The organism is Amycolatopsis sp. lyj-112 (genome assembly GCF_046549055.1).
Classification (GTDB): domain Bacteria; phylum Actinomycetota; class Actinomycetes; order Mycobacteriales; family Pseudonocardiaceae; genus Amycolatopsis.
Map to the genome: position 1 here is coordinate 55,698 of NZ_JAJPWS010000008.1, position 347,804 is coordinate 403,501.

At 68.3% G+C, this 347,804-nt stretch carries 306 protein-coding genes, 3 tRNA genes, 1 other RNA gene and 4 pseudogenes (1 of these 314 only partly in view); 134 read left to right on the forward strand and 180 right to left on the reverse strand.

The features are described from left to right. Nucleotides 1–111, reverse strand: the beginning of a protein-coding gene (locus tag ACLJRL_RS25295; protein ID WP_410658758.1) for a carotenoid oxygenase family protein. 1,362 nt of this gene lie to the left of the window's left edge; only the first 111 of its 1,473 coding nucleotides appear in the window; the start codon lies at nt 109–111; the stop codon falls past the left edge of the window. A 132-nt stretch (nt 112–243) separates the two neighbouring features. Between ACLJRL_RS25295 and ACLJRL_RS25300 the strand changes: the two genes are divergently transcribed. Both ACLJRL_RS25300 and ACLJRL_RS25305 read left to right on the forward strand, forming a co-directional pair. After that, nucleotides 244–1,215: a winged helix-turn-helix transcriptional regulator gene (locus ACLJRL_RS25300; protein ID WP_410659050.1), complete on the forward strand. Its 972-nt coding sequence runs from the start codon at nt 244–246 to the stop codon at nt 1,213–1,215. Between the two features lie 80 nt (nt 1,216–1,295). Further along, the gene (locus ACLJRL_RS25305) at nt 1,296–1,484 is read left to right on the forward strand and encodes a DUF5302 domain-containing protein (protein WP_378245833.1); all 189 of its coding nucleotides are present in this window, start codon (nt 1,296–1,298) and stop codon (nt 1,482–1,484) included. Between the two features lie 77 nt (nt 1,485–1,561). Here the strand turns inward: ACLJRL_RS25305 and ACLJRL_RS25310 are convergent, their stop codons facing one another. The 4 genes from ACLJRL_RS25310 to ACLJRL_RS25325 all read right to left on the reverse strand — a co-directional run bounded on the left by ACLJRL_RS25310 (nt 1,562) and on the right by ACLJRL_RS25325 (nt 5,538). Next, nucleotides 1,562–2,632, reverse strand: coding sequence for a Glu/Leu/Phe/Val family dehydrogenase (locus tag ACLJRL_RS25310; protein WP_410658759.1), 1,071 nt, complete (start codon nt 2,630–2,632; stop codon nt 1,562–1,564). Nucleotides 2,633–2,750: 118 nt separating this feature from the next. Beyond that, the gene (locus ACLJRL_RS25315; protein WP_410658760.1) at nt 2,751–3,941 is read right to left on the reverse strand and encodes a kynureninase; all 1,191 of its coding nucleotides are present in this window, start codon (nt 3,939–3,941) and stop codon (nt 2,751–2,753) included. Next, the gene (locus ACLJRL_RS25320) at nt 3,938–4,720 is read right to left on the reverse strand and encodes a tryptophan 2,3-dioxygenase (protein ID WP_410658761.1); all 783 of its coding nucleotides are present in this window, start codon (nt 4,718–4,720) and stop codon (nt 3,938–3,940) included. The genes ACLJRL_RS25315 and ACLJRL_RS25320 overlap by 4 nt, the downstream gene beginning before the upstream one ends. Continuing rightward, on the reverse strand, nt 4,717–5,538 hold the full coding sequence (locus ACLJRL_RS25325; RefSeq protein ID WP_410658762.1) for a PaaX family transcriptional regulator C-terminal domain-containing protein: 822 nt from the start codon (nt 5,536–5,538) through the stop codon (nt 4,717–4,719). The genes ACLJRL_RS25320 and ACLJRL_RS25325 overlap by 4 nt, the downstream gene beginning before the upstream one ends. A gap of 48 nt (nt 5,539–5,586) precedes the next feature. Here ACLJRL_RS25325 and ACLJRL_RS25330 point away from each other — a divergent pair, with 48 nt between their 5' ends. The 4 genes from ACLJRL_RS25330 to ACLJRL_RS25345 are packed head-to-tail and all read left to right on the forward strand — an operon-like array spanning nt 5,587 to nt 9,357. Then, entirely contained in the window at nt 5,587–6,330 is a 744-nt protein-coding gene (locus ACLJRL_RS25330; RefSeq protein ID WP_410658763.1) for a creatininase family protein, read from the forward strand. Next, nucleotides 6,327–7,844 (forward strand): benzoate-CoA ligase family protein, encoded by a 1,518-nt coding sequence (locus tag ACLJRL_RS25335; RefSeq protein ID WP_410658764.1) that lies wholly within the window; start codon nt 6,327–6,329, stop codon nt 7,842–7,844. The genes ACLJRL_RS25330 and ACLJRL_RS25335 overlap by 4 nt, the downstream gene beginning before the upstream one ends. Beyond that, complete coding sequence (locus ACLJRL_RS25340; RefSeq protein ID WP_410658765.1) at nt 7,841–8,533, forward strand: SDR family NAD(P)-dependent oxidoreductase; 693 nt, start codon at nt 7,841–7,843, stop codon at nt 8,531–8,533. Before ACLJRL_RS25335 ends, ACLJRL_RS25340 begins: the two co-directional genes overlap by 4 nt. Further along, entirely contained in the window at nt 8,530–9,357 is an 828-nt protein-coding gene (locus ACLJRL_RS25345; protein WP_410658766.1) for an enoyl-CoA hydratase family protein, read from the forward strand. Before ACLJRL_RS25340 ends, ACLJRL_RS25345 begins: the two co-directional genes overlap by 4 nt. Before the next feature lie 46 nt (nt 9,358–9,403). Here the strand turns inward: ACLJRL_RS25345 and ACLJRL_RS25350 are convergent, their stop codons facing one another. The 6 genes from ACLJRL_RS25350 to ACLJRL_RS25375 form a co-directional block, all read right to left on the reverse strand. Further along, nucleotides 9,404–10,723: a DNA polymerase IV gene (locus ACLJRL_RS25350; protein ID WP_410658767.1), complete on the reverse strand. Its 1,320-nt coding sequence runs from the start codon at nt 10,721–10,723 to the stop codon at nt 9,404–9,406. Next, the gene (locus ACLJRL_RS25355; RefSeq protein WP_410658768.1) at nt 10,710–11,033 is read right to left on the reverse strand and encodes a transcriptional regulator; all 324 of its coding nucleotides are present in this window, start codon (nt 11,031–11,033) and stop codon (nt 10,710–10,712) included. Before ACLJRL_RS25355 ends, ACLJRL_RS25350 begins: the two co-directional genes overlap by 14 nt. Beyond that, entirely contained in the window at nt 11,030–11,623 is a 594-nt protein-coding gene (locus ACLJRL_RS25360) for a hypothetical protein (protein ID WP_410659051.1), read from the reverse strand. The genes ACLJRL_RS25355 and ACLJRL_RS25360 overlap by 4 nt, the downstream gene beginning before the upstream one ends. A gap of 105 nt (nt 11,624–11,728) precedes the next feature. Continuing rightward, nucleotides 11,729–12,460, reverse strand: a complete 732-nt coding sequence (locus tag ACLJRL_RS25365) for an ABC transporter permease (protein ID WP_410658769.1) — start codon at nt 12,458–12,460, stop codon at nt 11,729–11,731. After that, entirely contained in the window at nt 12,457–13,359 is a 903-nt protein-coding gene (locus ACLJRL_RS25370) for an ABC transporter ATP-binding protein (protein WP_410658770.1), read from the reverse strand. The genes ACLJRL_RS25365 and ACLJRL_RS25370 overlap by 4 nt, the downstream gene beginning before the upstream one ends. Nucleotides 13,360–13,502: 143 nt before the next feature. Further along, a complete protein-coding gene (locus ACLJRL_RS25375) occupies nt 13,503–15,065 on the reverse strand; it encodes an alpha/beta hydrolase (RefSeq protein ID WP_410658771.1) in 1,563 nt (520 codons plus the stop codon). Nucleotides 15,066–15,355: 290 nt separating this feature from the next. Here ACLJRL_RS25375 and ACLJRL_RS25380 point away from each other — a divergent pair, with 290 nt between their 5' ends. Next, nucleotides 15,356–16,525, forward strand: a complete 1,170-nt coding sequence (locus tag ACLJRL_RS25380) for a macrolide family glycosyltransferase (RefSeq protein WP_410658772.1) — start codon at nt 15,356–15,358, stop codon at nt 16,523–16,525. 70 nt (nt 16,526–16,595) lie between these two features. Here the strand turns inward: ACLJRL_RS25380 and ACLJRL_RS25385 are convergent, their stop codons facing one another. The 6 genes from ACLJRL_RS25385 to ACLJRL_RS25410 form a co-directional block, all read right to left on the reverse strand. Then, entirely contained in the window at nt 16,596–18,329 is a 1,734-nt protein-coding gene (locus ACLJRL_RS25385) for an aminotransferase class V-fold PLP-dependent enzyme (RefSeq protein ID WP_410658773.1), read from the reverse strand. Then, nucleotides 18,326–19,114, reverse strand: a complete 789-nt coding sequence (locus ACLJRL_RS25390) for an amino acid ABC transporter ATP-binding protein (RefSeq protein ID WP_410658774.1) — start codon at nt 19,112–19,114, stop codon at nt 18,326–18,328. Before ACLJRL_RS25390 ends, ACLJRL_RS25385 begins: the two co-directional genes overlap by 4 nt. Beyond that, nucleotides 19,101–20,000 (reverse strand): amino acid ABC transporter permease, encoded by a 900-nt coding sequence (locus ACLJRL_RS25395; protein WP_410658775.1) that lies wholly within the window; start codon nt 19,998–20,000, stop codon nt 19,101–19,103. Before ACLJRL_RS25395 ends, ACLJRL_RS25390 begins: the two co-directional genes overlap by 14 nt. Continuing rightward, entirely contained in the window at nt 19,987–20,955 is a 969-nt protein-coding gene (locus ACLJRL_RS25400) for an ABC transporter substrate-binding protein (RefSeq protein ID WP_410658776.1), read from the reverse strand. The genes ACLJRL_RS25395 and ACLJRL_RS25400 overlap by 14 nt, the downstream gene beginning before the upstream one ends. 155 nt (nt 20,956–21,110) lie before the next feature. Beyond that, nucleotides 21,111–22,046 (reverse strand): hypothetical protein, encoded by a 936-nt coding sequence (locus tag ACLJRL_RS25405; RefSeq protein WP_410658777.1) that lies wholly within the window; start codon nt 22,044–22,046, stop codon nt 21,111–21,113. A gap of 157 nt (nt 22,047–22,203) precedes the next feature. Further along, on the reverse strand, nt 22,204–23,421 hold the full coding sequence (locus tag ACLJRL_RS25410; protein WP_410658778.1) for a glycosyl hydrolase family 8: 1,218 nt from the start codon (nt 23,419–23,421) through the stop codon (nt 22,204–22,206). A 140-nt stretch (nt 23,422–23,561) separates the two neighbouring features. Here ACLJRL_RS25410 and ACLJRL_RS25415 point away from each other — a divergent pair, with 140 nt between their 5' ends. After that, nucleotides 23,562–23,963 carry a PPOX class F420-dependent oxidoreductase gene (locus tag ACLJRL_RS25415; RefSeq protein ID WP_410658779.1) on the forward strand — a complete coding sequence of 134 codons (402 nt, stop codon included), beginning with the start codon at nt 23,562–23,564 and terminating at the stop codon, nt 23,961–23,963. 120 nt (nt 23,964–24,083) lie between these two features. Here ACLJRL_RS25415 and ACLJRL_RS25420 read toward each other — a convergent pair whose 3' ends face one another. From ACLJRL_RS25420 to ACLJRL_RS25430, 3 genes are all read right to left on the reverse strand, one after another. Then, nucleotides 24,084–25,289 carry a GTPase gene (locus ACLJRL_RS25420; RefSeq protein ID WP_410658780.1) on the reverse strand — a complete coding sequence of 402 codons (1,206 nt, stop codon included), beginning with the start codon at nt 25,287–25,289 and terminating at the stop codon, nt 24,084–24,086. After that, complete coding sequence (locus ACLJRL_RS25425; RefSeq protein WP_410658781.1) at nt 25,286–27,052, reverse strand: dynamin family protein; 1,767 nt, start codon at nt 27,050–27,052, stop codon at nt 25,286–25,288. The genes ACLJRL_RS25420 and ACLJRL_RS25425 overlap by 4 nt, the downstream gene beginning before the upstream one ends. 132 nt (nt 27,053–27,184) lie before the next feature. Beyond that, a complete protein-coding gene (locus ACLJRL_RS25430; protein WP_410658782.1) occupies nt 27,185–28,345 on the reverse strand; it encodes an IniB N-terminal domain-containing protein in 1,161 nt (386 codons plus the stop codon). Between the two features lie 294 nt (nt 28,346–28,639). Between ACLJRL_RS25430 and ACLJRL_RS25435 the strand changes: the two genes are divergently transcribed. From ACLJRL_RS25435 to ACLJRL_RS25445, 3 genes and pseudogenes are all read left to right on the forward strand, one after another. Next, complete coding sequence (locus ACLJRL_RS25435; protein WP_410658783.1) at nt 28,640–29,785, forward strand: molecular chaperone DnaK; 1,146 nt, start codon at nt 28,640–28,642, stop codon at nt 29,783–29,785. After that, nucleotides 29,782–32,136 (forward strand): LuxR C-terminal-related transcriptional regulator, encoded by a 2,355-nt coding sequence (locus tag ACLJRL_RS25440; RefSeq protein ID WP_410658784.1) that lies wholly within the window; start codon nt 29,782–29,784, stop codon nt 32,134–32,136. The genes ACLJRL_RS25435 and ACLJRL_RS25440 overlap by 4 nt, the downstream gene beginning before the upstream one ends. Nucleotides 32,137–32,441: 305 nt before the next feature. Then, nucleotides 32,442–33,526: pseudogene (locus ACLJRL_RS25445) on the forward strand (DUF222 domain-containing protein). Nucleotides 33,527–33,571: 45 nt separating this feature from the next. On the opposite strand, the pseudogene ACLJRL_RS25450 reads toward ACLJRL_RS25445, so the two are convergent. Together ACLJRL_RS25450 and ACLJRL_RS25455 are read right to left on the reverse strand one after the other, a co-directional pair. Then, nucleotides 33,572–33,747, reverse strand: a pseudogene (locus ACLJRL_RS25450) (phosphotransferase); the annotation flags it as partial. 73 nt (nt 33,748–33,820) lie between these two features. After that, complete coding sequence (locus ACLJRL_RS25455; protein ID WP_410658785.1) at nt 33,821–35,020, reverse strand: hypothetical protein; 1,200 nt, start codon at nt 35,018–35,020, stop codon at nt 33,821–33,823. Between the two features lie 84 nt (nt 35,021–35,104). On the opposite strand from ACLJRL_RS25455, the gene ACLJRL_RS25460 reads away from it, so the two are divergent. Beyond that, a complete protein-coding gene (locus ACLJRL_RS25460; RefSeq protein WP_410658786.1) occupies nt 35,105–36,514 on the forward strand; it encodes a M28 family metallopeptidase in 1,410 nt (469 codons plus the stop codon). Nucleotides 36,515–36,521: 7 nt separating this feature from the next. Beyond that, complete coding sequence (locus ACLJRL_RS25465) at nt 36,522–37,112, forward strand: hypothetical protein (RefSeq protein ID WP_410658787.1); 591 nt, start codon at nt 36,522–36,524, stop codon at nt 37,110–37,112. A gap of 12 nt (nt 37,113–37,124) precedes the next feature. Here ACLJRL_RS25465 and ACLJRL_RS25470 read toward each other — a convergent pair whose 3' ends face one another. Further along, nucleotides 37,125–37,844 carry a class I SAM-dependent methyltransferase gene (locus ACLJRL_RS25470; protein ID WP_410658788.1) on the reverse strand — a complete coding sequence of 240 codons (720 nt, stop codon included), beginning with the start codon at nt 37,842–37,844 and terminating at the stop codon, nt 37,125–37,127. A 174-nt stretch (nt 37,845–38,018) separates the two neighbouring features. Between ACLJRL_RS25470 and ACLJRL_RS25475 the strand changes: the two genes are divergently transcribed. Both ACLJRL_RS25475 and ACLJRL_RS25480 read left to right on the forward strand, forming a co-directional pair. Then, nucleotides 38,019–38,273 carry a hypothetical protein gene (locus ACLJRL_RS25475; RefSeq protein ID WP_410659052.1) on the forward strand — a complete coding sequence of 85 codons (255 nt, stop codon included), beginning with the start codon at nt 38,019–38,021 and terminating at the stop codon, nt 38,271–38,273. 45 nt (nt 38,274–38,318) lie between these two features. Then, a complete protein-coding gene (locus tag ACLJRL_RS25480) occupies nt 38,319–39,116 on the forward strand; it encodes a hypothetical protein (RefSeq protein WP_410658789.1) in 798 nt (265 codons plus the stop codon). 3 nt (nt 39,117–39,119) lie between these two features. Here the strand turns inward: ACLJRL_RS25480 and ACLJRL_RS25485 are convergent, their stop codons facing one another. The 6 genes from ACLJRL_RS25485 to ACLJRL_RS25510 all read right to left on the reverse strand — a co-directional run bounded on the left by ACLJRL_RS25485 (nt 39,120) and on the right by ACLJRL_RS25510 (nt 46,803). Then, nucleotides 39,120–39,716 carry a hypothetical protein gene (locus ACLJRL_RS25485; RefSeq protein ID WP_410658790.1) on the reverse strand — a complete coding sequence of 199 codons (597 nt, stop codon included), beginning with the start codon at nt 39,714–39,716 and terminating at the stop codon, nt 39,120–39,122. Further along, nucleotides 39,713–41,338 (reverse strand): substrate-binding domain-containing protein, encoded by a 1,626-nt coding sequence (locus ACLJRL_RS25490; RefSeq protein ID WP_410658791.1) that lies wholly within the window; start codon nt 41,336–41,338, stop codon nt 39,713–39,715. The genes ACLJRL_RS25485 and ACLJRL_RS25490 overlap by 4 nt, the downstream gene beginning before the upstream one ends. Further along, nucleotides 41,335–42,501 (reverse strand): toxic anion resistance protein, encoded by a 1,167-nt coding sequence (locus tag ACLJRL_RS25495; RefSeq protein ID WP_410658792.1) that lies wholly within the window; start codon nt 42,499–42,501, stop codon nt 41,335–41,337. The genes ACLJRL_RS25490 and ACLJRL_RS25495 overlap by 4 nt, the downstream gene beginning before the upstream one ends. Continuing rightward, on the reverse strand, nt 42,501–43,589 hold the full coding sequence (locus tag ACLJRL_RS25500; protein WP_410659053.1) for a hypothetical protein: 1,089 nt from the start codon (nt 43,587–43,589) through the stop codon (nt 42,501–42,503). Before ACLJRL_RS25500 ends, ACLJRL_RS25495 begins: the two co-directional genes overlap by 1 nt. A gap of 140 nt (nt 43,590–43,729) precedes the next feature. Then, a complete protein-coding gene (locus tag ACLJRL_RS25505; RefSeq protein ID WP_410658793.1) occupies nt 43,730–45,151 on the reverse strand; it encodes an ATP-binding protein in 1,422 nt (473 codons plus the stop codon). Next, entirely contained in the window at nt 45,148–46,803 is a 1,656-nt protein-coding gene (locus ACLJRL_RS25510) for an FAD-dependent oxidoreductase (RefSeq protein ID WP_410658794.1), read from the reverse strand. Before ACLJRL_RS25510 ends, ACLJRL_RS25505 begins: the two co-directional genes overlap by 4 nt. A 32-nt stretch (nt 46,804–46,835) precedes the next feature. Here ACLJRL_RS25510 and ACLJRL_RS25515 point away from each other — a divergent pair, with 32 nt between their 5' ends. Then, nucleotides 46,836–47,561: a hypothetical protein gene (locus ACLJRL_RS25515; RefSeq protein WP_410658795.1), complete on the forward strand. Its 726-nt coding sequence runs from the start codon at nt 46,836–46,838 to the stop codon at nt 47,559–47,561. Here ACLJRL_RS25515 and ACLJRL_RS25520 read toward each other — a convergent pair whose 3' ends face one another. Together ACLJRL_RS25520 and ACLJRL_RS25525 are read right to left on the reverse strand one after the other, a co-directional pair. Then, a complete protein-coding gene (locus ACLJRL_RS25520; RefSeq protein WP_410658796.1) occupies nt 47,562–48,116 on the reverse strand; it encodes an HdeD family acid-resistance protein in 555 nt (184 codons plus the stop codon). A 135-nt stretch (nt 48,117–48,251) separates the two neighbouring features. Then, on the reverse strand, nt 48,252–50,408 hold the full coding sequence (locus ACLJRL_RS25525; RefSeq protein ID WP_410658797.1) for an RICIN domain-containing protein: 2,157 nt from the start codon (nt 50,406–50,408) through the stop codon (nt 48,252–48,254). A 268-nt stretch (nt 50,409–50,676) separates the two neighbouring features. Between ACLJRL_RS25525 and ACLJRL_RS25530 the strand changes: the two genes are divergently transcribed. Together ACLJRL_RS25530 and ACLJRL_RS25535 are read left to right on the forward strand one after the other, a co-directional pair. Next, nucleotides 50,677–50,749: transfer RNA gene (locus ACLJRL_RS25530), tRNA-Ala, on the forward strand. Nucleotides 50,750–51,222: 473 nt separating this feature from the next. Next, nucleotides 51,223–51,843, forward strand: coding sequence for a hypothetical protein (locus ACLJRL_RS25535; RefSeq protein WP_410658798.1), 621 nt, complete (start codon nt 51,223–51,225; stop codon nt 51,841–51,843). Here ACLJRL_RS25535 and ACLJRL_RS25540 read toward each other — a convergent pair. Both ACLJRL_RS25540 and ACLJRL_RS25545 read right to left on the reverse strand, forming a co-directional pair. Continuing rightward, nucleotides 51,840–51,968: a hypothetical protein gene (locus tag ACLJRL_RS25540; protein WP_410658799.1), complete on the reverse strand. Its 129-nt coding sequence runs from the start codon at nt 51,966–51,968 to the stop codon at nt 51,840–51,842. The genes ACLJRL_RS25535 and ACLJRL_RS25540 overlap by 4 nt on opposite strands. Before the next feature lie 157 nt (nt 51,969–52,125). Then, nucleotides 52,126–55,029, reverse strand: coding sequence for a CHAT domain-containing protein (locus ACLJRL_RS25545; RefSeq protein WP_410658800.1), 2,904 nt, complete (start codon nt 55,027–55,029; stop codon nt 52,126–52,128). Nucleotides 55,030–55,121: 92 nt separating this feature from the next. Between ACLJRL_RS25545 and ACLJRL_RS25550 the strand changes: the two genes are divergently transcribed. Next, on the forward strand, nt 55,122–55,523 hold the full coding sequence (locus ACLJRL_RS25550) for a hypothetical protein (protein ID WP_410658801.1): 402 nt from the start codon (nt 55,122–55,124) through the stop codon (nt 55,521–55,523). Beyond that, nucleotides 55,520–56,422 (forward strand): hypothetical protein, encoded by a 903-nt coding sequence (locus ACLJRL_RS25555; RefSeq protein ID WP_410658802.1) that lies wholly within the window; start codon nt 55,520–55,522, stop codon nt 56,420–56,422. Before ACLJRL_RS25550 ends, ACLJRL_RS25555 begins: the two co-directional genes overlap by 4 nt. Nucleotides 56,423–56,428: 6 nt before the next feature. Here ACLJRL_RS25555 and ACLJRL_RS25560 read toward each other — a convergent pair whose 3' ends face one another. Next, the gene (locus tag ACLJRL_RS25560) at nt 56,429–57,700 is read right to left on the reverse strand and encodes a hypothetical protein (RefSeq protein ID WP_410658803.1); all 1,272 of its coding nucleotides are present in this window, start codon (nt 57,698–57,700) and stop codon (nt 56,429–56,431) included. Between the two features lie 327 nt (nt 57,701–58,027). On the opposite strand from ACLJRL_RS25560, the gene ACLJRL_RS25565 reads away from it, so the two are divergent. The 4 genes from ACLJRL_RS25565 (at nt 58,028) to ACLJRL_RS25580 (ending at nt 63,644) form a co-directional block, all read left to right on the forward strand. Continuing rightward, a complete protein-coding gene (locus tag ACLJRL_RS25565) occupies nt 58,028–59,032 on the forward strand; it encodes a teichoic acid biosynthesis protein C (protein WP_410658804.1) in 1,005 nt (334 codons plus the stop codon). 193 nt (nt 59,033–59,225) lie between these two features. Beyond that, a complete protein-coding gene (locus ACLJRL_RS25570) occupies nt 59,226–60,254 on the forward strand; it encodes an MFS transporter (protein WP_410658805.1) in 1,029 nt (342 codons plus the stop codon). Further along, entirely contained in the window at nt 60,251–60,754 is a 504-nt protein-coding gene (locus ACLJRL_RS25575; protein WP_410658806.1) for a hypothetical protein, read from the forward strand. Before ACLJRL_RS25570 ends, ACLJRL_RS25575 begins: the two co-directional genes overlap by 4 nt. A 640-nt stretch (nt 60,755–61,394) precedes the next feature. Further along, complete coding sequence (locus ACLJRL_RS25580; RefSeq protein ID WP_410659054.1) at nt 61,395–63,644, forward strand: PQQ-dependent sugar dehydrogenase; 2,250 nt, start codon at nt 61,395–61,397, stop codon at nt 63,642–63,644. Between the two features lie 104 nt (nt 63,645–63,748). On the opposite strand, the gene ACLJRL_RS25585 is transcribed toward ACLJRL_RS25580, so the two are convergent. Then, nucleotides 63,749–64,516 carry a class I SAM-dependent methyltransferase gene (locus tag ACLJRL_RS25585; RefSeq protein WP_410658807.1) on the reverse strand — a complete coding sequence of 256 codons (768 nt, stop codon included), beginning with the start codon at nt 64,514–64,516 and terminating at the stop codon, nt 63,749–63,751. Nucleotides 64,517–64,627: 111 nt separating this feature from the next. After that, nucleotides 64,628–65,755 (reverse strand): epoxide hydrolase family protein, encoded by a 1,128-nt coding sequence (locus ACLJRL_RS25590; protein WP_410658808.1) that lies wholly within the window; start codon nt 65,753–65,755, stop codon nt 64,628–64,630. Between the two features lie 53 nt (nt 65,756–65,808). Between ACLJRL_RS25590 and ACLJRL_RS25595 the strand changes: the two genes are divergently transcribed. Together ACLJRL_RS25595 and ACLJRL_RS25600 are read left to right on the forward strand one after the other, a co-directional pair. Beyond that, entirely contained in the window at nt 65,809–66,816 is a 1,008-nt protein-coding gene (locus ACLJRL_RS25595; RefSeq protein ID WP_410658809.1) for a helix-turn-helix transcriptional regulator, read from the forward strand. Between the two features lie 15 nt (nt 66,817–66,831). After that, on the forward strand, nt 66,832–67,203 hold the full coding sequence (locus ACLJRL_RS25600) for a hypothetical protein (protein WP_410658810.1): 372 nt from the start codon (nt 66,832–66,834) through the stop codon (nt 67,201–67,203). 12 nt (nt 67,204–67,215) lie between these two features. Here the strand turns inward: ACLJRL_RS25600 and ACLJRL_RS25605 are convergent, their stop codons facing one another. After that, nucleotides 67,216–68,001, reverse strand: a complete 786-nt coding sequence (locus ACLJRL_RS25605; protein ID WP_410658811.1) for a hypothetical protein — start codon at nt 67,999–68,001, stop codon at nt 67,216–67,218. Between the two features lie 220 nt (nt 68,002–68,221). Between ACLJRL_RS25605 and ACLJRL_RS25610 the strand changes: the two genes are divergently transcribed. Next, nucleotides 68,222–68,662 (forward strand): hypothetical protein, encoded by a 441-nt coding sequence (locus tag ACLJRL_RS25610; protein ID WP_410658812.1) that lies wholly within the window; start codon nt 68,222–68,224, stop codon nt 68,660–68,662. A 91-nt stretch (nt 68,663–68,753) separates the two neighbouring features. Beyond that, nucleotides 68,754–73,319, forward strand: a complete 4,566-nt coding sequence (locus tag ACLJRL_RS25615; protein WP_410658813.1) for a DUF6531 domain-containing protein — start codon at nt 68,754–68,756, stop codon at nt 73,317–73,319. Nucleotides 73,320–73,337: 18 nt separating this feature from the next. Here the strand turns inward: ACLJRL_RS25615 and ACLJRL_RS25620 are convergent, their stop codons facing one another. Then, complete coding sequence (locus tag ACLJRL_RS25620) at nt 73,338–73,967, reverse strand: response regulator (protein WP_410658814.1); 630 nt, start codon at nt 73,965–73,967, stop codon at nt 73,338–73,340. Continuing rightward, on the reverse strand, nt 73,964–74,977 hold the full coding sequence (locus tag ACLJRL_RS25625; RefSeq protein WP_410658815.1) for a sensor histidine kinase: 1,014 nt from the start codon (nt 74,975–74,977) through the stop codon (nt 73,964–73,966). The genes ACLJRL_RS25620 and ACLJRL_RS25625 overlap by 4 nt, the downstream gene beginning before the upstream one ends. 90 nt (nt 74,978–75,067) lie before the next feature. Here ACLJRL_RS25625 and ACLJRL_RS25630 point away from each other — a divergent pair, with 90 nt between their 5' ends. Next, nucleotides 75,068–76,432, forward strand: a complete 1,365-nt coding sequence (locus ACLJRL_RS25630; protein WP_410658816.1) for an alpha/beta fold hydrolase — start codon at nt 75,068–75,070, stop codon at nt 76,430–76,432. A gap of 21 nt (nt 76,433–76,453) precedes the next feature. Here the strand turns inward: ACLJRL_RS25630 and ACLJRL_RS25635 are convergent, their stop codons facing one another. Then, complete coding sequence (locus tag ACLJRL_RS25635; protein ID WP_410658817.1) at nt 76,454–77,374, reverse strand: trypsin-like serine peptidase; 921 nt, start codon at nt 77,372–77,374, stop codon at nt 76,454–76,456. A 151-nt stretch (nt 77,375–77,525) separates the two neighbouring features. Here ACLJRL_RS25635 and ACLJRL_RS25640 point away from each other — a divergent pair, with 151 nt between their 5' ends. After that, entirely contained in the window at nt 77,526–77,927 is a 402-nt protein-coding gene (locus tag ACLJRL_RS25640) for a hypothetical protein (protein ID WP_410658818.1), read from the forward strand. A gap of 19 nt (nt 77,928–77,946) precedes the next feature. On the opposite strand, the gene ACLJRL_RS25645 is transcribed toward ACLJRL_RS25640, so the two are convergent. The 5 genes from ACLJRL_RS25645 to ACLJRL_RS25665 form a co-directional block, all read right to left on the reverse strand. Next, a complete protein-coding gene (locus ACLJRL_RS25645) occupies nt 77,947–79,155 on the reverse strand; it encodes a peptidoglycan-binding protein (RefSeq protein WP_410658819.1) in 1,209 nt (402 codons plus the stop codon). Nucleotides 79,156–79,188: 33 nt separating this feature from the next. Further along, entirely contained in the window at nt 79,189–79,500 is a 312-nt protein-coding gene (locus tag ACLJRL_RS25650) for a hypothetical protein (protein ID WP_410658820.1), read from the reverse strand. 225 nt (nt 79,501–79,725) lie between these two features. Beyond that, nucleotides 79,726–80,088, reverse strand: a complete 363-nt coding sequence (locus ACLJRL_RS25655; RefSeq protein ID WP_410658821.1) for an RICIN domain-containing protein — start codon at nt 80,086–80,088, stop codon at nt 79,726–79,728. A gap of 354 nt (nt 80,089–80,442) precedes the next feature. Then, nucleotides 80,443–81,321, reverse strand: coding sequence for a sigma-70 family RNA polymerase sigma factor (locus ACLJRL_RS25660; protein WP_410658822.1), 879 nt, complete (start codon nt 81,319–81,321; stop codon nt 80,443–80,445). Nucleotides 81,322–81,360: 39 nt separating this feature from the next. Next, nucleotides 81,361–81,744, reverse strand: a complete 384-nt coding sequence (locus tag ACLJRL_RS25665; RefSeq protein WP_410658823.1) for a VOC family protein — start codon at nt 81,742–81,744, stop codon at nt 81,361–81,363. A gap of 186 nt (nt 81,745–81,930) precedes the next feature. On the opposite strand from ACLJRL_RS25665, the gene ACLJRL_RS25670 reads away from it, so the two are divergent. The 10 genes and pseudogenes from ACLJRL_RS25670 to ACLJRL_RS25715 form a co-directional block, all read left to right on the forward strand. After that, the gene (locus ACLJRL_RS25670; protein WP_410658824.1) at nt 81,931–82,680 is read left to right on the forward strand and encodes an ABC transporter ATP-binding protein; all 750 of its coding nucleotides are present in this window, start codon (nt 81,931–81,933) and stop codon (nt 82,678–82,680) included. Continuing rightward, nucleotides 82,677–85,169: an FtsX-like permease family protein gene (locus ACLJRL_RS25675; protein ID WP_410658825.1), complete on the forward strand. Its 2,493-nt coding sequence runs from the start codon at nt 82,677–82,679 to the stop codon at nt 85,167–85,169. The genes ACLJRL_RS25670 and ACLJRL_RS25675 overlap by 4 nt, the downstream gene beginning before the upstream one ends. A gap of 175 nt (nt 85,170–85,344) precedes the next feature. Continuing rightward, nucleotides 85,345–86,568: a sensor histidine kinase gene (locus tag ACLJRL_RS25680; RefSeq protein WP_410658826.1), complete on the forward strand. Its 1,224-nt coding sequence runs from the start codon at nt 85,345–85,347 to the stop codon at nt 86,566–86,568. Then, nucleotides 86,556–87,200 carry a response regulator gene (locus ACLJRL_RS25685; RefSeq protein WP_410658827.1) on the forward strand — a complete coding sequence of 215 codons (645 nt, stop codon included), beginning with the start codon at nt 86,556–86,558 and terminating at the stop codon, nt 87,198–87,200. Before ACLJRL_RS25680 ends, ACLJRL_RS25685 begins: the two co-directional genes overlap by 13 nt. Before the next feature lie 240 nt (nt 87,201–87,440). After that, nucleotides 87,441–87,833 carry an amidase gene (locus tag ACLJRL_RS25690; RefSeq protein WP_410658828.1) on the forward strand — a complete coding sequence of 131 codons (393 nt, stop codon included), beginning with the start codon at nt 87,441–87,443 and terminating at the stop codon, nt 87,831–87,833. Between the two features lie 2 nt (nt 87,834–87,835). Then, nucleotides 87,836–88,654 (forward strand): hydroxypyruvate isomerase family protein, encoded by an 819-nt coding sequence (locus ACLJRL_RS25695; RefSeq protein ID WP_410659055.1) that lies wholly within the window; start codon nt 87,836–87,838, stop codon nt 88,652–88,654. Next, entirely contained in the window at nt 88,651–89,529 is an 879-nt protein-coding gene (locus tag ACLJRL_RS25700) for a 2-hydroxy-3-oxopropionate reductase (protein ID WP_410658829.1), read from the forward strand. The genes ACLJRL_RS25695 and ACLJRL_RS25700 overlap by 4 nt, the downstream gene beginning before the upstream one ends. After that, nucleotides 89,526–91,316, forward strand: coding sequence for a glyoxylate carboligase (gcl, locus tag ACLJRL_RS25705; protein WP_410658830.1), 1,791 nt, complete (start codon nt 89,526–89,528; stop codon nt 91,314–91,316). The genes ACLJRL_RS25700 and gcl overlap by 4 nt, the downstream gene beginning before the upstream one ends. Then, nucleotides 91,313–92,446, forward strand: coding sequence for a glycerate kinase (locus ACLJRL_RS25710; RefSeq protein ID WP_410658831.1), 1,134 nt, complete (start codon nt 91,313–91,315; stop codon nt 92,444–92,446). Before gcl ends, ACLJRL_RS25710 begins: the two co-directional genes overlap by 4 nt. 181 nt (nt 92,447–92,627) lie before the next feature. Then, nucleotides 92,628–92,744 (forward strand): annotated as a pseudogene (locus tag ACLJRL_RS25715) (TetR/AcrR family transcriptional regulator); the annotation flags it as partial. Here the strand turns inward: ACLJRL_RS25715 and ACLJRL_RS25720 are convergent. The 4 genes from ACLJRL_RS25720 to ACLJRL_RS25735 form a co-directional block, all read right to left on the reverse strand. Further along, nucleotides 92,738–93,448, reverse strand: a complete 711-nt coding sequence (locus ACLJRL_RS25720; protein WP_410658832.1) for a MerR family transcriptional regulator — start codon at nt 93,446–93,448, stop codon at nt 92,738–92,740. The pseudogene ACLJRL_RS25715 and the gene ACLJRL_RS25720 sit on opposite strands and share 7 nt — an antisense overlap. 14 nt (nt 93,449–93,462) lie before the next feature. Beyond that, entirely contained in the window at nt 93,463–94,914 is a 1,452-nt protein-coding gene (locus ACLJRL_RS25725) for an alpha/beta hydrolase (protein WP_410658833.1), read from the reverse strand. Between the two features lie 132 nt (nt 94,915–95,046). Further along, the gene (locus ACLJRL_RS25730) at nt 95,047–95,565 is read right to left on the reverse strand and encodes a hypothetical protein (RefSeq protein WP_410658834.1); all 519 of its coding nucleotides are present in this window, start codon (nt 95,563–95,565) and stop codon (nt 95,047–95,049) included. A gap of 137 nt (nt 95,566–95,702) precedes the next feature. Beyond that, the gene (locus ACLJRL_RS25735; protein ID WP_410658835.1) at nt 95,703–96,767 is read right to left on the reverse strand and encodes an LLM class flavin-dependent oxidoreductase; all 1,065 of its coding nucleotides are present in this window, start codon (nt 96,765–96,767) and stop codon (nt 95,703–95,705) included. A 104-nt stretch (nt 96,768–96,871) separates the two neighbouring features. Between ACLJRL_RS25735 and ACLJRL_RS25740 the strand changes: the two genes are divergently transcribed. Then, on the forward strand, nt 96,872–97,444 hold the full coding sequence (locus tag ACLJRL_RS25740; RefSeq protein ID WP_410658836.1) for a TetR/AcrR family transcriptional regulator: 573 nt from the start codon (nt 96,872–96,874) through the stop codon (nt 97,442–97,444). Continuing rightward, complete coding sequence (locus ACLJRL_RS25745) at nt 97,441–98,592, forward strand: GDSL-type esterase/lipase family protein (protein ID WP_410658837.1); 1,152 nt, start codon at nt 97,441–97,443, stop codon at nt 98,590–98,592. The genes ACLJRL_RS25740 and ACLJRL_RS25745 overlap by 4 nt, the downstream gene beginning before the upstream one ends. Nucleotides 98,593–98,596: 4 nt before the next feature. Here the strand turns inward: ACLJRL_RS25745 and ACLJRL_RS25750 are convergent, their stop codons facing one another. Beyond that, nucleotides 98,597–98,971 carry a hypothetical protein gene (locus ACLJRL_RS25750; protein ID WP_410658838.1) on the reverse strand — a complete coding sequence of 125 codons (375 nt, stop codon included), beginning with the start codon at nt 98,969–98,971 and terminating at the stop codon, nt 98,597–98,599. Between the two features lie 210 nt (nt 98,972–99,181). On the opposite strand from ACLJRL_RS25750, the gene ACLJRL_RS25755 reads away from it, so the two are divergent. The 3 genes from ACLJRL_RS25755 to ACLJRL_RS25765 all read left to right on the forward strand — a co-directional run bounded on the left by ACLJRL_RS25755 (nt 99,182) and on the right by ACLJRL_RS25765 (nt 101,976). After that, on the forward strand, nt 99,182–99,895 hold the full coding sequence (locus ACLJRL_RS25755) for a Crp/Fnr family transcriptional regulator (protein WP_410658839.1): 714 nt from the start codon (nt 99,182–99,184) through the stop codon (nt 99,893–99,895). Nucleotides 99,896–99,970: 75 nt separating this feature from the next. After that, entirely contained in the window at nt 99,971–100,165 is a 195-nt protein-coding gene (locus ACLJRL_RS25760) for a hypothetical protein (protein WP_410658840.1), read from the forward strand. Beyond that, on the forward strand, nt 100,165–101,976 hold the full coding sequence (locus ACLJRL_RS25765) for an aKG-HExxH-type peptide beta-hydroxylase (protein ID WP_410658841.1): 1,812 nt from the start codon (nt 100,165–100,167) through the stop codon (nt 101,974–101,976). Before ACLJRL_RS25760 ends, ACLJRL_RS25765 begins: the two co-directional genes overlap by 1 nt. Nucleotides 101,977–101,981: 5 nt before the next feature. On the opposite strand, the gene fxsT is transcribed toward ACLJRL_RS25765, so the two are convergent. From fxsT to ACLJRL_RS25800, 7 genes are all read right to left on the reverse strand, one after another. Beyond that, on the reverse strand, nt 101,982–106,310 hold the full coding sequence (gene fxsT / locus ACLJRL_RS25770) for an FxSxx-COOH system tetratricopeptide repeat protein (RefSeq protein ID WP_410658842.1): 4,329 nt from the start codon (nt 106,308–106,310) through the stop codon (nt 101,982–101,984). 1 nt (nt 106,311) lies between these two features. Beyond that, nucleotides 106,312–107,400 carry an AAA family ATPase gene (locus tag ACLJRL_RS25775; RefSeq protein WP_410658843.1) on the reverse strand — a complete coding sequence of 363 codons (1,089 nt, stop codon included), beginning with the start codon at nt 107,398–107,400 and terminating at the stop codon, nt 106,312–106,314. A 13-nt stretch (nt 107,401–107,413) separates the two neighbouring features. Further along, nucleotides 107,414–109,225 carry a hypothetical protein gene (locus ACLJRL_RS25780; RefSeq protein WP_410658844.1) on the reverse strand — a complete coding sequence of 604 codons (1,812 nt, stop codon included), beginning with the start codon at nt 109,223–109,225 and terminating at the stop codon, nt 107,414–107,416. A gap of 195 nt (nt 109,226–109,420) precedes the next feature. Beyond that, the gene (locus tag ACLJRL_RS25785; protein ID WP_410658845.1) at nt 109,421–110,137 is read right to left on the reverse strand and encodes a S1 family peptidase; all 717 of its coding nucleotides are present in this window, start codon (nt 110,135–110,137) and stop codon (nt 109,421–109,423) included. 321 nt (nt 110,138–110,458) lie between these two features. Next, entirely contained in the window at nt 110,459–111,646 is a 1,188-nt protein-coding gene (locus ACLJRL_RS25790) for a serine hydrolase domain-containing protein (RefSeq protein WP_410658846.1), read from the reverse strand. 91 nt (nt 111,647–111,737) lie between these two features. Beyond that, nucleotides 111,738–112,919 carry an MFS transporter gene (locus tag ACLJRL_RS25795; RefSeq protein ID WP_410658847.1) on the reverse strand — a complete coding sequence of 394 codons (1,182 nt, stop codon included), beginning with the start codon at nt 112,917–112,919 and terminating at the stop codon, nt 111,738–111,740. 90 nt (nt 112,920–113,009) lie between these two features. Beyond that, entirely contained in the window at nt 113,010–113,504 is a 495-nt protein-coding gene (locus ACLJRL_RS25800) for a MarR family winged helix-turn-helix transcriptional regulator (protein ID WP_410658848.1), read from the reverse strand. A 140-nt stretch (nt 113,505–113,644) separates the two neighbouring features. Here ACLJRL_RS25800 and ACLJRL_RS25805 point away from each other — a divergent pair, with 140 nt between their 5' ends. Beyond that, nucleotides 113,645–114,850 (forward strand): acyl-CoA dehydrogenase family protein, encoded by a 1,206-nt coding sequence (locus ACLJRL_RS25805; RefSeq protein WP_410658849.1) that lies wholly within the window; start codon nt 113,645–113,647, stop codon nt 114,848–114,850. Nucleotides 114,851–114,957: 107 nt separating this feature from the next. On the opposite strand, the gene ACLJRL_RS25810 is transcribed toward ACLJRL_RS25805, so the two are convergent. The 4 genes from ACLJRL_RS25810 to ACLJRL_RS25825 all read right to left on the reverse strand — a co-directional run bounded on the left by ACLJRL_RS25810 (nt 114,958) and on the right by ACLJRL_RS25825 (nt 119,470). Continuing rightward, nucleotides 114,958–115,956 (reverse strand): sporulation protein, encoded by a 999-nt coding sequence (locus ACLJRL_RS25810; RefSeq protein WP_410658850.1) that lies wholly within the window; start codon nt 115,954–115,956, stop codon nt 114,958–114,960. A gap of 123 nt (nt 115,957–116,079) precedes the next feature. Continuing rightward, on the reverse strand, nt 116,080–117,441 hold the full coding sequence (locus ACLJRL_RS25815; protein ID WP_410658851.1) for an erythromycin esterase family protein: 1,362 nt from the start codon (nt 117,439–117,441) through the stop codon (nt 116,080–116,082). A gap of 199 nt (nt 117,442–117,640) precedes the next feature. Further along, nucleotides 117,641–118,486 carry a carbohydrate-binding protein gene (locus ACLJRL_RS25820; RefSeq protein WP_410658852.1) on the reverse strand — a complete coding sequence of 282 codons (846 nt, stop codon included), beginning with the start codon at nt 118,484–118,486 and terminating at the stop codon, nt 117,641–117,643. Nucleotides 118,487–118,564: 78 nt separating this feature from the next. Then, nucleotides 118,565–119,470: an AraC family transcriptional regulator gene (locus ACLJRL_RS25825; RefSeq protein WP_410658853.1), complete on the reverse strand. Its 906-nt coding sequence runs from the start codon at nt 119,468–119,470 to the stop codon at nt 118,565–118,567. A gap of 162 nt (nt 119,471–119,632) precedes the next feature. On the opposite strand from ACLJRL_RS25825, the gene ACLJRL_RS25830 reads away from it, so the two are divergent. From ACLJRL_RS25830 to ACLJRL_RS25870, 9 genes are all read left to right on the forward strand, one after another. Continuing rightward, entirely contained in the window at nt 119,633–120,829 is a 1,197-nt protein-coding gene (locus tag ACLJRL_RS25830) for a glycosyltransferase 87 family protein (protein WP_410658854.1), read from the forward strand. Between the two features lie 66 nt (nt 120,830–120,895). Next, on the forward strand, nt 120,896–121,288 hold the full coding sequence (locus ACLJRL_RS25835; RefSeq protein ID WP_410658855.1) for a GntR family transcriptional regulator: 393 nt from the start codon (nt 120,896–120,898) through the stop codon (nt 121,286–121,288). Beyond that, nucleotides 121,285–122,175, forward strand: coding sequence for an ABC transporter ATP-binding protein (locus ACLJRL_RS25840; RefSeq protein WP_410658856.1), 891 nt, complete (start codon nt 121,285–121,287; stop codon nt 122,173–122,175). Before ACLJRL_RS25835 ends, ACLJRL_RS25840 begins: the two co-directional genes overlap by 4 nt. Then, entirely contained in the window at nt 122,172–123,209 is a 1,038-nt protein-coding gene (locus ACLJRL_RS25845; protein ID WP_410658857.1) for an ABC transporter permease, read from the forward strand. The genes ACLJRL_RS25840 and ACLJRL_RS25845 overlap by 4 nt, the downstream gene beginning before the upstream one ends. Nucleotides 123,210–123,219: 10 nt before the next feature. Further along, nucleotides 123,220–123,975 carry an SDR family NAD(P)-dependent oxidoreductase gene (locus ACLJRL_RS25850; RefSeq protein WP_410658858.1) on the forward strand — a complete coding sequence of 252 codons (756 nt, stop codon included), beginning with the start codon at nt 123,220–123,222 and terminating at the stop codon, nt 123,973–123,975. Nucleotides 123,976–124,063: 88 nt separating this feature from the next. Continuing rightward, nucleotides 124,064–125,053: a hypothetical protein gene (locus ACLJRL_RS25855; protein ID WP_410658859.1), complete on the forward strand. Its 990-nt coding sequence runs from the start codon at nt 124,064–124,066 to the stop codon at nt 125,051–125,053. Between the two features lie 34 nt (nt 125,054–125,087). Then, nucleotides 125,088–126,068, forward strand: coding sequence for a hypothetical protein (locus ACLJRL_RS25860; RefSeq protein ID WP_410658860.1), 981 nt, complete (start codon nt 125,088–125,090; stop codon nt 126,066–126,068). Between the two features lie 336 nt (nt 126,069–126,404). Next, a complete protein-coding gene (locus ACLJRL_RS25865) occupies nt 126,405–128,183 on the forward strand; it encodes a ThiF family adenylyltransferase (RefSeq protein ID WP_410658861.1) in 1,779 nt (592 codons plus the stop codon). 5 nt (nt 128,184–128,188) lie between these two features. After that, nucleotides 128,189–129,175 (forward strand): 3-oxoacyl-ACP synthase III family protein, encoded by a 987-nt coding sequence (locus ACLJRL_RS25870; RefSeq protein ID WP_410659056.1) that lies wholly within the window; start codon nt 128,189–128,191, stop codon nt 129,173–129,175. A gap of 49 nt (nt 129,176–129,224) precedes the next feature. Here the strand turns inward: ACLJRL_RS25870 and ACLJRL_RS25875 are convergent, their stop codons facing one another. Both ACLJRL_RS25875 and ACLJRL_RS25880 read right to left on the reverse strand, forming a co-directional pair. Then, nucleotides 129,225–130,403 (reverse strand): FAD-dependent oxidoreductase, encoded by a 1,179-nt coding sequence (locus tag ACLJRL_RS25875; RefSeq protein WP_410658862.1) that lies wholly within the window; start codon nt 130,401–130,403, stop codon nt 129,225–129,227. 20 nt (nt 130,404–130,423) lie between these two features. Then, nucleotides 130,424–130,987 (reverse strand): TetR/AcrR family transcriptional regulator, encoded by a 564-nt coding sequence (locus ACLJRL_RS25880; protein WP_410658863.1) that lies wholly within the window; start codon nt 130,985–130,987, stop codon nt 130,424–130,426. Between the two features lie 175 nt (nt 130,988–131,162). Here ACLJRL_RS25880 and ACLJRL_RS25885 point away from each other — a divergent pair, with 175 nt between their 5' ends. Both ACLJRL_RS25885 and ACLJRL_RS25890 read left to right on the forward strand, forming a co-directional pair. After that, the gene (locus tag ACLJRL_RS25885; protein ID WP_410658864.1) at nt 131,163–131,351 is read left to right on the forward strand and encodes a hypothetical protein; all 189 of its coding nucleotides are present in this window, start codon (nt 131,163–131,165) and stop codon (nt 131,349–131,351) included. A gap of 42 nt (nt 131,352–131,393) precedes the next feature. Beyond that, entirely contained in the window at nt 131,394–131,888 is a 495-nt protein-coding gene (locus ACLJRL_RS25890) for a hypothetical protein (protein WP_410658865.1), read from the forward strand. A gap of 1 nt (nt 131,889) precedes the next feature. Here the strand turns inward: ACLJRL_RS25890 and ACLJRL_RS25895 are convergent, their stop codons facing one another. Then, nucleotides 131,890–132,846, reverse strand: coding sequence for a GlxA family transcriptional regulator (locus ACLJRL_RS25895; RefSeq protein WP_410658866.1), 957 nt, complete (start codon nt 132,844–132,846; stop codon nt 131,890–131,892). A gap of 86 nt (nt 132,847–132,932) precedes the next feature. Between ACLJRL_RS25895 and ACLJRL_RS25900 the strand changes: the two genes are divergently transcribed. Beyond that, on the forward strand, nt 132,933–133,100 hold the full coding sequence (locus ACLJRL_RS25900) for a hypothetical protein (RefSeq protein WP_410658867.1): 168 nt from the start codon (nt 132,933–132,935) through the stop codon (nt 133,098–133,100). Between the two features lie 280 nt (nt 133,101–133,380). Further along, nucleotides 133,381–135,126, forward strand: coding sequence for a BCCT family transporter (locus ACLJRL_RS25905; RefSeq protein WP_410658868.1), 1,746 nt, complete (start codon nt 133,381–133,383; stop codon nt 135,124–135,126). An 87-nt stretch (nt 135,127–135,213) separates the two neighbouring features. Here the strand turns inward: ACLJRL_RS25905 and ACLJRL_RS25910 are convergent, their stop codons facing one another. The 21 genes from ACLJRL_RS25910 to ACLJRL_RS26010 all read right to left on the reverse strand — a co-directional run bounded on the left by ACLJRL_RS25910 (nt 135,214) and on the right by ACLJRL_RS26010 (nt 163,561). Beyond that, nucleotides 135,214–135,579 (reverse strand): DoxX family protein, encoded by a 366-nt coding sequence (locus tag ACLJRL_RS25910; RefSeq protein WP_410658869.1) that lies wholly within the window; start codon nt 135,577–135,579, stop codon nt 135,214–135,216. Then, nucleotides 135,579–136,052, reverse strand: coding sequence for a carboxymuconolactone decarboxylase family protein (locus tag ACLJRL_RS25915; protein WP_410658870.1), 474 nt, complete (start codon nt 136,050–136,052; stop codon nt 135,579–135,581). The genes ACLJRL_RS25910 and ACLJRL_RS25915 overlap by 1 nt, the downstream gene beginning before the upstream one ends. Nucleotides 136,053–136,080: 28 nt before the next feature. Continuing rightward, nucleotides 136,081–136,968 carry a sigma-70 family RNA polymerase sigma factor gene (locus ACLJRL_RS25920; RefSeq protein ID WP_410658871.1) on the reverse strand — a complete coding sequence of 296 codons (888 nt, stop codon included), beginning with the start codon at nt 136,966–136,968 and terminating at the stop codon, nt 136,081–136,083. A 141-nt stretch (nt 136,969–137,109) separates the two neighbouring features. Beyond that, the gene (locus tag ACLJRL_RS25925) at nt 137,110–138,987 is read right to left on the reverse strand and encodes an OmpL47-type beta-barrel domain-containing protein (protein WP_410658872.1); all 1,878 of its coding nucleotides are present in this window, start codon (nt 138,985–138,987) and stop codon (nt 137,110–137,112) included. Nucleotides 138,988–139,057: 70 nt separating this feature from the next. After that, the gene (locus ACLJRL_RS25930) at nt 139,058–143,014 is read right to left on the reverse strand and encodes a ThuA domain-containing protein (protein WP_410658873.1); all 3,957 of its coding nucleotides are present in this window, start codon (nt 143,012–143,014) and stop codon (nt 139,058–139,060) included. Between the two features lie 30 nt (nt 143,015–143,044). Further along, on the reverse strand, nt 143,045–144,067 hold the full coding sequence (locus ACLJRL_RS25935) for a multicopper oxidase domain-containing protein (protein WP_410658874.1): 1,023 nt from the start codon (nt 144,065–144,067) through the stop codon (nt 143,045–143,047). A gap of 14 nt (nt 144,068–144,081) precedes the next feature. Then, complete coding sequence (locus ACLJRL_RS25940; protein WP_410658875.1) at nt 144,082–144,972, reverse strand: sugar phosphate isomerase/epimerase family protein; 891 nt, start codon at nt 144,970–144,972, stop codon at nt 144,082–144,084. A 9-nt stretch (nt 144,973–144,981) separates the two neighbouring features. Beyond that, the gene (locus ACLJRL_RS25945; protein WP_410658876.1) at nt 144,982–145,986 is read right to left on the reverse strand and encodes a sugar phosphate isomerase/epimerase family protein; all 1,005 of its coding nucleotides are present in this window, start codon (nt 145,984–145,986) and stop codon (nt 144,982–144,984) included. Next, nucleotides 145,986–149,078 carry a ThuA domain-containing protein gene (locus tag ACLJRL_RS25950; protein WP_410659057.1) on the reverse strand — a complete coding sequence of 1,031 codons (3,093 nt, stop codon included), beginning with the start codon at nt 149,076–149,078 and terminating at the stop codon, nt 145,986–145,988. Before ACLJRL_RS25950 ends, ACLJRL_RS25945 begins: the two co-directional genes overlap by 1 nt. Before the next feature lie 107 nt (nt 149,079–149,185). Beyond that, the gene (locus ACLJRL_RS25955; protein ID WP_410658877.1) at nt 149,186–150,559 is read right to left on the reverse strand and encodes an alkaline phosphatase family protein; all 1,374 of its coding nucleotides are present in this window, start codon (nt 150,557–150,559) and stop codon (nt 149,186–149,188) included. Continuing rightward, the gene (eboE, locus tag ACLJRL_RS25960; RefSeq protein ID WP_410658878.1) at nt 150,556–151,638 is read right to left on the reverse strand and encodes a metabolite traffic protein EboE; all 1,083 of its coding nucleotides are present in this window, start codon (nt 151,636–151,638) and stop codon (nt 150,556–150,558) included. Before eboE ends, ACLJRL_RS25955 begins: the two co-directional genes overlap by 4 nt. Beyond that, on the reverse strand, nt 151,635–152,498 hold the full coding sequence (locus tag ACLJRL_RS25965) for a TatD family hydrolase (protein ID WP_410658879.1): 864 nt from the start codon (nt 152,496–152,498) through the stop codon (nt 151,635–151,637). Before ACLJRL_RS25965 ends, eboE begins: the two co-directional genes overlap by 4 nt. A 2-nt stretch (nt 152,499–152,500) precedes the next feature. Beyond that, nucleotides 152,501–153,946 carry an EboA domain-containing protein gene (locus tag ACLJRL_RS25970; RefSeq protein ID WP_410658880.1) on the reverse strand — a complete coding sequence of 482 codons (1,446 nt, stop codon included), beginning with the start codon at nt 153,944–153,946 and terminating at the stop codon, nt 152,501–152,503. Further along, on the reverse strand, nt 153,943–154,791 hold the full coding sequence (locus tag ACLJRL_RS25975; RefSeq protein ID WP_410658881.1) for an SCO3242 family prenyltransferase: 849 nt from the start codon (nt 154,789–154,791) through the stop codon (nt 153,943–153,945). Before ACLJRL_RS25975 ends, ACLJRL_RS25970 begins: the two co-directional genes overlap by 4 nt. Further along, entirely contained in the window at nt 154,788–155,945 is a 1,158-nt protein-coding gene (locus ACLJRL_RS25980; protein ID WP_410658882.1) for an inositol-3-phosphate synthase, read from the reverse strand. The genes ACLJRL_RS25975 and ACLJRL_RS25980 overlap by 4 nt, the downstream gene beginning before the upstream one ends. 121 nt (nt 155,946–156,066) lie before the next feature. Then, the gene (locus tag ACLJRL_RS25985) at nt 156,067–157,236 is read right to left on the reverse strand and encodes a Gfo/Idh/MocA family protein (protein WP_410658883.1); all 1,170 of its coding nucleotides are present in this window, start codon (nt 157,234–157,236) and stop codon (nt 156,067–156,069) included. A 41-nt stretch (nt 157,237–157,277) separates the two neighbouring features. Then, nucleotides 157,278–158,330, reverse strand: a complete 1,053-nt coding sequence (locus ACLJRL_RS25990; protein ID WP_410658884.1) for a substrate-binding domain-containing protein — start codon at nt 158,328–158,330, stop codon at nt 157,278–157,280. 22 nt (nt 158,331–158,352) lie between these two features. After that, nucleotides 158,353–159,390 carry an ABC transporter permease gene (locus tag ACLJRL_RS25995; RefSeq protein WP_410658885.1) on the reverse strand — a complete coding sequence of 346 codons (1,038 nt, stop codon included), beginning with the start codon at nt 159,388–159,390 and terminating at the stop codon, nt 158,353–158,355. Further along, nucleotides 159,387–160,889: a sugar ABC transporter ATP-binding protein gene (locus ACLJRL_RS26000; RefSeq protein ID WP_410658886.1), complete on the reverse strand. Its 1,503-nt coding sequence runs from the start codon at nt 160,887–160,889 to the stop codon at nt 159,387–159,389. Before ACLJRL_RS26000 ends, ACLJRL_RS25995 begins: the two co-directional genes overlap by 4 nt. After that, entirely contained in the window at nt 160,886–162,109 is a 1,224-nt protein-coding gene (locus tag ACLJRL_RS26005) for an ROK family protein (RefSeq protein WP_410658887.1), read from the reverse strand. Before ACLJRL_RS26005 ends, ACLJRL_RS26000 begins: the two co-directional genes overlap by 4 nt. Nucleotides 162,110–162,358: 249 nt before the next feature. Beyond that, nucleotides 162,359–163,561 (reverse strand): ROK family protein, encoded by a 1,203-nt coding sequence (locus ACLJRL_RS26010; protein WP_410658888.1) that lies wholly within the window; start codon nt 163,559–163,561, stop codon nt 162,359–162,361. Nucleotides 163,562–163,645: 84 nt separating this feature from the next. Here ACLJRL_RS26010 and ACLJRL_RS26015 point away from each other — a divergent pair, with 84 nt between their 5' ends. The 4 genes from ACLJRL_RS26015 to ACLJRL_RS26030 all read left to right on the forward strand — a co-directional run bounded on the left by ACLJRL_RS26015 (nt 163,646) and on the right by ACLJRL_RS26030 (nt 166,401). Continuing rightward, nucleotides 163,646–164,194, forward strand: coding sequence for a TetR/AcrR family transcriptional regulator C-terminal domain-containing protein (locus ACLJRL_RS26015; protein ID WP_410658889.1), 549 nt, complete (start codon nt 163,646–163,648; stop codon nt 164,192–164,194). Between the two features lie 55 nt (nt 164,195–164,249). Beyond that, nucleotides 164,250–165,026 carry an isocitrate lyase/phosphoenolpyruvate mutase family protein gene (locus ACLJRL_RS26020; RefSeq protein WP_410658890.1) on the forward strand — a complete coding sequence of 259 codons (777 nt, stop codon included), beginning with the start codon at nt 164,250–164,252 and terminating at the stop codon, nt 165,024–165,026. Nucleotides 165,027–165,143: 117 nt separating this feature from the next. Further along, entirely contained in the window at nt 165,144–165,320 is a 177-nt protein-coding gene (locus ACLJRL_RS26025; RefSeq protein ID WP_410658891.1) for a hypothetical protein, read from the forward strand. Beyond that, nucleotides 165,292–166,401 carry a DUF222 domain-containing protein gene (locus ACLJRL_RS26030; RefSeq protein ID WP_410658892.1) on the forward strand — a complete coding sequence of 370 codons (1,110 nt, stop codon included), beginning with the start codon at nt 165,292–165,294 and terminating at the stop codon, nt 166,399–166,401. Before ACLJRL_RS26025 ends, ACLJRL_RS26030 begins: the two co-directional genes overlap by 29 nt. Before the next feature lie 11 nt (nt 166,402–166,412). Here ACLJRL_RS26030 and ACLJRL_RS26035 read toward each other — a convergent pair whose 3' ends face one another. From ACLJRL_RS26035 to ACLJRL_RS26045, 3 genes are all read right to left on the reverse strand, one after another. Beyond that, a complete protein-coding gene (locus ACLJRL_RS26035; RefSeq protein WP_410658893.1) occupies nt 166,413–166,772 on the reverse strand; it encodes a hypothetical protein in 360 nt (119 codons plus the stop codon). Nucleotides 166,773–166,886: 114 nt separating this feature from the next. Next, nucleotides 166,887–167,549, reverse strand: coding sequence for a response regulator (locus tag ACLJRL_RS26040; protein WP_410658894.1), 663 nt, complete (start codon nt 167,547–167,549; stop codon nt 166,887–166,889). After that, entirely contained in the window at nt 167,546–169,078 is a 1,533-nt protein-coding gene (locus ACLJRL_RS26045; RefSeq protein ID WP_410658895.1) for an ATP-binding protein, read from the reverse strand. The genes ACLJRL_RS26040 and ACLJRL_RS26045 overlap by 4 nt, the downstream gene beginning before the upstream one ends. Nucleotides 169,079–169,210: 132 nt before the next feature. Between ACLJRL_RS26045 and ACLJRL_RS26050 the strand changes: the two genes are divergently transcribed. The 5 genes from ACLJRL_RS26050 to ACLJRL_RS26070 all read left to right on the forward strand — a co-directional run bounded on the left by ACLJRL_RS26050 (nt 169,211) and on the right by ACLJRL_RS26070 (nt 174,549). Then, entirely contained in the window at nt 169,211–170,179 is a 969-nt protein-coding gene (locus ACLJRL_RS26050; RefSeq protein WP_410659058.1) for a Bug family tripartite tricarboxylate transporter substrate binding protein, read from the forward strand. After that, nucleotides 170,176–170,670 (forward strand): tripartite tricarboxylate transporter TctB family protein, encoded by a 495-nt coding sequence (locus tag ACLJRL_RS26055; protein ID WP_410658896.1) that lies wholly within the window; start codon nt 170,176–170,178, stop codon nt 170,668–170,670. Before ACLJRL_RS26050 ends, ACLJRL_RS26055 begins: the two co-directional genes overlap by 4 nt. After that, nucleotides 170,670–172,187 (forward strand): tripartite tricarboxylate transporter permease, encoded by a 1,518-nt coding sequence (locus tag ACLJRL_RS26060; RefSeq protein ID WP_410658897.1) that lies wholly within the window; start codon nt 170,670–170,672, stop codon nt 172,185–172,187. The genes ACLJRL_RS26055 and ACLJRL_RS26060 overlap by 1 nt, the downstream gene beginning before the upstream one ends. Nucleotides 172,188–172,322: 135 nt before the next feature. After that, on the forward strand, nt 172,323–172,877 hold the full coding sequence (locus ACLJRL_RS26065; RefSeq protein ID WP_410658898.1) for a hypothetical protein: 555 nt from the start codon (nt 172,323–172,325) through the stop codon (nt 172,875–172,877). Nucleotides 172,878–173,109: 232 nt separating this feature from the next. Then, entirely contained in the window at nt 173,110–174,549 is a 1,440-nt protein-coding gene (locus ACLJRL_RS26070; protein WP_410658899.1) for a DUF1996 domain-containing protein, read from the forward strand. 235 nt (nt 174,550–174,784) lie between these two features. Here the strand turns inward: ACLJRL_RS26070 and ACLJRL_RS26075 are convergent, their stop codons facing one another. The 6 genes from ACLJRL_RS26075 to ACLJRL_RS26100 all read right to left on the reverse strand — a co-directional run bounded on the left by ACLJRL_RS26075 (nt 174,785) and on the right by ACLJRL_RS26100 (nt 181,682). Then, entirely contained in the window at nt 174,785–175,474 is a 690-nt protein-coding gene (locus ACLJRL_RS26075; RefSeq protein WP_410658900.1) for a hypothetical protein, read from the reverse strand. Between the two features lie 119 nt (nt 175,475–175,593). Further along, nucleotides 175,594–176,295, reverse strand: coding sequence for a Crp/Fnr family transcriptional regulator (locus ACLJRL_RS26080; RefSeq protein WP_410658901.1), 702 nt, complete (start codon nt 176,293–176,295; stop codon nt 175,594–175,596). Between the two features lie 29 nt (nt 176,296–176,324). Next, nucleotides 176,325–176,690, reverse strand: a complete 366-nt coding sequence (locus ACLJRL_RS26085; RefSeq protein WP_410658902.1) for a hypothetical protein — start codon at nt 176,688–176,690, stop codon at nt 176,325–176,327. 50 nt (nt 176,691–176,740) lie between these two features. Next, complete coding sequence (locus ACLJRL_RS26090; protein WP_410658903.1) at nt 176,741–177,253, reverse strand: hypothetical protein; 513 nt, start codon at nt 177,251–177,253, stop codon at nt 176,741–176,743. A gap of 1 nt (nt 177,254) precedes the next feature. Continuing rightward, on the reverse strand, nt 177,255–179,015 hold the full coding sequence (locus ACLJRL_RS26095) for a substrate-binding domain-containing protein (protein WP_410658904.1): 1,761 nt from the start codon (nt 179,013–179,015) through the stop codon (nt 177,255–177,257). 36 nt (nt 179,016–179,051) lie between these two features. Then, nucleotides 179,052–181,682 (reverse strand): P-loop NTPase fold protein, encoded by a 2,631-nt coding sequence (locus ACLJRL_RS26100; RefSeq protein ID WP_410658905.1) that lies wholly within the window; start codon nt 181,680–181,682, stop codon nt 179,052–179,054. A 192-nt stretch (nt 181,683–181,874) separates the two neighbouring features. On the opposite strand from ACLJRL_RS26100, the gene ACLJRL_RS26105 reads away from it, so the two are divergent. After that, entirely contained in the window at nt 181,875–182,426 is a 552-nt protein-coding gene (locus ACLJRL_RS26105; protein ID WP_410658906.1) for a snapalysin family zinc-dependent metalloprotease, read from the forward strand. A gap of 40 nt (nt 182,427–182,466) precedes the next feature. Here the strand turns inward: ACLJRL_RS26105 and ACLJRL_RS26110 are convergent, their stop codons facing one another. After that, complete coding sequence (locus ACLJRL_RS26110; RefSeq protein ID WP_410658907.1) at nt 182,467–182,646, reverse strand: ferredoxin; 180 nt, start codon at nt 182,644–182,646, stop codon at nt 182,467–182,469. 5 nt (nt 182,647–182,651) lie between these two features. After that, on the reverse strand, nt 182,652–183,857 hold the full coding sequence (locus tag ACLJRL_RS26115; RefSeq protein WP_410658908.1) for a cytochrome P450: 1,206 nt from the start codon (nt 183,855–183,857) through the stop codon (nt 182,652–182,654). 184 nt (nt 183,858–184,041) lie between these two features. Between ACLJRL_RS26115 and ACLJRL_RS26120 the strand changes: the two genes are divergently transcribed. After that, complete coding sequence (locus ACLJRL_RS26120) at nt 184,042–184,971, forward strand: helix-turn-helix domain-containing protein (protein ID WP_410658909.1); 930 nt, start codon at nt 184,042–184,044, stop codon at nt 184,969–184,971. A 3-nt stretch (nt 184,972–184,974) separates the two neighbouring features. Here ACLJRL_RS26120 and ACLJRL_RS26125 read toward each other — a convergent pair whose 3' ends face one another. The 3 genes from ACLJRL_RS26125 to ACLJRL_RS26135 form a co-directional block, all read right to left on the reverse strand. Continuing rightward, the gene (locus ACLJRL_RS26125) at nt 184,975–189,834 is read right to left on the reverse strand and encodes a DNA repair ATPase (protein WP_410658910.1); all 4,860 of its coding nucleotides are present in this window, start codon (nt 189,832–189,834) and stop codon (nt 184,975–184,977) included. Nucleotides 189,835–189,851: 17 nt separating this feature from the next. Then, nucleotides 189,852–191,798 (reverse strand): flotillin family protein, encoded by a 1,947-nt coding sequence (locus tag ACLJRL_RS26130; protein WP_410658911.1) that lies wholly within the window; start codon nt 191,796–191,798, stop codon nt 189,852–189,854. 81 nt (nt 191,799–191,879) lie between these two features. Then, a complete protein-coding gene (locus tag ACLJRL_RS26135; RefSeq protein ID WP_410658912.1) occupies nt 191,880–192,473 on the reverse strand; it encodes a hypothetical protein in 594 nt (197 codons plus the stop codon). A gap of 620 nt (nt 192,474–193,093) precedes the next feature. Between ACLJRL_RS26135 and ACLJRL_RS26140 the strand changes: the two genes are divergently transcribed. The 8 genes from ACLJRL_RS26140 to ACLJRL_RS26175 all read left to right on the forward strand — a co-directional run bounded on the left by ACLJRL_RS26140 (nt 193,094) and on the right by ACLJRL_RS26175 (nt 202,444). After that, a complete protein-coding gene (locus ACLJRL_RS26140; protein WP_410658913.1) occupies nt 193,094–193,531 on the forward strand; it encodes a hypothetical protein in 438 nt (145 codons plus the stop codon). Nucleotides 193,532–193,554: 23 nt separating this feature from the next. Beyond that, nucleotides 193,555–195,654 (forward strand): (Fe-S)-binding protein, encoded by a 2,100-nt coding sequence (locus ACLJRL_RS26145; RefSeq protein WP_410658914.1) that lies wholly within the window; start codon nt 193,555–193,557, stop codon nt 195,652–195,654. A gap of 48 nt (nt 195,655–195,702) precedes the next feature. Next, nucleotides 195,703–196,617, forward strand: a complete 915-nt coding sequence (locus tag ACLJRL_RS26150) for a metal ABC transporter substrate-binding protein (RefSeq protein WP_410658915.1) — start codon at nt 195,703–195,705, stop codon at nt 196,615–196,617. Further along, nucleotides 196,614–197,357: a metal ABC transporter ATP-binding protein gene (locus ACLJRL_RS26155; RefSeq protein ID WP_410658916.1), complete on the forward strand. Its 744-nt coding sequence runs from the start codon at nt 196,614–196,616 to the stop codon at nt 197,355–197,357. The genes ACLJRL_RS26150 and ACLJRL_RS26155 overlap by 4 nt, the downstream gene beginning before the upstream one ends. Beyond that, a complete protein-coding gene (locus ACLJRL_RS26160) occupies nt 197,354–198,223 on the forward strand; it encodes a metal ABC transporter permease (protein WP_410658917.1) in 870 nt (289 codons plus the stop codon). Before ACLJRL_RS26155 ends, ACLJRL_RS26160 begins: the two co-directional genes overlap by 4 nt. 371 nt (nt 198,224–198,594) lie before the next feature. Further along, the gene (locus tag ACLJRL_RS26165) at nt 198,595–199,410 is read left to right on the forward strand and encodes an ABC transporter ATP-binding protein (protein WP_410658918.1); all 816 of its coding nucleotides are present in this window, start codon (nt 198,595–198,597) and stop codon (nt 199,408–199,410) included. Nucleotides 199,411–199,427: 17 nt separating this feature from the next. Next, nucleotides 199,428–200,405, forward strand: coding sequence for an ABC transporter substrate-binding protein (locus tag ACLJRL_RS26170; RefSeq protein WP_410658919.1), 978 nt, complete (start codon nt 199,428–199,430; stop codon nt 200,403–200,405). After that, nucleotides 200,405–202,444, forward strand: coding sequence for an iron ABC transporter permease (locus tag ACLJRL_RS26175; RefSeq protein ID WP_410658920.1), 2,040 nt, complete (start codon nt 200,405–200,407; stop codon nt 202,442–202,444). The genes ACLJRL_RS26170 and ACLJRL_RS26175 overlap by 1 nt, the downstream gene beginning before the upstream one ends. Before the next feature lie 61 nt (nt 202,445–202,505). On the opposite strand, the gene htpG is transcribed toward ACLJRL_RS26175, so the two are convergent. Genes htpG through ACLJRL_RS26190 form a run of 3 tightly spaced genes read right to left on the reverse strand, consistent with a single transcriptional unit; the run spans nt 202,506 to nt 207,275 of the window. Continuing rightward, on the reverse strand, nt 202,506–204,371 hold the full coding sequence (gene htpG, locus ACLJRL_RS26180; protein ID WP_410658921.1) for a molecular chaperone HtpG: 1,866 nt from the start codon (nt 204,369–204,371) through the stop codon (nt 202,506–202,508). Nucleotides 204,372–204,400: 29 nt separating this feature from the next. Continuing rightward, a complete protein-coding gene (locus ACLJRL_RS26185; protein WP_410658922.1) occupies nt 204,401–205,987 on the reverse strand; it encodes an alkaline phosphatase D family protein in 1,587 nt (528 codons plus the stop codon). A 52-nt stretch (nt 205,988–206,039) separates the two neighbouring features. Next, nucleotides 206,040–207,275, reverse strand: a complete 1,236-nt coding sequence (locus tag ACLJRL_RS26190) for a YncE family protein (RefSeq protein WP_410658923.1) — start codon at nt 207,273–207,275, stop codon at nt 206,040–206,042. 144 nt (nt 207,276–207,419) lie between these two features. Here ACLJRL_RS26190 and ACLJRL_RS26195 point away from each other — a divergent pair, with 144 nt between their 5' ends. Then, a complete protein-coding gene (locus ACLJRL_RS26195) occupies nt 207,420–208,577 on the forward strand; it encodes a PucR family transcriptional regulator (RefSeq protein WP_410658924.1) in 1,158 nt (385 codons plus the stop codon). 64 nt (nt 208,578–208,641) lie between these two features. Next, nucleotides 208,642–210,306, forward strand: coding sequence for a sulfatase-like hydrolase/transferase (locus tag ACLJRL_RS26200; protein WP_410658925.1), 1,665 nt, complete (start codon nt 208,642–208,644; stop codon nt 210,304–210,306). A gap of 244 nt (nt 210,307–210,550) precedes the next feature. Here ACLJRL_RS26200 and ACLJRL_RS26205 read toward each other — a convergent pair whose 3' ends face one another. Continuing rightward, nucleotides 210,551–212,707 (reverse strand): DUF6461 domain-containing protein, encoded by a 2,157-nt coding sequence (locus ACLJRL_RS26205; RefSeq protein WP_410658926.1) that lies wholly within the window; start codon nt 212,705–212,707, stop codon nt 210,551–210,553. 57 nt (nt 212,708–212,764) lie between these two features. Beyond that, nucleotides 212,765–213,124, reverse strand: a complete 360-nt coding sequence (locus ACLJRL_RS26210) for an arsenate reductase family protein (protein WP_410658927.1) — start codon at nt 213,122–213,124, stop codon at nt 212,765–212,767. Between the two features lie 89 nt (nt 213,125–213,213). Between ACLJRL_RS26210 and ACLJRL_RS26215 the strand changes: the two genes are divergently transcribed. Further along, a complete protein-coding gene (locus ACLJRL_RS26215; protein WP_410658928.1) occupies nt 213,214–213,783 on the forward strand; it encodes a YdeI/OmpD-associated family protein in 570 nt (189 codons plus the stop codon). Here the strand turns inward: ACLJRL_RS26215 and ACLJRL_RS26220 are convergent, their stop codons facing one another. Continuing rightward, complete coding sequence (locus ACLJRL_RS26220) at nt 213,784–214,989, reverse strand: PP2C family protein-serine/threonine phosphatase (protein ID WP_410658929.1); 1,206 nt, start codon at nt 214,987–214,989, stop codon at nt 213,784–213,786. Nucleotides 214,990–215,031: 42 nt separating this feature from the next. Further along, nucleotides 215,032–215,721, reverse strand: a complete 690-nt coding sequence (locus ACLJRL_RS26225; protein WP_410658930.1) for a TetR/AcrR family transcriptional regulator — start codon at nt 215,719–215,721, stop codon at nt 215,032–215,034. Nucleotides 215,722–215,779: 58 nt separating this feature from the next. Here ACLJRL_RS26225 and ACLJRL_RS26230 point away from each other — a divergent pair, with 58 nt between their 5' ends. The 6 genes from ACLJRL_RS26230 to ACLJRL_RS26255 all read left to right on the forward strand — a co-directional run bounded on the left by ACLJRL_RS26230 (nt 215,780) and on the right by ACLJRL_RS26255 (nt 222,254). Then, nucleotides 215,780–216,574, forward strand: coding sequence for a thioesterase family protein (locus ACLJRL_RS26230; RefSeq protein ID WP_410658931.1), 795 nt, complete (start codon nt 215,780–215,782; stop codon nt 216,572–216,574). 89 nt (nt 216,575–216,663) lie between these two features. Further along, nucleotides 216,664–218,715: a hypothetical protein gene (locus tag ACLJRL_RS26235; protein ID WP_410658932.1), complete on the forward strand. Its 2,052-nt coding sequence runs from the start codon at nt 216,664–216,666 to the stop codon at nt 218,713–218,715. A 45-nt stretch (nt 218,716–218,760) separates the two neighbouring features. Further along, the gene (locus ACLJRL_RS26240; protein WP_410658933.1) at nt 218,761–219,180 is read left to right on the forward strand and encodes a DoxX family protein; all 420 of its coding nucleotides are present in this window, start codon (nt 218,761–218,763) and stop codon (nt 219,178–219,180) included. A gap of 409 nt (nt 219,181–219,589) precedes the next feature. After that, on the forward strand, nt 219,590–220,573 hold the full coding sequence (locus ACLJRL_RS26245) for an AfsA-related hotdog domain-containing protein (RefSeq protein WP_410658934.1): 984 nt from the start codon (nt 219,590–219,592) through the stop codon (nt 220,571–220,573). Nucleotides 220,574–220,607: 34 nt separating this feature from the next. Further along, complete coding sequence (locus ACLJRL_RS26250; RefSeq protein WP_410658935.1) at nt 220,608–221,327, forward strand: transketolase; 720 nt, start codon at nt 220,608–220,610, stop codon at nt 221,325–221,327. A gap of 3 nt (nt 221,328–221,330) precedes the next feature. Next, nucleotides 221,331–222,254, forward strand: coding sequence for a transketolase family protein (locus ACLJRL_RS26255; RefSeq protein ID WP_410658936.1), 924 nt, complete (start codon nt 221,331–221,333; stop codon nt 222,252–222,254). Nucleotides 222,255–222,453: 199 nt separating this feature from the next. Here the strand turns inward: ACLJRL_RS26255 and ACLJRL_RS26260 are convergent, their stop codons facing one another. Continuing rightward, nucleotides 222,454–223,350, reverse strand: a complete 897-nt coding sequence (locus ACLJRL_RS26260; protein ID WP_410658937.1) for an AfsR/SARP family transcriptional regulator — start codon at nt 223,348–223,350, stop codon at nt 222,454–222,456. Between the two features lie 392 nt (nt 223,351–223,742). Here ACLJRL_RS26260 and ACLJRL_RS26265 point away from each other — a divergent pair, with 392 nt between their 5' ends. The 7 genes from ACLJRL_RS26265 (at nt 223,743) to ACLJRL_RS26295 (ending at nt 235,588) form a co-directional block, all read left to right on the forward strand. Further along, nucleotides 223,743–227,600, forward strand: a complete 3,858-nt coding sequence (locus ACLJRL_RS26265) for a type I polyketide synthase (protein WP_410658938.1) — start codon at nt 223,743–223,745, stop codon at nt 227,598–227,600. A gap of 126 nt (nt 227,601–227,726) precedes the next feature. Next, complete coding sequence (locus tag ACLJRL_RS26270; RefSeq protein ID WP_410658939.1) at nt 227,727–228,353, forward strand: TetR/AcrR family transcriptional regulator; 627 nt, start codon at nt 227,727–227,729, stop codon at nt 228,351–228,353. 557 nt (nt 228,354–228,910) lie between these two features. After that, nucleotides 228,911–230,203, forward strand: a complete 1,293-nt coding sequence (locus tag ACLJRL_RS26275; RefSeq protein ID WP_410658940.1) for an extracellular solute-binding protein — start codon at nt 228,911–228,913, stop codon at nt 230,201–230,203. Beyond that, nucleotides 230,200–231,186 carry a carbohydrate ABC transporter permease gene (locus tag ACLJRL_RS26280; RefSeq protein WP_410658941.1) on the forward strand — a complete coding sequence of 329 codons (987 nt, stop codon included), beginning with the start codon at nt 230,200–230,202 and terminating at the stop codon, nt 231,184–231,186. The genes ACLJRL_RS26275 and ACLJRL_RS26280 overlap by 4 nt, the downstream gene beginning before the upstream one ends. Next, the gene (locus tag ACLJRL_RS26285) at nt 231,183–232,013 is read left to right on the forward strand and encodes a carbohydrate ABC transporter permease (protein ID WP_410658942.1); all 831 of its coding nucleotides are present in this window, start codon (nt 231,183–231,185) and stop codon (nt 232,011–232,013) included. The genes ACLJRL_RS26280 and ACLJRL_RS26285 overlap by 4 nt, the downstream gene beginning before the upstream one ends. Before the next feature lie 3 nt (nt 232,014–232,016). After that, nucleotides 232,017–233,459, forward strand: coding sequence for a glycoside hydrolase family 3 protein (locus tag ACLJRL_RS26290; protein WP_410658943.1), 1,443 nt, complete (start codon nt 232,017–232,019; stop codon nt 233,457–233,459). A 212-nt stretch (nt 233,460–233,671) separates the two neighbouring features. Beyond that, the gene (locus ACLJRL_RS26295; RefSeq protein WP_410658944.1) at nt 233,672–235,588 is read left to right on the forward strand and encodes a GTP-binding protein; all 1,917 of its coding nucleotides are present in this window, start codon (nt 233,672–233,674) and stop codon (nt 235,586–235,588) included. Here ACLJRL_RS26295 and ACLJRL_RS26300 read toward each other — a convergent pair. The 4 genes from ACLJRL_RS26300 to ACLJRL_RS26315 form a co-directional block, all read right to left on the reverse strand. Then, complete coding sequence (locus tag ACLJRL_RS26300) at nt 235,585–236,466, reverse strand: NAD(P)-dependent oxidoreductase (RefSeq protein WP_410658945.1); 882 nt, start codon at nt 236,464–236,466, stop codon at nt 235,585–235,587. The genes ACLJRL_RS26295 and ACLJRL_RS26300 overlap by 4 nt on opposite strands. A gap of 59 nt (nt 236,467–236,525) precedes the next feature. Continuing rightward, entirely contained in the window at nt 236,526–237,263 is a 738-nt protein-coding gene (locus tag ACLJRL_RS26305; protein WP_410658946.1) for a Long-chain-fatty-acid--CoA ligase, read from the reverse strand. A 54-nt stretch (nt 237,264–237,317) separates the two neighbouring features. After that, on the reverse strand, nt 237,318–238,412 hold the full coding sequence (locus ACLJRL_RS26310) for a glycosyltransferase family 4 protein (protein ID WP_410658947.1): 1,095 nt from the start codon (nt 238,410–238,412) through the stop codon (nt 237,318–237,320). A 97-nt stretch (nt 238,413–238,509) separates the two neighbouring features. Further along, nucleotides 238,510–239,298 (reverse strand): inositol monophosphatase family protein, encoded by a 789-nt coding sequence (locus tag ACLJRL_RS26315; protein ID WP_410658948.1) that lies wholly within the window; start codon nt 239,296–239,298, stop codon nt 238,510–238,512. 17 nt (nt 239,299–239,315) lie between these two features. On the opposite strand from ACLJRL_RS26315, the gene ACLJRL_RS26320 reads away from it, so the two are divergent. Beyond that, nucleotides 239,316–240,008, forward strand: coding sequence for a creatininase family protein (locus ACLJRL_RS26320; RefSeq protein ID WP_410658949.1), 693 nt, complete (start codon nt 239,316–239,318; stop codon nt 240,006–240,008). Nucleotides 240,009–240,096: 88 nt separating this feature from the next. On the opposite strand, the gene ribA is transcribed toward ACLJRL_RS26320, so the two are convergent. Genes ribA through ACLJRL_RS26350 form a run of 6 tightly spaced genes read right to left on the reverse strand, consistent with a single transcriptional unit; the run spans nt 240,097 to nt 245,081 of the window. Beyond that, a complete protein-coding gene (ribA, locus tag ACLJRL_RS26325) occupies nt 240,097–240,747 on the reverse strand; it encodes a GTP cyclohydrolase II (protein ID WP_410658950.1) in 651 nt (216 codons plus the stop codon). Beyond that, entirely contained in the window at nt 240,744–241,769 is a 1,026-nt protein-coding gene (locus ACLJRL_RS26330) for a lysylphosphatidylglycerol synthase transmembrane domain-containing protein (RefSeq protein WP_410658951.1), read from the reverse strand. Before ACLJRL_RS26330 ends, ribA begins: the two co-directional genes overlap by 4 nt. Beyond that, nucleotides 241,766–242,620: an SAM-dependent methyltransferase gene (locus ACLJRL_RS26335; RefSeq protein ID WP_410658952.1), complete on the reverse strand. Its 855-nt coding sequence runs from the start codon at nt 242,618–242,620 to the stop codon at nt 241,766–241,768. Before ACLJRL_RS26335 ends, ACLJRL_RS26330 begins: the two co-directional genes overlap by 4 nt. Next, complete coding sequence (locus ACLJRL_RS26340; RefSeq protein ID WP_410658953.1) at nt 242,617–243,684, reverse strand: glycosyltransferase family 4 protein; 1,068 nt, start codon at nt 243,682–243,684, stop codon at nt 242,617–242,619. The genes ACLJRL_RS26335 and ACLJRL_RS26340 overlap by 4 nt, the downstream gene beginning before the upstream one ends. Beyond that, entirely contained in the window at nt 243,681–244,079 is a 399-nt protein-coding gene (locus ACLJRL_RS26345; RefSeq protein ID WP_410658954.1) for a 6-pyruvoyl trahydropterin synthase family protein, read from the reverse strand. Before ACLJRL_RS26345 ends, ACLJRL_RS26340 begins: the two co-directional genes overlap by 4 nt. Before the next feature lie 21 nt (nt 244,080–244,100). After that, nucleotides 244,101–245,081 carry a dehydrogenase gene (locus ACLJRL_RS26350; protein ID WP_410658955.1) on the reverse strand — a complete coding sequence of 327 codons (981 nt, stop codon included), beginning with the start codon at nt 245,079–245,081 and terminating at the stop codon, nt 244,101–244,103. Nucleotides 245,082–245,141: 60 nt separating this feature from the next. On the opposite strand from ACLJRL_RS26350, the gene ACLJRL_RS26355 reads away from it, so the two are divergent. Next, nucleotides 245,142–245,873 (forward strand): CDP-alcohol phosphatidyltransferase family protein, encoded by a 732-nt coding sequence (locus ACLJRL_RS26355; RefSeq protein WP_410658956.1) that lies wholly within the window; start codon nt 245,142–245,144, stop codon nt 245,871–245,873. Here ACLJRL_RS26355 and ACLJRL_RS26360 read toward each other — a convergent pair whose 3' ends face one another. From ACLJRL_RS26360 to ACLJRL_RS26375, 4 genes are all read right to left on the reverse strand, one after another. After that, a complete protein-coding gene (locus tag ACLJRL_RS26360) occupies nt 245,874–246,236 on the reverse strand; it encodes a tautomerase family protein (protein WP_410658957.1) in 363 nt (120 codons plus the stop codon). Nucleotide 246,237: 1 nt separating this feature from the next. Next, nucleotides 246,238–246,801, reverse strand: a complete 564-nt coding sequence (locus ACLJRL_RS26365) for a TetR/AcrR family transcriptional regulator (protein ID WP_410658958.1) — start codon at nt 246,799–246,801, stop codon at nt 246,238–246,240. 120 nt (nt 246,802–246,921) lie between these two features. After that, a complete protein-coding gene (locus ACLJRL_RS26370) occupies nt 246,922–247,521 on the reverse strand; it encodes a hypothetical protein (protein ID WP_410658959.1) in 600 nt (199 codons plus the stop codon). A 130-nt stretch (nt 247,522–247,651) separates the two neighbouring features. Further along, a complete protein-coding gene (locus ACLJRL_RS26375) occupies nt 247,652–250,021 on the reverse strand; it encodes an EAL domain-containing protein (RefSeq protein WP_410658960.1) in 2,370 nt (789 codons plus the stop codon). Between the two features lie 362 nt (nt 250,022–250,383). Here ACLJRL_RS26375 and ACLJRL_RS26380 point away from each other — a divergent pair, with 362 nt between their 5' ends. The 3 genes from ACLJRL_RS26380 to ACLJRL_RS26390 all read left to right on the forward strand — a co-directional run bounded on the left by ACLJRL_RS26380 (nt 250,384) and on the right by ACLJRL_RS26390 (nt 253,019). Continuing rightward, nucleotides 250,384–251,532, forward strand: coding sequence for a beta-ketoacyl synthase N-terminal-like domain-containing protein (locus ACLJRL_RS26380; RefSeq protein WP_410658961.1), 1,149 nt, complete (start codon nt 250,384–250,386; stop codon nt 251,530–251,532). Between the two features lie 143 nt (nt 251,533–251,675). After that, nucleotides 251,676–252,332 (forward strand): DUF998 domain-containing protein, encoded by a 657-nt coding sequence (locus tag ACLJRL_RS26385; protein ID WP_410658962.1) that lies wholly within the window; start codon nt 251,676–251,678, stop codon nt 252,330–252,332. Nucleotides 252,333–252,398: 66 nt separating this feature from the next. Continuing rightward, nucleotides 252,399–253,019 carry an AAA family ATPase gene (locus tag ACLJRL_RS26390; RefSeq protein ID WP_410658963.1) on the forward strand — a complete coding sequence of 207 codons (621 nt, stop codon included), beginning with the start codon at nt 252,399–252,401 and terminating at the stop codon, nt 253,017–253,019. A gap of 61 nt (nt 253,020–253,080) precedes the next feature. On the opposite strand, the gene ACLJRL_RS26395 is transcribed toward ACLJRL_RS26390, so the two are convergent. The 5 genes from ACLJRL_RS26395 to ACLJRL_RS26415 form a co-directional block, all read right to left on the reverse strand. Further along, nucleotides 253,081–254,274 carry a pyridoxal phosphate-dependent aminotransferase gene (locus tag ACLJRL_RS26395; RefSeq protein WP_410658964.1) on the reverse strand — a complete coding sequence of 398 codons (1,194 nt, stop codon included), beginning with the start codon at nt 254,272–254,274 and terminating at the stop codon, nt 253,081–253,083. A 128-nt stretch (nt 254,275–254,402) separates the two neighbouring features. Continuing rightward, complete coding sequence (locus ACLJRL_RS26400) at nt 254,403–255,350, reverse strand: DNA polymerase domain-containing protein (RefSeq protein ID WP_410658965.1); 948 nt, start codon at nt 255,348–255,350, stop codon at nt 254,403–254,405. 68 nt (nt 255,351–255,418) lie between these two features. After that, the gene (locus tag ACLJRL_RS26405; protein WP_410658966.1) at nt 255,419–255,934 is read right to left on the reverse strand and encodes a lytic polysaccharide monooxygenase auxiliary activity family 9 protein; all 516 of its coding nucleotides are present in this window, start codon (nt 255,932–255,934) and stop codon (nt 255,419–255,421) included. Nucleotides 255,935–256,162: 228 nt separating this feature from the next. After that, entirely contained in the window at nt 256,163–258,652 is a 2,490-nt protein-coding gene (locus ACLJRL_RS26410; RefSeq protein WP_410659059.1) for a CHAT domain-containing protein, read from the reverse strand. A 210-nt stretch (nt 258,653–258,862) separates the two neighbouring features. Beyond that, a complete protein-coding gene (locus ACLJRL_RS26415; RefSeq protein WP_410658967.1) occupies nt 258,863–259,036 on the reverse strand; it encodes a hypothetical protein in 174 nt (57 codons plus the stop codon). Between the two features lie 453 nt (nt 259,037–259,489). Between ACLJRL_RS26415 and ACLJRL_RS26420 the strand changes: the two genes are divergently transcribed. Together ACLJRL_RS26420 and ACLJRL_RS26425 are read left to right on the forward strand one after the other, a co-directional pair. Continuing rightward, nucleotides 259,490–260,134 (forward strand): hypothetical protein, encoded by a 645-nt coding sequence (locus tag ACLJRL_RS26420; protein ID WP_410658968.1) that lies wholly within the window; start codon nt 259,490–259,492, stop codon nt 260,132–260,134. Further along, the gene (locus ACLJRL_RS26425) at nt 260,040–260,507 is read left to right on the forward strand and encodes a hypothetical protein (protein ID WP_410658969.1); all 468 of its coding nucleotides are present in this window, start codon (nt 260,040–260,042) and stop codon (nt 260,505–260,507) included. Before ACLJRL_RS26420 ends, ACLJRL_RS26425 begins: the two co-directional genes overlap by 95 nt. 80 nt (nt 260,508–260,587) lie before the next feature. Here the strand turns inward: ACLJRL_RS26425 and ACLJRL_RS26430 are convergent, their stop codons facing one another. Then, complete coding sequence (locus tag ACLJRL_RS26430) at nt 260,588–262,144, reverse strand: carboxylesterase/lipase family protein (protein ID WP_410658970.1); 1,557 nt, start codon at nt 262,142–262,144, stop codon at nt 260,588–260,590. Nucleotides 262,145–262,221: 77 nt separating this feature from the next. Continuing rightward, nucleotides 262,222–262,500 carry a hypothetical protein gene (locus tag ACLJRL_RS26435; RefSeq protein WP_410658971.1) on the reverse strand — a complete coding sequence of 93 codons (279 nt, stop codon included), beginning with the start codon at nt 262,498–262,500 and terminating at the stop codon, nt 262,222–262,224. A 155-nt stretch (nt 262,501–262,655) separates the two neighbouring features. On the opposite strand from ACLJRL_RS26435, the gene ACLJRL_RS26440 reads away from it, so the two are divergent. Beyond that, the gene (locus ACLJRL_RS26440; RefSeq protein WP_410658972.1) at nt 262,656–263,552 is read left to right on the forward strand and encodes an ABC transporter ATP-binding protein; all 897 of its coding nucleotides are present in this window, start codon (nt 262,656–262,658) and stop codon (nt 263,550–263,552) included. Next, nucleotides 263,542–264,366 (forward strand): ABC transporter permease, encoded by an 825-nt coding sequence (locus tag ACLJRL_RS26445; protein ID WP_410658973.1) that lies wholly within the window; start codon nt 263,542–263,544, stop codon nt 264,364–264,366. The genes ACLJRL_RS26440 and ACLJRL_RS26445 overlap by 11 nt, the downstream gene beginning before the upstream one ends. Before the next feature lie 59 nt (nt 264,367–264,425). Here ACLJRL_RS26445 and ACLJRL_RS26450 read toward each other — a convergent pair whose 3' ends face one another. The 5 genes from ACLJRL_RS26450 to ACLJRL_RS26470 form a co-directional block, all read right to left on the reverse strand. Further along, nucleotides 264,426–265,283 (reverse strand): oxidoreductase, encoded by an 858-nt coding sequence (locus ACLJRL_RS26450; RefSeq protein WP_410658974.1) that lies wholly within the window; start codon nt 265,281–265,283, stop codon nt 264,426–264,428. Between the two features lie 89 nt (nt 265,284–265,372). Continuing rightward, complete coding sequence (locus tag ACLJRL_RS26455) at nt 265,373–266,056, reverse strand: TetR family transcriptional regulator (protein WP_410658975.1); 684 nt, start codon at nt 266,054–266,056, stop codon at nt 265,373–265,375. Between the two features lie 29 nt (nt 266,057–266,085). After that, nucleotides 266,086–266,499 carry a PGPGW domain-containing protein gene (locus ACLJRL_RS26460; RefSeq protein WP_410658976.1) on the reverse strand — a complete coding sequence of 138 codons (414 nt, stop codon included), beginning with the start codon at nt 266,497–266,499 and terminating at the stop codon, nt 266,086–266,088. A gap of 102 nt (nt 266,500–266,601) precedes the next feature. Next, complete coding sequence (locus ACLJRL_RS26465) at nt 266,602–267,186, reverse strand: FMN reductase (RefSeq protein WP_410658977.1); 585 nt, start codon at nt 267,184–267,186, stop codon at nt 266,602–266,604. After that, nucleotides 267,183–268,259, reverse strand: coding sequence for an LLM class flavin-dependent oxidoreductase (locus ACLJRL_RS26470; protein WP_410658978.1), 1,077 nt, complete (start codon nt 268,257–268,259; stop codon nt 267,183–267,185). Before ACLJRL_RS26470 ends, ACLJRL_RS26465 begins: the two co-directional genes overlap by 4 nt. 158 nt (nt 268,260–268,417) lie before the next feature. Between ACLJRL_RS26470 and ACLJRL_RS26475 the strand changes: the two genes are divergently transcribed. Continuing rightward, nucleotides 268,418–269,842, forward strand: coding sequence for a glycoside hydrolase family 76 protein (locus ACLJRL_RS26475; protein ID WP_410658979.1), 1,425 nt, complete (start codon nt 268,418–268,420; stop codon nt 269,840–269,842). Here ACLJRL_RS26475 and ACLJRL_RS26480 read toward each other — a convergent pair. Further along, on the reverse strand, nt 269,826–270,719 hold the full coding sequence (locus tag ACLJRL_RS26480; RefSeq protein WP_410658980.1) for a hypothetical protein: 894 nt from the start codon (nt 270,717–270,719) through the stop codon (nt 269,826–269,828). The genes ACLJRL_RS26475 and ACLJRL_RS26480 overlap by 17 nt on opposite strands. 278 nt (nt 270,720–270,997) lie before the next feature. Here ACLJRL_RS26480 and ACLJRL_RS26485 point away from each other — a divergent pair, with 278 nt between their 5' ends. Both ACLJRL_RS26485 and ACLJRL_RS26490 read left to right on the forward strand, forming a co-directional pair. Continuing rightward, nucleotides 270,998–273,049 carry a type IIA DNA topoisomerase subunit B gene (locus tag ACLJRL_RS26485; RefSeq protein ID WP_410658981.1) on the forward strand — a complete coding sequence of 684 codons (2,052 nt, stop codon included), beginning with the start codon at nt 270,998–271,000 and terminating at the stop codon, nt 273,047–273,049. Nucleotides 273,050–273,078: 29 nt separating this feature from the next. Continuing rightward, nucleotides 273,079–275,565 carry a DNA topoisomerase (ATP-hydrolyzing) subunit A gene (locus ACLJRL_RS26490; RefSeq protein WP_410658982.1) on the forward strand — a complete coding sequence of 829 codons (2,487 nt, stop codon included), beginning with the start codon at nt 273,079–273,081 and terminating at the stop codon, nt 275,563–275,565. A 179-nt stretch (nt 275,566–275,744) separates the two neighbouring features. Here the strand turns inward: ACLJRL_RS26490 and ACLJRL_RS26495 are convergent, their stop codons facing one another. Genes ACLJRL_RS26495 through ACLJRL_RS26515 form a run of 5 tightly spaced genes read right to left on the reverse strand, consistent with a single transcriptional unit; the run spans nt 275,745 to nt 280,327 of the window. After that, complete coding sequence (locus ACLJRL_RS26495; protein WP_410658983.1) at nt 275,745–276,962, reverse strand: acyl-CoA dehydrogenase family protein; 1,218 nt, start codon at nt 276,960–276,962, stop codon at nt 275,745–275,747. Further along, a complete protein-coding gene (locus tag ACLJRL_RS26500; RefSeq protein ID WP_410658984.1) occupies nt 276,959–277,828 on the reverse strand; it encodes an SDR family oxidoreductase in 870 nt (289 codons plus the stop codon). Before ACLJRL_RS26500 ends, ACLJRL_RS26495 begins: the two co-directional genes overlap by 4 nt. Nucleotides 277,829–277,839: 11 nt before the next feature. Beyond that, nucleotides 277,840–278,685, reverse strand: coding sequence for a MaoC/PaaZ C-terminal domain-containing protein (locus tag ACLJRL_RS26505; RefSeq protein ID WP_410658985.1), 846 nt, complete (start codon nt 278,683–278,685; stop codon nt 277,840–277,842). After that, complete coding sequence (locus ACLJRL_RS26510) at nt 278,682–279,113, reverse strand: SRPBCC family protein (protein ID WP_410658986.1); 432 nt, start codon at nt 279,111–279,113, stop codon at nt 278,682–278,684. The genes ACLJRL_RS26505 and ACLJRL_RS26510 overlap by 4 nt, the downstream gene beginning before the upstream one ends. Nucleotides 279,114–279,136: 23 nt before the next feature. Further along, on the reverse strand, nt 279,137–280,327 hold the full coding sequence (locus ACLJRL_RS26515) for a lipid-transfer protein (protein ID WP_410658987.1): 1,191 nt from the start codon (nt 280,325–280,327) through the stop codon (nt 279,137–279,139). A 182-nt stretch (nt 280,328–280,509) separates the two neighbouring features. Between ACLJRL_RS26515 and ACLJRL_RS26520 the strand changes: the two genes are divergently transcribed. Then, a complete protein-coding gene (locus ACLJRL_RS26520; protein ID WP_410658988.1) occupies nt 280,510–281,457 on the forward strand; it encodes a hypothetical protein in 948 nt (315 codons plus the stop codon). Nucleotides 281,458–281,466: 9 nt separating this feature from the next. Continuing rightward, nucleotides 281,467–282,174, forward strand: coding sequence for an RraA family protein (locus ACLJRL_RS26525; RefSeq protein WP_410658989.1), 708 nt, complete (start codon nt 281,467–281,469; stop codon nt 282,172–282,174). Nucleotides 282,175–282,252: 78 nt separating this feature from the next. On the opposite strand, the gene ACLJRL_RS26530 is transcribed toward ACLJRL_RS26525, so the two are convergent. After that, entirely contained in the window at nt 282,253–283,080 is an 828-nt protein-coding gene (locus tag ACLJRL_RS26530) for a ThuA domain-containing protein (RefSeq protein WP_410658990.1), read from the reverse strand. After that, nucleotides 283,077–283,393: pseudogene (locus ACLJRL_RS26535) on the reverse strand (glycoside hydrolase family 3 protein); the annotation flags it as partial. The pseudogene ACLJRL_RS26535 and the gene ACLJRL_RS26530, both read right to left, overlap by 4 nt. 269 nt (nt 283,394–283,662) lie before the next feature. Between ACLJRL_RS26535 and ACLJRL_RS26540 the strand changes: the two are divergent. Beyond that, on the forward strand, nt 283,663–284,553 hold the full coding sequence (locus ACLJRL_RS26540) for a LysR family transcriptional regulator (protein ID WP_410658991.1): 891 nt from the start codon (nt 283,663–283,665) through the stop codon (nt 284,551–284,553). Between the two features lie 71 nt (nt 284,554–284,624). Here ACLJRL_RS26540 and ACLJRL_RS26545 read toward each other — a convergent pair whose 3' ends face one another. Both ACLJRL_RS26545 and ACLJRL_RS26550 read right to left on the reverse strand, forming a co-directional pair. Continuing rightward, nucleotides 284,625–285,422, reverse strand: a complete 798-nt coding sequence (locus ACLJRL_RS26545) for a DsbA family protein (RefSeq protein ID WP_410658992.1) — start codon at nt 285,420–285,422, stop codon at nt 284,625–284,627. A gap of 2 nt (nt 285,423–285,424) precedes the next feature. Then, nucleotides 285,425–285,913 (reverse strand): MauE/DoxX family redox-associated membrane protein, encoded by a 489-nt coding sequence (locus ACLJRL_RS26550; protein WP_410659060.1) that lies wholly within the window; start codon nt 285,911–285,913, stop codon nt 285,425–285,427. Nucleotides 285,914–286,004: 91 nt separating this feature from the next. Here ACLJRL_RS26550 and ACLJRL_RS26555 point away from each other — a divergent pair, with 91 nt between their 5' ends. Both ACLJRL_RS26555 and hrpB read left to right on the forward strand, forming a co-directional pair. Beyond that, nucleotides 286,005–286,832, forward strand: a complete 828-nt coding sequence (locus ACLJRL_RS26555; RefSeq protein ID WP_410658993.1) for a glutamate ABC transporter substrate-binding protein — start codon at nt 286,005–286,007, stop codon at nt 286,830–286,832. Beyond that, nucleotides 286,829–289,225 carry an ATP-dependent helicase HrpB gene (gene hrpB, locus ACLJRL_RS26560; RefSeq protein ID WP_410658994.1) on the forward strand — a complete coding sequence of 799 codons (2,397 nt, stop codon included), beginning with the start codon at nt 286,829–286,831 and terminating at the stop codon, nt 289,223–289,225. Before ACLJRL_RS26555 ends, hrpB begins: the two co-directional genes overlap by 4 nt. Before the next feature lie 61 nt (nt 289,226–289,286). Here hrpB and ACLJRL_RS26565 read toward each other — a convergent pair whose 3' ends face one another. Continuing rightward, nucleotides 289,287–290,075, reverse strand: coding sequence for an ion transporter (locus ACLJRL_RS26565; RefSeq protein ID WP_410658995.1), 789 nt, complete (start codon nt 290,073–290,075; stop codon nt 289,287–289,289). A 140-nt stretch (nt 290,076–290,215) separates the two neighbouring features. Here ACLJRL_RS26565 and ACLJRL_RS26570 point away from each other — a divergent pair, with 140 nt between their 5' ends. The 3 genes from ACLJRL_RS26570 to ACLJRL_RS26580 are packed head-to-tail and all read left to right on the forward strand — an operon-like array spanning nt 290,216 to nt 292,907. Further along, nucleotides 290,216–291,133 (forward strand): ABC transporter ATP-binding protein, encoded by a 918-nt coding sequence (locus tag ACLJRL_RS26570; RefSeq protein ID WP_410658996.1) that lies wholly within the window; start codon nt 290,216–290,218, stop codon nt 291,131–291,133. Next, on the forward strand, nt 291,130–292,164 hold the full coding sequence (locus ACLJRL_RS26575) for an alpha/beta hydrolase family protein (RefSeq protein WP_410658997.1): 1,035 nt from the start codon (nt 291,130–291,132) through the stop codon (nt 292,162–292,164). The genes ACLJRL_RS26570 and ACLJRL_RS26575 overlap by 4 nt, the downstream gene beginning before the upstream one ends. Continuing rightward, nucleotides 292,161–292,907, forward strand: a complete 747-nt coding sequence (locus tag ACLJRL_RS26580) for an ABC transporter permease (RefSeq protein WP_410658998.1) — start codon at nt 292,161–292,163, stop codon at nt 292,905–292,907. The genes ACLJRL_RS26575 and ACLJRL_RS26580 overlap by 4 nt, the downstream gene beginning before the upstream one ends. A gap of 126 nt (nt 292,908–293,033) precedes the next feature. Here the strand turns inward: ACLJRL_RS26580 and ACLJRL_RS26585 are convergent, their stop codons facing one another. Beyond that, nucleotides 293,034–293,633, reverse strand: a complete 600-nt coding sequence (locus ACLJRL_RS26585) for a TetR/AcrR family transcriptional regulator (protein WP_410658999.1) — start codon at nt 293,631–293,633, stop codon at nt 293,034–293,036. Here ACLJRL_RS26585 and ACLJRL_RS26590 point away from each other — a divergent pair. After that, complete coding sequence (locus ACLJRL_RS26590; RefSeq protein ID WP_410659000.1) at nt 293,632–294,753, forward strand: FAD-dependent monooxygenase; 1,122 nt, start codon at nt 293,632–293,634, stop codon at nt 294,751–294,753. The two genes, ACLJRL_RS26585 and ACLJRL_RS26590, sit on opposite strands and share 2 nt — an antisense overlap. Here ACLJRL_RS26590 and ACLJRL_RS26595 read toward each other — a convergent pair. After that, a complete protein-coding gene (locus ACLJRL_RS26595; RefSeq protein WP_410659001.1) occupies nt 294,698–295,372 on the reverse strand; it encodes a response regulator in 675 nt (224 codons plus the stop codon). The genes ACLJRL_RS26590 and ACLJRL_RS26595 overlap by 56 nt on opposite strands. Continuing rightward, nucleotides 295,347–296,951 (reverse strand): sensor histidine kinase, encoded by a 1,605-nt coding sequence (locus tag ACLJRL_RS26600; protein WP_410659061.1) that lies wholly within the window; start codon nt 296,949–296,951, stop codon nt 295,347–295,349. Before ACLJRL_RS26600 ends, ACLJRL_RS26595 begins: the two co-directional genes overlap by 26 nt. A gap of 125 nt (nt 296,952–297,076) precedes the next feature. Between ACLJRL_RS26600 and ACLJRL_RS26605 the strand changes: the two genes are divergently transcribed. Both ACLJRL_RS26605 and ACLJRL_RS26610 read left to right on the forward strand, forming a co-directional pair. After that, nucleotides 297,077–297,286, forward strand: coding sequence for a hypothetical protein (locus tag ACLJRL_RS26605; RefSeq protein ID WP_410659002.1), 210 nt, complete (start codon nt 297,077–297,079; stop codon nt 297,284–297,286). Further along, nucleotides 297,283–298,041 (forward strand): hypothetical protein, encoded by a 759-nt coding sequence (locus ACLJRL_RS26610; RefSeq protein WP_410659003.1) that lies wholly within the window; start codon nt 297,283–297,285, stop codon nt 298,039–298,041. The genes ACLJRL_RS26605 and ACLJRL_RS26610 overlap by 4 nt, the downstream gene beginning before the upstream one ends. Nucleotides 298,042–298,086: 45 nt before the next feature. Here ACLJRL_RS26610 and hutI read toward each other — a convergent pair whose 3' ends face one another. The 5 genes from hutI to hutH are packed head-to-tail and all read right to left on the reverse strand — an operon-like array spanning nt 298,087 to nt 304,900. Next, on the reverse strand, nt 298,087–299,235 hold the full coding sequence (gene hutI / locus ACLJRL_RS26615) for an imidazolonepropionase (RefSeq protein WP_410659004.1): 1,149 nt from the start codon (nt 299,233–299,235) through the stop codon (nt 298,087–298,089). Next, the gene (locus ACLJRL_RS26620) at nt 299,223–300,527 is read right to left on the reverse strand and encodes a formimidoylglutamate deiminase (protein WP_410659005.1); all 1,305 of its coding nucleotides are present in this window, start codon (nt 300,525–300,527) and stop codon (nt 299,223–299,225) included. Before ACLJRL_RS26620 ends, hutI begins: the two co-directional genes overlap by 13 nt. Continuing rightward, entirely contained in the window at nt 300,524–301,720 is a 1,197-nt protein-coding gene (locus tag ACLJRL_RS26625) for an allantoate amidohydrolase (protein WP_410659006.1), read from the reverse strand. Before ACLJRL_RS26625 ends, ACLJRL_RS26620 begins: the two co-directional genes overlap by 4 nt. Further along, nucleotides 301,717–303,369: a urocanate hydratase gene (gene hutU / locus ACLJRL_RS26630; protein WP_410659007.1), complete on the reverse strand. Its 1,653-nt coding sequence runs from the start codon at nt 303,367–303,369 to the stop codon at nt 301,717–301,719. Before hutU ends, ACLJRL_RS26625 begins: the two co-directional genes overlap by 4 nt. Before the next feature lie 4 nt (nt 303,370–303,373). Continuing rightward, nucleotides 303,374–304,900 carry a histidine ammonia-lyase gene (hutH, locus tag ACLJRL_RS26635; RefSeq protein WP_410659008.1) on the reverse strand — a complete coding sequence of 509 codons (1,527 nt, stop codon included), beginning with the start codon at nt 304,898–304,900 and terminating at the stop codon, nt 303,374–303,376. Nucleotides 304,901–305,086: 186 nt separating this feature from the next. Here hutH and ACLJRL_RS26640 point away from each other — a divergent pair, with 186 nt between their 5' ends. Beyond that, nucleotides 305,087–305,872: an IclR family transcriptional regulator gene (locus tag ACLJRL_RS26640; RefSeq protein ID WP_410659009.1), complete on the forward strand. Its 786-nt coding sequence runs from the start codon at nt 305,087–305,089 to the stop codon at nt 305,870–305,872. On the opposite strand, the gene ACLJRL_RS26645 is transcribed toward ACLJRL_RS26640, so the two are convergent. From ACLJRL_RS26645 to ACLJRL_RS26655, 3 genes are all read right to left on the reverse strand, one after another. Further along, nucleotides 305,860–306,075 carry a hypothetical protein gene (locus tag ACLJRL_RS26645; RefSeq protein WP_410659010.1) on the reverse strand — a complete coding sequence of 72 codons (216 nt, stop codon included), beginning with the start codon at nt 306,073–306,075 and terminating at the stop codon, nt 305,860–305,862. The two genes, ACLJRL_RS26640 and ACLJRL_RS26645, sit on opposite strands and share 13 nt — an antisense overlap. Before the next feature lie 135 nt (nt 306,076–306,210). Next, complete coding sequence (locus tag ACLJRL_RS26650) at nt 306,211–306,948, reverse strand: alpha/beta fold hydrolase (RefSeq protein WP_410659011.1); 738 nt, start codon at nt 306,946–306,948, stop codon at nt 306,211–306,213. A gap of 64 nt (nt 306,949–307,012) precedes the next feature. Then, nucleotides 307,013–308,266, reverse strand: a complete 1,254-nt coding sequence (locus ACLJRL_RS26655) for a DUF222 domain-containing protein (RefSeq protein ID WP_410659012.1) — start codon at nt 308,264–308,266, stop codon at nt 307,013–307,015. Nucleotides 308,267–308,557: 291 nt separating this feature from the next. Here ACLJRL_RS26655 and ACLJRL_RS26660 point away from each other — a divergent pair, with 291 nt between their 5' ends. Next, a complete protein-coding gene (locus tag ACLJRL_RS26660; protein ID WP_410659013.1) occupies nt 308,558–308,878 on the forward strand; it encodes a hypothetical protein in 321 nt (106 codons plus the stop codon). A gap of 40 nt (nt 308,879–308,918) precedes the next feature. On the opposite strand, the gene ssrA is transcribed toward ACLJRL_RS26660, so the two are convergent. Further along, nucleotides 308,919–309,291, reverse strand: a transfer-messenger RNA (tmRNA) gene (ssrA, locus tag ACLJRL_RS26665). 158 nt (nt 309,292–309,449) lie between these two features. Here ssrA and ACLJRL_RS26670 point away from each other — a divergent pair. From ACLJRL_RS26670 to ACLJRL_RS26690, 5 genes are all read left to right on the forward strand, one after another. Next, on the forward strand, nt 309,450–310,145 hold the full coding sequence (locus ACLJRL_RS26670; RefSeq protein WP_410659014.1) for a sensor domain-containing protein: 696 nt from the start codon (nt 309,450–309,452) through the stop codon (nt 310,143–310,145). Then, complete coding sequence (locus tag ACLJRL_RS26675; protein ID WP_410659015.1) at nt 310,142–311,281, forward strand: sensor histidine kinase; 1,140 nt, start codon at nt 310,142–310,144, stop codon at nt 311,279–311,281. The genes ACLJRL_RS26670 and ACLJRL_RS26675 overlap by 4 nt, the downstream gene beginning before the upstream one ends. A 52-nt stretch (nt 311,282–311,333) precedes the next feature. After that, complete coding sequence (locus ACLJRL_RS26680; RefSeq protein WP_410659016.1) at nt 311,334–311,975, forward strand: response regulator; 642 nt, start codon at nt 311,334–311,336, stop codon at nt 311,973–311,975. Between the two features lie 210 nt (nt 311,976–312,185). Continuing rightward, a complete protein-coding gene (locus ACLJRL_RS26685) occupies nt 312,186–312,440 on the forward strand; it encodes a hypothetical protein (protein WP_410659017.1) in 255 nt (84 codons plus the stop codon). Nucleotides 312,441–312,540: 100 nt separating this feature from the next. Further along, entirely contained in the window at nt 312,541–313,866 is a 1,326-nt protein-coding gene (locus ACLJRL_RS26690) for an acyltransferase family protein (protein ID WP_410659018.1), read from the forward strand. On the opposite strand, the gene ACLJRL_RS26695 is transcribed toward ACLJRL_RS26690, so the two are convergent. The 8 genes from ACLJRL_RS26695 to ACLJRL_RS26730 all read right to left on the reverse strand — a co-directional run bounded on the left by ACLJRL_RS26695 (nt 313,856) and on the right by ACLJRL_RS26730 (nt 319,752). Continuing rightward, nucleotides 313,856–314,752: an amidohydrolase family protein gene (locus ACLJRL_RS26695; protein ID WP_410659019.1), complete on the reverse strand. Its 897-nt coding sequence runs from the start codon at nt 314,750–314,752 to the stop codon at nt 313,856–313,858. The genes ACLJRL_RS26690 and ACLJRL_RS26695 overlap by 11 nt on opposite strands. Beyond that, nucleotides 314,749–315,231 carry an SsrA-binding protein SmpB gene (smpB, locus tag ACLJRL_RS26700; protein ID WP_410659020.1) on the reverse strand — a complete coding sequence of 161 codons (483 nt, stop codon included), beginning with the start codon at nt 315,229–315,231 and terminating at the stop codon, nt 314,749–314,751. The genes ACLJRL_RS26695 and smpB overlap by 4 nt, the downstream gene beginning before the upstream one ends. A gap of 52 nt (nt 315,232–315,283) precedes the next feature. Continuing rightward, nucleotides 315,284–316,177, reverse strand: a complete 894-nt coding sequence (gene ftsX / locus ACLJRL_RS26705; protein ID WP_410659021.1) for a permease-like cell division protein FtsX — start codon at nt 316,175–316,177, stop codon at nt 315,284–315,286. Nucleotides 316,178–316,228: 51 nt separating this feature from the next. Next, nucleotides 316,229–316,918 (reverse strand): cell division ATP-binding protein FtsE, encoded by a 690-nt coding sequence (gene ftsE, locus ACLJRL_RS26710; protein WP_005168409.1) that lies wholly within the window; start codon nt 316,916–316,918, stop codon nt 316,229–316,231. A gap of 135 nt (nt 316,919–317,053) precedes the next feature. Next, nucleotides 317,054–318,157 (reverse strand): peptide chain release factor 2, encoded by a 1,104-nt coding sequence (prfB, locus tag ACLJRL_RS26715; RefSeq protein WP_410659022.1) that lies wholly within the window; start codon nt 318,155–318,157, stop codon nt 317,054–317,056. A gap of 66 nt (nt 318,158–318,223) precedes the next feature. Continuing rightward, entirely contained in the window at nt 318,224–318,724 is a 501-nt protein-coding gene (locus ACLJRL_RS26720; protein WP_410659023.1) for a PadR family transcriptional regulator, read from the reverse strand. A 277-nt stretch (nt 318,725–319,001) separates the two neighbouring features. Beyond that, nucleotides 319,002–319,075, reverse strand: a tRNA-Met gene (locus ACLJRL_RS26725). Between the two features lie 83 nt (nt 319,076–319,158). Further along, complete coding sequence (locus tag ACLJRL_RS26730) at nt 319,159–319,752, reverse strand: TetR/AcrR family transcriptional regulator C-terminal domain-containing protein (RefSeq protein WP_410659024.1); 594 nt, start codon at nt 319,750–319,752, stop codon at nt 319,159–319,161. A gap of 93 nt (nt 319,753–319,845) precedes the next feature. On the opposite strand from ACLJRL_RS26730, the gene ACLJRL_RS26735 reads away from it, so the two are divergent. Next, nucleotides 319,846–321,303 carry an FAD-dependent monooxygenase gene (locus ACLJRL_RS26735; protein WP_410659062.1) on the forward strand — a complete coding sequence of 486 codons (1,458 nt, stop codon included), beginning with the start codon at nt 319,846–319,848 and terminating at the stop codon, nt 321,301–321,303. Between the two features lie 229 nt (nt 321,304–321,532). Here the strand turns inward: ACLJRL_RS26735 and ACLJRL_RS26740 are convergent. Together ACLJRL_RS26740 and ACLJRL_RS26745 are read right to left on the reverse strand one after the other, a co-directional pair. Then, a tRNA-Met gene (locus tag ACLJRL_RS26740) sits at nt 321,533–321,606 on the reverse strand. Nucleotides 321,607–321,673: 67 nt separating this feature from the next. After that, on the reverse strand, nt 321,674–324,661 hold the full coding sequence (locus tag ACLJRL_RS26745; protein WP_410659025.1) for a UPF0182 family protein: 2,988 nt from the start codon (nt 324,659–324,661) through the stop codon (nt 321,674–321,676). Nucleotides 324,662–324,817: 156 nt separating this feature from the next. Here ACLJRL_RS26745 and ACLJRL_RS26750 point away from each other — a divergent pair, with 156 nt between their 5' ends. Beyond that, a complete protein-coding gene (locus ACLJRL_RS26750) occupies nt 324,818–325,366 on the forward strand; it encodes a PPA1309 family protein (protein WP_410659026.1) in 549 nt (182 codons plus the stop codon). Nucleotides 325,367–325,491: 125 nt separating this feature from the next. On the opposite strand, the gene ACLJRL_RS26755 is transcribed toward ACLJRL_RS26750, so the two are convergent. Further along, on the reverse strand, nt 325,492–326,496 hold the full coding sequence (locus ACLJRL_RS26755) for a PDZ domain-containing protein (RefSeq protein WP_410659063.1): 1,005 nt from the start codon (nt 326,494–326,496) through the stop codon (nt 325,492–325,494). Nucleotides 326,497–326,699: 203 nt separating this feature from the next. Here ACLJRL_RS26755 and ACLJRL_RS26760 point away from each other — a divergent pair, with 203 nt between their 5' ends. Then, complete coding sequence (locus tag ACLJRL_RS26760) at nt 326,700–328,067, forward strand: zinc-dependent metalloprotease (protein WP_410659027.1); 1,368 nt, start codon at nt 326,700–326,702, stop codon at nt 328,065–328,067. 6 nt (nt 328,068–328,073) lie between these two features. Here ACLJRL_RS26760 and ACLJRL_RS26765 read toward each other — a convergent pair whose 3' ends face one another. Continuing rightward, nucleotides 328,074–328,637: a M48 family metallopeptidase gene (locus tag ACLJRL_RS26765; protein WP_410659064.1), complete on the reverse strand. Its 564-nt coding sequence runs from the start codon at nt 328,635–328,637 to the stop codon at nt 328,074–328,076. A 163-nt stretch (nt 328,638–328,800) separates the two neighbouring features. Here ACLJRL_RS26765 and ACLJRL_RS26770 point away from each other — a divergent pair, with 163 nt between their 5' ends. The 3 genes from ACLJRL_RS26770 to ACLJRL_RS26780 all read left to right on the forward strand — a co-directional run bounded on the left by ACLJRL_RS26770 (nt 328,801) and on the right by ACLJRL_RS26780 (nt 332,310). Next, nucleotides 328,801–329,835, forward strand: coding sequence for a ThiF family adenylyltransferase (locus ACLJRL_RS26770; protein ID WP_410659028.1), 1,035 nt, complete (start codon nt 328,801–328,803; stop codon nt 329,833–329,835). Nucleotides 329,836–329,912: 77 nt separating this feature from the next. Continuing rightward, on the forward strand, nt 329,913–331,253 hold the full coding sequence (locus ACLJRL_RS26775) for an ABC1 kinase family protein (RefSeq protein ID WP_410659029.1): 1,341 nt from the start codon (nt 329,913–329,915) through the stop codon (nt 331,251–331,253). 142 nt (nt 331,254–331,395) lie between these two features. Further along, a complete protein-coding gene (locus ACLJRL_RS26780; RefSeq protein WP_410659065.1) occupies nt 331,396–332,310 on the forward strand; it encodes a hypothetical protein in 915 nt (304 codons plus the stop codon). 6 nt (nt 332,311–332,316) lie between these two features. Here the strand turns inward: ACLJRL_RS26780 and ACLJRL_RS26785 are convergent, their stop codons facing one another. From ACLJRL_RS26785 to ACLJRL_RS26810, 6 genes are all read right to left on the reverse strand, one after another. After that, a complete protein-coding gene (locus ACLJRL_RS26785) occupies nt 332,317–332,496 on the reverse strand; it encodes a hypothetical protein (protein ID WP_410659030.1) in 180 nt (59 codons plus the stop codon). After that, nucleotides 332,493–333,362 (reverse strand): class I SAM-dependent methyltransferase, encoded by an 870-nt coding sequence (locus ACLJRL_RS26790; RefSeq protein WP_410659031.1) that lies wholly within the window; start codon nt 333,360–333,362, stop codon nt 332,493–332,495. Before ACLJRL_RS26790 ends, ACLJRL_RS26785 begins: the two co-directional genes overlap by 4 nt. Nucleotides 333,363–333,466: 104 nt before the next feature. Continuing rightward, the gene (locus tag ACLJRL_RS26795) at nt 333,467–333,724 is read right to left on the reverse strand and encodes a hypothetical protein (RefSeq protein ID WP_410659032.1); all 258 of its coding nucleotides are present in this window, start codon (nt 333,722–333,724) and stop codon (nt 333,467–333,469) included. After that, on the reverse strand, nt 333,721–334,104 hold the full coding sequence (locus ACLJRL_RS26800; protein WP_410659033.1) for a WhiB family transcriptional regulator: 384 nt from the start codon (nt 334,102–334,104) through the stop codon (nt 333,721–333,723). Before ACLJRL_RS26800 ends, ACLJRL_RS26795 begins: the two co-directional genes overlap by 4 nt. Nucleotides 334,105–334,270: 166 nt before the next feature. Next, nucleotides 334,271–334,537: a hypothetical protein gene (locus tag ACLJRL_RS26805; protein WP_410659034.1), complete on the reverse strand. Its 267-nt coding sequence runs from the start codon at nt 334,535–334,537 to the stop codon at nt 334,271–334,273. Nucleotides 334,538–334,754: 217 nt separating this feature from the next. Further along, nucleotides 334,755–336,842, reverse strand: coding sequence for an ATP-dependent DNA helicase UvrD2 (locus ACLJRL_RS26810; protein ID WP_410659035.1), 2,088 nt, complete (start codon nt 336,840–336,842; stop codon nt 334,755–334,757). A 64-nt stretch (nt 336,843–336,906) separates the two neighbouring features. Between ACLJRL_RS26810 and ACLJRL_RS26815 the strand changes: the two genes are divergently transcribed. Together ACLJRL_RS26815 and ACLJRL_RS26820 are read left to right on the forward strand one after the other, a co-directional pair. Next, nucleotides 336,907–337,635 carry a DUF4191 domain-containing protein gene (locus tag ACLJRL_RS26815; RefSeq protein ID WP_410659036.1) on the forward strand — a complete coding sequence of 243 codons (729 nt, stop codon included), beginning with the start codon at nt 336,907–336,909 and terminating at the stop codon, nt 337,633–337,635. A 101-nt stretch (nt 337,636–337,736) separates the two neighbouring features. Next, nucleotides 337,737–338,690 carry a hypothetical protein gene (locus tag ACLJRL_RS26820; protein WP_410659037.1) on the forward strand — a complete coding sequence of 318 codons (954 nt, stop codon included), beginning with the start codon at nt 337,737–337,739 and terminating at the stop codon, nt 338,688–338,690. Nucleotides 338,691–338,739: 49 nt separating this feature from the next. Here ACLJRL_RS26820 and ACLJRL_RS26825 read toward each other — a convergent pair whose 3' ends face one another. Beyond that, complete coding sequence (locus ACLJRL_RS26825) at nt 338,740–339,225, reverse strand: RDD family protein (RefSeq protein WP_410659038.1); 486 nt, start codon at nt 339,223–339,225, stop codon at nt 338,740–338,742. Between the two features lie 172 nt (nt 339,226–339,397). On the opposite strand from ACLJRL_RS26825, the gene glnA reads away from it, so the two are divergent. Next, entirely contained in the window at nt 339,398–340,822 is a 1,425-nt protein-coding gene (gene glnA, locus ACLJRL_RS26830) for a type I glutamate--ammonia ligase (RefSeq protein ID WP_410659039.1), read from the forward strand. Nucleotides 340,823–340,907: 85 nt separating this feature from the next. On the opposite strand, the gene ACLJRL_RS26835 is transcribed toward glnA, so the two are convergent. The 5 genes from ACLJRL_RS26835 to ACLJRL_RS26855 form a co-directional block, all read right to left on the reverse strand. Beyond that, complete coding sequence (locus tag ACLJRL_RS26835) at nt 340,908–341,342, reverse strand: acyl-CoA thioesterase (RefSeq protein WP_410659040.1); 435 nt, start codon at nt 341,340–341,342, stop codon at nt 340,908–340,910. A 120-nt stretch (nt 341,343–341,462) separates the two neighbouring features. Then, entirely contained in the window at nt 341,463–344,444 is a 2,982-nt protein-coding gene (locus ACLJRL_RS26840) for a bifunctional [glutamine synthetase] adenylyltransferase/[glutamine synthetase]-adenylyl-L-tyrosine phosphorylase (RefSeq protein ID WP_410659041.1), read from the reverse strand. 107 nt (nt 344,445–344,551) lie between these two features. Then, nucleotides 344,552–345,682 carry an anion permease gene (locus ACLJRL_RS26845; RefSeq protein ID WP_410659042.1) on the reverse strand — a complete coding sequence of 377 codons (1,131 nt, stop codon included), beginning with the start codon at nt 345,680–345,682 and terminating at the stop codon, nt 344,552–344,554. A gap of 95 nt (nt 345,683–345,777) precedes the next feature. Further along, the gene (locus ACLJRL_RS26850; RefSeq protein ID WP_410659043.1) at nt 345,778–346,533 is read right to left on the reverse strand and encodes a type 1 glutamine amidotransferase; all 756 of its coding nucleotides are present in this window, start codon (nt 346,531–346,533) and stop codon (nt 345,778–345,780) included. 85 nt (nt 346,534–346,618) lie between these two features. Further along, nucleotides 346,619–347,071 (reverse strand): rhodanese-like domain-containing protein, encoded by a 453-nt coding sequence (locus ACLJRL_RS26855; protein WP_410659044.1) that lies wholly within the window; start codon nt 347,069–347,071, stop codon nt 346,619–346,621. Nucleotides 347,072–347,178: 107 nt separating this feature from the next. Between ACLJRL_RS26855 and ACLJRL_RS26860 the strand changes: the two genes are divergently transcribed. Further along, complete coding sequence (locus tag ACLJRL_RS26860; protein WP_410659066.1) at nt 347,179–347,625, forward strand: Lrp/AsnC family transcriptional regulator; 447 nt, start codon at nt 347,179–347,181, stop codon at nt 347,623–347,625. Nucleotides 347,626–347,804: the final 179 nt, after the last annotated feature.

Below are 347,804 nucleotides of genomic sequence, written 5' to 3' on the forward strand. Positions count from 1 at the left end.
CGCGTCGATCTCCTCGCCGACCGGGGCGTAGACGCCCATCAGGTACGGGTTGACCTCGGGTTCACCGGTGGCCGCGGCCACCATGATCGGTTGCTCGGAGGTGCTGGTCATCGGTTCTCCCCGGGTTGGTTCGCGTTGACCGATTGGCTGAGACACTATGATTTCTGTATCCAGGTGTCAATAGACTTCTTTTGCTGTAGTCAGTAGTACGCTGACAGCGACACCATGCAGAGAGGCACCTACGTGACAGAGGCGACGGCGCAGCGCGCCAGGCCGGCGGGCGACCCGCTGCGCCGAGCACTCGAACTGCTCGGCGACCAGTGGACCCTGCTGATCTTGCAGAGCCTCTTCCTGCGGTTCCGCCGCTACGAGGAACTGCGGCTGCGCCTCGGCATCTCCCCCACCGCGCTGTCCGGGCGGCTGCGCGCGATGGTCGACGCCGGGATGCTCGTCCGCACGCCGTACCGCGACACGCGCCGCACCCGGCACGAGTACCGGCTGACCGAACGCGGCCTGGAACTGTGGCCGCTGCTGATCTCGATCTGGGCGTGGGAACGGGAATGGGTCGAGGGACGGCGCGCGGTCCTGCCGACGCTGATCCACCTGGACTGCGAACTCGCCACCTCCGCGCCGCTCGGCTGCGCCTCCTGCGAACGCCGGGTCGACGCCCGCGACATCCGCGCTCGGCGGCTCGACGACACCGGCGTCGTCGAAGCGACCGCGACGAAACGCTTCCGCCGCAAGGACGCGGAGTCCCTGGCGGGCGATCCGCTGATGTTCTTCCCCGACACCATGGAACTCCTGGGCGACCGGTGGTCGACGGGGCTCGTGGTGAGCGCGCTGCTCGGGGCGCGGCACTTCTCGGAGTTCGAACGGGAACTCGGGATCGGCCCGAGCGTGCTTTCGGCGCGGCTGTCCAGACTCGTCGACGTCGGCGTGCTGCGGACGGGGATCGCGAAGACCCGCACCGACGCGCACGACTACCGCCTGACGGCGAAGGGACTCGCGTTCTTCCCGGCGCTGGCCTTCATCGCCGAGTGGTCCCGGGGATTCGAGATCCCCGGCCAGACCCCGGATATCACCCTGGACCACGTGGACTGCGGCAACCGGCTGACGCCGATCCTGCTGTGCGACCACTGCTGGCGGCCGCTGCTGCGGAACCGGGTCCGCTTCGGCGGTCCGGCCCAGCTGCCCGCGCCCGAGGTACGCGAGTGACATAGGTGAAATCGACTCGCCAAGCGAGAGGGTTCCTGACAGGCTGAGGACTGTCACATGTCGTCACCTCGGAGGTAGCAATGACTGAACCGGCACCATCCCCTGCGGATGGCGAAGAGGACGACACCAAGCGCAAGTTCCGCGAGGCCCTCGAGCGCAAGCAGGCGCAGTCCCGCTCCGGCTCGGCCCACGAGAACGCCGGCGGGAAGAACCTGCACGCCCACGGCCCCGCCGCGAACAAGCGCACCTTCCGTCGCAAGAGCGGCTGAGACCGCGAAAGCGCTATGAACGGCCCGTTACTTGCAAAATTTGCAAGTAACGGGCCGTTCATAGCGTTTCAGGAGACCTAGACAGTCAAGATCGACCGCAGCCCGCCGACCTCGGCGATCCGGCGCTCGGCCAGCCTGTCGGCCGCCGTCGCCGGGGGCACGCCGTCGGCCTTGGCCAGCGCGAACACCGCCTTGGTGGTGTCGAAGATGGCCGTGGTCTTGCGCTTGGCCCTGGCGAAGTCGAACCCGTGGCGCTCGTCGTCGACCTGGATCACGCCACCGGCGTTGACCAGGTAGTCGGGCGCGAACAGGATGCCGCGGTCGTCGAGCTGCTTGCCGACGCCGGAGTGGGCGAGCTGGTTGTTGGCCGCGCCGCAGACGATCTTGCTGCGGAGCAGGGCGACGGTCTCGTCGGTGAGCACGCCGCCCAGCGCGCACGGCGCGAAGACGTCGAGTTCGGTGCGGATCAACGCGGCGAGGTCTTCGACGACCTCGACGGCGGGGTAGGCCGCGCGGGTGCGCTCGATCGCCGCGGGCGAGACGTCGGTGATGACGACCTGCGCGCCGGCTTCGATCAGGTGCCCGACGAGGATGTGCCCGACCTTGCCGACCCCGGCGACACCGACCTTGCGGCCGGCCAGGTCCGGGATGCCCCAGACGGCGTCGGCGGAGGCCCGCATGCCCTGGTAGGTACCGAAAGCGGTGAGCACCGAGGAGTCGCCGGCGCCGCCGTTCTCCGGCGAGCGGCCCGTGACGAAGTCCGATTCGCGGGCGACGATGTCCATGTCCTGCACGTAGGTGCCCACGTCGCAGGCGGTGATGTAGCGGCCGCCCAGCGTCTGGACGAACCGGCCGAAGGCGCGCAGCAGCGCCTCGGACTTGTGCTTGAGCGGGTCGCCGATGATGACGGCCTTGCCGCCGCCGAGGTCGAGCCCGGCGAGTGCGTTCTTGTAGGCCATGCCCTTGGAGAGCGCGAGGACGTCGGCGAGTGCGGCGTCCTCGGATTCGTACGGATAGAAGCGGGTACCGCCGAGCGACGGGCCGAGTGCCGTCGAATAGATCCCGATGATGGCCTTCAGGCCGGTGGCCTGGTCCTGGCAGAAGACGACCTGTTCATGGCCGGTGCCATGGCCGAACACTTCGGTCACTGTGGTGACTCCCTTGTCGTGGAGTGCACGCTGCTTGTGGCGCACGTGCGAGGTTCCTGAAACAAGGCACGGTCCCCGCACGAAGGTCATCCGGCGGCGACAGTGCCACGTCGCAAACCTAGCGGACAATCTCCTCGAGGATGCGAAGTGCGGAGTCCAGTTGATCGTCGGACAGGTAGGGCGCCGGTCCGAACCTCAGGTACGCGCCCCGGCTGTCGGTCCGCACCCCGCGCTGGGCGAGGGCGGCCTGCAGTGCGCCGGCGTCCGCGCACTTCAGCGACAGGAAGCCGCCGATGCGGTCCAGCGGCGTCTCCCGGTCGCGCGTGATGACCTTCTCGGGCAGGCCGAGCTTGTCGAAGCCCTCGGCGAGCAGGCCGACCTGGTGCTGCGACACCTCCCGGAGGAACTGGGGCGTGAGCCCCTGTTCGGCGAAGAACCGGAAGACACGCGCGCCGCGGTAGTGGCTCGTCGGGTCGTAGGTCGCTCCCGCGAACCGGTCAGATCCGGAGGCGTAGGCGACTTGGCCGGGCCGGCGCTCGTCCGCGAGCGCGCCGAACTCGGCGTACCAGCCGGTGACCACCGGCCGCAGTTCCTGCGCGTGCGCGGGCATTCGCAGGAAGCAGTTGCCCTCGCCGAGCTGGAGGTACTTGTAGCCGCCGCCGAGCACCCAGGCGTTGGTCAGCCCGAGGTCGTGCAGCGCGAACGGGACGACGCCGAGCGCGTGGTAGGCGTCGACGACGAGGTTCACCGACTTCGTGAGGCAGTCCTCGGCGAGGTGGGCCAGGCCCGGTACGAGCCGGGAGGTCTCGAAAAGCACAGCCGAGACGAGCACCGCGGCGGTGTCCTCGGTGACCTCGGCGGCGACGCGTTCGGCCAGCGTGGAGACCGGCGCCGTCGGCACGCGGACCACCTCGACGCCTTCCTCGGCCAGCCGCGCCAGCTGACGGCGCAGGGTGTGGAACTCGCCGTCGGTGGTGACCAGCCGGGGACGACCGCGCAGGTCCATCGCCGACAGGAAGCGGATCACCAGATCGTGGGTGCTGGCGCCGAGCGCGATACCGCCGTGCGGGTCACCGAGCAGCGCCCGGAACCCGGCCCGCATCTCGTCGGCCTTCGCGAAGGCCCGCTCCCACTTGGTGTCGACCTCTTCGGCCGCGTCGGCGAAGGCTTCGAGGAGGCCCTCCTCCGCGACGTCCGGCCAGGCCTGGTGGGAGTGGCCGGTCAGCAGGATCCGGTCCGCCACACCGAATTTCGTGTAGTGCGCCGCGAGTGCGTTGGGGCTGCGGCGCAGCGCGTCGAGGTCTGTCAAAGTCGGCTCCGTACCGCCCAAAGGTCCGGGAACATCGGGGTGAAAAGCGTCGTACGCAGGTAGTGGGCGCCCGACGATCCCCCCGTCCCGGTCTTGTCTCCGATGGTGCGTTCGACCATCTTCACGTGCCGATACCGCCACTCCTGCATCCCTTCATCCAGGTCGACCAGGTGCTCCGCCACGACGGACGGCCCTGTGTCATCGCGATAAACCTGCAGCAGAACCTCTTGGAGCGCCGGAGAGGGTTCGAGTGGCTTGGTGACGTCGCGCCCGGTCGGGACGCCGTATTCCTTCACCGCGAGGTAGGTGACGAAGGAATCGAAGAGCGACGGACGGGACATCGCACCGGAGATCTGGGCACGCTGCTCACCGCCCTCCGGATAATGCGCGAAGACCCGCTCGTCCCGGCGGCCGAGGACGGCCTCCAGTACGCGGAACTGGGCCGACTGGAACCCGCTCGAAGCGTCGAGTCGCGCACGAAAACTGGTGAACTGGCTCGGAGTCATCGTCTCCAGCACATCGATCTGCGCGACCACCACCTTGAAGATAGTCAGAATCCGCCGCAGCGTCCGGATCGCGTGAGCGGTATTACCCGCCTCGAGTTGCTCCTGCAGGTAAAGCGCCTCGTGGAGAACTTGTTTGAACCAAAGTTCATACACTTGGTGGATCACGATGAAGAGCATTTCGTCGTGCTCATCGGACCTGGTGTGCTGTGCGTCGAGTATTTCGTCCAGTGAAAGGTAGGACGTGTAACTCAATGCCGCCTGGGTGTCGTTCATGGTTCTGTCACCTCATCGAAGTGGCGCTGTGCCGCCGGGGCCAGTGCCTGGTAAAGATCGTGGAACAGCTCGACCGCGGCCGCCCGGCTCGGCGGAGCCGGCACCAGCCCGACCGGCAGTTCCGGGTCGAGCGACGGGAAGGCGCGGAAGGTGTGCGTCAGCCAGGTTCGGACCTGGAACGCCTCGGCGTCAGGCAGGTCGCCTGAATATCCGCCGAAATCTCGGACGAACGCGTCGTAACGCGCGGCGAGGCCGTCGAGGTTCCACGCACGGCCGGCGAAGCGCCGGACGTCGAGCCCCGCCGACGGTTTGCCGAGCATCAGCCCGGCGTATTCGGAGACGTCGAGTTCGGCCAGCAGGGTGAGCACCTCGGCCTCGCGGTCGTGCGGGGCGATCCAGGTGCCGTCCTGCACCGGGCCGAAGCCGAGGAAGCGCAGACGCCGCACCAGCCGTTCCCGCGCCTGGCGGCGGCTTTCCGGGATGCTCTGCCAGAGCACGGTCCACTCGCCGACCTCGCGGTCGCGTCTGCCGAGGGAGAAGATCCGGCGGTCGCCGTCTTCGAGCAGCACGATCGTGCGGCGGGTCAGCGAATAGTGGACCAGCCTGCCGGCCTTGTGCCGGGCGAGCAGGTCACGGCGGGCGAGGCGGGCCAGCGCGATCCGCGCGGCGCCGTCGGAGAACCCCAGCCCGGACAGGACGCCGACCAGGCCCCCGGACCAGACACGCCGGGTCTCGCGCGGCAGCACGTAGCTGCCGAGCAGGGTCATCACCAGCTCCTGGGGACCAGGGTCACCGTGAGGCACGGGCGATTCGGGCATGCGAGCAACTCTATACACCTCAGGCCGCTGCGGTGTAGCTTGATTCGAGTGACGTACTTCGCGGATTTGAGCTCGCGCCAGGTCGCCGCGCTCGCCTCCAGCGAGCGCGTTCCCGTGCTGTTGCTGCCCGTGGGGGCCGTCGAACCGCACGGACCGCACGCGCCGCTGGGCACCGATCCCCTGATCTCGCGGGGGATGTGCGAACGTGCCGCCGCCCGGCTGGCCGGCGATCCGGGACTGCGCGTGCTGATCCTGCCCGAGGTGCCTTACGGCGTGACCCGGTTCGCGGCCGGGTTCGCGGGCGGCATCTCGATCGGCGAGGAGACCCTGCACGCGCTGCTGACCGAGATCTGCGGCGCGCTCGCGGACCAGGGCCTGCCGCGCGTCATGCTGGTCAACAACCACTTCGAACCCGCGCACCTGGCCGTGCTGCGGCGCGTGGTCGAGACGGTGCACGCGGCGCACGGCACCAAGATCGGCTTCGTCGACCTGGTCCGCCGCCGGTACGCGGCGCGGCTCACCGACGAGTTCCGCTCCGGGGAATGCCACGCCGGGCAGTACGAGACGTCGCTGGTGCTCGCCGACCGGCCCGACCTCGTCGACGCCGTCGTCCAGCGTGGCCTGCCCGCGGTCCACGTCGACCTCGCGCGCGGCGACGTCACGGACTTCGCCTCGGCCGGGATGACCGAGGCCTACTGCGGGACGCCCGCCCAGGCGAGCGCCGAAGAGGGCGAAAAGACCTTCTCGGTGCTCACCGACATCCTGGTCGAAGCGATCCGGGAGCTGGTATGACCTTCAACCTCGCGACCCATTTCGTGGACCGGCTCCCCTGCACCCGGACGGCCTTGGTCTGTGGCGACGAAGAAGTCACCTACGCGGAGCTCTCCGTATTGGTGAACCGCGCCGGGAACGTGTTGCGGGAACTCGGTGTCCGAAGTGGACAGCGAGTGCTGCTGGCACTGAACGACAGCGTCGAGTTCGTCGCCGTCTGGTACGCGGCGCAGAAGATCGGCGCGGTCACCGCCGAGGTCTATTCATTCCTGCAGGCCAAGGATTACGCGTACTACCTGAACTACACCGAGGCGGCGGTCGTCATCGCCGACTCGTCGACGTTGCCCGCGCTGCGCGAGGCCGGGGCACGGAATCTCCTGGTGGTCGGCGATGGTCCGCTGGAGCCCGGCGAGCACTCGTTCGCCGTGTTGACCGCTTCGGCTTCCGCCGAGCTGGAAGCCGCGCCGACCGAACTGGACGACGTCGCGATCTGGAAGTTCACCACCGGCAGCACCGGCTCGCCCAAGGCGTGCGTGCACCCGGCACGGAGTTCGCTGGAGAGTTTCGAGCGGTACGCGCTCGGCGTGCTCGACCTGCGCGAGGACGACCGTGTACTGGCCGTGCCGAAGCTTTTCTTCGGCTACGCAAGGGATCTGACCGCGTTGTTCCCGTTCGGCGTCGGCGCTTCCGGGATCGTGTTCCCGCAGCGCAGCACCGCGGATCTGCTGTTCTCGCTGATCGAGCGTTACCGCCCGACGATCCTGGTGAACGTGCCGACCATGATGAGCGCGATGATCGCCGACCCGTCGGCGTCTACAGTGGACATGAGCTCACTCCGGCTCGCGACGTCGGCGGGCGAGGCACTGCCTTCGGAACTGCATCGCAAGTGGGACAAGCTGTTCGGTGTCCCGGTGATCGACGGGATCGGCTCCTCGGAGGCGTACCACATCTATCTCTCGAACGTCCCCGGCGCCCAGCGGGTCGGCAGCCTCGGCCGCGAGGTCCCCGGCTACACCGCGCGGGTCCTGGACGAGAGCGGGGAAACCCTGCCGGACGGCGAGATCGGCACCCTGGAGGTCACCGGGCCGACCATCGCGCGTGAGTACTACGGCGACGCGGAGAAGACGGCTCGGACGTTCCACGGCGACACCCTGCGCACCGGCGACCTGTTCAGCCGCGACACCGACGGCTACTTCCACCACCACGGCCGGGCCGACGATCTGCTGAAGGTGTCCGGAGTCTTCGTCGCGCCGAGCGAGATCGAGGACTGCCTCATCGGCCATCCCGCGGTCGTCGACTGCGCGGTAGTGGGGGTGAGCATCGACGGCCTGGTCGTCCCGCGGGCGTGCGTCGTGCTCGCCGAGGGCGCGGAAGTCACGCCCGACGAACTGAAGGACCACGCGCGGGCGCATCTGGCGAAGCACAAATACCCGCGGGAGGTGGTGTTCGTGACCGAACTTCCCCGGACCGCCAACGGGAAACTCGATCGGCGCACGCTGCGCAAACGAGAGACCGGCCGGAGGGAGACAGCGTGAGCAGGATCGTCGTCGTCACCGGCGGGACGCGCGGGATCGGCGCGGCCATCGCCCAGCGGTTCCTGACCGCGGGTGACCAGGTGTACGCCCCCGGACGGGCCAAATGCGACGTCACCGACGAGGACGCCGTCGCGCGGTACTTCGAGGGCCTGGGCCCGGTGGACGTGCTGGTGAACAATGCCGGGATCTCGGCGAGTGCCCCGCTTTCGAGGACGACGCTGGAGCAATGGCGCACTCAGCTGGACGTCAACGCGACCGGCGCTTTCCTTTGCACACGGGCGGTTCTGCCCGGTATGCGCGAAAGCCGCAGCGGCCGGATCATCACGGTCGCCTCGACGGCCGCGCATATCGGCTACCGCTACACGGCCGGATACACGGCGTCGAAACACGCCGCCGTCGGCCTGATGCGGGCCACCGCCGCCGAGGTCGCCGGCACCGGCATCACCGCGAACGCGGTCTGCCCGGCCTTCGTGCGCACCGACATGACAGCCGCCTCGGTGGCCCGGATCCGGGAAAAGACCGGCCGGGACGAGGCCGACGCGGAGGCCGCGCTCGCCGCGGCGTCCCCGCTGGGCAGGCTGCTCGAACCGGACGAGGTCGCCCACGCGGTGGCCTTCTTCGCGGCGCCCGAAGCCGCCGCGATCAACGGACAGACACTCGTCCTCGATGGAGGTGGGATCCAGTTATGAGCCCGTTTCGCGCCACGCCGCCGATCACGGCGAAATGGGAGCACTTCGAGTTCACCGTGGACGACGGAGTCGCCACGGTCACCTTGGACCGCCCCGAAAAGCTGAACGCGCTCACCTTCGACATCTACGCGGACCTTCGGGACCTGCTGGCCGAACTGCCGCACCGCGGCGACGTCCGGGTGCTGGTCATCACCGGGCGCGGACGCGGGTTCTGCTCCGGCGGCGACGTCGAGGAGATCATCGGCGAACTGCAGAAGATGGAGTCCGCGGAACTGCTGGAGTTCACCCGCATGACCGGTGCCGTGGTGAAGGCGCTGCGCGAATGCCCGATCCCGGTGATCGCCGCCATCAACGGTGTCGCCGCCGGCGCGGGTTCGGTGATCGCTTTGGCCAGCGACTTCCGGCTGATGGCGTCGTCGGCGAAGTTCGCCTTCCTGTTCACGAAGGTCGGACTGGCCGGGGCGGACATGGGGTCGGCGTATCTGTTGCCGCGGCTGGTCGGGCTGGGGCGGGCGACCGAGTTGCTGATGCTGGGCGACAAGATCGAAGCCACGCGGGCCGAGGCGATCGGTCTGGCTTCGCAGGTCGTCGACGACTCCGAGCTGGCTTCGACCGCGTCCGCGCTGGCGCGTCGTCTCGCGGACGGGCCGGCGTTGGCTTACAGCACCACGAAGGTGTTGCTGACGCGTGAGCTGGACATGGACCTGGCGAGTTCCATCGAGCTCGAGGCCATTACGCAGGCTCTGCTGATGACGGCGAAGGATCATGGGGAGTTCTATGCGGCCTGGACGGCCGGGCGATCCCCCCGCTGGACCGGCCGATGACCCCCTTCCGCGATTAGTCCTCTAATCGCGGAAGGGCTTGATCGCCTCAAGCGAGACAGTCCCCGGCATCTCCTCGCCGCAAAGCCGGATCTTCCTGCTCGAAAGTCCGCGCCACCCCGGGGCCGCTCGTCCGGGTCTCGAACCGCACCGTCACCCGCCCGTGCCCGGCCCCCTGCACCCAGCCGCTCCCGTACGACTCGTGCACCACGTCATCCCCAGGACGCCACCCGACGGACACCACCGGCACCGGCGCCCGCGAAACCGTCGTCGAAGGCAACTCCACCGAAGAAGGAACCGACAGGGTGAACAGCGGATCCTGATGCGGCACCGAAAGACCGGAAAAGGCGACACCGGCCAGCCGCACTCCGCCGAACTCGGTCGGGTCGATCAGCAACCGCTCCGCCATCGAAGCGAGCTGGTCGAATTCGTCGGTGGGCGAGGCCATCGTCTCCGAACGCGTCACCGTGCTGAAGGTGGTGTCCCGCAGTTTCACCACCACCGTCCGCGCGACCCGTCCCGCGTTCACCAGCCGTTTGTGCGCGTGGACGGCGAGATCGCGGACCTCGCGCCGCAGACTCGCCAAATCGATCAGGTCCTTGTCGAAGGTGGTCTCCGCGCTGACCTGCTTGAGTTCCGCGCGATCGGATACCGGCCGGTCGTCGACGCCGGTGGCGAGCCGCCGCAGATCGCGCCCGACCACACTGCCCAAAGTGGACACCGCGTCGGCGTCGGACAGCGCGGTCAGCTGCCCCAGCGTCTGGACGCCGATCGCCCGCAGTTTCCCTTCCGCCACCGGGCCGATCCCCCACAGCACGCGGGTCGGCAGCGGTGCGAGGAAAGCGCGTTCGGTACCCGCGTCGACGACCAGCAGGCCGTCCGGTTTCGCCAGATCCGAGGCAACCTTGGCGACCTGTTTCCCCGACGCCGCCCCGATCGACGCCACCAGGCCGACCTCCGAGCGGATCCGGGCACGGACCGAAGCAGCGAACTCCCGGACCCCTTCGGCCGTGGCACCCACCAAAGAAGGCGGTTCGGCGAAGGCCTCGTCGAGCGAGATCCGTTCCAGCACGGGCGCGTACTGCGCGACGAGGTCGAACACCTGCGTGCTCAGCAGTTCGTACAGTTTGAACCGCGGCGGCAGGATCACCCCGGTGGCCGGCAGCAGCCGCCGGGCCTGCGACATCGGCATCGCCGACCGGATCCCGTGCTTGCGCGCCTGATAACTCGCCCCGGCGACCACGCCGCGCGGGCCCGCGCCGCCGACCAGCACGGCACGTTCCGCCAAGGTGGGCCGGGTGAGCTGTTCACAGGAGGCGTAGAACGCGTCCATGTCGAGGTGGACGACCCAGCGGTCAGGCGCGCCCATCGCCCGGCACCTCGAGAAGCCGATGCAGCGACCGCGTGTACTCCTCGAACGCCGCCCGGCCGCGGGTGGTCAGCTCGACCAGCGTCACCGGCGTGCGGTGTTCGAAGGCCTTGGTGATCTCGACGTACCCGGCGTCCTCGAGTTTGCGCAGATGCGTCGACAGGTTGCCCGGGGTCATCTCCAGCAACTGCTGCAGCCGCGGGAAAGTGATGCTGTCGCCGGGCCCCAGGCTCGACAGCGCGACGGTGACCCGCAACCGCGCCTGCGCGTGGATCACCGGATCGAGCTGGGGCAGCGCGTCTTCGCTCATCGCGGCCGCACCAGGAAGACCAGCGACGCCACCAGGAAGCCACCACCGCCCGCCAGGCTCAGCACGAGGAAGTTGTGCGGCCCCCCGGCCAGCACGCTCGCCGCGCCGCACGCGATGATCCACACGCCGAGGCCGTACTGCAGTTTGCTCTGCCACAGCATTCCGCCGGCGAGGTACATCAGGCCGGTCAGGATGAGCGAGGTTCCGGACCACAGCAACGGGATCAGCTCGACGTCCAGGCCGAGACGGATCAGCGCGGTGTTCACCACCGTCAGCCCGCCGAACGCGATCATCCAGCTCCACCCGTACATCGCCCCGACCAGCCGGGACGGCCCACGCACGCCACGGCCCGCCCGGATGCCGTAGATCGCCGAGTACACCATCGCTCCGACGAAACCGGCGACGGCGAGCGCGGCGGCGACCCACAGCGGCAGCAGGGAGGTGGGCGGTGCGGACAGGAAGATGAGCCCGAAACCGAGCAGCCACACCAGTCCCCAGACGGCCAGCAGCACGGCCGGCTTCGGCCCGATCTCACGCCGGGTGTCCTCCGTCTGCTTGGCGATGAGCGCGAGCGACTCCTCGGGCGTCATCGGCCGCGCGTCGTCGTCCCGCTCAGGCACAGCCCGCTCATCCTCCGGCACCTCGGAAAGTTAACACGCGCTCACCGTCTCTCTCGAAGTCACAGTCTCTCGAAGTCATAGCCTGGCCGTGTCGAGCCGGAACCTCGCCATGACCACCAGTGCCGGCACCACCAGCCACGCCACGAGCACCAGGACCGCGGTCAGCGCCCCCGAAGCCCCCAGCACCGGTGCGCGGCCGATCTCTCCGAGCCAGTAGGTCGGCATGATGTGCCCGGCGGTGTTCATCCAGCCGGGCAGGATCTGCAACGGGATCCACAGGCCGCCGAACATGCCCAGCGGCAGCATCAGCGCCCCGGTCACCGCCTGCACGGTGTCGCCCTTGCCGAACAGGCCGATCATCAGCCCCAGCACCGCGAACGGCAGGGCGCCGAGCCACAGCGCACCGAAGATCGTCAGCCACTGGCCGAGTTCCAGCCGGATACCGCGGATCATCCCGGCCGCGAAGATCACCAGCAGCACCGGCAGCGCGACGAACAAACCCGCCGTCACCTTCACCATCAGATAGGCCGGCGCCCGCATCGGCGTCAGCCTCAACGTGCGCTGCCAGCCGTCGGTGCGCTCGGTGGCCACGCGGGTTCCGGTGAACAACGCGGCGGTCATCGCGCCGTACGCGGCCATGTTCACCATGGTCACCGTCGCGGTCGACACGCCGGGAGCGATCTCGCCGGCGCCGAAGATCCCGCCGAACAAGAGGAACATCGCCAGCGGCATCCCGATGGTGAACAAGGCGAATTGCGGACTTCGGACGATGCGCTTGATCTCCAGCGCGAGGTAACTCATGTTCATCGCAAGGCTCCTTCAACCTCATCGGCGGTCAGCGCGATGAAGGCTTCTTCCAGTCCGACAGCGGTGATTTCGATGTTCGCGGCGAGCGGGAACTCCCGCAGCAGGCCGCGGATCGCGGTGTCGGAGTCGGCGCAGCTCAGTTCGGCGTGCCCGGCCCGCAGCACCGCGCGAGACACTCCGGGCAGCGCGGCGAGAGCCGCTTCGGTGGCATCCGGGACGACGGCCCGCAGGACCCGGCCGGCGACCGCGGCCCGGACCTCGCCGACCGGACCGTCCGCCACGACCTGGCCGTTGCGCATCAGCACGACGCGGTCGGCGTAGTCCTCGGCCTCGGCGAGGTAGTGCGTCGCGAAGAGCACGGTGCGGCCGGTCGCGGTGTACTCGCGCATCGACGCCCAGAACCGGCGCCGTCCGTCGACGTCCATGGCCGCGGTCGGCTCGTCGAGCACCAGCAGGTCCGGGTCGCCGACCAGCGCGAGCGCGAACCGCACCCGCTGCTGCTCGCCGCCGGAGAGCTTCCCGCAGCGGCGGTTCGCGTACTCGCCGACCCCGGCGCGCTGCAGCACCTCGCGGACCGGCAGCGATTTCCGGTGCAGCGAGGAGAACAGGCCGACGAGTTCGCCGACCGTGGCGTCCCTGAGCAGCGTCCCGTTCTGCGCCATCGCCCCGACCAGGCCCTGGTCCATGGCCTCGGCCGGGCTGAGCCCGGCGACCCGCACCTGACCCGCGTCCGGCCTGGTCAACCCCAGCAGCATGTCGATCGTGGTCGACTTGCCCGCGCCGTTCGGTCCGAGCAGCGCCACCACCTCGCCAGGGGCGACCCGCACGCTGACGTCGTCGACGGCCTGAACGGCACCGAAGCGCTTCGCCAGCCCCTCCAGGCTGAACGCGTCCACCATGACTCTCCCCTTTCAAGCACTCTGAACTACAAAGTCGACACGCACTTTGTAACACAAAGTCCCCTGCGAGAGAAACCCCAGAAGTCCGTGAAGGCCTCCTTGAGGGACTCTGAGTCCCTCAAGGAGGCCTTCACGGACTTGGGCTAGGCGGGCACTCGGGAGGTGGCCGCGTCAGGGACTGGGGCGGGTGCCGGAGGCGGCACCGGTAGGGGCAGCGGCGCGCATTCGACGTCGGCCGTCCGTCCCGGCTTGCGGTCGGGAAGCGCACCGGTGGCCAGGTAGTCGGCGATCCGGTTGTCGACGCAGGCGTTGCCGCGCGGGGTGATCGCGTGGCTCGTGCCGCCGGGCTCACCGATCAGGCGAGCACCGGGGAACCGGCTCCGGACCTCGAGGCTGCCTTCGTACGGCGTCGCCGCATCGAGGGTCTCGCCGATCATCAGCACACTCGGCACCTTCTTGCCGTCGACCTTGACCGGCTTGCCGGGCTTCGCGGGCCAGTACAGGCAGGGCGCGTTGAACCAGGCGTTCTGCCAGGTGAAGAACGGCGCCTTCTGGTAGGTCCGCCAGTTGTCGTGCTTCCACTGCTGCCAGCTCTGCGGCCACTTCACGTCGGTGCACTGGACGGCGAGGTAGACGGCGTATCCGTTGTCGTCGCCCCGGCCGCCGAAGGCCTCGAACAGCCCCTTCATCGTCTGCCAGTCACCCTTGTTGACGAACTTCGCCAACGCGTCGCCGAGCAGCGTCCACCGCAGCTGGTAGTACGAGGCCTGCTGGAAGACGTCGAGGAATTCGTCCGGCCCGACGAAGCCGCCCGCCGGGACGGCGGCCAGCTTCTTCAGCTGCTCGGTGAAGACCTGCTTCACCGCGGCCTGCGTCTTGCCGAGGTGGTAGACGTCGTCGTGCTGCGCGACCCAGCCGAACCAGATGTTGATGTTGACGTCGAAGGCGACGTCCTGGTTCAGGTTCGCCTGGTACCAGACGTTGCGGGGGTCCACAGTGGAATCGAGGACCATCCGGCGGACATGCTGAGGGAACAGCGTCCCGTAGACCTGGCCGAGGTAGGTCCCGTAGGAGTAGCCGTAGAAGTTCAGCTTCTCCGCGCCGAGCGCCTTGCGGATGCTCTCCATGTCCTTGATCGTGTCGGTCGTCTTGATGTTCTCGAGCAGCGCGCGGCTGTTGTTCTTCGCGCACGCGTCGGCGTAGGACTTCGAGCGCTGCAGCCAGGTCTTCTCCAGCTGGGGCGTGGTCGGCGTGTAGTTCGGCCGGTTGTAGTCCATGTAGTCCGGGATGCACGAAAGCGCGGGCTTGCTGGAGCCGACGCCGCGCGGATCGAAGCCGACCCAGTCGTAGGCGTCGCCGGCGTGGTTCGGCACGCGCGTCCCGCGGGTCGCCAGCAGCAGCCCGGATCCGCCCGGGCCGCCCGGGTTGGTGAGCATGACGCCTTGGTACTGCGCCTCGGGCGTCTTGTGCTTGACGCGGCTGAGCGCGAGCTGGATCTTTTCCCCGCGCGGCCTCGAATAGTCGAGCGGCACGGACAGGTAGCCGCACTCGGCGCCGGCGGTGACGAGCGTCGGATCGGTGCACGCCCCCCAAGCGATCGTCTCGGCGGGCTGCGTCTGCTCAGCCTGCTCCGCGACGGCCGGTGCGGTCACCGCGACCGAAGCCAGCGTGGCCACGGCGAGCGCGGTGATGAGAACACGTCTCACGGTTTCTCCCTTTCCCTCCAAAGGTGAAAGCCCCGAAACCTTATCCACGACCATGACCCGCGGAACCCTTCCGGCGAAGGTCCCTACCAACGGCGGGTCCCGATCGCGGCAAACCGGGCAACCGGTTAAGCGTTTGGGCGGCCGCCCGGCGCACGCTAGGATTCGATCATGACCTACCACATCCGTATGCGCACCGCCTGAGACGGCGTGACCGCAGGGCCGCCCGCGACCGGGAGGCCCCTCTTTCTGCGCGCCGTCTGTCATTCCGTCACGGATCCAGACAGGACACCATGCAGAAGCACATCGCAATGATCGGCTGCACCGCTCCGAGCCACATCTACCCGTCACTGGCCGTCATCCGTGAGCTGGTCGCTCGCGGGCACCGGGTCAGTTACGTCGTGGGCGAACCACTCACCGGGCTGGTCGAACCGACCGGCGCCGAAGTGGTCCCGCATCCGTCGATCCTCCCGCTCGGCGACCAGTCGGCGTGGCCGGAGGACGCCGGCTCGCAGATGCGGGTCTTCCTCGACGAGGGCCTCCAGGCGATGCCGGTACTGACCGAGTTCTACGACGACAACCGGCCGGACCTGCTGCTGTACGACATCGGCGGGCTCCCGGCACCGATCCTGGGCAGGCGTTACGACGTTCCGGCAGTACAGCTGTCGCCGACGTACGTCGCTTGGGAAGGCTACGAAGAAGATCTGGGCGAGATGCTCGACGCGCTTCGCGGCTCACCGTCCGGAAAGGACTATCACGCCACGTATACCGCGTGGTTGCGGGAAAACGACATCGAAACCGACGCCTGGGACTGGATCTCCCACCCGGAGCACGTCCTCGCGCTGCTGCCGAGGGCGATGCAGCCGAACGTCGACCGGGTTCCGTCGTCGGTCCGCTTCGTCGGACCGGCTTTGGACCCGGAACGCTTGGCCGACCGCGGCTGGACCCCGCCGAAGAGCGGTAAGAAGGTCCTGCTGATGTCGCTCGGCACGGCGTTCACCGACCAGATCGACCTCTTTCGCGCCTGCGTCGACGGATTCCGCGACTCGGACTGGCACGTGGTGATCTCGATCGGTCAGACCGATCCGGCCGTTTTCGGACCGCTGCCCGAGCACATCGAGGTGCACCCGTTCGTCCCGCAACTGGCGGTGCTGGAGGCCGCGTCGGCCTTCATCACGCACGCCGGGATGGGCGGCAGCACGGAATCGCTGTGGTACGGCGTGCCGACAGTCGCGATCCCGCTGGCCACCGACGGTTTCGGCAACGCGGCGAAGCTCGCGGAACTGGGCGTCGGTGAGCAACTCCCGGCCGACGAGGTGACCGCGACGACGTTGCGGGCCGCCGTCGATCGGGTGGCCGGGTCGCCCGAGGTCGCCGCGCGGCTGGCCGAGGTGCAGGCCGAAACGCGGGGCAACGGCGGGATCGACCGCGCGGCCGACGCCGTTGAGTCCTTCCTGAAGTAGCCCGGGTAATGCTATGAACGGGCCTTTCCTTGCAAATTTTGCAAGGAAAGGCCCGTTCATTGCACGCGCGCTACGTCGCCCGGATCTCGTTCAGGTAGTTGTAGATCGTGTACCGCGTGACGTCGAGTTCCCCGGCGAGGTGGTCCACCGCGTCCTTGATGAGGAAGAACCCGGCCTCGTCCAGTTCCCGGACCACGGCCGCCTTGTGCCGCTTCTTCATCAGGTCCACCGGGATCCCGGCCTTCGTGACCGCGCGCCCGATCAGGAACCGCTGCAGGCTGTCGACGTCCGGCGGGAACGTCTCGGGCTCCTGCCCGTTCGCCTTCGAGGCGCCGTCGGTCAGCCGGTTGACGCACAGGCAGCCGATCGCGACCCCGTCGGCGTCGCGCAGGAACAGCGTCGAAGACCGGATCGCGCGGCCGTCGGGGCCGTGGGTCTCGTAGTTCGTCAGGTCCTGCGTGGTGCCTCGGCGGACCAGGCCCAGCAGCAGGTCCGTCATCGGGCCACCGACCGTACGGCCGGTGAGGTCACCGGCGATCGCGACGATCGAGTCCGGCAGCCTGCTCAGGTCGTGCAGCAGGACCTCGTTGCCCGGCCCCAGCATCGCCGCGAGCGCGTGCACCGCCGGGCCGAGCGCCGAAAGCAGGTCGTGCGACGCCGCCGACGCGACCACCGGAACCCCGGAAGCGACGACGCTGACAGGTTTCGTCAGCCGTTCCAACGCCGAACGCACCTGCTCCGCGGTGCTCGCCGGAGTCGACGCGTGCGGGGACAGCCGGACGTGTTCGGGCCGCACGGTGGCCGCGATCCCGGCACTCGCCAACGCCGAGCCGACCTGTTCGGCCGCGTGCCCGGGGAGGGTGAAGGCGAGGATTCCGGCTCGACGTTCGACCGCCGAAACCACCTCTCCCCCCAAGGATTTCACGACGTCTTCGAGTTCACCGACGCGTTCGGCGACGCGTCCGGCGATGGCCGGGACACCCGCCTCCTCGACCAGTTCCAAGGCCGCGGCGAACGCGCCCGACGTGATCGGGCTCAGGTTCGAGAGCGACCAGGCGGCCGCGGTCTCGTCGGCGGGGTGGATCTCGTCGTCGAACAGTCCCGGGTCACGCGCCCCGGTCCAGCCGGACAGGATCGGTTCCATCCGCTCCAGCGCCCGGTCCGAAAGGACGGCGAACCCGGTGCCCCAGCCCGCCCGCAACCACTTCTGGCCGCCGACGACGAGCACGTCCGCGACCTCCCACGGCGCCTCGATCACCCCGAAGCCCTGGATCCCGTCGACGACGAGCAGCCTGTCCCCCACCGCCTCGCGGATCGCCGCCAGGTCGGCGCGGTACCCGGTGCGGAAATCGACCGCGCTCACACTGACCAGCGACGTCTCCGGCGTCAGCGCCGCCTTGACCGCGTCCGCCGTGACGTTCCCCAGCGGCAACCGCCGGACGGTCAGCCGTCCCGCTTGTTCCGCCCGCGCCCACGGATAGGTGTTGGCCGGAAACTCCGACGCCGAGACCAGCACCTCGCCCCCGGGAGCGTTGAACGCGGCCTGGAAGAGCCCGAGACTGGTGTGCGGCAACAGAACCGTGTGGTCGGTGTCGCTGCCGGACAACCGGGCGGCGGCCGCCTTGGCCCGGGTCTCCTGCCGCATCAGGTCGTCCACAGTGGACGGACCGGCCTTGGTCGACTGGTCGAGCAGGCTCGCGGTGGTGTCGAGCACGGCGTGCGAAGGCGGCCCGAACCGCGCGAAGTCGAGGTAGCCCGCCGGTTCGTCGAACTGCAGCAGGTACCGCGGGGAAATCCGCGTCATGCGAGGACCCGCGCCAGGAACTGCTTGGTCCGCTCGTGCTTCGGAGTGCTCAGGATCTCCCCGGGCGGCCCGGTCTCGACGACGGCGCCGTCGGCCATGAACACCACCTCGTCCGCGGCCTCGGCCGCGAACCCCATCTCATGCGTCACCACGACCATCGTCATCCCCTCCGCGGCCAACGTACCCATCACCGCCAGCACCTCGCCCACGAGCTCCGGGTCGAGCGCCGACGTCGGCTCGTCGAACAACATCAGCTTCGGTTTCATCGCCAGCGACCGGGCGATCGCCACCCGCTGCTGCTGCCCACCGGACAGCTGCGCGGGGTAGGCGTCGGCGCGATGCGCGAGCCCGACCCGGTCGAGCAGTTCGAGCGCCTGCTTCCGCGCTTCGTCCGCGGAGACACCGAGCACCCGCACCGGCCCCTCGACGACGTTCTGCAGCGCCGTGCGGTGGCCGAACAGGTTGAACCGCTGGAACACCATGCCGATGTCGCGCCGCTGGCGGGCGACCTCGCGTTCCTTCAGTTCGTACAGCTTGCCGTTGCGCAAGCGGAAGCCGATCGGCTTCCCGTCGACCCAGACCTGTCCTGCGTCGATGGTCTCCAAGTGGTTGATACAGCGCAGGAACGTGCTCTTCCCGGCACCCGACGGGCCGAGCAGGCAGACCACCTGTCCTTTGTGGACTTCGAGGTCGATCCCGCTCAGCACCTCGGTGTGGCCGTAGCTCTTGCGGACGCCGACAGCCTTCAGCAGTGCTTCTCCAGAACCGGGTTCAGACACGTTCACTCCTCACCAGCGGCGCGGTACGCAAAGCCTTGGCGGCACGGGAGAACGGGCCGCGCGCCCGTTCTTCGGAGTCGAAGGCCCGCTCCAGATAGTGCTGCCCGACCCCGGCGACGGTCACCACGACCATGTACCAGACCGCCGCGGCCAGCAGGGTCTCCATCACCAGCAGGTTGTTGGACGAGATGTTGTTGGCGGCGTGGATCAGTTCGGTCACACCGATCACCGACGCCATCGAAGTGCCCTTGAGCATGTTGATGAAGTCGTTGCCCGTCGGCGGGATGATCACCCGCATCGCCTGCGGCAGCACCACCCGGCGCAGCGTCGCGCCCGGCGACATCCCGATCGACTTCGCGGCCTCTGTCTGTCCACTGTCGACACTGTTCAACCCGGCGCGGACGATCTCCGCCATGTACGCGCTTTCGTTGAGCGCCAAACCGAGCAGCGCCGCGGTGAACGCGGTGATCAGCACGTTGGTCTGCTCGTACAGCAGATAGCCGCCGAACGGCAGCGGGATCGAGATGAACTCGAAGACCAGCGCCAGGTTGTACCAGATCAGGATCTGCAGCAGCACCGGAAGACCGCGGAACAGCCAGATGTAGCCGGCGGCGAACCACCGGGCCACCGGGTTGGCCGAACGGCGCATCAGCGCGATCACGATGCCGAGGACGATCGCCGAACCCTGCGCGATCACCGCGAGCAGCACGGTGTTGAGCAGGCCGACCGCCATCACGCGGTACCACAGGAACTCCGGGACGGAATCCCACTGGATCTGGGCTTCCGCGAGCGCGATCCCGAGCAGGACCAGCAGGGTGAGGATGACGACGGCGCTGACCCACCGGCCCCAGTGCCGGAGCCGGACGATCGGCAGCGGTTCAGCTTCCGCCATTGAGCTTCGCCTCCTTGACCGCGCCCTGCTCGACGCCCCAGGCCTGGAGGATCTTGCCGTAGCCGCCATCGGCGATCAGGGACTGCAGCGCCTTCTGAAGCGACTCGGCCAGCGGCTTGTTCTCCTTGTTGACGCCGATCCCGTACGGCCCGCCGTTGATCGGCTCACCCGGGACGACCTCGAAGAACTTGCCCTCGCCCGCGGTCCGCGAGATGTAGACCGCACTGGGCAGGTCGTTGAGGATGGCGGCGACCCGGCCGGTGCGGAGCTGGTTCTGGTTCTGGGTGTCGCTGTCGGTCGCGGTCACGGCCAGCGCGGGCTTGCCGCCCTGCGTGCATTTGCCGTTCTGCTCCTCGGCGTACTTCTGGTGGCTTGTGCCCTGCACGACGGCGACGTTCTTGCCGCACAGCGTGTCCGGGCCGGTGATCTGGTCGGGATTGCCCTTGCGGACCATGATCGTGATGCCGGAGGAGAAGTAGTCGACGAAATCGATCTGCGCCTGGCGGGTCTTCGTGTCGTTCATCGCCGCCATCGTGAGATCGACACGGCCGGACTGGAGGCTCGTGATCAGCGATCCGAACGCCATGTCCTGGTGGTGCACGGTGACACCGAGTTTCGCGCCGAGGGCCTTGGCGAGGTCGACCTCGTAGCCGATCGGGGTCTTGCCGTCGGCGGCGTAGAAGTTGTTGGGCGCGGACTGCAGGTTCGACGCCAGGTGCAGCATCCCGGCCTGCGCGTACTTCGCGGGCAGCGTCCCGGCGACGGCGGCGTCCTTCTGGATTCCGGCGAGCAGCGCGGAGGTGTCCGGGATCGCGGCGGGCGCTCCGGGGGCCGCGGGTTCCTGGCCCCCGGCACCATCGGGCCCGCCTCCGCAGGCCGCGGTGACGAGGGCGGCCAGGCCGGTGAGCACGGCCAAGCGCCAGGTTCGGGTCAGGGTGAGCGGCGTCGACGGCATGACGGTCCTCCACGGTGCCTTGGGTGGTGGCCGACGCTACAACTGCGTGTTGAAGAGGTCAACTGTGAGTTGAAATCTTGTCCGGTGGTGCCGCCCGACGGACAAAGCGCGGGCACCGGCTTCCGCCGATGCCCGCGCCTCTTCCCGTCGCCGGGCTAGTTCATCCCTACCTCGACCAGGCCTTCGTTGGCCGCGGCGGCACATTCGGCGTCGTCAGCCGCTGCGTCGGCGGCATCAGCGACACCGTCGTCCTTGGCGGCCTTCTCGTCCGCAGCCTTCGCCTTGGCCTCGGCCTTGGCTTCGGCCTTGTCCTGGGCCTTCGCCTTGTCCTTTGCGTTGTCCTTGGCGGCCGCGCCGTCCTCCTGAGCGGCGTCGTCCTCATCGACAGCTGCGACATCGAGCTGACAAGCGGCGATGGCGGCGCAGTCGACGTCATCGACGTTGCCGGCTGCCGCATCGTCCTGCTCGGCCATACCGTCGTGTTCAGCCATGCCGTTCTTCTCGGCCTTGCCGTTCTTCTCAGCCATGCCATCCTGCTCGGCGGCCACGGCCTCGGCGTCGCAAGCAGCGATAGCGGCGCAGTCGACCTTTTCGGCGGCCGCGGCATCCTCCTCAGCCGCGGCGTCCTCCTGCTCGACCGCATCCTCCTGCTCGGCCTTGGCCTTCTTTTCAGCCTTGCCGTGCTTCCCGGCCATGCCTTCCTGTTCAGCCTCGGCCTTGTTGTCCGCGACGTCGGCGGCCACGCAGTTCGCCGCGGCGGCCGCGTCAGCGACGGCGCCCTTCACGGCCACTTCCTCGGCACACCTGGCGGCCTCTCGCCGCTGCTCGATCAGATCCGCGACCGCCTGCCGGCTGGCCACCCTCGCCACGGACTGCGAGTCGGAGTTCACCTCTTGATCCGCGACGAAGGACAGATTGTTCTGCAATGCCGTGCCCAGGCCATCACAGTTCCCGCCGGACGCTGTCGCCGCGTTGCCCGCCGGGCTGCTCAAGGCGATGGCCGCCACGGTGGCGCCCGCGACTCCCACCAGGGCAGCCAAGCCGACCGTCGCCTGTTTGCGGTGTCGACCGGAATCACGCAAGCGGGGCATATACGCCCCTCCTCTCCATTGTCAGCACCTCACGCATAAGACACGGAGGGATCACCGGAGAGGTTCAGTTGGTTTCTACCCCACTCTTTGACCTGCGAAGGCGCCCATGGCATGTCCATTGTGGACTTGCCATGGGCGCCTTTGTCCCGGATATTCCTCAGACGGCTATGTAGTTCCCGCTCAGGATGAGCAAGACCTGCACGGTGATGCCGGTGCCGTAGTAGTCGGTGGCGTTCGGCGTCCAGGTGGTGACGCGGGTCCACAGCTTGTCCAGCCAGGCCTGGCTACCCGGGTCGTTCATCGCCGCGATGGCGAACGACGCGGTGAAGCAGGGGTGCTGGCCCGTCTCACCCGAGATCTTGGCGCCCGCAAGCGTGTAGCCGGTGGTGATCTTGGCCGGGTCGCCGCCGGTGGTCTGCTGGATCCAGGTGTTCATCTTCCGCACCTGGCCCACCGCGGGACTGCCGGCGACGGTGGCGCCGTCGACGCCGAGCCGCCACGGGTCGCGGCAGGCGTTGTAGCTGTACTTGTCGTCCTTGCCTTCGAGGAAGTCGTACGGCGCGGGCTTCGGCGTCGAGTTGGTGTTGACGACGAAGTCCGGGATCAGGCCGGTCTTCGGTGCGTACTGCTGCTGAAGCTGAGTGACCGCCCGCTCCTGCCGGGTCCGGACCTGGCCCCAGAAAGAGTCCCCGGTGGCCTTCTCGAACGCGCGAAGGTGGCCCGGCATCCAGTCGGAAGAACGCGAGCTGTTGATGTACTTGCCGCTGTCGGCCCAGTCCGCCAGCCGCATGAACTTGGTGGTGGGGTGCACCTCGCTGCGCTTGATCGCCTTGATGATCCGCAGCGCCTCGGACTTGTAGTCGACCGAACCGCCGCTGCCCCAGACCTTGTCGGCAATGAGCAGGCCGTAGGCGATTTCGAGGTCCCCGTCGGTCGCCGAGTCGGTGCCGTTGACGCTCTTGCAGCCGGCGTCCTGCTCGGCCGCGTGCAGATCCTTGTCGATCGACGAGGGATGCGCCTTCACGAACTTCAGGATGCCGTCGAAGACGGTGCGGGCCTGCGAATCCTTGTCGCCCATCATCGCCGCGATGGTCATGCCGTAGCCCTGACCTTCGGCGACGAACGCGTGATCGGCGTCCGGCGCCTTCACCGCGTAGGTACCGGAGCCGCACTTGGTGGTGAGGAAGTTCTTCTTCCAGAAGTCGTAGTACTTGGCGAGAGCCTGATCCTGGGCCGCCTGCGACACCGAGGGGCGCAGAACTCCCGGCTGGTAAGGCGTTCCTTGAGCGGTGGCCGCGGTGGCGGGGGCGGTCGTGGCGACCAGCCCGGCGGTCAGCGCGGCCGCGGCCAGCACCGTCCGTACGGTCTTTCTCATGGCTCCTCCGGAACATCGTTGGTGGCGGCGGCGCGTTTCGAGAGTGACACTCTGACCGGCCAGAATCAAGAGAGTTAAGAAAGTTTCCTTACTATTACCTCAAATGACGCTTACGTGAACGGTGGCCTAGCGTGGTGACCATGACGATCGACCTGACCGCGCGCGGCGAAGCCTTCCGGGAGTTCTGGACCGAGCGGCATCTCGCCACCCTGACCACCGTCCGACCCGACGGGACCCCGCATGTCGTGGCCGTCGGGGTCACGGTGGACTTCGAAGCCGGGATCGCCCGGGTGATCACCTTCCGGTCGTCCAAGAAGGCCCGCATGATCAAGGAAGCGGGCGAAAAGGGCATTCCGGTCGCAGCCTGTCAGATCGACGGCCCGCGATGGTCCACTTTGGAGGGACGCGCGGTACTTCTCGAAGACGCCGAGTCGGTGCACGACGCCGAGAACCGCTACGCCGCGCGATACCGGCAGCCCAAACCGAACCCGGAACGCGTGGTCATCGAGATCACCGTGACCAGGGTGCTCGGCAACGCCTAGCTGATCACGCGAGATACGCCTCTGATCACGAGAGTGCGCTGCTTGATCACGCCCGGGCGCCGCCCGGTGACGACGTGATCAGCAAGGTGACGGTGAACGGGGGAAGCCAATTCGACCCGCTCAGGAAACGAAAAGACTGAGCAGACCCTCCACCGAGCGGACGATCACCCGCGCCGCGGCACGTTCGGCGTGCGCGGCGCCGCCCCGCTCCGCCTCGTGCCGCCAGCGCACGAGCGCGCTCTCCGCGGCAGCGTGGATCTCCGCCGGATCCGTGTCGGGTTCGAGGCCGAGCCTCTCGGTGGGCGCGAGGCCCTGCGAACCGAGCAGCCGTGTGGCCTCCTCCGCGATCTCTCCGGACAACGCCGTACGGCCACCGCGGACGTCGGCGATGAGCCGCAGCTCCCGGAAATCGTGTGCGGCCGCGGCGAACCGTTCCACCCGCGCGGCCAGCCGGTCGCTGTACGGACGCGGCTCGGCGGCGAGCAGGCCTTCCAGCCGCAGCACCGCCGTGCGCGCCTTCAACGCTTCCGCCCTGGCGACGAAACAGCCGGCCAAGGTGTCCCGCAGATCGCCGAGACCACTGCGGTGCACGAGTTCCGCCGAAAGCTTCAGCCTGCTCTCACATCGGGTGCGGATCAACGTGATCGCCAGCCGGACACCGTAGAGACCGAACCGGGTCAGCAGGTGTTTCCGTGACTCCGGCGGGACCCGCACCGGGAACGGATCGTCCACAAAGGAATCCACCGAGAGGAGATGGCGTTCGAGCTCCGGCCGGGAGACCGACGCCAGCACGCGAAGCACCTCGAATTCGTCGTCCCGCAAGGCGCGCCCGGCATACCCGAGCTGTCCCGCGACCGCGAGCACTCCTTGGAATCCCGCGCAGTTCGGGTCGTCCCGCCACGCGCGGCGCGCCAGTTGTTTCGCGGTGAGCAGGGCGTCGATCCGGCCCGCGCCGACCTCGTCGGCGCGGCCGAGCACCAGCACCGAGTTCACCGCGCTCTGCCGCGCGAACGCCGAACCGTCGGCCGGACGGGCACCGGCGAGCTCGTCGGGTTCGAGGTAGCGCACCAAGCGCACCGTCGCGTCGACGTGTTCGGCCGGCGCCGGGGTGTCGAACAACTCGATGTCGCGCAAGGCCCGCGTCGGCCATTCCGCCAGCGCGGAGACCAAAGTGGACTTACCGGTGCCCGGCGTGCCGACGAACCCGACCCGCAGCGGTTCTTCCAGCCGTTCAAGGCATTCGCGCAGCATCCCCACCGCGGGCGGGAGGTCCTGGTAGAGCGCGGCTGCGTCACTCAGTAGTTCTCGGACATCAAGGGACGTCACGCGGACAGCTCCCGGCGCGGCGCCGCGCCGCTGCCGAGCGCACCGGCCTTCCGGTGCAGGGCGGCCAGGCGGTCGATCTCGCGTTTGACCCCCTGCGTGCGCCGGTCCCGGTCGGCGGAGCCGGCGATGATCAGTTCCCGTTGGCGCGTCAGCTCTTCCGCGAGTTCGTCCGACAGCGCGGTGAAGTGGTCGCGCAGCCTTCGCTGCACCTGCCGGACCTCGTCCTTGATCTCCTTGCTGAACCGGATGAAGACGTCGTCGACATGCCGCTGCGCCGCGGTCTTCGCCAGCGCCTGGCGGCGCTGCAACCGCATCCCGCCCTCGTCACGCACGCTCTTGGTGGCGAACGCCACGCCGGCGCCGAGCGAGACCGGGTTGATCAGCGGCAGCCCGGCGAGACTGGTGACCAGACCGAACATCAGCACGCCACCGTAGGAACCGCGCAAGCCGGTGAACAGCTTCTGGCCGATCTTGAAGCGTTCGATCTTCGGGGCACCGACCTCGGGGATCGAGTCCACTCCGGACCCGGTCAACGGCAGTTCCGGGGCCTGGCCGTAGCGCGGGCCGAAGCCCGAGGCGACCGCGTGCGCGATCCACGTCGACCGGTCGGACACCCAGTTGTAGTTGGTCTCGACGGCGTCGGCGAGGTTCTCCTCCAGCCAGGCCTGGAAATCCGGCCAGATCTGCACCGGGTCGCCTTCGTCGAAGGTGCGGTCGATATGCCGCACGATCGTCCGGGTCCGCTCGCGGAGGTCGTATTCGGCGTCGGAGACCAGGTCGGTGATCTCGTCCGACAACAGGTTCTGCCAGCGGACGTTCTGCCGCCGCAGTTCCTCGGTGCGCCGTTGTGCCTGGTGCAGCAGGGTGACCTGGTCGATCCCGCTGTCCTGGGAGACGGCGTTGAGGCGCGTCTGCAGTGTCTCGACCAGTTCGACCGCCGCCGCGCGGATGCTCACCGCGGCGGCCAGCGCCCGGGTGCGTTCGATCGGCCGCGAGGCCTGTTCCCCCACCCACGCAAGGAGTTCCGGGAATCCGGACCGTCCATTGAGGTCGGCGTCACCGGCCTTCGCCGCGGCTTGACGCACCGTGGCGGAAACCGGGAAGACGTCGGCGACCACGCCGGTCTCCGAAAGCGCGGCACGGTTGCGGGCGGCGAGTTCGCGCCAGTCGGGACTGACGTCGATCTTGGTCATCGCCAGCACGAGTGCCGGGCACCAGGTGCGGATGTGCCGGGCCAGCGCGAGTTCGGCGGGCTGGAGTTCCTGGGTGGCGTCGGAGACGAGGATCACCGCGTGCGCGTCGGCGAGGACATCGAGCGTCGCGGCCGTGCGCGGCGACCGGGGATCCCCTATCGCCGGAGTGTCCACCAGGACCAGCCCCGAGCCGAGCAGGTCGCGCGGCAGGCCGACCTCGACGCGGCGCAGGGATCCGGGCGGCCGGATCTCCAGTTCCTTGGTCAGGTTCCCGACCGGGACGCTCTCGCGGGCGTGCCCGACCAGCGTCGCGGCGGGATCGGGCGCGTAGCCGATCTCGGTGGGAACGGCCGGGGTGCTCGCGTCCCCGACCACGCAGACCGGGGCGTTCAGCAGGGCGTTGAGCAGGTATCCCTTGCCCTGTTTGGGGAAACCGACCACCGCGATCCGGGTGCCGGCGGCCTGCTGGTCCCGTCTCCGGCGCAGGCGTTCGGCCAGGTCGGCGCGACCTTGGGCGGCACAGGCGTCCAAGGTCTCGTTGAGCACGTCGAGCCAGGCGGGGGCTGTCACGGGGATGCAGTGTTCCCTTAACCAAGCGCGGAATCAATGTGGGATGCGCCAACATGCGGACGTGGCAAAGGCCCCGCGGCCGGTTTCGGCCGCGGGGCCCGCTCACCCGATGAGATATGAAGAATCTTCAGCTCAGCCGATGTGGATGTCGTTGCCCGAGCCGATGTCGCCGGCGCCGAGGTGGACGTCGCCCACGTTTCCGATGGTGTGGCCGATGTTGTTGCCGGCCTCGGAGACCACGTCGTGCACCTCGGAGACGCCCGCGCCGTTCGCGACGTTGGCGACCTCGTTGGCCACGTTGCCCGACACGGCACCGGTGATGTCGCCGTGGTTGTTGGCGATGTCACCGTTGGCGTAGTTGTTCGCGACGTCGTGCACCTTGGTGGTGACGTCCGCGACACCCACGTTGCCGATGACGCTGGTGAGGTCACCGACCTGCGAGAGCACGTCGGGGACACCGCCGCCGACGCCGTCGGCGCGGGGCAGGTCGCTGTTCAGGTCGCCGACCGCCGGGACGGAGTCGAGGGCCGGAACCTGGACGGCGTCCACGGCGGGGACGGCGGGGACGTCGTCGACGAGGCCGGACGCGGTGTCGACCGCACCGTTGGCGACGCCACCGGCCTGGCCGAAGGTGCCGGAGTCGAGGCCACGCGACAGGTCGTCGGTCAGGCCGAAGCTGCCGACGGTGTTCTGCGCGAGGGCGGTCACGCCGGCGGCGGCGTTGGAAACGTCGGTCACGTCGGAGACGGCGGGCACGCCCGGCAGGCCCGGGACGACACCCGGGACGTCGACCGGCAGGTCGCCGAGGCTCGGCACGCCGGCCGGCAGGTCACCCAGGCTCGGCAGCCCGGCCTCGGGCAGGCCCAGCTCCGGCAGACCCGGAACGGCGGGGACGGCCGGGAGACCGGCGCCGGCGAGGCTCGGCACACCCGACAGGTCACCGACGGCCGGAACGGCGACCGGCAGGCCCGCGGTCAGCGCGGTGAGCTGGTCGATCGCGCCCTGGACACCGTCGGCGCACTCGCCGTCGGAGCCGTTGACGATGTTCGTGACGCCACCGAAGCCGGCCAGGTTGTCGGCGGTGCTCGCGGCGGTGCCGGTGACACCGGTGGCGGCGTCGACCGGGACGAAGTCGAGCACCAGCGGGACGACCTCGTGCACGTCGGCGGCGTTGATGTCACCGAGGCCGGCGTCGGCCAGCACCTGCTGGGGGTCGTTGGCGAACGCCACACGAGCCGCGGTGTCGTTCAGCAGGTTCAGCGTGAAGTCGTGCAGGGTCTGGACGGAACCCATGAAAGGACTCTCCTGGGGGTCTAGGTCGGTGGGGACGCGCAGCGGCCGGAGGGCACGGCTGAGCGCAGGTCACCGAAATTAGTGACCCGGCGCCGCTCAGCACATCGGGGATCACTCCCGGTCGTCACTCACTCAGCCAATAGGGGATCGGTATGACATCGTTAGGGCGTTAGGGGCTTAACCGAGACGCACCCCGTTGGGTTTAATGCCCCTCTCACCCATACGGGTCAAGCCGTTCGGGTGAGTGGCCCTGGTAGGCCCTCAAGGGGCTGGTCAAGCGAAGGAGGATGCTCGTTGCCCTACGTCCTCGGCATCGATATCGCCTCGACCCGCACCACCGCCGCCACCTGCGTGAACCAAGGCGACGGCTGGGGTGTCCCCGAGCCGTTGTGGCTCGGGGCGCGCGGACCGTCGGCGGCGTCCGCGGTATTTCTCGACGAAGACGGCTACCTGCTCACCGGCGACGCGGCCACCGAGGCGGGACAGTCCGCGCCCGCTCGTCTGCTGACCGGGTTCCACGAACGGATCGGCGACGACATCCCGGTGATCGTCGGCGGCGAACGGTTCCCGGCCGAGTCCCTCAGCGCCGTCCTCGTGGACGCCGCCGCGGACCAGGCGGGCGACCGGTTCGGCGGGAAACCGCAGCACATCGTGCTCACCCACCCCGTCGGCTGGGGATCGTTCCGCCGCGATCTGCTGCGCCGGGCGCTGGCCGAGGCCGGGTTCCCCAGGGCCGCGCTGGTGCCCACCCCCATCGCCGCACTGCACGCCTATCTCGCCCCCCAAGGCGACGTCACCGCGGGTGTCTGCGAATTCGGCCCGGACGGCGCCGTCGTGACGATCGCCACCGCCGGCGTCAACGGCTGGCAGCCGATCAAGACCGTGGAAGGCATCGACCCCGCCGAGGCCCTCGGCAAGGTCTTCGAACTCGCGCACGGCGGCGGTGTCCCGCCGCGGGCGATGGCGGGCATCGTGCTCTGCGGCGAGGCACCCGCGGTGCCCGGCCGGACACCGTGCCCGGTCTTCGCCGCGAGCGACCCGGTGCTGACGGTGGCGACCGGCGCCGCCAACATCGCCGCGCGGCGTGACCTTCCTCAGCCCGGTGGTCTCCGCCCGGGCAGCGCCGTCGCGACCGTGGAAACGACCCTGCTCCCCCGGGTCGACGCGGCCCCCGAACTCACCGAACGGCCCGAACGGCCGCCGGTGGACATCACCCCGTTCCCCTTGCCAGAACCCACGCGGACGGCGAAACTGCTCAGCCGACGCAAGCCCCTCGTCGCCGGGGCCGCTGTCGTGGTCCTCGCCGCGAGCACCCTGTTCCTCACCTTGTCCACTCGAGAAGCCACTGCCGACAAGGGTCCCGAAGCACCTCCCACCACTTCGAGCACCTGTGCGCCGGTCACCCCCGGCGCGACCCCTCCCCCCGAAGGTCGCTGTTGAACACACTGCTCGACAAGCCCGGCATCATCCATCCGGGTACCCGTCGCCTGCTCGACGAGGTGACCGCCGCGCCGGAACTCCCGGTGCGGATCGCCGTCGTCGCCCCTGGCGGCTATGGGAAGACCCACCTGCTCGGACTGCTCGGGCGTCACTACGCGGACGCCGGTGTCGAGGCCCTGCTGGTGGACGACGCCGATCAGCTCGACGACGCCGAGATCGCGAAGATCAAAGCGCGCGCGGAAGAATCGGCCGTCCCCGTCGTGCTGGCCTCCAGGTCGACAACACGGAGCACGGCGCTGCGCGCGCTCGCCGACACCTTCGGCCGAGCGGTGTCCTTGGCCCCGTTCGGGGTCGACGACGTCCGGCGGTTCGTCGAGCACGCCGGTGGCGACAAGGCCACGGCCGAGGACGTCCACGCCAGAACCGGTGGTGTGCCGAGACTCGTGCTCCGCGCGGTCACCGGGCAGCTCGGGGAATTCCGCGGTGAGCTGGAACAACTCGACGAAGACGTGCACCGCTATCTGATCGCGGCCGAGGCCGGGGCGGGCCGGAACCTCGATCTCCTTGCGGCGCTGCTCAACCGCGATCGCGACGGGCTGCCCGAGGTCTTCGACGGGGCCAGGGCGACCGGACTGCTCGGCGAGGACGATGTCCTGCTGCCGATCGCCGCGGAAGCCGTCAGGGCCTGGGATTCCCCCGGCCGTCGTCTGACGGTGCTGCAGCGGCTGCTGGAACTCCAGTTACGCGACGGGCTTCCGGTGCTGGATCTCGCCCGTTCCCTGCTGGGGACGGGAAGTTCGGGCGCGAGCGCGGCGGCGGCCTTCGAGGCGGCCGCGCGTGAGGCGATGCCCGACGACACGAAACTCGCGGCGCGGTTCTTCGAAGCCGCGTCGGAGGCCGGTGGGCGCGGCGCGGCGCTCACCGTCGGCTGGGCGCACGCCGCCGCTCTGGCCGGGGACCTCGACACGGCGCTGCGGCTCGGCGACGGCATGCTCGGCAGCACTTCGGATACCGATGCCCGGGCCGCCGGCGCGGAGGTCGCCGGGACGGTGCTGGCGCATCGCGGTGAACTCGCGCACAGCGCCGAGCTGTATCAGTGGTCCGGCCGGGCCGGGTCGAAGGCGTTCGCCGCGATCGCCTTGGTGGGCATCGGAAAACTCGAAGCCGCCCGCGGTCTGCTGGAGACGCCCGAAGTGCCGACCCTGTTCGCGGGCGCGGCCTCACGGACGGCGAAGGCGATCACCGGATCGGTTTCCGGCTGTGGCGCCGAAACACTCGCGGCGCTGCTCGGTGCGGCGTCGATGCTGGAATCCGCGGGCGCGCCCGCCCCGCTGCCGGACAGCCCGGCGGCGTTGGCGGCGTTGGTGGGTCTGCATTCCGGCGAACTGGCGCTGGCGGAATCCGTCCTGACCCGCGCGGTCACCGGCCGCATCGGCGGCGACCTGCTCGCGAAACGCCACCGGCTGCTGCTCGGCTGGGTCGCGATGACCGCGGGTGACCTCAAGACCGCCGCCGGGGCCGTGATGCCGCCGGACGGCCTCGAAGCCCGAGACGAACTTTTCGCCGCCACCCTTCAACTGGGCATCGCCCGGCGCTCCAGCGATCTTCCTGGCCTGCAACGATCGTGGGATCGCGCGTACCAGGCCTCGATGCGGCAGCAGCCGGACCTGTATTCCTTGCTGCCACTCGGAGAACTCACCATCGCCGCCGCACGAGCGGGCGCGAGCGCGAAACTGGCGGGACAGCTGGAACGCGCACACACGGTGCTCGACGGGCTCGGCAACCCTCCACTGTGGACGTCCACCCTGCGCTGGCACGAACTGCACGCCGCCATCACGGTGGAGAATCGTTCCCTGGCCTCAGAACATTTGGCCGCGTTGAACGACTTCGCCCCCTGCGGACGGTATCCGGCGGCACTGGCCTCGGCGGCGGCCGGCTGGCTCGCGGTCCTCAGCGGAACCTTCGACACCGAAGCGATTTCCGCGTCCGCGACGGAATTGTACGAACTCGGACTCTGCTGGGACGCGTCCCGGCTGGCCGGGCAAGCGGCGATCCGCACCTCGGACCGGCGGGCGATGGTGCAGTTGCTGGAGGTCGCACGGCAGTTCCAGGGAAAGACTCCGGAACCTGTCGCCGCCACCGGGTTGAGCGCGTTGAGCGAACGGGAACTGGAAGTCGCACGGCTGGTCGTCGACGGGCTGACTTATAAACAGGCCGGCGGTAAGCTGTTCATTTCCGGGAAGACCGTGGAGCATCATATGGCGCGGATTCGCGGGAAGCTGGGGGCCGGGGATCGGCGGGAGCTTTTGGGGATGCTGCGGGAGTTGCTTCCTCCTGCTGCTTCTTCTTAGCTTTACTTGGTGGGCGGCTACACTGATCGGGTAAGAAGTGTGCGCTCAACGGTTGAAACACTTGATTGTGTCACGGCAAACCTGGACTGACCGAAGCCCACGGAAGCCTTTGATAGGTACTTTTAGAATCTCGGCGTGCACTGGCCAACTGCCATCAGAGCCTTCAAATCTACTAGCGATCGAACGTTAGTTCGAGTATGATCATTGTCATGAACCTTAAACTCGTTTATCAAACTCAAGCCGCGCGTTTCCTTGAGGCCTCGTTTGCCGAGGAGTTGGTGCTTCGGCGGGCGCAGGGTCGTCAGGTGCGTGCCTTAGCCCAGTTCGCTGACTGGGGTGGGTCGCGAAGATCGGTGACCGAGGAGGTCGCTTTGCACTTCTCGGTCTCTCGTAATCAAGCGTTCCTGCTGCTGGAAATCTCCTGTGCTCTCGTGTCACGGCTTCCGAAGACGTTGGCAGCATTGGACTGTGGCGACATCGACCTGTTCAAGGCATCCAAGGTCACCCAGCTGACGCGCGAGGTGTCCGATGAGGTGGCTGGGCTGGTTGATGAGCACATGTCGTCTCGTCTGGCCGATCGGGATCCGGGTGCGATTCGTAGTTCGGTCGATTGGGCGGTGCAGAAGTACGACCCCAACGGCTATCGCGACCGGGCCAAGAAGAAACGCGCATTGCGGCATGTGTCCCTGCAGCATGAGGGCGAGACCATGTCCACCCTCTCCGGGTATCTCCCCTCGGAAGTCGCCGGTTCCGTCTATGCCTCACTCGACTGCGGGGCGCGTACTCGGCGGGACAACGACAAGTCCAAGACGCTGGATCAGCATCGGGCCGATCTGTTCGCCGAACGCCTGCTGACCGAAGACGGGCACGGTAGGCCGAAGGCCCATATCCACGTGTACGTGGATTTCCTGACCCTGACCGGTGTCCGTAACGACCCGGCGTTCCTCGCCGGATATGGCCACATCCCCGACTGGCTGGTCCGGGAGATCGCCTCAGACCCAAGTCGACCTGGTCGCGGTTGATCACTGATCCCACCACCGGGCAACTCCTCGAAGCAGGCGCCGACAAATACCGATCACCAGCATCGCTCGCTCGGTTGATCAAGGCGCGGGATCGGGAATGCACCCAGCCGGGCTGCCATCGCCCTGCCGAGTTCTCCGAGATCGACCACATCGTCACCTGGGCGCAGAACGGCAAGACCAACCACCACAACTGTCACGGCTATTGCAAAATCCACAACCTGCTTCGCAATGAGCCCGGTTGGTCGGCAGAACCCACCGGCAACGGCGGCATGACCATCACCACCCCCAGCGGCCACACCTACACCGCCACACCGGAACCACTCCACGACCCACGACCCGAACCCGACGACGAGCCGCCGCCCTTCTGAGGACGCGCGCAGTTCCATCCGGATTGCGCCGCCGGAGGCACAGACTCAGCCTTCGTCCAGCACCGCCCGGATCACCTGCCGAGCGTTGCCCGCCATCGCCGGATTCGTCCGCCGATAGTGCGGCAGCGCGATCAAGGCCTGCGAGAGTGTCCGCCCCGGCCGCGGCTCCAGGTCGCATCGTCCACGCCCAGCGCGTCGCGGAAGACTTTCCTGGCCTTTGCCCGGCATCAGATCGGCGTGCAGCCGCGACGCGGGCGACGCGGAAACTGCTCGGCGATCAGACCCCGCACAAGCTCATCGTCGACGGGCCACATCGGCCTTCGTCATCCCCAAGGCCCGTGCGGCAGCCCGAACCACTCGCCGCGAAGGATCTTCGAGCAAGGGCCGCACCAACCCGGCCGGCACGGCATCGAGAATCCGGAGCGCCCCCACGGCGAAAGCCCGCACCCGAGCCACCCGGTTCTCCAGCAGGTGGTGCAGCAGCGGCCCGTCCTCGGCCCGACCCGATTCGGCGAGCCCCGCGATCGCCCCCAACGAAGGCGACGCGGAACCCACAGCCGACCGATACCAAGCGACGGCGTCCACCCCGGTCCGGCGAGCGGCATCCCTGGCCAGCGCGCGAATCAGCGACGAGCGGTCGTCGAGCAGCGCGACGATCTCGTCGAGCTGCCCGAGCCGGGCGAGACCGACGAGCCCGCTGATCCGCACCTCGTCGTGCCGGCAGGTGGCCATTTTGCGCAGGATTTCGACCCGGCCGCTCCAGACGGCGTCGCGAGCGAGGGCTTCCCCTGCACGCACACGGAGACTCATGTCCGAGTGCCTCAAGGCGTACCGGACGAGTCCGTCCAGCTTCAGGTCACCGCGACGGGTCCGCACCTCGAACACGAACCTCGACACGGCCCAGTTCGCCGACCGGCTCAAGTCTTCAAGAACCTCCGCGGGCGCGTCGTAGGCGGCCGCGTACAGCTGTTTCACTCCGAACTCGCCGCGCTGACGACGCCCGAGGTGGAGCATCGCTTCCGCTGCCGGCCGCAGGTACGTCTCCGGCCTGCTGTGCAGCAGGGTGACGACTCCCGTGCGGGCGACGTCGCGAACCGGTGTGGCCCAGTCGGTCATCCGCAGCAGCAGGAACGGGAGCTGAGCCGGACTCGGGTCTTCCAGCATCTTCTTGACCGCGAGTTCCCGCACCCGGCCGTCGCCGTGCGAAGCGGCGATGGCGGTCGTGAGCGGCCCGGCCTTGCCCGCCCTCAGCAGGGCCGCCGCCTCGCGCAGGTAGTCCGCGGAGTCCCAGCACGCCGGACGGCAGTGTTCGTCGAGGGTGGCGACGAGCGCGGGAGTCGCGGTGATCGTCGCGAAGGCGGCCGCGGTTTCGTCGGTATCACCACTCTTGTCGACGCGCACGAGCGCCTCGACGAGCACGCCGATCTGGTAGCCGCCGCTCTTCGACGACTCCTGCAGCGCCTCCGCCACCGACTTCTTCGCACGAAAGATCACCCGGTGATCCTCCCCCATCCACCGCCCGCCGCGCTCATCCTTTCGCGGGTAGACGCCCGCTGGCGGTGCGCGTAGGAACAAGGAATGGCTGAGGAGAGGTCCAGACGAATATTCCTGTCCACGTCGGCCGCGCTTTCGGCGGTCGCGCTCACCGGGATTCCGGCCGGTGCCGAGGAATTGGGGGATCGAGGGTCCGGCGGAACGGTGTTACCGCAACGGCCCGACGCGGAACTCCGGGCGATCCTGCGGGAGATCGACGAACACCGGATCGAGGCCACCGTGCGCAGGCTCGCCGCTTTCGGGACGCGGCACACGTTGTCCTCGCAGACCGATCCGGTGCGGGGAATCGGGGCGGCCCGCGACTGGATCTTCGCGGAGATGTCGAAATCCGCGGCGAAATCCGGCGGGCGGATGACGGTCGAGTTGCAGTCGTACGTCCAGCCGCCCGCGCCACCGCGGATCCCGGTGGCCACGACGATCACCAACGTCGTCGCCACCCTGCGTGGATCCGCCACACCCGAACGGGTTTACGTCGTCTCGGGCCATTACGACTCGCGCTGTTCGGATCCGTTGGACGCGGTGAAAGACGCACCGGGCGCCGACGACGACGCGTCCGGAGTGGCCGTCTCGATGGAACTCGCCCGGGTCCTGGCCACCCGCCGCCCGGCCGCGACGATCGTGTTCGCCGCCGTCGCGGGCGAGGAGCAGGGCCTCCACGGCGCACGGCACCTGGCCACCCTCTACAAGGCCGCCGGCACCGACGTGCAGGCGATGTTCACCAACGACATCGTCGGGTCGAGCCGGGCGGACGACGGGACCCGGGACCCGCGCACGATCCGGCTGTTCGCCGAGGGCGTGCCGACGTCGGAAACCCCGGCACAGGCCGACATCAGGCGCGCGGTCGGCGGCGAGAACGATTCGCCCTCGCGGCAACTGGCGCGATTCGTGCGGTCGGTCGCGGAGAACGACTCGACCGGGATGGCCGTGCGGGTGATCTACCGGCGCGACCGCTATCTGCGCGGCGGGGACCACATCCCGTTCCTGGAACAGGGATATCCGGCCGCGCGCTTCACCGAGCCGAACGAGGACTTCGCGCACCAGCACCAGGACGTCCGCGTGGAGAACGGCAAGCAGTTCGGCGATCTGCCGGAGTTCTGCGACTTCCCGTTCATCGCCCGGGTCGCGCGGGTGAACGGCGCCGCGTTGTGGTCGCTGGCCACCGCGCCGGGCACCCCGAGAGACGTCCGGATCCGGACGAACCAGCTGACCAACGACACCGATCTGGTGTGGCAGCGCGGGGCCGGCGCGGATCTCGCCGGCTACGAGGTCGTCTGGCGGGAGACGACGGCGGCCGAATGGACGCGGGTGATCGACGTCGGCGACGTCACCGTGGCTAAGGTGGATCTGTCGAAGGACAACGTGTTCTTCGGTGTGCGCGCGGTCGGCAAGAACGGCCACCGCAGCCCGGTCGCTTTTCCGACACCCTTGAGCTGATGCCCTTATGACAGTCACGGCCGACGATCTGGACGCGGCGGTAGCGAGTGTGGTGAGCGGGCTGCGGCAGGCGGCCGGCCGTGACTGGTCGGGGGCGCCCGGCACCGGTGAACTGAACGCCTGGCGGACGGCCGAGCACCTCGGCGACTGCCTCATCTCCTACGCCGGGCTGCTGCTCGCCCGGCCCACGACGCCGCGTTTCGTCTGTTTCGAAGCCGTCGCCGACCAGGCCGCGACGCCGTCGGAGATGCTGGAGTTCGTCGCGGTGGGCGGCGGGATCCTGGGCGCGACGCTGCGCACGGTGTCGCCGGACGTCCGCGCGTATCACCCGAGCGGCCATGCCGACATCGAAGGCTTCGCCGGAATGGGCTGCGTCGAGGCGCTGGTCCACGGTGAGGACATGGCGAGGGGACTCGACGTCACCCTCGATCCGCCGCGTGAGGTGTGTTCGCGCGTGCTGGCGCGGATGTTCCCGGAGGTGGACGTCGACGACGTCGACCCCTGGACGGCGTTGCTGTGGGCCACTGACCGGGCGGAACTCGCCGGACGGCCGTCGCGGGCCGGGTGGCAGTGGCGGGGCGCTCCGCTCGGTGAGTGAAGGCAGCTGTGCTCAGCGGGATTTGAAGGCCACCACAGCGGCTTGGCCGCCGTCCCGCCACGCCACGCCGACCTCGTCGAAGGACGCGGCACCCAGCGCCCGCAGATGCCAAGCGGCCGGAGGGTTCCACTCGGCCGAGGGCGCATCACCGAACAGCCGAGCCCGTTCCACGACCGCCGGGCCGAGTACCGGGTCTGACGCGACCTCCTTCCACCACTCTGCCCAGTACGCTTCGCCGTCGCCCGGGACTTCGTGGTTCCGGACGGGCGGCACCGCGTCCGTGTCCGGCATATCGTCCACGTTGGCCAGGAACCCACCAGGCCGCACGAGCCCGGAAAGTTCGGCGTAGAGCTCGGTCAACCGGCCGGGCGGCAGGTAATGCAACGCCATGACCGCCAGTACGACGTCGTACCCGGTTCGCGGCAACCGGCCGGTCCAGGCCGGATCACGCAGATCGACCCGGACCAGTTCGACGGCGGGCGGGAGAGACGATTCGGCGATCGTCAGCATCACCGGATCGAGATCGACCAGGGTGGTCTCCGCCTGAGGCAGGCGTTCAAGGAGGCGGCGGCAGAGCGTGCCCGTCCCGCCTCCCACATCCAGCACCCGCGCCGCCCGGCCTTCGCACCGCGTTTCGATCAGTTCGATCATCCGCTCGATCGCCTGCTCACGCCCCGGCTGGTACCGCGCCATGAGCCGTTCCCAGCCGTCACTCCAGTAGTCGACAGTCATAGTGAAGATGATAATCGATATCGCTTGAGTCATCGTGCGTCACCGGCCGCCCTCAGGGAGTAGCCGGGTACGGCCAATCGGCTCAACTTGACCGGTGAAACGTTTGCCGCCGCCGAATCCGGGAACTTTTCAGGCATGTCCAGATGGCGAACTTCCAGCAGGAGCAACACCGCCGTGAAGGTGATCACCGGCATCGGCGCGCTGTTCGCTTTCATCGAACTGCTGTACATGGTGATGGTGCTCGCGGGTGCCAACGCGGGCAACGGTTTCTTCATCTTCATCCAAGCGCTGGCCCGACCGCTGGCGTTGTTCTGGCCGGGGCTTTTCCCGGTCGGTGACCCGAATCTCGCGGTGATCCTCGACTACGGTCTGGCCGCGGCGTTCTGGGTGATCCTGGCGGGCGTCATCGCCCGTTTCGCGGCCCGCTGACCCCCTGCGGCGGCATCCGGCGTCCCGTTCGGCGACACTGGTCCGATGAGCGAAGGCAGATGGTTCGACCTGAACCCGCTTCCGGAGCTGTTCGGCCTGGCCGCCGCCGGGCGGGCGCTGTTGCCTAATGTGCCCCTGACCCCTGCGGCAGTGCTGAAGACGGTCACCGAACAGCTGGTGGGGCGACGGCTGACGACCAAGGTGGACGGGCACGACGTCGGGCTCACCCTGACCGAACTCGACTACCAGGCCGACAGCCTGAGCCTCGCCGCGACCGGCCGGATCGGCGACGTCCGGATAGTGGTTCAGGACGTCGACTGGCCGGACACCCCGCTCGAGCGCATCACGGTGCTGGCCTCGAACGTCCGCCTCCGCTCCCTCCCCTCACCCGCGGCCATCCCCGAACAGGTGAAGATGGCGATCCGGGTCGCTCCCGACGTTCTGCAGGCGCGGATCGCCGAGGTCCGGCCGGGGATCATCGTGACTCCCGGCGACGACGGGCACTTCCACGTCCGCTGGGAAAAGCGGCCCCGCTGGGGACATCTGACCCTGGAGTCCACTGTGGAGGATTCCGCCGTCGTCCTGCGGCCGATGTCCGTCCACATCGGACGACGCCGGTTCGGGCCGCCGTCCCGGCTCAAGCCCATCGTGCTGCCCCTGCCGGAACTCCCGCCGGGGATCCGGCTGGTCGCGGTCGAGTCGCACGACGGTTTCCTCGTCCTGCAGACGCTGGCCGAGGAATGGCCGGAAAAGCTGTCCACCATCCCGCTCGGCGATCTGCTGGGCTGGGTGATGACGGCGGTGACCACGCTGACCCTGCCGAGGCTCGGCGGCCGCTCGTGACCACTAGTTTTCCCGGCCCCGGTCCCGCAGGTAGCGCGTGTGGTCGGCCTGCTGGTTGACGTCACCCGCGTAGAACCGCTCCGCGACCCGGTGCGCGTCGATCTCCAGCAGATCCAGCTGCGCGACGAGTTCGTCGGCCGCGCCCGGCTCCCCGGTCGCCCGTCGCTTCGCCGCGAACCACCACGGCAGGTTGAGGTAGGTCTGCACCGAAAGCGGCAGGTCCGTCCGCGCGAGCCGGACGACGGCGTGCCGCACGTCCGGCTCCGCGGACAACCGCTCCGGCCGCGCGAGCAGATCGTCGAGCACCTCGGCGATCCGCCGGACGCGGTCCACAGAGGACTCCGGCATCCGTTGCGCCTGCGCTGTCACCTTGTCTACAAGGGACGCCAGATCCGTGCGCAGCCGCCCGGCTTCGGCGACGGTGTCCACCGGAACCAGCCGGACCCGTTCGGGCGGCGCGAGCAGGGCGAACACCGCGTACAGCCCGGCGACGACCACCGGCCACAGCCCACCGACGACGCCGGTCACGTACAGCACGAGCCCGATCAGCCCGCCGACGCAGCCGGCGAGGTTCTTCGTGGATCCCAGATACCGGATCATTGGTAGCCGCGGATTTCCTGGAACACCTGGGGCAGCACGTCGCCGCGCGCGTCGAACACGTTGCCGCCGCTGCGTCGGGCGACCTCGCCCAGTTCCGCGGAGTCGCCCTCGCCGAAGATCACGGTGAACACCGGGATCTGCCGCATCGCCTCCGGCAACGACGGGAACTTCCGCTGGAAATCCGCGAACGAGGACCCGCTCGCGTTCTGCCCGTCGGTCATCAGCACGATCGAAGTGAACCGGTCGGGGTCACGCGCGACCAGCGGACCCATGATGGCGTACGCGCGATCGAGACTGTCGTAGATCGCCGTTCCGCCGTCCGCGTCGAGGCTCTCGGCGAACCGCTTGATCTTGTCCAATGTGGACTGTGGGTCGCCTTCCGGGACGGTGAACGTCTCCGGGCTGCCGGGAACGGTGTCGAACGGCAGCATCGTGACCTCTTCGCGGCTGCGGAACCGCCGGTACCGCCCGGTCAGCGAGCCGTCCGCGCCGGTGAGCCCGATCAGCGCGGTGCGCAGCGCCTCGATCCGATCGCCCGCCATCGAACCGGAGGTGTCGAGCACGTACAACGTCCGCGAGGGGCGCCGGATCTTGTCGAAATAGGCGCCCAGCAAGGCGTCGACGGCCTGCTGCGTCGCGGGGAACGGCAACTCCACCAGGTCCTTCTGCGCGAACTGCTGCCCGAGTTGCACCCCTGGCACGCCTGGGCGGCGCTGCGTGGTCTCCATGATCTTCCGTTGTGTGTCCGGTGTCCGCAGCCGCTCGGCCAGTTTGCGATGCGCGTCGCGGGCGTCGGAGTTCGCGCTGGTCAGCAGGGTGAGCGGATAGTCCGCGGTGACCACGCCATCAGAGGGGTAGACGATCGTCAGCGGTTCGGGGAGCTTGCCACTCGCGTTCATCGACAGCAGCACGGATTCGTAGTTGATCAGGCCGTCGACCTTCTTGCCCGGATCCTCACCGGTCGCGCGCCGACGGTAGGCGTCGGAAAGCCAGCCGGAGGAACCCGCCGACATCGCCTGCGCGCTGAAGAACTCGGTCAGTTTCGGGGTCACCGAAGCGATCTGCCCCGCGTCGATCGCGTTGCCCGCGCCCGCGAGCGCCGAGGCCACGCCGACCAGCGCCGAGAACCCGGAGTTCGACGCCGACGGGTCGGTCATGCCGTAGGTGAAGGCCTTCTTCCCGGCCTGCTCGGCGATCTCACCCCAGCTCACCGGCCTCCCGGCCCAGCCGAGCCGGTTCGCGGCCGACGCCGAAAGACCGAGCACCACCGGCGAACTCATGATCTTCACCTGTTCGCCCAGCCGCTTCGCCGCCTCGGGAACCGCCGAGGGGTACCGGTTCGACGAGAACCAGACGGCGTCGTACTGCCCGTCCGCCTTCCCTCCTCCGAGCGACTCGGTCCCCTCCAGCGTTCCGGTGAACTGGAACTTGACCTTGACCCCGCCGGCCGCGGCCTCCTGCTCCAGCAACGGTTGCAGGTCCGCCAGTTCGCTGCCCGCGAGCACCCGGAGCGTGCCCGGCTCCGCCTCTCCCAGGCTCTGCGTGGCACCCTCGCCCGAATCGCAGGAAACCAGTGACAGCGCGCAGATCGCGGCCAGCGTGACTACTGCCCAACGTTTCATGAGGCCCCCTCGGCCGTCGCCGTCTCGTGAGACCGGCGCAGATGGTCTTCGGCCCGCCGGATCTCCCCGGACAACGCCTCCACGGTCGCCGCCATCGTCGAGACGGCACCCGCCTTGAATTCGTCGATCGCGTCGATACTGCGGTAGATCCGCTCGAACGACTCGCGGATCGTCGCCACCGCCACCGCCGGATCACTGCCCGCGCGCTGGATCTCCACGCTGCGCAGTTCCAGCATCTCCGCGTTCGCCCTGATCAGCCCGTCGGTGGTGGCCTGGACGGCGTGGACCTCGTCGAGGACGTCACGTTGCCCGGCGAGCGCGCCGCTCACCAGCAACGCGACCCGCAGCGCCGCGACCGTGGTCGACACCGCCCGCTCGATCCCGCGGATCAGCTCGTCGTTGTTGCGCCGCACCAGATCCAGCGCCAGGTAGCCTTGCGCGCTCACCGCCAGTTGCGTCAGCAGATCCTGATGCCGCTGCCGGATCGGATGCAGCGCGTCGGCCCGCAACCCCTTGGCCCGCGCCGGATCGGTCAGATCGAAGATGCTCACCTGCCGGTCGACGGCGGCGTCCACCGCCTCGGCGAACGCGGCCGCCTCGGACAGCTTCCCGAGCGTCCCCCACAGCCGTTCTCGTTCGCCCTTGAGCGCTGCGTTGTCGCGGCGCAGCACGTCTTGGCGAGCACGCAGGTCGAGGACCAGCGCGTTCACCGGTTCGTTCGCCGCGCGATAGCGGTCCAGCGCCTTCTTCGCACTGCCGGCGACCGGGATCAGGCCCATCAGCTTGCGGCCGGTGAGCGGCAGTTTGGCGGGGTCGATCTCCGCGACGGCGCGGCGCAATCCGGCGAGGCTCACCGTCGCCTGTTGTTGCGGTGACGCGATTTCCCCGCGGGTCCCGGCCAGCGCGCGGGTCGAACGGTCGAGCAGCGCACCGGCGACCGACGCCGCCGCGCGCATGTCGGCCTCCCCGACGGCCAGCAACTCGTCGAGCACCCGTGTGAACTCCGGCGAGCGGACGTCGAGCGCTTCGAACCGCTCGGCGAACTTCTCCGCGCGCCGCGCCACCTCGGCGTGGACCTCCGGGCCGAGAGTGACCAGGCCTGCGGCCCGCCCGGCCGGGATCGCCTCCACCGGTTCGGGTGGAGTGAGCGTGAAGTCGTCCATCAGTACTGCTTCTTCACGGCGTCGAGCAGTCGCTCCAGGGTTTCGAACGACGGCGGTTCGACGACGTCCACCAGATCCGACGGCACGGGTGCCTTGGCCGCGGCGACGACGTCGGCGAACAGGCGCGGGTCGTTGGTCCGGAATCCGAAGGTGGCGGCGAGTTTCCCCAGCTCCGGGTCGGTCGCGAGCAACCTGCCGACCTGTTCACCACGTTCCTTCAAGGGGACGAGCGTGTGCTTCGAGTACACCGTCGGCGCGGTGTAGAGCAGGCGCATATCCTGCCTGATCGAGCCGTCCCCGCGCACCAGCCTGTCGACGAACTGGGACTCATAGATCAGCGCCAGCGGCGTCTTGCCCATCCCCGCGGCGAGGTAGTCCTCGAACGGGCCTTCGGTGCTGTTCTGCGTGTACCCCTGATCGATGAACAGCTTCGACACGCCGGGCAGCACCTTCGCCTCGGCCTCCGGCGTGCTGACGACGTTGTTCCCGTTGGCGACGAAGGAAACGATCGACAGGTACATCGCCGCCGAGTTCGATTCGCGCGGGTCCGTGGTCGTGACCAGGACGTTCTTGCGTGCGGGAAAAGCCGTGTTGCCGGGAAGCTGGTCCCAGCGGGTGCCGTCGCGCGCGAGTTCGAGATACTTCGCGATGTCGAGCACCTGGTAGTCCCCGGCACCCTTGCGCACGATCCCGGTGGCGGTCAACAGCTTCATGATCGGCTCGAAGGTCGCGATCGCCATCGGCGACTGGAACGGCGTGTGCACGCCGGTCACCCGGTGATCGCGCTGGATCCGCTGAGCCGCGGGCGACGAGGACGGGAACGCGAACTCGTACCCGCCCAGGTCCATGCCCGCGATCTGCCGCGACCCCGCGCTGTCGACCTCGACCTTCAACCCGTGCTTGGCGAAAGCGTCCGCCACGCGCTTGTCGGCGAAGAACGCGAGCTTCTCCGAACCGATGACCCCGCGGACCGTGGTCAAGCCACTCTCTCGCGCGGTGTTCTCGTCCTCGCCCCGGCCCCAGACCACCACGGACACCACGGCCAGCAGCAGCACCACGGCCAGGCCGATCGACAGACGGCGTTTCACCGATCCCACCCCCTCGTTCACAAGCTCGATCCTTCAGCCCGTTCGACTCTTTTGACGCGCGGGCGAGCCATTTCGGGATGAACGATCGATGAACGCCGGAAGTCGTCATCTTCTGGCGAAACGCTGGGGTAGAAGGAAAATCAGATCACGGATTGCTCCGAGAGCGGCAGGCAAACGGTGAACCTCGTGTCCCCCGGCGCCGAATCGACCCGGACGTCGCCCTGATGCCTGTCGACGACGATGCGCCAGGAGATGTCGAGTCCGAGCCCGGTTCCCTGCCCGACCGGTTTCGTGGTGAAGAACGGTTCGAAGATCCGCTGCCGCACCTCCGCCGGGATCCCCGGGCCGGTGTCGCCGATCTCGACGTGCAGGTGATCGTCCACTTGGGACGTCCGTAGCGTCAGTGTGCCCTCGGCACCCATGGCGCCGACGGCGTTGTCGATGATGTTCGTCCACACCTGGTTCAGTTCGCCCGCATACGCCGGGATCCTCGGCAGCGAGCAGTCGTACTCCTTGACCACGTGGATACCCGGCGCGATCTTCCCGGCGAGCATCACCAGCGTGGAATCGAGTCCTTCGTGGACATCGATCCACTGGTGCGGCGCGCGGTCCATCTGGGAGTACTGCTTGGCCTTGCCCACCAGTACCGAGATCCGGGTCGTCGAATCCTCGATCTCGCCCATCAGCATCTCGGTTTCGAGGGCGTAGGCCAGCCAGCGGACGGCGCCGTCGAGGAACGTCCGGCCGACCGACTCCAGCAGCCGGTCCAGATCGGGGACGGTCAGCCCGGCGCGGACGTAGATGTCGGCGAGGTCCCAGCCCTGGTCGATGTCGTGGTCGTCGAACCAGTCCCCGATCTCGTCCTCGCGGTCCGACTGCTGGATCGCGGACAACTTGGGGGCCGCGGCGACCTGCTTGACCAGTTGCTCCTGGATCTCGAGCAACTGCTCCAGCAGGGCGGGGTCGACGTTCTTCTTCGCCAGCATCGCGAGTTTGTGCCGCATCCCGGCGACGCGCTCCCGCAGCGACGCCGTCGCGCGCACGGCGGCCGCGGCCGGGTTGTTGAGTTCGTGGGTCAGCCCGGCGGAAAGCTCACCGAGCGCGAGCAGCCGCCGCCGCGAGCCGATCACCGTGTCGCTGTTGCGCCAGCCGAGGTACATGCCCTCCAGCAGATGCGTCGCCATCGGGAACCAGCGGCGGAACTCGGTGGCGAACTCGGCCGCGGGCAGGGTCAGGAAAGTGAGGTCGCTGAGCGCGTGCACCGAGGCGCCGTAACGATGTTCGGTCTCCTGATGGACGAAGAACTGCGTCGCACCGCAGTACGCGCCACGCTGATCGGACCGGATCGTCTCGACCTCGGTGTCGCCGACGAGCCGCGTCATCCGCAGCGCACCGGACAGCAGGAGGTAGAAACAGGTGGCCGGCTCGCCTTCGCGCATGATCGTCGTGCCGCCGGTGTACTGCTCCAGGACGGCGTGCTCGTCGATCCAGTCCAGCTGTTCTTCGGAGAGGTGTTCGAAGAGGAAGAGCCCGCGCAGTTCCTCCTTCGACAGAACGCTCATTGCTCCTCCAAATACCGGTGAACCAGGGTGACCGCCATGGCGCCTTCGCCCACGGCCGACGCGACGCGTTTCACCGACGCCGCACGGACGTCGCCCGCCACGAACACCCCGGGGACGGACGCCTCCAGGTAGTGCGGATCGCGGTCGAGCGACCAGCCCGGCGGCGGACTGCCTTCGGTCAGCAGATCGGGCCCGGTCCGCACGAATCCGTGGTCGTCCCGCAGGATTTCCGCGCCCAGCCAGTCGGTGCGCGGTGCGGCGCCGATGAAGATGAACAGGTGCCCGGTGGGCACGGTTTCGGTGGTGGCCCCGTTCTCGCACAGGGTCAGCTGTTCGAGGTGATCGTCGCCGTGCGCCTTGACCACGGTGGTCCGGGTGCGGACATGGATGTTCTCGATCGCGGCGATCTGCTCGATCAGGTAATGCGACATCGACGCTTCGAGTGACTCGCCGCGGACCAGGATGGTGACCTCGGCGGCGTGCTTGGAGAAGAACACCGCGGCCTGACCCGCGGAGTTCGCGCCGCCGACGATGTAGACGTGCTCTCCCTTGCACTCGGGCGCCTCGGTGGCGGCCGAGCCGTAGTAGACGCCACGGCCGGCGAGTTCGGCGATGCCCTCGGCCTCCAAGGCCCGGTAGGTGACGCCGCTGGCCAGCACCACCGAATGCGCGGCGATCTCGGTCCCGTCGCCGAACATCACGACTCGCGCTGAACCGCGTGCCTCCAGGCCGACGACGTCGCGGGTGGTCAGTACCTCGGCGCCGAACTTCAACGCCTGCCGCCGCGCGCGATCGGTCAGCTGCGCGCCGGAAACCCCGTCAGGGAAGCCGAGGTAGTTCTCGATCCGGGAACTGGTGCCCGCCTGCCCGCCGGTGGCCTTGCGCTCGACGATGACCGTGCGCAGCCCCTCCGACGCGCCGTAAACGGCCGCCCCGAGCCCGGCGGGCCCGCCGCCGATCACGATCAGGTCGTAGAACTCCTGCGCGGGCCGGGTGGACAGGCCGACGGCGTCGGCGAGTTCCGGCCCGGACGGCTGGCGCAGCACGGTGCCGTCCGGCGTGACCAGCACCGGGATCTCCTGCTGGGTCGCGTCCGCGGCCTCCAGGATCCGGCGGCCCTCGTCGTCGTCGACGGAGTACCAGCGATACGGCACGGCGTTGCGCGCCAGGAAGTCGCGCAGGTGGAACGAAGGTGACGAGTACCGGTGGCCGATGAGCTTGATCTCGTCGACCGGCCGCTCCCCCACCGCGCGCCAGGTCTCCACCAGCGCGTCGATGACCGGGTAGAGCTTCTCCTCCGGCGGGTCCCACGGCTTGAGCAGGTAGTGGTCGACGTCGACGACGTTGATCGCCTGGATCGCGGCGTCGGTGTCGGCGTAGGCGGTCAGCAGCGCGCGGCGCGCGTTCGGGAACAGGTCCATCGCCTTCTCGAGGAAGACGATGCCGTCCATCTGCGGCATGCGGTAGTCGGCGAGGATCGCGGCCACGGCGTCGCCGCGCAGCTTGATCTCGCGCAGCGCTTCGAGCGCGTCGGCACCGGAATCGGCCCGGATGATCCGGTAGTCCTTTCCGTACCGTCTGCGCAGGTCGCGGGCGACCGAACGGGACACGGCGGGATCGTCGTCGACGGTCAACAGGATCGGCTGGCTCACGCGATCAGCCTACGTCCTACTAGGTTCCGGTCATGCTGGCCGAAGCCGAAGATGTGATCCGCGAACGAACCAGGCTCGCCTGCGCGGCGACCGGCGGGTGCGAGGTCTGGGAGGAGGACGGACTCAACGCGGTGCTGGCCACCGACCCCGCGCTCGGCTTCCTGCGCACGATTTCCGGGATCTCCGAGGAGACCCTGCCCGCGGCCGTCCGGCTCGCCCGCGACCCGCGCTGGCAGGGAACGCCGCCGGTCCTCGTGGTCCGGCCGGGTCTGTCCCCCGAGGCTGAAGCCGGTCTCCGGGAGCAGGGGTTCGTCCAGGACGGCGTCCGGATCGTCGCGATCCTGCCGCTGGACGGGATCACCCGGGCGGACGACCCGGACGTCGTGGACTCCCCCGACACTGGCGCGTTCCTGCACCTCCTGCTGGAGGGTTACGCGAGCGACGACGTCGTCACGGCGTTCATCGCGGCCGAGCACGCCGACCCCCGGATCCGGCGATCCCTGCTGCTCGAAGACGGCGTGCCGATCTCCGCGGCGGCCCTGAGTTCGCACGGTCAGGGAGTCCTCCTCGGCGGATCGGCCACGCCCCGCGAACATCGCGGCAAAGGCGCTCAAGCCCGGCTGCTCCGCCACGGTCTGGGCGTCGCCGCGGCGGAAGGACACCGCTTCGCCGTCGCGACCGCGGCGGAAGGCTCGCCGAGCGTGTCGAACCTGCGCCGCGCCGGGTTCGAAATCCATGTCCGCCAGGCCTGGCGCTGATCAAGCCCGCGTAAGTTTGCGGAGGCGGAAGGCCAGGACGAGCAGCACCACGCCGTACAGCAGGGCGTAGATCCCGACCAGCAGCGCGATGCCGAACGCGCCGGCCACCGGGTTGATCATGATCAGGATCCCGGCCAGCACCGAGACTGCGCCCGCCGCGATGAGGAAGGCCTCGCCCTCGATCTGCTTGCGCAGCCGGATCGCGGCGACGATCTCGGTGACGCCGGTGAAGATCGCCCAGAAACCGACCAGCAGGGCGAGCACGAGCACGGTGATCCCCGGCCAGAACAGGACCAGCAGACCGGCGATGATGCCGAGCGCGCCCAGCACCCCGTACGCGGCGCGATGCGCGGCGTCGCCAGGCCGGAACGCCTGCATCAGGCCGCCGACGCCGTCGAAGATCGCGTAGATGCCGTAGATGACCGCCAAGGCCAGGACGGTCGCGCCCGGCCAGATCAGCGCGAGCAGGCCGAACAGCACGGCCAGACCACCGCGGACGGCGAGGAGCGGCCAGGCCAGACGGGGTTCGATGGCGGTGAAACCGACGAGAGGCATTCTCCGGCTCCCTCTCTTGGTGGGTAAGGGAACCCAGTATCGAAGCGCCGGAGCACACCCGCCCGGCACACCACCCGTTCGGGGTGAAGGCCGGTGCGCGCCGCGACCGCCATCGCGGCGCGCACCGGGGTCTTTCTAGGGATACGCGACGAGGTTCGCCACGTTGGTGCCCGAATTGGACGGTCCGCCCCGGTCGTTGACGACCCGGCTGATGGTCCCGTTCCCGCCGAGGGAAACGGTGACCATGCTGCGGAACCTGACGTTCGGGTTGTTCGGCGCTTCGATCGCGCGATCCGCGACCACACTCGGATTCACGTTGAAGTAGCAGTAACTGCCGAGCCCGTACGCCTCGTGGTTCGTCACCGAGTTCGCCACCTTGTAGGCCGCGTAACCCCGCGTCGAGCCGTTCATCCAGGCGCCCTGGTTCGGCGGGTCGTACGGCATTTCGTTCTGGTAGAAGTAGGTCCGGCCGCGGTTGCCGTTCCAGATCGTCTGGTACTTCTGATAATGCTCGACGAACAGGCCGTACATCGTGACGTCGTCACCGTTCACGATCAGTCCGGTGTCGGCGGTGTTGGTGTTCCATCCGACGCCGCTGCCGTGGTCGGCACGCCAGATCCAGAGATGGTCGCCGATGACGTCGTCACTGTTGACCACCAGGCTGTTCGTGGCCTTGCCGACGCCCGCCCCGCCGATGCGGAAGAACACGTCGTGCAGCGAAGTCGGGTTGGCCGCGTGATCCTGCGCCGAATTTGCCGCACCGACCTCCATCAGCGTGTTCGAGTTCGTGGTGCCCGCGTCGATCAGCACACCGGCCACCTTGACGCCGTCGACGTCGGCCACCGTCATCGCGGTGATGCCGTTGTCGGGGATCAGTGTCGCCAGGCCGAGGCCGAGCACGACGGTGTCCGGCCGGGTCACCCGCAGCGTCTCGTTCAGGTGATAGACGCCCGGCGTGATCAGGAGGTCCTTGCCCTCGGCGAGGGCCGCGTTGATCTGCGAAGCCGTCGTGCCGGGCTTCGCGATGAAGAACCGGCTGATCGGCAGCGACGACCCCGGCTGGTTGGCGCCCCAGGTGATGCCCTGGGCGTTGGTCCGCACGGAGGGGACGAAGACCTGGTACGCGCCGGCGTTGTCGACATAGAGGTACGGCTTCTCCCGCACGACCGGCGTCGTGTTCACCGCGGTGTAGGGCGGGTTCGGGAAACTCGTCGAGGGCGCGCCGTTGACGCCGGCGAACACCATGTTCCAGTTGGAGCCGCTCCAGCTGCCGAACTGCGAGTTACGCGAGACCCACTGCTGTTGCGAACCCGACCGCACCTGGCCGTCGACCTTGACGTCGGACATCCAGCCGCCGCTGGACCAGCCGCCGTCGTCGAGCTGCAGGTTGCCGCGGATGTGCATGCGCCGGTAGGGCGCGGCCTGCGAAACGGCCCAACGGTCGGTGCCGCCGGCGGGATTGACGGACAGGTTTTCCGCGCCACGCCAGAAGTTCTGCGTCGCGTTGCCCTGGAACCAGTCGGCTTCCGCGTGCACGGCGCCGTTGATCGTCACGTTGTCCGGCGACAGCCCGAGCCCGAGCACCTGCGTGTAGAACCCGACGTTGACGTCGACGTTGTACGAGCCCGGCTTGAACAGCAACGCGGACCGTTGCGACCCGAACTGGTTGGTCTCCTGGCGCGAGAAGACGCTGTTGACCTGGGACTGGATCGTCGACTGCGACATCCCCGGGTCGAAGATGAGCACGTTCGGCCCGAGGTCGGGATTGGCGGTGCCGGTGACCGGCGTCAGCCGGAACGACTGCGCCCCGGAACCGTTGCAGGCGTACTGCTGCAGCTGCGCGCTGTCCGCCGTCGACGCCCCCGGGATGTCGAGGCACTTACCGCTGTTGCGGCTCACGAAGTGGTACGCCCCACCGGATTCCTCGACCGGCTGCCACTGCTGGTTGTTCCCGCCGCCGTAGGTCCACAGGTGGATCAGGCCCCCGTCGGCGGCCGACACGTCGGCGACGTCCCACACCTGCGCCGGGTTGTTGCGGGTGTTGACCCGGTAATACCCGCCCGACGTCGGCTGGAACTGCCACTGCTGCGAGAAGGACTGGTTACAGGCGTACTGCTGCACGACCGTCCCGTTCACCGACCCGGCGGCCCGCGCGTCCACGCACTTCCCGCTCCCGGTCGCCGAAATCGTGTACCAGGTATCGGGAATGATGGCCGCCTGTGCCGCCGGAGCCACCACTATCAGTGCTCCGACCAGGGAAAATAAGGCTAATAGCGCTGCTCTGGCCCTCATCAGGACCTCCTCCGCGTCATCGGGCAGGGCGAGCTGAGGCGGAGCCCAGTAAAGACGCGGCGTAGCGGGCGGGGACCTCGGCGTCACGATCGTCGAAAACGTAACGGGGGTCACACGCAGAGTCAATACACAACTAAAAATAAGTCTCAAAGATGCAGGTCGGCGGGGTTTTGACCCGGCAAGGCAGCATAGGGTGACCCCCGCGCATAGGGGCCTCGCGGACGGTGTAACGTATGTACACACGAGATGCGGGGTTCAACTCCGCTTCGGGGCTATGGCGCAGCTGGTAGCGCACCTCACTGGCAGTGAGGGGGTCAGGGGTTCGAGTCCCCTTAGCTCCACAATCACAAAGAACCGCCCACCTGGCAGCCTTGCCTAGGTAGGGCGGTTTTTTCGTTCTAGCAAATCTGGAGCACGCCGTCCTACCCACGCCAACGGGGGACATTTTCGGCATCGCAGTGGCTGACCAGTCAGAGCTTGACGTTGCGGACGGCAAGTGCCGCGATTCCTGGAGCGCCCCCAGGGGCTGCGTTGTCAGGCCTGGTTTCGGGGAACGACCCCCTGCCGTTGCCGCCGACGTTCAGATCGCCGGGGGTCGACGGCTGTTGGTGGACTTGCCGGTCAGGACCAATCGGTCGCGCAGGCCCGCTTCGCGACGAGGGCGCCGAGCATGGATTCGCTCTCACCGGCGGCGAAAAGTGTACCTACACCTACAAACCAGGCTACTCCAAGCGAGTGACAGATATTGGCCATCTGTCACATCGCGTGATGATCTTTGCTAGCGTCCGGGGAACCGACTTGAGGAGACTGGGCGATGGCAGGGGATCTCGGGCGACGGGCGGCCTTCGGAATGGCGGCGACCGCTGGTGGCGCGTTGCTGGCCGGTGGAACAGCGGGCGCGACGGAGTCCACTGTGGACTCCACGGTGGACGACAAGCGTCAGGTGAGCCCGTCGTTCACCGTGGTGGACAAGCGAGGGCGGCAGCGGTTCCTGCTCGACAGCCGTAAGCCGCCGCTGATCATCGACGGCCAGACCTACCCGCCCGAGCGGCGCTCCGGGCCGGAGAACGGCTCCTATCTGATCTTCAACGACGAGACCGGTGACGAAAAGGGCGGCCTGCTCGTCCATCCCACCGGCGGCCGCATCGCCTTCGACTATCCGCACGCGGTGGACGGGATCAACCTCAGCCTGTCCGCGAAGGACGGCGTGGGTGGCGCGGGCCTGACCATCAACGGCATTCCGGATCCCGACGCCGGGCCCAGCGTCCGCGCCACGCCGCGCGCGCTCTTCGGCTGCCACACCACCTTCGGCGCGCAGCTGGCGTTGTGCGATTCCCAAGGGCGTCCGCGAATCGTGCTCCAGGTAGACGAGAACGACCGGCCGACCATCAAGATCCTGGACGGGGACGGCAAAACGGTCAACGAACTGGCCTAGTACTCCAGTGGCAGGTTCGTGGTTTCGGCGCTCACACCCGGCCGGCTGCCTTCGTTCGTCACGTTCACCGGCGTCGCGATCACTCGAGCCGCAACACTCGTGCTGATCATGTTGATGCGGAACATACAATTATTGTTGCTTCCGCACACACCCGAGAGAGCGAGACGGCAGTCGGCTGGCGACTTCCTCGAAGACGCATGCCGCCACTGCGTGCTGCGTCGAAGCGGCACGATCCGCCAGTTCCGGCACGGCCAGTTGCAGGACCACCTAGCGCAGTCGAGTTCAGGCACCTGAGTGCAGATAGGCCGCCCATCGGCTTGGCAGCGCGGGCGTCGCGTCCCGCAGGACGCGTACGGCGTGGTGCAAGGCCAGCGCCGAACGAGCGGGGTCGGGCGGTGCCGAACCACCTGCGGTGAGGTCAGTGTAAAAGTCCTTGGCCACGTCGATGGCGGTCTGGTCGTTGATGGGCCAGAGCGTGCCGATGACGTTGCGATAGCCGGCGAGCTGGAAGGCGGCGGTGAGGTGGGTCGCCTCGTCGGCGTGCTCCTGATTCGTGTCGGTTGTGCTACACGCGGACAGATAGGCCAGTTGGGCGTGCCGCAGGTTCAGCCGCGTGATGGTGTGCAGCGTGAGCGGATCGGTCAGGTGATCGGGTAACAACAGTCGGCTCGCGGACGGATCGCGCAGGTCGGCGTAACCGTGGCAGGCGAGGTGGACGATGCCGTGTTCCCGCAACGCGTCGAGCACGGTCGCCCGGGTCGCCGTTGAAAGGACCGCGGCACCGGGGATCCGCTCGCGTAGGAGTTCGGCTTCCTGTGTGGCACCGGGCAACGGCGGGCTCTGCGGCGCGTCGGGCACGGTGACGACCGACGTGGACGGCGTCGGCGGGCCGTCGCGTCGGGCGTGGGCCAGCGCGCGGATCGTGGGCGTGTAGGAGCTGATGACGCGGTCCACCACGGAATCGGTGCCACGCCCAGACGCGTGCAGCGGAAGAGTCGTGACCACGCCGACCGGGCACCACCACACCCGGGGCCACGGCTCGCCCGCCGCGGGCGGGCCGGTGCGGCCGAGCCCTTGGAGCACAGGTTCGGTGATGGCGTCCCACGTCCAGGCGAGGACCTCCCGCAGCCGTGCCTGGGCCGTGCGCCGTGCCCGCACAGGTTGCTCTCGATCGAGGGCGACGCCCAATGCTGTGCGGAATACCTCTGTCTGCCGCACGACCTTGGCCCTGGTGACTGCGGGCAGGTCCACGACGAGCACCGGCTCGTCGGTGCCGTCGCCTTCGTCACGGAGGATCAGGGCGTGCCCGGATTCGTCGGCGACAACTGAGACGATCGGGCCCTGGTCCGCGTGCGTGCGAAGCTCGGCGACGGGCGTCGGCCTCTGGAATCCCGCCAAACCGGGCTGTTGCCGGATTTCGGCGAGGAGTTCGTCCCAATCCCGGCTGAGGTCCGCGCGGCGGGTGGCGAGCTCACGCGGGTGCCGTCCCGTCGTGTCGCGGTGCTCGCCGAAGGACGGCGACGTGATCTCGTGGTCGGCCGCGTTGATCCCCTCGCGCAGCCGGTCGAACCGGGCCAGCAACTCGGGTGCCGCTTGCCGCAGTTCCGCGACGTCCTCGCGAGTGTCGAGCGTTCCCGCGAACACCACGCCTCGGGTCTGTTCGAGCAGTTCGACCGCGAGGCCCGGCTGACCGGCCGCGACGGCGACCGCCGCGGCCGTCGCGGGCAGCTTGTGCGCGGCCGCGACCCGGTGCTCCCGGTCGGCGCGGTCCACGTCCCGCAAACCCAGCTGCGGCAACAGGTCCGTGGCGAGTCGGATCATCGTCAGCGCATGCCGGTGGCGGCCGAGGCTCAGATCCGCCTGCGCGGCTCGCCGCGCCGCCTCGATGCGCTGGTCGACCGGCGCAGCGCTCATTTTGGCGATCGCCGTGTTGGTGGTCAAGAACTCGCGCAGCGAGACGCGGTCGTGCGTACGTTCATGCATGAGCTGCAGCAGGTCGGCGAGGTCGGCCAGGTTGATCGCACGATCGGGGTGGTTGGTCGGGGTACCGGCCACCGCCTGCCGTGCGTACTCGGTGGACTCCTTCAGATCCAGCACGCTGTTTCCGTTGCCACGCAGGAAAACCGCGCGCAAGGCACTGCTCAGGTAGGAGAGGTGCTTGCCGCGGTCGGGGTGGTCCTTGGGTGCGGTGCCGACCAGATCGCGCGCGACCGCGAGCGCCTCGTCGAGCACCGACTGCTCCGGCGTCGTGTCGTACTGGAGCATCAACGCGCGGTAGAGCAGGGTGAGCCGAGTCAGGTACGCCGGGTGGTGCACCGGGGTGGCCACCACAGCCTTACGGCTTTCCCTTACCGCTTCGGCCGCAGTCGGTGTGTCGTTCGTGCGCCTGGCCAGGTGGGTCAGCGCACCGCCGAGCACGGCCTGGGTCTGTACCCACTCGGCGTCATCCGCCCGGAGCCCTCCGATCGCTCGCCGGGCAAGGGCAACGGCCTCCCGCGCCATGGCCAGGTCGCCGGTACGCTCGGCGAGCACCCGCAGCACATCGGCCAGGTTCCCTTGGTAGGACTCGGCTTCCCTGCCGAACTCCACGGCTTCCCGCAAGGCGTCGACGTCACCGGTCAGCTCGTAGCGCCGCTTCAGGATGAGCGCGAGCAGGTTCGACCTGGCGGCGTCCGGTGATGCTGCCCGCGTGATCCGCAGTGCTTCGTCCAGCAGGGCCAGGTCGCCGTCGCGACCGGACACCTGCCACAGCACCGTGGCCAGATCCACTTGACGGGCACCGGATCGCGGGTCGTCCAACCGGGTGAATTTCACGAGCAGGCGAGCTGCCGCGACGGCGTCGCGCAGGGTGGGTAGGTCATCGGTCAGCTCGTATTCGCGGCGCAGCGCGGTCACCAGCTCGGGCAGCCCGGCGGCCGGCGCGGTGTCTTCGGGTGCCGACGGGTAGAGCGCTGACAGCGCCTGCTTCAGGAGCCGGGGGTCGAACTCTGTCGTTACCAGGAACAGCCGCGACAACAGCCGCCGGAGGTCTTCGTGGTATCGGCTCTCGTGCACTTCGACCGCCGCCCGGTAGGCCGCGATTGCCTCGCGCAGCACGGAGATCTCGGTCGTCCGCTCGAACAGGCGTGCCAGCGCGGCGGCCAGTTCGGCGACGCAGCCCGCGCGTCCCGGGTCGTTGCGTGGCATGGCCTCCAGTTGCCACCGAAGGTACATGACAGATCCGCGGAGGCTCTCTTCGTTCTCGTCCATCAGGCCCACAAGCGTGCGAGGATCATGACATGGAGGATCTCACGCCAGTGCTGCGGCGGGTCGGCCAACTCTGCGCCACCCTCGAATCGGACACCGAACTGCGCGACGAGCTCGAACTCGGGGGCTTCCCCGGCGAGGGCTGGGACGAGCTGGCCGAGGCCGTCAAAGCCGGTTCTCCGCAACTGATGATCGCGCTGCTCGACGCCGTGGAGCAGGCCGCCGTGGCCGCCGGAGTGGACGGGGTCACCCATCCGACACGCGAGTTCCGTCCGCTGCCAGGCGGTCTGCCGGAGTTCCGCGCCATTACCGGCTGGCGGTGTCCGCACACCCACCGATGCGGCCGCGTCCACCCGGCCACCGACCCGGGCAACGTGCAAACGTGCGCGGTCACCGGTGACTCGTTGACCTGGATCTCGGTGGACAGCAGGTGATCGCCTTCCTCGAACAGCTCGGCGGGAAGATCGTCGATCGGTGGCTCACGCGCCTGCTGCTTCCGGGCCTGCTCTGGTTGAGCTGCGCGGTGGTAGCCACACAGTTGGGCTGGGCACACGCGATCGATCCGCACGCGGTCGAACCACTGGCGAAAAGCCTTGCGGGGCAACGTTCTACGGCACAGGCCGGGCTGCTGATCGCAGCCGTGTCGGGTGGCGGTGCGGTGGCCGGGCTCGCCGCGATCGGTCTTGCGGTGGTGCTCCGCCGGGCCTGGACGTCGCCCGGGCGCCTGGTGCCGGCCCGGTGGCTGCGGCAGTGGCGCATACGCCGGTGGGCGGCGGTCAACCGCGCCGCGAACCAGGTCCGGCTCGACGCCCTGAACACCATCGCCGATTCCGCCACCACGATCGGGCCCGAGTACAGCCGCGCGTTGGCCCGCCGCGACTCGATCGGCCTCGAACCACCGGAACGGCCGACGTGGATCGGCGACCGGTGGTTCGCGACCGGCCTCCGGGTCCGCCGCGCGTACGGCCTCGACCTGACGGTCGTGTGGCCGCGGCTGTGGACGATCGTGCCCGAGACGCTCCGCGGTGACATCGCTGTGGCCCAGCTCGCGTACAAGGAAGCGAGCACAACCGTTGCGTGGTCGGTGTTCTACGGCGTCGTCGGGTTGTTCTGGGGACCCGCGCTACTCATCGCGGCCGTCATCGCGGTCACCGGCATTCGGCAGGCGCGCGACGCCACCAGGAACCTGTGCGAGCTGGTGGAGTCCGCGTGCGACCTCTACGGCGAGACGCTGGCCGAGCGGTTGCGCGTCCCGTGTCCGAATCCGCTCGGTGCCGAGACCGGCCAGGAGATCAACGCGCTGCTGCGGCGCAAGGACCTCCCACTGACGTGACGGCGGTCAGTGCAGCCAGTCGCCGATGCGGTCCCAATACATCTCGATGTGCCGGGCCGCGTTCCGGTAGTCCCGGCCGAGTTCCAGCACCCGCTGGTGCACTTCCCGCATTGCTCGGATACCGCCCTTGCCGTTGAGCTTGTGCCCGGCGGCCCTGATCTCGGCCACGTCGCGGATCCAGTCCTCCAGCGGCTCGGCCGAGAACGCCATCGAGTCCAGGAATCTTTCGTCCAGCACCAGTTGCTTCTGCTCGTCGGTCAGGTATGCGTACTGCCGCACGCTCGACTCGGCCGCCGCGGCCAGCCGCTTGGCCAACTTGGTGGTCTCGTCGTCCCGGGCGTTGCCCGGCGACGCCGTCACGGGATCGTTGGCGCCCAGGATCACCTTCAGCATGACCTCCGGCGAGCGCAGGTGCTGTCCGCACTCCTGGCACCAGATGCTCGGCGGCAGCGTGATGTAGTGCCCGCAGTCCCGGTTCGGACACATGGTCGAGATGGTGCTGCCGGGCTTGACCGAGTCCAGCGTGAGGTTGACGCTCGACCCGCACTTCGGGCAGTGGAACGAGAACGGACCGGCGGGGCGCGGCAGCTGCTGCGCGCAACCGGGGCAGGAACCCGGGGGCGGGTCGAAGTCGCCGCCGTTGCCGGCGAACCGGTCCTCCAGTTCCTCGTTCACGTACGGCACCAGCCATGCGCAGGTGTCACAGACCAGTTCGGCGTCGAAGGAGAAGGAGAGCCGTTCGCAGGACGAGCACCGCAGCACCAAGTCGCCTTCGCGCCGGATCAAGGCCACGATGTCCGCCACCGCGCCCGGCCGCTGCTCGTCGAAGCAGGCCGGGCACACCGGGCGAACCGCGTTGCAATCCTTGCCGTGGTGGACGAACGCGCACCGGCCTGCGTGCCCGCACGAGCCGTCGTGAGGTGCGTGCGGGCAGTCCGGCCGTACTGTCGGTGAAGGTCGCGGCGGATCGGCGGTCAAGCCTTGGCGGATCGCCGCCGTGTCCAGGACCGTACCGTCGTCGCGGAACTCGCAGAACGCGTCGGTGGAATACAGCTTGTCGTTGGCCTTGCGGCCTTCCCAGAAGGTGACACGGGCCTTGAGCCCCATGCTCGCCACTCGCCGTAGGGCCTGCTCGGCCGCGTCCGCCAGCTCGTTCTCCGGCACGTCCACGACGCCGAAGGTGCCCGCGAGGGGAGCGCCAGTGTGGGCCTCCCGCAGGGTCGCCCAGTCCGACCCCCGGACCGGGAACACCTGGACGAGGAAGGTGTAAGCAGGCATGCACCCAACGTATCGGAGATCAGCCGGTGAGTCCCGGCGTTACCGGAGAAAGCTCAGCGGCGGCCCCGACCGCGTTGCAGGTCTCCCCGTTTCACCAAGGTGCCGTGATGCGGAAGCAGGGCAGGTGCGCGAAACGCGCGCTCGCGCCGAGGGATATCAAGGAAAGGAGACGAGGGGGCGTGTCCCGCAGCAACCGGCACTGCGCTCACTCGGCCACCGCCACGACGCGGGGTCAGCCGGACCAGGTTCGCGGCCCACTTGTATGAATCTTGTACGAGCTTGACGAATCTTCGATCGGACCGCGAAACCCAACGAAGGCGAGTGCTCATGCCGGAGCAAGTGCACCCTGATGTCGTCGGATCCCCGTTCTCTCGACGTTCGCTGCTGCGTACCGGTGGTGGTCTCGCCGCGACGACGGCGCTTCTGGGCGCCGGCGCGATGTTCGCCGGGCCGGCTTCGGCGGCGATCACCGCGTTGCCGGTATCCCAGCGTTTCAATCTCACCGAGCCGTCCTACGACGAGTTCCGCAGCAAGATCCTGCACGAGTCGCATCACGTGATGCAGGGCTTCGCCTTCGACAACCAGAACGTGCGCATCTTCATCGTGAACGCCCGCAATGGCGGGACCGGGGACGACCTGTGCGTCACCCAGGTCAACTTCTCCGGGGAGATCCAGGGCTCGATGCATCTCAGCAACGCCGGGCACGGTGTGTCGATCGGCGTCGAACCGGTGGGCACCGACTCCTACATCTGGATGGAATGCGACTCGGACGGGCCCACCGGCGCCGGCCGAGGGACCGCGTTGGCCAGGTTCAAGTTCGTCAACGGTGGCACGCCGTCCGTGAAGAAGTTCCTCACCGGCAGCGACACGATCACCTGTGCCACCGATCCGATCACCAAGCGGATCGCGGTACGCCGCAAGGAAGGCGGCAAGCTGTTCATCAGTGTCTATCCACTCGCGCGCGCCGCCGCCGGCGACTTCAGCGCACCGCTGGCGCACTTCGCGCAGCCCGCGCTGGCCGACAATCCGGTGACCTTTCAGGGATATACCATCTACGGCCAGTATCTGTACACATTGGACGGTACGGGCCACGCGAACCCCGCCGACATCAACTCCTACGTCACGTGCATCGACATGAACACCGGCAAGGTGAAGAGCCGCGCGCTGACCAAGGCCGGGAAGTCGCTCGTGTTCCGTGAGCCGGAGGGCCTCGGGATCTACCGGAGTCTCGCCGGGGAGACTCGGTTGTACATGGGTTTCGGTTCGCGCAGCAGCATGGACCATCCCAACCGCTACGCGAACCTGTTCTACAAGAACGTCCTCATCGACTGAGGCCAGGTAGGCACGAAATTCTTCAATGCGCAAATCCACCCGAGGGCATAAAATTGTTCGGTCCGCAAATTCGACCGAGGGCATGTATTTCCTTCGGCTGCAACAGTTTTGACAAGAAACACCAAGCTTGACAGCGTCGTGAACGCTTGCTTATGGTCGCTCGGTTCCCACCGATCGATATCCGAAGGTGTTCATGACCGCGCCTGCAACGTTGCCGAAGTCAAGGCAGCGGTTGATTCTTTCCGTTCTCATGGTTTGTTCGCTGCTGATCTGGCTGGACAATACCGTCCTGAGTACCACGCTGGAGACCCTTTCCGACCCGGTCCGCGGATTGGGGGCCGATCCCAGTGAGCTGCAATGGGCGACCGGTTCGTACACCCTGACCTTCGCCACCTTGATGTTCACCGCAGGTGCCTTGGGCGATCGGTTCGGTCACCGGACGGTGTTTTCCAGTGGCTTGGTGATTTTCGCCGGGTCCTCGCTGTGGGCGGCGTACGCAAGCGATCCGGGCCAGCTTATCGCGGCTCGAGCTGTGATGGGGGTGGGCAGCGCGCTGATCACGCCCGCCATGTTGGCCATCCTCATGTGGACCTTCACCGGTCCCGCGCGGGCTGCCGCGATCGGCATTTTCTCGACGTCGGCCGGTGTCGGAATGGCTGCCGGACCGGTACTGGCGGGGTTCCTGCTCGATCATTTCCGGTGGGGCTCGGTCTTTCTGATCAATGTTCCGGTCGCGGCCTTGGCCTTGGCCGGGCTCGTCATGCTGGTTCCGAATTTCCGCAGCCCCACTCCGCGACCATGGGACCCCGCTGGAATGGTGCTGTCGATCAGTGGGCTCGCGGCGTTGGCCTACGGACTGATCCGGGCGGGGCAGGTGGCTGCGTGGAGTAGTCCCGATGTCTGGGCGCCGATCGTGGTCGGCCTCGTTCTGCTGGCCGTTTTCGTACTCGTCGAACTGCGTATCAAGGTGCCCAGCTTCGATCCGCGACTGCTCGCGCAACGCGCCTTCGGTGGCGGCAATGTGGCGCTTGGATTGCTGCTCTTCGCCGTAGCAGCCATCACCTTCTACAACGCGTTCTACCTGCAAGGCGCGCTCGGGTTTTCGCCGATGGAGGCGGGTTTGGCCACTGTCCCGACCGCACTCGGCGCGCTCGCGGGGGCGCCCTTGCCTCGCGCCTGGTTCGCCGCCTGTCGCTCCGTCTTGTCACCGTGCCGGCGTTGACCGTGGCCGCGCTGACCATGGGCGGGTACGGGTTCCTCGGACTGCAGACTCCCCTGGTCTGGATCGAGATCCTGTTGCTGATCCAAGGTCTCTCGATCGGCATGGTGATCGGCCCCGTTACGGCCGCCTTGATCAGCGACCTGCCGTTGGATCAGGCCGGTGCGGGATCGGCCGTCACCAACACCGTGCGGCAAACCGGCAGCGTGATCGGAATCGCGGTAGGCGGCTCGATCATGTCGATCGTGTACCGGCGTGCGATCGAACCTTCGCTGGAGGGTGTACCCGGTCCGATGCGGGATCAGGCGGGAGTTTCCGCCGAACAGGCCCGCCACGTCGCCACCGCCCTCCACCGGCCCGCTCTTGCTCAGGCTGCCGACGATGCGTTCATCCATGCCATGCACGTCGGCGCGGGCTGGATCGCGGTCATCGCACTCCTCGGAGCGGTTGTGCTGCTGACCGCCTTGCCTGCCGGGGGTCTGCCAGGCCACCGGCGCGCCTGAACACGAAGAAGCCCAGGCCATGTGGCCTGGGCTTCATCTTGCGCCTCGTACCGGTGCACCAAGGTCCCCGTGGTGTCCCACTGGATTTGGAGGTCGGGAGAACCAGCGAGCCGACGGGTGGTCCCGTCGGGTGACCACACCAGCCCCTTCTCGGTCACCACGGTGCCCGCGTTGTCGATGCCGATCGCGACATCGTCGGCAACGCTGATGGACGTGCTGACCGGAGCGTTCACGTCGACGAGTTCATCGTTGCGCCAGAGCAGCAACTTTCCGTCGGCTACCTGACCGGCCAGGTAGCCGTTCGAGCCCGTGGCCCACACCGCTCCGCCCGTCGCACCCGGCGGCATCGGCAGATCACGCCACCAGCCGGCCGAAGTTGCCCGGGTCCCCGCCGGCGTTGCCTACCCGTTACAAAAGCCCGCGGCCCGGCGTGTCTATAGCGATTTGTGCGCATTTCTGTCAGCCCCGTAACAACTTTCGATCTCCTTGCGCCCTACGGGTGAGGTGTCGCGTTCTTTCCGGTCCCTGCGCAGGAGGAGTTCGTGTGATGGGTTCTCGTCGTCCGTTGTCCCCGCGAAAAGCACTGTTCTCACCAAGAGCACTGTTTCCCCGAAGATCAAGGCGAGCGCTGGCGGCGGGGGTGGTCGGGCCGCTCGTCGGCGCCCTCGCGGTCGCGCTCGTCGCCGCGGCGCCCGCCGAAGCCGCGGTGCCCGCCGGTTTCACCGACACGGTGGTGATCGGCGGGCTCAGTTCGCCGACGTCCACCGCGTTCGCGCCGGACGGCCGGGTGTTCATCGCCGAGAAGAGCGGCCTGGTCAAGGTTTTCGACTCGCTCACCGATACGACGCCGACGGTCTTCGCCGACCTGCGTCCGCAGACCCAGGACTTCTGGGACCGCGGTCTGCTCGGGCTGGCGGTCGATCCCGCCTTCCCCACCAGGCCGTATGTCTACGTCTCCTACACCCTCGACGCGGTGCCCGGCGGTCCCTCGCCGAGATGGGGTGACGCCTGCCCGACCCCACCGGGCGCCACTGACAAGGGTTGCGTCGTCACCGGCCGCGTCTCGCAGCTGACCATGGGTGCCGCCGGTACTGCCGTCAGCGAGAAGCCGCTGGTCACGGGCTGGTGCCAGCAGTACCCCAGCCACTCGATCGGCTCTCTCGCCTTCGGACCGGACGGCGCGCTGTACGCGGGCGGCGGTGACGGTGCCAGCTTCAACTTCACCGACTACGGCCAGGTCGAGAATCCCTGCGCCGATCCGCCCTCGCCCGCCGGGACGAACCTCGCGCCGCCGACGGCCGAAGGCGGCGCGCTGCGTTCGCAGTCGCCGCGACGGCCCGCCGGGCAGCCCGTGCTGCTCAACGGCACGTTGCTGCGCATTAACCCCGACACCGGCGAAGGCGTGGCAGGCAACCCCTTCGCGAGCAGCGCCGACGCCAACGCCCGGCGCGTGATCGCCTACGGAGCGCGGAACCAGTTCCGGTTCGGCTTCCGGCCGGGCACCAGTGAGCTGTGGGCCGGCGACGTCGGCTGGGACACCTGGGAGGAGATCAACCGCGTCGCCGACGTCGGCGACGGTGTGGCGGAGAACTTCGGCTGGCCCTGTTACGAGGGCGGCGCCCGGCAGGCCGGTTACGACGGCGCGAACCTCAACCGGTGCGAGTCGCTGTACACCTCCGGCGGGCAATCCGCGCCGTACTACGCCTACAACCACGGTGCCAAAGTGGTGGCGGGCGATGCCTGTCCCACCGGCGGCTCTTCGATCAGCGGCATCGCCTTCGAGTCCGGGAGCAACTATCCCGCCGCGTACTCCGGCGCGCTGTTCTTCGCCGACTCCTCGCGGGGGTGCATCTGGGCCATGCAGACCGTCGGCGGCCAGCCGAGCGCGACCCGTCTGGTGCCGTTCGTGACCGGCGTCAACATTCCGGTGCAGGTGCTCACCGGTCCGGGTGGCGACCTGTTCTACGTCGCGCTGGGCAGCGGCGAACTCCGTCGCGTGAGCCATCCCGGCGGCGCCAACCGGCCGCCGGTCGCGGTGGCCACGGCGACCCCGCCGAGCGGGCCGGCGCCGCTGACGGTCCAGTTCGACGGCACCGGCTCCACCGACCCGGACGTCGGGGACACCCTGTCCTACGCCTGGGATCTCGACGCCGACGGTGCCTATGACGACTCCGCGGTCTCCCGTCCGACTTGGACCTACACGACGGCCGCCGCCGTCGACGTCGGACTGCGGGTGACGGACTCCCCAGGGGCGAGCGCGACCACGACGGTGCGGGTGACCGTCGGCAACCCCCAGGGCCTCGATCCGGTGCCGGTCATCGACAACCCGACCGGGACGCTGACCTGGTCGGTCGGCCAGACGGTGCCGTTCTCCGGACGCGCGGTCGACGCCCAGGACGGCCAGCTACCGGCGTCGGCGCTGTCTTGGCGGCTCGCGATCCGGCACTGCGCGGCCAACGGCACCTGCCACACGCACAACGTCCAGGACTACCCCGGCGTCGCGTCCGGCTCGTTCGTCGCGCCGGACCACGAGTACCCGTCGTACCTTCAGCTGACCCTCACCGCGACCGACTCGAGTGGCCGCACCGGCTCCAAGACCGTCGACCTCCAGCCGAAGACGGTCACGCTGAACTTCGCCTCCAGCCCCGATCAGGCGATGCTCACCGTCGGCGGAACCCAGCAGCGCACGCCGTTCTCCCGGACGGTGATCGCCGGATCCACCAACTCGATCAGCGCGAACAGCCCGCAGAACCTGCCCCCGCTCAACCTGAAGTACGCCTACACCGGCTGGGCGCACGGCGGCGCGCGGACACAGAACATCGTCGCGCCGGGCACGTCCACCACCTACCAGGCGAAGTACCGGCTCTGCTGGCTGTTGCAGCCCTGCTGAACCGTCGCCTTGAGCTCCACCCTCACGAAGAACCGCCCCGCCTTGGCCACTTTGCCAAGGTGGGGCGGTTTTCGTGTTGTCTCACCAGGAGAATCGGCCGTGGCTCACAGGTCCGCCTTCAGCGTCGCGTTGGCGTCCTTGACCAGAACCATCACGTCCTGATGGCGATCCCACGCGGCCTCGTCGTACCCGGCGAGGCGCAGGTCGGGCGCTTCCAGCGCGCGTTGCACCGCCCAGCCTGGCGAGCTGAGCGAGATGCCGTACCCGTCGTTGCCGGCGTAGTCGTTGTAGCCGAAACCGCAGGCCTTGTACGCGGCGAGCACGCGGTCGGTGGCACGCGCGTCCAGTCCGTAGTCCTTGCCCGCCTCGGCGCGCATCGCCATCCGGCGGCCGTGCGTGGTGACCACCGCGACACCGCCGGGAGCCAGCGCGCGCGAAAAGTAGCGCAGCAGCGGGCCCCAATTCGGGGCATCGAGATGGGTGAGCACCGAACCGCACCAGAGCAGGTCCACGTCGGTGACCTGCTCGATGTGGTCGACGTCCGGGGCGCCGATGACCGCCCGCGCGCCGAACGCCTCGGCGCAGCTCGCCAGCGCCGCCGGGTCCATGTCGCACGCGATCAGCTCGGTCGACGGGAAGGCCGCGTGCAGCGAGCGCAGCACTCGGCCGTAGCCGCACCCGAAGTCCAGTAGCCGCTGGGGTTCCGGCCGTCCGGTGACCTGCAGGGCGGCGAGTACCGCGCGCAACGCGTCCTTGGACACGCTGAAGTAGTGCTCGGTGTTGTTGCCGGCGAACATGCTGTCGCCGTCGGCGATCGTGGTGTTCACTCCGGCCATCACGCGCGCGACAGTCTCGTCCAGCGTCTCGCTCATCCGTCAACCCCCTGTGGTCAGCCCTCGCACGGCAACGGCTTCGGCGAGCGGGCCGGCCAACCGTAGCGAACGGCCGGCCACCTGCCGTCGTGGCAGGTGGCCGATGCCCGGTCAGGAGCGGAAGAACGTCCGCAGGTCCTCGGCGAGGACGTCCGGGCGCTCCATCGCCGCGAAGTGCCCGCCGTCGGGGAACTCCGACCAGTGCACGATGTTCGAGTTGTCCCGCTCGGCGAAGGTCCGGATCGTCTTGAAGTCGTCCGAGAAGACCGCGACACCGGTGCGCGACGGGTTCACCGCCGGCTCGTGCCCCGCCTTCGCCTCTTCGTAGTGGTAGCGGCCGGCGGTCGCCTGGGTGTTCGTGAACCAGTAAAGCGAGACCTGGGTCAGGATCTGGTCCGTCGTGACGAGACTCGTCCCGTTGCCGAAGTTGTTGAACAGTTCGCTGTACGCGAGCTGCCCGACCGGCGAATCGGCGACGGCGGCCCCGATGGTCTGCGGGCGCGTCGCGTTCATCTGGTTGTAGCCGCCGACGGACTGGAACCACTCGAGGTGCTGGAGCGCGGCGTAGTCCTCCGGCTGGAGCTTCTCGAACTCCGCCGGGTCGCCTGAGGGGAAGGAGAAGAGCTGCAGCACGTGCAGGCCGAGGAAGCCCTCCGGCTGCATGAGCCCGAGCTCGCGGGAGATCATCGCGCCGCCGTCGCTACCGTGCGAGCCGTACGAGTCGTACCCGAGACGTCGCATCAGCTTGTCGAACGTCTCCGCCGCCTTCCGCATGGTCCAGCCGCGGCCGGTGAGCGGCATGCTGTAGCCGAAGCCGGGGATCGACGGCACCACGACCGAGAACGCGTCAGCGGCGTCACCACCGTGCGCGACCGGGTCGGTGAGCGGGCCGATCAGATCTAGGAAGTCGGCGAACGAGCCCGGATAGGTGTGCAGCAGCAACAACGGGGTCGAGTTGTCCTCTTGGGACGGAACGTGGATGAAGTGGACGTTCTGCCCGTCGATCTCGGTCAGGTAGTGGGGGAACTCGTTCATCCGCGCTTCCTGCGCGCTCCAGTCGAACTTCGTCCGCCAGTAGTCGACGGTCTCGCCGAGATAGCTGTTCGGGGTGCCGTACTCCCAGTCGTCGGTGGGAGCCGGCTGCGGCAGCCTCGTCCGGGCGAGGCGCTCGTTGAGGTCGTCCAGGTCGGCCTGGGGGACCTCGATGCGGAAGGGGCGGATCTCGCTGTTGTTCGTCATAAAACAGACTCTAGGAGGTATATAGGCCCATTAGCTTCCTATATAATTCCTCGATGTTGGAAACTTCGTCCCGGCTGCTCGCCCTGCTGGCCCTGCTGCAGTCACGACCGGCGTGGCCGGGCTCTGAGCTGGCCGAACGGCTGGACGTCAGCGGGCGGACGATCCGCAAGGACATCGATCGGCTGCGCGAGCTGGGCTATCCGATCGAGGCCGTGCGCGGGCCCACCGGGTACTACCGCATGGGCGCCGGGGCGAAGCTGCCGCCGTTGCTGCTCGACGACGAGGAAGCGGTGGCGGTCGCGATCGGGCTGCGGGCCGGCCGCGGGGTCACGGGTATCGAAGAGAGCGCCGCGCGGGCGTTGACGAAACTCGAACAGGTGCTGCCCCACCGGCTGAGGCGGCAGGTGACCGCGGTGCACGAAGCGGTCACGGAAGGCCCGGCGAACACCGGTACCAACGTGGCCGATCCGGTGGTGGACGCGGCGGTGCTGACGACCATCGCGGCGGCCGTCCGGGACTCGGAGCTGCTCCGGTTCGACTACCGGGCCCCGGAACGCGAGGACGACGCGCCGCGGCGCAACGACACCTCGGCACCGTTCGGGGAGTGGCCGGTGCTGGTGGAGCCGTACCGGCTGGTGAGCTGGGAACGGCACTGGTACCTCGTCGCACGGGGCCCGGAGACCGGCGAGTGGCACACGTACCGGGTCGACTGGATCTCGCTGCGGATGGCGACCAACCGCCGCTTCACGCCGAATCCGTTGCCGGGCGGGGACTACACGAGTTTCGTCCTGCGCGATGTGGCCACCGCGGGCTGGAAGGTGCACGTCCGGGTCACCGTGCTCGCGCCCGCGCAGGATGTGCTGGCGCGGATCAACCCGGCCGTCGGCGTGGTCGAGGCGGTGGACGAGTCGACGTCGGTACTCGTGACCGGTGGGGACAGCCTGGAGATCATCGCGGTCTACGTCGGAATGCTCGGTCTCGACTTCCACGTCACTGAGCCGCCCGGCCTGGTCGAGCACGTCCGGGCGCTCGGCGAGCGCTACCTCCGCGCCGCCGGGTGAGGCACTATGGCGACCATGTCCGCTCTCGACACGTTTCTCGCGGCCCTGCCGATCACCGGTGTGAACGTCCGAGTCGGGTCGCCGGGAAACTGCGGCGGAGTCATGCTCGCCTTCATCGACATCGCCGCGGCATCGGACTACCAGTTCGTCGACGCGACGCCACCGAACGAGGACCAGGAACTGGCCGACTTCTGCGTGACGAACGTGCGGATCGGCATCGACGACGAGCTGCGCGCGCACTTCGGCGCGTTGCCTCCGATCGAGGTCACGGTGAACCGGGTGTCGCCGCACCCGGCCGACGCCAACGAGTCGAACAATCAGCGGGCGGGTTCCCACGCGGTGCGGGAAGCCCTGCGCCGCGCAGGCCTGGCCGACCTCGTGCCCTGACGAACGCGGAACTCAGGCGTCCGGATTCACCTGATAGCCGGGCAACGGCCCGAAATCGGCCTGGTGCTCCTCATACGACCAGTCTTCCGGCTGCTCCGGACCGGTCGGCTCGACCCAGCCCTCCGGCCGCGCCGGGTCCAGATGCGCCTGCGGCAAGAGGCGACGCAGCTCCGCCTCGGTCGTCGCCATCAGCACGGGCCGCGCGTCCGGGAACGAGCCGACGCGCCAGTACTCGCCCGTCCGCTTCAGGACCACCACGGTCAGGGCGCCCGCCGTCGCCGGTACCCGGCCTTCGAGCACCGCGTCGTCCTGCGTCGAGACCAGATACACCTCACCGTGGTCGGACACCCTGCGCCGCGCGTTCAGGTGCCCGTGGCTCTCACCGGCCCACCTGACCACGTCCGACTCCGACAGCCCCGGCGACTGCCATGGATCTGGCTCGCTCTCGCCACTCGCGGGAACCCTGCCCTCCGGGCGTGCCGAGGACTTGTGCGCATTCGGTAGCAGCTCACGTATCCGCGCTTCGGTGGTCGCATGGAGGACGGGCTGGGCGTCCGGGAACGAGCCGATGCTCCAGTACTCGCCGGTGCTTTTCAGCACCAGCACCGTCAGCCCGCCGTACGCCGTCTGCGCGGTCCCGTCGAAGACCCCGTCCGCCTGGGTCGACACGTGGAACGCGTCCCCGGCGTCGGCCACCCGCCGCCGCGCGTGCCGCCACCCGTAGGTCGCCCCCGTCCACGCGACGACATCGGCCTCCACCACCGGAGCCTCGCGGGACGCGCGTTGGAACCAGTTCATCAACCCGTCAACCGTTCCCTCGGAATCGCCCCGGCCGCCGTCCGGTCGACCGGGACTCTGCACGGGTGATGCTGCCACGTTGGCGGTTCCGCCGGCCGGTGCGCAGGCGGCGGTTTCGCGTGACTGGAGAGACGACACGCGTGTCCAGACGGACGGTGAGCGTGTTCAGACGGACGACACTGGGTGGAAGCCCGGCGGCCGGGCAGGCTAGTTTGCTCGGGTGAGCCTTCTCGATGATGTGGCCGAGCGCGACGGCTGGCGCTGCTGGGTGTGCGACGAACCGGTCGACCCCGACATGTCGGTGAACGACCCGCGAGGGCCCAGTGTCGACAGCCGGACCGCCGACCGGAAGGCCAAGATCGCCGAGCGGCTCGCGCACCGCGGGTGCAACACCCGCAAGGGCGCGGTCAAGGTGGTCATCGCCTGGCCGGACAGCCTGCACGTGGTCGAACCCGCGCCGCTGATCACCGTCGCCGGACGGCTGGAGCGCAAGGGAGGCCGCGAAATGGTGGCCCGCTGCCCGACCAAGCAGGACGCGCAAGAAGCGGCGGACTGGCTGGTGGACCGGTTCTCCCGGCTGGTACCGGGACTGCCGGTGACCGCCGCCATCGAGCCGGGTGGCGGCCAGTTCCTCGTCATCCTGGCCGCCGGCCGCCGCTGACCGTGCCCTTCGGTACCCGTCTCCCGGTTCGGCGGGCATGATCTCCCCCGCGTAGTAGGGGAAGCGCTCTCAGCGATGGTAAAAAGGCATCGTGGTGAATCCGCTGATCGCCGAACGTCAGGACTCCACCAAGGGCCACTCCGGTGTTCCGTTGCTGGAGTCGGCGAACGATCTCAAAGAGGGTATCGAGAAAGGCGACTGGGCCGCGGTCGCGATGGGCGCCGTCGGGACGGCTCTCGACGCGCTTTCGATGGCCATGGATCCCTTCGGGTCGATCCTCGCCGCGGGTGTGGGGTGGCTGCTGGAACACGTCGGCCCGCTCTCGGACGCACTCGACGCCCTGACCGGTGACGCGGATCAGATCAAGTCACAGGCCGAAACCTGGTCCAACGCCGCCAAGGAACTCGGCGCCATCGGCACGGATCTGTCCGGCATGGTCGAGGCCGATCTGCAGTCGTGGACCGGGGACGCCGCCGACCAGTACCGGGGGCGGACCAAGGACATGGTCGACGTCCTCACCGCCGCGCAGAAGGGCTGCGAAGGCGCCTCCAGCGGAGTCAAGACCGCGGGCGAAGTCGTCGCCGCCGTCCGCACCCTCGTCCGCGACATCATCGCCGAACTCATCGGGCACCTCATCAGCTGGGCGCTGCAAGTGCTGTTCACCCTCGGCATCGGCCTGACCTGGGTGGTGCCGCAGGTCGTGACCGCGGTCGCCAAGACAGCCTCGAAGATCGCCGACATCACCACCAAGCTCGTCAAGGCGCTCAAGGCCCTGATGCCGCTGCTCAAGAAAGCCGACACGCTCTTCGACGACGCCGCCAAGGCGATGCGCAAGATCCAGGGCGGCAAGGTGGACGCCCCGCCGCCCGTCAAGACCAAGGGCGACGGCGACCGCGGTCTCGACACCAAGAAGGACAAGGACGACGAGTCGACCACCACCTCCGGTGCCGACGGCAACGGCAAGCACGACGGCGGCTCCGACAAGGGTGGCAACAACACCAACGACAAGAACACCACCAAGAACGACAACGACCAGACGAACGCCAGCGGCACCGGCAACGGCGGCACCCGCGACCGGGGCGGCGCCGGCAACGACACCACCAAGAAGAACGGCGACGGCGACCGCTCGGGGTCACCGGATTCCAAGACCTACTGCGGTGACCCTGTGGACGTCGCGAGCGGCGAGGTCGTCATGACCCAGGTCGACGTGACACTGCCCGGAGAAGCGGCGGACCTGGAGATCTCCCGCACGCATCTGTCGTCCTACCGGGCCGGCCGATGGTTCGGTCCATCATGGACGTCCACTTTGGACCAGCGGTTGGAGTTCGAGGGCGACCGGATCCGGTTCTATTCCGAAGACGGCATGGTGCTCGACTATCCCGTCCCCGCAAGGGAACCCGTGCTGCCGGTGCAGGGCCCGCGCCACCGGCTGCACCGCACGCCGGACGGCTACCGGCTGTCGATCGGCGATCGACAGCTGCATTTCGCCGGCACCGGAGGCATCCTGCCGCTCACGGCCATCGAGCAGGGCGGCGGCCGCACCGAACTCGACTACGCCGATGACGGCACGCCCACGAAGCTCCGCCGTGACGACGGCGTCGAGCTCGCGATCAGCACGGCGAACGGGCGGATCGTCGCGCTCGGGGCTCCGGAGCAGGCACCGCTGGTGCGCTACTCGTACAACCGGCACGGCCAGCTGAGCACCGTCACCGACTTCGCCGGCCGCCCCATGGCACTCGACTACGACTTCGGCCACCGGCTCGTCGGCTGGCAGGACCGCACGGGCACCTGGTACCGCTACGTCTACGACGACGACGGCCGCTGCGTCCGTGCCGTGGGCGCGAACGGTTACTACAACGCGACGTTCGTCTACGAGCCCGGCACGACCCGGCACACCGACGCCGTCGGCCACACGTGGACGTACCGCCTCAACGACGCCAAGCAGGTGGTCGAACGCCTCGACCCGCTGGGCAACTCCCGGCGCTACGCCTGGAACCGGCGCGACGAACTACTGTCCCAAGTGGACGAACTCGGCCGGGAGACCGGCTTCGAGTACGGCGAAGACGGCGAACTGGTGGCCGTCACCCGCCCCGGCGGAGCCACGGTGCGGGTAGCACCGGCCACCGACGGCGAGGTACGGCTGCGGGCCGGCGACGGCGAACTCGAAATCGAGCGGGTGGTCCCCGTGTTCGACCCGGCCACCACCCTCACCGGCGCCGGGATGGCGGTGGACGTCCCCGACGCGCCCGACCCGCTCGACGACGACCCCGTGACGGACCGGACGGCTCGCCCCGGCGATCGCGACCTGTTCGGCCGCCCTCGCCTCGTGCACACGGCTTCCGGCGCCACGGCGAAGCTCGGCTGGACGACCGACGGCCGCCGTGCCTGGCGGCTCGGCCCGAACGGCGATCGCGAGACGTGGGTGCACGACGCGGAAGGCCAGGTCGTCGAGCACCGCGACGCGGCGGGCGCCGCGCGGCGCCGCAAGTACGGCCCGTTCGGCCTCGTCATGGAGGAGACCGACGCCGCGGGTGCGCGCACGCTCTTCACCTACGACGGCGAGCTGCGGCTCACCTCGGTGACGAACCCGAGCGGCTTTACCTGGCAGTACGTCCACGACGCCGCCGGCAGGCTCGTCGAGGAGATCGACTACGACGGTCGCCCGATCACCTACGCCTACGACGCGGCGGGGCAGCTGCGCCGGATGACCAACGGCCTGGGCCAAGCGACCGAGTACGACTACGACCTCCAGGGCAACATCGTGCGACGGCGTACCCCTGACGGCCTCACGCAGTACCAGTACGACGCGCTCGGCAGGTTGACCGTCGCCGAGAACGCCGAGTCGCGAGCCGAGATCCTCCGTGACGGCGATGACCGGATAGTCGTCGACACGATCAACGGGCTCGGCGTGTGCTGGCGCCACGACGGCGAGTCGCTCGTCCGCCGCACATCGTCCGGAGTGGACAGTGAGTGGCGCTTCACCGGGTCGGGCCTGCCACGGTCCGTGCGGATCGCCGGCCACGAAGTCGAATTCGCCTACGACGACGCCGAACGGGAGATCACGCGCAGCGTCGACGGCACCGTGGTGCTCCGGCGGCGCTTCGACGCGGAAGACCGGCTCGCCGAAGAGGACATCGCGGGCGTCGGGCTCCGCACCTACGGCTACCGCCCGGACGGCAGGCTCGCCGCGGTCGGCGACGCGATCCGGCCCTGGCTGCTTTCCTTCGACAACGCCGGCCGGGTCAGCGAGGCGCGCGGGCCCGCCGGCGTCGAACGGTTCACCCACGACGCGGCGGGCAACATCACCTCGGCGGTGACGCCGTCGCTGCCGGGACCGCGGACCTACCTGCGCAACCAGCTCGTCTCCATCGGCGAAACCCAGTACGGCGCCGACGAGCAGGGCAGGGTCACCGGCCGGCGCGACGCCGACCGATCGTGTGTCTACGAGTGGGACCACCTCGACCGGCTGCGCTCCGCGCGCACCTCCGACGGCGCGCTCTGGACCTACCACTACGACCCGCTCGGACGTCGGTTCGCCAAGCGCCGCTGGACGACCGGCCCGGACGGCGACCCCGAGCTCACCCTCGATGTCCGCTTCCTGTGGAGCGAGATGAACCTCGTCGAGCGGATGGAACACGACCCCGCCGACGGGTCCACCCGGTTCCTCACCTGGGAACGTTATGACGACGATCGCCCCGTCGTGCAGATCGAGCACACCGGCGCCGTCGACGAGGCCCTGTTCCGTGCCGTGATCACGTCGCCCGCGGGAACACCGACCGAGTTGCTCGACGAAAAGGGCGCGCTGGTCTGGCAGGACCGCAGCAGCTTCTGGGGCGTGCCCCTGCCCGGCGCCGACACCGCGACGATGCCGCTGGCGTTCCCCGGCCAGCACCGCGACGAGGAGACCGGGCTGCACTACAACGTCTTCCGGTACTACGACCCCCAGACCACGCGCTACCTCAGCCAGGACCCGCTCGGGCTCGCCGCCGCGCCCAACCCCGTCGGCTATGTCGAGCAGCCACTGCTCACCGGCGACCCGCTCGGCCTCACCGGCCGCTGCGGCAGGAGCGGGCCGGGCAGGCAGACGCGGCCCCAGCCGGTCGGCGCGAGGGGACAGCAGCGGCCACCGCGAAGGAGCCCGAGGGGGCACCAATACCGCGTCGACAAGATGTCCAAAGAGGAGTTCGACAAGTTCAAGCCGAAACTCGACGACATGCTGAAGGCCGACAAGCATTTCTTCTGGTCCGGCGGCACCATGAAGCGCAAACGCGGGGAAGCCGACGAGTACCTCGGCTCGGTCGAGGACAAGGCCACCGCGATCGCGAAACAAAACGGCGGTAACACGCTCGAAGGGACCCTCCGGGACAACGGCGTGCGGATGCCCGGCTGGATCAACAAGCCCGACGACCCGAACAAGCCGCTCGTCCAAGAGAAATGGGACCACGTCTCCGAAACCTTCGCCAAGAACTCCAACAAGGACACTCACGTCGTCTTCCCCAGCTGGCCGGGCAAGGAGCACGACATCTACCCGCACCGCCGCGAGGACAACGTATGGAAGGTGACCGAGTACCCGAGGCTTCACGCAGGTGGTATCGACAACATCACCAAGCACAACGCCGAAACCGGCCACACACGTCCCTATCGGCATACCGACTGAGACGAGCACGCCACCGCCTCAGACGGCGTCGCGGACGAGCATCGCGGCCTGAACCCTGTTGGAGCAGCCGAGTTTGCGGAGAATGCGGCTGACGTAGGTCTTGATCGTGGCCTCGCTCATGTGCACCCGGTCGCCGACCTCCGCGTTGGACAGTCCTTCGGCGACCAGGGCGAGGATCTCGTTCTCCCGAGGGGAAAGAGCGGCGAGCCTACCGGCCGCCTCGCGCCGGTGGCCGTCCTCTCCCCGGGGAACCAAGGCGAGCACCAGCTGGGTCACCGCGGGTGACAGGAACGCCTGTCCCGCATGGACGGCCCGGACGCCGCGGATCAGCTCGTCGGGCTCGCAGTTCTTGAGGACGAATCCGGCGACTCCGCGGTCGAGTGCCCGCCGGACGTTCTCTTCGTCGCCGAAAGCCGTCAACATCATCACCCGGGTTCCCGCCATCCGGGCGGCCGCGGCCAAACCGTCCATGACCGGCATGGCGATGTCGAGCAGCGCGACGTCCACCCGGTGCCTGCGCGTCGCCTCGACGGCCTCGTGGCCGTTGCCGGCACAAGCGACCACCTCGATGTCCTTTGTGGACTCCAGTACCGCTCGGATGCCGGCGGTGATCAGCGGCTCGTCATCGGCGATCAGCACCCTGATCACGCGGTCACCTCCCGTGGCTCGACCGTCAGGGGAAGCATCGCCACGAGCCGGAACTCGTCCCGTTCGACGTGGGCGCGAAGCAGCCCGCCCGCCGCGGCGACCCGTTCTGCCAGTCCGAGAATCCCGGTTCCGGAGCTGGGATTCTCTTGTCCGCCCACAGGATTGGTCACGTTCAGCAGCAACGCGTCCGGTTGCCAGTCGAAGGAGATGACCACCGGCTCGCCCGGCGCGTGTTTGACGGCGTTGGTGAGACCTTCTTGGCACACCCGGTAAGCCGCGTGGCTCATCGCCGTGCCCGCGAGCGGGCGGGCGGTGCCCGAGCGCTCGACGGCGATCGTGACACCTGCTTGCCGGAACTGCGTGACCACGTCGTCGATCCGCTCCAGGCCCGGCGGCTCGGTCCGCAGGGCGGCCACGACGGTGTGCAGTTCGTCCACGGCCGAACGCGTCGCCTTCGCGAGGGTGCGCACTCTCGACCGCTGGTCCGGGGGAAGCTGCGACACCTCCAGCGCCGCGGCCTGGATCGACACGACGCTGAGCAACTGGCCGAGGGAGTCGTGCATGTCGCGGGCGATGCGCAGCCGCTCCCGCAGGCGTTCCTGGTCCGCGCGGAGCCGGCGCTCGCGGCGGATGTGGTGCCCGGCCAGCACGGGCAGGCCCACCAGCACGATCACACGGGCCAGGACGAGCCACCGCTCGCTCGCCGACGTGGGTACCGGCAGGAGATGGAGCAGCGCGGCGAGATAGACGACGGCTCCGGTGAGCATCAGGACGTGGTCGCGCCGGGAGACCATCCGGTGTCCGGCCTGGTAGCTCGTGTACAGCAGCAAGGCGAACGCCCCCGCGGACACCAACGCCGTCGGCACCGCGAGCAGGAACGCCACGACGGGCAGGCGCGAGGAGACGGTCATGACGAGCGCGGCCAGCAGGGCGTACGCGAGCAAGTTCCAGCTCGCCCCGCTCACCCAGTCGATCGCGATGACGGCGACAAGTACCCCTACCCGAGCCATGTTGCTCAGGATAGGCGGACCACTTTCGTGAACAGCCGGAACGACTTTCGCGAGCAGACCGTCCGGTGTGGTGGTTCCTAGCCTGGCCGCATGCTGAAAATCCTTCTGGCGCTTGCCATGCTCGCACCGCCAGCACCGGTCCAGGCACCACAGGCACTGGACTGGCGGCCTTGCCCGGACAGCGGCGCGGTCGCGGCGCAGTGCGCCGATCTCGCCGTTCCCCTCGCCGAACCGGGTGGGCGGCGGATCACCCTCAAGGTCGCGCGCCTGCCGGCCACCGGCGCGAAGAAGGGCTCGGTGCTCGCCAACTTCGGTGGTCCGCAGGGCGACCAGATCGCCATCATGCGGTCCCGGCCGCTGGTCTTCGACAAGATCCGGCAGTCGATGGACGTCGTCACCTGGGACCCGCGGGGTTATCCGGGGCTCAGCAGCCCGGTTCTGGCCTGTGACTGGGGAGTCCTGCGCACCCCGCCGATCCCGAAGACCCAGGCCGAGTTCGACGGGCTCGCACAGGCCAACCGGGCCCGGGGCGAGAAGTGCCGGGAGACCGATCCGGATCTGTTCGACCACATGGACTCCGGCAGCGACGCCCGCGACGCCGAAGCGATCCGCGTGGCGCTCGGGGAGAAGTCGATGAACTTCATCGGCACCTCCTACGGCGGGGTCATCGCGCAGGCCTACGCCCGGCAGTTCCCGCAGCGGTTGCGGACGATGTACATCGACGGCACCGGGAACCACGGCGCACGCGACTGGGAGCGGGAGCTGGAGACCGTCGCCACCGACATGGAGCGCCAGCTGAAACGGTTCTTCGACCAGGCCGAGCCGGGCCTGGACCAGCGCTGGCGCGCACTGGTCGCCAAGGCCGACCGAGAGCCCGTCCCCGCCCCCCAAGCGAACGCGCGGTACGACGGGACTCAGCTGCAGGCACTCGCGTTCCAGAAGTCCAGGAGCGGCCCCGCCCACTGGGGCGAGCTGGCCGCCGCCATCACCGCTGCCGAGGGCGGAGACGCCACCGGATTCGTTCCCCGGAGCCGCGACCCGTACCCAGGCCTGCCGGGCGGCGGGGTGAAGGAATGCCTCGACTATCCGCGGCCCACCGACCAGCGGCAGCTGGCTCGCACGACCGAGAGGCTGCGCCGGATCGCCCCGAACTCCGGCGCCGCGTTCCCGCTCGCCTGGCACCTGCCGACCACCTGCACGGGCTGGCCCGCGCCGGTGGCCAACCCGCCGACGCCCCTGCCCCGGATCCTGCCCCCGATCCTGGGCGCGGGGACCTGGCTGGACCGCGCCGCCACCGCACGGGTCACCGCCCAGGTACCCGGCAGCCGCACCATCGACTTCGACGGGCCCGGCCACAACCTCTTCTTCGCCATGGCCAACCCGTGCGTCATCGACCATGTCAGCCGCTACATCACCACCCGCGCGCTCCCGCCCGCCGACCCCACCTGTACCTGACCCCCTCGGCGCCGTCTCCGCTCAGAGCTCCCCGGCTCGCTCGTACAGCTTCCGGACGGGCTCTGTCAGAGCGGCGCCGCTCAGGTCCTTGGTCACGCCGTCCTCGGTCATCGTTCCCCGGCTCGTGACGCTGAAAAGGGTTCCCTTGCCAGTGACGGGGTCGAAGTTCCGCAGCCACGGACCACCGCTGGAACCGCCTGCCAGGTCGCAATCCGTGTTCCAGGTCGTGCTGACCGAGTTCACCTCCAGGCTCGCGGGCCGCGCACAGGAGAACAACGCCTCACCGCCGGCCGCTCGCGAGACGGGGTAGCCGAGGATGTTCGCGTCCACAAGGGACGGTAGCTCCTCGAACGAGATGTCCTGGGTGCCCGCGACGTCGGCGGCGTGGTGACCGCCGACCGGGTCCAATGCGATCACCGCGTCGTCGGCCACCCCGCTCATCGGACCCGAATAAGTGGCCGACCAGGCGAAGGCGCGGGCCGGGAACACCCCGTGCGGCGCGGCGCCATGGTCGTAGCCCGGGACGAACACGACGTTGACGATCTTGATCGGATTGTCGAACCGGTCCAGCCCGCCGTTCACGCAGTGCCCGGCGGTGAGGGCGACATCCTTGCTGGAACTGGGAACCACCGTCGCCGTGCAGGATCCGTCGACGCCGGGTTCGGCGGTGAAGAACAGCCGCCCGACCCCCGCGGGCACCGGCCCCTCCCATGCACGGCCGATCTTCTCGGCCGGCGGCAGCCACTCCTCGCCCACCCATTGACGCATGCGTTCCGGTGTCCAATGAGCCAGCGCCGCGGCCCGGTCGGCCTCGCTCACCACGGTCACCACCTGATCGTCGGCGGCGGCCGCCGGAGCGGCCACGATCACCGAAGCGGCGCTGAGACCCGCCGCCAAAGCGACGACCCGGTGAACTGCGTTCCGCAGGCGCGGCTTCTTCAAGTCCATACACAGTGGACGTTCCGGCCTCCGGAGAGGTTGTTCGCCTGCCCCGAAGCCAGGACTGGACTCATCCGAAGCGGTAGCATCACCGGGGCCAGCCGATGCGGTCACTTCCTCGACCGGATCGCTGCCGCTAGTGGGAGGTAGCTTGATGCACGCACAGTCTTTCCCGGAGTCGCTGGGCTTCGACACGTCGGTCCGGGAGGCGATTTTCGAAGCCGCCACCGCGCGGCTCCATAAGGCGTTCGGCGATCGTGTCCAGGTGGAGGTGGAACACTTCGACCGCATCGGGCCTTGGGTGTTCCTGCGCGGGAGGATGCACGGCACCGACGGCGAGCGTCCGTACTACGCCGGCACCGCCTACGAGGCACGCCGAGCCGACGGCACGATGTCCGATGTCTACGTCATCCTGCTCAAGAAGGCCGACGACGAGAGTGCCGACAACGACCCGCGGTCCTGGCGCTTGGCCGACTACGCCATCGGCCCGACCGATGTGGCCTGGCTGACGTGGCCGGACAAGCACGAGGTACCGCGGGTGCTGTTCGGGTTCTGAGTTACTCCCGCCGGCCGGATCAGGTCGGCGGGGTGAGGATTTTGACGAGGCCGCCGCCACCGCCCATGCTGATCTTCTGCGAGCCGTCGGGGTTGACGTTGTTCGAGCCGATGAACTGACCGTCGCCCGCATACAGCACGACGTGCCCGCCACCGTTCGAGATCACCACGTCGCCGGGTTTCGCCTCGGAGAGCGGCACCGACTTCCAGCCGTCCGCCTCGAGGTTGGCGCTCAGGCCCGCCACCGAGGCGCTGGCCTGTCCCTTGTCGATCAGGCCGGCCGACTCCAGGCAGCCCGAAACGAAGTTCGCGCAGTTGACGTTGTTGGGCACCCAGGACTGCATCGCGGGCAACTCGCCGCTGCCCTTGAGGTCACCGGCATTGCGGCCGAGGAACTGCTCGGCGATCTTGGCCGGGTTGTCACCCCGGGCGTCGATCGGCTTGGCGGGCCTGCCGTCGCCCTGGACTCCGGCGACACCACCGCCACCGCCACCGCCGCCACCACCGCCGCCATCCCCGCCACCGTGGTGGACGGGAGCGTGGCCCCTGGACTCGACGACGGGACTCGCGGAACTCGACGCCGTGGTCTGGCCGGTTTCGGCGGGGACCAGCTCCAGGAAACCGCCCTCGATTTCCAGGCCGAGCGGTTTGAGGAGGTCGTCGATCTGTTTCTCGGCGTTGTCCAGCGCCTGCTCGATCTCCTGCTTCTTACCGTTCGAGTCTTTTTCGTTGAGCTGCCGGAGCCGTTCGATGTCCGTCGCGGCGGAGGCGATCTCGTTCTCGTCGTCGGAACTGTTCTTCCGCCGCCGGGCCGCACCGATCAGGGCGCGATTGTCCGCGTCCTTGTCGTTGGCCTCCTGGGCGAGTTGCGCGACCTTCTTCTTGGTGTCATCCAGAATCTCGGAAACACGCTGAAGGATGTTCTTGGCCGCTTCGGCCTTGTCGCTGACCTTGTAGCTGGCCTTACCGAGCTTTTCGAGATGGTCGGCGACGGCGTCGGCGTCTTTGCCTTCCCATTCGCGCAGCACATCGTCGCGGAAGAGTTTGAGATCGTCGCCGAGGTCATTGGCACTGGTGGCGGCTCCGCCGACCTTCGCCGCCTGGTCGTTGACCGCTCTCGAATCGAGCTTCTGTGCTTGTTGGGCGTGCTTGTCGATGGCGTCCAGCGACTTCGGACGGTCCTGCTCCGGGTCGTCGAGCACATTCGGCTTCCGCTCAGCGGTGGTCATCGGTAAATCCCCCTGGTCCCGTCCTCAGCCCGATCAGTCCCGCTCGCGGTTGCCACGGAGGGTGTGCACACCCGCGGCCTCGTCGTTCCGCATGCGCTCGGCAGCGGAAGCCAGCGCCTGGGACGCGGCGTCGACGAGCTTCGCGGCGGCGCCCAGCTCGGCGTTCACGCCACTGTAGAACCCCTTCACCGCTTTGCCCGCGCTGGCCGCGTTCTTCAGATCGCCGTACGCGCCTCCGGGATCGCCGTCACCCAAGTCCGTGCCCGTCTTGCCGTAGCCATCCTTGAGCCCGCCGACCTTCTTGGCCAGCGAGGCGATCTGTTCGGGGTCGAATCGGCGAGTCATGAGTGATCCCTCCAGTGTCGGCGCCTGCGCCCGTGTTTACCTGACCCACGCTGCTCTGTCGCGCAGCTTATGAGCTCACGCCCACTTGCGCGCGCGTTTCCTGAAACGCGATGACGGCGTTCATGTACACCGACGCACCCGGCGACGCATCGGTTCCACGACGTCCTCGACGGGAGGATCTTACCTCTTCGACCTCGGCGTCACGGACCACGAACAGGGACCCGGTCAGGCGATGACGAGGCCCCACTTCTGCCAATTCGCCAGGGACGTGCGCTCGTAGGTCGTGATGTCGTTACTGCTGCCGCGCGGGGTGAGGTAGTTGCCACTGGCGACGTTGCGCACCCGGACCGTGCCGATCAGATCCGGCTCGATCCGCCACTGCTGCGCCGTGTCGTCCGAGGCGCAGGCCCGCGCCAGATCGACGCTGGGGATTCCGGACGACCCGGTGCGCAGGCAGGTGCCCGATGCAAAGTTGCGCAGCTGGACCACGCCCGCGCCGAGCTCGACCCGCTGGAACCTCTGTTCCACCGCGCCGGCGCAGGCACCCAGCCGGGCGGCGGTGCCGCCGGCCACCGCGCACTTGTTCACTGCCGTCGGCGTCGCGCAGGATCACGCCGAAGTCGTCGTACAGGATCGTGTCGGCCACCTGGCCCGTCTTGGCGTTCGTCAGCAGTTCGCCCGCGAGCACCCAGTACTGCTCCGGGTCCTCGGCGTCGCAGTTCCAGCGGGCGAGGCCGCTGAGGCCCTTCACACAGCTTCGGTCGCCGAGGTTGCGCAGGATCACCTTGGCGCTGTCCACGCGGATCTGCTCCCACTGCTGGGTTTCCGCGCCGGTGCAGTCCTCGACCGCCACCCGGCCCATGGCCGGTGCCCCGACGGCGAGACGGGCCGACGATACCGATCTTGACGTGCAGGTGAGCATGATTAAACGGCCCTGGCGACTCACGCCGGGTTCGGCAGGTCCATCGACGCGAGCTTGGCCGGGTCGGTCACGACCTCAAGGCCGGAGATCCGGCCGTCGACGACGGTGAACGCCATGACCGAGAGCGGGACGCCGTCTTCGCGCCAGGACACGACGCCGGGACGGCCGTTGACGAGCACCGCTCGTCCTTGTGCGGCCGTGGCGGCGGACAACCGCGCACCGGCGGCGACCTTGGTGGCACCCAGGACGACGACCACACCGTCCGCGGTGTCGACGGTGAGCCGGACGTCGGGGTCGAGCACGCGCAGCAACCCCTCGAAGTCGCCGCCGCGAGCCGCCGCCAGGAAGGCCTGGACGACCTCCCGTTGCTCCCGGCCGGCGACCTCGGGCCGTCCCGTCGCCCGCACCTTCCCGCGAGCGCGGCTGGCGAGCATCTTGGTGGCGCCGGTGGACTTGCCGAGGATCCGGCCGATCTCGTCGAACGGCACCGCGAACAGGTCGTGCAGCACGAACGCCAACCGCTCGCTCGGCCTCAGCGACTCGAGGACCACGAGGAGCGCGAGCCCGACAGAGTCGGCGAGCGCCGCGTCGTCCTCGGGCGAGAGGCCGTCGTCGGCCGTCACCACAAGCTCGGGCAGCCGGCCGTCGTAGGACGCCTCGGGCTTGGTCCGGCGCGTTCGCAGGGCATCCAGGCTGATCCGGCCGACCACCGTGGTCAGCCAGCCCGCCAGGTTCTCGATGGTCGCCGTGTCCTGCCGCGACAGCCGCAACCAGGCCTCCTGGACCACGTCTTCGGCGTCGGCGTGCGAGCCGAGCATGCGGTAGGCGACCGCGCGCAGCCGGACTCGCTCGGCCTCGAACGCTTCGGCCACCAAATTCGTCCGACCGGCGTCGGTCACCTTGTCACCTTCCTCTGCTCAGTCTCGGATCGTGGGGTTTCAGCGGCGCTGCTGGCGGAGCGAGATCCGGTTGCCGTCCGGATCCACCGCCTCGATGCGAACGCCGAACGGATAGTCCACCGGTTCGGGCTCGTCGAAGGTCACGCCTCGCCCGCGAAACACCTCGAAATCCTTCCTCAGGTCTTCCGACTCCAGGATGAGCGGACCGGGCGCGGCGCCCGGCTCGACCGGCTGTCCCGAGGCCGGCGCGTGCGACCAAAGAATGATCTTGACCGGACTGTCGGCGACGCCCACGGTGAGGAAGCGTCCGTCGGGCCCCGGATAGTCGGCGTGCTTCTCCAGGCCGAGCCCCTCCGTATAGAACTTCAGCGCGCGGTCCTGATCGGTGACATAGACCGTCGTGTACATGATGTTCGTCAGCATCGTGTTCTCCACTCCCTTTCGGCCCGACGCCCCGTTGGGCGCCGGGTTGCCGCGCCGGTATGACGGGGGCCGGCGGGAAGAGGTAACAGGTCTGAGGGTCGGCGTTCGGAGGTAGGGCTGGCCCTACCTCCGAGATCATTGCCCGCCCGGTGGGTCCGCAAAGCGCGGTCGACCAGGATTCTCCTCATGGTTCTGGTACAGGATTCGAAGGACGCACCGCCGCGGGATGTGGTCGAGCTCGCCGACGTCACGAAGGTGCACCCCGGCGGGGTGCGGGCGCTCGACGGCGTGACCGTCGGGTTCGGGCGGGGTTCGTTCACCGCGGTGATGGGGCCGTCGGGCTCGGGCAAGTCGACACTGCTGCACTGCGCCGCCGGGCTGGACAGGCCGTCCAGCGGCCGGGTCGTGCTCGCGGGAGAGGACATCGCCGGGCTCCGCGAGCCGAAGCTGACCGCGGTGCGGCGGGCGCACGTCGGCTTCGTGTTCCAGTCGTTCAACCTCGTCGATTCGTTGTCGGTGTGGGACAACGTGTTGCTGCCGCAGCAGCTGGCGGGCAAGCGTCCGGACCGCGCGTGGGCGAAGGAGCTGTTGGCGCGGGTGGGGCTGGCCGGCCGGGAAAAGTCGCGGCCGGGTCAGCTGTCCGGTGGGCAGCAGCAGCGGGTCGCCCTCGCCCGCGCGCTGGCCTCCCGTCCCGGAGTGATCTTCGGTGACGAGCCGACCGGCGCGCTGGACCTCTCCACCGGTCGCGAGGTGCTGGCCCTGTTGCGCCGGTTCGTCGACGAATTCGGCGCGACGATCGTGATGGTGACCCACGACCCCGCCGCGGCGGGCTGGGCGGACCGGGTGGTGTTCCTCGCCGACGGGCGGGTCGCGGGCGAGTTGCACTCCCCCACCGCGGAGCAGGTTTCGGCACGGATGATGGAGCTGACCAAATGATCGTGAAACTGGCGGTGGCGAGTGTCCGGCACCGGCTCGGCTCCTTCGTCGGCACTCTCCTGACCGCTTTCCTCGCGGTCGCCCTGATCGCGGGCAGCGGCCTGCTGCTGTGGTCGGTCCTGACCGCGGGCCCGGGTGCCGACCGGTTCGGCGGCGCCGACGCGGTGGTCGCCGGAGACCGCTCGATCGTGCTGACCACGGCGACGGACAAGGGCGACAAGGTCAAGGTCAAGACCAAGGACGAGCGCCTCACCGGCGCGGAGCCTCTGCCGTCCGCTGTCGTCGAGACGGTCGCCGGCACGCCCGGCGTGACAGCGGCGGTCGCGGACTACGCGTTCCCGGTCGCGCTCGACCTCGGCGGCAAACCGCTCCGCGCACCGGACGCCGCCACCGTGGCGCACGGCTGGGCCTCCGCCGAAGTGACCCCGTATCCGCTGATCGACGGCGCCGCGCCGCGGCCCGGCGAAGTCGTGGTCCAGGGCGGGTTCGGTGTCCACGTCGGACAGACGGTCCGAGTGACCAGCCGTTCCGGTGTCCGCGAGCTGCGGGTGGCCGGTGTGGTCGGCGGCGATGTGCCGGGCCAGGCCGCGGTGTTCGTCGCGGACTCCCAGGTCGCCGAGGTGTCCGGGCTGACCGGCCCCACCGCGGTCGCGGTCCGCGGTTCGGAGGCCGGTCTCACCGCCCTGCGGGACCGGCTCGGTGAAACGGCGACCGTCCACACCGGAGCGGACAAGGTGACCGCGGACCTCCCCGGCGCGGTGCCCGACTACATCGGCGCCATCTCGATCTTCGGTTTCGTCCTCGGGATCACCGGGTTCGCGGCGGTGTTCGTGCTCACCGGAACGGTTTCGCTCGCGGTCCGTCAGCGGCTGCGCGAGCTGGCGATGCTGCGCACCGCCGGCGCCACCCCGAGGCAGCTGCGCGGCATGCTGCGCCTGGAGATCACGCTCGTGACCCTGGTCGCGGCCGTTCCCGCGCTGCCCGCCGGGGTAGTGGTGGCGGAGCTGGTGGCCTCCCGGTTCCGGGAGCTCGGCGCGGTACCGCCGCAGTTCACCGTGTCGCTGAACGTGCTGGTGCTGATCGCCGCGGTCCTGGCCGGCCTGCTGGTGACGGTGTCCGCCACCGGCCTCGCGGCCCGGCGGGCCACGCGGATCGCGCCGACGCAGGCACTGCGGGAGACGGTCACCGCGGGCCACGTCGGCTGGGTGCCGCGGGTGGTGGCCGCGGTCGTCCTGACCGGCGGCGCGGCCGCCGTGCTGACCCTGGTGCCGCTCGGCGGCCAGTTCGGTATGGGCATGGGCTTCGTCTCGTGTTCGCTGCTGCTCTGCGCCGTCGCCGCGCTCGGACCGATCGCGGTCGGCGCGCTGACCGCCGTGATGTCCCGGCTGGCCGCCCTCACCGGTGTGCTCGGCCGCGTCGCCGGTGCGATGACCCGCGCCGAGAGCCGCCGGGTCGTCGGCGTCGCCATCCCGCTGACCCTGATGTTCGCGATCAACGCCACGATGCTGCTCAACGGCGACATCCTCGCCCAAGTGACCGCCGACCAGCAGGCCGCACGCACCGCGACGGCGACCGTGCGAGTCGCCGCCACCAACGCGCCGGGCCTGCCGCTGACGACCGCGGCCGAGGTCGCCTCGCTGTCCGAGGTGACGGGCTCCGCGGCCACCGTCGGCACCCGCGTGGTCGTCGACGAGGGCGGCAAACCGGAGGACTACGCGGCACAGGGCCTACGGACCACCGGCGAGCAAGCGCTCGATCTCGGCGTCACCACCGGTGAGCTTCCGCTGAAGGACGGAACGGTCGCGGCGAGCGGCCCGCTCGCCGAGGCCCGCGGCTGGAAGGTCGGCGACCGGCCGGTGTTCTGGCTGGCCGACGGCACCCCCGCCGAGCTGACCGTGGTCGGCGTCTACGCGAACTGGCGCGGCTTCGGCGACCTCGTCCTGCCCGCCGCCCTCGTGGCCGCCCACGACCCCCGCGGTCTCGTCGGCGCCCTGTACCTGCGCGGCCCGGCGGACCTCGCCCAGAAGGTCGGCGGCCGATGGCCGACGCTCGCGGCGACCCACACCGCGGACCCGAAGGCGGGCACGGCGGACGTCCAGAACCAACAGGCCGCCTGGGAACTGATGGTGGTCATCTCACTCGGCTTCACCGCGATCGCCGTGGTCAACACCTTCGCCATCGCCACCGGCGCACGCCGCCGCGAGTTCGCCGATCTGCGGCTGGCCGGCGCCACCGCACGCCAGCTTCACCGGATGCTCGGCCGCGAAACGTTCATCACCGTCGCCGTCGCGCTCGTGCTCGGCTGCCTGATCAGCGGCGCGGTGGTGGGCACGTTCAGCATCGCGCAGGACGGGCAATGGCGGCTGTTCGCCGAACCGCTGCGGTACCTGACGCTGATCGGCGGAGTCGGCCTGCTCGGACTGGTCGCCGGGGCGGTGCCCGCCCGCTTGGTGATCAAACGCCGGTCGCTGCCCGCGATCAATGGTTAAGTGGTCGATTTCGGAAGTTCTTCGGGGCCTCGACGGCCCAGCTTCCTGCTGGACACACGGCCGAAAGGCCCGAGTACAACCCGGTACGAGGGCCTTCCGGCCGCACGCCCAGCAGAAACCTGGATCCGCCGAAACACCCGAACAACTTCCGAAATCAACCACTAAGTTCACGTTCATGATCCGCCGTGGGGCCGGTGCGCTGGCCCACCTGCTGACCAGCCTGGTGCTGGGGCCCGCCACCTTCGTGTGGGCTCTGGTCACCACGCTGGTCAGCGGCGTGCTGTCGTTCACCTACCTCGCTCCGCCCGCGTTCCTCGCGGTGACGTGGGCGACCCGCCGGATCACCGCGCTCGAACGCCTGCGGGCGGGGCTGATCCTCGGCCGGCCGGTCGAATCCCCCTACGATCCGCTTCCCCGCGCCAACCCGTGGACACGAGGCCGCGCGGTGGTCCGGGATCCGGCGACCTGGCGGGACCTCGCGTGGCTGCTGCTGTTGCCGCTGGCCGGCGTCGCCGGGCTGGCCGGCGTGCTCGTCGCGGTGGTCGACCTCGGCGCGGTCCTCGCGCCACTGTGGCTGTGGGCGGTGCCCAACCCGTACCTGCCGCCGGTCGTGGACTGGCTGTTCAACACCGTCGGCGGCCGGTTCGCCCTCACCGTGGTCGGGCTGGTCCTCGCGCCCGCGGCGTGGTGGCTCGTCACCACGATGGCCCGGCTGCAGGCCCGGCTGGCGGCGACGCTGCTCGAACCAGGGCCTCGGGCCCGGCTCGCCCGGCGGGCCCGCGAGCTGTTCGCCACCCGCCTCCGCGTCGTGGACGTGCAGGCCGCCGAACTCCAGCGGATCGAACGCGACCTGCACGACGGCGCACAGGCGAGGATCGTGGCCGCTGGGATGACACTCGCCCTGGCGGACCGCAAGATGCGCACCACCGGGCAGCCGGCCATGGACGACGTGCGCATCGCGCGCAGGCAGCTGGACGAGGCCTTGGCCGAACTGCGCAGGCTGGTGCGTGGCATCCACCCGCCGATCCTCACCGACCGGGGGCTGGTCGCCGCACTCGCAGCCTTGGCGGGCGACGCACCGCTCCCCATCGAAATCGAAGCGGGCGTGCTGGGCGAAGTCCCGTCGTCGGTCGAGTCTGCCGCCTACTTCCTGACTGCGGAGTCGATCTCCAACGTCGTGAAGCACGCCGACGCGGACTCTTGCACGGTGACCATCAGCCGGTCTCTCGACCTGCTCACGGTCGAGATCCAGGACGACGGCCGAGGCGGCGCCGACTCGTCCGGGTCCGGTTTGGACGGTCTGCGCCGACGGATCGAAGCACTCGACGGCACCCTGTCGGTGACCAGCCCGGTCGGAGGACCGACCGTAATCCAAGCGGAGTTGCCATGCGCATCGTGATCGCCGAAGACCTGTTGCTGCTCCGGGACGGGCTGGTGCGGATGCTCACCGATACCGGGCACACGGTCGTCGCCGCCGTCTCCACCGCACCCGACCTCGAGGCCGCCGTGGCCGAACACGTCCCCGATCTGTCCATAGTGGACGTCCGGATGCCGCCGGGCTTCCGCGACGAGGGCCTGCGCGCCGCACTCGCCATCCGCCGCCGCGAACCGAAGACACCGATCCTGATCCTGTCCCAGTACGTCGAGCGCGCGTACGCCGCCGAACTGATCGCCGACGGCCACGGCGCGGTCGGCTATCTGCTCAAAGACCGCGTGACCGCACTGGACGAGTTCCTCGACGCCATCGAACGCGTCGCCGCCGGTGGCACGGCCATGGACCCGGAGGTCGTGCGGCAGCTCTTCGCGCGCAACAACGGCGACCGCGGAATCGCCACGCTCACCGCCCGCGAACGGGAAGTCCTCGGCCTGATCGCGCAAGGCCACTCCAACTCCGCCATCTGCGCCGAACTCGTCCTCGCTCCCGCATCGGTGGAAAAGCACATCAGCAACATCCTGACGAAGCTGGAGTTGCCGCCCGCCGACGACAGTCACCGCCGGGTGCGAGCGGTGCTGGCCTACCTCAACCACTGACGCCTCGGAGCGCTCGAGACCGGCCCATCAAAACCGAGGGGGCCCACCAAAAACCGAGAGAGGACACCCTCTCTCGGTTTTCGCATTATGGAAACTTAATTCCACTAGTGCTTTCAGGTTAAGGACCTGCGCGATCGCCGTCAAGAGCGTGCGCTCGCTTGACACCCACGCGCCAAGCGTGCTGCGATAGCTGTCGCATAGCGGAAGTTGTCTTCCACAATACGAAATATGGAGGCGGCAGTGCCTGAGCTGTTCTGTTCCGGTGACGCGATGCGTGGCGGCCGGCTCCACCACACCGTGTCCTCGCACCCGTTCCTCGGCGAGGTCCGGACCGCGCCGCACTACCGGATGTACTCGGTCCGCGACGAGTTCCCGGCGTTGGAGGAGGACCCGTCCGGCGGCGTACCGCTGGCCGGCGAGATCTACGACGTCCCGCTGACGGCGATCCGCACCGACTTCCTGGCGAGCGAGCCGCCGGAGCTGGAGCTGACGGTCATCGAGCTGGACGACGGCCGCGACGCGCTCGCCGTCGGGCTACGGCCGGGGGTACCGGCGCGGCAGCTGACCGACATCACCGAACACGGTGGCTGGCGCGCCTATCGCGCACTCACGCACGTCGAGGAGGTCAAGTGACCATGGCGACCGCACCGATCACGCTCCCGCTGCCCGCGACGGCGAACTGCTCGATCCTCTTCCCTGACCTGCCGCTGCTCCAACGGCCCGCCGCTGCGGCGGCCGCGGGCTTCGACGCCGTCGAGTTCTGGTGGCCGTTCGCGAAAGCCGTGCCCGCCGATCGCGACGTCGAAGCGTTCGTCGCCGCGGTGTCCGACGCCGGGCTCACGCTGACGGGCCTCAACTTCGCCGCCGGTGACATGCCCGCCGGCGAGCGCGGCATCCTCTCCGACCCCGCCCGGTCTGCGGAGTTCGCCGACAATGTCGAGGTCGCCGTCGGGATCGGCGAGCGTCTCGGCACCACCGGTTTCAACGCGCTGTACGGCAACCGCCTGAACGGTGCCGACCCGGCGGAGCAGGACGAGGTGGCTGTCGCGAACCTCGTGCTCGCCGGCGCGGCCGCCGCCAAGATCGGCGCGGTCGCCTTGCTGGAACCGGTCAGCGGCATCGACGCCTATCCGCTGCGCACCGCCGCCGACGCCGTCGCCGTCCTGGACAAGGCAGGTTCCGAGCACGTGCGCCTGCTCTTGGACGTCTACCACCTGGCCGTCAACGGCGACGATCCGGCGACCGCGATCGACCGTTTCGCCGACCGGATCGGGCACGTGCAGATCGCCGACTCCCCCGGCCGCGGCGAGCCCGGCACCGGGGACCTCCCGATCGCCGCGCTGCTCGACCGGATCGCCGCCACCGGCTACCGCGGGCGGATCGGCCTGGAGTACAAACCCACGACCGCCGACCCGTTCGGCTGGCTCGCCCCCACCACGGGAGGCACCACATGACCACGATCGCGTTCCTCGGGCTGGGCATCATGGGCAGCCCGATGGCCTGTCACCTGGCCGCCGCCGGCCACGACGTCGTCGGGTACAACCGCACGCCGGAGAAGGCCGCGCCGCTGGTCTCGGCCGGCGGCCGGGCCGCGAAGTCGGTCACCGAGGCCGTGCGAGGCGCGGACGTCGTCGCGCTCATGCTGCCGGACTCCCCCGACGTGTCCGAGGTCCTGACCGGCGAAGGCGGCGTGTTCGCCACGGCCGCGCCCGGCACCCTGATCGTCGACTTCTCGACCATCCGCCCGGACGTCGCCGCGAAGCTGGCCGCGCAGGCGGAGGAGAAGGACCTGCACCTGCTCGACGCCCCGGTCTCCGGGGGTGAAGCCGGCGCCGCGGACGCCACGCTGTCGATCATGATCGGCGGTGCGAAGGAGGCCGTCGAAGCCGTCCGCCCGCTGCTCGACGTCGTCGGGAAGACCGTCGTGCACGTCGGACCGGCCGGAGCCGGGCAGACCGTCAAGGCCGCCAACCAGCTGATCGTCGCCGGCAATATCGCCCTGATGGCGGAGGCGCTGGTGTTCCTCGAAGCACACGGCGCCGACCTGCCGGCCGCCGTCGAGGTGCTCGGTGGCGGGCTCGCCGGATCCGCTGTGCTGAACCAGAAAGCGCAGAAGATGCTGGACCGCGAGTTCGCTCCCGGCTTCCGGATCGACCTGCACCACAAGGATTTGGGCATCGTGACGGCCGCCGCTCGCGAAGCCGGGACGGCCCTCCCGGTCGGGGCACTGGTGGCCCAGCTGATGACCGCCGCCCGCTCGGCCGGGCTCGGCGGGCTGGACCACTCGGCGTTGTACCGGACCATCGCGAACCTCGGAGGTATCTCGTGACCAGGATGAGGGCCGTCGACGCGGCCGTGCGGATTCTCGAGATCGAGGGCGTGACCCAGGCGTTCGGTGTCCCGGGGGCCGCGATCAACCCGTTCTACTCGGCACTGCGTGCCCATGGCGGGATCGCCCACGTGCTGGCGAGGCACGTCGAGGGCGCCTCGCATATGGCCGAGGGCTACACCCGCTCCGCGCCGGGGAACATCGGCGTCTGCATCGGGACGTCCGGTCCGGCGGGCACGGACATGATCACCGGGCTGTACTCGGCGGCGGCGGACTCGATCCCGATCCTGGCGATCACCGGGCAGGCGCCGGTCGCGCGGCTGCACAAGGAGGACTTCCAGGCCGTCGACATCGCGTCGATCGCCGCGCCGCTCACGAAGATGGCCATGACGGTGCTGGAGGCCGCGCAGGTGCCGGGCGCGTTCGCGCAGGCGTTCCACCTGATGCGATCCGGACGGCCCGGGCCGGTGCTGATCGACCTGCCGATCGACGTCCAGCAGACCGAGATCGAGTTCGACCCGGACACCTACACGCCGCTGCCGGTGCACCGCCCCGCGGCGACCCCCGCGCAGGCCTCGAAGATCCTCGACCTGCTCACCGAGGGCGAACGGCCGCTGATCGTCGCCGGCGGCGGGATCATCAACGCCGACGCCTCCGCCGAACTGGTCGAACTGGCCGAGCTCCTCGGCGTGCCCGTGGTCCCGACGCTGATGGGCTGGGGCACCATCCCGGACGACCACCCGCTGGCCGCCGGCATGGTCGGGCTGCAGACCTCGCACCGGTACGGCAACGCGACCTTCCTGGAATCCGACGTCGTGCTCGGCATCGGGAACCGGTGGGCCAACCGGCACACCGGCGGCCTGGACACCTATCGGCACGGGCGGCGTTTCGTGCACGTCGACATCGAGCCGACCCAGATCGGCCGGGTGTTCCCGCCCGACTACGGCGTCGTCTCGGACGCGGGTGCCGCGTTGCGGGCGTTGCTCGACGAGGCCCGCCGCCGCGCGGGGTCCCTGCCGGACTACTCGGCGTGGGCCGAACAATGCCGGGAGCGCAAGGCGACCTTGCTGCGGCGCACCCACTTCACCGAGATCCCGATCAAGCCGCAGCGGGTGTACGAGGAGATGAACCGCGTCTTCGGCCCCGACACCCGGTACGTCTCCACGATCGGCCTGTCGCAGATCGCGGCCGCCCAGTTCCTGCACGTTTACCGGCCGCGGCACTGGATCAACTGCGGCCAGGCGGGTCCGCTCGGCTGGACGATCCCGGCCGCGCTCGGCGCCGTCGCCGCCGACCCGGAGACGCCGGTGGTGGCACTGTCCGGCGACTACGACTTCCAGTTCATGATCGAGGAGCTGGCCGCCGGGGCGCAGTTCGGGCTGCCGTACGTGCACGTCGTCGTCAACAACTCCTACCTGGGCCTGATCCGGCAGGCGCAACGGGCGCTCGACATGGACTACTGCGTCCAGCTGGGCTTCGATAACATCAACGCCACCGAGGAGGAGGACGGCCCCGCCCTGCCGAAGGGCTACGGCGTGGACCATATCCGGGTCGCCGAGGGCCTCGGCTGCGTCGGCCTTCGGGTCACCGACCCCGAACTGCTCGAACCGGCGCTGCGCGAAGCCTGGCGGCTCGCCCGTGAGCACAAGGTCCCCGCGATCGTCGAGGTCGTCCTCGAACGCGTCACCAACATCGCCATGGGCGCGGCGAACATCGACGCGATCACCGAGTTCGAGGACCTGGCCACGTCACCGGAGGACGCGCCGACCGCGATCGGGGCGCGATGAGCGGTCACCTCCTGCTGGCTCCGGACAAGTTCAAGGGCTCACTGGACGCCGCAGGGGTGGCGAGCGCCCTCGCGCAGGGCATCGCCGACGCCGATCCGGCACACCAGGTCCGGCTCTGCCCGGTCGCGGACGGCGGTGACGGCACCGTCGCGGCGGCCGTCACCGCCGGCTGGCAGGAGGTCCGCGTCGCGACGACAGGGCCGACCGGGTCACCGCTGGTGGCCCGGTACGCCCGCCGCGACCGCACCGCCCTGGTCGAGCTGGCGACGACGTCCGGTCTGGCCCTGCTCCCCGCCGAGGAGCTCGCACCGGTCGACGCCGGCACCGAAGGCCTGGGCGTCCTGCTCGTCCACGCGCTGGAGCGGGGCGCCGAGGAGATCGTCATCGGCCTCGGCGGGAGTGCCACCACGGACGGCGGCGCCGGGATCCTGCGCGCACTCGGCGCGCGGGTCCTCGACGTCCACGGCCGGGACCTGCCGCCGGGCGGCGGCGCGCTGGCCCGCGCCGAGCGGTTGGACCTCAGTGGACTCCACCCGCTGGCGCGCCAGGCCCGCTTCTCCTTTGCCTGCGACGTCGACAATCCGTTGCTCGGACCGAACGGCGCCGCCGCGGTCTACGGGCCGCAGAAAGGAGCGGATCCCCGTCAGGTCAAGGAACTCGATGCCGCGCTGGCGCGCTGGGCCGCGGTGCTGGGCCGGGCGACCGGCCGGGATCCGGCCACCATCACCGCCTGGCCGGGAGCCGGTGCCGCGGGAGGCGCCGCCTGCGGACTCGGCGCCGTCCTCGATGCGACCCGCCAGTCCGGGGCCGGCACGGTACTGGCGCTGACGGGGTTCCCCACGGCCCTCGAAGGCGCCCGGCTGGTCGTGGCCGGCGAAGGCAGGCTCGACCGGCAAACCCTGCACGGCAAGGCCCCGGCCGCCGTCGCCAAGGCGGCTGCGGAGGCTGGAGTGCCGACGGTCGCGGTGACCGGGGAATGCCTGCTCACCGAGGAAGAGTGGCGGGCGGCCGGTTTCGAGGCCGTGTACGCCCTCCTCGACCTGGCTTCGGACCGCCAGGACGCGCTGACCAACACGGCCGCGCTGCTGCGCCGGACCGGCAAGCTGATCGGCGGGTGGGGTCGTGAGTGATTTGGGTCGTTAGAACGACCCAAATCACTCACGACTCTCGCGTTGACCTGCGGCGCCACGGACCCGCCAGTCACAGCGCGCGGAAGCGCTCTCGCTCGATCGCATCGTCGAGGCGGCCGTCGAACTGCTCGACGCGGCAGGCGAGGACGGACTGACGTTCCGGACGCTGACCGACTGTTCGTTCACCCGGGCCGTCGCCGCCCGGGCGCGTGACCACGACGACCGCGAACAGTTCCTCGCCGGGATCGATCTCGTCCTCGCCGGCATCACCGCACTCCATCTGGCCGGTGGTCACTGACCTTCGAGAAGTGCGTTGAGCCGCTGCAGAACGTCGATCTGGGCGGGGTTGTAGACCTCGACCAGCCCCTGGGCGACGACCGACCTCGCGACGGCCTCGTCCTGGGGGGTGGCCGGGTCGACCAGCGCCGGGAAGTCCCGGCGCTGACGCCGGGCGATCGGAGCGAACCGCTCGGCGAGGTCCTGCCGGACGTCCTCACTCGCGTCCGCGGGCAGCGTGTCGAACTCCTTGCCGACCGGGTCCGGTGACTCCGCGTGCAGTTCCCGCAAAGCGGCCATGGCCGAGGGTTTCAGTACCCGCGAGAAGAGCAGCAAGAGAGACCGTTCGGCGTCCGGTGCTTCGGCGGCGGCCGTGGAGAACCCCGGTGGCAGATCGACCATGGCCCGGTGCCGGAGAATCGAAGCCAGCTCCTCGCGCATCCGTTGCTGGCGCTCGATACTCGCGGCCAGTTCGGCATCCAGCGCGCGGAGTACCTGTTCCGCGCCCTCGTCCGATTCCTCGACCGCCGCGATGTCGGACAGGGGCACCCCCAGATCGACGAGACGGCGGATCCGCAGCAGCCGGATGAGATGTCCGATCCGGTACTGCTTGTAGCCGTTCGCCGTCCGCTCCGGTTCGTCCAGCAACCCGATTTTGTGGTAGTGGCGCACGGTTTTCAGCGTCGTGCCCGCGAGTTCCGCCACCTCACGCGTGCTCCACCCCACCGGACCTCCTCCTGTCACTTCCCGCAGAACTCGTCCCGCGCCGGCATCACACCCTCGGCCAAGTATTTCGTGGTGACGTTCAACGCGCAGGGGTTGCCACCGAGGACGTAGACACCGTGCCCGCCACCGTCGACGGTCAGCAACCGCGACCGGTCCTCGAACTTCTCCCGCAGCATCTGTCCCCCGCGCAACGGCGTGGGCGCGTCGCGCCGGTTCTGCACGATCAGCACGTTCCGCGGCCCGTCGTCGTTGATCGCCACCGGCGGCTCGGCCGGCTCGTGCGACCAGTAGGCGCAGGGCGTGATGTTGGCGGCGGCCGCGCCGTACAGGGGGTACCGCTCACGGTCCTCGGCGACGGCGCGACGGTAGGTGCCGACGTCCTCGGGCCACTCGATGTCGTTGCAGGTCACGGAAAGGAACACGGTCAAGGAGTTGTCGGCGGGCGACACCCCGGTGGCCTTCGGCGGGGCGGCCGGACCGGGACGGAGCATGGACTGCCAGGCCTGCGCCGTCCTGGCGTACGCTGTCTCACCGAAGAGGCCCCCGAAGGTGATGAGCCGGAACATCCCGCCGTCCGCTCCGTCCACCGGATTCTTGTCGAGCCGCCCGGCGATCTCGAAGTAGGTGCGGCGCACTTCTTCGGGCGTGCGGCCCAAGCCATAGGCGTCGTGCCGCGCCGCCGCCCATTTCGCGAAGTCCGGGAAGGCCTGTTCCGTCCCCAGCGCGTAGCGGCGCATGCCGTCGTGGTCGAGGAAGGTGTCGCCGATGTTGCTGTCGAGCACGACCCGATCGGCGCGTTCCGGGAACATCGACGCGTACGCGGCCCCGAGCGCCGTTCCGTAGGAATAGCCGAGATAGCTCGCTTTCTCCTCGCCGAGCGCGGCCCGGATCCGGTCCAGGTCGCGGGCGGTGTTCGCGGTCGTCAGGTGCCGCAGTCGCCCGTCAGGGTCGTTCTTCGCGCACAGGTCGGCCACGCCCTTGGCGATCTTCGCCTGCTTGCCGACCGCCGCGTCGTCGACCGCGTACGGCGGGATATTGGCGTAATAGGGCCCATCGGCGGGGAAGCCGCAGCTCATCGGCGTCGAATGCCCGACACCGCGGGTGTCCATGCCGATCAGGTCGTAGCCGTCCGTGACGCCGCCAGGCAGGCCCTTGGTCATCAAGAGCGTGGACAGCGTCATGCCTGATCCGCCCGGACCGCCCGGGTTGAGCAGCAGCACCCCACGCCGCTTCCCCGGATTCGGGCTGGCCAGCTTGGAGATCATCAGCTCGATCTGGGTGCCGTCGGGCTTGGAGTAGTCCAGAGGCACCTGCACGGTGCCGCAGGCCGGTTGGTGCGGCGCGGCCCCGGCGACGACGTCCTCGGGGCACGAAACCCACTTCACGGTGCTGGATGTCGCCGCCGATGCCGGTGCGGCGGTCACCACCATGAGTGCGGCGAGAACGGGCAGGACGGATCTGCGCATCGGTGCTCCTCCCACGACGGTCCACAACGGACCGGGCGTGCCACCGAGGGAACACCGTGCCCTTGGGGCACAGTCAAGCCGAAGAAGGCCTGTCTCCCCGAGGGACCCCGCGGCCCCTCGGGGACCACTCGGTCAGGTGAGGAACGGTCCCTCGTACCGCACCACGTCACCCTCGGCGTACACCCGGACCGTCAGCTCCGGCGGCTCCCAAGGCGCGAACACCTCGTCCACCGTCCGGGGCTCCGGCCCCAGGTCGACGTCCACGGCGAAGGTGTGTCCCACGATGTCGGCCGGCACGACCGCGCCGTCCGCGCCGGTCACCTCCAGCCGGGAGACCCCGGCCGCGACCGCACCGAGGACACCGGGCCGCTTGCTCCACACCCCGAATCCCCGCTCGGCGGTGTCCACTCCGTACCCGCTGTGCATGATGTTGAACAGAGTGCGCTCGCCCTCCCGGAAATGGCACTCCGCCTCGATACCCGAATCGTGGTAGACCAGCAGGCGCCCCTTTTCGGTGCCCGGCCAGAGCCGCGCCCCGGCGTGCCAGCCCTCATGCGACACCTCGGGCCCGGTGGCCGCCTGGTAGACCTCGACGAAATCCGTCAGTTCCGCCACCAGCCGCAGATCTTCTTCATCCCTTGATGGGGTCACTACGCGTTTACTCTCCTCTCGATGGACTGTCCACAATGGCCAGTACCGAGGCTGCCACGTGTGCGTGCCGATCACATCGGGGATTTCCCGGATATCGCACCGGAGCGCTGCACCGTTCCGTGCAACCGATACTCACGTCAGTTCTGCTCGGCGAGCAGTTCCTTGACCCGGGGAACGACCTGCTCGCCGTAGAGCCGGATCGACTCCATCCGCTGCTCGTGCGGAAGCGCGCCGGCGCCGTACTTGAGCTGGAACCGCGACAGCCCCAGGGTCCGCACCGACCAGGCGATCTTCCGGGCGACCGTTTCCACGGAGCCGACGAACAGCGCGCCCCGCGATCCGGCCGTGGCGTCGTAGTCGGCACGGGTCATCGGACCCCAGCCGCGTTCCGCGCCGATCTTGGCGAACGCCGCCTGGTGATGCGGGAAGTGTTGCGCCATCGCGAGTTCGTCGGTCTCGGCGACGTGACCCGGGCTGTGCATGGAGATCGGCAGCTCAGGCTGCCCCGCCTCCTTGAGGGCACGCCGGTACAGATCCGCCAGCGGCTTGAACCGCTCGGGCGACCCGCCGATCACCGCCATCACCAGGGGCAGGCCGTACGCCGCCGCCCGGACCACCGACTGCGGGGTACCGCCGACGCCCACCCAGGCAGGCAGGCGGCCCGACTCGGTGACCGGGAAGGCCTGTGCACCGTCCAGCGCGGGACGCACGGTGCCGCTCCAGGTGACCGGCTTCTCCTCCTGCAGCTTCGTGAACAGGTCCAGCTTCTCGGCGAAGAGTGCCTCGTAGTCGTCCAGCGAGTAGCCGAACAGCGGGAACGACTCGGTGAACGAGCCCCGCCCGAGGGTGACCTCGGCGCGACCGCGGGAAAGGGCGTCGAGGGTGGCGAACCGCTCGTACACCCGCACCGGGTCGTCGGAACTGAGCACGGTGACCGCCGTGCCCAGCCGGATCCGTTCGGTCTGCCCCGCGATCGCGGCCAGCACGACGTCCGGCGAGGAAACCGCCATCTCCGTGCGGTGGTGCTCGCCGACGCCGAGGTAGTCCACGCCCACCCGATCGGCCAGCACCCCCTCCGCCACGACCTGCCGGATCGCTTCGGCCTGGCTCACCGGCTGCCCATCAGCGCCGTTCTCGACGTCACCGAAGGTGTCCAGGCCGAAGGTCGGCGCCTGCCGCGTCCCCAGGATGTCGAAACCCATGTCCACTCCCTCAAAGTAGTTGAACGCTCAAACAAGTAGTGGACCGAGCCTATTCCGTCGACTAATGGGTATAGGTATATGCCGATGGCATGTAGGGTAATGGCATGCCCCGGACACCCCTCACCGCGACGTCGGTCATCGCCGACGCGGCTGCCCTCGCCGACGAAGACGGCTTCGACGCCGTCACGTTGTCAGCCGTTGCGCGGCGCCTCGGCGTGCGGACGCCCAGCCTGTACTCGCATGTCCGCGATCGCGAAGCGTTGCTGGACGGGGTCACCGCGCTCGCGCTCGCGGAACTGGCCGGCCGCGTTTCCGCGGCGATCGCGGGACGCGCCGGACGGCACGCACTCGAAGGTTTCGCGACCGCGCACCGGACCTACGCGCTGGAATCGCCCGGCCGGTGGCAGTCGCTTCAGCGGCGCGCCGGCGAGCCGGTCGTCCGTTCGAAAGCGGCGCGGGACATCGTCGCCCTGACCGGCGCGGTGCTCAGGGGTTACCCCGTACCGGAAGACGAGCACGTCCATGCCGTACGGCTGCTGGGAAGCACCATCAACGGCTACCTCGCGCTCGAGCGCATCGGCGGCTTCGACCACAGCAAGCCCTCACCCGAGGTGTCCTGGCGCAAAGCCCTCGACGCGCTCGACGTACTTCTCAAGAAATGGCCCTCGGACTCATGATCACCACACCTGTCACCGCCCCGTTCCTCCGCGGCATCGCCGGACTGGAGGAAACCACGCGCGGCGTCCGTCCGCACCGGTTACCCGAGTGGGTGCGGACGCAGTTCCCCGACCCGCAACTGCTGATGATGGAGAGCCAGACCTCCGGCGTCCGCCTGACGATGGCGACGGCGGCGCGGAACGTCGAGCTCGTCGCCCACCCCACCCGGCTCGGCTACCGGGGCGCCGAACGCCCTCGGGGAAGTGTCGACCTCGTCGTCGACGGCACGTTCGTCGCGAGCGAGCGGCTCGACGGCGGCGACCTCATCGAGGTCGACCTCCGGACCGGCGCGACCGCCCTCCACGCGGGCACCCCGGTCACGATTTCGTTCCGCGACCTACCCGAAGGCGACAAGATCGTCGAACTCTGGTTGCCGCACAACGAATCGGTCGAGCTGATCGAGCTGCGCACGGACGAACCCGTCCGGCCCGCCGAGTCCGGCCGTCGCCTTTGGGTGCATCACGGCAGCTCGATCAGCCAGGGCTCGAACGCGAGCACACCGACCCGGATCTGGCCCGCCGTCACGGCCCTTCGGAGTGGTGTCGAACTCCGCAATCTCGGCTTCGGCGGCAGCGCGGTCGCCGACCCGTTCACCGCGCGCGTGCTTCGCGACACCCCCGCCGACTTCATCAGCGTGAAGCTCGGAATCAATGTGGTGAACCTGGACGCGATGCGGCTGCGGGCCTTCGTCCCGGCCGTCAACGGATTCCTCGACACCATCCGCGACGGCCATCCCGGCACTCCCCTGCTGCTGATCTCCCCTCTGTTCTGCGGAATTCACGAGGACACCCCCGGGCCGGGCGCCCTCGATCCGGATTCCTTCGGCACCGGCCGGGTCACCTTCATGGCCGGCGGCCGTGCCGACGACGTGGCGCAGGGACGACTGACCCTGCGGGTGATCCGCGAGGCGCTGGCGTCACTCGCCGAACGCCGGGCGCACGATCCGAACCTGTACTACCTCGACGGCACCGAGCTGTACAACGAAAAAGACGCCGCGGAGCACCCTTTGCCCGACGAACTCCATCCCGACACCGAAACGCATCTGCTGATCGGTGAGCGTTTCGCCCGGTACGCCTTCGCGCCGGGCGGCCCCTTCGCCGTGCGGTGAACGGTCACCGCCGCGGCAGCGCCAGCAAGGCGAGCACCATGGCCACCGGCCAGATGACGGCCACCATCGCCACTCCCCCGAACGCGATGGTGGCCGCCCCCACCGCTGCCGCGGCGAGTCCTCCGACCGTCGAGAGGTAACAAAGGCCCAACGGTCCGAAGACCAGGGTCAAGCGCAATGCCACCTTCGCGGACTTTTCCACCGGACGACGGACAGGGCATCGCCCCGGTCCGTCGACCTCGTGGTCGGTGCGCTGATACCAGCCGCCGGAAATCAGCGGCGGATGCGGTACGAAAGCCGTCGGTCTCCTCCCGAACGCCTTGGGCGTCCGCGGATTCGGACCGGCCGCCACATGACGGTGATCCTTTCGTGGTTCCATGACACTCCCGGCACTACGCATGGCTTACCTCCCCGGTTGCCGGCGTAAGGCCTGGTGAAGTCACCTCGTGCCTGGCACAATTGCAGTTCGCGGTTCGAAGATTCCGGTCTTTTTTCCTGCCCACTGACCATGCTGACGAGTCGGGGGAGAGTGCGATGCGTCAAATGGAACAACCAGCCGATTCGAGCCCTGCGGAACCGGAGGGTCCGGATGACTGGTTCCTCAGCGGGTGAAAATGGGGAACGCAGGACCTGGCACCGGCTGACGCCGTCCGAGCAAGGCGCTCTCGAGAGCGCGGGCCATCTGAAGGTGTGGCGGCCCGGTCAGATTCTCGCCCTTCAGGGCAGCGCGCCCACCAGCATGTTCGTCATCCTGCGTGGCTGGGTGAAGATCAGCGCCACCAACTACCGCGGCGAAGACGCGCCTCTCGCCGCCCGCGGCCCGGCCGAGATCATCGGCGAACTGGCCCCGATCAGCGGTCTCCCCCGGACCGCGACGATGTCGGCCATCGACGAGGTGCACACCCTCATCGTGCCCAGGACGAAGTTCCTCGGCGTGTTGCGGGCCCGCCCGCGGATCGCCGAGGAGATCTTCCGGACGGCGGCGATCCGCCTCCAGCAGTCCGACCGCCTCCGCCTCGAATCCGGCGGCCCGGATTTCCCGCAGCGCCTCGCCGCGGTACTCCTGGAACTGGTGCTGCAGCACGCCTTGGACTGGACCGACGGAAAGCAGGTCGATCTCCGGTTCAACCAAGGTGAACTGGCCGACTTCGCCCGGGTCTCCCGCAGCACCCTGATCCGCGGCCTCGACGAACTCCGCAGGCTGGGCGTGGTGCGCACCGCCCGCCAGCGCATCACGATCATCCACCCCCGGGCCCTTCGCGAACTGGCCGCCGGCCGCCCGCCCCCGGACATCAAGGCCTGATCAGGACCGGAATCTCGGCTATCCTGGCAAAGTCCAACTCTCGCAACCGTTTGGCGGATGGAGGGAATCGACAGAATGAATTCGTTCTCGGCGACCGAACCGGACATCGAATCCGCGGTGATCGATCTCGACGGGGTTCCTTTCAGCGCGCTACGCGATCTCGACAGTGAAGCGCTCCGCCATTCGGCGCACCACGTGGTGGAACGCACCTGGCATGTCCGAGCGCGTTACCCGAGTGCCGGCCAGGGTGGTGGCGAGCGGATCGACTGATGCCGCCACCAGCCGAGGTGCGCCCCTCCTTCCACCGCTTGCCCTGGCGGGAGTTCGACGCGCTCGCGCGTCTCGAGGGCGATGAGGCCATGGCGCGTCGCCTGCGACGGGCCGAGCGAAGCCGGCGCAAGCTGTTGATCCACGCGTTGCTGAGCGAAGCCGCGAAAACCCCGGAACGGTGGGGACCATTGTCGCCCCTCGATTCGGCCTGGGAACTCTTGGCGCGAGCCGAGGCCAGAGCACCCCGAGCGGTGAACCGGATGCTCACCAGTCCGTACACCGGGAGTTGGGCGGGCTACACAACTCGCTTGCTGCGTAACGGAATGGACGGCGTCGGTCCACTGTGGATGCACCTGGGGCACGCGCACGCGATCGCCGCGGCCGCTGCGATCCGAGCGGAGCTGGACTTCGAAACCACCATCCCGGCGTGGCGCGGGCACGCCATGCTCCCGTCTCTCGGAATGGCTCGCTTTCCCGCCATCGAAACGTTCACTCTCGCGGAGGTGCGAGGCGTGCGCGGCCGTTACCTCGTTTCCCACGGCGGCACAACGGTTTCGTTGCCGTCCACGCCCGGATCTGACGGTCCTGGCTGGTGGGGCATCCGGCGGGTGCGGAGCCGAGTCGGCACACACCGGTTTTCGCTGCTGCTGGACGACCTCGATCCCTACCGCGGCCTCTACGAGCCGATCCCACCGGAACGATTGCCGGGCAAGGACTTCGGTGACTGGCAGCGGCTGATCGACGAGGCCTGCCATCTGATCGCCACCCACCTGCCCGGACTCGCCCGGACCATGCCGGTCGGGCTGGCTTCCCTGGTGCCGAGGCCACAGGTGCTCTTCCGGAACCCGAGCGCGTCGACCGGGGAAGCGTTCGGGAGCGCCGTCGTCGGTTTGCCGACCGACGGCGCGGCACTGGCCGACACCTTGATCCACGAGTTCCAGCACATCGTGCTCGGCGGTCTGCTCCATCTGGTCCAGTTGTACGAGCCGGACCCCCGGGAACGGATCTATGTGGCGTGGAGAGACGATCCGCGGCCGTTGAGCGGTGCGCTGCAAGGGGTCTACGCCTTCTTCGGCGTCACGGCCTTCTGGCGGGCGCTGGCCGAAGCAGGGGTGAGTTCTCGGCGCTCGGCCTTCGAATTCGCGTACTGGCGTCGTCAGACTTGGCACACCCTGGAGGTACTGCGTACGGACGCGACCTTGACGGCCGCCGGACGTCGTTTCCTCGAAGGCATCGCCGAACGCCTAGGACCCTGGCAGGACGAGGCCGTACCGACGGAGGCGACTGAGCTTGCCGAAGCCGCCCGCCTGGACCACCTCGCCGGCTGGCGGATCCGCCATCTGCGCCCGAAGTCCTCCGCGGTCTCCGCACTGACCGAAGCTTGGCTGAACGGGCGTTCCCGCCCACCCGTCACCGCCGACGCGACCGGTCTTCCCCCGACCCCGGTGCCGGACGGATCGTGGTCCCACGCCCGGACCGACCTGATCCGGCTCGCCGTCGGCGACGCGGCCGCGGACGGTGTGCCGGCGGTCCCCGGTGCCACCGCCGCCGATTTCGCTTACACCAGCGGCGATGTCCCCGAAGCGATCGAGCGTTACCGCGCGGAACTCTCGACGGACCCGGACCGACCGGCCTCCCTGGTCGGGCTCGGCCTCGCACTCTCCGCGCGAGGCCCCCACCCGGCCGCCCGGGCCTTGCTGCATTGCCCGGAACTCGTCCGTGCGGTGCACCGAACCCTGCGCGCCTCTGCTCCACGGCCACCGACCGTGGAGCAGATCGCCGCTTGGATCGGACAGCTCGTCCCCGACTGATCCACCTACATCAGCATGGGGTCGATGTCGCAGTCGGCACGGGCGCCGCGGACCGCCGCCTGCGTTCCCGGGTGCGCCTCGCCGAGGGTCCGGCGGTACTTGACCAGAATCGGGTCCTGGAAGGGAGCGGCCTCGTCGGCCCGCCCGGCGGCGGCGAGATCCAGTCCGAGGTTGAAAGTGGCGGCCAGGACGGTGGGGTGATCCTCACCGAGCACCTGGCGGCCACGCTCGACCGCGTCCCGGCCCAGTTCGATCGCCCTTTCGAGCTCCCCCAGCACGGAGAGGTCGCTCGCCAGGTTGACCGTGACGATGACCGCGTACGGGTGATCCGGGCCGATGCTGGCACGGAAATGTTCCAGCGCGCGCTCGTCAAGGGTGCGCGCCGCCGCGGCGTCGCCCTGAAGCCGTAACGTCACCGCGAGGTCGGCGCTGGCGGCGAAAGTGTGCGGGTGGCGCTCGCCGAGACCGCTCCGGTACCGCTCGAACGTCTGCTCGCCGAGCTTCTTCGCCCCGGCCAGATCACCCGAGTGGCGGAGATCGATCGAGTGGGCGAGGGCGCAGCACATCGTGGTGGCGTGGTCGTCACCGTAGGCGAGCCGGAGCCGCCTGAGGGCCTCCGTGGACAGGGCGAGCGCACCCGTGTGGTCGCCGTCCTTCCGCCGGTTCACCGAAAGGAGGAAGGAGTTGATCACCGAAGCCACTCGCTCCGCGCCGTGGCGAGCCTGGAGGTTCTCCACGAGCCTCTCCTGCTGGACACGGGCCTGGCCGTACTCACCGGCCTCACGCAGGTCCACGACCAGCGCGCTGTTCGCGCTGGCGGTGTAGCTGTGGTCGCGGCCGAGTACCTCACCCCGCCGCCGGAGGGTGTCCTGGTCCAGTTCCGCGGCGACTCGGTAGGCGCCGGACAGCCGGAGGCTGATCCCGTGCTGGTACGCCGCGCTGAGCGTCTCCGGGTCATCGTCGCCGAACATGCGCTTGGCCTTGTGATAGACCTCTTCGCTCAGTTTCGCCGCCGCGGCGAAGTCGCCCTCGGCACGGAGATCGATCGTGATGTTCCGTTGGAGAGCGAAAGTCTCCTCGTTCTCCTCGCCTGAGACCTGAAGGCGCAGCGCGAGGGTGCGCTGATTGAGTTCCGCCGCCTCGGCGTACCGGCCGATCGCCCAGAGGTAGAGCCCGAGCCGTGAGGACACTTCGAGTGTCTGCGGGTGGGTGGGGCCGAGGGTTTCGGTGAACCGCTCCCGTGCCTGCCGGCCGAGCCGCGAGGCTTCTTCGTGATCGCCGTACTCGAACAGATAGCGCATCAGGTTGATGTAGAGCTGACGCGGCCAGCTGTCGTCGCAGTCCAGCACATTCGCCGCATAGGCGTGCGGCAGCAATTCGCGGTACCGCGGCCAGTGCCTGCTCGACTCCGGGTCGTTCGGGTCGAGTGCGGCCAGCAGCTGGTGTGCACCGTGCTGCATCCGCGCGTGTACCTGCGGCGCCATCACCCGTTTACGCAGAACCAGCTGGACCAGGCGGTGCAACTGGAGTGTGTTGCTGCCGTGGTCGATTTTCGCCAGGCCGTACCGGTTGATATCCCGAATGGCACGGGCCAGTTTCATCGGTTCACGCAGTGCGGAGTCCAGCTCCGGGGAAATGGACACCCGGCTGACGCCGGTGAGCAGTTCACGGGAAATCGGTTCAGGCGAGAAGAAGGCACAGATGTGCAGGATCTGGTGCGCCGCCGGGTTCCGGGTTTTCAGTTCCTCGAACGAAACGTTCCACGCGGCGGCCACCGAGACCTCGTAGTCGGGCGCCGACGCGGTGTCGAGGATCTCCTCGACAGACTCGTCGAACAGGCGCAGGTATTCCTGCACGGGCATCCCGGTCACCGCACGCCAGGCCGCGGCCTGTTCGACGGCCAGGGGCAGGTCACCGAGTTTCTCGGCGAGTTCGGCGGCATCGGCCGAGTCGATTTCGGGGCCGCGGCGGCCGAGCAGTTCGATGCTCTCCTCGCGTTTGAACACCGCGAGCTCCAACGGGCGCGCGATACCGGCCCAGTCGGAGTTGCGGGAGGTGACCAGGATTTCGCCGGGACCATTGCGCGGGAAGAACGGCAGCACGGTCTCCGGGCTTTCCGCGGCGTCGAAGACCAGGAGCCAGCGGCGGAACGGCCGCCCGGTCCGGAGCGCCTCGATCACCGCGGGCACGGCGATATTGGATTCGGACGCGCCTTGGAGGCCAAGGATGGCGGCGAGTTCGGTGAGACCGGCCCGGATCTGGGTGGTGTGGGCGGCGTCGATCCACCAGACGAGGTCGTAATCCTGGAGATGACGATAGATGTACTCGGCGGCCATCTGGGTCTTGCCGATACCACCGAGTCCGTGCAATGCCGAAGGAAGCACGGCGGTGGTGCCGCTGTTCAGGCGTTTGGCCAGCTGCCCCAAGAGTTCGTCGCGGCCGGTGAAGTTCGGGTTGCGCGGCGGTACGTTCCCCCAGACCTGAGGTGGATCATCGGGTTGCCGGGTCGGGAAGGTTCGGGTGGTGTTCGAGGCCGCGGGATGGACGATTCTGGTCGTCGGTTCGTTCAGTTCGGATTCGGTGAGATAGCGCGAGCGCCCCTCCGTCGTGGCAGTCGAGGAAGTGGGGCGTTCGGCCGTCTCGGGCATCTTGGGGCTCACAGTCTTAATTGATTCAGATTCGGGCACGACGGGATCTTGATGCTTCAGCCGGTCAGCCCGGGACAAGTACGGGCCGGAAAGCGCGCGCATGACGGCGCTCTCCAATTCAACGTCGGCCGTCGACTCGAGAGTGAGCACCGGGTCCGGCGTGTTGTGCGGGTCGGCGATGGCGTCTCGGAGGTGACCGAGCAGCGGAATCCGGCCACCGAAATGGGTGGCGGCCACTCGTACGACACTGGCCGTTTCCGAACGCCGCGCGCCGCCGAGCAACAATTCCCGGACTGCCTTGGGAAAGGCGAAGACCCCACTTGTGTCCCAAGTGGACTTCCCTTCCCTGAGTCCGGGAGCGTACATGATCCCCGACACCAGAAGTTCCAGGAGGTGCTCCAGCCCCGCCTCCGGCACGAATCGCTTTCCGACAAGCTTGGCCACGTCGAGACGGACCGGCACCGCCGCGAGTAGTTGCGCCAAGCGTAGCGCCGGCGGCGACGCAACACTGCGGAACCTCTGCACTCGTTCGGCTGGTGAAAGCGTCGTTTTGGGCGTGTCACCGGGTTCTGGCTGGTGAGCCTGCTCTGAGGCGAGCATGACGGTGCCTTCGGTCGAGCCGGAATGCTCGCCGGTCATCAGCCCGGCCCACCACGCCAGCGACCGCGGCCGCAATTCGAGCACCGGCACCGGCACGGTCCCGGCCGGCACCGTGGAACCGGGTTCGAGCCAGGAGTCGGACAGATCGAAGGTCCACCGATTGTTGGGAGTCAACGCATTCCGCACGCGCAGCGTGGCTTTGTGCAGGCTCAGGCCACACCGGCCCCAGAGCCACTGCGGGAGCAGATGCACGATGCTCACCGGCATCGCCCGGCCCCAGCGGGCCAGAATCGGGTACAGCACGTCCTTTTGCCAGGCATCGCCGACACCATCGGTCACCAGGAGGACGGCGCGCCGTCCGGACGAATCCAGGATCTCGTCGGGGTCGCGGGCAGGTGCGCCGGGTGTACCACCACGAAGCACGAGAGACGACTGACCATTGTCTTTGGCGGTTTCCAGCAACCGGATCTGAATGGTGCGAAAAGCACCCACTTGTTCGAGCATTTCGACGAACGCGGACACCCGGGGACGCCATAACGCCATCGAGGGACCATTGTCGATGACGAGCGTCAGGTCCAGCCAGCGCTCTCTTCTCGACCGGGTGACCGGCCACCACTGTCCGGTCTCCGCGGCCCGGACGGCGGTGGCCTCTTCGTCCAGGACCACATCGTTGTGTCGCCGCGAAGTCGTCTCGCGTTTCAATGTTCTCAGCACTCGGAAGTAGTCCAGGGACTCTGGTAAGGCGACCCCGTCGGCGTCCTCGCCGTCCATCGCCGGTTCGGGTCGCTCGGCGAGGGTGACGGGGACGGCGACCTGATCCTCGTCCTTTCCTGGCGACGGGACATCGGGACCCGAGGGACTCCGCGGCTCCGGGGGTGGCGGGTGCTCCCGGCTTTCCGAGGGAGCGTTGCGAATCCGCACGTCGCCGGGCTCCGGCTTCGGCTCCTCGGCGGGAGCCGGCTCGGGGGTCGCACGCGCGGGGGTGATGGCCGCGGCCAGCCACACGATATCCGCGACATCGGTCGAGCTCAGGTCTTCGAGCCTGATTTTCTTGCCCTTCCCGGACAAGTCGGCCTGCCTGACCACGTCACCGCACCGTCAGTCTTTGCCAGAGGGCGTCCACGAGCCGCGGCCACGTCTCCTGGTCCGGCTGGTAGGCCCCCGAAGTGGCGAGGTACACGGCATCGAGCAGCCTGTCGGTGGGCAGTCCACCCTCGGCCTTGCTCCGTTCGGCGAATTCGCGGACGAGCTGGTCGCGGTGTTCGCCGTTCTCCCCGACCAGGTGACTGGCCACGATCGCGGCCAGCTGGTCGTGATCCGGGTTCTCGATCCGCAGATGCAGGCAGCGCCGCAGGAACGCGGGCGGGAACTCCCGTTCGCCGTTGCTGGTCATCACGATGATCGGAAACGCCCGGCAAGCGACCCTTCCGTCACGAACCACCGCGGTGCGCTGCGGATCCGCGGTGTGCACGGTGACCTCGGGATGCCGGTTGCGTACCCGGGCCAATTCCTCGATCGGGAACTCCCCGTCTTCGAAGATCGACAGCAGATCGTTCGGCAGGTCCGCTTCGGACTTGTCCAGCTCATCGATCAACAGCACGCGGGGCAGCCGGGTGGGTAGGAAAGCGGTGCCCAGCGGGCCGAGCCGCACGAAGTCCCCGATCGGCGGTTCCTCGGCCTCACCACCACGCTGCGCCTGACTGGTCGCCGCGGCTTGGACACGGCCGATCGCGTCGTACCCGTAAAGACCGGAACTCAACGCGGTGTGACTGGTGATCGCCCAGCGCAGCACCCGGCCCAGGCCGAGTTCGCGAGCGATGCGATAGGCGAGGCTGGACTTCCCCGTTCCCGGATTACCGGTGACCAGCAATGGACGGCGGAGATAAAGCGAAGAGTTGACCATGTTCAGCTCGTGGGGATCGACGTCCCGTTCGGAAAGCGTGAACGCGGTACCGAGCCGTCGCTCCGCCTCGCCGTCGTCCGGTGGCGGCACGTCGTTCTCCGGCGGAGGGTCACCTCGATAGGAACGCCAGGGCGGTGGCGCGGGCAGGATCTGGGCGAGATCGATGTCGTGCATCGGCCTGCCGGTACCGCGATAAATCCACCAATCGGGTGCCTCGGCGAGCGGCGCCCGGCCACTGGGAGTCACGGCCGCGTCCTGGTCGCTCACGCTCATCCGCGGTATCCCCTTACTGTTGAGTCGGGATTAACGGTTGGTCGAGAACGATTATCCTTTTCGGGTCGTCCCACATTACCACCAAATCGTGTGCCAGATATTTCTTGAACGGTACCGCCGGGCGCGTATTGGCCAGTTTGCGACGGTCCGGCAGTTCGATAAAGCCAGTCTCCGCGGCCAGTACCCAGTCGAGCAACTCGCGCAAGTTCTCCGGCCCCGCGTCAGGATGCCACAAGATCACCGGGAGCCCGCTGCGGAGTGCGCTAGTCAGTTCGTCGGGCGCGCCACCCTGTTCCGGTTGGGACGACGGCGGTTCCGCCATCACCAGCCCGACCCAGTGATCGTCGCTGAGCACCGCGTCGATGGGGTGCTCCTCGAAGTCAGTGTGCCCGGAATAATGCAACCGGTCGGCCGAGGGGTCTTTGAGCATCGAGTCCCAGCGGACGTGCCAGGCACGGTGCCAATGCTTCGACCTCATCCTTTCGAGCGACCTAATGCCGAGTCTGTACCCGTATCGCAACGGCTGTGGCTGACCGGTCACGTGCTCCTTGGCCCACCGCTGCACCGGCAAGTTGATCAAAGTGCGGGGCAACAGGAATTCCACGGACGCCGACATGCTTTGACCGGACCAGACGCCCTCGGTCTCCAGGATGACGTCGTCGACCCGGTACTCGACCTCGTCTATTCCGATTTCCCGAATGCCGCCGAGAGCCGGGGGCCAGACTTCCGGGTCGTCTTGGCGCCAGAACGCCAAAGTGCACCGGGTCGGATCTGCGGAAACCGGCTCCAGCATGATCATCAGATGCAAGTGCGGCCGTTCCTGGACCGGAAGCCTGGTCTGCAGCTGCTGCCCGAGGGCGGGGCCGAGGCGCAGCTGACGGGCCTGGCCGCCGATCCAGCCGGTGATCGCGTTACCGGGTTCGCCGCCGACGAGCTCGGCCAGCAGACGCAGAAAGGTGACCGCGGGCGGGATTCCGTCCGGTCCGGCGTTGAAATCGGCGAGGAGCTGGAAGGCGCTCCACGCGTCGGTGACACCGTCGAGCGGGGGCAAGGGAATGGCCGGGCCGAGCGAACGGCTCAGCGTGACCGCCATTTGAGGGACCGCCATCCGGGTCAGCTGCCGGTGCAGCTCCGCCAGATCCTTGTGCGGCACCAGATCCAGGACAGCGTCGCTCACCTCGATGAATGGCTGTTCTTTGACCGGCTCCGAGTCGAGCTCGCGCGGTTTCGGGTTCGACGCGGTGAGTTCACCGTGTAACCGGAGGTAGGCCTTTCCGGTGAAAGTCTTCACCGATACCGCTATCGGGCTGTACAACTCGGGAAACAGCCCCGGATCCGGGGCGATGACATCTTCGAAGAAGCGCTGCGAGGAGATGAACGCGATCATCCGATCGGATTCGGCGAACGCCTCCTTGGCCGTCTGTGCGTCCAGAATGCGGAAGGCGGAGTCGATGGCCTCGCCGACCCACCCGTTCCCGTCGTACAGCACGTCGCCGGAATTGACGCTCACCCGTAACCGGATCTGAGCCTGCTGAGTGCGCGTGTAGTTGTAGCGGCGGAGCGCGACCGCGAGGCGATCCTGCAGCCGGTCCGCGACGACACTCCTGGTCGTACCGAGTGGTAGCAGGACCAGGGCGCCGTCTCCGCGATCCTCGGTCGAGCAGGTATCGAAGTCGACATCGCTCTCGGCGAAAGCGGTCTTCAATACCCCGTACATCCCCTGGCGGACCGCGAGCCGATCGGGAAGCTGCCGGTCAGGCGCCGTGAAGCCGGCGACATCGACTACCACGATCGTGCGGTCGAGAGCCTGCGTCGGTTGTGCCACTGGCCCCCTCCCAAGGTCCCCGGCGCCGCCCCGCTGGCGCCGATCGCCACATTATCGCGTCAGCAGTGCCGCGGATCACTGTCAAATGACAAATAAGTCTCCGCTCTTCTGTGCTCACACCTCGAACGGCACAAGGGGCTGCCGAAGGCATCGACTGCCTTCGGCAGCCCCGGGTACGGGACTTTCCACCGGGGATCAGACTCCGGCGACCTGCTGGATCCAGCTGCGGTACCGGGTGATGTTGGTGTACGCGGTGTTGTTCGACCGGTCGCTGGTCGAGGCGACCCCGACCTGACGGCCACCGGAGAACATCGGGCCGCCCGAGTCGCCGCCGGCGGTGATGCCGTCGACGCGGTTCGCGCACACGGCGACGCCGCCGTTGTAGTCACCGCAGTTGACCGAGTTGACGCGGACGGTGGCCACCTTCAGGTAACGCGACTGGCAGTTGATCTCGGAACCGCACTGGCTGGTCGCGCCCCAGCCGTAGACCTGCACGTTCTGCCCGACCGCGACATTGCCGGTGGTGCCCAGGGGCGCGTAGGTGGCGTTGACCGAACCGGTCAGCTTCACGATGGCCAGATCGGCACCCGAGTGGCGGGTGATGCTCGCGGCGGTGGCCGTCGTGCCACCACTGGTCTGGTCCAGGCTGCCGATGCGGAAGGTGTAGCTGCCGCTGCCGGCCACACAGTGCTTCGCGGTCAGGATGTACTGCGGCGCGATGATCGTCGCGCTGCAGTTCTGCTGCCCGTTCACGAACAGCCGGGCCGCCCACGGGCCGCTCTGCGCGTTCTGGCCACCGATGATCATCGGCTGCGCCCCGGAGGGCTCGGCGGCGGTCGCCGCGGGGGCGGTCGAGCCGAGCAGCGCCAGGAAGGCGGTGCCGGCCAGAAGGACGAGAGAGCGCAGTCGCATGTTCCGACTCATTTCTGCGGCCACAGGGGGTTCAGCCGCGTCAGTGGGGACGAACGCGCTGATTCTGTTTCCAGGCAAGAGAAGCCGGAACCTCCGAAAGTCGCGTGGGGAACCTTCGGGATACCTATCTATTGATCTTCCGGGGACTACCGTACCTTTTTCGCCTAGCGCAAAGATTCCTACGTAGACAGCGCTTTAACACACGATCCCGCCCCGGAAATCCGACCAAAGTAGGGACGTTCATCCCTCGATGAGCAGCGCCAGCGCGCCGAGTTCGTCGTGGTGGCCAGGATGACGCCGACGTCGGCGCCGCGGCGGCCGTTACGCGGAATACTGGGACATCTCGATGGCTCCGATATCGCCGATGACGTCATAGGCCGCGCCCTGGCCGCAGAACTCGGCGATCATCGCGCGGAGCCCGGCCGTGCGGGCGGGCTCCGACGTCAGGTTCGTGGTGACACCGACGGAGATCTGCCTCGCGGCGTCGGCGGTGTGCATGCTCCAGGTGTTGTAGCCGGGCACGGAACCGTTGAAGCCCCAGGCCTCCGGCACGGCACAGCCCTGCGGCAGCCGGATCCGCATCAGGCCGAGCCCGTACTCCAGCCCGCCGACGCCGCCGGGCACGGTCTTGCGCATCTCGGCCAGTTGCGCCGCCGGGACGAGGCCGCCGGTGAGGAGCGTGCGGAAGAACCGATTGAGGTCGTCGGTGGTGGACACCAGGTTCCCGGAACCCCAGAACCGCGACATCTCGTAGTCGGTGACGTCGGTCGGCGGAACGTCGGGGCCGTACAGCTTTTCGTAACCGCGGGCGGCCGCGCGGTCGAGGTGGGGATAGCGGTACGGAAGAGAGCTGTCCCGCATTCCCGCCTTGTCCAGCACTCGCCGCTGCAGCACGGTGTTCAGGTCGGTACCGGTGAGCTTCTCGACGAGTTTGCCGAGTACGGCGTAATTGGTGTTGGAGTACACCAGGCCTTGGCCGGGCGGGAAGGACAGCGGCTTGCCCTCGGTTCCCTTCCGGATCGTCTCGTCCGGCGACTGGTGCCGCCAGCGGGTCGTGTCGACTTCGGGAAGGCTGTTCCACCGGTCGGTGGCCGGGATTCCGCTGGTGTGCTGCAACAACTGGCGCACGGTGATCGGCTCGGCGTAGGGCAGCAGTCCGGGAAGCCGGTCCTGGATGCGATCTTCCAGCCCCACCTTGCTTTCGCCGGCCAATTGCAGGACGGCGGTGGCGACCACGGTCTTGGTGATACTGCCGACGCGGATCCGGCCACGGGGATCGGGGGCACCGCCTTGGGCGAGGTCGCCGACGCCGCTTTGGCCATACCACTGGCCACCCTGATCGAGCACGCCCGCATAGGCGCCGGGCGACCCGGCCGCGACGGCGGCGTCCAACGCCTTCTGCAGGCCGTCCCGCGAAGGGGCGGCGGTGGCCGAACCGGTGGCCAGCGTGCCGGAGAACAAGGCCGTGCACGCGGCGAGTGCCGCCATCCCGCGGAACATGCGCTTCATGAGCACTCACGCTAGGAAACCTCCGCCGGTCGGACTCCCCCTACCACCCCTGCTCTTTCTGCTTCCGACGCAAGGAAAACCCCTAATGTCCTCAAGCCGAGGCTGCTCGGCGGGTGCCGACGGTGAACAAGAGGGAGGCCGCCGTCAGCACCACGCCGAACCACACGACGCTGGTGATCCCGGCGTTATCGGCGAGCAGCCCGGCGAACAAGGCACCGAGGGCGATGGAAGTGTTGTACGCCATGGTGTTCAACGACATGGCCGCTTCGAACGTTTCCGGTGCGGCGGCCTGCGTCATGGTGAGCTGGCTCAGTTGCACGACACCGTAGGAAACTCCCCAGAGCACCAGCGCGATCATCGCCCCGGCCTGCCCGTGCCCGATCGCCAGCAGCAGCAGAAGTGACGCGACGAGGGCCGCGGCGCCGACGACGAAGCTGGCCATCAGACGCTTGGCCACCGTGTACCCGGCGATGAAATTCCCCGCCGCACCACCGATTCCGAAGACGATCAGGCAGACGGTGATGAACGTGGACGACGTCGAGGAGTTGTTCTCCAGGAAGGGACGCACGAAGGTGTAGACCCCGAAGTGGCCCAAGACGAACAGGACCACGGTGACCAGGACCAGCCGCAACCGCACGTTCTTGCGCGGAAGGCCGAGCACTTCCCGGACCGAAACCGTGTTCTGCGAAGGCAACGACGGCACCAGCAGCAGGACGGCGACGAAGACCAGGACGCTGAGGCCGCTCCAGATGAGGAACGTGGTCTGCCAGCTGGTGAGGCTTTCGAGGATGGTGCCCAGCGGCATGCCCAGCACGGTGGCGACCGAGATCCCGGACATCACGACCGCGGCCGCCCGGTTCGCGTGCCGTTCCGGGACGATGCGCATCGCCATGCCGACGCCGATGGCCCAGAACGCGCCGTTGGCGAAGCCCATGACGAGCCGCGTCGCCAGGACCAGCGGATAGCTCGGCGCGAGGGAGGTGATCAGGTTGCCCACGGCCAAGATGCCCAGCATCACGGACAACAGCACGCGCCGGTTGATCCGCCTGGTCCACGCGACGATGAACGGGACACCCAGCCCGGCCGAGACGCCGTACAGGGTGACCATCAGGCCGGCGGCGCCGACGGTGATGCCCAGACTGGAGCTCACCGGCGTGAGCAGGCCGACGGGCATCAGTTCGGTGGTGAGGAAAACGAACAGGCTGGCGGTGATCGCGGCGACGCCGGCCCAGCCTCTCAAGGCTGACGGCGCGCGTTCGGTTCGGGTGACCATTTCTTCTCTCTGCCAGGTAGCCAGAACATCTTAGCGCTAAGCTATCGATAGCTTAGCGCTAAGTCAACTGGCTTCCATGGCAGACCCGGATCAGTCCTCCTGGGCGGCGTCTCCCAGTGACTGCAACAGGTTTCGCAACATCGAGGCCAGTTCGTCCCGCTCCTGCGGGCTGACCGCGCTCAGCAACCGGTGCTCGGTGTCGACGTGGTCGGGCAGCGCCCGGTCGATGAGTTCGAGGCCCTTCTCGGTGAGGTCGACGAGCACGCGCCTGCCGTTGGTCTCATCGGGCGCCCGGACCACCAGGCCGCGCTCTTCGAGCCTGTCCAGCCGCTGGGTGACCGCGCCGGAAGTGATCATGGCCGAGCGCATCAGGTCGTTCGGGGTCAGCGTGCCGGCCCGGCGCAACGTGGCGAGCACGTCGAACGACGAGCGGTCGAGATCGTGCCGGGCGAACGTCTTGCGCAGTTCGCCGTCGAGCACCCGGGCCAGCCTGGTCAGCCGCCCGATCACCCCCATCGGGGAAACGTCCAGGTCGGGGCGGGCTTCCGCCCACTGGCGCAGAATGTCGTCGACGTGATCAGGCACCCCGGGAGCCTACCCACCCCGGCGCCGGTCTCAGAGCGCGGACGTTCGTTGACACTCCGTGGTGGCGCTGCTCTACTCGGCTCAACGGACGGCGCCCGCCCGGAATTCCTGTTCACCCCGGCAAAAGAACGGAATCCAGCATGACCACGACAGAGAATCCGGTGCGATCGGCCACGGAATGGCTCGCCACCGCGAAAGACGTCGCCGCGAAGCTCGCGGTGGACGCGGTCGAACGCGACCGGAAGAACGAGACGCCGTATCAGGAAGTCCAGCTGCTCAAGGAATCCGGCCTGGTGACCCTGCTGGGACCGGTCGAACACGGCGGCGGCGGGCAAAGCTGGGAAACCGCCTATCAGGTGACCCGGGCGATCGCCCGCGCGGACGGCTCGATCGGCCAGTTGCTCGGCTACCACTACCTCTGGGCCTGGGCCGCGCGGCTGGTGGCGACCGACGACCAGATCTCGGCGGTCGAACAGCTGTACACCGAGAACGACTTCTTCTTCGGTGGCGCGGTCAATCCACGCGACTCCGACCTGACGATCACCGAGGACGGCGACGAGATCGTCTACAAAGGACACAAGTCTTTCTCGACCGGCAGCAAGGTCTCCGACCTGACCGTGCTCGAAGGTATCCTCGAAGGCACTGAAGATCACATCTTCGCCATCGTTCCGTCCGATCAGGACGGTATCGCCTTCCACGACGACTGGGACAACGTCGGCCAGCGGCTCACCGAGTCGGGCAGCGTCACCATCACCGATGTACGCGTGCCGTGGGCGAGCGCGGCCGGATACGTGGACAAGAAGTTCCACCCGCTGACCTACAACACGCTCAACGTGCCGGCGATCCAGCTCGTGTTCACCAACTTCTACCTCGGGATCGCCCAAGGCGCCCTGGAAACCGCGCTCGAGTACACGCGGGAGCACACCCGCGCCTGGCCCTATGGCGGCGACAACAAGGACTCGGCGGCCGAAGAGTGGTACGTGCTCGACGGCTACGGTGATCTGCAGGCGAAACTGTGGGCCGCCGAAGCGTTGGTGGACAAGGCGGGAGCGGCGATCTCCGCCGTGCTGCACGCCCCGCGCGAGGACCTCACCCCCGAGGCCCGCGGCGAGGTCGCGGTCCTCATCGCCGCCGCCAAGCAGCGCGTGATCGACACCGGGCTCGAGATCGGCACCAAGGTCTTCGAGCTGACCGGGGCCCGCGCGAGCGCCACGAAGTACGGCCTGGACCGCTTCTGGCGCAACCTGCGCACGCACTCGCTCCACGACCCGGTGGCCTACAAACGCCGCGAGGTCGGCGCCTATGCGCTCCTGAACGAGCTCCCGGAACCCACCTGGTACACCTGACCCGCCCCGCGTTTAGTCCTCTGGTTGCGTTTTAGGCGCAACCAGAGGACTAAACGCGGCTTGGTCATCCGGGCTGCGCACCGGGTCGCGCTACTGAGCGAAGCGGATCACTCTTCGGAACCCTCGTCGCCGCCGTCGAAGACGTCTCCCATGACCTCGCCGAGGATCATGCCGCCGACCACACCGGCCGCCGCACCGGCGACCATGCCGCCCATCCCCGGACCACGCCGCCCGTGCTGGCCGTGGTGCCCGTGCTGGTCGTAGCCGTGGCGGTCGTGGCCGTACTGGTCATGCCCGTACTGCTCCTGCCGCCCGCCGAACATCGCCTGGCCGCCGCCGGACTGGGCGACCTTCGCCAGCCAGCCGTCGATGGCCGCGGCCCAGTCGGTGCGCAGCGCTTCCTCGTGCGAGACGTGGAACCGGCCGAAGGAGTCGCCGCCGGAGCGGAACATCCCGCCGCGCTTGTCCGCCTCCAGGATCACCACCAGCTCATGGGGGTCGGCGACGAAGGTCAGCTCCACCTGGCTGACGCGGCCGGCGTAGCGCGACGGCGGGAAGAACTCGATCTCCTGATAGAAGCCGAGTTCCTGGCGGACACCGTGGAGCTGCCCGGCTTCGACGTCGGCGCTGCGGAACTGGAAGCCCAGCTCGCCGAACGCCTCCAGCACCCGGTCCTGGGACTCCAGCGGGCCGACCAGCAGCGGGTCGAGGTCGCCCTTGTCCGGCGCGCCGGCGATGACGAGTTCGGTCCGCACGCCGACGACCATGCCCGGCAGTTCGCGGCCGCCGACCGCGCTGATCGGCGTCTCCCACGGCAGGGTCAGCTGGAACGGGATCGTGGTCAGTTCTCCCGCCGTGACCTGTACCTTCCGCCCGGCGCTGACCCGCAGGAACTCGGCGGTGCCCACCCGCTCGTGGTCGCCGCGCTCGACCTCGACGCGGGTCACCAGCGACAGCAGGATCTCCTCGATCTGGGCGTCCTTCGAACCGCCCTGGATGCGGACCTGGCCGGTGACCACCTCGCCGGGCAAGGCGTGCGGCGAGTCGAGCACGGTGTCGACGGACGGGCCGCCGACCCCGAAGGCGCTGAGCATCCGTTTGAACATCAGGGATTTCCTCCGCTGGGTACTGGAACTGAGGCGTCGCGAGAGCGAACACTTCGACTACTACCGAGATCCGTCGCAGAATGCCAGGAAAAGAGGGTCAAAACCCCCTAATCGGGCGCGAAGTCACGGGCGTCGCCGGTCCGCCTGCCGGACGTCGTGCAGGTGGATGAGGACGTCGAAGGACTGTGCGAGCGAAATGTCCTGCGCTTCGACGGGGAACTGCGTCCCGATGCTGCGGGTGGGCCGGGCCGTGTCCAGCCAGGAGCGCGCGGACTGCGAGGCGGTGCGGATGTCGAGGTAGAAGTCCCGATGGCGGACCTGGTCGAGGGTGTCCTCGTTCGAGCCGCGCGCCGCCGCGGGGACGGTGAACTTCTTCCAGTCGCCCCCGAGCGCCGCGTCCTTCGAAAGGAAGGAACCGCGGTCGAAGGTGAAGCCGATCGGGAGATAGCCCGCGCCCATCGTGTCGCGGAGGAACGCGCCCTGCGCCTTCGGGTACATCACGGGATCACCGGAGAGGTAGGCGACGTGGCTGTTGTGCGCCGAGAGCAGGATCTTGTGGCCGGTCCGGCGCTGCCACCACGTCACGTTCTGCGCCATCACCTCGTCGCGCAGCCGCTGTGCCGCGGCGATCGACTTCGGATCCTGGACGTCCAGCGTGGCGAACTCGGTCGTCTGCGCGACCGAAAGGGCGTTCTGCGCGGCCAGGTCGAAGGCGTCTGATCCGGCGTCTTTCAGGCTTTTGACCAGCTGCAGCGCCTGCGCGGCCTTGGCGGCGAGCCGCTGCCGCTCCTCCCGCGGTTTGCCCAGATAGGCGATGGTGTCGTCGATCGGACGCAGTCCGGTGTACAGCTCGTTGAGCCGAGCCAAGGCCTGCGGGTGATGGCGGCCCACGTAGTCGGTGATCCGGCCGAAGAACCGGTCGTCCAGGGACGGGGCGCCGAGGTCGTCACCGACGAAGTGCACGGTGCGGCCGGGGTGGGCGCGGTTGTGATCCCGCATCCACTGGATGAGGCTCACGAATTCCTCGCGGTCCCACGGCGAGCCGGTCAGCGTCCGCTTCGCGATGTCCCGGGCGTCACCCTTGCCGGTCTGGACGAAGTCGTCGATCTCGAGTCCGGCCGACCAGCTCAGCTCCAGCGCGAAGGCCCGGAATCCCTTCTCCTCCACGAGATAGCGGAAGACCCGCTCCTTCATCGTGAAGAACTCGTGGGAGCCGTGCGTGGCCTCCCCCAGTCCGACCACCTTCGCGTTGCCGATCATCCCGCCCAGTGCGCGCAGGTCGGTGGTGTCGCGACGGGGTTCGGTCGAACGCAACGGATGCGCCGCCCGCTCGAGCGACCGCACCGGGTCCCGCCACGCCGCGGTGGTCTCCGCAGTGCTCTCTGCCGTGCTCGCGAGGGCCGGAGCCCCGAGGGGAGCCAGTACCGCTCCTGTCGCGATCACCGCGGCCACCACTAATCCGCGTCGTCCCAGCCGTCCGGCCATGCCGTTCACCCCTTGATCCGTGTCCACGCTGTCAAAAGCGATCATCGCGACGGATCGGCGGCGGCGCGTTGCAGCAGGGCTCCGACTTCGTACGGGGGAAAACCCCACCATGGCGGGAGCGGGTGGACCCGCCCGCCGGAGTGTGGGATCCGGCGAAGCTGGTCCACCCGCGTTTTCTCCCTCCCTCAGCGGCTGCTCGTCACTCCGCGCGCCACAACGCGGGTGTGGACGGCGGTTCCCAGCCCGGCTGGGCGGTGTGCCCCTGCAAGCACACATAACCGCGACCGCTGAAAGTGACCCGGGTGCCGGCGGAATAGCCGGTTCCCGCCGCCCAGGTCGTCCCGCCGGGCGGGGTGGAGGTCGAAGTCGACGTCGGGGTCGTGGTCCTGGTCGTGCTGGTGGGCCGGGACGTCGACGTCTGCGGCACGTTGAGCACGAAGTCGAACGCGGCCTCTCTGCCGGGCGGCGCTTCCCGCACGGTCATCAGCAGCCGCGGGTCGAAGATCGAGTCGGTGTTGTTGCGCGGCTCGTTGGGGAAGTAGAGCTGCGTGGTCAGCACCGGCCTGCCGGGCGCCTGCACCTTGACGTGGATATGCCGCGTCCGCCCGGGGTACAGGCCGGGCACGATCGTGCTCAGCGAGAACGCACCCTGGTCGTTGGTGAACTGGTGACCGCGGAAGGTGTACCCGACGTTGTCGTAGGCACCGTTGACGTCCGCCTGCCAGAAGTCCAGCAGCGCCCGCGCGATCGGCAGGCAGCCGAGACCGAAGACGTACCCCGACACGGTGAGCCGCGTGCCCGGGGTACCCGACGTCACGAGCGACGTGCGCTGCGGGGAATTCGGCTTGAAATAAGGACCTTCGGTCTGCGGCGGGGTGGGGTCGTCGCCGTCGTCACAAGCCGGGGTCAGTTCCGGTGCCTGCCCGCTCGCGACGGTGGTGCGTGCGAGTGCGGGGCCGCCGATCAGCGCCACCGGCGCCGCGACACCCGCGGCGAGGGCGGCCCGCAGCACCGTCTTGCGGCTGAGTTTGTTCTCGTCGTCCATACCTGCTCCTCGTGGGGGCTTCGGGAATCACCCTCGACGGTATGGAGAAGATCAGCGGCGGACGATGGACTGGTCCGGTCAGTCGTGGTGAATCTCCGGGGCGGCGTCGCCGGTGCGCCGGTAGTCGCCGGGGCTCAACCCGGTCTCCCGCCGGAAGAATCGGCAGAAGTACGCCGGATCCGCGAACCCCACCCGGCTGGCCACTTGCCGTACGGAGAGATCGGTGCCGAGCAGGAACCGTTTCGCCTCCCGGGTCCGCGCCTCCCGCATCAGCTGCGCCGCCGTCCGGCCGGTCGCCGTTTTCACCGCGTCCGTCAGATATCCCGGCGTGACACCGATCCGTTCGGCGAGCGCGCCCACCGACCACAGGCCGAGATCGGGCCTGCCGAGCAGGCGGGCGAATTCCGTCCCCACCCCCTGGGCGCGGGCGGGCGGCCGCGCGTCGGCCAGTCCCGGCAGTCTTCCGGCGCGCACGATCAGGACGTGCATCAGGGCGCGCAGCACGGAATCCGTGCCCTGACCGCCACTGCGGAACTCCTCGTCCAGTTCGGCGATCAGCCGCGCGGTCTCCTCGGCCTGCCGCTCGCCGAGCGGCCACGGCTGCTGGCTCAGGCGTCGCAAGGTCTCCCGGTCGGCCGGATGGTCCAGCAGGAAATCGTCGGTGAACAGCACGACGTGACCGCTCAGTCCCTGGGCATCCCAATGATGCACCTGCCCCGGTGCTATCACCGCGAGTTGTGGTGGTCCCAGCTCCCAGCGCGTGAAGTCGACGACGTGGTCACCGGTACCGCCGGTGACGTAGACGATCTCGTAGAACGTGTGCCGGTGCGGGAAAGCCGCCCGCGACATCGGGCCGATCGTGTCGAACGTGCCGACCGTGAACGGCAAAGCGTCCGGCGCGCGCACCTCCAGCCGGTGCAGGGGCAATTCGCCCGCCTTCGGCTGCAGGCAAGGCGTTCTGGGCAACACCGTTGTTCCACGCATGGACCGGTCCCTTTCGCCACCTTGGGAGAAAAGTCTAGACCAATGCGGGGTGTCGTCGCTCCCGCCGGAAGTCGCTCTCCGCGGATGCCCGGTCGGCGGGTGCGCTGGTCATGACCGGTACAGTCCCGATGACCTCACCGTACGTTGAAGGGCCACCACGCGATGTTCCCGACCTCGTCGCGGTCGCGTGGGCGAGCCTGGTGGCTGCTCGGCGGCCTCGCCGCCACGATCACGGCGTGCGTAGTGGCGCTCCTGACGGCCGGGAGTTCCCACAGCGACCTCGAGATCTACCGCTTCGGCGTCGACACCTTGTGGAGTGGCGGCGACCTCTACGGCTCGTTGCCGCTCTCCGAGGCCGGTATCCCGCTGCTGTTCATCTATCCGCCGTTCGCCGCGCTGCTTCTCACTCCTCTGGCGCTGTTGCCGTGGAATGGCGCGGTCATCGCACTGTTCTTGGCCGGCCTGGCCGCGCTCGGGATCACCTTCTACGCGATCACCCGCACCCTGTGGCCGGCCGGAGATCGCCGGAAGGCGCTCCTCGTCGCCTCGCTGGCGATCACCCCGGCGCTCTTCCTCGAACCGGTCCGCCAGACGCTCGGCTTCGGCCAGATCAACCTGCCGCTGATGGGACTGGTCGCCGCCGACTGCCTGCTGGCGAAGGGCCGCTACCGGGGAATCGGCGTCGGAATCGCGGCGGCCGTCAAGCTGACCCCGATGGCGTTCCTCCTCTTCTTCCTGGTGCGCAGGGACTTTCGCGGCGCGTTGACCGCGGTGGGCACTTTCGGGGCCACGTCGGCCATCGCGTTCCTGGTCGCCCCGGAGGCGTCCACCCGCTACTGGTTCGGGGGATTCGCCGGAGCCTCGGGAATCAGCGGTACCTCGTTTCACACCAACCAGACGCTGCAGGCCGTACTGGCGCGATTCGGGGTCGGCGCCACGGCCGCGACACCGCTGTGGCTCTTCCTCACCGTCGTACTGCTGGCACTGGTGACCGTGACGATGTACCGCTCGGCGGCGGTCCCGGCACTCCTGCTGAACGCGACCTTCGCCCTGCTCATCTCGCCGACGTCGTGGTCACACCACTGGGTGTGGATCGCGCCGGCGTTGTTCACCACGGCGGCCTGCGTCGTTCTCCACCGCCACGACAAACGCCGCGCGCTGACCTGGCTGGCCGTCACCGGGATCACCGCCACGATCTTCGTCGCGGCGCCGTTCCGGTACTTCCCAGCCTTCGACCGGCCGGGCCAGACCTGGACGGCGGCCCAGCAGTGGCTGGGGAACTGTTACGTCGCCGCGGGCCTGGTCTTCATCGCCGTCGCGGCCGTTTTCGCGGTGAGGAACCGCCGGGAGACCGCGTAGCCGATCCTTGACACTCCACCCATCTAGAGACCTATAGTACTAGGTAACTAGATAAATGGAGTCGAGATGATCGAGTTCCACCTGGAGGACCACTCCGGCCTGTCGCCGTACCTGCAGATCGTCCGCCAGGTGCGTCAGGCGTTACGGCTGGGCCTGCTCGGCAAGGGCGACCAGCTGCCGACGGTCAAGGAAGTGGTGTCGCGGCTGGCGATCAACCCCAACACCGTGCTGAAGGCCTACCGCGAGCTGGAACACGAAGGTCTTGTCGCCGCCAGGCCGGGAGTCGGCACGTTCGTGACGGCCACGCTCACCGACGGCTCGCTCGCCGCGCACGGCCCCTTGCGCCTGGAACTGCGGCGCTGGCTGGGCAAGGCGCGCCGGGCCGGTCTCGACGAGGAGAGCATCGAGGCGTTGTTCATGACGACCTTTCGGACCGCCGCTGGAGAGGAAATAGCATGACCACCGTCTTGCAGGCCGAGGGTCTGGGCAAGAGATACGGGAAGAACTGGGCGCTTTCGGACTGCACGCTGGACATCCCGGCCGGGCACGTCGTGGGGCTCGTCGGCCCCAATGGAGCGGGCAAGACCACGCTGCTGAACATGGCTTCCGGCCAGCTTCCGCCGACCACCGGCCGGATCTCCGTGCTCGGCGGACGTCCCGGCGCCAGCCCGGCCCAGCTCGCCAAGGTCGGTTTCGTCGCGCAGGACACGCCCACCTACGCCGGCCTGTCCGTGGCCGACCATCTGCGGCTCGGCGCGCGGCTCAATCCCGGCTGGGACGACAGGCTGGCCCGCGAGCGGATCGCCAGGGTCGGCCTCGATCCCGCGCGGAAGGCCGGGAAGCTCTCCGGTGGCCAGCGCGCCCAGCTCGCCCTCACCCTCGGTGTCGCCAAGCGGCCCGAACTGCTGATCCTCGACGAACCCGTCGCCGCGCTCGATCCCTTGGCGCGCCGGGAATTCCTGCAGGGCCTGCTGGAGGCCACCGTCGAGCAGGAGCTCAACGTGGTGCTGTCCTCCCATCTCGTCTCCGATCTGGAACGCGCCTGCGACTACCTGATCGTGCTCATCGGTTCGCGCGTCCAGGTTTCCGGAGAGGTGGAGAACCTGCTCGCCACCCACCACCGCCTCACCGGGCCGCGCCGAGACGCCGCCCGGCTGCCGTCGGCCCAGCACGTCGTTTCCGAAAGCCACACGGACGTGCAGAGCACGTTCGTCGTCCGCACCGGCGAACCGATCCATGATCCTGTTTGGACGGTGACCAAGCTGAGCCTGGAAGACCTCGTTCTGGCCTACCTGACCAAATCCGCCCCCACGAACCAGCGGCCGGTCCTGGAGGCGCAGCGATGATCTGGCTCACCTGGCGTCAATTCCGCGCTCCGGCCTTCGCGCTGTTCGGCGCACTGGCGGCGCTCGCCGTCATCCTGGCGGTCACCGGACCCGGCATCGCCGACGAATACGCCGCCGGAGTCGCTTTGTGCGGCGGCGATTCGGACGCCTGCAAGGAGTTCATCGACCGGTTCTTCAACGACTACCAAAGCGTCTTCCTCGCCGTCAACGCGATCGTTCTCCTGCTGCCCGCGCTCATCGGGCTCTTCTGGGGCGCACCGCTGTTCACCCGAGAACTCGAGACCGGGACACATCGGCTGATCTGGAACCAGAGCGTCACCCGGACCCGCTGGCTGGCGGTCAAACTCGGGATCGCCGGGCTGGCCGCGATGCTCGCCGGCGGCCTGGGCAGCCTGGCCGTCACCTGGTGGGCGAGCACCTTCGACCAGGCCGCCATCGAGGACTTCTCGCGGCTTTCGGCGATGGTGTTCGACGCACGCGGCGTCGTCCCCATCGCGTACTCCGCCTTCGCCTTCGCGCTCGGTGTGACCGTCGGGATGCTGGTGCGCCGCGGCCTGCCCGCGATGGCCATCACGCTGGCCGCCTTCGCCGCGATCCAGATCGCGATGCCGCTCGCGGTCCGGCCTCATCTGCTGCCCGCGACCGAGGCGACCGTCGAGCTCTCACCATCCATTATGGACGGACTGCTTCGAAATCCCAGCAGCGGCTTCATGAACATCAAGGCCAAGGCACCGGATCCGGGCGGCTGGCTGCTGTTCAGCCAGACCCTCGACCCCGCGGGCAACGCCATCGACAGCATCCCGGTATCGATGTCCTCCGGCCCGTGCGGCGCCTCGGAACCTCCCGGCTCCGGGGCCGACCCGATGTCGTCGTGCCTCGCCGAGATCAACCGGCTCGGCTACCGGCAGCAGTTGGCCTACCACGCCCCGACCCGGTTCTGGCCCTTCCAATGGATCGAAAGCGCGATCTATCTCGGCCTCTCCCTCGCTCTCGCCGGGTTCTGCTTCTGGTGGATCCGCCGTCGCCTCGCCTGAAAGGACCTCGATGCTGGATCTGACCGGCACCACCACCCTCGTCACCGGGGCCAGCGGCGGGATCGGCAGGGGGATCGCCCTGCGGTTCGCCGAGGCGGGCAGCGCCGTCGCCGTGCACTACCGCCGCGGCCGGGCCTCGGCGGACGCGCTCGTCGAGCGGATCGAGGCGGACGGCGGCACGGCCGAAGCGTTCGCCGCCGACCTGTCCGACGACGGCGAATGCCACCGGCTCGTGGCCGCCGCCGCGGCCTGGACCGGACGGCTGGACACGCTGGTCAACAACGCCGGAGTGCAGCCGGTCGAGCCGCTGCCGGGAATGTCGGCGGAAAGCTGGCGGACCGTGCTGGAGACGAACCTCACCAGCGCGTTCTCCTGCACGCAGGCCGCGGCCGGGGTGATGACCGGCCGCGGCGGCAGCGTCGTCCACATCGCCTCGATCGAAGCGGACCGGCCGGCGCCGGGGCACGCGCACTACAGCAGCGCCAAGGCCGCGCTGGTGATGCACGCCCGCGCCGCCGCGCTCGAATACGGTCCGCACGGTATCCGCGTCAACGCCGTCTCCCCCGGCCTCATCGACCGTCCCGGTCTGGGCGATGCCTGGCCCGACGGCGTTCATCGGTGGGAGAAGGCGGCGCCGCTGGGCAGGCTCGGCACTCCTGCCGACGTCGCCAACGCCTGCCTCTTCCTGGCCTCCCCGCTCGCGGCGTGGATCACCGGGCACAACCTCACCGTGGACGGGGGTGTGTCGGCGCATCCGACGTGGTGATCGCGGGTTGTGTGTCATCTGACGCAGATTCACGGGCGTGGCCGCGCCTACCTTGACGGAAGTTCGTTCCGCACAAGGGGGAAACGTGATGCGCACACCCAAGGCCCTGCTGGCCGCCACCCTGGCTCTCGCCGGCGTGAGCACCGTCTTCACCGGCTCCGCGTCCGCGGCCACCGGATGCACGTGGACGCGGGGCACGCTGCCGCTGCCCGCCGGAAGCACGACGGGCAGCGTGAGCGGGGCGGCGAACGGCGGCTGGTTCGTCGGCGGCGGCTCCACCACCGACGGCGTCCGGTGGCACGGCGGAGTCGCCGAGAACCTGGGTACGGCGTTCGGCAAGCAGACCGATCTCAACGACATCAACTCCTCCGGTGTCGCCGTCGGCAGCACGATCGCGAACTCGTCCTACGACGGCGCCGTCGTCTACCGCGGCGGGCAGTACGAAAAACTGCCGGTGCCGCAGGGACTCCGGATGGCGAGGGCCAAGGCGGTCAACGACGCGGGCGACATCGTCGGGATGGCCTCGGGGATCGGGGACGCCTTCGATCTGCTGCTGTGGCCCGCGTCCGCGCCCGGCACGGTGCAGGTGATCAACCCCGATCCGGCGGTCTACTCGTACGTGAGCCCGGTCGACATCGACGAGCAGGGCCGGATCCTGATCCGCGCCCAGGGCAGCGAACTCGCTTACTTCCTTCGTGAGGCCGACGGATCGCTGACCAAGCTCGCGCTGAAGACCGACTACGTCAACGCCTTCCGGGGCGGCCGCATCTCCGGCGAGATCTCCGAGGCCGGGAAATGGGTGTCCGTCGAATGGGACACCACCGGGCAGATCGTCCGGCGGCTCGACGTCCGCGCCAGGGAGACCGTCGTCGATTCCGGCACACTCACCTCGGGCACCTACCGGACGGCCGACAAGCAGTACGCGGTCGGTGTCTGGGACGGCAGCGCGCTCACGCAGACCCTTCTCACCGATCCCGACGGCGACTTCGCCAAGCCGGTGCTCACCGACGACGGCGTGATCGCGGTTTCGTATTTCTACACCGGGGTCATCGCGACGTTCACCCGAAGCTGCTCCTGAATTCGTTGGCGGGCACCGGGGCCCGCGTGCTGTGATGACCGGCATGAACGACCGGGAGACACGGGAACTCGCGCCTTGGGGACGACTGGAGCCCGGCGTACGAGGCGACTCTCGGATATCGGTCTCGATCGGGCCGGGCGGTGAACTCGTCGCGCTGTGGTCCGCGGCGTCCGATGTGGACGCGTTCCTCGCGATGACCACCGACCCTGGCGGAGCGAGGTTCCCCGACCCGCGGACCCCGCGCCCGGTCACGGCGCGGGTCACCGTGCAGACACCGGATTCGCGGCTCCTGGTGCGGCTCACCGACGTCCCGCTGGCGTACCCCAGCGTCCAGCCGATGCCGGACGGGCACCTCCTGCTCGTCGGCTCCCGGGCGCGCTGGCGGCCGGAAGGCGCCGACCGCAACGCCATCCTGTACGACTCCGCCGGCAACGCCGTCGCAGAAGCCACCCTCGGCGACGGCATCCAGCACGTCATGACCACCGGCGAAGGCAAGATCTGGGCCGGCTATTTCGACGAAGGCGTTTACGGCAATTACGGCTGGGGCTTCGAGGGACCCGAACCGCTCGGCGCCGCCGGACTGGTCCGCTACACCCCGGAACTGCGGCGGGACTGGTCCTTTCCCCTGAACCACGAGCAATTCGACGGTATCGACGACTGCTATGCGCTCAACGTCGACGGTGAGACCGCCTGGGTCTGTTACTACGCGGACTTCCCGGTCGCGCGAATCCGTGACGGTGTCGTGAAATTCTGGGAGAACGACGTCGCGGGCGCGAAGGCGATCGCGGTCGCCGACGACGTCATCGCCTTCTGCGGTGGTTACTCGCCCCATTACGACAGGCTGGTCCTGGCGCGGCTCGGCGACGACCGCACCCGGATCACCGGCGAGTACCGGCTCACCTTGCCCGGCGGAGAACCGATTCCCGCCGGAAGCGCCCTGATCGGCCGGGGTTCCGCGCTACACGTCGTTACCGAGGACACCTGGTACCGGCTGGACATCACCCACCCTCTGTGACGTCCACCACACGGTCCGGAGTGGCGTGCTTTCACTGCGAAACGGGCCACCACACCATTAGGTAGTAATTCCGGCCGCCTTCATCAAATCTGATTACCTTCGTTGTGACGGATTGTCGATCCCGGCATCGGTAAACGATTTCCGAACTCACTCGTGCGCGACTTGCCTCGCAGCACACATCCTGTGACGCTCCGTCGCCGCGCTGCTACTGTTCGGCCCGCCCGATCCGGATCGGTTTCCGCCGGAATTCGGTTAGCACGCAACGTTTATCGCGCCGGTTCTCGGCACCACCTTCAGAAAAGGCACCACTTGACGGATCTCACTCACCCGTGGATCGTGACCGCGTTCCACGGGGCCGACGCCTGCCTGCTCGATTCCGTCCGTGAACTCAGGGCCCGGATCCTCTTCGACCACGGCCGCCGCCCGGCCTTCCGGCAGGCCGACGGATCCCACGCCGACGACCAGGATCTCGACCTCGGGGCGTGGCATTTCATCGCCCGGCAGCATGCGGACGGTCCCCCGCTCGGCTACATCCGGCTCTCGACCCCTGCCACCGGCGACCGGTTCCAGTCGCGGACCTACCTCGGCAGCGAGCGGTACGAGGATCTGCTTGCCACTGAAGGCATCGCGGTGGACGACACGTTCGAGCACAGCCGGCTCGTCGTCGAGCACCGGTCCCGCAAACTCGGGCTCGGGCAGTACCTCAACGCGCTCGCCATCGGAGCCGCGCACCACCTCGGCGCCCGCGCCATGATCGGCACGTCGGGCACGAAGGACGGACAGGACCGCTTCCACGAGCAGTTCGGTTTCCGGAGCATGCCGGGCACCCGGCATTACGTCGAGAAGTACACCGAAGACGTCGTGATCATGTTCCACCGCGTAGCCGACGGAGCCGGACGGCACCACGACCTCGTCGCCCGGCTGCGCGACGAATTCCCCCGGATCGCCGCCGACGCTCCGGCACGGCTCGCTTCCGCGTCGCCGTCCGAGCGGCAGGCGCCCACCGCCCTCGCCGACGTCGCCGGGCCTGACCGCGACGTGTGGCAGCCGACCCTGCTCGCACCTCGCGGTGCGGCCGATTTCGCCGCCCTGACAACGTTGCTGGCCTCCGGTGAGGTCCGCGAAGTCCACGACACCATCGACGAGCAACTGACCGAACTGATCCGCAGCCGCGAACCGTCGTGCCGCGACACGAGTGAGATCGAAGCCAAGAAACGCGAACAGGTCGCCGGGCTCGCGCTCTGGGAATACGGCACCTGGGTCTGGTACCCGTGGTCGCAGCGGCTCGTGCATGTCCTGCCACGCGACGAATTCCGTCTCGTGCGCACCGATCGCAACCGCGGCAAGGTAGACCGGCCCGAGCAGCGCCGCCTGCTCGGCAAGCGGATCGGGATCATCGGCCTCTCGGTCGGCAACAGCGCCGCGCTCACCTTCGCGCTCGAAGGCATCGGCGGGGCGTACAAACTCGCCGACTTCGACGACTTCAGCCTCTCGAACCTGAACCGGCTGCGCGCGGGTGTGCACGAACTCGGGGTCAACAAAGCGGTCCTGTCCGCGCGCCAGATGTTCGAGATCGATCCGTACCTGGACATCGAGATCCACCGGGGCGGCCTGACCGAGGACAACATCGAAGCGTTCTTCGTCGGCGGGCAGGGCGTGATCGACCTGCTGATCGAGGAATGCGACACCCCGTGGGTCAAGATCGCCGCGCGCGAGTACGCGCGGGATCTGCGCGTCCCGGTCGTGATGGACTGCAACGACCGCGGCATGCTCGACGTCGAACGCTTCGACCTCGAGCCCGATCGGCCGCTGCTGCACGGCCTGCTCGGCGACATCAAATCCGTCGACGTGGCCGGTTTGAGCCACCAGGAGCGAGTCGACCTGATCCTGTCCATGGTGGACGCCGACCGGATCAGCCCGGAACTGGCCGCCTCCTTCGGCGAACTCGGCCGCACGTTGAGCAGCTGGCCGCAACTGGCGTCCGGCGTGGCACTCGGCGGCGCCCTGTGCGGCGAGGCCGCGCGGCGCATCCTGCTCGACCTGCCGTGCGCGTCGGGCCGGTTCTACACCGACCTCGACCGTCAGCTCAGCCCCGAGCGGAGCACGGTCACTTGAGCACCGTGCCCGTCCGGATCGCCGGCACCGGCGTCCACCTGCCACCGGAAATCGTCACCAACCAGCGGCTCGCCGAAACCCTGGACACCTCCGACGAATGGATCGTCGCCAGGACCGGGATCCGGGAACGCCGCCGGCTCGCCCCCGGCCTCGCGACGTCGGACATGTGCGTCGCGGCGGCGCGTCCGGCACTGGCGGCGACCGGGTGCACCGCACTGGACGTCGACGCGATCATCGTCGCGACCTACACCTACGACCAGCCGCTGCCGTCGACCGCGCTGATCGTCAAGGAGGCACTCGGCGCGCACCGGGCGCTCACCTTCGACATCACCCAGGCCGCCTGCGCGAACGGCGTCCAGGCGCTGTTCCTCGGTTCATTGCTGCTGCAGAGCGGCGCGGCGGACCGGGTTCTGGTGGTCGCCGCCGACAGCGCGTCCCGCGTGACCGACCCGGAGGACCGCACCACCCGTGTCTTCTTCGGTGACGCCGCCGGGGCCGCCCTGCTGACCACCTCGACGTCGCCGGGTGCCGGGTTGCTCGGCTGGGATTTCGGCGCGGAACTGTCGTACGACGTGGAAATCCCGGCGGGCGGCTCGCGGCTGCCCGCCGGGGCGACGACGTTCGCGGACAAACGGCACTATCTCAAGATGAACGGCCGGACCGTGTGGGACACCGCGACCCGGTGCCTGCCGGACAGCGTCCTCAACGCCGTCGGCCAAGCCGGGATTTCGGTCGACGACGTGGACCACTTCTTCTTGCACCAGGCGAATCTGAACATCGTCGTGGCCGCGATGGACAAGCTCGGGGTCCCGCGGGAGCGCGCGCCGATCACCGTGGACCGGCTCGGGAACACCGGTTCGGCGGGAGTGTTCACGGTGCTGCACCAGAGTTTCGCGGACGGTTCCGTGCGGGCCGGGGACACGTTCGTGGTGTCGGCGATCGGGGCGGGGTTCCAGTGGGGGACGCTGTGTTTCCGGCACGGCGCGTCGTGAGTGAGGGCGTCGAGCCAACCCGCGTTTAGTCCTCTACTTGCGTTCGCCTTCACCGGCGCTGGAGATCGGCGACCAGCGCCGTCTGCTTCCCCGTGATGGCCACCGCCAGCGGACGTTCGAGCCCGGGAAGTCGCGCCACCTGAAGGAAAACTCGGCGCGCCTGGAGCAGGAGCCGGTTCGCGGGCAGGAACCAGCGCGCGCCGCGGCGGGCGACTCGTTGCTTCTCGGCCACCACCGGGCGGACGAGGTTTTCGTACTGCTCGAAAGCGGCCTCGACCGAATCCGCTGTCCCGAGCTGCTCCGCGAGAACGAACGCGCCCATGATGCCCAGCGAGGCGCCCTGCCCGGCGAGCAAGGAGACGGCGTAACAGGCATCTCCGGCAAGGACCACCCGGCCGCGGCTCCACGACGGCATCTCGATCTGGGCGACCTGGTCGTAGTACACCTCCGCCGATGGCGGACAGAGATCGAGCGCCTTCGGCACCGCCCAGCCGAGCGAGCGATAAGTCGACTGGAGTGCCGATCGAGGATCGGCTGGCAGGGTGGTGTCCGCGGTCCGGTGCACGGCGAACGCTGCGAGCTTGCCGTCGCGGAGGCCGTAGAAGCCCATCTGCTTGCCGATGGTGTCCGTGAGGCAGAACCGGTCCCCGACCTGCTCGCGGATCTCCGCGTCCTCGAAGACGAACGCCGCCGTGTGGAATCCGAGGTCTCTCAGGAACCGGTCCTCTTCCCCGAAGACCAGCCGTCGCACGGTCGAATGGATCCCGTCCGCGCCGACCAGCAGATCGACGTCGAGCACCTCGCCGTCCGCGAGGGTGATCCGTACGCGGTCGCCCAGGTCGTCCACACCGGAAACCCCCGCGCCGAACCGGAGGTCCACTGTGGACGGCAATTCCGTGCGCAGCACCCGCTCGAGATCGGGTCGCATGATGCTGCACAGCCGTCCGCGCACCGACTTGGCGAACCGGGCGTAGTCGATCGCCGCCCGGCGGCGGCCGTGCTCGTCCAGCAGACTCGCTTCGTCCACCTGGTAGGCGGCTTCCTGGACCTGGGGCAGCAGGCCCATCTGCTCGACCGCGTCGTATCCGGGGCCGAAGAAATCGATCATGTACCCCTGGTCACGCGGCCCCGCCGCGCGCTCCAGCACCACGACTTCGACATCGCGCGCCGCGAGCCTGTGGGCCAGCGCCAAACCGGTGATCCCGGCACCGCAGATCGCCACCTTCATCGGATTTCCTCCCTTTCGGTTCAGCGGACCAGCCTGCGCAGAACGGCTGCCATGACGCCGGGGTCGGTCTCCGGTTCGAGTGCGCGATGCAGCAAGAGCCCGTCCACCGTGGCGAAGAGCACCGCGGCCGTTGCTTCGGCCTCAGCCACGCCGTTCGCGGCCAGCCAGCCGCCGACCTTCGTGCGCAGATCGGCGAGGAGATCCCGGATCCCTTGCCTCAACGTGTCATCGCGCGTCGCGGCCAGGTAGGCCTCGGCGAACAACAACGACGTCGGGTCGGTGCCGGTGTATCCCCCGACCGACGCGAGCACCGCGTCGACCGCTTCCTCAGGCGTCCCAGCGGTTTCCAGCATCGGCGCGAAGGCGCCGGCGACCTCGCGCATCGCCCCCAGCACGCCCTCGACCAGCAACACCTGCAGCGACGGGAAGTGATAGTGCACAACGCTCGGCGTGACCCCGGCGCGCTCGGCCAGGATCCGCGTACTCACCGCGGGCCAGCCGAGTTCGGGCACCAGCGCGACCGCGGCGTCCAGCAGCCTCTGCCGCACGGCCTGACCACGAGCAGCGGCTGGAGAGACTGCCACTTCGCCTCCTCGGGCGTTCGTCCTGAACAGTCGTCCTGTACGACTGACCTGATCGTACGCCCCGTGTCGATCGCCGCGCAAACCCGGCCCCTGAGATTCGTCCCGATAAAAATGACCTCACCGCGCACCGACGCTTTGGCGAAGCTTTCGCTCTCACACCACTTTTGGAGGGCCCATGGTCTCGAAGCCGCGCCTCGCACTGGTCATGCTCGTTCTGGTGATCTTGGCGGGCGGAACGCTCGCCTTGATGATTTCGCTCGACGCGAGTGCCTTCTGGGCCAAGACCCTGCCCATCGCCGTGCTGGTCGGCGGGTCCGTCTTCGCCCAGTCCCTCGGCCTCTTCAACAAAGCAACGAAGAAATGAGCCGGGGACCGGTCCCGGTCTCCACCACTAGCGTCCCTGCCCGTGGACGAACTGGGCGCGTATATCGAGCGCTATGAGACGAACAATCGCCGTCGAGCGCTGATGGCCGTGGTCGCGGTGGTGCTCGGCCTGCCGATCGCGCTGATCGGGGTGGTCCTGTTCGTGCTCGGCGAGCAGGGCAGGGGCGGCTCGGCCCAGATGATTCCCGGCGTCATCATCGGCTGCGGACTGGGCCTGGCACTCCTGGGAATCTCGCTCGCCTGGCAGGCCGCCAGGAAACGCGGCGAGGTGTTCACCTTGTACGAAGCCGGGTTCGTGCACACCTGGGGCAAGGTGACCACCGTGGTGCCGTGGAACGCGATCGCCACGGCGGTCGACCACAGCAAGACCAACATCCTCGCCAAGACCTTCGGCGGCGATGTCGGCTGTCTCGTCAGGCTCGCCGATGGACGGAAAGTGCTCATCAACGGCTACACCGAAGGCGCCGCTTTGCTGGCACACAACATTTTCGTGGCCACCGGCCAGCGTCAAGCCTGAGCTAGACGCCCTGCGGCGCGAAGGTCCTGCGGTAGTCCTGCGGGGAAACTCCGACGACCTTGTGAAAATGGTGGCGCAGCAACGCTCCTGAGCCGAAACCACAGCGTCGCGCGACCTCGTCGATGCCCATCGTCGTCCGTTCCAGCAGCGATCTGGCGTGCAGTACCCGCTGGGTCGAGAGCCACCGATGCGGCGTGGTGCCGGTCTCCGCGACGAACTTGCGGGCGAACGTGCGCTCCGACATCCGGGCGTGCCGCGCGAGGTCGGCGACGGGGTGTTCGCGTTCGATGGTGTCGAGCATCCAGGTGAGCACCGGCTGCAGGCTGTCGCTGGTGCATTCCGGGATCGGCACCTCGACGAACTGCCGCTGCCCGCCTTCGCGCTGCGGCGGCACGACCATGCGCCGGGCGATCGACGTGGCCGCGGCGGAGCCCAGTTCGCGGCGGACCAGGTGCAGGCAGGCGTCGATGCCGGCGGCCGTGCCCGCGCTGGTGATGATGTCGCCGTCGTCGACGAAGAGGACGTCGGGGTCCAGTTGAGCTTCGGGGAAGCGTTTCCGGAACCTGGTGCTGTGCCGCCAGTGGTTCGTGCACCGCCGCCCGTCGAGCAGGCCCGCGGCCCCCAGCACGAATCCGCCGGTACAGACCGAAAGCAGCGTGGCACCCCGCGCCGAAGCCGCCCGGAGCGCGTCGAGCACCGCGGGCGGGTACTCGTCGCGAACGGTGCAGGCGGACATCACGACCAGATCGGCGTCCTCGGTCGCTTCGAGCCCGTGTTCCGGGGTCACCGTGACTCCGTGGCCGATGCTCAACGGCCGCCCGGCCTTCTCCGCGCACACGCGGAAGTCGAGCAGTGGCACCCCGTCATCGGTCCGGTCCTCACCGAAAACCTCACAGACGACGCCGAACTCGAACACGGCGAAGTCGTCGATCAGCACTACGGCGACGCTCTTCAACATGACCGAAGCATAGCTGGCAGGATTTTGATGCACAACGACAGAACTGCCACTTTTGGCAGGATGTGAATCAGCGCAAACTTACTGCCATGACCGCAATCATCGCCACCCTCGCCCTCGTCGCCCTCGTCACCTACGCCCTGCAGCGCAACCACGCGCGTCAGGGATACCCGCGAGTCGCGGGCAGCGACCACGCCGAAGCCACGAACCCCGTACAACGATGGGAAACCCGCCACACCGGAGGCGCGACAGCTTGAGCCGTATGCGCGGAAACCCTGACTGAAGAACCGCAGTTCAGCAGGGCTCTTCGCGAGAAATCCGGTGAACCCTCCCGACGAGGAGGTGTCACGAGAGACACGTTCACCGACGACAGCGCGAACGCAGCCGGAATCCGCCGAGGTCAGAGCCACAATCACGGCTTCAAACCTCATCTTCCGCATTTTCTGCCGGTTACCAGTTTTCTGGTTAGGGTGCAGTGGTGCAAATGGGTTAACTCGGGCGGAAGGAGAGCGCGCTGTCATCGGCGCGTGGCTGAACATGAGTGCGCAGGACGGTAAAAAAGCGGAACAAGAGGGTGTTGCGGACTCCGCAACAGATCTCGCAAACGCACCGGACACGACAGGTCCCGGGCACACACCCGACGAACACGTCCCACTCGACCTCGCTTCCGAAAGGCCTGCCGAGACCGATCGCACGGTTTTCGGTGTGGCGGCGGTGCTCGCCCTCGCGATCATCGTCTGGGGAGTCATCTCCCCGGAGAGTCTCTCGAATCTCGCGTCGAAACTTCTCAATGACGCCGTGATCCCTTACGGCGGTTGGGCTTTCGTGCTCACCGCGAGCGGTTTCGTGGTTTTCGCGGTCTGTCTGGCCATCAGCCGCTACGGCCGGATCCCGCTGGGCGGGGACAAGGAACTGCCCGAGTTCCGGACGTCATCGTGGATCGCGATGATGTTCAGCGCCGGGATGGGCATCGGCCTGATGTTCTTCGGCGTGTACGAGCCGGTCTCCCACCTCGCGAGCCCGCCTCCGGGCACCGCGGCGCCGAACTCCGACGAAGCCGTCCACACCGCGATGGCAACGACGTTGTTCCACTGGACCGTGCACCCGTGGGCGATCTACGCCGTCGTCGGTTTGGCGATCGCGTACAGCACCTTCCGCAAGGGCCGCACTCAGCTGATCAGTTCGGTGTTCGCGCCGCTGATCGGCAAGCGGCGCACCGAAGGCCCGCTGGGCAAGGCGATCGACATCATGGCGATCTTCGCCACGTTGTTCGGGTCTGCCGCCTCACTCGGCCTCGGCGCGCTTCAGGTCGGTGGCGGTATGGGCGCCGTCGGCTGGATCGACGATCCCGGCAAGGGCCTGCTGGTCGCGATCATCGCGATCCTCACCATCGCGTTCATCGCTTCGGCGGTATCCGGTGTGGCCAAGGGAATCCAGTGGCTGTCCAACATCAACATGGTGCTCGCCGCGATCCTCGCGGTGTTCGTGCTGGTGGTCGGGCCGACCGTGCTGATCCTCAACATCGTGCCGGGCGCGATCGGCGACTACTTCCGTGAACTGGCGGAGATGTCCGGCCGCACCGGGATGACCGGTGGCGACGAGATGCAGACCTGGCTCGGTGGCTGGACGGTCTTCTACTGGGCATGGTGGATCTCGTGGACGCCCTTCGTCGGCATGTTCATCGCGCGGATCTCCCGCGGCCGCACGATCCGGCAGTTCATCTTCGGTGTCATCGCGATTCCGAGCATCGTGAGCCTGATCTGGTTCGCGATCTTCGGTGGCGCGGCGATCAGCAGGCAGCGGTCGGGCACGGACATCGCGGGCGCGGGCAGTGCCCAGTCGGCGACGTTCGAACTCCTCGAGACCCTGCCGTGGTTCATCCCGATCGCGATCCTGGTGATGATCCTGGTGTCCATCTTCTTCGTCTCGGGCGCGGACGCCGCGTCGGTGGTGATGGGCACCCTGTCGCAGCGCGGCAGTGTGCACCCGAAGAAGGGCGTCGTGATCTTCTGGGGTGTGCTGATGGGCGCCGTCGCGGCGGTGATGCTGCTGGTCGGCGGGAACAAGGCGTTGACCGGTCTGCAGAACCTCACGATCCTGATCGCGGTGCCGTTCGTGTTCGTGATGGTCGGGCTGTGCGCGGCGGTCTGGAAGGACCTGCGCAACGACCCGCTGATGAAGCAGGAAGACGCGATGATGTTGTCGCTCAAGGAACTGCACGAGGAACGCACCAACGGTGGCGGACGCCGCCGGATCCTCGGACGTACGAAGCAGAAGTCCTGATCTGATGCGCGTGAAGGCCCCCTTCCCTCGGCCACGGTTTCAAATGACCAGTCGAGGGAAGGGGGCCTTCACGCGCTACCAGGGCGGTCAGGCGTGGCCGATCGCGACGAACGCGCACAGGGCGAGGTAGCCCAGATCCAGCAGCGCGACTTTCGGTTCGTGACGGCGGATGCGCAGGACCACGGCGCCGGCCATGACCAATGCCAGCCCGAGCGCGGCCAGCGGGACCAGCACCGGTGCGATGTCCAGCAGTGCGGGCAGGATCAGGCCCACCGCGCCCAGGATCTCGACCGCCCCGATGGCTTTCACGGCGCCCGGGCTGAAGTCCAGGACCCATCCCGCGCCGGACGCCACCCCGGCGATCTTTTCCCTCGGCACGAACAGTTTCCCGACGCCGGACACGAGATACATGACGGCCAGCAGCCAGGCGACGATCCACAGTGCGGTGTCCATCAGTGCCCCAGTTGGCCCGGCTGGTAGTCGCCAGCCGGCTGCCGGGTGATGACGTTCAGCCGGTTGAAGGCGTTGATGAGCGCGATCTGGGTCACCAGCGCCAGAAGCTGCTCGTCGTCGTAGTGCTTGGCGGCGGCATCCCACGCCTCGTCGGTGACGCCGCTGCCGTCAGCGAGGCGGCAGCCCTGCTCGGTGAGTTCCAGCGCGGCGCGTTCGGCCTCGGTGAAGACCGTCGCCTCCCGCCACGCCGCGACCAGGTTCAGCCGGGTCGACGTCTCCCCCGCGTGCGCCGCGTCCTTGGTGTGCATGTCGAGGCAACCCGAGCAGCCGTTGATCTGGCTGGCCCGGATGTTCACCAGTTCCCTTGTCGCCAAAGGGAGTTCCGTGGCCTCGATGACCTTCGCCGCCGAGACGAGGTGCTTCACCAGCTTCGGCGCGAGAGCGGTCTTGAAGAGTTCGAGCCTTGCCTGCATGGGATTTCTCCTTCTCGTCCAGGTTCACTTACTTGGACGAGAAGGGCTCCGGAGAGGTAACACCCATGGCCGCGAGGCGACGTGGATCACTCACGGAGTCGATCGCGACGATCCGGCCGTCGGCGATGGTGCACGCCATCACCCCCGCCAGCTTGCCGCGCTTGTTCCAAGCCACGATGCCGAGCTTGCCGTTGACCAGCGCAGGACGCACGGTCACCACGGCACGGGCGCCACGCTGCACGCGGGTGGCCACCTCGGCCGAGCCCAGCTTCACGACCACGCCGTGCGCGGTCTCCGAACGCCACGTCACCTCGGGGTCGAGCACTTGGAGCAGCCCATCGAAGTCTCCTTCGCGCGCGGCTGCGAGAAACGCGTCGACCACCGCACGCTGCTGCGGTTCGTCGGCGGGACGCCGTCCCTGCACCTTCCGGCGGGCGCGGCTGGCGAGCATTTTGGCCGCGTCCGCGGATTTGCCGAGGATCTCGCCGACCTCGGCGAACGGCACCGCGAACAGGTCGTGCAGCACGAACGCCAGCCGCTCCGACGGGCCGAGGGTGTCGAGCACCACGAGCAGCGCCAGCCCGACCGACTCGGCGAGGACCGCGTCTTCCTCGGGCGCCGCGTCCTCGTCCTCGATCACCATCAGTTCGGGCAGTTCGTCGTCGTAGGAGGCCTCGGGGCGGGCCTTGCGTGAACGCAGCACGTCGATACAGACCCGGCCGACCACGGTGGTCAGCCAGCCGGAGAGGTTGCCGATCGCGGCCGCGTCCTGGCGGGCGAGCCGCAGCCACGCCTCCTGGACCGCGTCCTCGGCGTCCGCCCGGGACCCGAGCATCCGGTGAGCCACCGCCACCAGGCGCCCGCGTTGCTCCTCGAAGGCACCCGCGAGGGCCTCGTCCGGGCCTGCTCCGGTCATGTTCGTCACCTTCCTCCAGCGAACCCCGTCATGACCATGACGAGCCCCGCAGGCAAAAGGTAACCGGGCCGAAAAGCGCGTGAGGGCCACCCTCAGGGACTCTGAGTCCCTGAGGGTGGCCCTCACGCGCTTTCAGGGGCCTCAGACGTCCCGGATGGGCGTCTTGACGACCTTCTTCATGCCGGGGTTCTTCGTCTCCGGCCTCTTCTGCGGTTCGGCGGCCGAACCGCCGATACCGGACTCGATCGCGGCGGTGACGATCAGGTTCCGCTCATCGGACGAGATCGTCTCGCCGTCGAGCAGTTCCTGCGTCACGGCCCGGACGTACACCACGAACTGGTCGTTCGACGAGTAGTCGGACTCGTCGTCGATGACGTCGTTGATGGTGCAGCCGTTGCCGGTGTCGCGGTTCTCGACCTGGCTGTCCGCCGTGCCGAGGATCACGGTGTCCCGGACGTCGGAGTCCGGGCAGGCGTCCGGCCCCGGCGGTGTGGCGACGATGGTGAACGCGCCGCCCTGTTCCGCCGAGACGTTGCCCGCCTTGTCCGCGGCACGGTAGATCAGCATGTGCGTGCCGAGCTCGGTCACCTTGACCGGCGCGGTGTAGACCGTCCACGCCCCGCCGTCCAGTTTGTACTCGATCTTGTCCACACCGGACCCGGTGTCGGTGGCGGTCAGGTTGATCGTCGCGTCCTCGATGTAGGACCAGCTGCCGTCCAGGTCACCGCTCACCACCACGGAAACGACCGGTGCGGTGCTGTCGTCGCCTTCGACGATGGTGAACGTCACCGTGCCTTCGGCCGAGACGTTGCCCGCCTTGTCGGTCGCGCGGTGGTTCACCGTGTGCGCGCCGACGACGGTGAGCGCGAGCGGCGCCGTGTACGCCAGCCACGGGCCACCGTTCAGTTTGTACTCGACCTTGTCCACACCGGACCCGGCGTCGGTGGCCGCGAGGGTCACGGTCGCCTTGCCGACGTAGTTGCCGGCCGTGTCCTTGGTCCCGGTGACCTCGGAGGTCACTGTCGGCGCGGTGATGTCACTGCTGACCACCGTGAAATGCGCCATGCCCTCCGGCGAGACGTTGCCCGCCTTGTCCGAGGCCTTGTAGTGGACCATGTGCGCGCCCGGCGCGGAAACCGCGACCGGTGCCGTGTACGCGGTCCACGCGCCATCGTCCACTTTGTACTCGACCTTGTCGACGCCGGAACCGGCGTCGGTGGCGGTGAGCTTCACGGTGGCGGTGTCGAGGTAGTCGCCGGCGGTGTCCTTGGTCCCGGTCACTTCCGAGGTCACCGTCGGCGGCGTGGTGTCACCGGGTTGTCCCGTGACGACGCTGAACGACGACATCCCTTCCGGAGAAACGTTTCCGGCCTTGTCCGTCGCCTTGTAGTGGACCATATGCGAGCCGACCGCGTTGACCACGACCGGAGCGCTGTACGCCGTCCACGCGCCGCCGTCGAGCTGGTACTCGACCTTGTCCACACCGGACTGGCTGTCGGTGGCGGACAGGTTCACCGTCGCGGAGCCGACGTAGTTCCCGGCGGTGTCCTTGGTGCCGGTCACGTTCGCGGTCACGGCCGGCGGCGTGGTGTCGGGGGTCGGTTCACCGGTGACGACCAACTCGCCGACCATTTTGCTGTGTCCCTGCACCGTGCAGTAGAACCGGTACTTCCCGGGCGTGAACGTCACGGTGGCTTCGTGCTCACCGTTCTTCTCGTCGAAGGGATTGGCGAGGATATTGAGACCGACGTCGTGGTTGTAGCCCGGGGTCGTGGTGTCGAACGTCAGGGAGTGCGACATCGTCGAACCGAGGGCTTCGGTGTTCTTGAACAGGATCGTGGTCTCGCCGGCCACCGCGGTGGCCGGCGCGCTGAGGTAGTGGTCGGTGCTGTCGCCCGCGGTCCATTCCAGGGTCTGGACGGGCGCGGCGGAGGCGGGTGCGGACGAGCCCGGTAATACCAGGCCCACTATCGCGAGCGCCGCGGCCAGCACGGCCGCGACGATGATTCTTGGGGACATCGCAGGGAAACCTTCCGTACAGGGAGACCGGCCGGGCGCACGGATTCCGCGCGCCCGGCCGGCTTTCGCGCTACAGCTGCCGCACCCGGATGTTGCGGAACTCCATCAGGTCGTTGTCACCGTGGTTCTGCAGACCGATGAACCCGCTGACGAACTGCCGGAAGTCGGTCGACGGGTCGCCCGCCCGCGACGAGTTGATCCCCGGCGCGTTCTCGAACTCGTTGATCACGACACCGTTGCGGATGATCGTGTACTTCTGCCCGACGACCTTGACCTCGTACTCGTTCCAGGTCCCCTTCGGCTTCACGCCCGCCTGGTCCAGCGGCCGCGGGTCGAAGTTGTAGATCGACCCGGTCTTCTGCGGCTCACCGGCGGCCCCGTCGTACAGCTGGACCTCGTGTCCACAGTAGATCGCGACCCAGGCCTGCGACGTCTTCGCGGAACCGACGGTGCCGCAGCTACCCGGCGGACGCTGCTCCAGCGGGGTCCGCGGGTCCGGGAACCGGACGAAGACACCGCTGTTCGCACTGCCCGTCGGCGCGATGTCCTTGAACTGCAGCTTCACCGAGAAGTTCCCGTACTGCCGGGCCGAGTACCACAGCATGCCCAGTCCACCGGAGGGCCTCAGTGACCCGTCCGGCTGGATGGCGAACTGCCCGGACGGCGCCTGCGACCAGTTGCGGAACGACTCCGCCGTACCGTCGTAGATCGCGTCGTAGCCGGTGACGCCCTTGTTGCCGATGGGCGACGCGGCGGCCGTGGCGTTGATCTTGTCCGACTCGGCCGAGTTGAGCACTCCGAGATCGCCCAGCCGGTCCACGGCCTGGGTGACGTGATTGACGAATCCGGCGTGGGAGGTCCACGTGCTCTCGTCGTCGATCATGTCGTCGACCGAACAGCCACCGCCGGCGTTCCGGTTGCTCACCCCGGTATCCGTGTCACCGATGACCACCGTCGGGCTCGAATCCGCTATCAGGCAACCGATGCTGACCGAGTTCCGCGTGGTCACCGTCTCGCCGTCCGCGTAGGTCACGGTCAGCTTGGCGGTGTAGAAACCGGTGCGCGGGTAGGTGTGCCGCGGGTCGGCCTGGGTCGAGATCGTCCCGTCCCCGAACTCCCACTTGTAGGACACACCACCGGACTTCGACCCGGTGAAGGCCGCGGTCAGCGGCTTGTTCTGCACCATGGTCGACGCGGCCGCCCCGGACGGGGTCGCCTCGCCGCCGATGTAGCTGATCTTCAGCAGCTTCTGGTTGTCGTTCAGGGTGAAGAAACCGCTGCCGTAGTCGAGCGCGTACAGCGCGCCGTCCGGACCGAACTCGGCGTCCATCCAGCTCTGCAGCTTCAGGTCACCGCCGCCGGACGGGATGATCTGCCGCACCGTTTCGGCGAACACCGGCGGATCCTGCTTCGGCACACCGTTCGGATCGACGGTGACCGCGATCCGGTTCTGCCCGTTGCTCTGGTCACCGATGAACCACTTGTCGTTCCAGTACGACGGCCACGCGACACCGCTGGTCGTGTTGACCAGATCGCGGTGATACGTCGGCCCGGTCATGACCGCCTGGCCGCCGCCCTTGAGGTAGGGCTGCGTGTAGGTGGCCTCGGCCGCGTTGTAGCTCGGGACGGAACTGTTGGGACGGTTGGGGAACACCGGCCCGCCGCCGTCCGGCGAGTACCAGATCATGTTCTTCTTGACCGGCGGCAGGTTCACCAGGCCGGTGTTGCGCGGCGAGGTGTTGACCGGGTTGTCGCAGTCGTACCAGCCGGTGAGCACTCCGGCGTTGGTGCTGCTGCGGTCGCGGTAGGGCTGCTTGTTGCCCATGCAGTACGGCCAGCCGTGGTTGCCCGCCTCGGTGATGATCGTGGCGGTCTCGTACTTGGCCGGGCCGAGTTCCGGGCTCGGCGAAGACGCGTCCGGTCCGACCCAGGCAGCGGTCAGCCAGTTGGTCTTCTTGTCGATCTGCAGGCGCGAGATGTTCCGCACGCCCATCACGTAGATCTCGGGCCTGGTCTTGTTCCCGGGGTCGTTCGCCTCGGGGAACAGGTTTCCCGCAGGAACGGTGAACGTGCCGTCGGCCTCGGGGTGGATCCGCAGGATCTTTCCGTTGAGGTCGTTGGAGTTACCGGCGGTGCGGCGCGCGTCCTGGAACGAAACGCCCTTGTACTCCTCGGTCCAGTTGTTGCCCGAGTAGCCGTTGGACCCCTGCGACGAGTTGCTGTCACCGGACCCGATGTACAGGTTCCCGTCCTTGTCGAAGTCCATGCCGCCGCCGGCGTGGCAGCAGCTGTGGATCTGGACGTCCCACGAGAGCAGGTCCTTGCGGGTGGCCTGATCCAGTGTCTGGTTCTTCAGGTCGTAGGTGAACCGGGAGACCACGCGCTTGCCGATCCGCTTGTCGCGATCGATCGAGTCGTGCGGCATCCAGTAGGCGTACATCCAGCCGTTCTCGCTGAACTTCGGGTCCAGTTCGAGCCCGAGGAGACCTTCCTCGTTCTTGATCATTTCGTTGGTGTTGCCCCGGTTGCCCATCACCTTCAAGGTGGTGAGCAGCTTCGGCTTCTTGGTGACCGGGTCCCACTGGTGGACCGTGCCGCAGCCGAGGCCGACGTTCGGGTCGTCCCAGCTCTCCACGAAACCGGTCGGGCAGGCCGCGCGGCCGATGTAGAACACCCGGCCGTTGGGGGCGATGGTGAGCCCGTGCGGCTCGCCGATCTGGTCCATCTGGCCGGTCTGGTTCTTCGCGGTCAGGCGCTCGACCTTGTAGTTCGCCGCGATGCCCGCCTTGCAGTCACCGCGCACCATGCCGGTGGTCCACTTCAGCGCGCCGAGGATGTGGCTGCGGAACTGGGCTTCGCCGTAGCTGCCCTCGGTCCGGCCCATCCCGGTGTAGAAGGAGCGGCCGCCTTCGTAGTCACGGCACCAGGAGATCGGGTGGAAAGCGCCGTTGGCGCCGACACCAGGCTTGTAGCCGGCCTCTTCGACCTGCGCGACCGTGTGCACGGTGCCGACCGGGTTGACCTCCCAGTTGAGCCACCGGTCGGTGCGGACCCACTTCTGCGGCAGGCCCGCCGTGGCCGGATTCGCCTTGTCGAGGACGTCGACGGTCGCCTCCGCGGGAACGGGCTCCGGCGGCGGCGGGGTGGTCGACTGGTCCTTGAACAGCTTGAAGTCGGCCAGCTGGGTGGCCGATTCACCGGCGTTGGCGGTGATGTTCAGCCGGTAGTTCGAGTACGCCGTGGTGTTGGCGAAGGTGAAGGTGCGGTTCTGGAACCGGTCGGCGAACACCTCGTTGGTGCGGGTGTCCAGATCGGTCCAGGCCGTCCCGTCGTTGGAGCCCTGCAGGGTCCAGCTCTTCGGGTCACGGCCGGCGAAGTCGTTCGCCGAGACGAGCGCGTAGCTGCTCACCGCGACCGGCGCGGCCAGCTTGTAGGCGATCCACGCGGTGTTCGTGAAGGCCAGCCACTTGGTGTTCTCGTTGTTGTCGGCCAGCTTCTCCTTGCCCTCGTTGGGCGCGTTCTCCGCGCTCGCGGTGACCGCGGCGACGGCCTCCGGAGTGGGACGCGCACCCACCGGGCGCGCCCCGATCAGACCGGAGAACCACTGCGAACCGTCCTGGGCACGGGCGGCGTCGGAAAGACCGAGGAAGCCACCGCCTGCCTTCATGTAGTTCTGCAGCGAGGTTTCCTGGTCACGGTTGAGCGTGACCCCTTGCGCGGACAGGAAGACGACGCCGCGGTACTTCGCGAGGTTCGCGCTCGTGAACACCGCCGGGTCCGAAGAGGACGCGACGGAGATCCCGTTCGCCTGCCCCAGGCTGGAGATCGCGTCCGTGGCACGCAGGACGGGGTCCTTCTGGTCCGCCGCGGTGCCGTGGAACACCAGGACGTTCACCGGGACGTTCGTCGCGGCCTGGGCGGTGACCGGCGCGATGGCCAGCGGAAGTCCGGCGGTGACAACGGCCCCGACCGCCAACGCGGCCAGTGACCGTCTGCGGAGCCGGCGTTGCGAAACGTTTCGTCTCAAGATCTCGCTCCTTTCAGGATGGTCGGGGAACTAGTGATGCGCATGAGCGGAAGCGCCGGTGGCGTCCGGTTTGGCCGCCGTGGTGCCGTGCTGATGGCCCTTGAAGCGGTCGATCGCCTCCTGGGCGCCCGCGGGCATCCCGCCGTCGGCGTTGCGGACGAGGAACACCCCGGTCATGCCGTCGTCCGAGTGCTGCTGGACGTGGCAGTGGTACATCCACGCGCCCGGGCCGACGCCGTCGCCGGCGATCACCTGGAACCCGAAGGAGTTGCCCGGATCCAGGGTCTTGTTGTCGAGGATCGGGGCGTTGTCGGTCGGGCTGGTGAGCATGCCGGTGCGGGTGTCCGCCCAGCGGTGCGCGTGCAGGTGGAAGGTGTGCATCAGGTTGCCGTGCCCGACGCAGATGAACTCCACCCGCTCACCGAGGTTCGCTTCGAAGATCGGGGTGTTCGGGGCGACCTGGTGGTTGACCCACATTTCGGTGAACACCACGGTGAACTGCTTGCTGGGCAGCAGATCCCCGCGCTTGCGCACGATCAAGCCACCGTAGAGCCCCTTCATCAGGCCCACGGTGCCGTGGTCGCCGCCGAACGCGTGGTCGTGGTAGTGCCAGTACCCCGCGCTGCCGGGCATCCAGAAACCGTTGGCCGCCTGGTAAGCCGTCCGCGTCTTCCAGGTGTAGGTCTTGGTCTCGTACGGCTTGTTGAAGGAATCGTTGAACGGCGAGCCGTCGGACTTGGTGTCGTAGTTGACGCCGTGCGGGTGGATGGAGAGCCGCTGGTCGGTGTTGTTGACCAGTTCGATCACGAGGGTGTCGCCCTCGTAGCACTCCAGGAGCGGCCCGGGGATCGTCGGTTTACCGGGCTCGAGCCCGTAACCGACCCGGGTCGAGCCGGGGACGAAGTCGGCGTAGACGGTGATGTTGCGGGTCATCCCGGCCGCGGCGGCGGGCGCCGAACCGGCGCTCGCCGACACCACGACCGGGGCGATGACCCCGGCCGCGGTGCCCGCGAGCATCGATCTGCGGGACAGCCCGCGTTTGTTCTTGTCCATTGTGGAGTCCCCAGTCAGAAGCGGACGTTGCGGAGATAGGTGAATCCGGTCTGGGCGGTGCTCAGGGGATCCGTGGGGTTGTCGTGTTCGACGATGTACTCGCCCACGTTGGCGCGGGTGTTCCGGAAGATGCGCGGGAAGTCGATGACGCCCTTGCCCGGGTCGACCATCTGGCCGTCCGCGGTCCGGTCCTTGACGTGGTACTGGACCACGCGCGGGAAGTGTTGCCGGTACAGCGAAATCGGGTCGACCCCGCCTTCCACCGCCCAGAACAGGTCGATCTCCAGGTGCACGTAACGCGGGTTCGTGTTCCTGGTGAGCACGTCGTACGGGCGCACGCCGCCGATGGGCGCGAACTCGTGCGCGTGGTTGTGATAGCCGAGCGGGATCCCGGCCCGGCGGAACTTCCGTGCCGCCGTGTCGAGCCGTCCGGCGAACTGCGTCCAGCCGTCGATGGTGTCGAAGGCCGCGAACGGGACGTTGGCCCGGGTGTTCCCGAGGATCTTCGCGTCCGCGATGGTCTTGTCGAGATCCCCGTCGATGCCCACGTGCGTGGACGTCGCCCGGATGCGGTTCTTGTCGAGCAGGCCGCGGAATTCCTGGGCCGTGCGGCCGTAGGTCCCGGCCAGTTCGACCTTCCGGTAGCCGATGTCCGCCAGCGCGGACAGGGTGCCCGGCAGATCGGCCTGCAGCGCGCTGCGCAGGGAGTAGAGCTGGATGCTGATCTTGTCCACCGGGACGCGGCCCCGACCGTGGTGGCCGTGTCCCCCTTGTGCCTCCGCGTCCGTCGAGGCCTGGGCCATACCCGGCAGGGCTACCACCGCACCGGCGGCGACCGCCGCCGTCGCGGCACCGCGGAGGATCGACCGCCGAGAGTGAAACTGCTCAGCTTCTTCACCGCACATGAAACGCCCTCACTTCTGGTTGCTGAAAGCCGCGTCGAAGGCCGCCGACGGCTTGTCGAACAGGAGCCCCCGCAGAAAGGTCACGGCTTCCGCCGCGCCCCGGAGCCGGTCCATCCCGGCGTCTTCCCACTCCACCGAGATCGGACCGGCGTAGCCGATCGAATTCAGTGCCCGGAAACAGTCCTCCCAGGGCACGTCACCATGCCCCGTCGAAACGAAGTCCCAGCCGCGTCGGGGGTCTCCCCAGGGGAGATGCGAGCCGAGCCTTCCGTTCCGACCGTCGAACCGCTTCCTGGTGTCCTTGCAGTCCACGTGGTAGATCCGGTCGGCGAAATCGAGGATGAAGCCGACCGGGTCGAGGTCCTGCCAGATGAAATGCGAAGGATCCCAATTCAGCCCGAATGCCGGACGGTCGCCGACAGCTTCGAGCGCACGTTTCGTCGTCCAGTAGTCATAAGCGATCTCCGAGGGATGGACCTCGTGCGCGAACCGCACACCCACCTCGTCGAAGACGTCGAGGATCGGGTTCCACCGGTCCGCGAAGTCCTGGTAGCCCTCGTCGATGACCGCCTGCGACACCGGCGGGAACATCGCCACGTACTTCCAGGTCTTGGAACCGGTGAAGCCGATCACCGTGTCCACACCGAGTTTCGCCGCCGCACGGGCGGTGTCGGCCATCTCCTTCGCGGCCCGCTGCCGGACGCCTTCCGGTTCACCGTCGCCCCACACCCTGGAAGGGATGATGGCCTTATGACGCTCGTCGATCGGGTCGTCGCAGATGGCCTGGCCGACGAGGTGGTTGGAAATGGCCCACACCTTGAGCCCGTGGTCGGCCAGCAGCTTCAGGCGTCCGGGCACATAGTCCTCTTCGGACAGTGCGCGGTCGACCTCGAAATGGTCGCCGGAACACGCGATCTCGAGGCCGTCATAGCCCCACTCGCCGGCAAGCCTGCACACCTCGGTGAACGGAAGATCCGCCCACTGGCCGGTGAACAGGGTGATCGGACGGCTCATCAGGACTCCTCGAAGGTGATCGTGTCCAGGTCGAACAAACTTCCGGTGCCCGTACCGCGGAACACGAGGAACAGCGGACCGGTCCCACCGGGGTCGGTGATCGCGGCGGGCGGGATGTCGGCATAGGTGTCCCAGCCGCCGGTGTTCGCCACGGTGACCGTGTGCACCAGCGGACCGTCGACCGCGCCCGAACGGACCTCGATCGTGCCGCCGGTCCCGCCGGAAGAGACCCGGTAGCCGATACCGGTGACACCGACGAGGTTCACCGGGTCGAACTTGATCCAGTCACCGGACTCGATGTGGTTGACCCGCTTGCCGCCACTGGCGCCGGTGTGCCCGACGACCTCGACCCCGCTGGACTGAGTGAAGAACTCCGCCTGCTTCAACTTGGTCTGCAGCAGGGATTCCGCCTCGCCGGTGAGGGCGGGAACGCCGTTGGCGCCGTTGTCGGTGTAGCTCGCGTTGATGACACCGAACACGTTGGCGTCCAGGCCGTGGCCCTCGTCGGCGGGAGTGGCGATGGTGCCTTCACAGCCGGTGGCGCGGCTCAGCGGGTGGCCGTGGCCCTCGTGGCCGAGGATGTATTCGACAGTGACCTTCGAGCAGTCGATCGGATTGTCCTCGGCGTCGGTCACCTCGACCTTGAACGGGACCGTGTCGCCGAAGCTGAACACGCTGCCGTTGACCGGGGTCTTGAGCGTGACCACCGGCGCGGTGTTCCCGACGGTGACCACGACGCTCGCCGCGCCGGTCAGGCCGGTGGCGTCGGTGACCGAAAGCTTCGCCGTGTACTGGCCGTTCGCGGTGTAGGTGTGGGAAACCGGGGCGGCTTCGGTGGAATCGGTCGTGCCGTTCCCGTCGAAGTCCCAGGCGTAGGTCAGGGCCTGGCCGTCGGGGTCGTTCGTCCCGGCGGGGTCGAACTTGACGGTGAGCGGTGCCTGGCCGGACGTCTTGTCCGCGGCCACCTTTGCCTCCGGGGTGCGCCTGCCCTTGGTGTAGTCGATCCGGTAGACCGCGGATTCCTTGGAGCCACCGAAGTAGCCGGTGCCGTAGTCGAGGACGTAGAGCGCGCCGTCCGGGCCGAACTCGATGTTCATCGGGCGGCTCAGCGTCATCGAGTCGAAGAACGGTTTGACGGCACCGCGTTCGCCGTTCGGCCCGACGGTGATCTCCTTGATCCAGCTGCGTTCCCACTCGTAGGCGAAGGTCTTGCCGTTGAAGTATTCCGGGAACTTCGTCTGCGACGGGTTCGCCGCGTCGTACTGGTAGACCGGGCCGCCCATCGGGGACTCCGGGCCGGTCCCGAACTCGGGCACCGAACCGCCGTCGTAAGGGATCCAGGCCTTCTCGACCGGGGGCAGATCCGTCAGGCCGGTGTTGTGCGGGCTGGTGTTCTTCGGCTTGGCGCAGTCGAAGGCGGCGCCGGACTGTTTGGTGGCGAAGTCGTAGTCGATGAACGGCTGGTTGTCGCCGACGCAGTACGGCCAGCCGAAGTTACCCGGCTTCTTGATCAGGTTGAACTCGACGATGCCACCGGGACCGCGTTTGGGGTCGGCAGCACCGGCGTCGGGGCCGTAGTCGGCGAGGTGGATCCAGCCGGTCTTGCGGTCGACGGCGAACCGGAACGGGTTCCGGAAGCCCATCGCGTAGATCTCGGGCTTGGTCTTGGCCTTGCCACGCGGGAAGAGGTTCCCCTTGGGCGTCGTGTATTTGCCCTTGCCGTCGACCTTGATCCGCAGCACCTTGCCGCGCAGGTCGTTGGTGTTGGCGGAACTGCGCTGGGCGTCGTAGACCGGGTTGCGGTCGGCGCGCTCGTCGATCGGGGTGAAACCGTCGGAGGCGAACGGGTTGCTGTCGTCCCCTGTGGACAGATACAGGTTGCCCTGCGCGTCGAAGTCGATCTCGCCGCCGGCGTGGCAGCAGATACCGCGTTCGGCCGGGACCTGGAGGATCTTCTGTTCGCTCGCGAGGTCCAGGTTGTTGTCGGCGTTGAGCTTGAACCGCGAGAGCTGGTTGTAACCCTTGAACGGCGCGAAGTCGGCCGCGGTGCCGTTCTCCGGCGCATCACCGGCCGGGGTGTTCAGCTTGGGCGCGTAGTAGAGGTACACCCAGCGGTTCCTGGCGAAGTCCGGGTCGATGGCGACCCCTTGCAGGCCGTCCTCGTCGTGGTTGTAGACGGGGATCGTCGCGGCCAGCTTCGTCGTCGCCGACGAGCTGGTGTACCAGACGCGGCCGTCGCGCGAAGTGTGCAGGACGTCGCGGTTGGGCAGCACGGAAAGCGCGATCGGCTCGCCGGTCTTCTCCTCGCCCTTGGCCAGGGTGATCTGGTCGAAGTCCGCGTCGACCGGGGCTTCCTGGGGCTTGGCGCAGCCCGCCTTGCTCAGCTTGGTGGCGTACTTGATGCCACCCGCGAGGTGTTTACGGAAGGCCGGTTCGGCGTAGGACTCCTTGGTGTGCCCACCGCCGGTGTACCAGGAGCGGCCGCCGGAGTTCTCGTGGCACCAGGCGATCGGGTGGTCGCCCATCGCGCCGTCGCCGGGCTGGTAGCTCTTCTCGTCCAGGCTCGCGAGCACATGGACGTTGCTCCGCGGGTTCTGGCGGTAGTTGTACCACTCGTCGGTGCGCGGCCAGGTTTCCGGCAGGCCCGCGGTGGACACGTGGTCGTGGTCCTCGACCTTGACGTTCGCCTTCTGGATCTGCGGGTGGGACTTGAAGTACGCCCCGACCAGCTGGCCGTACCAGGGCCAGTCGTATTCGGTGTCGGAGGCGGCGTGCACACCGACGTACCCGCCGCCGCCCTTCACATACCGTTCGAACGCGGACTGCTGGTCCGCGTTCAGCACGTCACCGGTGGTGGAAAGCCAGACGACGGCGTTGAACCGCTTGAGGTTCGCGTCGGTGAACGCCGCCGGGTCCTCGGTGGCCACCACTCCGAAGTGGTTCTGCGCACCCAGTTCCTTGATCGCCTTGATCCCGTCGGGGATCGAATCGTGCCGGAATCCCGCTGTTCTGGAGAACACGAGCACCGACGCCGCCTCGTGTTCCGGCGCGGCCTGCGCTGGAAATGCGAAGCCTGTCAGAGCGGTGACCATCGACGTGACTAGCACGCCGAGCCGTCGTTTCAGAGACATGGCTGTAGCGATCCTTTCGATGAGCGGCGGCGATCAAGGAACGGGTGCTTTTTACAGGTGCCCTTCTTTTATTTCAGGCCTTGCAGGGACAACAGGAGAGGATGAACGTCGGTCGCACCGATGCGGCCGGACGGCTGGAAGGCCGGGTCCGAGCAGAGCAGGACCGGACCGTCCTCAGTGGAATCCGGTAGCCGTCCGTGGGAACCGCGCACCCAGCGCGGGTCGGTCGGGACGACGTCCATCGCGTACCTCAGCCCGGCGAACTTCTTCGCCAGGTTGAGCCCGGCCCGCGCCTTGGCGAACTTGTCCTCCGGGTCGAAGAACAGCTCGGCGGGGTCGTAACCCGGTTTGCGGTGGATCTCGACGCCGCGCGCGAAGTCGGGCTTCCGCGCGTCGTCGAGCCAGTAGTAGTAGGTGAACCACGAGTCCGGCTCCGCGACCGCGACGAGTTCGCCGGCGCGTTCGTGGTCGATCCCGTACTTCGCCTGTGCCTCGCGATCGAGGACCTCGTCGACACCGGTCAGCTCGCCGACGATCGACCGCACACGCTCCACATCGGACTCGTCGCGGACGTAGACGTGCGCGACCTGGTGGTCGGCGACGGCGAACGCGCGTGAGGCCCACGGGTCGAGGTATTCCATCCCCGCCTGGGTGTAGACCTCCAGCAGACCTTCGCGACGCAACGCGCGGTTGATGTCGACCGGCCTGCTGACGTTCGTGATCCCGTATTCGCTGAGCGCGACCACGGTCGCCCCGGCGTTGCGGGCGTCGTCGAGCAGCGGAACCAGTGCGTTGTCCAGTTCCCGCGCGGCGAGCGCGGCCTGCGGCGCGTCCGGACCGAAGCGCTGCAGGTCGTAGTCCAGATGCGGGACGTAGGTCAGCAGCAGATCGGGCCGCCGTTCGCGCAGGATCTGCCGCGACGCGCCGATGACCCACTTGCTCGATTTGATCGACGCCGTCGGCCCCCAGTACTGGAAGAGCGGGAACTCCCCCAGTTCGCCGGTGAGCTGATCGTGCAGTTCCGGCGGCCGCACGTAGGCGTCCGGCGATTTGCGGCCGTCGGCGTGGTAGATCGGCCGCGGGGTCACCGTGACGTCGGTGCTCATCCCCATCGCGTACCACCAGCAGACGTTCGCGGCGGTGTAGCCCGGATGCGCGGATCGGGCGGTCTCCCACAGCTTCTCGCCACTGACGAGCCGGTTGTGCTGGCGCCACAGGAAGATCTCGCCGAGTTCGCGGAAGAACCAGCCGTTGCCGACGATCCCGTGCTGCGCGGGCATGAGCCCGGTGAGGAACGTCGACTGCGCACTGCAGGTGACCGCGGGCAGCACCGTGCCGAGTTCGGCCTGCCAGCCGTCCCGGGCGACGGCGGACAGGTTCGGCATGTCCCGCAACGCCTTCGGGGTCAGCCCGACGACGTCGATGACGACCAGCGGCTTCATGCGGAAGCCCCTTCCTTGACGAGGTTCGCCTGGGCCCATTCGAGTTCCGCGGCGATCCCGCCGACGAGGTCGCCCGCGTCCGGCAGGACGCTCCAGGTGTAGGTCTCGACCTCGATATGCGGTTCGCCGGGCAGTCCGGCGGCGACCGTGCGCAGCACGTCGGTGGTGGTGGCCAGCGGTGCGGCCGGGGCCTGGTGCAGCGGCATGTGGAAGTGCACCCGCCACGGGCGTTCTCCTGGTAATTGTCGCCATGCCTCCGGCAGGTCATCGGCCTTGTGCACGACACCGTCTGCACCGAGTTCCCGCACCTGGTGCAGGTAACGAGGTTCGGCGAAGGCGGCCAGGGCTTCCCGTGCTTCGGCCGGCTTCTCGACGTGCAGCGCCGCGGAGGCTTGCACCTTGACGATGTCCACATCGGACTTCGCGATCGCGGCCAGTGTCTCCGCCGGGTCGGCGAACGACACGGCGAGATGGCAGGTGTCCAGGCACAGCCCGACGTACTCCGGGTCGACGCGGCCGGACAACCAGGCCAGCGCGTCGGCCACGGTGTCGAGCACGCAGCCGGGTTCCGGCTCGACAGCCAAGCGGATCGGCCGGTCCCCGGTCGCCCGGATCGCGCGGACGACCTGTTCGAAGGCCGCGGCCGCGGCGTGGTCGTCGTGTTCGGTCCACGGTTCACGCCAAGCCAACGGCAGAGTCGAGATACTGCCGTAGGTGGCGTCTTCGGCGAGCAGGTCCGCGAGCACGGTCACGCAATCGATCGTGTAGGAGACCCGGTCACTGTCCGTCCACTGAGGACGGTAGACCGCGTGCTTGACGACCTCGTCGTGGAAACCGCCGTACGGGAACGCGTTCAGCGTGTAGACACTGAGCCCGCGCGCGTCCAGCTCGGAACGGAACGCCTTGCGCGCCTGAGTGTCGTCGGCGAGACCCCGCGCGACCGGCGCGGAAAGCCACAGTCCGACGCCGAGCTTGTCGGCGCCGAGCCGCTCACGCACCGGAAGCGCGTACCGCTCCAGCTGCGCGACGATGCCGGCGACATCTTCGGCGGGGTGGACGTTCGTACAGTAGGAGATCATTTGCGGGCACCTCGCAGGACCGAGTTGCCCTCGAAGGTCACGGCCTCGCCGGTGAAACCGGGCAGCGGGTCGAGGGTGAGCCTGCCGCTCTGGTCGTAGAACTCGACCGGGTTCTGCCACAGCACCTTGTCGACGTCGGCCTCGGTGAAGCCGGCGTCGAGCATCGCCTGCCCGGTCTTGGCCGTCTTCAAGGGATCCGAGCGGCCCCAGTCGGCGGCCGAGTTGACGATCATCTTGTCCAGCCCGTACCGGCGCAGGATCTCGACCATCCGGTGTTCGTCCATCTTGGTGTCCGGGTAGATCGAAAAACCCATCCAGGCGCCGGAATCCTTGACCAGCTCTACGGTGACCTCGTTGAGGTGGTCGACGATCACGCGCTCCGGGGCGAGCCCGGCTTCCCGGACGACATCGAGGGTGCGCTTGGTGCCTTCCAGCTTGTCGCGGTGCGGGGTGTGCACCATCACCGGAAGGTCGTGTTCGAGGGCCATCGCCAGCTGCCGGGCGAAGACCTCGTCCTCTTCCTTGGTCATCGAGTCGTAACCGACCTCGCCGACCGCGACGACGCCGTCCTTGGCCAGGTACCTCGGCAGCACGTCGAGCACCTCGCGGCAGCGGGGATCGTTGGCTTCCTTGGGGTTCAGCGCGATCGTGCAGTGGTGCCGGATGCCGAACTGGGCGGCGCGGAACCGTTCCCAGCCGATGAGCGCGTCGAAGTAGTCGGTGTACGAGCCGACGCTGGTGCGCGGCTGTCCGAGCCAGAAGGCGGGTTCGACGAGGGCGCGGACTCCGGCGGCGTACATCGCTTCGTAGTCGTCGGTGGTCCGGGAGGACATGTGGATGTGGGGATCGAAGATGCGCACGGTCAGCGGCCTTCCTTGAGCAAAGAGAGGGCGTCGGCGGGAACGTCACGTCCGGCCGCCCGGCGTTCGTCGGCGAAATCGGCGAGCATGCGTCGAAGCTCGTCGTCCGCGCGGGATTCCAGCTCCGCGACGGCGGCCAGCGGGACGCCGACGAAAACGCATTTGAGGACACCGTGCCGCCACGCGTGCGGCTCCAGGTGACGCGCCGCGAAGGCGCCCATGGCAGCGGCGACGAGCCGGATGTCGTTGGCGCGCAACGCGTCCCCGACCAGTTGGATCCCGGTGTCGACGACTTCGGCGTCCGGAGAGTCCAGTGAGTTCAGCGCGCGGAGCACCCCTCGCCGCTCGGCGTCGTCGCCGTAGCGGTAGAGGTCGCGCAGCTCACCGGCCAGCGCCGGAGCGTCGAGCGAGTCCGCCAGTATCGCGATCAGCCGGACGCGGGCCCGGTCGTCGACGGTGCTGTGCACGAGCCCCTGCGGATCGGTTTCGGGCCGCAAAGCCGCCCGTCCGACCTCCCGGCCGACGGCCGGGAAGAGCGAGCCGATGACCGACGGCTTCTCCCGGATCCGGCTTTCCGCCTTGGTCAGCCAGCTGTCCTCCGGCAGAGCCTCAGTCAGCGCCTCAGTCAGTGCCTCGAAGGCCCTTCGTGCGGTGTCCGGTGCGGCGTGGCTGTGCCGGGGCAGTTCGACAGCGGCGAGCCCGCCGTAGCCGATCTCGCTCAGCGCCGCCAGCGTCGCGGGCAGATCCAGCTGTCCGTCACCGAATTCCAGGTGCTCGTGGACCTTCGGCAGCATGTCGTCGAGCTGGACGTTCCACAGCAGCGGCCCGGCGAGGCGGACGCATTCCGCCGCGTCGACCGGCTCGACGGCGACGCAGTGCCCGACGTCGAGCGTGACGCCGAACAGTTCCGGGTCGCCGAGTTCTTTGCGCAGGTCCAGAACCTGGCTCAGATGCTGCACGAGGTGCCCGGGTTCGGGCTCCATGGCCAGCCGGACGTTCAGTCGCGAAGCGTGCTCCAAGACCGCCGCGACGCCGTCGCGCAACCGGGACCACGCGACCTCATTGTCCACAGTGTTGTCAAAAGTCGACACACCTGACCAGAAAGAAACACAGTCCGCGCCGAGGTCCCCGGCGATCTGCAAGGCCCGCGCCAGGAAGTCGATCCGGAGCGCGGGGTCTTCGGACAGCAGCGTCGGCGAATGCTTGCGCCACGGGTCGAGCAGGTACCGCGCGCCCGTTTCGATCACGACGCGGTTCAGGCCGAGCGCCGAAAGCCGGGAGGCCACGTGCTCGACCCGCCGCGGCAGATCGTCGGCGAACGGGTCGAGGTGATCGTGGTCCAGCGTCAGCGCCACCCCGGTGTAACCGAGGTCGGCGATCACGGCGAGCGCGTCGTCGAGACGGTGGTTGGAGAACCCGTTGGTGCCGTATCCCAGGGAAAACGTCATGTGGGGCTCACCTTCCGCGACAGCTTGCGGGCGATCGGCAGCGCGGCCGCGACCAGCACGGCCCCGAGCACCGATCCCTTGGCGGTGACCGCCGCCTGCAGCGGGACCATGCCGTGGATGCCGGTCTTGGTCGCCGTGCGGACGGATTTCGCCGACGGGTCGCGGACGGCGTCCGCCTGCGCCCGGCCGACCATCCCCGCGTACCCGGAACCGGCGGCCATCGAGGCGAGCCGGTGCCAGCCACCGCGGGCCGGTCCGGTCAGTGCCAACGTTGTCGCCGCACAGCTGGTGGCGAGAGCGGCACGGGCCGTGCCCGGTTTCGCGCCGTGGACTTCCCCGGTGGACAGCGCCGTGACGCCGAGCGTGTGCACGCCCACCGCCGCCGCGGCACCGGCCGCGAGCCTGGTCTCGCCACCGGCGCCGAGCAGGACGTCGAGCGTGCGGCAGGCCGCCATCGCGACAGGCCCGGCCGGGGTCGGCTTGAGCAGCGTGTCGTAGGCCCACACCGCCGCCGCCAGCGGAACCGCCACACGCATCGCCTGACGGCCACCGCCGAGCGCGGCCAGGCCCAGCCCGGCCGCGGTCAGCGTGACTCCGGTGGTGAGCGCCGCGCCGGCGCTCACCCGCCCGGACGGGATCGGCCGCTCGGGACGCTCCACGGCGTCGAGCTTCCGGTCCGCCCAGTCGTTGAGGGCCATCCCGGCCCAGTAGAAGGCGACCGAGGAGAGCGGCAGCAGCAGTCGTCGCCCGGTCATCTTGAGGCCCGCCGCCGCGGACCCGGCGACCGTGTCGCCGAGCACCGTCAGCGCCGCGGGCGCGCGAACCAGTTCGATGTAGGCCTTCACAGGGCTCCCGCCCAGGTGATCAGGCGGGTGGCCTGCTCGGCGAACCGGTGCTCGTCGCTGCCGAGCGGGTCCTTGAAGAAGAAGCCGAGTTCGGTCAGCGCGCCGCTCTGGCCGTCGGCGTGCGCCGTGGTGACCAGCCTGGCGAGGTCGAGGATCAGCGGCGCCGCGAGCGCCGAGTCGAAGCCGGTCCAGGTGAACTGCAGGCTCATCCGCGCGCCGAGGAAACCCTCGAACGACACGTGGTCCCAAGCGGTTTTGACCTCGCCGAGGTCGGGCACGTTGTCGATGTGCAGCGGCGCGGTGACGTCGTCGCCGAGCAGCGCCGCGAGCCCGCGGGCCTTGGATTCCAGCTTGCTGTTCGCGGTCACCGGGTCGGCCAGGGTCTCGCCGTCGCCCCCGCCGAGCAGGTTGGTGCCCGCCCAGGAACGGACCTTCAGCGCCCGAGCGCTGAACATCGGCGCGAGGACGGTACGGAGCAGGGTCTCGCCGGTCTTACCGTCGGAACCCGCGTAGGGCAGGCCTGCCCGCTCGGCGAGCTGCCGCAGCGCGGGCAGGGTGATCCCGGCGGACGGCGTGAACTCGACGTACGGACTGCCCGCCTTCAGCGCCGCGTAGGCCGACAGCGAACTGGACGGGAGCACCGCCCTCGTGGGATCCGCCAGCGCCTCTTCGAGCGCGTCGAGATCGTCGTGTTCGGGAAGGTGCGGGCACGGGGCCTCGGTCGAGGACACGTTGACCACCACGACCCGCGCGAGGTCGTGACGGCCGGCGAAAGCCCGGATGTCCGCGGTGAGCCGCGCGGCCGCGTCGGCCTGGGCACCCGTATGCGTCGCCGGGTGGTAGCCGTCGCGGATCTCGGCGTCCACTTCGGCCAGTCCGGACCGGACCGCCGCGAACACCGAGTGGCCGAACACGCCGGCCCCGGCCAGCTGTTCGGCACGCTTCTCCAGCGGCGTGTGCACGATGTCGTGCCCGCCGAGGACCAGATCGTCCCAGCCCGGCAACGGAACCCCGGCGAACGCGGGCAGCTCGGTGACACAGCCGGTCGGACCGGCCACCCGCGCGCGGAGGGCCAGCAGCCCTACCGCGGCGGTCGTGGCCACCGATCCTCTCGCGCCGATCAACCAGATGCCCGTGCGCTCCTGAGCAGGCATTTCTCCACCTTTCCCAAACCCGAAACGTCCCAGCGATGTATGTCCTCGGATGGTCGGACGTTTCGGATCGAACCAAGTCGCACTGATGTACGTCCATGCGACTTTCGGCTGGAACTACTCCTCAGTTACTCCCCTTGGCAGTGACGCCCGGCACAGCGGTCCATCGCGCCTCTTCCGCCGCGCTGCGTTCGACGGCGTCGAGAACCTGCTGAACCCTCAATCCGTCCTCGAAGGACGGGGCCGGATCCGTGTCTTCGCCGATCGCGGTGAGCAGGTCGGCGACCTCGTTGGTGAAGGTGTGCTCGTAGCCCAGCAGGTGGCCCGGCGGCCACCACGCCCCGACGTAGGGGTGCTCCGGTTCGGTGACCAGGATCCGGCGGAACCCGGACTCGGTGGCGGGTTCGCCGCCGTCGAACCAGGACAGTTCGTTCATCGATTCGAAGTCGAACGCGAGGCTCGCCTTCGACCCGTTGATCTCCAGCCGCATCGAGTTCTTGCGGCCCAGCGCGAACCGGGTCGCCTCGAAACTCGCCACGGCCCCGCCGGAAAACCGGCCGAGGAACAACGCGGTGTCGTCGACCGTGACCTGTCCGGTCCCGCCGTCGCCGTCCGGCCGCTCCTTGACGAAGGTGTTCGTCAGCGCGGAGACGCCGGTGATGGTCTCACCGGTGACGAACTGGGCGGCGTCGACGATATGCGCGCCGAGGTCGCCCAGCGCTCCCGAACCCGCCTTGTCCTTGTGCAGCCGCCAGGTCATCGGCGACAGCGGGTCGGAAAGCCAGTCCTGCAGGTAGACCGACCGCACGTGCCGGATCTCGCCGAGCGCCCCGCTCGCGACCAGTTTCCTGGCGTGCGCGAGCGCGGGCACCCGGCGATAGTTGAAGGCCACCATGGACCGGACGCCGTTTTCGCGCGCCTTCGCCGCGGCTTCGGCCATCGCCTCGGCTTCGGCGAGGGTGTTGGCCAGCGGTTTCTCGCACAACACGTGCTTTCCGGCCTCGAGCGCGGCGATCGCGATCTCGGCGTGGCTGTCGCCCGGCGTGCAGATGTCGACCAGGTCGACGTCCTCGCGGGCGATCAACGCACGCCAGTCCGTCTCGACGTCTTCCCAGCCGAACCGCTCCGCCGCGGCCTTCGCCCGTCCTTCGTCGCGGCCGCCGAGCACGGCGAGTCTCGGGATCAACGGTGGTTCGAAGAACCGGTGGACGTTGCGCCAGGCGTGCGAATGCACCGCACCCATGAACGCGTGACCCACCATGCCGATCCCGATCGTTTCCCTTGCCGTGCTCATGCCCCTCCTAGGTCCGCCTGCGTGTCGGGAGTACTGCTGCTCTACGAGTCGAAGCCGACGTCCATGTACTTGTCGACGTTCTCCTTGGTGACCACCGCGGAGTACGTGGTGATCTCGGCGGGGATCTCGTGCTCGGCGAAGTCACCGGCGCCCTTGCTCTGACCCAGAAGACGCGCGAGCGAGATCGCCGAAGACGCCATCGACGGGCTGTAGAGCACCGTCGCCTTGAGCGGCTCGGCGTCGGACTTGATCAGGTTCATCGCGTTCTTCGAGCCGGCGCCGCCGACCATCAGGAAGTCCTTGCGGTTCGCGTTGTTGATCGCCGCGATGACGCCGACACCCTGGTCGTCGTCGTGGTTCCACAGGGCGTCCAGCTTGGGCGCGGACTGCAGCAGGTTCGAGGTCTGCTGCTCGCCCGACTCCGGCGTGAACTGGGCCGAGACCCGCGGTCCGACGGCGAAACCCTGACGTGCCAAGGCGTCCTTGAAGCCCTTGCTGCGTTCCTGGGTCAGCGGCAGCGAGTCGATACCCGCGACCTCGCCGATGATCGGGCTGGCGATGTTCTTCGCCTTCAGCTGCTGGGCGATGTAGTTGCCCGCGTTGACACCCATCCGGTAGTTGTCGCCACCGATCCAGGTGCGGTATGCGAGCGGGGTGTCGAAGACGCGGTCCAGGTTGATCACCTGGATGCCGGCGTCCATCGCCTGCTGGCCCACCGCGGTCAGCGCCTTGCCGTCGAACGGCAGGATCACCAGCACGTTGACCTTGGCGTTGATCAGCGTCTCCACCTGCGAGATCTGCTGGTTGACGTCGTTGGTGCCCTCGGTCGCGTTGAGCGTGACCTCACTGAACTTCTGCGCCTGCGCGCGGGCGTTCTTGGTGATGGCCGCCATCCAGCCATGGTCGGCGGCGGGAGCGGAAAACCCGATGGTGACAGGGGTTCCGGGCTGCGAGTTGGCCCCGGCGTTGGCGACATTGGCGGCGTTGTTCTGCGCCGGTGCCTCGTTCGAGGTGCACGCGGTCAGCAGCGCACCCGCTCCGACGGCCGCGCCTCCCAGCAGGAAGCGACGGCGTTGCAGGGATTGTTCGGTCATGACGACTCTCCATCCACGGTGATCAAGTGTTCGTCTTTGTCTTTTTGACGGAGCGGAACTGCAGTAGCGCGGCCAGCACGATGATCACGCCCTTGGCGATGTTCTGGATGTCGGTGTCCAGGTTGTTGAGCGTGAAGATGTTGGACAGCACGGTGAAGATCAGCACGCCGATGAGGGTGCCGATGAGTGAGCCGCGGCCACCGGTGAGCAGCGTGCCGCCGATGACGACCGCCGCGATGGCGTCGAGCTCGTAGAGCATGCCGTTGGTCGAGGCGCCCGCGGTGGTGCGGGCGACGACCATCAGCGCGGCGATGCCGCAGCACAGGCCGGCGACGCCGTAGACGAGTGCGGTGTGCCGCTTGACGTTGATACCCGCCAGCCGGGACGCCTCGGCGTTGCCGCCGACGGCGTAGGTGCGGCGGCCGAACGTGGTGCGGTTCAGCACCACCCAGCCGACCGCGAACACCAGCGCGAACATCCAGATCAGCACCGGGATCCCGAGCAGGTCGCCGCGGAAGAACTCGAGGAAACCGGTGTCGGCGACCACCTGTGTGCGGCGGCCGCTGATGCGTTCCGCGAGACCACGGGCCGCGACCAGCATCGCCAGTGTCGCGATGAACGGTACGACCTTCCCGTACGAGACCAGGATCCCGTTGACCAGACCACAACCGAGGCCGACCAGAAGTCCACAAAGGACCATCATGACCGGACCGTAGGCCTGGGTGGCCAACGTGGTCAGCCAGACACTGGACAGCGCCAGGATCGACCCGACCGAGAGGTCGATGCCGCCGGCGATGATCACGAACGTCATCCCGACGCTGACCACGCCGATGGCCGCGGCCAGCCGGAGGATGGTCGAGATGTTGCCCTCGGTCAGGAACTGGTCCGGCCGGGTCACCGCCCCGACGACGCACAGGATCACCAGCACGCCGAGCAGCCCGATCAGCCGGGTGTCGAGCGGGAAGGAAGTTCCCCTCTTTTGAGATGACACGAGCTCTTTGGGTGGTGAGGGTTCCTCCCCAGCGTTTCCCGTACGCACCGATTCGGCTTGGTCAGTCACGCCGCACTCCCCTCGAGAATCACGTCGAGCACATCCGCCTCTGTCAGTTCCGCAGACGGCTTTTCAGCCAGGACACGTCCTTCTCGCAGCACCAGCACCCGGTCGGACAGTCCGAGTACTTCGGGGATCTCGCTGGAGACCAGCACGATCGCGACCCCGGTCGCGGCGAGTTCCTCGATCAGCCGGTATAGCTCGGCGCGCGCGCCGACGTCGACCCCGCGGGTCGGCTCGTCCAGCAGCAGGACCCGGCAGCCGCGGACCAGCCACCGCGCCAGCACCGCCTTCTGCTGGTTGCCGCCGGAAAGCGTGCGGATGATGCGCTGCGGGTCGGCGGGCCGGAGATCGAGGCGCCGCAGGCTTTCCCCGGCGTCCTGCAGTTCCTTGGACCGCTCGGTGAACCCGAACGTCGAGTACTTGGAGAGGCTCGCCAACGTCACGTTGTGCACCACCGGCAGTTCCAGCAGGAGGCCCTGGCTCTTGCGTTCCTCCGGCGCCAGGCCGATTCCCGCCTTGACCGCCGCGGACACGCTGCCCGGCCGGACGGATTCCCCGTCGACCTGGACCGATCCCGCGTCCGGCTTGCGCGCGCCGAAGATCGTCTCCAGCAGTTCACTGCGGCCGGAGCCGACCAGGCCCGCGATCCCGACGACCTCGCCGGCGTGCACGGTGAAGCTCACGTTCTCGAATTCGCCCTCGGTGGTCAGGTTCTCCACCTTGAGGACCTCGGTGTCCGGGTCCACGTGCTCCTGGTGACGCGGGCCGAACACGGTCTCGACCTTGCGGCCGGCCATCAGCGCGACGAGGTCGGCGGTCGGCGTTTCCTTGGCGTCGAGCCCGGTCGAGACGGTTTTGCCGTCCTTGAGCACGGTGACGCGGTGCCCGATCCGGCGCAGTTCTTCGAGGCGGTGGGAGATGTAGATGATCGCGACACCCTCGGCGGTCAGTTCGCCGACGATGCGGAACAGGTTGTCGACCTCTTCCCCCGCCAGCGCCGCGGTGGGCTCGTCCATCACCAGGAGCTTCGCGTCGTACGCGAGCGCCCGCGCCATCGAGACCAGCTGCTGCCCGGCGGCGGAGAGCTTGCCGACCTCGGTCGACGGCGTGATCTCCGGATGCCCGAGCCGGGTCATCAGCTTGGCGGCCAGGGCACGGGACTCGCTGATCTTCGTGAAGCCGAAGCTCGCGCGCTCACGGCCGAGGAAGATGTTGTCGGCGACGGAAAGCCCGGGCACCAGGTCGAGTTCCTGGTACATGGTGGCGATGCCGATCTTCAGCGCGGCCACCGGCGACGGCAGCGAGACCGGCTCGCCCTGCCAGGTGATCTCGCCTTCGTCGGGACGGTGCGCCCCGGCGAGGGTCTTGATCAGCGTGGACTTGCCTGCGCCGTTCTGGCCCAGGAGGCAGTGCACTTCTCCGGCTTCGACGTCGAAGTCGACGCCGTCGAGGGCACGCACTCCGGGAAAGGTCTTAACGATCCCCCGGACGGACAGCAAACTCATGCCGGAGCCTCCTCGGTGACGAACGGGACAAGCGTCGGATCGGCGAAAAGCCGTTCGGTGGCCAGGTGCGCGGCCCCGCGGATCGGGGCGGTGGTGCCGAGCGGCGAGGTCACGACCCGGCAGGCGGGCTCATGGCCGAGCGGCCGCGCGGACAGTTCGCGGCGTACCGGCTCGACCAGCCACTCGCCCAGTTCGGCGAAGTAGCCGCCGAGCACGACGAGGTCGGGGTCGAGCACATCGACCACGGTGGACACCGCGATGCCGAGCGCGACCCCGAGTTCGGAGACCGCGGCGACGGCGCGCTGGTCACCGCGCTGCACGCGGTGCTTGAGCAGCCCGACCCGGCCGTCGACGCCGAGCGCGGGATCGTGCAGCGGGTCACCCGGCGAGGCGGCGCCGCGCAGCACGGAGTTGAGCCCGGCCTTGGTCTCCAGGCAGCCGACGCGGCCGCACGGGCACTGTTCGCCGGACGGGTCGACGGTGATGTGCCCGACCTCGCCGGCGAATCCGCGGGCGCCGCGCAGGATCGCGCCGCCGGAGACGAGTCCGCCGCCGACGCCCATCCCGCCGCTGAGGTAGAAGAGTTCGCGGACACCGCCGCCGACACCCGCGACAGCCTCACCGACGGCGCCGAGGTTGGCTTCGTTGTCGACGCCGATGGCATCGGCGGGCAGGCCGAGCCGGGCGGCCAGCAGGTCGGCGATCTCGGCGTCGCGCCAGCGCAGTGTCGGCGCGAACCGCAGCACGGCGGCGGCCGAGTCGACCAGGCCGGGGACGGAGACCGTGACGCCGACGGGCCGGTCGTCGCGCAGCACCTGTCCGGCGAGGAAGGCGAGTTCGTCCATGCTCCGGTGGAGGCCGAGCGCGGCGACGTCGGCGGTCTCGGTCCGCTCGGCGACGACGCGGCCTTCGAGGTTCGTGACGACGGCGGCGAAGCGGTCGGCCTCGACGCTCAGCGCGAGCCCGTAGGCGCTTCCGCCGTTCAGTTCGACCAGCTGGCTGGGCCTGCCGTTGCCGCCGGCCTGCAGTCCGGCGGGCCGGACGAGACCGCGTTCGAACAGTTCGGTGATCAAGCCGGAGACCATGGCCTTGGTGATGCCGCACCGGGCGGCGAGCTGGGTACGCGACAGCGGACCCGCGCGCAGCGCCCTCAGGAGCGCGGCGAGGTTCGCCGTGCGTGGGCTGACCGGGTCCACCTGCCCGGGATCAGTCGCGGCCACACTGCCTCACTTGACTACCCCTCACTTACGAATCGCCCGTAACAAACTTTGTTACTTAGCAAGCGAAAGTAGGGTGGTCGCTGTCACTCGTCAAGGTGACAACAAGACAGAAATGCCCTCCGTCACCCGAATAGACGTCCAAATCGGTACAGACTTTTGTACTCAAAGTGCAAAAGTCTGTACGATCTTGACGTTACTAATCGGAATCAGGTGGATGCTCAACGTCTCCGGGAACGCGCGTAAAGAGGTTCAGCTGCTGAGTGTGAAGGCCCGGTCGGTGGCCGACCAGGCCGCGCCGATGACGCCGGCGGTGTCGCCGAGTTCGGACAGCACGATCGGCAGGTTGCCGGTCGCCAGCGGCAGCGAACGCCGGTAGACGGAGCTGCGGATCTCGGCGAGCAGCTGGTGCCCGAGCTGCGCCACACCGCCACCGATCACGACCATGCCGGGGTTGACGAAACTGACCAGTGACGCGACCACCTGGCCGAGCCGCCGTCCGCCGTCGCGGATCAGGTTGACCGCGCCGAAGTCACCCGCCGCGGCCGCGCGGCCGACGTCCTGGGCGGTGATCACGCCGCGGTCCGCGACGACGTCGGCGAGGTACACCGACCGTCCGCTGCGCGCCAGCGTCAGCCCGTCTCGGGCCAGAGCGCCGCCGCCGAAGTACGCCTCGAGGCAGCCGACCTCGCCGCACGCGCAGGTCGGCCCGTAGTCGTCGAGCCGGATGTGCCCGATGTCGCCCGCCGTACCGGCGACCCCGCGGTACACCTTGCCGCCGAGCACGATCCCGCAGCCGATGCCGGTACCGATCTTGACGAACACCAGGTCGTCGGTGGAGCGGGCGACCCCGGCGTGCCGTTCGCCGAGGGCCATCGCGTTCACGTCGTTGTCGACGGTGACCGGGCAGCCCAGCAGGCCGCCGAGGTGGTCGCGCACGGAGAACCGGTCCCAGCCGGGCATTATCGGCGGCGCCACCGCCATCCCCTCGGCGAAGCTCACCGGCCCCGGCAGGCCGATCCCGGCGGCGATCAGCTTGCCCGGCGCCTCTTCGCGGATCTTCTCCGCGAGGGCGCTCACGCGTTTGAGGACGGCGTGCGGCCCTTGCCGGACGTCGCAGTCCTCGACGGTGTGCACCAGCACCTCGCACGAAGCGTCGGTGAGGGCGACCCCGACCGACGTAGCGCCGACGTCGACGGAGAGCACGCGAAGGTCACCCGCCAGCCGCACCAGCGTCGAACGCCTGCCGCCCCGGCTCGCCGAAGGCCCCGCCCGCTCGACGAGCCCGACCTCGGCCAGCCGCGCGACTTCCGCACCCACCCGGGCACGCGGCAGCTCCAGCCGCTCCCCCAGCTCGACCCGGGACATCGGGCCCTCGTCTCGCAGCATCGTGAGCAACTGCGTCTGGTGCCGGGTTTCGACCATCGGATGCTCCGTGGTGGATGCCGTGCTCATTCAGCTGAGCCTACGGCGTCACCCCCGGGGTGTCCCGCACGCGCCGGGTTGTCAAGCGCGATACCGACCGGCGAAGGTGTGCCCATGGTCGTTAGACGTGATGGCTACGTTCGAGCCGCGCTCGAACTCCTCGACGAGGTCGGACTGGACGGCTTGAGCCTGCGCAAGCTCGGGGACAAGCTCGGCGTACAGGGTCCGGCGCTGTACACGCACTTCAAAAGCAAGCAGGCACTGCTGGATCAGATGGCCGAAACCATGCTGGACGACCACCTCGCGCCACTGGACGATCCGGCGTCGGTGGACGACTGGGGCGAGTGGCTCGCCCGGCGAGCCCGCACCATCCGCTGCACCCTCCTGTCCTATCGGGACGGCGCCCGCCTGCACGCGGGTTCCCGCCCGACCGAACAGTCGGCGATGAACCCGCTGATCAAACCCTTGCTGGAAGCCGGTTTCGCCGAGGAGGACGCGACACACGCGATCCTCGCGATCAGCCGGTACACCCTCGGCTGCGCGATCGACGAGCAGCAGCAAGCCGACGGCGAATCGGTGACCGACCACGACGAGGATCCAGGCGCCTCCTTCGAATACGGCCTCGCGCTCTTGATCGCCGGTCTCCGGGCGGCTGTGGCCTGAGGTCGATGTCGCAAATCCGCCAGACCAAGCGGCGCGGGACTGCTGGACTACCGCCATGACGACCGACAACGCCCGGCTCTTCCGTTCCCTGCACACCCCGTCGAACCCGCTGGTGCTGGCGAACGCCTGGGACGTCGCCAGCGCCCGGCTCGTCGAGGACGCCGGGGCCGCGGCGATCGCCACCACGAGCGCGGGCGTGGCGTGGAGTCTCGGCGCTCCCGACGGCGACCGGCTGGAGCGCGACCGCGCGGTGGACCTGATCGCCCGGATCGTCCGCGCGAGCGGGGTTCCGGTGACCGCCGACATCGAGGGCGGCTACGCGAGCACCCCGGAGGGCGTCACCGAAACCGTCGCGGCGGTGGTGGCCGCCGGCGCCGTCGGGATCAACATCGAGGACGGCACGCGTTCGCCCGAGGAGGTCGTCCCGCGGATCGCGGCGGCCCGGGCGGCGAGCGAGGCGTTGTTCGTCAACGCGCGGATCGACACTTTCCTGATGGGACTGGGCGGATTGCCGGAGACCCTGGAGCGCGCCGCGGCGTATCTGCGAGCCGGAGCGGACGGCATCTTCGTCCCCGGCGTCACCGACCCCGCCGTGATCACCGCGCTCGTCGAAGGCATCGACGCGCCGGTGAACGTGATGGCCCACCCGGGCGCGCCGAGCGTCAAGGAACTGGCCGAACTCGGCGTCGCACGGGTGAGCGTCGGCTCCGGGATCAGCCAGGCCGCCTACGCCGTCGTCCGCGAAAGCGCGCGAGAACTGTTCTCTACCGGCACGTATTCGCGGTTGGAGGAAGCCGTCGATTACGGAGAACTCAACGACCTTCTCGCCTGAGCTCGCACATTTCCGCAAAACGTCATCGCAGACTACCCCTTTAGAGTGATTCCGACGACTTCAAATACCTCGTGAATTAGATAGAACACGCGTTCGAATACTGGTAGTCTCGATGCTGTGACCAGCACCGATGTTCCCGAGTCGACGCGCCACGAATGGTGGCGCGTCGACAAGAACATGCTGCTGTCGCGGACAGTGGACATCGAGATCGCGGTCCGGAAACTGCTGGCCGAGCAATACGAGGTGTATGCCGAAATTCATCGGCGTGGGTTTGCGGGGTGTGTCCGGGCATGACTCACTGGCCGGGTTGATCGAGGAAGACCTGCGCCTGACCCCCGCCGATGCGAAAGCCCGTGCCGAACGGGTACTGGCTCTGCATCCGACACCGACGTTCACCGGTCAGGATGTGCCCGCGGTGGCTCCGTTGGCGGCTGTGGCCGCTGCCGAGGGCGCGGTGGGTGGTGCGCAGCTCGATCCGATCATCCGCACCCTCACCCAGATCCCCGCCACCGTGTCCGAGCCAGAGATCCGGGCCGGGGAGAAGATCCTGGTCGACCTTGCCCGGGTCGCCGGGCCGAAAGCAGTCGCCCGGGCCGGACGTGACCTGCTCGCCCGCCTCGACCCCGACGGGAAAGAACCGAAGGACGACGACCCGAAACCCGTACGGCCCGAGTTGAAGTTCGTCCACCACCGGGACGGCAGCCTCGGAGTGGTCGCGACCGTGGACCAAGAGATTTACGCCCGGTTGAGGACCGACCTCGATCCCCTGGCGAAACCCCACAAAACCGAGGACGGGGAACGCGATCCGCGGACCCAGGCCGAACGGTACGGAGACGCCTTCGGCGACTACATACGCATGAAAACCGCCAGCCCCGATCTACCAGGCCAGGCGGGGGAATCCACCCACATCCTGATCACCATGTCCTACGAAGACCTGATGAACGATCTGGGTAAGGCCCAGCTGGAGCTTGCCGGGCCGCTCAACGCCACCGACGCGAGAACCCTGGCCTGCGACTGCCGCATCCGACCCGTCGTCCTCGGCAAAGCCGGAGAACCACTCGACGTCGGACGCAGCGCCCGCACCGTCACCATCCCCCAGAAATACGCACTCACCGCCCGCGACGGGGGTTGCGCCTGGCCCGGCTGCGACATGCCCGTCTTCCGCTGCACCGCACACCACATCGTCATGTGGCGACACCACGGCGAAACAAAAATCGACAACCTCGTCCTACTCTGCGGCCGCCACCACAAACTCATCCACAGCAGCCAATGGAAAGTCCACATCGCCCAAGACGGACTCCCCGAATTCACCCCACCCACCTACCTCGACCCCACCGGCACCCCACGCCGAAACACCCTGCACCTACGGATCTGAACCGCCGATGACTAACCCGGGATCGGGATCAGCCGGTACGCCTTGGCGGCGGTGTCGGGGATCTCGTGGAACACCGTGCCCGCCGAGACAGTGCAAGCTTCGTCGGCGTACAACTCCAGCGCGTTGGCGTCGCCGAAGCCTCGCGCCGCCGAACCCGCCGCGGGAATCCCGAGCGCGGACACCGGTTTGCAACCCCGCCCGGTCGGCACCGAGACCTTGGTGCCGCCGAAATCGGTGCCGGAGAAGAGGCAGTAGCCGTCCTGCTGACAGTGCGGGCTGACCTCCTGCGCCGACGGCGTACCACCGGACAGCGCGCTCGCCAGCAGAACCGCGCCGGCAGCGCCCGAAACCGCGAGATGCGACAAAGCCATGACCAACTCCCCAGGTGATGGTGGACCCTTCGTGCCTCACCGCCATCCTGGCACGGATCGCTTTGCCGTGGCCCACCTCCGCAAGTAGTCCTCTAATGGCGGCAGTCCCCAGGGTCACGACCAGAGGTAGCGGCGCTCGGGCCGTCCCGTCCCGCCGTACTTGAGGGTCACTTCGGCCTTCCGCATCGCCACGAAATGCTCCAGGTACCGCCGCGCGCTCACCCGCGCCACACCGGTCGCCTCGGCGCATTCGCTCGCGGACATCCCGCCGGGCGCGCCGCGCAGCGCGGTCTCCACCAGTCGGGCGGTTTCCGCGGTGAGTCCCTTGGGCAGTACGGGTTTCGCGCTCGGCCGCGCACCGAAGACCCGGTCGACGTCGGCCTGCCCGGCCTCGGCCAGCCGGTCCAGACGCTGATGCAGCGCGGCGAAATGGGTGAGCTGGTCACGCAGGGACGCGTACTCGAACGGTTTGATCAGATAGTGCAGCACCCCGCCCCGCATCGCGTGCCGCACGGTCTCGATATCGGTGGCCGCGGTGATCACGATGACGTCGACGTCTTCGGTGGCGCGCAGTTCCCGCAGCACCGAAAGCCCGTCGAGGTCGGGCAGGTAGACGTCCAGCAGCACCAGATCCGGTTTCAGCTCGCGCGCCAGGCGGATCGCGTCGGCGCCGGTGTGCGCGACGCCGACGACAGCGAAGCCCTCGGTGCGGGCGACGTATCCACTGTGGACTTTCGCGACCATGAAATCGTCGTCGACGACGAGGACCCGGATCATCGCGGAAGCCTTGCCGTGAACACGGCGCCGCCGGAGTTGTGCACCTCGACGGAACCGCCGCGCCGCACACAGGCCTGCCGGATCAGCGCCAGCCCGAGACCACGCTGGCCGTGCGCCGCGGCCTTCGTGGTGAAGCCGTGTTCGAAGACTTCTTCGGCGATTTCCGGGGCGACACCGGGCCCGGAATCACGGACCTCCACACGCACTTCGTCATCCTCCTGCCACACACCGACTTCGATCCAACCGCGCTCGCCACCGAGCGCGTCAAGGGCGTTGTCGACGAGGTTTCCCAGTACTGTCACCAGATCCGTGGACAGGCCGTCCTCGACGCGGTCCAGTTCGCTGTCCGGGGCCATCCGCAGCCCGACTCCGCGTTCCGCCGCGAGCGACGCCTTCGCGATCAGCAGTGCCGCCACCGCCGGGTCGCCGATCCGCGAGCCGACCTCCGCCCGCCATTCGCCCTGCGCCGAACTGATCCGGCTGACGTAGCCGCGGACTTCGTCGTATTCCCCGAGTTCCAGCAGACCGGAGATGGTGTGCAGCCGGTTGCTGAATTCGTGCGCCTGCGCGCGAAGGGTGTCGGTGGCGTGCCTGCTGGCGTCGAGTTCGTCCCGCAGGGTCATCAGATCGGTGCGGTCCCGCAGGGTGACGACGGCGCCGCGCACGTCGATCGGCATCCGGTTCAGGGTCAGCACCTTCCCTTGCCGCAACACGATCTGGTCGGCACCGGTCGCGCGCCCGGTGAGCACGTCGCGGATCCGCTCGTTCAGATCGAGGTCCTCGACCGACCGGCCGACGGCGTCCTCCGGTAGCACCAGCAGCTCACGGGCGTGATCGTTCACGAGCGTGATCCGGTCCTGCGGGTCCAAGCCGACGACACCCTCCTTGATGCCGTGCAGGAGCGCTTCCCGGTTCTCCACCAGCGCGGTGATCTCGTGCGGCTCCAGTCCGAGTGTCTGGTTCTTGACCCGACGCGCCAGCAGCAGCGAACCGCTCACCCCGATCACCAGCGCGACACCCAGCACCCGCAGGGCGTTGTCCGGCGAGTCGAGCACGCCGGAGAAGAAGCCGGGCGACTTCGAACCCACCGCGACCATGCGGACCACCTTGCCGCCCTTGGCGTCGAGCACCGGGACGTGCGCCACGATCGAACCGTCGAGTTCGCCGACCCAGGACCGTCCAGAGAGGACGGTGCTCTCCCCGATGTCGAGTGTGGTCCTCAGCTGACCCGGATCCGGTGACGCCAGCACGTAGCGGTCCGCGCCCGCGATCACGACGGAGTCCACTCCGGAGAGGCTTCGCGCGGTTTCGGCGGGTGCGTTCAGTTCGAACGGGCCGTTCTCGAGGTCGCCCACGACGCCCTGCGCGGCGACACTCTCCGCGACCGAAAGCGCCCGCCGTCCCTCGGTCGTGCGGAAGTTGTTCCCCGCCTGGACGACGGCCAGCACGCCCACCGCGCACAGTAGGCAGGTGACGACTACTAGTTGCCACACGAGGAGTTGGCGGGCCAGAGAACCCCGAGCACCCATCGCCACCTCCTCGTGACCAGAAAGAACAAAACAACCCTTAGGCCCGCAAGCGGGACATCTCTGTTTACACGAGTGCAACATGTCCAACCACGCGGCAGAGAGGCGGGGATCACAGTGAAGCCCAGTAGCTGGTTGGCCATCGCGGCGGCGCTTGTCGCCGTTTTGCTGGTGCCACCGTTGCTCACACCGGGCAGCGAGGCCGACGACGGCGCGCAGATCCGGTCCATCCGAGTGCTCGTGCCCAACGCACCCGGTGGCGGCTACGACATCACGGCCCGCACGGCGACCAAGGCGATGGAGGACGCGGACCTCCTCGGCAACGCGGAGGTGTTCAACCTCCCCGGCGCCGGCGGCACGGTCGGCCTCGGCCGGACGGTGGCCGAACGCGGCAACGGCAAGCTCGTCATGTCGATGGGCCTCGGCGTCGTCGGCAGTGTGTTCACGAACAAGTCGCCGTCTTCGCTGCTCGACACCACGCCGGTGGCGAAGCTGATCGAAGAGTCGGACATCGTCGTGGTCGGCAAGGACTCGCCTTTCCAGACGATCGGCCAGCTGGTCGAAGCGTGGAAGAAGGACCCGGGCGGGGTTCAGGTCGGCGGCGGTTCGTCGCCCGGCGGGCCGGATCACCTGGCGCCGATGCTGATGGCGAAGGCGGTCGGGCTCGCGCCCAAGGCGGTCAACTACGTCCAGTTCGACGGCGGCGGCGAGCTGCTGGCGTCGGTCCTCGGCGGCAAGGTCGCGTTCGGCGTCTCCGGCGTCGGTGAATACCGCGACCAGATCCAGGCCGGCACGCTCCGGGTGCTGGCGGTGACGAGCGAGAAGCGGATCCCCGGGATCGACGCGCCGACACTGTCGGAGTCCGGGGTGGACGTGAAGTTCACGAACTGGCGCGGAATCGTCGCGCCGCCCGGCATCACCGATGCCGACCGCGCGAAGCTGGTGAGCCTCTTCGAGCGGCTGCAGAAGACGCCGCAGTGGCAGGAAGCGTTGCAGCGCAACGGATGGACCGGGGCTTTCGCACCCGGGGAGCAGTTCGGTTCGTTTCTCAAAGAGGAGAACACTCGAGTGGCAACGGTGCTGAAAGAGCTGGGTCTGGCATGACCACGTGGATGAAGGAACGCTCCGAACTCGGGGTGAGCGTGGTACTTCTGGTGCTCGGCGTGCTGGTGCTGACCGACGCGCTGAGCATTCCCACCGATTTCGCCCAGCGCGGCCCGGTGGGACCGAAGGCGGTGCCGATCCTGGTCGGCTCGCTGCTGCTGATCGTCGCGGTGCTGCTGGCCCGCGACGTCCTGCGCGGCGGCAAGGGCGAAGCCGAGGGCGGCGAGGACATCGACCTCACGGAACCCGCCGACCTGCGTACGGTTCTGTTGCTGTGCGGCGCTTTCCTGGCGAACGCGGCGCTGATCGGGCTGGTCGGGTTCCCGATCTCGGGCGCGATCCTGTTCTGGGGCGCGGCGTACGCCCTCGGCAGCCGCAACCTGGTCCGTGACCCGCTGATCGCGGCGGGCATGTCCGTCGTGACCTTCCTGATCTTCAACAACCTGCTCGGTGTCCCGCTCCCCGGTGGCCCGTTGATGGAGGTGTTCTGATGTTCCAGCAACTCATCGACGGCTTCGGCACCGCGCTGACCCCGACCCATATCGCGATGGCGGCGATCGGTGTCCTGCTGGGCACCGCGATCGGCGTGCTGCCGGGCATCGGGCCGGCCATGGCGGTCGCCCTGCTGCTCCCGGTGACCTACGGGCTCGAACCCACCGGCGCGTTCATCATGTTCGCCGGCATCTACTACGGCGGCATGTTCGGCGGTTCGACGACGTCGATCCTGCTCAACACCCCGGGTGAGAGCGCGGCGGTGGTCGCGGCCATCGACGGCAATCCCATGGCCCGCAGCGGCCGAGGGGCGCAAGCGCTTGCGGCGGCCGCGATCGGGCACTTCGTCGGCGGCATCCTCGGCACGATCGCGCTGGTCGTGCTGGCCCCGGTGATCGCGAAGCACGCCGTCGACATCGGCGCCCCGGACCTGTTCGCGATCATGGTGCTGGCGTTCATCGCGGTCACCTCGGTGCTCGGCAGTTCCCGGATCCGCGGGGTCGCGTCCCTGCTGATCGGTCTCACCATCGGGCTGGTCGGCCTGGACGAGATGACCGGTCAGCAGCGGCTGACGTTCGGCTCGCTGCACCTCGCCGACGGGATCGACGTGGTGATCGTGGCGGTCGCGCTGTTCGCGGTCGGCGAATCACTGTGGGTGGCGGCACATCTGCGCCGCAACGCGTTCAAGCCGATCCCGGTCGGCAGGCCGTGGCTTTCCCGCGCCGACCTCAAGCGGACGTGGAAGCCGTGGCTGCGCGGACCGCTGATCGGATTCCCGTTCGGCGCGGTGCCCGCCGGTGGCGCGGAGATCCCGACTTTCCTCTCGTACGTCACGGAAAAGCGCCTCTCGAAGCACAAGGACGAGTTCGGCAAGGGCGCCATCGAAGGTGTCGCGGGTCCGGAGGCGACCGCCTCGGCGTCCGCTGCCGGGACGCTGGTCTCGATGCTGACGCTGGGCCTGCCGACCACCGCGGTCGCGGCCGTGATGCTGGCGGCGTTCCAGCAGTACGGGATCCAGCCGGGACCACTGCTGTTCGAACGCGAGTCTTCGCTGGTGTGGGGCCTGATCGCGTCGCTGTTCGTCGGGTTGACGCTGCTGCTGGTGCTGAACCTGCCGCTGGCACCGCTGTGGGTGAAGTTGCTGCGGATCCCGCGGCCGTACCTCTACGCGGGCATCCTGTTCTTCGCCAGCGTCGGCGCGTATGCGGTGAACGCGGACATCTTCGACCTGCTGGTCATGTTCGTGATCGGCCTGCTGGGCTTCGCGATGCGCCGCTACGGCCTGCCGGTGCTGCCCGCGATCATCGGGGTCATCCTCGGCCCGGCGGCCGAACAGCAGATGCGGCGCGCGCTGCAACTGAGCGACGGCGATCTGGGCGGGCTGGTCAACACCCCGTTCTCGATCGTGGTCTACGTGATCATCCTGGTGCTCCTGTTCTTCCCGTTGATCAAGCGTTTCCTCCCGTCCCGCCCGCCCGCCGCCGAGGCGGAGCCCAAGGACAAGGCGGACGTCTGACCTGCGAGAACCCTTTACCCGGCCCGGCCTCGACTGCCCCGAGGCCGGGCCTTCTCGCGCGTTCACTCCCGAGAAGGAGCGAACCGGCCCTCGCGAGTGATCTTTCGGGACGCTCGCCCCCCGAGGATCGACGTCATGAGCACGAAGATCCTCCACCTCCCCCCGGCCGTGAGTGACACCGAGCGACCGGTTCCCCGCTGGGCGATGCGCCTGGCCTACGCGCTTCCCTGGCTCCTGCTGCCTTCGTGCCTGTGGCGGCTTCCCTTCGCCTTCCACTTCGAGATGGGGCAGCTCCAAGACCGTGGGATGCCGCCGCTCTGGCTGAGCATCCCGTACGTCCTCGCGCTCAGCGTGTTCACCGAAGTGACCGCGATCCTGGCCATCGGGCTCGTCCGCGGCTGGGGTGAGGTGGCTCCCCGGCGGATCCCGTTCATCGGCGGCAAGCGCGTCCGGCCGATGGCGGCCGTGGTCCCCGCCGTCCTCGGTGGCCTGATCCTCACCGCGCTGTTCAGCTCCGTTCCGCTCGGCGGCGACCGACGGCTCACCGTTTTCGGCGTGGCCGAGAGCATCGGATACAGCAGCGACGGCTGGGACGCGCTGGCGACGATATGCATCGCTCCGACCGCGCTCTGGGGACCGATCATCATCGCCCTGGCCCTCGCTTATCACCGCCGTCGCCGGGCCGTTTGAACCACCTCGCGTCGCTGTACGTGTGCAGGGCATCACCTCGTTTAAAGATAACGAAAGGGTAACGGCTAGATCGCGTTTTGAACCGGCTGTGCGTTGGGGCCGTTTCAGCCAACGCGGAGTCAGTGACGCCGGTACTGCCGGTGGCGCATCCCCCGGGCTTCGCGCAACGACACCGAACGAGGTGAACAAGTTCATGCCCCGTAACCAAAGATCCTCCGCTGGCCGTCACCGCATGGCTCGCCGCACGAAGGTCGCCACCGGCGCGATCGCGCTGTCTCTCGCCGTCGGAGGGCTCGTCGTGGTGAACACGACCGGAACCCCCGACGCCGCCAGGGCCGACGGCGCGGACAAGTCGTTCTTCATCGACATCGCGAAAGTCCCCCGCGGCAACAACGTCAACCTCGACCTCGCGAAGCGGGGTGCCCGAGGGACATTCACCGTCGACTGTGGCCGCAACGAGAACGGCCACTTCAACGGCGACAACTTCATCGCCGCGCCCGGCGTCCGCAATGGAGCCCAGCACCTGCACGACTACGTCGGAAACCTTTCGACCAACGCGGATTCGAACAACAAGAGCCTCTCTCGCGCGGGAACCACCTGCAAGAACGGTGACAAGTCGGCCTACTTCTGGCCGGTCATCCGGATCAACGACGAGGAAGAAGCGGAAGCGAACGAGAAGGCGGCCGAGGAGCAGCTCGCCGCCGACCGGGCGAACGCGGCCAAGGACGAGGCCGCCGCCCAGGTCGACTGCCCCGACGTGGTCAGTGAACTCGACGAGGTCCCCGACCAGGCGATGCCCGCGGTCGACGAGAACCTCGACAAGCTCGACCAGGAGTCCGACAACGCGAACAACCAGCTGGCCCAAGGGAAACAGGCCGGCCAGGTGCTCGACGAGCTGAAGAACAAGAGGAAGCCGTCGATCAAGAAGATCAGCGAGACCATGAAGCAGGCGGGAAAGCCGGTCGCGAAGAACGACGACCAGCTCGCCGGGTGCGCCGTGAAGCAGAACGGCCAGGGCGGCCTCGACAATGGCGGCCAGAACAGCAACGTCAACGCCACTGGCGATGTCGAGAAGAAGAAGTCCGACGGCAAGGCCTCCGATCTGCCCCCCGCCGACGACAACAACGAGATCGGCGACAACGAGGGCGAGATCCAGCGTCCCGAGAAGGTGGACCTGACCTTCACCAGCGGTGGCGCCCGCCGCGTCGTCGCGATGCCGAAGTTCCTGCGCGTTCTCTACGGCGACGCCAAGCAGACCACCAACGGTCCGGCCAACGCCCGGCCCAGCTGGACCTGCACCGGCTTCGAAGACCGGCTCACCGAGCTGTACCCGATCTGCCCGCAGGGCAGCAAGGTCGCGCGGATCCACGCGTTCCCGAACTGCTGGGACGGGAAGAACACCGACAGCGCCAACCACCGCACGCATATCGTGTTCTCCGACCGCAACGGGAAATGCCCGCGTGGCTTCAAGAACGTGCCACAGCTGCGGATCACGCTGGTGTACAACATCCCGCTGGACGCCCAGATCGACGGGCACTACGCGGTCGACGCGTTCGACCAGGAGAAGCACAACCCGCGCTCCGACCATGACGACTTCGCGAACGTCATGTCGCAGCGCCTGATGAACCAGCTCGTCAAGTGCGTCAACAGCGGAAAGCGTTGCCGCCAGTAGGAGCTGACGGGGGACTCTCTCTCCCGGAAGTGTCATGAAAGGGTCTTTCAGGACAAGAAACGTCCCGAAAGACCCTTTCATGACACACACCTGCGGGGGCGCGGCGGGGATGACCCGCGCCCCCACCCCCCGCGCCGGGGGTCCGGTTTCTGACCCGGCGTAGGGGTACCGGGCCAGAAACCGGCGAGCGATGCGGCTTGTCCCTCCCGAAAAGCCGCTCCGCCCGGTCTCGGGGCTAGGCCGTCGTCGACAACCTGCTCACTCGGTCGAACACCAGGGCGGACGGCACCGCCGGGCTCACCTCCGCCAGCACCGCGTCGGCGTCCAACCCGGGCAGATGAATCCACGCGCTGTCAGCGAAATCCGGGGTGTTCACGCTCAGCCGGGCGCACCGGGCCGGCGGGATCAACGCGACGCCGAAGGGTTCGACGACGTTGCGCCACACCGATTGCGAGACGATCATTCCCGCGCCGAACTTGTCCCCGGTCGGATCGAGACGGCACCAGTAGCCGACGGCGTCGTTGAACGTCGACGCGCACAGCAGCCGGGTCAGCGTGATGTACGTGCGGTGGTAACGGTGGTTGTCCGCCATCGGTCCCATGTGGACGGCCACGCGCGCTCGCATCGGGACACGGGCGTAGCGGTTACGGGAGCGCAGCAGATGGTCCAGATGGAACACGACCTCGCAGAGCTGTCCGACGGCGCGGTCCGGATACGCGACCATGAGCCCGTCCCCGGTCTCACGAAAGTGGCGTGCTTCCCCCGGCGCGAGCCCAACGGCGTTGAACGAGCGGGAAACCAGCGTCTCCATCTCGGTCTTCATCGGATCCAGCAGGTCATCGCTGGCCTTCGACGAACCGACGATGTCGACGGCGAGCACGGCATGGGTATGCGCGTTGTAATGACCTGAGGTCAGCAACTGCATCTGCGACCCCTCCCTGAATCGGTGAAAACTGGCGGGCAGAAGCAGTGTTCCCACTCCTCACTGGAAGTTCTGTTCGGAACCGAACAGAACTTGACCCCGCGATGTTCAACGCCAGTGAGCTAAGTCACACCTTTTTCCGTGATCACCCTCAACGCGTCACGGTCGATGACCGTGATCGCGCGGCGCGAACTGACCACCACACCGGCCTTCCGGAGCTTGTCCAGCGCCTGCGCGACCATGGTGCGGCCCATCGGGATGAACTGGGCGAGTTCGTCCTGGCTCAAGGGGATCCCGATCCGCCAGCCGGCGGGCGTCCGGATCCCGCAGACGTCGACCAGGTAATCCAGCCGGGTCGCGACCCGGGCCACCGCCTGGGGTTTCCACGACTGTGTCCGCTGCCGCTGCGCGAGCACGAACCGGCGGGCGACACTGACGAGCACTTCCCGCATCGCCACCGGATAGTCCAGCAGGAACCGGTTGAACTCGCTCGCCGCGATGCGTCTGACGTGGACTTCTTCGATGGCGACGACGTCGGCCATCCTGATCCCGCCGGCGATCACCGCGATCTCACCGTGCAGATCGCCGGGCACCCCGACGTCGAGGATCACCGTCGCGCCCATCCGGTCGGCGCTGGTCACCTTCACATAGCCGTGCCGCAGCAGCATGACGAAGTCGCCGGGTTCGCCGGACCTCATCAGTGCCTGTCTGCTCTCATAGGTCTGCGGCGTGCCCATTTCGAGGAGCCGCGCGCGGACGGGTTCGTCCAGCCGCTCCAGGAATGGACGCTCTCGCTCTTCGGCGGCCTCCGGGCCCGAACCCACGAATCACCCTCCCAGGCAGTCGTCAACACCTATCGCGGAGAGTAATCGAATCGGCCACCCGATCCAGCGGCGGAACCGTCATACATGGTGAAGATGCCCAGTCGGACCAGCTCGGACCTGATCCACTCGGCCAGCCTGTGCAACGGTCCGTCTTCGACCTCGACGAAATAACTGTCCACGATCTGATGTCGCCTGTCGGCGTGCTTCGCCGCGTAGAGCAGCGCGGAACGCACCTCCGACACCTTCAGCGGAGCGACTTTCATCCCCGGGCTCGGCCGTACGGTGCTTTTGGCGGCCATCACCGCCAGCACGGCCTCCTCCAGGCTGAACCGGTGCTCCACCGGTACGACCACATGTTCCACGCCCTCGACAACGCGGCGCCCGATCAACGGCATGGTGCCAGATCAGCATGACGCACGGCCGTAGTCTGTTCGGCACCGAACACTCAGCGTGGTTCGGCCGCCTCGATCGCGTCTTCGAGCACTTCTCGGTACAGGCTCATCCGCTCGACGAGCATCACCGGATCCGGGTTCTCGTCCCGCGCGTGTCGCTCCAGCTTCTCAGTGGTCTGCTTCACCGTCACCCGCAGCTCGACGACCGCAGGCGCGTTCTCGCCCGCCCGTTCTTCGAGTCGCGTCACCGCTCGCCGGATGGCCTTCGAAAGCTCCATCTCGCCTGGCTGCACGTTTTCGATGGCCGTCAAGGCCCGCCCGAGCAGGCTGTAGTGGTCGTAGACGGCCGCGGGCTCCGGCGCGCGGAACTCTCTCACCTTCGCCGGCCGTTTGCCGCTCACCACGAAGAACGCGACTTCGGCCGGGACCAGCACGGCGAAACCCGCGGCGGCGCCGAAAAGCCAGGCCTGCGGATGCGGCAAGGTCACCGCGTGCCCGATCAGGACGGCGATGAGCGCGAGCACTCCGGCCACGACGTGGAACGGGCGGTTGTCGGGAGCGGCCATGTCAGAAGTTACTGAAGACGTTGACGAACATCTTGTCGATGCCCTGTGGATCGACGGCCTTGTAGCTGCGCGCCTTGGACTTCTGCGCGATCTCGTCGAGCACGCGGCTGTCCGCCTGCGCGCCGTAGGCCATGGTGAAGATCCGGACGGAGTTGTCCAGTCGCTCGGCGTCGACGTTCTGCAGCACCTGCTCCTTGGTGGTCCCGGCCGCGGTGTTCTCGCCGTCGGTCAGGAAGACGACGGCGTTGATGAGGTTCGAATCGAACTCCCGCCGCATCTTGTCGTTGGCCTCCACCACGGATCTGTAGAGCGCCGTCTCCCCTTGCGGTACCAGATTGTCGACCAGGTCGGCCATCGGGCCCCGGACGTCCTTCACCTTGCCGATCGGCATCTTTTCCTCCGGTCCGTCCGACGAGAACGTCCACAGACCGACCTCGTCTTCGGGATGCAGATACTCGAGCTGCTTCCGGATCGCGGGTTTCAGCAGGTCGATCCGGCGCTCGGAGTAAGGCTTGTCCTTGCGGTTCTTGTCGAACGGTTCCTTCATCGATCCGGACAGGTCCAGCACCAGCAGGATCCGGCCGCGGCGCTGCGTGTACTCCCAGCCGTCGAGCATCTTCTGGATCTGCTCACCGGTGGGTGTCCCGATGCGCTGGGGTTCACCGGTTCCCTTGGCCTTCACGCCCTCGGCCAGTTTCTGAGCGGCGCGGCCCTCCGGATCGCGGAAGCCGAGATCACGAAAGCTGTCCTGCTGCTTGGTTTCCCGCAGGAAATCGGCGAAGTCCTTGGCCGCGGCCTGCTGTTCCGGCGTCGCCTTGGCGGTGGTCAGGATGGGATGGTCGATCAGCATCGTCCCCTCGCGCGGGTGGACGGCGACGAGCGGCCGTTTCAGCCCGACGGGCTTGTCCTGCAGTTGCTTCGGATCCCCTGTCGGCGCGCCGTGGTTGTACAGATAGACCATCTGCTCCTGCATCGCCATCGCGCTGATGTAGGGCGTGGGCTTCTTCTGGTCCTCTTCGTACAGAGTCTTCAGGAAGGCCACCGAATCGTCGCTGTAGTAGGCGACCGAAGCCTCGATGCCACGGACGAACTGCACGGCGTCGGCCGTCTCGATCTTGCCGTAGTCACCGCCGGTCGCCGCGAAGTAGGTCGCGATGGTCGCGGCGAGCCCCGAGGTCGACCGGTGTGGATTGTCCTTGCCCAAGGTGAAGTTCCCCCACTGGGCGTTCGCCCCGGGTTTGGCGGCCCAGCCACCGTTCTGGTTCACCTCGAGCACCTCGCGCCAGCCGATGTCCTTCTCGGGCCAGCCCAGTGCCCTGGCCATCGGCTCCGGCATCGCGATGACCATCGGGCTCGTCGCGAGCGAGGTCTTCGGGCCGGTCTTGATCAGGTCACCTTTGCCGCGCTGGCGGAGCAGATCGAGCCAGAGCGACGAACTCGGCAGCCAGACCTGGGGTTCGGGGTGCTGCTCGTCGATGTCGTTCCAGCCGTCGGCGATGAGGTCGAGCGCGGCGCCCGAGGTCTTCTTGAACGCCTCGACCTTCGCGCACCGGCCGCCGTCGAACGTCCGGCCGGTGTCGTTGTACCGCTCGGCCAGTGCGTGGATCAGGTCGCCCTTCTCCGTGGAAGAACTGGCGACCAGCCGGACGCAGTCGGTCCTTGACGCGTTCGACGGCGCGGAGACCGTGGTCGCGAGCAGGACGATCACCAGCGCCCCGACGAACGCCCCGAAGGCGAGCGAAAGCCAGCCTGATCTCCGCATGCGCCGCCCCCTAGCCGTTGTAGCGGCCAAGTGTAGCTACAAGGTGATTCCCGGTTCCGCCTCCTCGGTCACCAGGTCGCAGGTTTCGAAACTGAAGCGGGCGAGGGTGCCCACCCAATTCCGATAGACCTGTAGATCATCGAAGGATTCGACGTCTAGCCGCCATTCAGGTGGAAAAGCGCCGGTCAAGGATTCCCCGGCGGAAAGCGCGGTGAAGGTCGCTCGTGCGGCCACCGGATCGGACACCAGCAGCGTCAAAAGCACGAGTACCGCCCGATAGGGGCCGCCGACGAAGCGCGTCAGTTCGGCATCGGGAATGCCGATGCGCACGAGCCGGTAGAGATTGACCAGTTTCCGGATCTCCCGCGGCGTGTTCAGCCGTTTCCGCAGCACGTGGACGAAGTCGCGTTCGACCTCGGTGAGCCGCAACCGATCCGGCCGCATGTTGTAGAACGTCGGCGGGGTCTTGTCCTCGACGATGACCTCCACCGGCTCGCCGCTTTCGCCGCGCTCGGAGATTTCCCCGTCCTCCGGCCATTCTTCGTAACCGGGCGAGACCGGTTTCCCGCCTTCGATCGGCATCAGGACGTCGATCAGGTCGTCGGCCGCGGTTCCCATGGGGCGCAACGCGAACACGATCTGGAAGATCTTGTCGAGGTATTCGTCCCGTCGTGCTTCCCCGGCCCCGAACAGCTCCTCGTGGTGCTGGTCGAGGCATCGCCGCAACCATCTCGGATCGACCGCCACCACCACGACGAACGCGGGCAGGGCCAGCAGCAGGTGCACGGCGGCGAGCACCTCGATCACCTTCGACGGCGGGCAGCGGTCGAGGTCGTCGATGTAGAGCACGATCCGTTCCAGCGGCGGCTCTCCCTTGGCGCCTGCCAGCCGCCAGTCCTTCTGCGCGGCGAGGAGATCGGCGCTCAGGTCCGCGAGGTCTTCCCGGACTCGGGCGAAAACCCCTTGGTAGTCCCCATATCTGCCGGTCTTCGCCTCTTCGATCAGATCACCGAGCCGGGTGGCCGCGTCCAGTCGCCGGAGCCGTTCCTCGGTCTCCCGGACCTCGGTCTCGAACCGTTCCGCCCGTTTTTCGACGTCGTACCGCAGCTTGTCCAATGTGGACTTGACGGGGGCGAGGGCGGATCTGGCGGTGGTGAGCGCCGGGGTCAGCACGGCGCCGAGCGCGACGATGGCACCCGCGGCGGCGAGGATCGCGTTGTGCCACCACGCCCATCCGATGATCGTCGCGGCGATGCCGAGCACGCCCGACACCGCGTAGCCCGCGACGGCGAGCCGCCGCCGCCGGCGTTCGGCCCGGTCCACGCCGGAAACCAGCAGCCGCCAGCGCCAGCTGAGCGGGGAATCCGCCTTGATGGCCCGCAGGCTCGCGAGCCGGGTCCGCAGCTCCTCACGTTCGGCACGGACCTCGCCGGCGTCCGCGTGCGTCTCGGGTGCGCCCAGGTTCCGGAACAGGTGATCCACCAGCCCGACCCACAGATGGTCGTCGTGGTACTGCCAGGCGTTGAACCGGATCTGCCGGATCTCACCGGCGAACACGCTGGTGACGGCACCCCCGCGTGAACGCCGGGCCAGTTCGGCCACCCGGTCCGCCACCTGCCGCACGAAACTCGACTTTCCGGAGCCCCAGGGGCCCAGCAGGGCGATGCACAGCGGCGGGCTGGTCTCGCGGTCGGCGATGACCGCGGCGAGGGTGCGCACGTCGTCCTGGAAGCCGATCAGGTCGACCGCGCTTTCGACGTCGGGCGTGATCCGCGGGCGGGCCTTGCCCGGTTTGGGTTCGACGAAACCGGTGCCGTCGATCTGGTTGCCGAAGCGGTCCCACACCCGGATCGTGCGGTCGTCCCCCACCGAGATGATCTTCTCGTTGCCCGCCGTGCAGGCGATCGCGCGGACGTTTCCCGTGTGCCCCTTGAGGAGGGTGTGCTCGGTCGGGTCGTCGATGTCGCGGACGTGGATATCGCCGCCGGAACCGCCGGAGAGCACCAGCTTGCCGTCCGGGCTGAAGGCCAGGGCCCGCACGACCCCGTCGTGCCCGGGGAAGACGAGGGCCGGATCTCCGGTGCGGCCCCACAACCGGACCGTCTCGCCCTCACCGGAGAGCACCCGCGCGCCGTCGGGCGAAACCGCGACCACGTGGACCGTGCCCACGCCGCCGAATCGGTAGTGGGAGACGACTTCCTTGTCCCACAGCCGTACGCCGCCGGTGTCGTCGCCCGCGACCACGACCCGGCCGTCGGGGGTCACCGCGACGGATTCGATCTCCGGGCCGCCGGTACGGAGGCCGCGCACCGTCACGCCGTCCAGCCTTCGGACCTCGACGGTGCTTCCCGCGCCTGATACGGCGAAGTCCTTCGCCACCGCGACCGTGAGAGTCCGTTTGGTGGTCTGAATCTCCGGGGGATGAGCCTCGCCACCGGCGAGCCGCCAGTGCCGCACCGTCGCCCCATCGCAACCGGCCACGTACTGACCCGAGATGCCCACCGCCAGCACCGGCCGATCGTGCCCGCTCAAGGCGAACCGTTGCGCGCCGGTCTCCAGGTCCCATACCCGCACCGTCTTGTCCGCACCACCGGTGACCAGCCGGTTTCCGTACACGGCGACGGCGAGGATGGGTTCTTCGTGTCCGGTGAAACGCGCCATCGTCATAGCTGCACAGTCTTCCGGGCGCGTCAAGATCATGGTTAACGACAGGCGACTATCGGCGGGTTCCGCGACGAGCTTGACAGGTCCTAACATCACGCGGAGGCAACGGAGGACTACTCGGAGAATTCCTCCCGCCAGCACAAAGTGTCGACACTGCTTCGAAATTCCAGCACGCCTTAACGCGAGGAGTTCAACGTGCTTCGACGTACTTTCGCCGCGGTGCTCACCGGCGCCGCGCTCTCCATCTCGGTGCTTTCGGCGCCCACCGCCGGTGCCGCCGAGATCATGGCGACCACCCTGACCTACGACGACAGCCAGGCCGCGGAATTCAAGTCCGCGGTGGCTTCGGGCGTCAACGTGTGGAACACCCAGGTCACCAATGTCCGCCTCGTGAAGGCGACCGCGGGGCAGCGGGTCAACATCCGGGTCATCGCCGACAACGGCTGGCCGCGCGCCACCCTCGGGCCGGTCCGCCCGAGCGGCACGGTCACCGTGTGGATGGGCAGGCAGGCCGTCCAGCAGGGCTACAACACGATCCGGATCGCGGCCCACGAACTCGGCCACAGCCTCGGCCTGCCCGACGTGAAGCCCGGGCCGTGCTCGTCGCTGATGTCCGGCTCCACCGGCGGGGTCAGCTGCACCAACCCGAACCCCAACGCCCAGGAGAAGTCCAGGGTCCAGCAGAACTACGCCGGCACCGCCGTCCGTACCGCCGACACCGGCAAGGTCCTGGTGGACGTCGGCTGATCCCGAGCTAGGGGGTGCCCGCCCGGCACCCCCTAGCCGGTCAGCCCACCGCCGTGATCGCCGCGGCCGGGCACAGTTGCACGGCGTCCCCCGCTTCGGCCGGTTCCGCGTCCAGCAACCGGACCCGGCCGTCCTCCTCGTCCTGATCGAACACCTCGGGCGCGGTCAGCACGCAGTTCCCGGCACCCACACAGCGTTCGCGGTCGACTTCGAGTTTCATCGTGCTCAGTCCCAGGCCACCGGGAGCGCGTGCACCCCGTAGATGTCGGAGTCCGTCCGCAGCGGGACCTCATCGGCCGGAACGGCCAGGCGCAGCCCCGGGAACCGGGTCAGCAGGCCGGTGAACGCGACCGTCATCTGTACCCGCGCGAGTTGCTGGCCGAGGCACTGGTGGACGCCGTGCCCGAAGGACGCGTGCCCGGCGGCGTTCCGGCTGAGATCGAGCCGGTCGGGGTCGGGGAACTTCAGCGGGTCGCGGTTGGCGGCCATCACCGAAAGCGCGACCGACTCCCCCGCCTTGACGACCTGTCCGCCGATCTCGACGTCTTCGAGCGCGGTGCGCACACCGGTGTGCGTGATGCTCAGGTAGCGCAGAAGTTCTTCGACCGCCCCTTCGACACTCTCCGGGTCCTGGCGCAGGCTTTCGAGCTGGTCCGGATGCTGCAGCAACGCGAAGGTGCCCAGCGCCAGCATGTTGGCCGTGGTGTCCAAACCGGCCCCCAGCAAGAGGAACGCGATGCTGGTGAGCTCTTCGTCGGTGAGTTCCGTGGTGGTCAGCTCACCGAGGATGTCGTCGGTCGGCTCGGCTCGTTTGGCCACGACGAGCTTGTAGAGGTACTCCCCGAGGGCGTTGATGGCGGCTTCCTGCTCAGCCAGCGAGGCGTCCGGCCTGTTCAACGGAGCGACGTTGTCGCGGAAGAACTCGTGGTCGACATAGGGGACACCGAGCAGTTCGCAGATCATCAGCGCCGGAATGGGCTGCGCGAACGCCGTCACCAGATCGGACGGCGACCCCTGCCGCTCCATGGCGTCGAGGTACTCCGCGGTCACCTGCTCGACCCGTTCGGTGAGCAGCCGCATCCGGCGGACGGTGAACTTGCCGGTGAGCAGCTTGCGGTAGCGACCGTGCTCGGGTTCGTCCATCTTGATGAACATCCCCGGCGGCGCGGGCGGCAGCTCCCCCGCCATCGCGGCCGCGCCCGGCAGCGGCGAGTGCATCAGCTCCTGCCGTGCGCTGAAACGGGGATCCGCGACGATGTACCGGACGATCGTGTGTCCCGTCGCGAGCCAGCCTTCGTGGCCGCCGGGGTACGTCAGCCGGACGAGCGGGTGCTCGTCTCGCAGCGGGCCGAGTTCGGCGGGCGGATCGAACGGACAGCCCGCGGGCCGTTCGGTGGGCAGTTCCGCGAGATGGGGAACGGACTTCGTCATAGCTGGTCCTCCCAGTTCTTCAGCCATGACCGAAGGCTACGTTGCATTTATCAATCGCTCAAAGCTCGACTCTGGGTCTTTCCTGGTATCAGCTGGTAGATTTCCGAAATCGTTGCAACGGTCTTGTCGATGAACGCAACGCTTCGTTGCACTGACCTGAGGGTGAACGCAAAGGAGGTGTCCCATGCCGGGTGGCAGGCTGACGCCAGAGGAACGGCGGCTGATCGCGACGTGGCTCAAGGACGACCTCGGATACGCCGAGATCGCCCGGCGGCTCGGGCGCCCGACGTCGACGATCAGCCGCGAGGTCGCGCGCAACAGCGGGCATTCCGGTTACCGCGCCGACGAAGCGAGCCGGGTCACCGGCGAGCGGGCGCGCCGCCGCAAACCACTGTCACGGGTCGCACCCACCATCGCGAACGGGTACGGGCGGGACCCGGAGGCCGTGCGCGCCTTCGAAACCGGGTTCGCGGAGATGCTGGTGGCGACCGGGCTGCCGCGGATGGTGTCGCGAGTGCTCGCCTGCCTGGCCGTCAGCGACAACGGCATTCACACCGCCGCCGAACTCGCCCAGCGGCTCCAGGTCAGCCCGGCGTCGATCTCGAACGCCGTCGGCTATCTCGAAACGCAGGCGATGCTCAAACGGGAACGGGACGGGCGGCGGGAACGATACGTCGTCGACGAAGAGATGCCGCAACGGGTGTGGGCCGAGAGCGTCCGTTCGAATCAGGAGTGGGTCAAGATAGCCCGGCGGGGCGCCGAGGTCCTCGGCACGTCGACGCCCGCCGGCGCCCGTATGGACGACCTCGCCCGATTCCACGCGCGTATCAACGAAATCATGCTGGACGACCGCGTCGCGGTGTTCGTCGCCGACGCGCTGACCATGCTCGCCGCGCTCCTGCACGCCGGACGGACACTCGACCTCGGGGCGCTTTCGGCCGCCTTGGGCTGGCCCGCTGAGCGGGTGCTCGACGCGGTGCAGGTCGTCGTCGAGCATCCGCACGTCGCCGGTCCGGTCACCGTGGCCGTCGAGGACGGGACATATCGTGCTGTCCCGCTGACGGACCGGCTCACTCCGGCACAGCTGGCCGCGCTCGGACCGGAATGCGCGTGAGGGTCAGGTGACCTCGCGGATGACCAGCCGCTCCGAAGCCCGTTCGATCGCCGCCTCGACGGCACCGACCCGGTCGGCCAGCAGACCCACGGCGCCGACAGCGCGGCGCATCGGATCCTCGTCGTCCCCGCCGAGCGCCTGCGACCGCAGGTAAGCGGCCTTGACGTCGGCCCACCGCCGCGCCTGCTCCTCACTGAGCCGTCCGCGCAGTTCGGCCAGTTTGAGCAGGTTGGCCTCGGCACCCGAGGTCAGCGTCTGCGCCTCACCGGCGTAATGGTCGTCGATCAGCGCTTCCAGTTCGGCGTCGTTCATCGCCGGGACGATCCGGCCCGCGAGCTTGTTCATGTTCCGGTAGGAACCCTGCAGCTGGAACGGCGGTTCGACCCGGGACGCGTCCGCCTGCGCCGCCGAAGCGATGTAGGCCTTGTTGTTCTTCAGCACCATCCGCTGCAGCCGGCCCAGTTTCCGCAGCACGCCGAGGATCTGCTCCAGTTCCGTCGCCGAGTACGCGTGCTTCAGCTGATCCGTCCGGACCGAACCGTCGCCGCGGGCCAGCCGCACCAGAACGTCCACATCGGACCGTTCACGGGAGACCAGCGGTGCCAGCACCGGGTTCGACGTGAGCGAGTTCTCGATGTAGCTCAGCGCGAACAGCTCGTCCTTACCGGACAGCACATCGCCGAGGTTCCACACGTCCGCGCGGTTGGCGAGCATGTCCGGGATCCGGAACCGCTTGCCCTGCTCGGTGTACGGGTTACCCGCCATGCAGACCGCGAACCGCTTGCCGCGCAGGTCATAGGTCCGCGTACGGCCCTCCCACACGCCTTCCATCCGCCGCTGCGCGTCGCACAGCGAGATGAACTTCTGCAGCAGTTCGGGCGAGGTGTGCTGGATGTCGTCGAGGTAGAGCAGCACGTTGTTGCCCTGCTCCAGCGCGAACGAGATCTTCTCGACCTCCTGGCGCGCGGTCGCGTTGGGCGCGTCCGCCGGGTCGACCGAGGTGACGTCATGCCCGAGCGCGGGCCCGTTCACCTTGACGAACACCAGGCCGAGCCGGCTCGCGACGTACTCCATGAGCGTCGTCTTACCGTAGCCCGGCGGGGAAATGAGCAGCAGCAGGCCGGACTGGTCGGTGCGCCGGGCGTCGCCGGTCGCGCCGAGCTGCTTGGCGAGGTTGTCGCCGATCAACGGCAGGTAGACCTCGTCGAGCAGCCTGTTGCGCACGAACGCGCTCATCACCTTGGGCTTGTACTCGGACAGCCGCAGCCGATCCCGTTCGGCGGCGACCAGTTCGTTGCGCAGCCGCTGATACGCCCGGAAACCCGGTACCCGGTCGCGCCGGAACCGGTGCGTCCTGGCGAGGGTCTCGTCGAGCCGGAGGGTGATCGACCGCTCGGCGATGCGCGGATGCGCGCCGAGCAGACCGTCCACAGTGGCCGAAAGTTCCGCCGAAGAATCGTACCTTGGCAGATCGGCCAGCTCGATCGCGACAGCCTCCGCCAGCTCGTCGCCAGGCAGTTTCGATGCGTCCACAAAGGACTTCAGCCAGGCCTCGGCGAGCTGGTGACGGTCGGCGAGATCGTCGAGCGAACGCAGGTCCTCGGCGAAACTCCGGCGGTCCAGCCGGAACTTGTCGAGCAACATCCGCGCGCCGCCACTGGTGACGAACCCCGGCGACGGGTCGGCCAGCTCCTCGAACAGGTACTCGCCGGCGAATTCGAGGTCCAGCGCGAGTGCCGCGTGCTCGGCGAAAGCGGCGATCGACTCGGTGAATTCCCTTGCCAGCGCGTCGATCGCGGTGGTGTGACCGAACGCCTCCCGCACCCGCGCGAGTGACGCGGCCCGCGTCGTCCACGCGGACTTCGCCGCTTCTTCCGCGCCGAACGCCCAGAACAGCTGGGCGGCCGCCCGGGCGGCGGGCGGGTAGCGCAGCAATCCGGCCGCGGAACGCAGGCGCAGCAACGCGGACAGGATCGCGGTGGCGTCGTGATCGTGCACCCCGCGCGCGTAACCCTCGTCGTACCGGTCCCCCGCGACGCGCCGGACGATCTCGAGCAGGCCGTCCTCTCGCAGTTCCGGCTGGTCGAGCAGGATCGACGTCGCGAGGTACTCGGCGCGGTAGACCTCCGGCGACTCCGAGACCAGCAACTGGTCCCAGTACGGCCGCGTCGCCTCGAACGCCTCGTCCCGCACGGGCGAGCGGTAGTCGGTCCCGGTGATCGCGAACTTCATCCCGCCGTCGTGCGGCACCAGGGTGAGGTCGATGTCCTGGGTGTTGACCGCGAAAGTGTTGCGGCCCAGGCGGATCGTCTCCCCGCCCTCGCCGTAGAGGTCGAGCCTGTCCCGCAGCGCCCGGCCCGCCTCCTGACGGGCGGCCTTCACCCGGCCTTCGAGTTCTTCGGCCCGCACCTGGTCGCCCAGCTGGCGCAGTTCGGCGACGACACTGCGCAGCTTCGAGACCATCGGGTCGGAAGCGAAGTACGTGTTGATCTCGTCGACCGAGCCGAGGGTGCCGACCCGGCGCGTCACGCTCGCGAGGATCCGCTCGGCCGAATCGACCAGCCGATCCGCACGACGTGCCCGCTCGTCGAGCAGCGCCTGCTTGCGCGAGGAGAACGCCTCGTAGACGTCGGTGCGCTTCTCACCCAGTGCGGTCAGGAAGTCGTCGAACTCGCCGAAGCGCGATTCGAGGTTTTCCAGCTGCAGCAGCAATCGGCCCAGCTGCTCGTCGCAGCGGTCCGGGGTGTCCGCGACCGCGAGCCCACCGGTGATCGCCTGCGCGAGCAGCGCGAACTCGGCGGCGAACTCCGCCCGCCCCTCGGTTTCCAGCAGTTCCTTGCGACGCGCGTCGAGGGTGGCCCTGGCCCGGTTGACCCCGCCGATCACCTCGCCGACGCGTTCGAGGATCTTGGTCCGCACCACGGCGTCCGCGATCTCCAGCCCGCCGACGACGTCGGTGAGGACTTCGAGCCCGCCGGACTGTTCGTCCAGCTGCTCGGCGACCGGGACCGCCTCGGCGACGGTCGAGATCGTGCCCGCGGCGGCGATCAGCCTGTCGACTTCGGCGTGGTAGCTCGTGAACGCGTCCTCGCCCTGCAGGAACCGCACGGCCCGTTGCGCGGCCTCACCGAATTCCGTGTCGAGATCGGCGATCAGCTTGTCCACGCGGCCGGTGTCGACATACCGCAGTTCCCGCACGGTGACCAGATGTCCTCGTGCGCGGTGCATTTCGGCGAGCCGGCGCACCCAGGCGTCGGCCGCGTTCAGCGCCTCGCCCCGCACCCTCCGCACCAGCGAAGCGATCTCGGCCGCGGCCTCGTCGACGGCTTCGGCCGCCTGCGTGGTGAGCGACGTGACCGTCTCGAACTCGTCGAGCACCTGCTCGGCGGTGACGCGGACGTCCGACAGCGGCGAACGCAGATCACCGAGTTCGGTCTCGCCGAGCCAGTGGTAGTGGTCGAAGACCCGTGCGCACGCGGCGATCAGCGCCTCGAACACCGCCGCCGACGGCGCCATGTCCTCGACCATCCGGCTGATCGACAGACTGTCAGAGATCCCGCGGACCAGATCGGCGTTGCCGACCCGCTCCAGCGGCCCGGTCCCGGCCGGCTGTGACGCGGCATAGGTGTCCGACTGGAACGGCGTCCGCCACACCTGCATCGGGTGCACGCGGCTCGGTTCGTCGGACATCGCCCGGAACAGCACCATCGTGCCGTCGTCGAACAGCGAGTACCCGTGGCACGGGATCGGGTTCGAGACCGCTTTGCGGATCACGTTGTACGGCAGGAGAAGCGAGCGTCCGTCGGCCCGCGCGTGGAAGACGTAGAGCACGTCCTCCCCGTTGGGCGAGCGGATCACGCGCTCGAATTCGAGACCGTCCACAGTGGTGTCGAAGGTCTTGCTGATCCCCGTGTCGAGGTAGTAACCGCCGGGGAAGATGATGCCGTGATCCTCGGGCAGCCGCTGGCATGCCTGGCCGATCCCGTCGAGGCGCACCACGTCCCGCGTGCGGGTGTTGAACACCAGATACCGGTACTCGGTCTCCTTGTACGGCAGCACCCGCAGCAGGATCAGCGGACCGATCCTGGCATAGGAGACGTCGGCGTCTGCCAAGCTCTGCAGCGGCTCCTCGACCGGTTCGGCGTAGACGCCCTCCCCGGTTTCGGTGTTGTTCTCGATCTTGATCGTCAGGTTGCCGCCGACGGTCTCGACGAACACGTCGTCCTCGATCGAGATATGCGGGTGCCTCCCGAGAACATGGTGCTCACGGGTGGTCTCGATCCACTCGAAGTCGTGCGACGGCGGGAAGACGTGGTCACGCTCGCCCCGACTGTCCACATAGGACAATTTGCCGTCGGCGGCGATCCCCCAGCGCAGCACCCGGATGTCCTCGGTCCGGGGACCGATCTGGAACACCGCGAGCAGCTTGCCCTCCACGCGCCGCAGCTGCAGCAGCTTCGCCTGCCGGTAGTACCGGTACAGCTCGGCGAAATCGCGGACGAACTGCTCGTCACGCAGCAGCCCGGGCACCTCCTCGGCGGGCACGTCGTCGAAGCGGAAGGCGTTCTCGTCATGACTGAAACCGTGCAGCGAGAAGACGTCGTCGACCGTCGTCTCGGGTTTGAGCCCGATGAAGACGTTGTAGCCGAACAACATCCGCCCGCCGACCGAGACGACGTCACGCGGTACGCAGTTGTTCGCGGTGCGGATCCGCTCCGTACCGATCAGGGCGAGCTGCGCGCTGCCGAACACGCCGAGACGCGCCGCGTTGAGCTCGTCCGCGCGTTTCGCCAGTTCGGCGGCCTGTGCGGCGAGCCGGGCGCGGAGCACCTCGTAGGTGCCCGCGTCCAGCTCCGTTCCCACCGCCGGTTCGGTCGCCGTCACTGCTTCGCGGGGGCGAGGGCGGCGACCGACGTCTCGGCGAGGCCGAGCCGCTGCGCCATGGTCAGCAGCTCACGCAGCTTGTCGCTGTCCGGGCCGCCCGCCTGCATCTGCTTGGCCAGGAAGGCCGACAGCGTCAGGTTCTTCACGTCGTCGGTGCTCACCGCGCCGATCAGTTTGGTGAGGTCGTCGGTGAAGCTGCCCGAACCGTCGAGCCACGGCTTCGCGAGCGTCTGGACGACGTCCGAGTTCTCGACGAACCCGTCCACGCTCTTGCCGAGCCCGATCGATCCGATGATCTTCTCGAAGAACATCGTCTCGCCGCCGACGATGTCGATGTCGGCCTTCTCCAGCCCGATCCCGAGGACCGTGGCCTGCGCCTCGGCGACCTCGCGCTGCACGTTGAGCGCGGCGAGCCGGATCTCCTTCTCCGCCTCCAGTCGCAGGCGGTACTCCTCGTGCTGACGGCTGGCGGCGTCGAGAGAGGCCATTGCGGCGGCTTTCGCGGTGAGGCCCTCGGCCTCGCCCGTGAGCTTGTCGCGCAACGCGTCGGCGATCACGATCGCCCTCTCGCGTTCGACGATCGTCTCGGCGCGGCCGACCTTCTCCAGCGCGACGGCGTCGCGTTCTCTGACCTGCGCCGCGGCCAGGCCGATGGCGGCCTCCTCGGCCTGGATGCCTTCCGCCAGGCGGATCTTCGCCCGGGTCTCCAGCTCGGCGGCCTGCTGGCGCGCCTCGGCCAGCGTCAGTTCCTCGCGGGCCTTGTGCTTCGACGCCGCCTCGGCGGCCTCGGCCGCCTTGATGTCCTTGACCAGGCTCTCCTGCGCCTGCGCCTCGGCCCGGATGATGATGGCCTCGCTCTGGCGCTGCGCCTCTTCGACGACGCGGAGCTTCTTGATGATCTCTTCCTGCTCCGCCACCGTCTTCTCGACCGCGATCCGCTCACGGATCACCTCGGCGATGGACCGCTTCTCGGTCTCGACTTCCTTGTCCTTCGAGATCCGGGAAAGCTCGGTCTCGCGCTCGCGGCCGATGACCTCCAGCAGCCTGTCCTTCTCGATGCGCTCGCTCTCGATGGCGATGACGCGCTCGCGGTTCTTGCCCGCGACCTCGATCTCACGCTGCTGGTTCTGATGCTGGATACCGAGATGCTCGTCGGTGCGCAGCTGCGCGGCCTGCGACTTGAGCCGCTCCTCCGCCTGCACCTTGGCGATCTCGGCCTCTTCGCGCGCCCGCATGGTCTCGACCTCGCGGCGCTGCTTGATCTCGGCGTCGGCCTGGCGCCGCTCCAGTTCGAGGATCGCCTCCTTGGCGTCCACGTTCTGGCGGGTGATCTCTTTTTCCTCGCCACGGCGGAACTCGTTGGTGCGCACGTGCTCGATCGCGGTCAGCTCGGTGATCTTGCGGATACCCTGCGCGTCGAGGATGTTCGCCGAGTCGAGCTGTGACATCGGTGTCTGCTCGAGGTAGTCGATCGCCGCGTCTTCGAGGCTGTACCCGTTGAGGTCGGTGCCGATGACCCGGATGATCTGGTCACGGAACTCGTGGCGCTTGGTGTAGAGATCCACGAAGTCGAGCTGCTTGCCGACGGTCTTCAACGCCTCGGAGAACTTCGCGTTGAACAGTTCCTGCAGCGTCGCCTCGTCGCTCGCGCGTTCGGTGCCGATCGCCTGCGCGACCTTGATCACGTCTTCGACGGTCTTGTTGACCCGCACGAAGAACGAGATCCGGATGTCCGCGCGGATGTTGTCGCGGCAGATCAGGCCTTCCCGCCCGGTGCGGGTGATTTCCATCGCCTTGACCGAAGTGTCCATGATCTCGGCCTTGTGCAGCACCGGCATCACGATCGCGCCGGTGAAGGTGACGTCGACCCGGCGGACCTTCGAGATGATCAACGCCTTGCCCTGCGGCACCTTTTTGAACAGCCTGCTGATGATGAAGAGCAAAACAAGGAGGATGACAACTACCACGGCGATCAGAACGCCGGCCCCCACGCTGATGGCACCCATACTGTTCCTTTTCTACTTTCAGATGTCCAAGGACTCGACCCAGAAGAATTCACCTTCGGAGTCGTAGTCATAGAGAACTACGCGGCTACCCGCGCCGAGGTTGCCTTGCCCCGCCTGACGAACATCGACGATCGCCGACGAACCGTCGACGGCGGTGACTTCGGCCTGGCCGAAGTCGTGCGTCACGGACGAGGTGCGGATGACCGCGGGGCGGCCGACGAAATCCCGCCTGCTCGGTTCCTTCGCGGGACCGAAAACGCGACGTAGTGGCACCACGATCACCCGCGTCCCGAGTGTGCCGAGCACGAGTGCGACGACGACCACGCCGGCACCGAGCCCGAGCCGCGACGGTGCCGAAAGCTCCATGTCATCGAGAAGAACCGTCCCTGCCAGGCTGACGAACCAGGTGAATGCGATCAGCAAAGAGAGCGAAAGGGACAGTGGGACCCCGCCGAAGCCGGCCAGGAGCCCCTCGCCCCCGTCGAATCCGACGGCGTCGTCGATGTCCACGGCGCCGAACAGTGCCAGCAGCCAATAGCCGATCACCACGATCAGCAGAAAGCTGAAGAGCACGGCCGGAAACCCCAGAGCCGCGGTGACGAACCCGCCCATCGCCGTCGTTCCCTCCCCCGATACCCCGAGGCAGGACTATAACCAGCGCGTGACCCCGGGCGTGCGGTTTTCGGCTACGAGTGGGTCACGGTGTGCGGAAGCGTGCGGAGTCCCTTGTGGATCTTCGGTCCCTCGTGAGGGAGTCACGCGTTTAGTCCTCTAATGGCGCCTTTCCCGCACCCGGGCCGCGCCGCGAAGGCCACTTTCCGGGCATCTGACGCCCCGAAAGTGGCTTTCGCGGCACCCCTGGGCCGAAGGCGTGACTCACGTGATCAAGCACGGAACACACGTGAGTGGATGCCGCACTCGTGTGTACGGCGTCTGATCACGTGAGATCCGTCTCTGATCACGCGAGTGCGGTCCCGCGCTCCGCGTCGTCCGTCTGGACACGCGCGCCGTCCTTCCAGTCACGCGTTTAGTCCTCTAATGGCGCCTTTCGCGGCCACCGTGCGTGCCGGGTGCCCACGCGTTTAGTCCTCTGGTTGCGCGGTGCGGACGCGGAGGGTTACGCCTCTTGGCCGTGCCGAAGCCATCCGGTTGGCCCTGTCGCGCCATCGAGCCGACCCCTACTCTCCAGTATTGAGAGTGACACAGGACACACCACGGTCTTGGGAGGCTCCATGGGGTGGCACGTTCGCGAGGTGATCGACGGGGATCAGCGCGAACGGCGGATCCGGCACGTCACCCGATGTCTGAGCTGCACGCTCACCTGCATCCATTGTGGACTTCCGGCGAGATTCTCCCTTCCCCCCGGACATCCGGGACTCGGCGTCGTCGAACACCTCCCCGGCGCGACCACCCCGGGACTCCCGGATCTCGCCCTCCTGCACCGATTCTGCCGCGACGACCTGAACCAGAACGCCGGCATCGCACTCAGACGCGCCTATCTCGGACTGGCGACCGAACTCTTCGAAACGGGGCGACGGATCCGTCGCCACCGAAGACTGGGCGTGCATCCGCCACGACCGGGACATCTCGAGGCCTACCGGAAACGGTGGCGTGTGGCCAAAATGCGGTACGCCTGCAAGGCGTGCCGGTACTACACCGGCTCTCACTGAGCCGATTCTCCCCCGGAGGGCTCGTGCTCGTTCGTCTCATCCTCGGCCTGCTCATCACGGTCGTCGGCCTCGGTTTCGCCGCCCGTCGCGCCGCTTGGCTCAGCAAACTGATCCGCTCCGGGCAGCCGGACGAGAAACGCTCGGACGTCATGGCCACCCGCGCGAAAACGCATCTGGCCGAGGTCTTCGGGCAACGCAAACTGCTGAAATGGTCGGTCCCCGGCGTCGCGCACCTGTTCACGTTCTGGGGTTTCGTGATCCTCGGCTCGGTGTACGTCGAGGCGTACGGCGCGCTGTTCGACCACGACTTCCACATCCCGTTCATCGGGCACTGGGCGGTTCTCGGCTTCCTGCAGGATTTCATCGCGGTCGCGGTGGTCGCCTCGCTCGCGGTGTTCGCGGTGATCCGGATCCGGCAGGCCCCGGAACGCAAGGATCGCGCGTCCCGTTTCTACGGCTCGCACACCGGCGGTGCCTGGCTGATCCTGTTCATGATCTTCAACGTCATCTGGACGATGTTCTTCTTCCGCGGCGCGTCGGCGGCGGTCGGCGTCTTCCCGTACGAGTCGGGCGCGTGGGTCTCCCTCGGCGTGGGCGAACTCCTGGAGCCGCTGGGTCTCTCGGTGAACGAACCACTGGAGACCATCGGGCTGCTGCTGCACATCGGCGTGATGCTGGCGTTCCTGTCGATCGTGCTGTATTCCAAGCACCTGCACATCTTCCTGGCGCCGATCAACGTCACCGCCAAACGGCTCCCGGACGCGCTCGGCCCGCTGCTGCCGATGGAATCGGCGGGCAAGGCGATCGACTTCGAGGATCCCGGCGAGGACGACACCTTCGGCCGCGGCAAGATCGAGGATTTCACCTGGAAGGGCATGCTCGACTTCGCCACCTGCACCGAATGCGGTCGCTGCCAGTCGCAGTGCCCGGCGTGGAACACCGGGAAACCGTTGTCCCCCAAGCTGTTGATCATGGATCTGCGTGACCACCTCTTCGAGAAGGCGCCGTACATCCTCGACGGCAAGGAGGCTCCCGAAGAGCGTCCGCTCGTCGGCACCAAGGAGGACTTCGGCGTCATCGATCCGGAGGTCCTGTGGTCCTGCACCTCCTGCGGGGCGTGCGTCGAACAGTGCCCGGTGGACATCGAGCACGTCGATCACATCGTGGACATGCGCCGCTACCAGGTGATGATCGAGTCGGCGTTCCCGAGCGAACTCGGTGTCCTGTTCAAGAACCTGGAGACCAAGGGAAACCCCTGGGGCCAGAACAACTCCGACCGCCTGGCCTGGACGAAGGACCTCGGTTTCGACGTGCCGATCTTCGACGGCGAACTCGCCGCGGACGTCGAGTACGTCTACTGGGTCGGCTGTGCGGGCGCTTTCGACGACAACGCCCGCAAGACCGTCCGCGCCACCGCGGAACTGCTGCACATGGCCGGGGTGAAGTACACGATCCTCGGCACCGACGAGTCGTGCACGGGCGACCCGGCCCGGCGGTCCGGCAACGAGTTCCTGTTCCAGATGCTCGCGCAGCAGACCGTCGAGACCCTCAACGCGGTCTTCGAGGGCCGCGAGCCGGGTACCCGCAAGATCGTCACCACCTGCCCGCACTGCATGAACACCCTCGGCCGCGAGTACCCGCAGCTGGAGGGGCACTACGAGGTGGTGCACCACACGCAGCTGCTGAACCGGCTGGTCCGCACCGGCAAGCTGACCCCGGTCAAACCGGTCGACGCCGGACCGGTGACCTACCACGACCCCTGCTACCTGGGCCGCCACAACAAGGTCTACGAACCGCCGCGCGAACTCGTCGGCGCGACCGGCGCCACCCTGAGCGAGATGCCCCGGCACGGCGACCGCTCGATGTGCTGCGGCGCCGGTGGCGCGCGGATGTGGATGGAAGAGCAGATCGGCAAGCGCATCAACCTCGACCGCGTCGACGAGGCGCTCGGGACGGACGCCGAGACCATCGTCACCGGCTGCCCGTTCTGCCGCGTGATGCTGAACGACGGCCTCGTGCAGCGGCAAAGTGAGCAGCGTGGCCAGAACGTCACCGTGCGCGACGTTTCCCAGCTCTTGCTGGAGTCCGTCAGGGAGCCGGACCGGACCGCCACGGAGAGATAAGGCACACGAGAGTTGGAAGTTCGGCGTGCCGAACTCTAGACTCACGGGATGGCGAATCTGTTCAAGGCCGTCTGCGCGGCGTCGGCGTCGATGCTCGTCCTCGCCGCGTGCGGCGGCCCCGCCGGCGGACAGGATGACGGGCGCCCGGTCGTGCTGACCACGTTCACCGTCCTCGCGGACGTCGCCTCGAACGTCGCGGGCGACAAGCTCAAGGTCGAGTCGATCACCAAGCCCGGCGCCGAGATCCACGGTTACGAGCCGACCCCGGACGACATCAAGAAGGCCACCAAGGCCGACCTGATCCTCGACAACGGCCTGAACCTGGAGGCGTGGTTCGCCCGGTTCGTCTCCGAGATCGACGCGCCGCACAAGGTGGTCAGCGAGGGCGTCCAGCCCATCGCCATCGGCGAAGACACCTACCAGGGCAAGCCGAACCCGCACGCGTGGATGTCCCCGAAGAACGTCGGGATCTACGTGGACAACATGGTCAAGGCCTTCAGCGAACTCCGCCCCGGCCACGCGGCCGTGTTCAAGGCGAACGGCGACGCCTACAAGCAGAAACTGCAGCAGGTGCAGGACGAGATGACCGGTGCGCTGAGCGGCCTGCCCGCCAACGAGCGCGCCCTGGTGACCTGCGAGGGCGCCTTCTCCTATCTGGCGCGCGACGCCGCCCTCACCGAGCGGTACATCTGGGCGGTCAACGCCGAACAGCAGGCCACCCCGCAGCAGATCACCCGCGCCATCGAATTCGTCAAGCAGAACAAGGTCCCCGCGGTCTTCTGCGAGTCGACCGTCTCCGACGCCCCGATGCGCCAGGTCGTCTCGGCCACCGGCGCCGCGTTCGGCGGCGTCCTCTACGTCGATTCCCTGTCCGGCCCCGAAGGCCCGGTGCCGACCTACCTCGACCTCATCCGCCACGACTCGAAGACGATCGTGGCCGCGCTGACCGGGGCGAAGCCGTGACCGCCGCGATCCGCGTCGAGAACGTCACCGTCCACTACGGCGAGGTCCTCGCCCTCGACGGAGTCGACGTCACGCTCGAACGCGGCCGCGTCTGCGGACTGGTCGGGATGAACGGCTCGGGCAAATCGACGCTATTCAAGGCGATCATGGGGATGGTCCGGCCGGACACCGGCACCGTCAGCATCGACGGCGGCACACCCGCGCGCGCCCGCAAGACCGGCCTGATCGGCTATGTACCGCAAAGCGAAGACGTCGACTGGTCGTTCCCGCTGTCGGTGCGCGACGTCGTGATGACCGGCCGCTACGGGCACCTCGGGTTCACCCGTCGGCCCCGGCGAGCCGACCACGAAGCCGTCGAGCACGCGCTGGAACGGGTCGAACTGACCGAACTCGCCGGACGGCAGATCGGCCAGTTGTCCGGCGGGCAGCGCAAACGCGCGTTCGTCGCCCGCGGTATCGCCCAAGGCGCGCAGGTCCTGCTGCTGGACGAGCCGTTCGCCGGCGTCGACAAACGGTCCGAGGCCACGATCACCCGGCTGCTGAAGGAACTCGCGGCCGACGGTGCCGCCGTCCTGATCTCCACCCACGACCTGCACGCGCTGCCGGGACTGGCCGACGAGGCGATCCTGCTGATGCGGAAGGTGCTCGCGCACGGCGCCCCCGGCGACGTGCTCCGGCCCGAGAACCTCGCGCTGGCCTTCGGGCTCGATGTCCTGCAACGGGAAGAGGAACACGCGTGAACCTCTACGACCTGTTCCTCGAACCGCTGAGCTACGACTTCATGGTGCGGGCGCTGGCCTCCACGGTCGTCGCGTCCCTGGTCTGCGCGGTGCTCTCCTGCTGGCTGGTGCTCATCGGCTGGTCGCTGATGGGCGACGCGGTCTCCCACGCGGTGCTGCCCGGCGTCGTGCTCGCCTACATCCTCGGCGCGCCCTTCGCGCTCGGCGCCGTCGTGTTCGGTTTCCTCGCCGTGGCCCTGATCGGCGTCGTCCGCGACACCAGCCGGGTCAAGGAGGACGCCGCGATCGGCATCGTGTTCACCACGCTGTTCGCGCTCGGCCTGGTGCTGATCTCGGTGACGCCGAGCCAGACCGACCTCAACCACATCATCTTCGGCAACCTGCTCGGCGTCGACACCTCGGATCTCATCCAGATCGGCATCCTGGGTGCGATCACACTGGCGCTGCTCGTGCTCAAACGCCGCGATTTCACCTTGTACGCCTTCGATCCCACGCACGCGCACGCGATCGGGCTGAACCCGCGGCTGCTCGGTGCCGCGCTGCTGGGCCTGCTCGCGCTGACGTCGGTGGTGGCGCTGCAGGTGGTCGGCGTGATCCTGGTGGTGGCGATGCTGATCATCCCGGGCGCGACGGCGTATCTGCTGACCGACCGGTTCGGCCGCATGCTGGTGATCGCGCCGGCGTTCTCGGTGCTCGCCGCGGTGGCCGGGCTGTACCTGAGCTACCACCTCGACACCGCGTCCGGCGGGATGATCGTGCTGGTGCAGGGCGCCGGATTCACGCTGGTGTACCTGTTCGGGCCGCGGCACGGGATCGTCGGGAAGCGGCTGGCCAAGCGCAGGCGGGAAACGGCGCGAGCGGTGTAACCGGTCAGCTCCGGCGGCGTCCCGGAGTCTGCGGGGGATGGGTTCACGTGGATGGACGTCACCCGTGATCGGGCGGCGATCACCCGTGATCGGGCGGCGATCTCGCGTGATTGAGTGGCGATCTCGCGTGATCGGACGGACGACACGCCCGCTACCGGATTCCGGCACGTGTTCGCTGCCCCATCACGCGTGTGCGCCGTCCAGTCACGCGAGATCGCCCTCCAATCACGCGTGGCGTCCCTGGGATCACGCTAGGAGCGCTTCTCGCGTCCATGAAGGCACACTGCACGCGGGTGTAACCGGACAATCACGCCGCGCTCTGTGTCACTCACGACATCGGTGTGGCCGGCCTCTTAGGTTAGGCTCCCCTCATGTCTACGGAAGACGCGCTGCTCACCGGCCATGACCTGGTGCTCGCGCACCAAGAGCGGGCCGTGGTGGACGGCGTGTCCCTGTCACTGCGCGCGGGCACCGTGACCGCGCTGGTCGGTCCCAACGGCTCCGGCAAGTCGACGCTGCTGCGCTCGCTGGCGCGGCTGCACAAGCCTCTCGCGGGCAGTGTCCAGCTCGGCGACCGCACCGTCTGGGGCGGGAACGCGTTGTCCGGCAAGGAGTTCGCCCGCAAGGTCACCCTGCTGACCCAGCACCGGCCCACGCCCAGCGGGGTCTCCGTGCGCGACGTCGTCTCCTACGGCCGCTACCCGTACCGCTCGGGCTGGCGCGGGGTGGACGCCGACGGCACCGCCGCGATCCGCCGCGCGATGGAACTGACCGGCGTGACGCCGATGGCCGAACGCGGTGTCGACGAACTCTCCGGCGGCGAACTGCAGCGCGTCTGGCTGGCGTCCTGCCTCGCGCAGCAGACCTCGGTCCTGCTGCTCGACGAGCCCACCAACCACCTCGACCTGCGCTATCAGGTCGAAATCCTCGACGTCGTCCGCGATCTGGCCAACGAAGGCGTCGCGGTCGGCGTGGTGCTGCACGACCTCGACCACGCGGCGATCATCGCCGACGAGGTCGTGCTGCTGAGCGAGGGAACCATCGTGGCCGCGGGTGACATCGGGCAGGTGCTCACCACCGAGCACCTCTCCCAGGCCTACGGCGTCACCGTCCACGTCGCGAACGACCCGGTCACGGGCGCGATCCACTGCAGGCCACTCGGGCGGCATTCGCCCAGGCCCGCCTGAGAAATCCAGGAAGAACCATGCGTTTGCTGACCCCTGCCGCGCTCCTCGCGACGGCAGCGCTGCTGCTGTCCGCCTGCGGCACCACCGAGACCCCCGCGGCCGCGCCGAGTGAGCAGGCCCCCGCGAGCGGGCCGGTCACGGTGACCGACGCGCGCGGCAAGGCCGTCACCCTCAAGGCCCCCGCGAAGCGTGTCGTCGCGCTGGAGTGGGGCGAGGCCGAGATGCTCGCGTCGCTCGGCGTCATGCCGGTCGGCGCCGCGGACGTCGCGGGCTACAACGTCTGGGACAAGGCCGTCCCGCTGACCGCCGAGGTCAAGGACGTCGGCAAACGCAACGAGCCCAGCGTCGACGCGATCGTCGGGCTCAACCCCGACGTCGTCATCATCGCCGAGGAGCGCGACTCGCCCTTGTTGCCGCAGATCGAGAAGTACGTCCCGGTCGTGGTCACCAAGACCAGCGACGCGACCCGCAACTTCGACCGGCTGCGGGAGGATTTCAAGCTGATCGCGAAGACGATCGGCAAGGAGACCGAGGCGGACAAGCAACTGTCCGAAATGGACGCCAAACTCGCCGAGGGCAAGAAAGCCGTCGAGAGCAAGGGCGCCGCGGGCACCCCGTTCCTGATGGCCGACGGTTACCTCGAAGGAAGCACCGTCAGCATCCGCCCGTTCGGCAAGGGTTCGCTGGTCTCCGACACCGCCGAAGCCGTCGGCCTCAAGAACGTCTGGACCGGCCAGGTCGACCCGCAGTGGGGTCTCGGCCAGACCGACGTCGAGGGCCTGACCGCGATCACCGACCCGAAGACCGTGCTGTTCTACAGCGCGTCCGAAGAGGACGTCTTCACCACCGGGCTCGCGCAGAACGCCGTCTACCAGCGGCTGCCGTTCGTGGTGTCGAAGAAGATCCACAAGCTGGAGCCTGGCACGTGGACCTTCGGCGGACCCAGGTCGGTCATCTTCACCGCCGACCAGATCGTGAAGGCCATCACCGCCTGATGATCACTGAAGTGCGTGCGCCGCAAGCCGTGCGCACCATGGTGGTGTCGGCGGGACTGGTCGCGCTGATCGTCGTCCTCGCCGGCATCCACCTGACACAGGGCACCTCGACATCCGGCCCGCTGGACGTCGTGAAGGCGCTCTTCGGCCAGGGCGACGCGCAAACCCTCGCGGTACTCGAGGGTTCGCGCGTCCCCCGGCTGCTCGCCGCGTTGCTCCTCGGGGTCGCGCTCGGCGTCGCCGGTGCGGGAATGCAGTCCGTGGCAAGGAATCCGCTCGCTTCGCCCGACACGCTCGCGGTCAACGCGGGCGCGCATTTCGCCGTGGTGGCCCTCTCCGCGTTCGGGCTTTCGCTGCCGCTCGTGCCGGTGGGCGGGGCGGCGTTCGCCGGCGGGCTCGCCGCGGCCGTCATCGTGCTGGGCCTGGCGGGCGGCGGTGCCGCGAGTCCGCGGCTGGTGCTCGTCGGCTCCGCGATGCTGCTCGCGATCCAGTCGGTGACCATCCTGCTGATGCTCATGTTCGAGCAGGAGACCTCCGGCCTGTTCGCCTGGGGCAGCGGGTCGCTGACGGTCAGCGATCTGCGCGCAACCGGGCAGATGACGCCGATCGTGGTGGTCGCCGTCGTGGTGCTCATCGCGATGGGCCGCAAACTCGACGTCCTCGCCCTCGGCGACGACAACGCGACCGTGCTCGGCCTGCGGGTGCGGGAAACGCGGATCGGCGCGATCGTGCTGACCGTCGCGCTGACCGCGGCCGCGGTGACCGTCGCCGGGCCGGTCGGGTTCGTCGGGCTGAGCGCGCCGGTGATCACGAAGCTGCTGCTGCCGATCGCCAAGCACCGGGTGCTGCTGCCGGTGTCCGGGCTGGTCGGGGTGGTGACGGTGCTCGGCGCCGACGTCGTCCTGCGGGCGATCATGGGCTCCGCCGACGCCGTACGGGTGCCGACCGGTGTCGTCACCACGGTCATCGGCGCCATCGTCATGGTGTGGCTGGCGCGGCGCGGACGGGGCAGTGGCTCGCGCCGTCCGGCTCCGGCCGGACGGGTCGGACTCGCCGGTTCGAAACGACGGCTGGTGCTCATCTCCGCCGGGCTGGTGGTGCTGCTCGCCGTCGTCCCCGTCCTGGGCATGATGCTCGGCGACCGCATGGTGCTGCTGGGCGACCTGATGAACTGGGTCACCGGGAACACCGGGACGGCGCTGACTTTCGTGCTCGACCAACGGCTTCCGCGGGTACTCGCCGCGCTGGCGGCTGGTGCCGCGCTCGCGGTGTCCGGCTGCGGGATCCAGTCGGTGAGCCGCAACCCGCTCGCCGAACCCGGTCTGCTCGGCATCACGGCGGGAGCCGGGCTCGGCGCGATCACGCTGATCACCGCGGTCCCGCTGGCCGGCGCGTGGGAGATCGCGGGTGCCGCCGGTCTCGGTGCCGCCGTGATCTTCGTGCTGGTCTATGGCCTGGCGTGGCGTTCGGGGCTGGATTCGGACCGGCTGGTGATCATCGGCATCGCGGTCTGGTCGGCCGGGATGGCGCTGATCACGCTGCTGATCGTCGTCTCCGACCCGTGGAACTCGGCCAAGGCGCTGACCTGGCTTTCGGGTTCGACCTACGGCCGCACGCTGGAGCAGGTGGCGCCGGTGGCGCTCTCGCTGGTCCTGCTGACGCCGTTCCTGTGGGTGAAGCACCGCGAACTCGACCTGCACACCCTCGACGAGGACACGCCACGAGTGCTCGGGTTGCGCATCGAACGGTCCCGCCTGCTGATCCTGGGAGCGTCCGGGATCCTCGCGGCCACCGCGGTTTCCGCGATCGGCGTGGTCGCGTTCGTCGGGCTGGTCGCGCCGCATCTGGCGCGGTCGCTGGTCGGCGGGCGGCACGGCCGGGTGCTCCCGGTCGCGGCGGCGCTCGGGGCACTGCTGGTGAGCCTCGCGGACACGCTCGGGCGGACGGTCATCGCGCCCGCCCAGATCCCGGCCGGCCTGGTCATCGCGCTGGTCGGGACGCCGTACTTCGTGCTGGTGCTCTGGCGGACCCGGCCCTGAAAGCGCGTGAGGGCCACCCTCAGGGACTCTGAGTCCCTGAGGGTGGCCCTCACGCGCTTTACTACAGGGTCTTTTCGAGGCGGCTCGCGAGGAGCTTGGTGAAGCGGGCGGGGTCGCCGAGTTCGCCGCCCTCGGCGAGCAGGGCCATGCCGTAGAGCAGTTCGGCGGTCTCGGCGAGACCCTCGTTCTCGCCGTGTTCGGCGAAGTTGGCCCGCAGCCCGGAGACCAGCGGGTGGCCCGGGTTGAGTTCCAGGATCCGCTTGATCTGCGGCATTTCCTGGCCCATCGCGCGGTACATCTTCTCCAGCGTCGGCGTGACGTCGTTCGTGTCACCGACGATGCACGCGGGCGACGTCGTGAGCCTCGACGAGAGCCGGACCTCCTTGACCTGCTCGGCAAGAGAGGTCGTCAGCCAGGTGAGGAGTCCGGAGAACTCCTCCTTCTGCTCGTCGCTGGTCTCGGAGTCGAGTTCGACCTCGCCCTTGGCGACCGACTGGAACAGCTTCTCCTCGAAGGCCGGGACGGCGTCGACCCACATCTCGTCGATCGGGTCGGTGAGCACGAGCACCTCGTATCCCTTGGCCTGGAAGGCTTCCAGGTGCGGGGAGTTCTCGATGCTCTGCCGCGATTCGCCGGTCAGGTAGTAGATGTGCTCCTGGCCGTCCTTCATCCGCCCGACGTACTCGCTCAGCGACGTCAGCTTCTCCGGGTCATTCGTCGAAGCGAAGGAACAGATGTCGAGGATCGCGGTGCGGTTCTCGAAGTCGTCCAGCAGGCCTTCCTTGACCGCGCGGCCGAACTCCTTCCAGAACGTCTCGTACTTGAAGGCGTTCTCGGACGCCATCAAGGTCTTGACCGTCGAAAGGACCTTCTTGACCAGGCGACGGCGGATCAGCTGGATCTGCCGGTCCTGCTGCAGGATCTCGCGCGAGACGTTGAGCGAGAGGTCCTGCGCGTCGACGACGCCCTTGACGAAGCGCAGGTACTCCGGCATCAGCGCTTCGCAGTCGTCCATGATGAAGACGCGCTTCACGTACAGCTGGACGCCGCGTTTGCGTTCCCGCATGAACAGGTCGAGCGGCGCGTGTCCCGGCAGGAACAGCAGCGCCTGGTACTCGAAGGTGCCCTCGGCCTGGAGCCGGATCGTCTCCAGCGGGTCGTTCCAGTCGTGCGCGACGTGCTTGTAGAACTCGTTGTACTCGTCTTCGGTGACGTCGCTGGAGGACCGGGCCCACAGCGCCTTCATCGAGTTGACCGTCTCGACTTCTTCGCCTTCGGTCATCCGGATGGGCCAGGTGATGAAGTCCGAGTACTTCTTGACGATCTGCTTGATCTTCGCGGCCGAGGTGTAGTCGAAGAGCTGGTCTTCGGTGTCCTCGGGCTTGAGGTGCAGGGTGACCGTCGTGCCCTGCGGGAGGTCGGGGACCGTCTCGATGGTGTACGTGCCTTCGCCGGCCGACTCCCACTGGACGCCTTCGTCCGAGCCCGCGTGGCGCGTCCGCAGCGTGACCTTGTCGGCCACCATGAAGCTGGAGTAGAAGCCGATCCCGAATTGGCCGATCAGGTCCTGCGAGGCCGCGGAATCCTTGGTCTCCTTGAGCTGCTTCAGGAATTCGGCCGTCCCGGACTTGGCGATCGTGCCGATCAGCGCGACGACGTCCTCCCGGCTCATCCCGATTCCGTTGTCCCGCACGGTCAGCGTGCGGTTTTCGGGGTCGGTGGCGATCTCGATGTGGAGATCGCCGGTGTCCGCCTGAAGATCCTTGTCGCGGAACGCTTCTAAGCGCAGTTTGTCCAATGCGTCGGAGGCGTTGGACACCAGTTCCCGCAGGAAGGTGTCCTTGTTCGAGTAGATCGAGTGGATCATCAGCTGAAGCAGCTGACGTGCCTCCGACTGGAACTCGAGTGTTTCGACAGAGGTGGTCACGCCGCGATATTACCGAGTACCGATCCGGCTCAAGCGAGCCTCTGCCTGGCGACCTCCGTCAGGCCGTCGCCGGAGGCCTGTTCGATCGTCGTGACGGCCGACCGGCCGGTGGTCACGACGGTCGCGACGACGTTGCCGAAATGCGGCCCCGACGTCTTGGTCCAGGTGAGCGGCTCCGGCTCGACGCCGCCTCGGCGGGCCCACCGGCGGGCGACGTTCGCCAGCGAGGCCGACCAGGTGGCGGCGAAGGCCAGCCGGAGTGGCCGCGGCATGGCGTTGTGGACCGGCGAGCAGGTGAGCTGGTAGACCGCCGAGGTCACCGGCTCGGGATAGCGCGCCTCGGCGATGTAGGCGTGGTGGACGTCGCCGGAGAGCACCGCGATGGTCGCGGGCGGATCGTCGCGCCGTCCCTCCCGGGCGATCATCGCGGACAGCCTGTCGAACGACGCGCGGAACGCCGCCCAGTGTTCGAGGTCGCCGGCCTGCCGGATCTTCTCCGCGAGGCGGCCGCGCCATCCGGGCCGGCCGCAGGCTCGCTCGTTGAGCGATTGCAGGTGGGAGATGACCGGCGGCAGCAGCCACGGCAGCGACGACCCGATGAGCAGGTGGTCGCAGGCGCTCCGGGCATTTTCCTCGATCCACGCGAACTCGTCGTCGTCGACCATGGACCGCGCGCCGCCGGCCAGGATGCGGCCGGCCCGGCTGTCGATGACCAGCAGCCGCACCTTGCCGAAGTCACGGCGGTAACTCCACCGCGCGCCCTTGGTGCCGTCGCGTTCGTCGTCGGCCTCGTCGGCGAACGCGACGAGCAGATCGGCGTTGTCCCCGCCGGATTTGAGGGCCTTCTGGAAGGTCGGATCCTCGGCGAGTTCGGCGGGGCCGAGGTTCCCGAGGTGCTGGTAGGCCCAATAGGACATGATCGCCCCGCGCAGGCGCTCCTGCCACCACGGCTGCGCGCGTATCCGCTGCCGCCAGGCGTGCGAGGTGTTCCAGTCGTCGCGGACGTCGTGGTCGTCGAAGATCATCGACGTCGGCACCGTGGAGAGCAGCCAGCGGATCACCGGTTCACCCCAGGCCTCGTGGTAGAGGTGCGTGTACTCCTCGAAATCGGCCACCTCCGTGCCCGGCGGCTGGGAAGTGTCACGGCGTCGCGCGAGCCATTCCTTGGTCTCGTCGGTGGTTTCGTCGGCGTACACCTGATCGCCGAGCATGAGCAACGCCTGCGGCCACTCGGCGTCGTCACCGCCGGCCATCCGGCGGGCGTAGGCGGCGAGCGCGTCCGGGCCGTAGACGTCGCCGTCGTGCGGTTTGCGGCAGGAACCGAACACGAGCCGGAACCGGGCGTCGTCCGGGGACAGCGTCTTGATCCGGCTCGGCGGGAACTCGGACGCCTCTTCGGGCCAGACCTTTTCGCCGTCCACGCGTACCTCGTACTCGGTGCGGGTGCCGGGCTCGAGCCCGGTCAGCACCACGAGCGCGAAGTGGTGGCCGCGGATCTCGAACGTCTTCGCCTGGGTGCCGAGGACCTCGACCTCCGCCGGGCCCCCGGTCTCCACCCACACCGTCGCCGAGGTGTCATCGACGTGGCGCAGCAACGGACCCAACAGGAGGCTCATCCCTGTCACGGTGCCACAGGCGGGCGAAGATCGTGCGCTGAGCGGACCGGCGCTAGTTCGCCGGACCGGTCCAGCCGTCCGGCACGTACCCGACCCGGATCCGCTGCGGGTGGTCGCCGACCGGGATGGACTTCACCTTCGCGCCGGTGGCGAAGTCGATCGCGGTCACCTGGTCCGAGCCGCTTTCCGAGATGACGCAATGCCTTCCGTCACCGTTCACGGTCGCCCAGTACGGCTTCGCCGCCGATACGAGCGAGGCCTCCTGAAGCGTCGTGCGGTCCACGATGGTGGCGTAGTCGTCCATCGTCCCGGCGACGCAGAGCTTGTCACCGGCCGGACTCATCGACAGCCCGTGATGGCGCGAGTCGTTGACCCAGGTCGTGCGGTCCTCGCTGGTGTTGGGGTTCTTCGGCAACGTCTTCGACCGGGTGATGCGGTCGGTCGCGACGTCGTATTCGAGGAGGCCGTTGAAGAACGACACCTGGAAGTACAGCTTCGACTCGTCCGGGGTGAACGCCACCGGGCGAACGGCGTCCGAAAGATCCTTGCGGCCGAAGGCGTCCAGACGCTGGCGCATGTCGATGACCTTGACCTGCTGGAAGGTCTTCGCGTCGGCGATGGTGAGGCGCCGATCGCCCTTGGTGAAGTCCTGCCACGGCGCGTCGAGCGCGGTGTTCACCTCGCCGATGGAGCTGTTCCAGAGGTACCGGCCGCCGTCGGTGTAGGTGTTCTCGTGCGGTTTGTCGCCGGTCTTGAACGACCCCAGCTGCTGCCCGGTCTCGATGTTCAGCACGTGGACGGTGTTCGACGTCGAGGCGGACACCGCGATGCTGCGCCCGTCCGGCGAGACGGCCATGTGGTCGGCGCGGAACCCGGACACCGGGAACCGCCAGTTGACCCGGCCACTGGCCAGGTCGATCGACACGACATCGGCGAAACTCGGGCGGGACGCGACGACCGAACGGCCGTCCGGCGTCGTGTAGAGGTCATCGACGAGCTGGTCGTGCCCCTCGCCGACGCCGTTGCGGATACCGAGGAAGAACGCGAGCTTGATCGGGTTCAGGTAGATCTCGGTGAGCCGTTCGTCCTTGTCCGGCACCATGTCGACGCGCGCGATCTTCGCGTAGTCGCCGGACGAGCGGATGACGTCCGCGGTCCCTTCCCAGTTGTTGCCCACGAACAGGACCTGACGCAGCCCGGCGCTCGCCCCGGCCACGGGCACCGTGCCGAGGGCGGCGACGGCGAGACAAGTCACGATGAGGGTGTTCAGCAGCCGGCGTTTCCGCATCACGCGTACCTTTCGGCGGGGTCCTGTTACCTTTCGGTAGCTCACAGGAAACCAACCGATCGGACACCCTCGGTAGGGCCCGGTCGCCAAGGGCCGCGCGGTTCGTTGTGCACCGGCCACAACCTCCGCGGGAAGGCGGAGGCGATGGCGTCACTGCACGACGTGCTCAGCGCGATGGCCGCCGACGCCGAAGTCGTCGAAGAGGTGGTGCGGGCCGCGCGCACCGAGTCGCCGGAAGTGGCCCGGCTGCCGGTGACCGAAACCCGGCGGCACGTCGCGATCGTGCTCGCCGCCGGTCTCGCCGCCTTCGAGCGGCCGGGCGGGACGAGTGAGCAGGACTTCGCCGCGGCCGCCGTCCTCGGCGCCGACCGCGCCGCGCAGGGCATCCCGATCGCGGCGCTGCTGCGCGGGGTGCAGGCGGGCCGCAGCCGCGCGGTCGAGATCGCCGTCGGACGCGGCAGGGCGGCCGGGGTGCCGGACGACGTCATGCTGGCGGCGCTGGTCGACTTCGACCGGAACACCCGCGCGCTCGAACGCCAGGTGATCGCCGGCTATCACGAGGCCGAACTCGAACTCTCGCGCACGGTCCACGACACCCGCGTGCGGCTGCTGCGGCGGTTACTCGGCGCCGACCACACGGTGCCGTCGGCCGACGAGGTCGCGCAGGGCGGGCTGAACCCGGACGCGCGATATCACTGCCTGCTCTCGGACGTCACCGACCCGTACCAGGCCCGCGTCGTGGAGCGACGGCTTCGTGCGACGGGCGGGATCTTCGGGTTGGTGGAGGGACGGCTGACCGGGTTGGCGCCACGGCTCCCCACGTCGTCGGCACTCGGCGACGACGTCCTGCTGGTGGCCTCCCCCGCCGCCCCGCTCACCGAGATCCGGGGGCTGTATTCCTTGTGCGCGAAGGCCGTGCCGACGGCCGCGCGAGGGCGCCCGCGGGGCCTGTACGCGGTGACCGATCTGGCCGTCGAGACCGCGCTCGCCGCGCAACCGGAGCTGGCTGCCCTGGTCAGCGACGCCGTTCTCGACGCCCTGATCCCCGGCGACGCCTTCCACGGCCAGCTCGTCTCCACCGCGCTGGCCTACCTCGACCACGGACGGCGCCTCGACCAGACCGCCGCCGCGCTGCACGTCCACGCGAACACCGTCCGGTACCGGCTCGGAAGGCTTCAGGAGATCACCGGGTCGTCGCTCGACCTGCTGGACGAGGCCGAAGGGTCCCAGGTGGTGCACACCCTGCAATGGTGGTGGGCGCTGCGAACCTGGCTGAACCGCACGGGCCCGCCATCCGTGTAACCCGATGAGGGCCTGTCCCCCGCGCACCGGGACGGCGTCCGGTCGGTCACGGAAAGGTTGCCCTGTGTTGTCGTTATCGCCAAGCCCCGGTCTGGTGGGCCTGCCGGGTGACCGGACGGCCGCCCGCGAGATCCTGACCAGCGCGGTGACCACCCTTTCCGCCGTCCTCGTGCTGTTCGCGATGCTCGCGCCGAACGGCCTCGACAGGTTCACGCCCGAGGCGTTCGTACGGCTGCCGGTGGAGGCGCTGCTCGGGGTGGCCGTCGTGCTCATGCTGCGGGAAGGCGCCCGGCGGATCGTGGCGGTGCTGGCCGGGGCGGTCCTCGGCCTGATGACCGTCATCAAGGCCATCGACCTCGGTTTCGGGATCGCGCTGAACCGGCGGTTCAACCCGGTGTTCGACTGGGGTGTGCTCGGCAACGGCGTCGACCTGCTCGGTACGTCGATCGGTCAGACGGCCGCGATCGCGTCGTTCGCCGGGCTGACGCTGCTGGCCGTGGTCGTGATCGTCCTGATGGCGCTGGCCGTGCTGCGGCTGAGCCGCGTGGTGGCCGGGCGCCGCACCGCTTCGACGCGCGTGGTGGCCGTGCTCAGCGTGGTCTGGATCGCGTGCGCGGTGTTCGGGGTCCAGCTGGCGCCCGGGCATCCACTCGCGTCACGCAGTGCCGTCGCCTACGCGTACGACGACCTCCGCCAGGTGCGGGCGGACCTGCGAGACCGGAAGGCCTTCGCCGACGAGGTCGCCGTCGACGCCTTTCGCGACACCCCGGCGTCCGGACTGCTGAACGCGTTGCGCGGCAAAGACGTCCTGTTCACCTTCATCGAGAGCTACGGCCGCGTGGCCGTCCAGGATTCCGACATCGCCCCCAAGGTCGACGCCGTCCTCGACGCCGGGACCGCGCAACTGAAGAACGCCGGATACGGCTCGCGCAGCGCGTTCCTGACCTCGCCGACGACGAGCGCGGGCAGCTGGCTGGCGCACTCGACGTTCCAGTCCGGTGTGTGGGTCGACAGCCAGCACCGCTACGACGACTTCGTGAAGACCGACCGGTTCACCCTCGGCGGCGCGTTCGAACGCGCGGGCTGGGACACCGTCGGCGTCGTCCCCGCACACACCGAGGACTGGCCCGAGGGCGGGGTCTACGGCTACGACCGCTACTACGACTCGCGCAACATCGGCTACCGCGGCCCGCCGTTCTCCTACGCCACGATGCCCGACCAGTTCACGCTTTCCGCCTTCCAGCGCGCCGAACGCGCCAAGCCGGGCCACCCGCCGCTGATGGCGGAGATCGACCTCGTCACCAGCCACTGGCCGTGGACGCCGCTCCCCCGGACGGTCGACTGGAACGCCGTCGGCGACGGGTCGATCTACAAACCCATGCCGTCGCAAGGGAAAACGCCCGAAGAGGTCTTCACCGACCCGGCCAAGGTGCGCGGCGCGTACGGCGACTCGATCGCCTATTCGCTGAACTCGCTGATCTCGTACGTGGAGAACTACGGCGACGACGACCTCGTGCTCGTGTTCCTCGGCGACCACCAGCCGAACCCGATCGTCGCCGGGGAGGGCGCCGATCACGACGTCCCGATCACCGTCGTCACGCGGGACAAGGCCGTGCTGGACAAGGTCGCCGGGTGGAACTGGCAGGACGGCCTGAACCCGGACCGGAACGCCCCCGTCTGGCAGATGAACACGTTCCGGGACCGGTTCCTGACCACTTTCGCGCACTGACCGTGGGTACGTGAGGGCGCGGACGGCGGTTTCGCGTGACTGCAGGGACGACACGCGTGTTCAGACGGACGGCGAGCGTGTTCAGACGGACGACACGGGGCGGAGTCCGGCCGCGGGTGTGTCGTCCGTCCAGTCACACGTTCCGTCCCTGCAGTCACACGTGTCGTCCGTCCAGTTACGTCCGGCGACGCGTGGCACGGGCTCGTGAGTGTTTTGGGTCGACCCAAATCACTCACGAGGGCGACTAATCGCGGATATGCCGCCGAACGTGGTCGAGCAGTTCCTCGCCCGCGGTACCGGACGCGTAGCGCGCGGACATCAGTGCGCGGATCGCGGCGGACAGCGCGTCGGGGTTGGTCGCGCTGTGGATCGCCTGCCACAGCCACGAATGCTCCCGATGGGCGCTCAGCTGCGACTTCCTGGCCAGGATCTCCGCCTCCGGGCTCAGCCGGCGCGCGGACAGCGTCTCCGCGACGACGGGGTCTCCGGCGACACCGGCGTGCTCGGCCGCTGCCGAAGCCGCCTGCCAGGCAAGGTCCCGCAACGTCTCTTCGGGCAGGAACGCCAGCCTGTCGGTGTCGGCGCCCAACGGGCCGCTGCCGGGGAACTTGCGCGAGCCGTCGGCTTCGCGCACCTCGGGATACAGCTGCGGCAGTTGCGGCAAGATCCGGTAGGCGACGTCGTCCGAAGTCATCTGTTCGATGTCCTCGGGCCGCATCCGGTAGCCGGTGTACCGCTCGATCGCGACGAGCGCCTTCCCCTTCCGGTCGCGGTAGCCATCGAAATCGAGGCCTGCCAACGCTTCGAGCACGCCCGGGTCTTCGATCTCTTCCGCGTACCCGAGTTCGAACCCCGCGTGGACGGTTCCGTTGTCCGCGAAGGACAACCGGGTCACGGCGTTGACGTTCCAGAACAGGCTCGCCGTCCGGCCGGCCCGCGACAGCGGCTCCAGCACCGGCCCGTGCGAACCCTGGAAGCCGTTGAATTCGGCGGCCAGCACCCCACCCTCGACGGGCAGCACGACCACCCACGGATCGAGGTCGAACTCCTGCGACAGTTCCAGCGCGGACACCGGCTCGGCCGGGTCCGCACCGAAGCCGCGGAGGACCTCGTCCGGTGAGGCGCCCGCGACGATCGTGACCGTCGCCGCGTCGCTGAGCGCGCTTTCGCCGATCCAGCGGTAGACGACTTCCGGCGAGTCCTCGATCTCGGGTACGGGTTCACCCCGCAGGACATGGCCGAGCCGATCGCTGCGCTTGTGCACGAGATCCGGCCCCGGCGGCGCCTCCCAGAGCACGAGTTCGTAGCGCTCGCTCTCCCCGCCGTCCCGGCCGATCGCGTGCACCCGGACCCGGAAATCTCCCGGCCACGGCGGGGTTTTCGGCCGATGACGGCTGCTTTCGCCCAGGATGGCGTCGCCTTGCCCGGCCCGCCAGGAGACCTCGGCGACCTCGTCCCACCAGTCGGCGTCCACCGTGTCCGGCGGCCCTTCGAGAACCCGTGTCGACACGTTCACCTGGCCCTCGCCGAGTCCGGTCCGGACGGCGACTCCGCCGGGAACCACGGCGACCAGGCCGTTTCCGCTGAAGTCCGCCTCGCCTTCGGCCGGCCGCTCGGCGAGGGTGAAACGGTGACCGCTCACCTCGGCCGAACCCGACGAGGACACGGGGAGCACGTACTCGGCCCGGCGTTTTTCCAGCAACGCGGCCGCATACGCGGGCGGCATCGGTTTTTCGCTCAACAGAGCCGAAGCGGCACCGAGCGCGACCCCGACGACGACCGCGGGCTTCCCGGCGAGCAGCGGGGCGCCGACCCGGCGCAGGATCGGCACCGCGACCGCGAGAGCCAGCGCGATGTATGCGGCACCGTGTTCGGCGGCGAGTTCCTCCTCGCCGCCGACGTCGGGCCCTGGCGCCAGCAACGGGAGCACGGCCTCACGCGTGGCCAGTTCGGCGGCCAGCGCCACGATCGACCCGGAGATCCCCGGCCGGAGCTGGTCGAGCAGCCGGACCGCGGTGACTGTCTCGGGGCTCGGCCCGCCCATCGTCGCGAAACCGAAGGTCTGCGGGGTCGTCTCCGGACCCGGCACCGCCGCGGCGACCTCGTCCGGGACGTCGACCGTCAGCTCGTCCAGGGTCAGTTCCAGCGCGCCGAGCAGCCGTTCGGAGACCGGATCGCCGAGGGAACGCAGGCGGCTCAACACTTCCGACTCGCCGTGCCCGCGCGCCCACCGCCCTGTCCGCAGTGTGAAGACGTCCGTCCGCGGCTCCGGCGCACCCAGCCTGCCGAGCGCGGCCGCCGGGCCGCGCGGGATCCGGCCGAGCAGCACCGGGACCAGCTCGGTGACCACCGGCACGAGTGCGTCCGCCACACCCGGCGGCATTTCCGCACGCTCTTCCACCCCAGACCTCCCATGCTTCGTCGTCGCGAGGCACGGTAGCGATCACCACCGACGATTTCAGCCGGGCAGGACCGACCGGACGGCCTCGGGTGTCCGCGCGACGACCGTCGTGCCGTCGTCGGCGGTGATGATCGGCCGCTGGATCAGCTTCGGATGCGCGGCCAGCGCCTTGATCCACCGGTCACGATCGGCCGGCGTCCGGCCCCAGGTCTTCAGCTCGAGTTCCTTCGCGATCGGCTCGGCGGTGCGCGTGATGTCCCACGGTTCGAGCCCGAGCCGCTTGAGAACCGCCTTGAGTTCCTTCGCCGTCGGCGGTTCTTCGAGATACCGCCGCACGGTGTACTCGGCACCCGCCTCGTCCAGCATCGACACCGCCGACCGGCATTTACCGCACGCCGGGTTCACCCAGATCTCCATCGCGCCTCATTTCGTCGCGAAAGTGCTCATTCGGTGAGCACTTTGCTTCCGATGATGGTCACAGACTCCTACGACGAGAGGAACCGGCCATGTCTGGGACCACCTTCACCGCCACCACCCCCGCCGAGTGGCGTGCCTGGCTCGCCGAGCACGCCGGTACCGAGCAGGAGATCTGGCTGGTCATCCGGCACAAGGACAGCGGGATCCCGAGCATCCGCATCGCCGAGGCGATGGAACAGGCGCTGTGCTTCGGCTGGATCGACGGGCTCCACCGGAAGAACGACGCCACCAGCTCCCGGCTCCGGTTCACGCCGCGCTCTCCTCGCAGTTCCTGGAGCCGGGTCAACCGCGACCGGGCGGCCGACCTGATCGCGCGGGGCCTGATGACCGCGCAGGGGCAGGCGATGATCGACCTGGCCAAGGCGAAGGGCCGTTGGCAGGTCGTGCCGGACGACGTGGGCGTCCCCGACGACCTGCGCGCGCGACTGGACGCGAACACCGCCGCCCGCGACAACTTCGAGCAGTTCCCGCCTTCGTCGAAGAGGCTGATCCTGGAATGGATCGTGACGGCCAAGAAACCGGAGACCCGGCAACGGCGGATCACGAAGACCGTCGACCTCGCGGCCGAGAACGTCCGCGCCAACCACCCGGTGAGGTGACTAGTCCGCGTCGCGGCGCGCGACGAGGATGGCGATGTCGTCCTGCGCCGGTGTCGTTCCGACGAGCGCGGCCATCACTCGCGCGCACACCACGCCGGGCGGTTCGACGGTGACGACCTCGGTGAGCCGCTGCAGCCCGGCGTCGATCGGGCTGGCGCGGCGCTCCACGAGACCGTCGGTGTAGAAGGCGAGGACGGAACCGGGCGACAGCCCGACGACGGTCTTTCGACGGCGCGGCCCCGAGACACCGATGGGCGGATCGACCGCGGCGCCGACGAGCACCGAGGGTTCACCGGGCACCGCCAGCACCGGGTTCAGGTGCCCCGCGAGGGAAAGTGCCACGCTGTCCCGCGACGCCGTCACGATCCCGTACGCGACGGTGGCCAGCGCGCCGGGCTCGAAGTACTGGACCTTCCGGTCCAATTTGGACAGAACCTCCGCCGGGTCGTCCGATTCGAGGGCATAGGCGCGAAGCGCGCTCCGCAGCCGTCCCATGATCACGGCGGCGTTGAGACCGTGCCCGGCGACGTCGCCCATCACGATCCCCAGCCTGTCCCCGGGCAACGGGAACAGGTCGTACCAGTCACCGCCGACCCCGGGTTCGGTACCCGGCACGTACCGCGCGGAGAACTGCATCCCGCGGATCGTGGGCAACCGGCCGGGCAGCAGGCTCCGCTGCAGCGCGGCCGCGGCGGCGCGATCGGTGAGGGAGACGTCGATCTGCACTTCGAGCGCGAGCCGTGCGGCCACCAGCGTCAGCAGTTCGACGTCGGACTCGGGGAAATCGCGCGGTGTCATCGATCCGACGTGCAGCACGCCGACCAGTTCGTCGCCCGCGATCATCGGCACCCCGAGCAGGACCCGCAGCCCCCGTTCCCGCAGGAGCGTGTTCACCACGGTGGTCTCGTCGACCCGGTCGAGGATCACCGGTCGCCGTTCGGCGGCCACCCGGCCGGCGAATCCCGCGCCGACGGCGATCCGGACGTCCTGGTAGACCTCTTCCTCGATCCCGGACGCGGCGACGGCCCGCAGCAGCTGCGCCGCCGGGTCGTGCCGGAGCACCGTGGCCGTGTCGACGTCGAGCACCTCGCGCACGCGCGCGAGGATCGTCGCCATCACCTTTTCCTGACCGAGGTGCCCCAGCGCCGCGTCAGTGATGGCTTCGAGCACCTGGAGCCGGTCATCGGCCGTCGGGGTCCCGGACATGCGCAGAAGCCTAGCCAGTTCGGCGACCGATGCCACCACACGTCACGCTTTCCGTGACGCTGTCCACTTTCCGGCGAGTTCATCCAGCCCGGCGGCCAGTTCGGCACTAGGCGGGATCGCGTCGCGAGGAACGCGGGAGGCGAGCGCGGTGCCGAGCCCGGCCATCCGGATGACGGTGTCGATCAGCGCTTCCGGCTGCTCCGGCCAGTCGAAACCGGGCTGGGCGATCAGCAGGCTCACGCAGCCGTGCATGGCCGACCACAGGCCCATCGCGAGGATTTCCGGTTCGCCGCGCAGCGTCCCGGCTCGGACGCAGGCCGCGGTCGCGTCGGCGAGATGGCGGAAACAGGCGACCGCGCCCGGCGACGATCCACCGGACGGGCGCATCAGGAGTACGCGGTACTGCACCGGATGGTCCAGCGCGAACCGCGCGTAGACCCGAGCGCAGCGGCTGAGCGACCGCATCGGGTCGTCGACTTCGCCCGCGCGATCCCGCATCCGGTGCGCGAGTTCGTCCCACACCCGCAGGCAGACGGCCTCCAGCAACGCCTCGCGGTTCGGGAAGTGCAGGTACACCGAAGGAGTGGAAACGCCGGTGCGCTGGGCGACGGCACGCAAGGTCAGCGCCTGGTCGGTCCCCGTCTCACCGAGCAGCGCTTCGGCGGCGCGCAGGATCTCGTCCCGCAGCTTCTCTCCTTCACCCGGCCGGGCTTTCGTTCGCTTCGCGCCCATGCCGTGATGCTGCCAGCATTCACTTGACAGCGTCAACTTGACGGTGTCAACTCGGCTCATGGCGCACTTCCAGACCGCGACCGCCCTGGTCCGACGGGGTTCCGGCACCGTCTTCGACACCGAACTCGATCCTCAGTGGACGATCGGCGCGAAGCTGCACGGCGGCTATCTGCTCGCCGTGCTCGCCAAGGCCGCCGCCGAGGTGTCGGCGCATCCTCACCTCACCGCGATCAGCGGTTCGTTCTCGGTGGCGCCCGATCCCGGCCCCGCCGTGGTCGAGGTCGAGGTGCTGCGCGAAGGCCGCGGCCTCACCCAGCTGCGCGCCCGGCTGAGCCAGCACGGCAAACCCTGCACCGAAGCCCTGATCACCCAGGGCACGCTGGAGGACGGCGACGCGTGGTGGTCCGGGGTGTCGCCGGTCGAGATCCCGCCGGAGCAGGACTGCCTGCCCGTCCCAGCCGAGGGCGGCGGCTTCCGCATCGGCCTGATGGACGTCGTCGAGCAGCGGATCGACCCGGCCGCGGCCGGCTTCGCGGTGGGACAGCCGTCCCGGAAAGGCGTCATCTCGTCCTGGCTGCGGCTCGCCGACGGGTCCGACTGGGATCCGGTGAGCCTGCTCGTGGCGCTCGACCCGGTACCGCCGATCTCCTACGACCTCGGCATCGCCGGCTGGGCGCCGACCGTCCAGTTCACCGCGTACCTGCGCGGGCTCCCCGCGCCCGGCCCGGTGCGGGTGCGGATGCGCGCGGGCGAGATCGGCGGCGACCGGATGGACGAAGTGGCCGAGATCTGGGACGAGAAGAACCGGCTCATCGGGCAGGCCACGCAGATCGCCGCCGTACGAGTGCCCTGAATACCTCACGGTCTGCCCGGAAACCGGGCCCAGATGACGACGCCGGGAGTTAGGATCCGGCGTCGACGTCATGTTCTGGGGGCAGAACCATGGAAGTGGAATCACGCCGCGCGACCGCCGGCGGCTCGGACGGGGACGGGGCCGAGATCACCCGGCTCTGCCGGACCCTGCTGCCGCTGGCCGCGGCCGGTAAGCACGCCGAGGCGGCGTCGACCTACCGCTGGGTGAGCCGGGCCTCGACCGGTGCCGCACACCGCTACGGCGATCACGCCTTGCGGCTGGAGTTCTGCGCGCTCACCGGCAACGAACACACCGGATTCGATCTTCTGTCGCTTTTGGACGGTGTCGGCGAGCACGCGGACGCCGACGAGCGGCTGGAGTTCTTCGCCGCGGCCGCCCTCCTGACCGGCAGGCTGACCGAAACCGGGTACGGCGAGATCCGGTTCGTCCTCCCCGGCCCCTTCGACGGGCTCTCCTTGCGGCTGCTGCACCGGCGGATGCGGGCGGCGGCGTTCGCGGAGGCCGAGGAACTCGACCACCGCGACACGACCACCTCCTTCACCGACCACGCCGAACGGAAGATGGCCGCGAAACCGGTCACCGACTTCGTGCCGCTCCTGCCTTCCGCGCTCGCCCGGGTGCCGATCCTGCCGCCGCCGGACCTGACCGCGGAGGAACTCGTCGTCCGCGCCGAGATCCACAACCACCGGTGCGAGCCGGAGGAGGCGCGGGCCTGTCTCGCCGCGATCGACGACGTCCCGGACGAGCTCGCCCCGCGGCTGGCCGAACTCCGTGCGATCTTCTTCCAGGGCGAGGACACCGAGGAACGGCTGCGCCGGGCGGCCACCGGGTTCCGGCGTCAGGAGGACGAAACCCGCTTCCTGCTCAACCAATGCTGGCTCGGACTCTGGCTGGTCTTCGACGACCAGGCCGAAACCGGGGTCGCGCTGACGACGGTGGCCGCGGCCCGGCTGCGCGCCGGAACCGACGATCACGCCGCGGCCTGGGGCGAACACTGGCTGGCGCATGTCCTTTCCGGACAGGGCCGCACTCCCGAGGCGTACGAGGCCTTGGGGCGCGGGGCCGAGCGCGCGCGGGCGGCGGGCGATCCGTTGCTGCTCGGGACCCTCCTGTGCCTGGAGGCGTCGCTGCGGAACGGCGACGGCGAAGATCCGTGGCCCACCCTCCGACTCGCGCGGGAGGCGACGGACGCCTTCATCGTCGGGAACGTCGGCGAGAAGGCCGTCGAAGCCGTCGAACAGGCGCGGATCGCTTACGAGCGCGCAGGTTCACTCGAAGAACTCGACGACTTCGTGGAGCATCTCCTTTCCACGCTGCCCGCGAAGGGACCGGAGCGGTTACGCGGACATCTGCGCCAGCTCCGGGCGGTGTCCCTGATCGGCACGGGCCGGTTCTCCGACGCCGTCGACGACGCCTACGTCTCGCTCGGCATCGCCGAGTCGAGGGGCAAGGACACCGCGGAACACTGGTACGTCCTCGTCACCGCGCTGCACGGGGCCGGCCGCTACGACGAGGTGCTCGACGTCGCGCCCCACACCATCGACCTGCTCGCCGGCCTGCCGGACTGGGTCTACCGGTGCCGGTGGATGTACGCCGACGCCTACCGCACACTCGGCGAATCCTCCCGCGCCTTCAACGAATACTCCGTCCTGGCCGAGATCCTGGAGGAGTCCGGCGACACCGGGCACTCCTACATCTCGGTGAGCATGGCGGCCGCCGAACAGCTGGACCTGCTCGGCTACGGCGCGAACGCCGCCGACTTCTACGCGCGTGCCGCCGACGCGGCGCTGGCGATCGGCGGCGGCTACGTGGCCGCCACCTGCCGTAACGCCGCGACGCTTTCCCGGCTGCGGTCCGGTGACCTGGACGCGGCGCTGGACGCGCTCGACGCCGCGGAAACCGCGGTGCACGCCGTCGACAGCGAGGCCGCGTCCGCCCGGGAACACCTCCTCGCCCAGCACGACCACGTCGCCGCGCACGTGCTCAGCGCGGCGGGCCGGATACGGGAGGCGGCGCGGCGCGCGCTCCGGGCCGCCGAGGCGTTCCACCGGATCGGCGAGCCCGACTCCGCCCGCGACGTCGACCTGCTGCTGGAACAGATCCTGCTCGGCGAGACCTGAAGCGCGCCCTTGCCACGTACCCCTGCCCAGTGAAAGATTCCCGCCATGTCCGAGGGAGCCAGCGGTATCCGAAGCGTCCCCATCGGCACGATCGCGCTGTGGATCGTGCGTGTCGCGCTCGCCGCCGAGTTCCTCTACAGCGGCTACCTCCTGTTCGCGGGCGGCCATACCGAGCAGACGTTCGCCGTGATCGGCCTGGGGCAATGGCTCCGGTACGTCACCGGTGTCCTCGAGGTCGCCGGCGCGATCAGCCTGCTCATCCCCCGCTTCGGCGGACCGGCGGCACTGCTGCTGGCCGGGGTCATGGTGGGCGCGAGCATCACGGAGATGTTCATCCTCGAAAACGGCGGCCCGGTCCTGCCGCTGATCCTGCTGATCTTGTCCGCGACGCTGGCGTGGTTCCTGCAGGACCAGACCAAGACGCTCTTCGGGATCGAACCGCGGCCCGAAGATGACGACTACTGAAATTGAACTGCGGTCCAAGTTTATAGTCGAGTAGCAGTTTATCCGACGGTCGCAGTTTAGGCCGCCGTCAATACTTGGATCACGGCCTCCTCAGGCAAACCCGCAGGTCAGAGCCCTGAAGAATGCCCGAAACAACTGCCGGAAACCATTCTTTTAGTGACCGTCAAGTAGCTTGGCGGCGCCCCATAAATCGCCGGAAACAATTCCCCAAGAAACGGCGAAAGAAATCCGAGAATTCGTCGTCGCAGACGTCTCCCCAGGTCAGCACCATGATCACCGCCGCTCATTTGCCACTTCACGGCAACCTCGTGCCGGACCAACGGGGGTGAACCGGGAAATTAGCGGAAATGCAGCCGCGACCGCCAGCATGGATTCCATTCCAGCTCCACCGTTCAGCACGGAAGGCCCGGTGATCAGATTGACCGAGATGATGGGTGTCAGCAGGACGGTGAGCGGACCTCCTGCCGTGGACGTGGCCACCAAGCCCGTGGACGCCGAGCAGCAGCGTGACGAGCCGGAGCCGTTCCTGGTCGACACGACCCAGGTCGACGACTCGCGTTTCGTCACCACCGCACGCCCGCCGGCGTCGCATCCCTACTTCACCGACCACACCGGACCGTCGCTGATCGACCCGCTGCTGCTGCTCGAATGCTGCCGCCAGGCCGAGACGCACGCCGCGCAGACGCAGTTCGGGGTCACGCCCGACACGCGTTCGCTGCTGCAGTCCTGGTCGCTGGAGGCGTATCCGCTGCTCACGTCGGGCCTCTCGATCGGGCCCACCGAGGTGATCATGTCGGTGCACACCCGCGACGCCGTCCGGCGTTCGGACTCGCTGCGCGCGCAGACCTACCGCATGCAGGTCTTCGTCGCCGGACTGCACCTCGCCGACGTCGGCATGCGCGTGAAGTACGTCCCCGACGACGTCTACCGGGCGATGCGGCGCAGCCACGACGGCCCGATCGACTCGGACCAACTGACCCCGCACGGGCCGGTCACGGTCAAGCCGGGCCGGGTCGCGCGGTCCAAGCCGGAGAACGTCGTGCTGGTCGATCCGCAGCTGGGCCCGGACAAGCTGTGGGCCGGGCTGTACATCCCGGCGGGCCCCGGCCCGTTCGGCCAGGTCACCGACCACGTGCCCGAACTGGCGCTGGTCGAGGCCGGCCGTCAGCTGGCGGTGCTCGCGGCGAGCGCCTTCAACGACGTTCCGCCCGCGAACTGGTCGCTCACCGGGATCGACGCCTCCTTCGCGGGGCACGCGGAACTCGACACCCCGCTGCTGCTCGTCGCGGACCGGCCCGACGAGGGCCGCACCGACTCGAGCTTCCAGGTCACCTTCGAGCAGGCGGGCGAGACCGTCGCCGAAGCGTTCTACACCGGCGGACTGCCGGCCTGATTCACCCGCGGACATCAAGGAATGCGAGGCAGTGATGACGATCGAACTGCTGCGGCCGGCGCGGGCCGTGATCCAGTACGACTACCACGACCTGACCGGGTTGATGAGCCTGATGAACGGGCACTCCGACGCCGAACCGGCGCCGGCGCTGGACGTGCTGTGGGTGCTCTACGACCGCGTCCTGCAGGTGAGCCCGCAGCGGGTCGACGACGACGAACGCGACCGGTTCTTCCTGTCCAAGGGCAACGATCCCAAGGCCTACTACGCGGTGCTGGCGGCGGCGGGCTTCATCGAGCCGCGGCTGCTGACCGGGTACGGCGACTACGACAGCCCGCTCGGCCTGCACCCGGATCGTGTGCTGGTCCCGGGCGTCGAGGCCAGCAGCACCCGCGGGCACGGCCTCCCGCTCGCCGTCGGGACCGCACTGGGCCTGCGCGCCCGCGGGCTCACCGAGCCGCGGTTGTGGGTGATGATCGGTGACGGCGAGATCGACGAGGGTGCCAACCAGGAAGCCCTTTCCTTCGCCGGCCACGCCGAGCTGAACCGGCTGAACGCCGTCGTCGTGGACGAGTCCGGCAGTGCCGCGCGGGCCGCGGAACTGCAGCGCCGGTTCGCCTCCGAGGGCTGGTCGGTGCAGCAGGTCGACGGGCACGACCACGACAAGCTGGAACTGGCTTTCGCCGGCGCGCCGGACAACCGGCCCCACGCCGTCGTGGCCCGGGTCCGGAGCAGGCAGGCGACTTCTCGGAGCTGAGGGATGATGGCATCGACCTGTGAACGGCGGTTCGCCGACAGCGACGCGATGCGGGAGCGTTTCACCGCGGTGATCACCGACCTCGTCGCCGAGGACCCGAGGATCGCCGCGGTGTTCGCGGACTTCAGCTGGGACCGTCTGTCCGAAACCGCCCGCGAGCACCCCCGGTTCTTCAACGTCGGTGCCCGCGAACAACTTCTGATCGACGTGGCGGGAGGGCTCGCGCTCGCGGGCCTGCGTCCCGTCGCGCACACCTCCGCGGGTTCGCTCGCGGAACGACCGTTCGGCCGGATCAGGATCGGGCTGAACCTGCAGGACGTCGGGGCGGTGCTGGTCAGTGCCGGCGCCTCCTTCGATCTCGACGCCGACGGACGGGCGCTGAGCTCGCCCGCCGACGTCGCGCTGATGGCCACGCTTCCCGGCTGGCGGATCAGCGTGCCGGGCCACGCCGACGAGGCCGAAATCATGCTTCGCGAGGCGTCTCGCGGTTTGGACCTCGAGTACATCCGCCTTTCCACGCAGACGAACTCCCGTCCTTATTGGACCGGCGAGGACGGATTCGTGGCGCTGCGGCTGGGGGCGGGCGGCACCGTGGTCGCGGTCGGGCCGATCGCCGATACCGTCCTGGCGGCGGTGGGAGATCTGGACGTGACCGTGCTCTACGCGCCGCGGATCCGGCCGTTCGACCGGGAAACGCTTCTGGCGACGCTGTCGGTCCCGGACGTGGTGCTCGTCGAGCCTTATCTGACGGGGACTTCGGCCGCGGAGGTGAGCCAGACGCTCGCCGACGTCCCACACCGGTTGCTGTGTCTCGGTGTGGCGGCAAGGGAAGTACGGCGTTACGGCACGCCGGAGGAGCACGCCGCGGCCTACGGGCTCGACGTGACGGGACTGCGGTCCCGCATAACCGCCTTCATCGGGGGTTGAAGGGAAGGGGCGGCGGTCCGGGGGGACCGCCGAGCCGAAAAGCCGGCACCGGGTCACGACCCGGTGCCGGCTTTCTTCGTGTGCCAGGGCGAAAAGTCACCGCTGAGGCGCAAGTAGGTGCCGGATGGCGGTGGTCCCCCGACGTGACCACCGCCATCCGGCACCTACTTGCGAAGCGGCCGTTCCAGATTCCCTGCCCTCACGCGACATCGAGACCGGCACCGGTGAGCCACGGGATGTCGGCCAGCCGGACCGGGTCGGTCGAGGAGTCGACCATGATCTTGCGGTGCAGATCCTGCAGTGTCCGTGACGGCTCCAGGCCGAGGTTCTCCGACAATCCCTGGCGCAGGTTCCGGTACACCGCCAGCGCCGCGTTCCGCCGCCCCGTCATATGCAGGGCCAGCATCAGGCAGGCGTGCAGGGACTCGTCGTACTCGTCCATCGGGATCAGGGCCCGCAGATCACCGATCAGCCCCGCGTACCGCCGCAGCCGCAGTTCCAGCACGACCCGGCGCATCAGGACGGACTTGTTCTCCTCGTTCAGGCGCGTGATCTCGCCGTAGAGCACCGGCCCGGGGAACACGTCAGCCAGCGGCGCCCCGCGCCACAGGTCCAAGGCATCCTTCAGCAGCTCCGAGGCCTGCTCCAGATCCCCCGTCGCCTCGGCCGCCGACGCCTCCGCCACCAGCTGCCGGTGCGTCCGCAGATCCGACCGATCGGTGACGAGATTCAGCTTGTACCCCAACGACTCCGTGCTCAGCAGGCGCTTCGACACCGGGCCCCCGCCCGCCTCCCCCAGCGCGACGGCGAGCTTCTTCCTGATCTGCATCACGCAGTTCTGGATCGCGTTCGCCGAATTTCGCGGCGGCTCTTCCCATAATTCCCGTTCAATGGTGCGCGACTGAACAATGCGCCCCTGGTTCAGCAACAGCAGGGCGAGCAGCTGCTTCGCCTTCATCGCGGGCGGCACGATGGAAACGCCGCCGACTTCGATCTGCAATGGCCCGAGAACGGTGACCATCGCCTCCCAGGATTCCGGATCACGTGCGGCGGAACGCAGTCTTGCCCGCCGGTCCGCGGGTGCAGTCATGGTCATGGCGAGTACCCCCAAAGCGTGTCCTCGACCCGCGGCCACCTGCCGCGAGACCGGCCACCAGGCGCCCGATTTGCGTAGGTCGGGACCGGACCTCTGGCGGTCACCTGACCAAATGTACCAGGGAACAAAGTTGTACTCAAGTCATACTTCAGAGTGACACGGATCACAGTTTGCCCGGCAGTAGGACCTTATGTCTGATATGCCTACGCCATTTGGCCTACACCCGACTACGCATAGCGGCCCTCGAGACGACACTGGACACCGATACAAAACGTGAATGGTTCGCCAGAAAAGCAAGGTCAAAGTTGACTTGGAGTATAACTTTGGATCGTAGGCGCTGAGGTGCCGAGGCACCGGCGCACCGGTTTGGACAAATGATCTTGGGGGATTAAATGTCCGGTCTTTCGCGTATTTCCGCCGATCCCGAATCAATCGGCGTCGTAGGTATGGCATGCCGGCTTCCCGGTGCTCGGAACATCGACGAGTTCTGGCAGGTTCTGACGGGCAACTCCACCACCGTCGGTGAAGTTCCACCGGACCGTTTCGACATTTCCTCGTTCTATTCCCCGGAGCCCTCGACGCCCGGGAAAACGCTCTCCCGCTTCGGCGGTTTCCTGGACGACGTCCGCGGTTTCGACGCGGGTTTCTTCCGTATTTCCCCGCGTGAGGCGAAGGTGATGGACCCCCAGCAGCGGCTGCTGCTGCAGGTCGTCTGGGAAGCCCTCGAAGACGCGGGCATCCCGCCGTCCTCGCTCGCCGGTTCCGACGCCGGCGTGTTCGTGGGCCAGGCGACGGGCGACTACGCCACCGTCACCGGAACCCAGTCCGGCAGCGACGTCCTCGGAGTCACCGGGAGCGCCTTGCGGGCCGTCACCGCCGGCCGCGTTTCGCACGCCTTCGATCTCCGCGGCCCCAGCCTCGTCCTCGACACGGCGTGCTCCTCGTCGCTGGTCGCGGTCCACTTGGGCAGGCAAAGCCTGCTGACCGGTGAGACCGACATCGCCATCGTCGCGGGCGCGAACCTCGTGCTGAGCCCGGCGGACGCGATCTCCTACTCCCAGGGCGACATGCTTTCGCCCGACGGACGCTGCAAGTTCGGCGACCCGTCCGCCGACGGATTCGTCCGCGGCGAGGGCATCGTCGCCATGATCCTCAAGCGCACCGGGGACGCGAAGGCCGACGGCGACCGCATCCGCGCGTCGATCCGCGGCAGCGCGGTCAACAACGACGGCCTCGGCAACGGCCTGCTGCTCAAACCGGCCACCAGCGGCCAGCGGTCGGTGATCCGGTCGGCCTGCCGCAGCGCGGGCGTGCACCCGTCGGAACTGGACTACGTCGAAGCGCACGGAAGCGGGACCCAGGCCGGGGACGCCGTCGAACTCGAGGCTCTGTCGGACGTTCTGGACGACCGCCGGACGCCGGACGCGCCGCTGTACGTGGGCTCGGTCAAGTCCAATGTCGGGCACACCGAGGCCTCCGCCGGGATCACCGGGCTGACCAAGGCGGTACTCATCGCCGAGCACGGCTTCCTGCCCGCCACCCTCCACGTGACCGAGCCGGAAGCGGTCCGCACGAAGACCCCGCTGCTCGCCCTCGCCACCGAGAACCGCGATCTGGAGCCACGCGGCGAACACGCCCTGCTCGGCGTCTCCTCGTTCGGCATCTCCGGCACCAACGCCCACGTGATCGTCAGCGATCAGGACAGCAGGCCACCTGATCGGCAGGACGAGAACCTCCACCCGGGCGGGCCGCACGTGCTCGTGCTGTCCGCGCGCTCGGAGACGTCGCTGCGCGGGCTGGCCGCCGCCTACGCCGGCTACCTCTCGCCCGGTGGCGCCGGCGAGGGCCACGCGCTGGGCAGGATCTGCCACGCCGCCGCGACCGGCCGCGACGCGCTCCCCTACCGGCTCTGGGTCACCGGCAGCACCCACGAAGAGATGGCGGGCGAACTCCGGTCGCTCGCCGAAGGACTGCCGGCGGCGGGCGGCGCCTGGCAGCGGGCGGGAGAGACCGCCAAGACCGCGTTCGTCTTCCCCGGCCAAGGCGGCCAGTGGAACGGGATGGGACGGCGGCTGCTCGAAATCTCGCCGGTGTTCCGGGAGGCCATGCTCCGCTGCGACGCCGTCGTCCGCGACGAACTCGGCTGGTCGGTGCTCGACCGGCTGCACGACGACGGGCAGGAAGGTGTCACGGCAGTCCAGGACGTCCAACCGGTGTTGTGGGCCTTCGAGGTCTCACTCGCTGAACTGTGGCGCTCGTGCGGAGTCGAGCCGGACCTCTGCCTCGGCCACAGCATGGGCGAGGCCGCCGCGGCCTACGTCTCCGGAGCGCTTTCCCTGCGCGATTCCGCCGCGGTGATCTGCCGCCGCAGCAGGCTGATGGCGAAGGTCTCCGGCAGCGGCGCCATGCTCGCCACCGAACTCACCGTCGAAGAGGCCACCGAGTTCCTCGGCGAGGAGAGCGCGGTCTGCCTCGCCGCCGAGAACTCGCCGCGGTCCACCGTGCTCTCCGGCGAGACCGCCGCGATCGGCCGCGTCGCCACGCGGATCAAGGCGGCCGGGATTCACTGCCGCGAGATCAAGGTCGACGTCGCCTCGCACTCCCCGCTGATGGACGGCCTGCTCGCGGACCTTCGCGGCCTGCTCGCCGACCTGGACCCGAACGCCCGTCCGGAGTCGGTCACCATGCTGTCCACCGTGCACGGCCGGGAGATCGGCGACGGCGAACTCACCGGTGCCTACTGGGCCGCGAACCTGCGCTCCCCGGTCCGGCTGTCCTCGTCGGTCACCGGCCTGGTCGCCGAAACGCCGTGCGTGCTGGTCGAACTGAGCCCGCATCCGGTACTGCTCGGCGCGCTCCAGGACTGCCTCGAAGGCAGCCCGAGCTCCGCCGCGATCGCCGCGCAGACCCGGCACATCCCGGAAGACGTCGCACTCGTGAAGGCGTTGGGCAAGTTCTTCGCCGCGGGCGGCAAGATCGACTGGAACCGCTACTACGGTGGCGCGCGCCCCCACCTCCCGCTGCCCGTCTACCAGTGGGACAACGAAGACTTCTGGACGGCCACGACGCTGCCGGTCCCGCCCGGCCCGCGGACCGAGACCGGGCACACCACCGTGATCAGCCTCGCCGAACTGGGCACCCTGGACGGCTGCCGCGAAACCTCGCTCAACGGCACGACGCCGGTTCCGGCAGCCGCGTACCTCGACGCGGCGCTCCGGGCGGTGGCCGACGAAACCGGCGACGTCTCCTTCCCGCATCTGGTCCCGTCCGAACCGGACGATCTCTGGGCCCTGCACGACGTCCGGCTCAGCGGCGACCTCGTCTACTGCGACAGCCACGACGTCCGGCTCGAAGTACGGCTGGAGGAAACCGCGGCGGCGCTCGAACGCCGCTTCAGTCTCACCGCGGCGTCCGACGGTTCCGTCGGCCGGGTGACCGGGGAACTGCGCGGGTTCGCGGCGGCCTCGCACCCGATGGCCGAGGGCGGCGGTAAACAACTGGACGCCGCCCTTTCGCGGTGCGACAAGTTCCTCACCAAGACCGAGTTCGACCGGGTTGCGGCCGCGCGCGGGTTCCGGTTCCCGGCCGGCTCGGGGGTACTGCAGGCGTGGCGGCGGGAAGGCACCGCGGTCGCGCTCGTGCGGCCGTCGTCGACGAGCCGGTTCGCGTTGCTCGAAACGGCGATGCGCGGACTGATCGCGGCCTGGCCTGCCACCGGCACGGACGGGGGCCGCTGGTCCTACGCCGTCACCGCGATCGAGGAGGTGGCGATCCGGCAGGTCCCGCCAGGCGAGTTCTGGAGCATCGTCTGGTTCAGCCCCGGCGGCACGGCGCGGCCGGCGCAGGCCGACGTGCTGGTGCTGAGTCAATCCGGGCAGATGGTGGCCTCGATCCAAGGCATCAGCCTGACCCGGCTGCCGGTCGAAGGCGTCAGGCCGGACGAGAACCGGATCGAGAAACTGGACGTCGTCGCCCAGCCGGAACCGGTGCAGCGCATCGACGGCGCGGACGTCCGGGTCACCTTCACCCGGCATGTCGCGACCGTGCTCGGCACGATCCCGGCGCGGGTGGATCTGCACAAATCGCTGCGTGACATGGGGCTCGACTCGATCATGGCGACACAGCTACGGCGGCTGCTGACCGAGTCGACCGGTGTCCAGCTGAGTGCCGCCCACCTGCTGGAGCCCGGGAGCGCGGAGCACATCCTCACCCGGCTCAGCTCGGCGGACGCCGCCATCGGCGTTGCCTGACCAGGGAAAACGGTGACCAGGACGGGTGAGCGGGGCACCCCGCTCACCCTCCTCAAGTCGCTTCACTACAGGTCAAAGTTGTACTATAGTTCAACGAATCGAACGTGAGAGTTGAGGGGAAGTGTCGTGACTACAGATTCAGCCAGGGAGGCTCCGCTCGGGCGCCGCGAGCGACACAAGCGGCTGGCGAAACAACGGCTCTACGACAGCGCACTGGAGTTGTTCACCGACCGTGGCTACGAGGCCACCACCATCGAGGACATCGCCGAACGCGCCGACGTCGCGCGCGGGACCTTCTTCAACCATTTCCGCCGTAAGGAAGATCTCGTTTCCATGTGGGGCGAGAAACGACGTCAATACCTCACCGAAGAGATCATTTCGACCCGGCCGGACACGAGTTTCGTCGCCGAGCTGGAAAACTGTATGACCGCGCTCGGGAAAATGAACGACAGCGCGTGGACGCAGACGAGGACGATGCTTCTCGCCTGGGTCAAGGCCGGCCGTCCGTTGCTGGAAGAGCCCTACGCGGCCGACATCTTCGCGCGGATCATCGAGACCGGCATCGAACGCGGCGAGGTGGCCGCGACCGTCGATTCACACCGGGTCGGCAACCTGCTACGAGACTCCTACCTGGGCACTCTCTACCGCTGGACCCATTTCGAGCACCCGCCGGCACCACTGGCGGCCGAACTCATCCTGGTGCTGCACCTGATCCTGGAAGGCGTTCTTCCGCGCACCACCGTGGCCGCCTGACCCAGGACGGCTCCGACCATAACGCTCACGTGAGGGCCGTGAGCGTTATTCGTCATACCCTTTCCCCGGGTTGTCTCACGAAATCTGCAACACCGTGAAAATATCATGCCTAATCGGACTGACGGGACGCATTACCGGTGTTTTCGGTGATGATCACCCGAACAGCGCAGAGTACGGGTTGTCGTGAGTGATTTGGGTCGTTCTAACGACCCGAATCACTCACGACCCACCCTGCGCGCGCCCCTCCGTCGCCGCTCCCCCGACCGCGTGTCCGCCTTCCGCCGAACGGCCCAGCGCCTTCCTTCGCGACGCCCCGACTATCGGGACAGTCAAGGAGAAACCGCATGTCAGCGCGCCTCGCGACAACCTGACCGGGTCCGGGAAATGCCCCCTTCAGCGTGATCACGCGCTCACACATGGTGAAAGATTGCGGCTCGTTTACAACGACTCGGCCACCCGCTTGACAGTCGGAGTGGTACGTACCACGCTGCCCGCATTGGTCTACACCATTTTGTAGGAGTCCGGCCGGTCGGTCGGGCATCGAAAGGACGGCACGAGTGAAGCGCTGGCTCAAGATGACTGCGGGCGCCGCGGCCATCACCCTCGCGACGGCGGGCTGCGCCGGTTCCGGCAGTGGCGACAGCACGAATTCGAGCGCTCCGGCCTCGAACGGCACGCTCACGGTCTGGCTGATGACCGGCACCGCACCGGAATCGCTGACGAACTCGCTCCACAAGGAATTCGAAGACGCTCACCCCGGCGTCAAGGTCAAGTACGAGATCCAGCAGTGGAACGGCATCCAGCAGAAGCTGACCACCGCGCTGGCCAGTGACAACCCGCCGGACGTGATCGAGCTGGGCAACACCCAGACCCCCGCGTTCGCGAACCAGGGCGTGCTCGCCGACCTCACCTCGAGTGTCGGCGACTTCAACGGCGCCCAGTGGCTCCAGGGCCTCAAGGCTTCCGGCGAATTCGACGGCAAGACCTACGGCGTGCCGTTCTACGCGGCCAACCGTGAGGTCATCTACCGCAAGGACATGTTCGAGCAGGCAGGCGTCACCGCGACGCCGAAGTCCCGCGCGGAGTGGCTCGACGCGATCACCAAGCTCAAGGCCAAGTTCGGCAGTGACCCCGAATTCCAGGCCCTCTACCAGCCCGGCCAGAACTGGTACGAGCTGCTGTCGTTCATCTGGGACGAGGGCGGCGACATCGCGCAGGCCAACGGGAAGTCCTTCAAGGCGACCCTGGACTCCGCGCAGGCCAAGGCGGGCCTCGACTTCTACAAGCAGCTCACCGAGGCTTCGGGCACCAAGGCGCCGAAGGACGCCGACGAGGCCACCCCGCAGCAGGCCGGTATCTACGGTGCGGGCAAGGTCGCGATGATGATCGGCGTTCCGGGCGAGGTCGACACCGCGGCCAAGACCGACCCGTCGATCAAGGAGAAGTCCGGCGCGTTCCCGATCCCGAGCAAGAACGCGGGCCAGGCGGCCCCGGTCTTCCTCGGCGGGTCCAACCTGGTCATCCCGGCCAACAGCAAGAACGCGGCCGCGGCCAAGGACTACGTCAAGGTGTTCTCCACGCCGAAGTACCAGACCGAGCTGGCCAAGGCCGGTTACGTCCCCGGTACCTCGACCGACGTGTCCGCGCTCGACGCCAACCCGCTGACCAAGGTCATGGCCGAGGCGTCCAAGAACGGCCGCGCCGTCCCGACCAGCCCCAAGTGGGGTGACGTCGAGTCCGGTCAGAACCCGATCAAGGACATGCTGACCGCTTACCTGACCGGAACCAAATCGCTCGACCAGGCGACCGCCGACGCCAACGCAGCGCTCGACAAGCTCATCGGCGGATGACCACGACCAAAGATGTGACGATGCCGGCGGGGGCCACCCCGCCGGCGTCGCCGCGCATCAAGCCCCCGAAGTCCAACCGGCGCCTGCGTCTCGGCGAACGCACCGCGCCGTATCTGCTGATCCTTCCCGCGTTGATCGCGATCCTGGTCCTGCTCGGCTGGCCGACGCTCCAGTTGATCGGCATCAGTTTCCGCAAGCTCGACCTCCGTGAGCTGGTCTCCGGAGAGATGGTCTGGATCGGTTTCGAGAACTTCTCCGAAATCCTTTCCGACTCCGAATTCTGGGAGATCACGATCCGGACGCTGGTGTTCACGGCCACGGTCGTGCTCACCACCCTGCTGCTCGCGCTGTTCATGGCGCTCCTGATGCGGCATCTCAACCCGGTGGTCCGGGTGATCCTGCAGGTCGCGCTGATCCTCGCGTGGGCGACCCCGGTGCTCGCGACGACCACGGTCTTCCAGTGGATCTTCGATCAGCAGTACGGGATCCTGAACAAGACGCTCGCGAAACTCGGCTTCGACGGGTTCATCGGGTATTCCTGGTTCTCCACCGGGCCGAGCACGCTGACCGTGATCGGCCTGCTGGTCGTCTGGCAGGCCGTGCCGTTCGTGGCGTTCACGCTCTACGCCGGGCTCCTCGGCGTCCCGAAGGAGCAGTACGAGGCCGCGGGCATCGACGGCGCCAGTGCCTGGCAGGCGTTCTGGGCGGTCAGCTGGCCGGCGATCCGGCCGATCCTGACCATGGTCACGTTCCTGTCGGTTCTGTGGGACTTCAAGTTGTTCGCCCAGGTGTGGGCGATCCGCCAGGGCGGGCCGGACGGCGCCAGCACGACGCTGCCGGTCTACATGTACCTCAAGGGCCTCGCGGGCAACCACTTCGGCCTGGCCGCGACGGCCGCCCTGCTGATGATGCTCGTGCTGATCCTGCTCACCGCCCGGTACGTCCAGCTGCTGGTGCGCACGAAGGAGGCCGACCTGTCATGAAGAAGTCCCTGACCCAGCGGATCGGCCTCGGCACGTTCGGCGTGATCGTGGCCCTCCTGTTCGTCTTCCCGACGTACTGGATGGTGACCTCCGCGCTGAAGACGCCAGGTGAGGTCCTGTCCCCGAACTACGACCTGATCCCGCTCTCGGTGACGTTCGACAACTTCGTCACGGCGCTGACGAAGCCCGGGTTCACCACCTATCTCGCCAACAGCCTGATCGTCACGATCGGCGCGGTGCTGTGCTCGCTCGTCGCGGGCGTGCTGGCCGCGGTCGCCTTGTCCCGCATGCGCTTCCGCGGACGCAAGGGTTTCCTGATGCTGGTGCTGGTCGCGCAGCTCGCACCGTTCGAGGCACTGCTGATCCCGATGTACCTGCTGATGCGGGACGCCGGGCTGCTCAACCAGCTGCCTTCGCTGCTGCTGGTGTACTTCGCGGCGACGCTGCCCTTCACGTGCTGGATGCTCTACGGCTTCGTCAACGGCATCCCGTACGACCTCGAAGAGGCCGCGATGATCGACGGTTGCAGCCGGGCGGGCGCGTTCCGCCGGGTGACCCTGCCGCTGCTCGCACCGGGGCTGGTGACCACGTCGGTGTTCAGCTTCATCACCGCGTGGAACGAGTTCCTGTTCGCGTTCGTGTTCATGCGCGACCAGAACAAGCAGACGCTGCCGGTGTGGCTTTCGTCGTTCCGCACGGCGTTTTCCGTTGACTGGGGCGGCATCATGGCGGCGTCGGTCATTTACGCCGTCCCCGCGCTGGTGTTCTTCATCCTCGTTCAGCGCAAACTCGTGTCCAACCTGACCGCAGGCGCAGTGAAGGGATAATCCTTGTCTTCACCGGAAAAGCTCGCTGGATCCGTTCTGGTATCGGGCTTCGACGGCACCACCGCACCGGATTGGCTGCGCCGCAAGGTGGCGGACGGCCTCGGCGGCGCGATCCTGTTCGGCCGCAACGTCGTGAACGACGAGCAGGTGGCCGCGCTGAGCGCGCAGCTGCGGGCGGAACGGCCCGACGTGCTCATCGGCATCGACGAGGAGGGCGGTGACGTCACGCGGCTCGACGTCGCCAAGGGCTCGTTCGTCCCCGGGCCGCTCGCGCTCGGCGCGGCGGACGACGTCGAACTCACGGCGTCGGTCGCCGCGGCGCTCGGGGAACGGCTGGCAGCGTGCGGGGTGACGATCGACTTCGCCCCGAGCGCGGACCTGACGCTGTCCCCGGACGATCCGGCGATCGGCGTCCGGTCGTTCGGTTCGGATCCGGTGAAGGCGGCGCCGCATGTCGCGGCGTTCATCACCGGTCTGCAGAAGTACGGCGTCGCCGCCTCCGCCAAGCACTTCCCCGGACATGGCGCGGCGGGCGCCGATTCGCACCACGCGCTGCCGGTCCTCCCCCGGGACGACGCCGGAATGCACGAGATCGAGCTCGTCCCGTTCAAGGCGGCGATCCAGGCCGGGGTCCGCGCGATCATGACCGGGCACCTCGTGGTGCCGGCGTGGGGCGAACTTCCCGCGACGCTCAACCCGAAGGCGCTGACCGGCGTCCTGCGCGGCGAACTCGGCTTCACCGGCGCGGTGGTCACCGACGCGCTCGACATGGGTGCGATCGCCGGTGAACTCGGCAACACCGACGGGGTCGGCCGGGCTGCGGTGCGGGCGCTGATCGCCGGCGCCGACGCGCTGTGCCTGGGCGGGGTGTCGTTCGAGGAGGACGACCTCACCCGGATCGCGGCGGTCATCGCGGCCGCGGTCCAGGCGGGCGAACTGCCGCTGGAACGGCTGGCCGAAGCGGCCGACCGGGTCGCGGCCATCGGCACCGCCCCGGTGGCGACGGAGATCTCCCCGGTGGACCACCGGCTCGGCCTGGAGGCGGCGCGCAAGGCGTTGCGGATCCAGGGTTCGCCGAAGCTGGACGGCCCGCCGCTGGTCATCGACATCGAGACCGAGCCGAATATCGCGGCCGGGCCGATGCCGTGGGGGCTCGGTTCGCATCTGACCGAACTCGTGCCCGGCACGCGCGCGGTCAAGGTCACCGTGGACGGGATCGCGACCGCGATCGATGCCGTGCACGGCGCGCGCAACATCGTCGTGGTGACCCGGGAAGCGCACCGGCACGCCGAGGTCCGGGAGTTCCTGAGCTGGCTGCAGGAGTCCACTGTGGACTTCATCCGCGTCGAGACCGGCGTGCCCGGTCCCGTTGGTGACGGGCCGCGGATCGACACGTTCAGCGGGTCCTACGTCAGCCTCCGCGCCGCCGCGGAGTACTTGGCCTGACGTCCGCGCAAGTCGTCCTCTAGTTGCGGTACTTGCACGTGCATGTACCGCAACTAGAGGACGAATTGCGTTCGGGGGTAATTGGGTTGCGAGACCGGCGGGTGCCTGTTGTAGTCGGCGGGCAACGTTTCCGGTCTAGGAGATGATCGTCTTGCGAGTGTCCACGTCCTTCCACCAGGTAATTTCCGCCTACCTCAAGGACAAGACCTCTCGTGAAGACCCTCAATCTGGGGATTCTGGCGCATGTTGACGCCGGGAAGACGAGCCTGACCGAACGGCTGTTGCACACGGCCGGGATCATCGGCGAGCTGGGCAGCGTCGACGACGGCAGCACGCAGACCGACACGCTGGCGCTGGAACGCGCCCGCGGGATCACCATCAAGGCGGCCGTGGTGTCGTTCGCCGTCGGCGACGTCACCGTCAACCTGATCGATACCCCCGGCCACCCCGATTTCATCGCCGAGGTCGAACGCGTGCTCGGTGTGCTCGACGGTGCCGTCCTGGTGCTGTCGGCGGTCGAAGGCGTCCAGGCCCAGACCCGCGTCCTGATGCGGACCCTGCGACGGCTACGCATTCCGACGCTGCTGTTCGTGAACAAGATCGACCGTCGCGGCGCCGACCCGGACCGCGTTTTCCGGGAGATATCGAAGAAACTCACGCCCTCGATCCTCGCAATGGACACCTGGTCTTCCGAGCGGGCGGCCGATCTGCTGGCGAGCGACGAAGACTTCCTGACCGAGTACCTCACCGATCCGGACGCGATCACGTCCGATCGCCTCCACACCGAACTCGCCACCCAGGTGGCCGGTGCCCGCGCGTATCCGGTCTACTTCGGCTCGGCGATCACCGGCGCGGGTATCGACGCGCTCCGCGAGGGCATCGAGAACCTGTTGCCCGCCAAGGAAAGTGACGCCGACGGGCCGGTCTCCGGCACGGTGTTCAAGGTCGAACGCGGGCCGAGCGGTGAGAAGATCGCCTACGCGCGCCTGTTCTCCGGCAGTATCTCCGTGCGCGACAAGGTCCCGCTCGGCGACGCCGAAGGCAAGGTCACCGCGATCAGCGTCTTCGACACCGGCGCGGCCGTACCCGGCAGCGTGGTCCGAGCGGGAAGGATCGCGAAGCTCTGGGGTCTCGACGTCCGGATCGGCGACCCGCTCGGCACGCCGTCCGGCCACGAGATCGAGCGGCTGTTCTCCCCGCCGACACTGGAAACCGTCGTCTCCCCGGTCCACACGGCCGATCGGGGTGCGCTGCATCAGGCGCTTTCCCAGCTGGCCGAACAGGATCCGCTGATCGGCCTGCGGCACGACGAGATCCGCCAGGAGACTTCCGTTTCGCTGTACGGCGAAGTGCAGAAGGAGGTCATCCAGGCGACGCTGGTGGACGAGTACGGCGTCGACGTCACGTTCAGCGAGACGACCACGATCTGCGTCGAGCGGGTGGCGGGCACCGGGTCCGCCACCGAAATCATCGACAAACCGCCGAATCCCTTTCTCGCCACGGTCGGGCTGCGCGTGGAGCCCGGGCCGCCGGGGAGCGGGATCACCTTCGTACTGGAGGTCGAACTCGGCTCGATGCCGTACTCCTTCGTCAAAGCCGTGGAAGACACGGTGAAGGAGACACTGCGGGAGGGCGTCCACGGCTGGGAGGTGCTCGACTGCGTGGTCACGATGACGCGGTCCGGGTATTGGGCCAGGCAGAGCCACTCGCACGGAACATTCGACAAGAGCATGTCCAGTACCGCTGGCGACTTCCGCGACCTGACGCCGCTGGTGCTGATGGCGGCCTTGCGGGAGGCCGGGACCACGGTGCACGAACCGATGCACCGGTTCACCCTCCAGGCCCCGGCCGACACGCTCGGCCCGGTCACCGCGTTGCTGGCGCAGGCGCGCGCCGTGCCGAAGACGACGCTCACCCACGGCGCGACGGCCGAACTCGAAGGGGAGATCCCGGCGGCGAAAACGCATGGGGTGCACCGGCTTCTGCCGTCGGCGACCCGAGGGGAAGGCGTCATGGAGACGGCCTTCCACAGTTACCGGGAGGTCCGCGGCGCGGTGCCCGCCCGATCGCGGACCGACCACGACCCGTTGGACCGCAAGGAATATCTGCGACGCGTCCTGCGTCGCTAGCCGGGGCGGCGAGCTTCCAGCGCCCTGACGACGGCGACCATGTCGGCGTCGCCGAGACCGAGCCTCGCGGTCTCGGCGTACAGGGCCTGCGCGGCGGCCAGAAGCGGCAAGGTGAGGCCCGCCTCCGTGGCCGTCCTGGCGATCAGTTCGACGTTCGCCAGGACGTTGGCGATCGACGCCTGCGGCGCGAAATCCTCCGCGACCAGCTTGGGTGCCTTGACCCGCAGGACCGGGCTGGCCAGCTGCCCCGCGCCGAGGACGTCGGAGAGCTGGCCGAGGTCGAGCCCGTGCGCCCGGGCGAAGTGGACGGTCTCGGCGAGCCCGGTCACGACCGCGGTCAGCTGGACGTTGACCGCCAGCTTCATCAGGAGCCCGTGGGGCACCGGGCCGCAGTCCACGACTTCCCGGCACAGCGGCGCGAGCAGCGCGCGAACCTCGTCGACCGGGTCCGGGCTCCCGGCGAGCATGGCGACCAGTTCGCCCGCCTCGGCCGGAATCCTCGACCCGGAGACCGGCGCCTCGACGTATTTTCCCCCTGCGGCGAGGATTTCCGCTTCCAGCCCCCGGGAGTGCCCCGGTGCCGTCGTTCCCATGTGGACGATCGTGCGGCCGGTCACCCGGCCGGCGAACCCGGGCCGTCCACGGTCGAGCACCGCGTCGACCGCGGCGGCGTCGGCCAGCATCAGGATCACGACGTCGCACCGCTCGAACAGCTCCGCCGCGCCCGGCACGGCTTCGGCCCCCGCGGCCACCGGCGCCGAAGTCCGTCCGGGCGTGCGATTCCACACGAGCAGCGGGATACCGGCGCGCGCGAGATTCACCGCCATCGGAGTACCCATGCTGCCCAGACCGGCGAAACCCACTCGGGAAATGCTCATGGCTCCACTGTCCGCCATGAATGCCCCTCCGGACACCCGAAAGCCGGTCCCTGGCTCGCTCAGAACGGGTGTTCCATCCAGACGTTCGCCTCCACGTACACCCCGCAGTCCCGCTCCACGTTCGCGGTGACCGGCGCGATCCCGCCGGGGATCACGTTGTCGCCGTCGGCGAGTTTGACCCCGGTCCACCTCCGCCAGTCCTCGACGGAGCCCGAGATCGTCACGGCGAACGGGCAGACCTTGATCATCCGCGCGCCGAGCCGTTCGTGGGTGCGCAGCCAGCGGTCGGCGAACAGGCCGTCCTCGCCACGGCGGACGGCGTACTCGGCCATGCCGACGTCCGGCTCGTCCTCCTTGCCGATCGGCCGCACCGGGGCGATCAGCCGCTTCAGGCCGGTCTCGACGGCGCGCGCCTTGAGCGCCTTCAACATCGGCGAGGACAGCCCCGTGCCGCGCAGATGAGGTGCCACGACGACCTCGACTGCGCACAACGTGTCCGGCGCGCGGCCGTCCATGAGGTCCTGCGCGGCCCACTGGATCGCCTCGTCCCAACCGTGTTCCGGCAGTTCCGGGCGGTCTTCGGCGGGAAAGGTCAGCGGGACCGACAGCGCCCGCGCGATCGGCACGCCGTCATCGTCGAGCGCGATCAGGAAGTACCGGGACCAGTGCCGCAGGAAACGCTCCGGGGTGATCATCTTCCCGCTGAACCCGCGATAGATGAACTCACCGCCGACGTCACCGAGATTCAGGGCCCGATCGAGGAGATCGGGACGGGACGCAAGATCGACGATTCGCATGCCGCTCAGTCAACCGAGGCCGAGATCGGCCCGATAGCTGCTTCCGGGCGATGATCAAGCCAACTGACGCGGGGTGGCCTGCAGACGGGAAAGGACGTCGGTGAGCCTGCCCGCGGCGACGTGCCACTCCTCCAGGACGCTGCTCCGCCCGAGCGCGGAGGTCCGCAGCGAATGCCGGAGTTCGGCGTCGAGCGACCACCGCAGCAACGCCGTCGCGAGTGCCGACGGGTTGCTCGGCGGCACGAGGATGCCGGGCACCCCACCGCCGGGCGCCTCGCCGAGCGCGTCGTGCGTTCCGGCGGTTTCGGTCGCCACCACGGGGATCCCGCGCGCCAGCGCCTCGGCGACCACCAGCCCGGAGGTGCCACCCCGGGACGGGAGGACGAGCAGATCCGCGCCGTCGTAGACCAGGTCGAGGTCGTCCGGCGGCTGGATGAGGCTGATCCGGGAGCCGAGCCCGAGCCGTTCGACCGACCAGCGCAGTTCGTCGACGTAGGCGGGATCGTGGTGCATGGCGCCGGCGAAGACGCATTTGAACGCCAGTTCGTCGATCGAGGACAACGCCTGGATGAGCACGTCCTGGCCGTTGCGCGGGGTCATCGGGGCGAGACAGAGCAGGCGGGAGACGCCGTCCGCGCCGGCGGCGAGCGGCGCCGCGTCGGTGCCCGGCGTCGCGACGTAGACGCGCGTCGGGTCGAGGTCGTGCCTGTCGATCAGCTGCCGCGCGAGCCACGGACCGGTGGCGACGACCATTCCGGCCAGCCGCAGGGTCTCCCGTTCGCAGGCGTCGAGTTCGGCGGCCTGCGCCGGGTCGAGCGCGGGGTCGTCGGCGAGGGCCTGGTGCACGAGAACGGCCAATCTCAGCCGTCGCGCGTGCGGGACGACGATCTCCGGCACGCCACAGGCGACCGTGCCGTCGATCAGGACGACGGTGTCGTCGGGAAGCGCGGTGAGCGAACGGGCCAGCCGCGACCGGGTCAGCGGGCCCGGCATCGGCCATTCGCCGGCGATCGGCAGTTCCAGCAGCGGGAGGCCGGTCGCCGGGAGGTTCTGGCACATGCGGCGGTCGTACTCGCCGCTCTGCTCCTCCGGGTCACCTGGAAGGACGAAGACGACCGGCTCGGTGCCGCGAACAGGTGAGGTGAACACGGATAACCTCCAGGTGCGGACGACGAACCAGCGGGGCGCCTTACTAGGGGACACGGATATGGCGCCCGCACGGTTCACACTTGGCGGCAAGAAAGTTTCAACCGTTTACCCGAGCGATCGCCGCGACGATCTCTTCGCGCAGCCCCGCGCCGACCGCGATGGTGGCCGCGGAGCTCACCGTGTGCTCGGCGCCGTCGGTGTCGACGACCGCTCCCCCGGCCTCGCGGACCAGCAGGACACCGGCCATCGTGTCCCACGGTTTGTTGGCCAGGATGATGCTCGCGTCGAGTTTGCCGTGCGCGACCCAGGCCAGGTCGATCGCGGCGGATCCGAGGAACCGGACCCGCTGCACGCGGCCGCCGAGTTCGGCCAGCAGCGCCATCCGGACACGGTTCTTGACCTCCGCGCCCTCGCCCACCGCGAAGTCGCCGATCGAGACGATCGCGTCGGAAAGCTTGGTCGCCTTCGAGGCCTCGAGACGTTCTTCGCCCGCGTAGGCGCCCTGGCCCTCGACAGCGGTGTAGGTGATGTCGAGGAACGGCAGCGTGATCGCCGCGACGGTGCTCTTCATACCGTCGACCAGTCCCAGCGAGACACCGCACAACGGGATGCCGCGGGCGAAGTTGGCCGTGCCGTCGACCGGGTCGAGCGCCCACCACAGGTCCTTGTCGCCTTCGTGCCCGCGCTCCTCGCCGAGGATCCCGATCTCCGGGGTCTCGCGCGCCAGGAATTCGCGGACGGCGTCCTCGACGGCGAGGTCGACGTCGGTCACCATGTCGCGATCACCTTTGGCGGCAACGGAAAACGACGTCATCGTGCGGATGATCCCGGTCGCCCTCGCCACGGCTTCGCGGGCGACGGACAACAATGCGGCGTGGTCGCTCATGTGGGTACCGTAGCCCGGTGAACCTGTTCCCGACGGCCACGACGGCCGACGAGCGCGCCCGGAGCGCCGACGTCGCGGTGCTGCCTGTGGGCAGTTTCGAGCAGCACGGCGCGTACCTCCCGCTCGCCACCGACGCCGTGATCGCGACGACGATCGCCGGCGCCCTCGCCGACGCGTATCCGGTGCTGCGCCTCCCGCCGATCACGATCGCGTGCTCCCACGAACACGCCGACTGGCCGGGGACGGTGAGCATTTCCGCCGCGACGCTGTACGCCGTGGTGAACGACGTCGCCGCTTCGCTGCGTCGCTCCGGTATCTCGAAGCTGGTGCTGGTGAACGCGCACGGCGGCAACTACGTCCTGTCCAATGTGGTCCAGGAGTCGGCGTCGCCGATGGCCCTGTTCCCCGGCGTCGAAGGCTGGCAGGCCGCGCACTCGGCGGCCGGTTTGGAGACGTCGCTGGACAGCGACATGCACGCCGGGGAACTGGAGACGTCGATCCTGCTGCACGCGCACCCCGATCTGGTGCGGCCCGGTTTCGCGGACGCGGATCACCTGGCCGACGACCGGCGGCATCTGCTGACCGTGGGTCTGCGGCCGTACTCGGAATCCGGGGTCGTAGGACGTCCTTCGCTCGCTACGGCGGAGAAGGGACGGCTGGTGCTCGAGTCCCTCGTGGCGAGTTTCGAGGACACTCTCGCCGCCTTTTGAGCCCCTGCCCGATGCTATGAACGGGCCTTTCCTTGCAAATTTTGCAAGGAAAGGCCCGTTCATAGCATCGCTGCGGGAGCGGAGAGCCTCAAGAACCGACCGAACCCACGGACCCGATCGAGTCCAGATGCGGCAGGAAGTGGTGCATCCGCTCCTGCTTCGTCCGCAGGTACCGCAGGTTCTCGTCGTTCGGCGTGACCAGCAGCGGCACGCGTTCGCTGATCCGCAGCCCGTTCAGTTTCAGCTGGTCGACCTTCGTCGGGTTGTTGGACAGCAGCCGCACCGACCGCACCCCGAGGTCTTTCAGGATCGCCGCCGCCGCACGGTAGTCCCGCGCGTCCACCGGCAACCCGAGCGCGATGTTCGCTTCGACCGTGTCGAGCCCTTCGTCCTGCAGCCGCATCGCCTTCAGCTTCGCGAGCAGCCCGATGCCGCGCCCTTCGTGCCCCTGGGCGTACACGAGCACTCCCGCGCCTTCCTCGACGATCGCCCGCAGCGCGGCGGCCAGCTGGTCGCCGCATTCGCAGTGCATCGAGCTGAACACGTCACCGGTCAGGCATTCCGAGTGGACCCGCACCAGCGTGCCGGCTCCCACGACGTCGCCGTGCACCAGCGCCATCTGCTCGGTGCCGTCGGCATCGAGATACCCGTACGCGCGGAAAACGCCGTAGTGGGTCGGCAGTCTGGTTTCGACGACCCTTTCCACGATCGCCTTCGCCGGAAGCTCCTCGAGAGTCATCGCGTTTCTCCTATCTGTACGGGTGTCCTGACGACGCGGGCCGCGAAGCGCGGTGCGGCGGGCGTGTCGATACGGTGCGTTTTGAAGAAATCGAGGAAGCCGGCCGAAGACCGCGCGACCAGCACGCCCGCCCCCGGGAGGCTCGAAACGAGCGCGAGCACGCCGTAGACGACGGCGACGGTGACGCCCTGGGCCGAACCGAGGCCTGCCGCGCCGAACAGCAGCGCGCAGACGCCTTCCCGCGGGCCCCAGCCGCCGATGTTCAGCGGCAGTCCCATCGCGAGCAGGGCGAGGATCATCAGCGGCAGCAGTTCCCCGACCGGCGCGGTGACCCCGGCCGCTCGGGCGGCGACGACGAACAGCGCGAGATGCCCGGCCAGCGTGGCCAGCGAAAGCAGGCTGACGCCGGGCCAGGTCTCCCTGGTCAGCAGGCCCATCCGGAGGTCGGCGAGGGTGACGGCGAAACCGCGGCGCCACTTCGATGCACTGTGGATCCAGCGTTTCCCGGCGGTCATCCCGGTGACGACGGCCGCGAGGGCGAGTACCGCGACGACGATCCCGGCGACCATGACGATTCCTTCGATCGCCTGTGGCACAACGGAAGGCGCGGTGAGCACGACCGCGACCGACGCGCCGATCAGCACGATCTGCCCGGCGGTCCGTTCGAGCACCACCGCGCGGACCCCGCGCAGGACGTCGCCGGATTCGCGGCCGTGCTGGACCGCGCGGTCCACGTCACCGAGGATTCCGGCCGGCAGTACGCCGTTGAGGAACAGCGCTCGGTAGTACTCGGCGACAGCGCCCCGCAACGTCAAGCGGAGACTGAGCCGCCGCGCGACCAGGCACCAGCGCCAGGCGCTGAACACTGTCGTCGCGAAACCGATCCCGAGCGCGGCGGCGACACCGGCGGCGTCGACCTCGCGCAGCCCGTCCACAAAGGCGTCTGTGCCCAGCTGCCAGGCGAGCACGGCGAGAATGCCGAGCGCGCCGAGGATCCGCAGCCAGGGCCAAAGGCGTTTCACCCCGCCACCTCGCGTTTCGGCGGCAGGACCAGGAGATCCTCGTGCTGGATGACCGCGTTCAACTCGCCCGCCGCGCACTGCGAAAGCCGCCACTGCAGATAGGCGTCGGCGTCGGGGACGAGTTCGGCTCGTTGATCGCAGGCGGCGGCGACCCAGCCCGCGAGCCATTCCGCGGTCAGCGCGGACTGGTCGGCGCCGAGCCGCCAGTGGCTGGACGCGCGCCGCACGGTCGCGCCGAGCCGTTCGAACACGCCGAACGCGACGTCCACCGCGTCCGGGCCGAGCAGCCACCGGCCGTCGGTCACCCGGCGCTGGTGCGCGTTGAAGGCGTCGGAGATCTCGATGTCGAACTTCTCCTTCGGCGACAGCACCACCCGGCCCGAAACGCTCAGCGTGAACAGGACCGCGCACCCCGCCTCGACACAGGCCTCCGCCAGCCGGGTCATCTCCTCGGCGGTCAGCAGGTCGAGCAGGGCCGACGCCGCCACGAGCGACGTCCCGGCGAGGTCTGCCGCCGTCAGTTCGGTGATGTCACGCTGTTCGGTGACGACGGTGACTTCGCTTCCGTCCAGAGCGTGATCCGGACGGCTGGTGCGGGCCAGCGCGTGGGTGAGCAGGTCGTTGTCGCGGTCGTGCAGGATCCAGCGCTGGCGTCCGGGCAGCCGCCGGGCCAGCCACCGGCCGAGCGACCCGGTACCGCAGCCGAGATCCCGGATGACGACCTCGTCCTGTGTGCTGGAAAGAGCCTGTGTCTTCAGGAAGGAGCGCACCGGCTCGATCAGTTCGGTCGCGCGGGCCGCGGCGTCGGCGTCCTCGCGCAACTGCAGCCAGCTGGGGGCGTACTTGGTCATGCCGCCGTCCTTTCGTTCAGCAGCACGGCGGCGACGCCGCGGGCTGTCGCGTCCCATCCGGTCAGCGTCTCGCGGCGAAGCCGTGCGGAGGCACGGAGCCGGTCACGCAGTTCAGGTTCGGTGAGCCAGCGGCGAAGGGCCGCGGCCAGTGCGTTGACATCCTCGCCGGGAACGAGCAACCCGGGGACGCTGCCGTCGGGCGCCTGGCCGAGCGTGTCCGGCAGGGCGTCGACCGCGGTCGCCAGCACCGGGATGCCGTGCGCGAGCGCTTCGGTGACGACCATGCCGTACGTCTCCGCACGCGAAGGCAGTACGAGAAGGTCTGCGGCGGCGTACGTCGCTTCGAGCGCTTCGCCGGTCCGAGGGCCGGTGAGGGTGAACCGGTCGCCGAGAGTGTGCCGGCGCAGGCGCTCGACATAGCGCGTCTCGCGGCGGATGGCGCCGACGCATTCGCAGATCCACGGCAGGTCCGAAAGCGACTTGAGCGCCTCCGCGAGCAGGCCCTGCCCCTTGCGCGGGGTCACGTTGGCGACGCAGACCAGGTGCGTCCCGTCCAGGCTTCCGGACGCGACATCGGCCTTGTCGACCCCGGGCGGCACCACGTGCACGCGATGGGGCGCGAGATCGTGGTGCTCGATCAGCCGCCGCGCCGCCCACTCGCTGGTCGCGACGACGGCGTCGACAGCGCTGAGCGTCTCCCGCTCCAAGCGGTCCAGCTCGGTGGCCAGCGAGGGCGAGAGTCCCGTTTCATCCGCGAGCGGCAGGTGGACCAGGACCGCGATCGACAACCGCTGCGCGGCGGGCACGATCACTTCGGGCACCCCGCACGCGACCAGCCCGTCGAGCAGGACCGCCGAACCGCTGGGGAGTTCCGCGAGCTTCCGCCCCAGGACGTTGCGTGCCTCGGTGTCGGGCCGGGGCCAGTTCCCGCGTACGGAGATCTCGTAGACCGGCACCCCGGCGTCGACCAGTCCGTCGCACAGGCGCCGGTCGTAGACGTTGCCGCCGCTCGGCGCGCTCAGGTCGTCGATGTCGTGAGGCAGGACGACGTGCAGGCCGTTCACAGCGCACGCTCGTAACTCGCCCACGCCACGTGGGATTCGTGCAGTGAGACGGTGATCCCCTCGAGCCCGCGCGCGCCCTCACCGAGCGCTCCCGAGTGGACTCGGTCGGCGAGCCTGTCGGCGATGACCTTGGCCAGGAACTCCGTCGAAGTGTTGATCCCGGCGAACTCGGGCACGTCGTCGAGGTTGCGGTAGTTCAAGTCGCCGAGCACCGCTTTGAGCTCCTCGGTCGCCTTGCCGATGTCGACGACGATGTTGTCGGCATCGAGCTCGGGCCGGCGGAACGTCGCGTCCACGACGAAGGTCGCCCCGTGCAGTTTCTGCGCGGGCCCGAAGACCTCGCCGCGGAAGCTGTGGGCCACCATGACGTGGTCACGGACGGTGATACTGAACAACGGTCCTCCCGAATCCTGCCGCTACCGCGTGTCCTCCACTTGATAGGTGACACGGAGGCAGAGCGTTCCTGGTTCATTCGCGGCCAGACGCGGTAGGACGGCCGGTAGTTCATGGAACCTGCATTCCCCGCTGACCAGCACATCAAAGGCGGGATCGGCCAAAATCCCCAAGGAGATCGCCAAGCGGTCGCCGTAACCCCGGCTGTTCCGGCGCGCGGGCGACACCATGCCGACCTGACTACAGCGGATCGCCAGCCGTCGCGAGTGGAAGTTCTCGCCGAGCGGGACGCTGATCTTGCGGTCGCCGTACCAGCTCAGCTCGATGACCTCGCCTTCCGGCGCGAGCAGTTCCAGCGAACGGGCGAGCCCCGCCTCGCTCGCGCTGGCGTGCACCACGAGGTCGCAATCACCCAGCGCGTCCTCCGGTGTCGAGAAGTCGACACCGAGCGCTTCCGCGATCTTCGCCCGCTCCGGGTCGACGTCGATCAGCTGCACCCGGGTCGCCGGGAAGCCGGAGAGGAGTTTCGCGACGCTGCTGCCGACCATGCCGGCGCCGACCACCGCGATCCGGTCGCCGAGCTTGGGCGCCGCGTCCCACACCGCGTTGACCGCGGTCTCGATCGTCCCGGCCAGGATCGCCCGCTCCGGCGGCACGCCGCGCGGCACCGGAGTGACGGCCGACGCGGGCACGACGTAGCGGGTCTGGTGCGGGTAGAGACAGAAAACGACTTGTCCGACGAGGTCCGCCGGACCATGTTCGACCACACCGACGTTGAGGTAACCGTATTTCACGGGCCCCGGGAAGTCTCCTTCCTGGAACGGCGCGCGCATGGCGTCGCGCTGGCTCGCCGGGACCTCGCCGCGGAAGACGAGTGTCTCGGTGCCTCGGCTCACGCCGGTGCACAAGGTGCGGACCAGCACTTCGCCGTCACCGACCGGAGGGAGCGTGACAGTCCTGAGCTCGCCGTCGCCGGAGCCGCTGAACCAGAAGGCGCGTTCCATCGTGTCCCTTCATGTCGGGCCCTGGAGGCAGGGTCGCCGTCACCATAACGAGGAGGCCTCGTGTTCAACCGTGAAATTTTCCTGGGGGTCCTCGTCCAGGTGGCCCTTCTAGGCACACTGGACGCCGTCATCGGGCTGGGCCCCGCCGGCTGGATCGCCGGAACGGTCTACGGCATCGCCGTGGGCGCTTTCCTGACTTACGGGCTGCACCGGAGCACCGCGCGCTCCCTCGGCCCGGCCGACGCCGTCACGCTCGGCCGCTCCGCGCTGGTCGGCTGTGTGACCGCGCTCGTCGTCGACACCGCCGGCCGGGAGATCGTCGCGATGGTCGTCATCGCCTCGGTCGCGCTGGCCCTGGACGCCGTCGACGGCCAGGTCGCGCGCCGCACCGGCACCGAGTCACCCCTCGGCGCGCGTTTCGACATGGAAGTCGACGCGTATCTGATCCTGATCCTGAGCGTCGTCGTCGCGCAGTCGCTCGGGCCGTGGGTGCTCACGATCGGCGCGATGCGCTACGCGTTCGTCGCCGCGAGCTGGCAATGGCCGTGGCTGAACAGCCCGCTGCCGCCGAGCATCGCGCGGAAGACCGTCGCCGCCGTTCAGGGCATCGTGCTGGTCGCGGCGACCTCGGCCCTCCTGCCGATGTGGGGCACCTACGCGGTCACGGTGGGCGCTTTGGGACTGCTGACCTGGTCGTTCGGCCGGGACACCTGGTGGCTGCTGGAGCAGCACGCCTTCGGTGTCGTGGCACATGTCGAGACCAAGCCTCGGGTCACCGCCGACGCCGCGTGATCAGGCGTACTGGGCCTCGCCGTTCCCGAGCGACCAGTTGATCGGGTCGGTCTCGGTGATCGTGACGAACACGTTCCGCGGCTCGGTCCCCGCGTACTCCCCGGCGAGTTCCGCGATCCGCCGGTACAGCGCCTTCTTCCGCTCCGGGGTCCGCCCGGGCCGCATGGTGATCGCGACGAACACGACGCCGTCGTCCCGGTGGATCCCGAGGTAGTCGTCGTATTTCAAGGTGTTCTGCCCGTTGAGGACCTGGAACCGGTCGTCGGCCGGGATCCCGAGCGTTTCGACCATCGCGTCGTGGACGGCGTTGCCGAGGGCCTCGAGCCGTTCGGTTCCCAGGGTGTCGATGCGGACGAAGGGCATGTCAGTTCTCCTTCCCGGCGAGGAGCCCGAGGGCACCATCGACGGCTTTCGCGAACACGTCCGGCGAGCCGGCGGCACGGGCGAGGACGTACCCGCCCTGCAGCACCGCGACCAGCGCGGTCGCCGTCGCCGTGGGGTCGAGCGCCGCGTCCAGCTCGCCGGTCGCGCGGCCTTCCTCCAGCAGTTCGGCGAGGCGCCCGGTGATCCAGCCGAAGGTCTCCTCGACCGGCTTTCGCAGGTCGGCGTCCGCCATCACGTCGGGATCCTGGGTGAGCCTTCCGATCGGGCAGCCCTTGACCATGTCGCGCTCACGGCGCAGGTAGACGGTGATCCGCTCGACGACCGTGCCGGGCCCGGAGAACTCGGCCTCGGCCCGGGCCCGCAGATCGTCGGCGGTGCGGCCGATCGCGGCCAGCGCCAGCTCGGACTTGCCCTGGAAGTGGTGGTACATGCTGCCCTGACCGGCGCCGGAGCGCTCCTGGATCGCCTTCGGGCTGGTGCCGACGTAGCCGCGCTCCCACAGGAGTTCGCGAGTGCTCTCGATGAGCTGTTCCCTCTTGTCCACACCGAGACCGTACATACTAGTAGGTACAGAGACAACCCGAGGCGGCGGGAGCAAGGGACCTTTGCTCTCACTTTTCGATGAACCCGCAGGTCAGCGCGTGGCGCGAGCGGCGACCCGCGCTCAAGACCGTGTCCAGTCCTGTCCGACTCGCGCCCACTCCCGGTCCCAGGCCGCCCGCCGCGCCCGGTTCAGCAAATGCCGCGCGAACAGGTAACCGATCGCCAGCAGCGAGACGGCGAACAGCCAGACCCCCACTCCGACGCCGATGCCCGTACTGGCCGCGTCGATCGGTGTCACCGGCGGCTCGACGACGGAGTCGGTCTCGTCGAGCCACACCGTCACCGGGTCGCCCACCGCAGCGCCGAGATCGGCGGAAGCGACGCCTTCCCGGAACGTCCCGTCCGGCAGCGTCCAGCGCGCGGGCACCTTCGCCGTCTCGGCGGAAGGCGTCCCGTCGACGCCGTATCGCGCGGGCGGCGCGTCTTCGAGGAGGAACGCGGTCGTCTCGTGACGGCCGGACGCTTCCGATGTCGCGCGCGCCATCATGGTCGCGTAGGCCTCCGAGCCGGCGGCCGCGGCGAGTGGGACGCCGAACAGTGCCGCCGTGATCACTCCGATGAGGATGGCCGCCTCGATCCGGTCGGGAATCCGCGCGAGCGGGTTCCCTCCGGGATGGATCCGGCGCCACAGGACGGTGAGCGCACCGGGCTGCCCTTGCATGACGAGCCTCCTTCGCCGGTTCCCCACCGACAAGACTGCGTCGCGAAGAGCCGGAGAGATAGGAGGCTTTGGTCCTGTCAGCGGCGAGGAACGTTCTCACCCAGGACCACGTACGCGGGCGCCGCGCGGTTCAGCGGACGACGTGCTCGTAGACGGACTTCAGTTCTTCGACCGGACCGGCCGGTGCGACCAGTGGCCCCTTCGCCCAGTCGCAGCCGAGTTCGTGCAGGACCTTCAGCTGTTGCGAGGTCTCGACCCCTTCGGCGACCACCACGAGATCGACGGCGTGTGCCATCGCCATGATTCCGGCGACGATCGGTTCGGCGTCGGTCGCCATTCCGAGATCGGCCACGAAGGAACGATCGATTTCGACGACGTTCAAATCGAGCCGGCACAGCTGGGCGAGCGAGGAGTATCCCGCGCCGAACCGTTCCGCGGTGACCCGGATCCCGGTCTTCCGCAGCGAATCGACCGTGTCCGCGGCGTCTTTCAACGCCGTTTCGTCGACGTCGAGGCAGAGATCGCCCGGCGACAATCCCGCGTTGTCCAATATGGTCTGGACCACATGCAGTAAGGCGGGATCGCCCAATTGGCGCACCGAAAGACTTACATTCACATTACAGTGCACACCATGATCGGCACGCCATCGGGAGATCTCGACGGCGGCTTTGGCCAGGACCTCCGCCCCGATGATCGTCAAAAGATCGCCGTCGTCGGCGATCTCGACCAATTCCGCCGGATCGATCGGACCCCGGATCGGATGATCCCAGCGGGACTTCGCCTTGACCGCGACCATGTCACCGGTCCGCAAATCGACGACGGGCTGATAAACGGTCTCGATACGGCCTTCCGCGACGGCGTCCCGCAGATCTTGTTCCAGGATGAAACGATCCTGGACCCGTTCCCGCATGATCGGCGCATAGAACGCGTACCGGCCGGGTCCGAATGTTTTCGCCTGATACATCGCCAGATCGGCGTCTTCCAGCAATTCGTCGGCACTCCGGCGATCACCGGGTTCCGCGTGCACTATCCCGATACTCGTATTGATATGCAGTTCCCGGCCGTGCACGGTGAGCGATTGGGCGAGGTGGCGCTGCAGATGGTCGGCGAGGGCGCGCACCTCCGCGGCTTCGGTATAACCGGTGGTGATGACCAGGAATTCGTCCCCGCCCAGCCGTCCGACCAGATCGGTCGGCCCGGCCGCGGCCCGCAGCCGCTCGCCGATGATGCGCAGCACCTGGTCGCCGACCGTATGACCGAGCGAGTCGTTGATGATCTTGAACTTGTCGAGGTCGATGAACAGCACGGTCGTCGCGCGCGCCGGATCCGCGATCGTGAGCCGCAGGTGGTTCAGCGCGAGCGTGCGATTAGCCAGGCGGGTCAACGGATCGTGGGTCGCCTCGTAGGCCAGCCGCTCACTGATCGCCCGTCGTTCGGTGATGTCGGCGAACGACGTCAGCACCGAGGGCACGCTCTGCCCGGGCGCCATCAGCGGGCCGGAGGTCAGCGAGAGCCAGCGGTGGGCGCCGTCGCGCCGCCGCACCTGCACCACCCGGCCGGTCTCGACCTTTCCGGAGCGGCGCACCCGCGCGGACGGCAGATCGTCGACCGGGACCGCGGCGCCCTGCTCGTCGTGCAGCCGCAACGTCCGGCTCTCCAGTCCGACCAGGGAACCCTCCGGCACGCCGGAGATCCGGTGCGCGGCGCTGTTCGCCAGTTCGATCCGCCCTCCCGGCCCGACCACCAGCACGCCCTCGTCGAGCGTTTCGACGACGGTGGCGAACTCGGCCTCGGCCCGGCGCTGCGCTGTCTCGTCCGCGCACAGCAGGACGAAGCCGTCGAACATCTCGGCCGCCGAGACGCGCACCGCGAGGGCGGCGCCGTCGGCCCGGAAATGCGTCGCCTGCAGGACACCGCCCGAGGCGACCACCTGCCGCGGGTCCATCGGCGCGCCGACGATCTCGGCCACCGGTACCCCGATGACGTCCTCGTGCCGATGCCCGTAGACGGCCTCGGCCGCCGGGTTCCAGCTGGTCACCAGACCGTCGGGCGACGTCGCCATGATCGCGTCACTCGCGTGGCCGACCAGCGCGGCCTGAAACCGCAAACCGGATTCGGCCGCCTTCTGGGTGGTCAGGTCGCGCATGATCACCTGATAGGCGGGCTTGCCCTCCCAGGTGGTGAGCACCGCCTGGGATTCGACGGTGACCTTGCCGCCTTCGAGCGTGAGCAGGGTCATCTCGGTCGGGTCGCTGAACGAGCCGGGGGTGGCCAGCGAACCGATCCGCGCGAGCAGCGCGTCCTGCGAGGTCGTGTCGACCATGTCGGTGATGTGCAGCCCGACGAGTTCGGTCGACACCGTCGCGCCGACGAACCGCATCACGGCGGAGTTGACGAACACCACTTTTCCGCGTTGGTGAACACAGATGCCATACGGGCTCGCCTCGACCATGGTGAGGTACTGAGTACCCAATGTTCCGCCGTCGGAGTTTTGCTCCATAAGGCGGTACCCCTGGTGAAGAAAACCGAGCGCGGGTTCGCCGCGATGATCCCTCTCGGTGGACAACTCGGTCAGCAGCCGGACGAGCGAGGCATGTCTCGACGCCACCTCACCGGGCGGGTCGGATATTCCAACCGTGCTGGACGCGGCGCCGTTCGCTGGCGAGGAATCCTGATCCGAGGGCCGGTGGGTGTCGGGTGTCCCACCGTCGAGATCGTCAGGATCCATGTGATCCAAACCCCCTACTTGACTGATGTAGTTTCCGATTAGATCACTAAATCGTCGTACCCGTCCTCCTCGTCCAGCGGATCGGTGCGGCATTTCCACCCCGGCGTTGACGGAATGTAGTTGAAGGGAAACACGTGCGGAGCAAAACCGACATCTGCGGCATCGGTGCCGTAACCGCCTACGGCTGGGGGCGCGAATCGCTGTGGGAAGGACTCACGAGCGGGATCTCCGGCGCCCAGCTCGTCGAGGGCTTCGGCGAGACCACCGACCTTCCCGGCTGGGTGGGCCACCTCCCCGACGGCGGCAGACCCAGGGACGGCAGCCTGCACTGCCGCGCCCTGCTCGCCTCGGCACGGGAGGCGATCGAGGACGCCGGCGCGCACGGCTGGACACCCGGCCGCCGGGTCGGTGTCATCTACGGCGGCGTCCGCGACGACACCCGGACCTGGGACCGCTTCCACGACCTCGGTGAGAAGCTCGCGTACCGGCGGGAATTCATCGGCATGATGCCGTCGACGCCGATCACCTCGCTGATGGCCGAGTACGGGTTCCGCGGCCCGTCGATGACGGCGTCCGCGATGTGCGCGACCGGGAACGCGGCGGTGATCACCGGGAAGATGTGGCTGGACGCGGGAATCGTCGACGACGTCGTGGTGGTCACCACCGATGTTTCCGCGACCCGCCAGATCGTGCGGCATTTCGTACACTGCGGGGTGGCGGTCACCGACACTCCCCCGCTCGAGGCCTGCCGCCCCTTCCAAGAGGGCACAAGGGGATTCACCTTCTCCGAGGCGTCGGTCTCGGTGGTGATGACCCGGCAGAAGACCGATTCCTACGCGACGGTGCTGGGCGGCGCGATGACACACGAGGCGCACAACGCGATGGCGCTGGACCCCGATCCGGCGACCGCGATCGCGGCGGTCACCGACGCGCTGGAGATCGCGGACGTCGACGCGGCCGACGTCCGGTACGTCAACGCGCACGGCACCGGCACGAAACTCTGCCACCGCACGGAATCCCAGATCCTCGAAACGGTCTTCCCCCGGAGCACGGAGATCTTCTCGATCAAACCGCTGACCGGTCACAGCCAGTCCGGCAGCGCGCTGACCGAGATCGCGGTGACCTGTCTCGCGGCGCGGCGCGATCTCATCCCGGCGCCGAAACCGGTGGCGGAAGGGCATCCGCAGCTGCTGGACGGCCCGTCGCGGCCGGAAAGCGGGCTCACCGTCAAGACTTCGATCGGGATGGGTGGCTACGTCACCGCCGTCGTACTGGACGCCTGACCCTGCCCATTCAAAACCCGGCCCCTTCAAGAACCCAGCCAATTCGATAACAGACGGTCTCAACGTCGTCACGATGTGTCATATCGTGCCTCGCGTCGCCGATACTCCCAAGAGCGACACGCGCACTACGCACGGAGGCGGCCATGAGCCCGAGAACGGTGTCCGACAACCTCGTCCACAACTACCTGTTCTTGCGCAAGGCCATCGGTTTCCTCGGGATCGCGCTGCCCTTGGTGCTCGTGTTCGGGAAGATGGCCGTCGACGGCGGCGGGCTGCTCAACTCGATCAGCGGCTACTACTACTCGGGAATGCGGGACGTCTGGGTCGGGACCATGTGCGCGATCGGCGTCTTCCTGTTGTCCTACCGGGGTTACGGCCGCGTCGACGACGTCGCGGGGAACATCGCGGCGGTGGCCGCGGTCGGGGTCGCGCTCTTCCCGACCACGCCGGCGCACGGCGACCGTACGGACGAGATCCTCGGCATGCTGCACCTCGGCTTCGCCGCGGTGTTCTTCCTCACCCTCGCGTTCTTCTGTCTCGCACTGTTCACCAAGTCGGACAAGGAGATCCCCGGCGCCCGCAAACCCGAACGGAACCTGATCTACGTCGCGTCGGGCGTGGTCATGCTGGTATGCCTGGCGTTGATCGTGCTCTGTGGCCTGTTCTTCGACGACGTGACGAAGTCGCTCTACCCGGCTCTGTGGCTGGAGTCGGCGGCGATCTTCGCGTTCGGCGTGGCCTGGCTCACCAAGGGCGGAACGTTGCTGCCGGACAAGACCACGGCGCCGGTGGCGGCCTGACCTGGGACGCAGCTGTGAAGCGAAAGGTAAAGGAACCTTTGCCATCGACCGGGTCGTTGAGACCGTATGAGTGAGCGCATCGCACTTCGGCTCGGCAGGCGTGATCTCCTGGTGGTCGCGGGCATTCCAGGGGCGGGGAAGACCACCCTGCTGGCCGGGGCGGCGACCGGCGCGATGCCGGTGCTCGACTCCGACCAGGTGCGCGTCCGGCTGCGCGAACGAGTGCCCGCCGCGCTGCCGTACCGGCTCTACCGGCCGCTGGTCCACCTCTGGCACCGCGCGCGGGTCATCGGGTTCGCGCTGTCGGGCGACGGCCCGCTGGTCGTGCACGAGCCGTCGACCCGGGCGACGACACGCGGGCTGCTGGCCCTGCTCGGCCTGCTGAGCCGTCGCCCGGTCCGGTTGCTGTGGCTCGACGTCACGCCGGAGGAGGCCCGCGCGGGCCAGGTCGCGCGCGGGCGCGTGATCCGGCGGCACTCGTTCGCCCGCCACGTCAGAAGGGCCGAGAAGCTCCGCCGCGAACTGCGCGCCGGCTGGGTCCCGTCAGGCTGGCGTGGCGCGCGGATGGTGACGCGTCAGGACACCGTGCGGTTCGTCGCCGACGAGGAACCCGGGAGAAGCTCCTCAAGCGACATCCGGCTCGTCGCCGGTGAGCGGACGGCCGCACCCGCAGCGCGCGCGACCTGACGGTTCCGGAGTGATGTCACGGCGCCGTCGCCACCGGTCGAATTCGGCTGGTTCCCCGGGTTCAGCCGAAGGACCTGGTCGGCTCGGGTGAGGACACGAGTTCCATGGCGCCCAGCGGATGCGTACTGGCATCGTCGTTCATCCTTTCCACGCCGCGAAGCCCTTCGACGAGCCGGTCCACCTCGGTGTCCGGGCGGACGCCGAACCGCAGGAACCGGCTGCTGAGCCCGATCTTGTTACCGCAGTTGCGCACCAGCAGGTGGTGCTCGGAAAGCAGGTGGTCGCAGAACGCGCCACCCTCGATCCCGGCGGGCAGTTTCACCAGGAGGAAGTTGGCCTGCGAGGGGAAAACGGTGAGTTCGGGGAACCGGGAGAGCTGCGAAGCCATCATGAACCGGTCGAGCGCGAGCATTTTGAGGCTTTCCTCGTACTCGGCGCGGTGGTCGGCGAGCATGAAAACGAACGCCTCGGCGAGGGAATTGACGTTCCACTTCGGCAGTGCCGCGGAAATCTTCTTCGTCAGCGCCGGATTCGCGATCTGGTAGCCGAAGCGGATTCCGTGCAGGCCGAAATTCTTGCCGAGACTCTTCAGCACGATCACGTTCGGCCGCAGCGCGGCCTCCTCGGCGACCGAGGCGCCCCTCTCCACCTCGACGAACTCGATGAACGATTCGTCGATCACCACCAGGTCGAGGTCGATCAGTTCGTCCATGAACCGGATGACCTCGCGGCGCGGGATGTAGCCGCCGTCGGGGTTGTTCGGGTTGCACAGCACCGCCACCCGCGAGCCCCGCGACCGGATGAACTGGATGTACTCGTCGATCCGTAGTTCGAACTTGTTGGCTTCCCGCAAGAGAAACATATCGACCCGTTTCCCGGTCTCCAGCGACTGGTCGGTCCAGCGGCCGAAGGTGGGCACGGGTACCGCGATGCTGGTGTCCACCAGCAGCCTGTCGATCCAGGTGATGAGTTCGGTCGAGCCGTTGGCCATCGAAACCGTCGACGGGTTCAGCCCGAGCGTGCCCGACAGCTGTCCGATGATCGTCGCGACGTCACTCGGATAGAATTTCAAGATCGTCCGCAGATTGCTTTCGAGGTGCTTGAACATCTCGTCGGTCGGGAAATAGGGATTCGCCGGGATGCAGAAATCGGCGAGGTCCGTCGTGTTGTTCCCCATCGCTCTCGAAACCGAGAAGAACGACGGGCTGTGCGCCGTTCCCTGCCTGAGGATGGCCGTATTGATACCGTGTCGCACGCGTGCTCCATCCGCCGTACCAGGTCGCCGGCCACAACTCCGGCCTCTGCAACGTGATACGGACGTGATAGTTCCGCGGTTCACTCAACGCACGAGAAAGCGCCTCACCGGCGGAAACGCCACCGTGTTCACTCGTTCTGGGCACGCATCCTCGCGCGGCGTTTACCCTCGTGCATCGCCGCGACCCGGGCGATCGGGATGGTGTGCCCTTGTTCGACGAGGTCAGCGGGCAGCGACAGCGGTTCGGGCATCGCTTCGGCCCACGGGTCCTTGCCACCCAGAAGCGCGGGCGCCGTCCGGACGGTGAAATCAGCGGGGGTGACGTCGTCCAAGTCGTCCCAGGCCACCGGGAACGACACCGGCAGACCAGGGCGCAAGCGCGGGCTGTACGCCGCCGCGACGGTCCCGCCCCCGGCGCGCGTCGAATCGAGGAACACCTTGCCCTCGCGGTCTTCCACGATGTACGCCGTCGTGGCGACGGACGGATCGACCTGCTCGGCTCGTACGGCGAGCGCGCGGGTCGCGGCCGCGACGTCCTCGACGGCCTGCCCCGGCACCAGCGGCACGAAGATGTGCACACCCTTGGAACCGCTCGTCTTCAGCGCCCCGGCGAGCCCGGAATCCGCCAGCGCCCGCCGCACCAGTTTCGCCGCTTGGACGACGTGCGCGAAGTCGTCACCCGCGGGCGGGTCGAGGTCCAGCACAAGGTGGGTCGGGCTCGCGTCCTCGCCCGCGTGCATGAGCGTCGGGTGGTATTCGACGGCACGCTGGTTCGCGAACCACAGCAACGTGCGGCGGTCGTCGCACAGCGCGTACGAGATTTCCCGCTTCGAGGACTCCGCCCACATTCCGGCGCGCTTGACCCAGGGCGGCGTGTACTTGGGGAGGTTCTTCTGCATGAACGGCCCCTGGCCGCGCAGAATGCGCATCACCGAAAGGGGGCGGTTCTCCAGAACGGGGAGGATGCGGCCGGAGACCGCGTCCAGGTAGTCCACCAGATCACGTTTGGTGGCACCCTCGAACAACGGCTGATCGAGATTGGTCAGCTTGACCCCGTCGCGCTCGTCATCGCTCATGCGGGAAAGCCTACGTCGTGAGTGGTGATGACGGCGGGAACCGGCCGTCATCACCACTCACGGCTCAACTAGCTGATATTCGCGTCGATGCAGGCGTAGAAGGCGTTCGCCGTGTCATAGACATTCCAGCGGGCGAGGATCTTCTGGCGCCCGGACTGCTGCAGATTCACACTGTGCGTGACCGTCGCACCCGGGGTCGCGCCGTTGTCGTTGAAGCTCGCGACCTTGGTGCCACCGACGAAGTACTCCCAGGTGCTGGTGCGGTGGCGAGCCGTCAGCGTCCACCGGAACGTGGTGGTGCGGCCGATGGAATGGACCTTCCAGCCCTTGCTGTCGTTGTTCAGGTCGGCGAACCGTCCGACACCGCCGTTACAGCTGGTGAGCCCCTTGGGGCCTTCCACGCTTTGCGGTTCCCATTTGATATCACCACAGGAAACGGTTCCCTGGGCACACTGCGCCTGCCTGCTGGCAGGAGCGGAAACGTAGCCGTGCGCGCTGGCGGTTCCCGCCGGGATCGCGACCAGAACAGCCGGCACCATTGCCGCACCTGCAGCCAGGGTCAGAAGCCTTCGTTTGAAGCTCATGCCTACCCCTTTCGACACCCACCGCTGACCCGGTGGCAGGACCGCGCGAATTCGGCGGTACTGGGGCCACAGCGAGCGAAAACCAATGACGGTTGGGACCAACATCCGCCGAAGCGCCGAGCAGGCGAATGTGGTCTAGACCATAATTGGTTCAGACGACTCGGTCAAGAGTAACCAACCGGGCACTTCGTCCGGTGAAGATCGAACAGGGCTTGTCAAGCCCGGCGATCAGCCCGCACCCAAACAGACGAAGGGTCGCCGGAACGGATCAACCGCGATGGTGTCCGCGAGCGCCGTCGCCGGTCCGGCGCCTTCCGCCAGTCCGCGGTGGTAGTCGTCCATCGCCGCGGCCGCGGCTTCGTCACCGACTCGGCTCAACGGCGCGATCACCGTCCGCGAACCGCTCGCGAGCAACGCGCTGGCGAAACCGAGTGCTTCGTCGCCGGGCCGGATCCGGTTCAGCGCCAGCTCGCACGCCGCGAAGACGACCTGCGACGGCGGTTGGGCGAGCCCGGCCATCTCGTGCGCGAAGAGCGCGCCGTCGGCCAATTCCAGCCGGGAGAACAAGGCATTCTCGGGTTCGTGCGCGCCGTGTGCGGCGATGTGCGCGAGCTTCGCGCCGTCCAGGGCTCGCAAAACGGCCTTCACCGTCGCCTCGGACCCGGTCAAGGTCTGCGCGGTGCGGTAGTGGGTGGCGAGTTTGTCCAGCTCACCCCTGGTCCCCACGAGACCGGGACCGCGCACGAGGACGACCTTCCGTGCGCGCGGCGCTTTCGACCGTTCCGCGCCCAGCCACGCCGTCGCCGACGGGGCGACCACGATCGGCCGCGACCGCAGCCCCGGCAGCACCCCCCACGGAACGGCGTAGAGCGAACCGGTCGGCACGACGACCAGGCCCCGATCCCCGATCAGCTCCATCAGCGGCCGGATCAGCTGAGTGTCCAGCCGCTCGGTCTGTTTCCTCGCCGAGCCGAGGACGGAGTGGACCAGTGGTCCGGGAAGTTGGTCCGGCGCAAGGGCATTGAGGTCGACGTTCAGCATCCGCGCCGACTCCCCCGCCCGCGCCGCCGAGCCGAGGTGGACCAGTTCGCACCGCCCGCCGGCGACGACCACCGCCACCAGTTCGTCGTCGGACGACGCGAAACTCACCAGCGCGCGTTCGCCCAGGCTGTCGCCGACCTCGGCGAGCCCCGCCACCGGCCGCGGCCTGCCCCAGCGGCCGGTATGCCACCCGAGCCGATGCGCCTCACGCAACCGCTCGGTGTACTTGGCGCGCAACGCCGCCGTCGGATGCCCGTCGTGCTGCGCCTGATGGATCGCCTGGTCGAGCCCGCGCACCTCACCGACCCGCTCGGCGAGATCCGGGTCGGTCACCGCAACAGGTTCATACCGGTAACTCTGCGCGCGAGTCCGCTCCGTCCAGCCGAACAGCCGGGCGGCGTCGGAGCGTTCGAGCACGATCTTCACCGCCAGGTCGGCCAGCTCCCGGCCGTGCAACGCCGTCCCGGACACCAGTTCGAGGCCGCCCATCCGGTCGCGGACCCGGTCGAGCTCGGTGAGCCCGACGCGGATCTCCGCCAGCGCCCTGGCCTTGTCACCTTCCGCGACCGCGAGCTCCGCCCGGCAGAGCCGCCGCAACATCCGGTAATCGACCGAAGTCAGCTTGCCCGGCCGCGGAATCCGCGCCAGCAACTCGGCGGCACGCTGGTGCTTTCCCTTCCGCAGCTCGACACGGACGGCCAGCATCCTGGCCAGCGCGGCCTGATCGGCGAGCCTCGGCATCGGCATCCCCGTCGCCGCGCGCAGCGCACGAGCCGTCAGGGTCGGCGGGATTTCGTCGGTGCGCAAGGCGTCGCGGACGTCGGCGCGCAGGCCGATGATGGTCGCGTTGGCGACACAGGTCTGGCACCCCCAGCGCAGCATCCTGCGCCGCGCCGAAGCCGCGTACCGGCGGGCGAGTTCGAGGTCGTCGCTCATCAGCGCCGCCGATGCCCGGTACAACTCCACGTCGGCCAGGTCACGGGTGATGCTGGTCTGCTCGTGCATCACTTCCAGTACTTCATCGAGGTGCCTGCCCGCCTCGTCGGCCAGCCCGGCGGCGAGGAGCGCCTGCCCTTGTTCCAGGCGCAGCAGCGGGTGGATTTCGACTCCGAGTGCCCGATAGATCCGCTCGCTCTCCTCATAGAGCCGGAGAGCGGCGGGCACGTTTCCGATCCGTAGCTCGAGCGAACCGAGCGGCCGCCGGACGTCGGCCGCCTGCAGCCGCAGTTCGTGCTTTTCCGCGATGTCCATGGCGTGGGCCAGATCCTCGCGAGCCCTACCGACATCACCCGAGCGCGTGTACGCGAGCCCGCGGGTGATCATCGTCCCCAGATAAGGATCGAGAAGGGGGACGGGATCCGCCGCCGAGGCGAGAACGAAGTCCTTGTGCCTGATCGAGGCATCGAAATAGGAGATGCCGTTCTCGTTCTGGCCCACCGCCATGAGCAGGAGCCCGTAGTTGTGGTCGATGGCGCCGCTCAGCTCCGCACGCAGTTTCGGATCGCCCACCTCGTCGAGGAGCGACCGCACCTCGTCCAGCTCGGCCAGCCCGGCGGCGACCTCACCCCCGGTTTCCGTGCCGAGCGCGACGAGCGAGTTCGTGAGCCGGATACGAGCGGCCAGCCACTGCGCCCGATCGCCGTCATCGACGGGATCCACCGAGTCGAGCATCGCCATTCCCCGGTGGAGCAGCTTCAAACCCTCGCGTGGCCGCGCCGAACAGACCGCGTCGACGCCCGCCCTCTGGAGAGCGCGCGCTTTCTGGATGGCATCGGCCACCCCGAGTTCTGTTACAGCCACTGATCTATGACAGCACAGTCCGTAGCCGAAAGACGACCGCCCGTCGAGGATCACCTCGACGGGCGGGCAAACTCTCAGCTCACGAAGTCAGAGCGTCGGAGGCGGTGTCTGGATGCAGCCGCCCGAGCACTCCAGCAGCCGGTCGCGGTAGTGCTCGCAATCCGGGCTGTGCTCGTGTTGCCGCAGTTCAGGCTTGGGCTCGGCCGGGACGGCCGGGTCCTCCTCGCCGATGGGATCCTTGACGTCCGTAGGCGTCGACATTTGACGATCTCCTCCCCTGGTGATCTTTCTTCTGTCGTGCCAGGTGACCCCATTACCCCGGGTCCCCTCCGCTCACAGGCCCTCTTCCTGCGAACGGGGGCAATGGTGCCACAACGGAGCAGTGATCGGGAGCTTTTACCTACACTGAGTCATCCAAGGCATCCGAAAGAGGGACGCCTCTTTAGCGAGCCTCACGACCTACGCCGGATGGCGGAGTGGGGCCTCCGAATCCGTTCGGGCGGACAACAGCCGTCCGACGGCCCTGGATCGTCAGCGTTTCCCTTGCATAGCGGCAAAAGTGGCCGCGAAGGTGTCGGGGATTCCCCACGGAACCCACTGCGCCATCCGGCCTAAGATCCAAAAATACTTGTGCCCCAATGGTTTCCGCTCATCATCACCGGGGCATCCACGGCCTGTCGGGGGTGAACCGGCAGATATCCGGAGGAGATAACGATGCCAACGTGGTTGGTCATCATCATCGTCATCGCCGCGATCCTGGTGGTGGGAGCCGCAGCATGGTTCGTCATCACCGAGCAGCGCAGGCGGCGATTGCGCCAGACATTCGGGCCCGAGTACGACCGGGCAGTCAAGGAACATGAGAACCCGCGCGAAGCGGAGCGTGACCTCTCGTCACGGGTGAAGCGCCACTCGGATCTCGACATCCGTCCGCTTTCATCGACCACAAAGGACCGGTACGCCCAGGAATGGGCGCTGATCCAGGAACAGTTCGTCGATCGCCCGTCCGGCGCGGTCGTCGAGGCGGACCGGGTACTGGTCTCTCTGATGGCCGAGCGCGGCTACCCCACCGACGGGTACGACCAGCAGCTCGCGGACCTTTCCGTCCGGCACTCGAACGCCTTGCGGCACTACCGCGCCGGACACGACACGCTGACGGGTCATCGGGAATCCGAAATGTCCACAGAGGACATGCGTGAAGCGATGAAGCACTATCGCGTGGTGTTCGAAGACCTGCTGACCGATGGCGAGGAAGGAACGGAGAGTAATGGAAAACAGGGCCCTGGGAACCGACGGAACGGAACCGCTGACCACGGAACGCGGGGAAGGGACCACGAGTCGCCTCGCCGAACCGAACGCTGAGGGCCTCGGCGACACCGGTCACACGCTGAGCACCGACGACCTGGTCAAGGCCGAACCCGAGACCACCACCGAGGCCGCGAGAACCTCAGAACCCCATGACGACGGCGAGAACACGCTGTTCGACGACGCCGACGTCGAGAGGTTCCGCGGTAGCTGGCAAGGCATCCAGACGGCCTTTGTGGACGATCCTCAGCGGGCGGTCAAGGAAGCCGACGAACTGGTCGCCGTCGTGATCCAGACGCTGGCCGCCACCTTCGCGGACCACAAGAACGAACTGGAATCCGCGTGGAGCCAGGGCGAACCGGCGACCGAAGACCTGCGGATCGCCTTGCGCCGGTACCGGTCGTTCTTCAATCAGTTGTTGCGGTCTTGAGTGAGCGAATAGGCGCGAGTGAGTAGTGGGGCTCGTGAGTGATTCGGGTCGTTAGAACGACCCGAATCACTCACGAGCTTTTACCTGTTCCAGAACCCGCACTTGTGCGCGGCACTCACGTCGATCTCCTTGATCTCGGCGATACTGAACGAAAGCGCGTTCCCCTCCCGGTACGGCGCCCAGCCACCACCCGGATTCCCGGTCTTGGCGAACGTCGTCCAGTACGAGATCAGCTTGTCCGCGAAGACCTTCTTCTCCCCGGCCGGCGGCACGGACGGCGGCCGGTCCGGCCACTTGCTGTCGAAGAACGACGGGATGTCCGCGCCGTGCTTGGCACCCAGCGGGAAGTCGCCGATCGTGTCGATGGTCGGCTGCGCGAACTCGTACGCGTACACCGGTGCCCACCGTGACGCCGCCTCGTCGACGGGCAACTGGTTGCAGGTACCGAGCATCCGGCCCTCGTCACCGACCAGGGTGGCCAGCGCGATCCCCGGTGACAGGTAATCCGCAACCGGGTACTCGGCGAGCACCTTCGCGGTTTCCTTGCCGTACAAGGCCCTCACCGCTTCCGGGTACTGCTCGGCGGTGAGCGGTTCGCCGGCGCCGTCGTACGCGCTCGCGACGAAGGACCGCTGCTCGTCCTTGGTGCCACCATGGATGAGCGGCACCCGCGCCGCGGTCCCGGTCCGCAACGCGGTCAGCGGCTGCACGGGCAGCACCGGAGTGCCCACCACCGGCTGCCACGGCAGCCCGGCGGTGTACCGGTTGACGCGGTACGCCTGGTCCTCGTTCAACCCGACCAGATCCTCGACAGGCTTGGCGCGCAGGCACTCCACGACGTTGTTCCCGGTACATCCGAGATCCTCCGCGATGACGCGCCCTCGCTGCCGCGCGACCGGCGCGGTGATGAACGAGTTCGCGCACGGTCCACTGTGGATGATGGCCTTGTGGAACAGCCCGCGCGCCCCCGGCGAAGCCAGCTGGGAACAAACGCTGAACGCGCCCGCCGATTCGCCCCAGAGACTCACGTTCCCGGGATCGCCGCCGAACGCGGCCGCGTTCCGCTGGACCCACCGCAGGGCCGCCTGCTGGTCGGCGATGCCGAAGTTACCCGCGTGGGGATCGCTCAAGGCCGGATGGGAAAGGAAACCCAGTGCCCCGAGCCGGTAGTTGAGCGTGACCACGACGACATCGCCCTGCTCGGCCACCCGCTCGGCGTTGAACGGTGAACCGGTCCCGCCGAAGAAACCGCCACCGTGGACGAACACCATCACCGGCAACCGCCGGGCGGGCCGTTCCGGCGTGGTGACATTCACGAACAGACAGTCTTCGTTCCCCATGACCGGCGGACCGCCATACCCCGTCTGCGGGCAGAACGAGCCCTGGACGGTCGCGTCGCGAACGCCTTGCCAAGACTTCGCCGGCTGAGGTGCCCGCCAGCGCAGGTTCCCTGTCGGTGGTGCGGCGTAAGGGATTCCGTAGAACACGCGGTGCCCGTCGGCGACGGTGCCGCGGACCGGACCGTCGGCGGTGCGGACCACGGATCCGCCCGCGGGTTCGGCACTGGCCGCTCCGCCCGCCAGGATCGCGAGGGCCGAGCACAGCCCGATGAGGGTGATTCGCCTGAATTTTCGCATGAGCCCACGATCTCGGAGATCCCCTGCTCGCGTCGTCGCCCCGGTTCGGTATCCGGGGCGTACCGCACCGGGCGTACTCAGGCGCCGGTGGTCGATCCCGGGCGCACGATCATCAGCACGGTCACCACGACCCAGAGCAGGTTGAACACGCCGGTGTACATCGCCACCCGCCCGGACGTCACCGGCTCCGACGGCGACTCGGAGTCCAGCACGGCGAGGATCGCGTTCTGCCCGGGCAGGACCAGCATCGCCAGCACACCGGCACGGAAAGACCGGAACCCGGTTCGGCGAACGCCTTCCGGGCCGACCGCGATGACGGCGGCGAGGACATGGAGGATCAGCAGTACTTTCGACACGAAGCCGAGCTTAAGATCATCACCCGGCTGTCCGATACGGGTGTTTTCGACAGATATCACAGGATTCCGGCCATCCGGCTACGTCGAGCGACGTAGCCGGGAAGCCGCTCCGGAGCGGATGTGGTGCGCCACCGTGACGGACACCATTCATGACTATGACCATTCCCGTGGACACAGAAGAACTCACGAAACGGTACGGCGAGCAGCTCGCCGTCGACCGGATGAACCTGACCGTGCTGCCGGGCGAGATCTACGGTTTCCTCGGCCCGAACGGCGCCGGCAAGACGACGACGTTGCGGATGCTGCTCGGGCTCGTGCGGCCGACGTCGGGCAGCGTGCGGCTGTTCGGCAGACCGCCCGGTGCCCTCGACGGCGTCGGCGCGCTGATCGAATCGCCCGGCTTCTACCCGTATCTATCCGGCTCAGACAACCTGCAAGTGCTGGCCCGGTACAGCGGAACGGATCCGCGCCGGGTCGATGAAGTACTCGCGATGGTCGATCTCGCCGATCGCGGCAAGGACCGGTACTCGACGTACTCGCTCGGCATGAAGCAACGGCTGGGTGTCGCGGCGGCGCTGCTGAAGGATCCGCGGCTGCTGATCCTGGACGAGCCGACCAACGGGCTCGACCCGGCCGGGATGGCCGACATGCGCGTGCTGATCCGGCGGCTCGGCGCCGAGGGGTGCACGGTGCTGCTTTCGAGCCACATGCTGGGCGAGGTCCAGCAGATCTGCGACCGCGTCGGCGTGGTCTCGCGCGGACGGCTGATCGCCGAGAACACCGTGGCCGAACTCCGCGGCGGCACGGTGCTGCACATCGAAGCCGAGGAAATCGTGCGGGCGGCGGATCTGGCGAAACGCTGGATCGGCGAGGAGAACGTGCGGACGAGCGGGACCGGCCTCGACCTGACCGTCGAACCGGATCGCGCGGCGTGGCTGAACCGCGAACTGGTCACGGAAGGGATCTCCGTACGCGAACTGCACGTCCGCGAACGCGATCTGGAACAGGTTTTCTTCGAGCTCACCGGAGAGGTGGCAAGTCATGTGGGGTAGCTGCACCGCCGAGCTGACGAAACTCGTCCGTCGCCCGGCGAACTGGTTCATGCTGGGGATCGCCGTCATGCTCGGCCTGTCGTTCACCTATCTGCTGCCGCTCGCCGGCGCGGCCGGCTCGTCGAGCGGAGCACCCGGCACGGATCGCGGGCTGGCCGCGACGATGCCGGAGAACCTGGTCGGCAACTCGATCGGCGGGCTGCCGGTGTTCCTCGGCGCGATCATGCTCGTGATCGGGGTGCTGACCGTCGGCACCGAATACGGCTGGAGCACGTGGAAGACCGTGCTGACACAGGGTCCTTCACGACTGACCGTCTACAGTGGAAAGTTGTTCGCTCTGGCCGTCGCGACGCTGGCCGTCGTGCTGACGAGCTTCGCGACCGGCGCCATCACGAGCGCCGTCATCGCCTCGTCGGAAGGCGAGCCGATGAACTGGCCGGCGGCCGGCGAGATCGTCACCGGGATCGGCGCGGGCTGGCTGATCGCGATGACGTGGGCGGTGTTCGGCGCCGCGCTGGCCATCGCGATGCGCGGGGTGGCGCTGCCGATCGGGCTCGGCCTGGTGTGGCTGCTGGTGATCCAGAACCTGCTGTTCGGGGTCGCGGCGCCGCTGCTGAGCTGGGTCAACACCCTCCAGCTCGCCCTGCCCGGCGCCAACGCCGGTTCGCTGGCCGCGTCGCTCGGCGCTTCGGGTGCGACGCCCGGTATCGGCGAACTCGTCGGCGTCTCCCAGGCGACCCTGGTGGTGGCCGCCTACCTGGTGGTCTTCGCCGGACTCGGCGGCTGGCTGCTGCGGCGCCGGGATGTCCTCTGAAAATCCGTGAAGGCCCCCTTCCCTACCTTGACGGTAGTGAAGGAGGCCTTCACGGATCGCTATGCCAGGGCGTCGAGGTCCGCGAGGACGTCCTCGGGCAGTTCCAGCTTCGCCGCGGCGATGTTCTCGTGCAGGTGCAACACCGAAGACGTACCCGGGATCAGCAGGATGTTCGGCGACCGCTGCAACAGCCACGCGAGCGCGACCTGCATCGGCGTCGCGTCGACCCGGTCGGCGCAGGCGTCGATCACACCGGACTGCAGCGGGCTGAAGCCGCCCAGCGGGAAGTACGGCACGAACGGGATGCCGATGGCCGCGCAGGCGTCGAGCAGACCGTCGTTGGTGCGCTGCGCGACGTTGTACTCGTTCTGCACGCAGACGACCGGCGCGATCGAGCGGGCTTCCTTGACCTGCTCGGCCGAGACGTGGCTCAGGCCGAGGTGCCGGATCAGGCCCTGCTGCTGGAGTTCGGCGAGAACCTCGAACGGCTCGGTGATGGAGACCGGGATCGGGAAGACCCCGTGGTCGCCGGCGAGCCGCAGGTTGACGACGTCGAGCACGTCGACGCCGAGGTTGCGCAGGTTGTCGTGCACCGCGGAGGTCAGTTCCTCGCGCGAAAGCGCCGAAGGCCAGCCCTTGTCCGGAGTCCGCTTCGCGCCGACCTTCGTGACGATGTGCAGGTCCTCCGCGTACGGGTGCAGCGCCTCGCGGATCAGCTGGTTGACCGTATGCGGGCCGTAGAAATCACTGGTGTCGATGTGGGTCACGCCCAGCTCGACAGCTTCGCGAAGGACGGAGATCGCGGTCTGGGGGTCGTCCGGCGGTCCCCAGATGCCGACTCCGGACAGCCGCATGGCGCCGTAGCCCATCCGGCTCACCGTGAGGTCGCCGAGCTTGAGAGTGCCGCCTGGACTCATGATCGCTCCTTGTACAAGTGGGGTCCCCACCTCACCTTAGGCAGAGCCGCCCGCCTCGGCTCGCCCGGGAAGGGAGCAGGGGACCTTTGCTATCGCCCGGGGCTCTGACCTGCGCGAACGACCAGGCCGACCAGCTGGTTCGCGAGTCCCTCCGTCAGCCCGTCGACGAACATCTCGCGGCCGGCCGGCGCTCCCCGCTCGACGAGGACGGTCGCCACCGCCTCGCCAGGGTTGGCGTAGGGCCACAGACCCGCGACGAGGATGAAGACGGCCTTCGCGAAATGCCCGGCGGCGTGGGCGTCCAACGGGACATGGGCGCGGACGAGGTCCGCGAGACGTTCGGTCCGCTCGCCGGCCCGGCTCTTGAACGTCCGGGCGGTCTCCACGGAGATGTTGTGTTCGAGCACCGCGGCCATCGTGCTGATCAGCTCGCACAGCAGGCGCTGCCGCGAGATCGACGTCGCGATGACGGTCGCGACGCGCACTTCGCGCTCGTACCCGGCCTTCGCGGCTGTCGGCTCACCAAGCTCGCCTTCGAGTTCGTCGAGCCAGCCGACCCAGATCGCATCGAGGACTTCCAGGAAGATCGCCTCGCGGCTGTCGAAGTACCGCAGCACGTTCGACTTCGCGAGGCCGACGCAGTCGCTCAGTTCCCGCAGGCTGATCTGGGAGACCGGACGCTCGGCCAGCAGTGCGCGCGCCGTCTCGAGGATCGCCGCGCGCCGGGCCTCGACCTGCTCCGGCCGCCGGGCTCGCTGGAAGTCGAGGGCCACACGGCGCACGCTACCAGACCACCAGGCTGTTATTCGCCTGCCGCGGCCCGCCTGGCCTGCACCCTCTTGTAGCTCCAGATCAGCAGCGCGAACAGGATGAGCCCGGACAGGATCAGGCTCGAAGCGGTGCTCCAGCCGCCCAGCGGCAGCCCGGGCACGACGCCCCAGATCACCCCGGCGGCCAGCAGCCCCAGCCCGGCCAGCACCGAACCGGCGATGCGCAGCGGCGACGAAACGCTGTCCTCGGCCGCCTTCATCGCCCTGTCGCGGATGGGATCGACGTACTTCTCCACCACCGGGAACTCCGACGCCAGCACCAGCAGACCGGCGAGCACGAGCAGCAGGCCCGGGCCGGGCAGTACGAGCAGCGCGATGCCGACCAGCAGGAGAATGACGCCCGCGATCAGGATCAGCACCTGCTTCACCGGTTTTCCGATTCCCAAAGGGTGCCTCCCGGCCGTCGTCCTGCCGCCGATTGTGCCCGTTTCGCGGCCCGCGCGCCGAGAACACGCTGTTCCTGGCCGGGTGACAGCAAAGGTCCCCTGCTACTCCCCCGCCCCCAACAGCTGGTCGAACGGCACGAACCCGCTGCCCGCCGAAGCCGCGACCGGCGCGTCCGACAGCCGCGAACCGAACTCCCGCCCGGCCCGCCCGGCCCGCGCGTCGAGATCGCCCGGAGAAGCCCAGTCCGACGAAGCCGCGTACACCGCCGTCGCGACTGGCTCGGCGCGAAGGTAGGCGAAGAGCGGACGCAGTGCGAAGTCGAGCACCAGCGAATGCCGTTCGGTCCCGCCGGTCGCGCCGATCAGTACCGGCTTGCCGTCGAGCGCCTTCTGCTCCAGCACGTCGAAGAACGACTTGAACAGTCCGCTGTACGACGCGGTGAACACCGGTGTCACGGCGATCAGGCCGTCCGCGGTGGTCACCGTGTCGATGGCCGCGCGCAGTGCCGGAGAAGGAAAGCCGGTCAGCATGTTCTTCGCGACGTCGAGGGCCAGATCCCGGAGTTCGATCACTTCGATCTCGACGTCCGGCAGCACCGAACGAGTGGCCGCGGCCAGCTTGTCCGCGAGCAAGCGCGTCGAGGACGGCTGGCTCAATCCCGCGGTCACGACAGCGATCGTGGTCATACGGTCACCCCCGACAAAAGCGAAGCGTGCGTAGGAGCCTCAGGCACGTGGGACGGGCGAAGCGCGTCGAGTTCCTTGCGCAGCACCGGGATCACGTGTTCACCCAGCAGGTCGAGTTGCTCCAGCACCGTCTTCAGCGGCAGCCCGGCGTGGTCCACCAGGAACAGCTGACGCTGGTAGTCGCCGAAGTGCTCGCGGAAGGTCAGCGTCTTGTCGATCACCTCTTGCGGGCTGCCGACGGTCAGCGGCGTCTGGTCGGTGAACTCCTCCAGCGACGGCCCGTGCCCGTACACCGGCGCGTTGTCGAAGTACGGCCGGAACTCCCGCACCGCGTCCTGCGACTTCGGCCGCAGGAACACCTGGCCGCCGAGCCCGACGATGGCCTGGTCCGCCTTGCCGTGGCCGTAGTGCTCGTACCGTTCGCGGTAGAGGCCGATCAGCGACTGGAAGTGCTCCTTCGGCCAGAAGATGTGGTTCGCGAAGAACCCGTCGCCGTAGTAGGCGGCCTGTTCCGCGATCTCCGGGCTGCGGATCGAGCCGTGCCACACGAACGGCGGGACGCCGTCGAGCGGCCGCGGGGTGGAGGTGAACTCCTGCAGCGGCGTCCGGAACTTGCCGGACCAGCTCACCACGTCCTCGCGCCACAACCGGTGCAGCAGGTGGTAGTTCTCGACGGCGAGGGGGATGCCCTGCCGGATGTCCTGCCCGAACCACGGGTACACCGGGCCGGTGTTGCCGCGGCCCATCATCAGGTCGACGCGCCCGTCGGCGAGGTGCTGCAGCATCGCGAAGTCCTCGGCGATCTTCACCGGGTCGTTCGTGGTGATCAGCGTCGTCGACGTCGACAGGATCAGTTTCGACGTCTGTGCGGCGATGTGGCCGAGCATCGTGGTCGGCGAAGACGGCACGAAGGGCGGGTTGTGGTGCTCGCCGGTGGCGAACACGTCGAGGCCGACCTCTTCGGCCTTGAGCGCGATCCGCAGCATCGCCTTGATGCGCTCGTGCTCGCTGGGCGCTTCCCCGGTGGTCGGGTCGGTCGTCACATCGCCCACCGTGAAGATTCCGAACTGCATGACCTGCTCCCTAGTCACCGGGGTATCGTTGCTTGAGCGTTCAACCTTACGCGCGCAAGAGATATTCCCGGACGTCGGGGCTCTGGTCCAGACCTTCGATGCGAGCTGAACGAGTGACTTGGTCGGTCCGCGAAGTGGCCGCCCTCACACTCGATTCCATGTGGCTCACCACCCTGCTTGTGACAACGTTGACATTCACCCTCACACCGGCCGCCACCACTCCGGGACCCTCGATCACCGCGACGATCTGCGCGACGCACTGCGACGGTCGCGACCCCGCACTCGCGTCAGGTGACAGAAGACCCGGCACGACGTCCGTCTGGAGCCGGAACATCACGCTCCACCTTTCCGACGGCGACGACATGGGCTGGGGCAGCATCGAAAACGGCGACCCCGGCGACGAAGTCTGGCTCGACCGGTCCTTCGACGGCGGCCGCACCTGGGCGGCCGACAGCCGGATCGGCGACACGAAGATCCCGGCCGGCTCCCGCGGCTGGCGGACGCTGATGTTCAACGGCGACGACCCGGCCACCCACCGCTTCGGCGCGCTGCGCGCGTGCGGGAAAGCGGGTGACAGACCGGAAATCGCCTGCACGTCTTGGTATCGCACCACCGTCGCGGCGGCGAACCGCACCGAGGCCGCGGCCACCGCGCTCATGCAGTTCTACGACACCGGCACCGGCCTCTGGCAGACCACGGGCTGGTGGAACTCGGCGAACGCGCTCACCGCGATCCTCGACTACAGCACGAGAACCGGCTCGCAGAACTACCGCTACGCCATCGGCAACACCTTCGACCGCAACCGCGGGAACAACTTCACCAACGAATACATCGACGACACCGGCTGGTGGGCGCTGGCCTGGATCCGCGCCTATGACCTGACGAAGGACCGCCGCTACCTCGACACCGCCGTCATCGCGGCGAACTACATGTACTCCTACCGCGACGGGACCTGCGGCGGCGGCCTCTGGTGGTCGACGGCGCGGACGTACAAGAACGCCGTCACCAACGAGCTGTACGTGAAAGTCGCCGCGTCGCTGCACAACCGCCTTCCCGGCGACACGCTCCAGCTGGCCAGGGCGCGCGAGGTCTGGGACTGGTTCCGGAACAGCGGCATGATCAACGGCGCGAACCTGGTCAACGACGGCCTGAACTCCTCGTGCGCCAACAACGGGGACGCCGTATGGAGCTACAACCAGGGCATTGTCCTCGGCGCCCTGCTGGAACTGAACCGCGCGACCGGTGACGCCGCCCTGCTCACCCGGGCCCGTCAGCTCGCGGACGCCTCCACCACGGCGCCGTCGCTGCATTCCGGCGGGATCCTGCGCGACCCGTGCGAATCCGGCGACTGCGGTGCCGACGGGCCGTCGTTCAAGGGCGCGTACGCCCGCAATCTCGGCGAGCTGGACCGGGCGCTGGCGGGCAGGCCGTACCGCGCTTACCTGACACGCCAAGCGAATGCGACGATCGCGAACAACCGCACCTCGCTCGACCAGCACGGCCTGCGCTGGGCCGGGCCGGTCGACAAGATCGACGCCGCCCGTCAGCACAGCGCGCTGGAGGTCCTCACGGCAGCCCTCTGATCACCGGATTCGGGACGTGCAGCCAGGCGAGGACCTCGGTCTCCTTTTCGTGCACGAGCACCTGCCGGTAGCTCATCGTGCCGAGACCGGGGCCGCCCTGGTCCTGAACGTCCTCGTGAAACCGGTCCGAGACGAGTACGACCACGGGCGAGCCGTCCGGCGCTTCGGCGAGCGCGTCACGCAGCACTCGCGAGTCGAGCAGCCGGGCGAGCAGCACCTTCGGCCGTCCGGTCACGCCGTACTCGTCGAGCGTGACCTCTCCGGCGTGGATCGCCACGCGTACCCGGATCCGCAGTGCCGGCTCGGTGACCACGTTGTACTTGGCCAGTTCCGCCGCCAGTTGCGAAAGCAGCGGGAGCAGCAGCCGGAACTTCGGGAAATGCGGCGGGACGACGACGATCATGCCGTCCCCCGTGTCCCGTTTGAGGCAGACGTCCCAGGCGATGCCGCTGGCCTCGAAAGCGGTGGCGAGCAGGCCGAAGAGCATCCGCCGGACCTGGACGAAGATCTCGCTGCTGCGCCCGACCTGGCCGAAGCCGGCGATGTCGATCGAGAACAGCCCGCAATGCATGCCGGATTCGACCCAGGTCGTCCGCGGCGGGTAGAGGATCTTCTTCCGCAGCAGGGCGAGGTGGACGCAGGACACGGTGATCAACAGGATCGTGCCGAAGAACCACAACATGGCCGGGGCCGTCTCGACTTCTTCTTCGATTTCCGAGGAGTCGAGCAGATAGAGCAGCCCGTAGGACCACGCACCGTAGAAAAACACGAACAGCAACAGGTACGCACGGCGCAGCCGGATCGCCGCGTGCACGAACGGCAAGGGCGCGAGCAGCCCGAGTGACGCGAGGACCACCACGAAATACCAGAGACTCACGACGCGTCGTGTGGTCGAGACGCGTGTGAGGCCGGTTCCGACGGCCACCTTCTTCCCCCCGTCACCCTGTGACACCGAGAACGATAACGCCTCATCCGAGGTGCCGGGAAGGCGCTTCCGGCAGCCGTGGCCCGGCCATCGGGACGGGTGGTTCGCCACACCGAGGGCGCTGGAGAAGAGTAACTGTCAGAGTGGGCGGATATCCTCCAGTACGGTGTCGCGTTGAACGCCACCTTCACGAGCAAGTTCGCGAGCCACGACTCCAGGAGAAAGACCCAGTGACTGCTGAGACCCTGTACGGGGCCGACGACCTGACGCACCTCGAGGGTCTGGAAGCGGTCCGCAAGCGCCCCGGGATGTATATCGGCTCCACCGACAGCCGCGGGATCAACCACCTGTTCTCCGAGGTCGTGGACAACTCGACCGATGAAGGTGTGGCGGGTCACGCCGCCAAGATCGTGGTCACCCTGCACGCCGACGGAAGCGTCCAGGTCGACGACGACGGCCGCGGCATCCCCACCGGCACGCACGCCAAATCCGGTTTGTCCGGTGTCGAACTGGTGCTGACGAGGCTGCACGCCGGCGGCAAGTTCGGCGGCTCGGGCTACAAGACCTCCGGCGGCCTGCACGGCGTCGGCGCTTCGGCGGTGAACGCGCTGTCGCACCGCTTCGACGTCACGGTGAAGCAAGAGGGCAAGGTGCACCAGATGTCGTTCGCGCACGGCGTGCCCGGCGTGTTCGACGGGCCCGGCCCGAAGGCGAAGTTCACCCGCAAGTCCGGCCTGAACATCACCGGGAAGATGAAGCGCGGCGAGCGCGGCGGCACGTCGATCCGGTACTGGTACGACTCGCGCTACTTCGAAACGGGCGCCGTGCTCGACGTCGAAGGCGTCCGCGCGAAGATGCGCAACACCGCGTTCCTGGTCCCCGGCGTCACGTATATCCTGCGCACCGCGGTCGACGACTCGATCAGCGAAGAGACCTTTCACTTCCCCAACGGGCTGGCCGACATGGTCGACTTCCTCAGCCCGTCCGGCGAGAAACCCGTCTGCGGCACGCTGATCATCAACGGCGTGGGCACGTACAAGGAGAACGCCGCCGACGCCAGCGGCGTCATGCAGTCCAATGTGGAGCGTCACGCGGAGATCGAGGTCGCGCTGCGCTGGGGCACCGGCTACGAACGCACGGTGGAGTGCTTCACCAACACGATCCGCAACGTGCACGGCGGCACGCACCGCCGCGGCTTCGACCGCGCGGTGCTGAAGTCCTTGCAGGACGCCATTTCCAAGACCCGCGGGCTGCTGAAGCCCAAGGAGGACATGCCGACCGTCGAGGACGTGCTCGAAGGCATGACGGCGGTCGTGCACGTCCGGCTGCCGGAGCCCCAGTTCACCTCGCAGACCAAGGACGAGCTGTCCACGGCCGGGATCACCCGGGTCATCCAGGGCGTCGTCGACAAGCACATCCGTGCCTGGAGCGAAGAGCGCAAGACCAAGTCCGAGGCCAAGGTCGTCCTGCAGAAGGTGGTCGACGCGGCTCGCGTCCGGCTCACCCAGAAGCAGCAGAAGGACGCCGCCCGGCGCAAGACCGCGCTCGAAGGCGCGGCCATGCCGCCGAAACTGGTCGACTGCCGCACCACCGGCGTCTCCCGCAGTGAACTGTTCCTCGTCGAGGGTGACAGCGCGCTCGGGTCGGCCCGGATGGCGCGCGTGTCTGAGTACCAGGCGCTGCTCCCCCTGCGCGGCAAGATCCTCAACGTCCAGAAGGCGTCGCTCGGCGACACCCTGAAGAACGCCGAGATCGCCTCGATCGTGCAGGTGCTCGGCGCGGGCAGCGGGCGCACCTTCGATCTGGCGACCATGCGCTACGGCCGGGTGATCCTGATGGCCGACGCGGACGTCGACGGTTCGCATATCCGGACGCTGCTGATCACGCTGTTCGCCAAGTACATGCGGCCGGTGATCGAGGACGGCAGGCTGTACGCCGCGATGCCGCCGCTGCACAAACTGGTCACCAAGGGCCGCAATCCGGAGACCCACTTCACCTTCTCCCAGAAGGAAATGGAGACCAAGTTCGCGGCGCTGGAGCGCGCCGGCAAGCAGATCGTCACACCGGTGCCCCGGTTCAAGGGTCTCGGTGAGATGGACGCCGACGAACTGTGGGACACCACGATGAACCCGGCCACCCGCTCGGTCCGCCGTATCACCCTCGACGACGTCGATGCCGCTGAGAACGCGCTCGAACTGTTGATGGGTGAGAAGGTCGAGCCGCGGCGCAACTGGCTCGTCGAATCCTCTGACCGGGTCGACAGAGAAGCCATCGACGCCTGATTTCGTTGCTATTCAAGGAGCTTTGAGCAATGGCACGCCGTAAGGGCACCACCACCAAGGTCGACCCCTCCGCGTTCGACAGGCCCGGCGCGAACGTCTTCGACAACCCGTTGAAGACCGAGATCGAGGATTCGTACCTGGAGTACGCCTACTCGGTCATCCACTCGCGGGCACTGCCGGACGCGCGGGACGGGCTGAAGCCGGTCCACCGCCGGATCATGTACTCGATGAACGAGAACGGCTACCGGCCGACGCACGCGTACGTGAAGTCGTCCCGGGTGGTCGGCGACGTGATGGGCAAGTACCACCCGCACGGCGACAGCGCGATCTACGACGCGATGGTCCGGCTCGCGCAGGACTTCTCGCTCAACGTCCCCCTGGTCGACGGGCACGGCAACTTCGGCTCGCCCGACGACGGCCCGGCCGCCTCGCGGTACACCGAGGCGCGGCTGTCCCCCGAGGCGATGCTGCTGGTCGGCGAACTCGGCGAGGACACCGTCGACTTCCGCCCCAACTACGACGGCTCGCTCGAAGAGCCGTCCGTGCTGCCGGCGGCGTTCCCGAACCTGCTGGTCAACGGCACGTCCGGGATCGCGGTCGGGATGGCGACCAACATGATCCCGCACAACCTGACCGAGGTCATCGGTGCGGCGCGCTGGCTGATCAACCACCCGGCCGCCACGCTGGACAAACTGATGGAGTTCATCCCGGGCCCCGACCTGCCGACCGGCGGTTCGCTGCTGGGGCTGGACGAGGTCCGCCGGGCCTACGAGACCGGCCGCGGCGTGGTGCGGATGCGCGCGAGCGCCGAGACCGGCCCGCTGGAAGGCAGCCGCGGCCGCCAGGCGATCACCGTCACCGAACTGCCGTACGGCGTCGGGCCGGAGAAGGTGATCGAGAAGATCACCGACGAGGTCAACAAGTCCAAGCGGCTCACCGGGATCGCCGACGTCAAGGACCTCACCGACCGCGAGAACGGCACGCGGCTGGTCGTCGAGTGCAAGGTCGGCGTGAACCCGCAGGCGCTGCTGGCGGACCTGTACCGGCTGACGCCGCTGGAGCAGTCCTTCGGCATCAACAACCTGGTGCTGGTGAACGGGCAGCCGCAGACGCTGGGGCTCAAGGCGCTGCTGGAGGTCTTCCTCAGCCACCGCTACGAGGTCGTCACCCGCCGCACGCGCTACCGCCGCCGTAAGCGCGAAGAACGTCTGCACCTGGTCGAAGGCCTGCTGGCCGCCTTGCTCAACATCGACAAGGTGATCAAGCTGATCCGCGAGAGCGAGAACGCCGCGGCCGCGAAGGACGGCCTGATGACGCGGTTCAAGCTGTCGGAGATCCAGGCGACCTACATCCTGGACACACCGCTGCGGCGGCTCACCAAGTACGACCGGATCGAACTCGAAGCCGAGCAGGACAAGCTGCGCGGCGAGATCGCCGAGCTGTCCAAGATCCTCGACGACGACTCGGTGCTGAAGAAGGTCGTCTCGGCCGAACTGGCCAAGGTGGCCAAGGACTCCCCGGCCGAACGCCGCACCGCGCTGATCGACGGTGACCTCAAGGAGGTCCTCGCCGCGTCGAAGCCGTCCGGACCGCTCGAGGTCGCCGACGACCCCTGCCAGGTGATCCTCTCCGCCACCGGGCTGGTCGCGCGCACGGCGGCGGAATCGGAGGAGTCGTCCGAGGTTCGGCGCCGCAACGGCCGGGTCAAACACGACTCCGTCTCCGCGGTCGTCCATTCGACGGCCCGCGGCCAGGTGCTGCTGGTGACCAACCGCGGGCGGGCGTTCAAGACCGACGTACTGCCGCTGCCGGTGCTGCCGGAGCAGGCGGGCACCGTGTCGCTACGCGGCGGGATGGCCGCGAAGGAACTGGTGCCGCTGGAAAAGGGCGAGCGCGTCATCGGGGTGGCCCCGCTCGGCGAGCAGGCCGCCGGCTCCCCCGGCCTCGCGCTCGGCACGAAACACGGCGTGGTGAAGGTGTGCGCGCCGGAATGGCCGGTCCGCTCGGACGAATTCGAAGTGATCAGCCTGAAGGACGGTGACGAGGTCGTCGGCGCCACCTGGCTCACCGACGGCAACGAGACACTCGCGTTCCTGTCGTCCGAAGCGTCTCTGCTGCGCTACGCGGCTTCGCTGGTGCGGCCGCAGGGCCTCAAGGGCGGCGGTATGGCCGGTATCAACCTCAACGGTGACGCCGAAGCGGTGTTCTTCGCCGCCATCCGCACCGACGACGCCGAGCACGGCGAGCCGCTGGTCATCACCGCGACCGGCGCGAGCGTGAAGGTGACGCCGTTCAGCGAGTACCCGGCGAAGGGCCGCGCGACCGGCGGTGTCCGCGCGCAGCGGTTCCTCAAGGGCGAGACCCGCCTGGTCGTCGGCTGGATCGGTCCGCGCCCGGCCGGTGCCACCCGCACCGGCGACCCGGTGGAACTGCCCGAGATCGACCCGCGGCGCGACGGCTCCGGCCACGCCCACCCGGGCCCCGAGGTCGTCGGCCACCTGATCGAACGCGACTGACCCCGCCCCACGCGTGATGGGAACGCGATCACGTGTGACGGGAGAGCGATCACGCGTGATTGGAAGGCGAACACACCCCGCAGCGGGAGTGCGCCTTCCAATCACGCGTGTCGTCCCTCCAATCACGCGAGTGCGCCTTCCAATCACGAGAGTTCCGCTTCCAGACACGCGTGAGACGGTCAGCGGCCCAAGAGACCCTTCGCGATGTGCGTCACCTGGATCTCGTTGCTTCCCGCGTAGATCATCAGCGACTTCGCGTCCCGCGCCAGCTGCTCGACGCGGTACTCCGCCATGTACCCGTTGCCGCCGAACAGCTGCACGGCCTCCATCGCGACCTCGGTGGCCGCCTCTGAGGAGTACAGCTTCATCGCTGAAGCCTCGGCCAGCGTCGGCATCTTGCCCGCGCGCAACGTCTCGATCAGCTGGAACACCATGTTCTGCACGTTGATCCGCGCGACCTCCATCTTCGCCAGCTTGAGCTGGATCAGCTGGAAACGCCCGATCTCCTGGCCCCACAGCTTCCGGTTCTTCGCGTAGTCGACGCTGAGCCGGTGGCATTCGTTGATGATCCCGAGCGCCAAGGCCGCGACACCCACCCGTTCGACGGCGAACCCGGACTTCACCTCGGCCTTGCTGTCGCCGTCGCGGCCGGTCTCGGACTCGCCGAGCAGCCTGTCTCGCCCGAGCCGGACGTCGCTGAAGAACAGCTCGCCGGTCGGCGACGACATCATGCCCATCTTCTTGAACGGCATGCCCTGCGTGAGCCCGGGCATGCCCTTGTCCAGCACGAACGTCAGCACCTTGCGGTCGCGTTTGTCCACTCCGTCGCCCTCGTCGAGCTTGGCGTAGACGATGATCGTGTCGGCGTACGGGCCGTTGGTGATGAACGTCTTCTGTCCATTGAGGACATACTCGTCGCCGTCGCGCCGCACCGACGTCTTCATGCCGCCGAAAGCGTCCGAGCCGGAGTCGGGTTCGGTGATCGCCCACGCGCCGACCTTCTCGAACGTCGCCAGCCCGGGCAGCCAGCGTTCCTTCTGCGCCTGCGTGCCCTTGGTCAGGATCGTCTGCGCGGTCAGCCCGATGCTCACGCCGAGCGAAGCGACGATGCCGAGGCTGACCCCGGCCAGTTCGCTCACCGCGATGATCGCCATCGCCTCCTGCCCGCCGAACGCCAGGCCGCCACCACCACCCGAGCCCCGCTCCTTCGCCAGCAGTTTCTTCACCGATTCCCGCGCGAGCGCGTCGATGCCGAAGGCGGCGAACATCTTCCGGATGAGGTCGTACGGCGGCAGCTGCCCGCTTTCCAGCTCGTCGAGATGTGGCCGGATCTCCTTGTCGACGAACTCGCGGATCGCGTCGCGGATCAGCAGTTCGGTCTCGGACCACTCGATCACGGCAGCCTGGCCGCGATGTCGTCGATCGCCCAGGCGCCCTCGGTTTCGATCACCTTGACGTCGTGCCAGCCGGCGAGTTCGGAGATCGCCCCGCCCTGCACCGCGAACACTTTGCCGGTGAGCGGGCACTTCTCGGTCGCGAGGTAGGCCACGAGCGGCGAGATGTTGGCCGGGGAGAAGGCATCGAACTCGCCTTCCTCGACCTCCTGCGCGAAGATCGCGCCCATCCCCGGCGTCGCCAGGGTGAGCCGGGTCCGCGCGATCGGCGCGATCGCGTTGACGCGTACGCCGTAGCGCTCCAGTTCCTCGGCGGCGACCAGGGTCAGCGCGGCGATTCCCGCTTTCGCCGCGCCGTAGTTGGCCTGCCCCGCGTTCGGCAGCGTCACCCCGGACGCCGACGCGGTGTTGATCACCGAACCGGCCACCTGCTCCCCGGCCTTGCTCGCCGTCTTCCAGTACGCGGCCGCGTGCCGCAGCACCGCCGCGTGTCCCTTGAGGTGCACCGCGATCACGGTATCCCAGTGGGACTCCTCCAGTCCGGCGATGAACGCGTCGCGCAGGATGCCCGCGTTGTTCACGACGACGTCGAGCCTGCCGAACTCGTCCACCGCCTGGGTGACCAGTTCGGCGGCACCCGCCCAGTCGGCGACGTTGGCCGTGTTCGCCACGGCCTTCCCGCCTGCCGCCCGGATCTCGTCGGCGACCTCCTGAGCGGGCCCGATGTCGGTGCCGCTGCCGTCGTTCGCTCCGCCGAGGTCGTTGACCACGACGCTCGCGCCCTCACGCGCGAACAGCAGCGCGTGCTCGCGGCCGATCCCGCGCCCGGCGCCGGTGATGACGGCGACCCGCCCGTCGAGTACTCCCATGTCTTTTGCTCCTACTCCGCGAATTCCGCGAGGCCGTCCTTGATCACGACGGTGTCGCCGACGGTGGTTTCGAACGCGTAGCTCGTCTCGCCCGCGCGCCAGATCTGCGTCGCCAGGTCCTGGCCGGGCAGCACCGGCTTGGCGAACCGGACGGCGAACCGCTTCAGTTTGTCCACATCGGACCCGGCGACCTCGGTCAGCAGCGCCCAGGAGGTGAACGCCATCGTGCACAGGCCGTGCGCGATGATGCCGGGCAGCCCCGAATCCTTCGCGACCTCTTCGTCGAGATGGATCGGCATCGGGTCGCCCGCGGCCGGCGCGTACCGGAACGTCTGGTCGTCGTCGACGTGCTGGCTCACCTTCGCCACCGGGGCCCGCGAGCGCAGCGCGTCGTCGAACCGGTGCTCCGGCCCGAGTTCGCCCCGTGTCTCGCCGGTGTCGAACCCGCGCACGAACAACGTCACGAACTGCTCGTTGACCGGTTCGCCGTCCTCGGTGCGGCATTCGAGGTGGATCGTGCCGCGAGTGCCGTTCGGAAGCCCCTCGTATCCGGTCATCCGCGCCCGGGACACCAGTTTGTCCCCGGGCCGGATCGGCCGGTGGAACCGGAATTCCTGCTCCCCGTGGACGATCCGGCCGAACAACCCGACCGGAACGACCTCGAGCGCGGGTTCCATCAGCGACTCGAACACCGGCACGATCGCGAAGACCGGGCTCGCGACGTCCCCGGCGAGGTGCGCCGGGATCGGGTCGTTGGTGGCCTTCGCGTACTCGATCAGCCGTTCACGGGTCACCTCGAACCGCGACTCGTCGGTCCAACTGTCGAGCCCGGCGGGATCGAACCGCTCTTCGGTCATGCGACCAGCGCCTTGAAGTTCTCCAGCGACGCGTCGAGGTTCTTCTTGCCGTCCTTCTCGACGGCCTTGCCGAGCGCGCCGATGATCATCTGCCCGGCGAACTCGGCGGTGATACTGGCGAGCGAACCTTCGCCGGCCGCCTCCACGGCCAGCGCGAACTTCACCTTGACCCCGGCCATCCCGGTGCCGGAGATGACCAGCTTCGACGGCGCCTCGAACTCGTCGACGGTCCAGGTGATCGTGTTCGGCATCCCGAGCATCGTGACGACCTCGGAAGCCTGCGAGCCCTTTGAGAACTCGGCCGGGACGTCGCCCTTCCACTTGGTGTGGATGGTCAGCCACTTCTCGAAGTTGTTGGGGTTGGAGAACTCCGCCCAGACCTTTTCGGGCGCGGCGGGGAGTTCGACGGAGGCACTGATCTGGCCCATGGTGGTTCCTTTCGGTGGTGAGATCAGCGCTCGGCGCGCTGGTAGGCGGTGACGACGGCGGCGCCACCGAGTCCGATGTTGTGCTGCAGCGCGGCTTCGACGCCGTCCACCTGCCGCTTGGCCGCGGTGCCGCGCAACTGCCAGGTCAGTTCGGCGCATTGCGCGAGGCCGGTGGCGCCGAGCGGATGCCCCTTGGAGATCAGTCCGCCGGAGGGATTGACGACCCATTTGCCGCCGTAGGTGGTGTCACCGGAGTCGACCAGCTTCCCGGCCTCGCCCTCGGCGCAGAGCCCGAGCGCTTCGTAGAGCAGGAGTTCGTTGGCGGAGAAGCAGTCGTGCAGTTCGATGACCTGGAAGTCCTCCGGCCCCAGCCCGGCCTGGTCGTAGACCTGACGCGACGCCTGGACGTTCATGTCGTGCCCGATGATGTTCTTCGCGGTGCCGTCGAAGGTGCTGGCGAAGTCGGTGGTCATCGCCTGCCCGACGATCTCCACGGCTTGCCCGGCCAGACCGTGCGAGTCCACAAAGGACTCACTCGCCAGGATCGCCGCGCCGGACCCGTCCGACGTCGGCGAGCACTGGAGCTTGGTCAGCGGGTCGTAGATCATCCGCGAGTCGAGGATGTCTTGCAGCGAATAGCTTTCCTGGAACTGGGCGTACGGGTTGTTCACCGAATGCCGGTGGTTCTTCTCGCCGATCTTGGCGAAGTGCTCGGCCGTGGTGCCGTAGGCCTTCATATGCTCGCGGCCCGCCGCGCCGAACATCCAGGGCGCCGGCGGGAACAGCACTTCGGAGATCTCCGCGAGCGCCTGGAGGTGCCTGCCCATCGGCTGCTCGCGGTCGTCGTAGGTCGAGCCGAGCGAACCCGGCTTCATCTTCTCGAACCCGAGCGCGAGCACGCAGTCCGCGCGGCCGCCCCGGATCGCTTCCGCGGCGAGGTACAGGGCGGTCGATCCGGTCGAGCAGTTGTTGTTGACGTTGACCACCGGGATACCGGTCATGCCCAGTTCGTAGACCGCGCGCTGCCCCGAGGTCGACTCGCCGTAGACATAGCCGACGTAGGCCTGCCGGACCTCGTCGAAGGCGATCCCGGCGTCTTCGAGGGCCTTCGTCCCCGACTCCTTGGCCATCTGCGGGTAGTCCCAGTCCTCACGGCGTCCGGGCTTCTCGAATTTCGTCATGCCCACGCCGACGACGTACACCTTGTTCGACACCGCGACGCTCCTTGTCGTTGCCGGGACCCTGTGAACCTGAAGATACAGACAGGTCTGTATTTATCAACCCTTACATACAATCCTGCACGGATGTTACTTCCGGCACGTTGCGTGTCAGATGACGCAGACGAGCGGCCCGTACCCCCGTTAAACAGGGCGAACACGACTTACAGGGGGTTTCGATGAAGCGCACGAGCATGGTCCTGGCGGCCACCGTCGCCGCCGGACTGCTGTCGGCGGGCACCGCGTCGGCGAGCGAGTGGACGATGAGCTACCTGCCGCTCCCGGCCGGTGGCGCCGCCGCCCGAGTGACCGCCACGGACGGCGCCGGTAGCTATGCGGGAACCTACGACGGGGGGCTGATCACCTGGGCAGGCGGAACCTTCGAGGACCACGGCATCCCGGCGGGCTACACCTCGGTCGAAGCGGTGGACGAGAACGCGTCCGGTTCGGTCCTCGGCAACGCCGTCTCCTACCCGAACGGGAGCCGCTACCCGGACAAGCGCGCCTTCGCCTTCGAGAACGGCGGCTTCCAATTCCTGGGGAAGGTTCCGGGCTACTACAACACGCTGGCCATCGGCATGAACAACCGCGGCGACATCGTCGGCGAGGTGTTCAACGACATTCGCTACGGCTCCACCGCCGCTTTCTGGCCGTCCGGCGACCGCGCGCACCCGGTACTGCTGGACGTTCCGCCGCTGGCCGACCCGGTCGACATCGACCACGACGGCACGATCCTGCTCAACGACCAGATCAACGGCCCCGCGCTCTGGAAGGACGGCGTTCTCCAGCGGCTCGTTCTTCCCGAGGGCGTCCGAGATGCCCGCGCCGTCGCGATCCGGGACGGCAAGGTGCTGGGCGCGAACTCGTCGGTCAACTGGCTCTGGACGGCCTTCGACACCTCGGTAGAGATTCCGGGGAACATGCAGACGACGGCCCTCAACGGATCCGGTCTGGTCACGGGCTGGATTTCGCCGAGAATCCCCACGGTGTGGTCACCGGGCGGCCCGATCACGACGCTCCCCGTACCCCTTGAGGGGTATGGCGTCGTCGTAGGCGACAACGGTGAGATCGCGGGCCAGCTGGGGGGCAACTTCGACAACACACCCGTGGTGTGGCGCCGTGGCTAAAGTCGGACCATGGATCTCGAGGAGCTTCGGCAGCGGTTCTCCCAGCTGACCACCGCGCATCTGACCGACGGCTGCGTCCGCACCGGCGTCCCGGTCCGGTGCGCGCCCGCCGGAACGCACGCGGTCGTGCCCGGCAGCCGCGTCGCCGGGTGGGTCTCCCCCGCTCGGCACGTCGGCAGCGTCGACGTCTTCCTGGAGGCATACGAAGCCGCTTCACCCGGCGACGTCCTCGTCGTCGACAACGGCGGCAGGCTCGACGAAAGCTGCGTCGGGGACCTCGCGGTCCTCGAAGCGCAGGCCGCCGGGCTGGGCGGCGTCGTCATCTGGGGCCTGCACCGCGACACCGTGGACATCCGGAAGATCGATCTGCCGGTCTTCAGCCTCGGCTCGATCCCGACCGGCCCGCTCTCGGTGTCCGCACGCCCCGAAGGTGCGCTGGAATCGGCCGTCGTCGGCGACTGGACGGTGAGCCGGGCCGACTTCGTCTTCGGGGACGACGACGGCGTCCTGTTCGTCCCGGCCGACCGGGCGGACGAGGTGCTGGACCGCGCGGAGGCCATCCGCGACACCGAACGGCTTCAGGCGGACCGGATTCGCGCGGGAGAGTCCCTTCGCGAGCAGGTGCGCTTCGCCGACTTCCTCGCGGAGCGCGCGAAGACGCCTTCGCTGACGTTCCGCGAGCACCTGCGGGCGGTCGGCGGCGCCATCGAGGAGTAGCGGCGATAGCAAGGGACCTTTGCTATCGCCGAAGGGCCTGACCAGGGCAAACGCCCCGGCCAGGCCCTCATGCGAGAGCTAGCTGGTCTTCGCCCCGCCGAGCCACAGCAGCCCGTCGATGACGAACCGGTTCTGCACCTCACTGCCGAAAGTCGACGACAGCGGCTGGTTCGTCTCGTAGTTCATCTTGTTGTGGCCGAAGTTGGCGTACAGCATCTTGTACTTGTTGTTGGTCCAGAGGATCGGGTAGTACCCGCTGTACCAGGACTGATTCGGGTCAGTCCCGAGCGGGAAGCTCACCGGGTCCACCGACGCGAGGATCCGGATGTCCGGGTTCTTCCGCAGATCGCTGTTCCAGGCGTACCACTCGCTCACCGAAGAGGTGAACGTCGCGGGCAGCCTGGTGGTCGAGACGTGCGGCCGGTTCTCCACCTTCAGGGTCGACGTCGTCGGGCCCCACGTGTTCGATTTGAACGAGCCCGTGCCGAGGAACTTGTTGTGGTACCAGTCCCACGACGACGGATTCGTGGTGAACGCCGCGACGTGGAAGCCGAACCACGCGCCGCCCGCCCGCATGTAGCGCTCGAAGCCCGCGCGCTGCGCCGAGGTCTGCGGCAGGTCGTCGAGGAACAGCACCACCTGGTACTGCGACGGCTGGAGCGAGTTCAGCTGGTTCCAGTTGTTCGTCGCGGTGTAACTGAAGTTGTTCTGCGACGCGGTTTTCGGGAACCACTGGTTGGCTTCCTTGACGAAGCTGATGTGCGCCGCGTCGTAGGTGCCGTTGTAGAAGGCCAGCACCTTGAACGCAGGCGCTGCTTGCGCGCTCGTCACCGGCGCCGAGGCCAGTGTGAGACACGCGACGAACAGGAGAGCGAGCCGGAGAAAGAACTTCTTCAACTTGGTCACCACCCGTGCCGATAGCGGAGGCCGAACCCGAACGGGAACAGCGGGGACTTTCCATCGCCGACGTTGATCGGCTGCTGGTCTGCACTGCGCATCCACGTCACCGGCAATTTGCCGGTGGGATTGTGGTCGCCGAAGAGCACATCGGCGACGCCCTGGCCTTCCGAATCCGGCAGCCACGACGCGATGAGCCCGTCCCAGTCGGGCACCTGCGCGGCGATGTCGAGCGGCCGGCCGGAAACCAGGACCACCACGGTCGGCACGCCGCTGTCCTGAGCCGCTTCAGCGTCGACAGATCTTCGGCGTCGAGGGTCATCCGCGAAAGCAGGTCGGCCACCCGGACCTTGACCGGCCGCCAGGCGTCCCGGTGCGCGGGGCCGTTTCCGGCCAGTGCGGGCGTGTGCGACCCCAGTACCAAGGCGGCCGTCACGATCCCCAGGGTCAGTCTCCGCATCCGGGTCCTCCTCGACACCATGCGTAAGTTCAAGGCTTGAATTAATGCATAGAGAAGGTCACATGGTCTAGACCTGCGAAAAAGACGGTTCCCAGTGACCGACACCGCGCCGAATCGATAACCTGGGGATTATGGAACTGCGGGATATCGAGATCTTCCTGGCGCTCGCCGACGAACTACATTTCGGCCGCACCGCGGAACGGCTGCATGTCTCGCAGGCACGCGTGAGCCAGACGATCAAGCAGGTGGAACGCCGGATCGGCGCGCAACTGTTCGCCCGCACCAGCAGGCGCGTCCAGCTGACGCCGATCGGCAGGCGGCTGCGGGACGACCTCGATCCCGCCTACCGGGCACTGAACGAAGGCATCGAACGCGCCGTCGCGGCCGGCCGCGGGATCGGCGGGGTGCTGCGGCTGGGGTTCGAGGCGCCCGGCGTCGCCGACCTCGTCGAGGATCTGCTGGACCGCTTCCGGCGGCGGTACCCGGACACCGAACTGCTCATCCGGGAGGCCGAGTTCGCCGATCCGTTCGCGATGCTGCGATCGGGTGAGATCGACGTGCTGGTGACCCTGCTCCCCGCCGACGAACCCGATGTCATCACCGGGCCGCCCGTGCACGCCGAACCGATGGTCCTCGCGGTGTCGTCGAAACACCCGTTCGCGCGACATAGATCAGTGACGCTCGACGACCTCGCGCGCGACACCGTCCTGCGCGCGGCGCATCCGCCGGAGCCGTACTGGATCGAAGAACCCCGGCAATGGCTGACGCCGGCCGGGCACCCGGTGACGCGCGGAAAGCCGTTCGCGACCTTTCAGGAACTGCTCGCCGCGATCGCCGGCGGCACCGGCATCTGCCCGCTCGCCGCGCACGCGCAGGAGTACTTCAGCCACCCGAGGATTCGCTTCGTGCCCTTCGAGGGCTCACCCGACGTCGAGTGGGGCATCGTCTGGCCGCGCTCCGCCGAGACCGCCCGCGTACAGGCCTTCGCGCACGTCGCCTCCGGCGGCAACCCCCGCAATTAGTCCTCTAGTTGCGGTCCTTGCACGCGCAAGTACCGCAACTAGAGGACGAAATGCGTTTTGACCGAGGTGCCTCAGCCCGTGACTTTCTGCACCCAGCCGTCTTCGATCTTCACGATCTGACCGTTCGCGGTCACGGTCGGCGTGCCGAAGCCCTTGCCGTTGCCGAAGTCCTGCTCCAGAGCCGGATCCGTGGAGATCTTCTCGTAGGCGGCCGCGATCTCCTGCTCGTGGACGCCGGTGTTGATCGCCATGGCGAACGCCGGATCGGTGATCCCGACGTCGGCGCCGAGCTTGATCAGCTGCCCCTTGTCGAAGCCCCGGCCGCCTTCTTCCGGCTGGTCCTTGAACAGCGCGTCGTGGAAGGCCATGAACTTGCCCGCGTCGGCCGCGGCGAGCGAGGCGTTGGCGGAGTCCATCGAGTAGCCCGGCGGATCCGACCTCTGGTTCAGCATCGGCAGCATGTGATAGCGGACCTGCAAGGTCCCGTTGTTCACCTGCTCGTGGATCTGCCCCTTGAAGGATTCCTCGAACTGCTTGCAGACCGGGCACAGGAAGTCGGCGTAGATGTCGACGGTCTTCGCCGCGTCGGGCTTGCCGACGACCACGACGGCCCCGTCGCGCTTCTCGACCACCCCGGGCGCCGTCGCCGTGGACTGCGCCTGGATCACCTTGCCTTCGGTGCTGTCCTTGCTGGACGTCGTCCAGATCACGCCGCCGATCACCAGCGCGGCGAGGACGGCCACCGCGACCGAGATCGCGACGATCTTCTTGGTGTTGTCACCACCGGCGGTGCCTCTGGCCTGTGACACCGACCGCGAAGCCGTCTGCTGCTGCTTACGTTTCCGAGCGTTCCGCTCAGCTCCACCCACGTCTATTCGTTCCCTTCAGCGATACCCACATAGTCGTCGTCGGCGGGGGCGTGAGAGTTCCCGAGCCAGCCGTCCACGGACAGCCAGGTCCGCGGCCGCACGATCAGCCAGACGCCCAGCAGGGCGAACCCGAGGTCTCTGGCGATCTCCTGCGGATACTGCGTCTGATCCGCGGAGATCTGTCCGCCGCCGCCGAAGCAGCCGCAGTCGATGCTCAGCCCGCGCGCCCACGATTGGGCGATCGCGGCGATGAGCACCGCGAGCAGCAGCACCGACAGCACCGACACCCAGCGCGTCACGTACCCGGCGAGCAGGAACAGGCCGAGCGCCAGTTCGGCGAGCGGCATGGCGATCGCGGCCGGGCGGACGAACGCGTCCGGCAGGACGTCGAACGCCTGCACCGCGATATAGGTCTGACCTGGATCGCTGATCTTCAGCGCGCCGGATATCAGCCATACGGCAGCCAGTCCGAACCGGGCCAGCGTGCCCACGGCGTCGAGCACGACTTGGGGCGGTCTACGCACGGGCCTAGGCTAACCGGCGACCCTGAGAACAAGGTGAGGCGGCGGACGGAGGCACCCGATGCGGGGACACGCCCTGCTTCTGGCCGGCTTGATGCTGGTCACAGCGGCCGGCTGCAGCAAGGAGACCGGGCCGTCGGACTCCCTGGTCACGCGAGCCGTCGGGTCGAACAAACTCACCATCGGCATCCGCTACGACCAGCCGGGGCTCTCCCAACGGACGGTCGACGGCCGCTACGTGGGCTTCGACGTCGACGTCGCGAAGTACATCGCGAGCGAGCTGGGAGTGGACGCGGATCACATCACCTGGCACGACAGCAAACCGTCCGCGCGTGAGACCGACATAACATCGGGGTCCACGGATCTCATGGTGGCGACCTACTCGATCACCGAGAAGCGCAAAGCGCTGGTCGCCTTCGCCGGGCCGTACTTCGAAACCGGCCAGGACCTGCTGGTCCGGCTCCGGTCGACCGACATCACCGGCCCGGAGAACCTCAACGGCCGCAAACTGTGCGCGGTGGGCGGCACCACCTCGGCCGAGCAGGTGCGCGACAAGTTCGCCCAGGCCGTCCAGCTCGTCGAGTACCCGCGCTATCAGGACTGCGTCACCGCGCTGCTCGCCGGCCAGGTCGACGCGGTGACCACCGACGACGTCATCCTGGCCGGCTACGTGGCGCAGAATCCGGAACTGCTGCGGGTCGTCGGCAAGCCGTTCTCCGCCGAGAAATACGGCGTGGGGCTGCGTAAAGGCGACGGCGAGGGGCGTGCGGCGGTGGCCAGGGCCATCCAGAAGATGATCTCGTCCGGCGCCTGGATCGACTCGCTGAACCGCAATATCGGCCCGTCCGGCTACCGGATCCCGGCCCCACCGCAGGTCACCGAAAAGTGACCCTTCAGCTGCCCGATCTGCCGGTTCGCGCCGTCCTGCCCGAACTCCAAGCCGCTCTCGACGCCCATGGGACCGCGGTGCTCGTCGCGCCGCCCGGAACCGGCAAGACCACGCTGGTACCGCTCGCGCTGGCGACCGGTGAAGGCCGGGTGATCGTCGCCGAGCCGAGGCGGCTGGCGGCTCGGGCGGCCGCGGCGCGGATGGCCTCCCTGCTGGGCGAACGGGTCGGCGAGACGGTCGGCTATTCGGTGCGCGGCGACCGGAAGGTCTCGTCCTCGACGCGCATCGAGGTGGTCACCTCCGGGCTGCTGGTCCGCCGGGTGCAGGGCGATCCCGAACTGCCGGGGGTCTCGACCGTCCTGCTCGACGAATGCCACGAACGCCATCTCGACGCGGATCTGCTGCTCGCGCTGCTGCTGGACGTCCGCGCCGGGCTGCGGGACGACCTGCGCCTGCTCGCGACGTCCGCCACCGTCGCCGCCGGCAGGCTGGCGGCGCTGCTCGGGGACGCCCCGGTGATCACCGCCCACGCCCGGACCTACCCCGTCGACGTCTCGTACCTGCCCCCCGCCCGCCGCGAACGGATCGAGGCGACCGTGGCCAGGGCGATCCACAAAGCACTGTCCGAAGGCGACGGTGACGTGCTCGCCTTTCTCCCCGGTGCGGGCGAGATCGCACGGACCAGCGGACTGCTGAGCGGGTTGGACGCCGACGTGCTGCCGCTGCACGGCCGGCTTTCGGTGGCGAGCCAGGACGACGCGCTGCGGCCGCGCGCCCGCCGTCGCGTGGTGCTTTCGACGTCGGTGGCCGAATCCAGCCTGACCGTGCCGGGTGTGCGCTCGGTGGTGGACTGCGGACTGTCCCGCGTTCCCCGCGTCGATCACCGGCGCGGGTTGCCGGGGCTGGCCACGGTGCGGGTGTCGGCGGCCGTCGCGGAGCAGCGCGCGGGCCGGGCCGGCCGTGAGGCGCCGGGGCGCGCGTACCGATGCTGGGCGGCGCACGAACAAGGGTCGCTCCCCGCTTATCCCGAACCCGAGATCAGGACCGCGGAACTGGCGCGGTTCGCCCTCGAACTCGCGTGCTGGTCCACTCCGGACGGTTCCGGCCTCGCCTGGTGGGACCCACCCGGTGAGGGCGCGCTGGCCGCCGGGCGGGCGTTGCTGGTGACACTCGGGGCGACCACGGAAGACGGGACGGTGACCGGACGCGGCCGGAAGATGGCCGGGCTCGGCCTGCATCCGCGGCTGGCGCGCGCGTTGCTGGACGGTGCCGCGCGGACCAACGCGCGGTCGGCGGCCGAGGTCGTCGCGCTGCTGGACAGCGGCGGCACGCTGACCGATCTCGAGGCCGAACTACGGCGGGTGCGCGGCGATGATCGCTGGAAGTCCGACGTACGAAGGCTTTCCCAGCTGGTGCCCGACGGCGGTGGCGCTCCCGACCCGGCGCTGGTCGTCGCGCTGGCCCATCCGGAGCGGCTCGCGCGACGGCGTTCCTCGGGGACGCCCGTCTATCTGATGGCCGGGGGAACGGCGGCGGAACTGCCACGCGGCAGCGGACTTGCCGACGTCGAATGGCTGGCGGTGGCCGAAGCGACCCGCGATCCGGGACGGGCACAGGGAATCATCCGGCTGGCCGCACCCGCCGACGAGGCGCTCGCCGTACGCGCGGCGCCGAATCTGGTGTCCTCAGTGGACGAAGTGCACTGGTCCTCCGGCGACGTCGTGGCCCGTTCGGTGCGGAGGCTCGGCGCGATCACTTTGTCCGAAAAGCCGTTGCGCTCGCCCTCCCCGGACGCGATCCGTGCGGCGCTGCTGGAGGGATTGCGCGCCGAGGGCCTCGGCCTGCTGCGCTGGTCCGAAGACGGACGGCGGCTGCGGGAACGGGTGGCCTTCCTGCACCGAGTCGTGGGCTCACCGTGGCCCGCCGTCGACGAAGCGGGCTTGTTGTCCACTTTGGACTCCTGGCTCGATCTCGGCACGGCGCGCCGCCGGTCGGACCTGGCTTCGATCGACGCCGGTTCCGCCTTGCGCGGCCTGCTGCCCTGGCCCGAGGCGTCGCGTTTGGACGAACTGGCGCCGGACCGGCTGGAGGTGCCGTCGGGTTCGCGGATCCGGGTCGACTACTCGGGCGAGCAGCCCGTGCTGGCGGTGAAACTGCAGGAGACCTTCGGCTGGCTCGCCACGCCCGAACTGGCCGGCGTACCCGTCGTGCTGCACCTGCTCTCGCCCGCCGGCCGCCCGGCCGCGGCCACCGCCGACCTGGAGTCGTTCTGGCGCAACGGTTATGCCGCCGTACGCGCCGATCTCCGCGGCCGATACCCGAGGCATCCCTGGCCCGACGATCCGCTCAACGCGGCCCCGACCCGGCGCGTCAGCCGCCGAGGAATGTCATGAAAGGGTCTTTCAGGACAGTTTTCGTCCTGAAAGACCCTTTCATGACACGACCGGCTCCCGCCTAGTCCATCATCTGGTGCTGGGGCTTCGTTGGCAGCTGCTTCGCCAGCTCCTCGTCGTCTTCCCGCTCGCTCATCCCGAGCTGCACCGCGCTCCGGATCTGCTCCCGGTTCTCCTGCACCACATGCGCGAAGAATTCGTCGATCCGCGGATCGGTCAGCACTTCGAGGATCACGCGCATCGCGGTGTCTATCACCGAGCGCACCACCTCGTCGTGGAACGGCAGTTTCGAAAGCCGCCCCGCCTGCGGGTCGTTCTTGAGCTTCTCGGCGATGATCCCCCGCAGCAGCGACTGGTTCTCCCCCAGCGACCGCGCCAGGTTCTGCGGATAGTTCCCGGTTTCCAGCACCTTGACGACCTCGTCGAGCACCGCGATCGTGATCGGCTTCTTGATCGCCAGCACGATCGGCCGCGAAAGCCGTTCGACCAGCCGCTGGGTGAACCGCTCCCCGAAGGCGCGGTCGGCCGTGCGCACGAGCCGGACGATCACCACGAGGATCCGCAGCAGCCGGAACCCGCGCAGCGCCGGATGCGCGATGGGGATCATGCCGAGGATCTCGTACCAGTTGCGCAGCGGGAACCACTTCTCCCAGCCGTTGCGCCGCCACCGCCACAGGAATTCCAGCGCGAAGATCCCGCACACCACGGTGTCGATGACGAAGACGCGGTGCGCCGTCTCGTCCGAATGCGGGAAGAACATCACGTAGACGAGCAGTCCGACCGAGAACACGGCGAGTACGAGCATCACCAGGTCGAGCGGGTTCACGCGCCGTTGTTCGCGGGTGGTCATGCCGCCGATTCTGCCTTTCCGCAGTGACTCGTGCCCAACGGCACCTGTCGAAAGTAAGGGATGGCCGGTGACCTCGGGGCGATGTCCGCGCGGGTACCGGAACCGCAGACTTCGGGGACCAAAGAACCTGGAGGGCGAAGATGATCACGCTTCGAGGACTCACGAAGCGCTATGGCGAGAAGACCGTCGTCGACGGCCTGACCTTCGCCGTCGCGCCGGGCAAGGTGACCGGTTTCCTCGGTCCCAACGGCGCGGGCAAGTCGACGACCATGCGGATGACGCTCGGCCTCGACGCGCCGAACGCAGGCGAGGTCCTCATCGACGGCAAGAAGTACGAGGATCTGCGGTATCCGCTGCGCGAGGTCGGCGCGCTGCTGGAAGCGAAGGCCCTCCACCCCGGCCGGAGCGCGGGCAAGCACCTCCTGTCGATGGCGCAGAGCAACGGGATCCCGGCGAGCCGGGTGGACGAGGTACTCGCGACGGTCGGCCTCAGCGATGTCGCCGGCAAGCGGGCGGGGACGTTCTCACTCGGCATGGGCCAGCGGCTCGGGATCGCCGGGGCGCTGCTCGGCGACCCCGCCGTGCTGATGTTCGACGAACCGGTCAACGGACTCGACCCCGACGGCGTCCGATGGGTGCGGCAGCTGATGCGCTCGCTCGCGGCCGAGGGGCGCACGGTGTTCGTGTCGAGTCACCTGATGAGCGAAATGCAGCTGACCGCGGACAAGCTCGTCGTCATCGGCAAGGGAAAGCTGCTCGCCGACGCCCCGGTCGACGAGTTCATCGCGGGCAACTCGCGGACGTCGGTCGCGGTGGCGGTGCCCGCTCCCCGCGACCTGCTCGCACTCGAACAGCGGCTGCGCGCGCTCGGGGCGACCACGGAAACCGACCGCGGTGAGCTGATCGTGCACGACCTGCCGGTCTCGCGCGTCGGCGATGTGGTGCACGAACTCGGGATCCGCGTGCACGGGCTGACCGAACGGACCGCGTCGCTGGAACAGGCGTACATGGAACTGACCGCGTCGTCGGTCGAATACGGAACGGGGGTCGCGGCGTGAAGTCGCTCATGATTCTGGTGGCGGTGATCGCCGGCCTGCTGGGGGTGCCGGCGGCCGCGTCGGCGGCGCCGAATCTGTCGCTGCCCACGCCGGGTGGGCCGTTGCCGATCGGGATGCGCACGCTGCATCTCACCGACCAGCAGCGAGCGGACCCCTGGGTGCCTGAGAAGCGGCGCGAACTGATGGTCAGCGTCTGGTACCCGGCCGTTCCGATCGGGCGCGCGCCGCTGTACATGACGCGGGCGGAGTCGGCGGCGGCGGTCGCCGGGCGGAAGCTCGACCTGCCGCCGGACGCGCTGAGCAAGGTACGGGTCCACTCGAGGGAGAACGCGCCTTCGCTGCCAGGACGGCGTCCGCTGGTCGTGCTTTCGCCGGGCGCTGGCAACAACCGGATCACGCTGACCTCGGTGGCGGAACGTCTTGCCGCACAAGGTTTCGTGGTCGCCGGTATCGACCACGCCTACGAAGCCTGGGCGACGGAATTTCCCGACGGGCTGCGCCAGTGCGTCGCTTGTGGACGACCGAGCGACCCTTGGCCCGCGGCGATCGCGAACCGCGCGATCGACACGTCGTTCGTCATCGACACCTTGGTGAAGGACCGGCGCTGGTCGATCGACGTCACGAAGATCGGGATGGCCGGGCATTCCGCCGGCGGTTCGGCGACCGCCGCCGCGATGGTCGCCGACCGGCGGATCAAGGCGGGCGTGAACGTCGACGGCCCGTTCTTCGGCACCGTTTCCCTCGACCGGCCGATTCTGCTGCTGGCCAGCCCGATCGGCGAGAAGTACTACAGCCCGACGTGGAACGAGACCTGGCCGCGGCTCACCGGCCCGAAGGAGCGGTACCTGCTCGAGAACAGCGGGCACTCCTCGGTGACGGATTCCGCGATCCTGGTCGACCAGCTGGGGCTGCGACCGCACATGCCGCCGGCCGAGGTCGAGAACCAGTACGGCTCGATCGACTCGCGGGTGGCGCTGGACTTCTTCCGCGACCGGCTGACCACCTTCTTCAAGCAGTGGAGCGCACGATGAACGCGATCTCTTCGGAATGGACCAAGTTCTGGTCGGTCCGCTCGACCTGGTGGTGCCTGATCGGCGGGCTGGCCATGATGCTCGCCTACTCCGGTGCGCTGGGCCTGGCCTCGAACGCGGGCGTCGAACGCTCGATGGCTCCGCACGCCGTCGTGGTCGGGGCGGCGTTCTACCTTTCGCAGTTCGCCGTGGTGGCGCTGGCGACGCTGTTCATCACGAGCGAGTACGCCAGCGGCAGCATCCGCTCGACGCTGCAGTGGGTGCCGGTGCGCAACCGGGTGCTGCTGGCGAAATCCGCGGTGCTGCTGCCGGTGCTGTTCGGCTACGGCGTGCTGCTGGCGCTCGCCGGGATACTGCTCTCCGCCCCGCTGATCCCCACGCCCGATTCGTCGTTCGGCGACGTCCTCCTGACTTCGGCCGGCATGGGCGGGTACTTCGCGCTGCTGGGGCTGCTCTGCCTCGGCCTCGGGACGGCGCTGCGCAGCACGGCGGGGACGATCGTGTCGGTGTTCGTGCTGCTGGTGATGATCCCGATGTTCGCCGGATCGCTCGGCTGGGAAAGCGCCGTGAACTACTTCCCCGGCTTCGCGGGCGTCAACGCGATGGTCATCGCAGGGGAGCCGAACCCGATCTTCGGCGGCGTCGCGCCCTACGCGCCCTGGGTCGGCATCGCGCTCTGTGCAGCGTGGGCCGCGGCCGGTCTCGCGACCGGGTCCGCGGTGCTCCGCCGCCGCGACGCCTGAACGAGAGCAAGGGACCTTTGCTCCCGCTCGCTTAGCCTGCCTAAGTAAGCGGTAGCAAAGGTCCCTTGCTCCCTTCTGCATCAAAACCGCAGGTCAGCGGGCACAGGCGATAGCAAAGGTCCCCTGCTACCCCGCCACCCCGAGCCCCGCCAGAACCTCTCGCGCGTTCCGCGTCAGCTCCGCCAGGTCGGGCGGCCGCAGCGAGCCGGTCCCGGCCAGCGCGTCGAAGATCGTCCCGTCCAGCCAGCCGACGAGCACCCGCGCGTGCCGCTCCGGCTCCGCCGAACCGCATTCCGCGAGCACCTCGGCGCAACGCTTTCGGATGACCAGGCCCCCGCGGTCGTAGGCCTCCCGCAGTTCCGGCCGCCGCGTCGCCTCCAGCGCGAACTCGTACCGGGCGAGCATCCGCGTCCGCCCCTGGGTGATCGCCGCGTACGCGAACCCCGCCACGTATTCGGCGAACTGACCAGGCCGGGGGTCGACGGTGACCTCGTCGAGCTCGATCATCCGCGAGATCGCCAGTTCCAGCAGCGCCGCCCGCGTCCGCGCGTAGTACGAGGTCGAACCCGCCGGCAGCCCCGCGAACCGGTCGATCGCCCGGTGGGTCAGCCCGCGCATCCCTTCGGCCGCGATCACCTCGATGGCCGCGTCCCCGATAGTGGCCCGTCTCTCAGTCGACACTCTACAAGTGTAGTAGTACTCTACATCCGTAGAGGAGGTCACCATGCGCAAAGCGATCGTGGTCGGCGGAGGAATCGGCGGACTCAGTGCCGCCATCGGACTGAACGGCATCGGCTGGGAGGTCACCGTCCTGGAACAGGCCCCGGAACTCACCGCCGCCGGCGCCGGCATCTCCCTGTGGCCGAACGCCCTGCGCTCACTCGAAACACTCGGCGTCCGGCTCGGCAAGCTCCAAGAACAGTCGTCCGGCGGGCTTCACGATCGGCGCGGCCGCCGCATCACCCGCTGGGACGCCGACGCGTTCCGCCGCAACCATGGCCGCCCGCTCGCCGCCATCCACCGCGCGGACCTCATCGGCGCGCTCCGCGACACCCTGCCCGCCGACTGCGTGCGCACCGGCACCGAGGTCACCGGCATCGACGACCTGGACGCCGATGTCATCATCGGCGCCGACGGAATCCACAGTGGACTCCGGAAACAGCTATGGCCGGAGCATCCCGAGCCGGTCTACAGCGGCAGCACGGCCTTCCGCGGGGTGACCACGCTCCCCCGCGCGATCGACCTCAGCACGAGCTGGGACGACGGCGCCGAGGTCGGCGTGATCCCGTTGTACGACGGCCGCGTCTACTGGTGGGCGAGCTACGTCGCCGAAGCGGGAATCCGGCACGAAGACCCGAAGGCGTACCTGCGCGAGCACTTCGGCGGCTGGCACGAACCGATCCCCGAACTCATCGAGGCGACCCCGCCCGAGGCGCTGCTCCACCACGACCTCTACCTGCTCGGCACTCCCCTGCCCTCCTACGTGAAGGGCCGTGTCGCGCTGCTCGGCGACGCCGCGCACGCGATGCCACCGTTCCTCGGCCAGGGCGGTTGCCAAGCCATCGAGGACGCCGTCGTGCTCGCCGCCGCGCTCAGCACCACCGACGACGTCGACGAGGCCTTGAAGAGCTACGACGAGCAGCGCCGACCGCGCAGCCAGGGCGTCGTCAAGGCTTCGGTCCAAGCGGGCAAGGTGGGACCACAGCTGAGGAATCCGCTCGCGGTGGCCGTCCGCAACGGCGTGTTCCGGCTGCTTCCGGGCGCGCTCACCGCCCGCATCGGCGCCGGCGTCAGCGGCTGGACCCCGCCTGTTCCCCGCCGACCAGCCCCGCCTCGTACGCGGTGATCGCGGCCTGCACCCGGTTCCGCGCGCCGAGCCGGTTCAGGATCGTGCTCACGTAGGCCTTCACCGTGCCTTCGACCACGAACAGCTTTCCCGCGATGTCCGCATTGGACAGTCCCGAACCCAGCAGTGCCAGCACTTCTCGCTCACGGGGGGTCAGTTTCGCCACCAGCGCCCTGGCCTCCTCGGCTCGGGTCACCTGACTGCCGGAGAACCGCGCGATGACGCGTTGGGCGACCTTCGGGGAAAGGAACGCCGCACCGCCCGCGACAGCGTGGATCCCGGCCAGGAGTTCACGCGGGTCACCGGATTTCAACAGGAAACCGCTGGCGCCGAGGCCGAGCGCGCGCTCGATATAGGCGTCCTCGCCGAACGTCGTCAGCATGATCACCCCGATGTCCGGCAAGACCCGCCGGATCTCCTCGGCGGCCTTGAGCCCGTCCATGACCGGCATCCGGATGTCGAGGAGCACGACGTCCGGCCTGGTCGCGCGAGCCTGCTCGATGGCGGCGCGGCCGTCCTCGGCCTCCGCGACCACCTCGATGGTGGTGTCAGCGGCCAGGATCGCGGAGACCCCGGCCCGGATCATCGCCTCGTCATCGGCCAGTACCACCCGGATCATCCGGGTTCCCCCTTTTTTCGTCTTCACTGATCACTTCCTTCGCCACGAGTTTCCCGTCGGCGAAGCAGAATCGGTAGGTCTCGTAGTCGAGATTGAACACGCTGCGCTCGGTCCCGTAGTACTCGCATGTCGACCCCGCCGGCGCCGCCGGTATCCCTTCGCGCGGCCGCGCGATCCGCTGGCCTTCCGGCAGTAAGGACGCGATCTCCGCGCGAGTCTGCCCCAGCCGGATCTGCGCGTAGTCGTGCCCGGCCATTTCCGAGCGGTACCACTGGACGAGAAAGACCACGCCGCTGATCCCGACCACCATGCCGAAGAGCCCGATCGGCACCACGATCGCCTGGATCAGGCTGCGCCGGACGTCACGGCGGGCGCGTTCCAGTTCCCGGGCGGACGTCGACTGCCCGACCTCGGCGTCCATCTCGGCCTGGCTCTCCGGCGATTCCTCCGACGGCGCCGCGTCGTGCGGCAACGTCGCGCCGACCTCGAATCCGCCCTCGCGTGGCCCCGCGCGCAGCGTCCCGCCGACCAGCCGGATCCGTTCGCGCAGGCCGATGAGCCCACGGCGTCCCGAAGTCCGGCCGGGCAAGGGTCCCGCCGGCGGTGCGGCGTTGGTGACGACGACCTCCGTCCGCCCGTCCGCCCGCACGACCCGCACGGTGACGGCCGCGCCGGGCGCGTGCTTCACGACGTTCGTCACCGACTCCTGGACCACGCGATACGCCGCGCGGTCGACCATCTGCGGCTCGCCGTCGCCGCGGTCGTCCACAGAGGACTCGATCAGGACACCCGAGGCCCTGGCGCGATCGAGCAGTTCGTCGATGGTTTCGTGCACCGGTTCGGTCGGGGCGTCGGCCTCACGCAGCACGCCGATGATCTCGCGCAGCCGCTCGGTCGCCGTCGCGGCACTCTGCCGGAGTTCGCCCGCGGCCTGCCGCTGCTGTTCGTCGAGCCCGCCGGCGACCTCCAACGCCGCCGCTCGCACCGCGATGAGACTCAGCTCGTGACCCAGCGAATCGTGCATGTCGCTGGCGATCCGGGTCCGCTCGCGCAGGCGCGCACGGTCGGCGACGAGCCGTTGACGGCTCTCCATCTCCTCGGCACGCCGCCAGCCGTCGCGCGCCATGTCCTCACGCTGCCGGATGTAGCGGCCCAGCAGCCACGGCGACACCGAGCCGAAGACCAGCACACCGAGCAGCGCGCCCCACGCCGAGAAGCCGTCGTCGCTCCACACCAGGGCCACGGGTGCCGCCACCACCGAGACGGCCGCGAAGGCACGCAGCATCGGCTTCGCCACCGGCTTCCGATAGCCGGCGAGGTAGCTCATCGCGACCAGGAGGAAGACCTCCCAGATCGGCACGCGGCCACCGAAACTCCCCAGGATCACGAGGCCGCCGAGCATCGAGAGGGCCAGTGAGACCACCGGATAGCGGCGCGACACCGCGATCGCCACGGTGGTCGTGGTGAGCGCGGCGACCAGTTCCCAGCGGTTCCGGTTGGTCCCGGCGTCGATGATCACCAAGCCGCACAGCCCGAGCCAGAGCGCGAGGTCCATGACCAGCCGCCACCCACGCCGCACGGGCTCCTCAGCGTCGTTCACACGGACGGACGCTACAAGCCGCGACGACCGGTCCGCCATGGACGAAAGTCAAGGTCGTCCGATCACCCGGCTTCCGCCCGGCTCATGAGGCATGATGATCGACCATGGCCGAGCGCACGCTCTCCGGCCAGCTAGGCGGTCCTGTCCCGGCAGGCATCGAAACGCTGGCCGACGACGACAAACAGGATCTCTCCGACGCGTTGCGCGATGCGCGGCACCGTCAGGCCAAGGCACTGGCCGCGGCGGGCGAAGAGGGCTTGAAGTACGTACCCGCACTTCTGCGGGGTGCCGTCCGCAAGGTGGTGGGCCTGTGACCACCGAGAACTTCGCTTCGCAGGCTGAGATCCTCAAGCTCGCCCGCGTCCTCGGTACCACTCCCGAGCGGCTCGCCTACCTCGAAGGTGTGGACGCCGCCGAGCTCCAGACATTCCGCGAGCAGGTCACCGACACGCTGTTCGACGCCAACCTCGCGGTACTCGAGCGCATGGCGCTGGCGAGCAGGCTGGTTCCCGGCCCGATCCTCGCGAAGATCGCCGAGAAGGTCTTCGGCCCGCTTCTGTGCGCCCGGATCGCCGGGCTGGTGGACGTCTCCCGTGGCGTCGACGTCGCGAAGCGCCTGAAGCCGCCGTTCCTGTCCGACGTCGCGGCCGAGCTGGACCCGCGCCGGGCGAGCGCGATCATCACGCGGATCCCGCTCGACACCGTCGTCGCGGTGGCCGGCGAACTGGTGCGCCGCGAGGACTGGATCACCGTCGGCCGCTTCGTCGGCCACCTGCCGGACCCGACCGTGAAGAAGGCCCTCGACGTCATCGGCGACGCGGCGCTGATCCGGATCGCGTTCGTCCTCGACGACAAAAGCCGGATCGACCACGTGCTCGGGTTGCTCTCCGAGGACCGCTTCCGCGGTCTCCTTCGCGTCGCGAGCGCCGACGAAGCCCTGTGGCCGCCGGTGCTCGACCTCCTCACCCACCTGAGCGAAAAGCGCGTGGCGCAGTGGTCGCACCTGCTCGGCGAACTCCCCGCGGACCTCCGGGAACGCGTCGAAGAAACCCTCGGCCAAGCCTCCTGACCAGGCCGGGGGAGCAAGGGACCTTTGCTATCGTTTTGACGCGAATCAGCTGGTCAGGAGCGCCCCGCGCCGCCACACGGCGGCCGTGAGCGGCACGCCCGGCCGGTAGGCGAGGTGCGTGACCGAAGGCGCTTCGAGCGCCTGAAGGTCCGCCCGCGCACCCGGCCGGATCACGCCGACGTCGTCGCGCCGCAGCGCCCGGGCCCCGCCCGCCGTCGCCGACCAGACGGCCTCGTCGATCGTCATCCGCATCTGCAGCACCGCCGTCGTCACGCAGAACGCCATCGACGTCGTGTACGAACTGCCCGGGTTCGCGTTGCTGGCCAGCGCCACCGTCGCGCCCGCGTCCAGCAGCCGCCGCGCCGGCGCCAGCGGCTGTCGCGTCGACAGGTCGCACGCGGGTAGCAAGGTCGCGACAGTGTCCGAAGCAGCGAGAGCCTCTACGTCGGCTTCGCTCAGGTACGTGCAGTGGTCGACACTCGCCGCACCCAGTTCGACGGCGAGCCGGACGCCCGGCCCCTCCCCCAGCTGGTTCCCGTGCACCCGCAGGCCGAGCCCGCGCTCCCGCGCCGCCTTCAGCACCCGTCCGGATTGCGCCTCGTCGAAAGCGCCGGTCTCGCAGAACACGTCCGCCCACCGCACCAGCGGCGCCACCGCGTCGAGCATGTCGCCGCACACCAGGTCCACGTACGACTCGGCGTCCGCACCCGGCGGCACCAGGTGCGCGCCGAGGAACGTGACCTCATCGGCGACCTCGGCGGCGATCCGCGCCGAACGCGCTTCGTCTTCGACGTTGAGCCCGTAGCCGGTCTTCGTCTCCAGGCACGTCGTGCCCTGCTTCGCCGCTTCGTCGACGTGACGCCGCAGGTTCGCCGCCAGCTCCTCGTCGGACGCCGCGCGCGTCGCGCCGACGGTGACCGCGATGCCACCGGCGCTGTACGCCTTCCCGGCCATCCGCGCCTCGAACTCGGCCGTGCGGTCCCCGGCGAAGACGAGGTGCGTGTGGCTGTCCACCCAGCCGGGCAGCACGGCCCGGCCGTCGACGTCGATCCGCTCGTCCGCGTCAGGAGCGTCGGATGCCGAGCCGACCCAAGCGATCCGCTCGCCTTCGATGACGACGGCCGCGTCGTGCGGTTTGCCCAGCTCGGCGTCGTTCGTGGTGAGCTCGCCGATGCCCGTGATCAGGACTGCCACAATGCCTCGATCTCCTTGGCCAAGACCGTTTCCGGTTTCTCGATCAGCTGGTGCGCGCCGCCACGGACGATCTCACGCCCGGCCACGACGACATCCCGGACATCCGCGCCGGAGGCGGCGAAGACCACCCCGGACGGCTCGATCCCCGCGGTCCGCACCGAACCGAGATCGACCGTCACGAGATCAGCGCCCGCTCCGGCGGCCAGTTCACCGACCTCATCCCAGCCGATCGCGCCGTGATCCGTCGCAGCCCCGAGCAGTTCCTCCGCGGTGAACCGGCCGCGCTGTTCGCTGGAGAGCCGCTCGTTCAGCTCCAGCGCCCTGGTCTCCTCGAACGCGTCGACCACGGCGTTGCTGTCGCTGCCGACACCGAGCCGCACACCGGCGTCCAGCAACGTCCTCGCGGGGCCGATGCCGTCGCCGAGATCCCGTTCGGTCGTCGGACAGAAGCACGCCCGGCTGCGGGCCCCGCCCAGCCGTTCGATGTCGAGCCGCGTCAGATGCGTCGCGTGCACCGCGGTGAGCCGTGCGCCGAGCACGCCGTGGTCGTGGAGCAACCCGGTCGGTGTCGAGCCGTAGGCCGCCAGGCACTGCTCGTTTTCCGCCCGCTGCTCGGAAAGATGGACGTGCAACGGGCGTTCGGCAGGCGTCCCCTTGTCCACTTCGGACAGTTGCTCGGCGGGAACGGCGCGCACCGAATGGATCGCGCCGCCCACCCGGAACGTCTCTTTCTCCCGCAATTCGCCGACACGCTGTGCCCAGTTCGCCGCCGAACCGTCGGAGAACCTCTGCTGCACTTCATCGGGTTCGACGCCGATTCCGCCCGCGAGATAACAGGTGTCGAGCAGGGTGAGCCGGATCCCTGCTTCCTCGGACGCCTGGCGCAGAGCTTCGCCCATCGCGTTCGGTTCGGCGTACGGCTTCCCGCCCGGCGCGTGGTGCAGATAGTGGAACTCGCCGACACTCGTGTACCCGGCCAGCACCATCTCCGCGTAGACCCCACGGGCCAGGCGGTAGTACGAATCCGGGTCGAGCCGGGACGCGAGCGAGTACATCCGCTGCCGCCAGGTCCAGAACGTCCCGCGGTCATGGTGCGTCCGGCCCCGCAGCGCGCGATGGAACGCGTGCGAGTGCCCGTTCGCGAACCCGGGCAGGGTCAGTCCCTTCAGGACGGTTCCGGCTCGGGGCGCATTGGCCGTCACCGAAGCGATCTCGCCGCCCACGACCTCGATCCGGACGGCCTCCGAAATCCCGTCCGGCAACCAGGCCCGCTCGCACCAATATGTCGTCATGTCGACAACTTCTCCAGAACCTCCGCGAGTGCGCGGGCCCCGTGGTCGACGTCTTCGGCCTCCGAGAACTCCTCCGGGGAATGACTGATGCCGGTGGGGTTGCGCACGTAGAGCATCCCGGACGGGACGAATCCGGCGAGGATCGCCGCGTCGTGCCCGGCGCCGGTCGGCAGCTCCGGCGGGCCGCCCAGCCAGGTGCCCAGATCGCGCCGCAGCGTGTCATCGAAGATCACGTCGTCCGAATAGGACTCGCGGGAAACCGTGACCTGGCAACCCTCCTCGCGCGCCGCCTCTTCCGCGGCCTTCGCGATCTCGGCGACCAGTTCGGGCGTGCTCGTCCCCGGCACCCGCGCGTCCAGCCAGAAGTCCACAGTGGACGCGATGACGTTGGTGCCGCCGGGGACCGGCACGAGCCTGCCGACCGTGGCCCTGGCATCGGCCGTCGCCTTCGCCAGCCGCCGGACGGCGAGGACGGTTTCGGCGGCCGGGATCATCGGGTCGCGGCGATCGCCGATCAGCGTCGCTCCGGCATGGTTTCCCTGACCTTGGAAGGAGAATCGCCACCGGCCGTGCGCGATCACCGTGTTGCCGACGGCGACCGGCGAACCGAGGTCGATCAGGCCGCGGCCCTGCTCGACGTGCAGTTCGAGAAAACGCCCGATCAGCCCGAGCCGCTCGGAATCACGGCCCACGCGTTCGGGATCGAGCCCGGATTTCGCGGCGGCTTCGGCGAACGTGACACCGTCGGGGTCGCGCAGTCCCCGTGCCTTGTCCGCGTCGATGGTCCCGGTCAGCAGCCGCGAGCCGAGGCACGGTACGCCGAAGCGGCCACCCTCCTCCTCGGCGAAGACCACGACCGCGAACGGCTTGACGGGACGGAAACCCTTGGCCTGCAGGACTTCCACCGCGTCAAGCGCACTCGCCACCCCGAGCGGGCCGTCGAAAGCGCCACCACCGGGTACCGAGTCCAGGTGGCTGCCGGTGACGACGGCGTCCGGACCGGGGGTTCCCCACCAGGCCCAGATGTTGCCGTTACGGTCGGTCTCGACGCCCAGCCCGAGCCGTCCCGCGCGCTCGACGAACCACGCGCGCAGCTCGGTTTCGCCCGCATCGAAGGCGTGGCGGGAATAGCCGCCGCGCTTCGGGTCGCGGCCGACGTCCGAAATCTCCTCCAGCAGCGAGGACGCGGTCACTCGGCGTCCCGCATCGGCACCCGCACGCCGCGCTCGTCCGCGACGTCGGCGGCGCGGTCGTAGCCGGCGTCGACATGCCGGATGACGCCCATGCCCGGGTCGTTGGTGAGCACGCGCTCGAGTTTCTGCGCGGCCAGCAGGGTTCCGTCCGCGACGCTGACCTGGCCGGCGTGGATGGAGCGGCCCATGCCGACGCCGCCGCCATGGTGGATCGACACCCAGCTCGCGCCGGACGAGGTGTTGACCAGCGCGTTGAGCAGCGGCCAGTCGGCGATCGCGTCGGAACCGTCGGCCATGCCCTCGGTCTCGCGGTACGGCGACGCGACACTGCCCGAGTCGAGGTGGTCGCGGCCGATGACGACCGGCGCCTTCAGCTCGCCACTGGCGACCATCTCGTTGAACCGCAGGCCCGCGAGGTGCCGCTCGCCGTAGCCGAGCCAGCAGATCCGCGACGGAAGCCCTTGGAAGGCGACGCGTTCCCCGGCCAGCCGGATCCAGCGCGCGAGGGATTCGTTCTCCGGGAACAGTTCCAGCATCGCGCGGTCGGTCGCCGCGATGTCCTCGGGGTCACCGGACAGCGCCGCCCAGCGGAACGGGCCGTTGCCTTCGCAGAACAGCGGGCGGATGTAGGCGGGCACGAAACCGGGGAAGTCGAACGCGCGCTCGCAGCCGCCGAGTTTCGCCTCTCCGCGCAGGGAGTTGCCGTAGTCGAAGACCTCGACACCCTTGTCGAGGAAGCCGAGCATCGCGTCGACGTGCGCGGCCATCGACTCACGGGCGCGGTCGGTGAACTCTTCCGGCTTCTTGGCCGCGTAGTCCTGCCAGTCGTCGACGCTCACGCCGGTGGGCAGGTACGAGAGCGGGTCGTGCGCGGAGGTCTGGTCGGTGACGATGTCGACGTCGACGCCGCGGCGCAGCAGTTCCGGCAGTACCTCGGCGGCGTTGCCGACCACGCCGACGGACAGCGCGCGCTTCTCCTTCTTCGCGGCCTCCACCCGGCGGATCGCGTCGTCGAGATCGTCGGCGACCTCGTCGAGGTAGCGGGTTTCGACGCGGCGGTGCGCGCGCTGCGGGTCGCATTCGATGACGAGCGCGACGCCGTCGTTCATCGTGACGGCCAGCGGCTGCGCGCCGCCCATGCCGCCGAGGCCGGCGGTGACCGTGAGCGTGCCCTTGAGGCTGCCGCCGAACCTCTTCTTCGCGATCGCGGAGAAGGTCTCGTAGGTGCCCTGCAGGATTCCCTGCGTGCCGATGTAGATCCAGGAACCCGCGGTCATCTGGCCGTACATCGTCAGGCCCTGTGCTTCCAGGCGCCGGAATTCCGGCCAGGTCGCCCAGTCGCCGACGAGGTTCGAGTTCGCGATGAGCACCCGCGGCGCCCATTCGTGCGTGCGGAACACCCCGACCGGCTTGCCGGACTGGACGAGCAGCGTCTCGTCGGCTTCCAAAGTGGTCAGTTCGCGGGTGATCGCGTCGAAGCTGGCCCAGTTGCGGGCGGCCTTGCCTGTTCCGCCGTAGACGACCAGGTCTTCGGGACGCTCGGCGACCTCGGGGTCGAGGTTGTTGTGGAACATCCGCAGCGCGGCTTCGGTCTGCCAGTTCTTCGCGGTGAGCGTGGTGCCTCGGGCGGCACGGACCGTGCGGGACATGGGCTCAGACCTCCAGTTCGGCCGCGGCGAGGACGGCACCCGACGCGACGAGTTCTTCGGCGGCGGCGATCTCCGGCGCCAGGTGACGGTCGGGGCCGGGGCCCTCGACCTTCGTACGGACCAGATCCAGGACCCGGCCGGTGACCGGCGACGGGACCAGCGGCGCGCGCATGTCCAGCGCCCGCGCGGCGGTGAGCAGTTCGATGGCGAGGACGGTGTTGAGGCCCTCGACGGCCTTGCGCAGCTTGCGTGCGGCGGACCAGCCCATGGAGACGTGGTCCTCCTGCATGGCGCTGCTCGGGATCGAGTCGACCGACGCCGGCACCGCGAGGCGCTTGAGTTCGCTGACGATGGCCGCCTGCGTGTACTGGGCGATCATGTGGCCGGAGTCGACACCCGGGTCGAAGGCGAGGAACGGCGGCAGGCCGTGCGAGCGGTTCTTGTCGAGCATCCGGTCGGTGCGGCGCTCGGCGATGCTGGCGACGTCCGCGAGCGGGATCGCGAGGAAATCGAGCACGTACGCGACCGGGGCGCCGTGGAAGTTGCCGTTGGACTCGACGCGGCCGTCTGCCAGCACGACCGGGTTGTCCACCGCGGAGTGGAGTTCCCGCTCGGCGACGAGTTCGGCGTGCGTGAGGCTGTCCCGCGCGCCGCCGTGGACCTGGGGCGAGCAGCGGAGCGAGTAGGCGTCCTGGACACGGTTGCAGTCCGGACCGCGGTGGCTCTCGACGATCTTCGAGTCCTGCAGCGCCTTCCACATGCGCTGCGCGCTGAGGGCCTGCCCTGGGTGCGGGCGCAGCGCCTGGAGATCGGCGGCGAAGGCGCGGTCGGTGCCGAGGAGCGCCTCGACGCTCATCGCCGCGGTGATGTCGGCGGTGTCGAGCAGCTTGCGGAGATCGGCCGCGGCGAGCAGGAGCATGCCGAGCATGCCGTCGGTCCCGTTGGTGAGGGCGAGACCCTCCTTCTCCGCCAGAACGACCGGTTCGATCCCGGCGTGCTTCAGCGCTTCACTCGCCTGGACGACTTCGCCGTTGTAGGTGACTTCGCCCTCTCCCATCAGCGCGAGCGCGACAGCGGCCAAGGGCGCGAGGTCGCCGGAGCAGCCGAGAGAGCCGTACTCGTGGACGATCGGGGTGATCCCGGCGTTCAGGAGAGACGCAAGCGCTTGCGCGGTCTTCGGACGCACGCCGGTGTACCCGCTGGTGAGGGTGCGGAGGCGCAGCAGCATCAGCGCGCGCACGACCTCGGTCTCGACGGCCGGGCCCGCGCCCGCCGCGTGCGAGCGGATCAGCGACCGCTGAAGCGCGGTACGGCTCTCGAGCGGGATGTGCCTGGTGGCGAGCGCACCGAAGCCAGTCGAAACGCCGTACGTCGGCGTCTCGGCGTGGGCGAGGTTGTCGATGTGCTGACGCGTCGCGGCGAGATTCTTCTCGGCCGCTTCGCTGACCGCGACGGGCGAGTGGTCACGGGCGACCGCGACGACCTGTTCGGGTCGAAGCGGTTCGGACCCCAGAAGTACGGTTTCCGGCATGACCCCATTGGACAACGCCATGCCCGCTGGTGGGCGGCCCCAACCGGTGGTTGTGTCTGGTATCCAAGACAGAGTGCCGGGTGCGGAAGAGAGCAGGGGACCTTTGCTACCGCTTGCTTAGCGTCCCTAAGGAAGCGGTAGCAAAGGTCCCCTGCTCCCCCGGGGTCGGGTGAAGAGGAGGTCGTGATGGGTCAGAGCAGCGAAGTCCCTGCGTTGCGACGCGGTTTGGGCATCCTTCGCGCGCTCGCCGCCCGGCCGGGTCCGGTGTCCGCGGCCGCGATCGCGCGCGAACTGGACCTTCCGCGCTCGACGACGTACCACATGCTCGCCGAACTGGAGGACGCCGGTTTCGTGGCGCATCTGCCCGCCGAGCGCCGCTACGGGCTCGGTATCGCCGCGTTCGAACTCGGCTCTGCTTATTTGCGGCACGACCCGCTGGAGCGGCTCGCCGCTCCACTGCTGCGCAAGCTCGTCGACCGCGCCGGGCACACCGCACATCTCGGCGTGCTGCATGGCAACGAGTCGCTCTACCTGCTGAAAGAACGCCCAACACGCCCGGAAACCCTGGTCACTGAGGTCGGCGTCCGGTTGCCGGGCCAGCTCACGGCGTCGGGAAGGGCTATTTTGCGGCATCTGCCGTCGCCGCACGTGCGAGCTCTGTTCCCGGCCGCGTCGGCATTCGTGCTGCGTACCGGCCGCGGCCCGGGCACCCTCGCCGATCTGCGCCGCACACTGAACGCGGAGGGCAGGCTCGGCTGGGCGGTCGAAGACGGCCATGTCACCGAGGGGTTCGCCTCGGTGGCCTGCCCTGTCTTCGACCACGGCGGGCGGCCGTTGGCCGCGATCAGCGTGACCCTGCGCCACCTCTGCCCTGGAATCGAAGGGTGTGAGGAGACCTGGCCAGACCTGGCCGAAGAGGTCCGCATGACCGCGGCCGAACTGACCACCCGGATCGGGGGTCAGGCGCGCTGAGCGTGCCTCTTCTGAACTCCCTCGAGCCCGAGCATCGCCAGCAGTTCCGCACAGTCGAGGGCGTCCGAAGCATGCCCGGCGACGGTTCGTGCGGCTCTGCCGTTCTGCAGGGTGAGGCGGACTTCTTCCTCCGCGCGCACACCTGCCATCCGGCTCTGGTCTTCTGCGGGATCGGGACGACTGGAATGCCTAGCCCAGGTCATCTGCCACCTTCTTCCGGCCCTCCGTCGACTCGGGGTCGGTTCGAAAGAGGGCCATGGTCGGACACTTAGCATGACATCCCACCCCGTCACTGTTCCCGGCGCGGGTGAATTGAGACGAAAATGACCTTGCTCCTACTACTGTCCGTGATTGAAAAAGGACTCAAGTCGCATGTTGAACGGCTTGCCGGTATCGGGTACGAGATGACCCATTCCCGGCACGACAGCCCGCCGCGCGCCGGACCGCGCCGCGATCTCGTCGGCGATGATCTCGTACTCCGGCCGATGTCCGCCGGTGACCGCGAGCATCGGAAAATCCGCCGAAGCCAGCAGGTCGAGCGGCAGATCCGCGTCACCCGGCGGCCGCATCCCGATCAGGGCGCGGGCGCCGCGCCCCAGCGTCCCCGGCACCGGATCCGGAACGGGCAGCGGCACCCCGGCGAGCGGAAAGAAGGCTTTGAACACCTCCTGGGGATCATCCAACGGGCCCTCAAGGAACTTCCTCAGCTCGGCGTCCCACGCGTCGACGACCTCGTTCCCCCTCACCACCCCACTCGCCGGCGGTTCGACGACGGTGAGTGTCCGCACCATCTCGGGCCTCCGCGCGGCCGCGAACATCGCGACGATCGCGCCGTAGGACAAGCCGACCAGATGCGCGGGCTCGCCGAGCACCTGTTCCGCGATCAACTCGGCGTCGACCTCGAAGTCCTGCACGCCGTCCGGCGATTTCCCGTGGCCGAGACGGTCCGGCGCGAGCAGCGTCCACCGCTCGGTCAGCGGCCGCTGAGCCCGCCACGCCTCTCTGCCGCCGAGCAGCACCCCGTGCACGAGCACGACGTTCGGCCCTGAACCCCACCGATGCACATGAAGCCGCATGCCTCGAAGGCTATCCCGGAGGAATTCCTGATTCCTGCCTTGAAAGGCAGTCAAGCGGGTCGGCCTATGTCCTCAGGTGCATGGTGTTGCGTTTCGGTGTTCTGGTGGGGTCGAGGTAGGTGGGTGCGGTGAATTCGGGGAGCCCGTCTTGGGCTATCCGGACTTTCCATTCGCTGTGGTGGATCAACCGATGGTGCTTGGTGCATAAGAGCACGAGGTTGTCGATTCTGGTTTCGCCGTGGTGCTGCCAGAAAACGATGTGGTGTGCGGTGCAACGCGGAACAGGCATGTCGCAGCCGGGGAACGCGCAGCCGCCATCACGGATGGTCAACGCATATTTCTGCGCCAACGACACGGTGCGTTTCGAGCGCCCGATGTCCAGCGGTTCCCCGGCGGCGCCGAGAACACCCGGCCGGACGCGGGCGTCGCAGGCAAGGACCCGGGCGTCGGTGGCACTGATCGGCCCGACCAGGTCGAGATGGGCTGTACCGAGATCGCTGATCAGGTCCTCGTAGGACATCGTCACGAGGATGTGGGTGGCTTCACCTGCCTGCCCCGGAAGATTCCGGCTGGTGGTCTTGAGTCGCACATAGTCAGCGAACGCATCCCCATAACGCTCATCCTGACCACGAGAGTCCCGGACACCGTCGATGGCTTTGTGCGGTTTCGCCATCGGGTCGAGGTCTGATTTCAACCGTGCATAGGTTTCGAGGTCAAGAGTCGCGGCGAGGCCGAGGGTGCCGTTGCGGTGCTTGATGAACCGCAACTCAGGTCGCGTGTCCTTCGGATCCTCGTTGCGGGGTTCTTTGCCGTCGGGGTCGAGGGTGTCCAGCAGACGACGCCCGGCCTGGGCGATCGCCCGAGGACCGGAGTGACGAGCGAAGTCGACCAGAGTCCTCTCACCTTTCCGCACCGCCTCCGCGGGCACGGTGGACGGGATGCGATCCAAGGTCCGGATGATCGCGTCGATCTGACCGCCACCGATCGCACCCTCCGCAGCCGCCGAAGCGGTCAACGGCGCCAACGGAGGTGTGGGATCCCCGAAACCGGGCCCGGGATGCAACGCGAGCACCCGATCCGCCCGCAACTTCGCTTCCGCCTCGGACACATGAAAATCCTGCCCGATCAACGCCGCCAACGTCGAATGACCACTGCACCCACGAATCCCGCGCGCATTCAACTCCGCCAGAATCGCATACTGCTCCGCATCCAACTGGCGCTTCAGGACTTCGAGTTCCTGCTTACGGGCATGCAGCGCCGCAGCATCGGCACGCCACCACTCGGTGCATGTCGACGGGGAACTGTTTTCGCTGGCCACAGCCTCGACATTACACCTCATTCGAACGCCTGTACTACTACCATTTCCGTAGCTGACGCACTTGACCCATTTCACCCGAAAGTGGATCGACATGCGGCGAATCGACTGCAGCGAGTGGCAAATACGGGACGGAGTACACCCTTCGCGGAAAGCTGGGGCCTACGTAGGCCCCTTCGGACACTTCGCGGGCAGCACCTCGAAGCCGTAACACTCGCAGCCACGACAACGACCCTTACCCGAGCCATGGACCACCGACGAGTACTGGGACGGCCAATGCCTGAGACCTTTGCAATGGACCGCGTCGACCGCATCTCCGACATCCTTTACGGAGTCGCATCCGGCGAGGGGCTGATCCAGTACGCACCCCTGGGCAGGCGAGTCGGCGTACGCCCTGATCACCTCGGTCAGTTCCTCGACCGGACATCGACTCGTGCCGCAGATCGCAACGAACCGTTGTGGAGCGCGCTCGTCGTCTCGAAGGAGAGCGGCCAGCCCAGTTCGGGCTTCTATTTGCTGGCCAAACGACTTCGGACCGAGTATCGCGATCTCGACACCCAGTCCCTGTGGAAGCAGGAGCTGCAACGCTGCTACGACGCGGCGCGTTCCGCATGAGAGAGCGGCCCCACCCTTGAAGGATGAGGCCGCTCTCGAACGGTGGAGGTGCCGGGAATTGAACCCGGGTCCTCTGGCATATCATCAGGACTTCTCCGTGCGCAGTCCGCTATGTCTCTACTTGGCCCCTTCAGTCACGCGAACAAGCTGAAGTGACGAGCCCAGCCACTGTTTGATTCCCAACCGAACCCCGTAGCCGGATCCGGCGGTGAGCCTCCTAGCTGATGCCGGTGACCGGGTCGGAGGCGACCCCGGACCGACAGAGTTGCTCTACTGCTTAGGCAGCAAGGGCGAACTCGCGCTGGCTCTTAGGCTCGGCGCTTATTGGTTTGCGATGACGCTTACGGTGGTCTCTCGCCTGCACCGGCACGCTTCTCCTGAATCAACGTCCAAAGTCGAAACCGTTCACCCCCTCGTTGGGACAACAACCTCCACAGCATAACGCGGACGGCAAGCGGGTTAGTGCCGGCGGGTGGGGCTAGCCCCACCGGTGAGATGCCCGCGGGCACCATGTCGTCGAACCCCCGGTGAGGGCGATGCTGGTCTCCTCGCATCAGAGAGGAGCACGACCATGAGTTCGCTAGCGGCCGAGCGGGAGTTGAGCAGGTCCGATCCGTCGTTCGGCGGCTCGCTGGTCTACCTGTTGATGAACCTGCCGATGGGCGTCGTGGCCTTCGCGCTGCTGGTGTCGTTCATCTCGCTGGGCGTCGGCACTCTGGTCGTCTGGCTCGGCGTCGCGGTACTGGCGCTGGTCGTTCTCGCGGTGCGCGGCGCGGCCCGGATGGAGCGGGCCAGGGTGTATGCCCTGCTGGACCGCTACATCGACCTGCCGTACCTGCCCCTGCCCGCCGGTAGCCAGTCCTTGCGCTGGAAGGCACGGCTGAAGGACCGCTCGACCTGGCGCGACCTGAGCTACTTCTTCCTGCTGTTCCCGCTCGGGATCATCGAGTTCGTCCTGGTCACGGCGTTCTGGTCGACCAGTCTCGGCCTCGCGGGCCTGCCGATCTACTACCGCTTCCTGCCGAACGGCGAATACCGCTTCCCGACGTGGGAAGTCCCGTGGTTCACCGTCGATTCGACGGTGTCGGCGCTGCCTTGGGCGGCTCTCGGGGTGCTGTGTGTCGCGCTCTCGGTAGCGTTGACGAAGGCACTGGCGGGCGCACATGCCCGGCTGGCGAAGGCGTTGCTCGGGCCCACTCATGCCCAGCGCCGCCGGCTGGAGGATTCTTGGGACGGGGTTCCGACGATGAGCACGGTGAACGGATGACGATCGACCAGCAGGTACAGCAGGTGGATATTCCGCGACCGCGGCCGCTGAGGTCGATCGTCTACATGATCGTCAGTTTCGTCTTCCGCCTGCTCCAGTTCGTCTTGATCGTCGTCGGCCTGGCGGTCGGCATCGCGACGGTGGTGGTGTGGATCGGCTTTCCGATCCTCATGGCCACGACCAACTTCATCCGCTGGTCCGCGGATCGGGAACGGGGCTGGGCGCGAACGATGCTCGACGCTCCGCTGCAGCCGGTCGAGCGCCTCCCCCTCGACGGGCTCCCGCTGGTCAAGCGCTGGCTGACCCGGCTGACCGACGCGACGACGTGGCGGGATCTCGCCTACCTGATGGTCGCGTTCCCGCTGGCCTGTGTGGAGCTCCCGATCGCGCTGGCGTCGATCGTGCTGCTGCCGATGGCGATCTGGGTGACGCCGTGGCTCGCGTGGCTGCACGTCAATCTCGCCTACTCGCTGCTCGGCCCGAACCGTACCCAGAAGCTCGAGAAGAAGGCCGAACGTCTGCAGGCGTCCAGGGCCCGCGGCGTGGACGCCGCCGAAGCCGAACGCCGCCGCATCGAACGCGACCTGCACGACGGCGCGCAGCAGCGGCTGGTCGCCGTCGCGATGAGCCTCGGCCGGGCGAAGTCGAAGTTCGACCACGACCCGGACGCGGTGCGCGACCTGATCGACGAGGCCCATCTCGACGCCAAGCTCGCGGTGTCGGAACTACGCGACCTCGCGCGGGGCATCTACCCGGCCGTGCTCGGCGACCGCGGGCTCGACGCCGCGCTGTCCGCGCAGGCCGCGAAGTCACCGATCCACGTCGACGTCCAGGTGGACGTCGAGCCGCGGCCGCCCGCGGCGGTGGAGACGACGGCGTACTTCATCGTCGGCGAGACGCTGACCAACATCGCGAAGCATTCGGGTGCGACCGAAGCGGGCGTGAAGGTGTGGCGCACCGACGCGATGGTGATCGTCGAGATCACCGACAACGGGCACGGCGGCGCCGAAGTCCGGCCGGGCGGCGGTCTCGCCGGCCTCGCCGATCGGGCGGCCACGATCGACGGCGTGATCACCGTCGTCAGCCCGGCCGGCGGCCCGACGGTGATTCGCGCGGACCTGCCGTGCCAGTGGTGACCCACTCGTGAGTGAATAGGCTCTGCCGTTCATTCACGACGCTGGGGGCAGAATGCGGGTTGTCATCGCCGAAGACGCGGTTCTGTTGCGCGAGGGGGTGATCCGGCTACTCGCCGACGAGAACATCGAGACCGTCGCGGCCGTGGACAACGGTGACGACCTGCTCGGTGCCGTGAAGGAGCATAGGCCCGACCTCGCGATCGTCGACGTGCGGATGCCGCCGACGTTCACCGACGAAGGCCTGCGCGCGGCGCTGGGTGCCCGTGAAGCCATCCCGGGCCTGCCTGTCCTCGTGCTCTCGCAGTACGTCGAAGAGAGCTACGCCGTCGAACTGCTGTCCGGCGGGGCTGGGGGCGTCGGCTACCTGCTCAAGGAGCGCGTCGCCGATGTCGGGGACTTTCTCGACGCGGTGAAACGGGTCGCCGGCGGTGGCACGGCCATCGACCCGGACGTCATCGCGCAGCTGATGGCACGGGGGCGCAAGAACCCGCTCGACGCGCTCACCGCTCGCGAGTCCGAGGTGCTGGGGCTGATGGCGCAGGGCCTGTCGAACACCGCGATCGCGAATTCGCTCGTCGTTTCCCACGGCGCCGTCGAAAAACACATCGGGAACATCTTCTCGAAGCTCGGTCTCGAAGCGAGCGCCGTGGAACACCGCCGAGTCCGGGCGGTACTCACGTATCTGGGTCGCTGACCTGCAAAAAGAGAGCAAGGGACCTTTGCTATCACTCTCCGGGAGAGAGTGATAGCAAAGGTCCCTTGCTCCGTTCCGACCACCCTGAGTGACATGCGATGACGCATCGTCGACAGCCTGTCACCCATTCTGTGGGCAACAACAGCACAACGCCTCACTTAACATGGGCAGACTGTGTAGCGGAACGACCCGAGAAACCGAGGAGGACCCATGACCGAACGGCCCTCCCGCTGCGCGCGCTTCTTCGGCGGCCCCCTCGACGGCCGGGTCCAGGAACTCGGCGATACCGAGCCGGTCGCGGGCACCGTCCTCAAGCACGTCCACCTCCACGACGGCCCGAAGATCGAAACCCGCTACGAACTCGGCCGCGTCGACGACGGCTGGGAGTTCCGGCTGTGCGCCGCGCCGGTTCCGGAGCCGGCGGTGCGGCCCGAAGCGGAGCCCGACGGCGTCTGCGAGTCCTGAAGGTAGGGAAAACTCCACCTTCGAAGGTCCGAAAACAGGAAGACGGATACGGCGGTCCGCACCGCTGTTTCCGCGGTCGTGAAGCACCAGGCTTCTCGACATGCACACGAGCCAGAAACAGGGCCGGGACCGGTTCCTCGACATCGTCCGAGCGGTCGCGATCCTCGCGGTCGTCGTCCAGCACTGGGGCATGCCGGTGCTGTCGTACGCCGACGGCCACCTCTCCACGGGCAACGCGCTCGCGACGCCCGGTTGGTGGGTCATCACCTGGGCCTCTCAAGTGATGCCCCTGGTCTTCTTCGCCGGTGGCGCCGCGAACCTGATCTCGCTCGGCCGCGCGACGAGTTCCCGCGCCTGGCTCGCGGCCCGGCTCAAGCGCCTGATGGTGCCGGTGCTCCCGCTCGTGGGCGTCTGGCTCTTCGTCCCGGACATCCTGCGCGGCATGGGCATCCCGGAGCAGCCGCTGCAGGTCGGCGGCGCGATCGCCGCGCAGCTGCTGTGGTTCCTGGCCGTGTACGTGCTCACCGTGCTGCTCACCCCGATGATGGCCGCCGCGCACCGCCGCTGGGGCCTCAAGGTCCCGCTCGCGATGCTGGCCGCCGCCGTCCTCGTCGACGTCGCCCGCTTCAACGACCTCGGCCTGATCGGTTTCGCGAACGCCGTCTTCGTCTGGGTCGCGGTGCACCAGCTCGGTTTCCACTACACCCAGGGACGGCTCAACTCACTCGGCCGCGGCGCCGCACTCGGCATGTCCGCCGCGGGCTTCGGCATCACCGCGCTGATGGTCGCCTTCGGCCCGTACCCGGCCAGCATGATCGGTATGCCCGGCGCGCCGGTGTCGAACATGAGCCCGCCGACCGTGCTGCTGGCCTTCCTCGCGATCGGCCAGATCGGCCTCTTGCTGGCCTTCAGGCCGCAGCTGAACGCCTTGGCCGCCCGCCCGAACCTCGACACCGCACTGCGCTGGATCGGCCCGCGGTTCATGAGCGTCTACCTGTGGCACATGCCGGCGCTGATCGTCGTCTCCGGTGTCGCGGTCTACGGCCTGGGCTACGAGACCCCCGAACCGGGTTCCGTGCTGTGGCTGACGATGGTCCCCGCCTGGCTCGGTGTCTGCGGTCTGGTGCTCGTCGGCCTGCTGCGGCTCTTCGACCGCTTCGAGATGCAAGGCTCCGGCCCGGCGCCCACCGCGCACACGCCTCAGCTCGTCCTGGCCGGCCTGCTGATCTCCGGTGGGCTGCTGGGGCTGGCCGCGCACGGCTTCGCCCCGCTGAGCGACGGGCTCACCCAAGGCCCGGCACCGTGGGTGGCGCTGGCGATGGCCGGTTACTTCCTGGCGGGCAAGCAGATCGCGGTCGCGGACGTCGGGACGCGGCTGCTCGGCCGCGCCGTCTCGGTCGTCGAGGTGGCGCAGCTCAAACGCTGAGCAGTTTCGCGGGGGTGTCGTGCAGCACCGCCCGCAGGAACGGCTCACCCAGGCGATCGTCGGCTGCCCAGCCGGCGATCGCCTGCAGCTGCGTGGCGTAGGAGTACGGGATGTTGGGGAAGTCGGTGCCGAGCACGATGCGATCGGAGAACTCCGCCAGCAGATCCGCCCAGTCCGGCGGGAGCGGGTTGCCTCGCAGCGAGAACTCGACGCCGACCATCGTGGTGTCGAGATGCACCCGCGGATACTTCCGCGCCAGCTCGAACGCGAAGTCGATCTCCGGCATCCCGGCGTGGGCGAGCACCAAGGTCAGATTCGGGTGCCGCACGAGGATCTCTTCGAACAGCCGCAGCCCGGTATAGGCGCCCGGGAGCGGCCCGTGTCCACAGTGGACGACCACCGGCACACCCGCGTCGGCGAGCGCGCCCCAGACACCGTCCAGGTACTCGTCACGCGGGTCGTAGGCGCCGACCTGGACGTGTGCCTTGAAGCAGCGGGCACCCGCGCGCAGGGCTCCGTCCACAACGGACAGCGCCGACGGCTCAGGATAGAACGTCCCCGTCGGGACGGCGTCCGGGACCCGCTCCGCGAACTCCAGCGCCCACGTCGTCAGCCATTCGGCCATACCGGGCTTGTGCGGATAGACCAGCGGCGCGAACTTGCGCACACCGAACGAACGCAGGGTTTCGATCCGCTCCTCTTCCGAAGTGCGGTAGTACACCGGCCAGGCCATGCCGTAGTGCTCCTCGGCCTGGTCGAAATAGGCCCACACCTTGTCCATGACCGGCTTCGGCAGGAAGTGCAGGTGGATGTCCACGAGCCCGTCGATGCCCAGCGACGAGATCCAGTCCGGGATCTCGGTGTCCGACGCGGGCCCATGGATCACTCGCTGTACCGGCCCTTCAGCGCCCGGCCCATGGCCCGGCTGATGGTGCGGTCCGCGTCCCGCTTGGCGATGTCCTGACGCTTGTCGAAGGACTTCTTACCCTTGGCCAGCGCGATCTCGACCTTGACCTTGCCGTCCTTGAAGTACATCGAAAGCGGCACCAGGGACAGGCCGCTCTCCTTGGTCTTGCCGATGAGCCGCTCGATCTCCTGGCGGTGCAGCAACAGCTTCCGGGTGCGGCGCGGCGTGTGGTTCGTCCACGTGCCCTGCACGTACTCCGGGATGTGCACGTTGCGCAGCCAGACCTCGCCGTCGTCGACCGTGGCGAACGCGTCGGCCAGTGATGCCCTTCCTTCACGCAGGCTCTTCACCTCGGTACCGACGAGCACCAGACCGGCTTCGTAGGTATCGAGGATGGAGTAATCGTGCCGAGCCTTGCGGTTCGACACGATCACCTTGTGACCACGTTCTTTGGGCATAGCGGCGACTCTACGTGAGTTTCTGTGCGTGAGCAGGTGGTTATCGGTGCAGCTAGTGACGCACGTACAGCCGGAGCGTCACGTAGCCGGTGATGGCCGAGATGACCGTCGAGACGGCCAGCAGGATCGGTGCGACCGGGAACAGCAATTCGAGCGTGCTGATCGCCGGGAACACGTCACCGGTGAGCACGAGGTCGAGCAAGAAGGCCTTGGTCAGGACCAGGAAGACGATGCCGATGAGCGCACCGACAAGGCCGGCGACCACCGCCTCCAAGAGGAACGGCAGCTGCGTGTACCAGCGGGTCGCGCCGACCAGGCGCATGATGCCGACCTCGGTGCGCCGGGTGAACGCCGACACCTGGATCGTGTTGGCGATCAGCAGCAGCGCGGCCATCGCCATGATCACCGCGGCGCCGAAGGCGAGGTTCCGGACGGCGTTGAGGGCGTTGAACACGCGGTCCAGTGCCTTCTGCTGGTCGTCGACCTTGCTGACGCCGGGTTTGCCGGTGTACTCCTGGATGATCGCCTGGCTGCGCTCAGGGTTCTTCAGCTTGACGTGCAGCGACGCGGGAAGCGCCTCCGGCGACGTCAGCGCGAGAAGTTCCGGCTGGCTCTCGAACATCTTCTTGAACCGCTCGTAGGACTGCTCACGGTTCTCGTAGACGACCGACTCGACGCCGTCGTTGCCCTGCAGGTCCTGGCGCAGCGACTGGCAGGCGGACTGCGAACAGTTCGGGTCCCCCGAGCTGATGTCGTTGACCAGGTAGACCGACACCTCGACGTCGGAGAGGAAGTTGGCCTTCATCTTGTCGATCGTGCCGACGGCCAGCAGACCGATGCCGAGCATGGCGAGCGAGACCGCGGTGGTGAGGATCATCGCGATGGTCATCGTGACGTTCCGGCGCAAGCCGGTGACTACCTCGCTGAAGACGAAACTGGCGCGCATCGGGGTTGATGTCCCTTGGAAGTCGTGGGTAACGGAGGAGGGCGGGGCCGGTCAGCGGCCGATGCCGTAGACGCCTCGGGCGTCGTCACGGATGACCTTGCCGAGCTGCAGCTCGACGACCCTGCGCCGCATCGAGTCCACGATCGAATGGTCGTGGGTGGCCATCAGCACCGTCGTGCCGGTGCGGTTGATCCGCTCCAGCAGCAACATGATGTCCTGACTGGTGTCGGGGTCCAGGTTGCCGGTCGGCTCGTCGGCGAGCAGGACGAGCGGGCGGTTCACGAAAGCGCGGGCGATCGCGACGCGCTGCTGCTCACCACCGGAGAGTTCGTTGGGGAGCCGGTCGGCCTTGCCGTCGAGGCCGACGAGTTCGAGCACCTCGGGGACGACCTTGCGGATCGTGGGGCGCGGCTTGCCGATGACTTCGAGCGCGAAGGCGACATTCTCGGCGACGGTCTTGTTCGACAGCAGACGGAAGTCCTGGAAGACGCAGCCGATCGTCTGCCGCAGGCGCGGCACCCGGCGGCGGGCCAGCTTGGCGACGTCGAAGTTGGAGACCATCACGCGGCCCTTGCTCGGCACCTCTTCGCGCAGCAGGAGACGCAGGAAGGTCGACTTCCCGGATCCCGAAGGACCGATCAGGAAGACGAACTCACCTTTGTCGATCTCGACCGACACCCTTTCGAGGGCGGGACGGGTCGAGGTCTTGTAGACCTTGGAAACCTCTTCGAGCCGGATCACGGTTCGGCATACTACCCATGCCACCCGTTAAGCCCGGGTAGCCCGGTCCCGGCGGCCAAGCGAGCAAGGGACCTTTGCTGTCACTCTCTTCCGGAAAGTGACAGCAAAGGTCCCTTGCTCTCTTACTCAGGGTTGTTACGCGGCTCCGGACTGCTTGCGCCACCGGACGCCTGCCTCGAGGAAACCGTCGATCTCGCCGTCGAGCACCGAGGACGGGTTACCGACCTCGAACTCGGTCCGCAGGTCCTTGACCATCTGGTACGGGTGCAGCACGTAGGAGCGCATCTGGTTGCCCCAGCTGGAGCCGCCGTCCTTGAGCGCGTCCATCTCGGCGCGCTCCTCTTCCTTCTTCCGCAGCAGCAGCCGGGCCTGGAGGACCTTCATCGCGGCCGCCTTGTTCTGCAGCTGCGACTTCTCGTTCTGGCACGACACGACCACGCCGGTCGGGATGTGCGTGATCCGCACCGCCGAGTCGGTCGTGTTGACGCTCTGGCCGCCGGGGCCGGACGAGCGGTACACGTCGACGCGGATGTCCTTCTCGGGGATGTCGACGTGGTCGACCTCCTCGACCTCGGGCATCACCTCGACGTGCGCGAAGGAGGTCTGGCGACGGCTCTGGTTGTCGAACGGCGAGATGCGCACCAGCCGATGCGTGCCCTGTTCGACCGAGAGCGTGCCGTAGACGTAGGGGGCGGTCACCTTGAACGTCGCGGACTTGATGCCCGCCTCTTCGGCGTAGGAGATGTCGTAGACGTCCGTCGGGTAGCCGTGCCGCTCCGCCCAGCGCAGGTACATCCGGAGCAGCATCTCGGCCCAGTCGGCCGCGTCGACGCCGCCGGCTTCGGAGCGAATGGTGACCACGGCGTTCCGCTGGTCGTACTCACCCGAAAGCAGCGTCCGGACCTCGAGGGCGTCGACGTCCTTCGAAAGCGCGGAGAGCTCCGTCTCGGACTCGGCCATGCTGGCGGAGTCACCCTCGGCCTCAGCGAGCTCATAGAGGACGCCCAGATCGTCGAGCCGCTGACGCAGCTCGGAGATGCGTCGCAGTTCACTCTGCCGGTGAGACAACTGGCTGGTGACCTTCTGCGCCGCTTCGGGGTCGTCCCAGAGGTTCGGACTGGAGGCCTGTTCCTCCAGCTCGGCCACCTGGGCACGCAGCGCATCCAGGTCCATCACCGACTCGATCTGCGTCAGCTTGCCGGTCAGGTCCTTCAGGGCCGCATCGAACTCATCACTCACGTCGAACAAGGTTACGGCAAAACCCACGACCGGTTGCGGCGAACCGGTCGTGGGCGCCTGTCCAGGTCAGGACTGGGGGATGGAATCCAGCAGTTTCAGCGCCGCTTTGGCCTGGGCCTGAGCGAACTCGGCGACTGCCTTGGCATACGGGCCATCGGCGCCCTTGGTGGCGGCCTTGGCCCCGTCGAGCTGCAACGTGTAGCTGGCGCGCGCCGACTCGAGCAGGCTCGCGCGCTGCTTCACGGTCAGCGAACCGGCGTGCACGAGACGCAGGATCAGCGGGCTGCGGAGGTGGTCAGGACCGGCTTCGGAGGACAGCCACGTCTTGAACGCCTTCTTGCCCGCCGCGGTGATGAGGTACTGCTGACTCGACCGCGGCCCCTGCTTGCCGAGGCGGACGAGGCCCTCCTTGGACAAGGCGGGGAGCTCCCGGTACACCTGGCTGCGGGTCACGCTGAAGAAGGCGCCGAAACGCTCACCCGCTCCCGCGACCAGTTGCCCACCCGTGGCGGGACCGTCGTGAAGCAGACCGAGCAGTGCGGCGGCTGTTGCATTCAATTCGGACACGCCCCCTACGGTCCCACTTTTCGGTACCTGTGTCCACTGTGGTCAGCACGGCTGTCCATTGTGGCTAGTGATATGCGCTCATTCGGCCCAACGGACTACACCTGTCCACAATGGACCGAACACGCTACGCAACCGGCTCCCGCCCCATACAGCGGTATGTGTCCCCCGCCCCGCCCAACGCCGGCGGGAGATCGCCCCGGAGGGCACACGGCCCCGAACCGGAAACGAAAGAAGCGCGTGCCTGCGATTTCCGCAGACACGCGCCTCATTTTCTCTGTAGCGGGGACAGGATTTGAACCTGCGACCTCTGGGTTATGAGCCCAGCGAGCTACCGAGCTGCTCCACCCCGCGTCGTTGTGTTAATAGATTACATGGGGGCGAAACCCCGTTTCAGGGGGGTCCCCTTAACGGTCAGACGCCCCGTTGACCTGGCTTTATGTCGAATCTTTGCCATCCAGCCAGGCGAAGACACCGTGGAGCACCATGGACAAGCCATCACTGAATCTGCCCTCGACGTCCTCGTCGAACACCCAGACAGTCGGTACCACGTCATAGCGCGGGTCCCGTTCGCCTGGAAACGGGTAGACGGCCTGTTCTTCGATGACGAAGCCGACGACATAGCTGTAAACGGTGAACAGGGCGCGTCCGGCCAGGTAGGGCTCGAGGCCCGCGTCGACACGTCCCTGGAAGACGTTGTCGCCGAGCAGGGTGTCGTCGGTCAGATAAGTCCCTGAGAAGACCTTCGCGCCGTCGCGATAGGCCAGCATCATCCGGCGCAACGCGTTCGCCGCCTGCTCGAGCGACTCCCGCTCCCCCATGCCTTCCGGCGTACGACCGGGCATGGCGTCGGCGTACATCTGCGTCGCCATCTCGTCGAGCAGCTCCTGCTTGTTCTTCATATGCCAGTAAAGCGCCGGCGCTTTGACCCCCAGTTCCTGTGCGATCAGGCGGAGCGTGAGCCCGTTGAGCCCGACGTCGTTGAGTAGCCGAAGCCCGGCCCGAACGATGTCCGGCCTGGTCAGACCCACTTTTGACCCTCTTTCCCACAGTGCCGCCTTGACAATTTAACGATGTTAAGGGCACGCTGGGCCGCAGTCAATTTAACGCCGTTAAGGAGTGGTATGGACAACCTGGGGACGGACGTCATCGTGGTCGGCGCGGGGCCGACCGGGCTGATGCTCGCGAACGAACTCGTGCTCGCCGGCGTCGATGTGGTGGTACTGGAACGGCTTTCCGAACGGACGGGACTGTCGAAGGCGCTGAACCTCCAGCCGCGCACCTCGGAAATGCTGGAGCTGCGCGGACTTCTGGACGGCGCCGAGGAGCGTTCGTACGCGACGGTCGAAGACGGGCATTTCGCGATGATCCCGGTCGTCTACGACGGTTGGGACACTCGATTCCCTTTTCAGCTGGGGATTCCGCAGGCAGAGGTCGAGGGCTTCCTGGAGGAACGGCTTGCCGCACAAGGAACAAAGGTGCTGCACGGACACGAAGTAATCGATTTCGTGCAGGGCAAAGACTTTGTGAGTGTTCGGTGCCGAACAGAAGTCGGCGAGACGCGACTGAACGCGAAGTTTCTTGTCGGCTGCGACGGCTCGCGAAGCGTTGTACGCAAAGGGCTGAACGTGGACTTTCCCGGTGTGGACGGTGAAGGTTTCGGCGTGGTCGCGGACGTCCTGTTCGACAACGTCCCTGACGGTGCGCAAAAGCAGTGGCGAACGATGCGGAACGTCGGCGAACCGACCGGTGAAACGACCTTCAAAGGCCTGATTCCGTTGGGAGAGCCGGGTCTTTACCGCTTCATATACGGCGACAGAGCCTCCCGGCCTGCGGACATGCGGTCCGCGGTCCCCCTCGACGAAGTCCGGGGGATGCTGCACGACCTGTACGGCGACACCGCGACGGTGTCGGAAATCCGCTGGGCGTCAAGGTTTTCCGATGCCGCGAGGCAGGCCACGCACTACCGCGACGGGAGGGTCCTGCTGGCCGGAGATGCCGCGCACATCCATTTCCCCGCCGGCGGGCAGGGGCTGAACCTCGGCGTACAGGACGCGATGAACCTGGGCTGGAAGCTGGCCGCGACCGTGCGAGGCTGGGCCGGTGACGAACTGCTCGACACCTACGAGGCCGAACGGCACCCTATCGGCGCGCAGGTGCTGCACAACGTCGCCGCTCAGCTGGGCCTGACTCCGCGGTCCGCCGAATCTCGCGCCCTGCGTGCCGTCTTCACCGACCTCGTCGCGTTTCCCGACGTGAACCGGCACCTCGCGGGCATGGTGTCCGGTCTCGGAGTCCGCTACGCCACCTACGGCACCGGACACCCCGTGCTGGGTTCGCGCCTGACCGACCAGGACGTCGCCACCGAAGCCGGCCCACTCCGCCCGAGCACGCTGTTCCGTACAGGCGACTTCGTCCTCCTGACGACGACACCGGCCCACATCGAGGCCGCCGAATCCTGGTCGCCGCACTTGACGACCCAACTCGTCACCGCCCTGCCCTGGCCCTCGGTCGAAGCGGTCCTGTACCGCCCCGACGGCTACGCCTGCTGGCTGGCCTCCACCGCCACCCCCACGCGGTAGCAAAGGTCCCCCGCTCCCGGCGGTAGCAAAGGTCCCTTGCTACCGCCCTGATCGTCTACAGGCCCACGCACGCACCGAAGGCAAGGCGAAGCCCCAGACCCACGAAAACGGCACTCACCACGCCAACGCAACTCACGAAGGAGTTCCCAGGGGTTTGACCTCCGGGGCGAAATACGAAAGAGGGCCGGTCATTCGCGTCTTCTGCGAATGACCGGCCCTCTGACCTTTGTAGCGGGGACAGGATTTGAACCTGCGACCTCTGGGTTATGAGCCCAGCGAGCTACCGAGCTGCTCCACCCCGCGCCGTGACACCTACCTTACGCCTGCGCTTCGAGCAGGCGCAAAGCAGGTGCCCTTTTGGTTAGCGACGTCACCCTCCGGGCTGGCCGGTGGCCGGCGGCGTGGCGGCCGGCGGCGTCGCCTTGGCTGCCTCGTAGGCCCTGTACGCGGCGTCGAGCGAGGCGAGGGCCGCACCCTGGTCCGCGTAGTTGCCTGCCTGCTGGGCGGCCTTGTACTTGGCCCAAGCGTCGTGCATTTCGCCCGCGGCCTTGTCGAGTGCCGGGTTGGCGCCGGCGGCCGGCGGGGTGGTTCCCGGCGGCACCGGTGTCGTGGGTCCGGGCGTGCCACCGGTCTGAGGTGGCGTGACACCGGAACCCGTGCCCGCGCCGAAGACCTGGTCGAGGGCCTCGTTCAGGGTGGGCGCGAAGCCGATCTTGGTGCCGTAGGAGACCAGGACACGGGCCAGCTGCGGATAGCTGAGCTGGTTCCGTTGCCGGATGTAGACCGGTTCCACATAGAGGAATCCGTTGGCGACGGGCAGCGTGATCAGGTTTCCGTAGATGACGGTGACGTTCGGGTTGTTGAACAGGGTCCGGTCCTGAGCGACCCGTGGGTCACTCTGGAATCTGTTCTGGACCTGGACGGGACCATCCACCTGGGTGGAACCACTGGCGCCGGTCGGTAGTCGAAGGACCCGCATTTTCCCGTAATCCTCGGGATCCGACGACACCGACATCCAGGCCGCCAGGTACTGCCGCTGGAGACCGGTCAGCGAACTGGTGAGCTGGAACCGCGACTTGTTGTCGCCAGGCGCGGTGGCCAGGACGTAGTAGCCGGGCTGGTTGGCGATGCCGGACGCGGAGGCATTCACGCCGCCTTCCTGCGTCGGGTCCTGCGGGACACTCCAGAACGCCTGCTGGGCGTAGAACTCCGCCGGGTTGTTCACGTGGTACTTCGACAGGAGTTCCCGCTGCACCTTGAAGAGGTCTTCGGGGTAGCGGAAGTGCGACCGCAGGTCCGGAGAAACCTCGCTGCTCGGCTTGACCAGGCCCGGGAAAACCTTCTTCCAAGCGTTGAGCACCGGCTCGTTGTCCTCGACGCCGTACAGGTTCACGGTGCCGTCGAACGCGTCGACGGTGGCCTTGACCGAGTTACGGATGTAGTTGATCGAGGCGTTCGTCTGGCGGGTGGTGCCGCTGAGCGAGTCGTTGGTGGCCTGGCCGAGCTGGGTCTGCTGGGCGTACGGGAAGTTGTTCATCGTCGTGTAGCCGTCGACGATCCAGATGATCTTGCCGTTGACGACCGCCGGGTACGGGTCGCCGTCGAGGGTCAGCCAGGGGGCGACCTTCGCGACGCGATCCCGCGGCTCGCGGTTGTACATGATCTTGGATCCGTCGCCGATGGCGTCGGAGAACAGGATGTTCCGCTCCCCGTACTCGGCGGCGAAGGCGAGCCGGTTGAACCAGTTGTCGATCGGCACGCCGCCGGCGCCCTTGTAGATGTAGGCGCGGTCGACGGCGGTGTCGTACTCACCGGGCGCCTCGCCGACCTTGCCGCCGACGATCGCGTACGCGGCGTCGGTCGCGAGCTCGCCGTAGTAGATGCGGGGCTCGTCCACCTTGATACCCGGCTTGCTCGCGTCGGTCGCTCCGGCGCCGTCCGGGTCTTGGGTGTCGCTGGTGGTGGCGATCGGGTAGCCGCCGTCGGAGTTGGTGTCCTTCAGCGCGCGGTCGATCGTGTTGGCCGGCGCGGCGACGAACCCGTTTCCGTGCGTGTAGACGAGGTGCTTGTTGATCCAGTTCGTCTGGTTGCCGGTGAGGCCTTCGGTCTTGATCTCCTTGGCCGCGACGATGTAGTCCTGCGTGACACCGTTGAGGGTGTAGCGGTCGACGTCGAGCTTGGACGGGAAGCCGTAGAAGTTCTCACGGCCGACGCGCTGGGTGAAGGTGTCACTGAGGACGTTCGGGTCGAGGAGCCGAATGTTGGGAACGGTCCCCTTGTCCTGCTTGATCTCCGACGAGGTCGCCTCGGACTTGCCTGTGTAGTCCTTGTACTCGACGTTGGTGAGGCCGAACGCCTGGCGCGTCGCGTCCATGTTGCGCTGGATCGACGCGGATTCCTTCTCGTTCGCGTTGGGACGCACGGAGAACTGGTCGAGGACCGCGGGCCACGCGACACCGACGAGCACGTTCGACAGGATCAGCAGCACCAGCGCGATCGCGGGCAGCTGCAGGTTACGCAGGAACGCGCCGGCGAAGAACGCGACCGCGCAGATCACCGAAATGCACAGCAGGATCAGCTTCGCGGGTAGAACCGCGTTCAGGTCGGTGTAGGTCGCACCGACGAACAGTGGCGCTCCACGGTCCGACAGCAGCAGGTTGTAGCGGTCGAAGAAGTACTCGACCGCCTTCAGCAGCACGAAGATGCCGATGGTGATGGCGAGCTGGGCGCGCGTCGGGCCGGCGAGCTGACCGCCCTTGCCCGCGAGCCGGATGCCGCCGAAGACGTAATGCGAGATCAGTGCGCCGAAGAAGGCGATGACGACCGCGATGAACAGCCAGCCCAGGAGCCAGTTGTAGAACGGCAGGTCGAAGGCGTAGAAGCCGACGTCGTTGCCGAATTCGGGATCGGTCTGGCCGAACGGCGTGCCGTTGAGGAACAGCTGTACGACCTGCCAGTCGCCCTGCGCGGAGGCACCGGCGATGAGCCCTGTCAGCACTGGGATGCCGATGCCGAACAGGCGGATCCGGCCGACGATCGCGGACCGGTAACGCGCGAGCGGATCGTCGTTGCCGGAGATCGGCACGAAGACGGGCCTGCTGCGATACGCGATCATCAAACTGATCGCCAGCGAACCTCCCACCAGGATGCCGACGGCGAAGAACAAGACGACCCTGGTGATCAACACCGTGCTGAACACCGATCGGGCATCGACCTCGCCGAACCACAGCCAGTCGACGTAGGTGTCCAGCAGTCTCGCGCCCAGCAGGAGCGCCAGAATGACGACGGCGGCGATGATGAGCAGGATCCGGCTGCGCCGGGACAGCTTCGGCAGGCTCACAGGGGGCCGAGTGGCCACTGCACACGCTCCTGGTTTGGTGAACTTTTCGCGGAGGCGCGCGTACCGCGTGCGGCCCCTGATGCTCTAACTCTACGGATGCCGTCAGAAGTTCCCGGAACCCGCCCAAACCGGACTCGGAACACCGCGGTTCCGGCCGCCTGGAACGATGGGGCAATGGCACCGAGTGAGCAGCAGGGCGTGGCCGGCCTGGCCCGCGAAGTCGAGGAGTTCGTCGCCTCCGGAGGGTGGGACCAGCCGCCGCAGTTGTTCGCGCTGGTCCCGACCGCGGCGCTGCTGGACGAACAGCCCGAGCTGGCAGGGCAGCTCGACCCGTCGGCCCCGCTGACGCCGGTCGCCCAGGAGCCGCTGCCCGACGGCGACCTCGGCGAGGCGCTGGCCCAGATCGCGTGGCCGGATCTGGTCCTCGGATGCGCGCTCTCGCAGGAGATCATCGTGCTGCCGCCGGACGCCGAGGCCGAGCTTCCGGTCGTGCCCGAGACCGATGCCGAACGTCTGCGCCAAGCGGCCGCCGACCACCCGCGCCGCACCGAAGCCCGGCTCGTGGCCGCGGTGCTGCGGGACGGTGGCGGGGCCTGCGTCATGCGGCTTCGCGGTGCGGGGCAGCCCGACGAGGCCGGGGACGTCCCCGTCGACGAAATCATCGAGAACCCTGAACTGGCGCCCAACCTGCTGGAAGCCCTGAGGGCGACCCTGATGCCCTGACCTGCAAAACGAGAGCAAGGGACCTTTGCTATCGCCGGCCCGGGACAGGCGCCGGGCGATAGCAAAGGTCCCTTGCTCTCTTCAGGCTCGCGGGCGGCAGCAAAGGTCCCTTGCTCCCCCTGCGGTCAGCAGGAGGCCGTGGGCCTTCCCGCCTTGAGGTTGTCGAGCTGCGCGATCGCCTCGTCCAGCGTCGCGACCTTGATCAGGTTCAAGCCGTCGGGCGCGGCTGTCTTCGCTTCGGCGCAGTTATGCGAGGGAACGAGGAAGTCGGTCGCACCGGCCTCGCGAGCGCCGACCACCTTGAACGAGATACCGCCGATCGCGCCGACGACACCCTTCTCGGAGATCTCGCCCGTTCCGGCGATGTGCTTGCCTCCGGCGAGGTCGCCATCTTCCATCTTGTCCACGATCGCGAGCGCGAACATCAGACCGGCCGACGGGCCTCCGACGTCTTGCAGCGAGATCTTCACGTCGAACGGGACGTCGGCGCGGTCCACCGCGGTGAGCCCCATGAAGCCTTCCGGGCCGTCGGGGCGCTGCGCGAGCGTGAGCGGCACGGTGCGCTCGGCCTGCCCGTCGGACTTGAAGGTGATCTGGACGGTCTGGCCGGGTTTGGTGCCGTTCAGCGCGGCCCGCACATCGGCCGCTTCCGTGACCGTCTTCCCGTTGACGACCTGAAGACGGTCACCGGGCGCGAGCACCTTGTCGGCCGGGCTGCCGGAGACGATGGTCTTCGCGAGCACCTTCACCGGGAACTTGCGGCGCAGCGCGGCGACCTGGGCCGCGGTCTGCGAATCCTGCAGCTGCTGGATGTTCTCCTGCCGGACCTGCTCGTTGGTCTCTCCCGGTTTGAAGTACTCCTCGCGCGGCGCCAGCGCGTACCGGCCGCTCGCCCACAGCCCGAGCGCGTTGAACAAGGTGATCCCGCCGTCGCGCAGCGAGACCGTCGTCATCCGTAGTTCGCCGGACGTCTGGAAGATCTCGTGCCCGTTGACCTGGATCACCGGTTGCCCGGCGGCGTCCTTGCCGAGGGTGTCGTAGGTCGGGCCGGGACTGATCGCCACGTACGGCACCGGGATGAAGAATCCGACGAGCGCGAAGGCCACGAACAGAGCACCGCTGACCAGCAGCGTCCAGCCCCGTCGGGTCAGCCTCCGTTCAGAGCGGTCCTGGTCACTCGCGGACCCCGCACGGCTCCGCGCTGCTGTGGTCTCCTCCGAGGGCTCTGTCACGCGTGACAGCGTACGGTGACGGTGTTCGCTTCTCGGTGAAGGCCACGCTCATCACTCCAGTTGACGAGCTTCGGGTCCCAGGAGCCGCGTACGGTGGTGCCATGAGCAAACCCCCGTTCGGCTTCGGACCGCCCGATCCCGACAAACGAGGCGAGAACGAACCGTCGGACTCCGGCGGCCAGCCCTCCGGCGCCGAGGCCTTCAATCAGCTCGGTCAGATGCTCAGCCAGCTGGGCCAGATGCTCAGCCAGGCCGGCAATTCGACCGGGCCGGTCAACTATGACCTGGCGAAACAGATCGCGCTGCAGAACCTCAGCTCCAGCGACGGCGCCGACGTGAAGCTCGGCTTCTCGTCGGCCGGCGGCGACGCGGGCACGGCCGTACGCGATGCCGCCCACCTCGCCGAGCTGTGGCTCGACGCCGCCACGATCCTGCCCGCCGGCGCTTCGACGACCGTCGCGTGGTCCGCCCGCGATTGGGTCGAGAAGACCCTGCCCACCTGGCAGCGCCTGTGCGACCCCGTCGCCCAGCAGGTCTCGGGCGCCTGGGTCGAGGCACTGCCCGACGAGGCCAAGCAGGCCGCGGGCCCGCTGCTGTCGATGATGGGGCAGATGGGCGGGATGGCCTTCGGCTCCCAGCTCGGCAACGCTCTCGCTCAGTTGGCTTCCGAAGTGCTCACCTCCAGCGAGGTCGGCCTTCCGCTCGGCCCCGCGGCGACCTCCGCGCTCCTGCCGGCGAACATCGAGAAGTTCACCGAGGGCCTCGAGCTGCCGACCAGTGAGGTGCTGGTCTTCATCGCCGCGCGCGAGGCCGCCCACCAGCGGCTGTTCGCGCACGTGCCCTGGCTGCGGCAGCGTCTGCTCGCCACCGTCGAGGAGTTCGCCAAGGGCATCACGGTCGACACGTCGGCGCTGGAGCAGCTCGCCGGGCAGATCGACCCGGCGAACCCGGCCAGCATCGAAGAGGCCATGTCCTCGGGGCTGCTCGAGCCCAAGACGACCGACGAGCAGAAGACCGCGCTGAACCGGCTCGAGACCCTGCTCGCCCTGGTCGAAGGCTGGGTCGACGTCGTGGTCGCCGAAGCCATCGGAGACCGCCTTCCGGGTGCGGACGCGCTGCGCGAAACGCTGCGCCGCCGCCGCGCCACGGGTGGCCCCGCCGAGCAGACCTTCGCCACCCTGGTCGGGCTCGAGCTCCGGCCGAGGCGGATGCGGGCGGCTTCCGCGCTGTGGAAGCTGGTCGGCGACCAGCATGGCATCGAGAAGCGCGACGGCCTCTGGTCGCACCCCGACCTCATGCCGACGGCCGCTGACCTCGACGAACCACTGGACTTCGCCGAGCGCCTCGGCGACGGCGAGTCGACCCTCGACGGCATCGATCCGATCGCCGAGATCGAACGCGCCGAGCGCGCCAAGAAGGACCAGCCCGAGAACGACAAGGGCAGCGACAAGGGCGACGAAGAGAACTGAGGCACGTCAGTCCTCCGCCGCGATGCCCCATCCGGCGGCGGAGGACAGGCCCTCCAGATAGCCGATGGCGCGCTCGGTCTTGGGATAGCGGCGAACCAGCTCCCAGAACGCCGCGTTGTGTCCTGGCTCCTTCAAATGCGCGAGTTCGTGCACGAGGACGTAGTCCAGCACCCAGCCAGGCACCCGACGCAGGCGATCACTCACCCTGATCGTCGCGTCGACCGGTGTGCAGGACGCCCACCTCGTCCTCATCGGCGGCACCCAGCGAACACTCGCGGGTATCGCGTTGCCGTCCAGATATTTCGCCGAGAGGACGGCGCACCGCGCCAGCAGCGCCTCGTCCGAGGCCTTCGGCGGCGAGGCTTGCCGCGGGCCTTTGCGCAGTAGCTTGCGCTGCATCTCGGCTACCCAGTGCTTCTCCTCGGCCCGGGTCATCCGGGCAGGGATCAGCACGACGAGGGTGTCCTCGTCCCAGTACGCGGTGACGGTCCGGTGGCGGCGCTGGCTACGCCGTACCTCGACCTTCTGTTCGGGAGTGTCCGACGGATTCGTCGTGTCCCGGCTCCTCAATGAGGGCGTCCGTGCTTCGACCACTCGACCACGGTAAGGCCAGACACCGACAACTCCGAGAGCCGAAAGGTCACAGCCTCGAGTTGTCCACAATGGGGCCCACCTGTGGATAACTCGCGTTCTTCTTAGCGGATGGTTAGCGGGCCGGTGCGATCCTGCGATCATGAACCTTCGCGCACCGGACCTCCGGTCGATCGTCCTGCCCGCCTATCCGATCCTGCTTCCCGGTCTTGATGTGCTGGAACGCGGGAAGGGCGAGATCCAGATCGGGCTGGATCCCACCCATGCCGTGATGATCACCGGGCTGCCCGCCGAGGTGGTCGCCGCGATCCGCGGGCTGAACGGGAAGCGGCCCGTCGACGAAATCTTGCTCGCGCAAAGCGAACACGACGAACAGCTTCGCGAGGTCATGGCCGAGCTGACAGCCTGCGGACTCGTGACCGACGCCGGTGAGCCTCGGCGGCATCCGAGACCCAGGCCCGAAACGGGGCTGTGGTCGCTCCGCGCCCGCCACCACCAGGCCGCCCTGACCACACGACGCCGGCACACCGCGGTGGCGATCCACGGTGAGGGCCGGCTGGCGGCGGCCATCGCGGTGCTCCTCGCGAACGCCGGAATCGGGCATATCGACGTCCGGGCCTCGGGCAAGGTACTGGAACGTGACCTGGGTTCGGGCTACACCGAGGCGGAGATCGGCATGCCCCGCCGCGAGGCGATGGCGCAGGTGGTGCGCCGGGTGAACGCGGACACGTCGACCACCAGGCTCTACGCCGACCGCCAGCCGGAACTCGTGCTGCTCACCGATGCCGTGGTGCCCGCACCCGAAGTGGTCAGCGAACTCGTCCGCGACGGCATCAGTCACCTGCCGGTGCGCGTGCGGGACGGCGTCGGCATCGTCGGGCCGCTGGTCGTTCCCGGCCGCAGCAGCTGCCTGCGCTGCGCCGACCTGCACCGCGCCGGCCTCGACGAGAGCTGGCCGCGAGTGGCCAGCCAGCTCGCCGGACGCGTCCAGCGGCCGGATCTCGGCGCCGTGCACGCCTGCGCCGCGCTGGCCACGGCGCAGGCGCTCCGGCTTCTGTCACCCAGCGACCAGGCTCCGCCAGCGTGGAACGCCACGCTGGAGATCGACTTCTTCGACGGCGCCATCCGCCACCGCGACTGGCCCCCGCATCCCGGATGCGGCTGCGGCGCGCACTGATACGGCGAGCGATGTAGGCCACACGCACGCCCTCAACAGGCTGCGCGGACGCGGTGAATCAAGGCAGAATCGCGAAGGTGACCGACTCCAGCAGCGCCGAAGACCGAGAAACCGCCATTCCCCGCAAAGGGGCGGCGCGAACGGCGAAGCTGGCCAGCCTCCCGATCGGCATAGCGGGACGCGCGGTAGGAGGCTGGGGACGTCGACTGACCGGGCAGAGCGCCGAAGAGGTCAGCGCGACGCTGTCCGCGAAGGCCGCGGAGCAGCTCTTCGAGGTCCTCGGCACCCTCAAGGGCGGCGCGATGAAGTTCGGCCAGGCCCTCAGTGTCTTCGAGGCCGCTGTCCCGGACGAGATGGCGAAGCCCTATCGCGAAGCCCTGACGAAGCTTCAGGCGGCGGCTCCGCCCATGTCGACTCGCCAGACCCACCGGGTCCTCGCCGAGCAGCTGGGGCGCACCTGGATGCAGCGGTTCAGCGCCTTCGACGACGAACCGGCGGCGGCCGCGAGCATCGGCCAGGTCCATCGCGCGACCTGGCATGACGGCCGCGAAGTCGCCGTCAAGGTCCAGTACCCCGGAGCGGACGACGCGCTTCGAAGTGACCTCCGCCAGCTCCAGCGATTCAGCAGGCTTTTCCAGGCCTTCGTGCCGGGGACCGAGGTGAAACCCCTGCTGGCCGAGCTCTCGGACCGGATGAACGAGGAGCTCGACTACCAGGCCGAAGCCCAGAATCAGCGTGCCTTCGTCAAGGCCTTCGAGGATGTCCCCGGGTTTCTGATCCCTCGTGTGGTCGCCAGTGCGCCGAAGGTCATCGTCACGGAGTGGGTCACCGGCACACCGTTGTCGAAGATCATCGCCGGTGGCGACAAGGACGCGCGAGACCGCGCCGGCAGCCTGCTCACCGAGTTCCACTACTCGTCGCCGGAACGGGCCCACCTCCTGCATTCGGACCCGCATCCAGGCAACTTCATGCTGACCGGCGACGGCAGGCTGTGCGTGATCGACTTCGGCGGCGTGTCCCGGCTACCCGAGGGCATTCCGCAGCATCTGGGCGAGATGACCAGGCTGGCGCTCGACGGTGAGTCCTCCCGGCTGATGCGACTGCTCCGCGAGTCCGGTTTCATCCGGGCGGACGCGGATCTGCAGGCCGACGACGTGCTCGCCTACCTGGCGCCGTTCACCGAGCCACTCGCGGGCGAGACGTTCCACTTCACCCGCCGCTGGATGCAGCGCCAGGCCGGACGGGTCGGCGACACCCGCGGCCGGGATTTCCGGATCGGCCGCTCGCTCAACCTGCCGCCCGAGTACCTGATGATCCATCGGGTGACCGCCGGGTCGACCGGGATCCTGTGCCAGCTCGACGCGGAGATCCCCGCCCGGGCGATCGTCGAAAGGTGGCAACCGGGCTTCGCGGCCTGAGAAGTTATCCACAGGGAACGCGGTGGCGGGGGCGAATTCGGGGCCGCCCGGGCGAGTTGTCCACAACTTTGCGGAAGCGGTTCCACCCAGACGGCCCAAAGGTCATCCTCGATTCATGGCCACTACACGAAGCGCCCGTCTTGTGGCGCTCAGTAACACCAGCGAATCCGGGATCATCACCAGCCGCGAGCTTCGCCAAGCAGGCGTGACCGCACGTCACGCCGCGAGGCTCTGCGGCCCCGGTGGTCCTTGGCGAAGGCTGATGCCGGGTGTGATCCTGTTGCGCGATTCCGCGCCCACCCGGCTCCAGCTGTTGCAGGCCGCCGTCGCCCGGTTCGGACCGGACACGGTGGTGACGGGCGCCGACGCGTTGCGGGCGCGTGGCGTCAGCTGTCCGGTGACGCGGGAGGTCCATCTCCTGGTCCCCGACTACCGACGGCTGCCGGCGGAACCCGGCATGCTCCCCCGAAGAACCACGCGGATGCCGCCGCCCACCTTGATCGACGGTGTCCCGTTCGCTCCGGCTGCCCGCGCGGCGCTCGACCTGGCCCGCCTGGAACTGGATCCGGCGCGGATCGACGAGCTGATCTCGCTGCCGCTCTACTGGGGGCTGTGCACGATCGAGGAGCTCAACGACGAACTCGACGCGGGCAACCGGCGAGGTTCGGCCGCGGTGCGCGCCGCTCTGCGCCAGGTCGATCCCGAGGTGACGTACGCGCATGGACTGGCGAAGAAGGTCATCGAGGGGTGCCCGCTGCCCACGCCGTCGTGGAACGTGACGATCTGCGACCGGCGAGGGCGGCCCATCGGGGCGGCCGACGCCTGGTGGGACGACATCGGGCTTGCATGGCAATTCCGCGCCTCGAAGCAGGGCACCTCGGACTTCCACCCGCTGGCACTGACCGCGACAGGGACGGTCCTGGTCCGCTGCACCATCGAGCAGTTGCGGAAGGTCCCGATGGAGGTGGCGGCCGAACTCGTCAGGGCGTTCGGCGAGGCTGCCCGGACGCCACGGCCGAAGGTCCGCACGATCGGCCGGATCGACAACGCCGCCTGACCGCGCTCACCAGTACTCGTCCGGGAGTTTTCCCTCGATGTCACGGGTATGGAGGCGAGCGCAGGTCGGGCACATCCAGCGCACGACGTTCCTCTCCCGGGTGGAAACCCAGGCGAGCGTCTGCGTGGGCTCCTCGTCGGCACCGCGAATCCGGCCGCACAACGAACACCCCACCTGCTCGTTCACGACCGGCGTCCACAGTGGACTGTCTTCACGCCCAGCAGGAACAGGTCCTGGCGCGCGCCGAGGAAGGCGGGGTTCGCCGGATCCAACACGGCAGCCGCGGTTTCGCGATCGTCTTGGGTGAGGCGATCGCCTGCCACGTCGGCGAACCATCGCACCCGCTCGACGACGAACTCGCGCAGCAACTCGGACCCGGGCGCGGGGTGATGGATGAGCACGCCGAACGAATCGACGTCGTCCAGACCGGCCTGGCGGAGTGCGGTGTTCCAGCCGTAGGGCATCGGGACAACGCCGGGAATGCCGGCGCGCATTTCGGCGAACCACTCGCCGCGCGCGGCCAGCAACCGCCCCTCGATCCCAGGACGGCCGATACCGAGGTCCCAAGGAAGGCAGTTGAAGTCGAGCCCGCCCTCGGAGATGGCGACCAGCCCACCCGGGCGGGCGAGCCGGGCGAGGGTGTGGAGTGCCGCCTGCTGGTCGGGCAGGTGGTGCACCACGCGCGACGCCCAGACCAGGTCCGCAGGGGGAAGCTTCTCGGGCAACCCGCCGTCGGCGACGTCGGCGTGGACCGTCTCGACCACGGCCTTGTCACCCGCCGCCGCGGTTACCACCCTGTGCGCTTCGACCAACAGGGGTTCTGTCGCGTCGACCAGCACGATCCTCGCGCCGGCCGAAGCGAGCTCCTCGGCGAAGAGCACGCTCATCCCGCCCGCGCCGCAGCCGACGTCAAGAATGGTCGGCCGGTCGGGCAAACCTTCCAGCAGCCGGTGCGCGGCCGCCCTTGTCGGCTCGGCGTCGAGCGCCTCGGCCATGCGAAGCGACCGAAGCCGCTCCGCCCAGTCGATGTCGTCGTGCGTGTGTACGGCCATCAGTCCAGTGAACACCACCTCGCACCGAACCACGCCCCAAAAAGGAGCGGGGGGCCTTTGCTATCGCCGCGCGATAGCAAAGGTCCCCCGCTCCCCCCGAGTGATCAGGCCTGAGCGCGCTCGGCTCGCCGGTTCGCCCAGCGGGCGACCCTGTTCCACCGGCGCACTGTTCGGGCGCCGCTTCGAGCCCGCTGTGCGCGGACTCCCTCTTCGAGGTCTCGTATTCGGGCTCTGGACAGTTCTTCATAAAGCAACATTTCGCTGGTCTCCTCGACCTTGATGTCGTTCAACTTGGCCTGCGCGAGAATGCGGTTTCCCGTTCGCGCCTCGTAATCCCTGGTGGTGATGGGTTCGACGGTCATGCGGCTGCGCTCCGCTCGACCTTGCGTGCGGCCGGACGAGCCTCGATGGCGGGCTCGACGACCGGGTTCTTGCGGGGGCGGCCACGGGGCCGCTTCCGAGCAACGACAACGCCGCGCTCGAAGATTTCGCCACCCCAGACGCCCCACGGCTCACGCCGTGCGAGGGCACCTGCGAGGCAGGCGGAACGGACCGGGCAGTCCGCGCAGGACGCCTTCGCCCGCTCGAGTTCTGCCGGAGACTCGGCGAACCAAAGGTCCGCGTCGCCCGAACGGCAAGGAAGCATCGACTCAGGCGAGTCGATGGCGTCGAGCAGGTCGACAACCCCGGCGTCGGCGAAAGGCAGGGCCTCCCCCGGCGCGAAAGCTATGGCCGATGACATACGTGCACTCCTCTGTCCCGTAACGGTTTTCGAACTGACGGTGGAACTGGACAACGCTGACCCCATTTAGGTTGTGCAGCCAACTTGTTTTGTGCAGCAAAAACACGAAGGCCGCGGAACCGGTATCCGGTTCCGCGGCCTTCGTGAGCCTTGAGTCCTGACTAGGTCAGGAACTTCGCTCCCGTGGTGACAACGGAACACGGAACTGCTTGATGACCGGCAGATCGACGGCAACCTTCGAGTAGCCGCCGCCGAAAGCGGTGGCGTGCGCGAAGGTCTCGTCGGCGGTGGCCCAGCGCCGGTTCAGGCGCTGAGGGCCGCGGGCGGCGAGGATGCTCACGGGCATGAAGGTGCCTTGGCGCTGAGCCTGCGAAACTTCCGCGATGCAGGACAGACGGGTGCCCGGGTTCGTGAGCATCAATGTGATCGTCATTTCACCGGCACCACCTTTCGCTGTCGCGCGCGCACCGCCCCGCGGTCTACGCTGTGTTGTAGAAGTTCTTCCCCAGCCCGGGCTCTTCCTGCCCGGGTACCTGCAGGTTATTGCCCCCGACCACACCGGGGCAACTTATTTTCCAGAAAAACCGTCGAAGCTACGAAGATCGGCTCTGAGCAGCAGGTTCGCCGCGTGGATCAAGCCCGAAACGCGGTCAAGACTCCACCGACGCACGCACGACGTTGAGAACTTCCGCGCCGAAGCGTTCGAGCTTCGTCGCGCCGATCCCGGAGATGGCGCACAACGCTGTGTCATCGGTCGGCCGCTGTTCGGCGATGGCGACCAAGGTCGCGTCCGTGAAGACGACGAACGCGGGCACCTTGAGCTCGCGAGAACGCTCGCCTCGCCAGGACCTCAGCTTCTCGAGCAGCTTCTCATCCACATTGGACGGGCAGCGCGAGCAACGGCCCAGCTTGATGTCCAGGGTCTCCAGCAGCGGACCGCCGCACACCCGGCATCGCGCCTTGTTCCCCGAGGGCTTCGGCTGCTGTGACCGGGCGACCCTGGCCGCCGGGTGGTCTTCGGGGATCAGGCCGTAGAGGAACCGGCTGCGCCGCCGGTTGCGGCGATTGCCCGAAGTCCTGGCTAAAGCCCACGACAGCGAAAGGTGCTCTCGTGCGCGGGTGACGCCGACATAGAAGAGACGACGCTCTTCTTCGATCGCCGCGTCGTCGCCGTCGGCGTGAAGGATCGGCATGGTGCCCTCGGCGAGCCCCACCAGGAACACGGCGTCCCATTCGAGGCCCTTCGCCGCGTGAAGCGAAGCCAAGGTGATGCCCTCTACGGTCGGAGGGTGCTGCGCGGCCGCGCGCTGTTCGAGCTCCGCGACGAACCTCGGCAGGTCCGCGTCTTCGATGGTGGACGCCAGCTCCTCAGCCAGTTCGACGAGAGAAAGCAGCGCGTCCCACCGCTCCTTCGCCGCCCCGCCGGCCGGGGGCTGGTCGGTGAGCCCCACCTTCGCGAGGACGGAACGCACTCTGGTCACCAGCTCGCCGGTGTCGGCATCGGTCGATGCCATCCGCAAGGCGGACATGGCCTGACGCACCTCGGCCCTGGCGAAGAACCGCTCGCCGCCGCGGACCAGGTAGGGGATGTTCATCTCCGCCAGTGCCTGCTCGTATGCCTCGGACTGCGCGTTCACGCGGTAGAGCACGGCGATCTCGCTGGCGGCCACCCCGCCGTCGAGAAGCTCACGGATCCGGCGCGCGGCGGCGGCCGCCTCGGCGGTCTCGTCGTCGTACTCGGTGAAGCGTGGTTCCGGCCCCGGAGAACGCTGCCCGACGAGCTTCAGCCTCGACCCCGCGGGACGGCCGCGCGCAGCACCGATCACCTGGTTGGCGAGCGCCACGACCTGCGGAGTCGACCGATAGTCCCGTTCGAGACGAACGACCGTCGCCTCCGGGAACCTCCGCGTGAACTCGAGCAGCGGCCGGGGCGACGCGCCACCGAACGAATAGATCGTCTGGTTGGCGTCGCCCACGACGGTCAGGTCGTCGCGGCCGCCGAGCCAAGCGTCCAGCAGCCGCTGCTGCAGCGGTGTGACGTCCTGGTACTCGTCGACGACGAAGCAGCGATAGCGGTCGCGGAACTCCTGGGCGACCACCGTGTGCTCCTCGAGAATCGCGGTGGTGTGCAGGAGGAGGTCGTCGAAGTCGAGGACCTGTGCGGCGGTCTTGATCTTCTCGTAGTTGCGGTAGACCTCTGCGACCTGCGCCGCGGGCGCCGGCGTGTCTCGCTGCGTGCGCGCGGCGACGGCCGGGTAGTCGTCCGGCGATACCAAAGAGGCCTTGCTCCACTCGATCTCACTGGCGAGGTCCCGCAGGAGTTCGGTCTCGCTGCCGAGCCCGACCTTGTTCGCGGCCTGGCCGACGTAGCGGAACTTGTTGTCGAGCAGATCCCAGGGCCGGTCGCCGATCACACGGGGCCAGAAGTATCGAAGCTGCCGGCGAGCAGCAGCGTGGAAGGTCAGCGCTTGGGCAGCGTCCACACCCAGCCCGCGGAGGCGCGCGCGCATCTCGCCCGCGGCGCGCGTCGTGAAGGTGACCGCGAGGACCTGACCAGCGGCGACATGCCCGGATCGGACGAGGTGAGCGATGCGGTGGGTGATCGTCCGGGTCTTGCCGGTCCCTGCTCCCGCGAGGACGCACACGGGCCCCCTCGGCGCGCAGGCGGCGGCCCGTTGCTCGGGGTCGAGCCCGTCGAGCAGGCCTGGGCGACTCTTCGGGGACGATGCGCTAACCACGCCCCCGATCCTCGCAGAGGGGCCGACGGGATCGACGCAGGGCACGCGGCCGTATCCTGGTCACATGGCGGGAAAGCAGGATAAGGAAGCAGCCAAGCTGGCCAAGAAGGAGAAGCGCGCCGCGAGCAAGGCTCGCCGCGGGCAGATCTTCGAAGCCTTCAAGATGCAGCGCAAGGAAGACAAGGCGCTCATCCCCTGGATGGTCGGATCGATCCTGGTCGTCACCGCGGTGGTGTTCGGCATCGGGTTCACCTTCGACGCCCACTGGGTCATGCTGCCGCTGGGCATCCTGCTCGGCGCGCTCGTCGCTGTGATCATCTTCGGCAGGCGCGTGCAGAAGACCGTGTACTCGAAGGCCGACGGGCAGCCAGGCGCTGCGGCGTGGGCGCTCGAGAACATGCGAGGCCGCTGGAAGGTGACGCCGACCGTGGCGGCCACCACCCAGCTCGACGCCGTCCACCGGGTACTCGGCGGCCCGGGTGTCGTACTGGTCGCCGAAGGCGCCCCGCACCGCGTGAAGTCCCTGCTCGCGCAGGAGAAGAAGCGGGTCGCGCGCCTGATCGGTGAGACTCCGATCTACGACGTGATCATCGGGAACGAAGATCAGCAGGTGCCGCTGAAGAAGCTTCAGGGCTACCTCACGAAGCTCCCCCGCAACCTCAAGCCAGCCCAGGTCGACGCGTTGGAGGCGAAGCTGGCCGCCCTCGGCAACCGCGGCGCCGCGATGCCCAAGGGCCCGATGCCGGCCGGCGCCAAGATGCGCAACGTCCAGCGCACCATCCGCCGCCGCTGACTAAGTGAGCATCAGGGGTCCTTTGCTGCCGACGCGGTAGCAAAGGACCCCTGCTTCGTCTCGGGACGAAAATTGTCGGTGGGTGGTCGCATGATCACTGTGTGGACGGAACCATGGGCGCCCGCCAGAAGGCGCTGGCAGCGATGTTCCCGGACGGCGTGGCCGCCCGGGCGAAACTCGTCGCTCTGGGCCTTTCCCACTCCTGGATCTCCCGCCGATGCCGCGACGGCGGGCCGTGGAGACGCCCGATCCCCGGTGTCATCCTCCTGACCAACGCCACACCGTCCACGCGCCAGCTTCAGAAGGTCGCACTGACCCACGCCGGCCCGGACGCGATGCTCACCGGAGTTCAGGCGGCTCGACTGTACGGAGTCCGGCGGCTTCCGCCCGAAAGACGGGCCCACACGCTGATCCCGCACCAGAGCAAGGTCGCCACCTGGGGCTTCGCGATCGTCGAACGAACGATCCACCTGCCGGAACCAGTGGAAATCGACGGGCTACCGGTGGCTCCGCTCGCCAGAGCCCTGATCGACGCGGCTCGGCGAATGGATGACCTGCCGTCGGTACGAGCCATGATCCACGACGCGGTCCATCGCGGCCTCTGCACTCCAAAGGGACTGCGCGAAGAGCTGGCACAAGCCAGCACCATCGGATCCGCCCTGCCTCGGCTCGTTGTCGGCGCCCTGCAGGACGGTGTCGACTCCGCCGTCGAACAATGGCTGCGGACCGTGCTCGATCGCAGCGGCTTGCCGAAGCCGCTGCGAAAGGCCGAGCTGCGAACTCGAGGCGGACGGTTCGTCGGCGTGGCTGAAGTCTGGTGGCCGAAGGTCGGCGTCGCGATGCAGATCCGCTACGACGAGGTCGCACTCGAACCGGGCAAGGCGCCCGAGACGCCCGCCCTGGCAGCCGCCGGCGTCATCGTCGTCCAGGTGAGTCCGGCACAACTGCGAGATCAGCCGTTGCTTGTCGTCCAGGAACTGCGAGCGGCGTACCGCAGCGGTCGCCAACGTCCGCCCCCTCAGCCCGGCGGCACTCCCGCGGCACCGGCGGCCTGACCACCGGCCGTACCCGGCGGGAGCAAAGGTCCCCCGCTCCCGCCGCAGTTCATCGCATGCGGATGACGACGGATCCGGTCAGCCGGTCGAGCCAGCTTCGGCCGTCGATGTTGCGGATCGCGGCCGGGATGATCACGAAGGTCAGTGCCGTGCGCACGGCGGCACGCCACACGCCGACCATTTGCGCGCCGTCCAGCCTGGCGACGCGGATACCGACCACCCCCATACCGGGGGTGAACCCGAAGAAGGCCGCGGAAACGATCGTCAGGACCGCCCAGACACCGACCGACCAGAGGTTGAACGTCTGCATGACGGCCGGATCCTGAATGCTGGGCTTGACGAAAAGGGTGGTCACCAACGAGGCCAGGACCAGGTCGATGATCAGCCCCAGGAAACGCGCCCCGCCTCCGGCCACCGAACCGACACCCGATTCGGGCAAGCCGAGTCGCTCACCACGCCAACGCTGCGTACTCTCGCCACCGGCCGTCGTTCCATCCCCGGCCCCGGGCAGCCATTCTCCGGTCCATCTCGCCACCCATCCAGGGTATGCCGGTGGCGCGCACCACATTCGCCCTGGTCGACTACCCGATATCGCCGACCCGTTAACACCGGCGAAACATACGGGTGACGGTCGGGCAACACCGCGCTCTTAGCGTGAGCCGAAGAGAGTACTGCCGCCGGCAACGAACGAGAAGGAGTCACCGAGGGTGCCCACTACTCCAGACGACATTCAGCGCCTAATCGCCGACGAGAACGTAGAGGTCGTCGACGTCAGGTTCTGCGACCTGCCCGGCGTTATGCAGCACTTCACCGTTCCGGCGAAGGCGTTCAACGAGGAAGCATACGAAGAAGGCCTGGCCTTCGACGGCTCCTCGGTGCGTGGTTTCCAGTCGATCCACGAATCCGACATGCTGCTCCTTCCGGACCCCGAGACTGCGCGCATCGACCCGTTCCGCAAGGCGAAGACGCTGTCGCTGAACTTCTTCGTTCACGACCCGTTCACCCGTGAGGCGTACAGCCGCGACCCGCGCAACATCGCGCGTAAGGCCGAGCAGTACATCTCCGAGTACGGCGTGGCCGACAACGTGTTCTTCGGTCCGGAAGCCGAGTTCTACATCTTCGACTCGATCCGGTTCGACTCCGCCGAGCACGCCTCGTTCTACGAGATCGACTCCGTCGAGGGCTGGTGGAACACCGGCGCCGACGTGCCGGGCGGGAACCAGGGTTACAAGACGAAGTTCAAGGGCGGTTACTTCCCCGTCCCGCCGGTCGACCACTTCGCCGACCTGCGTGACGAGATCGTCCGCAAGCTTCAGGGCTCCGGTTTCGAGATCGAGCGGGCGCACCACGAGGTGGGCACCGCCGGTCAGACCGAGATCAACTACAAGTTCAACACGCTGCTGCATGCTGCGGACGACCTGCAGCTGTTCAAGTACATCGTGAAGAACACCGTGTTCGCCGCCGGCAAGACCGCGACCTTCATGCCGAAGCCGCTCGCTGGCGACAACGGCTCGGGTATGCACTGCCACCAGTCGCTGTGGAAGGACGGCACGCCGCTGTTCCACGATGAGTCGGGTTACGCGGGACTGTCCGACACTGCCCGCCACTACATCGGCGGCCTGCTCAAGCACGCGCCGAGCCTGCTGGCGTTCACCAACCCGACCGTCAACTCGTACCACCGGCTCGTGCCGGGCTTCGAAGCCCCGGTCAGCCTGGTGTACTCGCAGCGGAACCGGTCGGCCTGTGTCCGTATCCCCATCACGGGCAACAACCCGAAGGCGAAGCGCGCAGAATTCCGGTGCCCGGACTCGTCCGGTAACCCGTACCTGGCGTTCTCGGCGATGATGATGGCTGGTCTCGACGGCATCAAGAACAAGATCGAGCCGCCGGAGCCCATCGACAAGGACCTCTACGAGCTTCCGCCCGAGGAGGCCCAGAACGTCAAGCTCGTTCCTGGCGACCTCGGCACGGTTCTCGACACGCTCGAGGCGGACCACGACTACCTGCTCGAGGGTGGCGTCTTCACCCCCGACGTGATCGACACGTGGATCTCCTACAAGCGTGAGAACGAGATCGACCCGCTGCGGCTGCGCCCGCACCCGTACGAGTTCTCGCTCTACTACGACGTGTGATCGTGCGTTAGCAACACCCAGAGCACGCCGGTGGTGAGGTGCGGAAGCGCCCTCACCACCGGCGTTTCTTTGGGCCGGATGGGCGCTACTCCGAGGTGGAGAGCACCTTCAGGTCGACGCCGGCCTGCTCGATACGGCCACGCGGGTCGTCCACCAGCTTGCGCCGCTCGAGATCCATCAGCCCCAAAGTGCAGGTGATCTCCGCGGACAGCGTGCCGTCGACCTTGTAGATGTTCGAGTCCATGTGGAAGGTCTTGCCGGTGCCGAACTTCGCATCGCAAGTCACGTCGACGACGTCACCGGCTCGAATCTCACGCCGGAACACAATGTGGGACTCGAGCAGGACGAACGCAAGGTTCGCATCCTTCATGCCCGAATTCAGGCCGCCGGCGAGCTCCATCAGCTCAAGTCTCGATACCTCGCCGTACGAGTGATAGACGGCATGGTTGAGGTGGCCCAGGGTGTCCAGCTCGTAATGGCGCACCTTGATCCGGGTGCGAAACGGCTCGCGCACAGTCACCGCTCCACTGTAAGGGCCTCATTCCGCCCGCGATGCCGAGTGTGAGCAAGGGACCTTTGCTCCCGCCTCACCCACGCGCGACGGAACGATAGCAAAGGTCCCTTGCTCACTTCCGGCAGGTCAGAGCGGTCGGTCCTGGTAAAAGAGGGTCTCCACCACCGCGTGAGCGCGTCGAGTGATCCGCCGGTAGGCGTCGAGGAATTCGCCGGGATCATCATCAGCTGAGTAGCCGAGCACCCGGGCGACCGCGGCGAGATCGCGACCGGAGCTGGGGATCTCGTCGACGGCTTTGCCCCGGACCAGCATCCCGGCGTTCCGGACGCGCGTTGCCAGCAGCCAGGCTTCGGTCAGGGATTCGATCTCAGCAGGCTTCGCGAGCCCGACATCCACCGCGGCCTTCAGCGCTTCGATCGTCGAAGTGGTCCTGAGGCCCGGCACCTCGTGCCCATGGCGCAGCTGCATGAGCTGCACCGTCCACTCCACGTCGGCAAGCCCACCGCGGCCAAGTTTCGTGTGCCGGGTCGGGTCGGCGCCCTTGGGCATCCGCTCCGTCTCCACCCGCGCTTTGATCCGCCTGATCTCTCTCACACGCACCGCGTCGAGGCCCGCCTCCGGGTACCGGATGGGGTCGATCATCTCGATGAACCGGGCACCGAGGTCGTCGTCGCCCGCGATGAACCGGGCTCGGAGCAGCGCCTGAGATTCCCAGACCTCCCCCCACCGCTCGTAGTAACTGCGGTAGGACTCCAGCGTCCGCACCAACGGACCGCTTCGCCCCTCCGGTCTGAGGTCGGCATCGACGACCAACGCCGGGTCCGGACTGGGCGCGCCGAGCATCTTGCGAACGGTTTCGGCGACCGACGAAGCGAACTTCGCCGCTTCAGAATCGGACACACCCTCGGCGGGCTCGCACACGAACAGGACATCGGCGTCGGACCCATAGCCGAGTTCGGCCCCGCCTAGGCGCCCCATCCCGATCACCGCGATCGTCGCGGGGGTCTGGCCCAGCTCGGCCTGGCGCTGCCGGTAGGCGGCGGCCAACGCTCCTTGCAAGACTGCGACCCAGACGCCCGACAGCGCCGCGCAGACCGATGGCACGTCGAGCAGGCCGAGCAGATCGGCTGACGCGACCCGCAGCAACTCGTGCCGGCGCAACGATCTCGCGGCGGTGACCGCCGCGTTCAAGCCCGGCTGCCGACGCACCGCGGCCCGCAGCGATGTGGCCACTTCCGGCGGAGTCCGGCCTGAAAGCCGCGCGGGATCACCGAGCAGCTGCAGCACTTCCGGCGCTCTCGCCAGTAGGTCAGGCACCAGCCGGGACGTGCCCAAGAGGAAAGCGAGCCGTTCGACGACAGCGCCTTCATCCCGAAGAACCCTGAGGTACCAAGGCGTCTCTTCGAGCGCCTCGGAGACCTTGCGATACGACAGAAGCCCCCGGTCCGGGTCCGGGGTGTCAGCGAGAAGGTCCAACAGCACCGGCAACAGCGCCTGCTGAATGGCCGCCCGCCGGGACATTCCCGCGGTCAGCGCCTTGATGTGCTGCAGCGCCCCGTCCGGCGCCGCGTAGCCGAGCGCGGCGAGCCGGCTTTCCGCCTGCTTCGTCGTCAGCCGCAGCGCCTCTGTCGGCACGTTCGCGACCGACTGAAGCAGCGGCCGGTAGAAGAGTTTCTCGTGCAGGCGTCGAATGCTCTGGAGGTGGCGGCGGAACTCCGCCAGCAGTACGTCCCCCTCGCTCCTGCCTCGAGCCGGGCGCACGCCGCACGCTCTCGCGATCGTGCGCAATTCGCTCGAATCCGAAGAAGCGGGGAACAGGTGCGTCCGCCGCAGCCGACGGAGCTGGAGGCGATGCTCAATGGTCCGGAGGAACTCATACGAGGACCCGAGCTCCGCAGAATCGGTGCGGCCGACAAAGCCGCCCTCGCCCAGTGCGGCGAGCGCATCCATCGTGGACGAGGAACGCAGCTCGGCGTCTATCCTCCCGTGAACCAGCTGCAGCAACTGCACCGCGAACTCGACGTCGCGCAAGCCACCACGTCCCAGCTTCAGCTCTCGCTCGGCGTGCGCGGACGGCACATGGCCTTCGACGCGGCGCCGCATCTTCTGCACCTCTGGAACAAAATTGTCCCGATCGGCCGCCGACCACACCATCGGTGCGACCATCTCCGCGTACTGGCGCCCAAGCTCGACGTCTCCGGAGACCGGTCGCGCTTTGAGCAGCGCCTGAAACTCCCAGGTCTTGGCCCATTTCCGGTAGTAGGTGGCATGTCCGTCGAGCGTCCGGACCAAGGCCCCTGCCTTACCCTCCGGGCGCAAGGCCGCGTCGACCTCGAAGCAGGCCTTGCCGACTACGCGCATCATCGTGCTCGCGAGCCGGGTCGCGATCGTGAGGTCTCCGTCGCCGACGAAGATGACGTCCACGTCGCTGACGTAGTTCAGCTCGCGGCCGCCGCATTTACCCATCGCGATCACAGCCAGCCGACCTTCGACTTCCGCGCCCACTTCGGCCTCCGCGACCCGAAGCCCGATCGTCAAGGCCGCTTCGGCCAGGTTGGTCAGCTGAGCACCGATCTCGACATAGGGCGGCTGGTACAGCCCCGGTTCGACTAGGTGGCCGAGGTCTGCTGCCGCGATTCCCAGGAGAAGCTCGCGATATGCGGCCCGGAGGGCCTGCTCCGCCTCCAGCCCGGTGAGCAGTTCATCTTCCGGCTGGAGGTAGCCCAGAAAGCGGTCTGCGTACTGATCCGGATCGGTGCTCTTTTCACCCTGGAGTGTCTTCCAGCATTCGGTGTTCGCGACCAGAAAGTCCGCGAGCGCGCTTGACGTGCCCAGGACGCCGAGGAGTCGGCCACGGAAGGTGCGATTCGCACGGAGTTCCTGTTCGAACTCGGTCCAAGCGGCCGGGTCGGCTTCCCTGATTCGGTCGAGCCCGCTCAACGCGAGGTCGGGGTCCGCTGCACGGGAAAGCGCGGACAACACATCGGTAGCAGAGCCGTCCGGACCTGTCTCGGTCCACCAGCCGGCAGCACGCAGTTGCCCGTCGGCACGGATGTCGGTGAAGCCGTATCTCGCCGCGGAAGCGGTCGGCCTGGCGCGCTCAACCATCGAATCCCACCGTAGTCGCACCTCCGCCTGTGAACAGCCGGACGCGCAAGGGAGCAGGGGACCTTTGCTACCGCCGCGCCCGGCGGTAGCAAAGGTCCCCTGCTCCGCTAAGCGGCGATCCTGCGGGCCTCGGATTCGGGTGCAGCCGGGGTGGCGGCGGTGAAGCTGCCCGCGGTGACCGGGTTCCGCCGTGAAAGCAGGTAGATCCCGATGCCGATGGCCAGACCGACGACACCGACGCCGATCGTGCCCACGGTGCCGGTCGAGGTGACGAGTCCCGCCCCTGCTCCGACAATGGCGGCCGCCGGCAGAGTGAACAGCCAGGCGATCACCATGCGGCCTGCCGTCCGCCAGCGGACCGGCGATTCATTCCTGCCCACACCCGAGCCGACGATGCCGCCGGAGCAGACATGGGTCGTCGAAAGCGGGAAGCCGAAGTTGGTCGACGCGAGGATGACCGCGGCAGAACTGGTCTGCGCGGCAAAACCCTGCGGGCCGTCGATGTCGGTCAGGCCTTTACCCATGGTGAAGGTGATCCGCCAGCCGCCCAGATAAGTCCCGAGCGCCAAGGCCAGCGCCGCGCTGACGATCACCCAGAGCGGTGGCCCGGACCCGGCGGGCAGAGTTCCTGCGGTGATCATCGTGAGCGTGATGACGCCCATGGTCTTTTGCGCGTCGTTCGTACCGTGGGCCAGCGAAACCAGCGAAGCCGAAATGATCTGTCCGACACGGAAGCCTGCGGTGCGGCCACGGCGGACGAAGATGCGGTAGACGAAGTACGTCGCGATCATCGCGGCCAGGCCTGCCAAGACTGGCGAGATCGCTGCGGGCACGAGCACCTTCTCGACGATCTTTCCGAAATGGACGGAGTCCGTTCCGGCCGAGACCCAGGTGGCTCCGATCAGACCGCCGAACAACGCGTGGGACGAACTGGACGGCAGTCCGACGAACCAGGTGACCAGGTTCCATACGATCGCCCCGACCAGACCACCGAAGACGATTGCCGGCCCGATCTTGGTGTCATCGACCAGCCCGTTCGAGATGGTCTTGGCCACTTCGACCGACAGGAACGCTCCGACGAGGTTCAGGACGGCGGAGATCGTCACCGCGACTCTGGGGCGGAGGGCACCGGTGGCGATCGATGTCGCCATCGAGTTGGCCGTGTCGTGGAAACCGTTTGTGAAATCGAAGATTAGGGCCGTGACGACGACGAGCACGACCAACACTGAGGGCTCCACCCCGACCTCCGAACCCTTCGAAACTCCCTCCGCGCAAGGTACCTGACAGCAAGACCCAAGCGTTAACGCCCCATACGCATTCGAGACATAAGTCGTTAAACCATCGGCAAAGTACGTTGACGTTCCGCAGCCGGGGCAAGGTCACCGGACACCAGTCGGACGAAGCGATGCGCGAACGGTCGCCAGGTTTCGGTGAGATCCGCGTGCACCCGAGCGAGATTCTCCGGGGTCAGTGCGTCCGGCCGGGTGAGTTCCGCCATTTCCGGCGACTGCTTTGCCCAGTCGAGGACGATCTCCGGTGTCGTCTCGATGTGGAACTGGACACCATAGGCACATCGGTCGAAACGGAAAGCCTGGATCGGATAGCGCGGCGACGACGCGAGAAGCTCCGCGCCGGCGGGAAGCCGGGTGATCGCGTCGTTGTGGAACTGCAGGACATCTTGCATGAGCGGCAGGTCGGCGAAGAGTGGATCAGTCCAGGCAGCGTCCTTCTTGGACACCAGCCCTGGGCCGACCTCAGGCCCTTGATCACCCTCGGCGACCTGTCCCCCTGTCGCCACTGCGAGCAGTTGGCCGCCAAGGCAAATTGCAAGAGTCGGGATGCGAGCGCCGGCTGCTTTCGAAAGCAGCTTCCGCACATCCGCCAACCACGGGTGGGCAGCGTCATCGTTCGCGCCCATCCCACCGCCCAGGCACACGACGCCGCCGTACTCACTGAGATCGGCGGGGAGTTCCTGGTCTGGCAGCAACCGGATATCGAGCTCGGCGCCTGCTTCGATGAGCCAATCACCGAGGGGGCCGAGCGGATCGGATTCGTCTGGCTGGATGACGAGCAACTTGGGAGCGGTCACCACCCCAGCCTACGACCGTAGGAAGCAGGGGACCTTTGCTACCGGCTTTGGAGGAGCGATAGCAAAGGTCCCCTGCTCCCTTGGGTCAGCAGGCGCAGCGTGGGGTGGCGGCCGAGGCGGGAGAGAGGACAGGTGTGTCGCGGTCCACGGGATAGCCGGCTGCTTGCCAGGCGGTGATCCCGCCGGACAGGCGTTTGACCTTGAAGCCGAGTTCGGCGAGCTTCAGGGCACCCTTGGTCGCGGCGTTGCAGTGGATGCTCTCGCAGTAGCAGACGTAGACGAGATCGCGGTCGAGGTGACCGACGGACGCGGGGGTCATGTCCCGGTACGGGAGGTTGATCGCTCCTGGGATCCGAGCAGAGGCGAACGCCTCGGGGGCTCGGGTCTCGACGACCACGTATCCGTGCTGGGTGCCGATGGTGAGGTCTCGGACCAGGTCATCGGGATCCACATCGAGAGCGAGCTCAGCGCGGAGGTGCGCGGCCGCCAAGGTGCTGTCCAGCGCCGGGAAAGTAAGTACGCGGGGTTCGGTCGTCATGCCTCAATCCTGCTGCCCAGTGATCTTCCTGGACATCGGCGAATCCAGGCGTTGCGGCCGGTTAGCCTGGAGATTCCTGGCGGATGCGACGATCGACCTGGAGTTCCGTGAACCTCGATGATCTCGACTGGCAGCTGCTCGAACTGCTCCAGTCCGACGGGCGGCTGACCTTCTCCGAACTCGGCCGCAGGGTCGCACTGTCCGCGCCGGCGGTGACCGAGCGGGTCCGGAGGCTCGAGGAGAAGGGGATCATCACCGGCTACTCCGCCAGTGTCGATCTGACGAAGCTCGGCTTGCCCATCGAGGCGATGGTTCGGGCCAAGGTACGAAGTCTCGACACGGCGCGTTTCAGGGACAGCATCCTAGTGCTGCCTCAGGTGCTCGATGCCGATCACGTCACGGGTGACGAGTGCTGGTTGCTACGTGTCGCCTGCCGGAACACCGCGGAGCTGGAGGAACTCGTAGAGCGGATACAGCGCTACGGGGAGACGACGACGTCGCTGGTCTTCTCGTCGCCCGTCCGCCGGCGCGCGGTCAGCAGAGAAGCCGACTGACGCCGCGGGGAGAGCAAGGGACCTTTGCTATCGCCTGGATTTTGGGTATGAAAAAAGGTCCAGGCCGGGAGAACTCGGGGTTCTCGACCGGCCTGGACCTTTTCTTTTCAATTTTAGTCCGGCGGTGTCCTACTCTCCCACAACCCTTCGGTTGCAGTACCATCGGCGCTGTCAGGCTT

Excerpts from the sequence above, each read along its gene's own strand:
- ACLJRL_RS26620 (WP_410659005.1), bottom strand. The coding sequence starts at position 300,527 with ATGACGACATATTGGTGCGAGCGGGCCTGGTTGCCGGACGGGATTTCG.
- ACLJRL_RS26400 (WP_410658965.1), bottom strand. The coding sequence starts at position 255,350 with ATGAGCGATGACGAGCGCGACGGGGTCAAGCTGACCAATCTCGATCAG.
- ACLJRL_RS26450 (WP_410658974.1), bottom strand. The coding sequence starts at position 265,283 with ATGAGTCCAGGCGGCACTCTCAAGCTCGGCGACCTCACGGTGAGCCGG.
- ACLJRL_RS26465 (WP_410658977.1), bottom strand. The coding sequence starts at position 267,186 with ATGACCACGATCGCTGTCGTGACCGCGGGATTGAGCCAGCCGTCCTCG.
- ACLJRL_RS26800 (WP_410659033.1), bottom strand. The coding sequence starts at position 334,104 with ATGTCATCGGCCATAGCTTTCGCGCCGGGGGAGGCCCTGCCTTTCGCC.
- ACLJRL_RS25595 (WP_410658809.1), top strand. The coding sequence starts at position 65,809 with ATGTTGGAAACTTCGTCCCGGCTGCTCGCCCTGCTGGCCCTGCTGCAG.
- ACLJRL_RS25805 (WP_410658849.1), top strand. The coding sequence starts at position 113,645 with ATGACCACGACAGAGAATCCGGTGCGATCGGCCACGGAATGGCTCGCC.
- ACLJRL_RS25465 (WP_410658787.1), top strand. The coding sequence starts at position 36,522 with ATGACAGTCACGGCCGACGATCTGGACGCGGCGGTAGCGAGTGTGGTG.
- ACLJRL_RS25830 (WP_410658854.1), top strand. The coding sequence starts at position 119,633 with ATGTTCCCGACCTCGTCGCGGTCGCGTGGGCGAGCCTGGTGGCTGCTC.
- ACLJRL_RS26350 (WP_410658955.1), bottom strand. The coding sequence starts at position 245,081 with ATGGAACGCGCCTTCTGGTTCAGCGGCTCCGGCGACGGCGAGCTCAGG.
- ACLJRL_RS25685 (WP_410658827.1), top strand. The coding sequence starts at position 86,556 with ATGCGCATCGTGATCGCCGAAGACCTGTTGCTGCTCCGGGACGGGCTG.
- ACLJRL_RS26645 (WP_410659010.1), bottom strand. The coding sequence starts at position 306,075 with ATGACCTGGGCTAGGCATTCCAGTCGTCCCGATCCCGCAGAAGACCAG.
- ACLJRL_RS26280 (WP_410658941.1), top strand. The coding sequence starts at position 230,200 with ATGACCACGACCAAAGATGTGACGATGCCGGCGGGGGCCACCCCGCCG.
- ACLJRL_RS25325 (WP_410658762.1), bottom strand. The coding sequence starts at position 5,538 with ATGCCCGAATCGCCCGTGCCTCACGGTGACCCTGGTCCCCAGGAGCTG.
- ACLJRL_RS26225 (WP_410658930.1), bottom strand. The coding sequence starts at position 215,721 with ATGGGCGCGAAGCGAACGAAAGCCCGGCCGGGTGAAGGAGAGAAGCTG.
- ftsX (WP_410659021.1), bottom strand. The coding sequence starts at position 316,177 with ATGCGCGCCAGTTTCGTCTTCAGCGAGGTAGTCACCGGCTTGCGCCGG.
- ACLJRL_RS26360 (WP_410658957.1), bottom strand. The coding sequence starts at position 246,236 with ATGCCCTTCGTCCGCATCGACACCCTGGGAACCGAACGGCTCGAGGCC.
- ACLJRL_RS25735 (WP_410658835.1), bottom strand. The coding sequence starts at position 96,767 with ATGGGTTTCGACATCCTGGGGACGCGGCAGGCGCCGACCTTCGGCCTG.
- ACLJRL_RS26060 (WP_410658897.1), top strand. The coding sequence starts at position 170,670 with ATGTTCCAGCAACTCATCGACGGCTTCGGCACCGCGCTGACCCCGACC.
- ACLJRL_RS26090 (WP_410658903.1), bottom strand. The coding sequence starts at position 177,253 with ATGGCCGCTCCCGACAACCGCCCGTTCCACGTCGTGGCCGGAGTGCTC.
- ACLJRL_RS26565 (WP_410658995.1), bottom strand. The coding sequence starts at position 290,075 with ATGACCACCCGCGAACAACGGCGCGTGAACCCGCTCGACCTGGTGATG.
- ACLJRL_RS26300 (WP_410658945.1), bottom strand. The coding sequence starts at position 236,466 with ATGAGCATTTCCCGAGTGGGTTTCGCCGGTCTGGGCAGCATGGGTACT.
- ACLJRL_RS26680 (WP_410659016.1), top strand. The coding sequence starts at position 311,334 with ATGCGGGTTGTCATCGCCGAAGACGCGGTTCTGTTGCGCGAGGGGGTG.
- ACLJRL_RS26445 (WP_410658973.1), top strand. The coding sequence starts at position 263,542 with ATGTGGGGTAGCTGCACCGCCGAGCTGACGAAACTCGTCCGTCGCCCG.
- ACLJRL_RS26795 (WP_410659032.1), bottom strand. The coding sequence starts at position 333,724 with ATGACCGTCGAACCCATCACCACCAGGGATTACGAGGCGCGAACGGGA.
- ACLJRL_RS25885 (WP_410658864.1), top strand. The coding sequence starts at position 131,163 with ATGGTCTCGAAGCCGCGCCTCGCACTGGTCATGCTCGTTCTGGTGATC.
- ACLJRL_RS25795 (WP_410658847.1), bottom strand. The coding sequence starts at position 112,919 with ATGGTCACCCGAACCGAACGCGCGCCGTCAGCCTTGAGAGGCTGGGCC.
- ACLJRL_RS26370 (WP_410658959.1), bottom strand. The coding sequence starts at position 247,521 with ATGCAAGGGCAGCCCGGTGCGCTCACCGTCCTGTGGCGCCGGATCCAT.
- ACLJRL_RS26230 (WP_410658931.1), top strand. The coding sequence starts at position 215,780 with ATGGCGCACTTCCAGACCGCGACCGCCCTGGTCCGACGGGGTTCCGGC.
- ACLJRL_RS25360 (WP_410659051.1), bottom strand. The coding sequence starts at position 11,623 with ATGACGCCCGAGGAGTCGCTCGCGCTCATCGCCAAGCAGACGGAGGAC.
- ACLJRL_RS25585 (WP_410658807.1), bottom strand. The coding sequence starts at position 64,516 with ATGAGCGAGACGCTGGACGAGACTGTCGCGCGCGTGATGGCCGGAGTG.
- ACLJRL_RS26505 (WP_410658985.1), bottom strand. The coding sequence starts at position 278,685 with ATGACCGAAGAGCGGTTCGATCCCGCCGGGCTCGACAGTTGGACCGAC.
- ACLJRL_RS26640 (WP_410659009.1), top strand. The coding sequence starts at position 305,087 with ATGGGTCAGAGCAGCGAAGTCCCTGCGTTGCGACGCGGTTTGGGCATC.
- ACLJRL_RS26055 (WP_410658896.1), top strand. The coding sequence starts at position 170,176 with ATGACCACGTGGATGAAGGAACGCTCCGAACTCGGGGTGAGCGTGGTA.
- ACLJRL_RS26215 (WP_410658928.1), top strand. The coding sequence starts at position 213,214 with ATGTCTGGGACCACCTTCACCGCCACCACCCCCGCCGAGTGGCGTGCC.
- ACLJRL_RS26690 (WP_410659018.1), top strand. The coding sequence starts at position 312,541 with ATGCACACGAGCCAGAAACAGGGCCGGGACCGGTTCCTCGACATCGTC.
- ACLJRL_RS25485 (WP_410658790.1), bottom strand. The coding sequence starts at position 39,716 with ATGATCCGGTATCTGGGATCCACGAAGAACCTCGCCGGCTGCGTCGGC.
- ACLJRL_RS25550 (WP_410658801.1), top strand. The coding sequence starts at position 55,122 with ATGGAGGATCTCACGCCAGTGCTGCGGCGGGTCGGCCAACTCTGCGCC.
- ACLJRL_RS26660 (WP_410659013.1), top strand. The coding sequence starts at position 308,558 with ATGGACCGCGTCGACCGCATCTCCGACATCCTTTACGGAGTCGCATCC.
- ACLJRL_RS26210 (WP_410658927.1), bottom strand. The coding sequence starts at position 213,124 with ATGGAGATCTGGGTGAACCCGGCGTGCGGTAAATGCCGGTCGGCGGTG.
- ACLJRL_RS25600 (WP_410658810.1), top strand. The coding sequence starts at position 66,832 with ATGTCCGCTCTCGACACGTTTCTCGCGGCCCTGCCGATCACCGGTGTG.
- ACLJRL_RS26475 (WP_410658979.1), top strand. The coding sequence starts at position 268,418 with ATGTGGCTCACCACCCTGCTTGTGACAACGTTGACATTCACCCTCACA.
- ACLJRL_RS26750 (WP_410659026.1), top strand. The coding sequence starts at position 324,818 with ATGGCACCGAGTGAGCAGCAGGGCGTGGCCGGCCTGGCCCGCGAAGTC.
- ACLJRL_RS25490 (WP_410658791.1), bottom strand. The coding sequence starts at position 41,338 with ATGAAACGTTGGGCAGTAGTCACGCTGGCCGCGATCTGCGCGCTGTCA.
- ACLJRL_RS25700 (WP_410658829.1), top strand. The coding sequence starts at position 88,651 with ATGACCACGATCGCGTTCCTCGGGCTGGGCATCATGGGCAGCCCGATG.
- ACLJRL_RS25605 (WP_410658811.1), bottom strand. The coding sequence starts at position 68,001 with ATGAACTGGTTCCAACGCGCGTCCCGCGAGGCTCCGGTGGTGGAGGCC.
- ACLJRL_RS26595 (WP_410659001.1), bottom strand. The coding sequence starts at position 295,372 with ATGATCCGGGTGGTACTGGCCGATGACGAGGCGATGATCCGGGCCGGG.
- ACLJRL_RS25695 (WP_410659055.1), top strand. The coding sequence starts at position 87,836 with ATGGCGACCGCACCGATCACGCTCCCGCTGCCCGCGACGGCGAACTGC.
- ACLJRL_RS26805 (WP_410659034.1), bottom strand. The coding sequence starts at position 334,537 with ATGACGATCACATTGATGCTCACGAACCCGGGCACCCGTCTGTCCTGC.
- ACLJRL_RS25625 (WP_410658815.1), bottom strand. The coding sequence starts at position 74,977 with ATGGCTCGGGTAGGGGTACTTGTCGCCGTCATCGCGATCGACTGGGTG.
- ACLJRL_RS26770 (WP_410659028.1), top strand. The coding sequence starts at position 328,801 with ATGAACCTTCGCGCACCGGACCTCCGGTCGATCGTCCTGCCCGCCTAT.
- ACLJRL_RS25560 (WP_410658803.1), bottom strand. The coding sequence starts at position 57,700 with ATGCCTGCTTACACCTTCCTCGTCCAGGTGTTCCCGGTCCGGGGGTCG.
- ACLJRL_RS26555 (WP_410658993.1), top strand. The coding sequence starts at position 286,005 with ATGCGGGGACACGCCCTGCTTCTGGCCGGCTTGATGCTGGTCACAGCG.
- ACLJRL_RS25355 (WP_410658768.1), bottom strand. The coding sequence starts at position 11,033 with ATGAGCGAAGACGCGCTGCCCCAGCTCGATCCGGTGATCCACGCGCAG.
- ACLJRL_RS25910 (WP_410658869.1), bottom strand. The coding sequence starts at position 135,579 with ATGGACACCGCACTGTGGATCGTCGCCTGGCTGCTGGCCGTCATGTAT.
- ACLJRL_RS25740 (WP_410658836.1), top strand. The coding sequence starts at position 96,872 with ATGCCCCGGACACCCCTCACCGCGACGTCGGTCATCGCCGACGCGGCT.
- ACLJRL_RS25950 (WP_410659057.1), bottom strand. The coding sequence starts at position 149,078 with ATGGTCACCGCTCTGACAGGCTTCGCATTTCCAGCGCAGGCCGCGCCG.
- ACLJRL_RS25855 (WP_410658859.1), top strand. The coding sequence starts at position 124,064 with ATGCGCACACCCAAGGCCCTGCTGGCCGCCACCCTGGCTCTCGCCGGC.
- ACLJRL_RS25380 (WP_410658772.1), top strand. The coding sequence starts at position 15,356 with ATGCAGAAGCACATCGCAATGATCGGCTGCACCGCTCCGAGCCACATC.
- ACLJRL_RS26315 (WP_410658948.1), bottom strand. The coding sequence starts at position 239,298 with ATGAGCGACCACGCCGCATTGTTGTCCGTCGCCCGCGAAGCCGTGGCG.
- ACLJRL_RS25675 (WP_410658825.1), top strand. The coding sequence starts at position 82,677 with ATGATCGTGAAACTGGCGGTGGCGAGTGTCCGGCACCGGCTCGGCTCC.
- ACLJRL_RS26570 (WP_410658996.1), top strand. The coding sequence starts at position 290,216 with ATGATCACGCTTCGAGGACTCACGAAGCGCTATGGCGAGAAGACCGTC.
- ACLJRL_RS26425 (WP_410658969.1), top strand. The coding sequence starts at position 260,040 with ATGGAAAACAGGGCCCTGGGAACCGACGGAACGGAACCGCTGACCACG.
- ACLJRL_RS25650 (WP_410658820.1), bottom strand. The coding sequence starts at position 79,500 with ATGACTCGCCGATTCGACCCCGAACAGATCGCCTCGCTGGCCAAGAAG.
- ACLJRL_RS25925 (WP_410658872.1), bottom strand. The coding sequence starts at position 138,987 with ATGTCCCCAAGAATCATCGTCGCGGCCGTGCTGGCCGCGGCGCTCGCG.
- ACLJRL_RS25980 (WP_410658882.1), bottom strand. The coding sequence starts at position 155,945 with ATGCCTGCTCAGGAGCGCACGGGCATCTGGTTGATCGGCGCGAGAGGA.
- ACLJRL_RS25945 (WP_410658876.1), bottom strand. The coding sequence starts at position 145,986 with ATGAGCCGTCCGATCACCCTGTTCACCGGCCAGTGGGCGGATCTTCCG.
- ACLJRL_RS26250 (WP_410658935.1), top strand. The coding sequence starts at position 220,608 with ATGACGATCGAACTGCTGCGGCCGGCGCGGGCCGTGATCCAGTACGAC.
- ACLJRL_RS25935 (WP_410658874.1), bottom strand. The coding sequence starts at position 144,067 with ATGGACAAGAACAAACGCGGGCTGTCCCGCAGATCGATGCTCGCGGGC.
- ACLJRL_RS25970 (WP_410658880.1), bottom strand. The coding sequence starts at position 153,946 with ATGACGTTTTCCCTGGGATACGGCACCAACGGGTTCTCCAACCACCGT.
- ACLJRL_RS26170 (WP_410658919.1), top strand. The coding sequence starts at position 199,428 with ATGCGTTTGCTGACCCCTGCCGCGCTCCTCGCGACGGCAGCGCTGCTG.
- ACLJRL_RS26235 (WP_410658932.1), top strand. The coding sequence starts at position 216,664 with ATGGAAGTGGAATCACGCCGCGCGACCGCCGGCGGCTCGGACGGGGAC.
- ACLJRL_RS26590 (WP_410659000.1), top strand. The coding sequence starts at position 293,632 with ATGCGCAAAGCGATCGTGGTCGGCGGAGGAATCGGCGGACTCAGTGCC.
- ACLJRL_RS25670 (WP_410658824.1), top strand. The coding sequence starts at position 81,931 with ATGGTTCTGGTACAGGATTCGAAGGACGCACCGCCGCGGGATGTGGTC.
- ACLJRL_RS25680 (WP_410658826.1), top strand. The coding sequence starts at position 85,345 with ATGATCCGCCGTGGGGCCGGTGCGCTGGCCCACCTGCTGACCAGCCTG.
- ACLJRL_RS25920 (WP_410658871.1), bottom strand. The coding sequence starts at position 136,968 with ATGACCGGAGCAGGCCCGGACGAGGCCCTCGCGGGTGCCTTCGAGGAG.
- ACLJRL_RS25415 (WP_410658779.1), top strand. The coding sequence starts at position 23,562 with ATGACGATCGACCTGACCGCGCGCGGCGAAGCCTTCCGGGAGTTCTGG.
- ACLJRL_RS25725 (WP_410658833.1), bottom strand. The coding sequence starts at position 94,914 with ATGCGCAGATCCGTCCTGCCCGTTCTCGCCGCACTCATGGTGGTGACC.
- ACLJRL_RS25895 (WP_410658866.1), bottom strand. The coding sequence starts at position 132,846 with ATGTTGAAGAGCGTCGCCGTAGTGCTGATCGACGACTTCGCCGTGTTC.
- ACLJRL_RS26285 (WP_410658942.1), top strand. The coding sequence starts at position 231,183 with ATGAAGAAGTCCCTGACCCAGCGGATCGGCCTCGGCACGTTCGGCGTG.
- ACLJRL_RS25460 (WP_410658786.1), top strand. The coding sequence starts at position 35,105 with ATGGCTGAGGAGAGGTCCAGACGAATATTCCTGTCCACGTCGGCCGCG.
- ACLJRL_RS26255 (WP_410658936.1), top strand. The coding sequence starts at position 221,331 with ATGATGGCATCGACCTGTGAACGGCGGTTCGCCGACAGCGACGCGATG.
- ACLJRL_RS26500 (WP_410658984.1), bottom strand. The coding sequence starts at position 277,828 with ATGGGAGTACTCGACGGGCGGGTCGCCGTCATCACCGGCGCCGGGCGC.
- ACLJRL_RS26490 (WP_410658982.1), top strand. The coding sequence starts at position 273,079 with ATGGCACGCCGTAAGGGCACCACCACCAAGGTCGACCCCTCCGCGTTC.
- ACLJRL_RS26185 (WP_410658922.1), bottom strand. The coding sequence starts at position 205,987 with ATGAGCCTCCTGTTGGGTCCGTTGCTGCGCCACGTCGATGACACCTCG.
- ACLJRL_RS26405 (WP_410658966.1), bottom strand. The coding sequence starts at position 255,934 with ATGAGCTTCAAACGAAGGCTTCTGACCCTGGCTGCAGGTGCGGCAATG.
- ACLJRL_RS26150 (WP_410658915.1), top strand. The coding sequence starts at position 195,703 with ATGGCGAATCTGTTCAAGGCCGTCTGCGCGGCGTCGGCGTCGATGCTC.
- ACLJRL_RS26195 (WP_410658924.1), top strand. The coding sequence starts at position 207,420 with ATGGCGTCACTGCACGACGTGCTCAGCGCGATGGCCGCCGACGCCGAA.
- ACLJRL_RS25305 (WP_378245833.1), top strand. The coding sequence starts at position 1,296 with ATGACTGAACCGGCACCATCCCCTGCGGATGGCGAAGAGGACGACACC.
- ACLJRL_RS25525 (WP_410658797.1), bottom strand. The coding sequence starts at position 50,408 with ATGAGGGCCAGAGCAGCGCTATTAGCCTTATTTTCCCTGGTCGGAGCA.
- ACLJRL_RS26260 (WP_410658937.1), bottom strand. The coding sequence starts at position 223,350 with ATGACCATGACTGCACCCGCGGACCGGCGGGCAAGACTGCGTTCCGCC.
- ACLJRL_RS26220 (WP_410658929.1), bottom strand. The coding sequence starts at position 214,989 with ATGTCCGGGACCCCGACGGCCGATGACCGGCTCCAGGTGCTCGAAGCC.
- ACLJRL_RS26240 (WP_410658933.1), top strand. The coding sequence starts at position 218,761 with ATGTCCGAGGGAGCCAGCGGTATCCGAAGCGTCCCCATCGGCACGATC.
- ACLJRL_RS25820 (WP_410658852.1), bottom strand. The coding sequence starts at position 118,486 with ATGGACGACGAGAACAAACTCAGCCGCAAGACGGTGCTGCGGGCCGCC.
- hutU (WP_410659007.1), bottom strand. The coding sequence starts at position 303,369 with ATGTCCCGCACGGTCCGTGCCGCCCGAGGCACCACGCTCACCGCGAAG.
- ACLJRL_RS25540 (WP_410658799.1), bottom strand. The coding sequence starts at position 51,968 with ATGTTCCGCATCAACATGATCAGCACGAGTGTTGCGGCTCGAGTGATC.
- ACLJRL_RS25370 (WP_410658770.1), bottom strand. The coding sequence starts at position 13,359 with ATGGTGGACGCGTTCAGCCTGGAGGGGCTGGCGAAGCGCTTCGGTGCC.
- ACLJRL_RS26760 (WP_410659027.1), top strand. The coding sequence starts at position 326,700 with ATGAGCAAACCCCCGTTCGGCTTCGGACCGCCCGATCCCGACAAACGA.
- ACLJRL_RS25710 (WP_410658831.1), top strand. The coding sequence starts at position 91,313 with ATGAGCGGTCACCTCCTGCTGGCTCCGGACAAGTTCAAGGGCTCACTG.
- ACLJRL_RS25760 (WP_410658840.1), top strand. The coding sequence starts at position 99,971 with ATGAATTCGTTCTCGGCGACCGAACCGGACATCGAATCCGCGGTGATC.
- ACLJRL_RS26510 (WP_410658986.1), bottom strand. The coding sequence starts at position 279,113 with ATGGGCCAGATCAGTGCCTCCGTCGAACTCCCCGCCGCGCCCGAAAAG.
- ACLJRL_RS25505 (WP_410658793.1), bottom strand. The coding sequence starts at position 45,151 with ATGAGCGTTCTGTCGAAGGAGGAACTGCGCGGGCTCTTCCTCTTCGAA.
- ACLJRL_RS26540 (WP_410658991.1), top strand. The coding sequence starts at position 283,663 with ATGGAACTGCGGGATATCGAGATCTTCCTGGCGCTCGCCGACGAACTA.
- ACLJRL_RS26045 (WP_410658895.1), bottom strand. The coding sequence starts at position 169,078 with ATGGGTGCTCGGGGTTCTCTGGCCCGCCAACTCCTCGTGTGGCAACTA.
- ACLJRL_RS26385 (WP_410658962.1), top strand. The coding sequence starts at position 251,676 with ATGAGCCCGAGAACGGTGTCCGACAACCTCGTCCACAACTACCTGTTC.
- ACLJRL_RS26040 (WP_410658894.1), bottom strand. The coding sequence starts at position 167,549 with ATGATCCGGGTCCTCGTCGTCGACGACGATTTCATGGTCGCGAAAGTC.
- ACLJRL_RS25755 (WP_410658839.1), top strand. The coding sequence starts at position 99,182 with ATGACTGGTTCCTCAGCGGGTGAAAATGGGGAACGCAGGACCTGGCAC.
- ACLJRL_RS26305 (WP_410658946.1), bottom strand. The coding sequence starts at position 237,263 with ATGCGAATCGTCGATCTTGCGTCCCGTCCCGATCTCCTCGATCGGGCC.
- ACLJRL_RS26670 (WP_410659014.1), top strand. The coding sequence starts at position 309,450 with ATGAGTTCGCTAGCGGCCGAGCGGGAGTTGAGCAGGTCCGATCCGTCG.
- ACLJRL_RS25815 (WP_410658851.1), bottom strand. The coding sequence starts at position 117,441 with ATGGCCGGACGGCTGGGACGACGCGGATTAGTGGTGGCCGCGGTGATC.
- ACLJRL_RS25750 (WP_410658838.1), bottom strand. The coding sequence starts at position 98,971 with ATGGAACCACGAAAGGATCACCGTCATGTGGCGGCCGGTCCGAATCCG.
- ACLJRL_RS26790 (WP_410659031.1), bottom strand. The coding sequence starts at position 333,362 with ATGGCCGTACACACGCACGACGACATCGACTGGGCGGAGCGGCTTCGG.
- ACLJRL_RS26390 (WP_410658963.1), top strand. The coding sequence starts at position 252,399 with ATGAGTGAGCGCATCGCACTTCGGCTCGGCAGGCGTGATCTCCTGGTG.
- ACLJRL_RS26525 (WP_410658989.1), top strand. The coding sequence starts at position 281,467 with ATGGATCTCGAGGAGCTTCGGCAGCGGTTCTCCCAGCTGACCACCGCG.
- ACLJRL_RS25345 (WP_410658766.1), top strand. The coding sequence starts at position 8,530 with ATGAGCCCGTTTCGCGCCACGCCGCCGATCACGGCGAAATGGGAGCAC.
- ACLJRL_RS25480 (WP_410658789.1), top strand. The coding sequence starts at position 38,319 with ATGAGCGAAGGCAGATGGTTCGACCTGAACCCGCTTCCGGAGCTGTTC.
- ACLJRL_RS25850 (WP_410658858.1), top strand. The coding sequence starts at position 123,220 with ATGCTGGATCTGACCGGCACCACCACCCTCGTCACCGGGGCCAGCGGC.
- ACLJRL_RS25630 (WP_410658816.1), top strand. The coding sequence starts at position 75,068 with ATGCTGAAAATCCTTCTGGCGCTTGCCATGCTCGCACCGCCAGCACCG.
- ACLJRL_RS26165 (WP_410658918.1), top strand. The coding sequence starts at position 198,595 with ATGTCTACGGAAGACGCGCTGCTCACCGGCCATGACCTGGTGCTCGCG.
- ACLJRL_RS25565 (WP_410658804.1), top strand. The coding sequence starts at position 58,028 with ATGCCGGAGCAAGTGCACCCTGATGTCGTCGGATCCCCGTTCTCTCGA.
- ACLJRL_RS25405 (WP_410658777.1), bottom strand. The coding sequence starts at position 22,046 with ATGCCCCGCTTGCGTGATTCCGGTCGACACCGCAAACAGGCGACGGTC.
- ACLJRL_RS26685 (WP_410659017.1), top strand. The coding sequence starts at position 312,186 with ATGACCGAACGGCCCTCCCGCTGCGCGCGCTTCTTCGGCGGCCCCCTC.
- ACLJRL_RS26335 (WP_410658952.1), bottom strand. The coding sequence starts at position 242,620 with ATGACCAAGTACGCCCCCAGCTGGCTGCAGTTGCGCGAGGACGCCGAC.
- ACLJRL_RS25495 (WP_410658792.1), bottom strand. The coding sequence starts at position 42,501 with ATGGACGACTTCACGCTCACTCCACCCGAACCGGTGGAGGCGATCCCG.
- ACLJRL_RS25915 (WP_410658870.1), bottom strand. The coding sequence starts at position 136,052 with ATGCAGGCAAGGCTCGAACTCTTCAAGACCGCTCTCGCGCCGAAGCTG.
- ACLJRL_RS25810 (WP_410658850.1), bottom strand. The coding sequence starts at position 115,956 with ATGTTCAAACGGATGCTCAGCGCCTTCGGGGTCGGCGGCCCGTCCGTC.
- ACLJRL_RS25515 (WP_410658795.1), top strand. The coding sequence starts at position 46,836 with ATGCTGGCCGAAGCCGAAGATGTGATCCGCGAACGAACCAGGCTCGCC.
- ACLJRL_RS26100 (WP_410658905.1), bottom strand. The coding sequence starts at position 181,682 with ATGACGATGGCGCGTTTCACCGGACACGAAGAACCCATCCTCGCCGTC.
- ACLJRL_RS25545 (WP_410658800.1), bottom strand. The coding sequence starts at position 55,029 with ATGCCACGCAACGACCCGGGACGCGCGGGCTGCGTCGCCGAACTGGCC.
- ACLJRL_RS25845 (WP_410658857.1), top strand. The coding sequence starts at position 122,172 with ATGATCTGGCTCACCTGGCGTCAATTCCGCGCTCCGGCCTTCGCGCTG.
- ACLJRL_RS26735 (WP_410659062.1), top strand. The coding sequence starts at position 319,846 with ATGGACAACCTGGGGACGGACGTCATCGTGGTCGGCGCGGGGCCGACC.
- ACLJRL_RS26855 (WP_410659044.1), bottom strand. The coding sequence starts at position 347,071 with ATGACGACCGAACCCCGCGTACTTACTTTCCCGGCGCTGGACAGCACC.
- ACLJRL_RS25590 (WP_410658808.1), bottom strand. The coding sequence starts at position 65,755 with ATGACGAACAACAGCGAGATCCGCCCCTTCCGCATCGAGGTCCCCCAG.
- ACLJRL_RS25400 (WP_410658776.1), bottom strand. The coding sequence starts at position 20,955 with ATGCCGTCGACGCCGCTCACCCTGACCCGAACCTGGCGCTTGGCCGTG.
- ACLJRL_RS26190 (WP_410658923.1), bottom strand. The coding sequence starts at position 207,275 with ATGCGGAAACGCCGGCTGCTGAACACCCTCATCGTGACTTGTCTCGCC.
- ACLJRL_RS25775 (WP_410658843.1), bottom strand. The coding sequence starts at position 107,400 with ATGAGCGTGAGCGACCAGGACGCGGCCGTGACTCCCAGTGGCCGGGCG.
- ACLJRL_RS26840 (WP_410659041.1), bottom strand. The coding sequence starts at position 344,444 with ATGGTTGAGCGCGCCAGGCCGACCGCTTCCGCGGCGAGATACGGCTTC.
- ACLJRL_RS25385 (WP_410658773.1), bottom strand. The coding sequence starts at position 18,329 with ATGACGCGGATTTCCCCGCGGTACCTGCTGCAGTTCGACGAACCGGCG.
- ACLJRL_RS25570 (WP_410658805.1), top strand. The coding sequence starts at position 59,226 with ATGACCGCGCCTGCAACGTTGCCGAAGTCAAGGCAGCGGTTGATTCTT.
- ACLJRL_RS26135 (WP_410658912.1), bottom strand. The coding sequence starts at position 192,473 with ATGGGCGGGTTCGTCACCGCGGCTCTGGGGTTTCCGGCCGTGCTCTTC.
- ACLJRL_RS26015 (WP_410658889.1), top strand. The coding sequence starts at position 163,646 with ATGGTCGTTAGACGTGATGGCTACGTTCGAGCCGCGCTCGAACTCCTC.
- ACLJRL_RS26065 (WP_410658898.1), top strand. The coding sequence starts at position 172,323 with ATGAGCACGAAGATCCTCCACCTCCCCCCGGCCGTGAGTGACACCGAG.
- ACLJRL_RS25985 (WP_410658883.1), bottom strand. The coding sequence starts at position 157,236 with ATGAGCACGGCAAGGGAAACGATCGGGATCGGCATGGTGGGTCACGCG.
- ACLJRL_RS25955 (WP_410658877.1), bottom strand. The coding sequence starts at position 150,559 with ATGAAGCCGCTGGTCGTCATCGACGTCGTCGGGCTGACCCCGAAGGCG.
- ACLJRL_RS26605 (WP_410659002.1), top strand. The coding sequence starts at position 297,077 with ATGGCCGAGCGCACGCTCTCCGGCCAGCTAGGCGGTCCTGTCCCGGCA.
- ACLJRL_RS26010 (WP_410658888.1), bottom strand. The coding sequence starts at position 163,561 with ATGAGCACGGCATCCACCACGGAGCATCCGATGGTCGAAACCCGGCAC.
- ACLJRL_RS26440 (WP_410658972.1), top strand. The coding sequence starts at position 262,656 with ATGACCATTCCCGTGGACACAGAAGAACTCACGAAACGGTACGGCGAG.
- ACLJRL_RS26035 (WP_410658893.1), bottom strand. The coding sequence starts at position 166,772 with ATGGCTTTGTCGCATCTCGCGGTTTCGGGCGCTGCCGGCGCGGTTCTG.
- ACLJRL_RS25395 (WP_410658775.1), bottom strand. The coding sequence starts at position 20,000 with ATGGCGGAAGCTGAACCGCTGCCGATCGTCCGGCTCCGGCACTGGGGC.
- ACLJRL_RS25520 (WP_410658796.1), bottom strand. The coding sequence starts at position 48,116 with ATGCCTCTCGTCGGTTTCACCGCCATCGAACCCCGTCTGGCCTGGCCG.
- ACLJRL_RS26470 (WP_410658978.1), bottom strand. The coding sequence starts at position 268,259 with ATGCAGTTCGGAATCTTCACGGTGGGCGATGTGACGACCGACCCGACC.
- ACLJRL_RS26410 (WP_410659059.1), bottom strand. The coding sequence starts at position 258,652 with ATGGCGATGCTCGACTCGGTGGATCCCGTCGATGACGGCGATCGGGCG.
- ACLJRL_RS26085 (WP_410658902.1), bottom strand. The coding sequence starts at position 176,690 with ATGCCGTTGATCGGGCGCCGCGTTGTCGAGGGCGTGGAACATGTGGTC.
- ACLJRL_RS26675 (WP_410659015.1), top strand. The coding sequence starts at position 310,142 with ATGACGATCGACCAGCAGGTACAGCAGGTGGATATTCCGCGACCGCGG.
- ACLJRL_RS26520 (WP_410658988.1), top strand. The coding sequence starts at position 280,510 with ATGAAGCGCACGAGCATGGTCCTGGCGGCCACCGTCGCCGCCGGACTG.
- ACLJRL_RS25765 (WP_410658841.1), top strand. The coding sequence starts at position 100,165 with ATGCCGCCACCAGCCGAGGTGCGCCCCTCCTTCCACCGCTTGCCCTGG.
- ACLJRL_RS25835 (WP_410658855.1), top strand. The coding sequence starts at position 120,896 with ATGATCGAGTTCCACCTGGAGGACCACTCCGGCCTGTCGCCGTACCTG.
- ACLJRL_RS25900 (WP_410658867.1), top strand. The coding sequence starts at position 132,933 with ATGACCGCAATCATCGCCACCCTCGCCCTCGTCGCCCTCGTCACCTAC.
- ACLJRL_RS26430 (WP_410658970.1), bottom strand. The coding sequence starts at position 262,144 with ATGCGAAAATTCAGGCGAATCACCCTCATCGGGCTGTGCTCGGCCCTC.
- ACLJRL_RS25745 (WP_410658837.1), top strand. The coding sequence starts at position 97,441 with ATGATCACCACACCTGTCACCGCCCCGTTCCTCCGCGGCATCGCCGGA.
- ACLJRL_RS25535 (WP_410658798.1), top strand. The coding sequence starts at position 51,223 with ATGGCAGGGGATCTCGGGCGACGGGCGGCCTTCGGAATGGCGGCGACC.
- ribA (WP_410658950.1), bottom strand. The coding sequence starts at position 240,747 with ATGACTCTCGAGGAGCTTCCGGCGAAGGCGATCGTGGAAAGGGTCGTC.
- ACLJRL_RS25365 (WP_410658769.1), bottom strand. The coding sequence starts at position 12,460 with ATGAACATGAGTTACCTCGCGCTGGAGATCAAGCGCATCGTCCGAAGT.
- ACLJRL_RS26140 (WP_410658913.1), top strand. The coding sequence starts at position 193,094 with ATGGGGTGGCACGTTCGCGAGGTGATCGACGGGGATCAGCGCGAACGG.
- ACLJRL_RS25785 (WP_410658845.1), bottom strand. The coding sequence starts at position 110,137 with ATGCGACTGCGCTCTCTCGTCCTTCTGGCCGGCACCGCCTTCCTGGCG.
- ACLJRL_RS25990 (WP_410658884.1), bottom strand. The coding sequence starts at position 158,330 with ATGACCGAACAATCCCTGCAACGCCGTCGCTTCCTGCTGGGAGGCGCG.
- ACLJRL_RS26815 (WP_410659036.1), top strand. The coding sequence starts at position 336,907 with ATGGCGGGAAAGCAGGATAAGGAAGCAGCCAAGCTGGCCAAGAAGGAG.
- ACLJRL_RS25410 (WP_410658778.1), bottom strand. The coding sequence starts at position 23,421 with ATGAGAAAGACCGTACGGACGGTGCTGGCCGCGGCCGCGCTGACCGCC.
- ACLJRL_RS25335 (WP_410658764.1), top strand. The coding sequence starts at position 6,327 with ATGACCTTCAACCTCGCGACCCATTTCGTGGACCGGCTCCCCTGCACC.
- ACLJRL_RS25640 (WP_410658818.1), top strand. The coding sequence starts at position 77,526 with ATGCACGCACAGTCTTTCCCGGAGTCGCTGGGCTTCGACACGTCGGTC.
- ACLJRL_RS26020 (WP_410658890.1), top strand. The coding sequence starts at position 164,250 with ATGACGACCGACAACGCCCGGCTCTTCCGTTCCCTGCACACCCCGTCG.
- ACLJRL_RS26415 (WP_410658967.1), bottom strand. The coding sequence starts at position 259,036 with ATGTCGACGCCTACGGACGTCAAGGATCCCATCGGCGAGGAGGACCCG.
- hutH (WP_410659008.1), bottom strand. The coding sequence starts at position 304,900 with ATGCCGGAAACCGTACTTCTGGGGTCCGAACCGCTTCGACCCGAACAG.
- ACLJRL_RS25350 (WP_410658767.1), bottom strand. The coding sequence starts at position 10,723 with ATGGGCGCGCCTGACCGCTGGGTCGTCCACCTCGACATGGACGCGTTC.
- ACLJRL_RS26650 (WP_410659011.1), bottom strand. The coding sequence starts at position 306,948 with ATGCGGCTTCATGTGCATCGGTGGGGTTCAGGGCCGAACGTCGTGCTC.
- ACLJRL_RS26070 (WP_410658899.1), top strand. The coding sequence starts at position 173,110 with ATGGCTCGCCGCACGAAGGTCGCCACCGGCGCGATCGCGCTGTCTCTC.
- ACLJRL_RS25790 (WP_410658846.1), bottom strand. The coding sequence starts at position 111,646 with ATGAAGCGCATGTTCCGCGGGATGGCGGCACTCGCCGCGTGCACGGCC.
- ACLJRL_RS25665 (WP_410658823.1), bottom strand. The coding sequence starts at position 81,744 with ATGCTGACGAACATCATGTACACGACGGTCTATGTCACCGATCAGGAC.
- ACLJRL_RS26110 (WP_410658907.1), bottom strand. The coding sequence starts at position 182,646 with ATGAAACTCGAAGTCGACCGCGAACGCTGTGTGGGTGCCGGGAACTGC.
- ACLJRL_RS26420 (WP_410658968.1), top strand. The coding sequence starts at position 259,490 with ATGCCAACGTGGTTGGTCATCATCATCGTCATCGCCGCGATCCTGGTG.
- ACLJRL_RS25320 (WP_410658761.1), bottom strand. The coding sequence starts at position 4,720 with ATGAACGACACCCAGGCGGCATTGAGTTACACGTCCTACCTTTCACTG.
- ACLJRL_RS26120 (WP_410658909.1), top strand. The coding sequence starts at position 184,042 with ATGCCGGGTGGCAGGCTGACGCCAGAGGAACGGCGGCTGATCGCGACG.
- eboE (WP_410658878.1), bottom strand. The coding sequence starts at position 151,638 with ATGATCTCCTACTGTACGAACGTCCACCCCGCCGAAGATGTCGCCGGC.
- ACLJRL_RS26585 (WP_410658999.1), bottom strand. The coding sequence starts at position 293,633 with ATGGTGACCTCCTCTACGGATGTAGAGTACTACTACACTTGTAGAGTG.
- ACLJRL_RS26175 (WP_410658920.1), top strand. The coding sequence starts at position 200,405 with ATGATCACTGAAGTGCGTGCGCCGCAAGCCGTGCGCACCATGGTGGTG.
- ACLJRL_RS26580 (WP_410658998.1), top strand. The coding sequence starts at position 292,161 with ATGAACGCGATCTCTTCGGAATGGACCAAGTTCTGGTCGGTCCGCTCG.
- ACLJRL_RS26075 (WP_410658900.1), bottom strand. The coding sequence starts at position 175,474 with ATGCAGTTGCTGACCTCAGGTCATTACAACGCGCATACCCATGCCGTG.
- ACLJRL_RS26095 (WP_410658904.1), bottom strand. The coding sequence starts at position 179,015 with ATGCGGAGATCAGGCTGGCTTTCGCTCGCCTTCGGGGCGTTCGTCGGG.
- ACLJRL_RS25430 (WP_410658782.1), bottom strand. The coding sequence starts at position 28,345 with ATGGGTTCCGTCCAGACCCTGCACGACTTCACGCTGAACCTGCTGAAC.
- ACLJRL_RS25875 (WP_410658862.1), bottom strand. The coding sequence starts at position 130,403 with ATGAAGGTGGCGATCTGCGGTGCCGGGATCACCGGTTTGGCGCTGGCC.
- ACLJRL_RS26000 (WP_410658886.1), bottom strand. The coding sequence starts at position 160,889 with ATGAGTTTGCTGTCCGTCCGGGGGATCGTTAAGACCTTTCCCGGAGTG.
- ACLJRL_RS25470 (WP_410658788.1), bottom strand. The coding sequence starts at position 37,844 with ATGACTGTCGACTACTGGAGTGACGGCTGGGAACGGCTCATGGCGCGG.
- ACLJRL_RS25645 (WP_410658819.1), bottom strand. The coding sequence starts at position 79,155 with ATGACCACCGCTGAGCGGAAGCCGAATGTGCTCGACGACCCGGAGCAG.
- ACLJRL_RS25825 (WP_410658853.1), bottom strand. The coding sequence starts at position 119,470 with ATGCGTGGAACAACGGTGTTGCCCAGAACGCCTTGCCTGCAGCCGAAG.
- ACLJRL_RS26375 (WP_410658960.1), bottom strand. The coding sequence starts at position 250,021 with ATGGAGCAAAACTCCGACGGCGGAACATTGGGTACTCAGTACCTCACC.
- ACLJRL_RS26115 (WP_410658908.1), bottom strand. The coding sequence starts at position 183,857 with ATGACGAAGTCCGTTCCCCATCTCGCGGAACTGCCCACCGAACGGCCC.
- ACLJRL_RS25940 (WP_410658875.1), bottom strand. The coding sequence starts at position 144,972 with ATGTGCGGTGAAGAAGCTGAGCAGTTTCACTCTCGGCGGTCGATCCTC.
- ACLJRL_RS26265 (WP_410658938.1), top strand. The coding sequence starts at position 223,743 with ATGTCCGGTCTTTCGCGTATTTCCGCCGATCCCGAATCAATCGGCGTC.
- ACLJRL_RS25905 (WP_410658868.1), top strand. The coding sequence starts at position 133,381 with ATGAGTGCGCAGGACGGTAAAAAAGCGGAACAAGAGGGTGTTGCGGAC.
- smpB (WP_410659020.1), bottom strand. The coding sequence starts at position 315,231 with ATGCCCAAAGAACGTGGTCACAAGGTGATCGTGTCGAACCGCAAGGCT.
- ACLJRL_RS25860 (WP_410658860.1), top strand. The coding sequence starts at position 125,088 with ATGACCGGCATGAACGACCGGGAGACACGGGAACTCGCGCCTTGGGGA.
- ACLJRL_RS25840 (WP_410658856.1), top strand. The coding sequence starts at position 121,285 with ATGACCACCGTCTTGCAGGCCGAGGGTCTGGGCAAGAGATACGGGAAG.